Below are 461,373 nucleotides of genomic sequence, written 5' to 3'. Positions count from 1 at the left end.
TTCCAGGAATTTCATCTCCAATTTTATCAATAAGCTGAGCAACGACCGGCTGGGACTGATTGTATTTGCCGGAAACGCTTACATGCAGATGCCGCTCACCGTGGATTACAGTGCTGCCAAAATGTACCTCCGCACCATCAATCCCGGAATGATTCCTACACAAGGAACAAATTTTGCAGATGCAATTGACCTTGCACGGCAGGGATTTGTAAAGGGAGACAACAATCATAAAGCACTGATCATTATCACCGATGGTGAAGACAACGAAGGAGGTGTGGAGGATAAACTGGCAGAAGCTACGAAGGAAGGTATCCGGATTTTTACGATTGGCGTGGGTTCCGAAAACGGCTCGCCCATACCGGAAGGGAATGATTTTAAGCGCGATGAAAGCGGCAATATTGTATTGTCGAAACTGAATGCTGCGATGCTGCAGGAACTTGCAGAGAAAGGAAACGGGAGATACTTTCTGCTGGGCAGCGGGGCTGACGAAGTGGATGCTGTATTGAAGGAACTGAAAGGCATCAGTACGAAGGATTTTGAAGAAGTCGTTTTTACCGATTTCGACGATTACTTTCAGTATTGCCTGTCTATTGCAGCCGTACTCCTGATGATAGAGTGGTGGCTAAGTGAACGAAAGAGCAGGTTCTCTTTAAAGTGGTAAGGAATGATTTGGAAGGGTGAATGCTTCCCCGCGTTTCAATAAAATTATCAGTTGTGCATGCAGTACAGATTAATGATAACGAATAACAGAACAATGAAAGTAAGTTTTGGCAATCGCAGAGAAGCAAAAATGGCAAGGGTAGTGCTTTACCTAAGCATATCCTTTTTTGCTTGTTGCCTGTCGCAGCTGTTTTTACTGCCGTCGGCTGTGGCACAGATTCCTTTTTCAGCACAACCCGAAAAATCGGCGACCCGTGCCGGCAATGCACAATATCAGCAGCAGAATTTTGCGGAGGCCGAAGTGAACTACAAGAAAGCGCTGGAAATAAAAAATAACATGCCGGAAGCATCATTCAACCTTGGTGATGCTGTATATCAGCAAAAGCGTTTTGAAGAAGCACAGCGGCAATTTCAGCTTTCCGCTAAAACAAGCGCTGATCAGATGGTGCAGGCAAAAGCTTTTCATAACCTCGGCAATTCATTACTCGAACAAAAGAAATATGAAGAAGCAGTTTCAGCCTATAAGAATGCTTTGAAAATCAATCCTGCCGATATGGACACAAAGTACAATCTTGCATTTGCCAATGCCATGTTGCAGAAAAACCAGGGTGGTGGAGGAGATAAAAATCAGGATCAGAAAAAACAGGATAACAAAGACCAGCAGGATAAGGATAACAAAGACCAGCAAGAGAAACAACAAAAGGAATCGCAGAACCAGCAATCTGACAAGCAGGGTCAGCAGCAGAGTCAGCAGCAGGCACAGCAACCTCGCCTGTCTAAAGAGGAAGCAGATCAGCTGATGGCAGCGCTTGAAAATGAAGAACAGAAGGTGAACCAGAAAATGCAAAAGAAACAAATGAAGGGCGTGAGGGTGAGAATAAAAAAGGACTGGTAAAGCAAAAATCAATTTAACCGGAAGGCCAGTTCATTTCGTGGCAACAAAGTGGCATCAGTTAGTTTTTTTGATTCAACAATAATTGGCGGAGAAGCACAATGCGAATTAAATCAGGGATTCATTTTTTATCAGTTAATGCAATGCTGATCACAGCTTGCCTCATCCTGTTGCAACACAGCTCATCTGCGCAGGTGAGGTTCTCTGCTTCAGCACCTAAATCAGTACCGGAGAATCAGAATTTCAATCTTACGTTTACCATAGAAAATGCAAACGGCAGCAACCTCAAGTTGCCCTCTCTAAACGATTTTACCTTGCTCGGAGGTCCCAATACCTCTTCCAGCATGCAGATCATCAATGGTGCTGTTTCTCAGTCTGCCAGTTATACCTATGTGCTGCGCCCGAAACGGCAGGGAACCTTTAAGATTGGAAAAGCAACCGTGGAAGCCGGTGGCAATACGCTGGAATCAAATGAACTCACGATCATCGTCACTGCACCATCGGCGCAGCAGCCGTCACAGCCTGGAAACAGTTATGGCAATAATGAATCCGCGCCACAGAATACCGAAGAGTTGGCTAAGCAGTTAAAGAATGATGTGTTTGTAAAGGTGTTGATGAGCAGGAATTCGGTGTATAAAGGTGAATTGCTGACTGCAACTTACCGCCTCTATTTCCGTCAAAATCTCAATGGCTTCAACCTCAGCAAAGCCCCTTCGCTCGAAGGCTTCTGGAGCAAAGAAGTGGAACTCGATCCAAACAGGCGGCAGACAGTGGAAACCTATAACGGGCAGCGCTATTATGTGCTTGATATCCTTAAATATAATTTGTACCCGCAACGCTCCGGTATATTGCAAATCACACCAGCAGAAATAGCTACTTCAGCACAGGTAGTGGTGCAGTCAAAATCGAGAGACCCGTTCGAGAGCTTCTTTAATATGGGAATGACACAGGAAGTACCGCTGAAGCTCAGAACGGATGTGGTGACTGTGAATGTAAAGGAACTGCCGGACGAAGGTAAACCTGCCGGTTTTGCAGGAGCCGTCGGTAAGTTCAACTATGAAACTTCACTTTCCGCTACTGAATCAAGGACCGATGATGCCGTTACATACACGATAAAAATTTCAGGTGTAGGCAACCTTAACCTCATTGATGCTCCGCCGCTGCAGTTGCCTGATGGTTTTGAAGTGTACGATCCCAAGGTAAAGGAGAAGATCGCGAACAACGAATCCGGCATCAGCGGATCGAAGCAATATGACTATCTGCTGATACCGCGCATGCCGGGCGAATTCACCATTGGTGGCGGTTCATTCTCCTACTTCAATCCTTCTACCGGAAGATATGAATCCATTAATACACCTGCATTCCCGCTGAAGATAACAGGTGAACCTTCCCAAAACGTAAACGGCAATGCTTCCACTTATGTGTCAAAGCGAGGTGTTGCCATTCTTGGTGAAGATATCAGGTACATAAAGACTACGATGCCTCCCTTTGGCCAAAGCACTGCTGTATTTTTTGGCTCAACAGGTTTTATTGCATTGTATACACTGCCTTTCCTCGCTTTCTTCGGCCTGCTGGCAGTACGCAGAAGAAATGAAAGCCTGGCCGCTGATATTACCGGAAGTAAAAGAAGAAAAGCAATGACGGTGGCGAGAAAACGGCTCCTTGTTGCGGAAAAAGGTTTAGCGCAAAAGGAGAAAAAGAAATTTTATGATGAAGTGTCACGCGCCATTTGGGGCTACCTGGGTGATAAGCTCAACATTGATCCCGCAGATCTTTCTAAAGAAATGGTAGAGTCAAGGTTAATGGAAAAACAGGTGATACCGGCAACTATCAACCGGTTGCAGGAATTGCTTAGTGCCTGCGAGATATCGCTATATGCACCTTCGACGGGAGACCTGGAGATGAAAACAGATTATGCAAGCGCTTTAAATCTAATAGCAGATCTTGAAGATGAAATCAGGAATTAGCAGTCATCGTAGTTTGCATCTGTGGATAAGCAGTGTAGCAGTGCTTATGGCGCTGCTCTGTTCCCGTGCTGAAACAGCGCTGGCGCAATCGCCGTCAGAAATTTTTAACAGGGCCAATACATCGTATAAGGCCAGCCGGTTCCGTGAGGCTGCTGATGATTATGAGAAATTACTTGCACAGCATTACCATGCTGCAGCAGTGTACTTCAACCTCGGCAATTGCTATTACAGGATGGACAGTGTGAGCAAATGTATTCTTAACTATGAACGCGCACTGAAACTGGCACCATCCGATGAAGATATACAGTACAACCTGAAGCTTGCTAAGCTGAAATCGGTTGATGCCGTTCAGCCTGTTCCGCAGCCTGCGCTCTTCAGATGGTGGAATAATTTCGTAAAATCTGCCAGCTATGAAGGATGGGGCATTTATGCGTTGATATCGCTCTGGGCAAGCCTTATTGCTGTGGCCATTTATCTTTTTTTAGCAAGAAGGAGGCTAATCAGCATGCTGGCGCTGCTGTTGATGTTTTGTTCCCTTGCTTTCCTTGCGCTTGCCATACAGCAGCATCAGCAATATGCACAGTCCAATGTAGCGGTGGTGATGGTTCGCAGCGCTTTTGTGAAAAGCGCCCCGGATGCCGGAGCCGGTAACCTGTTTATGATACATGAAGGAACAACGGTTCAGCTGCTTGACAATGTAGGGGAGTGGAACAAAATCCGTTTGGATGATGGGAAGGTAGGATGGATTGGTAAAGATATTTTTGAAAGAATCTGACAACCGACATACATGTATTGGCAGGCAGTGTCAGCAGGATGCAATCTCCCTGATGCAACTATTCTGGAAGCAATAAGGCGGGAATTCATAGAGCTTTATGCTGCTACTGTTGTGCGATATAATTGTCAAGTTCAGCCTCAATACCTTTGGGAAAAGGAACCTTCTCATGCACACCCACATATACCAGGCACATCTCCGGTTTAGATTCAAAATCAGCCCTGAATTTGCTAAGCCAAACTTCAAGGTGATCATGTAAGTCCTGTAATTGCGGGATCTGAGCAATCAGGGAACGATTTGATTGTATCAGTTCCAGCGCCTTCTGATTATATTCATACAATACATCTTTGGTATAGGCCCTGACGATAGAATAAAGATGTCTTTCCTCTTTATTCATCTTGCTGTAATACTTCATAAAAAACGGTTCATACTCCAGCCGTTCCTTGATTTGCAGCCTTATGGTCATTGCCTGGTAAAGTTCATCGCGTAACTGCGCCTGTGCAAGAAAGGTGACGCTGGTGGTTTTTAGCAAATCTTTCAGCTGATGCGCTGCATCAGCAGGTGCTGACATTGCCACTGATAACATAGGATCGAAGTTGAACCTCTGTATTTCATCCGGCGGGCCGGGAAAGGCGGGCTCGGTCTCCGGACGTACGTTTTCTTTCACGGCATCCAGCAATTTTTCCCTGCACGAATTTTTATCCAGTCCGGTCAGGTCGCAACTGACTATACTCTTCAGCAATCCGGCCGGCATACAGGCTTCAATTTTTATAGGGATCAGTTTCTTCTCCTTGCCTGTCGGATCTAAGGAAAATGCTGTCGCCCATTCAGGCTGCGTGAAAATGGAAGCGAGGTAATTATTAGAGAGTACTGCGATAGTCTTTGCACAGTTTACCGTAGCTTCCTGCATTTTCAAAACAAAATTATCACCCGGTCTGAAATCCCAGTCCTGGAAGAAGGTGCTATAACCTGCCTTTTCCAGCGTAAAGGCAATCCACGCCGACCATGCCTTATCATGATGGTTATAGCTGATGAAGAAATCTTTCATTGCTCCCCTTGCTTTTTTAGAAAGGTTAAGTTAACAGGTAATTTTAACATAAGCAGGCAGGGTTTTAGCAATTTACTATTTTACCCTAAAAATATTCACCATGCAAGCGACTTCTGTCATTAAAACAGCCATCATCCTGTTTATGATTTCTTCCTTCCTCATACTGAATACAGCGGGGCAGGCGACAAAAGATGAACACCCGCAAGCAACCAATCTTAAGGTGTTGCCAAAGGACATTTCTCATGATGAACTGATTAAAACCATGCGCAATTTCTCAGCGGCATTGGGCGTGAAATGCGGCGCCTGCCATGCTGGGACACCAACGGCTGATGGCAAGATGGATTTTGATTTTGCCAGCGATGCGAAACCGGAAAAAAGCACAGCCCGTGAAATGATGAGAATGGTGAAGGCCATCAACACAAAGTATCTGGATAAGATGGACCGGGGAAATATGGAACATATCACTTGTGTTACCTGTCACCGTGGTAGTATGATGCCAATGGTCAGTGTGGATTCATTGCCGGGCCGGCAGCAACATTGATGTTTTGATGCCGTAAGGTTACATGCATATGGTTACGTTTTTCGGCTGCAATTGAACCCTACTGATTAAATCTGTTTTGTTCGCAAGCTATTTCCTTCGTCATTTTACCTGATATTTGCGATAAGAAATACCTACGAAAAAGCACTTTGCCTGTGGCGTTGTAATAACTGATGCCAGCCTTGTTATGCTCGTGATGATATAAGCCATAACTGTTAATGCGTTCTGAATTCACTTATTCAAAACAACACACTCTTACCAGGTGCCGTAATCACAGTCTGCATGCTTTAACGGATTGCCTCATTACGAGGAGTTGAAGAATGTCTAGAATAGGAGGAAATGGTTCTGAAGGGCATCAAGGTTTTTTTACATTTTTCGTTGTTTTTTCCAATTCTTTCCTTACTTTTGCCTTCCCATTTTTGGGATCACCTCATTAATTATACCAGAAAACCATTGCAGATAACAAAGAAACGCAAACAGGTCAATGCTAAAATTAAGAGCACACAGACCTATACCTTGTCGGATGCATCGAACCTGATCAAGGAAGTTTCAACACCGAAATTCGATGCCTCCATTGACCTGCACATCAGGCTTGGAGTAGATCCCCGCAAAGCTGACCAGGCCATCCGTGGCGTAGCAAACCTTCCACATGGAACAGGAAAAACCAAACGCGTTTTGGTATTCTGTAATCCTGATAAAGAGGCGGAAGCCAAAGAAGCCGGCGCCGATTATGCCGGTTTGCAGGAATTCGTGGAAAAAGTGGAAAAAGGCTGGACGGAGATCGATGTCATCATCGCTACCCCCAGCGTAATGCCCAAGATAGCCAAACTCGGTAAGATACTTGGCCCGCGTAACCTGATGCCAAACCCTAAGTCAGGCACAGTAACGGATAACGTAGCCGATGCTATTAAGGAAGTAAAAGGTGGTAAGATCGCCTTCCGGGTTGATAAACAGGGCATCATCCACGCTTCCATCGGACGCGTTTCTTTCCCGAAGGAGAAAATCTTCGAAAATGCCAACGAACTTATTCATACCGTTGTGAAGATGAAACCTTCATCCGCCAAAGGCACCTACCTGAAGAGCGTGTACATGGCAAGCACCATGAGTCCTTCTATATCTATTGACACTAAAACCCTCATGAACTAACATGGATAAGGCAACCAAGAAAGTAGCGATTGCTGAGCTCACAGAGCGGTTTTCTAAAGCAACAAATTTTTACTTGGCCGATGCATCCAACCTAAACGTGGAGCAGATCAATAAGCTGCGCCGTATCTGTTTTAAACAGGGCGTTGAGTTTAAAGTGGCTAAGAACACACTCATCAGAAAAGCACTTGAGTCTATAGGTACCGGCTATGATGGATTGTTTGACGCTTTACATGGCCCGACATCCGTAATGTTTTCCGAAACGGGTTCCATCCCCGCCAAAGTGATAAAGGAATTCAGAAAAACGGGTGATAAGCCGGTGCTGAAAGCCGCATTCATCGACAGTGCAATCTATATAGGCGATAACAACCTTGACGAACTGTCGAAGCTGAAGACCAAACATGAACTGATCGGTGAGATCATCGGTTTGTTGCAGTCACCGGCGAAGAACGTTATTGGTGCATTGCAATCCGGCGGACAGAAACTTTCCGGTATCCTGAAAACGCTCGAAGACCGTCCACAAAACTAAAACCTTTGCCCGGCTGTGATGCTAAAGGGAAGCTTCCTCTACCTGATCATCATCTGACGGTTTTTTATCAATCAATCAATTCGCGAATCAATAAATCAAAACAAAATGGCAGACTTAAAAACATTTGCTGAACAACTGGTTAGCCTTACGGTAAAAGAGGTGAACGAACTCGCCAAAATACTGAAAGATGACTATGGTATTGAACCCGCTGCAGCCGCTCCCGTAATGGCAGCCGGTGGTGGTGGTGCGGCAGCCGCAGCAGTAGAAGAAAAAACAGCTTTCGATGTTATTCTGAAAGCAGCTGGTGGTCAGAAATTAACCGTTGTAAAGGTGGTGAAAGACCTCACCGGACTTGGCCTGAAAGAAGCTAAGGACCTGGTGGACGGTGCTCCGAAACCTGTTAAAGAAGGTATTTCCAAAGAGGAAGCTGAATCAATCAAGGCCAAGCTTATCGAAGCCGGTGCCGAAGTTGAAGTCAAATAAGATTCCCTTTTTGATTTATTAATCAGGTTTTCCGGCATTAAACGGGAAACCTGATTCCCTTTTTTAACTCATATAAAGGTTTCAAAAAAATCAAATGGCATCAAAGACTAACGAAAGAGTCAATTTCAGCAAGACACAGATTAAACTTGAATATCCTGATTTGCTTGGTATTCAGCTTCAGTCTTTTAAAGATTTTTTCCAGTTAGAAACCACTCCCGAAAACCGGAGAAACGAAGGTTTGTACCGTGTGTTCACTGAGAATTTCCCCATCAGTGATGCACGCAACATCTTCGTACTGGAGTTCCTGGATTATTTCGTCGATCCCCCGCGTTATACGATTGAAGAATGTATCGAACGCGGGTTGACGCATAGCGTGCCGCTCAAGGCCAAGCTTCGCCTCAGTTGCAACGATCCTGAGCACATCGATTTCCAAACGATTGTGCAGGACGTGTTTTTGGGAAATATTCCCTACATGACACCCAAAGGCACATTCCTGATTAATGGCGCTGAAAGGGTAGTGGTATCTCAACTGCACCGTTCACCCGGAGTATTCTTCGGCCAGTCCGTTCACCCCAATGGTACACGCATTTATTCCGCAAGGGTAATTCCTTTTAAAGGTGCCTGGATGGAATTTGCAACGGACATCAACAATGTGATGTACGCATACATCGACCGTAAAAAGAAATTTCCTGTCACCACCTTGCTTCGTGCAATTGGCTGGGACACGGATAAAGAAATATTGACGCTGTTTGAATTGTCGGATGAGATTCCGGCGAAGGCAGCCGATCTGAAAAAGGCCATCGGCCGTAAGCTTGCAGCTCGTGTATTGAGAAGCTGGAATGAAGACTTTGTGGATGAAGATACGGGTGAAGTGGTAACGATTACACGTAATGAAGTAGTCCTCGAACGTGATACGGTATTGTCGGAAGATGATATCGCCAGCATCCTGGAAACAGGAGTGGATACGGTTATTTTGCAGAAAGAAGCCGTGGGTGCTGATTATTCTATCATCTACAACACCTTGCAGAAAGATACGTCCAACTCAGAACTGGAGGCCGTTCAGTATATCTACCGCCAGTTGCGCGGTGCGGATGCGCCTGATGATGAAACAGCCCGCGGGATTATTGAGAAGTTGTTTTTCTCTGATAAGCGGTATGACCTTGGTGAAGTGGGCCGTTACAAGATTAACCAGAAGTTGAGAAAGGACACTGAGCTTGATACGAAGGTATTGACGAAAGAGGATATTGTAGCGATTGTGAAATACCTCGTGCAACTGGTGAATGATAAAGCGGTGGTTGATGATATTGATCACCTGAGCAACAGGCGTGTAAGAACAGTGGGCGAACAGTTGTATGCTCAGTTCGGCGTAGGCCTCGCACGTATGGCACGCACCATTCGCGAGCGCATGAACGTACGCGACAATGAGGTGTTCACACCAATCGACCTGATCAACGCTCGCACTCTTTCTTCTGTGATCAACTCCTTCTTCGGAACATCACAGTTGTCGCAGTTCCTCGATCAAACCAATCCGTTAGCGGAAATCACCCACAAGCGGCGCATCTCGGCGCTTGGTCCCGGTGGACTTTCCCGCGAACGCGCCGGATTTGAAGTACGCGACGTACATTATTCGCACTATGGCCGCCTTTGCACCATCGAAACACCGGAAGGGCCTAATATCGGCCTGATCTCCACTTTATGTGTGCATGCAAAAATCAACCGTATGGGCTTCATTGAAACGCCTTACCTGAAAGTGCATGATGGCAAAGTGGAATTGCGTAAAAAGGTGGAGTTCCTTTCTGCCGATGAAGAAGATGAAAAGGTAATTGCACAGGCGAATGTTCCTATTAATGATAAAGGTGAATTCCAGATAGAACGCATCAAGAGCCGTCACCAGGGTGATTTTCCGATAGTAAGCCCCGACGAAGTGGAATATATGGATGTGGCGCCCAACCAGATTGTTGGTCTGTCTGCTTCCCTCATCCCATTCCTTGAACATGATGACGCTAATCGTGCGCTGATGGGATCAAATATGCAACGTCAGTCTGTACCGTTGCTCAAACCTGAATCACCGATTGTCGGTACGGGCCTTGAAGGCAAAGCTGCAGTTGATTCCCGCATGTTGCTCAATGCAGAAACAAATGGCGTGGTGGAATATGTGGATGCCGAAGAGATCGTGGTGAACTATGAGCGTTCGGAAGAACAGGATATGACCAGCTTCGATACCGGTCGTACCGTCTATAAATTGTTAAAGTTCAAGAAGACTAACCAAAGCACCTGTATCAACCTTAAGCCAATCGTGAAGAAAGGTGATAAGGTAAAGACCGGTCAGATTCTTTGTGAAGGCTATGCCACGCAGGATGGTGAACTGGCACTCGGCCAGAACCTGCAGGTGGCGTTCATGCCATGGAAAGGTTACAACTTCGAAGATGCCATCGTGCTGAGTGAGCGCATTGTTCGCGAAGACATCTTTACTTCCATACACATTGAAGAGTATGAACTGGAAGTACGCGATACCAAATTAGGTGAAGAAGAATTGACACCCGACATACCAAATGTAAGCGAAGAAGCTACCCGCAACCTCGACGATTTTGGTATTATCAGGGTTGGTGCTCATGTAAAGGAAGGCGATATTCTTATCGGAAAAATTACGCCTAAAGGTGAAAGTGACCCTACCCCTGAAGAGAAGCTGCTGCGCGCGATTTTTGGTGATAAGGCCGGTGATGTGAAGGATGCATCGCTGAAAGCGCCGCCCTCAACAGAAGGTGTGGTGATTGACAAGAAACTGTTCTCCCGCGCAAAGAAGGATAAAACCTCCAAGGCGAAAGAGAAGATCCTGCTCGAGAAACTCGAGAAGGAACACGCTAAAGCGATCAGCATCATCAAAGAAACCCTGATTGAGAAGCTGATGAAATTGCTGAAGGATAAAACTTCCAAAGGTATCACCAACGTGTATAAAGAAGTGGTGGTAGCTAAAGGAGTGAAGTTCACAGTGAAGGTATTGAATGATATCAATTACCAGGAAGCTGACCAGGGTAACTGGACGAATGATGACCACACCAACGAACTGATCAAGCGGTTGCTGCACAACTATACGATCAAGCACAATGAAGAAGTAGGTCGTTACAAGCGGGAGAAGTTTAACATCAGTATTGGGGATGAATTGCCTTCCGGTGTATTAAAACTCGCAAAGGTTTACCTGGCCAAGAAGCGCAAGTTGAAAGTGGGTGATAAACTTGCCGGACGTCATGGAAATAAGGGAATTGTTGCCAAGATTGTGCGTGATGAAGACATGCCATTTCTCCAGGACGGTACAGCTGTTGATATTGTGCTCAACCCATTGGGCGTACCTTCCCGTATGAATCTGGGTCAGATCTATGAAACTGTTTTGGGATGGGCAGGTCTGAAACTGGGTGTTAAGTTTGGCACACCCATCTTCGATGGTGCATCCATTGAGGAGATTGAGGGTTACATCAATAAGGCTGGATTGCCAACCCTGGGCAAAACGTACCTGTATGATGGCGAATCAGGCGACCGTTTTCATCAGCCTGCAACAGTGGGCGTGATTTACATGCTGAAACTTTCACACATGGTGGACGACAAGATGCATGCACGTTCCATCGGGCCTTACTCCCTGATTACACAGCAACCATTGGGTGGTAAAGCGCAATTCGGCGGACAGCGTTTTGGTGAGATGGAGGTTTGGGCACTGGAAGCATACGGAGCATCAAATATTCTGCAGGAACTGCTGACCATCAAATCTGATGATATCGTAGGAAGGGCAAAGGCGTATGAAGCAATCGTAAAAGGTGAAAACCTTCCGAAGCCGAATGTACCTGAATCCTTTAACGTACTGGTGCATGAATTAAGGGGACTGGCACTCGACCTGAAGTTTGATTAGTAGTTCATTACTGAAAATTTTCCACGCCGGAATTTTGAATAGTGAAAAGCCATCTTGTGAAAGCAAGATGGCTTTTTCATTTGAACAAACGGTTATTTGGCAGCTATGGTATTGATCGAATCCTCTTTCGTAAGCGTGCGCAGCCAAAAATAAAATTACCCTACATTTGACCAATCGTAGCAGCGAATCATGGGAAAAAGAAGTTCACGCCGTCGCCGTCGCATACCCTGGAAGACTATTTTGCGTATGCTCGCCTATATCGGCATTGTGATTTTCCTCTTTCAATATGGCGAAAGTATGCTGAATGGATTGCTCGACTTCCTTCACCTTTGAAAATAATTATGGCAGAGTATTGATCTCAGGGAGAAAACAGATCAGTTGAAACTAACAACTGATAAAACGTCGGATGATTAATTAAGGCTTGGATTTTCCGGGAAGTCGGCAATAACCTGGTAACGGTCACCCATGTTATGTAAAACAGTGCGCCACAGGTCTTTCGGGTCTGCATCAAAAAGATACTCGGCTGATCCATTACCGATGAACCAGGAGTTTTCCTCCACTTCGCGGTTTAATTGTCCTTCCTCCCAACCGGAGTAACCGAAGAAAAAGCGGATTTCATGTTGCTGAATCTGTTTGGTATCAAGCAGGAAAATCAATCTTTCAAAATCGCCACCCCAATAGATGCCATCCTGCACTTTTGTACTGTCAGTGAGCAAATCACCACGTTTGTGAAGATAGTGTAGCGTGTTGGGCTGTACCGGTCCGCCATAGAAGATCGGGTTATCCACTACCGGAAAATCTTCCACCACTTCATGCACTTTCATTTCTGTGGGCTTGTTCAGAATAAGTCCGAATGCATTTTCATTTTTACATTCACACAGAAACACCACCGCACCTTTGAAATAAGGATCTTCCATAAAGGGTTCTGCAATTAATATTTTCCCGGATGCAACATTTTCCATGATGTAACAGGTTAGTGCGATAAAGTAACTGCATCGGTCTTGAAACTCCAAAAAAAACAGGCAGCGCTTTTTAAGATGTGAATAACTGTGAAGGCAGTGTATTCATTCGGAAATTAAATTTATTTTTGCAACCTTGATTTAGTGAATAGTGAATAGTGAATAGTAATTGGTGACTGGTGAATAGTTAATTGTTATTGATAGCTCACGAAAGTGCATAGCCGAATAACAAATAGCTATTAGCCAACAACAAACACGGTCCCGTAGCTTAACTGAATAGAGCATCTGACTACGGATCAGAAGGTTGCAGGTTTGACTCCTGCCGGGATCACATCTTTCACTGTACCCCTGTTAAGAAAATCTTACAGGGGTTTTTCTTTTATACCCGGTTACAAAACTTATGATCTTATAAACACCATTATCTTAGTTTGACAACAGACACGGACGCTTGCGCCAAACATGGAAAAACTTATCTTATATCTAAAACAACAATTTTTTTATTTACGGTAGCATTGCTCATCGTTACAGCAATAAAATAAACACCGCTTACAGCCGGTTTTTTGATTATAAAATTGTTCGTACCTGCAGAGCACATCTGCTGCATGCTTTTATCAATCAGCCTGCCGGTTATATCGGTTAATGAAATGGAAATAAGCTGTGATTTGGGGCTGACAAACTCAACAAAAAATTCTTCTCCTAATACCGGATTTGGAAATACCTTCAGCTTGAAGTCTTCTGTCCATACTTCAGAAACACTTACAGGGTTAACAATTGTATTGAAGACACTACTTGTAATTACCGGTGCATTATAATCAAAATAAATAGCAGCCGAGTTTTCTATCTGTGTACCCGGTGCAAGCCCCGATTTTTGTTTGATCGTGTATATAAAAAAGCCATGACTAAACGGCTCGCTGCTGTTACTGTCTGGCAGATTTATGTTCGCAAAAGTTATTTCAAGAACATTATTATCAATAAACTTAATGGTGTAGTTATGACTTGCTGATAAAAATTCCAGTGAAGAGAAATCAAGGTTGTTGTCAAGCGTATCTAAAATCACAACATTTTTCGCCATGTAAGTTCCCGTATTCTGAAAACGAATGGTGTATCGCAAGACAGAATCATTAACCGTAATATTTCCAGATGGATACACGAGTTTATCGTTAGGGTCAAAAGATGAAAGTATAAAATCAGTAAAGTGTGAGGTGTCGTTTAAGGAGTTGTTATCGCCATTAAGGCCGGCAGCGTATGATTGAAAATAAACGGTGTCAAACAACTGCGCAAGCGTATCAACAGTCATGTAAAATATTATGGATGAATCCTGTTGCCCTTGAAGTGTAAGGTTATTAAACACATACGTCTGGTTAGTTAAGGCTGATGGCAAAATAGAAATGGAATCTACAGTAAACAGCGTATCAATTGTTGCGCTGACCGATGCTGAATCTGTAAAGAACTGGTGGTTCCTTAAAATAACCAAAAACTGATATGCATTACCGGGAACAGCCGGTGTGAGCGCAACCGAAGAAACAGAAAAATCGTGATACGTTGAATCAATCTGTAGGGGAAAATGCTGTTCCGTAACAGTAGTGTCAGTCAGGTTAATATTTAAAGGAAAAGTTGCGCATGTGCTTGTAAGTGTTCCAGGCAACACAGGTGTAAGCTGATAATTGCCCGCAGGAAGTTCATAAGAAAAATTTCCCATTGTATCGGTCGGCAAACCTAATCCAACATTGGCAACATCAATCATCAGGTTAGTAATTGCAACTTCGCTGGAATCGTAAACACAATTGCTGTTGGCATCAATAAAAGCTTTGCCCTGCAAATTATCTATACAGGTATTGCAAAAATTGTAAAGGGTAAAGCAATATTTATAAGGGTTAAAAAATTTGTTGATTGAAACCAATGTTCGTGCATAATCATTGCTGACAATGTGATTTATTTGTGTGCCTCCATTTTGATAAATTACAGGTTTATTGATAACACCTAAAAAGTTAAGATTTGAATCAAGGTGCGCTATCTCTAATTGTTTTTTACTTCCGTGCAGCCAAATTCCATAAAAGTCTTTATTGGTTTTATCAAAAAAACCATTGGTGGCAATCCAGGCCGGCAGTGTACTTAGTGATGTTTGCGGTATGGAAATAGTTTGTACAAGATTGCCGCCAACATCTATTTTATTAAATCGCGAGGAGTCTATACCATTGAAATAATTTTCAATTAAAGTACCGTCAACATTGCGATGCATTATCATCTGGCTAACCGGACTGGTTCTGTAAGCTAACTGATTTAGCTGTGTATCAAAAGTGTAACTTCCAAAAGGACTGGATGTTCCCGGTTTCCAGGTTTGAAAAAAGTTATCGCCATCATTCATCCAAAATGTTCCTAACCCAACCGGAAACGGAATGGTTGTGTTATTACTTATTATGTTGCCATTTGCATAATCCATTTGCACTAATCGAGTGCCATTGGCAATATGCAAGACCTGATTGTTATCCCATGTGATATTTGTCAAATCCTGGATAGAAGATGTTCCAATTGGGATATCGGTACTCCATAATAAATTAAACAGATCATCATATTTGATAACTGTGAAATTTGAACCGGTGTTTCGTCGTGCAATTATTATGCTGTTATCAAAACAAACTCTTAATCCCCATATATAATCTACTACGCCACCCGGTACAAAATCTACTCGGTGAAGCAACAGATTTCCAGCCGGGTCAATTTTTACTAAGTGTGCAGTGTCTGTATTTTGTTTTCCATGGGCAAGCACGTATATATTCCCAATTGAATCAACATCCATAATTTGCTTTTTGTAAGGTAAAAGAGTTGTATTATGAATTATATCATGATTGGTGAGAAAGGATTTTTTCCAAACAACGAAACCATACTTATTTAATTTAAGCAAATGAATACCTTCCTTGTTAGCTGTAAAGTAATCCCCATCCAATAAAACAATATAATTACCCTGGATATCTTCTTTTAAGTTTACGCTGATAGTAATTGAATCAAAACCGGGCTCGCCATAATCAATGTCTCTAATCCATTTAGTGGTAATTTGAGCATGCGATGCTATGGTAATAGAGCATATTAGAACAAGTAGTTGGGTTATTTTCATAAAATGTAATTACGTTGCTTTTTTACATGTTAATTTAGTGAGCTGATATGCTTCCCGGCCGCCTCACCGTTTGGCGTAAGCGTCCGTTTGTGGCTTCCATTTAAAAGCGTCCGCTTTTCAAACGTGTGCTTCCACCGCCATGATTTAGCATTACATAGCTAAAGCTATTCAAATCTTTTTATCCGCATCGTAAAAAAGTTACACCGCAGTAATCTTACCACGAAGATGCTCAGTTTGACGAGGATTTCTGTGGTCAGCATTAATTTTTACTCGCTTCAAATTATATTTTAGTAATGGTTAATAGTAAAAGACCTGAATGAATGGTGGACGCTGTATAATGGAGAACACAAGCGGATGCATGCGCTAAACGGGGAGTGCTTGCTGATCAGCAGATTCACGTGGAAAGCATTACGTTAATGTCATACTATGCGAATAATTTATTCATATACCTGAATGCGCACTCTTTCGCCTCCTCAAACCTTGCCTGCTAACGAGGCGAGTTGGTTTTTTTGACAATTTTGTATTCTTGCGCTGCATTAGAATAGTCATAGATCTCAGCGTTCCCGCATGAATAGGTTTTTTTTCCTGTTGCTCGTTGTATTTGCAAATGCCGCCCATGCACAAATTACTTTTGAAAAATGGCTTGGCGGCACAGGGTCGGATGAAGCCAAAGGTGTTGTTGAGTTGGCTGACAGTGGCTATGTAATACTTGGACGCTCCTGGAGCTTCAGTAACGGCAGTTCCGACATCCTGCTCCTGCGAACTGATAAATATGGTGACACGCTGTGGATGAAACATTATGGTGGAACAGGAAGTGAGTTTACTAATGGTGCAATCAAAATAACTCCCGATGATGGATTTGTGATTGCAGGTAATACGTATTCTTATGGCCCGGGAACACCTTCAGGATTCAACTGGTATCTGGTGAGAACAGATGCGGAGGGTAATTTAATCTGGAGCAAAACTTGGGGATCAGCCGGAAACGATGAGTTGAAACATGTTTTGGTCACCTCCGACGGCAATTATCTTTTATCAGGTGCGTGGATCGTTTCAGGCGTTACGATTGGAGTGATTCTGAAGATTGATGAAGAGGGAAACACACTATGGAGTGATACTTTGCCATCTGCTGCAACAAGTCATTTCATGTATGCCTGCGAGAATTCGCAGCATGAATATGTTGTGGCCGGCTACACTTTTTCAGGAACTTTCAATGCCCTGACCAGAAAGTATGCCGAAGATGGCACCTTGCTGATCAGTAAAATGTATGAGGCGCCAACAGCAGAAGCAGCCATCACCATTGAACCGGTACCTGCAGGTGGTTATATCTGTTCAGCAACCTGGGGCCAATCATTTTCATTTGATCCATGGATTTTACGACTCGATGAAGAGCTGGATACCCTGTTTACAAAAATTATGGATTTCAATTATAACATTGCCGGTAATTCAGCAAAGGAGTATTCAATATATCCATCCGGAGACGGGTTTTTCATTTGTGGTGCGATAGCTAACAAACTCATGCTGCGTAAAACCGATGAAAACCTGAATTCCATTTGGGAGGAATTATACGGTGGACTCATGGGTGACGCAGGTTATGAAGGTATTCCCACCATGGATGGCGGATTTATTGCCGTGGGATTGACCTTCAGCTATGGCGCCGGAGATGCAGATGCTTATTTTATCAAGACAGATGCTAATGGTATGCAACAGGTTCCGGTTGGTGATCATGTTTCACTTAATCACCAATTGGAAGTTTATCCAAATCCTTCTGGAGGTCATTTCCTGATAAGACAATTCACACCAAACCATGAAGTTGGAATAAAAATTAGCGACAGCTATGGGCGCACAATACAATGCATTGCTATCAATAACGAAGCTGCCGATATCGATCTGTCTGCTTTTCCAAATGGGGTTTATTTCCTAACGGCTGATGAGCAGGGGTGGAAGAAACCTATTATCCTGATGAAAGACTGAATAGTAGAGTACCACCACAAGGTTAGATTTGTCATATCTAAGCAAACAGCAGGAAGTTTGGATGAATAGAATCCTTTCCTTTGTGTCCTTCATTTATATACTAACAAAGCTCATTGAGCCATAAACCTGGTGGCTATCGCCAATGGCCGGAAGGTGAAACGTTTCTTAACATGATGACCACCGCTGCGGAGGAATATGTCTCGCAGCATTTCAATTACATGAATGATGAATTGTCCTTTGTTGATCATAACGCAATCGGCCATAGCCGCATGCGCAGCATCTGTTACTTCTGACCTGGTAGCTATGCCGGATTTGTTAAGTGTCTCTAAAACCTGTGTTGCCCATATCACCGGCACATGTGCCGCTTCACATATCCATAAGATCTCTTCCTGAATTTCACTCATCCGTTCAAAACCTATTTCTACCGCAAGATCACCTCTTGCAATCATAACTCCGAGGTGTTCTTCCTGCAACCCATAGAACAATAAGGAAGGAAGATTCTTCACGGCCTCAGGTGTTTCAATTTTAATGATCAGGGAAACTTTTTTGTTTTTCCCCATTGCTTCCCGCAGTTCCATCATGTCTTTTGTATTGCGTACAAAAGAATATCCTACCATATCAGCATGCTTAAGAATAAATGGAAGGCATTCACGGTCGAACGCGGTTAACGCTGAAAAAAGCAGGGTGGAATCCGGAAAGTTGATTCCTTTTTCGATTTTGATGAAAGGTTTTTTACTGGAGATACGCATGACCTGCAACGTAGCGGTGTTGCCTGTGGTCTTTTCCACTTTTGCTTCAATTAATCCATCATCAAACAATACTCTTTCGCCTGCATTCAGTTGTTTTGCAATGCCCGGAATCGTACAGCCTATAACCCCGTCCTGATTTTTTCTCAATTGTGTTTCATCCGTGATCAACAAGTGTTCGCCTTCCTTTACTTTCAGTTTCTTAAAGCCATTTAATGCAGTCCTGATTTTCGGGCCTGCAAGATCCATATAAACTTTACAGGGGAGTCCGGTCATTTTAGATGCACGGCGTATGTGCTGAATCATCCGGAACCAGGTGCTTTCATCATCATGTGCGCAGTTGATCCGCGCAACATTCATTCCTGATTGCAGCAGGTTTTTAACGGCAGCATAGTCATCGGCCAGTTTGGTATCGAAAGTAACCATGATATAGGGCAACTGTTCGTTCTGCCGCTCTCCGAATAATCCGGATGCTTTTTGCAAGAGCGATTTTTTACTGCTTTCATAATCGAAGATATCCTCGGTGATGCTTTTATCACTGCCCAGCCTGTGCAGGATATTGAGCAGTTGTCCGCGTATATGGCTCTCTGCACTTGCCAGCGATGATAACCCTGCGGAATGCAGATCGTCTTGCAGTTTCCTTACATCTAAATTCCGGAGCGCCAGGTAATGCAGGAGATTGGCCGCATTAAGAGCATTGGCCGGGTGAACCTTGGCGATTAGACCACCGAAATGATCCTCTGCTTTTTTCATGTCCGCATCAATATCTTCCAGTTGTTGCTGAAGCCGTATCAGATCCGGTAGCGCGACCATATCGCTTAAATTAGCAGGTGGTGAAATGTTGACAGGATTTTTTTGGATACTGTCATTCTTTTTCTCAACGGATATCATCATAAGCATTTTCATACCGCCCATTTTCCTTTTAACTGGTAGCTTGCAAAAATGGTTAGTGCGCCGATGACCAGATAGAGTAACTGCAGCCAGTGCGTTTCGCCAATCAACAGCAGCTGAACAATGATCCATCCGGCCAAAACGATTCCGGCGGCCATGCTCCAGTTATATCGGGAGGTGGCATGCTTCATATTTTGTACTATGGCTGCCAGGTGCGTTCCGCCTACCACTACAGATAAAATAAGGCCCGGTATACTGAAATCATTAAATGGAGTGCCGCTGAGCAGGCTGGTAGACAAGTTAAGCGTGGATCCATCGGGATGAATGATGAGCAGCAGGCCTGAAAATGTTGCGGACATCGCTACGAAACCAAGTAACAGGTTGAGGAAGGTTTTCATCTTTAGAGCATTTTTCTTTTATACAATCCGATGAGCTCGCCGAAGGCAAGGATGTGACCGCTCATCAATTTTTCCAATTGCGCTTTTGTACTTCCGGTTGGTAATTTCAGTAATTTGTCAAGAGCATATATTTTAAAGAAATACCGGTGAGTGCCTGAAGGCGGGCATGGTCCGCCATAACGGTGTTGTTTAAAATCATTGATTCCCTCAATGCCATGCACTTCACCTTCTTTCAACAGATGTGTTACCGGAATATCCCATACCAGCCAGTGCATCCATGAGCCATTTGGTGCATCCGGATCGTCCACGATCAACACCAGGCTTTTTGCTTCACCAGGAATGAAACTGATCTGCAGGGGCGGACTGATGTTCTCACCCTCGCAGGTGTACTTCGAAGGGATCAATGATTCGTGCTGAAACACCGGACTGATAACCTTCAGTTCTTTGTAGTCAACAGCCCTTATAGCTGACGGTTGTTGCATAGTATTACATGTTATGGTCCTTCACCTGGTTCAGGCATTTCATAGGGCGGAGATTCAAAAGATGCTTCATCATCCGGGATAACCTCATCTGCTGCGGGCACCATCGGATCTTCCGGGTCGACCGGCGGTTCGATTGCCTGATGCTTTGACGGAACTATGGTTGGTGCTGCCGGTTTTTCCTTTTTTGCCATGATCATTGCCGCTTTAATCCAACAATCAGGAGGTAAATCACGCAAACGGAAGTCACTTTAAAAATGATTTTTGTCAAAGTTTATGATGATTGTGGTCATAGGCATTTGATGCACCGGAAGGTAACTCGGTTGGAGATGCAGTGCTGATATTGCATGCAATGGAAAGATGACTATATCAGTTATTTTGTGGAAGCAGAAAGGGAAAAACGTTTGAAAAGGAGGAAAGCCTGATACTGCTGATAGACACCTTAATAAATGCGTCTAAGTACATAATATATAATCATGCATGACACAGCGAAAAAATTAAACGATGGCTCGTGGTAAATATATTGCCGGACAAAGTTATTCTGCTCTTAATACGGCGAGGCTGGTGAAAGGGGGAAGAGAGTACTTTGATCTTATGCTGTCATTAATCAATTCAGCCAAAGATACCATTCATCTGCAAACCTATATTTTCAGGGAAGATACAACAGGTACAATGGTAGCCGATGCATTGATAAATGCTGCGGCAAGAAAGGTGAAAGTTTACCTGATGGCCGACGGCTATGCTTCGCAATCCCTCTCCGCAAAAATGTTAAGCCAGTTAGCTGATGCCGGCGTTCACTTCAGGTTTTTTGAACCCCTCGTCAGAAGCAAATACTTCTATTTCGGAAGGCGTATGCACCATAAAGTGATGGTAGTAGATTCCAGGTATGCATTGGTGGGTGGAATAAATATAGCCGATCACTATAATGATCTGGATGATAAACCGGCCTGGCTTGACTTTGCACTTTTTACCGAAGGTGTTGTGGCTAATGAGCTTTGCGTGTTATGCTGGAAAACATGGAAGAGTTTCCCGTTGAAGATGGGTATTACGCCTTGCGAAAGGCAAAATAAAGTGATTGACTTGGTACACGGGAACAGTTGTAATCTCCGCATGCGGCGTAATGACTGGGTACGACGGAAGAACCAGATTTCTGCCTCTTACATTGAAATGATCAGGCTGGCACAATCAAACATCACTATCATGTGCAGTTATTTTCTCCCCGGCGAAACGATACGCCGGCTGCTGGGGCAAGCTGCACAACGTGGCGTAAGGATCAGAGTAATTACAGCCGGACCGTCAGACGTCATGCTATCCAAACATGCCGAACGCTGGTTGTATGACTGGTTATTGAGGCACAGTATAGAGTTATATGAGTATCAGCCAAAGGTATTGCATGCCAAGATTGCAGTATGTGATGGAGAATGGTTCACGGTAGGTTCATATAACATCAATAAGCTCAGCGCTTATGCAAGCATTGAATTAAACATCGACGTACAAGATGCAATACTGGCAAAAGATGTGGTACAGATGATGGATAGGTTCATAAAAAACGACTGCATTGCCATTACGCCGGAAACACACCATAAGCATAAGAATATTTTCAGCCAGTTGATCCGCTGGTCATCTTATCAGTTGCTCCGGCTCATGTTTTTCATGCTGACATTTTACTACAAGCGTAAAAAGTAAACATCAGCACTGCGACTTAATATACTGCGATTGTTCCTGCATTGAAGTTTGAAAACGATGATTTTGGAGTTGTACCTGAATCAAGCGCAAACGCTGCAACACTGATGTTTGGTTTTTTTAAGAAATCTGAAGAATAGCTTGAAAAGATGGCGACTTCATATTATCTGGTAAAACTGTCTTATGGAAAAGTCAGTCAACCAATCTTCCCGGAAATGTGAAATGCAGCGGTCAACGCGTTAACATTCTCCATGACTGTTGCAAATCACTCTTCAGCATTGCATAGTATGATTAATATCATCACCACGTATGACTAAAGTCTTTGTTTTGCTTTTTTCGCGTAAATAATTTTGTAGGGTGAATATGATTGACTGTTGACAAGTGCAGATATGGCTTAGAGCGGATGCAGAAATTTTGTTCATTGAATTTATTCAAAAAGCCAACTAAGCCGACAGCGGTTTGTATCGCTGCAAATTAGCCAGTATTCATTTTTTAAGCTGGCTTAGTGCCCCGCCTTCAGGGTGGCGGGGCTTTTTTTTGTCCGGTGAGTTTTATGGATTATTAGTGAATGAAGAGTTCGTTACTCTGTCATTTCCACTATTGGAAGGATAGATAGTTCATCCTGGAAATAACGGCGATGACAGGTTAAATGAGTGTTTCCGGTTTCAGAAACTCCTGCCATATTCAGGCAAAGGGGTAAATGCCGGAAATGAAAGGTTAATAGAACCTTATCAGCACAATATGGCGATGCGATTTCAAGGCATCATTTTGTACAAATGATACTTCTCCTCCAAAACGTAATACCCTTTCTATTATCAGGTCAACAGTATCTTTAATGGTGCCCGAATCACCGGAAAGTTCAGCAGCATTACCAATCACGGTTTCATTACTTCCGTGATAACCAACATAAGAATAGTCTTTTTCCACCACCAGCAGCCGGCCGTTGTTATTGATGGAATCCCGCCAAACATCATGAATGCCTTCAGCCAGCTTTTTTTCATCGGCGGCATCCTGTACCTTTTGCAGCATCTTATTTTGCTTTTCCTCCTGCCATGCATGTATGGCAGGCAACAGTGCTTTACTTATAGTTTCAATATTGGAGGCATCGAAGTTGCCATGTATGTAATGCCGGATATCAGTTGCATATTTCGTGAGATGTTTAAAGTGCCCGGCAATCCTGGATGTTCCCATCACAAAAACCGGCAACCTGTACGTTTGCAGTATCTTCCCCAATACCTGATCAATGTGATGCAGATATTTTTCCATCACAATTTCTTTCCGGTCTGACATATCTGAGAAGTTGGCCACCCGTTCCGCTATATCATTTTCAAATGCTTCCGCTGATTCAGGTAAACCTGCATCAATCTTCAGCATTGATTCGTTGTTGCCAAGAAACAGGCGGCTTTCATTTCCGCTCAGCAGCAAAAGGAGGTAACTTGCAGCCTGATCCTGAGCATATACAAGATCCCTGATTGCGAACGTTTCGTCAATCATAATCTTTTCTTCCAGGGGTATGTCCAGGTAAATGACCTTTTCATAAACGGGAGAAACAAAGATGGCAATGCTTTTCCGGGCCGTATCGATCGTAAGGTTATTAATCAGATTCCTGATTTTATCGGTTACTGTGTCCGCAAGGTCTGCGGGATAAGTAGCTAATAATTCTCTTTCAACCCTTGCAATAATACTTTTGACTGAATGCAGAAATTCTTTAGTCAAACCGATACTGGCGGATAATGGCATGATGATGGAAACCGCAGGCCGGTAGGGAACTGCCTGTGCCACTTCCAGAATCTCATTCATTTTCCTGATGTTCATATACCGAAATTGTTTTTTGAAACTATTTTCATTCCATCACAAAATAACTGAATGACATCAACAGAAAATGTGATTAATCTCATGGTTTTTGAATTAGCGCATATTGCCTCATGTTGTTATTTATCCTGAATATTTTCATAGCGCTGTCAATAATCTTACCGCTTATCTATTTCACAAGCGTATCACAGGAAAATAGGTTTTTTGGATCAGCTATCGTTGACACCAACTATAGCTGATCATGATGACATATGGCTGTAAATAAAAGCAGGTGAGAAAGGATATAATGTGAAACCGATTCCACATTCAGAGGGGAATCATGACATGATCAGTATGGAATCACTGATAATAATCAGGTGACTTTATGATGAATGACAGTATTTGAGGCTTCCTGCAAAATTAATTTTACTCAAAATTAAAGATCATGAAATCAATAATACTGGCAGTTTTATTTGCGATAGCAAGTTCTGCCTCCCTGGCTCAGATGATTTCTCAGGATGAAAAAAATACCATACTCCGGATGCGGGAAGAAGAAAAGATGACCCGTGACTTTTACCTGGCAATGAATGAAAAATGGAATCAGAAAGTATTTGCAAATATTGCCGAAAATGAAACTTATCACATGTCGCAGATTCTTTTGCTGATTGAAAAATACAAATTGGATGATCCAATTGCCCGGACCGGTGATGCCAGAGGTGTTTTTGTTGACAGCAGTATTCAGGCAGAGTACAATGAAATGCTTGAAATTGGCAATGGCAGTTTAAAAGCCGCATTGAAAGCAAGCGCCAATATGGAAGAGAAGGATATTATTGACCTTAGAAATGGCATTGCCGGTACAACCATCAAGGAAATTGCCGGAACATACAAGTATCTTCTTCAATACTCCGCCAATCACTTAAATGCTTTTGTGCAAAATCTGGAGAAGCAAGGTGTAACCTATCAGCCTGCCTACCTCGATAAAACCGACTATAGCAATATCAGGAATAACAAAGTGGCCGGAACAGGAAAAGGTATCTGAAAAACAAGCATTAATGCATGATTGCGGGCAGCTGCCTTTCTAAGCATGTGATTTCTTGTTTGATCCGAAGTTTGAAAATTCCCGGTTAGCAGTTAAGCCGATATGATGGTGGTTAAGCAAATGCAGGATAAGCGTTCAGAGGGTCCGTAACACTTTCGATAAGGCACATTTTCAAAAAAAAGCCGCCAAAGTTCAAGCTTGGCGGCTTTTGTAGCGCGTAGGGGAATCGAACCCCTGATTCCTCCGTGAAAGAGAGGCGTCTTAACCCCTTGACCAACGCGCCGTTTCCGGAATTGAGGTCGCAAAGATAATTTTTTTTGTTTCCTGAAGAACAAGACCGTCATTAATATTTTTGATATTTCATTCAGGTTCAGCACTTCTTTACTTACATTTGCGGCTCAATTTTCATTCAATCACCCATAAAATCCGTACTCGATAATGTCAACTGTTAAAGTAGCCATCAATGGTTTCGGCCGCATCGGACGCCTGGTATACCGGCAGATTTACCAAATGGAAGGTATTGATGTTGTAGCCATCAATGATTTAACCAGTCCTAAAGTACTTGCTCACCTCCTGAAGTATGATTCTGCGCAAGGTCGCTTTGATGCAGCCGTAACCGCAGGCGAAAGCTCCATTGCCGTAAATGGCGATGAAGTGAAAATTTACGCACATAAAAATCCAGCTGACATACCCTGGAAGAGTCATGAAGTGGATGTGGTGCTTGAATGTACCGGTTTCTTCACTGATAAAGATAAAGCTGCAGCGCATATCACTGCCGGTGCAAAACGCGTTGTGATTTCAGCCCCTGCAACAGGTGATCTCAAAACTATTGTCTTCAATGTAAATCACCAGATACTGGATGGCAGCGAAACGATCATTTCCTGTGCATCCTGCACTACCAATTGCCTGGCGCCGATGGCTAAAGTGCTCAACGATAAATTCGGCATCGAGGTTGGTATCATGACTACCATTCACGCTTATACAAACGATCAGAATACACAGGATGCACCGCATCCTAAGGGAGACCTTCGCCGTGCCCGCGCTGCCGCCTCCAACATCGTTCCCAACAGCACCGGCGCTGCCAAGGCAATTGGGCTGGTACTGCCGGAACTGAAGGGCAAACTGGATGGCAATGCGCAGCGGGTGCCAACCATCACCGGTTCATTGACTGAACTGACTTCTATTCTTGGTAAGAAAGTAACGGCAGATGAGGTGAATGCAGCCATGAAAGCAGCCTCCAATGAATCATTTGGCTATACTGAAGATGAAATCGTAAGTACCGATGTGATTGGTATCACCTTCGGTTCCCTTTATGATGGCACGCAAACCAAGGTGATGACGGTGGGTGATAAACAATTGGTGAAGACAGTTTCGTGGTATGATAATGAAATGAGTTATGTATCACAGCTGGTGCGTACCGTAAAATATTTTGCCGGACTGATCAGCAAATAAATGCGTGATTTTTTCAATGGTTAAACGGCGCACTCTAAGGCTGTTTAACCATTTTTTCTTTTAACCACCCAGTGTGACTGGAGTAGGATGTTGTCGCAAGCAGGCAATGCATTTAATTAATTTGTTCAAAGTACTTTTTTAAGATGAAAACTGTTAATGCCTACAATTTTGCCGGTCAGCGTGCACTGCTACGGGTTGACTTTAATGTGCCGCTTGATAAAGTGACTTTTGCTGTAAAGGATGATACGCGGATTCGCGGTGCTGTTCCTACAATCAACAAAATTTTGTCTGATGGAGGATCAGTGATCCTGATGTCGCACCTTGGCAGGCCAAAGGGCGGGCCTGAAGAGAAGTATTCATTGCGACATGTGCAGGAAGCTACGGCTCAACTGTTGAATCGCCCGGTGAAGTTTGTGACGGAATGTGTGGGCTCTGAAGCCGTAAGTGCCGCAGCCGCATTGCAGCCCGGCGATGTGTTGTTATTGGAAAATCTGCGGTTTCATCCGGAAGAAGAAAAGGGTGATGAAGATTTTGCGAAACAGTTGTCGGCTTTAGGTGATGTATATGTGAACGATGCATTTGGCACTGCACATCGTGCACATGCCTCCACTACCATCGTGGCCAATTTTTTCCCGGCTGAACGGAAGATGTTCGGCTTGCTGATGGCTTCTGAACTGGAAAATGCCGACAAGGCAATAAAGAATCCAGCAAAGCCATTCACGGCGATTATTGGCGGAGCAAAAGTTTCAGACAAAATCCTGATCATTGAGCAACTACTGCAGAAAGCTGATAATATCATTATTGGCGGTGGCATGGCATATACCTTTTTCAAAGCTATGGGCGGAAATATCGGCAACTCACTCTGTGAAGATGACCGGCTTGGACATGCGCTTGACTTGTTGAAAAAGGCGGAGGAGAAAGGTGTTCAGCTGTTGTTGCCTGCCGATTCCGTTACAGCAGATGCTTTCAGCAATGAGGCAAACCGCGGATTATGTGAAAGCAATAACATAACATCCGGCTTCATGGGTTTGGATATTGGCCCCAAAGCTATTGAAGCATTTAAAACAGTGATAGTGGATTCAAAAACCATTTTATGGAACGGGCCAATGGGTGTTTTTGAATTCAGCAATTTCCAGGAAGGCACAAAGCGTATTGCTTTGGCTGTGGCGGAAGCAACTGCAAAAGGGGCATACTCCCTGATAGGTGGTGGTGATTCTGTTGCTGCCATCAACAAATTCCAATTATCGGATCAGGTAAGCTATGTTTCTACCGGAGGAGGAGCGATGCTTGAATATTTTGAAGGTAAGGTGTTACCCGGCGTTGCAGCCATCCAGAATGGGTAACATGATTAAAAATGCTGGAGCCCCGGGCTATTCGATCCGGCATTGATACTCGTTCAACTGCATGCAGAAGTGATTGCTTCAATTTGCAATTAAGAATATTTGAAAGTTCAAACGCAGGATAGCTGCGGTTGTTGATATGCTAATGTCATGCTTCATGCTGTAAGGTGAAGGAAACCTGGAATTGGGATTTTTGATTGTTGTTTTTCGAATTGCATAGTTTTATCTTTGATTAAATCCCTTTCAATGAATATGAAAAGACTAAACCTGATGCGAAGTGTACAACTGCTTGTTTTTATCCTGACAGTTTCCATCGGTTGTAAATCCACAGGCCATGGCAAGCATCATAAGATGGCAGGCACACCGGCTGAAAATGCGACAGCGCCTGCTGCGGAGATTTTTTCCGGTGATGCGGTAATATCCATTACCACCAGTAAAGCGGTTCCGTTGTATAAGCAGATTCATTCCGGATGCGTCATTGATATTTTTTTTGGCAAAGGGATGACCGGCCGTGATATTCTCGCTGAGCCTTATTATTCATGGATAAAGGCACTGAACCTGAATTCATTGCAATACAGTGGTGGCAGCACATCAGATCATGATCATGTGATCATTGGTGATACGTTGATTAAAGGCGGAAAAGGTGATGGGTACAACATCAGGCGAGAGGATGTGGAAGCAAGAGGCGGAACGATGGATGGAATATTGGATGGCGTCGGCAATGTAAAATTCGGCGTTGATTTTTTTAACCAGTATTGTGCCCTGTTACATAGACTCAATATCCGTGGTGATGTGATAGCAAATGTGCAAAGCGGAACGCTGCCGGAATTGTACTGGAAAATTCAGCGTGCCAATGCACAGCGCGTGATTTTTGGCATGGAACAAAACATCAGCAGCAACAACTATGATTTTCCGGATGGTAACGCCTACCGTAAAAAGATTTCAGTCTGGATTGATTCCGTTAAAAGGAAATTTCCGGGAATCATAACGGTGGTTGATGGTGCACCGGTATATAAACAAACATCAAAGTTTGCTGCGTGGAATAAGCAACTCGAAGGCATACCCGGTGATGAAGCAAGATTATATATATGGGATAAGGACCTGTTTGGTTCGAAGGAAAGTGATGCCATAAGCCTTGATCAGATCAACCAGGCATTTGCACAAACCATACCTCAATGGCTAAATGTTTTCAAAAGCTCTTTCCCGGGCAAAAAAGTGTCATTCTGCCAGTGGGGCATCAAGTCAAAGAACCCCATGTACAACACGATGCTGAGTTGTCTATATATCGCGAAATTTTATGAGTTCATGATTGGCTACAATAAAGCGAACGGTAATTTTATTGGTTATGCTTCTTTCATGCCTTTAAAAAGTCTGAATCGCGGTGATGGTGGAAAGGGTGATGCGGATAATATATATAAGACGCTTAAAGCTTGCGGAATGCTGTTTAGCGGAAATCAGCAGGTGGATGATATGACGGTCAGTGGAGGGTCGGGCGTAACCGGAATAGTGTGCAGTGAAAACGGCAAATACACGATGATGCTGATTAATGAAACAGGGAATACCGTAAATTTTCCTGCTGTAAAAATAAATGGTACCGCTGTTTCCGGTAAAAAGTTTGCCATCAGCACTGTGTCAGCCGCATCATTAAACAGTTATGAAGTGGAAGAAAGCACAAGCAGCGCAGGCACGATTTCGCTCAGGCCATTTTCAGTGAATATGATTTCATTTTAAAGCCACGCATTTTTTATAGCGGTTGAACCACCATTAATAAAATTATTTTTCGCAATGAATATGGACACAGGCAACAGCGGAAAGTTACTGCAGCAAGAAGACACAACCATCCGCCTTGCTGCGCCCGCACCGGGCTCTGCAGAAGAGCGAAAGCGTTTTCATGCACTGCAGGCCGAAATGCGGGAGCAGTTTGAAAAATATTTTCCCGATATGTCTGCGCCGAAAACGGTGGTGGTGATCCCGTCACTGACCATTGACCAGGAGCTGCAATCGCGTGTAAGCGGTGTGCTGCATTATGAAGAACGGCTGCTTTCATTACTCATGTTGCTCCGTATGCCACGTACACATGTAGTGTATGTGACCAGCATGCCGATTGATCCGGTGATTATCGACTATTACCTGCACCTGTTGCCCGGTATAACCGGCGATCATGCCCGCCGGCGACTGACGATGCTCAGCACGTATGATGCGTCCGCAAGATCACTGTCGGAGAAAATTCTTGAACGCAGCAGGTTGATGAAGCGCATTCATGACGCAATTCCGAACCGTCACCTTGCGCACTTTACGGTGTATAATTCCACTGACCTGGAACGCACACTTTCCGTACGGCTTAATCTGCCCTTGTTCGGCTGTGACCCTGAACTGCTTTTTCATGGATCAAAAAGCGGAAGCCGTAAAATTTTCAGGGCCTGTGGTTTAGACCTTGCCCCTGGTTTTGAAGATCTAAAGGATGAAAATGATATCGCAGCTGCGCTGACGGCGCTCAAAAAAAATAATCCTGCACTCAAAAAAGCGGTAGTGAAGGTGAATGAAGGATTTTCGGGAGAAGGGAATGCGATCTTCTCCTATGCCGGTTGTCCGGAAAGCGGCAATATTGCCGGCTGGGTAAAGGAGCATCTCAAAGAGCAACTCACGATCATTGCCAGCGCCTTTACCTATGAAATCTTTATGAATAAATTCAGGGAAATGGAAGGTATTGTAGAGGAATTTATTCCGGGTGAAATAAAAACATCTCCTTCAGCGCAATGCCTGATTGATCCTTTGGGAAATGCTGAAGTGATTTCCACACATGATCAGCTGCTTGGCGGAGATGACGGACAGGTATTCATTGGTGCCAATTTCCCTGCTGACGAAGTATATGCCGGCGAGATAGGAAAGAGGGGTTTGCTGGTTGCCAATGAGTTGAAAAAGTACGGTGTACTCGGACGGTTCAGTATCGATTTTATTTCGGTAAAGGAAGAAAGCGGATGGAAGCATTACGCTGTTGAAATCAATCTGCGCAAGGGAGGCACCACCCATCCCAACCTGTTGTTGCAGGGTTTGACCATGGGCAAATATGATGTGGAAAAAGGCATCTATCTTACTGCAAATGGACAGCGTCGCTACTATTTCAGCTCCGATAATGTTAAGAATGATAATTACAGAGTGCTCACACCGCCTGATTTAATTGATATTGCCATCCTGAATAATCTGCAGTATGACGGCTCATCGCAACAGGGTGTCATGTTTCACCTGATCGGTGCACTTTCCCAGTTTGGAAAACTGGGAGTCGTTTGTATTGGTGATTCACCTGCCCGCGCCAATGCATTTTACAGGAGAACATTGCAGGTGCTGAACAGGGAGACCAAAAAGTAGTATGGTTTATCAGCTGGGGTAAGCAGGCCGGATTTTTATTTCATGCTCCCGCTTTGGTTTGCTCTTTTCTTGTTCAATACAAATCAGGATCGCTGTTTATGCAATGAACAAACCTACATTTCCAGTTGCGGTGCAGAAATCAAGGCTTGCATTGATTGCAACGCTCACGGGCATCTTATTTTTCTTTTCTTTTTTCCATCAAACAATCCGAATTTTAACACTTTGATTCGTAGCTTATGATTTCACAATCTGCTCAGCCTGATCCGATCGATCAGCTCTTAACAAAAATCACGGCTGATGTTAGGCGGGAAGAGGAGCAAATGCTTGCCAGTTTCCTGCAGCGTGCCATTGCCCGCACTATTGATACCGCTATCATTGTTGGTGTTGCTTATGGCCTTCAGGAATTGGCGATCAGGGTTATCGCAGGCGATAATCCATATAATGTGGAATTCATTACTTCCAGCTTACGGCAGGTGACTCCTGCATTCGGCCTGATGCTATGGGTATTATTGTATTCACCGGTGATGGAGAGCACCGGTGGTACCATCGGCAAACGCATCGCCGGTATCAGGCTCGTTGACCTGAATACAAGAAAACAACCGATGTTCAGGATGTGTGCTGCCCGTTCCTGGATATATCTCATTTTTGTGGTGCTGGCAGGAATACCAGCCATACTAAGTTGCTTTGCTTATTTCATTTCTGACTACCATCAGACCTGGCACGATAAGCTCACCAATATGATTTGTGTGAGAAATAATAAGTAGTCTGCCTGTTTCAATTTTAAAATCTAACCGTTAATAATATACAATGGTATTTATCCGGATCCTCATTTTGTTTGTTGCATGGTTGCCTGCAGCAGAAACAATGCCCGCCGGTGTTCAGCCGGGTATGTGGCGTGGTGTGCTGACAACCAATGGCGGCGAGCTACCGTTTAATTTTGAAACTAAATACCGTGACGGCAAGCTGATTATGGAGATTATTAACGGAGAAGAGCGTATCGTGGCAGATGAAATACGTATGGCGGAGGATAGTGTAATTATAAAGCTGCCCGTTTTCGATTCGGAATTCAGGTTAAGATACACGCCACAATCCTTAACCGGATTATGGATCAATCATTCCCGTAAAGTAAATAATGTATTTCCCTTTACTGCAGAATATGGCAATAAGTACCGGTTCACGGATGAAGCAGTCAGGCCGGTTGATAATGTTTCTGGCCACTGGGAAGTTGATTTCAGCAAAGGGACTTCCGATAGCTCAAAAGCAGTGGGCATATTCAGGCAGACCGGTAATCATCTGACCGGCACTTTCCTCACCACATCAGGTGATTATCGTTACCTGGAAGGCACGGTGCAGGGTAACCTATTGATGCTATCCTGTTTTGACGGGTCACATGCATTCCTGTTCAAAGCAACTATTGATCCTGCCGGTGTTTTAAATGGAATGTATTATTCCGGCAATCACTGGCAGGAGCCATGGATCGCTCACCGCAATGCCACGTATGAATTACCGGATCCGTCATCTCTCATCAGTCTTAAGCCGGGATTTGATAAACTGGCATTTTCTTTTCCCGATCTCAACGGGAAAATGGTTTCGCTTGCTGATCCGCAATTTCAAGATAAAGTGGTGATCGTTCAGGTGATGGGTTCATGGTGTCCTAATTGCATGGATGAAGTCGCCTATTTTTCCCCGCTGTATGATCAGTATCAGTCAAAAGGTCTGGAGATCATCGGGCTTGCCTATGAAAAGGCAACAGGTGAAAAAGCGGTTGAAAATGTGAAACGATTAAGGCAATTGTTCAATGTGCACTATACGATGCTGATAGCAGGTCAGCCCGGAGCCGATGCGATCAATACACTGCCGATGCTGTCGGGCATGTTTGCTTATCCAACCACTTTCTTTATTGACAGAAAGGGCAATTTGCGCAAATCTTATTCAGGAATAAACGGTCCCGCTACGGGTAGCCTCTATGAAAAATGGAAGGATGATACCCGTGGCATGGTAGAAAAATTATTGGCTGAATAAGGTTGGGAAGTAATGGAATTTATCTTACGATGATGTAAGATTTCACCTCACTAAGCGCTGAATTCTTTCAAGCATATACTGCTGATGCAGCAATCCCTTGCAATGCTAAATGATGCATAAAATGCGCAGGGTGCCATCATGCATTTTTTGCGCTATGGTGCCAGAAAGAAAGGCGGGATTTTACGATGGCATAACACGAAGTAAGCGATGTCAGCAAAGCTCAAATAGGATGATTTTAGTATCTTCGCCACACCTCCATTAAAATCATTTAAAACAAATCTGCCACATGAAAAGAAATACATTTCTGATTGCGCTTTTTGCCTTGTTGATCTTCGCGCATCAAACAAGAGCCCAGGCTCCGAAATACGCCATGTTTGAGCATTTTACGCAGGCCAGTTGCGGACCTTGTGCACAGCAAAACCCTGGTTTTCAGTCCAGCATTCTCGAACCGAACCCTGGAACAGTCAGGCATATTGCCTATCACACATCATGGCCCGGATACGATCCTATGTACAACATCAACGCGAGTCAGAGTGATGAGCGCGTGGATTACTATAACGTCACAGGTGTTCCGGACATATTTCAAATGGGCAATCTGAAAGAAAGCTCCCCCGGCGGCTTTGTGCAGCAGGATGTAGATGATGTGGTGGCTACCACCAGTCCAATAAAAATTACGGTACAGGATATTGATAACGGCACTTCGCATGATGTGACCGTAACAGTTATATCAGTGGGAACTCCGCCTACCGGTAATCTTAAACTCCGCACTGCCATTATAGAACGTAATGTAAATTATGCAAGTCCTCCCGGCAACAACGGGGAAAAATATTTTCCTAATGTATTCAGGAAAATGCTTCCTTCCTCAGCCGGTGATGCTATAGTGCTTGCACCGCAAGGCGAATCGGTTGTTTTCAACTATAACTATGATGAAAATGCAGCATGGAATATGGATGAGATTGCATTGATTGCTTTCGTACAGAATGAATCAACCAAAGAAATTTACAACTGCGGCGCCTCTTTCGATCCAAGTGCTTCGATAGCTGATCCTGCAACGCTGACAAGTGCCGGTTCTACCGGATCAATATCATCCTTTACGTTGGATGCAACGAATAACAGTACAGCTTCCCAGGATTTTTCTTATACTCTTACTGCGAATGCTCCTGCCGATTGGTCGGCGGATTTTGAGGTGAATGGTACCACTTATACAACGCCGGCAACTATCACAATGAGTGCCGGGGCAGTCGTTCCGGTAACCATTCATGTAACACCGGGCACCACCACGGCTATGGGAGTATATACGCTATCCATTCAGTCATTAAGTAACCTTAATGAAGATCCATTTGTTAAATCAGTGTATGTCTTCTCCGGCGTTACTGAACTGGTTGTGAATAATGCAGCAATGGCACCTGCCACCGCTGCCTTCCTTGAAAACGCATATGTTACCGCCTTTGAGAGTGCCGGTACAGCTGCCTACGCATTTTTAAATTCTTCACTTGCTCAGCGTGCAGCACAGGAGAATTCGCTGGCAGATGTGAGAAACATGTACTACAATGCCGGTTGGTATTTCCCTGCATTAACAGATGATTTCGTGACAGAACTGATGGCCTTCATGGACAATGGTGGGAATTTATTTATCAGCGGCCAGGATATTGGCTGGGATGTCTGGACCGATCCGGCAGATTTAGGCCATGCCACACCACTCACGCAGGATTTCTATAATAACTACATGTTCGCTGATTTTATTGACGATGGCAGTACTTCGAACAAGCCACTTACTGCTAACTCAGCTGATCCTGTTTTTGGCGCATTAGGCTCCACTGTTATCAATTATTATTACACGAGCACCTATTTCTTTCCGGATCAGATAACACCGGCCGGAATAGGTACACCCATTTTCTATTACAATAATAACTCAGCTAAAGTTGCAGGCGTACGGGGCGACAATGGAATCTTCAAAACTGTGTATATCGCTCCGGGCATAGAGATGCTTGGCACACCCACCAATAAAACGAATATCATTAAAACAGCTTACAATTGGTTTTATGGCATAACAGGTACAGCGGATGTTGAAAATGCTGCACAGCAAATGGGGCAGAACTACCCTAATCCCGGAGATGATATCACTTATATTCCGGTTGACGGCCTTACAGAGGATATGACCTTTAGTGTAATTGATCAGTTGGGTCGTACCATCATTTCACAAGTGGTGAAGAAGAGCAGCACTTTAATAGAAGTGAAGACTGATAAGCTGGTTAATGGCGTTTATTTTTACCGGCTGGCAAATGCAGCGAATGAGGGTACTACAAAACGGATGGAAGTGATGCATTAATCAACTGATAGCTCAAGGCATGAAAACGGAATCTTCAGACGGTTCCGTTTTCTTTTTTAGCACCATAAATAATTCACGCCCCGACCTTGCAGGAATGGAATTATATGATTTTTCAAATGTGCAGAAGGTGAAATAAGGTTTAAAATATTGTACATATTCATCCCGTGTCCCTCCAAAGGGTGGTCCTGCCGCCGGCATATGGGGATCATCAAAAAGCAATCCGGCCAGTTTGCCGTTTTCGTCGAGTAATTCGTGCATTTTTTTCACGTAGTCTTTTCGCAGCTGCGGATCTAAAGCACAGAAAAAGGTTTGCTCAATAATGAGGTCATACCGGCCCTTGTGTTCAAAAAAATTGCCGTGAATTATATGGTCTTTTGGAAAAGCCGGCCATTGTTGCTGAAAATTACGCAAAGGTGCAGCGGAGATATCAAGTATGTGAACATTTGTAAATCCGAGTTGAAAAAGATATGCAGCTTCATGTCCGTTGCCGGCACCGGGAAGTAGGATGCGTTCATCTTTCGCAACCAGCTGCTCAAAGTATACTTTTAAAGGGGTCGACACAGCTCCGATATCCCACCCTGTTTCCGCGTTATGGTACCTGTTCTCCCAGTAGTTGGCATCTAATTTCATAATATTGGGCATTAATGACCGGCCAGGTAAATACCTATTGTTACCTCGCAGTTTTTATAACTAGTGAATGGCCGCAAATATCGGCTGACTGCTGGAAATTTTTCTCCGTCTATGAAATAAGCGTGTCCCCGAAGCAGAAATTGATCGTTGTTTGCGATCAAAATCACCAAAATTTAACGCTTTAAACCTAACAATTAAAAATTACTTTATCTTTGACGACCACCATTACCTGCAACCCTTAAGAACTAAACTTGTAAAAATGAAAATACTGAAGTTTGTTATTGTTATCTTGATTGGTGTTACAATTCTTAATTTGTGGCAAAGTTGCGCTAAAGGCCCTGAAGATCCGTTTATTTCATTTCATTCCCGTAAAGCCCGTGTAACCGGCGACTGGAATATTACCTCCTACACGGTTAATAATAAAGATTCCCTGCGCAGGGTGGCTGATTCTATTGGCCCGTATATTGGTTTTTGCGGAAGTGAAATTGACAAGCTGATTCTGAATTACAAATACGTTTGGTCATTTGACAAGGATGGCGGTTTCAAATCAAAACTGACCATCGACTCTTCGTATATATACGATATTGCCAACAATACTCCTATTTGTAAGGATTCACTCTATAAGGACAGTTCAACAGTTATTACGGTTGCGGAATGGAACTTTACCGGTAATATCGGTGACCTGAAAAATAAGGAGCAGCTCCTCATTCTTGATCCGTACACAAAAAAATCATTGCTGTTTGACATTATTGAATTGAGGAATAATGAGATGAAACTGGAACGCGATACCATTGACCCGCTCACCAGCATTGCCTACGAAAGATCCTATATCCTGAGCAGGATAAAGTAAAACTGTAATCAGCAAAAAAAATCCTCCCGCACGGAGGATTTTTTTTTGGAGGCTATATTCATCTGTGTTTGCCTTCCCTGTTTAATTCACGTTTAGCATCCCGTTCTTTTATGGTATCCCTTTTATCATGGATTTTTTTCCCTTTTGCCAGGGCAATCTCCAGTTTTGCAAAACCACGGTCGCTGATGAATAGCCGCAGCGGAATAACCGTGAGCCCTTTTTCTTTCATCTTGTCCTGCAGCTTATTCAGTTCTTTTTTGTTAAGGAGCAATTTCCTCGGTCTTAAAGGATCATGGTTGTAGTGAGTTCCTTTCTCATATGCGGAGATATTAAGATTCCTGATCCACAGGTCGTTCTTCTGAAAATAACACCAGCCGTCGTTCATATTTACTTTGCCTTCACGGATTGATTTTATCTCGGTACCTGTCAATACCATTCCGGCAATGAACTTATCAATAAACTCAAATTCAAAATACGCCTTCTTGTTTTTTATGTTGATGCTGTCACTCATGGATATTGTTAAGTTACCTGGTGTTGGTTAAGAGTCGTTTAATTTTTTCCAGCTTGAAAAGCTTTTGGCCCTGTTCTCCGCTGGCGATAAGCCTTTTCCCTGCCCTGGCCTCAAACGATGTGATTATTTCATGCTTCCTGATGGCTGTCAGTGTAGCGGTAAAGATGATCATCTCACCGGGAAAGGCAGGAGCATGGTGATGCACGGTTATAAACGTGCCGATGCCTTCTTCATCATCTTCCCGTATTTCAAGCACAAACAATCTTCCGCTCCACTCGGCATCTCTTGCTATGCTGAAAGTAGAGTAGACTTCATGTACCAGCCCGCTTTCGAAACCTGCTGTATCAGCAGCCTCCACTATTTTACTAAACTTTTTCTGATCACCCGGCTTAAAGATTAATTTCATGCTGCAAGAATATGGAAGCGTTTTGGTAAATAGGGCTTATCCTGAAAATGAACCTTGAACTGTGCCACTCTTAATCTTATTTCACCGCCAGCAAAGGTATTCCAATCTTATGCCTCACGGCATTTATGGTTTCGCCAAACAACACATCTTTTATTCCATGGTGGCCGTGCGTTCCCATAACCAGTAAATCTGCATTGAATGCTTTGACAAGCCTGGGAATGATTTTTGACCGTCTGCCGAAACCAAGTTCTGAACGAACCTGGTAGCCCTGTTCTGATAGCAGTTTTGTGTATTGCAATAAGTTTGCATGATCAGTGCCTGATTCGAGATCTGAAATATCCTTTTCCATCAGCATGGCGCCTGCCGATTCAACGACATGAATCAGGAGATAATCACATGACTTTCCGCCCGTGGTTAATGCGCGGGAGATAGCCTTCTGATCGGTTTCGGAAAAGTCAACGGTAATGGCAATTCTTTTAAAATATGCATTCACAGGAAAACTGGAAGGTAACTGTTCAGGATGTGGTACACGCAACTTCTTGCTTTGACCTTGCAGGTAAGGATGGAAAATGATATAGAGTAACAGTAATCCGGCGCCGGCTACAACCGGAATAACAATAAAGTAAACAGCCCACCAGTATGCACCACTGTTTTCCATCATGGAAACCACTTCATTCAACACTAATTTAGCATTTAAAGATATGATGATAAGTGCTGTTAACCATGATCCGGCTTTTGACCACTTCCCGATCACAAAGCTTCCCATTTTTGCCTTGTCACTCACGAAGTGAATAAGCGGAACGACTGCGAAGCCAAGCTGCAGGCTGAGGATCACCTGGCTGAGAATCAGCAGTTCGCCCGTGTTTTCTTCCCCCTTTAACCAGATCACCAGGAATGCCGGTATCACTGCAATCAAACGGGTTATCAGCCGCCTGATCCATGGCGTGATACGAAGATGGATATAACCTTCCATCACAATCTGACCTGCCAGTGTGCCGGTAATGGTGGAACACTGACCGGAAGCAATCAATGCAACAGCAAAGAGTATTGGGGCCATTTTTGTACCCAGCAAAGGTTCCAGCAATTTATGTGCATCCTGTATTTCTGTAATTTCAAAATAGCCATTACTGAAAAAAGCAGCACTTGCGAGGATGAGTATGGAAGCATTTACCAGGAAGGCAATGTTGAGCGCAATGGTAGAATCAATGATATTAAAACGCAATGCCTTCCTGATGCCGGCAACAGATGGATCTATCTTACGTGTTTGCACCAGTGCTGAATGAAGGTATAGATTATGCGGCATTACCGTAGCCCCAATTATGCCGATGGCGATGTACAAGGCTATGTCATTGTGAATTGCAGGAACAAATCCATGAATAATGGCAACAGGATCGGGTTGTGCAAAAAACATTTCAACAAAGAAGGAAGCGCTGATGATGAATACGAGTGAAAAAATAACGGCTTCCATCTTTCGGATACCGAAATTGATAATTACGAGGAGGAGTACTGCATCCAGCACCGCAATGGTTACGCCGATCAGTAAGGGGACGCCAAAGAGTAAATTAAGTCCGATAGCCAGGCCCAGCACTTCAGCAAGGTCAGTGGCTGCAATGGCAATCTCCGCCAAGATATAGAGTGGGATGTTGACAATGCCGGGATACGTAGCTTTTGAAGCCTGTGCAAGGTCAAGCCCTCTTACTATACCAAGCCTCGCACTGTGGCTTTGCAGCAGGATGGCCATGAGGTTTGACATCAGGAGCACCCATATCAGTGAATAGCCGAAGCCACTTCCTGCGGCAAGGTCTGTTGCCCAGTTACCCGGATCCATATAACCAACACTTACGAGGTAGGCAGGACCGATAAAAGCAAACAGTGATCTGAAAAACCCGGTCTTCTTTGTGGTATCAACGGAAGCATGAACATCTTCCAGCGATTTGGCATGAGTTGATTGAGTAGTATTCATTTGGAAACCAGGATGTTTTTAGCAATGTCATGACTGATGTTGATACCGGCGGTATGATTAATTGAAATGACCATGCTCTTGTCATATTCAATACACTCCAATACTTTCACCGGCGTACTCATATGAAGATGGAGCCGGTCGAGATGCTTAAGAAATGCAGGTTGCTGTTCAATTACCGCAGCCACACGGCCTTGCTCTTTCACTTTTAAGGAAGTGAGATTCTTGAATTTTGAGGCAGAGAGTTTACCCTGTTGATCAGGTATCGGATCGCCGTGCGGATCAAATTTCGGATGGCTTAGAAAGGCATCCAGCTTCTCAATCAGCAATTCAGAATTTACATGCTCAAGCTGTTCTGCAACAGCATGCACTTCATCCCATTGAAATTTCAGTTTCTCGACGAGGAAATACTCCCACAACCGGTGCTTCCTGACGATGGAAAGCGCACTGGCTTCGCCGGTATTGGTCAGCTTTACGCCCTGATATTTCTTATAATGGATCAGTCTTTTATCCGACAGCCTTTTTAGCATGTCAGTGACAGTGGCCGCCTTGGTTTTCATCTGTTCCGAAATCTCATTGGTGGTAACCGGGCGTATACCGTTTTTCTCCATGAGCAGGTAAATGCATTTCAGGTAATTTTCTTCTGTCGCCGAAAACATAGTTTGAAAATTTAGCACAAAGGTAAAGTAAATTTAGATTAGTCTAAAAAAATATTTAGACATTAATAAAATACAAGCGCCTGCAACTGTTATTGTTCCTGTTAAAGTTCCTATATCTTGCAAATGAATGCCAATTGATGAACTTACTGCGGAAAACATATTTGTATAAGCTGCTGATCGCAGACAGGAAGTTGTTTGTCGCATTGATGGCGTTTATTGCACTGCAATTGTTTTTTACGTACAAAGGTGTGGAGACATTGCCATTCGTGAATTATGGCATGTATTCAGCAGTATCACACAAGTCACCTGTATATAGTATGGTGGCAGTTACCTGGAATGATTCTTTGAGCTTGCCCGGTAAAATGACAAACGCTACCGATCATTTCTATTCCATCCTCGAATATTATGCAACCTTGCATCAATCCGGGTTCCACGATCCGCTGGTAACTACGGTTAACGATAGACTGAAAAAATTGGGTATGTCATCATTCAGTGACGAATTAATGAAGCAACTGATCAATATGCCCGGCGATGAAGAACGTTTTTATATCTGGCTGAACAGGTATATGGAAGATGCAGAAAGTGAGCCTGTCAAGAAGTGGTGCATACATGATTACTCTTTTCGGTGGGATGAAGGGCGTTTTTTTTTAGTGAGCGACTCAGCGCTTGTGGTGCACGACATCATCTACACTAAAATGCAGAGACCATGATGATAGTTCTTTGTGTTAAGGACAAGCTTATCTATCTGCGGAAATTGTACTATGGATATATGCTGTTTGTATTTATCGTGGAGGGCTCTTGTGGCAGTATGATTCATGACCTTCAGCAACCGGTATTGATTAATCCGGGTACAGATAATTTTTACTGGATGCTGCATTTGTTAAATATTCCTCAGGCTATCGTTGCGCATAGAGGGATCACCCTGCTGTTTGAAACGACTCTTCTGGCAACCGCTTTGTCATGCTTCATTAGTCGTGGCAGCAGCATTTTAGCAGTTACTTTCACGATGTTTTATTCGGTATATGTGGTTACGAAAAGCAGCTTCGTGGCCCATCATGAACACGGGCTGGTACTGCCGTTGCTGATGTCTGTTATTTTCTGGCCGTCGTCAGATGAAAGGAAAATCAGGCTGCTGGAAGCATTCCGCTACTATGTATTGTTTGCATTTGTTTCTGCCGCACTATGGAAATTAGTGAGAGGGTCTGCTTTTGCACCCGGGCAGTTTGCTGAAATTCTTAAGATGCAACATTTGCGTTTACTTGCCACTGAACCGGAAAATGTTTATGCATTAGTTATTAGTTGGCTGATCAGTCATCAGACAGTAAGTGATGTCCTTTTGGGCCTTGCAGTCATCTTGCAACACACATTTGTAGTTGGTTTTTTTACCTATCGCGCTGACAGGTTATTGTTGATTTTTTTCTTTCTTTTTTTTATCGGTGATTTTATGCTGATGAACCTGACTTTTTATCAATGGTATATTGCGGCTGTTGTATTTTTACCGTACTGGTATCCGGCTGCTGAGCAAGAGTTGCAGGACATTAGAACGAATCAGGTACCGGTATAGTGAGTTATGGAATGATGCTTAATCATAGATGGAAAAATTCTGTGTTCAGATAGAACATAACTTCGGATCATTTAATTTTGATGAAAACCTGCCTGTTTGCACCTTAAAAAATCAAAAGCAATGAATAAATCACTACAAATTCAGCTTGTCATGCTATCAGTTGTTGCTATGACTTCGGCTTATGCGCAAACGGTTCCTGTTATCGAATGGCAGAAATCGTTTGGCGGAACCGTTGGTGAAACAGCTAACTCAGTCCTGCAGACACCTGATGGCGGATTTGCTTTTGCCGGATACACAAAATCCAAGGATGGCGATGTGACAGGCAGTAAAGGAAACACCGATTACTGGGTGGTTAAGATGGATGCTTCCGGAAACCTGCAATGGCAAAAATCGTTAGGGGGATCCGACCATGATGCGCAATGGGACTTTCAATTAACCAATGACGGTGGTTTTGTTATAGCAGGTCAGTCAAAGTCGAATGACGGAGATTTGCTGCAGAACAAAGGCGAAGAAGATTATTGGATAGTGCGGCTCAGTGCCGATGGCAATATTATCTGGCAACGTTCTTACGGAGGCAGCAGTGAAGATGAGGCCTACTCGGTTCAGCAAACCATGGATGGCGGATTTATCGTGGCCGGTTATTCAGAGTCTGAAGATGGAGATGTATCGGGCAATCATGGTGAAGTAGATTACTGGATACTTAAGCTGGATGGTGATGGAAACATGGTATGGCAAAAGTGTTTTGGTGGAAGTGAGGAAGATGAAGCGTATTCAGTGCAGGAAGCAGCTGACGGAGGATATGTAGTGGTGGGTGAATCAGAATCAACGGATGGTGATGTTACCGGTAATCACGGAGAAGGTGATTACTGGATCATTAAACTGGATGACGGCGGTAACCTTCTTTGGCAAAAATCCTATGGCGGAAGCAGTGTGGATTACGCAAAGATGCTGAAACGCACGCTGGACAATGGATTTGTTGTTGCGGGTTGGTCAGCATCTGCTGATGGCGATGTGAGCAATAATAACGGCGACACTGATTATTGGATCGTTAAAGTGGATGAATCCGGAAACCTGCAATGGGAGAAATGCCTCGGAGGCAGTGATTATGATTTTGCCCATGCAGTAAGCCAGGCGGCTGACGGAGGATATATTGTTGGCGGATATACACATTCCACTGACCTTGATGTTACCGGAAATCACGGCAGCACCGATTACTGGCTTGTAAAACTGGATGCATCGGGTAACTTAAGCTGGCAGAAGACTTTAGGCGGAAGTAGCTATGATCAGTCCTATTCTGTGCAGCAATCGGATGACGGAGGTTATATTGTAGCAGGATTATCTTTTTCCAATGATGGTGATGTTACCGGTAATCATGCAACGCCCGTCGGCACAACACAGGATTGCTGGATCGTAAAATTGTCGGCAGACATTACAGGCATTCCGCTGTTTTCGCCAGTTCAGGTTGGCATTTTTCCGAATCCTGTTTACAACATGGTTACATTTCAACTGGATAATTTTATTGATGCCGGTATGCTGAATGTACCTGCACCCGGTAGTGAACTCATTATCAGGATTATTAATGCAGAAGGAAAAACGATATCAATGCCAGCCATCCTTTACGGATCCACAATAAAACTGGATATGGAATCATTCCCGGCTGGTTGTTATACTGTGGAAATCGGTAACAAAACTCAATCTGGGCGAATCACCGGCAAGTTCGTCAAGATGTAATTGCGCCTCCATCAAATAATACCGCCTTTAACTTCCAAAATTATATAGTGCCTTTTGCCACAGTACGGCTTAAATGATTATCTCCAATCTCAAAAATGTGCACCTGGGTGTGACAGTCGATTTTTTCAGCGGTTGTCATCCCGATTAAGGGAGATGCGTACTGATCCTCATGAATGAAAATTTATTGGTTCTTTGGTTTAGAGGCCAAAGTTTGCACAAAGCATTAAGCTTTAGTTCAATTATTAAATGATATGGAAAGCATAGCCTGTTTATGAAATCAGGAATACTTAATTGGATGAATAGGATTTCGTGTATAGCAGGGGGAATACTAATAATTGACTGGTCAATGCAGTCATACCCAATTTGTTTCGGCATATGTCGATGAATTGAAGAGATCCTGATCAATCAGGACGGAATGACTCCGGCTATTTTGAGATAGCTTCTAATTTCTTTCTATTGACATTCGCTGTTCCACTTCCCAACCTTCAGGCTTCAAAAATATCTGATGGATTCTCATCGCCCAGGTCACGGTTACTGTAGAAGTCAATTTCATTTTTTTCGGGCATGGGACTGATGCCGATAATGGCCGTGTTGATGATTTGCCAGGTGGCGGCTGGAATGTCCGGATGCTCCGGTTTTTGTTGATCATGGGCGATGACAGCGTTCATGTTTTTTTGATTTAATGATGAATTATGAAATTGGTATGTCTAAAATACTTCCCTAATGACCGCATTACAATTTAGACTGCCTCAGCGGGAATCATATTCGGATGAATACGGTAATTCCTGAATTGACCGGATGGCCGGGTCATGAAAAGTTTTATTGCATCATGATCTGCAATCGCAAAAGTGCTTGTAAGGTTTGCAACTGTGTATTCCTTAAAGGACAATTAATCTGGCGTGGAACGGATAAGTACCTTGGCAAGCCGATAAATCGCCTTGAAGTGGCCGGATCTGTAATGATAACTACAAATGAGGATGTTGACTTTATTATGAAGCGTTATGGCATTATAAGCTGCGTCGTATTTTATCAGACTTTTCTATCATTCAGTATTGCAATAAAATACATAGCTCACTTCTGGTTTCGGTTCGTATTATATTGGCATCTTTCGAATCTGAAGCAGCCTTTGAATAGCCTTTGGAGATGGTGCGAAGTGATGAATCAATTTTTTTTTTTTGCTGCATGATAAAGCTTCAATATTTGCTGTGTGCAGATATACATATTGAAAATTAGGATAGCAGGAAGCTGTTTCTTATGAGATGTGTGAAGTGTATTGTATCGAAAAAGTAATACTAAGGCAATAATGCAATGAAAAAACCCTGCAGTTGAACTCTTCTGCAGGGTTTTATTTTTTGCCGGAGGCAAAATCGTTATCTACTTGGCAGCTACCGGCCGTTTGGCAGGTTCCATTGATTTTATCGGCTTCATTTTGGTAAGGTCAACCACTATAGGTGTCGCTACAAAAATGGAAGAGTAGGTACCAAAGCCAATTCCGAGTAAGAGTGCAAAGGAGAAACCACGTATTGCGTCGCCACCGAAAATGAAGAGTATCAGCAGCACCAGCAGTACGGTGGATGAAGTAATCACCGTTCTGTTCAGCGTTTTGTTGATGGCATCATTGATAGTATGTTTCATATCCGATGAAGGGTGCTCTCTCAGAAATTCACGCACACGATCAAATACGATCACCGTATCTGCAACAGAATAACCCATGACTGTCAGGCAGGCTGCAACAAATGTTTCATCTACCTCCAGCGCGAATGGCAATATGCCTGAAAATAGTGAATAAGCACCCATCACCATAAGCACGTCGTGTGCCAGTGCGATAATAGCGCCGAGCGCAAACTGCCATTTTCTGAATCGCAGCAGGATATACAGGAATATTCCGATCAGCGAGAAGATGATTGCTTTGTAGGCATGGTCAAGAATATCTGCGGAGATGCTTGGTCCGACTACCTGTGAACTCAATTGGTTCACCTGCTGAAAGGTCTTGAATGATACATCGCTGGCAAGGAATTTCTTTAATCCATTATACAATTTATAGTTAACCGTGCTGTCGGCCAACTCACCACTGCTCTCCACCATGTAACCAGTGGTAATTTTAACTTTGTTATTGCTGCCATAGGTTTTCACCTGCGGTTGCACGCCAAATTCTTTTGTGAGTTCCGCCTGAATGTCTTCGGTGATCACTTCGCGGTCAAATTGCACCACATAAGAGTGACCGCCGCTGAAATCAACACCATATTCAAACCCTTTGGTGAAGATGGAGATCAATCCAATTAATGCCAGTGTTCCCGAAATCACATAGGCATATTTGCGCCATTTCACAAATGGAATATCAAAATTGGTGAAGTTGAACCTGCTGGCACGTGTGGTGAATTGAATGCTTTTGAATCTATCCATCCACCAGTCAAACATCAGGTGCGCCATGAATACAGCGGTGAATAGTGTCATGATTACACCAATATTCAAAGTGGTAGCATAACCAAGAACCGGCCCTAATCCAAAATAGGCAAGAATTAATCCGGTGATCAGTGTGGTTAAGTGTGTATCAAATACAGCTGAATAAGACTTTAAATGTCCTTCGCTGATCGACTTTAACAGGTTTTTCCCCCTGTCAATTTCTTCTTTGATCCGTTCATGAATCAACACGTTGGCATCAACTGCCATACCCATGGTCAGCACAATACCGGCAATACCGGCCAGTGTCAGTGTTGCGCCAAGTGATGCCAGTACGCCGATGATGAAAAAGAGGTTAAAGAACAAGGAGACATTGGCAATGATACCTGACGTATTGTAGTAGAAGATCATAAAGGCGAGCAATGCCACAAAGGCTATGACGATTGACCTTATGCCGGCAGCAATGGATTCCTTACCTAAGGAGGGACCCACAACGTCTTCTGCGATAATCCTGGCGGGAGCAGGCAGTTTACCTGCAGTAAGAATATTGGCAAGATCTTTTGCTTCATTAATGTCAAAACCTCCTGTAATGGATGACCGTCCGTTTGGAATCTCCCCGTTCACACGTGGAGCTGAATAGACGTAATTATCCAGTACGATAGCGATGCTCTTGTTGATGTTTTTGCTGGTCATCACTTTCCAGATCTTGGCACCTTCATTATCCATGGTCATGGATACTTCAGGATTGCTGTTCTGATCGATATCCTGCCTGGCGTCATTCACCTTATCACCTTCCAGTGGCGCCTTCGTGCTGCCTACCTGCATTTTGATGGCATACAAAGCATAAACATTACTCTTTACATCAGTAGGTTTTGCTCCCCATAAAAACTTAACGTCTTTTGGAAAATTGGCGCGGACATAGTCTGTATTCAGGTAATCATTCACTTTAGCAGTATCCTTTCCCAAAGAATAACCAATTACAGGACCGGGAGCAAGCGCCACTTTATCATCTGCCGTTCGATAGACATTAGGCTGTAAGACGGAAGTGAGCGGGTTTTCTTTGGCCTGGTTTTTTGCCGCTTCAGTTGCGAGTGAAACTGAATCAGGTTTGATTAAATTACTGTCTCCGGCGGCGATCGCCTTACCGGAATCAGCACCGGATAATAATGGATTCGTTTCCGTTGATGTTGTGAGCGGATTGGTTGTGGGAGTGGTGGTTGTCGTTGTCTTCGTAGTATCTGCCGCAGCCAACTTGTTTCTCAGTGATGTGTTTGCCGCATCAAGGTATTGAATGAAGGATGGGTTATCATATGTCTCCCAGAATTCCAGTACCGCTGTTGCCTGCAATAGTTTACGAACACGAACCGGGTTATCTACGCCCGGTAACTCTACTATGATGCGTCCGGTTGATTGCTGAGCAGTAATGTTTGGCTGTGTAACACCGAATTTGTCAATACGGGAACGCAGGATATTAAAGGTCTGATCAAATGCGCTATTGGACTGCTCACGAATGAAACTGATTACTTCATCATTGGTAGAATTGAATTTCACCTTATCCTGGTTATCGCGTGTACCGAAGATTGACGCCAGTTTTCCCTGTGGAGCCACCTCATTCCAGGATTGCTGAAAGAGTGTTACAAAATCTGCCTGTGCCTGCGTCTTCTGCTTTGCTTTGGCAAGCTCAAGGGCTTTATTAAAGGTGGGGTCGGCGCTATTATCAGCCAGTGCCCTGATAAGGTCATCCGTAGAAACCTGGAGCACCACGTTCATTCCACCCTGCAGGTCAAGACCAAGGCTCAGTTGCTGATCTTTACAATCCTGGTAAGTATATTTTGCAATGCCCAGATTAAACACCGTCTGATTGGTGATGGAATCAAGGTAAGCCTGCCGGTTTTTCCTTATTTCAGTCAGTAAACTGTCCTTGATAAAAACTGCATCAGGTGAGTTGGGTGGTATCAAAGATTCCAGTGATTTGCCTTTCAGTACAGCAGCTTCCGCAAAACTCGTTGCCTTGTTTTCAACTCTGCTGGTAACGAAATTGAAGGATAACTGGTAAATACAAATCAGGATCAACGCTATTGAGAAAAACGTGACCAGGCCTTTTCCGCGCATGATTATGAGGGTTTTAGAAAAAATTAAGGCTGCAAATATAGAAATTTATCGGGGAGTTAAGCCCTAATTTTCAAATGCTTATAATCTTCAGCTAACAGCCGAATTTAACATGACATTGCGGTGGTTTCATAGCTGCGCCGACAATCAGATTACCTGCAGTACAAAACCCTTGAGATAGCTCGTTTCCTGGATGTTCCAGACGATAGGATGGTCCTTCGACTGCGTAAGAAATGCCACTTGCCGGATTATTTTTCCGGCATCCGTTGCTGCCTGTGAAATCATATCGAAAAACAGTCCCGGATCCATGAAATGTGAGCAGGAAAACGTGAGCAGGAAGCCGCCCGGCCTTATCAACTTCATGGCGCGGAGATTTATTTCTTTATAGCCCCGGGCAGCGGATTCAATACCTGCCCTGTTTTTGGTAAAGGCGGGCGGGTCAAGAATTACCACATCAAATTGTTTTTTTTCTTTTGCCCACTGCGGCAACAAATCAAATGCATTAGCCGTCTCAAACCTGCAACGGTTTTCGAATCCGTTAAGGGCAGCATTTTCAGTTGCTTGTGCAACCGCGCTTTCAGAAACATCGAGTCCGTGTACGCGTTTTGCCCCAAAATGAGCGGCGAACAAGGAAAAGGAACCGGTGTAACAAAAGCAGTCGAGCACTTCTGCATCGTTTGCGATATGCTGCAATGCCATCCTGTTTTCCTTCTGATCGAGAAAGAATCCTGTTTTCTGGCCATTCTCCACGTCAATCATAAATTTCACACCCAATTCTTCCAGCTCCAGTTTAGTGGCAAAAGATGCAGTAAGAAAACCTTTCTTCTCTTCCAGTCCTTCCAGTTTCCTCACCGGCACATCATCTCTTTCATAGATGCCGTCCGGCGAAAAAAGCGACATCAATGCACTTACAATCATAGTCTTCCTGCAATCCATTCCAAGTGATAATGCCTGTATCACGAAGTTGTTACCGAATTTATCAATGATTAGTCCGGGCAGGAAATCGGATTCACCGAAAACCAGTCTGTAATTACCATTGAATCCAAGTTTCTTCCGGTATTCAAAACATTCCATCAGCCGCTTCCTGAAAAATGATTCATCTATCTGTTCATCTTCAAGGCGTGTGAGTAAACGCACCGTGATTTGCGATTTGGCATTGTAGTAACCACGTCCTATGAACCGGTTCCGGGAATCATGCACCTCGATAATTTCGCCTGGTGCAATGGACGCGGAAACGCTGCCGATTTCATTGGCGTACACCCATGGATGCCCGGTAAATATTCGCGGATGGTTCCCTTTTTTTAATATTACTTTCGTCATTGTTCGACTTTTGCCGGTGGTTTATAACTTATTGATTAACTAAAAAAATACGTATGCGCGGTTACTTTTTTTCTTTTAGTGCCTTTTTTTTGGTGATGCTGCTTACGGATCAGTCATCCTGCCATCAAAAGGCCACTGCAAACGGCAGCTCAATTGTGCCACTTGCAGTGGGCAATTACTGGATATACCGTGATTCTGTTTTTACCGATGGTCAACTTACATTAGTGACCAATGATACGGATAAAATTGTCAGTACGGCATCGTGGAATGACAAGACCACCTTTATTTTTGATGAGGGGAAAGAATGGTATCAAAGCAACGATACAGTATATCAGTTAAGCCGACAGCGGACGGGTGTTAAATTTCCGTCACCGGTGATGATGGTCGTTGCACAGGAAGGCACATTCAACTATGTTTTCGGAGGTGATGTGGTGATGCAGAAGACGATCGTCAGGCTGCCTGATTGTCCTGCCGGCCAATGGCATTCACCCGCCTGTTTTAAAATATCCGATAGTTGTGAAGGATACATGATGATCAGCTATGGTATTGGTATTATCAGGGAGAAAAGTTCGGAGTGTTTCGCGGGCAGCAAGAATTATTCCACCAGGACGCTGATAGAAGTGCATTTAAAATAATCAGCCCTGTTTATTTATGTATGAAATAAAAAAAGCGCAGTGAATCTGCGCTTTTCACTTGGACAACAGTCTGTTTAGTTTTTTATCAGTTTTAATACCTGCATCACTTTGCCTGACATTTCGATTTTGGCGAAATAAACTCCTTGCGGTAAACTATTTCCTACAGCCGCGCTTTCTTTTTGCAGGTTATACGACTCAAGCAATTTTCCTGTTAAGTCATAGATTTTAATGGTTGCCGGCTGCGCAGATGGTAAGCTCGTGCTGATCGTAAAATAATCCTGTGTTGGATTTGGGTATGCAGTGGCAATGTACTGCTGGTCACTGATTTTACAATTGGGATTAGCTGTTACACTAACAGCTTTTGAAGTTTTTGTACATCCGGTATTGTTTTTAGTCACCTTGCATTTATAATCGCCGGTGGTGCTCACCAGTAAAGTATTGTTGGTAGCGCCAGCTATATTGCTATTACCTTTTTTCCATTGATAGCTTTGGTTATTGGCGCTGCTAACGGTCAGCAGCACGGGTTGTGATTGGCAAATCGTGAGGGGGCCTGCCGGGGAAACATCAGCTTTGGGTTTTTTATTAACAGTAACGCTGATTGCATTGGAAGTGGAAGCATTGCCACAGCTGTTGGTACCTGTCAGGGTGTAGGATCCTGATGCGTCAGCATTTATACTGGAATTGGTGGCCCCGGAAATATTTACATTGTCCAGTTTCCATTGGTATGTACTGAAATTGCCTGCTGAATTTTTTGATAATGCTACAACTCCGCCTTTACAGAAGGTAGTGGGCCCGCCAGCTGCAATAGTGATCGGTGATGCTGCCGGACAAACTACCGTAAAGCTCGCCAGCATCGTAGTAGGATGAATGTTACACTTATAATTATAGGTACCTAAAACAGCAGGTACATATTTAAATGAAAGGTGCGTGGCATCGATAGCGTTATTCCATGCAACAGCACCTGCCGGAATGGTAGTGGAGGTGGTGGTATGAATACCATTCAGCCATTGCCATTCCACGGTATCGCCGAGATTGATGGTCATGCTGGAAGGAGTGAAGACAAAATTTGAAACGGTTACCACATGCTTCGTTGCCTGAGCACTGAGCATTCCGCAACTGAAAAAAATCAATGCGAGAAGATTGAGCCGTAACATTCCGGAGTAGTTAAATTTCATTTGCAGGGATTTAGAGGAAAGGGGTTTAACTCAATTTATTAAATGTATAAAATTATCTTTTAATAGCAAACCGCTTTAAGAAACGCGAAGAATATTATGTGCTGAATTGTATTGTTATCCCGGTTGAATAAACAAGCTACAGTTCAGGGGTTAACGGGCATAGGTACGATAAAGCTTTTTTCGTCCTTGCATAGAAGGATTCAACTTCCTGTATGCCGGCAAATTCTGTTTTGGCTTCATAATCAGCGATTCTTTCTTCAGATGGGTATATGTTTTCAGCGACACGTCTCCGGCGCTGCTGAAGGCAAGTTTCTCCTGTCTTCTTTGCATTGCGTGGCTGGCATATTTTTTTGCCTGCTGACCATTGGAAAAATGAAGGACAGAACAAATTAAGAGAGAAGTGATTATGGCTGATTTCATTTAAGTACGTTACGAGGTTAGATTCGCGTTTTTGTCAGGAATGTTTTATGTAACATTAGTATTCCCCGATCTCTAAAAATCCAGTGTTGTTAAAAGACAGAAACTGTAATTAAAAGTATATAAAATTTAGCGGAGCAAAATAATAAGGGAGAGCACCAATGTAAAAGGGAAGCCTCTGGCCTCCCTTAACCTGAGATCAGGTTTTTAAGTGTTAATATTTAATTGCAGATTCTGTTAGTGCCCGGTCTTAGGCTTTCTTGATATTTTCCTGGCTGATGAAAGATACATCTGTTCACCGCAACTCATTCATTGTGGTTTATGTGAAACTGTGCTGCTGTTCTGCATCGGCGCCGGAAAGATTAATTAGTCTGTGACTCGTTTTTCTGTTCTTCATTGTAGTGCTGATACTTCCAGCCACAACGTCTCTTCCATTCTTCCCTGAGTTTCTCTCTTTCCTCCGGGCTCATCGTCTTGAGTTTTTCTTCCATCTTTTCTTTCCATATCGCGGCACCATGCTGTTTCCAGTGTCCGGCGTAGTGACCTTTGTGTCCCCAGCCGCCGCCAAATCCAAATATCAGCTTAGAGAGCAACAGCAGGCCGGCAGCCTGCCAGAAGCTAAGGATAGTCAGCCCGAAAACCTGCGGCATAAGCCAGTTCCATAGTGTCATGAGCAGGTAACTCATGGCCGTTCCGAAAAGCACAAACAAAACTGTAAATTTTACAACTTTTAAAATCCACCACCATTTCATAAATAATTTTTTTTTAGAGGGTTAACAATTCATCGTATAGCGTCTGCAGTCTTTCTCTCAGGTGCAAAACAGCATATCGTTTGCGCGATAACAGCGTGTTTACCGGTTGTCCGGTTTGAGCAGCAATTTCCTTGAAACTCATTCCTTCCAGTTCATGATTGTTAAAGACGTCGCGTTGTTCAGCAGGTAATTCTTCAAGGGCCGCGTTCAGCGTATCCCAAACCAGTGAGCGCATGTATTGTGCTTCCGGTGTTTCAGATGCGTCCTGCATCAATTCATCCAGGAAATAACCCGTAGCATCATCCTCATTCGCCTCGTCAGTAACCGGTAAGAGATTGGAAAATGTTTCTGCTTTTTTCTTCCTGTACAGATCAGTGATCCTGTTGCGGGCCACGGTAAACAGCCAGGAAGTAACTTTTTCAATGGGTTCCATCATCCGGTAGGCATTCACAAACTGGTAAAAGACATCCTGCAGAATGTCTTCCGCATCTTCCTCGCTTTTAACCCGTTGCCGTATAAAATCGAGCAGGCGCTTGCGTTCTTTGCGCACTGTTTCCTGGATTTCTAAATTCTGGCGGGTCGTCATCGTTGCATTTAGGGTCATGGCTTCCATCGTATGGCTGTTTTGACGGATGAAAGCAGTGAAATATTTTAAGGTAGGTTAATTTTGTTTGTGTCCGTACGGCAGATTTATTAAATCCAAACGTAACATTTATTTAAGAGGCTTACATTTCCATGTCCTGTAATATTGCTGAAATCATTGTGACGAAAAGGGAGCAACTCATCGCTCTGCAACATATGGCTGGCTACAGAAATCTGATGACGACACAATGTCAGGTAGCCGTCACTTGGCAAATCGTTTGTTAGCTTCGCGCAAAATTTTTTTATGTCTAAAGGAACCATACAGGTACATACAGAGAATATCTTTCCCATCATCAAGAAATTTTTGTACAGCGATCATGAGATATTCCTCCGCGAGCTGGTATCTAATGCCGTAGATGCTACCCAGAAACTGAAAGCATTAAGTACGATGTCGGAGTTCAAGGGCGAATTGGGGGATCTGACAATCGAGGTGATAATCGATAAAACGGCAAAAACACTGGCCATCCGAGACCATGGAATCGGGATGACTGGGGAAGAGATCGAGAAATACATTACACAGATCGCATTTTCCGGCGCTGAGGAGTTCGTTGAACACTATAAGGAGAAAAGCAATGCTCAGCTGATCGGACACTTTGGTCTCGGTTTCTATTCTGCTTTTATGGTTTCTTCATCAGTAGAAATCGTCTCCAGGTCTTACAGGGAACAGTCTAAAGCCGTTCGATGGGAATGTGACGGAAGCCCTGATTATACCATGGATGATGCGGAAAAGGACGAGCGTGGCACGGATATTATCTTACACATTGCCGATGATTCCATGGAGTTCCTGGACGAATTGCGTATTAAGAACCTGCTTAAAAAGTATTGTAAATTTTTGCCTGTTGAAATAAAGTTTGAAAAGGAAGTTATCAATAATACGCAGCCTGCCTGGATCAGGAAGCCGGCTTCGCTGACAGATAATGATTACCGTTTATTCTACCGGGAGTTATACCCTTTTGCCGAAGATCCTTTATTTCACATCCACCTGAATGTTGATTATCCTTTTCACCTGACAGGCATCTTATACTTTCCTAAACTGAGGAATAATTTCGAACAGCAAAAAGACCGCATTCAGCTATACAGCAACCAGGTTTTTGTTACAGATGCCGTTGAGAACATTGTGCCTGATTTCCTGATGTTGATGAAGGGTGTGATAGATTCACCTGATATACCACTGAATGTTTCCCGAAGCTACCTGCAGAGTGATGCGAATGTTAAAAAGATCAGCGCTCATATTTCAAAAAAGGTAGCAGAAAAGCTGGAAGAACTGTTCAAAGCAGATCGCGCCGACTTTGAAAGCAAATGGGATGATGTCAAAATTTTTATTCAGTATGGAATGTTGTCCGATGAGAAATTTTACGAACGAGCCGCCAAATTCTGTCTGCTGAAAACAAATACCGGTAAGTATTATACGCTGGAAGAATTTGCTGCGAAAATAAAACCGCTGCAAACTGATAAAAACGGCAAGCTTGTTTATCTCTACACATCAGATGCAGTGCTGCAGCATTCTTATGTGGCTGTTGCGGAAACCCGCGGATATGAAGTTTTGCTGATGGACAGCCCTGTTGATCCTCATTTTATCGGCATGCTTGAACGCAAGCTGGATGATGCCTCCTTCGCAAGGGTTGATGCAGACATCATTGATAAACTTATCGACAAAGAAGAAGCAATGCCATCCAAACTCTCCAAAGAGCAGCAGGATGCATTGAAGCAGCTTATTGAAACTATGGCGGATAAAGAAAAATTTTCGGTATCGTTTGAGTCGCTTAACGAAAAGGAAGCGCCCGTAATGATTACCAGGGAAGAGTTTACACGCCGTATGAAGGAGATGAGTGCTATCGGTGGCATGAACTTTATGGGTGATATGAAAGAACACTATAATCTTGTTGTAAATACGAATAGCCCTGTTATCGCCAAAGCATTGCTGGAAACTGATTCTACGAGGCAACAGCAGCTGATCAGGCAGTCATTGGATCTTGCCATGCTCTCACAAAATCTCTTGAAAGGTGAAGAACTCACCGGCTTTATTAACCGTAGCCTGGAGTTGATGTCATAATAAAATTTAATAGCAGGAAGATGCAATGAATAGTATCCGGATCAACAGTTTGTAAAGCAATAATCGGACAACAGATACGACAGCCATTATCTTGATTTCAGGTTGCGCATTTTATTAACATAAAACTTCCTTGAATTTCACTTTCAGCGCTGATCCGGAAAAATCAGTACGAGACCTTGCCTGCTTTTCAGTTAATCGGATGACTTCAATTTAATCCGATTCTTATTTTTACACATGCAAAAGACCACTGTTCCGTATGCCGATACGGGATATTTTAACAAAGCAGTTACGGATTATACCGGCGGCGATCCCGGCATACAGCCATTTTACGGTTATGCGCCTATTGCCGGATCTATTCCGGCGATAATAGCCGGCCGCAACAGGTTTCCCTTGTATCGAGCCCAGTTGCATGATGCACTGATGGGCCAATATGCTCCATTTCAGGATAGTGATAAATACGATCAGACTATCATCAATATCGGCCGGTTGAAGGAAAGCAATACTTACACGGTAGTGACCGCGCATCAGCCCAACCTTTTTCTCGGTCCGCTGTACCTCATTTACAAAATCATCAGTGCGATTAATCTTTCACGAAGGCTGAATGAGGAATTTCGTGAATCTCATTTTATCCCTGTGTACTGGATCGGGAGCGAAGATCATGATAAGGAGGAACTGAATCATATTCAGCTTTTCTCCAAAACAATTACATGGAATACAGATCAGCAAGGGGCTTTTGGCAGGATGAAGACGGCCTCACTCGACACAGTCATTGCTGAAATCAGGAATGTATTGGGAGATTCGGAAGGCGCCGGACGCTGTCTTCAACTGCTGGAAAACTGTTACCTGCAGGAGGCAACAGTTTCCGGAGCCACAAAGAAAATGCTCTATCATTTTTTTGCTGCTGACGGACTGGTAATCGTGGATGGTGATGATCCGGCATTGAAGCAAATTTTTAAACCTGTGATTAAGCAGGAGTTGTCACGACAGTTTTCCTTTGAAGCGGTGAACAGCACCACAGCTAAGTTCAGTGAAAGCTATCAGGCACAGATTACGCCGCGGGAGATCAATTTGTTTTACCTGCATGAAAATATCCGGCAACGGATTGTGCGGGAGCAAGGGCAATGGAAGGTACTGAATACTTCACTTGTGTTTACGGAGGAGGAACTGATGTCTTTAGTGGATAACTCTCCGGAGCGGTTCAGCCCGAATGTGGTGTTGCGCCCCGTTTACCAGGAAATGTTATTGCCCAACCTTGTTTTTATTGGCGGAGGTGCTGAGGTTACTTATTGGATGCAGTTGAAAAATGTGTTCGCAGCAGCAGACGTGGCTTTCCCGATGTTGCTGCTGCGCAATTCCGTTTTATGGGTGGATGAAAGCAACGTTGTGAAAATGAAGAAGGCGGGACTTTCCTATACGGAAATTTTCAAGCCTGCAGCATCGCTGATTAATCAATATCTGTCTGTGCAGGCAGGTGATTTGATTTCCCTGGCAAAAGAAAAGCAGCAATTGAATATGTTGATGGAGCAGGTGATGAAGCAGGCCTTGCAGCTCGATGCCGGATTGAAAAGCGCGGTGGAGGCGGAAAATGTGAAAACGCAAAAATCTCTGGAGTCACTGGAAGAGAAAATGAAGAAGGCTGCCAGGCGAAAAGAAGAAGTGGCGGTGCAGCAATTGAGAACACTGAAGGAAAAATTATTTCCCACCGGCAGCCTGCAGGAACGCCATGATAGTTTTCTGACTTACTATGCGAAATATGGAGACCAGTTTATTTCAGCTTTGAAGTTGCATCTTGACCCAATGGAACAGCAGTTCACGATATTGTCGGAGGAATAGCTCAATGATTAACGGTGACTGCTTTAGCTGACTATTTGGATGGAAAGAAATGATGAACATCATGCCAGCATGATGCAACCGGCCTCAGTGGCAAGAATGATACATGCATGATATTGTACTCCTGATTGCGCCACATTTAGTATTTATTATCTTAGTAGAAAAAATACATATGAAAACCTTAAAGCGAATCGGAATTTTCCTGGTGGTGTTTTTGGCGATACTGCTGGTCATCTCATTTTTCCTGCCGTCCAAAGTACATGTGGAACGCATGGCGGTTATCAATGCGCAGCCTGAGATCGTCTTTAAGCAGGTGAATAATCTGCATAACTGGAACAGCTGGATGCCATGGAATAAGCTTGATCCCGATATGAAGATCAAATATTACGGACCTGAAGAAGGCGCAGGATCAGGTTACTCGTGGACAAGTGAAAACAGTCAGGTAGGGAAGGGGAAACTCTCTATTACAGAGAGTAAGCAAAATGAATCCATAACCACTTCAATGAATTTTACCGAAAACGGAGAAGCAACCGGTACTTTTACATTCGAGCCGGTGAATGGTAGTACAAAGATTATCTGGGGTATGGATATGGATATGGGTATGAACCCTGTAGCAAAGTATCTTGGTTTGTTTATGGATCAGATGATCGGCGCCGATTTTGAAAAAGGATTGTCTGACCTGAAGAAGGTATCGGAAAGCTATTCACCGCCTGCAATGCCGGAGTTGAATGCATCACCTGAGGATTCTTTAACCGCCGGAAAACCTTAACTGGTGTTTTATCCCGGAAGGATTGTGCACATGTGAACTCCGATTGTATTTTTCTGCAACATATTTTGCTGTAGCGATTAATAATTTCAGGTTAGCTGATGTTACATCATACCTGACTATTCACGGCAGAAAACAGCCATTTAAATTTCATTATTGAAAACAGGAGAAAAAATGTTGCTGACTTGCCTGGTGGAATAATGTTGTGCGAGCAATTGTTATGCTGCCCAATATATTTTACTGCTGATAGCTCATAGGTTGCAGTCTCTACACGATGAAAAAATAAGGCATTGAAAGCTGCGGCAGTCAGGGAAATTATCTGATCAGAGTCAAATTACCTTTTAACGTACCCGATGATGGCTTGCCATCGAGTGAGCCGGTCCAGCTGACTGAATAGATATATGTTCCGGTTTCACACTTTATATCCTTTGATCTGCCATCCCAGCCAACAGTGAAATCAGAAGAAACATAAACAACTTTTCCCCATCGGTTATAGATGATTATATTATAGGAAGTGATGTTGTAACCTATTGGAATATAGGTGTCATTAATACCATCGCCATTGGGCGTAAATGCAGTAGGCATATAAATACTGGTTGGGCATTTCAGGGAAACGATGGTACTGTCGCTGCTCGAACAGCCATCTGATGACGTTATGGTGAGGCCGTATACATCGGGTTTTACTACGGTGATAGCACTCGTTGTAGAACCATCTGTCCACAAGTAGCTGGCATACCCAAGCGGACCTTCCAGCAGGATAAACTCACTGGTGCAGAGTACCGTGTCGGTTAAGAAGGCATCCGGCGGCTGCGGATAGAAGGAGATTATTTCTGCTGTATCTGATTGAACACAACCGTTAAAATCTGTTACCGTGACATAATAAATTCCCGGAGCCGTTGCAGTGAAAATGGGCCCTTTGGAGCCATCCTGCCAGACATAATCAGAAAAGGCACCTCCATTAAAGATCACTTTGTCGCCAACGCAAAGCGAAGTGTCGTTGCCGATTTCGAGCGGTGCTATTCCGAAATTGTTAACCTTGATGGTACTGAGTTTGATACAACCATCCGTATCAGTAACAGTTACTGAGTATGTTCCTGCATTGATCGCATTGTAAGTCTGATTAGTTGACATATCCTGCCACAGGTAAGTGGCAAAACCGGCGCCGGCATCGAGTATCACCAGTTGTCCTTTGCAAACCACCGTATCATTGCCCATGCTGTACGTTGATGGCGGCAGGAAACCGATGTGTATGGTATCGGAGCTGAAACATCCTCCCATATCAGCGGCCGTGAGAATATAGCTGCCCGAATCGGTGACTACATAAAAGGAATCAGTGGAGCCATCCTGCCAGGTAAAAGAGCTGTATCCGGGTCCGGGGGCAATGGTATCACTGCCAAGCGGACAAATATTAAAATCACTGCCTAAACTCACCGGATTTGACGACAGCGGAAGTGGCTGAGGCGGAAAGTTGAAGATGGTTGTTCCGGGTTCACCATCCGTTGCCCCATAGGTAGTGAGATAACAGAAACTGAATGGCTGAACGATAAGTCCTGCAGCACCGCCATTCGCGGAGAATAATACATTGGCCGGTACTGCTGCACCGGAAGTCCACAGCACACCACCTCCACCACCACCGCCAGGTCCCTGGCATCCGGTAAGTACCAGGTTATTGGATATTGATCCGCCATCGCCTCCATTGGCAGAAACTATCAATGGTGAAAGCACATTTTGTACATCGAGCACCACCACGCCGCCACCACCACCTCCGCCCGCACCCTCATCGCTTGTCAGATTGAGCTGATCAGCACCTTCTGCCCTGATAGAAAATCCATTAGGTTCAATCGTATTGGCTGAAATCATCACGATTCCACCGCCGTGTGTACCGGGAAAAATAGGTTGCGCATCGTTGCCGGTTCCATTGCCGCCAGCACCGCCTAAAAAAATCTTACCCAGCGTATAGTTTAATCCCAAACCTCCAATACCCTGTACGGTGGTTGCACCGCAACTGTTATCCTCAAATCCTCCTAATCCGCCTGCACCGGCATTTCCACCACCACCGCCGCCATTGTTTCCGGGATTTGCACCGCCACCGCCATTGGCGAGTTTAGCACGTCCACCGCTCTGAGGATTATTGACATATTCAGCAATGCCTTCACCTTTCCAGCCCCCAAGGCAATTGGTTGGATTAATAAACCAGTTAGCATTATTGCAGGCAAAGAAACCCGTATTACAGGCAGTACCCGGCCGGAAACCTTTTCCGCTTACATTGATATCTGCATTCATGTTAACCGTGCCGCCTGATACAAAGGCCAGCACTCCACCGGTTAACCCATCCCAGGCTTTGCAGGTTAATGTATCAATGATATTCACCGAACAATATGTAGGAACAGTTACCAGCTGAACTTTTGCATTCACCGTATAAGTCTTTACTAAAGGCGATGCAACTGTAATGTCGTTGCCATTGATAGCGGAAATAGTGGCAAATTCCCAGTTGCCGGCATTGTTGAGGTTCGTGATATCACCGTAAGCGGATGTATTGGCGGTGGTAATTGACGCACCTTTCATCTGAATCACAATAATCTTATCGCCAACCGCGAATCCGGCAGAAGATACCGTGGTGAAGGTAGTGCCTGCAATTGCGGTAACCTGTGCATAACTGTTGATGATGCCACTGATGTTCTGACCGGAAGCCAACCGGACACAACTAAGCAAAAGAAGAACAGGCAGTATTTTTTTTATCATACAACAAGTGTAAAAATCAGGACGTATTTGTTACTAATCAGTAGTTGTAATGTGCTCAAAGTTATATTTTTTCAGGTATCTGCCTCCGGTGCTGAAAGTTAATGTTGAAAACAATTTGCAGCAAACTAATTTGTTATATGATATGCTGTGTAACTTGGTTGACCGGGAACTAAATATATTCCGCATGCATTGTCATTTTTCATTTATTCATCAAAAACCAAACTAACATGAATCTAACTACTATTGGACGCATTCTCTTTGGATTAACCGTTGCTTTCTTTGGCGTAGGTCACTTAACCAGCGCTGATGCAATGAGCGGCATGATACCTTCCTTCCTTTCAGGTATTGCAGTACCGATGGTTTATCTAACCGGTATCTGCCTGCTTGCTGCTGCGGTTAGTTTTATCATTAACCGTTATACTTATTACTCCGGGATTTTATTGGCTGTTTTTCTCATCATCATTGTCATTACCGTTCATATGCCGGGTCTTTCAGATCCTGCAACGGCACAAATGTCGGTGAGCATGGTGGTGAAGGATACTGCGATGGCAGCAGCAGCGCTGATGGTAGCAGGTATAGGTAAGAAATCCTGACAGCATTCTTCATAAATTTAGGTCAAATCCCTGCTCTCTCCAGGGATTTTTTTTTGCTGAACTCAAATTGGCTGATCCTGGAATCTGTGCAAGGTTTTTGCGACTTAGCAGGTACACCGCTACAGCTGATATGATCAGGAATTATTGCCGATAAGATTTCCGGCTAGTGAATACTTTGAAAGATCCGGTCCCATCTTACTTTGTCAAAGCCGGTTGCTTCCGACTTCAGCGACATCCAGATAAACCAGGCTTTTCCGACAATATGATCCTCGGGAACGAATCCCCAATAGCGCGAATCGAGCGAATTATGACGGTTATCGCCCATCATCCAATAATAATTCATGGTGAAGGTATATTGTGCAGTTGCTTTACCGTCAATCAGAATATGGCCGTCTTTATCAATTGTAAGAACATGCTTTTCATACCTGGAAATGATTCTTTGATAAAGCGCAATGTTGCCTGAATCGAGGGTGATTGTCGATCCTTTACTTGGAATCCATATCGGCCCGAGATTATCTACAGACCAGTCGAAATGCAATTGATCTTGCGGAAAAATGACTTCCGGCGCATGACTTTTCTGTTGAATTACCGTTGTAACAGATTGCACATTTTTTAACGCAAGCACTGAATCAACGGCTGACTTTGTAAGGCTTGCACGAAACTCACCCGGGTTAGAGAGCCGGGAAAATTCGGTAATGTCAAGTGATTCGAGAAAATACTGTTTGATATCGGTACCATCAGTGATTACGGAATATTCCTGCTGCTGCCCTGGAAAGCCGCTGCTTCTTTTTCCATTAATGAATATTTCAGCATTCCTGATTTCCAGCGTATCGCCTGCAACAGCCACACATCGCTTAATGTAGTTTTCCTTTTTGTCAACAGGCCGGGAGTCTTCCAGCGGATAGTTAAAGACTATGATATCATTACGCTTGATCTTCTGAAAACCGGGAAGCCTCTTATACGGGATACTGATCCACTCGGTGTATGAATTTCCATTGGTAAACGGAAGTGTATTATGAACAAACGGAACGCTGAGTGGTGTTACCGGTATCCTGGCGCCATAATGCAATTTGCTTACAAACAAAAAATCTCCGATCAGCAAAGTTTTCTCCATGGATGCTGTTGGAATAGTGTAAGCTTCCACCACAAAAGTGCGAATGACAATGGCGGCGATCACAGCAAACAAAACTGCTTCCGTCCATTCGCGCAGGCGGGATTTTTTTTGCCTTGCAGCAGCCCTGTTATCCTTTGATCTGAATCTGAACATTTTGGCAATTGCCATTGCATTAAGTGAGATCCTGCAGGTTGCCCGGCATGCCGGAAATTATGGAGGATTTATTTAAGCAGTTGTGCTTACGCAGTGCAAAAAGCATGGCAGTTAATGTATGCCATGAAACAACCTGCTCCACCTGATTTTGTCGATGAATGAACCGTTTTTATTCCATGACATCCAGACAAACCATGCTTTGCCGACAATATGGTCTTCGGGTACAAATCCCCAAAACCTTGAGTCAAAAGAATCGTGGCGGTTATCACCCATCATCCAATAATAATTCATCTGAAAAGTGTAGGATGTAATTTCTTTTCCATCAAGAATTACCTTGCCATCTTTAGTGACATCGAGATTATGACCTTCATAAATCGTGATGAGCCGCTGATATAACCGTATATTTTTTTTGTCGATACCTACTGTCACCCCTTTTTTCGGAATCCAGACCGGCCCGAAATTATCAATGTTATAAGGAAAATCTTTTGTGTCGCCCGGGAATAACGCTTCCGGTACGAGACCCTTAGACCATATCAGAGGTTCAATCGATTTTACATTCTTAAGTTTAGACAGTGCCGCATAATTATTAACTGACAACTTCACCCGAAATTGGCCCGGGTTATTGGTAGGTTCCAATTCAGGAATATCAAGATCCTTACGTAATCTTTCATTAATGCCGGTGCCGTCTGTTGTAATAAGGTAGTCTGTCTGCTGCCCTGGCCAATCTGTATTTTTCCGGCCATTAATAAACACTTCAGCATCCCTGATTTCCAGGGTATCTCCGGGAATGCCGATACAGCGCTTAATATAATTTTCACGTTTATCTACAGGCCTGAAGTCTTCCATAGGGTAATTAAAAACCACCACATCATTGTTTTTGATCTGCTGAAAGCCGGGCAGGCGATAATAGGGGAGATGAATCCATTCCAGGTATGATTTTCCGCCAATTAATGGCATGGTATGATGGGCGAATGGAAAGGAAAGCGGCGTCTGCGGAATGCGCGCACCATAATGCATCTTGCTGACAAAGAGAAAATCACCTACCATCAATGATTTTTCCATGGAGGGCGTGGGTATGGTATAGGCTTCCAATACAAAAGTGCGGATGATTGTTGCAGCAATCACCGCAAAAATCAATGCGTCAATCCATTCTCTTGTCTTTGACTTTTTAACCTTTGTTTTTTTAGCGGCGCTATTTTGCCAGAATTTCCAATTCATTGACGACTGATTTTACTTTTAGCGGAGAAGTGTTTACAATTGATTTCCGGAATATGACAGGCACCAGCAAAGCAGTGATGCCGCAGGAATGAAACCCGCGCAACCATCGCTGTTTTTTTTGCACTTCATATCTCTTTTAATATTTCCGAAAATTCAAAAATGCCTTTTTTATCCCTGATCCAGTTTGCCGCAGCGAGGGCGCCTTTTGCAAAGCCTTCCCGTGAAAATGCTTCATGCCTGATGGAAATCCTATCAGCGGATGAACCGTATTCCACAGTATGCGTTCCTACTACAGCGTCTTCACGGCGCGACAAAATTATCAATTCAGATGGATTATGATTTTTTGCTGCTGAATCGTTGTCCCGTATGCTTAACCATGATTTTTTAACTGTTGATTCTTTCAACAGGTCATTCGCAAGGGTGATGGCCGTTCCGCTGGGAGCATCTTTTTTATGGACATGATGCACCTCCTCCAAACTGACATCATATTCCTGCTTTGACCTCATCAGTTGTGCCAGCTTGCGGTTGAGTTCAAACATGATATTGACGCCGATGCTGAAATTGCTGGCATAAACGATGGCTCCTTTCTTTTCTCTGCACCAGCGTTTAACATTTTCGAGATCATCATACCAGCCGGTGGTGCCAATAACCATCGGCATTCCCGCCTCCAGGCACCAATTAATGTTTTCAATGACTGCATCCGGAGATGAAAATTCAATGACAACATCTGCTTGCTGCAATTGTTCCTTCGAGATTGAATGGCGGTTTGCGGTATTGATCTTCAGACTGATTGAGTATTCTCTGTTTCCGGTAGCACATTTTTCAATCATCTTCCCCATTTTTCCATATCCGAGTAATGCAATTTTCATCAGTTTGCAGGTTATTGAGTGTGGTTTACGTAATGTGACTCCTGTATTGAAAATTTATTTTTGTTACTTCAAATTCATTGTCAGCATCACACCGCCACGTGCCTTTCCTGTGACGCCGGGTGCGTAGAATGGCTGCAGGTTCATGCTGAGGTTATCACTTACATCAAACTGAAAAAGATGTGCATCAACAACGGCATCGATGATATTCAGCGCATAGATTCCGGCTGCCACAATGATGGAAAGGTCGGTATTACGGCGATAGATATTGCTCAGTTCAGACAATTGGGTGCTTTCATAGCCATCGGTATAAATCGTTTGCGTGCTGGTAATATACCAGACTTCGAATGAACTAAGGTTGGTAGATGTATCCCCGTCGTTGCGTAACTCATATGCTTTTTGGAAGTTATTATATATGGTGTAATTATAGTAGATAAAATAACCGGCGGTGGCGAGGCCAGCATAAATGATTGGAATCTTCCAGTATTTCCTGTTGTAGGCCTGACCAAGGCCCGGGAGCACTGCGGAGGCAATGCCGGCAGCTTTGGGCGAGTGAACATCCGGAAACAAGTGGAATGTCTGTGCACTTTTCAGTTTGGTGGTATCCGGTGATGACAACTGCAAGGTATCCTGCGCCTTTGCCGATAAACTGAGGGCGCTCCATGACAGGATGAAAGGCAAAAGTCCTTTCAGCGCAAAACGAAAAATAAAAGTCTGTGTCAATGCCCGGGCTCTATCTAGTGTAGGGTTACGATAACGCAAAGAAAAGGAAAGAATTATTCATGACCTGAAACTCAATCGAAAGCAGGGAGAAAGCATTGACAGGGTTAACCCGTACAATGGGTTAAATCAGCATAGGGAGAGTTCATGCTGTTAATTGAGATGCGATTTGAATTACTCGCTCAGGAGATCGGTTAAACGCTCAAGATCTGTATCGGAAAAGAAAGAAATAACTATTTCACCTTTTCCAAGCCGTTTACGCTGAATCACCACTTTTGTAGCAAGATGGGAAGCTATCTTTTCCTGCAGCCGCTGATAAGCGAAAGGCAAAGTAGCCGATTTTTTTTCTGTGGGTTTCTTAACCCTTGTGTATTCGCGCACAAGGGTTTCAACAGCGCGTACCGATAAATCATGCTTAACGGTTTCCTTATAAATATGCAATTGAACAAGCGGATCTTCAACATTAATAATGGCGCGGGCGTGTGCCATGCTAATCACTTTGCTTTTAATGGCCTGCTGTATTTCCGGCGGCAGTTTCAGCAGCCGCAGGTAGTTGGTTACCGTAGTGCGGTTTTTACCAACTTTTTCCGCCAGGTCTTCCTGTTTCAGGTTACATTCATCAATCAGTCTTTTGTAGTTAATAGCCACTTCCATGGCATTAAGATCTTCACGATGCGTGTTTTCAATTAATGCCATCTCGAGCATCTGTTCATCATCGGCCGACCGGATGAAGGCGGGAATCTCGGTTAGTCCGGCGGATTTAGCTGCACGCAGCCGGCGTTCACCCGCAATAATCTGGTATTTCTTCGCCGCAATTTTTCTTACCGTTATAGGTTGAATTACACCATGCACTTTGATAGAATCAGAAAGTTCCTGCAGCGCCACTTCGTCAAAGTCGTGTCTTGGCTGAAACGGATTTACCTCAATCTGATCCATGGGAATATTGGTAGTGCTGCCAAGAATGGATGCTTCGTTACTCACAGAAGAATCCATATTTTCAAGCAACGCACGGATGCCCTTGCCTAAATCAGGTCGTTTATTAGTCATGGTTGAAATCAATAATTTTTTCCGCTGATTTCATCTTGGTGCTATCGTTCTTCTGCAGGATTTCACGTGCAAGATTAAGGTAGTTGATGGCACCTTTGCTATCTGCATCATACATGATCACTGACTTGCCGAAGCTGGGAGCTTCACCCAAGCGGGTATTGCGGTGAATGATAGTATCAAATGCAAGGTCGCCGAAGTGACGACGTACCTCTTCCACCACCTGGTTACTGAGCCGCAACCTGCTGTCATACATGGTGAGTACGATGCCTTCAATTTCAAGATCCGGATTCAGCCGTGTCTGTATGATTTTTATGGTATTGAGCAATTTACCAAGTCCTTCCAGTGCAAAGTATTCACATTGCACAGGAACGAGTACAGCATCAGCAGCGGTGAGCGCATTTACCGTTATCAGACCAAGTGATGGTGAACAGTCGATGATGATATAGTCAAACTGGTCGCGTATATCCTCCAGCACCTGCCGCATGATACGTTCGCGGTTTGGATGGTTGATGAGTTCTATTTCTGCACCTACCAGGTCGAGGTGTGCCGGCACCAGGAAAAGGTTGGGCGTCTGTGTCTTCAGGATGATATCCTTGATTTTCTGTTCACCGATCAGGCATTCATAGATGCTGGTGGTAATATTTTTTGGATCAAAGCCGATTCCAGAGGTGGCATTTGACTGTGGATCTGCATCAATGAGCAGGGTCTTATATTCGAGAACGGCCAGCGAAGAGGCCAGGTTAATGGCCGAAGTGGTTTTTCCCACACCGCCTTTCTGATTGGCTATGGCTATAACTTTTCCCATGTTCAGGATGTTTCATCCGCCCGATTTTCCTTTACGGGTGGCCTATTGCCAAAGGTACAATTATGGAGGTGTCATTAGCGATATCGGATTGAAAGTTATTCACAGGATGAAGCCTTTCGTGCTAACTGGCCATGACAGCGATCAATCACGCATTATTGATTTGGCTGTTATTCCATCCGGAGAGGTATTTTTTTGTTCAGGAATCCGTTCTGCAGGTGGCATGCACAATATGGAAACAGATTGCAGCCAACGGTTGAACGCAGGACAAATACAAATTGGATTGACCCATAAATACACCGGCCTGCAATCAGCGGAGCAGTAAACTCCGCGATGATTACAGGCCGGTTAACGCCCAAAAACCTATCTAAAACTTCAAGCCGACTTTTGCGAAAAGGAAGGTACCGTCAAAACCCATTTGCACTGCATCCCATGCTCCGCCGGTTTCTGTCTGATACGGGTCGTAGTAATCGGGATACGTATTAAATAAGTTGACTCCACCAATGTTCAATGCAATATTATCGGTAATGTTATATCCCAGTGTCAGATCTACCGTAAACTTCATGTCGTAGGTATAAGGCTTGGGATCATAATCATAAAAAGTGAGCGGCGCCCATTCGTTGATGTGCAGGTTGGCGCTGAATCGCTTGTGATCGTAGGCAACTCCGAGGTTAAATTTGGAAGGAGGAGCTGAATTAACGAGGAAGGCGCTGTCGCGCGGTCCAAAGTAGGAATCCTGTTTTCCTTCCAGCAATCCGGTAGTATTTACCGCATCAACCTTCATATTGTTGATATTGCCAACGAGTGAGAATGTCAGGTGATCGTTGTTATTCAGGTGAAGGAAATAGTTCAGCACCACATCCAGGCCAAGCGTTGTGGTATTCACTGCATTCGTGAAAAACTGTGCTGCCGTGACGTTGAGTGCGTCGAGTGTTGGGCCAATGATAGGATCGCTGTTGTCAAACTGACCGGTGAGCACGATACGGTCTTTGATCTGAACATAATAACCATCTACGGTTGCGGTAAATCCTTTACCGTTGCCGGCAGTGAATCCAAGGCTTCCCGTGAAGGCCGTTTCTTCTTTTAATGGTGGAATACCAAGGGCCACAGTAATCGGATCAACATTATTGGCAATTACTGCATCAAAAATTTTTCCGTTCTGCACATTCGTAAATGTCTGGTTGAAATACACCTGTGCAAGTGACGGAGCCCTGAAGCCGGTGCTCGCAGAACCTCGCAATGAGAAATTGTTGCTGATGGCATATCGTGCGGCAAGTTTCCCGTTTATGGTAGCACCGAAATCGCTGTAATTTTCAGCACGTAATGCGACGTCAATCATAAAGTCATCCGTGATGTCCAGTTCAGCGTCTGCATACCCGCCGATATTATTACGGTTCTCATTCACTTCATTGGCCGGCCTGAACCCGGGAAAACCCTGTGAGCCGCCCGGCCTGAAGGTGGTGTCACCGGTTTCGGAATCTATCGAGAAGATTACTGGGCCATAGGTTTGCCATGAACCTTCTTCACCGGCGAAGATCTGGTAATTCTCTGTCCTGAATTCAGCACCGAAAGCAAGATTGAAACCGCTCATGACATCCTTATAGTAACGGCTTGCATCCAGTGTAAGTGTATTCTGCGAAAGCTGTGTGCCTCCGTCATCAAAGGAGGTAGGCGAGCTACCTTCAAGAGATGCGTTTAATGTATGATCGCCGAAAAAATGAAACTTATTGGATCCGTATGCATCACTCAGGTCAAATTTCCATTCGCCAAACATGGTGCGGATGCCTGCTGCTGAAGTAAGGTCTCCGATTTTTGACTGGATAATGGGATCAAAGCCATCCGGATAAATGCTGATGACGTTGCGTGCATCATCGGCAACACGGGTGAAAGCATAAGCATCGGTCTTGCGGTAGTTATAGCCTCCAAATGCGTAGACATCGGTTCTGTCACTCAGCGGAAGTTCGAAGTTCACCATAAATCCGGCCCCCTGCGCTGCTGCCTGGCCAAACTCATTTCTGACATCGGTATTCCCCGGGTACCAGTCGGCGGGAATATTGGCGCGGTTAGTATGTCCGCTGTTGAGATAATCTGCCGAAAGGTTGAGGTATCCTTTTTTGGCTAATGCGAAACCATAGTTGGCACCCAGTGTCACTTTTCCGCCATCAAAATTTTTATCATCAAAACGGTATTGAGCGAGATTGGTACCTGCATTCACATTGCCGGTAAACTCACCGGTTGATTTTTTCAGTACAATATTAATGACACCGGCTATGGCATCAGAGCCGTATTGCGCCGACGCACCGTCGCGCAAAATTTCTATATGATCAATCGATGATATTGGAATAGCGTCCAGGTCAGTTCCAGTATTGCCACGTCCGCGTGTTCCGTAAATATTGATGAGCGAAGACTGATGCTGTCGTTTACCGTTAATGAGCACGAGCGTTTGGTCAGGTCCTAATCCGCGCAATGTTGCAGGATCGGTGTGATCGGCACCATCCGATCCGGACTGCTTATTGGCATTAAAGGAAGGAGCAAGGTAATGGAGCAACTGATTGACATCGAGCTGGCCCATACTGTTGGAGATTTTTTGAATGTCAATGTAATCAATCGGAACTGGCGTGTTCGTGATAGAACGGTTCAGTGAACGGCTGCCGACCACTTCAATAGCGGCCAGTTCTGTGGCAGCATCATTCATGATAACATCAAGATTAGTGGCACCGGTTACAGTAATTTCCTGTGTCACATAACCAATGTAACTGAATACCAAAGCTGCCGGCAGTTTTTTTACGGTAATGCTGTAATTACCATTTTCATCAGTGTAGTCGCCATTGGTTGTGCCTTTTTCAGCAACGGTTACACCAATCAGAACTTCCTTGTTCTTATCGGTGATTTTTCCGGTGATATTCGACTGCGCCATTACCATGAAATGGCAAAAAACCAGGGCAACCAGGAGAAGAAATAGTTTTTTCATGAGTGCTTATTTTTTTGATGGGTGAGTAATGTATGGGTTTTAATTGCAATAAATATTGCTGTCGGCAGTTTTTTGATAACAGGTTTTTCAACATGGCTTTTCATGAAAGCATGCACCTGGCCTTAGTCAGCCTGCGACGGACATTCATCCTGATGGACATCAATTACCAATATTCAAATGAAATAAATTTTCAGTAACGGTTTTTCAGCTAATTAATAAACAGCAGCGTACTGCAGCCGGAGATTAGCCGGCACTACAGGCACCATTGCTGCTGGATAATTTGTCCTGCGATCCTGTCAATCGGCAACGTCAGCATGTCCGGATGAAATTCTTTAAAAGAAATCCATCGGAAAGATTGAGCATCTTCCTTCACTTCATCAAAATCGAATGGGCGGCTTGCTATACGGATAGTGGTTTGCTCCAGTTCTTCCACCAGATAATAGATACTGATAACCTGCTGCCGCGGATCAAATGATGAAGGCTGAAAGAAGTCTGTGGTATACAGATGGTTGGTGACCCTGATGCGCTGATTAAGTTCTTCCATCCATTCACGCACGAGGCAATCCCTTGTACCTTCACCGTGCTCGAGCCCGCCTCCCGGGAATTTTGTAATGCGAAGCCCACGTTGAATCTCATCTGCAACCAGAATGCCTTTGGCTACATCTATCAGAATGCCGTACACCCTGATGGTGAATTTTTCCGGACTTGTTTTTTGATCCTGCATGAACCGCTGATTGCGTTGAGATTAATTATGATGCAGCAAGTTTATAGACCTGTAGCATTGCTGTATAATAAATTAAGTGAATGAATACTGAACATCTTGTCAATTGCCCTTTTCAGCATACTTTCAAAAAATCATTGTATATATCTTTTAATAGTGACGGGTACAAATCAATAAAAATTTCACTACAATTGTTACACTAAAACCAAACGCGCATGAAACAGATTATGTACAAGTTATGCGTCACACTGATTGCAATACCTGCGTTTTGTAATGCGGTATTTGCACAGTTTGATGTCAACGGCACCGTAACCAGCGATAAGGGCGAACAGCTCATTGGGGTTACCGTTTCCGTTAAAAATACCAACACGGGTGCAGTAACTGATGAAAACGGGTATTATACCATCCGTGTATCAGGCGCTTCCGCCACCTTGGTATACTCTTACCTGGGTTACCGGACACAGGAAAAATCTGTGTCTTCAGCGGGCACGGTCAATGTGACGCTTGAAGAAACCAATACGGAGCTCGATGAGGTAATTGTATCGGGTTTGGCAACGAGCGTGAAACGAACCAATTCGGCGAATGCAGTGGCATCTATCAATGCCAAGCAATTGAATGGAATTACCACGCAATCCACCCTTGACGGTGCCATTTATGGTAAATTCACCGGGGCTCAGATTACACAGAGTTCTGGTGCTCCCGGTGGTGGTATCGGCATTCGTATGCGTGGTATCACTTCTATTAATGCTCCGGCACAACCATTATTTATTGTCGATGGCATTTACGTCGACAACTCTTCCATTGCCGCAGGGCTGAATCTTGTTTCGAATGCTGCAGGCGGAGGAAATGCGGCGCAATTTGATCAGGATAATCCTTCCAACCGCATCGCGGACATTGATCCGGGGGATATTGAATCCATTGAAATTCTTAAAGGCGCATCCGCGGCAGCCATCTATGGATCAAGAGCTTCTTCCGGTGTGGTGATTATTACAACAAAGAGAGGCAAATCATCCATTCATGACCATGCCAACGTGGAGTTCTCACAATCTATAGGCTTTCAGAACATGTTGAATCCTCAGGGTACACGTCAATGGGATGCAGACAAGGTAGCCGGTAGTTTTGGCGAAGGTGAAGTGCAGAATTTCCTCGATGCGGAAGCAACCGGTACACTGCACGATTATGAAAATGAGTTGTATGGTAACGTTGGTTTCTTATCTGATACCAGGCTGTCATTTGCCAATGCCACTGACAGATCTTCGTTTTATGCCAGCATAGCCCATAAAGCGGAAGACGGAATTGTGGAAAATACCGGTTACAACAAAACCAGTGTCCGCCTGAATCTTGATCATAAGGTAAGTCAGCGTATTGACCTGGCAGTAAGCACGAATTATATCAAGAGCTCTGCCGATCGCGGATACTTCAACAATGACAATACCAGCACCACGATGGGTATCTCTTTTGCCGGCACTCCGGCATGGGCGCAACTGCAGGCGGATGCAGAAGGTAACTATCCTGATAATCCATACAGTGCTGCTAATTTTTTACAGACCCGCGATCTGATGACGAATAATGAAGCTGTAGACCGCTTTATCGGTGGTGGTAACCTCACGACCAAGATTGTCAGCAATGAACGTCATTCCCTGAAATTGATTATGAATGCCGGATTGGATGCTTATACCTTTAAAACCACAGCTATATTTCCTAAAGAGCTGCAGTTTGAAAAGAATGGCAATGGTACCAATGGAGCATCTATACAAGGAACTACGACGAGTTTCAATGATAATGAATCTGCCTTCCTGGTGTATTCCTTCTTTCCGGCATCTGCCGGCTTTAACGTGCGCGCACAGGCGGGGTTGACGCGCGAAAGTTTCGACCGTAACACCATTATTGCCTCTGCAACACAACTGATCGGTGCACAAACCAATGTAAGCCAGGCCGGCGCTGTTGATATGTATCAGTTCAGGAGCAAGCAACTGGATCTTGGCGGCTTTGGCCAGGTTGAATTTAATCTGAATGATAAAGTGATATTAACTGCCGGTTTGCGCGGCGATAAATCGTCGAATAACGGAGACGTGAATAAGGTTTATTACTATCCGAAAGCATCGGCAGCATTAAACCTGTCGGAGTTTGCATTCTGGAATGCTGAAAACATGAATCAGTTTAAACTGCGTATAGCCTATGGTCAGTCGGGTAACTTTGCTCCCTTCGGCTCGGCCTTCACTTCATTGGGCAGCACGATCATTGAAGGTACAGCAGGCTCTCTGATCAATACGACCCAGGGTAACAGCGATGTTGGTCCGGAACGCCAGAGTGAACTGGAATTCGGTACGGATATGGGATTCCTGGACAGTCGTATCACGGTGGAAGCAACTTATTACATCAAGAATGTTTCGGATTTGCTGCTCGTTTCACAGGTGCCTTCCTCAACCGGATTTACCACCAAGGTTACCAATGCAGCAGAGCTGAGAAACAAAGGGCTTGAATTAGGCATAGGCGTTGACATCATCAAGAAGGAAAACTTCAGCTGGTTTAACCAGACCAACTTCTGGTTTAACAAATCAGAGATCACCCGCCTCGACATTCCGTCATACGCGGTAGGATCGTTTGGCGCTACGCTCGGCACATTTTATATTCAGCAAGGAGCAAGTGCTACTCAAATTGTGGGAATTGGAGATCCGGAGGGCAAAGACACATCGGATAACGGACTTGTTGTTTGGGGAGATGCAGAACCTGACTTCCAGGTTTCTTTCAATGAAAACCTGCACTGGAAAAACTGGGAACTCGCATTTGTACTGCACTGGAAGCAAGGAGGCGACAACATCAACCTGACTACACTGCTGACCGATATTTTTGGTACAAGTCCTGATTTTGACGATGTGGATCTTGATCCGGCAGGCGTGACGCCAAATGGACCATACCGTCTGGGCCTGCTCGGCACATCGGCTGAAGTTTTTGTACAGGATGCCAGTTATGTTAGGCTGCGCGAAGCAGGATTGTATTACACTTTCGGCGATCTGAGCAACAAGACCAATAATACCATTCAATCGGTAAAAGTGGGACTGTCGGCTTACAATGCGCTGAACTTCTTTAAATACAGGAGCTACGACCCGGAAGTATCCAACTTCGGAAGAAATGGAATTTCAAGCGGTGTGGAAGTGAATCCATTCCCTTCTGCCAAGAGATTCTATGCTTCAGTAACCGTTAATTTCTAAACAGTAAAAAATTTCAGCACATGAAATTCAATCATATCAAATCACACATGTTCAACACCATGGTCGTTGTCATGTTAGTGGCGGGTTTCAGCTCTTGCAAAATTGATGAGCAGGTTGACCCGAATAATCCTTCACTGGAAGGCATTGAAGCCAATGCAACGGTTGATGAATTAAACAACCTTGTAACAGGCATGCTTTCCGGTATGCGTAACCGTTTCGATACCTACCTGGATGATGTGTCGGTGATTGGTCGTGATTACTATCGTTATTCAGGTTCAGATCCACGCTTCACCTCCGACTTGTTGGGAAAGGAAGCTTCGGTGCTTGATCCGAATACTTTTTACACCACCAATCCCTGGGCCGATCAGTACCGCGTTGTAAGGAATGGATGGATTCTTCGCCATGCCATTGCAAACACTTCAGCTGCAATCACTGATGAGGAGAAAAATGGTTACCTCGGTTTTGCCAAAACGATGCAGGCACAGCAGATGCTGAATTCGCTGAATATGCAATACCAGAATGGTATCAGGGTAGATGTGGAAGATCCCGATAATCCCGGTCCGTTCTTAAGTTATGATGCATCTCTTCAGGGTATCCTGGAACTGCTGGATGAAGGTTATAATGATCTGACCAATGCCGGTGATGTATTCCGTTTTGTTTTGACAAGCGGCTTCACTGGTTTTGATACACCCGAAACTTTTGCAAAGTTTAACCGTGCACTGGCCGCAAGGGTTACACTTTATAAGGGCGATTTTACTAATGTTGAAGGATTACTCAATGAATCATTTTTTGACATGTCAGGTGAACTCGCTACGGGCGTGTACATGGTGTATTCAACTTCCGGTGGTGACCTGCTAAATGATGCATTTACTCCACTAAATTCTTCGCCGGGTTCCAATGCAAGATGCGCGCAGCCTTCCTTTATAACGGATGCGGAAGCCGGCGATGCAAGGGTGGCATCTAAGACAGTGCTGAGAGATGCACCGGCTTTTGCTGATGATCTGACCAGTGACTACGATGTATGGGTTTACAAGTCCAATACAGATCCGGTTTGCATCATTCGCAATGAAGAGCTGTTACTGATTTATGCTGAAGCTAAAAATCAGACCGGCAATTCCGGTTCTGCAATTGATGCGGTTAACATAATTCGTGCAGCTGCCGGCCTTTCTCCTTATACCGGCGGCACTTCGCAGGACGAGGTTACTAATGAGATCCTGAAGCAACGCCGGTATTCACTGTTTGGTGAAGGCCATCGTTGGGTGGATATGAGAAGGTATAATAAGCTTGGCGAATTACCGATTGACCGTCCGGGCGATGATGTGTGGGTTCAGTTTCCAAGGCCTGCCAGCGAAGTGTTATAGGTTGTTTTTACAATAATCCGAAAGCGAGTTGCCTGTTGCAGGCAGCTCGCTTTTTTTTTGGAATGGGTGAATCGGTGTTCCGGTTAAAAATAATCAGCTGAAATGTGAAGGAAATTCAGAGGAAAAACTTACTACTGTTTGTAAACTGCAATGATTTAAAAGTGTTGCAATCGACGACTTCGCCATTGCACCTGCTGCGCTTTTAAACCGCTTCCTGATTAGTCATTCAATCTTGCATTCACCAAGCTTGAACAGGATATTATTTCCATAAAAAAAGCAGCTGTTTTTTAGCTGCTTTTATGACCGGTGCATAATGCAATCTATAACCTGATTTTCCTTGTATAGGTTTCGCCGTCTTGAAAAATGGAAACGAGGTAGATGCCAGCCGGCTGGTTTGCAAGATTAATAGTCATCTCCGTTGCATTTATGGGTATTGATATAACCGTGCTGCCAAGCAGGTTGGTTATGGTTATCGCTCCTGCGGTATGCTGTGGCACCTGAACATGTACTTGCTGATCCGCTGCAAATATTTTATATATTGATTCACTGAATGATCCTATACCAACATTACCGGTATTGCCTGCCAGGATGGAATCTCCCGGCGTGCTTTCATAAGCATAGTCCTTAACCAGGAAAGACCGGCCATTTTCTGCCACATCCATACGCAGCCAGCCATAATAGTCTGATGTTCCCAATTTCAGCCTAAGCCCCATATAGCCATCCACCGCTCCAAACCAATAGCCGTATGGAGCACCGAAATATCCTGAGGTGGCCAGTGTCTGATAATTACCTGTCACCCAGGTGAAAGGAAAGTCAGCGCCGATCTCCGCATTGGCTTCCAGTACCGATGGGTATTTGTAAGGCGGATTCAGATAGGTACCTGCGATGGCATTGCTGCTGTTGGCATTGATCAGCAGCTTAAAGCTCGGTCCGTTGCTGGTGTAGTTGATTTTGAAATCTACGGTTCCGTCATTATTCAGATCGAGGTCGTAGGTTGCTCCATTCTCCGCACCGGCATAATCAGGATCTATATCAGTATAGATAACCTGTGCATTCGCCATATTGGATACAGCGAACAATGACACTGCCATGGAAGAATAGGCTTTGATTTTTTTACTTAAACCTGTAGCGTTCTTTTTCATTGACGGATGGGTTGGTGAATCACAAAGCTAAAAAATCAGATAAAGCAATTCAAACAAACTGCATGTGTTTTCAGCAAATACTTTATAATGGTGCCAAGTAAATGTTTTATGAGGAAGTATACCAGGGCATCCTTGCACACCTGATCATCGTTTTTACAATACCGGCGATTATATCTGAAAGTTTAGCTGCATCTCTCAAGGTTGCTTTGGGCACATAGTCCATTTATAAAGTCACGCAACATTCGGGGCAAAAAAAAGAGGCTATCATCTGTGGATAGCCTCCTGTAAAGTAATTAGAATTATCAGTTATCAGAGTGCCACTTTCTGAGAAAAAACCTGTCCATTCTGGCGAACCGTTACCATATAAATACCTGTAGGCTGACCGGCCATGTCTATCGTCATTTCAGCAGCATCAATTTTTACTGCCTTGATAGTCTGACCAACAAGGTTGGAAAATATAACATCTCCTTCTGCATTATTGCTGAGCTGAACATGCACCTGCTGATCAGCAGCAAACACCCTGATACCGGAAGCAGGTACCGGTGTGATGCCAACGTTTCCCACATCTCCGGCATTGATGGCTGTGCCTTCCTCTGATTCATAAGCATAATCCTTTATTACGAACGACTTGCCATCTTCCGCTACATCCATCCGCATCCAGCCATAAAAATTATCAGTTCCCACTTTCAGCCTGAGTCCCATGTATTTATCCACTGCTCCAAACCAATGGCCATAAGCGCCCTGGAAATAACCTGAGCTGGCTAAGGTTTGCCCGGCACCGGAATTCCAGGTGCGGCTATCGCCGATAGTTTCATTCAGTGCAAAGGCTGAAGGGTATATATATGGACTGTAATAGGTGCCTGCAATGGCATTATCTCCTATAGCTTCAGCAGCCATCTTAACAGCACCGCCTGTTGATGAGATCGTTATTTTGAAATCAACAGTTGCGTCATTATTAAGATCAAGATCATATTCAGCTCCATTATTTGCCTGTGCATCATCCGGGTTTACATCTGTATATACAATCTGGGCATTTACCAGATTTGATACTGTCAGTAAGGATGCTGCCAGGGAAGAGTAACTGGTAATTTTTTTGGAAAGTGTAGAGCGTTCTTTTTTCATGAGTAGGGATTTAGTTTGAGTTCAAAAATAGTTAAAAATGATCTTGATTACAAAATAAAGCAATGCACAATCTGGCACTGTTCTAAAAGGCTTAATAGCCGTTTGTTTGCATGCCTAGGCACAACTATCGCAGCAACAGATCAACATTTCAACATTCTTAATACGGATCATCTCAGAAATGGCTTTTAGCCGGCCTGCAGTCATATAGCAAAAACCAACGCATCAGCAACTTTATTTCTAAAAACGGTCAGCACTTCGAGTGTTATGATCATTGTTTATGCATAAATATCGGCCGGCTTCTATGCTGACTTGCCTGTTGCGTGCCAGTCAAGCAGCATTAATTCCCATGTTTCACCGAAAGGATCTGTATAGCGATGTATCACTTTCAGTCCAACCCGCAGGTGGGCATTTATTGAACGTTTATTCCTGCTGGCGACTTCAGTAATGAGGAGCCTGTAGCAGGATGCATATTCTCGTTTTAGTCCATCATACAGCAGGCCAAAAATTCCATGCCCCCGGTAATCTTTTGCAATGCAAACCTGCCCCATCACGAAATAGGTGAAGGAGGGAAGTGGATAATGAAGGTATTCGAGTGCGTCAATCATGTTGAACATGGGAACCAGTACAGGTATCTTATTGCGAAAAGAAGCGGGCATCACCAGTGCATAGCCAACAACTCGCTGCTCATCGAGCGCCACGATGGATGGAGCTTCGGCATGCATATCTTTCAGTGTTGCAAAATCATGCTGCACCGTCACAAAGCCCTGCTCCTGTATTTCCTTTTCATCCAGTGATAAAGCCAGGTTACTTTGCTGTAATTGCAGAATTTCGTCCAACTGGCTGTCGCCGGAAACGGGTGCAATTTTTATGGCATCAGCTTTCGGAAATGATTTCTTCATATCGCCTTTATGCATTTCATTAAAAAAACTTGCCGGGTAAACTGAATTCCGCCGTTTCCGGATATTCATTAGTAGCTGATAAGAAGAAGCTATCTCAAAACAGGCAATCAATGCGGTCAAACCGAATTTATTCCGGCATCTGTCAATGAATTGAAGAGATACTGCTCCCGATCAATCAGGAAAGAATGACTCCGGGTATTTTAGATAACTTCTGGTTGTATTGTTGCCTCAACACGGAAAACATGACGGTGAAAATCAGTTTAAATCGTTCGTATTTTCTTTGCTGATACTGGAGATAAGTGCAGCCGGCAATTCCACTTTTATCTGGTTGTTGATGATATTGTATACCTGCTTCACATCATGCAGCATCTCCAATCCGGGCACTGCATCGTGCGCAAAATAGAATCCACCCAACAGCCAGGGATACAATGGATTGGTATTGCCGAATATGATAAACCCCGAACCATCTTTTTCATCTGTTGTTTCCATCCTGTCAATATTTTTTAGCGGCAATGTTTTTATCACAGGCCTTTTTCTTCCCGTTAATACAATCACCCGTTTGGTGGTGATACAGTAAAAAGTGTGTGCCCTTTTTGAAGCATCGGTGAAGAACCTGATCAGCCCCATGTAGAGGCCAGCTAATCCTAACAGTACACCAAAAAACTTCAGCACAATACCTGCATCATAATGCAAAAGCGTGTAGTCGAGGATGATGGAAAAACCTGCCAGGATAATACTCATCGGTATCAGGATGATATCGGCATCACGCAACTGAATGCCCCGCTTGGGCTGCCCGCACCAAAGGATTTCTTCATCAGGCTTCAGGTAGGGAAGGAATTTCAATGTTGCATCCATAGGCAATCTCCGGCAGTTGTTGCGCGTGAAGTGTTAAAGATGCAGTCTTCCCTCCAAATAAAGTTCAGCAATACAAAATTTACTTCAAACAATTTCCGGTGCTTATTATATTAAGATTTATTGAAAATTTTTGGGAAGTTACTACTTTGCATCTCCCAATGCGGATAAATCACCTGCTGTGGCAGGAAAATCCGAAAGGTGGCATTGGTATATGATGGAAAAATCGCCGCCCGATTCTAAACAAAAGTTGTATTTGTGAAGCTGATTAACAGGGAAATAAGCTGGTTATCTTTTAATGAACGTGTGTTACAGGAAGCGCAGGATCCTGCAGTGCCATTGCTAGAAAGGCTCCGGTTCCTGGGGATCTTCTCTTCAAATCTTGATGAATTTTTCCGCGTACGGGTAGCCTCGCTGAAAAGGATGACTGTACTCGGTAAGCGGGTAAAGAAAACCATCGGTGATTCGCCGAAGCGGATCCTTGCGGAGATTTTTGACAGGGTGATCACACTGCAGAATAAATTTAACCAGATTTACCAGGGGATTGTGCATGAATTGGAGCAGGAGGGGGTTTTTATCGTGAATGAAACACAGCTTACAGAGGAGCAGGGAGTATTTGTGAGAAGCTATTTTCAGCAGGAGGTGAGGGCGGCCCTGGTTCCAATTATGGTGGATGCCATCGTTGAATTTCCCTATCTGAAAGATCATGCCATCTACCTTGCCGTATTGCTTTCACACAGCGGGCATGATCATAAACCAAAGTATTCGGTGATAGAAATTCCCACCGACAGGCTTCCGCGTTTCCTTGTTTTGCCGAAACATGGCGAGCGTAATTTTGTGATACTGCTGGATGATGTGATCCGGTATTGCCTGGCTGATGTGTTCTATATTTTTCCACACGACACCTACAAAGCAGCCACCATCAAACTTACCCGTGATGCTGAACTGGATTTGCTGGAAGACTTTAATCAGAGTGTGACGGAGAAAATCGAGAAAGGAATCAAGCAAAGAAAAAGAGGTACGCCTGTAAGGTTTATATATGATGCAGCCATTGATTCCGACATGCTTGATTACATCCTGAAAAGAATGCATTTGAAGAAGGGTACCAATAACCTGGTGGCAGGAGCCCGGTATCATAACTTTAAGGATTTTCAGCGGTTCCCGTCTTTAGGCAAGACGCACTTATTATATCCGCAGCTTCAAAGGCTGCAGCACCCTGATCTGAAACCGAACAAAAGCATCCTCCAGGTGATCCGCGGAAAGGACGTGTTGTTGCATTTTCCCTACCATTCTTTCGATTCATTTATAGATTTTCTGCGAGAAGCGGCGATTGATCCGAAGGTGACGGAGATAAAAATCACCCTCTACCGGCTTGCAAAAAATTCCAAGGTGGCCAATGCGCTGATCAATGCAGTCAGAAACGGCAAGCATGTGCTCGTGGTAATGGAATTGCAGGCAAGGTTTGATGAAGAGCATAACATTTTGTGGAGCGACACGCTGCGTGACGAAGGTGCGCATGTTATTTTTGGCATCCAGGGTCTCAAGGTACACAGCAAGGTCTGCCTGATATCCAGGAAGGAGAAAGGAGAGATTGTTCAATACGCGAATATTTCAACAGGCAACTACAATGAATCAACTGCCGGGGTCTATGCTGATCACAGTTTATTCACCGCCGATCAGCGGATTACACAGGAGTTACAGCTGATGTTTGAGTTTTTTCAGAATACTTATAAAGTGCCAGATTATAAGTTTCTCGTGATGTCGCCTATACAAATGCGCAAGCGGTTGGAAAAGCTCATTCAGCATGAGATAGAATCCGCACAGAAGGGAAAAACGGCCCGCATTGATATCAAGCTGAACAATTTCGCCGATCAGGGTATGGTGGAAAAGATCATTGATGCCGCAAGGGCCGGCGTTAAAATCAGGATGCTGATCAGGGGAACCAGTACCCTGGGGATCTTGCCGGAAGAGCTTCGTGCCAACATTGAAATTATCAGCATTGTAGATAAATTCCTCGAGCATTCCCGGATGCTCATCTTTCATAACGATGGCGAAGAACTGGTTTATCTCACTTCAGCCGACTGGATGGTACGAAACCTGAACAGCAGGGTGGAAATGGCCTGCCCTGTGCTTGATAAGGAAATAAGCAGGGAGATCAGGGATTATTTTAACATTCAGTTTCGCGATAATGTTAAAGCACGGCTGATGGATGCCGATCAGCAGAATCATTACCGAAAGGACAATAACCCACCCTGCCGTTCACAGGATGAGATTTATTATTTCCTGAAGAGCAGAGGCGAGGCTATAAGGAATGCCCAAAGTGCTGTAACCGGTAGTATTGAACCCGATCTGAGACAGGCTGCATCCTGAATTTATTTACAGAGTATTTTCAGCACGCGCCTGTGAAAGCCTCCGCGAAACCTTATGTTGCGGCCTTGGATTTGTATGCGGGAAAATGTTCTTTAGCCTGATGTTCAAATCATCCTGGTTACTCATTCATGCGGACGGTAATTTTAACCTGCGGCCGGACTTATCATTATGCCTAAGGCTGAACATTACCAGCTGGCATTTATGATCTGCAATCATATTTCACAACGACTCACACAATAATTCCGACAGTCAATGATTTTACATCAGCAATGAATCATTGTACCGAAAGAATCAGAGACGTTCGGGAATTCCTACCGGTAGTTTTTTCGACCATTGCAATTCCCACCCGTCAACGCTTCAGTTTTGGTGACTATTCCACAATGAATTTTCCATTCATTCTTTGCCAGTGTCCGGGGTAAGTGCAGACGAACTGATAGGTGCCGGCAGGTGGCGCAGCGAACATTAACTCTTCAGATTGTCCGGGATCGAGTACATTGGAGGTGAACAGAATGTCGGACTTGTCGTCGGGTACAAAGTTCTTATCCGGGCCTGCACTGATGGCAGCCGTGGCAACTGCTTCCGCCTTGCCGTTTTTCACAATAAAGAAGTTATGCTTCATGGCAGCGTCGGTCGCTTTATTTACAAAATGAATCTTAACAGTGGTACCGCTTTTTACCCGTATCTCAGCGGTGGAAAACGACATAACATCCATAGTGTTGCCCAGTGCTTCCAGCGAAATCTCCATCACGGGTGCATTGGCATCAATCTTTGTTGCATCATAGGCAGCAGCAGGTTGTTCAGTAACATAGGTGCCTGCCGTGTCAGCGTTTGTTGCCTGATTTGACTGGTTGTCACCACCGCCGCAGGAAGGCATCAGGAAGAATAAGGGAATGCTGAATAACAAAGGAATTTTTTTCATAGCTTTATTTTATTAAAGTTAGTATTGTAACTATAAAATTGCCGGTTTGTTCACAATTTATCATTACTAAAATGAGGAACGGTTTTTGGTTTGCCGGATGGTTAAATTTCATTCCATGAAAAAGCAGGTATTTATTTTTTGGCTGATGCTGATTGTTTCCGGAATGCGGACAGCTGTGGCGCAAAACATTACTTTCTGTAAAGCTGCCGATAGTGATGGGCAAGCGGTGAGTACAGCAAAGGAATTTACCCTTACAAAAACAGGTGCAGCCATCGTATTACTTTTTCAATTCGGCAATGCAAAACCTGCCTCCATCAGTTATGATCTGTACAAAGCAGAAAAGGGAAATGAGGTCTTTCAGTCTACCTTAAAACAGGTTGTTACGCCCGGCAAAAACTGGGTTTCAAAGTCAATTACGCTGTATGATGCCGGGTTGTACCGTGTATATGTATATGATGAAAAAGATAAATTGCTGACTAAATCGGAGTTCACTGTTAAGCCGGCCGGCAATTAGCATCGTACCGTAATAAATACCTTCCTAAAAGTGTAGAGCATCCGTGCAATTCCCTTTCTCAGGCAATTGAAGTTCTGTTTATTTATCCATGATGTGCATGTGAAGTTACATCACTGCATGCATGTACTATGGATCGTCGCTAATCATGTTTTCAGTTGGCTGTTGAAGATGCTGGCGGGAGTTCTTCCAGCTGCTGCCTGATTTTTTTTGATAAGCCTGCAACTACCAGCTGATAGGAGTGATCAATCATTTGTATGATTTCCTGTTGCGGTATGCTTCCATCATCTTCCACGCTGTTCCAGTGTGTTTTATTCATGTGAAAGGCCGGTGTGACAGCCTGGTATTTTTCGCGCAGTTCAACAGCCAGCTCAGGATCACATTTCAGATTAATACGGACCGGCAGCGTCTCCAGGCCTGTCAGCAAAAACATTTTATTCATCACTTTAAACACCAGGGTTTCACTGTCGAAAGGGAATTCTTCAGTGACGCCTTTCTTTTGCAGACAAAATTCACGTATAAAGGCGTGCGTCATTTGTTGATAGCAGTTAATGCATGTGGTGATTCCGCTTAATCTTCATCCAGTAATTGATGAAGGGCTTCCTGTAATTCCTGGTGGGCCTTTTGTTCTTTTCCTGCCGTTCGCTTTATGCCTTCGCGGTAAATTTGCCCGGCGGTGGCCAGTTCATTGCGGCGTTCATACAGTTTGCCTAAATGGTAGTAAGTACCGGAGTAATCAGGATCATCTGCCAATATCTCCCTGAAGTAGGAAAGCATCTGCTCTTCATCACCGAGTTTTCCGTATTCCAGCGCCAGCGCAAATTTTACGAAGCTGTCTTTCGGGTTTGCCGACAGAAATTTTAATAACTGACTGATCCGGCTTTCATTCATGGTATATCAGGAAAAACTTTTTTGGCTACCTTTGCGGTTCTTTCAATGATGCTGAAGATACGGGCATCTTTCAGCTAAAAACATACAAAGATAGACATGAAGATTTTAGTTTGTATCAGTAAAACACCGGACACGACAACAAAAATCTCGTTTACTGAAAACAGTACGAAATTCAATAATGACAAAGTGCAGTTCATCATCAATCCTTACGATGAATGGTATGCACTGGTGAGGGCCATTGAATTAAAAGAAAAGCCATCAGCAGCGGTTACGGTAACAGTGATCAATGTTGGTGGTGCTGATAACGATGCCATCATCCGAAAAGCATTAGCGATCGGTGGTGATGATGCAGTGAGGATTGATGCCGAACCGGACGATGCCTTCTTCGTGGCAGATCAGATCGCACAATTTGCCCGCAACGAACAGTATGACATCATTTTGCTTGGTAAAGAAACAATCGACTACAATGGATCACAGGTTGGCGGCATGATTGCGGGATTGCTCGATCTTCCTTTCATCTCGCTGGCCTCCTCGCTGGATCTCGAAGGCAACAGCGCTACGGTAGAGCGCGATATTTCAGGCGGAAAGGAAGTCTTAAGTGTGCAGGTTCCTTTTGTGGTCAGCGCTTCAAAAGGTATGGCAGAAGCGAGGATTCCCAATATGCGCGGCATCATGGCAGCCCGTACCAAGCCGATCAAAGTACTTCCACCGTTTGCGTCTGCGAAGCTCACTTCTGTGAAGAAGTATGATGTTCCGAAGGAGAAAGCAGGCCCTAAAATGATTTCGGCCGATCATCCGGAAGAGCTTGTATCACTGCTCCATAATGAAGCGCGGGTGATCTGAAAAAATATTAACATTTAAAGCAATCGTTGAATGAGTGTACTTGTTTATGTTGAAGCAGCGGAAGGAAAGTTCCGGAAACCTGCCTATGAAGCCTCCACGTATGGTGCAAAGGTTGGCGCCATGCTGGGTGTTGAAGCCCATGCTTTGTGCGTTGGAGAAGCCGAAGAGGAGTCATTGAAATCGTTAGGCGATTATGGCATCAAAAAGGTTTGGGTGGTGAAAGATGCCCGTCTCCGGAACTTTGATCCTATGGTCTATGCTAAGGTAATTGCACAGGCCGAATCGCAAACCAATGCAGATGTGCTGGTACTGATACAGAACTATAATGGCAAAGCTATTGCACCTGTTTTAGCTGCGAAATTACGTGCGGGGCTTGTTGCCGGTGCAATTGAGTTGCCGGTTATTGAAGGAGATTCGTTTTTAGTGAAGAAAAATGTGTTTTCCGGTAAGGCTTATGCAACTTACGAAATGCATTCCCCAAAGAAGATAATCTCGCTGATGCCCAACACGGTTGCTCCGCAGAAAACAGAAAACCTCGCAACCGTGCAAGAGTTTAAACCTGTATTGAGTGACACAGATTTTAAGGTGACAGTGAAAGAAGTAGTAAAGGCAGCTGGGAGCATTTCGCTGTCGGACGCGGAGATTGTCGTGTCAGGTGGTCGCGGACTGAAAGGCCCTGAGAACTGGGGCATGCTGGAAGAGATGGCAAATCTGCTTGGTGCGGCTACTGCCTGTTCGAGGCCAGTTGCCGACATACACTGGCGGCCGCATACGGAGCACGTGGGCCAGACAGGAATTGCTATCCGCCCGAATTTGTATATTGCAATAGGTATTTCAGGAGCTATTCAGCACCTGGCCGGAGTGAATGGCAGTAAAGTGATGGTGGTAATTAATAAAGATCCGGAAGCTCCTTTTTTCAAAGCTGCTGATTATGGAATTGTGGGTGACGCTTTTGAAGTGGTGCCAAAGCTGAATGAGGCATTGCGAAAATTTAAAGCAGGAAATTAACGGGTTAATAATCGCCGGGTTAGCATGAAGAAGATTGAACTGGAAATTGTCGCCTTGTCACATAGCATCACGCAATCGCATTCTTATGCCGTGGTATTGGGAGAAGTGGGTGGCATACGGCGTTTGCCGATCGTTATCGGAGGATTTGAAGCACAGGCCATTGCCGTCGCACTGGAAAAGATGAATCCAACACGGCCGCTGACGCATGACCTGATGCGCAGCATCTGCCAGTCATTTAATATTGAAGTGAAGGAAGTAGTTATCAATAACCTGCTCGACGGTATCTTCTACTCCCAGCTGGTTTGCAAACGCGGCAATGAGTTAATGGAGGTGGATTCCCGTACGTCAGATGCACTGGCCCTTGCCGTGAGATTTGACTGCCCGATATATACTTATGAATTTATTCTCGATTCAGCCGGATTGATCCTGGAGGAACCTGCGAAAGAAGAGAAGTTGGAGATCAAAGAACGCAAGGCGGAAAAAAAACCGGGCGCAGCAGCAGTGAAGTCTATGGATCTTGCCCGACAGTCGTTGCCTGAGTTGAATACCTTGCTCCAGACATTACTTGAAAGAGAAGACTACGAGCAGGCTATCAAGGTGAGGGATGAGATAACGCGCCGGAAAAAGCAATCCTGACCACGCTGTCTCCCCTGCAGATTATGCTTGTACTGTTTTCATTTGTTCCGCTATCCCTTCTTTTTATTCGAGGAATCTCCTTTTTATCGCTGCCGATGGCACCATGCAGTGTTCCCGCTTTCCAAAAATTCGGTAACGGTATTTTGCAACAATATCATAGATGCCGTCCCTGATAAACGGAGGTATGATGATAAAACCATACAATAGCGGCCATCCGCCGCCAAGCTGCCTGGCAATTCTTAAAACCGCAGTTGACTTTGTATACATGGTACCCTGCTCAATCAATACCACGGAATCCGATTTTCGTGTGTCGGACATGTGTTCAGCAAGCAGCTTTACAGCAACCGGTGACTGCAATGAGCTGAATAGAAACTGTTTTTTCTTATCACGTTTGATGATGAACTGAACAAAACCATTGCACAAATTACACACGCCGTCAAAGAGGAGGTAATATGTGTTTGGCTCTTTCACTGTTTTCATTTTTTGCATTCCTGCTCGATAACCTGATTCTTTTTCGCCATACTACTGCTGATTAAAACTATGGTTGCAATTCGATAGCATTACTTACAGAAGGCAGAATTAATATAAAGGTACGCCGCGCCAATGTATTGCTCTTTTTATCCTGAGCTTACTTATACAGCCATAATCCAGGCAGTGGCTTTTAGTCAGCATAGCATGGGTATTGCAGTGAACATATTTCAATTTCAGCGGATAAATTATCATCTTTCCGACAAATCAGTTTTTGATGGAAATAGTCCGGGGGCTTGTAGGGCTCGCATCACTTATACTTATCTGTGTAATTTTCAGCAATAACAGGAAAGCTATCGACTGGAAACTTGTAGCGGCCGGATTAGTACTTCAGCTGTTGTTTGCCATCGGGATTTTGCATGTTCCCTTTTTCCGCGACATCTTTCAGTATATCTCACAGGGATTCGTAACACTCATCAATTTATCGCATAAAGGAACAGAATTCCTTTTTGGAAACCTTGCCGATCAGTCGCAGTCGTGGGCCTATGTTTTTGCAGTACAGGTACTGCCCAACATCGTTTTTTTTGCTGCACTCTCCGCACTCCTCTATTACCTCGGCATCCTGCAGATCATCGTATATGGTTTTGCCTGGGTAATGAGCAAAACCATGAAACAGATCTCGGGTGCCGAAAGTATGTCAACAGCAGCCAATATATTTCTCGGCCAAACAGAAGCACCGTTAATGGTAAAACCCTACCTGGCAGGCATGACGAAGAGTGAGATTCTCTGCATCATGATTGGCGGAATGGCGAATACAGCCGGAAGCGTACTCGCTGCTTATGTGAGTTTTTTAGGTGGTGCCGACCGCACGCAACAGGAGTTTTATGCACTGCACATGTTGTCGCAGTCTATTATGTCAGCTCCGGCAGCCATTGTTTGTGCAAAAATTTTATTCCCGCAAACTGAAATGGATAAGGTTGCTAAAGATCTTCATGTGCCTAAGGAAAAAGTGGGAAGTAACGTGCTTGATGCGATAGCCAACGGCACCACGGATGGTTTAAAACTTGCCATCAATGTAGCAGGTATGCTCGTCGTTTTTATTGCCCTGATGGCTGTGCTGAATTACCTCCTTCATTTGTTTGGCGGTATAGGCGGATTAAATACGCAGATCATTTCAATGACTGATAACCGCTATGATGGATTGTCACTCCAGTTTTTATTTGGTTACCTGTTTGCCCCGCTTGCCTGGTTAATGGGCGTTTCGTCCCACGACATGCTGGCTATCGGTCAGTTGTTGGGTGAAAAAACCGTGATCAATGAATTTGTCGCATACATCTCCATGGGTAATTTAATGAAGGAGGGCCTTCTGACCGACCCGAGGTCGATAGTAATTGCCACGTATGCCTTATGCGGATTTGCCAATTTTTCTTCAATTGGCATACAGATAGGCGGCATTGGTGCACTTGCTTCCAATCAACGGCAGAATCTTTCATCCTTAGGTATTAAATCGCTCATTGGCGGAACAATTGCCTGTTTTATGACGGCCGTAATTGCCGGCATGTTATACAGCGGATAGCGCATTTTTTACAGGATTTTTTTCAAACTATTGCACGCTCAAACAGAGCATCTGTTTGACGTTTTCAGTTCTGCAGCTTAAGCGAGTGAGGAAGGTTGCAGTCGGCACCCGGAAGACGTAAATCATATTTTGTCGCCAATGAATCGAATCACTTTTTATTTTTACGCGCTAAATTTATCAAAGAACCATGTTTGATTTTCTTCTTACTGCCGATGGCTGGGCGAGTCTGCTGACGCTGATTTTCATGGAAATTATCCTCGGCATTGACAACATCATTTTCATTTCACTGATTGCCGAGCGACTGCCGAAAAATCAGCAACAGCAAGGCCGTGCCATCGGGTTGGCCATAGCGCTGGTGGTGAGGATTATGCTGTTGTTTTCCATTTCTTGGCTGACGCATCTCACCGATCCAATTGCAACCATTGGCACTTTCTCACTCAGCGCAAGGGATATCATTCTAATGGCAGGAGGCATATTCCTGCTATACAAGACCACCCTGGAAATACATCAGAAAATTGAACACGAAGATGAGCACGGGACGAAGCTGAAGGGTAGAAACACTTTCGGATCGGTGATCCTGCAGATCATTTTGATTGATGTGGTATTCTCCGTTGATTCTATCCTGACGGCTGTGGGGCTGGTAGATAACGTCATTATCATGATTATTGCAGTAACCGGAGCAATGTTCTTTATGCTGCTGTTTTCCAAGATTGTCAGTGAGTTCATCAACAGGCATCCCACGATTAAAATGCTTGCACTTTCATTTTTATTAATGATCGGTGTGTTATTGGTAGCAGATGGCCTGCATTATCACATAGAGAAAAAATACCTCTATTTCGCCATGGCATTCTCCTTCCTCGTAGAATTCCTGAATATGAGAGAAAGGAAAAAAAGTAAAAAGGCGTAATCAGCTACTGATATTATTGTTTGCTGACAGGTGAAGTTGTTAGTGTTGTATGGTCTTCCGGGCCGGTTGGCAGGTATTAAACTTCCTCCGGCACGAGTTTACTCTTGACCTTAACTACCCAGCCGAAAGGATCGGGCACCCTGCTGGTTTTAATATCTTCCAGGTCCTGCTTCAGCTTCGATGAATAATTCTTCTCATTGATGGGTGGCAATTCCATTACGGCACCTTTGTAACCGATATGCGAGATTGCAGTAATAGAGGCTGCAGTGCCTGTACCGAAAGCTTCCATGAAAAGGCCTTTTTTATGTGCATCAGCAAGTTCATCGAGCGATATTTTGCGTTCTTCCACCGTGACGCCATAGCTTTTTAGCAACTGAATAACGCTGTCGCGTGTCACTCCGTCTAATATGGTGCCGTCGAGGTTTGGTGTAATTGCAATGCCGTCAACCACAAAGAAAACATTCATCGTGCCGATTTCCTGTGCATACTTATGTTCAATCCCGTCTGTCCATAAAACCTGGTCGAATCCTTGCTTCTGTGCTTCTTTCAATGGTAACATGGTAGCCCCGTAATTACCTGCAGCCTTGGCAAATCCAACTCCGCCGATAAATGCCCTTACATAATGATCAGAGGCCAGCACTTTCACCGGCTTGGAATAATAAGAGCCGGCAGGTGAAGTAATAATCAGGAACTTGAAGAATTCCGTTGGGCGGATGCCGATAAAGCGATCAGTGGCGAACATGAAAGGCCGAACATACAATGAACAGCCCTGTTCCTCCGGTATCCATTCATGGTCGAGGTTGATCAGTTCATGCAATGCGTCATGCCAGAGTTCTTCCGGCACTTCGGCCATGCCCATTCTCGCCGCCGATTTGTTGAATCGCCTGTGGTTTTTTTCAGGTCTGAATAATTGCGCATTTCCATAAGGATCTTTGTAGGCTTTCATACCTTCAAAAATTATCTGCCCATAATGCAGTGCGGAGGATGCAGGGCTGAAATACAGGTTTCCATAGGGAATGATCTTGCAGTCAGACCACCGGCCCTGCTTGCATTCCGCAACGAACATGTGATCGCCATACAATTTACCGAAAGCAAGCTCTTTGAAATTAACTGTTCCGAGGCGGGATGTCTCAGTTTGTTCAATGTGAAACGGATATTTCATAAGTAAGGAATTTATGCGGCGGTGGCAGCCGGATCAATAATAAATGGTGGCATAAAATTAAAAAATACTTCCCTCGTAAAGAAACTATTCGACGAATGAATAATGCACGGAAGGAGGAGTCTTAAATGTTTGATATGTTTGAGCCATAAACAAGTCATGTTACAATGAATGAAAACGCAACAGGAACAGCATGGTTAACACATTTGTATCCGCACCCGGTTTACCTGGCAACTGAGCCCGCGACTCCTTCATTGCTTAATCTTAACCGGCAGCCGGTTGAATATCCGGTATTGCTGCTGGTGCTGAAGAATGCGTTTAACCAGGAGATTGCAGAGAGTGATTTTGTCTTGCTCAGAAAACTTACTGAGTGGCTTGGTGTAGCAAATGACAAGGTTGCATGGCATTTAATGGCGGAAGCAACAATCGCCTTCAACGACCTGAAATTAAAGTATAAAGTGGAAAACATTATCTGCTATGGTGCTACACCGGCTGATTTGGGATTGAATATGGATTATCAGCTGAACCGGACCATACAATTTTTAGGTTGCAACATACTCTTCACGTCATCTTTTGCTGAAGTGCAGAAAAATGAAGCCATGAAAAAGTTATTTTTTGAGCAGGTTAAACTTTTCTTCAGCCATCTAAAGAATGGCAGCCATTGAAGCTGATTTTCGCCACACAGAATCTTCATAAACGTGATGAGGTGCAATCGCTGCTCGGGGGTGAAATCATTGTTACCTCGCTTGCTGATTTGCATTTCAGTGAAGACCTGGCTGAAACGCATGCCACACTGGAAGAAAATGCGCTGGAGAAAGCCATGTTCATCAGTAACAGGTTTGGCATGGATTGCTTTGCTGAGGATACCGGACTTGAAGTGGAAAGCCTGCAGGGGGCGCCCGGTGTTTATTCCGCGAGGTATGCCGGGGAAGGCAAGCAAGCAGAAGATAACATCCGTTTGTTGCTGCATAACCTGGGAGGTAATGCTAACCGAAGGGCAAGATTCAGGACGGTCATTTGCCTGTATATGCAGCAGCGGCCTTATTATTTTGAAGGTATTGTGAATGGAAGTATCGCCAATTCGCCTTCCGGTAGTTATGGTTTCGGCTATGATCCTGTCTTTATTCCTGAAGGCAGTGACCGGACCTTTGCTGTCATGACCCAGGAAGAGAAAAATGCCGTCAGTCACCGCCGGAAGGCTATTGATAAGATGATCCGGTTTTTAAAGGACAGGGACCAATAGCACCGGATTTTACCAGGCCGACAACGACATAGTGGATATTTCATAGAGATCAACAAATTTGCAGGAACGATAGGGATAATGTTTTTTCCGTAATGCAACTATTCTTTCTATTTTTAAGTCAATAAATAACCATTGATGCGACTCTGGGGTAAACATAAAGTCAGCGAGCAGCAACTGATTGATGGTTGTGTCAGGGGAGACCGAAAAATGCAGGAGGTATTTTACAAAGTATTTGCTCCCCGCATGTTTCCGATCTGCCTTCGGTATGCCGGTGACTATTACCAGGCTGAGGATATGCTGCAGGAAGGTTTTATCAGGGCCTATTCCAATCTGCATAAATTCAGGAATGAAGGATCATTCGAAGGCTGGATGAAACGGATTTTCGTGAATACGGCTATTGAGGGATACCGGAAAAATCAATCTGTGAGAAACATGATGGAAGTGGAAGATATGAAGAACGATCTTGTGCAGCAGGATGATTTTCATCATTTGTCGGCCAATGATCTGATCAACATGGTACAACGGCTGTCACCGGGTTACCGTACTGTTTTCAACCTCTACGCCATTGAAGGTTATTCACACCAGGAGATTGCCGAGATGCTTTCCATTAATATCGGAACCTCCAAATCGCAACTGGCCAGGGCAAGATATCTTCTGCAAAAAATGGTTTTAAATTCTCAAAGAATACAAAAATATGCCGCTGTCTTCTGATAGACATATTGTTGATGAACAGTTCAGCAGGAAGTTGCGTCATTTTAAGGCACAGCCGTCGGGCAGGGTATGGAACCGGCTTTCCGGCAGCCTTCAACTCGAAAGGCATGTCAATCCTGCGGCCAGGCGCGGCTTGCTGTTTGCATTGTTGTTACTGCTTGGTTTCGGTACCTACTGGCTTACCTCTACGCTGCAGCCGGGTAATAATGACAAGGCCGGAAAACAGCTGAAGGTAACTAAAGGTGCATTACCTGAAAAATCTCTTTCTTCAAAACATACATTGGCAGCTGCAACTATTCTGCAAAATAAAAATGTTGCTGATTTGGGATCTGGAACAGTCAATCTGCCATTGCATAGTGAGGCATTTAGTTTCACGAATGATCCAGATAATTTAACTGATGAATCATACGGTATGCAGACTGCTTCTTTCCCTGCACTCAGCAATGATTCACAGGTACCCTTTGGCTGGCAGGCGGAAAATGAACAGATGGAGCCGCTGCATTTACAATTTGCGGAGATTTCAAGACCGTCTGCTGTCTTTGCAAAAGGAATCAATGATAATCAGCAGGTTTATCCGGCTGCAGCGAAAAATCCTGATTTTTATATAGCTGATGCAAAAGGATTCTATGCCGGATTCGGACAAACATTCAACACCACATTTATTGCAGACAGCAAAGCATATCATGATGAAAATCTGCGATTCTCACCTACGTTCGGCATTGCACTGATGATTCAGGGCGGATACAATTTCAATAATAAGTGGGGACTGGAAGGTGCGTGGATCATTCATTCGCAGGAAGGGCAGCGTTATAAATACCTTCCCACTAATAACCGGACCACAAGCCTGGAATATATACAGAAACATATTTCATTCAACTACATGCAATTCCCATTGCTGTTTCGCCACAAGCTGCAAGGCTGGTCAGGCATAACGGAATCACCCTTCTTTGTCAATTATTCATTGGGTGTTCAGTATGGCAGGCTTGTTTCCTACAGTGTTGATGAAAGCAAAGAGAGAGTATCGAATCAGCAGCTTTTCCGCAAGAATGAATATGCATTGGTGGCGGCGCTGGATTATGATTTTATCAGCCGGAAGTCATCCTTTGTTACCGTTGGTATCCGCACTTCCATTGGTTCTAACCTGTTCGTAAAAGACACGCCGGAAAATCTGGAGTTTGATGATCCGCACAACTTCCTGCTTGGTGTGCATGCTGCTATCAATTTCTCGCTTAAAAGAAATATGCAGGTCGCCGGTCAATAGTCAAAAGACAGCGGAATTAAATACACCATCACCGGCAATCATCCTCCTGCTGCCAGGAAATCATTCAATGCATCATGATACGTTTCAAACTGATGCAGATTCTTATGCTTTCCATTTTCAATCTCCACAAAACGGTCACCGGGTTTCAGGTATTGCTTCAGTTTTTTTCCTGAATGGATAGAAACTGTTTCATCTTTATTACCATGCAGGATAAGAATGGGAACCTTCACTGACTGCAAAAAAAGATCGGTCCGGAAGCCAAAGGAGAGATAATTTCCATCAGGGAGCAACATGCCAAACCGCCTGCCGATGTCATACATGTTGGCAAACGGTGTTTCCAGAATGAGCTGATGGCATTGCTGACGGGCAGCAAGGCAGGCGGCGGCTGTTGTGCCGAGTGACCGGCCATAGATCAATATCTTGTTTTCATCAAAATATTGCCTTGCAACAGCAAACCACAGTTCCGTATCGGCATAAAAATTTTGTTCAGTCAGCCTGCCGCCACTCTTACCGAAGCTCCTGTAATCCGGCAACAGTACGCTGAAACCGAGGTCGGTAAATTTTTTTGTGAACGGGAGATAGTTGTCAAGGTTTTTCCAGTTGCCGTGAAAGTAGATGACGATGCCCTTTGTTGCTTGTGGCTGCAGTAAAACGCCGTTCAGGCGTGTATGGTCATTTGCTTCGATATTAATTTCTCGGAAAGCGGTTGCAGCATTAAATACATAGGAATCCGTTAGCTTTTGCGGCCGGAAAATAAAGTAGCGTTGAAACACGATGAATGCAAGGCAATATAAAATATAGAGAGCAATGCAGCTTACGATTATCCAAATCATGCGCACGGTTATTTAGTACAATAAGATGTCGCGCAAAAATGCATGATATTGCGGAAATGAAGGCAGGTTGTTATGCTTGCCTCCTTCAATCCTGATAAGCGTGATTCGTTTTGGTGCAATGGCTGCCAGCTTCTCGCTGCTGCTGATGGGAATCAGTTTGTCTTTTGTACCATGCAGGATGTAAGTATGGCACTTCACATATTCCATCCACAGGTCCGCCCTGATCGGATATTTCAGCAGGAAGGGCATCGGCAGGAAAGGCAGGTAACGGCTGGAGATATGCTGAAAGCTGTAATATGGCGCATCAAGGATACAGAAACGGGGCATATTCAGGCTGGCAACACGTACGGCAAAACCGCTGCCGATGCTTCTTCCATACACGATAATCTGATCTTCCCGGTATTTTTTCTTCATTTCCTCATACACAAATTGCGCATCTTTAAGCATCACATCCTCTGATCGTTTTCCGGTGCTTTTTCCGAAGCCGCGATAGTCGATCATGATCAGATCATACTGATACCTCGTAAAGTCTTTTGAATATTTAGCCCAGCCTTTGATGCTCCTGGTGTTGCCATGGAAATAGAGGATGATACCTTTCGGGTTTTCCACTGCAAAGTGCAGCGCATTGATCCGGACATTGCGTTCAACATCAAAAAACAGTTCCGTGAAAGGCCGGTCATATTGAAACCGGAAATCCTGCGGAAGCTTTTCAGGATGAAAAATAAAACGCTCCTGTACAAGATAGATGATGACACATACTGCCAGCCATGCCAGCCCGATGTAAAGAAGGATGTTCATTCACTGCGGATTCGATTTCCAAGATATTGTTTCCTGAAGATTTGGAAGGGAAAATCAATTTCGCCATGAATTCACCAGCCAATAGGTTTAATGGTGAGATTGACCTGTGATCTTTTGACTGACATAACGGACGTCTGTTGCCGTAATATCCATGGTAAATCAGAGCAGGTTAATTTTCAACTAGTATCTTTTTTGTTTGTATAAAATCACCTGCGCTCAGCTGCACCATATATAAACCATCCGGAAAATCAGAGATGTTCAATATCATTTCAGCTGAATAAAGAGCTGATGATCTATACATGATTTTTCCGGTAATGCCGGTGATGGTGACATCAACATTTTTTACTTTTCCGTACCATGCAATGATCAAAAAACCGGATGAAGGATTTGGATATACAAACCATTCTTCCGGGTACACTGACGCTTCATTATGTATGTCACTGGTATTATCGTTATTGTACCTGGCGATAAAAATGAGCTCTTTGCCGGGGAAGTCGCCGGTCAGCGCAAGTAAAGTAATCTTGTCAGCAGGTTTCATACAGATATCATACAAAGTATTTGCATACAGGCAATTGACGTCAACCAATGTTCTTCCCATGGAGCCGAAACCAGGATCAGGGAATCCCTGCGCCGTGAACCGGGTAAGCGTGGTAAAATATTCCTGCGTTGACATATCATATTCCCTGGTGAATGCAACAATCTTGTTGTCAGGCTGTAATTGCATCGCATAGATACCCGGCCCTGCATATCCGTGCATAGACTCTATAATGCCGTTATCCGCAAAGGAACTGTCTGCAAAACCTGATGGAGTCAACTGCCTGATGGTATAAAAGTAGCCTCCTCCAAAGACGTCGCCATCATTACAGGCAACAACAATAGTACCATCGGTTTTTAGACCAATATAATTGCCATGAGCATTATAGCTGTTGCTATGGGATTCAATGAATTTTCCATGCTTCGCAAAGGTGGAGTCCATCATTCCGTTGTGCTGATACCTGAGCAGGCACATTTGGCCGACAACGTTTATTCCCGGACCATTGAGAGCAATTTGCAGGATTTTTCCATCAGGCTGAACCAGGAGCGAGCTGCCGTAGTCCTGGTCAAAACCTCTGTGTATAAGATCAGTAATTACTACACTGTTTGTTCCAAAGGAGGAATCCGGAGTTCCGTTTTCCTGTAACCGTATTAAAACAACATCAGTATTGCCATATCCGAATGCATTAAATCCTGAATTTCCGGATATCAGAATCAGGCTGTCGTTTTGCAGTGCCAGGTCATTCACCATTTCCGTTTCTCCCAAATCTATGGCAGTTTGCCCGTGCAATCCGAAAGATGAATCAAGATTACCGTTGGGAAGGAAACGGGTAATGCAAAAATCGTAATAGTTGAGTGGTAATGTGTCAGGGATATGTTTAATATAACCGCCAACCAGTATGCGATTATTACCATCCAATTTCATGCAATTAACACCACAGTTAACCGGTGAGCAATAAGCAGTACTGCCCTGCAGCCCGAACGAGGAATCAATGAGACCGTCAATAGTATGTCGCATCAGTAAAAAACCGGAATTGTCATTAAAATTTGAAACAGAAATAATGTTTTCCTGGTCATCAAATGCACAATATGTATCATTGAACGGAGCAAAATTTGTCGTGCAATACACCACTCCGTTTGTACCGAATGTGGAGTCTATAGTACCTGCCTCCTGTGCATAATTGCTGCCGGTGGAAAGGCCGGCAAGCAAGATGATGATGCCTGTCACCATCCACCTGATGTCGGTTGCATGTTGCATGGCCCGGATATTTTATTTCGTGTATTGGAATGCAGTATTTCGGATAGGTAAATCATTTTTGTATCAGAACTCTCTTTGTATCCTTAAAATTCTCTGTTTGTACGCTTACCATATACATGCCATCTGCAAAATCACGGGTATTGATCGTTAACTGTTGCGCATTGATGTTCTTGACAACATAAACCTGGTTACCGGTTATGCCGGTTATGGTGACGGTAATTGTGTGGCCGTGAAATTGCGGGCAGCTGATGAATAATAAATCATTGGCCGGATTGGGATATAAGTTCCAGCATGACCCGGTCATATTATCTGCAATGCCTGATGAAACTGAATATATTTTGATATCATCCAGGTAAATACCTTTAAGTTTGTTAGTCACCGTAAAACTTCCCCAATCAAAACCGATCTGAATTAAACCAGCAAGACTATCCGGGATATCCATGGTTATTGTTTTCCATTGACTGCTGTCCGGAATAAAAGGGGTATTAATAAAAGCTGTTCGTAAAGAATCAGGCAAGATGGCATCGCCGGGTTGCAGTGGTCCGCAATCAGCATTAGTTGGATCTCCAACTACATCACCTTTGCTATATGCGCATGGTCGCTTCCAGGTAACACGTAATCCACCGGCAATTATTCCTGACGAGCTTAAACCACAGGCTACCTTGAACTCAAGTTTCCGCCCTGTTCCTGTAATCTGGTTCAGATCAAATGAATGTGTGAAAAATGTACTGAAGTACCGTAAGCTGCTGTCTAACCGTATGGAGTTATTTCCTGAATAGGCAGCGAGATTGGTTACCGACCATTTTTTACCGGCCAGCTGCCATTGCGGAATCTGTTGATTGAAAACCGGTTCTTCAAAGGATTCAGTCATGGAATTATTACTGAAAGCGTAAGTCACTTCTGCAGGAGCTATCCACACCGGTTTCTCCATGGTATCAGATCCAAGAGTATTCGTCACAATCAGTCTTACGAGATGCGATCCGCTTTCGGGAAATATAATGGTGGGAAAACTATCGGTGGAAGTTGCCGGTATGCCCCCTGTGAATTGCCACTGAAAATTTGTTGGGCTCCAGGATGCCGCTTCATTAAAATAGACAGGCGTTCCCGCGCATAACCATGCCGCATCATTACCATAACCAAAGTCAGCTATCGGAGGATGGGTACAAGAGGGATAAACTGCATCAACGCCTGTTGCTGCAAGATTCGACGGTTTCCACAGTGATGTACGCCATTCATTATTTTCCAGGCAGATGCGCATGCGATCAGACTGACCTTGCGAAAGCATATTTCTGCACCCATAATCCATGAGATTATTGAACATATCCCCGTTGGGACCATTGTTGCAGCTGATTTGCGGAAAAACCGCGCAACCATCACTGGCATCGTCCTGTAACGGAGTATCTTCAACATCGTCATCATCACCACAGCCGGAAGCTAAGCCCCATGTATGTTTTAATCCTAAATCATGCCCTATTTCATGAGCGAGCAAATGATCCGGCATGCCGGTAGGCGCTCCATTCATCCAGGCGCCGAAACGCTCGTAAAGAACCATTGTTGCATCATATTGTTCCGGAAGATTCTGATCACTGTCAACCGGTGCCTGGTAACTTATACCGGAGTATAAGGGGCTGCTTTGATAGTCAATCCACTTCGCGATATAGATGTTGATATACCGGGTATGATCCCAGGAGAAACTCGGTTGCATTTGAAGAAAATTATTGAAGGCACCTGTTAATGGGGTATAGATTCTTTCAATACCTTCCGTGCAGTTGCCTTGCGGGTCCAAACGCGCCAGCCGGAATTCAATTTTTGGATTGCCACGCAGTAAATGGAATGGTTCCGGTATACCGGAGGTGTCAGGGTTTAGCCGGTTAAAGTCATTATTGAGGAATTGCAATGCACGAAGAACCTGACTATTTGAAATGTTTTCTGCTCCTCCCTGGGTGAGTATGTGAAACACGACAGGTATGATAACGACCGAATCACCATTTAAAATAGTATCCGGGTTTATGACTGGAACTGGAGCAGGCTGAACAGTTCCGCAAATATTTTTACCGGTCCAATTGGTGATCTGCGCTTTTGCATTTTGACTTAATGCCGTAAGCAGGAACAGTAGCATTACTGCTAAAATGGAAAGCAACTTCTCACGCTGGCAAAGCAAAGTGTAAGGTTTGTTTATATGGAAATTCGTTTTCATAACAATGATGGTTTTCATAATACAAATTTGAACCCTTAATTGCCTGATATAAAATGATCTATATCATGAATGGATTTTTTCATTCAGTATTCATATAAGCGATTAGCGGCAACTCTTTAAAATAAGGGACTACTGTATGGATATGCAGGAGATTGTTCTACCATGAGAAGTCTAAGGCTACTGTGCCACTAATCATGGATGCCGTTATGGCAAAGTAACATACCTTGATAAATAAGAGCAGTAAACAATGAAAGCGGTCATCTAAAGTCAGCAACGAGCATGAGCACTGAAACAATAAGTACATTGATTATATCAATAAGCTGGCAGCTTTACTTTACCGCTTAAGTATCTTAATGGCCAGATTTCTGCCATGCCCTTGCATGATAGCGAGATTTATCCAGCTGAGTGCCAGTTTTTCAAGCAGTTCCACCTTATCATCTCCGCCAAAGTCGTAGCAGTTTGCAAAGCCCATATCGGTGCAAAGCTGTTGAACTGCCTGCTTGGCGTTTTTATCGTTGCCGGCACAAAACATATCAATGCCTTCACCATGATAAATGGGATTAAGCATGTTTTCAAAACCGGTAGTGTTAAAACATTTTACGACAGCAGATGAATTGGTCATCGCCCTGATCGCATGGAAAACGGTAGCATAACCTTCCGGTTTGCTGCGTATGGAATTGGTGGCATCCACAATTATTTTTCCGGTGGTATCACCTAGCAGGGGAATGATGCTGGGCACGCTGTCAGGCGGAGTGGTGATGATGATCACTTCACATTGTTTCGCGGCATTGGTAACGGAAGAAAAGCGGTCTTCGCCAATGATAGTGGCAAGTTTAACTGATCTTTCACTGAACGGAAGCTTTGCTCCAATTAAAACGGTGTGCTTAGCTTTGATGAGCGATTGCGCCAACGCACTGCCTACATTTCCACTGCCGATGATTGCAATTTTCATAAAAAAGACGTTTTAAAAAGTTATTCTGCATATAGAAAAATGGCACCATCATTCATGCCGTCATTCATCTTTCCTTTAAAAGTTTCATCCATCAGCACTTTATACTTCGATGATAATTTTTTCTCCCTCAGATACCTTGCTGTTATTTCTACAGAACCATCCATCTTGATTTTTATTTTAACGTAGTTGAAAACATACCCATAGCGGGGATGATTAATCAATACCGTTTCTGAGGTGGTTACGAATGACGGAACTTTGCCGTGGAACATGCTGCTGTCAAAATATTCGTAGGTATTGAGTTTCAGCCCGCCTATTGCATTGGGTGATTTTTCCTCTTTCACTCCTTTGGAATACAAATCACACTTGCCGTAATAAATAACAGCACTGACTTCCTTTCCGGATTGAAGCGCATTCATCAGGTGCTGAAAATCGTAAAGCGGTGTTTGCGTCATGGCCAGACACGGAAAAAACAGCAGCAAACAGGCAATGATTGTATTTCTCATATTAAATCAGTCTGTTTTTATTTGATTGGAAATCGGGTATAAAGACAGCAGTAACAGTAGCAGCAACCTGCATATTTACGCGATCGTTTATTTCAGTTTTGTTGTTGAATGGTTCGCTGAAGTTTGGTAACATCAAAATTCTTTTCGTGCAGGCGATTCAGGATTTGCGCGTAGAGAGCTTCATCCATTGCCGGTGTTCGTGATAGTATCCACAGATACTTCTGGTTTGGGTGGCTGACCACCGCATAACTGTAGTCCTCAGCCAGTTCAATGATCCAGTACTTGGCAGTGAAGGGCCAGAAGAACTGCACTTTCAGTTTTGCATTGCCTGAATTTTTCTCAACGAAAGCTTTCCCCTTAATATAGGATTGCTTTCCGTTGATGCTATTGAGATTGCAGCGATTTTCCACTATTACATATCCCTTGCTGCTCAACGTATAGACTGCCGTTGTGCAATAACAACCTTTCTGAAACCGCTGTGGATACGATGCAATCTCGTACCATTTGCCGGCATATTTATCCAGGTCAACGTACAGTACTGTTTGAAGGGCCTGCGCATTCATTTTTATTGAATTGATCAGCAAAAATGCAGAAAATAAGAACAGAAAAATTGCCCGCATGGATCAGGTTGTTGCATTTACTATGAGGAAATACAGCGGCATTCCGATAGTTATGTTGAAGGGAAAGGTAACACCCAATGCCATCGGCACATACAAGCCAGGATCAGCTTTGGGCGCAGCCAGTCGCATGGCGGCAGGCACTGCGATATATGATGCGCTTGCAGCCAGTATGGCGAAGATAAAACGGTTGCCGGCATCGGCTGTAATGTATTGGCTGATGAATGCCACCACGCAACCGTTGATGGCGGGAACAAGTATGGCGAAGATGGAAACAAACCAGCCGTATTGTACGAATGCAGAAAACCGTTTGGCTGTTACCATGCCCATCTCTAACAGGAATATGGCCAGGAAGCCCTTAAAGATGTCTGTGGTAAATGGTTTGATGCCTTCAGCTTGCTTTGTGTCAGCGATTAAGCCAATAATCAGGCTGCCAAGAATCATCAGCACACTTCCATTGGTAAAGGAATGATGTATAATGGATTTCATATCTATTTTCTCGCCTGCTGTTCTTTCCTTGTCAAACTGCAGCATCAGAATAACGCCCACAATAATGGCGGGTGATTCCATTAATGCCATCACTGCGACCATGTGCCCGCCGGATACAATATTTTGTCCTTCCAAGAAAGCTATGGCTGCCACAAAGGTTACAGCACTCACAGAGCCATACGCAGCAGCCACCGCGCCGGCGTCGCTGATGCTGAGTTTTCTTTTTAGGATGGAAAACGTGTACAGCGGGATGAGTGATGCAATGGCCAGTCCGAACGCAAGTGAGTAGAGTATTTCATCGGTAAAACCGCTGTGTGCAAGTTCCTGCCCGCCCTTGAAACCGATAGAAAATAATAAGTAAAGGGAAATGAATTTGCTGCTGCTGGCCGGTATTTCCAGATCACTTTTTAATCTGGCGGCTGCAATACCCAACACAAAAAACAATAGGGTAGGATTGGTTAAGTTGCTGAGTAAAATCTGAAATTCCATGCGTGCAGCTACTTTACAGGGTTAGCGATTGGGTTTTTTATCAAGACTGAAAACAAAATGCGTATGGCCAAAATGATAGTGATGATTTTTAGGGAATAAGTCACCGGTATTCTGCAGAAATCAGCCCGCAGCATCTGAAAGCAACAACAACCCTAACAGCGGAAGGCCCGCACTATAAACCGCGAAAAAGTGTATCATGACTGAAAGCACATTGAAAAACGGACCCAACCCTATGAATTTTCCATTGTTTCATACGGCGTACCGGGATCAAATCAGATAGCGAGGCGTTTTTCGCAATAACCAATTTCCACCTTTACGCTGACAGTCATGCACAAATCACTGTTGCCAATGAGGCATTCCATGTTCTTTTTTTGAGCGACTTTTTTCAATGTTTCGGTTGGTTAATAAAATTCTACGACTCCTGTTTTCAAATCATACATGGCTCCGGCGATTACTATTTCACCTTTAGCTTCCATCTCGCTGAGAATGTCGCTTTTATCTCTTATTTCTTTGATGGCGAGCAGCACATTTTCCCTGGCCACGGCCTCCACGAAGGCATCGTTTTTCGAGTTGCGTTCACCTTCAATATTCTTTACTGCATCAACGGCAGGGGTGATTTCATTGATTACGCTGGAAAGATTACCCAGTTGCACATGGTCGCAGGCACCTTTAACCGCGCCGCATTTGCTATGGCCTACCACCAGAATTAATTTGGCCCCTGCCACTTTGCAGGCAAATTCCATACTGCCCAGTATATCGGTATTTACAAAGTTGCCGGCAATCCGGGCATTAAAAACATCGCCGATGTTCTGATCAAATATTATTTCAGATGGAGTGCGGGAATCAATGCAGCTCAGTATAATCGCCGCGGGATATTGCCCGCCTGAGGTTTGATGCATGGCGTCGCGGTAGTTATGCTGAAGGCTTTTTCCCGCTGCAAATCGTTTATTCCCGTCTTTCAGTTTCTGCAGCACCTGGAGGGGAGTCATATCCTGCTGCAGTTCTTTTGTCATCAGCAGTTCAGGTTCATTTTTTACACCTCCTTTTTTACTGTGGGGTTGAGTTTGCGCGAAAACCGAAGTGCTCAATACAATCGTTAACGCAAGGGCAGTTACAATGACTTTTAAGTTCATTTTAAGGGTTTGTTTTTATTTATGAACGCAAAAGTAACAAGCTCGCAGATAAGTATTTATTTAACTTTACAATGGAAAGCATAAATTATATTTATGAACTACACGCTCAATCAATTGCGTATTTATCTGAAAGTGGTACAGGCAAATAGCGTTACCAAAGCTGCAGAAGCATTGCATCTTACCCAACCTGCCGTATCCATTCAGTTGAAAAACTTTCAGCAACAGTTTGACATTCCGCTGATCGAAGTGATCAACAAGCGGATTTTTGTGACTGAATTCGGAAAAGAAATAGCGCAGGCGGCTGAAATCATCCTTTCGGAAGTACATGCCATTAATTATAAAATGCAAGCGCACCGGGGAAATGTAACGGGCAAGCTGAAAATATCTGTCGTGTCCACCGGAAAGTATGTGGCGCCGTATTTCCTGGCTGATTTTATTAAACAGAATGGCGGAGTGGAGCTGCAGATGGATGTGACCAATAAGAATAAGGTAATAGACAGTTTGGAAAGGAATGAAGTGGATTTCTCCCTGGTAAGCGTATTACCGGAACATTTGCGGATTGATAAGGTAGAACTTATGCAAAATAAACTCTTTGTGGTCGGCAACAACGACAGGAGGTTTGATCGTAAACAATACGACAAAACAATTTTTGAAACCATACCGTTAATATACCGGGAGCAAGGTTCCGGCACAAGGCATGTGATGGAAAAATGCATTTATAAGAATAATCTGCCGGTGCAAAAGAAAATGGAGCTGACGAGTAACGAAGCGGTCAAGCAGGCTGTCATTGCAGGACTCGGTTACAGCATCATGCCGCTGATTGGCATTAAGAACGAATTGGAGAATCATCAGTTGCAGATAATTCCGGTCAGAGGATTTCCGATAAAATCTACCTGGTCTTTGATTTGGAGGAAAGGGAAGAAGCTGTCAACCGCAGCAGCTGCTTATTTAAGTCATCTTAAAAAGGAAAAGCAGCATATTATCAGAGATAAGTTTGAGTGGTTTGAGAAATACTGACAGCGCGCATGAATAACAAAGCGTGTTATGAATGGGCGCTTATCCGGTATTTGTTTTGTGTACGGCAAAATGGCCTGAAACACGTTCGGTATCGGCAACCCTGCAATTATTATTCAATGCGGTTGGTTTTAAGTTGCAACCCTGAAGAAATGATGGTCAGGTCATATCGGTGCGTTTGCGGATTCAGTGTAAATACATAGCCGTCTTTTGACTCCGGGCTGATAAAGAAGGTGGTTTCACTTTCGGGAAAGAGTTCCGTTTTTTCACCACTTGCATCAACATCAAATAATTTATCGCCGATTAACTGAATCGTTATTATTTGCGTTATATCGGCCTCCAGCGCAAATCTGCCGGTATAGTTTTTTAGTGTTTCAGCGGACAGTTGAATGGCGGTCCGATTGATTTTATGGGGAACCTCGTATGGTTTATCGGCAAGTATGTTGAGGACGTCAGCGGTCGCTTCCTGAATGGGAATGTCGGTATAGTTTGACAGAAAGATGAAGGTTACGCCTGTTTTCAGATTCATGTAAAAATAGGCCCTGTATCCGGGCCTGCCGCCTGCCTGAATAAGCGTGCTGTCTTGCCCGAATAGTTCAGTCATGAGTGGAGCTGGCAGGACTTTGCCGGAGACCATTTGCCGGCTAAAACTATACAAATCACCAATGGTGGAAAGGTAATTGCCTGTTTCAAACTGGTTGATGGACTTGAAAGGCGCAGCAATGATTCTTCCATCCTCATGATCAAATCCGAAGGCAAATCCGGGAATCCGCTTTGTTGCGTTGAACTCCGAGGTGTGTTTCAATTTCATTCTATTGAAAACTTCCTGTTGCATAAAGGCAAAATAGCCGATGCCTGAAGTCTGATCAATGATGTAGTGCAACAGGAAGTAGCCAACATTGGAATAGAGTGTCTCCGTTCCGGGTTCAAATTGCAGCTTCTCCAGTTTTGCCAATGCAACGATTTGTGTAAGGGATAAGCTATCGTAGTCCTGGAAATTTGTGAGTTCTCTCGGCAAGCCGGATTGGTGAAGCATTAACTGTTCCACCGTAATTTTTTCCCCGTTTGGAAAATCGGGGATGAACCGGCTTAGATGGTCCGTCAGCTGAATTTTATGCTGTTCGACCAGTTTTAAGATGCCAACCTTGATAAAAATCTTAGAGACGGAAGCAATAATAAACCTGCTGTTTCTTGTAACTTTTAAACTGTCTGAAGCTCCTGCCAAGTTATACGTTTTGTCAAGCAGTATTTTTCCATGTATGGAAACAATTACGTTGCCATTAAAATTTTCAAGAGCGGTTAATGCGGAAAAATACGCATCCAGATTATTATTCAAACGGTCATTATCCTGCTGTCCGTATGCAGTTAGCGGGAACAGCAAACATAAAAGTATTGTAAGATTTTTCATCCGCTATTTATGCCGGTTACCGGTTGATGGAGTTGTAAGTGGGGCGAAATTGCAAATTATATGAGTAACCTGTCCTGAAAAAAGTTTACTGGTTTTGTTGATATTACTGATTTAAGTGTAAACCTATGTCAGGTTGTAAGCACCACCGTTTCATGTATGCAGGTCGCCAAACGGGTTATGCATGCCGTTCCCGGGCTTGGCGAAGGTGCGATTTTCATCACAAACGTTAATGCGGAGAACCAATATTTGACCAGCCACAAATGTTTCTGCAAAGCAATCAACCGCCACTTTTGCCAAATCCGTGTTAGCTGATGTGCTCTTTACTTCTTATTTATTAATTCCAATGTCATTTCTAAAACAGAGTCTTTATTAGATAGAATGTCTGAAACAGTTAATGGAATTTCAATATCAGGACTTATTCCCTTGTCAGGTTGTTCTGCAAAAGGGTAATAACCTATCAACGGAATGTCAATTTCTATTTTTGAATTGGGTAGCCAAAGAAAGAAAAGTTGTCCACCATTTGTTCCTTTCAGGTTACCGCCGGTTTCAGAACCTACAACAGTTGCAATCTTGTTCTCTTGTAAACCTGCCGTAAGAAAGAATGTTGCAGAACTATTTGCTGCATCAACAAGTAAAAAGGTATTTCCTTGAAATGCTTTGCTGTTTTGCTTAATGCCTGATTTTTCTCTATCTTTTTTCCAGGTGTAAAAACCATTTTCGAGTTTAATCAATCGTCCACTTCTGTTATAGAAACTTTTATCCCATGTACTAAGGTAGGGGCGGAATTCGTCAGATACAGTTTCATATCGAAGCAATTCCTGAAAAGCCGGAAACTCAATTTGCTTTTTAGCAAGCTTTTTTCCAAGTACAAGATTTACTTCATCATCACCACCTTCATTTCCACGTATATCAATGATTAGATTTGGAATATTTTTTTCAACTAGTTCATCAAAAGCATTATTTAAAAATTTCTTCCAGTCAATGGTTAATTTATTAGTTACAAATGTCCCGATCTTTAAATAGCCTGTTTCATTATTTATTATTTTGAAACTCCATAAATCATCTGAGTTTGAAGGCTGTCTACCATATTTACTTTCAATCAAGCTAAATCGTTCAGTACGACTAACCGGATTAACCTTAATTGAAAATATGTCGTTTTGGCCGGGTTGTTTAACTTTAAGGGAATAGGAATTACTGACTAGTGGAAATAATAAAGGATAAAAGATATCAAATACTTCAAATTTACCCAGCCCGGAAAGGCTCAGGTCATTTAGCCTTTTTAAATTATTGTTTCCATCTCCCTTTACATATTGTATTAAGGTATCGATAATAATATCAACCGGGACATTATTGATTTCTAAAACTTCAGTTCCTTGGTTTAGTTCATCGTTGTCTGAAACATTTTTTTCAACGAACATCTTTTTATCAAACAAGAAAAATGTAAATGGGACTTTATCTTTTTTGTTAAAAAGACTGTCTTTTGTTAAACTACTTTGATTATAAAAGTTGCAGTAAGTATGTCCGCATTTTAGGCTTGCAGTAAACCGGGAAAACAATAAATAGGCCTCGGCAAGAGATAAATCACTTTTTAATTGTTGTTCAAGATTATTAAAAAGCTTTCCTACAGCTAAACTGTCCTGAAACCTGTAAAGCCCAGGGTGATAATTTAGCAAAACACCTTTCAAAACTTCAAAATCTTTAATAAGTTCTGTGGATGTCAATGTTTTTGAACTTTGAATAGATTGCGGCTTTCCAGCTATAGAAAATAGCAATGTGGCAGCAATGAATAGATAAAATCTTATCATTTTTGTTGCTTTTGATTTATAAATAAATCTTTCCGGTTCACGATTTGCTGTTTGTCAATTCTTAGCATATCCGCTAAACGAAGAATGACATAACAATGTTTAAAAAATGTCGGTTTAGAAGCACGACTGTTTTTATTACCGCTACTGTTTGTTAGAAGCACTACTAATCGTATTACCGGCTATGCCCCTATAAGCACACCGTTTAAGCAGGCAGCTGCATTTTTAAGGCATCAACCCTACACCGGTACTGGTAATCGCGGCCACCGCGCCGGGTTCTACAAATAGCAGCTTGAGCGAGGATCCTAAAAAGAAAATGGTGTTCAAATATGGAAATCGGGCAGAACCGGAAAGGCAGCCGTCGTTTCCTACATTTGAACACTCTTACTAACGACAAAGATGAATTGAAGAAAACGAAATAGAAAAACGGTTAACATCGTAATGGCCTTGCTGAGGGGATTACATTACATCTTTTTGTTATCGGCAGTTTTTCTTTGCCAACATATTTAATTTGCTTTTCTGTTTTTAAGTTTCATAATTTTTTCCTCAACATTAAAGCGTCTCATTTCTTCTGCTGGAAATATGTACGGTGAATTTTTATCAGATAACCATGTGTATGTCATTTTCATTAGCGTGATAAACGTAAACGCAAACATATAAACAACTCCCACTATCCAGTCAACCGATGTTGAGAGATGGTTTGAAATTATTTGGTAGATTATTAATCCCCCTATTGGAAAATGTAATAGAATAACTGCTCCAAGCCCAGGATTGTAAAATTGTCCAAGTTTTTTTGGCGTCACGATGCCGTGAATTATAAATTGTCCAAAGCCAAAGAGTGTCGGAGCTATTCCTAGCCATATCATGTCGGGAAAGAATACAGGTATTAAATAAAAAAAGTAAGCAGCCAAAACATTTATAATCATTGCGGAGTTTTGATTTAGGGGATAACGGTCTGGTGTGTCACTCGGTTGAATAACCATATTCATAATTGCAGGTTCACCACCCGGAAATCCATACTCTTCATATTGATGAATTAGCAATGCAATGAAGTTCATAAACAGTAGTCGTTGCAAAACGACCATGTCATTCCAAGCATATATTAATGTACCAATTGATATTAAACCTGCAATACCTCCTATGTTGTACCAGTGTCTTCTAACTGTTTTCATAATTAATATTTATAATTTATGAGTTAGCGTTATTGTTTGTTCTGTGCGTTAAAATTGCAGATAACGTCAGTCTGTAAAAAATCAATTAGCAATCATGTTACAAATTACGTTGATAAAGATATTGAAATAGATGGTGCCAAGATCAGGTGAACAAAGATCTTTAACATATGCAGTACATGCAACCCCAAATCTGAGCACAGGTAACCTTTAGCAGTCTTGAAGACAGCGTAGATGCACAGAGTCCGGTCCGGTTCAATGATGCCTTTGTGGAGCATTTGGACTTAGCGCAGCTCAGGTTTAAGGTACCGGAATTGAAGAACGAAGGACGACCGGCTTATGTGTCAGAAGTATTATTAAAAAATATTTTTATAGCTACCTCAATGGCATCCGCTCCAGCCGGAGATTAGAGAAGAAGTGTACTTGAAACACCAAGTTACAGTGATTATAAACGCATGCAAATTTTTCAACCAAAGTTGGATGCATAAAAGACCGATGCCGGTAAATGGCTTCTAATGCACCCGCAATCATATTCCCGGGATCTGTTTTATGAAATTGTTTTGAGCTTTGCGTTATTTCACAGCCTGACGTTTCGGGGCTTAACGAAGTGGCGGATAACTGTCAACCTACCACAAATATTTATAGAAGGCACAACTGTTTGACTAAGCACTTCACCCGCCAATTCGTTTAAATCTATGCTGGCTGCCGCTCTACTCTGTGCTCAGGCGATGACGATGCCGATTTGCACGAATGTATCAAAGAAACGTTGTAATTATCGTGTTGGTGCAAGTGATCATTTCTCATGGGACTTTAATTTGTTCAGTTCAGATTTTAAGCTGCGAAGAACAAATACCCCCCAGCATGCAACCGTGAAATTGAAAAGAAAATTTCCTGCTGCGTCAAGATACATGAGTTTTGGAGAAAGTTTTCCTTCAATGGAATACAGGATGTTCTCAACGACATAAGGCAAACAGGAAATTACTCCGACTATCTTGAGCCACTTTGGAAACTCGCTGAAGAATGAAATCAGCAGTATTGCTGCGATGAGTAAATATAAACTTGCTGAAAATAATCTGTAAGCCTCTGCAATTTTTTCTTCTCCATTAAAGGAGATGATGTAAAGCACAAAAATAATTCCTTGGGCAACTGACATAAGAGTAAAACCAATGGAACTCATCGTTTTTCTTTCTTCTGTTAATTTAGTGGCATAAGCAACACAGCCTATTATCAGCAATGAAGTTCCGATTTGTCCGAAAGTCATGAGCAATGCCGGAATAACAGGCGGGTCTTGCGAAAAATCCGGTAACGGAATAAATATGAGAGCGGCAATGAAAGTTAAAATTGAACCAATGAATGAATATCCTGAAACCCATGTAACATGTATAAGTTTTTGTTGCTCTTGTGAATGTTGTCTTTTCATAATTGTATTAGATTAGTTAAAGTGATTTTGTATAATCAGTCAATGATTGAACTTTCGGGTTAGTTAAAAATATGCCGATTGCTGCTAAAAATGTGAGCATAAAAATCGGAACAACGGCAGCTTTGTATTGTCCGGGAATTTGTTTGAGAATAAAATTAAAGTCAACCATCATCTGAAAACTCGGTTTTTTAGGATTCGGAAGTTTGTTGAGTCCATCAAATGACTGTACCAAAAAATAATCAATTGTTCAATGCAGGATTGTAAATGGCTTTGAACTTTATTGCTTCATTGGTAAGCGCCCCATTTTTAGGATAGGTCTGAATCAGACTATTGCTGGTTAAGAATGTTTGAAGATAAAATGTTTACCTGATCATTTTTAGGGTAGTTCAGTTACCGCTGTGCGTGTCAGGCTTCGGGTATGCTCCCAGTTGTTCAAACAAGCTATTCCAGTCAACAAAAGGATATACTTCATCAAGTTTACCGTCCTTCATGCTGTACCAGGCGGATTCTCTGAATTTCACTGATTTGTTTGTTGGCTTAATACCAAACAACTCGCCGGTATGCCTGCCGGTGATTTCCGCCCATACTGAAATTTTATCGCCGTCAATCATGATGTCTTTGATTTCGAAATGGAAGGAACTGAATGCGTTGAGAAAGTATGCTACCTGGTTTTTCATGGATTCGGGCCCGGGTGCAAACGGTGGTGCGAAGGCGTTTCTGAAATCCTTGCCCCAATACTTGTCGGCATGAGAAAAGTCGCCCTTGTTCCAAACATCATCAATGTATTGATGAAACCATTGCTTAATACTGTCTTGATGGTCTGTCATGGTTATGGTCTGATTTTTTGTTTGGGAGTTGTTGCAGGCTGTTATTAGTGACAGCCCTGTTATCAGCATTAGTGCTAGTTGCAGATGTTTCATACGCGTGCGGTTAGTTGACTTTGTTGTACATGGATTATGCGGTTGCCGTTTGAAGAATACACGGGCATTGCCTTAACAATTGGCCGGGTAAACGGGAGCAGTTCCTGCTTTGGTTGAAGATAATAAACATGATGGAGTTTTTTCAGTTTACGCGGCATCAAACGCTGCTCTGGTAGCAGTATGCATATGCCGGTGGAAGACGAAGCGCCGATTGTAATGGTTCCGATGCGGGAGGTGATGAACGGTAAGCTGCCCGGCGGCTGACTGTTTTCACCGATGTGCGACCTCGCAAATGGTTGTGCGGTTTTTTCTGATGCATGCAGGCGTCATGAACCTGCTATGCCTTTATCAAAGTAGTGGCAACGGCTATTGCTTAGACAATGCAGCATAGTCGAATACCAGATGGCAGAATGCCTTCACGCCCACATCGAGCCGGCTGTCATCAATAAAGAAGTCAGGCGTGTGGTGCGGTGCAGCCGTTGAAGGGTCTTGTCCTGCAGGCATGCCGCCGAGGAAAAAAAAGAAGGCCGGCGCTTGCGAGCCGTAATAGCTGAAATCTTCAGCACCGGTAGTCCAGTCAGCAAGTTGAACATTTTCTTTGCCTGCCGCTTTCTCCAGGCTTGGTGCCATCATTTCCGTAAGCCTCAGATTATTATAGGTAACTCTTGTTTTGGTGATGATGGTTACCTCAGCGGTGGCACCGGAAGCTTCGGCAATGTTGGTGACGGTGCGCCTGATTTTATCATGCACATCTACCTGCATGGCGCTGTCGAGGGTTCTGATGGTGCCTTCCATGATCACCTCTTCCGAAATAATATTATTGCGCACCCCGCCATTGATTTTTCCGATCGTGATCACCACCGGCGCTGTGGTGAGGTTTGACTGCCTGCTCACTATGGTTTGCAACCCTTCAATAATCTGTGCGGATACCATCACCGGATCAATTCCGCTCCAGGGTTGTGAACCATGTGATCCTTTCCCTTTTACTTTTATGATGAGTATGTCTGCAGCTGCCATCTCCGCGCCGCTTTTGTATTTGATGATGCCGGTTGGTGTCTGCGAATTGATGTGCAGCCCGAAGATGGCATCCACCTTCGGATCTTTCATTACCCCTTCTTTAATCATCAGTGCCGCACCGCCTTCTTCATTGCCGGGAGCACCTTCTTCAGCCGGCTGAAAAATGAATTTGACAGTGCCGGGCACGTCTTTTTTCATGGAGGCAAGCACCTGTGCCGTGCCCAGCAGGATAGCCATGTGTGAGTCGTGTCCGCAGGCATGCATCACCGGCACTTCACTGCCCATGTATTCGCCCTTTACTTTAGAAGCAAACGGCACATTGGTTCGTTCTTCCACCGGCAGTGCATCCATATCGGCGCGCAGTGCCACCACCGGCCCGGGGCGTCCGCCTTTTAGCAGCGCTACCACGCCTGTTTTGGCAATGCCGGTTTGCACTTCGAGGCCAAGTGACCGAAGATAATCCGCTACAAACTTCGACGTCTCATATTCGCGGTTCGACAACTCCGGATGTTCGTGCAGGTAACGGCGCCATTCAACCACTTTAGGCAGTATGGCCGCAGCCTGCTGATCGATCATCGCATCTGTTTTCTGACAGCAAGCAACTGAATGCAGCAGGGTGAAAATCACTATGGCAAGGAGGGTGAACAGTCGCATGTTGATTTAATTTTGGTTGAATGTATCAAAATAAAAGCGATCCGCTGAGCTCATTTTTTACAGGCATGCAACGATACACAAAGTGAAACGGGGCATGAATATGGGCGCAGGGCAAAGATTCAGGGTTGAAATGAAAACTGACTTGGGCAGCAGGCACTTTACGGCGGTTGATAGTTCTAAATTATTAGCAGCTATCGCAAAATACTTGTAGTCATCCTGAACTTGTTTCAGGATCTCTTCCATTCATTGACAGATGCCGAAATAAATTCGGCATCACCGCATGGATTGCCTGTTCTGAGATAGCTTATAGTTATTACCGGTGAGCACGGCATCCTTTATCCTGCAGGCGATTAGCGTTCAAACTCCAGCCGCATGCCATTCACGCTTTCATCGAAAATGCCGTTGGCATACACAAGCCTGCCGTTCACGAATGTATGGGTGATGGTGCCGGGAAACGCCTGTCCTTCCAGCGGCGACCATCCGCATTGATACAGGATGTTGTTTTTGTTAACCGTGAACGGCTTTTTCGGATCCACCAGGAAAAGATCAGCGGCATAGCCCTCGCGCAGGAAACCGCGCTGTTTTATGCCGAAGAGTGTTGCAGGTGCATGACTCATTTTCTCCGCGATTTTCTCTATGGAAATTTTGCCCTGCCGGTGAAATTCCAGCATTATGTAAAACGAATGCTGCAGCAAGGGAAGTCCAGAAGGCGATTTGAAATAATTGATTTTTCCATCGGCCGTCAGCGTAAATTTTTCTTCCCACAGATGCGGTGCATGATCGGTGGCAATCACATCCAGCCTGTCGTCGAGCAGGGCTTGCAGCAACGCCGCTTTGTGGCGTGCTGCTTTTATGGCGGGATTGCATTTTATCATCGGGCCCAATCGCTCATAGTCATTGCTGTCAAACCAGAGGTGATGAACGCATACTTCGGCCGTTATCTTTTTCTCCTTCAGCGGCACGGTATTTTGAAAAAGTGCCGTTTCTTCCGCCGTGGAGATATGGAGAATGTGCAACCGGGCATCATGTTTTTTCGCCAGTGAAATGGCAAGCTGCGATGATGCGAGGCATTGCTCCTCGTTGCGAATGACGGGATGGAATGAAACAGGAATCGCATCGCCGTATTTTTCACGGTAGTTGTTCTCTTGCTCTTTGATGAGCGGATCGGTTTCGCAGTGTGTGGCGATCAGGGTGGGAGCATGCCGGAAGATGTTTTCAAGCGCGGTGCTGTCATCTACCACCAACTTACCGGTGGAAGAGCCCATGAAAATCTTAATGCCGCAGATTCGGGCAGGATCCGTTTTCTTGATTTCCTCGAGGTTGGTGTTGGAAGTGCCTAAGTAAAATGAAAAGTTGGCCAGCGAGGTTACCTGCGCAGTTCTGTATTTCTGTTCAAGAATTGCATGCGTGTCGGCCGGAGGAATAGTATTCGGCATCTCCATGAAGGAGGTAACACCACCGGCAATGCCCGCCTTTGATTCGGAATAGATGTTGGCTTTATGCGTGAGTCCGGGTTCCCGGAAATGTACCTGATCGTCGATGATACCGGGAAGAAGGTATGATCCCTCTGCATCAATTTCCGTTTCGGCGCCGGTACCCTGAATGACAGGGTCAATCCGTTCAATCCGCCCGTTTTTCATCAGCAGATCGCCGGATAGCGTTTTTCCTTCATTTACGATCTGCGCGTTTTTTATCAGGATCTTTTTCATGCTATGGCGAAGATACTACGGCAATGATAACCGGCAAGTTTATGGTATTAACAATGGTTCAGGCACGGTTTGCTGAACATTTGGCCACGCTGGAAATGACGCAAAGAACAACTTCATTGCTGCAGACCGGTTTTTCAAATCGTTAACAAATGAAGCCTCTGTTCCGGGAATCTTTCATCCTAAATTCGCCAAAATTTTTTGTGAGATGAAAAGCCTGATATGTTTTTTGTTGCCTGCCATTTTCCTGGTTTCCTGCAAGCATGAATTGCAGCAAGTGAATACCTACTATGACCTTGAGAATAAGGAACTGCGTGAAAGTTTTACGGTTAGGCCGGACAGTCCCGCCATTCGCGAAGGAGTGTACATGTTGTATGGCAAAGACGGGAAGCCGGTGGAGAAACGTAACTACCGCCACAATCAGATACAGGATACATTGATTAAATACTATCCTTCGGGAAAGGTGAGTGAGAAAACTTTGTTCGTGAATGGACAGCAAAACGGTGAGCGGCGCGTTTACTTTGAAAGCGGTGCTTTGATGATTGTTGAGCATTATGCTGAAGATCAATTCGAAGGGCCGTATGCATCTTTTTATGAAAACGGTCAGCAAAAGGAAGAAGGTATGTATGTGAACAATGTGATGGACGGAAAATGGAAATATTACTATGACACCGGCGAGTTGAAGGAGGTGGTGACATTTGCGAATAATGAAGAAAACGGTGAATACCAGTCATTTTATAAATCGGGAAAGGTGAAAGCTGCCGGTGCCTATTCCCATGGCATTAAATCCGGCAGCTGGAAATCTTATGATGAAGAAGGCAAGATGATCAGCGAAGAAAACTTTGATAGTATGTGATGCAGTATCAGATGGGAAATTGCTTTTCTGAATCGAACCTATCTCAAAATACCAGGAGTCATCCTGTCCGATTGATCAGGATCAGGAACTCTTTCATTCATTGACAGATGCCGAAATAAATACGGCATGACAGCATTGATTGCCTGTTTTAGATAGCTGCTAGGTGAACGGTGAGTCTTTTTCTTTCGACACCACATTATACACCATCCTGTCCATCATCGAGGGAAAAAACTTATTCAGCAGTACTGTGAGTTTGCCCTGCAATGTCAGTATTACCGTTCTCCTGCGGAGAATGATGCCGTTCACGATGTGTGCAGCCACTGCTTCCGCGCTCATCAGGTTGTTTTCATCCAATGGACTGTCGCCCTGTTGCTGACCAATTTGATTGAGTGCCGTGTTCCTGATATTGGAGGAAGTGTAACCCGGACAAACGACCATGATATGTATGCCTGTTTTTATGTTCTCCACCCGTAAGGCATCAAGAAATCCTTTCATCGCGAATTTGGAAGCTGAATAACCGGTGCGGCCGGGCAAGCCTTTATATCCGGCAATGGAAGATACGCCGGCAATGCTGCCTTTGTTCTTCAGAATTTCACTGATCGCATATTTGGTGCAGTACACCGTTCCCCAGAAATTGATATCCATCAGCTGACGGATCACCTTCAGTTCAACATCGCGAAAAACCGCGCGCATGGAAATACCGGCATTGTTGATGAGGATATGAATGGTGCCGAATTCCCGCACGGTCTGTTCCATCAGCTTACGGCAATCATTTTCAACACTCACATCGGTAACACAATAAACGGCAGTATGGCCATGTTGTGTTAGTTCCGTTGCAACACTGCGCAGCTTCTCTTCATTGCGTGCAGCGAGCATCACCTTTGCGCCGGCAGTGGCGAAGGCAAATGCGCAGGCCTTTCCGATGCCGGAAGAAGCGCCGGTAATCACCACTACTTTATGCTGAAGACTGTCTTTATTCAAAGGAATCAATTGTGACTATGCATGATGATGTAAAGGTTGTAAATCTGTAAGCTATCTCAAAATACCTGGAATAATCCTGTGCTTGTTTAAGGATCTCCACCATTCATTGACAGATGCCGAAATAAATTCGGCATGACCGCATTAATAACCTATTGTGAGATAGCTTTTAAAAAATAGTACCACGAAGCAGATTGTTTGTTGAATGAAGGCATAAGTGTGTTGTGAAAACAGCCGGTAGATTTTTTGACTTGAAACAGCGGACGTGAAGCACGTGTTGCCGGCGACAGGTATATGATTTTGAGTAATTGTAATCAAAAAAGTAACTTCACCAGCTTCATTAAAACAATATTATTATTCTGTATGGCCGGACGGTTCACCAGGTATCTTTTACTGTTGCTGTTGCCGGCGGGAATAACCTTCACGTCTTGTAAAAAAGGAGTGGAGTCGCATCCGGCATGGGAAACGAATATGCTGGCACCGTTGATGCAGGCATCGCTGACGATCGGTGATTTGCTGGCCGATTCGCTGATGCAGCTGAATGATGATCATTCCATTTCGCTGGTGTTCAGCGATTCGCTGTATCATTTTTCTTTTGCCGATGCCACGCTGGAAATTCCGGATACGACGATAAAAGCAGGTTTCTCGCTGCAGAATCTCAATCTTGCCAATCAGACCATTGTTTACCCGTTGACGCTTGGGCAGATGTGTCAGCAGCTTGGCCTGCTCGGACAGTTTATTATTGCAGCCAATGGCGGCGTGTTTCCGATACCGGCTATTGAAAACATTACGACGGGTGATAATGATATAGACGCCACACAGTTTTTTGAAACGGCCGACCTGGAGTCGGGTGCCATTGATATGATGCTGGAGAATGGTTTGCCAATTACTATTTCCAACATTGTTTTCCAGGTAAGGAATAAGATGGATCAGCAGTTGCTCACACAGGATACCTTTCTCAACCTGTTGCCCGGTCAGCTGCAGACCAAGGTGATAGACCTGGCAGGTAAGCATGTGGAAGGAACACTCGTGGCATCCATCATTGACCTCGACAGTCCGGGCGGAGTGGCACCCATTGACACTTCCGATGCACTTACGATTACCATGGTGGCGCATGACCTTGTAGTCAGTTCGGCCACCGCCATATTTCCGGCGCAAAACCTCATTGATGAAAATAAAGAGACCGCATACAACCTCAGTGGCGGCGCACTGCTGAATCAGCTGAAGGTCAGGTCAGGCATGCTCATCATCAAGCTGCAGAGCACCATTCAGCAGCAATCGCATTTTGAATTCGCTCTTCCTTCTGCAACGGATGCCTTTGGCAATACCATCTATCTCGATGAAGATCTGCCGCCGGCGATGCAAGGCACTGCAAGCAATCTTGTGAAATCATTTGACCTTTCAGGTTTCACCTTTAACCTCACCGGCGTAAACGGAGATACCTACAACACTTACTATACCCTCCTTGTAGCCAGCATTGATTCCACCGGTGAACTCGTAACCATCTCGAAAAATGACAGTGTGCTGATCAGCTACACGCTGCAGGATATTGTGCCCGAATTTGTCAGCGGTTATCTCGGACAGCAAATCATTACCATCGGGCCGTCGGAAACCTTATTTGATGGATTGAAAAATATAAAGAGCGGTTCCATTGGCTTGGAGAGTGCTGCCGTGGACCTGTCGGTGAAGAATGGCATTGGTGTAAGCGGCAGGGTGAACCTATATGAGCTTACTTCCATCAATTCGAATACGGGAAAAAATGTTTCGCTCCAATGGGATGAACTGAACAAGCCATTGGCGGTTGCAGCAGCATCGTTTTCACCATTCTTGCCTTCCGTCACGGTGTTTTCACTGAACAATGCCAATTCCAATGTAAAGGCACTGCTGGAGAATCTTCCTGATAAATTTAAGTATGCGATGGATTTCTTCGTGAACCCGTCGGGAAACAGTTCGTTCTTCCACGATTTTGCTTATGACACCAGCGGGCTTGATGTGGGACTGAACCTCACCATTCCTTTATCGCTGATAACGGATAAGCTCGTGTTGCAGGATACTTTTGACTTTGCATTGGGCTCTTCGGAAGAAGGCGATCCGGCGATTAAGGAAGGAACCTTTTCACTTATCGCATACAATGGATTTCCGTTCATGGCAACACCACAATTGTATTTCCTCGATGAAGCGTTTAACGTAGTTGATTCCCTCTTCACTTCGCAGGCGGAAATTATTGCAGGAACACTGAATGATCAATGCCTTGTGCAATCATCCGCTAAATCAGTATTGACGATACCGGTGGATGAATCGAAAATGAACAGGATACGTGCAGCAAAATCAGTGGTGGTAAAAACGTCATTCACTACCACCACCTCTTCTTCCTGCAGTACTTACCTGAAGATTTATGATGATTACCGGCTCGACATCAAGCTGACCGGTTCATTTATTTTTTATACCGGCTATTAAAAGTATGCACAGTCGCTGTCTCCTCTCAATGATATTGTTTCTATGTTTTGCAACACATGCCGTTGCACAGGAGCCGGCAAACGGGCAGCTGCAACAATCAATGATTCATACGGTTTCCCTGAATGGCTGGCAGGACCTGTCATTTAATACATACACTGACATTGCCCTGACGAATTTTACCGATTCGGTCCGTCACGAGGTCGAGGTAAAAGGACTGGGCATGATTGGTTCAAATGCAGTAAACCTTGCATTCAGTTCCGCGGCATTGCGCAATAAGTTTATTGATGAGGAAATGAAACAGTCCGTTGCAAAAGATCTTTCAGCCACCAATGCATTTGAATATACAGTTGATATGGAAGCCGGTTACCGGTTTCTTGCACCTTCATTCATCTTACACAGCCCGTCGTTGATTTCTTGCAGCATGCGTATAGGAACGGTACAGCAATCCACATTCACGGAAGATCTTTTCAAGGTGATCTTCTTTGGCAATGCCGGTTATGCGGGAAAAACTGCCGATTTCAGCGGTTCATACGATCTGCAATACAGTTACCGTCAGCTGCGCCTGGGTTTGCAAAAACAGTTGCTAAACAAGGAAGTGCAGTGGGAGACAGGTATCGGCATTTCCTACATCTCTGCAAAAAAGGGTCATGAAATTCTCCTGCACCATGCCACGCTCTATACGGAAGAAAATGGTGAATACCTTGACGCGGTTTATAACATAGAATACCATGAAGCGGATACTTCAAATCATGGAACCTGGCAAACTGATGGCCGTGGCGCTGCGGCCGACCTGTTGCTGTCGTGCCTGTTTCATGATGGTAAGTCGAGGTTAACACTCAGTGCGAATGATGCGGGGCTGATTGCCTGGAATAAACACTCACTGCTTTATACTGCCGACAGCGCCTTGCATTTTGAAGGCCTGGAGGTGAATGATTTGTTGGTGCAGGCTGATTCATCGCTGTTTCAGTTCAGTGGCGATACGTTGCTTGACAAGACCGGCGCAACGGTCAACAATGGAACGTTTACTACAGCATTCAAGATGCGCTTCTCACTGGTTTATTTTCAAAAGTGGAGTGATCGCTGCATGACGGTGGCCGGTGTCACGTACCGCCCGATGCCGGACCTGATGCCGCTCATTTTTATTCAGCCACAATATGTGATAACTGACTGGCTGACTGCCGGCTGTTCATTCGCGTATGGAGGCAGTGCTGCCTTTGGGCTGGGGCTTACAGCTATCATTCAGGTAAACGGTTCCTTCAGGTTATCCGTTGCATCACAGAATGTGCCGGGCCTGGTAATGCCTTCTCAAACTACATCAACTTCCTTATTTTTGCAGGCCTCCTGGCAATTCTGATTCAATAAAAAAAACGATACAGGTAAAATGAGAAAGCTGCTTCTTGCAATTGTTGTTTTCTTTCCTTCCTTCCTTTTCGCACAGGAAGATGAAGGTAATACGGTAACCGGTTACGATACCGTGGCCGTTCATGATCCGGATGCTTATAACATCGTGGATATGAAAATTTATTATATGCCTTCGCAGCGGTTGTACCGCGCCGGCAAGTTGCTGAACGGAAAGAAGCAGGGCATCTGGCGCACGTACAATGAATTCGGCCTGCTCGAAAGGGTAGAAGAGTACAACCTTGATTTTTATGATGGCATGATCCTGATATTTGATGAAACGGGTACCGTGTCGAAAGAACAATACATCCGCAACGGTGCGCTGGAAGGACTTATGCATGACTTCTACCTGGGCGGCAACCTTAAGAGCGAAGAAAATTATGTGAAAGGGTTGCTCGACGGCTGGCGGCGTGTTTATACACCGGAAGGGGCGTTGCAGGAAGAAGGCATGTGGCGTGCAGGCCGCCGCGACAGTATCAACCGTTGGTATTATGCGGAAGGAAATCCTTATGTGGAATACACCTATGATAACGGAGTGATCAGCGGTGTTTCCAGGCAGTTTTATGAAAACGGAAAAATAAAGTCGCAGGGCGAATACAGCAACAACATTGAAAACGGACCCTGGAAAGATTTTTATGAGTCAGGAACAGTAAGCGCAGAAGGCATGTACAAGGCTGGAAAGAAAACCGGTACCTGGAAAATGTATGATGAAGCGGGGAAACTGCTGAAGACACAAACATGGGATAATGGAGTGATGTTGAAGGAAGCGCCTGCAAAAAAATAGTGAATAAAAAACGTCTGATCCCTGTCGCAGCAGTTAAAGTTGAACCTTATGAAATATTACCTCATTGGCTTATGGCTGCTCATGGCATCGTTTCGCGCTGTTGCGCAGATCACGATTACACAGGCTGATATGCCGCATGCCGGCGCGTCCTATTTCAACACCACTGCCGTGATTGATTTTACAATTGATCCTTCGCAAACCGGCGCCAACACAACATGGGATTTTCACCAACTCACCCCTTTGTCTTCAGCGACAGATACTTTCTATGGCCTTTCTGAGCTGTCGTTCCTTTACCAGATTTTATATGCCGGTGCCAACCTCGTAGACAAAACACCTTACAGCATTTCAGTTGATCAGATCGCACTGGACGACGTGTATCTGATCTATGAGAATAATTCCAATGCATTGAAACAATATGGGTTTGCCGGCACTATTGATGGTATTCCTGTTCCGGTGCTCTACGGTGATAAAGATGTGATCTATAAATTTCCCCTGCAGTTCAACGGCGTGGACTCATCCTCGTCAGGATTTTCCATTGGATTGACAGGCCTGGGATATGTTTCGCAACAACGGAAAAGAGTGAACACCGTTGATGGATGGGGCACGGTGCAAACGCCCATCGGCAATTTCAACGCGCTGCGTGTTGCATCTGTCATCACAGATGTGGACAGCGTTTATCTCGACACACTGGGTTTTGGCACCAATGTTACGCTGAAGTCGTATGAATATAAATGGCTTACACAGGCCGGCGGCATTCCTGTTTTGCAGATCAATGCGCAGGATGTGCTGGGTGTGCCTGTCATCACACAAATAACTTATCAGGACACGGCATTGCAGACCGGTGTGCCGGTAATAGCTGCTGCATTGCATCAGTCGTTTTCAGTGTATCCAAATCCCGCAGGTGATGTGGTGCAGATTTGCAGTAACAATTCTTTCCGGCATCCGGCAACAATTACGGTAACAGATATTTCCGGTGCCGTGGTGCAAAGGTTTGATATGAATCAGCCGGCAGCAGTGATCCAGGTGTCTGGCTGGAAAAACGGAATATACTTTCTGGAAGTGCAATATGAAGATACCGTGCAGCATCTTACCTGCGTGGTGCAGCATTAATGGTTCCCTGCACTATGCATTTGTTTATTCAGCCTCTGCTCCACATATCTTGATGGAGTTTTATATGGCAGCAGAAAGTTGTCTGGCTGATAGCAGGCATGATAGTTGAAGACAGCATGGTTTTTTACCGGCCATGTAACGGTAGTTTCTTTATCAATGAACCTTACATGGCAGCATCGCTTGAGATGTCGTCGAGTATAGCTGAAAAATTGAATGAAAGACCTCATCAAACCGATGGCAGCAAAATGGCATTCAGTACGCTGCTGATGCGGTAAGTGTCCGGCAGCATATATGCTGAAGAAAAATGCGCATGAGCTGTTTCATTTGAACAGGTTATGGGATGGAATTTCTACTTTTACATTATTTACAAAGGTAAGCGCACCACATGCCAACCATTCTGATTATTGACGACGAAAAAAGCATCCGCCGCACCTTGCGGGAAATCCTGGAGTATGAAGGATACAAGGTGGAAGAAGCTGTTGACGGGCTTGAAGGGTTAAACATGCTGAAGGAAAAGACATTCGACGCCATCCTGCTCGATATCAAGATGCCGAAGATGGATGGCCTTGAAGTGCTGGATAAAATCATGCAGACCAATGCCGACACGCCGGTGATCATGGTTTCCGGCCACGGTACCATTGATACTGCCGTTGAAGCAGTAAGGAAAGGTGCATATGATTTTGTCGCCAAGCCGATGGATCTCAACCGGCTCCTGATTTCATTGCGCAATGCACTCGAGAAAGTATCACTGGTTACGGAAACGAAAGTTTTAAAGCGCCGTGTTTCAAAAACCAGGGAGATATTAGGGCAGTCGCCTGCTGTAGAGAAGATCAAAGAAAAGATTGATAAAGTGGCTCCTACCGATGCGCGTGTGCTGATTACCGGCGACAACGGTACGGGAAAGGAACTCGTGGCAAGATGGATTCATGAAAAGAGCAACCGGGCAACCGGGCCACTCGTGGAAGTCAATTGCGCTGCCATACCTTCCGAACTCATCGAGAGTGAATTATTCGGACATGAAAAAGGTGCCTTTACCTCTGCCATCAAACAGAGGATCGGTAAGTTTGAATCTGCCACCGGCGGCACCTTGTTTTTAGATGAGATCGGCGATATGAGCCTGAGTGCACAGGCTAAAGTGCTGCGTGCTTTGCAGGAAAACAAGATTACGCGTGTTGGCGGCGACAAAGAGATTACGGTGGATGTTCGGGTTGTTGCTGCTACCAACAAGGATCTCAGTCGTGAAATTGATAAGGGCAATTTCCGCATGGATCTGTATCATCGCCTCAGCGTGATCATCATTCATGTGCCATCACTGAACGATCGCAAGGAAGACATACCCATCCTGGCGGAAAAATTTGTGACGGAGATCTGTGAAGATTATGGCATACCGCGCAAGATTATCACACCCAAGGCAATACTGGAGTTGCAGAATATCAACTGGACCGGCAACATCAGGGAATTGCACAATGTGATGGAAAGGTTGGTCATCCTGAGTGAAAATAAAATCACTGAGCAGGAAGTGCTTGCCTTTGCAGTTGCTAACGTGACAAGGGATCCGATGGAGTCGCTGTTTAACCGCTTCGACAAGTTCATGGACTTCCGCGACTACATGGAGAAACAATATATTGAATACCGTTTGCGGATGAATGCATGGAATGTTTCGAAAACAGCCGATGAAATTGATTTGCAGCGCAGCCATCTGTACAGCAAGATGGATAAGTTCGGCCTCAAGCGCGAAGAGACGCAGAACTCCTGATCCTTTAAGAAGCTATATCAAAATACCTGAAGTCATCCTGAACTTGTTTCAGGATCTTTTCCATTCATCGACGGATGTCGATATATATTAGGCATTAACGCATTGATTGCCTGTTTAGAGATAGCTTGTGGCATTTCCCATCACGGGGGTATAGTTATAACTATTCCGGAGCAAGCAATGAGTAGTCGCCCTGGTAACCAAGCGATTTGGCTTGTAACAGGTCTTTGACGCCTTCGGTTTTATTTCCCGTCTTGTAATAGGACAGTCCGCGGCAATAGAGCGCGGCATCAAATCCGGGCTGCAGCTGTAATGTTTTGTTAAAGTCATGAATGGCAGCTTCGTATTTTCCCATCGTAAAATAAGTGTAGCCACGCTGCGCCCAAAGTGTTGCCTTGGATGTGTCTAATGCAAGGGCCGATGAAAAATCTGCTATCGCTTTTTCCGGTTGCTGTAGACTGTTATAGCTGATGCCCCTGTTGATGTATGCATTCACATAGTCAGGTTTAAGCGCAATGGCTTTCGTGTAAGCACTCAGTGATTCCCCGGGCTTGTTTTGATCGGCATAGATATTTCCCAGATTATTATAAACCTCCGGATCGGTAGTATTCATATCGAGTAACACCTTGTAATCTTTTAATGCAGCAGCAGTATTTCCGCGCTCCCCATAATAATTGCCACGGTTTTTATGCGCGGTAGCAGCCTGTGGATATTTGCTGATCACATCGCTCCACAGCGTTTCACTATTGTTCCACACCCTGGTTCGTTCATGTGTCAGCCATGCAAAAACGAGCAGCACAACAGCGGCAACGATGCTGAGGGTTGTCCGGGCAGTTGGTTTTCCACGGTAGTATTTTTCAAAACCATAACTGGTGATAAAACATAAGCCGCCGTAGGAGAGATAGCTGTAGCGGTCCGCCATCATGGCATTGCCGACGGAGATAAACTGCAGCACCAGCGCAATGGAGACCATAAAAAAAAGTAACCCGAAAATGATGAATGGCTGCTTCCGTAAGTAACGGTACATCATCCAGCCGCCTGCTGCCAGCATGATAGGAGCGAGGTAATATTGTAGCGGAACTGACAACAGCGAGTCGCTTACTTCCGGGTACGGGTAAAAAGCGGAAAGGCTGAACGGGAATATGAATTTGATAAGGTAAAGCAGTAAGCCATAACAACCGAATACGAACCGTTGTAGCAGCGTGTATGCAGCCACCGTTTCATTTGCTGATCCTGCCTGTATACTTAAAGCGATAACACCAAACAAAAGTGAAACGAGCAGAAACGGAATTTTTTCCATCCAGGCCCTGCGGTCTAACTTGCGTTGCTGAAAATAATCAACCAGTATCAGCAGCACGGGCAGCACTACGGCCATGGCCTTTGACAGGCATGCGAGCACGAACAGGAGAAAACAGGAGATGAGCCAGCTGTTTTGATTCAGTGTTCGATACCGTAAATACGCCAGCAACGATAAGAGCAGGAAACAAACATAGAGCACGTCTTTCCGTTCTGCTATCCAGGCAACGGATTCCACGTGCATCGGATGCAGGGCGGACAGAAGTCCTGCCAGTGCAGCGGTGATTAATTTTTTTCCTGATAAGTAATAAAAGAACAGAAACCATAAAATACTGTTGATGATGTGCAGCAGCAGGTTGGTGGCATGATAAGGACCTGGTTTCATGCCGGCAGCCTGGTAATTCAAAGCAAGCGAGAGCATGGTGACCGGATGATAGTTCAATGCAACCGGTTGTGTGAAGAGGGCCTTCCAGTCAACAGATTTTGCCGTAATAATAGTGTTCGCCGTAACATAAGTGTCATCATCCCAGTTCGTAAAGGAGGCATTCAGTGATGGCGCGTAGCTGAGATAAGTGATGATGGCAATTACCGTCGCTGTTATCAGTAATGGAAGCCGGTTACCCGCAGGGGCAGCCGCTTGCTTTTTGGATGGGATGTTTTTCTGCCGGTGTTCTTTTTTCATATCAGCTGGTGGGTTGAAAGTAATAAAGTTTGAAATCACCGGCGATGGAAATGATGGATCAGCAATAAGCGAAAGCGACGGGCAGTTTTGAATTTAATAGAGTACGAACCGCATAGGCCTTATCTTTGTTTCAATCACCGCATGCAGCTGACTGATCGGTAAGTTTCAGGCAACGCAATAATTTGAACGTAAATTCACACTTGTCTTAATCCGTTATTGAATGCGTAGTAGGCCCTTGCTCATCTTTTACCTGCTGGTACTGTATATTTTCGCCTCCTTCACCTGGTGGATACTTTTTTTATTTCGTATCAGTGCAGAAGCATACAATGAAAAGAAGGAACTGACTCAGCTCAATTTCATCTATCAGCACAAATCGCCTGACCAGCTCGACAATACGGAAGAGCTCAACCGTATTGATCGTGAGTACCGGCGTAAGATTATCATGATATTGGGAGAAGGATCCGTTTTTCTCATCATCCTGCTCGTGGTGACCATAAAAACCAATCAAAGCCTGCAACGCGAATACAGGGTGAACCGGTTGCAAAAGAATTTCCTGTTGTCCATCACCCATGAATTGCGTTCACCCATTGCATCTTCCAGGATTGCACTGCAAACCATGCTGAAGCATGCATCCCTTCCGAGGGAAAAGGAAGAACTGCTGCTGACTAATTCGATACATGACATGGACCGGCTGCAAGGCCTCGTGGAAAACATTTTACTGGCTGCAAAAATTGAGGATCATACCTTTCAGATCGGGAAAGCAGAATGTGATATCAGTGAGATCGTGCAAACGGCCGTCGATAAGGCAAAAGAAGTGGCTGCCGGTCAACATTCATTCGAGACCGGAATAAAGCAAGGAGTGATGGTGATGGGCGACCGGATGGGACTCACGAGTGTGGTGACCAACCTGCTGGAGAATGCCATGAAATATTCTCCTGCCGGCACTGTCATCTGTGCCGAAGTAACAGAGGATGATAAGCAAGTACGCATCTCCGTTGCAGATCAAGGCTACGGTATTCCGGATAGGGAAAAGAAAAAAGTTTTTGACAAATTTTACCGCGTTGGACAGGAAGAAACCCGTAAAACCAAGGGAACCGGACTCGGACTTTACATTGTGGACCGCATTCTTGCTTTACATAAAGGCAAGGTTTCGGTGCGGGACAATAAACCCGCAGGTGCTGTTTTTGTTGTGGAGTTGCCAAAGTTCACCTGACCGGATATTTGATTCATAACTGTTTCAGATTTTTAAACTATTTGCATTATGTCATCATCAAACACGCCTTCCGCTCCGGCTGCAGAATTTCAGAATCTTGCCCTGCCGAGAATTTTACTGGTAGAAGATGAAGAAAACCTGCTCGAAGCCATCAAACTGAATCTTGAGATGGAAGGATATGAAGTAACCGTGGCGATAACCGGCCCGCAGGCATTGAAGAAATTCAGTGAGGAACGTTTTAACCTCGTGATACTTGACATCATGTTGCCTGAACTGGATGGCTACCAGGTATGCCAGACCATCAGGGTTACCAACAGTGAATTACCGATACTTTTTCTCACCGCTAAAGATACCAGTGAAGACAAGGTGATGGGACTGAAAATGGGTGCCGATGATTATCTCACCAAGCCATTTAACCTGGAAGAGTTGCTGCTGAGAGCTAAACGGCTGATCCGCCACAGCATGAAAGGAACGGTGAATGAAAAGCAGACGCACATCTTCCGGTTTGGCGACAATGAAATTGATTTCACCACCTTTACCGCTAAAGGAAAAAGCAAGAAACCCATTCAGCTTACCAAACGGGAAGCCGCTTTGCTGAAGCTGCTTATTGAGCGAAAAAATGAAGTGGTTTCGAGGAAGCAGATCCTGCAGACCGTTTGGGGTTATGATGTTTTTCCTTCCACGCGGACAATAGATAATTTTATTCTCACCTTCAGAAAATATTTTGAAAAGGACTCCCGTAATCCTGTCTACTTTCATTCCATCAGGGGCGTTGGTTATAAATTCACCGATCGCTGAATTATTGATTTGCCATAACTATTGTTATGTAGGCTGCATGCTTTATGTAAAATGCGGAAGCCATGCTTTCCGGTTGATGACTGCCATTGAACTGCTGCATTGTGTTCAGTAAAGACGGCTTGCCGGAATATTTCATTACCGCCGTAATGCAATGGCTAAAGTTGACCACCTGATGATCCGGTTAAGGAATCGTTAAAGTAAAAGTCCGCAGGTTGCAATCTGTTAAATTCGCCGTGTGAAAATTTCACTCATTACCGTCAATATTGTTTTGCTTACGTTGTCGCTTATTGGCATCATCACACTGCAAGGCCTTTGGATTCGCAGTGCCTGGGATACCAAGCAGGAAGACTTCCAAAGAACTGTTAACGCGGCTATGAATAATGTGGTAAACAGGCTGGAGCGCAGGGAAGTGGTGAGTTTTATTAGGCAGCGCTACCGGTTTTCTGAAGAAGGTGATGTGCTATTCAGTCAGCGCGAAGAAATATCCATGACTGCGCCGGGCACCGACACCACAAGAGAGATAAAGCGAAGCAAGGTGGTGGCATCCGATGGACTGTCAGATGAAATGAATGCACCGCATCCCGGAATTGTTTTCGAGTTGAAAAAAGATTCCACGCTCTCTTTTTCTGACGATAACCGTATCAGCATGAAGGCCGGTCAGCTGAATGATGTGATTTACCAGATGGTGATGGAGCTGAGCAGCCTGAAACTGCCTATTGACCGTCGCATTCCATCGGCCGAATTGCAGGAGATGATCAGGCAGGAACTAAGCAATAAAGGTATTGAGCTGCCTTTTCAGTTCGCTGTGGTGCGCGGGCTGCAGGATTCAGTCAGCACTGTGAAATCCGCCGCTTTTACACCGGATATGGCCGATAATGCGTATCGGGTGAATCTTTTCCCGAATGATATCTTCAGCAGCCCTTACCAGTTGCTGCTTCATTTCAGCGACCGGCGCAACTACATCATTAAATCATTATGGTGGATGCTCATCTTATCTGCGGTATTTCTTTTACTCATTGTGGCTACTTTTTCCTCCGCCGTGTATATCATTCTGCGGCAAAAAAAGCTATCGGATATCAAGACGGATTTTATCAATAACATGACCCATGAACTCAAGACGCCGATTGCCACCATATCCGTAGCGCTCGATGCCATCAATAATCCAAAAGTGCTGGCCGATCAGGATCGTGTGAGGTATTACTCTTCCATCATCGGCAATGAAAACAAAAGGATGAATGCCCATGTGGAAAACATCCTGCAAATGGCATTGGTGGATAAGGAGCATCTGAACCTGAATGAGCAGCTGCTCAATGTGCACGATATCATTTATCATGTATCTGATCCGGTGCGGATGCAGGTGGAAAAACGGCAGGGCACCCTGCACCTCGATCTTGCCGCGGCGGATGCATTTGTTGTTGGCGATGAGACCCACCTGACCAATGTGGTGCACAACCTGCTCGACAATGCCAGCAAATACTCAACACAGGCGCCGGAGATAAGCATCAGTACGAGGAATGAAAATAATGGGATTGTTATCAGCGTGGCTGACAAAGGCATCGGCATGAGTCCTGATACGCAACGCAGGATTTTTGATAAATTCTACCGTGAGCAGAGTGGTAACATTCATAATGTAAAAGGATTCGGACTCGGGCTTGCCTATGTTAAGTCGGTAGTGAAAAAACATAATGGTACCATCAGCGTTGTCAGTGAATTGGGCAAAGGAAGCCGTTTCGACATTTTTCTTCCTTTCGGTCATTTGCCGGTGATGGAAAACTGAAAATGGATTTTGCATAGTTCCTAAAACAATACACACAAGATTGTAATAGCATTTCCTGTTTTATCAGCAAGTTAAATGGAAAAGAAAGCAAAGATTTTACTGGCAGAAGATGATCCGAATTTCGGTGCAGTACTGCGTGATTACCTCGAGCTGAATAATTATGATGTCACTTTAGGCAGCAATGGATTAATGGCCCTGCAGCTGGTACAGAAAAAAGACTTTGATTTATGTGTGCTGGATGTGATGATGCCGGAGCTCGATGGTTTTTCGCTTGCGCGTGAAATCAGGAAGCAAATGCCGGCCCTTCCATTCATCTTTTTAACTGCCAAAACACTGAAGGCTGATGTGGTGGAGGGTTACAGGATTGGGGCAGATGATTATATCACCAAGCCATTCGACTCTGAAGTATTGCTTTATAAAATCAGGGCAATCTTGAAACGTGGGCGGGAAATTCCGGAAAAGGTAGAGCTGCCCAGTGAATTTGTCATAGGTGACTTCTCGTTTAACTACAGGCTGCGCGCACTCAGCATTAAGAAGCAGGAATGGAAACTGTCGCCGAAGGAAGCCGAGTTGCTTCGCCTGCTGGCCGCGAACATGAACGACATCGTACCGCGGCAGGAAGCGCTGAGGCTGATATGGGGCGAGGATAACTTTTTTACCGGCCGCAGTATGGACGTGTTTATTGTAAAGCTCCGTAAATACCTGAAGGATGATCCGAAGGTGGAGATCGTGAATATTCACGGCAACGGATATCGCCTTATTGATGGCAACCGGCGTGCATAGTGGAAATATGTGACGGACAGATTGCGGTTTGATCGTTGTACTATGCGTTGCCCGTTTTCGTTTGCTTTTATCTATAGCATATTGAAAATGGTTTTTTGTTGTATTCGTTTTCAAATTTCCTTTTGCAGCCCGGGATCAATTGGAGCTGATACCATTGATAAGGATCTGTAAAGTTTACCTGCAAGACTGAAAGGAAAGCCATCACATTTTCTTTCTGCTAAGATCGGCGCTACAGAGATTCCCGTTAGAATACAATATTGGTTAATTTTAATCCTGCATGGTTGCTGAACCGATCAGCCTAATGATCTGGGCAGTTGCAGAGTCGGCAACGGGAAGAAACCAATCATAAAAAGGTTGCAGGAGAATCGGCGTCCTGCATCATTTTAAGCACAACACCGGCAATTGGTGAAATTGTTTTACGTTGGTGGATTGGCATCAGGAAGCAACTGCGGTTTCACACATTTACACAGGCAGCGATTGAAAAGAACAGCAAGTCATATTTTTTTCGGTATTTCGCTGCTTGTCTTTTTCTTCGCCAGGCAGGCCGTGGCGCAGCAGCTTTCCAACCTGCGCAGCAAGACCATGCCATGTACGGCAAGTGCAATGCGGATTGATACATTCAGTCTTGCACCCGGAACCCTCCTGTTGCAGGATGCCGCCACGAAAGAAGCCATTGGTGCGGAAAAATACTCAGTGGATGAAATGAAGTCGACACTTACCTGGAAAGTGGCTGACATTCCCGACAGTGTCATCATCACCTATCGTGTATTGCCTTTCGCCTTTGCAAAGGAACTTTTTCACAAGGACTATACAAGACTGAATAAACAGGATAGCTTAAGCCGGCTGCCCATCATCTATTCGTTGCGCGAACTGAGTCCGGGAAATACACTCGATGCGGGCACCATGAACTACAACGGGAGTTTTACACGTGGCATCACCTTCGGCAACAACCAGGATTTGGTGGTGAATTCCGGCTTCAATCTGCATTTGCAGGGTAAACTGGCAGGAGATGTAGAGGTGCTGGCTGCCTTGTCTGATAACAATATTCCTATTCAGCCGGATGGAAACACGCAGCAACTGCAGGAGTTTGATAAGGTGTTTATCCAGTTAAAGAAAAACAAATCGTCGCTTGTTGTTGGTGATTACGAGTTATCTAAGCCCGAGGGTTATTTTATGAATTACTATAAGAAACTGCAGGGTGCTAACTTCAGCACAGCTTACGACGGAGGCCCCGGGCTGCACCTGAAAACCATGGCAGGCGTGGCGGTTGCAAAGGGTAAATATGCCAGCAATAAAATAGCAGGGCAGGAAGGCAATCAGGGGCCTTACCGCCTTACCGGCAACAATGGCGAAACTTTTATCGTCGTGCTGGCCGGCAGTGAAAGGGTGTTTATCGACAATCAGCTCATGGTGCGTGGCGCCGACCGCGATTATGTGATTGATTATAATGCCGGGGAAATAACCTTTTCACCCACCAGGATTATTACAAAGGATAAGCGTATCAGTGTGGAATTTCAGTACAGTGAGCAGGCTTATCTGCGAACAGCTTTTTTTGCAGGGCAGCAGTTTCAGCAGGATAAGTCAATCATCAGGGTGAATTTTTATACCGAGCAGGATGCGAAGAATCAGCCTGTACGGCAGGAGCTTTCCGATTCACAGAAGGTGAAGCTGTCTGAAGTAGGTGACAGCGTGCAGAATGCCTATTACCTGAGTGTTGACAGTGTGCCATTCACCGCCGACCGCATTCTTTACAGGAAGGTGGATTCTTCCGGATACGTGGTGTACGTTTATTCAACGGATCCGCAGGTGGCGCATTATGCACTCAGCTTTTCCTATACGGGTCCGGGAAGGGGCAATTATGTGATTGCCGATAACCTGGTAAACGGGCGTGTATATGCATGGGTAGCACCGGTGAACGGAGTGCCGCAGGGTTTGTATGAACCGGTTATTCCGCTTATTGCCCCGCAACGCATTCAGCTGTTGTCCATCGGCGGTGAATATGCATTTACAGGTAATGCAAAAATTTTGTGGGAAGGAGCTTTCAGCAACCAGGATGTGAACACATTTTCTGACCTCGACAACAACGATAACGGAGGCGCTGCTGCTAAGGTAGGCTGGCTGCAACAGGTTGCGCTGAATAAAAGTAAGGAACATGCCAGTTCGTTTTTGGTAAACAGTCAATATGAATTTTCTTCCCGCACATTCAAACCTGTGGAACGTTATCGCCCGGTGGAGTTTGACAGAGACTGGAACCTGCCGCCCGGAGCAGCCGCCGCCAATGAACACCTCGCATCCGTAAACCTCGGATTGCAACGGCTGGCAACAGGCAAAGTGGAGTATGTATTTGCACTGTACAACCGGACCGGAACTTATACGGGAATCAACAATGCATTGAACGGAACGTATGAGCATAATGGTTTCCGCGCTGTTGTGGTTTCATCATATCTTGTTTCATCAACGGAAACGCAGTCTGCAAAATTTTTCAGGCCCGCCGTGGACCTCGCACAATCATTCCGGTTTTTGAAAGGTGTCACGCTTGGGTTTCATGGCGAGCAGGAAAATAACCGGCTGTCTTTGCAGGATGCTGATACATTATCCGCCTCGAGTTTTTACTGGAATGAGGGTAAAATTTATCTGCGGAGCAGTGATACTGCCAAAGTCCGGTTTGTCATGGACTACGCGTCACGGATTGATTACAGCCCCAATGCGAACCAGTTTAGCAAAGCTACTGTGGGCAATACCATGAATGCCGGTGTCGAATTGCTGGGAAATCCACGCAGCATCCTCCGCGCAAATATCATCTACCGGAAACTTAACATCGCTGATACCCTGCTCACCCAACAACGGCCCGATGAGTCGTTGCTTGGTAAACTGGGCTATGATCTGCAGGTGAAAAAAGGATTTATCGTTTCCAATACGCTCTATGAACTCGGTTCGGTGCAGGAGCAAAAAAAGGAATATGCATATACGGCTGTGCCGGATGGAACAGGACTTTATACCTGGTTGGATTATAATGAAGACGGGATACAACAGATCAACGAGTTCGAGGTGGCTGCGTTTCAAAGCGATGCAGATTATATCAGGATACTGCTGCCGACCAATCTCTTTGTCAAAGCGTACTCATCTCTGTTCAATGAATCGCTCTCCATCAACCCGCGTAACCTCTGGCGCACGCCACACGGATGGAAAGAATTGGCCGCCCGATTTTCTGCACAGGCCACTTTGCAGATCAATAAAAAAACCTTGCCCGGCGATGCAGGCTCACAGTTCAACCCGTTTTTGCTGAGTGTGCCGGACAGCCTGCTGATTTCAAACAGTTCTTTGGTTTCGGGCTATATCTATTTCAACAGGAGTGACCCGAAATACGGAATAGATTTTTCTTATCAGCAAAACAGGTCAGCCACACTGCTGACCAATGGCATTGAATCACGGAAGATCCGCGACTATGGTCTTCGTTGGCGATGGAATATCACCCGCAAATTTTCATCAGTGGTGAAATTGAATCAGCGTCAAAAGGGATACGCCGCGGGCTATTACCCGGAAAGTAATTACCTGCTCCTTGGTTATTTCATCACACCACAGTTTTCCTATCAGCCTTCCAATATTTGCAGGATCACGATTGGTTACGACTATGGCAGCAACAGGAATACCATCAGTGACGGAGAAGGGGAGCAGGCCATCAGCAATAAGATTTCGCTGGAATTAAAATACAATGTGGTGGCAAAAAGTGTGTTGAATGCCGGCTTCGTTTATGCCAATGTTGACTACACGGGTGTAAGTAATTCACCGGTGCAATATGCCATGCTGGAAGGGCTGCAGAAGGGACAGAACTATTTATTGAATATCTCCTTCGACAGGAAACTTTCAAGCTTCGTGGAGATGTCGCTGAGCTATGAAGGCCGCAAAACCGGCAGTGCAACAGTGGTAAATACAGGCCGCGCTCAGGTTCGTGCCATTTTTTGATGATTGATGTACACGGACCGCCTTTCTTCGTTTCCGGTGAATCAACTCTTTACTTCTCTAAACGTCATTTTGTTTTAACGGCGGCACAGTATTGCACGGGTATAATGTATCATTTGCTTTATCAGCAGGAAAAAGCTGGTCATTTTCGTTGCTGAATCAACGGTAATTGTGAATATTCAGTTTAATAATTGAGGGGAAAAATAACTGGTCGCGACAGGCTGATTTAATAATCCGGACTGAGCGTGCAGGTCAGTTTGCAATATTGAAACCAGAAAGCATGCCCGCATCCGCGTGAAGGCATTTCAAAAAAAGAGGCCGTCTTAACTATCGCGACGGCCTCTTCAATTACTTTAAGCGAAAGAGTTATTTCAGCTCAAATGTTTTGGAACTTAAAAGATATCCGTCCTGGTAAACCTCCGTCGTATAAACTCCCTTTGCGTAAGGTGTGCTTTGCTGCCAGTAGGTGCAAACATTCTTTGGTTGCTGATCATACTGAATTGTTGTGGAAGTAGTGTATTGACGTTGTTCACCGCTGCCTGCCACCATGAAGGTGCCTGAACCACTGCTTTGAATGGACAGGGTTGTTCCTTCAGGACTGATGATTCGAACCAGGAATGTTTTTTCACCCGGATCAGCTACCTGGTTTTCAGGCAAGTCAAAACACACTTTCAGCTTTTCCGCTTTTTTGGCATTGTCCGTCTCCGTCTCCTTGCCACTCGATTTCCCCCTTACTCCTGTTGAGACAAGGCTTGTTGGCTTCAGCAGTGATGCCACCGATACTTTTTGAGAAAGCGCCTGGTTGGTATTGCTGAGTTTGGTATTGGTGTACATCTCATTTGCCAGCGACTGACCGAGTGAATCATTCTTGGTGATCAGGATCTGATTCTTGTCCTGCAAGTCTTTGATCTGTGCCATCAGGTCGTTGACTGTGGCCTGCAGACCATCCACCTGTTTTTTATAATCAGCTTCCGAAATCTTCATCTTCTTCTTCATGGCGTCAAGGTTCGACTTGTAACCCATAAGTTCTTTCTCCTTAACGGCAATGATACTGTCGAGTTTGGAGTTCTGTCCCTTGTAGGATTCAATGTTTACAAGAGCTTCCTGGTACTTCATGTCCAGATCAGCAATACGGATACTGTCCATATTCGCTTCTTCCGTCAGCGTCTGCGCATGATTTTTAGTCTGGTAGTATTTCACGTACAGGTATATATTTATCCCCACCAGCAGCAGGATGAGGATGATATAAAAAATGGTGCGGTTGTTTTGCTTGGGCGGTTGATTTTCCTGTTGATTTAATCTTACGTCTGACATACATGGTTGATTTTGGTTAAGAAAAACTCGCGTTTGGCAAAATTAGTACCGAAAAGTCAGAATTCAATTTTATATTACACATAAAGCACTATTTCCCTTGTTAATATCGGCAAAAACATGATTGAACGGTCTTTGACATTGTATCAGCGATTGTCCTGGTTGCCTTAGTGCACCATTTCAGGTAATGATTGTTTCCGGAAGCTGTTACATGGGGCTGAACGCTTATTTTTATCCCAACGATAATACTTTGCGAAGCGGACCTGTCTTACAAGTAAACCATCTTACCACCTGCTTCACGGCAGGCGGCACGGCACTTACTGCTGTTGATGATATCAGCTTTGATATCTGCCAGGGCGAGACGGTTGGCATGGTGGGTGAATCAGGTTCCGGTAAATCGGCCACTGCATTGTCATTGATGCGGCTGCTGCCTGTTGCCGGAGAAATCCGCGCAGGCACGGTTTGCTTTAACCGGCCAGGGTTATCAGCCGTAAACCTGCACTCGCTCTCCGGCAATGAGATGCGCAGATACAGGGGCAGGGATATCGCTATGGTATTCCAGGAGCCGATGACTTCGCTCAATCCTGTTTTTACCTGTGGTGCTCAGGTAATGGAAGCCATCAGGCTGCATCTCAAATCAGGTGCAGCAGCAGCCAGGGAACGAACCATGTCACTCTTCAGGAAGGTAGAACTGAGCGATACCGAAAGAATTTTCCGGTCGTATCCGCATCAGTTATCGGGTGGACAGAAGCAGCGTGTGATGATTGCGATGGCCATGAGTTGTGATCCGGTGCTGCTGATTGCCGATGAGCCTACCACAGCACTGGATGTTACTGTACAGTCGCGCATACTTGCGCTGATGAAGCGGTTGCGCGCTGAAAACAACATGAGCATGCTCTTCATCACCCACGATCTTGGAGTGGTTGCTGAGGTGGCAGACCGGATTATGGTGATGTATAAAGGAAAGATAGTTGAGGCGGGAACAACATCACAAATTTTCTGTTCGCCGGAACATCCGTATACCAAAGGGTTGCTTGCCTGCCGGCCACCGCTAAGCAAGAAATTGTACCGCTTGCCCGTGATTGCCGATTTTATGAAGGAAGAGGCAAATGGTGACCTCGCAACTTCATCAGAGCTGCCTGCCATAAGTTTGGCGGATAACATCATATCCGCCGCTGCCACGGAAGAACGGCTTGCGCTGCTGCAACGGCAACAGCCTGTATTGACCGTGAGCAACCTGTCAGTAACATTTCCTGTTAAGAAATTTTTTTTTGGACGAAAGCACACTTTCGTCAGGGCAGTTGATGATGTTTCACTGCAGGTATATCCCGGCGAAACGCTCGGCTTGGTTGGTGAGTCAGGCAGTGGTAAAACAACACTGGGGAAAAGTATACTGCAACTGATCAGGCCTGATGCCGGCAGTGTGAACTATAAAGGCAATGAACTGACAAAGCTTTCACATGCCGAACTGCAACCAATCCGCAGGCAGCTGCAAATCATCTTCCAGGATCCGTATGCATCGCTCAACCCAAGGTTAACAGTCGGGCAGGCTATCATTGAGCCAATGACGGTACACCGGCTTTATGCCAGTGATACGGAGCGGAAAGAAAAAGCAGTTGAGCTGTTGAAAAAAGTGAATATGCCGGAGGAATCCTTTAACCGTTTTCCGCACCAGTTTTCAGGAGGGCAGCGTCAGCGTATCTGCATTGCGCGTGCATTATCGTTAAACCCTGAGTTCATAGTTTGCGATGAATGTGTATCCTCGCTTGATGTTTCTGTTCAGGCGCAGGTCTTGAACCTGCTCATGCAACTGCGCGAAGAGTTTCAGCTGAGTTACATCTTCATTTCACATGATCTTGCTGTAGTCCGTTTTATGAGCGACCGCATTATCGTGATGAACAATGGCAGGATAGCAGAATCAGGAACTGCCGATGCCATCTATCATCATCCTGCTTCCGAATACACAAAAAAACTGATCAGTGCTGTTCCCGCCGGTATCGTTAGCACGAAAGCGTGAAATGCAAGGTGTAGGCCTGCCGCATTCTACCCGTTATCCTTTTTCCCTCTCATTTTCTCCCACATATCCCACAATTCATCGGGGATATTTTCAAGGCCGGTAAACTGACCGGCGCCATGCAGCCATTCGCCGCCATCAATTACCACTACCTCACCATTCACGTAAGCGGAGTAATCCGACAGCAGGTAAGCAGCAAGATTGGCAAGTTCCTGATGTTCGCCATATCTGCCCAGTGGTAACCTTTTTTCCGGATCTACATACTGCTGCACTACCGGCGGAAAGAGCCGGCTCCAGGCACCTTCGGTGGGAAAGGGTCCGGGCGCTATGGCATTGCACCGTATTTTTTTACGGGCCCATTCGGCAGCAAGGGAACGGGTGAGGGCAAGTACACCGCCTTTCGCGGCAGCCGATGGAGCCACATAACCTGAGCCGGTAAAAGCATAGGTGGTTACAATGTTTAAGATATTGCCGGGCAGCTTGTTTTCAATCCAGTATTTGCCTAAAGACAGTGAACAGTTGTATGTTCCTTTCAATACAATATCTACCACCACATCAAATGCTTTGTGCGACAAGCGTTCGGTAGGCATCACGAAATTTCCTGCAGCATTGTTGAGCAGCGCATCGGCTTTGCCAAACTGCGCGATAGTTTCTTTCAGCATCAATTCCACTTCATCATACTTCCGCACATCGCAGGTAACAGGCAACACCTTGTTACCGGTTTCTTTTTCTATCGCAACTGCCGTTTGTTGCAATACATCTGGTTTTCTGGATGTAATCACCAACTGTGCACCCAGCTGCGAACAATAAAGTCCCATGGATTTTCCCAAACCGGTGCCGCCGCCGGTAATGATGATCACCATGCCTGCCAGCGAATTTTCTTTAAGCATTGGTTGATTGTACATGGATCAGATATTTAAATGATGAATACCCATTTAGGTTTGCGGAAAAAAACTGACGTGCATGGCGTCATCTGTTTTTTAGAAGCAGTCTCAAAATACGTGGAGTCATCCTGTTCCCATTGATCGGTATCAGGATCTCCTCAATTCAATTACAGATGCCGAAATAAATTAGGCATGACCGCAATGATTGCCGATTTTTAGATAGCTTCTAATCTTTTCCTGTTGCTGAGATTTTTCAACTTCCGTTTTCAATAATGCTAAGGTCGCAAACATTTGCCTTGCGCATAGCAATCTTGTACAGCTATGATCAATTTCCCGTTAAATTTGTTTTCGAACTATGTCAGCATTATTGCAATTCACCGATAAAGGCATTTACTGCGAAGCTGGCGATTTTTATATCGATCCGGTAAGGCCTGTTCATCGTGCCATAATAACGCATGCGCACAGTGATCATGCCTATCGCGGACATGCGCTTTATCTCGCACACCGGCAATCGGTGCCGGTGTTGCGGCAGCGGTTGGGAGCCGATATCCGGGTGCAGTCAATGGAATATGATGAAAAGCTGGTACATAACGGAGTAACCGTCTCACTGCATCCTGCAGGGCATATCATCGGATCATCGCAGGTTAGAGTGGAATGGAAAGGTGAGGTGTGGGTGGCTGCCGGCGATTATAAAATTGCAGATGATGGTATTTCTGTTCCTTTTGAACCGGTACGATGCAACACTTTTATCACCGAATCCACTTTCGCACTACCTGTGTATCGCTGGAAAACGCAGGAAAAAATTTTTGGTGAAATGGAAGACTGGTGGAAAAGAAATCAGGAGCAAGGCATTGCCAGCGTCCTTCTTTGTTACGCCTTGGGAAAGGCGCAGCGAATACTGTGTGGCATTGATAATACAATCGGGCCAATCTATGCACATGGAGCAATTGAAAATGTGAATGAGCTGTTGCGCAAAGGCGGTGCACCCGTTCCTGAGGTGCGCCTTGTATCATCCACGGATAAAAAGGATGCTTTTCGTAATGCTTTAATACTGGCTACATCATCTGTGCTAAACACATCCTGGCTCTCCGGGATGGCACCGTATGCAATTGGTGTAGCCTCCGGCTGGATGCAGATTCGTGGTAACAAAAGAAGAGGTGCCGCCGATATTGGCTTCGCATTGAGTGATCATGCCGACTGGCCCGGACTAAACGATGCTGTTAAAGCGACCGGCGCTACGCGTGTTTTTGTGACACATGGTTTCACTTATCAGTTTGCGAGATGGTTATGTGAACAGGGATTGGATGCACGGGAAGCGGCTACATCGTATCGCGGTGACAGGGTGGAGGAAGATGTTGGCTGATGGATGAGTGCTACAAAGCCTGATGGATAAGTTGTATGATGCTTTTATTGTCGCAATGTTGCCATGAACTGAGCATCAGCACTAACAGATGATGCTGTCATCAACAACGGAATTCGCAAAACCAGTGCACCCCTCCGGCACCAATAGGTCAAAAAGCGGTTAACAACATATGCAGCATTTCACGCAACTAATATCTGAACTCGATCAGACCAACAGTACCGTTGAGAAGATCATGCTCATGAAACGATACTTTGATGCGGTGGGTGGTGCAGACAAGTTATGGACGATTGCCTTATTTACAGGGAGAAGTCCAAAACGGCCCGTCAGCATTACCCAGCTACGGCAATGGGCTGCTGAATGTTCGGGCCTGCCTGCATGGCTCCTTGAAGAATCATATAGCCAGGTAGGAGATTTTTCTGAAACAGTCTCGCTGCTTGTTCCGCAGCATTATAAGTCCGCCGACATTCCTTTATCGGAATGGATGCTGCGCCTCAGCCGGTTGCGAAAGGCTACAGATGAAGAAAAGAAGGCATTTATCACCGAAGCATGGTATGCCATGGATCAGCAGGAGAAGTTTGTCTTTAACAAGCTGATGTCGGCGTCATTCCGTGTGGGTGTGTCGAAAGGCAACCTGGTCAAAGCGCTTGCCATGCATACTGCTTTGCCGGAACCGTTTCTTATGCACCGCCTGATGGGCAACTGGGATCCTGCAAAGAATTCATTTGAAGAACTGATCAGCTTAAATGATGAAGAAGAAGATGCTTCCAAACCATATCCTTTTTGTCTTGCGAATGCACTGGAAACACTTCCTGAGGCATTAGGCAATATGGATGACTGGCAGGCAGAATGGAAATGGGATGGAATACGCGGGCAACTGATTCAGCGTAATGGCAGTTTTTTCCTGTGGTCGAGAGGAGAAGAACTGATGACGGAGAAGTTTCCGGAACTCGCCATTATCGGTAATGCATTACCGGACTGCACTGTGCTCGACGGGGAAATTCTTCCTTATCATGAAGGCAAGCCACTCGGATTCCAGGTTTTGCAGACGCGCATCGGGAGAAAAAATATCACACCCAAGGTGCAGAAGGATGCACCAGTCGCTTTCATGGCTTATGACCTGCTCGAATGCAACGGCGACGACTGGCGCGAAAAAAAACTGGAGGTAAGGCGTGTTCAGTTGGAAAAGCTGGTGGAGGCCGCTGCTCTTCCCGGTCTGTTTATGGTGTCTCCGCTGATTCAGTTTAACAGCTGGCAGGAATTAGCCGAAAGAAGAAAGCTATCACGTGAAAACAGGAGTGAAGGCATTATGCTTAAGAAAAAGGATACGCCCTATCTCATGGGCAGAAAAAAGGGAGCATGGTGGAAATGGAAGATAGATCCTTACACCATCGACGCCGTATTAATCTATGCGCAACCAGGATCCGGCATACGCTCCGGATTATTCACCGATTATACATTCGCGCTATGGGATCAGGGCAAACTTGTTCCGTTTGCAAAGGCATATTCAGGGCTCACTAACGAGGAGATACGCGCAGTAGATCGTTTCGTAAAACAAAATACAATGGAAAGGTTTGGCCCTGTCAGAACCGTAAAACCTATCCTGGTTTTTGAGCTGGCATTTGAAGGAATCGCACTTTCAGCCCGGCATAAGTCAGGCGTAGCGGTGCGCTTCCCGCGTATTCATCGATGGAGAAAAGATAAGAAGGCTGAAGATGCCGATGAACTGGATAACCTGAAAAGAATGATAGAATAATAATCAGGCTAATCTGCCACAGGTTGAAACCGGCGGCAAAGGATAACCTTATAGCTTGTTTTTCCTGATTTGTGCTGATCTGATGTATTGCATAAATGTTGTAAAAAATATGATTCTCAGAATTTAATAATCTCCCTTTATGCAACATAAGTCCATCTGCGTTACTCCGTTATCCATAGCCGTTGAATTTATTCAACGGCCAATCAGCAAATCCATTTGTTCAAAGAAATCTCACCAGTATTCCCTCTGCCTAAAAGTAATGAGATAAAATTTGCACGATATCAGGTAAGTTTGGCTGCAATGTCTGCTCTTCAAAAAGTGGAAGACTGGTTCCATCAAAAAGGATGGAAGCCGTTTCCTTTTCAATATGAGGTTTGGGAAAAATATGCAGCCGGCTATTCAGGATTGCTGAATGCACCTACCGGCAGCGGAAAGACCTTTGCGCTATGGATGCCGGCCATTATGGAGTATATGCAAAATGAATCCCGGCCAAAGGGATTGCAGCTGCTCTGGATCACCCCATTGAAAGCGCTGGCCAAGGATATTCATCTTGCCGTGCAGGAAGCCACGAAAGAGCTGGGGGTAAGCTGGAAGGTAGAGTTAAGGACTGGCGATGTCTCTGCTGCCCGTAAGAAGAAGCAACTTGAAAAATTACCGCATGCACTTATCACTACTCCTGAAAGCCTTCATCTGCTGTTGACAATGGGTGAATCGGGGAAATTGTTTTCCGGCCTTCAGGTTATTATAGCCGATGAATGGCATGAGTTATTCGGATCGAAGCGTGGCGTGCTGGTGGAACTGGCATTATCAAGAATAAAAAGTATCAGGCCCGCATTAAGAATCTGGGGCATCTCGGCTACCATCGGCAACCTGCAGCAATCCATGGAGGTGTTGCTCGGCAATAGTTCCGGGGGCAGGCAATGTAAAGTGGTGGCGGAGAACCGGAAGAGGATTAATATAAAGTCGGTTATTCCCGGCGAGATAGAACGATTGCCATGGGCAGGTCATTTAGGTATCAGGCTGCTGCCGGAAATTCTTGACATCATCAACAAAAGCCGTTCAACCCTGCTGTTCACCAACACAAGAGGGCAGGCGGAAATTTGGTATCAGCAGCTGCTGAATTATGCACCGGAACTTGCCGGGACAATGGCAATTCATCACGGATCACTGAGTAAGGAGGTAAGGGCCTGGGTGGAAAATGCTTTGCATAATGACCGCCTGAAAGTAGTAGTGTGTACTTCCTCGCTCGACCTTGGTGTGGATTTCACGCCGGTGGAAACAGTGATACAGGTCGGAAGCCCGAAAGGTGTGGCACGCTTCTTACAACGCGCAGGCAGAAGTGGCCATCAGCCGGATGCGGAGAGCAATATCTATTTTGTGCCTACTCATTCTCTCGAGTTGATAGAAGGCGCCGCGCTAAAGGAAGCAGTAGAAAAAAATATGGTGGAAGACAGGATCCCGTATATCAAACCATATGATGTGCTGATTCAATATTTAGTAACGCTGGCGACAGGCGACGGATTCAGGCAGGAAGAAATATTCAGCGAGATAAAAACCACCTTTGCTTTTGCTGATGTAACAGAAGACGAATGGGACTGGATGCTGCAGTTCATCACCACCGGCGGATCAAGCCTTGAAAATTACCGGGAGTTTTCAAAGGTGGTGGAAGCTGATGGCATCTTCAAAGTGTATGATAAAAAGGTTGCGCTGCGCCACCGCCTTTCAGTTGGCACTATTGTGTCGGATACCAGTATGTCTATCCGGTATCTTACCGGCGGCAACATCGGAACAATAGAAGAGTACTTCATCTCGCGCCTCAATCCCGGCGATGTGTTTTGGTTTGCCGGAAAATGTTTGTCTTTGGTGCAGGTGCGCGGCAGCACCGCCTACGTCAGGAAAGTGAAAGCCACCAAAGGTCAGATTCCTTCCTGGCAGGGTGGCAGAATGCCGCTGTCGTCGCAGCTTTCTGCCATGATCCGGAAGAAAATCAGCGAAGCAAAAAATCATACGGAACAGGAAATAGAAGTGCGTGTTTTGAAGTCATTGCTGGATTTGCAGGAAGAACGTTCATTACTGCCTTCGCTTACCGAATTTTTGCTGGAGAAGCTGGAAACCGACGAAGGATACCATTGTTTCTTTTTTCCTTTTGAAGGAAGACTGGTGCATGAAGGAATGGCGGCTTTGTTTGCTTATCGTATTGCCTTGCTGAAACCGATTTCTTTTTCCATTGCCATGAATGATTATGGATTTGAATTGCTGTCTGATGAACCCATTCCGCTGGAGGAAGCGATTGCACAGGATTTGTTTTCAACAGACAACCTGCTGGCCTACATGCAGGCAAGCGTGAATGCAACGGAAATGGCGATGCGCCGTTTCCGGGAAGTGGCACGCATTGCAGGATTGATATTCTCCGGCTTTCCCGGCAGGCAGGAAAAGGAGCGGCACCTGCAATCATCAACATCCCTGCTCTTTAAAGTTTTTTCCGAATATGATCCGAAGAATTTATTGTTACGCCAGTGCTACCAGGAAGTGATGGATTTTCAACTGGAAGAGGTGAGGTTGCGCTCGGCGCTGCAACGCATCCATTCCCAAAAAGCCGTGATACGATACACGGCGAAGCCTACGCCATTTGCTTTTCCCATTATGGTGGATCGCATGCGTGAAAAACTTAGCAGCGAAAAACTGGAAGCAAGGGTGAGAAAAATGCAGCTTTATTTTGAATCAGAAACAAAACCTAAACCTAAACCGTCGCGCAGTACGGCAGCTTTGCGCAGGCAATCATGACCATACAATCAGCCGGTGCTGTATTCAACACGGTCGCAGGTGAAGAACTGCTGCTGCTGCCTGAAAAAGCTGTTTTCTGGAAGCGTCGGCGCTGCCTGCTGGTGGCCGATCTTCACCTGGGTAAAAGCGGCCATTTCAGAAAAGCGGGCATTCCTGTTTCTTCCCTGGTGCATCACGATGATCTGAACAGGTTATCTGCCATGATAAAGCAATGTAATGCCGCCACGGTATATCTGCTGGGCGATTTGTTTCACAGCTTCCATAACCAGGAATGGCAGCACTTCCTGGAATGGCGCCAACAGCACGATACAGTGGAGATACACCTGGTGAAGGGCAATCACGACCTGTTGCATGATCATTTCATCACGGATGGAAACATTATCCTCCACCAGGAATCATTGCTGGTGCCGCCGTTTTTACTCACCCATCAGCCTGTTGACACGGCTGGCAATGAACATTACCAGTTGCATGGTCATCTTCATCCTGCCGTGCGCTTAAACGGAAAAGGGCTGCAGTCGGCACGTTTTCCCTGCTTCTGTTTCGGTAAAGCTGCGGGTGTGCTCCCAGCCTTCGGCGGTTTCACCGGACATAGTATCGTGCAGCCTTCTGCACAGGATGCCGTATTTATTATTTATGATAATAGGGTGAAACAGGTACTTAGATAATGCGTATAGCATTAAGCATGCCGGAGGAATCCGGAAAATCAGTGGAAAATCAAAACTGGTTAACCTTTACTGAGTATCAGATGACGTGAAGTTGATTGACAAATTGTGTAGTATAACTTCTACTTCATCATTAAGGCATCTATGTAAGTTTGCATGCTCCGTTAAGATACTTTGACCAATGAATAACCCGAAAATACTTATTGCTGATGACCATTCCATCATCCGCGTCGGGATGAAATTCATTTTGGAATCACAGTTCACCAATTTCACCATTGATGAAGCGGAGAACTGCAGGGAGTTATATTTCCGTCTCGGGCAGCAATCATATACACATCTGATCCTCGACCTCCAGCTGCAGGACTGTAATGTCATGAATATTTTTCCGAACCTGAAAGCACAGTATCCGGATTTACTGATTCTCATCTATTCTATGAGCCCGGAAGAGATTTTTGGCAAACGCCTGTTGCAGATGGGTGCTGCCGGATTCCTGAGCAAGCAAAGCAGTGAAAGCGAGGTAATCAGAGCACTTAATCTTTTCCTGCTCGGGCGAACATTTACCAGTGATAAGCTGAAAGATCAGCTGCAACAGGAATCTGCCAAAGGCAATGACAGCCAGCATCCTTTCGATAATCTTTCAGAAAGGGAAATGGTAGTACTGAATAACCTGCTAATCGGCAAAGGCGTGAAGGAGATTGCCGGGCAATTGAATATCAAATCAACAACCGTGGCAACGTATAAAGCCAGGATCTTTGATAAGATCGGAGTGAATAATTTAATTGAATTACAGAATATAGCCCGCATCTATCATTTCCAGGGCTGAACCAATGCATTTATTGTGAAATCGGCTTATATTGAAGCACGACTCACCAATGTTACAATCCTGCTTCACGGCGCTGCTTTTCAGCATTTACCTGTTGCCCGTTTTTGGGCAGCAGGCTTTCTATATTGATCATTATACTTCTCAAAACGGATTACCCCAAAATAGTATAACCTCAATGGAGTTTGACAAGGCAGGATATCTATGGATGTCGACAGAAGGAGGCATTGTGAGGTTTGATGGCTCAGCCATGAAAGTTATGGATGTGCTCAGTAACCCTGAACTGTCAATGGATCGTGGCAACCGGATTCTTAAAACACTGGATGAAGATGTATTTGTACAAAGTTCAGTAGCTGGCCTTTTTACCTATGAAGGAGGAAAACTGCGTGAGCTTGAAAATGATAATGGAGAAAGCAGGCCAAGTACATGGATAAAAGGTGCTATACCCGATTCAAAGGTGTTTAATCATGTTGTCAATGAAAGGGTGGTACAGCAATATATCAATAATCCTGAACGGCAATTCGTCACCATGTTTCCGCTTGGCGACAGTAGCTTTATCCTGATTGGATGGAAGGAACCAATGCTGTTTCATAATACAACCTTTGTTAAATCATTCGCGAATGATTCTTATAAACCTGTCGGCTATCTTATGGTTAACGGTCAATTTTTATTCGTCGACCATCAGCATCGATTATTCAAAATTGATGTCAATAACGGCAGTATCAGCAGTTGCCATGTCAATGGCAGCGACTGGGATCATCTTTCTGTAAATCCTTATTTTGAATATACTTTTTTTTGCAGTTCTCCATTCCGCGAGAGTTACATCATCAGTGGCAGTTCATTGTACCGGTTGTCCGCAAGTGATGAAGCCGGTCAATTCAACTATGAACTTATTACAGACGGCCTGCCCTCAGGCTGTGTAATCAATGCGGTAGCCGTTGATGCCACAGGCTCCAATATTGCAATAGGTACGGATTCAAAAGGGTTATTCCTGTTTCATAAGAATTTGCTGAAGACCGTTCAGGTCAACTCCGGTTCAGCCCCCGCTTCCATGGGTAACGTCTATTATGTACAGTTTCCGCTGGATAGCTACAGGGTTCTGACTACCAACAACAGGATATTTGATGCGCGGACAGGTCAAATTGGCCATAGTGTTATTGGACCGTATGAAAGCTTTGCCATGATGCGTGATTCGAAGGGTTATATCTGGTATGCTTACCAGGACAGTATTTTCCGCTATGATGAAATGAGTCAGGTAAGGAAGGCGATCGCAAAAAAAGTCAAAACCGAAATCAATGTATTCTATGAAGACAGCGATAAGATTTGGGTGGGTTCACAAAGTGGCTTGGGTTATATTAAAGATGATTCCGTTACGATGTTGCACCCGGATGCGGGAGATCCAACCTACAGCCTTCACCGTGTTTCGGGAAGGCTGATGGTAGGCAGCGGCCATGGCGTTTACTTTTTGAATCCGGTTACTTTTGAAAGGGATGCCTTGCATACACTCGATGGCGTTTGTGTTCGAACATTGGAAATGATCAGCGATATTGTTTTTATCGGAACCTATGACGGTGGTTTTTATCTGTGGAAGGACAACAAGCTTATTAAGGCACCGCTTGACCGCTATGGCGGATTAAAGGATGTTCACGCTTTTTTCGATGACAGTCTCGGATATGTCTGGATGACAAGCAATAGGGGTCTATATAAAACCAAACTAAGCAGCTTTCAGCAATTCTTAGCTGATTCAACTTTTCCGGTTTACTACTATAGGTACAGTGTGAAAGACGGGATTACCCTGGATGAATTTAACGGCGGCTGCTCACCTTCCTATGCTAAACTTGCCAATGGTACTGTTACACTTCCCACGATGGAAGGATTGGTCTATTTTAAACCGGAGAATACACCTGCCATGCTTTCAACAGCCTCAATTTTTATAGATGCAATTTTGGTGAATGGCACGAGGATACCGGCTACATCAGTCCTGGAGCTTGATTGTTATTACCGGCAGGTCGAAATTTTTTTCTCAACGCCTTATTGGGGGGCGGAAGAAAATATATGGCTGGATTATCGCATTGACGGAAACCCTGAACAATGGATGCCGTTGCATAAAAACCAACGCAGCTTAGTTGTGTTAAAACTTCCTTTTGGAAGTCATAAGATCAGTTTTCGGAAACGATCCGGCTTCGACGCCGGCGATTGGGTATATCTGGATTTATCCATTTATGTAGCTCCGTATTATTATCAGACCTGGTGGTTTATTGTGCTGATTATACTTTTATTGGTCGGCCTGTTCTGGCTGGCAACACACATCTATGCCCGTAACATCATAAGCAGGAATAACCGTCTAGAATCGATAATCAAGCAACGAACAGGCGAGTTGATGCATGCCAATGAAAATCTTGCAGTATCACAGAAAAGTTTGCAGCAATCGATCACAGTTAAAAACAAGCTGATCTCTATTCTTTCACACGACATTATCACACCCCTCCGGTTTATCGGTCTTTCCGCTAAAATGGCAGTGCAGCGAAAGAACGACGATGGTCAATTGCTGACTCAAACGTTAGGGGATATTCAGAATGCTACCTTTAAACTGCATGACAATGCTTCCAATATACTGGAATGGATCAACCTGCAGAATCAGCGCATCTCGGTGCAGATTTCGCATGTGCCGCTGTTTTCACTGGTTGATGAATTGTTCGAACGGCTGAAGGAACTGTCGCGGGTGAGACAAAATCAAATGACCAATGCCGTTTCCGAAGACCTGATTTTCCGAACGGATGCGCAATTGCTGAATATTATATTATACAACATTCTTTCTAATGCTATTAAACATACACGGAACGGCATAATCAAAGTAACTGCTACGGATGAAACAACGCATTTTCTCATAGAGATAACCGACAATGGCAATGGCATTCCGCAACAGATTCTTGAGCGAATCAATGAGCCAACGGCCGAACAGCTGCTCAGGAGCGGTTATACGGAAAATGATTTTGGCGGCAGCGGTCTTGGTTACCTGTTGATCAAGGATTTATTGCCGTTGATCAATGGCAATTTTACGGTGCAAAGTGAGGAAGGAAAAGGAACAAGGGTGCAGTTGAGATTTGAATCCAGCCCTGCAACCGTTTCCTTTTCGGAATAATGAGTATGGTTACATTACAAAAAACTGATCATTTGTATTGCTAACGCACACCATCTTGAATATTCAATGAATTGCATTTCTGAAATTTTCTGATACCTGTTTTTTGTCTCCATCTGCAGTGGTGTTTCTTTAAATCAGTTTCGCAGTCAAAACGGAAACTGCCATTATCAATTGAAATGCACAGTATCAATTTAAGGTGCTCATATTCCCAAAATCCGGATCGGCATTCTTCATTCGTTTGTTACCGAACGAAATAGCCCAGTACAGCGTCTTCATGCACCACTGTAGCATTTTAGCCTGATACCCGGAAAACGAAAGTGGTCTCCAGACAATAATTCATGCTTTACAGATTTTACGCCATTATCGCTTTTACTTGAATCACAAGATTAATGTGGGTGTTTCAGATAATTATTGAATTCAGGCAATTTGTAATCCGTAAAAGGCATGGTCGTGGGGTATTTATTTCATGCCAATTTATGATTAAATCTTACTACCTCATTTTTGCGCTTCATAGGGAGATCTATTTGAAAGACGATAGACGCGTACAAAAAAATCTGAATGTAGTCGAAATTCTACAATGCTCTTTTTGCATTACGTGAATATTTGTTTTCAATGGAACGGTAATGGATGCTCCATTATCCAGGGCTTCTTCAATAATTTATCTAAAATCAAATCAATGATGAACACATTTCTAAACCGACGCAAAAGCAACTTGTACAAAGCGCAACAATATGGTCATTTCGTATTGTTGATAGGCGTTTTGTTAATCATGAACACAGGCAATATCCTTGCGCAGATTTCAGGAACTGCCTTCCGCGATTTTAATAATAACGGCACGAAAGGAACTGCCACACCTAATCTTGAACCGGGTGTGCAGGGTATCATTGTGAATGCCTACAATGCTACTGATGCCCTTGTTGCATCCTATACCACCGGCTCCTCTGGCACCTATAGTATTCCTGCCAGCGGCAGCACCTATAATGGAACACCGGGTAGCAATACCGGTTCGGTAGCTTCAGGAACTAAAGTCAGGTTAGAATTTGTGATTCCATCAGCGGCAACGCCTAACTGTAACCTCGACAAGGGGTATGATTTCAGCGGCTATTCCGGCAGTGTTTATGGTTCAGGGGTGCAGTTTGTAAGCGGTGGCGCTTCAAACGTAAATTTTGCCCTTAACAACCCAGAAAATTATGCGTCCACTACAAATCCGAAAGTGTATGTTCCGGTAGCCAAAAATGGTAACCCGCTTGGAGGTGGTACCACAGGAACCAGCGGGGCAATAGTTTCTTTTAACTACACGGCAACAGGAACCACGTCACCTAATAACCTTGTTAAGCAAAGCGCTGTCGGTTCTGTTTGGGGGCTTGCTTACAGCAAGCAGGCAGATCGTCTTTTTGCAGCCGCTTCCCTGAAAAGACATTGCGGATACGGACCATTGGGCAGCGGAGGTATTTATAAAATTGATCCTTCGGCAAACGACCAGGTAGTGCAGTTCTATGATATGGATGCCCACGGCTATTATACACGTTGCAATTCCGGGTGCGTATCTTATGGATCAGGAACTTCTTATTCATTGTCTGGCAGCGGAAGTAACACGGTTTCTTATGTTGGCAACGGACTTGGCGTAATCGGCGATAACACACAACGCGGCTTACCTTCAGGATTAGGATCACCTGGACATGATCCTGCCGCTTTTGGCCAGATTGGCAAGGTGGGTTTGGGTGGTATTGATGTCAGTGAAGACGGAAAATATCTGTATGTCATAAATCTTTTTGATCGGAAATTATATGTGCTGACATTGAACGATGCAGCTAACCCAACTTCTGTAACAGCAGTTAACAGTTATTCTATACCCAATCCTCCTTTGCGCAGCACATGGGAAATCGGCAAATTCGGCACAGCCAACACTTATACCGGAGGTAATAATGGAACAGGATTCTATGATGGCGGAAAAGGAGTTCAAAGGCCCTTCGCTGTACACTACTATAAAGGCAAAGTTTACATTGGTGCAGTAACCACCGGCGAAAATGGTGGCACAGCAACGGTGGACAATAACTCAGGCAATCCTGAATACACTGACTTGTTTGCCTATGTTTGGTCATTCGACGGTAACTCCATTTCATCTACTCCCGTACTTCAATTCCCGCTTAATTACCCAAAAGGAATCACAACTAACTTCTCAGATTGTCCGGAACGCAGTAATTGGCTCTCATGGATAAATGCGATGGAATCTATGGGAGGTGGAAGCGGCGCATCTAAACTTACCTATCCGCAGGCAATACTTGGCAATATCGATTTTGACGTAAGTGGAAATATGATTCTCGGTTTTATTGACAGGTCCGGTAACCAGATTGGTGCGAGAAATTATGGCCCGAATCCCTCATCAACGGCGATATATGAAAACTTCAATGGTGGTGATATATTAAAAGCATTTAGAAATAGCAGCTGCGACTGGAAAATAGAAACCTCTTCCGACCGGAACAGTACGCAGAACGACGGAGAAGGTCCGGATGGCGGTGAGTTTTTTTACAATGATAATAATGGTGATACAGAAACGGATCATGAAGAAACAGCTTTAGGTGGTGTAGCCGTGCTGGCTGGCACCAACCAGGTGATGAGTGCGGTTTTTGATCCGCAGACAGATTTTAATTGTGCAGGTGTAAAATCATTTAATAATACTTCCGGAGACAGTGAAAATGGATACCAGATTTATGCTTCCTCTTCTGGCAACCCGCCGAGTGATGGTACCTGGCTGAAAGGCGGTGGATTGGGTGATGTTGCCTTTTTCGAGGATCTTCCCTGTACAGAAATCGGAAACCGCGTATGGAATGATACGGATGGTGATGGTATTCAGGATGCTGATGAAAGCGGTATCTCAGGGGTAATTGTAGAATTATATGCTTCCAATGGAACAACACTCTTGGGTTCCGCCACCACCAATTCAAGCGGTAACTATTATCTCAATTGCGCCAATGTAAATCAAAACGGTGCTACAGGCATTGCAACCAATACAAATTATATATTGAAGATTTCATCAACTCAATTTAACAACTCAGGTTCAGGTGTGCTGAATGGATTGAATCCGACAACTGCCAATGTAACCGGAAGCGGTGTTTCAGACTGGAGTGATAATGATGGAGTACTTTCTTCCGGGCGCGTGCAGGTAAGCTTCACTTCGGGAAGTTTGGATGGTGCGAATGATCACACGTTGGACTTTGGTTTCCATTCCTGCACGATTCAGGTAAGTGCCACACACAGCGATGTATCTTGCTTTAGCGGAAACAATGGTAGTATTAATGTTACAGTTACCGGCCCTCAAGGCAGTGTAACATATGCCTGGAACGACGGCGCCACAACAGAAGACCGCAGCGGACTCTCCGCCGGAACATATACCGTTACTGCTACTGATCAGGGAAATTGTTCTGCTACTACCACAGTTACAATATCCGAACCCAGTGCCTTAAGTGTAGGCATGTCAAAAACAGATGTTACAACTACTGGTGGAAATAACGGTACGGCAACTGCAACTCCAAGTGGAGGAACTGCCGGTTATACTTATCTCTGGAGCAATGGTCAGACAACCCAAACAGCTACAGGACTGATTGCGGGAACCTATACCGTTACCGTTACCGACGCGCATGGATGCCAGGCAAGCAATAGTATCATCGTTGATCAGCCTTCCTGCACGATCAGCCTTGATGTAAGCGGCACGGATGCACTGTGTCATGGCGACAACAACGGAACAATAGACCTGACGGTGAGCGGCGCACAGAGCGGCAACGTAAGCTTCCTGTGGAATGACGGCGCTACGACGGAAGACCGCAGCGGTTTATCAGCAGGCACCTATACGGTAACAGCAACCGATGGTAATACGGGCTGTACGGCTACGACGAGCTTCACGGTAGATGAACCAGCAGTGCTTGGTATGAACGGTACGGTGGATGATGTAACGGTAACCAATGGCAGCGACGGATCAATCGATGTAACTCCAAGTGGCGGCACTCCCGGATATACATATGAATGGAATGACGGTGCCACGACGGAAGACCGCAGCAACCTGTCATCAGGCACTTATACAGTAACGGTGACAGATGCCAATGGCTGTTCGGCAGAACAGACCTTCACGGTGAATGAGCCGGGTTGCACGATCAGCCTTGATGTAAGCGGCACGGATGCACTGTGTCATGGCGACAACAACGGAACAATAGACCTGACGGTGAGCGGCGCACAGAGCGGCAACGTAAGCTTCCTGTGGAATGACGGCGCTACGACGGAAGACCGCAGCGGTTTATCAGCAGGCACCTATACGGTAACAGCAACCGATGGTAATACGGGCTGTAAGTCTACAACAAGCTTCACTGTTGGCGAACCTGATGAGATTGTAATTGACGATGTAACGGTTGATGTTTCAACGGTTGGCGGATCAGATGGCTCTATAAGTTTGACGGTTAATGGTGGTACACCCGGATTTACCTATCTCTGGAATGATGGTGTAACAACAAAGGACCGCACGAACCTCATCGCTGGTGAGTATTCAGTAACAGTAAAGGATGAAAATGGATGTCTCAAAGCTGGTGGTCCATACAATGTGCGAGAGCATGTTTGTACCATCACCGTAGAAGCAGGACCTGATGTTTCTAAATGTCATAATGAACCGGTTAAGTTAGATGCTGAATCTTCGGACCAGGATGCTACATACAGTTGGTCTCCGGCAACTGGTTTAGACGACCCTGCTATTGCCACTCCGACTACGAATGTGAAAGAGACAACCACTTACACTGTTACTGCAACAGGCACCGATGGTTGTACTGCCACGGCTGAAGTGACAGTTACGGTGTATAAGATTGTGAAAGCGAAGATTGTGGTGAAACCGAACACACCGGCTTGTCAGGCTCCTAACGTGAAACTGTTCACGAAAAACAATCCGAACTACTCTTACGAGTGGCGGTTGGACGGTGTGGCTATTCCGGGTGCTGCTGACAAGAACACTTATTGTGCAAGTGTTTCTGGCGCATACTCCGTCCATGTTACTGATCTTTCCAGTGGCTGTATGCATACGGCGAAGAAGATGGAAATCACCATCAGCCCGAAAATGCAGGATGGAGATAAGATGGATGACGCTAATACGATCAGCATCAATGCATGGCCTAATCCGGCTTCCGATAATCTGAATGTCTCAATCCTGAATGTGAAAGAAGGTGCCGTAACGGTTCAACTGCTCGATATGTATGGAAGGGTGATGAGTGTAGTGAATCTGAATGGCAATGACCTCAGCGACAATGAGACCGTAACATTCAACATGCAGCAGTTGTCAGCAGGAATGTACTTCGTAAGAATGATCAATGGTAACTTTAAAGCTGATCAGAAAGTGATGCTGATTAAGTAGAAATATCCTGAATTTTAAGCAATTCAAAACCCGCACAATTGTTATCAGTTGTGCGGGTTTTTAATTTTATACCATTTTTTTACGCTCGTCTTAGTTTGATGAAAACCTGAGATAAGGGAATCTTTCACTTAATGGTCATGGATGCAAATGTTAAAAAATCTTATGCTGTGACGTTTGATACTGCGGTTTTCCATTCAAAAATTAATAATTGAAATTGAGCACCCCACCGAGATAGCTTTATTTTGCAGTAAATTCTCTGATTGGAAATTGACTATAAGTATAAATCATATTTTTCGCGTATTGCTTTATGCATGGCTCTTGGCAGTGGCTTCCATTTTTTGCTCGGCACGGATTTTTAATTCCTCGGCTTCAGGTATCGAAAGTGATTCACTTCGCAGGGAAATAGGGCGGCACTTGTTTTATGATAAACGGTTGTCAGTAAATGGCATAAAATCCTGTTCATCGTGCCATGATCAGCGATATGCATTCAGTGACGGCTACCGCACTTCACTGGGCGCAGAGGGTGTACCCTTAAAAAGAAATTCACCGGGGCTCTTTAATCTTGAAAGCCTCCGGTATTATACATGGGCTGACAACCGCATTATCAGCCTTCAGTCACAAATGCAGGTGCCATTGTTTAATGAACATCCTGTAGAGATGGGATTTATGAAAGATGTTGCCGCACTGAAGAATTTCCTGCTTGGCGATACTTATTATGGATCACAACTCCCTCAGGCTTTTCCGGAGAGAGAGCATCCTTATACAATAGATGAAGTGCAAGAATGTATCGTGGATTTTATGTTGCAGTTTAAATCGCTCAATGCGGAATACGATAAATATGTAGCCGGTGAAACTAAACTGGACACTCTGGAACTGAAGGGCATGCGGTTGTTTTACAGCGATAGTGTTGGTTGCGGAAGTTGTCATGCGGGAATTTTTTTTACCAATGCAACAATAAATGATACCGCTTACTTCAATACCGGAATATTTCAAAACACATCCGCACTCGAATTGCCCGACAGCGGATTGTTTGAAGCCACACATGATCCTGCGGATATTGGAAAATTCAGGGTACCTACACTGCGCAACCTGGCCTATACTGCACCTTACATGCACAATGGCAGCATGCGGACGTTGAGTCAGGTAATTGAACATTATGTTCAGATCGGTCAGCATCAGACAAGCCGTAACCGCTCTGTAAGATTGAAAACTGTCGCTTTACAGGAAGCGGACCGGCAAGCCCTCATATCGTTTTTGCTATCTTTGAGCGACAGCAGTTTGATTACAAATGATAGACTCAGCGATCCCTTCAAACAATGAAATTCAGACTTGTTACCGGTTTTAGCAGCGATAATCACAATGATAGTCATGAAAAGAGCACATGCTTATTACCAGATATTAGCATATTGAAGCTTCCATTATTTTTCAACACCGGTTGTCTTAGCTTTCTCAGATACAACTCTTTGAAGTGCAGATGCATTTTCAGCGTGTTTATATTTATGATTGTTGCAAGCTCCGGATATGCTCAAAATTCTGCAGAAGATCTTGTGCAATTAAGGAAAGCGGAGATTGCTAATGCTCTAAGGCAAAAGCCATCCATCATCCCGCTTGCTGGTTTAAATGCGTTGCAAAGTGCGGCACAGACAATTGCCCTGCAGGACTCCGGGTTTCTTGCTAACACCATCGATCGGAAAAGTGGTCAGCCATTCCTGAATGAAATATTCGGTGTATACCCTGTCCGTGAGAGTGACCTGCCTCCGGCAATTACTTATGTGCCCGAACGGTATTATAAAGTGGAACTCTATAATTTCGCCATTAACCTTACGTCTGTCGCATTTGTTGATTTGAAAAACAAAAAAGTGATTAGACGAGCCTTGTATAAAGATGTGCAGCCGGATATACCCGACAAGCTCAGGCAACTGGGGCTTTATCTTGCCGTGAATTCTTACCAGGTTGAAAATGCCCTCGGATTTAAACCAACGAAAGAAAATGCACTGATGGCGGATACGAAAACTTCATTGAACAACACGCATTGTGAAAGAAGTATGCACTTGTGTGTTGCTCCTACTTTCACTTATAAAGACAAAGCACTTTGGGTTATCGTTGACCTTACCGACCTGAAAGTAGCAGGGGTTCGCTGGACCTATACGGGAAAGGATGAGCCGCTGGTAACCGAAAGGAGCATGGCGAACAAGAATATTTCTGAGTGTTATTGCCAGCATGATACACTCGCCGTTGTCGGTAACTGGAAAATTAATTTTATGCTGACCAGCAGTGATGGTTTGAGGATTTCTGATGTGACCTACAAAAATATACCGGTCATAGATCAGGCAAAGCTTGTGGACTGGCATGTTAGCTATTCCAATACAGATGGATTTGGATACAGTGATGCCGTGGGTTGCCCGGTTTTTTCTCAATCAGCGGTTATTGCCGTCAATGCTCCTTTCATTGATACTTTGTTCAATCAGCAAAAGAAAATAACGGGATTCAGGCTGCGGCAGCAGTATTGGTCACGCGGCTGGCCTGCTTCCTGTAATTACCAGTACGAACAGCGGTATGAATTTTTTAATGACGGAAGCTGGAGGTTTGCAGTGGCAAGTTTGGGTCGCGGCTGTGGTAACAATGGCACGTACAGACCTGTACTGCGGATTGTTTTCGCCGGCGAACAGCAGAACTTTTTTCAGTATAGCGGGACCAATCAGTGGAAGCAATGGAAAGCGGAGCAATGGTACCTCCAGAACGAACTCACCAGATATACCGATGAAAAGTACCTCTTTAAAATTTCCACGGCAGAGAATGCCGGGTATTACCTGGAGCCCGGATTAGGTCAGTTTGCCGATAGCGGGCGGGGAGACTATGCATATACTTATGTGACGCTTTATCACAGGAATAATGATGAGGGTGATGCCGATATGCCCACCATCGGGCCCTGCTGCAATGATAACTATCATCAGGGGCCTGACAAATACCTGGAACCTGTCGCGGAAAATATTGAAGGAAAAAAATTGGTGCTGTGGTATGTGCCGCAAATGAAGAATGATGATACGCCGGGAAAGGAATATTGCTGGGCTGAAAATTATGTCGAAGAAGGACTGATAAAAACCCGTATCTACCCGTGTTTTGCCGGCCCGTTGTTTGTGCCGATTAAATGAAGTGAAGCAACATCATCAGGCAACTGGATATTTCAAAATGAAAATGAAAAGCACAATCAATTTGCTCCTCATTACCATAATAATTATTTTGCTGCCATGGCGTGTGGTAAGCCAAAACACCTGCACCCGTCAGCCTGAATTTATTCAGCAATTGAATTTTGATCTTACGAGAAGCGGTTTCAGCACTTCTGACAGACTGAACATGGGAATCATTTTCGCGGAATTCAAAGATCCACGAAATCCTGGCGAATACACCCGTATTTATCAGCATCCGTCGTGGAAATCTGCAGGCTTTCTCGGATCAATTATTTTTGATGAAGCTGGAAACATCTATGTAGCACCCTTGCCTGTTGTAAACTCATTGCATAATCCTGCTGAAGAAAAAAACACAATTTTCAAAATAGATCACAACAGCGGCGTGATGGAAAAATTTCTTGATCTTCCGGTTGAAAGCCGTTATGACCCGCGGAATCCTTTTGGAATTGTCGGTATGGCCTATGATTGTGATACAAGATCATTGTATGTTTCAACCCTTGAAGGATCGGATGAGAACCATGAAAACGGTAAAATCTTCAGTATAAATATATCAAACGGAAAAGCTGAACTGATCCTTGATCATTTTGATGCACTTGGCCTTGCAACTTATACGATAAAGGGGCAAAAGCAATTATTTTATGCCAGCGCAAGATCAAGTATAATTTATGCCATGAACCTTTCTTTAAGCAAGGATACCAACGAAGTGGCCAATCCTGTCATTGACCTTACCGGGCTCGGACCGCGAGGTGATGATAAAGCACGGAAGCTGAAATTCTCAACGGATGGCAAGTTACATGTCAATGCTGTTGAATTTGATTACAACCTGATTGCCCCTACCGTGAAACAGGAAGCGGTATACACTTATGTGTACGATTCACAACAGCATCGGTGGTTACCTGAGTACTAGCTGCCGCGCACATTAAATCCTGCATGCATCTTATGCCTTTGGCAGTGAAGCTGTAATTGCATTGCAGTGGATATTTACAAAGTAATATGCGATCAATGACTTGCTGATATTCTCATACTTCGGTTGTAAATGTTGTTGTTCGAAACCTAATAATTATTATAAAAAGTATTTTTTCATCATGGTGCAGAAAAGCATTTAGATATATATTCGCGCCGCATTTTAACACCAAAACACCAAACACCATGACATCCCTGTTTACACTGCCGCGTAAAGCGCGGCTAATGGCACTATTGTGCTTGCCTATGTTTATATGTGCTGCCTTGCTGCCTCAGTTTGCAAGTGCTCAAATCAGCGGAACGGCATTCCGTGACTTCAATGGAAATGGATCGCAGGGAACAACCTCGCCAAATATCGAACCGGCGGTTGCAGGGATTATTGTAAATGCCTACAACTCTGCTGATGTTCTGGTAGCTTCTTATACGACCGGTTCAGCCGGAACGTACTCAATTCCTTCCAGCGGTAGTACCTATAATGGAACACAGGGAAGTAATACCGGATCAGTAGCTGCTGCCACCAAGGTCAGATTGGAATTTGTGATTCCTTCCGGCAGCTCTGATTATTGCAACCTTAATGAGAGCTATGATTATAATGGCTTGTCCGGAGCAACGTACGGATCAAACGTTCGCTTTGTTAGTGGCGGAGCTACAAACATTAATTTTGCATTGTATTACCCGGCACAGTATGTCAGCACTACAAATCCTTATCTCGCTACCAGCATCTTCACAGCAGGGAATGTTACTGCGACTGGTGGTGCAAATAATGCTGGCACTTTTGAAGACGCAGTAAAAATAACATACAACAGTGCTGCGGCCAGCACAGTGGATAATCCTTCTAACACCACGCTGGCGAATTCCGGCAGTGTTGGTTCAGTCTGGGGCGTAGCTTATTCAAAGCAGGCAAAAAAGTTGCTTTATTCCGCAGCTTTGAGGCGTCATGATGGCTTGGGCCCTAACGGAAGTGGTGCCATCTACATTGTCGATCCTGCATCAACAGGAGCTTCACTGTTAATTGATCTCGATAACCTGGGATTCGCCACCAGAGGCACCGGAACCTATCCTTATAAATCAGGACAGACGGGTTATGGTGGAAGTCCGGGACAGGCATTAACAGATAATATTCCGTTTAATTCTGTTATCGGAACCAATACAGAAAGAGGGTTGCCAGGCGTATTGCCTACTTCATTTCCGGGAAGCGGGCTGCCCGTTCCATATGCCAGTTATGATGCAGCGGCACTGGCTCAGGTAGGTTGTGTTTCATTGGGTGGTTTGGATATCTCCGATGATGGTACGGCAGTATTCGTGATGAATTTGTATGATAAAAAGCTTTACAAAATAGCCATTTCAAATCCAGCTTCACTTACGACTATTTCTTCGGCAGGCGCGGTGAGTTCTTATGCTTTGCCTGTTTCTATTTCTGCGACCAATGGTACACTCAGGCCCTGGGGTGTAAAATATTATAAAGGAAAAGTTTATGTAGGTGTTGTGGCCGATGCCTCATCTGCAACTAAGATCGGCGGGCTAACCACCGCCTACTATAGCGATTTGAAGGGATACATTCTTGAATTCGATGTTGCATCCGGGTCCTATTCAAACACGCCGGTAGCTACTATTAACTTTAACTATCCAAAAGGATTGCCGGACGTAAATTCCCTTTCTGATGCAGGCGGCTCTGTTAACAGGCGGGCAGCTGCACGGTACAACAAATGGAACAATAACTATGAAGATTTCCTGCAGGATAATAACGTTGAGAATGAAAAACTTTGTTTTCCCCAGCCTATAATCAGTGATTTTGAATTTGATGATAAAGGCAACATTCTTGTCGCAGTCTTAGACAGGATGGGATTGCAAGTGGGCTATCGGAATTATTCTCCAAGTGATGAAGCACCGGATGATGCGGGGCTGGGAAGTTCTTCAAGTAATAACGGACGTTCTGATTTGGCGAGTTGCGACATTTTGAAAGTTGACCGCACCAATGGCCCCTGCACCATCACTCCTGAATCAATTGCCCAGGCTGCCGGATCGGGAACAGAATTTTTTAATGGCGATATATATAATACCGGAGGAACCGTTTCAGGTTCTCTTAAACATGCTGAATCAACGGGTGGCTCCATGGCGCTCCTTAATGGCAGCAATCGTGTAGCAGTAACTGCCTATGACCCTGCCATTACTGCAAATTGCGGAGGGGTGATGACACTTGGCACTAGTGACGGTGACCGGAATGATGATGGTACAACTTATTATGGTGCAAATATCTACGATGAAACAAACCGTGGTGTTCGGTCCGCCAAAAGCGTAGGTTTGGGTGATATAGAACTGATAGGTGACCTTGCACCACTGGAAATAGGAAACCTGGTGTGGAATGATGCAAACCGCAACGGTATCCAGGATGCCAATGAATCAGGTATAAGCGGTGTAGTGGTGCAGTTGTATGCTTCCAATGGCACCACGCAACTGGGTTCTGCAACGACCAGCTCAACCGGTAATTATTATTTTACAAATGCTAATGTTAACATGAATGGAGCGTCCGGCCTTACGCCGAATACCGCATATGTTATCAAGATTTCTAGTTCCCAATATAATGGCAGCGGAAGCGGAGTACTCGCAGGACTCACGCTGACTTCAGCGAATGTGACCGGTAATGGAAAAACGGACTGGAGTGACAACGATGCCACTGTTGTAAGTAATCTTGCAACTATTGACTACACAACCGGTAAAAGCGGTGAGACCAATTTTAACATTGACTTTGGCTTTTGCCCTCCGTGTTCTTTATCCGTTTCAGCATCACATACTGATGCAAATTGTCAAGGTACAAGCACAGGTTCTGTATCGGCTTCAGTTACCAATGCTTCGGGTAACGTAAATTATTTATGGAGCAATGGCGCTACTACGCAAACGGTAAATAACCTGCCTGCCGGTACATATACCGTTACGGTTACCGATGGTATTTCATGTACTGCCACTGCTTCAACTACTGTGGGTGAACCTCCGGTGATTGGGCTGACTCCTTCGCATAGTGATGTCTCTTGCAAAAATGGTAATAATGGTGCTGCATCTGTGACAGTAAGCGGCGGAACGCCTTCTTATGGCTACTTGTGGAATACAGGCGCTACTACTTCATCTATCAATACACTTACAGCAGGCACATACACAGTAACCGTAACAGATTCGCATGGATGCACTGCAAGCACAAGCATAATCGTAGATCAACCTGCCACTTCCGTGAGTGTGGGAATGTCTAAAACAAATGTGACCATTACAGGTGGTAATGATGGAACGGCTACCGCCAATCCAAGCGGAGGAACACCTGGCTATACCTATGTCTGGAGTAATGGTCAGACTACTCAAACCGCCACTGGCCTGATTGCAGGCACGTATACGGTAACCGTAAGTGATGCGCATAACTGCCCGGCAACAAATAGCATTGTTTTAAGTCAGCCACCCTGCAGCCTGGGCATGAGCGGAACACAAATTGATGTAACATGTCATGGCAATGCCGATGGATCAATTGATGTATCGGTAACAGGTGCACAGGGACAGGTAACCTATTTATGGAATGATGGTGCCACCACACAGGATCGCACAGGATTGAGTGGCGGAACTTACACGGTAACGGCGACGGATGCCGGTGGCTGCACAGCCTCAAAGGCATTCATAGTGAATGAGCCTGTTGTACTGGGAATGAGCGGAACCACGCAAGATGTAACGATCACATCAGGCAGCGATGGCAGTGTTGATGTAACAGTAACAGGCGGCACAGGCCCTTATGGTTATCTGTGGAATGACGGTGCGACGACGGAAGACCGTACCAACCTTCCGGCAGGAACCTACACAGTAACGGTAACTGATGCGAATGGATGCAGCAAAGGCGAGACCTTTACCATACATGAACCACCCTGCAGCCTGGGCATGAGCGGAACACAAATTGATGTAACATGTCATGGCAATGCCGATGGATCAATTGATGTATCGGTAACAGGTGCACAGGGACAGGTAACCTATTTATGGAATGACGGCGCCACCACACAGGATCGCACAGGATTGAGTGGCGGAACTTACACGGTAACGGCGACGGATGCTGGTGGCTGCACAGCCTCAAAGGCATTCATAGTGAATGAGCCTGTTGTACTGGGAATGAGCGGAACCACGCAAGATGTAACGATCACATCAGGCAGCGATGGCAGTGTTGATGTAACGGTAACAGGCGGCACAGGCCCTTATGGCTATCTGTGGAATGACGGTGCAACAACGGAAGACCGTACCAACCTTCCTGCAGGAACCTACACAGTAACGGTAACTGATGCGAATGGATGCAGCAAAGGCGAGACCTTTACCATACATGAACCACCCTGCAGCCTGGGCATGAGCGGAACACAAATTGATGTAACGTGTCATGGCAATGCCGATGGATCAATTGATGTATCGGTAACAGGTGCACAGGGACAGGTAACCTATTTATGGAATGATGGTGCCACCACACAGGATCGCACAGGATTGAGTGGCGGAACTTACACGGTAACGGCGACGGATGCCGGTGGCTGCACAGCCTCAAAGGCATTCATAGTGAATGAGCCTGTTGTACTGGGAATGAGCGGAACCACGCAAGATGTAACGATCACATCAGGCAGCGATGGCAGTGTTGATGTAACAGTAACAGGCGGCACAGGCCCTTATGGTTATCTGTGGAATGACGGTGCGACGACGGAAGACCGTACCAACCTTCCGGCAGGAACCTACACAGTAACGGTAACTGATGCGAATGGATGCAGCAAAGGCGAGACCTTTACCATACATGAACCACCCTGCAGCCTGGGCATGAGCGGAACACAAATTGATGTAACGTGTCATGGCAATGCCGATGGATCAATTGATGTATCGGTAACAGGTGCACAGGGACAGGTAACCTATTTATGGAATGATGGTGCCACCACACAGGATCGCACAGGATTGAGTGGCGGAACTTACACGGTAACGGCGACGGATGCCGGCGGCTGCACAGCCTCAAAGGCTTTCATAGTGGGTGAGCCGGTTGTACTTGACATGAATGGTATAGTAAATGACATAACAATTGTTGGTAGTAATGATGGCAGTATTGATGTAACGGTAACAGGCGGCACAGGCCCTTATGGCTATCTGTGGAATGACGGTGCAACGACGGAAGACCGTACCAACCTTCCTGCAGGCACATACACAGTAACGGTAACTGATGCGCATGGATGCCAGGTTGGTCAGTCCTTCATCATCCATGATATTGTTTGCGATATATTGGTAAATGCCGGCCCAGATGTTTCTAAATGTCATAATGAACCGGTGATGTTGCATGCATCATCTTCCGACCAGAATGCTACTTACAGTTGGTCGCCTGTAACCGGTTTAGACAATGCGAATATTGCCACTCCGACTACGAATGTGAAAGAGTCAACGACATATACTGTAACTGTAACAGGTGCAGGTGGATGCCAAGCCACAGATGAAATGACCGTTACCGTTTATGACCTTGTGAAAGCAAAGATTGTGGTGAAACCGAACACACCGGCTTGTCAGGCTCCTAACGTGAAACTATTCACCAAAAACAATCCGAACTACTCTTACGAATGGCGGTTGAATGGTGTAGCAATTCCGGGTGCTGCTGACAAGAACACATATTGTGCAACTGTTTCTGGTGAATACTCTGTCCATGTTACGGATCTTTCTACGGGATGTATGCATACATCGAAGAAGGTGGAAATCTCGGTTGGTCAGAAAATGCAGGATGAGGATAAGATGGATGTAAGTAATGTGATCAGCATCAATGCATGGCCTAATCCGTCTTCCGACAACCTGAATGTTTCAATCCTTAATGTGCAGGAAGGTGCCGTAACGGTTCAACTGCTCGATATGTATGGACGCGTGATGAGTGTGGTGAATCTGAATGGCGATGATCTGAGTGATAATGAAACGGTAACATTTAACATGCAACAGTTGTCAGCAGGTATGTACTTTGTAAGGTTGATTAATGGTGACTTTAAAACAGAACAGAAAGTGCTGCTTATTAAGTAGTACCAGTTTTAAGTCCAAATGAGTGCAATGAAAGCCGCATCATCAAAGGATGGTGCGGCTTTTTATTGCCGGGCTGTAAAATTGAATTTATAATGCATTGAAGGGTGACTTTCATGCTCCTGATGATGCACATCCTTCTTGTTCAGGTTGTAAGTATGAGATGCGTGCTAGTATTAACAGCGAAATTGAAAAGCCGGTATAATGGCGGTGTATCCGGAAAAATACGCCAGGTGAATTAAATCACACGTGTAATATGCTGCAGCATAAACCGCTTATTCCCAAACAGGATTCTTCTTACCTGAAATATATTTTTTCAGGTTAATCCAGAAGGCAAGAATCAGGTAGATGATGACCGGTGAGCTGATACTGATAAATGAAGTATAGATAAAGAAAAGCCTGATGTAGGATGAGGCAATGCCCAGTTTATCGCCGAGGTAACTGCAGACACCGAAAATTCGCCCTTCCACAAAATATTTTATCCGGTTCATGTGGCAAAAATAGATTCTTTTATAATACTTGTCAAGAAGTTTTTGGGAGTTTGTTTTCAGCAGATGTAAGGCTTGTCAGGCCATGATTCAATATCCGGTGGCCAATGCTGCATTCAAGACATCTGAATTGCCTGCAGTAGTTTGTATGAAGTTGAAGCAATGCCTGCGATTCATAGGCTGACCGGGCATGGATACCCAATGCTGCCCAGTGTGCTGATACCTTATTCTTTTCCGGCCGGAGGTCATCCAGGAGCAGCAGGGCGCGGTCACAGTATTGATGCTCATCCCTGAATTTCCCATAGATAAACAGGAAAGGAACGACTGTGTTGATAGTAAGCGATTCAATAGACGACCTGCCCATCGCCTTTTTATGCATTACTGATTTTTTATCAAACCGGTAATGATCGTTCCAGTAAGATGATGCAGCCGTTTCAAAGCAGGCGATGAAGTTATCTGTACCGGTGATCGTTAGCAGCTGTGAAAACAAATGTGATGATTTATGAATGAGTTGAGCAAACTGTGCAATGCGCAGGGAGGGGAAGTTTGCCGGCCTGAGTCTCAGGAATTTCCAGGTATGATGTTTTAATGGTTGCAAGCCATATTTCATACGCAGGAAGCTAAATTCCTTTTTCAATTCATTTGGATAGTCATCAGCGTATGTTTCACCGAGGAAGCCTGCTGTGCCAAACAACAGCGCTTCCAGCTGAAAGAGATTATTCTTGTGTTTTGCCAATACCTTAACAGGAAGCGAACGGGCAAGCAGGTAAAAAGGCGCTGAATTTACGCTGTTGCCAAAGGCCATAGCCAGGAATCGGTAAAAAGTCTCTTCCCAGTTTCGCTGGTTCTCCTGCAATTCATGAAGAACAGGCAGTGTTTTTTCTTCCATTCTTTCTATCAGTAAACGGTGCAGCCATTGGCTGATAATAATGGGTGGAACATTATGCAGTTGCTGTGCGCAGGGTATGCTTGTGGTGCTAAGCATCAAAGCCTGGTACTGCGAATAGATGGATACATCTACATGATCTTTTAGTTCAAGGCAGGGTATAACGGAACCATCTTCCCGGGCAATAGGCATATCCTGTTCATACACTGCATGCAGCACAATATTATCATATGCCTTGTCTTGCTGATGCCTGTGTAAATTCCAGTCGGAGGCGCGTACATGAATCTCAACATTGCCTGCCCAGAGGGTGTCACCGATCCTGATTTTAGCCTGTAAAAAATCAGGCCCTGCATCGGTATTGTATTCGCCGGCATGGATGATGAAAATCTTTTCGCCATCGGTGGTTTGAAGGGAATTGTGTTGCAGGAGCTTCATTCTCCATAAATAATGAAGAAACTTTTCAGTCATAAGAATATGATTATAATATATACTGTAAGTATACTGAAATCCGCTTAAATATTACCGGGCGAATCCCCAATTATTTCAGCAGTTCAGGCTAAACGGTTGATGCCGACAGGGAAGACAACTGAGCAGAAACGATTAATCTTTGCTTGTTTGACATCGCAATAAATAGTCATACAGGCAGAAAGTCCTTCAGCTGTGGATCGAGGCAGATCGTTTGTTAAACGGGTATCCTCAGCCATTGAAAAATAATTTTCATGCTATACGCTTAACAAAGCTGACATTGTTGCCTGGTATTGCAACGCTTCATTCCTGGCCGCACCCGCAAAGTCTTCGGTGGTGTCTGCATAAATGATATTTCTGGATACGTTTACCAACAGGCCGCATTCATTGTTCATCCCGTGCGCTGCAATCTGCTGCAGATCTCCGCCCTGCGCTCCAACACCCGGCACAAGTAGAAAATGATCCGGTACCAGTTTGCGGATATGTGCAAATACATCAGGATGTGTTGCTCCGACTACAAGCATCGTATTATCCGGATGGCCCCATTGCTTTGTTTTCCTGATCACCGCCTCATACAGTTTTTCGCCATCAGTTTGCCGTTGCTGGAAATCATTGCTGCCTTTGTTGGAGGTCAGTGCCAGTACGATTACCCATTTATGCTGATATTGAAGAAAGGGCAAAACGGAATCTTCGCCCATGTAAGGTGATACGGTTAATGCATCATAGCCGAACCCCGAATGATTTTTATCAAAGAATGCACGCGCATACATGGCCGAAGTATTGCCAATATCACCTCTTTTTGCATCAGCAATCGTAAAAATGTTTTTGGGAATATATTCCCATGTTTTCTTCATGCTTTGCCAGCCTTTCACGCCGGATGACTCATAGAAGGCAGTATTAATTTTATAAGCAACGCATAAGTCATTGGTTGCATCAATAATTCTCCTGTTGAATTCAAAAACAGGATCAGGAAGGTGCAGCAGGTGTGGAGGAATTTTTTCAATATCCGTATCGAGGCCGACGCATAGAAAGGATCGCTTTTTCCTGATAAGCTCAACAAGATCTTTACGTGTCAAAGAAGTGCAGGTTTGATATGTTAAAAGTATTGATGTTTGCCGAACAGAAACCGTTACCGGAAGTTTCTTAAAAAACGGGACATTACTAAGTATTCCATTTCCATATCTGCTAATCCCGCCTTGCTATATTCGATCTGTTACTGCCGGCCGGATGACACCATGAAAAGTGATAGCATTTGCAACCTTCAGATGGCTTCCACACGAACAATCTCCGGAACCGACCTTTTAATGGTTTCTTCCACACCTGCCGTCATAGTCATTTCGCTCATCGGGCAATCTTCACAATTGCCCAACAGCTTTAGTTTTAATACCATGTCATCTGTCAGTTCAACCACTTCAATATTACCACCGTCTGTTACCAGGTAGGGACGGATGGTGTTCAGTGATTCTTCCACACGGCGTAACAAGTGAATATGCTTCTTTTTTACCGCCATTGGTGTGCTTTTAGGATGCAATAAATTTTGAATTAATTTTCCTTTGCTTTCTATGATACTACTTCCACCAACTTAGTGGAAGCAAGACTGGCATTCCTGATAGCCACCTGCTGCGCCACTTTTTGTGCGAGTTCACGGAATACCGGAACACATATTTTGTCATTACTCAGCACCGCAGGCTTCCCCTCGTCACCGCCTTCCCTGATCCGCTGAACAATTGGGATTTCAGCCAGTAATGGAACATTGTACTCTTCCGACAACCTGCTTCCACCCCCTTTCCCGAAAATATAATGTTTGTTTTCCTGCAGGCCGGCATCTGTACCCTCAGGTACAAAGTAGGACATATTTTCCACAACGCCGAGGATGGGAACATTGATGGGATGAATAGCGAACATGCCCATCGCTTTCTTTGCATCTGCCAGCGAAACGTCCTGCGGCGTGGTAACGATAATAGCTCCTGTTACCGGTACGGTCTGTACCAGCGTGAGATGAATGTCACCTGTTCCGGGAGGAAGATCGATTACGAGGTAATCAAGTTCACCCCAATCACAATCTGTAACAAATTGCCTTAAAGCAGAGGAAACCATCGGCCCGCGCCAGACCACAGCTTGTTTTTCATCAACCAGTAAGCCAATTGATAATGCTTTGATACCATATTTTTCAATGGGTATCATGACCTGCTTTGTGCCTATCTCTTTTACATCCGGACGCTGTCCTTTTATATCGAGCATCAGCGGAATGGAAGGCCCGTAGATATCGGCATCAATCAGCCCAACTGCCGCGCCATTCTCTGCAAGCCCAATCGCCAGGTTTACAGCTACAGTCGACTTGCCTACACCACCTTTTCCGGACGCTACGGCAATGATGTTTTTTACACCGGGCAACATGGTGCCATTGTCTTTGCGATGCGATGTTACATCAGATTTCATCGTAACCTGCACTGCTGCCTCCTTATCCACAAGATGATGAATTGCGTTGATACAGGCTTTTTGTATCGCATCCTTCATTGGGCAGGCTGGCGTGGTCAGCATCACCGTGAAGGATACGTTATTACCCGTTATCTCAATATCTCTGATCATCTGAAGTGTTACCAAATCCTTTCCTAGATCGGGATCATCAACGTAACTGAGGGCTTTCAGCACCTGTTCTCTGGTGATTGGCATCGTAGAATTTTACAGTGGCGAAGGTACTAACAATCAAGGTAAAATGCCATGGTTATGTTGCCTTCGCAGGTTATCATATAGACCGATAAGTCTGATAGCTGACATTGGCAGCCTTCATGAAATTATTTGGAACGCACGCATGAGGCAGTTCAAATATGCTTTTATTAGACAGACTTACACGGAATAATCAGCTAGGCTAGCTGCATCACCAATCTTTGCCACTGTAGTTGAATCCTTTGTTAAGAGTTTTGAGTTGAAAAACGTCGCTTTGATTCAATCCAATGACCTTTTTCGGTTTGGCAGCGAAACGATTAATGTTTTGTTCACATTCTATTAATCATTTGTTAATATAAGGACGCAAACCTTAACTATACATTTGTGCTGACTTAATAATTTGTTAAAACATTTTCTATGAAAAAATGCTGCCTCACCCTGCTTGCACTCACAGTAACAACACTCTCTTTTGCTCAATCAGCACCCGGCACTGCCCAAACTTCATTTAACCCGACGATTAAGATGAAGGCGCTCGTGCAGGCAAGATACGAAGCATCGCTCACCGACAGTGTTGATGCTCAGGGCAAGATTACACCGGATCCTGTTATCTCCAATTTCCGGTTAAGACGGGTGGAGTTGCGTGCTGACATTAAAATTAATGATCGATGGTCAGGTGTGGTGCGTGTGCAGTTACCCGAGCTGAAATCTACCGGTGCCACCCTTGGCAAAGTAATAGAGCTGGCTTATTTTGAATACAGGTATGCTGATCAGCTTTCGGTTCGTGGCGGGCAGTTTAAGGAGCCGTTTGAACTGGATGAATTAAACAGCCATGAAGATTTGCGTATGATTGACCGTGGGCCAACAAGCCGGTTGTTCGTAAATAACTATTACAGCTCCTACAATCCGGGCCTGATGGTATTCGGAACCTTCCTGAAGAAATCCACACCGCTTAATTATTACGCTGGCATTTTTAATGGCAGTGATCGCGCTGTTAATTACGACCTCAATTATGGAAAAGACTATGTGGGCCGTGTGGAGTTTTTCCCCGTGCCCAGTCTTCGGCTTGGCATAAATGCACAGTTGAATACTATTGAAAAGGGTGTGTCAGCCGGAGCGGCCGGAGCGGATGTCAGCCTGCAGCAGTCATTCGGTGACAACATCAAGCTAATACTCGAGGGTGAATATATCAGTGGCAATAACAACCTGAAGTACAGCAGCGATGCTGATTCCAACAAGCAGATGAGTGATTTTGTGATGAATGGTTACTTCGGACAGGCACTCTTACGCTATCGTATTGATAAACCCGGCCTGCAGACTTTTGAGATCGGGGGCAAATTTGAACACACCGATCCATTGGATTCCAATGATCAGGATCAGTTTAATACCATAACCGGTGGCATTGGTTTTATTTTCATGCCCGATAATGATGTTCGGTTGCAGATGAACGTAATTCACACTTCATTCGCGGTGGAAATTCCCGGCCTGCAGAAAAATAATACCATGTTTGTTGCACAGTTGCAGTTGAAGATATAATTGGGAGAGCCCGTCTTTTTACCATCGGAACATTTTCTTTCCTTTAGTACCGCAATAGTTATGAATGCTTGTCAGATAGTATGATTGATGAGGCATCATAGCGAATACATCCATTCTGATCACGTCGATCATGATGATCCAAATGACTGGATTTTATTTAGCAAGGTTGTATTTTGTAAGTTGCAGTGTTTGAAAAATGACCTTTAATTACCTCGAAAGTGCCGATGAATAAACAAGCAATGTCAGCGGAGCCGCTGGGCATAGATGAAGTGAAAGCATTGCGCACTTGCAGTAACCGCTATGGTGCATCATGGACCGAAAGGAAACTGGAGTTGTTGAATCAATTTGCTGCGAGGCATATTGTAGATGTGAATGTCCTGATTGCTTATCATGATTGCATGCTCTTCCTGCTCGCATATCCTGAAAACAGGCAATTGCTTCATTTGGCTGCTGATGAGCTGGACAGGATTGCAGGTATTGTGCAAAGCATTTTTGATGGTACCAATCAGAGAAAGCAAAAGCAACTGAGCGGAACCGGCATTGCCTGTTCAACGGTGCATGTTGCCTTCAGTCTTGACCTGACTGCCTGGTTAGCCGATCGGTTTCCTTCGCAGGTAAGCATCTTTGAATTCGCAGGTGAAAAGGAAACGGTCAGAGAGATATTATTGCTGCTGTTACCTGCTTCCGAACGCGAGTCGATGGAAAAGAAGGAATATCTTTTCAATAAGCTGATTCAGTATGCAAAAGGTGCAAAGCAGGAAACTGATTTACATTGGCTTGTTACATTATTTCAGCAAAATGACCTCAAGCCTGCATTTCGTGACTATCTCTTTCATGGCTTGAAGCTATACATTACCTGGCAAACCGATCATGATTCGCCTTCCCGGACATATGCCCGTTCATTGCCCGCGAAGATTTATTTTCAAAAGTCGGAGTTCCGGAAGGAACATGCAGCTTCAGCAATTATCCGGATGCCTGTTCCTGCCGCAAAACCAATTTCAATAGCGGAAAAGGATCACCTGGTGACTGTGTCGCGCGGGATACTGGCCATGCTGCATCGCGAAACAGATCCTTCCACTTATGCGGAAACACCGGAAGTCTCGTACTTTGAGATGGGGAAAGGGATTGCCATTGCGTTGTATCCCATGACAGCCAACAGGCGGCTTCCCTTCGATACTTATATCGGGTATATGCTGTTTAAGAACCGGTTGCCGGTTGCTTATGGCGGTGGATGGATCTTTCAACGCCAATGTAAAATCGGTATCAATGTTTTATCAGCGTTTCGCGGTGGCGAATCAGCGTTTCTTTTCTTGCAGCTTATGCGCCTTTATGCTCAGCATTATCGCGTGAACAGGTTTGTTATCGAACCATATCAGATCGGATACAGGAATATGGAAGGATTAAAATCAGGGGCATTCTGGTTCTATTACCGGATGGGCTTTGTACCGGTGGAAGATGGATTGAAAGGAACTGCACATGCGGAATATGAAAAAATCAGAGCAGATAGAAATTACCGCACTCCGCTATCAGTACTGAAGAAGCTTTCCGGATCCAACAAAGAATTGATACTGGATGGTAAGGACAATAACAGCATTGATGTTTTGCTGGTGAGTGAGGCCATCACCAGGATGATTCATGACCGTTTTGCCGGCAACCGGCAGCAGGCAGAGCAAGAAGCATTGATGTTCAGCCGAAAGTTTCTGCACCTTAAAACCGCAGATTATAGTCTTCCTTCTATGGCTGAAAGTCTTAAGAATTTTTCCATGCTGTTGTTAATGCTTTCATCTTCATTGCATGGCTGGAATGAAAAGGATAAAAAGGACTTCCGGCAATTGATCACTTTGAAAGGAAAGGGGAGCGAGAGAAAATATGTGCTGCAGTTTCAGCAACACAGGAAGTTAAACTGGTCGCTGGAAGATCACCTGGCCGGTTTTGCAACCGGGTAGGGGCAAAAAAAAAGCTCCATGGCGGAGCTTTCAAAAGGGGTAGTGTTGATGGTTAGTTGGATGGATTTGCCGCTGCTGGTATTACACTGATGTAATTCCGTTCATTGCGCTTCCTGCGGAATTCAACAATACCTTCCACCTTGGCAAAAATGGTATGGTCTTTTCCCATATCAACACCTTTACCCGGCCAGAATTTGGTACCACGCTGACGTACGATGATATTTCCGGGAATGGCTGTCTGGCCACCAAATATTTTAACACCAAGTCGCTGCGCATGTGAATCGCGACCGTTTTTAGAACTGCCTTCACCTTTCTTATGTGCCATGATTAATCAGTTTTCTGGATTGAATCTTTAATCTGAGTTTTTAATTATGCAATTGCATCAATCTTAATCTTCGTAAATGCCTGGCGGTGACCTACTTTACGCTTGTAACCCTTCCGTCGTTTCTTCTTGAAGGCAATTACCTTTTCGCCTTTAAGATGATCAATAATGGTGGCCGTTACTTTTGGCGCAGCTACATTCTTTACAATACCACCTTCAGAAAACTGAACAAGCACCTTGTCAAATTCAACCTTGTCGCCGGCATTACCCTGCAAACGGTGAACAAAGATCTCATTGCCTGCTTCAACCTTGAACTGCTGCCCGGCAATTGCTACTATAGCGTACATGAATGATAAAATTTAGATTAAGGGCTGCAAAGATATACTTTCTGGCCGGAAATCAAAATAGCAACCTGAAAATTCTACCCTGTTCCCGTCTTATGCTGGATGCCAATTGCCCTTATTATTTCTGAGATGCCGCTTGCGGCATTGCCACCCGCTTTAATGGTTCCTAACGCGATGAAAGACCGCAGTTTTTCAGGGAAGTAAATAGCCGTTGGGCAGATCAGCCAACCGAGCGGTCCGGAACGGCGCTATTCAACGTTGACCCCGGATTTGATTTGGTTTCCGGGTATCAAACAATGCATCTGTTATAATATTTTCTTTCGATTGCATGGGAAAAATATACCAGTTGAAAAATTGACTTCCGGGATCAGGCTGGCAGCCACCATTCACAAATTATTTAGAAATTAATTCGGAAAGGAATCACTTACTATTTTAATTTTATAGATCATTTCACCCTTTAAAACAACCTGTATATGAAATTGAAAATCTTTACTTCAATAGCCTTTACCTTGTTGTCCGCCTTGTATTTAAAAGCTCAGCCAACCATAACAAGTGCAAATATGTACGCTGCCGGCGATGTGTTGACCATGCAAAATGCAGACACTGCCGGAATAAATGAGGGTCCGGCCGGTGCCAATCAGACCTGGGGTTTCTCCAATCTCACAGCAAGTGGATCCCAATATTCTCAAAGTGTAGTCGCAGCATCAGGTACGACCTATGCCAGTTCTTTTCCCACTGCTGATCTTGCCATTGATGCCGGTGGCAGTTTCAGTTATTTTGATATAAGCGGCAGCGATTTTTTGCAATTGGGTTTTGCGGCTTCCGGCATCGTTGCCGCCTATAGTGATCCGCAGAAAGTGGTCTCATTCCCGTTTACCTATAACACATCATTTTCCGACAATTTAGCGGCAACGTATGAGCTCAATGGATTTACCAATAACCGGACAGGCACGGTCACGTTCCTTGCGGACGGTTATGGTAAACTGGTGCTGCCACAGCAAACATTTAACGACGTATTACGCATAAAATATACAGAGAATACATCCGATGTGATATCGATTGGTCCTATAAATATCACCACCACTACCGTCATTACAACTTATTACTGGATGATGCCGGGTAACAAGAATGCCTTGCTCAGTATTTCTGAAATAGCGGTTACCTCTGCCGGTAATACTGTGCATGAAAAATCTGTTTCTTATTGGCCGGAAGTGGTTTCAGCAGGGTTGTTAACAGACCAAGTGGCAGACATTCAGCTCTTCCCTAATCCTACGCATGACTATTTACAGTTTACTGCAACACTTACTCAGCAGGGCTCAGCCCGTTTGAGTATCTGCAATGTTGCAGGACAGACCGTTAAGGTATTGGATGATTATGCAGTAAGCCCCGGGCTCTTCCGGCAAGCGCTTGACATGGGCGATTTGGAAAGTGGCTTGTATCACATCAAACTGGACGTTAACGGAAGACAAGTTGCTGCCAAAGCGTTCATTAAAGAGTAATTCACCTTTTCGTAAAATGCACCTGCCCGTTCATCAACAGGCAGGTTTTTTATTTCTTTTGCCTGTTATGTTCGATACCGGTACTCTTCATCCTGAATTGATTTTTAAAGCGGTCAGAAGCAGTGGCAGCGGGGGCCAGCACGTGAATAAAGTTTCTTCGAAAGTGGAGCTTTATTTCCATGTAAGTGGTTCTGCCTTGTTAAACGATGCGCAAAAGAGACTGCTGAATGAGAAGCTGGCTAATAAGATCAGTAAAGACGGATGGCTCATCATTGAATCACAGGAAAGCAGGTCACAGATCAGCAACAGGAAAATTGCCACAGCCAAATTTGATGCGCTGATAAAAAAGTCGCTGGAAAGGAAAAAGGTCCGCATTAAATCGAATCCGCCGCCTGTTGCAAATGTGAAGCGGCTTGAATCAAAGCGGAAAAAGGCGGAAAAGAAACGTCTTCGGGGAAACAGATTCGGTGATTGATAATTTACTGTTCCGGACAGCCTGAGACCGGCAGGCTTCCTGTTTTGCCGGCTGATAGAAAAGCAGGCTGCACTATATCAGTTTAAATGGTCATACCGGAAAAGGAGTTAAGCCTTTTATGCAACGGCGAATGACAGTCGGCCATAATCCTGCATTCCTGTTTCACAAAAACGCTGTTCAATCTTGTTATCCGCGCCGCATTATGCTTTCAGAAATCAGGGTGAATTATTACTGCGGTATCATGTTGAATCTGACTGGCAATCTCTACCTTTGATGCTGCAAAATTTAATCTATGCCTCACTATCATAAACTTGGTCAGGTGCCTCCCAAACGGCACACACAATTCCGTAAACCCAATGGTGAATTATATGCTGAACAGTTGTTCTCTACCGAAGGATTTGCCAGTACCTATTCCATTTTATACCATCATTATCCGCCAACAATCATAAAGTCGGTTGATGAACCATACGCTGTTGAACCGAAACTGCTGGCACCTAAACAAATGTTGCACCGCAGCTTTCAGGGGTTTAATATTCAGCGGGAGAGCGACTTTCTGAAGAGCAGGAAGTATGTGCTGGCAAATAAGGATGTGCACATTGCACTGGCAGCTCCTGAAAAGTCAACTGATTCCTATTTTATCAAGAATGCCGACGCCGATGAAATGATTTTCGTGCATGAAGGTTCTGGTACCTTGAAAACCATGTATGGTAACATTGATTTTGAATATGGCGATTATCTCATCATCCCGCGCGGAACAGTGTATCAGATTTATTTTAATGATGCAAATAACCGCCTGCTCGTGATGGAGTCATTCAGCCCGATTGTTCCGCCAAAGAGATATCTGAATGAGGTTGGTCAGCTGCTTGAACATGCTCCGTACTGCGAGCGCGATATTAAAGGGCCGGTAAACCTGCAAACGTATGATGAGAAGGGAGATTTCCTGATATATATCCGGAAGACAGGCATGATGTATCCGTATCATTATCTCTATCATCCGTTTGATGTGGTGGGGTGGGACGGATGTAACTATCCTTGGGCTTTTTCCATCCACAACTTCGAGCCGATTACAGGGCGAATTCATCAGCCGCCTCCCGTTCATCAGACATTTGAAGGCCGCAACTATGTGGTTTGTTCTTTTGTACCTAGATTATTCGACTATCATCCTGATGCCATACCGGCACCCTATAACCACAGCAACATTGATTCCGACGAAGTGTTGTATTACGTGGATGGTGACTTCATGAGCCGTAAAAAGGTGACCAGGGGAATGATTACGCTGCATCCGGGCGGTATTCCGCATGGTCCGCATCCCGGCACCGTGGAGAAAAGCATTGGGGCAAAGGAAACAAGAGAACTCGCTGTTATGATTGACACCTTCCATCCTCTGCTTATGACAGAAGAGGCTGTGGCTATTGAAGACAAAGATTATTACCTGTCGTGGATGAGCGATAAGGACAGAGATTCACTCTTTATACCTTAATACAAATATTCGCTGGCGGAATACAGATTATCAGCGTGCTTATGATGCTTGAAATTAAAAGAGAAGCGGCCATTTTCGGCCATCTGTAACAAGGCTATGCGCGAGAATCAATGGATCAACTATAATGGCCGCATCTACCGTGCAGGAGATGCTGTTTTCCCGCTCAATCGGGCCATCTGTTATGGCGACGGCCTGTTTGAGAGCATCCGGATGCACGATGGTGAAGTGCTTTTCTATAATGATCACCTCGAACGGATGACACAAGGAATGAAGGCATTGCAGATGAATGTGCCGCAACATTTTGATGCATTCTTCTTTCATAAGCAAATCGTGGACTTAGCACGCATGGAACAAACAGGTTCAAACGCCCGTGTACGCATAAGTGTTTTCAGAAGCGGGCAGGGACTCTACGAACCAGTATCTCATGAGCCTTCGTATTTTATCCAGGTAACTGAGTTAACTCAAATGTATGCCTGGATGGCCGATGATTTTCAATTGGGCATTTTCCGCGGTATTCCCAAGGATTATTCAATTGTTTCCGCATATAAAACAATGAATGCGCTGCCTTATGTTATGGCAGGAATCTATCGGAAGGAACAACAAACAGATGATTGCCTTTTGTTGAATTCATCCGGCAACATTGCGGATGCAATTTCCTCCAACATATTCTGGATAAAAAGCGAAGTGGTGCATACGACTCCGGTATCAGATGGTGGCGTAGTTGGGATTATGCGAAGGCAATTGTTGCAGTTACTGAAGGAAAATAAGATTGACTGCATAGAGAAATCCGTGACGCCAACGGTTTTATCCGACGCAGATGAAATATTCCTCTCGAATGTTGGTCGCGGCATCAGGCCTGTAACCAGATATGCAGGTAACATATTCGGTACCCGCAAAACAAAAGAGATCGCCGAATTGTTATTCGGATTTTTACGGAAGTAATCCTGCACCGTTCCGTAATAGTGGAAATTAGAAATAATGCAACAACGTCAAAAAGTTTCTGTCTGCTGGTTTAGAAGGGATCTGCGCCTGCATGATAATGCAGCACTGTATCATGCTTTGATTTCCGGGAACAGTGTGTTACCTGTTTTTATTTTTGACAGGGAAATCCTGGATCAGTTGACGGATAAGCAGGATAAAAGGGTGCATTTTATTCATGAGGCTTTACTGTCTGTCCAGGATGATTTGGTGAAGGCGGGCAGTTCGCTGATTGTCCGGCATGGATTTCCTTTGGCGGTATGGCAAAACCTGCTGCAGGAGTTTGATATCATAGCTGTTTACACCAATCATGACTATGAGCCGTATGCTATCAAGCGTGATGAAGAGATCAGGTTGCTGCTGGCTGAGCATGGAATACCGCTTCATACTTTCAAGGACCAGGTTATTTTTGAAAAGGATGAAGTGGTAAAGGATGAAGGATCGCCTTATACAGTCTGGACACCCTACAGCAAAAGATGGAAAGATAAACTGAACAGTTTTTACCTTAAAAGCTATCCTGTTGAAAAATACTTCAGCCGTTTGTGCAGGATCGCGCCCGTTACAATCCCTTCATTGCAACAAATGGGATTCTGCCGCACGGATGCGCAATTCCCGGCCATGTCAGTTACAGATGAACTGATAGCGAATTATCATGCAACACGCGATTATCCCGGCCTCAATGGCACTTCACGGATAAGTGTGCATCTGCGTTTTGGGACAGTCAGTGTCAGAGATCTGACACGGCGTGCAAAGTTGCTCAATGAAAAGTTTTTAAACGAGCTGATCTGGCGCGAGTTCTACCAGATGATACTCTGGCATTTTCCGCATGTAACCGAACGGTCATTCAGGCCGGAGTATGATTTGATTGAATGGAGAAATGATATTGATGAATTCGGCAAATGGTGCAAAGGTGAAACCGGGTTTCCTATTGTGGACGCCGGTATGCGCGAATTAAATGCAACAGGCTATATGCACAACAGGGTACGAATGATCGTAGCCAGCTTTCTTACGAAAGATCTGTTGATCGACTGGCGATGGGGGGCTGCCTGGTTTGCGAATAAACTGCTCGACTTTGACCTTGCTTCTAATAACGGAGGCTGGCAATGGGCAGCAGGTACGGGAGTAGATGCGGCGCCATATTTCAGGATATTCAATCCCGCCACACAAGCTGACAAATTTGACCCTGATCGTAACTACATCAGACGGTGGGTGCCTGAGTTACTCACCGCCGGCTATCCTGATCCGATTATTGATCATAAGGCAGCACGCGACCGAACATTGAAGGCGTATCAAAAAGCATTACGCCAATAGCCGGGTAAGATGATCAAATGCAAGTTGTATGTTGACCGCACTTGAATTTCTTAATGTTAAGCCAGGAAATAAAAAGCTGCGAATAGCATTAATAAGCCTGCTTCTCCACCAGTTGAGTGGATACACCGTATTCACCTTTTAGCTGAACCGTGTAAATGCCTGCAGCAGGCAAACGTAAATCAACGTCAATCTGCCTGTCTTCCGACAATACTGATTGGTGAAATATCACTTGTCCGAATTTGTTGAAGATCGTTACGTCTGTTGTATTCTTGGGGAAACTGATCGTAAATTGATTTCTGAACGGATTCGGATAAGTCTGAAAGGATGCAACCGGAGGAATATAGGTACTGGAAGCCGTCATGGTATTCTTCTGAAATTTTGCAATCCACATATCCGATACGCCGTTTGAGTTGAGGGTGTTCGGTCCAAACTGTGCAGTGTTTCTGAAGTTGCCTGTTGCATACGCCCATGCAGTACCATTTCCATCAATACCAAATGCGCCGTCATTTCCGTCACCTCCAACATGTATTGCCCAGTTAAGACTGCCGAGCGGATTAAAGGATACGATAAACGCGTCAGCTGAATCCGTATTCGTATATGGTTCCAGGATGACATCACCAACAGTGTCAACTCCTGTAAAGATGCCGCTGACCAATACATTTTCTTCAACACAGATCGAGAGTGTTACAGGACTGAATTTCGCACCGGCACCGCCTTTAATGGCATTAGCCCATAAAAAGTTACCATCCACATCATAGGAAGCAACCAGCACATTCTTCAAGCTGTTTGTATTGATCTGCCCGCCGCTGAAATAACAATTACCGGCAAAGACGCTGGCAACATAACAATTGCCCGCTTCATCCAGTGAGAGTGTGGCACCTGCTTCATCACTGTACGGAATATCGGAGCCGAAAGAGGTGGCCCATAAAACTTCACCGGCCGGTGAAATCTTCACGATATATCCATCACCATCACCCAGGGAAGTAAACTCATAGTCTCCGAAGCTGACCGTGTGCCGGTAGCTGCCCGTCATGTAAATATTCCCGGAATGATCAACAATCATATCATATACATGAATACCGCCATCAGCAGTGAATGTGTAAATCCAACCAAGGCTACCATCCCAGTCATACTTTGCGCAGAAAATACTTTGCTCATAAGGAACTGACAACATGCTGTCGCCATACAAATTCAGGTCACCGCTGAAGTTGCCGGTGCAATAAACATTCTGGTTGTTGTCAATATAAACTGAACTTCCCATATCGTCGCTTGCGCCACCGCCAATTTTTGCCCAATTGAGGTTACCGTCCGGATCGTAAGTGATGAGCCACATGTCTTCCTGCCCTGTTCCCGCCAACGAATCACCATTATCCATTTTCACATATCCGTAACACTTGCCGGTTAATGCACAGAAACCATTTTCATTCACATTCAGGCCGAATGGCAGGTCATTGCTCAGATCTACTCCGCTGCCGAAACTGTGACCCCAGAGCGGATTGCCGTCTACATCCATTTTTGAAACAAAAATATCTTCATCGGTTTCGCCACCCACTGAATAAAGATCAATGTTGCCCATGCTCATATGGTTCTGAAAGAAACCGGTAATGAACTGGTTACCATATTGATCGATTCCCAAATCCTTTCCTTTGTCTTTCTCGGCTCCCCCAAAAGACTTAACCCATACAAAAGCCTGTGCAGAGGCGGACTGCTCAAAATGGAAAAGACACACGGTAAATAATACGAGGATCCGCAGCATGAATAAGTTTGTAGATTTTATCATTGAAAATGGGGTGTTTTTCTCTTTCAAATATAACGGATTCAGGCCTTTGCCGCCAATGCCAAATCAATGGATAATTGGGTTATCCACATTATTGTTGTCCCAACGGATTAGCCTGAGATGCCAAGGAGCATTTGTAAATTATGATCCGGAGAAATGGGGCATGCTATATGTTTTTGCTAAATGCCATTTACATAGGGAATAATAGCTTAGCATTATTAAAAATGTGAGTATCCGGCAAGTTTGGATGCCTTGCGCTGCACGTTATCAGGTGCCTATTTGACGGTGATGAAATGTGGATAAAATTTGCTTAGATGTACTGCTGAAACAAGCTTTTTCACAAAGATCTGTTATGCCGGATCCATAAACAGGGGAATCACTTTTTAATTCACCGGCTTTATGCAGAAGGTTGTCAAGTAGCATGCTGCTATAGATTCTCAAGAACCTTTCAGTCACCATCAACGGATAGTTCGCGGCTGTTATCAATACGTCTGATCCGGCGACATTTATTTATCAGGTGATATTGACGAAGCAATTATCATTATCAATCATCTTTGGCAAATCACAATAGAAATGATGGCGGCAAAATTTAACTTTGCACCTTCAAAAAATTTTCCTGCTTGCGCATTCTACAGGTTTGTAAAAAATTTCCATATCCGCTGAGAGACGGAGAAGTGATTGCCATACATCAGCTGACACGCGGCTTCTACGAGGCCGGTCAGAAGGTAACCGTAGCGGCGATCAATACGAAAAAGCATTTTTTCCCTCCTGATGAATTGCCTGTTGAAAATCAGGAATTAGCAGACTTTCATTCGGTATTACTGGACACTGATGTGAACTGGTGGGATGCACTCCGCACGCTTTTTACTGGCGATTCATACAATATTCAGCGGTTTGTGTCTCCCGACTTTGAGCGGTTGCTTTCCGCTATACTTCGGGAAAATGATTTTGACATCGTACAGCTGGAGGGCCTCTACCTGCTTCCCTACCTGCTGTCGGTACGCAAATTCTCCAAAGCGAAAATTGTCTTGCGTGCGCACAATATTGAGCATCTCATCTGGGAGCGTAATTCAAAAATCGCCAAGCCGGGCGCGAAGAAATGGTACCTGCAGTCACTTGCAGCAAGGATGAAAGAGTTTGAAATATATCACCTCAATTCCTGTGATGCACTGGTGCCGATTTCTGATGTGGATGCAGCCAGGTTTGTGGAGTTAGGATGCAAGTTACCGATACACACGAGTCAGGTAGGCATGAATCTGAATGGTGATGTTCCTGAATCATCAGATGTGGATCTGGCACCTTCTGTTTGCTATATCGGTTCTATGGATTGGCTGCCGAACCGCGAAGGGATCGAATGGTTTTTGGATAAGGTCTGGCCCAAAGTACAGAGCCAGTTTACCGATCTAAGGTTCTTTATTGCCGGCAGAAATTTTCCGCCCGATTTTCCTGAAAAGAGTTATCAGAACGTAGAAATGGTAGGAGAAGTGGAAAACTCGCGTGCCTTTATCCAGTCAAAAAGCATCATGGTAGTGCCATTATTTTCCGGAAGTGGCATCAGGGTAAAAATCCTGGAGGCGATGGCAGAGGGGCGAACGGTTATCTCTACTACTATTGGTGCTGAGGGAATTGATGCGGTAGATGATGAGCATATCTTACTGGCGGATGATGCGGATGCTTTTGCCCGGCAGATAAAGCGCTGTTTAAAAGATCCGGCATTCTGTAACAGGATAGCACATGGTGGCCGTACCTTTATCAGGAATAAATTCGACAATAAGGTAATCGTGAAAGAACTGCTGGATTTCTACAAATCTCTGCTTACGTGATTTCATTGCAGATTATTTTCTGGACTGCTGCATTGCTGCTGCTGCATACTTATCTGCTGTATCCGTTTATCCTTGCTTTGCTGTCAGCTGGTAAAAAACAACAAACACACGTTTACAATCAGGAGCAGCAGGAGGATTTGCCGCCGGTTTCCATCCTGCTGGCCGTGTATAATGAAGAACGCGTGATCGCACAGAAGATTGAAACGACTTTTGCAACGGATTATCCGGTGTCGAAAATAGAATGGCTTATAGGTTCAGATCAGTCAACAGACCGAACCGAAGCAGTCATCCGTGACTATGCGTTGCAATTTCCGCAGATAAGGTTAATCCGTTTTTCGGAACGTACCGGTAAAATAGGAATCATCAATACCCTGGCCGGTGAAGCTTCAGCGGGAATACTTATTCTGACAGATGCCAATGTGTTTTTCAATAAACACACAATATTTGAATTGGTTAAACATTACCGCAACCCGGAGATTGCCTTAGTTGCCGGCAATATTCAGAATCCGGTCATCAAAGCAAGCGGCATTTCGAGGCAAGAGCGGGATTACCTGTTTAATGAAAACAGGATGAAATACCAGGAAGGAATTTGCTGGGGCACCATGATGGGCGCCTTTGGCGGGTGTTATTCTATCCGGAAAAATTATTTTTCACCCACACCACCGCATTTTATGGTGGATGACTTCTATGTTACAATGTGTGTGATTGAAAAGAAGGGAAAGGCAATTTGCGAACTGAACGCTACCTGCAATGAAGATGTAAGTAACAAAGTACAGGAAGAATTCAGGCGGAAGACAAGGATCGCGACTGGAAATTTTCAGAACCTTGCACGTTTTGCCGGCTTCCTGTCTATCAGGCATGGCGCATTGGCATTTACTTTTTGGTCGCATAAAGTATTGCGCTGGATTGGACCATTCCTGATGATCATCGCCTATTTTAGTAGTTTTGCTTTGTCTGCCGGAAGCCTTTTTTTTCGCATTTGTTTTTGGATGCAAACATTGTTTATGGCAGTTCCATTGATTGATGCGCTGTTGCGCCGCATGAACATTCACCTTGCAGCCTTGCGCTACATCAGCCACTTTTACCTGATGAATGCAGCGTTGCTTAATGGATTTATTAACTATTTAACCGGAATAAGAAACAATGTCTGGAAACCGACTGAAAGGAACCAATGATATTCACCTAAATGGCATAGAAGAGGCCATTGAAGATATTCGCCTCGGTAAGATGATTATTGTGGTGGATGATGAAGATCGCGAGAATGAAGGTGACTTTGTTACCGCAGCGCGTAATGCAACGCCTGAGGTTATCAACTTCATGTCTAAAGAAGGCAGAGGGCTCGTTTGTGCACCGCTCACGGAAGAGCGTTGTGAGGCATTAAAACTGAATCTCATGGTGGGTGATAATACCGCACTGCATCAGACACCTTTTACGGTATCAGTGGATCTGCTTGGTAAAGGTGTAACGACCGGTATTTCTGCCTTCGACCGTTCGAAAACAATTGCCGCGCTGATTGATCCGGCAACAAAACCGGAGGAATTGGGAAGGCCCGGACATATCTTTCCATTGAAAGCTGTTGCAGGTGGTGTGTTGCGGAGAGCAGGACATACGGAGGCAACCGTCGACCTTGCGCGCCTTGCCGGCTTTGAACCCGCCGGCGTGCTGGTGGAAATTATGCAGGATGACGGTACGATGGCCAGGTTGCCGCAATTGTTTGAAGTAGCAAAGAAATTCGATCTGAAAATTATTTCAATCAAAGACCTGATTGAGTACCGACTGAAGATGGAGTCACTCATACAACAGGAAGTGGTAGTGGATATGCCGACAGACTGGGGAGTATTTAAACTCCATGCCTATACACAGCTTAGCACCGGCGATGTTCACCTGGCCTTGGTAAAAGGAAAATGGGATGCCGCAGAGCCTGTTTTGGTGCGTGTACATTCCTGCTGCCTGACGGGTGATGTATTCGGTTCGAAACGCTGTGATTGTGGCGGTCAGTTACATGATGCGATGTATATGGTGGAAAAGGAAGGTAAGGGAATAGTGCTCTATATGAATCAGGAAGGAAGAGGCATTGGCTTGCTGAATAAGCTAAAAGCATATGCCTTACAGGAGCAGGGACTCGATACCGTTGAGGCAAATATCAAGTTGGGATTTGGAATGGATGATCGCGATTATGGTGTAGGTGCTCAGATACTGCGGGACCTTGGCGTGAGTAAAATCCGGCTGATGACCAATAACCCTAAGAAACGTGCAGGCCTTAAGGGTTACGGATTGGAGATTGTGGAAAATGTAGCCATTGAGCAGATATCCAATCCATTTAACGAGAAGTATCTGCAGACTAAGCGTGATAAGATGGGTCATGAAATTTTGAAGCGCGTGGTTGGCCACTAACGCAAACCTTTAGTTCCGGAAGAATATTAACGGTGCTTATTTACCGGTCAAGCCATGCACGGAATGCCGGAGCCCTTTCACGGCTTACATAGATATCATCCTGCTGCATGCCTTTCAACTGCACTTTTAACTTACCGTTAAGGTGCGTAAAAATATTGCCTATAGCTTGCAGCGATGCGATATACTGTCTGTTGAGGCGGAAGAACTGTGCCGGGTCGAGTTGAGACTCGAGATCGTCCAGTGAAGGTTCAATGATATGTTTTTTCCCTTGCGCGGTTAACAACAGCGTGATTTTCTGCTCAGCAGTAAAATAAAGTATGTCGTTCACTGAAACGGGTTCCAGCCTGTCGCCGAGTTTGATCAGAAACCTTGTTTTATAATTTTGTTGCTGACGGGCGAGCAAACTTATTACATTATTCAGCTGATCACCTGATAAGACCGTCTTGCCTTTGTAGTTCTGTGCCCTGAACTTCTGAAGCGCATTTTGCAGTTCATTTTTATCTATGGGTTTCAACAGGTAATCAACACTGTTAACCTTAAATGCTTTCAATGCAAATTCATCATATGCAGTAGTGAAAATAACAGGTATCTGTATGGAAATCGCAGAGAAAATATCAAAGCAAAGTCCGTCACTCAATTGTATGTCCATCAGGATCAGATCAGGCGCTTCATTTTCACTCAGCCATAACACGGTGCGTTTTACGCTGTCTAACTGTGCCGCGACGTGGGCATCTTTTTCCAGTTCCAGCACAAGCTTTTTTAATCGCCTGGCTGCCAAAGGTTCGTCTTCAACGATGATGATGTTCATTTTCTTTTCAGTTGCTTTTGCCGGCTTCACAAAGCGGCCGCTGTTACACAGTACTACCGTTTGGAAACGATGGCAGGCAGTTTGACAATGAATTGATTTTGTTCTTCCAGGATGACAACCGGCACATCCGTCAGGCTCTCGCACCGGCTGATGATATTTGGCAAACCAATGCCGGTGGATGGCTGTGTCATATTCTTTCGCTGCAGGTTATTGCTGACAACAATGTATTTATTGTCTTCCAGTGCAATCCGGATGGTCAGCGGATTTTCGTCTGATGCTTCATTGTGTTTAATCGCATTCTCCACCAGGGTGAGTAAGCCTTGGGTGATTACTTCCGTATGCATGCCGGATTCCGGAATGGCAATCTCAAATTGAAGATTATCACCGAACCGCATCTTCTGAATAAAAAGATATGCACGCACGATCTCTAACTCGCTGCCAAGCGTGATCGTGGTTTTTTCTTGGTTTTGCAATGCATAGCGGAAAACCCTGGATAGTTTTTGCACGAAGTCTGTCGCTTTTTCAGGGTCTTCGCCGATAAGTGCTGTTAATGTATTCAGCGAGTTGAAAAGAAAATGGGGATTCACCTGGTTCTTCAGCGACTCATATTCACTCTGCAGCATTTGTTGCTTCATGTGCTCTGCTTTCAATTCAGATGCCTGCCATTGTTTCATAAAATCAGAGATGGCGTAGTTGGAAATAACCAGCAAGGTGATGAGCAATGAAAAAACCGAATAGAAAATATATTTCTGGGTTTCGATTACAACTGCAGGATCAAGCCATTCGCGGACCCGGAATGCTGTGATGATGAGCAAAATGGCATAGGATCCGCTGAGGAAGTAGGAGAGCAGCAACCTTCTTACAGGTGCCTTATGCCAATCGGATATTCTTTCACAGATGTAACGGTCAATAAAATAGCTTCCGCTCCATGTTGCAATGCAAATGAATGACGTGAAAAAAACCTCAATCACTAACTCTTCTTTCGAGCAATCGAGCGTGTAGATATTGATCAGTAAAGCGAGGGAAACAATCAGGATAAATCCGATCAGCGAGTAGGTCCAGGTTCTCATTCCACTACGTTCTTTTTGTTTCGGTTCACTGCAGGATACGCATTATTCGTTAATTGCTGCAGTAAGTAATGCCTGCTTGCTGCCGGTGTATTTTCTGATGAAGAAAAAGATCAGTGGTGTGAATACTATGGTAGGCGCCAGCCAGATTAATGCATTAAGTTGCTGTGGCATTGCATCACTCACGTTTACGACCACAAAAGCTGTTGTAGTGGCAATGTATGCAGTCATCATTCTTGCGATGTGCACAACCAGCCATCTTTTGCTCCGGACAGTTAACGGTTCTCTTTTTAAAAAGTCGCGTGCATCATTCACCGACAGCATGGCAAAGATAGCTCCGAATATCGTCAGCACCAGGTTTCCGGACAGCAGCATGCTTGCACAGGTGATCAGTGCAGCGCACAGCATCAGCCAATCCAATATGCTTGCTCTTCTCCTCTTGTTGCGAATGCTGCGATAGCCCGCATATGCGGCGTAACAGGCAAACATTGACAGCATCAGGAAAAAATCAAGGTCTTTTGCGAGCGACATGATTGCGGCAGTGCAGGCGACAATCAGCATTGACCAGAAATACACCTTGCCACTTGTACGGTGTACGATAAGTCCCTTCTCTGCAACAATGGAAATGGATCCTGAAAATAATGCTGCGGTGCCGGCTACAATGTGCATTATCAGAACGGGTTTCAGTAGGTCAGTCATAGGCTGTGCTGATGGTCAGCGGTTAGATGTAGTCCGGCAGGCATGTACCGGTTATCTGTGGACAAATGTATTCGCATTTTCGTAATGAGATGATCTGATTTATTAATGCATCAAACAGGATGATGCTGCTTTTGATTTTTCTAAAAGGTCATTTTGAATGTTGGCACAGGAAAGAATCCCTGCTGATATTCGGTAACGATTTTATTATTGTACGGATCATAGTGCTGCGTAAACACATTCTGATGATTGGTCAGGTTTTGCAGGTCGAGCGAAAACTCCATAGACAATCCCTTGTAATTTTCGCGGAAGTAAATCTTAGTATCAAGCCGCAGGTAAGCACTTTGTTGTTCGGAATATGCAAGATCCTCATTGCGTATCTCACTGCCGCTGATGGCAGACGCCTCTTCGTCAATCGGTGTGAGATATTTGCCACCGGCAGTCGTAAATTTCACGTCCAGCCCGAGTGCATTGCCTTTTTTCCCAACCACGATTTCTTTCCCTCCAAGCAGGTTGATTACATAGTGTTGATTGAAAGCAGTATTGCGTACGATGTCATCACTTCCTTTATATTTTGAATTAAAGAGAGAAACGGTGGACAACAGATAGTATCCTTTGCTGAAGTATTTTTCCAGCGTGATTTCCAATCCATAGTTATTGCCGGTTCCGTTATTAACAAGGCTGTCGGTGAAATCAGGCGCGAAACCGTCGCCGGTATTTAGTGCGGAATACGAGCTGCTGTGTTGTTCTACCGGCACATTAAACAGGTGTTGCACGTAAGCTTCCGCTTTCAGGTTCAGTTGTTCGGTAATCAACCAGTCATAGCCAAGTACAAGATGGTGTGCCCTGGTGAATCCAAGATTTTCATTTGTCAGCGTGTAACCGTTTTCTTGTGGTGTCCGGATGGTATACAACGAGTAAGCCTGCATCCTGCTAACAACAGCGTAGCCAAGGCTGATGCTCTTATTGCCTGTAAGCCGGTAGGTGAAGCCAATGCGCGGATCGAGCGCCAGCGAATTGTTTAAGGTGAGCAGCAATAGATTCATACCACCTTTAAAAGTCAATCTGTCATTGAACCGGTGTTTCCATTGAGCGAATGCCTGGCCGAGCATTGTAAAGGTGTTCGTCTCTACATTGGTTATGTACTCCGTGCCGTTGTGAATTTCTTCGTTGAATAAGTCAGCATTAATGAGGTCTGATGTTATACCGGCTGACCAGGTGTTTTTTGCATTCAGCTTATGGGTAAAAGTGTAGTTAAGCGAATACTTCTGTGTTTTGAAGGATGCGTTTCCTGCAGGAATTTCTTCGAGGGTGGTATAGCTGATGGAATCACCATGGAAATATTCATCCGTGCCTGACAAACCAAGGGTGATGCTGCTGATACTTTTCGGTGAAAGATTCACTTCATAATTTATACCGGCTACACCTGATTTATACCTGACGATTGTATTGGTGTAGCGGCTGCCATAGAAGTCAAGCTTGGAGGTATCAGTCTCATTACCCAGAAAACTCACATCACTGGTGCCACCCAATCCGAAAATGGAGAGGTTTCCATTGCGTACCTTGAAATTCAGTTTAAGATTCAGATCCTGGTAATTGGGCGTTGCTGCGCCGGTTCCGAAATCAATTCCTATCTGTTGAAATACGCCTAATGTGGAATAGCGATAGTTGATGAGGTACGACGATTTCGTGTTTTTGGAAAATGGTCCTTCCAGTCCCAGTTCGAATCCATTGAATCCGATTTGCCCGAGAACCTCAAGGCGTTCATTATTACCATTACGCATCTTCAGATCAAACACACCACTGAGTGCATTGCCATATTGTGCAGGAAATGCACTCGTCATAAAATCAGACTTGTCGAGCACATTGTTATTCAGCATGCTTACCGGCCCTCCGGTAGAGCCCAGTGCGCCAAAGTGATTCGGGTTGGGAATGTTCAGACCTTCCAGTTGCCAAAGCAGGCCGGATGGTGCATTGCCGCGGATGATAATATCGTTGCGTGCATCGTTCGCGCCACTGACACCGGCAAAATTAGCCGCCATGCGGGAAGGGTCACCCAAACTGCCGGCATAGCGTTTTGTATCTTCAATATTGAAAGATCTTGAGCTCACCACAGTCATATCATTGTTGGTAACGCTATTGTCCTTTTTGCGGTCGTAAGTCACGACTACTTCATTCAGTTCATTTACTTTTTCTGCCAGGTAAATGTTGAGTACCACTTCTTTTCCGGATGTGATGATGACATCAGCCACAGTCTGATCTTCATATCCAAGGTAGGTGCATTGCATTGTATATCGTCCTACGGGTACATCACTTATTTTGAATGTGCCGTTTTCGTCGGTGGTGCTTCCCATCTTTAAAGCAGGGAAGAACAATACTGCGCCAATCAGTGGTTCCTTCGAGTCAACATCAGCAACAGTACCACGAACGGTTTGTTTCAATGATTGTCCGTTGGCAACAGCAACGGTGAGGCTGATTATAATCTGCAGGAAAAGGAACATGCGGCCGGCAGGTTTACTATTACCTTTTGAAGCTGCTTGACAGGCCAGGGAGTCTGTTTTTTTCATTTTGCGGGATGGTTATTTTTTACGAAGCAAATATCAATGGAGGCAGCCGGGCGGCCATGCTGTTGCTGATGAAGCGTAGTTTAAGCACGACAAAGCGTATGAAAACAGCTGATGGCAGCAATAGTATTCACCGGATAAATCCGGGCTTTCGCCGATTGGTAGAGGTGATTAGCCCAATTCTGCTTGCGCAGCGATGGCACCATCTATACTTTTGATTCAAAAAAATGAAACTCGTGGAAAATAATGATTCAAAAAGAGGCACTAACAACAATGTTTGGTTAGGCTTGCTGTTGCTGATGATTGGTCTTGGCTGGTTATTACAGTCGCTGGGTGCAGTGTTTCCCTATTGGCTATTCACCTGGAAAACTTTCTTAATTGTGCTGGGTATTGGCATTGGCGTACAGAGCCAGTTTAAAGGCAGCGGATGGTTGATCCTGATTTTAGCCGGAGGTGCCTTCATGCTGGAGGACGTCTATCCTGACATGGCCCTGCGTCACTATCTCTGGCCCGTATTTATTATCATACTGGGCATGTGGCTGATGATTAAGCCAAGGGGACGGCGTTATACTGCAGAACGGGGCAATGAAAGCGACTTTTCTTCGCCGGGAGTAGCTTCATCAACTTTCAGCCATAGTGCCTATTCGGAAGATGATTTTATTGATACAACCTCTGTGCTGGGCGGCATCAAGAAAGTGATCCTGTCGAAGAATTTCAAAGGTGGCGATGTGGTAAGCATTTTCGGTGGCAGTGAAATTGATCTGTCGCAGGCCGACATCAATGGCAGGGTGGTGATGGAGGTCACCGTAGTGCTGGGCGGAACAAAACTTATTCTGCCATCTAACTGGGTTGTAAAGTCGGAGCTTGTTTCGGTATTAGGCGGCATTGAAGATAAACGGATGGTACTTGCATCCAATGCTGACCACGATAAGGTTGTAGTGCTGAAAGGAGTGTGTATCCTGGGAGGACTGGAAATCCACAGTTATACAAAATAAGGGCTTGCTCCTGAACAGATTGAAGGCCGTGTAAACAATCATAAACATTTTAACCCAAGAAAGCACTAACCGTAAACCATGCATTGGTACATCGCAAAAATTGTTTTCCGTATTATCTGTGGTGACGGATTGCATCAGCCGCAATTTGATGAACAGTTAAGGCTGATTAAAGCTGTGGACGAAGCAGCTGCCTGTAAAAAGGCGCACAGCATCGGAATTTTTGAACAGGATGAATTCATCAGTACAGATGGTAAACGGGTGCAATGGAAGTTTATCGGTGTGCCCGAATTGAATCCATTGGTATCAATTGCTGATGGTGCTGAATTGCTTTCATCCATTCATGAACCTGAAGATGCGGAAGGATATATCAGCCTGATACATCAAAGAGCGCTGCGGTTCAATACGGTAAAGGCAAAGGCCGTATCAGATAATAGTTTTGTGACTGCTGATAGCTTGTCTTAAAATACCGGGCTTATTTCTTCCGAAAAAAAGGGCAACATGTTCATGCATGTCACATCCGCAATTTTTCATCAGGACCTGAATCCTTTATTCTTAAAGAAAAGGACATGTTGCATGTTCTCAGAAAAAGTCTTTAATATGAATCCCTGTCGCTTCAATCACTAACTTCAAAGCCACTTAGATCATACTGCTTGTCGACCTCGCCACTCTCCGCCAATAAGTTTCGCCTTGCATTTGTCTTGTTTTGGCTCCTCTGGGGAACACTACATGTAATCGTAGTGCATGACCTCAGTTTCAGCTGGATAATTTCTTTAACTGATGCGGCCATCACGATACTAATGCTGGCTTCGGCCTGCTTACTCGTCATAAACAATTTCCGGTATTACCTGCCGCAGCAGAACCGTTACTGGTATCTGCTGCTTTGGAGTGTTGGATTAAGTGCGGCGAGCCTGGTTTTATGCCGTTGGGTGCTTTTGTATATTCATCCGGTGGATGATCATTACCGGGACTTCATGGATAAATCAATGTTGATACGGGCCTGCATAGCATTTCTTTCAATCGGATGCATGGCCATGTTGAGTGTGTTGTGGTATACCATCCAGGAACAAAAGGAAAATGAACAACGCAAGGCTGATGCGATCCGATTATCGAGGGAGGCGGAGTTGTTCAATCTGAGGCAGCAGCTGCAACCGCATTTCCTGTTCAACAGCCTGAACTCTGTAAATGCCCTGATTGGAACACGACCGGAAGAAGCACGCAGGATGATACAACAGCTCGCCGATTTCCTGAGAGGCACTTTAAAAAATGACGATCAGCAATGGGCGGTTTTGGCCGAAGAACTGAAACACCTGCAGTTGTATTTATCTATTGAGAAGGTGCGTTTTGGACACAGGCTTGCCACGGAAATTGTATGTGATGCGGAAACGGAACAACTGGTGTTGCCTGTATTACTGCTGCAGCCTGTGGTGGAAAATGCAATCAAATTCGGATTGTATGATACCACGGCAACAGTGGTGATACGGCTATTTGCGCATAAAGAGGGAAGTCAGTTGGTAATCACCATTCAGAACCCGTTTGATCCTGCTACTTCACCGGCCATTGCCGGAACCGGTTTCGGACTAAAATCGGTGGAACGCCGGTTATATTTATTGTTTGCACGCAACGACTTACTTACCACAACGATGGAAGATCATCTATACACAACCATCATAAAAATTCCTCAGCACCATGATTAAGGCAATTGTAATAGATGATGAACCCCTGGCAAGAACCATGTTGCTGGAATTCCTTCAATCCTATGCTGACATTGCGGTAGTGCAGGAATGCGGAGATGGTTTTGAAGGTTTGAAAGCCATTCAGCAGCATCAGCCGGAGCTGATATTCCTGGACATTCAGATGCCCAAAATCACAGGGTTTGAAATGCTGGAGCTGATCGAGGATCCTCCGGCCGTCATTTTCACCACAGCTTTTGAAGCTTACGCTGTCCGCGCCTTTGATGCGCATGCCGTGGATTACCTTCTCAAACCATTCAGCAAGGAAAGATTTGACAAAGCGATACAAAAATGGATGGAACAGCATAAGACGGGATTGCGCGGGACAGAAGCGGCGGCGGTAACCATAGATGCACTGGCACAATCGCAGGCAATGCATCAGCGTATCATAGTAAAAGATGGTGGTAAGATCAAGATTGTTCCTGTGCATGATATTCAATACCTGGAGGCGGCAGATGATTATGTGAAGATCATCACCGCTGAAGGATATTTTCTGAAAAACAAAACGATGAGTTTCTTCGAGCAGGTGATGGATGCGCAGCAGTTTGTGCGCACGCACCGATCGTACATAGTAAACATTCACTTTATCACGCGTATTGAACCTTATGAAAAGGAAAGCCACCTGGCAATACTTAAGGGTGGGCAGAAAATCCCTGTAAGCAGAACAGGTTATAATAAACTGAAACAGTTGATTGGCATCTGAATATCATTAAACAGTGTCAACGGTTGATGCAATGTTTGATTTCATAAGATCTGGGGCAATATACTGACAGGAGGATGTCATTCAATGCGGCCCAATTTCAATAAGAGTGGAAAATGAATTGTTTTCTTTGCCCCTTCTTCCCAGATCTGCTTCAATGACAATTCAAAAATGTCAACCGGATTAGTTCCATGCTTCAATAAATAATGATTTACCGCCGACCAGGTGCGTAAAAATCCGGTAAGCTGATCCATGGTCCATTCATACTCCATTTCAAATGACGGTGAAGCAATTTCGGTGAAAGGAAATGGAATGGTATTATACATTTCGTCGAGATACTTCCGCTCCGGATCCCAATAACCGTGCAGCGTTTCGCTATAAAATTTCCATATCAGTGCGTCAACCTCATCATCTAACCGGAATAAAGGGTAACCAATGACGGCGATGATGCCGCCCTGCTTCAGGGTTCGTTTTACTTCACTGAAAAAAGCATCAAACTTAAACCAGTGAACTGCCTGTGCTACCGTAATCAGATCAAACGTATTATCTGCAAAGGATGAATGTTCAGCATTTTCCAGCTTATACAGAATATTCCGGCGCTGAACAGCATGACGTAACTGATTTTCACTGATATCAGATGCCATCACCAGCTCAAAATGTTTCGCCAGCATACCGGCCACCTGACCATTACCGGTCGCTACATCCCAGGCACATTGCCGGCCCGGTACATTACGTAAGATGAAGTCGAACATTTTTTCCGGGTAGTGTGGCCGGAACTTCGCATAATGTTCTGACTGGCGTGAGAAATTATCTTTCAGTGCCATAGCATAAGGATTAAAGATAGTGCAATTATGATTGGCTGTTTTGGCTTATCCGGTACAGCATATCACAATGAAGTAACGCGATAATTTGATTTCCGGGAATCAGCACATATCTTTGACCCCGGAGAGATGGCAGAGCGGTCTAATGCGGCGGTCTTGAAAACCGTTGTCCTTCACGGGACCAGGGGTTCGAATCCCTTTCTCTCCGCACTTATATCTTCAATGGTTGCTTATCACAACAATCAGTCTTCCCACCTTAATATTTGACAGTCATTTTAATCAGATGGCTGATTGCAAAAGCAATAATTGCTATCACAAATTGCGCTGAGTTTGAATAACAGCAGACTTTGATTCTTTCGCAATCCTTCTTTTTATATATCTTGAGTGTTGATGCAGCGTATGGGAAAGTAAATTGTTAAGACATTACGATGTCAATGTCCTTAGACACACTTGAAATGATGAGTTCACGGTAACAAATGATTGAGTAAGCCATGAATAGACTGTCATCAATGTTGCAAGCTGTTTTTCAAAAATTAAAACCATTGCTTATGAGCGAGGCCAATGAACCGGCAGATGATAAACCCGAAACAACTGACACTGCAAATATCCAGGAGACAACAGAAGACAGTGCTGTAACGAATCAACCGGCGACTGAGGAAGTTGTGACAACGAGGACTTCCGTTCCGGAAGTGGTCACCGCAGTCTTAAATGGTGCAGGAATCGGTCTCCTGCTTGGCATGTTGTTAGGCCTTGCCGTATCACCTGTTGTAAGCGGCATTATTGGTGTGTTATCCGGGATGCTTGCGGTGTTGCTCGGGCTTGATGATAAATTTCTGAGTCCGTTAAAAAGTATACGTATCGGCACATTCGGATTTTTCTGTGTCGGGGGAATTGTTGCCGGCATGTATATCAGAACCAACAATGGTCTGATGCCATCGCGCGAAAAAATGTTGCAGGAGTATGTGAAAGTTGGGTTCAGCAGGCAGCAGGCACTTGATTTTATTGCCTATCGCGAATTCAACCTGGTGCCGGCAGCATGGAAAAGCGGCGGCGCGGCGGCATCAAGCGAAAGTCCCGGGGAGTCAGTTGAATCGGAAGCAGATGAAAGCACGGCATCGTCGGGCGAAACCGAATCTGTTGCGTCTGCTGCACCTGTTACAAAACAGCAGAGCGCAGGATATCAGTTTGCCGATCCTAATGAATCCGGTGCAGCAAGAAGAAACGTGCTCTACTCTTCTGAGATTGATGCAAGTCAATGTTATATCCTCGATATGACTGACAAGGACAAGCCTTTGTCACAAATCAAAAACACATTTGAACAGGCTGGCGGAACCTGGAAGGAGCTGGCAGATGAGTTGGGCAAGGGATTGCCTGATGGCGTTTATATTGAAGCATTGTTCAGCTTGCGCGATATATTCTGCAGTAATGGTGCCGGTGGTGTAGTGAAAATTCCTAAAAATGATGCGGTAGCAAAGCTGAACAGCACGCAGTCACTGAATGAAATAAAAAAAACACTGAATGCTGCCGGCAAAACATGGAAAACCATTGTTGACAAATTAAGCGGAGATATTTCAACCTCGTATCAGAAGACATTGTTCTTATCACTTGCAAAAATTTTAAACCATGACTAAGTACATAGTTGTTCTGATTTGGATGCAGGCGCTGATGCTGCCCGCTTTTGCGCAATTCAAGCCGGCATTGGCAGAAAAGTCATTGGTGAAAGTGATGGTGACCGGCGGCTCAAAAATGGGTGTCTGCAGCGGATTTATGTGGAAGAAAAAATCATGGGTGGTAACTTCCCTGCATGCTATGAAAGTTGGAGGGAAGGTGCAGGTGGTTTACCCGGGAAACAATATCAGGGAGGCATCAGTGATAAAAGTATATCAGCCGGGCGATCTTGTATTGCTGGAGACCAACATCACTGCTGATCCTGTAAGTGATGAACTGATTCCGTTGACATCGTATCACCAGGGCGAAGTGGCCTTTGCGGAGAAGATTTATGCCATAGGGTTTAATGGCGGATCGAAAGGCGATCAGACGCAGGCATTGGAGAAGGGCCATGCTAATCCGGAGACGCTGGAATTTCTCGTGAGACCGGAAGATAAAACGCAGTTAAGTACATTGGGTTTTCCGTCCATGAAATTGCCGATTTATTTCTTAAGCGGAAGTTTGTTGCCCGGGTTTTCCGGTGCTCCGGTCTTCAATATGAAAAATGAATTGATTGGCATTGGTGACGGTGGCCTTGAACGCGGACTGATGAATGTAAGCTGGTGCATTCCGGCTGCAAATCTTGATGCGCTGGAAGCCTCCGCCGTTTCGCAGTTGCCCGCAAATCTTGGCAATGCATCACAACTGTATACTGCTGAAGTATTAATTGATGTAAAGCAAAGCGATGTCACCCCTGTATCACCCAATAATTCAGCCGGCAATGATGACCCGGCCACGAACAACAACCTTTACGCTGCCGCACCAGTGGATGATTATAATTCATTCTCTTACGGGAACTTTGATTTTTTTCAGACAAAGACACGCTCATTAAAAGAGATGCAGCAGACAGCCATTGACCCTCAGAATATGGAGAGTTTTGCTGCTGATTTTGAAGAGAATAACCTGCATATTGACTATGATGTGCTTGAATTTGATATTTACCAGGATATCAGGAATGGGTTCATGCTGGCATTACCATCCGGTACCATGCTGAGCTATGACGCTGACTATGATTTATTCAGTGTAGATCTCCGGAATTTTCCTGATGGTGAATATTTCGACCTGTATTATTACATGGTGCAACATGAAGGTAATCCGGTGGGTGAAGTGGTTGATAATATCAATGAAAATTTTGGCGCCGATGTACATGGATTGACAATTGATTCAAGGTATACGAAGGCATATCAGCTGAATGATGAATGGAGAATTGATTATTTATTGCTGAATGGCAACCAGGAATATAATGATGAAGATCTGGGGCCGGTTACCACGAGCTTCTATCTCAATGTTATTTCAAATGAGAAGGTGGTATTCTATTCACTCGCCATTTGTTATGTTCCCACCAGTCGTAACGACATCAATACCGCCTATCAGAAAGGTATCGACTGTGTAAGTAACTACGATGCCAGTGCTAATACCTGCGATTACTTTGAATCGCTGATGCAGATCATTGCCGCAGCTCACCTGACTACGCTTGCATCAATTTATTAGTGGAAGAGATGATGCTGATTCGAAAGAAACAGTTTGGTAATATCAGCTACTTGAGTAACGCCACATTTCCTTTTTCAAACTGCTCGTCACCATTGCTGTTGGTATATTGTATTGTCCAGATATATTCCTCTACAGGCAACAGAACGCTATTTTCCCGACCGTCCCATCCGGCGCCCGGATCTTTTGAATAATAAATCATCTTCCCCCATCGGTTGAATATCCGCAGTTCAAAGCCTGAAATCTCATCAAGCAAAACCGGTTTCAGGAAATCATTCAATCCATCTCCGTTGGGTGTAAATGCATTCGGCATGATCACAGCCTTCCGGCAGACTGATTCAAAAGTAATGGCATCATCGCCATGGCATCCGTTTGTGTCCGTAACCGTTAAAGTATAAGTTCCAGCCTCTGTAATGATTGATGTTTCGGCTGTGTAGCCATTGCTCCACTGATAGGTAGCATATCCCGGAACGGTAATTATCCTCGAAAATTTACCACATACGTTGCTGTCAGCCGGTAAAAAACCGGCAGGATTTTTCAGCATGCCGGCAATCAGTATGGTATCACCTGCATGGCATCCGGATTGGTCAGTAACATGTACCCAATATAATCCGGCTGTGGTTGCCTTGAGTGTTGATTGATAGCTGCCATCGTTCCATGCATAGGTTGCAAAGCCGGTGCCTGCATCAAAGATTGCAGCGGTTCCTTCGCATACAGACGTATCCTGGCCAAGGTAGACGAACGGATTGGATAAAACGGTTAGATGTGTGATGACTATGCTGTCACATCCGTTGGAGGCATTGAGAGTATCAGCATAGTTTCCTGTTAAGTACTGATAGTCACCACCTGCGAAAAATGATTCGCCATCACAAATGGAAGCAGACTGATTGCCGAATACCGGGAAAAGAACCTGCAAAGAGGTTGTCAGAATGCTATCACAACCCGTGGCACTTTGAAGGGTATCAATGTAAAGCCCGGAAGAAGTTTGAAAATTTCCTCCCGCAAAATAACTGTCGCCATTGCAGATGGACACTGCAACCGTTTGGTAAACCGGTGGTATGATTTCAAGAATGGTTGTAACGATGCTGTCGCAGGCTTGCGCACTTTGCAGGGTGTCGGCATACGTGCCGGCAGAATTTTGATAGCTGCCTCCGGCAAACAATGAATCTCCTGCACAGATTTTTGCATGCACGGTTGTGTACAAAGGCTGAATCAGTTGCAATTGCGTAACAAGAATGCTGTCGCAACCCGTGCTTGTTGCAATCAATGTATCATAATAATAGCCGGCCATGCTTTGAAAACTGCCACCCGCAAAAATGGAATCTCCCAGGCATATGGAGACACTTACATTGTGAATGACCGGTGAAATAATCTGGAGATCCGTAGTGAGTATGCTGTCACAACCGGCAGCACTGATGAGCGTATCAGTATATAAACCGGCTGCGGTCTGATAAGCACCGCCCGTCAGCAATGAATCATGTTCACAAATGGCGACCGAACGATAACCGGTTACCGGTGCAATTACCTGCAGGTGAGTCGCCACTACACTATCACATCCTGATGCAGCTGTGAGCGTGTCGAAATAAATACCGGCCTGCGTCTGTAGTGTTCCTCCTGCCTGGTAACTTTGACCTTCGCAAATGGAAACATCCATTGTAGTAACAACCGGTGCGATCACTGAAAGCGTTGTAATAATTATGCTGTCACATCCTGTAAACGCTTGTGTGGTATCCTGGTAGATGCCGGCAATCTTCTGGAAGTCGCCACCCGCAAAAACAGAATCGCCTGCGCAAATGGCAATATTGACATTGTGATAAACAGGTGAAATCACAGATAATACGGTAGTGATAATGCTGTCACAGCCGAAGTGATTGATAAGGGTATCATGATAAACGCCGGCCACATGCCGGTAACTTCCACCAGCCAAAAAAGAATCGCCGCTGCAAATAGACACTGAAAGAGATGAAGAAGAGGTTGGCAGCAGAGACAGATAGGTAAGAATAATGCTGTCGCAACCGGCTGAGGAAACAAGCGTGTCGTAATACAATCCGCCTGAAGTTTGATTGTTGCCACCTGCAAAATAAAAGTCACCCTGGCAGATGAATGGATATGCACTCGTGTAAACTACAGGATGAACAGTAATAAAAACTGAATCTTTATTAACCGGTGTGCATGGGTTAACATAGCCTGTCAGTTTATACCATCCGGCATTCACAGGCAGCGCATGCGGTATTACAGGATTGGCAAGTGCAGAAGAGAAACCATTCGGTCCGCTCCATGTATATTGAACAGATACGTTGGATGATCCTGCAAGTTTAATTGTATCGCCCTCGCAATAGTAAATGTTGGCTGCCGAAGCGCTTACCTCAGGCGGCACGCAGTCTGGAGCAAGTGCAAGGTTGTTGCAATCATTAAACTCCTCATAATAAACGGCTGTATTGGTGACATCAAGGATTTTCACATAGTCCACTTTACCGGCTTCGCGAAAACCAATCACCAGGTTATTGATATTGCAGATGCTGCCGGTATAGCCCATGGAGAAAAAATTAGATCCGTCATAAGACCAATTGACCACATTGTTGATGAAGTCAAGTCTTATAGTTCGCCAGGAAGTAAGATCCATTACAAGCTCGGGGATATTTCCCATCCAGCTGCTGCCGGCATAGATGCCTGTATAAATTTGTGAAGACGGTAGTCCTTCCAGCAGGCATCCGGCCGTGATACCGCTGCCATTTAGTGATAGCCACGTATCGCCTGCTGCAGCGCCACCTTCCGACGGATCATTTTTCAATCTTACTTCCACCGAAAAATTATTGGTTATACAAAAGGTATCCTTAAGGGAAAAGCTGACATAATAAGGATTGGGAAATGAAACTGAAGGTGAAGCGGAAAGGACACCGTTTTGAAAAACCACAGATGCCGGAAGCACTTCTGTTATGGCTCCGCCGGCACCGGGATCGATAGATGCTTTCCATCGTGTGGTATCACATTGCGCCAGCGCCTGATGCCAGCCTGTTCCCAACACTAAAAGCAATACTGCGGCAAAGGCTAACAATCTTGCTGGAAAATACTTCAATGCTTGGTGTTTCGTGACTTTCCCGGCAGCATCAAAAAGCCGGAATGTGATGAGAAAGCACGTATGATGCCATCTTTTCCGCTCTTTTTGAAGATTATTTTTTCCTGCCTGGAAAAGCACGCTTTATAGAAAATTTGGTGCCATAAAGTTACAATGATTGTTCAGACAGGCTGAATGCTGCTGTTTAACTGTTAACACCGTCAAATTCTATGGATCCTGCATCCAGTCCGCAATTTCCTGCACTACCTTTTTTTGCTGCAGGATCAGGGTAAACCAGGGTGTAAACTTTTCCGGAAATTTCCTGACCTGGAAGCGTAAATCAGTAAAATTCACCCATTGCACAGCCATCACTTCCTCCTGCTCCGCTGCAATGGAACCGTTATATTTTCCAAACAACAGGTAGTCAAATTCCTTCTCAGTGAGTCCGCTTACTTTATCATAGAAGGAATATTGAACAGTATCAATCAACAGTAAGGGCGTTTTAAATCCCAGTTCTTCCTGCAGTCTTCTTCTTGCAGCTTGCATCACCCGTTCGCCCGGCCTCGGATGGCTGCAGCAGGCATTGGTCCATAATCCGCCAAAGTGATACTTGGTTTTTGCCCGTTGCTGCAAAAGCATTTCACCTTTTTCATTAAAGATAAAAACACTGAAAGCCCGGTGGAGTAACCCCTTTTCATGCGCATTCATTTTTTCAGCGATACCTGTCCGTCTCCCTGCTTCATTAACCAGTACGACATAATCTTTTGCTTTGTTCTTCATAGCTGCTCACTTATTACAAATTTAACAGCATTCAGTGCAACTTGTTTTATCTTCATGCTGTTTTGCCGGAATCCTGTTACAACAGCTTTACCATCTTTTTAGTTGTAAGCATAAAATTTCGAGACAGCATGCCATTGACTGAAAAATGCAACAGCGATAATTTCCTTTATTTCGTGTGTTAACACTTTTTCTCTTATGAAACTTGATATACTTGCTTTTGGCGCACATGCCGATGACGTAGAGCTATCCTGCAGCGGCACCTTGCTGAAACATATCGCTGAAGGACTGAAGGCCGGGATTGTAGATCTCACCCATGGCGAGTTGGGCACGCGTGGTACACCTGCGATCCGGTTGCAGGAAGCACAGGCCGCAGCGCAGATTATGGGCGTTCATATCCGCGAGAACCTTGGAATGCGTGATGGTTTCTTCATGAATGATGAAGCGCATCAACTGAAGGTAATCAGCATGATCAGAAAGTATCAACCTGAAATTGTAATTGCGAATGCTATCCGTGACAGGCATTCTGATCACGGGCGGGGCGCACAACTGTTGGAAGATGCTGCATTCCTGTCGGGATTAAGGAAAGTAATTACGGTGGAAGAAGAGATGGAGCAGGATCCCTGGCGGCCAAGGGTGGTGTATCATTACATACAGGATGAGTGGATTAATCCAGACCTGGTGGTGGACATCAGTGCTTTTTTCGAGAAAAAGATGGAAGCGATACGCGCTTTTCAGTCACAGTTTTTTGATCCGTCTTCCAGCGAACCTGAAACCTATATTTCGCGTCCGGATTTCCTCGAGAGCCTGCGTTTCAGGGCACTGGAACTCGGAAAGATGATCGGCGTGCAATATGGGGAAGGATTTACCACGCGCAGGATGACGGGTGTTGAAAATTTGTTTCACCTGAAGTGATTCCAGGCATTGTATGCAACATTTATGAATGCTTGTGAAAAGGGAAGGTAATGCCTGCAGTAAGCGCATATTCTAAGAAGAAGAAGTGCTGATTCGCCCGTTGCGGCACGTTATCATTTAGCAATATATCCGGAAGGTTAATATATCCTGACCGTAATTGCAGAAGCAGGAAAAAGTTCTTAAAGAACTCCAGCCGGGCGCCGGATTTCGCTGAAATACCATAACCTGCGAGGTGAAATTTATTATTAATGCCGTCTCCAAATACACGCACGTCAGTTCTTGGAATCGTTGCAGCGAATCCTATGCCAGAGGAAACGGACAAACTTATTTTATCATGCAGGAAGGTGAACAGTGATGCCGTGTATTCTGCATCCGCACTTAACAGGTTGAGTCCGTCTGTATGTTCAAATTTCAGAAAGTCTTCCGTCAGCACCACCGGTGTGTGATCATAAATTCCTGCATAGATACCACCCGCTTCATCATCAATTGTTCCGGTAACAAGGGCAGTCTGATTTTGGTCCATTACATACTTCATGTGATCCAGGCCGATTGAAATGCTCCAGCGGTCAGTCAGGAAGTAACCAATCCGGTAATTATACTGTGGAATGGAAACCGTGGCCGGGTTGAAGTATAATGACAGCGAAAAAGGCGAAGGGCGATCATGGGCAACTACATCCTGTACCGTGAAATCATAATCAGGGCCGCCAAAATGAATGTTGCTGTTCGTGAAGGCAGAGCCGTTGTATCCCCAATAAAAATAGAATTTGCCTTTGTGATCCGAACCTGAACTGCTGTCGGCTGTTTCCATGGTTACGGCAAACAAATGCTGATATAGGTTCAAAAAGAAAAATAGCGGTACAAGGCGCCGGCTATACTGTATAATTAACATGGCAGAAGGGCAAAGGAAGTATTTGCGGCGGCGAAGATAGAACTTTGGCCCTATTAAGTATCATTGCATTACTGCTGCTGCAGTCGGTACGAAAGGACGCTCATGATAAATAAGCTAATTGATAAGTCAAGCAAGTGAACAGGCCTGAGCAGCTTATTTACATCCGTGAAAAGGGCTGCCCGGCACGCAACCTTTTTCAGGGAAGGTTAAATGATTAATCCTTAACAAAACTTGTTGTCACCATCGCATTGGCGCTTGAAAGTTGCAGGTAGTAAATGCCGGGTGATAGTCCGCTGATGTTTATATGGTAGTCTTCTGTTGGGTAAAAATCAAGTGTCTTGTGGATGATTCGCTCACCCATTGAATTATAGATCGTGATTTGCCTGGATGCAGGATTATCAGCGGTAAAAATGTTGCTCATAATGGTGATGGCATCCGTAGCAGGATTGGGAAAAACAGATAGATCAAATCGCTGCATGGATGTTGTTACATTGTCCGACAGGTCGGTAGCTCCATACTTTTGTGGCATACTGCTTCTTTTCACCAAAACGGAGTATGGCTTTTCACTGTTGTATTGTGAAGCATCTTTGCCATACACCATGAAGCATATGGTATCATTTCCATTGAGATTTTTCAATTGACTTGATGAAGCTCCGATATAGCTTCCGCTTTTTGTGTATGCTGCAATCCTGTATTTTTCAGATCCACCATAATTCAGGGAAACAGTCAAAAAACCATCGCCCGGGAATGGTTTAATGCAGAAAAAATCGGTGTCGCCGGCAACGGAAACCGTGCCATATACCCAGTATTCTTCCGCACCTTCTGTCATCAAAGCCTGGCCCAGTTTATTATTAGGTTCCACCTCGAGTTTGCAGTTGAAGCAGGCTTCCTGTTGTGGCGACCAGTCGCTTTTTAGTACTGAACAGATACTCCTCATCTGAAATGTGAAGAAGCCAACATATGGACTTACCTGCAGGAAGGGCACCGTGGCTGAATAATTGGACCACGTTTGAGTTTTAAAGGGTTTGATCCGCAGTTTATATTTTGTCGCACCCGGAACCTGCAACCATTGGAAGGAGGCCACATCCGGTGCAGCGGAACCGGTGAAGATGACGGAGGGAGCAGCACATGTCTGACCCATCGCGTACGGTGATAACACTGTCATGTTAATGATTCCTAACACTATCATTGCTACCAGCCTGGAGAAGTAGAGTATTTTCATGTTGGGAGGTTTTGATTGTACATGTAATGATAACAAAAAATAAAATATAAAACAAGTATTAATAAGAAAAAAGCAAATGAGTATTGATTGTTCATTTAGCCTGCGCCCGGTTTATTGAATCGTTAGTTATGGTCTGCAACCTTCAACAATACCGGTTTAAGGCATTGTTGCAACGCCAATCTGCAGGAAAGTTGTATTCTCCGCAGCATGAGATTTTTTTAGTCTCAACATCCAACTGTTTTACAGCCCGTATTAAGTAATTCTTCACCATCAGGTTTTTCCTGTGCACGGATTTGTATACACTTCCTGATCAGGCCAATATTTGTATATTGTATGCATGCTGAAACGCTATCGTAAAGAGATCATCAGGTACTCTGTCATTTTCTTCGCTTATATCTTGTCTTTTGGCGCCGGATTCCTGTTTATCTTTTTTTTTCAGGATCAGCAATCCATTCTGGCCACCTCATTTTATGCTGATGTGATAGCAACGGTGGTGATATTCGTGATAGGTTTGCTGTTCCGGAATGCCAGCTTTTATGACCCTTACTGGAGCCTTGCACCATTTGCACTCTGTTTTTACTGGACATTTATGAGCCAGATCAATTACACCATGCGGTTCGAATACCTGATGCTGGCTTTAGCCGTGTGGGGCAGCCGTCTGACTTTCAACTGGGCACGGGGATGGAAAAGTGTGAAGCAGGAAGACTGGCGATATGGATTGTTACGCAAGAAAACCGGCGCTTATTTTCCTCTGGTTAACTTTTTCGGTATTCATCTTTTTCCAACTGCCATCGTTTTCTGCGCCATGTTACCGGCATACTATGCCGTGAGACAGCAGGCGTATGAATCGGGCATTCTCGATGTGCTGGCATTCCTGATCTGCTTGTGTGCCACATTGATTGAACTGATTGCGGATGATCAGCAGCGTAGTTTCCGTGAAGACCGGAAGGACGAACGCGACTTCTGCACCATTGGTTTGTGGCGGTATTCACGTCATCCCAACTATTTCGGCGAGGTTCTTTTCTGGTGGGGCATTTACCTCTTTGCACTGGCGGCAAGCATATCTTTCTGGTGGACGATTATTGGCCCGATACTAATGACTATGATGTTTATTTTCATCAGCATTCCCATGATGGAGGAACATATGCTTGCTAAAAACCCGCAGTACGTCCAGTATCAGCGTTATATAGCGATGCTGGTGCCGTGGTATTAATTCCTTTAGACAGGCCGGCATAGTTGAATTAACTTTGCGAAGATGGAATTACTTTCAAAACTTTCGCCGGCTGAAACACTGATGCTGCTCCGTCCTTATGAATCGAGGCTGCGCGATTTCATGCAGTTCACCATGATGGATTTACTCACACGGCAGGCATTGCACCTGCTGAACTATGATATGCAGCCCGTTCAGGGAAATGCAACATTGTCGTTAGCATACGTAGTGGCCGGACGAAATTTTAAAAAGGAAGAACCACTATTGCATGAAATGATTTTTCTCTACCCGTTTTATAAGAAGCCTGCATCAAAGATTTTATTCACGCATTTTATACAGATCGCCATTAAAGCGTCGAAAGGAGAGGAAAATTTCAAAAGAAAATATTTACTGGCAGGCGAATTAAAACCACTCATCCATATCGGCTTCTGGCAACGGATTTTTGGTTCATTCTCGCTAACGGAAGAAGGGAAAATGCAACAACAAGCTATCATCAGACATCTTAACTTCCTGGATAAGGAACTGCCCGTAATGATGAAAGAGCAAAAGGAGAAAGCCGGTGAATATATCAATCAGGTCAAGGGAAATGTTTTCCTCTTGAATGCACTTAAATTTGAATTGCTTCATCTGCTTGGTGCTGAAATCGGCAGGGTGGAGACGGAGCTGGAAGGAGGATAGTTCAATCTTCCGGAATTATTGAAGACGTGTATTCTCTGATTGATTTCCGGATGTTTGTCGCTTCAAAAAATTAATAGATAACCATATCTAAACGAAGCAGCATGCTATCGAAATGTTACCGGAGTATTTTAATGCATTGCCATACTCGCTTCACGCAGCGCGTCTTTGACCGATTACGATCATCGATGCTGTACCGGTAACAACGGCAGTATGCCTTGTTCCGGGCGCAATGTGGAGAAAATCACCTTCCTTATATTGTCTTGTCTGACCTGCAATGTTCATCTCACATTCTCCTTTGCAAATCAGGAGGTATTCCTCGTGTCCTTCATGCATCTCCTCCGATACAACAGCGCCTGGATTGGCAAACACAACATAGGTGAAATAATCTGCTGTTCCCGGAAGCTCTTTCATGATGAGATCAAAATCAGTACGCGGCATTTCAATGTTATGACTGTCGAGATAGGCCAGCCAGGAATCTACAGTTGATTGAATTGTTAATACAGGCGGAAGGCTGGATGGTAAAGGGGTGTCTGAAGTTTGAAGGGATGCAATAATCTTTTCTTTCATCTTTTGTGATGGCTTCAGTTTGGAACCCTCCACGGCATATAGCGCCAACACTTCATTGATAGCACTAATCTCCGCCTTCAGTTCCGGACTGTCAACGGCAAGCTGTTCTACCAGCAAATTTTCTTCTTCACTGGCAATGCCAAGGCAGTATAACTCAACAATACCGGATTCGATCAAATCTGCTACAGACATCTGTCGAAAGATTCCCTTTTATCACACCAGTTTTGCAGGCAGTGCGTAAGGCAAAAATAAATTTTTTCAGGCGATCGCTCAAATGGACGTCCTAAAGGCTTTATTGTGATCTGTGTAATTTTGAGGGTATTTGAAGTTGTTTGCAGTCTTTCAAGCTGTGTCAAGGCTTTTCTTGCTGCAGCCAGACTTGATTTATTGCAACACCCGGATGATGTGATGATAGTTGATTTACATTTTTGTCAGTGTCATCTCCATGGTTTTCATTTCCTTGCCTTTCCTTACTTCATACATTTGCATCACCTGCGTTTTTTCATCCTTAAATATGAAAACCTGGCGCATTGGAATTGATTTGCCGGTTGCAGGATCAATGCCATTCCCTTTGAATTCAATACCGTTTATATCATCACGCCATATGCCATCCATATACATAATGCCCGTACTCATATTATCAATCCATGAACTCACATACTTTTTGGATGCATTGTCAAAACCCATGGTTGAAATACCTTCAAATGGCATTCCCGACATTTCACCGTAATAATGTGATACCATATAGCGGTCGCCCAGGATCATTTCACTGTTGACCTTGGCATCCAGTGTCATGGGTGGTTGTGCAGGATCCATCCACATGAGTGTGCTGGCTCTCCAGTCACCGGCGCCTGCTGCCATTTTTTTATGTTCGGAGCCGGGTGTCATGTACGCTGACCAGGCTTTCATTTGTGCATCCATGTCGGCGTTTTGCGCTTTGCTTTGCTGAACTATCAGTGTTGAAATGAAAACTGCCAAAAGGGTTACTGATGCTTTCATAGTCATTTTTTTCTAAAAGTATAAAATCATCTTGAATCAATTAAGCGACTGACTGTATCATATGATACATTAAAATTGTTTGTTGCCCGATCTGCATACTGCGCTACTGCCGGTAACTTTGAAAAACAGTTAAGCTTCCCACATTAGGTTACATCCTCTCACATCACTGTCATCCATCCTTCCGAGTGTTTCGAAGGTATTATCCGGAAATGATTTGCCCAGGTCGGCAGTTGCAATGAAACAGCAGGAATCAATGTTGGCCAGGTCGATGATATTGATCGCACCGGTTTTGCCATGGCCAATCAGTTGCAATGGATCATTCACATCCCTGATCACTACTTTCATCCATGGCGGAGTGTGAAATTTCCTGTCATCCAGCATATAAGCCTGAGACAATAATTCCGTCATCCCATATTCGCTGTAAATCCTTTCGGTACCGAGTGCCGTACTTAACTTATGGTGCAGCGATTCACGCGTCAATTCTTCGCCTCGTCCTTTCATCCCGCCGGTTTCAATCACGCGCGTATGGCGCAGGGTGATATGGTATGCAGCAATAAATTCAAGGAGCCCGAAAGTCACACCAAGCAATATCGTCTGCTTTTGGTTTTCTTCCAGTTGCAGCAGTTGCCGGTACAGATCATTGAGATTATATCGGTAGAAGCCACTCTCCGGCGCACCGCTTTTTTCTATCAATTGCCTGACCATATACACCAGCGATGATCCTTCTCTTTCCAAATAAGAGGGCAGCAGGGCCAGCAGGCAACTATCTTCAGGCGGCCCCAGGAACATATTAAAGCATTTGCTGAAACTTTCGTTATAAAGTGGCAGATCACATACATGGTGACGGCTGATTTGCTGCCCGGTTGTGCCGCTGCTGCTGAAGATTTTTTGTACCGGCAGCGTTCCGGTTACTACCCTGTGTGTCTTGAAGAAATCAATCGGTAAAAAGGGGATCTGTTCAATACTTGTTACAGCGGAGGTATCAGTTTTTAATAAGGAGCAATATTCCCGATAGACAGGATTATGCTGGTACTGGTAATGGAAAAGATCTACAGCAACTTTTGTGAACGTGCTTTTGTCAGTATCAAAAACGCATGAACGGAGGTGGGTTCTGTCGGTCATCTTGCTTCCGGAGCATTTCATTAGCATGCATCCCTTTCATTGCAAAGAAAAGATTTTATAATTTCGGTGAATCATGAAATATCAGTTGCTTGTCACTGCGTTGCTATTAACCCTGTTGGCTTCATGTCTCAATCCGCCTGAGTATCCTATAGAGCCCGTTATCGTTTTTGATTCCATTTCAAAAACCTATGTGAAAGGGCAACCTGCTTTCGATTCCATAACGTTTGTTCTTTCATTTACAGACGGTGATGGTGATCTTGGAGCATCCAGCAGCGATACCGTCCCCAATTTGTTTTTCAAAGACAGCCGTACCGGCTTCATTAATACCTTTCAGTTTCCAAACATTACGCCGGAAGGCAACGTGAAAGATATCTCCGGAACGATCAGCTATGTGTTTTCCCCGTTTAACTGCCGCCCGGGCATACCGGTAGATACCTTCTTCTATACGATTTTTATCAATGACAGGGCAGGGCACATGAGCAATGAGGTTACCACACCATTGATCATCTGTGATTGCCGTTGATGGCATCTAAGTGAAACGAACGGCCACCTGCGGCCGGTTATGCCAGCCTGTTTTTTCTCCAGTTAGAATGTTGCACCGGACTTGCCATTGCAGAATTCACTTTTGATGGTACTTTATCAGCAGCCCCGGACAATGCAATACTAAGCAAGGCGGCGATTTCTTTTTCTTCAGTATCCTGTTCTTCCAATGAAATACTTCCCGGAACAAAATATTTTGGAATGAATCCGGTATCAAAATTTCCGCTTACAAAAGCCGGATGTTGTAGCACCCATTTTCCGAATGTCAGGGTGGTTTGAACGCCGGCGATCTCATATTCTTCAATGGCGCGGATGAGCCGCTCAATGGCTTCACTCCGGTTTTTACCATAGGCAATCAGCTTTGCCAGTAAAGGATCATAGTGGATGGGTATGTCCATCCCTTCTTCAAATCCGTCGTCCACGCGCACTCCGGGCCCTTGCGGACGACGGTATGTATTGAGCCGGCCGATATCAGGTAAGAAATTATTGAGCGGATCCTCGGCGCACACCCTGAGTTCCATGGCATGGCCATGAATAGTAAGGTCTTCCTGCCTGAAAGTCAGTTTTTCTCCGCGGGCAATCCTGATTTGCTCCTTCACAAGATCAAGGCCCGTAATAAATTCTGTCACAGGATGTTCCACCTGCAACCTTGTATTCATTTCCAGGAAATAATAATTGAGCTTGTCATCCACCAGGAATTCAACAGTGCCCGCATTATAATAACCACATGCTTTTGCTAATGCAATCGCGCTGTTTCCCATGGCCTTCCTCATTTCAGGTGTCAATATGGAGGAAGGTGCTTCTTCAATCAGTTTCTGATGCCTGCGTTGAATGGAACATTCGCGTTCAAACAGGTAAACAAGGTTTCCATGCTGATCGCCGAGAATCTGGATTTCAATATGCCGGGGTGCTGTTACATATTTTTCAATAAAGACTGAACCATCACCAAATGCGGCTTTGGCCTCGCTGATGGCGCGCGTTACCTGTTCTTCAAATTCTGCTTCATTTTGAACCACACGCATTCCTTTGCCACCGCCACCCGCCGATGCTTTTATCAAAACAGGATAACCGATGCCGGTGGCGATTTTTTTGGCTGTATCAATATCGCTGATCGGCTGTTCAGTACCGGGCACAAGCGGCACTTTATGTTTCTTCGCTGTTTCTTTTGCCGCAAGTTTGCTGCCCATCAGTTCCATGGCTTCCGGTGAAGGCCCGATAAAGATGAGTCCTTCTTCCCGCACTTTGCGGGCAAAGGCCGCATTCTCACTCAGAAATCCGTAGCCGGGATGAATGGCATCCACCTTCAAACGATGGCAGACCTCAATAATCTTATCACCTAACAAATATGATTGATTGGAAGGCGGCGGGCCGATGCAAACTGCTTCATCCGCATAACGCACATGCATGGCATTGCGGTCGGCTTCTGAATAAACAGCCACCGTGCTGATACCCATCTCCTTTGCAGATCGCATGACACGCATAGCAATCTCGCCCCTGTTGGCAATTAGGATTTTCTTCATGGGGGAAAAATAAAGAATGAAAAGTTGAAAATGAATGATAATCGTTGGTTTTTATGAGGATGTGATGGATTACTGTTTGTTTAGGATAACAGGTTGAACACGTTGTGAAAAAGAATGACCTTCACAAAACAATCAATGAATAGACGAAGGCCGCCAGCAGCAGAATGCAGGTAAGTATGAATCTGCATAAAAACTTCTGCTTAATTTCGCAGCAATGTGGCAGGAAACAAAAGCACTTATCCGAAAGGACATTCAGCTGGAATGGCGGCAGCGCTACGCATTCAGCGGAATAATGCTTTACCTCGCTGCAACGATTTTCCTGGTGTATATCAGTTTTATTGAAATGGATCCCGTTGTATGGGTTACCTTATTCTGGATCATCTTACTGTTCACGGCAGTGAATGCGGTGGCCAAGAGTTTTATGCAGGAAAACAAAGGGCGTATGCTGTATTATTATTCCATCGCTCATCCTCGGGCTGTTATTCTGTCGAAACTTATTTATAACAGCGGCATGATGTTATTGCTTGCCATTGTGGGAATGTCGCTTTATATGCTGGTGAATAAAAGTCCCGTTGAACAGTTGCCGTATTTCATCATTGTGGTGATGCTGGGAAGCGTCAGTTTCGGGCTCGCTTTTACGATGATGTCTGCCATTGCAGCAAAAGCCAATCAAAATGTGGCACTGATGGCAATCTTGAGCTTGCCGTTTATTATTCCTGTGCTATTGCTGCTGATTAAACTCACCCAAACCGCTTTACTGAATCACATTGAAAACTACCCTGTACGTGATTTTGCCTTGCTGTTCTCCCTCAACGTGATAATGGTTTCAATGGCGGTTTTATTATTTCCTTATCTTTGGCGCGAATGAAAATTAACGCTCTTCCATTCACGCAGCAGTTTGCCTTGCTTAACGATATCCCATTCCTGTTCATCTTTGCAGGCAGCAATTTACCAGTCAGAAGGTTATACTATTGTCCTGTAAACAGTCGGTCTTAATAGCAGCTTTTATGAAGCAATATTGGTGGAAAGTGCTGTGTGTATTGCTGATCACCTATACGATCATCGCGGGATTTCTGATGCCTTCACCTGCTTTACCGATTCTGCATGAATCGATCCGTAATCTTTATTTCCATGTGCCGATGTGGTTTGGCATGACGATCTTGTTGTTGATTTCAATGATATACAGTATCCGGTTTCTTTCACGGAATAACCTGGTGTTTGACATTTATGCCACCGCTGCGGCACGTATCGGCCTGCTGATGGGCGTGCTTGGAATCCTGACCGGCATGCAATGGGCCCGCACTACCTGGGGCGCCTGGTGGACGAATGATCCCAAACTCATGGGTGCTGCCGTGGGGTTACTCATTTACCTGGCCTATTTTGTATTACGCAATTCAATTGATGATATTGACCGCCGTGCCAAAGTTTCGGCAGTTTTTAATATCATGGCCTATGCTATTTTTATTCCTGCCATCTTCATCGTTCCGCGCCTGACGGACTCGCTCCACCCCGGAAACGGAGGTAACCCCGGATTTTCCGCTTATGACCTTGACGGAGGTATGCGGCTGGTGTTTTATCCTGCAGTGCTTGGCTGGAGTTTGCTTGGCATATGGATCATGACACTTGTTGCACGCATACGCCTGATGGAGATGAGTCTGACAGCCGGAAAGGAAATATTTAACACCACGGCAACTGCTGCAGAAGTTTTAGATTCACCCGGTTCCTAAAATAAATAGGCAATGAAAAGAGCGCTGATTTTTTTTACCCTGCTATTTCTGAATATTTTCCTGCTGAAGGCACAGGGCAACAGCCTCGATGAGCATGCAGGCAATTTCCTGCGTGAGTCAGGAAAATTATATGTAGTGATTACCATCCTCGTTACTATATTTGCCGGCATCGTAATTTTTTTGATTTTCCAGGAAAGAAAAATTTCACAACTCGAAAAAAAAATTAAAGACAACAACAAACCATGAAGAAAGAAACACAAAATGGCCACAGCTTTTTTCAGAATGTAGAGCGTTACTTCGACAAAGCGGCAAACTTTTTAAACTACGAGCCAGGGTTGCTGGCACAGATAAAAGCCTGTAACAGCGTTTACCAGATGCGTTTTCCCGTAGTTGTAGAAGATAAAAAAACCGGGAAGAAAAGCGTGGAGGTGATCGAGGCCTACCGCGTGCAGCACTCACAGCACAGGGTGCCCTGCAAAGGAGGCATACGCTACAGTCCTGATGTGAACCAGGATGAGGTGATGGCATTGGCAGCACTCATGACGTATAAATGTTCTATCGTGGATGTGCCATTTGGAGGAGCCAAAGGTGGTATCCGCATTGACAAAAAGAAATACAGCGATGATACAATTGAACGTATCACAAGGCGCTACACCACTGAATTGATCAAGAAGAACTTTATTGGCCCCGGCATTGATGTTCCCGCTCCGGACTATGGTACAGGCGAACGCGAAATGTCATGGATTGTCGATACCTATGTCGCCTTTCATCCTGGCGAGATTAATGCATATGGCTGTGTTACCGGCAAGCCCATTATGAATGGCGGGGTTCACGGCAGGAAAGAAGCTACAGGCCGCGGAGTTTATTTTGGCATTCGGGAAGCTTGTGCCGTGGCGGAAGACATGAAGAAGCTTGGTCTCACTACCGGCATTGAAGGAAAGAGAATCTCGGTGCAGGGATTAGGAAATGTTGGTTACCACTCCGCTAAATTTTTTGTGGAAGCAGGCGCCATACTTGTAGCGGTGTCGGAAATAGATTGCGCCCTTCTTAACCCTAAGGGTATGGATCTTGATGATATCATGAAGTGGAAAGCTGAAAAAGGAAACCTGCTTGCCTATCCCAAAGCAAAAATTGTGAAGAATCCGGGAGTGGCACTTGAAGTAGATTGCGATATTCTGATTCCCGCTGCACTGGAGAGTGTTATAACCGATGAAAATGCACCTCGCATTAAGGCAAAGATTATTGCTGAAGGCGCGAATGGACCGTGTACGCCCGGCGGGGAAGAGATTCTGCTTAAGAAAGGTGCATTGATCGTTCCTGATATGTTTTTAAATGCCGGCGGTGTTACTGTGTCTTATTTCGAATGGCTGAAGAACCTCTCGCACGTACATTTTGGCCGTATGGATAAACGTTTCAGTGAAAACACCAATAAGGTCTTTATGGATCAGATTGAAACCGTAACCGGGCAAAAATTAAATGCAGGCGCCAAACAATTACTCGAACACGGCGCAGAAGAAGTAGACCTGGTTAACAGCGGTTTGGAAGATACCATGATCAGTTCATACCAGAATATCCGTAAAACCTGGAAGCAGGATAAGCGGATAAAGGATATGCGCACTGCAGCATTTGTGTATGCAATTGACAGGGTGGCATCTTCATATACCACACTCGGTATCTGGCCTTAAACTATTTGGTGATAAGCATGAAAGCCGGTCAAACAATGGCCGGCTTTTTATTTGGATGAAACTGAGTGTTCATTTTTTTAAGGAGTCGTTGTGATATCCCAACCGTTTCCTCCTGACATTTTATTTGAATGCTGTTCTGCAACTGTGGCTTATATCCGCTTAGCAGTCATATTAAAGTTGCTTCAACGTATAGAAACATATGCGTTGGTACCGGTTATGTCATTTAAAATCAATGGTTTATCGAAAAATTCAGCTTCGTTGCCGCAGATTTTATATCTTGCGCGAAATTTTTTTAATTCTTTAAAACAAATCATAATGGGAAACTTCGGACGTCCGGCCACCAGACCGGCAAAAATGATGGATGGATTCTATATTGAAGTAGCGAATAAGGGATCCAAAATTAAAGGCGTGAAGATCAGGAATGAAAGCAGGGAGGCAATGGAAAATTCGGCCCGGGAGTATGCAAAGAATAAGGAAGTGACTATTCTGGGTGAGTACAAGAATGAAACCTGGGTCAACGGCAAATAACACCGCTAATCGTATAATTTCAGCGGAAGGGCAAGATCTGCGGGCGTGATCAATCATTCCATCTGACAAGTTAATTGCCGGATCATTTTTCCTCCGTATAGCAGGGTTACTTTATTCAATACACTTTGATTCACAGATACTTCAATCGGTGAATCAAAGTGTTTTTTATTGGGAGCCCTTTGAACTGCACAAAATATGCTTCCTTTGAAGTTTAAACGCAGACAGGGGAATGAGGTTAATTGATGTACATGCCTGGTTTTTCATGAGAAACTATTAAGCGAAAACCACTATGAGCAAAACAGGAGCCTTGCCCATCATATTTCCTGTGACTGTTGTATGGAATTTTATCGTCTGTAGCTTGATCACCAAATCATCCTTTTATTATGCTGCATCCGTACCACACTAACTGACAAAATCGATGTGCGTTATTCATGTCTAAAAAAACCTTGTTGGTCATTGGTGCCGGTGCAGCCGGTTTCTTTTGTGCTGTGAATGCAGCACGGCTGAATCCTGTGCTCAAGGTCATGCTGGTAGAGAAGGCTGGGCAGGTGCTGCGTAAGGTGAAGATAAGCGGTGGTAGCAGGTGCAATGTAACGCATGCCTGTTTCGACCGGCAGGAAATGGCAAATTGTTATCCGAGAGGCGGGCGTTTCCTGAGAAAGGCTTTTCACAGGTTTTTTACAACTGATACCATTGACTGGTTTCAAAGCCGGGGTGTTCCGCTGAAAACGGAAGCTGATGGAAGAATGTTTCCGGAAGCGAATACCTCGCAAGCGATAATTGATTGCCTGTTGCAGGAAATGCACCGGTATAATATAGAACTTCATCTGCATTTTGCGGTGGTAAAAATTGAACCGCTTGAACAAGGATTTCATGTGTATCAAAGCTCGGGCAACCGGCAGTTTGCTGATTTTGTAATGATAGCGTGCGGCGGTTTTTCGCAGGCAGCGCATTTTGAATGGCTCAGCAACCTGAAACTCAAACTGGAAGACCCGGTACCCGCGCTATTTACCTTAAATTTTTCAGGACATGCTTTAAATAAACTCATGGGTATCACGGCGACCAATGCCAGCATTAAAATTGCTGGCTGCAAAAAAAATTCATCGGGTCCCATTCTTATTACACACTGGGGGTTAAGTGGTCCGGCTGTTTTGAGGTTGTCTTCTTTCTTTGCCAGGGAACTGGCAGATGCCGGTTACCGGCTTAAGCTCATTGTGAACTGGTCTGCAACCTATAACGCACAAAGCCTGGCTGAAAAAATAAGGGAGCAACGGTTCATTGCCCCCGCCAAAAAAGTCAGCAATGGAAACTTTACCGGCATGGCCGCAAGGTTATGGGAATTCCTGCTGCATGAATCAGGCATTGATGACAACTGCCGCTGGGCGGATGTGTCAACCGTAATGATGAACCGGCTTGCCGTAAATTGCACGGCCTATGAGATGACAGCCAATGGCAAAACCACTTTTAAGGAAGAGTTTGTAAGTGCAGGCGGCATTGCACTGGAGGAGATAGATGTAAACTCAATGATGAGCAGGCGATACAAAGGGCTGTATTTCGGAGGAGAGATTATGGATGTGGATGGTATTACAGGCGGATATAATTTTCAGCATGCATGGACTTCAGGATTCATAGCTGCAGCACATATTGCGGCCAACGGCTAATCAATCATTTTGATTTCACCGCGCTCATCAATTGTTTAAGTTTCCACTTTTCCATCCAGGGCCCATCAAGGTTATCTTCATAGTAAAGCACTTTCTTCAGGAACGGATCATACACAATGATATCTCCGCAGTCTTCCAGTGTTTTAAAATGTGCGGTGGGGTAGTAGAGCATGAGGTAGCAATATTCACCTGAAGATTCATCAAACAATGTTTGAATGGAATCTTTTGACACCACCAGGTACTCATAAACATAATCTGACAGCACTTTGTCACTGATCAGAGGCTTGTCATCCAGGGCAATCGTTCCATCGGTGCAGGCACGGCTGATCAATAAAATCTTTTCACTGATCTGCCTGTCATTCTCATCACTTAGGGTCCATTTAACTGAATCTTTAACCATGCTTTTGATCTTATAATCAATGACCGTCTTAAGCGATTGGTTAAGCAATGACAGCATAATCTCATTATCAATCATACCCGCAGTAAGTTCGGCACGGTCGGGCCCGTAGCGGAATGAGCCCAGCACCTTTGAGCCACCTGTACCCGCTGCAAAAAGCAGCTTTGCCTGCTTATAACCACCTTGTGAAAGCACAAAGAAGAATTCTCTTTTCTTCGTAAGATCATCCGTAGTAAGCAACCGGATCGCGGCGGTTTTTTCATCCTTGGCGACGGGATAAAGGAAAAAATTTCTGTCGTTGATGACAGCGGTATCAAGTTGTGCGGCGGTAATATATTGTATTGGACTCACGGTCCACTGTTTTTCCAATGTGGTCTGAAACCAGGTATTGAATGAAGCATCAGCAGTCAGCACAGCATAGGTTTGTCCGTTCTGGAAGGCTTTCATGATTGCAGTCGAATAACTTTTGCTGACAAGTTGTGCTGCTGCCTGGTAATTGTATGCAGAAAGGCAGAGAAGGAAAAGAGACCAAAATATTTTTTTCATTGACGGCTGATGTTTTTCCGGATCAAACATACATATTACACATTATAATTGGTGTCTTCAGGCGAAGTTGAAATCTTATGAATAGTTTTTTTACCTGAATGGCTTTTTTTCGAATTAATGAAATCACGAAACCAAAATCTGCAAGATGAACTTAATCTCCTGCAGCATTATACGGGTAATGCAATAATGACTTTGGAAATAACATTTGATGACTGAATGCCTCAGAGCAACTATAGGCCTATTGATTGATATCCTGCCTTTTCTCAAATAAAGATGCTTAACTTTCCCGTACCACTCAATGGATACAATAAATCATATCTATCATGGAAGATAAAATGGAAAAAAAGCCGGAAGACGGCACGAATATCTGGAATACAGTGAATAAAGGTATTACCGCAAACCGAACGATTGATGAAATAGTTGATTTATTGATCAGGCTTTTTGCGCTTGGGTTACTGGTTTACTGGTCTTATAGCATCCTGCAACCATTCATCACCATTGCAATTTGGTCGGTGATCCTTGCTGTATCATTATATCCTGTTTACAATTCGCTGCGAAAAAGACTCTGGAACAAGAAGAAACTTGCGGCCGGTGTAATTACTGCTATTCTGCTCATGCTCCTGATTGCACCGGCAATATGGATGCTGATTGCTTCGGGATCAGAGCTCAAAGGATTAGCTGATCAGTTGAAAGCAGGCACCTTCAAGTTGCCGTTGCCCGGTGATGAGTTGAAAGGATTTCCGCTGATTGGTCCGTATCTGTATGATATCTGGAACAATGCTGTCAATAACCTGCAGGGATTTGCCATCGAGTACCAGGAACAGATAAAAGCAATTCTGATCAGGTTGTTCGGGCTGATAGCATCAACCGGCAAAGGCTTGCTGATTCTGGCAGTCTCTATAGTGGTGAGTGGTGTATTGCTGGCGTATGCAGATGCTGCAGCCGCTTTCACCGGTATGTTTTTCAAACGCGTTGCCGGAGACAGCGGATCAGAAATGACTAATGTTGCTGCAGTTACGATCCGTAATGTAACACGCGGCATTCTGGGTGTGGCGTTTATTCAGGCCATGTTAGCGGGTATCGGCATCTACATCGCCGGAGTGCCGCTTGCCGGACTATGGACGATGATCTGTTTTCTGTTGTCTGTAATGCAGTTGGGTATGTTGCCGGTTTCGGCCGGAGTTATTATTTATATCTGGACAGCAGCGCCCACATCAACAGCTATTATGCTTACAGTATGGATGGTGCTTGTAGGTACAGTAGATAATATTTTGAAGCCTATCCTGCTCGGGAAAGGAGCACCGGTGCCCATGCTCATTGTTTTTCTCGGAGCTATAGGAGGATTCATTCAATCCGGATTTATAGGCTTGTTTACCGGAGCTATTATCCTGACGCTGGGTTATAATCTTTTTATTGACTGGGTGAAGCAGCATCAAAAACCTCTTTCATAGATCAATTACTCGCATTCATGTTACAAGTACTGCTCATCTGCTGCAGCTATCGTGATCAATGATGGCACAAGCAATTCAGCGGCCGGCCAGTTTATTTTACAGGGGCGTTTATAGATAAGCGGGCATTGGCTAATTTTGACACCTGTAAATGGAATCTGTTGTTGAGCGGCCGCTTCTTATTCAAAGGTTGACAGGGCATCCTGAAAAAGCATACGGGTTCATGATTTTACAAAACGACAAGAACTGAATGCGGAAGTCATCAGACTTTTGCTAATTTTCACGCTTATTAAAGCGCATTAAGCCTATGAGATTATTCAAAGCTGATTATTTTATTATCGCCGTGCTGTGCAGCAGTACGCTCTTTTCATGTTCAAAGAAAGAAGAAAAAAAAGAAATAGTGCCTGAAGTAAATGTGGTGCTTGCAGGTCAGCAAACAGTGCCGCTTTTTTCTGAATACGTAGGTCAGACCTATGGCCAATCTGATGTTGAGCTGAAACCCCGCGTGGAAGGATGGATAGAGTCAATCAATTTTAAGGAAGGAAGCCTGGTTAACAAGGGACAGACACTCTATATAATTCAGGATGATCAGTTGCGTGATCAGGTTCAGGCAGCGCAGGCACAGGTTGCTGCAGCAGAAGTAATGTTGGTTAAAGCAAAAGCTGACCTCGACCGCGTGAGGCCGCTGGTGGAAATGAATGCATTAAGTCAGCGTGAGCTTGATGCTGCACAGGCAAACTACGAAGCACAGCAACAGTCCGTCCTTGCCGCAAAAGCAGGGTTAAACAATGCTAATACGCAGCTGAGTTATTCCAGGATTATTGCTCCCATTACTGGATTTATCGGAGTATCCAAAGTACAGGTTGGAGATTATGTCAACAAGTCGCTTGGTCAATCCTCCATCAATACCATATCGGCTGTTGGTGCGATGCGTGTGCGATTTTCCATTTCTGAAAACGATTATCTTAAATTCAAGGAAACGCTGACGGTTGAGCAGCTGCGCAATCTCGACGTACAGTTTATTCTGAGTGACGGCTCTTTGTTTTCTGAAAGAGGCAAACTTGATTTCGCCAACCGGGAGGTGGATCCCGCTACCGGCTCACTCCTTGTGCAGGCTTTGGTCGAAAATAAGACCCATCTCCTGAAACCCGGCCAGTATGTTAAGGTAAGAATCAAGGCCGGTGAATTACAAAACGCAGTGCTTCTTCCGCAACAAGCCATCAATCAGATGCAGAGTATCTATATGGCTTACCTCGTCAATGACAGTAACAGGATTAAGCCAAAACCGGTAACCGTCGGTCAGCGTGTCGGCAGCAATTGGGTTATTTCCAACGGTATTAAAGCCGGAGATAAAGTGGCGGTAATCGGCAATGCAATCATTAAACCGGATATGGAAATCAAGCCTGTTATGAATGCTTATGCTTATGATTCCACTTCTGTCGGTAATTAATTTTCATGTTAACCTCCTGCTCTATACATGTCTGAATTCTTCATACGCCGACCCATCTTCGCCATGGTGATTGCCATCCTGATGGTTATTCTCGGGCTGATTGTTTTAAGAGGTATTCCCATTTCCCAGTATCCGGAAATAACACCGCCGATGGTGCAGATTAATGCCTCTTATACCGGCGCAAATTCCGTCAACATGGAACAAACGGTGGCCACACCTATTGAACAGCAGGTAAACGGCGTAGAGAAAATGCTCTACATGCGTTCGGTAAATGCGAATGACGGAACCATGCGGCTGGAAGTGTCTTTCGATGTGGGCACCAATCTCGATAATGCCAACATGCTTACGCAGAACCGTGTGTCGCAGGCATCACCATTTCTTCCTCCGGAAGTTACAGCACTTGGTGTTACCACGAAAAAATCACTCACGTTTCCGCTGATGCTTGTTTCGCTGTCGTCGCCCAACAATACCTACGATTCAAAGTTTCTGAACAATTACGGTTTCATCAATGTGGTGGATGAATTGAAACGTATCAATGGTGTCGGTGATGTGTTTGTATTCGGAGGTTCGGAATATGCCATGCGGGTGTGGGTGAAGCCCGACCGGTTATCGCAATATGATCTGACTGTACAGGATGTGATCAGCGCGCTCAAACAACAAAATGTAATCAAACCCGGCGGAAGTTTTGGCGGTGAGCCTGCTGTTCCCGGAACGCAGAACACCTATACGGCCTTGTTGCAGTCACGCCTCATCAGCGAGCAGCAATTCAGTGATATTATCCTGAAGTCAAATGCCAACGGGGCACTGGTTCGTATGAGCGACGTGGCTCGTATTGACCTTGGCACTGAAAACTATACCATGACCAGCCGTATCAACGGTTCAGCGGCCTCTACCATTGCCATTTACCAGATTCCAGGATCGAATGCACTTGCGGTGGCCGATGCAGTGAAGGCAAAAATGGATGAATTGGAACAACGCTTTCCCCCCGACATGAAGAAAGACTTGTCGCTGGATACCACGTTAGCGGTAACCGCCGGTATTGATGAGATTCTCCATACGCTGCTGGAAGCTGTATTCCTTGTTATCCTCGTGGTATTCATATTCCTGCAGGATTGGAGGGCGACACTTATTCCGTTGCTGACCGTTCCGGTATCACTTATCGGAACATTTATGGTGTTTCCATTGCTCGGATTTTCCGTCAATGTTCTTTCATTGCTCGGGCTGGTATTGGCAATTGGTCTGGTGGTAGATGATGCCATCGTAGTGGTAGAGGCTGTAATGCATAATATTGAACACGGGTTGTCGCCGAAAGAAGCAACCAGCAAAGCCATGAAGGAAGTAGGAGGGCCTGTGGTGGCGATTGCCGTCATTCTCTCGGCTGTGTTTGTTCCTGTGGCTTTCACCGGCGGTATTACAGGAAGGCTTTATCAGCAGTTTGCTATAACGATTGCCATCTCGGTTTGCTTTTCAGCATTCAATGCGCTTACCCTGAGTCCCGCATTGGCTGCCTTACTGCTAAAGCCTAAAAAAGAATCGAAAGGCTGGCTTGCGCGTTTCTTTGCCGCATTCAACCGCATGTTCGACAGGTTTACGAACGGCTATGTGAAGGTTGCCGGATTCTTTGCCCGTAAACTGATTGTTTCAACATCTATTCTCGGTGTAATCATTGCCGTCGCGGTGTTGCTTGGTATGAAGATTCCTTCAGGGTTTGTGCCCGAAGAAGATCAGGGTTATTTTATCATCAGCACTTTATTGCCCGATGCGGCGTCGCTCGAACGAACCGATGGCGTTACCAGGAAGATTGAAGCCATCCTCAGTAAGATTCCTGAAATAGCTTTGTATACCACGGTGAATGGTAACAACCTGCTGAATAATACAGTCGCACCTAATGCGGCTACGTTTTTTATAACACTTAAACCATGGGAAGAGCGAAGCAAGACGGCAAATGACATAGCAAAGGAAATCAATGGCCTTGCCATGAAAAGCATTTCGGAAGCAACCGTGATTGCAATCGGACCACCGCCGATTATTGGACTTGGAAACGGTGCGGGTTTTACCATGATGTTACAGGACCGTGGCGGTAATTCGCCGCAATATCTTGCGGAACAGGCGCAGCGCTTTATTGCTGCAGCGAGCAAAAGGCCTGAGATCGGAAAGGTCTACACACTATACCGTGCAAACGTTCCGCAGAAAAGTATTGTGGTTGATAAGGAGAAAGTTGACAAGCTCGGGTTGAATCTCGATAATGTAAACAGTTCCATCTCCGTTTTGCTGGGCGGTTCATTCGTCAATAATTTCAATCAATTCGGAAGGCAATATAAAACCTACGTGATGGCTGATGCAGGTTACAGGATGAGGCCGGATGACTTGCAGCAGTTTTATGCGCGTAACAAGGATGGCGACATGGTGCCGCTTGGAACAGTGGCACAGGTTAGAGATACGAGCGGTCCGCAGTACACCAATCACTTTAATATTTACCGTGCCGCTGAAATAAACGGCATTCCTGCAACCGGTTACAGCTCATCGCAGGCTTTGCAGGCGCTGAAAGAAGTAGCCGCGGAAACATTGCCCGCCGACATGGGATATCAGTGGAGCAATATGTCTTTCCAGGAAGAAGCAGCGGCAGGAAGCGGTGGCACTGCGTTTCTTATGGCGCTTATGTTTGTATTCCTGATCCTCGCAGCGCAATATGAAAGCTGGAAACTTCCATTCAGTGTTCTGCTCGGAACACCATGGGCGGTGATGGGTGCCTTCATCGGGTTGGCTGTTGCAGGTATTTTTTCACTGAGCTACGTAAACAATATTTTCGCGCAGATCGGACTGGTGATGCTGATTGGCCTCAACGCAAAGAATGCTATCCTGATAGTGGAATTTGCGAAGATGAAGTATGATGCGGGAGAAGAAACCATCAAGGCCGCCATTGATGGCGCACGCCTCCGGTTCCGGCCCATCCTCATGACTTCGTTTGCCTTTATACTGGGTGTTATTCCATTGCTTACCGCCTCCGGTGCCGGTGCTGAAGGCAGGAAAGTGATGGGCATGGCGGTCTTTGCCGGTATGCTGGCGGCAACGATTATCGGCGTAATGCTGATTCCCTCTTTTTACGTGATGATAGAAGGCAAAAAGAAAAAGCAACTGGCAGCGTCGGAGGCGCAGGAGAAATGAGAAAGCAAGGTCAGTCTTATAAACCTGTAGCGGAAAACAGGCAAATTGGTCAATGGGTAAAATGGTTGCTGCAAAGCATGAACATAATACATTCCATTAAACAACGCAGTGATCGTGCATCAGGCATGCAGCAAAAACAGCTGCCAACTACTGCAATACATAAACTATTAACTGCGGTAAATTTTTCGCGGAACAAAAACACAAGCCAGGTTGTAGTCAACCGGAGCAGTTACCTGCTCTTGATAGTTTGCTGCGGCTCATTATTCAGCGGTTGTGTGGTGGGTGGGAAATTTACGCAGCCGCAGGTTGCCACGGATTCTATCTATCCTAACCAGGTATCAGCTGATTCCATTACCAATCTGACGTGGGTGGCACTATACCAGGACACCGTGTTGGCGCGTTTCATCAAGACAACCCTTGACAGTAACCGAAATTTACTCACTGCAGCGGCGCGCGTGGAGGAAGCAAGAGAAATAGCCGGTGTGGTAAAAGCAAATCTGTATCCTGCCATTGGGCTTTCTGCAGGAGCAGCCTATGGAACAGCTGGAACGGATGCACAAAAACTCGGACAACTCGATGGTGGTTCATTATCCGCATTCGGTACACTCAGCTGGGAAATTGATATCTGGGGAAAGCTGCGCCATGCAAAGCGCGCCGCACAAAGCGATTTCCTGGCAGAAATAGAAAACAGGAATGCTTTGCAGGTGAGCCTCATTGCGGAAGTTGCCAGTAATTATTTTATTCTGCGCGACCTCGACAACAGGCTCGACATCGCCAAACGCACACTGATCTCACGGCATGAAAATACCATGATCATTACGGCACGTTTTGATACAGGATATGTTTCAGAACTTGATAAATTACAAGCAGAGCAGCAGGAATATGTTGCGGAAGGCGCAATACCTGAATTCGAAAGGCAGATCACGCAGATTGAAAATGCGTTGCGTGTGCTGATGGGTATGAATCCGGGAACAGTGATCCGCGGGAAGCCGAATGTTGATCAGGTCATTGTTCCCACCATTCCATCCGGCATACCGGCTGAATTGCTCGACCGCCGCCCGGATATCAGGTCGGCCAGCCTGCAGATGCAGGCACAGTTCGACAGGGTAGGCGTTGCCAAAGCGAACCGGTTGCCGGTGATAAGTCTTACAGGATTGCTTGGTTTTGCCAGCCCTGAGCTCAACACGTTTTTAACTTCAGGTGGTTTTGCGGCAGGCGGCGGTGCAGGGCTGTTTGCCCCTTTGTTTAACTTCGGGAAGCTTAAGCATGCGACGAAAGCCGAAGAGTTCCGCCTGCAACAGTCAGCTTATCAATACCAGGAAACAATACTGGAAGCCTTTTCAGATGTAGATAACTCGCTGAAAAACTATGAAAGCTACACGCGTCAATACGACATTGTTCACCGGCAGGTAGAAGCAGCAAGAAAGGCACTGATACTTTCCGAAGCCCGCTATAATTTCGGATACACCGACTACACCGAAGTAATCATTCAGCAGGATAATCTCTTCAGCGCCGAATTGAATGAATCTTTTCTGCTGCAAAGCAAATTGAATTCAACTGTTAGTTTGTACCGGAGTTTGGGCGGAGGGTGGTAGTATTGTTTCAGTTGCAATGGCTGATAAAAGCCGGCAATAAAATTAATAGTCGCGATCTCAAAATACCTGGAGTCATCCTGTCGCGATTGATAGGTATCAGGGTCTCTTCCATTCATCGACAGCTGCCGAAGTAAATCCGGCATGATCGCTTCGATTGCATCTTTTGAGATAGTTTCTTGTACCAAATCAATTTCAGCTGCTTCATTCATCGGTGCACTGACAGGCTTATTCGTAATCATCAATCAACTCTATCCTCTCAAAGATTGATATCAGTTTTCTTACGTTGCCGGTTAGGTTTCTTTAACGAATGGTGGAATGCTCCACGCAGTATGTATAGTACTTGCGTGCATCGCTGATATGACGGAGTACCGTCTGCCGTTCTTCCTCATTGCGATAGGCATCATGCAGCACAGTTGAATTTGCCAGTTGATCGAGCCATTTCAAAAAATATTCTCCGGATGATTTTGAGCGCAGTTGTATTCCGGGTACGGTAACATAAATGGGATTGGTGCTGGCATAAGGATAGATGTCAGACAAATCGGGGTGCGCCGTTGCACTGCCTGCCCGCAGCAGTAACCAGCCGGGCCCGTTTACTTTCAGCGTGCCGTTTAAGTCAAGTTTGGTTTTTGATCCGGTGAGCGGATAGCTTGCCACCACTTCACCGTTCCATACCACTTCCACTATATCAACCGGAACAGCACTGCGGAAAAATCCCCGGTAGGAGAGTAAGCTGCTTCCGGTGTATACTATCAGGCTGTCACCCGGCAATTTGTTTGCTGCAGAAAAGTATAGGAGCGGGCCATTGGTAACGAAACTTTTGCCATCGCGCAATTTCTGTTCAAACGTATCCTGTTCGATTGGTCCGGATGCCTGCACATACACGCGGTTCAATCCAACAGGTCCTCTTAAACTTGCGTAATTGGCCATTGCATCTGTGCCGGCTGCTGCAGGTATACGGATACCGCAATTCAGTAATTTATACCAAACCGTTTCCGATGCTTTATGATCGGAGAAGCCAAGCAGTTCATAGTAATCTACATTTCCCAGTGCGGCATCAACCGGTAGTTCATTTGTGAGTGCCGGAGACTGATCAGGAAAAATTTCTGATTGTTCGAAAGGGTGCACATAGCCGGTCAATGCATGTTGTTGCTTTGCGCGGTTTGCTATAAAAGTGTTGTCGGGGAATAGGCTGGCAACACCTGTATGCGGATAGCCGGCATAATCGGGCAGGATGAGGTGGTCATTGAGATGAAGCAAACCAAGATGACCCCAATAACTTGTATGAAATTCCTGGCCATGCAGCAACAATACATTATCATCAGAAGCTTTATCGGCGGTGGTGGAGAAGTAATCAATATCCGGAATACGCTGCTCTTTGTTTACCACCAGGTTGTATACAACCTGAAGGTCTTCCGCTGCTGCCTGCTTCACCAGCTGCTCCGGCGTGTTTCTATAATTGCCGCCATAGTTCATGTGCACATGCACATCACCACTCCACCAGTTGCCGGTGCCGGCAGGAAGCGATAGTCTTTTCAAACGGATGACAACAGTATCAAGCAGCGCTGCAACGCCTTGTAACTGCAATTTTTCTATTGCATATTTTGGACCGTGCGACACGGTAATGTTTGTCCGGTCGTCCGGAACGGCTACTTTAATCAATCCTTTATAATGGAAATAATGTGATTCGAATTTTTGTGCAGCAGGAAATCTTGCATCATCAGCTTGTATCCATGCATCCTGTGGCGAATAAAATTTACCCCGGCTGTCGGTGATGCTGATTCTCGCTGCAACCTCATTGCCATTTTCATCCAGCACTTTCATCATTAATGGTACATGGGGCCGCAGGTATTGCAGATGCGATTGAGCAACCAATTGCTGATGGCCGTCATAGACATCAAGCAGCCAGAGCGCAGTATTACCATCGCGGTTGGAGATGAAGGCAATCGTTTTGCCATCGGGTGACCATCGCGGTGAAGAGTTATCGTAAGCTCCGTAAGTAAGCTGCATTGGATAACCACCATCAGCCGGAATCATCCATAGCTGATGCCAGTTGCGGCCAAGATAGCTGCTGTAAACGATCCTCGTACCATCGGGTGAAACATCAGGCTTCATTCGCCAGGATGTTTCTTCGTGCAGTATCGTTGCAGGAGCATCACCGGTATACATATTTTTTACTGCCATGTCACCCGTACCATGAATAATTTCATGATTGGAAATGAAATAAATTTTCTTTCCATCCTTCGACCATGCAGGATTGATAGCGTGATCGTAAGCACTGTAATAATATCGTTTTACAGAACTTTTTCTGTCCGGAGTTACGCAGGTCAGCCCAATCAGCTTGTTATTTTCAATCGTAGCAGTGTATAACAGAAAATGCCCGGTTCCCGCGGTAGAGACAAATGCTATTTTTTTTCCATCGGGCGACCAGCGTGGCTCGAGGTTCACTGCTTTGTTTGCGGTTAAGCTGATAGTTGTTTTTTGTGAAAGGTCGTAGAGGAGCAGTTCTATCGAATTGCCATCGTAACGGACAAAGATGATTTGCTTTCCATCGGGTGAAAAGTCGGGTTGATAGTCATAGCCATCACCGTCTGTAAGTTGAATAGCAGTGTCACTATATAACGGTTGTTGCCAAAGACTTCCATTCATGGAAAATACCAACAACGTTCCATCCGGTGACCATGTTACCGATGAAGGACCGCTGGTTAGTTGTGGAAGATATAATTCACGGTAGTAGTAATTGTGCGGAAGATCAATCTGCGGCAAAACGGGTATGCGTTGTGCATTCGTGGTGCACCAAACCAACAGTGCAGTCAACAGCATCAGTGGTTTCATGGGAGTTATTAATGTATTATTGATCATGCATCATTACGCAAATGTGCTGAAGTTGAGTCAATGATTAATCATGTCCGGTAATGCTATGGAATATCAGCAAATGTTTTTTACAAGCATCAATTCCCAACCGGTGGCGGACCATCAGGCAATAACGGTTTCCATACTTCATCACCCTTCCTTTTCATGAATTCAGTTTTGATTTCATTGCGCAAGGTTTCATTCTCAAATAAATCAACCATTGTTAGGCCGAGTGATCTGGAAGCGAACAGCAGTCCTTTGTGGCCGATGGACATACCGCCGCATGCCACCACTACCCATGAATGCCACGGAGATTCATAAGGTGCCGTAGCAGCAAGCAGCGTAATTTCCGGAACTATCCAACTGATGTCGCCCACATCAGTTGATCCGCCGTCAGGATCAGGCCGCGTTTGTTCCAATGGTTTGATATCACCTTTCATTCCTTTAGCAGGTAATCCATATTCTTCCTGAATTTTCTTAGCAAAGGCTGTTTCTTCTTCTGTATAGGTGATGGGGCCCACCAGTTCCATATTCTTCTGTAATGCTTTTGCTCCTGTTTCATTCACCAGCAATTCATACAATCCGCTGTTGAGTTTGATATCATATTGCACGCCTGCCATAAGCGCCGCACCCTGTGCGATATTGCGGACACGCTCTTCCAAAACAGCTACACCGGTTCGTTTTGAATCGCGCATCCATATCCAGACGGATGCTTTATCGGGAATTACATTCGGGACATTGCCGGCTTCCTTATACACATAATGTATCCGTGCACTTGGTTTCATATGTTCGCGGTAGAAGTTGACACCGGTGGTAAACAGTTCAGCGGCATCTAATGCACTTCTTCCATTCCACGGATCAGCGGCTGCATGTGAACTTTTTCCGTTGAACTCAACCAGGTAGTCTGTGACAGCCTGCGAGCTTTGCATATTGGCTTTGTTTTCATAGTCAGGATGCCAGTCAAGACATATATCAAGATCGTTAAACAATCCTGCGCGTGCCATGTACACTTTGCCTGCACCGTCTTCTTCTGCAGGTGTTCCATAAAATCGGATCGTGCCTTTTAGTTTGCCTTCTGCCATCAATTCTTTGATAGCGAGTGCTGCACCTAAACTGCCGGCACCAAACATGTTATGTCCGCAGCCATGTCCTGGCGCACCTTCCATAAGTGCTTCTTTGGTAGGTTGGGCCTTTTGCGAAAGTCCTGGCAAGGCATCAAATTCCCCCATGATACCGATGATAGGTTTACCGGATCCATAAGTGGCTGTAAATGCTGTTGGGATGCCTGCAACGTCCCGTTGTACGGTGAATCCCTGTGCTGCTGCATAGTCGGCGAGCACTTTGGAAGATTGCGTTTCATGATAGGCAACTTCTGCATAGCCCCAGATCTTATCGCTCAGATCAGTCAGTTCCTGCTGATGTGCTGCAACAGAGGCAAGCACTGCAGCTTTATTGGGCGAAAGCTTTTTATTCTGACCCGGACAGTTGATCGAGAACGCAATGGCCATTGAGATTACCAGAAAAATTGATTTCATGTATCGGATTTTATGAAGATGAAAGTAGGAATTCCCATTCAACTAACACTACTGAAAAGGAAAAAAACTGGAGAGTTGAATTTTCTCTTCGCAGCTTTGTGAGTGAATAGTTTTTTAAGGCCACTTCTTACAGCGACTGGAGGCTATCTCAAAATACCCGAAGTAATCCAGTCCCGGTTGCCCGGGATCAGGATCTCTTTCATTCATTGACAGATGCGGAAATAAATTCGGCATGACCGCAATGCTTGCCTGTTTTGAGATAGCTTCAAAAAAAATGGAAATTCTGCTGCATTCTTTCAGCAACTTTAATAATAAGTCATAAAAAAACCGATGCTGCATTTTTATACGTCAGCATCGGTTTTTTAGAACCGTAAGTGTTGTATTGACGCGCTTACTTTATCAGTATGATTTCTACCCTTCGATTCATTTTCCTTCCTTCCTCTGTATTGTTGTCGGCAATAGGGTTGTCGGAACCATAGCCATCCGCAAACAGGTGATCGGGAGCAATCCCCTTACTGATGAAATACCGTTGCACACTGATGGCGCGTTTTGAAGAAAGCTCATCATTACTTTTCGCATTGCCGGTATTATCGGTGTAGCCATTGATCATCCATTTGCTGTCGGGGTGTTGCTTCATTATACCCGCTATTTCATCGAGCCTGGCATAGGATGCCTGTGTCAGTTTATCCTTGCCGGTTTCAAACTCAATACTTTTTGCGCTGCTGCTGATGAGGGAAAGATCATCCTTTGAAATGATCGTATCAATGGTAATATGTGAATTCATATCCGGCGCCTTTATCATCTGACCGGGTTCCGGTTTCAGGTAGTCGATAAAGTAAAGCCGGACCTTGCGGTTACCTTCCAGCATGAAGACCGGTGACATGGCATCCTTGATGGCAAAAGATATTTTGCCATCGGTTTCGCGGTAAAAGCTGCGGTCAAAGGTGCCGTGGGATTCCGTCATCGAACCATCTTCTCTCGGAATATAGAGCGGCGGAATAACGGTATTATTTTTCACCATGATCTGTCCGACCCTGCAAGCGGCTTTACCTTTTGCATCTACCAGCGATACGGTAACTTTCTGCATGCCATCAGGCACAGGATATGTTCCGCGTGTGCTGAACATGTAATTATAATCGTCGAAACAACTCTTGCGTGTGTTGGTGTCCTGTGCATATAGTGCAAAAGTGAGGCAAAAGCTGCAGGCAAAAGCTGCCATCAGGTTTCTGGAAGAACGTAACATTCGTTTCATGGATTGACAGATTAGGATATTACTCAAAAGTGAGAATTTTTTCTGATTAAAATGATGATTTTGAATTCTTCAGCCGCCTTGTTAACTGTCATCGGTGCGAAGATATGGTCTGCTGCTGCAGTTTTGCAACCAAGCTGATAAAGCCAGGTTCGTTTTGCAAAGAAAGCAAAGCGGGTTCATGCAATATTTTATCCGGATCTTTTAAACCCAAATCCACAGCACGGTTCAAAGAAATTAATGCATTTTTATTTTCTCCCAGCCGGGCGAAGTAGCAGGCTTCAAAGAATGGCTGATCGGCATTCATTGGATCCGCCAATTTATAAATAGCCAGCATCTTCTCCGCCGTTGACCATTGGCTTTGCGCGATGGCATTGCCTGAAATGGAATAACAGGCCAGTGAGATGAATCCGAGTAACCGTTGATACATGGCTGTCGTGGAAGGGTCGGTCATTTGCTTCATCCTTGCTATTTCATTTTTCCACCACTGGAGGTCCTTGTCCTGGAAGGCTGCGTAATAATTTTGTTTTAATCTTGATTCCGTCTGTAATGCCTGCTGCTTTTGTTGCAGTGCAGCCTGAAATGCATTATCCGCCATAAGTGCATCAAGCTGCACTTGATATCGATCTGTAGCTGTAATACCCTGCAGAAAGAATATAGCTTTATTCAACTGCATCGCTTTGCTTACAGGTTCACTTGTGGCGGCAATCTTTTTTGCTATCGCTTCACTGAACGTTTGCAGCAGGGATTCATCAAACTCTTGACTGCTTCGCATTGCTTCGAAGGAAAGCCAATAAAATGCATCCCGGAAGGCAGCCGTATCTGGCCACTCATGTTTACCATTCCATTCAATCAGCAGGTGGGAGATCGCTGTTTTTTTGATTGACTGATCGAATGCAAGCAGGTCGGTATAGTTCATGTCATTAATGCCTGCAAAGCCAAGCATGGCAAGCGGAGGTGCGGATAGCGGCAGAGGAATGGCGGCGCCTGCGTAAATTACATGTTGCACTTCAGGATGACTGTAGGTGTAGGCAAGTGCCACCTTCGCACCACCGGAGAAGCCGGCCAACGTAATGCGTTTTTCATCTGCAGCAATCCTCGTCCGCAGATCCTGCGTTAACGTTGCAGCAATGTTATTGGTCTGATCAGGAGTAAGTCCGTTCCTGGCATTGTTGGAACCAATCAGCACATAACCAAACTTCCTGGCAAGCAGATGATATTTCGAAACCGGCAACGAACCATCACCATGCGGATCAAAGAACATTAGCACCGGGAACGGCACATTGGAAGAGTAGGATGGAGGCAGATAAAGGCTGAATGATTGTGCCGGAGCTGTCTTGCAAGGAATGCTGCGGATAACGGTATCTACCGGCAGGTTTTCTTTTAGCTGAGCAACAACGACCGTTTTATTGTCTAATACGGGAGGCTGCTTAACCTGTTTTGAAGAACATGATGCGGCAATAATGAAAACGGCGAAGGTTACAGGTAAACGCAACATTTGGACAGTCCTTGACTTTTACTTACTAACAAAAAATCCAAACGCCTTAGTCTTGCAACTGCTTAATCAATCCTGCTCACCTTAATGGTATTAGTTCTGCTGCGGGTATGCAAGGGCATGCTGGCGGTATTGATGACGAGATCGCCGGTTTCAATATAACCCATATCCCGCAGTATGCCATTCACATCATGAATGGTCTCATCGGTAGTGGCGAATTTGTTATAGTAGAAGCATTTGACTCCCCATAAAAGATTCAAAGTATTCAGCAGTTGTTTATTATCAGTGAAGATAAATACAGGCGCCTTGGGCCGGAAGCTGGTGAGCTGAAATGCGGTGTAGCCGGAATGTGTCATGCTTACGATAGCTTTGGCATTCAGCACATCACATATCAGGCAGGCCTGGTGGCATATTTCATCCGACAAAAAAGTTTTTGAGTGGCGGTTAACAAGCTTGCGCTTATTATATACTTCTGCTTCCTTTTCAGCAAAACGTACAATCTTATCCATGATCTTCACGACCTGCACCGGAAAAGCACCGGTTGAAGTTTCGGCACTCAGCATTACAGCATCAGCACCATCAAGCACGGCATTGGTCACATCATTGGTTTCCGCTCGCGTTGGTGTCGGGCTCGAGATCATACTCTCCATCATCTGCGTGGCGATGATCACGGGTTTTGCAGACTGGATACAGGCTTTTACGATCTTCTTCTGGAGAATAGGTACCTGCTCGAGTTCCATTTCCACACCAAGGTCCCCGCGGGCTACCATGATGCCGTCTGATGCAGCGATGATTTCGTCGATATTGGTGATGGCTTCCGGCTTTTCAATTTTGGCAATCACCTTTGCACGGGAACGTGCTTCATGCAGCAGTGTCTTCACCTGGTGAATGTCATCGGCTGTTCGTACAAAAGAAAGGGCGATCCATTCAACTTTATTCTTTATAGAAAAGGCAAGATCAGCTTTATCTTTTTCTGAGAGTGCCGGAACAGAAAGTGTACTGTTCGGAAAATTAACGCCCTTCTTTGAGCTGAGTTTCCCGCCATGAATGATCATGGCTTCCAGCGTATCATTGTTGTCACTGCTAAGAATTTCCAGTGTCAGTTTACCATCATCAAGCAGAATCCGTTCGCCCGGTTTCACGTCCTGTGCCAGTTGCGGATATTTGATATAAAGCTTTTCTGCAGTGCTGAGTGTTTCGGTGGATGTCAGCAATATTTTTTTGCCGTTTTCCAACATCACTTCATTATTTTCCACCATACCGACCCTTAGCTTGGGGCCTTGCAGATCACCTAACAGGCAGATGTTGCTGTTAAATTCTGCATTGTACCGTCGCACCGCATCCAGTGTATGCTGATGATCATCATGCGTGCTGTGAGAAAAGTTCATGCGCACCACATCGAGCCCACCTTCTATCATGGCGCAGATGGTTTCATAATTTCTTGAAGCCGGGCCAATGGTGGCGATGATCTTTGTTCGTGTTCTTGAAGTATCCTTATCCATAGTTATAATGCGGCAAATATAGAGAACAGAAAGAAATGCGGTTTGCTACCGGCATCAGCAAACAAAAATATGCTTTATCCGCTTTCTGTCACTTGCCCGTCTTCAATATGGAAATACTTATAGTCCTTGTCATTTTCAGGCATCAGGTTGTGCAATCTTTCGGCTTCGGTGTCTGTGATAAAAACCTGCCCGAAAAATCCGGCAGCTATCAGGTTAAGGATTTTCCCAGCCCTAAAGCTATCAAGTTTATCAAACAGGTCATCGAGCAACAGGATGGGCGTTTTACCTATTTCGGATCTTATCAATTCCCATTGCGCGAGTTTCAGCGATATCAGGAACGTTTTCTTTTGTCCCTGTGAACCGAATTTTTTTACGGGTTGACCTGAAAGAAAAAAATCTAATTCGTCGCGGTGAATGCCTTCCGTTGTTCTTTCCAGTTGCCGGTCTTTCTCGATGGAATTGCGTAAGGCAGGCAGCAGATCGCCCTTTTGAAAAACAGACTGGTATTCCACCTGTATGTTTTCCTTTTCGCCGCAGACAAGGGCATGATACTTTTTCACCGGCGGTATAAACTGTTGCAGATAGCGTGTACGGGATGCATAAATTTTCCGGCCGATGCCGGAAAGTTGTATGTTCAGCGTATCCAGCAAGGCAGCATCAAATGATCTGCGGATGGCAAATGTTTTCAATGCTGCATTCCGTTGTTGCAACACTTTATTATAGGCAACGAGATTATCGAGGTAAGGGTGATCAATCTGCGAGATGGTATTGTCGATGAAGCGCCGTCGTTCATCACTTCCTTCATCAATCAGCGAATGATCATCCGGAGCAATCATCACTACGGGAATAGTTCCGACATGTTCTGTCAGCCGCTGATAGGCAATGCCGTTTTTTGCAACTTCTTTCCGGCCACCTGAATAGGTGCAGCTCACGTCCATTTCTGTGGCGTCCTGTTTGAATTTACCCTGCATTCTGAAGAAGGATTCCGGCGCCCTGATGGATTGCATATCACTTGCATGAAAATAACTCTTGCCGAGACACAGGTAATGAATGCTGTCGAGAAGATTGGTTTTTCCCGCCCCATTGCGGCCGGCAAAATGATTCAGGGAAGGGCTGAATTGTAAGCTGGCTGATCTGTAATTCTTAAACTGGGTGAGTGACAATGTTTTAAGATACACAGGCCGGAGAAAATCGCTTCGTTCTAATTGACTTTTTTAATTATTTTCGCACCCTTATTCGTTAAAATTGGCGAAAGCAAAAATAGCAAAAGAAACCAATGGTACGGCTGCTGAAACGGCAGGCGGACTCAAGGAAGGTGTGGTAAGTCTGGACTCCGTCAACGGAAAATTCTCCGGGGAAACCTACCTTTCCTGGTATGAGCTCATGCTGCGTATCCGCCGTTTTGAAGAAAGATCAGGTCAGCTGTATGGCATGCAGAAGATACGCGGATTTTGCCATCTCTATATCGGGCAGGAGGCCGTTGCTGCCGGCACTATTTCAGCGCTGCAGACCGACGATGCCATCATTACCGCTTACCGTGATCATGGATTAGCCCTTGCAAAGGGTATTTCGTCCAATGAATGCATGGCTGAATTGTATGGCAAAGCCACCGGATGTACGAAGGGAAAAGGAGGGTCGATGCATTTCTTTTCCAAAGAAAAAAAATTCTTTGGCGGACATGGTATTGTTGGTGCACAGATTCCGCTTGGTGCAGGCATCGCGTTTTCAGAAAAATACCTCGGTACACAGAATGTCTGTGCCTGTTTTTTCGGCGATGGCGCCGCAAGACAGGGGGCGCTGCATGAAACTTTTAATATGGCTATGCTGTGGAAGTTACCGGTGATCTTTATCTGTGAGAATAATGAATACGCGATGGGAACTTCCGTGGAACGGTCCAGCAATGTTTCTGATATCAGCAAGCTGGCACTTGGTTATGATATGCCATCCATGCAGGTTGATGGGATGCGATGCGAATCGGTGCATGATGCCGTGGCCGCTGCTGCCGCAAGAGGCAGGCGTGGTGAAGGCCCGACCTTCCTGGAGATTAAGACATACCGCTATAAAGGCCATTCGATGAGTGACCCTGCGAAATACCGTTCGAAGGAAGAAGTGGAGGAATACAAGCAAAAGGATCCGCTGGAGACGACACTGGCTACAATTATGAAATATAATTATGCGACAGCGGAGCAGATCGCCGACCTCCATGAAAGAATACTGGCAGAGATCGACGATTGCGTAAAATTTGCGGAAGAGTCTCCATACCCTGATCCGTCAGAGATATACAGTGATAACTATATGGAAGCTGACTATCCTTTCCTTAAAGATTAAGACAGGCAATGAACAGTGCCTTAGAGCATACAAACCAAAAATCATCAATCAAGCATAACAATCAGCAATGGCAGAAGAAATAAAAGAACAAAATCTGAAACTGGAAGACCGGTTAAATAATTTTGAACATTGGGTAAATCAAAATAAGAACCTGCTGACCTACGTTGCCGGCGGTTTGTTTGCCATCGTAGCTGCTTATCTCGGCTTCACCAAATTATACCTCGACCCTAAAAGCACAGAAGCGACGAATCAGATGTTTATGGCTGAAAAATACTTTGGCCAGGATTCATTGGAGCGGGCGTTAAACGGTGATGGAAATTATCCTGGTTTCACACAGATCATGGAGGATTACAAATGGACGCCGGCAGCTAACCTGGCGCATTATTATGCCGGTGTTATCTATCTGAAACAAGGTAAGTTTGAAGACGCAATTGAACATCTCAAGGATTATAGCGGTAAAGATAAAATGGTAAGCAGTATGTCACTCGGTGCATTGGGAGACGCCTATTCAGAGCTTGGCAAGATGGATGAGGCCGTTGATTACTATAAAAAGGCTGCCTATAATTTTGAGAATGAACTCACGACACCGATGTTTTTGAAAAAGGCGGGTATGTTGCTGGAGAGTCAGCAGAAAACTGCGGAGGCAAAGAAAATTTACGAGGAGATCAAGGCAAAATACCCTAACACGGCGGAAGGCAGGGATATGGATAAATATATTGCAAGAGCTGGCGGAGCCAAATCATAGCCGGATCACTTATTTATAGTAATAATCCAACGGCTTTGAAAGTATTATGATTTCATCCGTGTCAAGCATTCAGCATTGCAGAAGTTAATAGCAGCATCTTTATTCCTTCCGTTTATTGGTATCACCTTTATTCTGTCTTGTTCGCCGTCGCAGCAAGATGGCAGGCAGGTTACAACAGATACCGCCATTAAAGCAACAGATTCCGCATTACTGAAGGAATATGACTTCAGCGGCCTCCGGACGGACTTTTCCAAACATTCAGTTCCGCTTGATTCCATCCATGACGGCGGAGTTTCTAAAAATGGTATTCCGGCCATTGATTTTCCTGAGTTTATAAGTGTGGAGGCAGCCAGGGGTTTTCTGACAGAACCGGATTATGGCATTTTGCTGCATAGCAAATCGGAAACACGGTTTTATCCGTTTAATATTTTGAACTGGCATGAGGTTGTAAATGATGTACTGGATACCTTACCGGTTGCGATTACATTTTGCCCGCTTTGCGGATCAGCTATTGTTTATGAGCGGCTGTTAGACGGAGACACCCTGCAGTTTGGTGTCAGCGGGAGGTTATATGAATCAAACCTGCTCATGTTTGACGATAAGAGCGAAAGCCTCTGGTCGCAGGCTATGGGAGAAGCAGTGGCAGGCAAATACACCGGAATGAAGCTGAAGCTTTTGAACACTGAAGTGGTTTCATTTGAAGAAGTGGTTGAGGACTATCCTTCCGCAAAGATCCTCAGCCCTAAGACAGGATACGACCGCAATTACATGCAGAATCCTTATGGCGATTATATGACCTCGGAAGAACTCTATTTTCCCGTTAGCCATAGCAGCAAACTCTTTCCCGCCAAACAAATGATGTATGTTGTTTCAACCGGTAGTGGTTCTATTGCTTTTGACTGGCTTTCTTTGTTGAAAAAAGGAAATGCAACCGTTAAATCGCCGGAAGGAATTGTTTCCGTTTTGGTGAAAAAAAATATTCCTTATGCCACGATAAACGGACAGCCGCAACCGGGATACTTTTCTTTTTGGTTTAGCTGGTTTACACATTATGGCAAGGAAGGCCTGGTCTGGCCAGATAAATAGGACATCTTAAGATGTCTTTACTTCCAATTCTAACAAAGTGATTAGATAAATCCTGACGGCAGTTCTGCTTATCAGGGGTACATCTTCCATAAAAAATTGTGGAATGAAGGTTCAGGATGGAGCTACAGCAATATGACCTTATAGTAGCATTAGAATGCTGATGTTGTCTTGTTTATGAAATCTATACTCTATTGTTGCTGTATGAGGGCTTTGAGAAGAATCAGCCTGCTTCAGCGAGGTGGAGAACCATTATCAACTTAAAAGTGTCAACTGCCTATTTGTGAAGAATGCCTTTTAATCGGTTGGAAGCTGCTGATCTAAAAAGGAATTCAATCAGCAAAAAATCAGACGTTAATAAGGACGCCTTTGACTCAAATGTTTTGCATTACAACATGCCGGATCGACCTCAGAAAATTGTATTCAACGACCACCTGGTCAAATATCATATTGCTTATGATCCGTGAATTTAAACGTGCTCATACGGCAAAGTACAAGATCAGCAATTGCGCGATAAGGATACGCATGATGGTCGCCAAAGGATAGACAGTAGCATAAGCTTGTGTGGGCAAATCAGATTTGAAGTAGGAAGTACTGAATGCCAATGCTGCAGGATCAGTATAGGTGCCGGCAATCAGTCCCAGCAAGGGCAGGTAGTTCATCCTGAAAAACAGCCTGGCAACAATGACCATCAGCGACAGGGGAATCACGGTAATGCATCCGCCATACAATACCCACATCCATCCATTGTAAGTGATAAATGTCTGGTAAAATGATTCGCCTGCATGCAGACCGACGGCAGCAAAGAAAAGGCAGATGCCGAAATCTTTCATAAAGAGCATCGCGCTTTGATTCAGGTAGGAATGTATGGTAGCAATGCCGCCGAAGCGGCTGATTACGAGCGCTACGAGAAGCGGTCCTGCTGCCATACCAAGTTTGACAGGAGCAACAAGTCCGGGCAATAAAATTGGAATAGAACCAATGGTAACACCGAGTATGATGCCCAGAAAGATGGAAAGGAGTTGTGGTTCCTGTAATCGTTTTTCGGAATTGCCTACGAGCCTTGCAATTTTTTCCATCGAATGCTGATCTGCCACCACCCTGATCTTGTCGCCATAATGCAATACAAGGCTTGGTGATGCCAGCAGCTCGAGACCGGCGCGGTAAACGCGGGTGATGCGCGCACCAAACTGATCTTCAAAGTTGAGTTGTTCAATGGATTTCTGTACAGCGCTGTTGCTCGTGACAAACAAGCTTATGGTAGCAGTCTTTTCCTGCGACTCTATAAAACGGTCGGAAGAGACATATCCCAGCAAGCCGGCTGCTTTGTTAACGTCATCCGGCATTCCAACGAGCATCAGTACATCGCGTTCCAAAAGGAGATTGCTTTCCGCAGCAGTTTCCACAATCGTTGAACCACTGTGTTTCTGTCTGGTAACGATGATGTTCATTCCGGCTTTTTCCAAAAAATTACCAATGGTATGACCGATATATTCCGGGTTGGTAACCCTGCATTTTACTACAGCCGGTGAAGGATATTTTTGGCGGATGCCATTTTCGAATTCTTTAGTTTCCGATGTTACATCAATACGAAAAATGGTTTTACCGGCCAGCATCACCAGAATTACACCCAACACGCCAAATGGATAAGTAACTGCATATGCATTGGCGGGGTCATTGAAGATCATCCCTTTGTTTTTGGCAGCAACATCAGACAAGGCGGCTTTGGCTGCGCCCAGGCCCGGTGTATTGGTAACCGCACCGGACATAATGCCAACAAGGTTATCCATGCCTGCTGTGGTGATTTTGTAAAGTAGAATTGTAATGATGGCACCACCTGCAATTGTACCGATGGCCATTGCATTAAACAGCATGCCGTCTTTTCTGAAAGATGAAAAGAAGGAGGGCCCTACCTGCATGCCTACGGCATACACAAACAGAATCAAACCGGCATCACGCAGGAAATCCATTGTTGTCGCATCCATCCTGTAACCGAGGTGACCCATGACAATACCTGAAAATAAAACACCTGCAATGCCGAGTGAAACTTTCTTGATTCTCAGTTTGCCGAGTGCAATGCCGGATGCGATAACCAATGCCATCAGTAAAATGGATGCGGCAATGCCGGGCTGATCAGCAGGTTTGATTAATGAGAGAAGCCAGTCAGGAAGCATACGGAACGGCTTGTAAAATGCGGGCAGCAAAAGAAAATGACACAGGTAATGCATTCTGTGAGGAAGTAAATATCTTTTGCTTTTTTGAAATAGGGTAGGATTTCATTACTCGTGAAAAACAAAAGGCGCTGTTGCAAAAATCACTGATCCTGAAAATTGTGTGAATAGCTTATACAGCCGGCGGAGCCACGTAAGATTTCTCAATATAACGTTCCACGATAATCCGCATGTGATGAATTTCATGTCCTGCGAGGATGAACAGGAGTGCCCTTACGGAGATTTGCTTTCCGTTAGCTATGCCTGACCGATTCAGCATCTCTTTATTCATGTTGGAGAAGAGTTCAATCGTATGTTTCCGCATTGCATCATATTCCCGCAAGATCGACCTGAGTTTGCGCCCGTTAGCATTGCTGTTGGGAGTCCAGGCATTTTCATCGAATCCGGGCAGTTCGGTAGCATCGTTTCTGGAAAAACGCAAGGCCCGGTAGCAGAATACTCTTTCTGCATCCATGATGTGCAGCAGAATCTCCTTGATGGTCCATTTGCCTTCTGCGTAACGGTATTGCAAATCCTTACGGCCAAGGCGCAGCAACTTGCGGCGCAACTTCTTATGGTTATTTTTCAGATCAGTCAGTGGATTATTGCCGGCTTTGGCAATATATCTTTCATAGTATTCCGGGTAATCGCTTTTTTCCGGTCGTTTATTGCGCATATATTAAGAAGGGTTTAATGGTACATTGTTTAATATTAATTGTGCCCGTTTATCAAAGCGTGATTATTATTCTGTAATTCATCGGATCAATCCGTTGGCTGCCGTCAAGTTTGTTCAGCATTTATCATAGGCTGCTTTTAAGACCTGCATCACACTATCGGAGAGATCGCTTGTATCATTGAGCAGCAGCTTGTGTGTAATTCTTTCGCTGCCCAGGTTTTTGGTAATACTGAACTCTTTGTTTTTGGTTGCTTTCACGGCAGCTGCCGGCACGCCAATCACTAATCCGTCTTTGGTAGTTTTAATGATGGCGAATTGTAACCGGTGAGTAAGTGAGAGGTAGGTTTTGTTGATCGCTATTTTGTGATCGCCCCATTTTTTGAGAGCAGCGGTGATCTTATCATAAATCGGTTTCTGGTAATCTTTATCGCCGCTGAAATGCAATTGCATCAGGTATTCTCCATCATAATCCGCAAGGCCTTCATACATCATTTTCGTGATTGTACTGGCTTGCCCGGTTCCCAAGAGGTGTTTTGTTTTCAGCCATTTCGTTTTTTCTTTCCTGTCTTTGATGCCGGATTTCTTCACCAGTTCCATCCATTGCTCCAGTGTTTTGCCCGTGTTCCGCTGCAGGTTACGGATGATCGCTGCATGCATTTCCGCTGGTGATTTCGGCATTTTTATTTTTTAAGGTTGAAGTACTGAAAAAACGGGGAGTTGAATTTAGAAGTTAAATTGTGAATCAGCAACGTATTGCCATAAAAATCTTGTTGCTGCGGAATCAATTCAATTGCGTTGCAGTGTATTATTTTTGGTCCGGAAACAATTTGCCAATGAAAAAACTGCTTATCATTTTTCTGCTGTATTCGTCTGTAATTCAGGCACAGGAAATAAACGGTACCTATAGGCGCTATGAAGGAATCATAGGTAAGAAAGCTGGCGTTGTAGTTGATTTGCATTTTGCCGATACTGTTGTAACAGGACATTATTATTACAGCAGTGCAGGAAAGGAATTGCTGCTCAACGGTTCATTGAAACGGGGTGTTCTGGTGCTGAAGGAGTCGGAAGCTAATGCAGTCACCGGTTTGTTTAATGGAACTGTTGCAGCAGATTTTACTCAAATCGATGGAACCTGGACGGATGCTGCAAGGTCGAAGACTTTACCTTTTACGCTTGCATCCTTTCTGCCCGAAGGGAGTGTAAACGTAAAGTCACTGACGAAGACCTTCAAGTATATCTGGCGCTCTAATAGCAAAGGTCAGACGCTGGGTTGTAAAGGAACATATACCTATTGCTACCTGCCCGAGTCATCAGTGAATCCTGTTGCAAGGGCCATCAATGAGTCGTTGCTGAGCTTTGAACTGGAAGGCGATGAGACTCCTGCGGAGGTGAGGGATCTTGCAGAGGAATCAATGGAGGATGAATTTGATTCTTTCAGTGAATCATACGAGGAAGCATTTCCGGATTCTGTTGCGGCTGAGAACAGGCAATTCATGGATGAATCACCTTACATCTATAATTGGGAATACCAGCAGGCCTATGATGTTGTCTATAACGAGCATTACCTGATGTCGGTCAGGGTAACCGGTTATACATACACCGGTGGTGCTCATGGAAATACTGTTTACAGTTACATGGTTTTGGATCTTAAAACCGGAGAGACACTCACATTGGATGATCTCTTCCTCAAATCGTCAAAAAGGGAACTGGCTGCTATCGCAGAAAAGCAACTGAGGATAAACCGGAACATAGATGAATCTGCATCGTTAAAAGATAACGGATTGCTGATAAACAAGCTGGATCTGAATGAAGCATTTTACATTGATCACGGTGGCATCGGATTTACTTATAGTCCGTATGAAATCGCCCCATACGCTGACGGCCCGATCAATATTTATCTCCAATGGGAACAGGTAAAGTCATTGATTAACCCGGACGGACCCATTGCCTGGGCCATCAGCCAGTAAACAGGCGTACCACTCAAAACGACTGTTTCGATATTGCTTATTTACCGAGTGCGAAAGTAAGTCCGCCACCTAATCCAAACTGGTAGATGGAAGAGTAACTGCTTACGCCTGCACCCACACCACCCGTACCAAAATACAGACCTCCGCCCATGGATTGCACCGCCGACAACAGTTGAATCTGCAATTTAATGGCTACTTTCTCTGATGCCCATATATTGGCACCGCCGCGAATGCCCCATGCAAATTTTGTGGGTGTAGTGTTTCCGTTTGTATCCGGATTGGTGATGCTGGCAACAAGCATTCCTGCCATCAGCCCGCCAAATCCTTCTACCATACCGCCCGGTTTCTGTATATATCGAACGCCGCCCAGCATAATATAGTTAAGGCCTAAATCAAGATCACTATAAACAATTTTGCCATTGTAGTATTCGGTAGGTGCGTGGGTGTCTTCACGGTAGTAAAGCAGTTCTACGCCGTAAGCTGGTTTTGCCATAAATTCCAAACCACCGCCCCATTGGTAACCACCCTGTATCTGCCCGTCGTAATAATTATATTGATCATAATATGAATCAAACCGGTCTTCAAAAACATAGGCGCTGTAAAGATTCAGCCTGATATTCTGTGAATTGGCGAATCCGCCAAGAAGTATCAGTAACAGCAGGGTAGAAACAATTTTTTTCATAAGGATTGTTTTTGTTTACGAATGACGCCACAATGATAATTATTCCTGAGCTATATTTTGCAATTGGCTTACCTGTTTATTCTGTTCGTTCGGTGTGCCTCACTGGTTGCACTAACATGAAACATTGAGAATTCTTATTTGGAGCCAGGCAAATGGACTTATTTACAACATGCATCATCAAATGAATCTACAGTATCGCTTTTTACCTGCTCAGCATGAATAATCATACGCTCAGGTGCATTTGGCATGTGACCGCTGAGCCATGCCGTAATTTTGTTCCCGCTGTCTGCAGGATAATGTTCAATAACTAACAGTAAGACAGTGTCCGTTATCTCCACCGCAGAAAGCAATCGTCGAAGGTTCGTCAATCTGTGAAATGCCGGTATCGCGAAACCGGATCTCTGTTGCCTACCTGAGACCTTTCATGTTCTTCTAAAACCTATCAAATGAAAAGCTTTACAAAGATTCTTTCAACGGTGGTATTACTGCTGTTGATCATTGTTCCGGCATTTGCGCAACCCGAGTTGGATTTGTCGTTTGCAGGAACAGGTTATAAAACCACAAAGCTTGCGCCTTCCAGGGATGATGTTGCCCGCTCTGTGCTGATTCAGCCAAACGGTAAAATCCTGACGGGAGGTAACAGCTTCAATTCAATCGGTTATTCCAATATCGGCATAGTCAGGCTTAAACCGAATGGAGGGTACGACAACAATTTTGGAACGGGAGGCATTGCTACGATCACCGGTGGTTTTTTCTGTGATATGGCACTACAGTCGTCCGGAAAAATTATTGTGGCCGGCAGCGGTGTGGGCCCCACAAACGTGAACAATTATATAGTGTACCGTCTCAATAAAAACGGGTCATCTGATACAAGTTTTGGTGATAAAGGTAATGTTGAAGTGAATATTGCTGGCAGCGGCATGATTTGCTTTGATGTTGCCATTCAGCCGGATGATAAAATTGTTTTGGCAGGATACCAGGGAGGTTCCGGCGGCTATGGGAATATGCTGATCGTGAGATTAACCAAAGGCGGTAAACTTGACAATACGTTTGGCAATAATGGTATGTACACTTTGTATCTCTCCGGCAAACATTCTGAATGCAGGCAGCTTGCTATTCAACCGGACGGAAAAATAGTAGCGGCAGGTTATATTGATACATTGGTGCAAACTGCTTTTTTCAGATATGATTTTGCTGCAGTGAGGTTAAACGCTAATGGTACGCCAGACAATACGTTTGGCACGAATGGAATTGTACGCGCTGATAAAGGCACTACGGATATAGCGGAATCAGTCGGGTTGCTTAGTGACGGCCGGATTGTTTTAGGGGGAATGTCGAACTACTTTGGAAATACGCAGGTGGCTGCACTTTGCCTGCAGCCAAATGGTGCCATAGACCAGTCATTCGGAAGCGGCGGCTGGAAGTTTATGAACTTCTACGGAGGCACGGCCTATTGCGAAGCTTTGGCGATAGAGCCGGATAATGATATTGTACTGGCAGGCCCGGCATATATCCCGACATCAACGGGTACCTTATATGGTGTCGGTCTTTCAAAACTGAATGATCAGGGGATCCCTGATAACGCATTCGGTTCCGGTGGGATGGACACATCGCTGGTAACCAATAGCTATATAGGAACCAATGATGTTGCACTGCAGACAGATGGAAAAATAGTAGTGGGTGGATATTGGAATATAAACGGCGGTAAAAGTTCTTTTTTCACGGCAAGATTCAGCAACTCAGCATTATTGAAGGAAATCGTAAAGAATGAGATTAAACCAACGGTTTCAATTTTCCCGAATCCGGTTACAGGCAGTTCTTTCATGATTAACTACCGGTTAACAAAGCCAACTGACGTATTGCTCACTGTTTTCGACCTCCATGGCCGGGTTATCTACAGTTGCAATTATGGCATGACAAACACAGGCAGTTATAATCAGATGGTAACGCTGCCGGGAAACATTGCGGCAGGGGCATTTTTTGTGCGGCTGACACTGAGCGATGTTGTGTCAACGAACAAAATTCAGATCGTAAAATAAAAATGATACCGTTGTCCTGCATACTCAGTGAGTGATTTTTGGGTATTGCATTCGGGCGAATTGCTGCCGTGCGCGGATACTCTTGTTACCGTTCATGTTTTAAAAACACAAACCGCCTGTTAGATCCATGTTAAAACAAGATGCAACAATAAATAATGACAAGGTAACAGTGAATATGCAAACTCACTTTATTCAATCAGTTAATAGAAATCTAAAAATAAATTTTATGAAAGCAACGACCAACATGCTGATGCTCTGCCTCCTTCTCTTCACTACTGTACTACAGGCGCAGAACACTTTTGAAAAGACTTATGGCTTAGCCGGTGACAACTATGCAAACGATGTGCAGCTCACAGCCGATGGCGGATATATCATAGTCGGCACCGGCAATTTTGCAGGAGCCGGCGGCGATATTTTTCTGTTGAAGACAGATGCCAATGGTGATACGCTCTGGACACGATTCATTGGAGGTAACAGCGTCGATCATGGAAATTCCGTGGCAGCTACTGCAGATGGTGGTTACATCATTGCTGGCTCAACGATGAGTTTCGGCGCAGGTGCTTCCGATGCATACCTGGTAAAAACGGATGCTGCCGGTAACGTGACCTGGAGTAAAACGTATGGCACCACCAGTAATGATGCGGCCTATGGGATTTTGCAGACTGCGGATGGGGGGTATGTTTTTTCCGGAACTGAGAAACAGACTGGGCTGAATGGTTATGCCCACCTTGTGAAGGTAGATGCAACCGGAACTGTACTTTGGTCGAAAACCTTTGGCAACAGCACGCGGAAAAATTTCGCATACACACTTTTGCAGTCACCGGATCATGGTTTCGTAATCGGCGGATGGGAGAACCTTAACACAGGTATCAATGATGATATGTGCCTGATAAAGACAGACAGTGCAGGGAACCTCTTGTGGTACAGGTCCTATGGTGATGTCGGTCATGACCAGAATTATTCGGTTCACCTTGCTAATGATGGTGGATTTATTATTGCCGGCATAACATTCAGCGCCTTTATTTTTGAAGTGAATGTAGTAAAGACGGATGCAAGCGGTAATCTTGAATGGACAAGAAATATCGGCGGAAGTGCAGAAGATGATGCTTATGCTGTTACGGCAACTGCTGATGGAGGATTTGTATTCTGTGGCACTACCTCCAGCTTTGGAACTGTTCATGCCGGTTATATGGTGAAGCTCAATGCTACCGGTAGTATTGTATGGAGCAAGACAATAGGCGATGCCGGATGGACCGGATTCTTTGCTATCCAGGAAGCGAATGATGGTGGATTAGTGCTGGCCGGTGTAAAGGATGAAGTATATGGATCAAGTGGCAGTTTATACCTTGTTAAAACAGATGCTGATGGCAACAGTGGCTGCAATACGACTGTTAATTCTTCCTCTTCTACGCCGTCTATACTGGTGGGAGTACCCGTCGCGCATTCCACGTCCGTGCTAATCGTTAATACAGTTGCTTCTGTTACTGCTTCCGGCACATCAACAACCACGTTATGTTCATCCTGCATTCCTGTACTGTGGTATCAGGATGCTGATAATGACGGATACGGAAATGCTGCGATCACCCAATCATCTTGTGATAAGCCTTCCGGATATGTTGCTATCAATACTGACTGTTATGATGCAGATCCAGGCATACATCCAAATGCACAGGATATCTGTAACGGGCTGGATGATAACTGTAATGGACTAATAGATGAAAACTCACTGAGCGCTATTGTACTGCCTGCCGGTAGCATCGTGATCTGCTCAGGAACAACGATTGCACTGGAGGCCAATACAGGGAGTGGCATCACCTATCAATGGTATAAAAACGGAAATGCCGTTGCCGGGGCAACCAATGCCACCTTTGTTGCCGGTAAAAAGGGTAACTATTTTGTGACAGAAAAGAATGGTTTCAATTGCACTGCAACGTCCAACACTGTTAAAGTTTCTGTTGCTGCTTTGCCGACAGCTTATATCACACCGCTGGGCGATCTTGATATTTGTATTGCGGGATTTGTGGACTTGCAGGCTACAGCAGGCAGCGGTTACCAATATCAATGGATGAAGGGAAGCCTCATTATTGCTGGTGCAACCAATCAGGTTTATACTGCAACCGCTAAGGGAAATTATAAGGTTTCGGTTACCAACAGCGCCGGATGCAGTAAAAATTCACTGGCGGTTAAAGTGGTGAAGACATGCAAAGAGGGCATGCTTCAAACGGAGCAGGTAAACACTCTTCTTACCTGCTATCCCAATCCATCACAAGGTCATTTTACGATTGACCTTAACCTGGAAAATGTAACGGCCGGCACGGCAACCATAGAAATATCCAATATGTTAAATGAAGTAGTGCTTATGGAGCAGGTAGTCATAATTGAGGGCCTGTTGCACAAGGAAATCGTGGCTGATCAAAAGCTGGTCGCCGGCATTTACCTGGTTAAAGTGATTGCTGGCAATCGTGTGTACGCAGGTAAAATTGCGGTACAACAGTAGCAGCCTTAGCTGATATTTTGAAATTGGAAAATCTGCGATCAGCAGATTTTCCAATTTTGAACAGTTGTTTTCAGAATATTTGAAGACATGGAAGTATTGAAGTACGCCCGGATTTCACATCAACGGTTTCAACTTTGCTTTGGCAGCATACGGCACTATCGAATCAAAAGAACAAAGAATAAGGTATCTTTAAGTTAGCATTTATCGCATCCAGGTGCAATGCACCTTTTGCCCCCAGCTTGTTGATACAACCCTCTTAAAATTGCTGCCCATGCCTCATCAAATAAATGGTAATCTCCGTTGGATGTTTTTTTTTATGGCGGCAATATTCCATGTGGCAGTTTATGGAAATACAGTAACCAAACTCAAAGGAAAATATAAACACGGCCAGGTTTTTCTCACCTGGAAGAATTTATCTGCGGATGTTTATTATAAGGTATACCGTTCAACCTCCCCCATAGTCAATAGTATACAACTTGCCGGTTGTGAATATCTTGGGCATACAGACAATAATTCGGCGCAGGATCATAACCTGTCAGCGCATAACGGTGTTGTTTCCTACTTCCGTATTGACTCCAATGATATACCCTTAAATTCCGGCACAGGACTTTTTGTGGCAACTACACTTGAGGACGGAAGTTATTACTACGCAGTTACAACAGTGCTGAATGAGATGGAAGATATTTCTGTTAACAGCGGGGCCAATGCGACCGTGCTGCCCATCGGAGAAGCAGTAGCAACGGTTATGCCAGTGTTTCAGCAACACTTCCCGATTGGAAGCGAAACGGTGGATATTTATACAACTTTCTATTCCACCAAAAGAGCGGTTGGTGAAGCTTTGCAGAATAAGGCAGGTTACATATCACTTGATTTCGCGGTGAACCCTCACTTTTCCGGTGAAGGGCTTCATGCCATAGAAGTTTTTTTTCATGGTGGCGGTGAGGATTTTTTATGGAATATGCAAAAGCCTCCCGGTAACCTGATACAAATCGGGATGGAAGACATATTACCGAATGAAGAGAGTGATCTCGGATATGGCAGCAATGAAAACTATGACTTTTACAAAGACAACACAGAAAATCAAGTACCGGTAACAGGAATCAATTATGACTATCAGCAGGAAATAACCAAACTGACCATTGACTGGGCGTTGATGCATTTTCCGGCTGACAGCAACCGGATTTATTTGAAAGGTACTTCTATGGGAGCGGGAAGTGCGTTCATGTATGCCATAGCGCATCCTGAAAAAATTGCCGCTGTTTTTTTATCCGTTCCCTGTTTCAATTATAGTTTTGAGCATGATTATGATCCTGATTGCGCACTGAACGAGGGCAATCAGGCCAGGCTTGATGGCGATATCAAATTCGGAACTGTAAACAGCAACCTGATGTCGAATAAAGGCATACCATTTTATAATGCGGTGAACGGAGGTTGGATAATTCATGCTTACAGGGAAAAAAATTTCCCAATGATTTTTGCAATAAATGGAAAGCATGATGAGATGGTTGGCTGGACGGAAAAAACAATTTTTTATGATTCGGTAAAAGCAAATCACACAGGTGGGTATTTTTTCTGGGATCAGCGCAATCACGCCGGTGTAAATTCCACGTGGAATGATGCAGCATTTGATTTGTTCAGGTATGCCAGCAACCGTTCTTTTCCTGCCTTTGCGCACTGTTCAAATGATGAGGATTATGGCATTGGCGATGATATCACCGGTGCGGCTTTTGGAACGGTGAATGGTTCGCTGGATTGGGATGAAAGCAGTATCGCCGATAGCACTACATCATGGGAAGTGAAATTATTTGCCAGGAACCTGTATACTAAATCAGGACAGCTGGTGAACTATCCTGATTCCTGTACAGCAGATATCACACCACGCCGGTTACAGCACTGCATCATTTCACCCGGCGCAGTTTACGCATGGACAGTCACGCATGATAATACGGTTGTTCAATCCGGTCAGCAGGTTTACAATGGTGGCCTGATAGTGTTGCCCGGCATAAAAATTTACAAAGACAGTTGTCTGCTTAAAGTGCTGCTTACAGCAGGCAACCAGTTATTTTTTTATGACAGCGATGGTGACGGGTATGGAGATGCTGATGTATTTATACAATCCAATGAACCATTGCCAGGCTATGTGGCAGACAGCACAGACTGTGATGATGCAAATTCTTCCATTCATCCTGGTGCCGTTGACTATTGCAACACCATGGATGATAATTGCAATGGTGCAACAGATGATCATCAGATGGTAGCGATTGTAGATCCTGTAGGGAATATTACAATCTGTGACGGAGCGGAAATCATACTTACTGCTAATAATGACGGCGACCTCATCTATCAGTGGTATAAGAACGGGAACAGCATAGCCGGTGCCACCAATGCTGCTCTTGCCGTGAACAAGAAAGGTAATTATACGGTCAGTGAAATGAATAGTTATGATTGTTCATCTGTTTCAGATAAAACGAAGGTTGCTGTAATGGCTGCGCCACTTGCCACTATCATTCCATTGGGTGATCTGGATATCTGCTCAACAGGCTTTGTTTTATTGCAGGCGAATGATGGATTGTCTTTTGCTTATCAATGGCTGAAAGGGAACGCAACAATTGAAGGTGCAACGGACCAGGTTTATGCCGCAACAAAAAAGGGCAATTACAAAGTAACAGTTACCAACGGTGCCGGATGCAGCAAAACTTCTGCCGCACAAAAAGTCGTTAATTCCTGTAAGGAAGATCCGTCTGACGGTGATTTGCAAACCGGCAGCCGGATCAATTGTTATCCTAATCCAACCACTGGCAGTTTTATTCTTGAATTGCAGTTGCAGCATGCGACACCGGTAAGTGCAACGATTGAAATATGGAATATGATGAATCAGCTCATGATACGCTTCGAAGCCACTATCGAAGGCGATGCGTTGCATAAATCAATCACCGGCGATACGCTGCTGGCGGATGGGATTTACTTAGTCAATGTCAGAACAGGCGGCCAGGTATTGACATGCAGGCTGATCATTCAAAAGTAATATGCAACCGCTTACCTGTTTGCGGGTGCATATTTCAATTTGTGTTTCTGCCTGAAAGAATCTTTTTATCAGCCCTGCAGCTTCGGTAGTGGTGCAGGAAATGATTGTTTATTTTGAATCCGGATAGAGCGGTTTGAACGGCATCAGCAGCATATTCTTCACCGACTGATCATCATCGTGCCGGAAGTATTCAATGCCAAACTGAATATGTTCTACATCTACAGGGCCTCCGGTTTTAAAGATCCTGTCCCAAAAAGTAAAGACATCACCATAGTGTGAATCTGTCAGTGGCCGCTCTGCGGCATGATGCATTTTATGCCAGCCCGGCGTTGAGAAAACATAACTTCCGTAATAGTCTATGAAATGAGGAATCTTAATGTTGGCATGCTGAAAAAAGATGAGCAGGATATAGAAGGTGAAGTAGATCATGAAGCAAAGCCCGCTGATGCCGAGTAAGGTGAACATGAACGTCCAGCCAAATGTTTGCAGTATAATATCAAACGGATGAAACCGCAATGAACTTGATGCATCGAGTTCTGTATCGCTGTGGTGAACGCGGTGAAAACGCCAGAAGAGCGGAATGTGATGTTGCAACAGGTGAAAGCCATAGTCCCACATATCGATCAGCAGCATGCCGGCTGTCAGTGAAACGGCATTTGGCAGATTTAACAAGTTGAGCAGTCCGAACTGATGCCGGGCGGTAAACTGAATCACTTCATTTACATAAAGTCCGGCAAGTGCGTTTACCGCAAAGGAAATTAACACCATAACCAGGTTGCGGCGCCGCATTTTTTTCCTGCCTGGTGAAGGTGCAAAGTAGGGGATGAAAGATTCTATCACCCATAAGCTGATCAGCATTGAAAAGATGATGATGGGTTGAATGTTGCCCAGTGTTACTGCAAGGTCTTCCATGATGGACTTTTTTGATGAGTAAAAGAATGAAGGCAAAGTAACTGCACTGCAACAGCCGCATCGCTCATACCGATAAGGTTGAACGTCTTACTTTTTCGGGAAGAAATCAACACCTGATTATCAGGCGGTTGAGATGGAGAGGTTTTTACGGTAAGCCGAAGGAGTGGTACCTGTATGTTTTTTAAAAGCGGCATTGAATGCTGCTTTGCTGTTAAAGCCGCAATCGAAAGCAAGTGCCAGCAGTGAATAGTGCTGTTTGGAAGGGTCAGCCAGCCGTTCTTTGAATTCCTCCACCCTCAACTGATTGATGAAGTCGAAAAAGTTCTGTTGTTTGTGCTGATTGAGAATCTGGGAAAGATGGTGCAGCGAAATTTGCATCTGATCGGCAAGTTGCTGCAGCGTCAGTTCAGGATTGAGGTAAGGTTTTTCCTTCTCCATCAGCAGGTGAAGACTGGTAAGGTATTGCGCAGCCTTATCTTCCGTTAATCCTGAGCGTTCATATTTTTTAGCTATTACCTCAGGTTGTTCCGCTAACAGCACTAAAGGCTCTGCCTCCTGTGGCTGAATTTCTTCATGGATGTCGGCAAAAATGGATTTTTGCCTCATGCCGTAATATCCCATGGCGTAGATGGAAAATGAGAAGACGATATTGGAATAATAGTTCGCCCATTTCCAACCTATAACCGTGATGGCCGAACAACTGATGAATCCAAAGGCGATGATCAGCAGTAGATTCCTGATCCAGCCCAGATCAATTTCTTCGATAGATGAATAATACTTTTTTACCCGCCGCACATGTTGCAGAAGTAACAGCACGGTGAGTGCAAGATAAACTGAGGTCTGCACTGTGCTAATGATGCTGAATGTCTGCCACAGATCAGGCATCTGCGAATAGCTCTGCAGGTTATATGCATATTTATAAACTGCCGGCTGCATGTAGAATTTCAGGAAATAAATGAATCCTGCCAATACCAGCAGGAAATGAAGCAGATGTATACGCTTCAGCGCAAAATTTTTCCTGGTAAGTGTCAGTGCATATAGATAAAACAAAGGGCCGATGGCAAAATCCAGTGGCGACAACACCATAGAGAAGTGAGGAGCTTTTAATATCATGCGACTGTCCCAAATGACGAAATACATCATCTCCAGTGCAAACACGAAAAGGAAAGCAGCAAGCAGGCGATGGGAGAGCTTATTGCCTGAGCGCAGGTTCCAGAGAATAACGGAAAGGAATACACCCTGAACCGCACCGACGAGAATAATGAGGTTGCCGATAGAAATTCCGGTTGGCATGAAACGAAGATAAGCGCCGGCGGGGAATGATACGTTAGGCCGCTGTAATTTTTGTAAGCATCAGTTGGCCAGCAACGAACCAATTTCCGATGCCACACTTTCAACACCGGGCAACATTGCCTTCTCCAATATCATGTTCATCGCTACAGCGGGCAGCGGTTTGGCGCCAATCGTTTTCACCGGCGCATCAAGGTACTGGAAACAGGCAGCCGAGATTCTTCCTGATAAGGCTTGTGCAAAGGTGTTTTGTACCTGCTCCTCCGTTAAGACAATACATTTTCCGTGTCGTTTAACCGCTTCAAATACCATTTCATCATCGCAGGGATTGAGTGTGCGCAGGTCAATGATTTCTACGGAGCCATGAAATTGTTTAGCTGCATTCTTTGCCCAGTATACGCCCATGCCATAGGTGATGATACATAGAGAGTTGCCAAGGTCAACTTCTTCCTGTGTGGCGGAAAGCGCGATGCTTGCTTTTCCCAAAGGAATAATGTACTCTTCATCCGGTTCAATTGTTTTCGCTTCATCTGTGCCGGGATTTTTGCTCCAGTATAATCCTTTGTGTTCATATACGATGACAGGATTAGGATCATAATATGCCGCTTTCAGCAATCCTTTCAGGTCGGCCGCATTGGAAGGATAAACCACCTTAATACCCCGCTGTGCCAGCACCACCGATTCATGGCAGCCGCTGTGATAGGGTCCGCCGCCTCCATAAGCACCAATGGGAATCCTGATCACTGTACTTACGGGAAACTTACCCATGGTAAGGTAGCATGATTTTGAGAGTTCGGTGATTAACTGATTGATAGCAGGAAACTGATAGTCACAAAACTGAATCTCCACGATCGGCCGTACACCGGCTGCACTGAGACCGGCCGTAGATCCAACGATATAAGCCTCCTGAATAGCAGTGTTGAATACCCTGTCATCGCCATATTTATCGGCCAGTGTGGATGCTTCACGAAAAACGCCTCCCAGCCTTTTACCGACATCCTGCCCGAAGAAAATCGCTTCCGGATGTTTGTGGAGGATTTCATCCACTGCATGCAGCGCGGCATCTACCATCACTACCTTTTGACCGTTAACCGGCGACCGGTTTCCTTTTTCAGTTGTAACAGGCGTTGGTGCATATTCATGGTCACTGATAGTTGCGGGATCCGGTTCTGGAGCATCAACGGCCCGCTGAAAGTCGCTGGCAATTTTTTCTTCAGCTCGTTTTTCAATCTCATCCAGAATCTCTTCTACGATTCCATTTTCCAAAAGATAATTTCTCAGTTTTGGAAAAGGGTCATCCGCTGAATGTAAAGCGATATTTTCCGCGCCACGGTACATTTCCTTACGCACGCCTGACGTGTGGTGGTTAAGCAATGGTACCTTAGCGTGAATCAGCACGGGTTTACGTTCCTGCCTCACAAACTGAATCGCTTCACGGAGGCATTCGAAAGCTTCATGAAATTCGCTGCCGTTTACGCGCATTCTCTTCATGCCTTTGAATCCTGCTGCATATTCATAAGCATCCATGGTGCGCATTTCGTCGGAAGAGGCCGAGATGCTCCAGTCATTATCCTGCACGAGGTAAATAATAGGTAACTGCTTCAACACGGCAAATTGCCAGGCTTCAGCCACTTCACCTTCCGTAACGCTGCCATCACCCATTGAACATATCACTACCGGCGGTTCTTGCGCGTTCAGCATATTCTTTTTCTCCAGGTATTGAACACCCTGGGCAAGCCCGGTGGTAGGAATGGCCTGCATGCCTGTTGCACTCGAATGATGCAGGATGGTGGCTTTGTCGCTGTCTTTATAAGACGGATGAGAATAATACTCACGGCCCCCGGAAAACGGATCGTCACGCTTTGCCAGGAGCTGCAGCATCAGCTCATAGGGTTCGAAACCAAGGCCCAGCAGGATGCTTTCATCACGATAATATACTGCGAGGTAGTCATACGGTTTCAATTGCAGGCCGGCTGCAAGCTGGATGGCCTCATGGCCGCGTGAAGTAGAGTGAACATACTTGCAGATCTGCCGATGCTCATCGTAGGTTTTAGCCATATACTTCACATAACACATCTTCTCGAACGCACGCAGGTATAAAGTCAGATCCAAGGGGTTGATTTTTTATAGGGCGCAAAAATAAGAAGGTATGCGGATTGCACAAGAAACTACCGGTAGTTAGTGTGTTGCGTATCGGCTACTGTTGTATTCTTAACGGAAGAACATCCGGTGAATTTTAACGTAGTTTTTGCTGATCAGTCGCCATCCGGCTGATGAACACTTACGTGTTTCCCGATTCTCATTTTGCAATTCCCTACCTTTATCATCAATATGAAATACCTCTACTACAAAGTTTTCAAGCCATACGGAATGCTTTCACAGTTTACAAAAGAGGGTGAACATGATACGCTGGCTTCCCTGTTTGAATTTCAAAAGGATGTTTACCCGGTCGGCCGGCTTGATCATGACACAGAAGGATTGCTGTTGCTGACGAATGATAAGTCAGTAAATATGCGTTTGCTGAGTCCCGACAGAAAACATAGCCGTACCTATTGGGTGCAGGTGGAAGGATTACCGGGTGAAGCGGCATTGAACGCCTTGCGTAAAGGAGTTACGATTAATCTGAAGGGTACCTTGCATCAGACACAACCTGCCGGTGTCCGTGGCATGTCGGCGCCCAGAATTCCGGAGCGTATACCACCGGTAAATTATGTCAAGCATCCTGAAACTTCGTGGTTAGAGCTTACTATTACAGAAGGCAAAAACAGGCAGGTGAGAAAGATGATGGCAAAAGTGGGACATCCTGCCCTGCGTTTAATTCGCTATGGTATTGAACGGCTGAATATAGATAAAATGGTACCCGGCGATATTGTGGAAGTGCCGAAGAGTGAGTTTTACCAGGGATTGCATCTGAAAGGATGAATATTGTTTTTTTTCAAACAATGGTTCAGTGCAAGGGATTTATGGTTTTTATATGGTAAGTATTTAGCAGTCTGCTCTCAAAGGAAAGCATGCGTAATCGGCTTATCGCTTGCTGCCAAATTGGATAATTTATAGAAGATCATGTGATAATCTGTCAATAGTTAAATCAACGCAACACTTCACTTCACATCACATCGAACTCCAGCACACTTTCATCTTCTACAAAACATTCGATATGGTCGTTATATGTTACGGCCCCTACACCCACCGGTGTACCGGTGAAAATAAGATCACCTTTCAGCAAGGTGAAAAATTGTGAGGCATAACTGATAATTTGTTCAAATGAAAAAATCAAATCCTTTGTATTGCCTTTTTGCGCCAGCACTTTATTCTTATACATGCAGAAATTCAGGTGCTTCAGGTTGTCGAATTGAGATTTTGGCAGAAAGTCACCCACACAAGCGGAGCCATCAAAGCCCTTGGCAATTTCCCATGGCCATCCCTTTTTCTTGAGTTCGTTTTGCAGGTCACGTGCCGTGAAATCGATACCGGCTGTTACTGCATCATAATAACGGTCGGCAAACTTTTCAGAAATGTTCTTGCCGTTTTTGCAAATGCGTAAGACAATTTCTGTTTCATAATGCATGTCTTTGGAAAAATCGGGCAGGAAAAATGGCAGCTTTTTTCGCTTATAGGCAGTATCGGGCTTGATAAATATGACCGGTTTATCGGGAATATCATTTTTTAATTCCCGGGCATGTTCAGCGTAGTTACGTGCGATGCAGATGATTTTCATTTTAGTCAGCGATAAACATCCTGCCATGAAGCAGGGTTATGAAGAGCGATTGTTTGAGTACTACGCCGGAATTTCACCGATGGATTTGAATACGGGTTTGCCCTGTGACTCCATAGATTCCAATTCCGGTGCGGCATCAGCGGATGCAGCAAGCAATAACAGCGCATCACAATCTTGTGTGATGGCTACGGCAATATCCGTGATCAATTGGTATTCATCCTCTGTTTCAGACTTCTCGAGTACGGGCAGCGCAGCGTTTACGCCCACAACGGGAATATGTCCCATTTCATAGATGGCTGCGGCCGCTTCATTTAACGCATCAAGATTTTGTTGACGCTCTTTGCCCGTGGGTGCAGAGTAAGGTCCGGCGATTGCTATTTTCATTGTTTGGGGTTATTAATTTTATGTTTAGTTATCAATTGTTTTCCGGAATCCGGCCGTTAATCCAATTATATTTTGAAAGTATGGTTTTGTTTTTTTGAATGCGGATTCAGTGATGAACCTTATCCGTTGGTATTCCGGCCTGGGTATTTGTTATACAGATTCATGGTTCGCTCCAAACCAATCGTGGCAAAACTTTTAACGGCATCCGCCGCAGCCTGAATTTTTTCCGGCAATAATTTCTGTTCCTCTGCTGTCCACTTCCCCAGCACATAGTTTACCTGGTTGCCTTTCGGGAAATTTCCTTCAATGCCAAAACGCATCCTCGGATAGTCATTGCTTTGCAGCCATTCCTGCACCGAAGTCAGCCCATTATGACCGCCATCACTTCCTTTACTCCTGATCCTGAGGCTGCCGAAAGGAATAGCCAGGTCATCCACCACTACCATCAGGTGCTGACGGCTGATTTCGAGTTTGTCCATCCAGTATTTTACGGCTTTACCACTCAGGTTCATATAGGTGGTTGGCTTGATGAGATGCAGGGATTTACCTTTATAACGCATTGCTGCATGTAAGGCATGACGGTCTGAAATGAAAGAAGCACCGGCTTCCTGTGCCAGTGCCTCTACAATTCTGAAACCTATGTTGTGACGGGTTTCTGCATATTCATCGCCCATGTTACCAAGCCCTGCTATAAGAAACTTCACGTCTGATATTTTGCTGATGCCTGATTTTCAAAGCCGGATAACTGAGTAGGTGATATCCTTGCAGGGTCGGAGAAAGTGAACGCCGTTTTACTTTTTCTTTTTGTCGTCTTTCTTGGCAGCCCCTTTGTCTGCAGCGGGAGCAGCACCGGCAGCTGGTGTAGCACCGGCGGCTGGAGTAGCAGCAGCGGCAGGGGTAGCAGCGGCAGTAGCAGCAGGCGTTTCTTCTTTCACCACACGTGGTATCAATACCGACAAAATCGGGAAGTTAGCCGGATTAAGAAATTCAATACCATCGAACTGGAGATCACTCACTTTTACCGATTTACCCAGTTCGATGTGATCAATTTTAATCGTGATATGCGATATAAGATCTTTGGGATAGAGGCGGACTTTGAGCTTTTTCATACGCTGATTGATTTTGCCACCGGCGCGTACACCGGCAGGAACACCTTCCAGCCTGATGGGCAGCTCTACCGTTACTTTTTTATCTTCATTCAGCTCCAGGAAATCGATGTGATTGAGCTGATCTGTTACCGGATCAAACTGCAGGTCCTGCATGATGGCAATATGTTCGTTTCCATCCAACATAATTTTTGCTGTGAGGAATTCAGGGGTATATACCAGGTCTTTGAAAGAAGGTGCGGGAGCGAAAAAGTTAAGTGTTTCTTTGCCTCCATACAGGCTGCAGGGAATCTGCCCGCTCTTTCTCAGCTCGCGGGTTTCTCTTTTGCCAACTGATTTTCTTACTTGGCCTTCAATGGTGATCGATTGCATGATTGAAAAAAAATTTAATTGTTAAGGAACAGTGAGGTAATGGACTTATGCTCATACATGTTGCGGATGGATGTTGCAAATAACTCGGCCACACTCAACACTTTTATTTTAGAGGATGTCTGTTTCAATGGTATGGTATCACAAACAACTACTTCTGTAAGGCTTGATTTTTCAATATTCTCATAAGCTTTACCTGAAAGCACCGGATGTGTGATGAGTGCGCGGACGCTTTTAGCGCCCTTTTCCAGCATAAGGTCGGCTGCATTGGCCAGCGTATTTCCGGTATCGATGATATCGTCACAGATAATCACATTGCGTCCTGTTACATCACCGATGACTGTCATAGAAGAGATTTCATTCGGGCGCTTGCGGTACTTATCGCAAATAACCATTTCCTTATTGAAGTGAATAGCGTAAGAACGCGCACGGTTAACGCCGCCTACATCGGGAGCTGCGAAAGTAACATCGTGCAGATCCAGTGATTTGATGTAGGGAATAAAGATGGTTGAACTCTCGAGGTGATCTACCGGAATATCAAAAAAACCCTGAATCTGCGGTGCATGGAGGTCCATGGTCATGATCCGGTTGGCGCCGGCAGCGGTGAGCAGGTTGGCGATCAGTTTGGCCGCAATCGGCACCCTGGGCTTGTCTTTCCTGTCCTGGCGGGCGAAACCGAAATAGGGGATGACGGCAGTAATATATTCAGCGGAGGCACGGCGTGCAGAGTCAATCAGCAGTAACAGTTCAAACAGGTTATCTGTCGGTGCAATAGTTGACTGAATGAGAAAAACATAATCGCCGCGAATGGACTCAAGAATAACAGGGCAGATTTCACCATCGCTGAACCGGCGAACTTCCACCTTACCCAGCTCCACACCATAGGATTTGGCAATGGATGAGGCGAGGTAACGCGTGTTTGTTCCGGCAAATAATCTGACTTGTGATTCCATCGTTTTTTCAGAGGTCGGCAAAGATAGAAAAAGAATTAAGATTTGCCCAAGACAACTCAAAAAAACCCGGTGAAAAACTGTTAGGTGAACCGTTCGCGGATTGCTTATATGTGCCTCATTTTTATTTAGTTCAGGAAACTGAAACGCGCATTCACTACATTGTTATACGTGGCGCCAAAACTGTAACTGAGTCCAACAGACCCATAGTAGTTGAAATCAGTGGCTAACTCGCGCTGGCGCGTGAGCACCTCCTCCGGTGTGGCTCCTTCTTTCGGCAGGCTTAGCTGATCATGAATGAAACCAATATTGCCATACAGGTTGAACTCCAGTCCTTTAACGATCCGTAAGTTGACCGCACCGGACAAGTAGAGCGCATTTTTGGAGAAATCATGGAAATAGTTGGAAGCATATAATGACATGTTTACCGAACCCCATTTTTCAATCAGGTCCAGTGAAGCGGTCAGCGATTGTGAAGCCAGCCATTCAGCTGTTTTGAGATAGATTGTGGTATCCGTATAATCCGCATAAGATGGCGTCAGCTGATACAACACTGTAAACAGGTGTGATGTGGATTGGCTGTAAGGATACAGATTCCATTCTATGGCAGGTGACAGTGTTGCCTGCAGATCGTAGTTACTATAGGAGGAAGCGCTAATGGAAGTTGTTCCGCCGGCTGACCAATGATTGGTAATACTTTTTACGACAAGCAGGTTAGCACTTTTTGATCTTGTCTTACTAACATATTCCGTGTTGTCATAGGCATATCTTGAATAGTTATAGGATCCGTTAAGGCCGGCACTGAACTTCCACGCCTCTGTTGTTTTTTTTGCATATAATCCGCCATTCACATAAAGATTTTTATAAGATTGTTCCCCGCTATAATCGCAGTTGCCGGAAATAGTAAAGACCCAATCATGCCATTGGTGCTTTTTCACTTCCGACGGATGAGATTCGCCTTCGGTAAAATTAATTTCAATCTCCATTGCACCGGCATCAGGTAACCTTGCCAGATACGGCATCAGCCCCATTTTTAACAGCTGGACAAGGCCTTGCCTGATTTCATCTTCAGCCACAGCGCTGCCGGCATAATATTGCAGTGTATCGTTTTTGCCGGCAAACATCATTTGCCCGATATAAAGCATGGTATATTCCCTCCCTCCGCCGCCTGTAAGCTGTGTGGTTATCAGCAAGTGGATATTAGCCTCATGACGGTCGCGTACATAGTTCACAAAATCAATTTGCTTCCTGATGTAATCATCGTATTCAGCAATACCATCCAGGTACAGGTTAATGCCGGGTTTTGCAAAGCCGGTACTGTCTGATTTCGGTTGCGACAAACTGTTGGCTACACAAATCAGCAAAATGGATAACAGCAGATAGATCGACTTCATAGATGAAAATTTTTGATTGCCCGGAGAAATATCAATACAAGGTAACGGAAGCTGCTGACAGCAGGAAACAGGAAATCTGTTACATATTAAGCTGAGGTAACCGGCAACAGGGAAGGCAGGCAGATGACACGCAACTGCAACGTTGATTCAACCGTTCACAACCCTGAATAACCGACATTAAAAGAAATTTGCAAACCTGAGGGATGTTGATTGGAAGTAAATTTTTCCAGAAGCAGCTATTGCTATATACAGACTTATATTTTATATTCAAGTTGGACCTCACTCCTGCAAAATACATAGCTTTATCATCAGCAAAATCTTCCTGCCGGAAAGGAAAATATTCCGGCAGGTAGAATGCGGAGAGCCAGCATCAGCTGTTACTGCTATTTAGTCTTTTATAAGTTTGATTACTTCATCTTCACCATTGATATCGGAGATTCTTGCAAAATAAATACCCGGCGACCAGCTTTCACCGATTCGAATTTCATTATCCGACGTAGCCGCGTTTTCAATGTGTCGTCCCGTGATATCGAAAACATCAATATTATGCACGATACCGGTTGCCAGATCGCTGATCGTGAAATAATAGCCGGAGGGATTTGGGAAAACACTAATGGAAGTGTTCATATCAGATGAATGCATTTTGCAGGTAATTGTTACCGAAGAAGATTTTGAATTGGCACTGCAACCCGTTTCAATAATGGTAACCTTGCATTTGTAGGAGCCGCTCACTGTTGCGGCGTATGTTGAATTTGTTGCGCCGCTGATATTGTTTCCATTAAGGGTCCACTTGTAAGTTACGCCGGTAGCAGGGCTGGCAATGTCGGTAAGTGTAACAATACCTGCAGCACAGTTTCCGACGGAGATAGTGGAGGTTGGTTTTGGATTAGTGGTAAGCGCTATCGTATTTGAAGTGGTAGTACCACAACTGTTAGTCACATCGCAAGTATAATTTCCGGCTTCAGAAGCTTTATAGGTCTGAGCCGTTTTACCCTGAATAATGGCGCCATTCATCTTCCACTGATAAGATATGGCAGGCGTAACCACCGTCAATTTTGCACTTCCTCCAACGCAAAAGGCGGTTGGGTCGTTGGTAGAAATAGGCGTACCGATCACCAGGTCGGTTCCATTGTCAGGTCCGGAAACAACGGGATTGGAACTCACGACACGGATCCTGTATTTGCTGCCGGTAAGTGTATTATTGGGAATGGTGGCAACTATCATCCCGGATGCAATGGAATTTTTTGTACCGATAGTTACCGGTGCGGTAAAACTGCCGTTTGCATCAGAAAGTTGTGCTGTGAAAACATTCCCGGCGGTAAATGCACCCACTACAGTGTACCCGATATTGACAACCTGATTGTTGCAGTAGGGTGATGATGGTGCTGTGACTGAAGTGATAAAATTGCCGGAAGGTGTGTAGTTAACGGCTGCCACATTGGGGGAGCCGGTTGCTTCTATTGCATCGAATATGCCGCCTGCCACCACATCACCGCCAAAATTTACCAATCCGAAAATGCCTTGCACCGTGCCTCCGCTTGACATACTTCCAGCCAGTGGAGACCAAGCGTAACCATCCCATTTTGCAATGTTGGCTGCGCTCAATCCGCCTGCTGTTGTAAATATGCCGGCTGCCACCAGGTCGGAACCGTAAACGGTCAATGCGAATACATATCCATATACGCCGCCACCAATGCCTGTGCCCAAAGCTGACCATGATGATCCGTTCCACATGGCAATATCACTTGCACTCACACCACCCGCTGATGAAAATAATCCGCCCGCAACGAGTTTGCCATTATATGCCGTCAGTGCATATCCAATATATCCAAGGCCGCTGCCTAATGCAGACCATGCAGTGCCATTCCATTTAGCGATGTAGTTCACATTCATGCCACCAGCCTTGGTAAAGAAGCCGGTTGCAATCAGATCGCTGCCATAAACGGTAAGCGCCATTACCTGGCCTTGTGTGCCGCCCATGCCGCTGCCAAGCGATGTCCAGTGCGAACCATCCCACTGTGCAATATATTTAGCGGTGCCTTCTGCTTTGGTGAAATAACCACCGGCTATCAGTTTTCCATTGTAAACTGCAAGTGATGTAACATAGCTGTTCATACCACCTGCCATATCTTTCCAGGTAGTACCATTCCATTTCGCGATAAAATTCAATGTCTTCGTGCCTGACATGGTAAATTTTCCCGCAGCAATCAGCTCGCCATTATATTCCAGTATGGCATCCACTTCACCGTTCAGGCCATCACCCACAACGGTCCACGACTGACCGTCCCATTTATAAATTCCGCCTGTGGTACCTGCAAATAATTGATTATTCCATGTGCCCACAGAATAGCTCCAGTAAGGTACACCGGAGCCGAGCGATTTCCAGGTCTGAGCCTGTGCAAATGCTGGAATAGTAAGGAGAAGAATAAATAAAGCCTGCACAATCAGTCTCCATTGATTTACGGATCGTTTAATTGTTTTCATAAGTTGGTTAATTTATCAGTGAAAATGGTTTAATAAGTGCGGGTACCCTGATTCATGTAAACGCATGTGTTCCAGCGTTGAGTTGCCTTCCTGCAGAAACCGTTTGATTGCTTTAGCATACTCCGTTTGGCAGTTGATGGTATAAACTGCCGGTCCTTCTGAAGGCAAAACTTATGAACCTGTGACAGGAGAGTTATGACCTGGTGCTGAATACGTGAAAAATATTGCTGTAGGCAGAAAAATGCGTACCGAACGGTTTTCTCGTTTTGCTGAATTTCCGAAATCCGGTGGCATAGGCTGTAGACATGCCTGCAAAAAAATTGCGGCGGAATGACATCCGCCGCAACCAAATCCAAACTACTAACTCAAACACCCTTTTGCTCTTAAACTGCAACCAGTTCTCTTTATCTCACGCGCATGAAAACAAAATGAACCATGTTTGCCTGCATTTTATGGTAATCTGAGTAGCAGGATTTATCATGATCCAAAAGTAAATAGGGTGGTAGCGGTTGCAAATGATATTTGTCATACAGCCCTGTGACTTTTGTTGGTGATTCCTGCATTATGCAAAAATGCCTGCTTCAACAATTCTTTTATCAGGATCTGAAAATTGTTGAAGCCATTTTATGACGAAGCACCTGTCAAAGTATAAATTCATTTTTTTTGAAACAGCTTACTGACAAACGGCTTGGCGCAATGTATTTTTATGGCAGGCACTTCTGTTATCATCAATTACCGGATTTCAGATAAGTGACGGAATTATTTGAAAGGTGATTTGAATTACAGATATTGCTTAACCGATCAACGGATTCAAATTTGGATTATGGCTGCTGATTACGATCATGCTGCAATGTGATAAAGGTCATAATGAAAAATTTGGAATCAGCTGATTTTAACTTCCCTCAATATATTTCATGGGGTATTCAATACCGGTTAAAAACTTGTTTAAGATGAAATCAGATTATGAGATTGCACAGGAGAAGCCAATGCGCTTCATTGCCGAAGTGGCTGACAGTATGGGTTTGCCGCCCGATATGGTGATTCCTTACGGTTATCATAAGGCGAAGGTGAACATAAGGCAATTTGATGAAGAAAAAATTGCCGCCAGCAAACTGATCTTGGTTACAGCAATGACACCCACCAAAGCAGGCATTGGAAAAACAACAACATCAGTAGGCCTCTCCGACGGATTACGAAAGTTGAACAAAAAGGCAGTGCTGGCGCTCCGTGAACCTTCATTAGGTCCTTGCTTCGGGATGAAAGGCGGCGCTGCAGGCGGAGGCTATTCGCAGGTGGTGCCGATGGAGGAGATCAATCTCCACTTCACCGGTGATTTTCATGCCATCACCGCTGCCAATAATACGCTGGCGGCATTGCTGGATAACTACCGTTTCTTCAATCGTGGAAAACCGGAAGGTATCAAAACGGTTTTGTTAAAACGTTGCCTTGATGTGAATGACAGAGTGTTGCGGAAGATTGTCACCGCACTTGATGTTCCGAATAACGGCATTCCTTCTGAAACAGGATTTGTGATCACGCCGGCCAGTGAATTCATGGCCGTGCTCTGCCTTTCGGAAGGTATTGATGAACTGCGGGAAAGAATTGATCAGATGTTGCTTGGATTTACTTTTGCCAATGAGCCATTCACCACAAAAGATCTTGGTGTAACAGGCGCCATCACTGCCCTCTTAAAGGATGCCATCGTACCCAATCTGGTACAAACGCTGGAAGGAACACCTGCCATGGTGCATGGCGGGCCTTTTGCCAATATTGCCCATGGCTGCAATTCAATCATGGCCACTAAAACAGCAATGCAGTTTGGCGAGTATGTGGTTACCGAAGCGGGCTTCGGCAGCGATCTTGGTGCAGAGAAATTCTTCAATATCAAATGCAGGAAGGCAGGTATCAGACCGGCGATGAGTGTATTGGTGGTTACTTCGCAGGCAATAAAACTCAGCGGTGGCATAGCAGAAACTAAAATGATGCTGCCCGACCTCCATGCACTCACGCAGGGTTTGCGTAATGTGGAAAGGCATATTGCCATTCTTAAATCATTTCACCAGAAAGTATTGGTGGTGCTGAACCGCTATCATTTCGATACGAAGGAAGAAATCGATTTTATGCGGGAATGGTGCAGCAGCAGGTCAGATGGCTTCGCGGTGAATGATGGCTTTGCACTGGGCGGTGAAGGTGCTTTGGAAATGGCAAACGCTGCAGTAAAGATCTGTGCGGAGCCTTCACCGGCATTGAATCATACGTATGAATTATCCGATGACATTGAAACCAAACTGCACAAGATTGTCACCACCATCTATGGCGGAAAAGGAGTGGTATTGTATAAGAAGGCGCAGGAAATGATTAAAAAAATCAAAAAACTGGGACTTGAAAATCTCCCCGTCTGTATGGCTAAAACACAATATTCTTTTACAGATGATGCTTCCGTGAATGGGCTGGATGGCAACTTCAGTATTGATGTGGAAGACCTGGTGATCAGTACGGGAGCAGGATTTATTGTGGCCGTCTGTGGTGAAATCATGCGCATGCCCGGTTTACCCAAAGTGCCGCAGGCTAACTTCATTGATGTGGTTGACGGCAAAATCATTGGTGTAAGCTGATGTGAACATCGCTGGCAGCATTCGAAGAAGTTTTCTGTCTTATTGAAAAACAAAATTGCAGACTGTTTATACATCGTCAACGCAACCTGTATTTTGTATCTCATGCTTTTATTGAATTGCCTGCCGGTTTACTTACTTTGATGATTTCCGGATACACACATGCATAAAGTGTAAGGCTTTGCTGCTGGCAGGAAGCTATATGGCTGATTTCAGCAGGAACAGCTGTCTGTTCAGAAAACTGAAGGAATAAAAAAGCCGCTTCATGAATGTGAAGCGGCTCAACCTGTTGACCGACTAGGGCTCGAACCTAGACTCTTCTGAACCAAAATCAGACGTGTTGCCAGTTACACCATCGGTCAATGGAAGGAGGGCAAAGGTAAGTGATGGGTTGGAATTTGCAAACATGCCCTGCAGAAGCAAGCATGTAAATGTGAAAGATGAATGTTACTTACAATGAAGTGCCGTTTATCATTCAGCTGGTGTAACCTTTACATCATCAGTGTTACTTAAGGCTGTGAACAAGGAGCCGGATGCGGAAATCAAAACGCTTGCGCCTATTACCAAATAAACTATTTTTGCCCATCTTAAAAAAAACTGGTTCATGACTTTTTATAACAAGGTTAACAACATTGCAGGCTGGATCATTTTTATTGTTGCAACAGCAGTGTACTGGATGACGGCTGAACCCACCGGCAGCTTCTGGGATTGCGGTGAATTTATCGGATGTGCATATAAATTGCAGGTAGCGCATTCACCCGGAGCACCATTATTTATCATGATCGCGCATATGTTCACACTGCTGGCGGGCGATACTTCACAGGTTGCTTTGATGGTGAACTATATGTCAGGCATATTCAGTGGCTTGACGATTCTCTTTTTATTTTGGACCATCACGGCATTTGCCAAGAAAATAAGCGGTAAAAAGGAAAGTGAAATCGGCGGGGCTGACTTAATAGGCGTTATCGGTGCCGGTGTTGTAGGCGCTCTCTCTTATACTTTTGCGGATTCATTCTGGTTTTCCGCAGTGGAAGGCGAGGTATATGCCATGTCATCGTTCTTCACTGCTATCGTATTCTGGTCTATACTTAAATGGGAAAATGTTGCGGATGAACCTAATGCCGACCGGTGGATCATCTTTGGCGGATACCTGATCGGCTTATCCATCGGCGTGCACTTGCTTGGATTGCTTGCTGTGCCAGCCATGGTATTTGTGTATGCATTTAAAAAATTCAAACCTACACGGTGGAACATGATAAAGACCGCCGGTGTGGCGGTAGCCATTCTCGGATTCATTCAGTATGGCATTATTCCCGGCATCCCGACACTGGCTGCCAAGTTTGACATCCTCTTCGTAAATGAATTCGGAATGCCATTCAATTCCGGTGTGATATTCCTGGCTGTTTTGCTGGTTTCGCTTATTGTATTCGGACTCTGGTATGCCGTGAAAAAGAACAATCATATCCTGCACACTGCCGTATTAACCGCGCTTTACATCATAATCGGTTATTCGTCTTACCTGATGGTAGTGATTCGCGCCAATGCCAATCCTTCCATCAACATGAGTGCGCCAAATGATCCGATTGCCTTGCTGAGCTATCTCAACCGTGAGCAGTATGGTGAAAGGCCATTGGCATACGGTCACACTTTTACGGCTGAACCAATTGCCATTGACCGGGAAAGCGGCGAGAAAAGATACTATCGCGGAAAGGATAAGTATGAATTCCAGGACAGGAAGCCGATCCTGAAGTATTCCCCGTCAGATGAGATGTTGTTTCCCCGGGTTTGGGATAATGATGATCCGTCCCACGTTAAGTTCTATAAGAACTGGCTCAGTATGCGCGACGGGGAAAAGCTGACCATGGGCGATAACCTTAATTTTTTCTTTACCTACCAGGTTGGTTTCATGTACATGCGCTATTTCCTCTGGAATTTTTCAGGAAGGCAGGATGATGTGCAGGGCGATGGCGATATACAGCATGGTAACTGGATTACCGGTTTTCCGTTTATTGATAATACCATGCTTGGTGATCAGACTTCCCTTCCGTCACCCATGAAAGAAAACAAGGGAAAGAATAAGTTTTACCTGTTGCCCTTCCTTCTCGGACTGGCCGGTGCTGTTTACCATTTCAGGAAAAGCAAACCGGATGCATGGGTAGTAATGCTGCTGTTCTTCTTTACCGGCCTCGCTATCGTCATCTATCTGAATCAGACACCATTGCAACCGCGTGAACGTGACTATGCTTATGCCGGATCATTTTATGCTTATACTATGTGGATCGGCATTGGTGTGCTGGCATTATTTGACTATTTGCGCAAACGCATGAATCCGCGCAACGCTGCGGTTATAGCAAGTGTAGTTTGCCTGTTTGTACCGGTACTCATGGGTGCGCAGGGCTGGGATGATCATGACCGGTCGCATCGTACCACCGCACGTGATTTCGGACGAGACTATCTTGAGTCCTGTGCGCCTAATGCCATTTTATTTACACAAGGTGATAATGACACTTACCCGTTATGGTATGCGCAGGAAGTGGAAGGCATACGGGAAGATGTACGGATTGTCAACCTCAGCCTGCTGGGTGTAGACTGGTACATTGATAACCTCCGCAGAAGAGTCAATAAGTCGGATGCCGTGATCATTAACGTGGATAGCATCAAGTACCGTGGTTCCAACCGCGACTACGTTCGTTTTTATGAAAATAAATCCATCGCTCAAGACCAGTACTATCCTTTGAATACCGTGCTCGATTTTATGTTCAGCGATGCCCCGGAGAGTAAGCTCGATTACGGACAGGGCGCACCCATGAATTATCTTCCCGCCAAAAATATTTTTATACCTGTAGATAAGAACATGGTCATTCAAAACAAAGTGGTACAGACTGCTGATACCGCTAAAATACTTCCGAGAATGGAATGGAAGCTCAATAAAAGCACCTTGCTGAAGAATGACCTGATGACACTGGAGATTCTGCGGAATAACCTCTGGAAGCGGCCTGTTTATTTTGCCATCTCTGTTTCACCTGACTCTTATCTAGGATTGAACAACTATTTACAGCAGGAAGGATTAACGTATCGTGTGGTACCGTACCAGGTGCAGGGAGACGACGGCCTTCCCGGCGGTGTGCAGACTGACCTCATGTATGATAACATGATGCATAAGTTTGCATGGGGCGGCGTTGACAAATATCCGGTGTACCTTGATGAAAATATTTTGCGGATGGTCACTAACCTGCGCAGCAACTTTGCACGGCTGGCGAGCGGACTGATACGCGAAGGCAAAATGGATTCTGCCATTCAGGTGCTTGATAAATGTGCGGAAGTGCTGCCTGAATCGAATGTGCCTGTTTCATTTCTGAATCTTGCCTTGTCCAAAGCTTATTATGAAGCAGGGGCGCCGGATAAAGGCACCGCTATGCTCGACCGTCTGCTCACGATGTACGCTGACAAACTGAGGTACTTTGCCTCGTTGCCGGCGGAGAAACGCAGGTATTTCACCTCAGATATGAATGAAGGTGTTTATGTGCTGAATGAAATCAACGACCTGTCGGAAAAGCATAAACAGGATGAGCTGAACAAAAAAGCATCGGAAGCCTTTCAACGGTACATGAATTTGTATACACCACCGTCCAAATAGCATGACGTAAATAATGAATTTTTAACCGTCAGCTAAACTGAATTTTTCACGGAAACGTAACAGTTGCTGCACATCAAATCAGTGCTGCCTGCATACATGAGCAAACCTACCGGCACCATAAACGCACGCAGCCAGTTTATCTATGGGTTTCACCCTGTGGAAGAAGCCTTGCATGCCGGTACCACGATGGAGCGCATCTTTATTCAGAAGGGAATGAGTAAAGAAGGCGTATCGCAAATATTGCGTGATGCAAGAGAGCACGATGTTCCCGTCTTGTTTGTGCCGATTGAAAAGCTAAACAGGATGCACCGCAATCACCAGGGCGTAGCAGCGGTTGTTTCTCCCGTACAGTTTTTCAAGATTGACGATATCCTTGCACAGGCCTACAACGATGGAGAGTTGCCGCTTTTAATTATTGCGGACAGGATAACCGATGTACGTAATTTCGGCGCTATGGCACGCACTGCTTTGTGCAGCGGCGTACATGCCTTGATCATTCCGCAAACGGAAACCGCTGCATTGAATGCAGAAGCAGTGAAAGCTTCAGCCGGAGCCCTCAATAAAATCCCTGTATGCCGTGAGAAAAACCTTGTTCAGCTCGTAAAACAGTTAAAACTTCATGGCATACAGGTGATCGCATCAGCCATGAAAGGCTCAAAATTTATTTTTGATGTTGATATGAAGATTCCCACGGCCATCATTATGGGCTCTGAAGGAGAAGGCGTGGCTCCGGATTTACTCCGCGTTGCAGATGAGATTGTAAAAATCCCCATGGCAGGTAAATTTGATTCGCTGAATGTATCTGTGGCAGCAGGTATGATTCTATACGAAGCCATGAAACAGCGCATGGCAAAAGGGTTATGATATCCTGCCGACAGTTTTGCTGATGACTGCAAATGCCAGGGTAACTCTTATCCTGTATTGCGCATTTCTATGATAAAAATCCAATTTGGAATGAACAGATTTAATTGGGATGTGTATGTGCCCGGCTATGAAAACAGCGATCCGGTTTACCCGCAATGCAACAGATGAACTCGGAATAAAAGCTCACCGGAATATGCTGCATGCTCGACTGACGAAGCGTGTGAAGCAGAATATTGTTGTACTGTTATTATCGGCCAAATTCTTCAACGTACATTCTGCAGCATATCTGCTGTCATGCCATCAAGGTCAAACTCAGGCTTCCAAGCCCAGTCACGCCGTGCTACCGAATCATCAATACTTTCCGGCCAGCTTTCAGCAATCTGCTGACGGAAATCAGGTGCATAGCTGATCCTGAATTCCGGAATTGCTTTCTGAATGGCGGCAGCCTGTTCTTCCGGTGTGAAAGAGATGGCAGAAATATTATATGACGACCGTACTTTAACTTTCTCTGCAGGCGCTTCCATCAGTTCAATGGTGCCGCGTATAGCATCTGGCATATACATCATCGGCAATCGCGTCTGCGGTGCAAGAAAACAGGTGTAAAGTTTATTTATTACTGCCTCAAAATAGATATCGATTGCATAGTCAGTGGTTCCGCCGCCACCCGGTGTTTTATAGCTGATAAGGCCGGGATAGCGAACACTGCGTACATCCAGTTTTTTCTTCTGAAAGTAATAATCACACCAGCGTTCACCTGCCTGTTTGGAGATGCCGTAAATCGTATTGGGTTCCATCACGGTCCACTGCGGCGTGTTTTGCCGTGGAGTCGTAGGGCCGAATACAGCAATAGTGCTCGGCCAAAATAATTTTTTCACACCCAACTCTACGCAGGCATCAAGTACCTGCCGGAGTCCTTTCATATTCACCCGCCAGGCCAGTTCGGGATTTTTTTCACCCGTGGCGGAAAGTATTGCCGCGAGGTGATAAATCTGTGTTACGTTGTATTTCTTTACAGTTTCATACAAACTGGTTTTATTTAAAACATCAAGCCGGGTAAAAATGCCTGACTCTTTTACTTCCGTGCCCGGTTCTTTCAGATCGGCGGCAATAACATTCTTATAGATTTTGCGCAAAGCCATAGTAAGCTCGGATCCGATTTGCCCGCAGGCACCAATGACCAGTATTGTATCAGCATTATTCATAAACAAGGTGTGGTGGTTTACAAATGTAAATATTTTGCAGTAGCAACGATTCAATTGATATCCATTGATGCTCCTTTTTATCTGAATAGAGCAAACACGCTTGATCTATAGTTTGCCGAAGTGAGAACTGCATGGTTTGAAGTTTGTATGCATCGCACGTTTTTAACAGTTGGCTCTCACTGCGACACCTGTAAATGCTTTTCCGCAGTAGTGCCTTATGATAGATAAGGCGAAGCAAGTTGATACTCCCGCTAAAAATGTAAATGTTGATACTGATGCATCACGCTGTGGCCGGATAAAAGGCGTTTTACCTTAACAGTTTTTGGCTATTTTTACCCGCTTCATTATTGACATACCATGAAAGAGAAACACAGAGAAAAATCAGCGCCAGCAAAGAATACGGCTGATAAAAAAAATACCGATACAAAGCAGACAGGCACTTTTCAGTTGGTGATGCCGCATATTATTGCCGTGCTTGTTTTTGTGTTTGTTAATCTCCTGTTTTTTTCACCGATGGTGCTCGACAACAAAATGATTGAGCAAAGTGATATTATTCATTACAAAGGTGTGGCAAAGGAGCTGACTGATTATTACACGCAGCATGGTAAGAGCACACTGTGGACCAATTCGCAATTCGGGGGAATGCCCACTTACCAGATGGGCGCACGATATGAAGGAAATCTTGTGCAATACGTTGAAAAAGTTGCCGCGCTTGGTTTTCCGCATCCTTCACAACTATTGCTTTTTGCATTTCTCGGATTTTACATACTGCTTATCTTAATGGGTCTCAGCCCATGGCTGGCTATTGGCGGTGCTTTGGCCTACGGGCTGGGATCATACAATTTGATTTTACTGGAAGCCGGCCACACTTCCAAGTTGCATGCAATTGGCATTTTACCGCTGGCAACAGCAGGCATCATCATGTTGCGACAGGGCAGGTTTTACTGGGGAACAGCAGTCACGGCCGTCGCCTTGTCGCTGCAGATATATGCCAATCACCTGCAGATTACTTATTACCTGATGATGCTGATTATTATTTATGGAGTGGTAGAACTTGTTGTCGCTATCAGGAGCCGGAATTTTAAAAATCTTTGGGTGGCAGGAGGTCTCGCTGTTATATGCACCTTGTTCGCCGTGCTATCCAACCTGTCCATCCTTTGGTCTACGTACGATTACCTGCCTTCCACTATCCGCGGGCCATCAGAGCTAACTTCCAATGAAGAGTCATCCGGCGGACTGGATAAGGATTATGCCATGGGTTGGAGCTACGGAAAAATGGAGTCTTTTACGTTGTTGATTCCCGACTTCAATGGAGGTTCATCTAACAACAAGTTAGGCAGCGATTCCAAACTTGCCGAATTGCTGAGGCAGTTCCAGGCTCCTGCAGCACAGATATCCAGTTATCTCAACAATGCTCCAACCTATTGGGGCGATCAGCCTTTTACATCAGGACCCGTGTATGTCGGCGCCATCATCTGCCTGTTGTTTTTATGGGGAATGCTGGTGGTGAAGGAACACTGGAAGTGGTGGATACTGGCTTCTTCAGTAGTTGCTTTATTGCTCGCATGGGGCAAAAACTTCGAATGGTTCTCCGATCTGTTTTTCTATTACTTCCCGGGATACAATAAGTTCCGTGTTGTATCCATGATCCTGGTGCTGATTGGTTTTACATTCCCGTTTATGGGATTTATGGCCTTGTCAAAGGTGATGAATGGTGAGTATGAAAAAGACTTCCTGATTTCCAGGTTAAAAATCAGCGTGTACATTACGGGTGGCCTGTGTCTTCTTTTTGCTGTTGCAGGCCCTTCTCTTTTTAACTTTCATGGAGCAAATGATGAACAATTACAGAAGGAAGTGCTGGGCGCCATCGTGGAAGACCGTAAATCACTGTTGCGGGCTGATGCAATCAGGTCTTTGCTGTTTATTCTGGCCGGGGCAGGCCTCATCTGGTTTTACCTGCAGCAGCGCATCAGTAAAAATATACTGACGGCAGGTATCGTCTTGCTGGTATTCTTTGATTTGTTTACCGTTGGAAAGCGATACCTCGACAGCTCAGATTTCATTTCAAAGAGCGACTATAACAGCTATTTTGCCGCAACACAGGCAGATCAGCTTATTCAAAAGGAAACATCCAAAGATTACAGGGTATTCAACCTGGCAGCTTCTCCCACGGCCGATTCGAGGACTTCATATTTCCACAAGTCGCTGGGAGGTTATAGTGCAGTAAAGCTCCGCAGGTACCAGGATATCATTGAGCAGCAACTCACAAAAAGTGATACTACCAGGCAGACCGGCTTTCCATTTAACAAAGAAGTGGTAGACATGCTTAATACCAAGTATATCGTCTTTAAATCGGGCGATAAGGATCAGGTATTGCCAAATACCGCAGCACTCGACAATGCATGGTTTGTTCACAAAGTGCAGATGGTGGAAAATGCTGATGCGGAAATGAAGGCATTGAATGATTTTATGCCCGCGGAAACGGTGTTGATCGATAAGCGTTTTGCAGATCAGTTGACAGGATTTGTTCCTTCCATGGATTCTGCCGCATCCATTATACTGAAGACCTATGAACCAAACTACCTGAGCTATGCTTCCACTTCTAAGGTAGAACAGCTGGCTGTATTTTCCGAAATCTATTACCAGCCCGGTTGGGATGCTTTCATTGACGGAAAGCCTGCGCCGCATTTCCGCTGTAATTATATTTTGCGCGGCATGCGCATACCTGCTGGTAATCACACCATCGAATTCAGGTTTGAACCGGCATCTTATTACACCGGTGAAAAAATCGCAATGGCGGGTTCGGGATTAATTTTATTATTCCTTGCCGGATTGATTGGAAAAGAATTCATGAGCAGGAGAAAACAATCGCCCGCACCTTAAATCAATCTGCTGCTGCCCTGAAGCTTCTGCATGGAAGGCGGATAGCGCAGCAACAATACTGATAGCATAATTGATTTAACCGCTGATCAGCCTGGCAATCAAAAAGGCGGCTGATGCGGCGAGCGCACCAACAGTGGCTGTTGTTATGGCACCGCGCCATACAGGCTGACCGGTTACACGCGCTTTAAAGTATCCGAAAATCAACAGCGCCAGCAGGGTGATGGCAGCAGATAGCGGCAAACCTTCGCCGGGATGTGCCGTCATGAAATAGGCACTCAGTGGTATAAATCCGCCGGCAATATATGAGGTGGCAATATTGAAAGCGCTCCTGCTTGCACGCTTACTGTGTGGCTTCGTCAGTCCGAGCTCGAACTTCATCATAAAATCCACCCATTGATCTTTTTTGCCGGAGAGTTCATCGGCTACCAGTTGTTGAGTGGAAGCGGAAACGCCATACGCTGCTAAAATTTCCCTGACCTCCTGTTTCTCCCTTTCGGGAAGATTTTCCACTTCATCATACTCGCGTTTCAGTTCCGATGCGTAATGATCGGCTTCGGTTTTGCCCGCAAGGTATCCTCCGAGTCCCATAGCAATTGATCCGGCAATGATTTCAGCAATGCCGGCGGTAATCACGATGGCATTGGAGTCTACCGCGCCACTGAGACCGGCGGCCAGCGCAAACGGAACGGTGAGTCCGTCCGCCATTCCTATCACAATGTCCCTGACTACATCCGAACTTTCAAAATGCTTTTCTTCATGCATAATTGTCGCGTTGAAGCCGGTAAAGAAATGCAATTTTTTAAATCGGTGCTGATGCAAATAAATGATGACCGCTATACTGCCGCTTTTTTTTTATTTTTCACTGGCTAAATATGCTGAACCATGAAAGATGACGCGAACCATATACGGCGTAAAAGAATCCGGTTATTATTATTGCTGACGATATGCGGTTTGATTGCCAGCGGCCTGTCAGCTATTCCATTGCAATGGGAATTGAATTTAGTATTGCACTATCGTGAACAACTGCCATCAATGCTCACCGAATGGTTTGATCAGGTGAATCAGGCAATCACCGAAACGAGTGAAAAATATCCTTTGGTATTGTATGGATATGATTGGCTGGGTTTTGCGCATGTTCTGATTGCCATTGCATTTATTGGCCCACTGCTCGATCCGGTGAAAAATCAATGGGTAGTGATCTGGGGTATGATAGCATCAGCACTCACCGTTTTAATGGCTTTGATTGCCGAACCTTTCCGGGAAATACCATTTTTCTGGTCGATGATTGATGCAGTAATCGGTGCCGGTGCATTTATAGTGTTGTGGTTGTGTAATCGGCTGATCAATCAGTTGAAATAAACAGTGGCCGGTTTTCCCAATTCCGTTTTTGGATACACTTACACACTCTCTTCAAAATATTTCTTTTGTGTTCTGAATACTGTTCCGTTGAAGATGCCGATCAGTTGCTGGTCCTGATTAGTGACGGTCACATTGTAGATCGCTGTTCTGCCGCCTAGATACACCTCTTTCGCCTCAATGGTTAATTCGTCATTCAGTTGTCCTGCATTGGGATAAGAAATGGATACATCAAGTGCAACGGCAATCCTGTTGTGCGAATTGCTTGCATAGGCGAAAGCCGTATCAGCGATGCCAAAAATAATTCCGCCATGCACGGTGCCAACACCGTTCAGAAACTCAGGCCTCACTTTCATTTTCATCAGGCAATATCCGGCGTCAACTTTTTCGATAACCGGGTTCAGCCATTTGCCATAACTGTCCTTTTCCAGCATTTTGTTTACCACTTTGGAAGCAAGCAAGGGATCAGGATGATGAGTCATGCTAGATACTGTATTTTTAGTTGAACTTCCCGTAGTGAATTGCAGCGGTCATTTACTACTGCTGATAAAAAAAATTAATAAATAATTTAATGTGTGACTTCTATCTTTTTCACGATCCTTGATTCATTGGATTGGAGGCTTACAAAATAAATTCCTGAAGGATTTCCCCTGAGGTCAATTGCAATTTCAGTACTATCGTTCACAACCTCACGAAATATAACGCGGCCCAGCAGGTCAGCCACTTGTATAGTGGATGGCGTACTCGCATCTGTTGATATGGCTGCATGGAAATACCCGTCACTCGGATTGGGAAACACATTTAAGTTGATCTTTCCAGCTGCATTGATGAATTCTTTGCAACCAATTTTCACCACGGCTGTCACCGATGTATTGCTGCAACCAGCACTGTTTGTTACTATTACCTGGTAAGTCCCTGCCTGTGATGCAGTATAGGTGCTGTTGGTAGCACCGGCAATCACTGCTGATCCTTTTTTCCATTTATATGTCAATCCTGTTCCCGTATTGGCGGCGAGTGTAATCGTCTGCCCGCTGCAGATGGTTACATTTCCAAATGGAGAGATGACAGCCGCCGGTTTTGCAATACCGGTTGTTGTTAACGTATTGGAATTGTTGATGCCGCATGTACTGCTTGTTACCTTACAAAAGTAACTGCCGGTACCTTTAGAAGTAAAAGTTGCCTTCGTGGCGCCTGAAATGACAACATTATTTTTATACCATTGGTATGCATCACCTGCAGGCGACACTGTCATCTTCACGCCTCCGGGAATACAGAAGGCAGAAGACCCGGTGGGCGTAACGGTATAAACCGGTGCAGCAACTGTTACCGTAAAGGAACAGGTGGAGAAATTGCCGTTTACATCTGTTGCTGTATAGGTTACATTGGTGATTCCATTCGGGAAGGAGGAACCTGGAGACTTGTTGCTTGTGAGTGAGGCAACTCCGCAATTGTCGGCGGCAACAGGTGGAACCCATGAAACGATACTGGAACAACCAGAAATATTATTCGGGCAATTGGAAATTACCGGCGGTTGATTATCGACCACCGTAACGGTTTGCAGGCATTGGCCCATATTTCCGTTGATGTCATTGACTTTCCATACCACATTGGTAGTGCCTACCTGGAATGTGGAGGGTGCATTATTTAAAAAACCAGCTATGCCGCAGTTATCCGTGGTGACTGGCGTTCCCAGGTTCACACCCGTCACTGAACATAATCCGCTGCCTGCATTGATTGTTACGGGTGAAGGGCAGATTATGCCGGGAGACTGATTGTCGTTTATCGTCACTATAAAGCTGCAGTTGGCTGTGCCACAGGTATTGCTTGCTGTTGCCGTAACATTGGTAGCACCTGTTGCGAAAGTAGAACCACTCGCTGGTGAAAAACTGAATACCGGTGCCGGAATTCCTGATGCCTGACCTGCTCCAAATGAAACGGTTGCACTGCATAAATTCAAGTCAGTATTTGCAGTTACCGGTGGCGGACAGGAAATAATAGTTGGTGCTGTGTAAACAGAAAATGAGGAGGAAGTGTCGAGCGTTTGTACCGGGTTGCTGGACAAAATTCTGATTTTATAATTCGTGCCTGCGACTAATCCCTGTGATAATGTTACCGGCATGGTACCTGAAGCAGTGGAAGCTAATGTACCGATGGTTGCCGGTACACTAAAACTCCCTGATTCATTGGAGAGTTGCGCCGTGTAAACATTACCGGCAAATGCATAGTTAGCATCCGTAAAGGTGATGATGAATGAAGATCCTGCGCAAAATCCCGGGCCGGGCAGCGTAATACTATTGGCTGGATTAAACTTCCACAGGTCATTCTTATAGATAGAGCCGTCATCACCAAATCCGGACCAAATAGTGGATTCAGTGGTGAACATGATGCTGCTGTTTCTCGCTGTTCCCATGAAGTCGGCTTTCCTTGTCCATCCGCCGGTGGCTGGATTAAATTCCCAGAAATCACGTTGATTCAGTCCCTGCTGGTCAATTCCTGCACACACATATCCTTTATTGTTGAAGGTAATGGCAGCGGCACCTTTTCGTGTGCCAGCCGGAAAATCTGCGATTTGCAGCCACGTATTTGCGGCTGGATCAAATTCCCATAAGTCATCATAAAAGGATTCACTGTTATCTACACCTGTAGCAAGGTATCCCTTTGAATTGACTGAAAAAGCACAGGCTTCCTGCCGGTTTCCTCCGGGGAAGTCATTCTTTTGCATCCATGTATTGGCGACAGGATCAAATTCCCACATATCCGATTTTGAGTTTCCGGAAGTGCCCGTACCGATATAACCTTTGGCATTGATGACCATGCCTGCTGCTTCAGCGCGGCCTGCTCCGCCAAAATTTGCTTTCGGTGTCCAGGAGTTGGCAACAGGATCATATTCCCAGAAGTCATTCAGGTAGGTACCGTTGTAACCCGTGCCCATATAACCTTTAGAATTGATGGCAAATCCAATGGCACCCGTTCTGCCACTGCCGGGGCAACTGGCTTTCTGTGTCCATTGATTATTGGATGGATCAAACAGCCAGAAGTCATTGGTGTAATTGTTGCCATCGTAACCTGTTCCGACATATCCCTTATTGTTGAGGGTGAAGGAAACAGCACCTGTACGGGCAAATCCGCCGAAAGCGGATTTCTGCAACCAGGTGTTGGTAGTTTGGTCATATTCCCAAAAATCATAACGTGCAGTTATCCCGTCAAAACCGGTGCCTATATAACCTTTGGTTCCAATGGAAAATCCGGCTGCATTGTATCGTCCTGCACCGCCGAATGTGGCTTTAGAAGTCCAGGTATTCGTAGAAGGATTATATTCCCAGAAGTCATTCTTATAGGTTCCGTCAAGCCCCGTACCAATGTAACCTTTGGTGCCGATGGCAAAGGAAACACTGTTAGATCTTGCACTGCCTGCGAAGGCCGCCTTTTGCGTCCATGTATTAGAAGCCTGGTCAAATTCCCAGAAATCTGTTTTCCTGTTGGTGCCGTCATAGCCGGTGCCTAAGTAACCTTTGGTGCCGATAGCAAAACCTGCTGCTGCTGACCTCCCAACACCGCCAAAATTTGCTTTTTGCGTCCACGTATTGGTTGCAGGTTCATATTCCCAGAAATCATTTTTACGCACAGTGCCTGTATAACCTGTACCTGCATAACCCTTGGTGCCAATAGCAAAGCCAACGGCGCCTGACCTTGCTGTGCCGGGAAAAGTGGCTTTTTGCGTCCAGGTCTCACCCGCCTGATCATATTCCCAAAAATCATCTTTGTAGTTCAATCCATCATACCCTAAGCCGATATAACCTTTTAAGCCAATGGAGAATGCCGTTGCTCCCGACCTGTTGCCGCCGGTAAAAAATGCTTTTTGGCTCCAGATGTTGTTGGCGCCATCAAACTCAAAAAAATCACTGTAAAAATTGGAGTTGTAAAAACCGGTTCCGATATAGCCTTTGCTGCCAATTGACATGGCGCAGGCATTGTAGCGAGGCGTGGCACCGTGGCCAAGCGGTGCAGCGCTAGACCACGCCGACTGAGCGTTTACAGATGGACAATAGCAAGCAATGCCTGCAAGCAGGAGTAAAGCGGGTAATGGTGTTTTCATTAGTTATTTTGAAGCGCGTAAGATAGCCAATGTTTGACTTACGGAAAAAACAATCAGGAGCCGGATTATTTTGATAATGTTTAATATGTTAATATTGGATTTATGGCTGTTATTTAATGTACGTTATTCTGTTTTTACTCCCATCTTTTCCAGTTCTTCCGTAGTGATGGTTGGCGGCATTTCACCCTTATTGATTTTCTCAATCACTGCTTCTGCCACCGCTGCCGCCAGGGCCTGTGTCTTGAATCCTTTGTTGCCCGGCAATGCCGGAACAGATGCCTGATGTATTATCAGTTTACCATCTTTATAAATATCATAGCCGTAAGTATTGCTTTCAGAAGGAATAACCTGGTAGCTGAATCCGGCCGGCAGCGTATGTGACAATGCTGTTGTGGTTTCGCTTCCGGTATTTGCATCTTTTACGGGCGTATCTTCCCTGGCAATATTGTTTTGCTGCACCGTATTGCTATTGGCGGGCGGTTTACATGAAAGCATCAACTGCAGGCAGATCGCAAGAAGAGTGAACTGCAGCAGATGAAGAGATTTTCTTCTTAGATCATTAAGAGGCAGCACAAGGTGGAAATGATATTTCATGACAGTTGCTGTAATCCGGCTCTGAGTTTGGCAATAGATTCTTCGATCTCATTTGCTTTACAGGTACCCACGGAAAGGCGATACCACGTTGAATCATGAGAAGTACCGAATGCATAAAATGGCACGAGTGCTATGCCACACGTATTCAGGAGATAGGCCGTGATATCTTCGGTATTATGCAGGATGGTGCCGTTTGCGGTACGTTTGCCCTTCAGGTTAAACTGTACAGTGAGATACAGCGCTGCCTGCGGAGCGATGGCATCTACATTATGGCCTTCTTGCTTAAGCGACATCAGTCCATTGTAAATACCCCTCAGCCGCAGATCAATCTGCGATTTGAAATGTGACATATAAGTTTGAATATCATCACGCATCTCCAGGAAACGGGCCGTCGCCACCTGCTCCGGTTTCGGAGCCCATGCACCGATATGTGATGCAATTGATTTCATTTTATCAATAAGATCAGCAGGTCCAAATGCCCAGCCGACGCGCAATCCGGTGGCCGCGAAGGCTTTTGACAGGCCGTCCATGAAAATGGTATAATCACGCAATGCCGGCCGCAGTGCCACGGGATTATAATGAACCGTATTTCCGAATGTGAGCATCCAGTACATCTGATCATACAGGATATACAACGGCTTGCGGCCGCCACCGCGCCGTTCATTTTCTTCCAGCACGAGGTCACAAATTTCTTCCAGCGCTGATTTTGTAAGAGCAGTGCCGGTAGGATTTTGCGGCGAACACAAGGCAATCATCGATGCATCTTTAATATGTGGTTTGATGTCGGCTGCTGTGGGCATGAAATTATTTTCCGGTCTTGCATCTATCATAATAGGCCTCGCACCGGAAAGGTGGCAGTAGTGGTTATTATTCCAGGAAGGTACCGGGAATATCACACCGTCGCCCGGCTGAAGTAAGGTGATATAAGCAGTATAGATTGCAGGCCGTCCACCGCTTGTTATCAGTATTTCTTCCGGAGAATAATGCATGCCGCCATCGGCAAGAAAAAGGCTCACTTCTTTTCTCAGTTCTGCAATGCCATTCGCTGGCGGATAATTGGTCTGTTTATCCTGATATGAGCGGATAATTTCATTTTCCAGGGCAACAGGGATGGGAAATACTTTAGGGTCGAAATCGCCAATAGTAAAATTGAATATTTTCTCACCCTTCTTTATCTTCTCATTCACTTCAGCGGCCAGCTTGATGATCTCACTGCCGATGAGGGTTTCAGCCATTTCAGATACGATAAGTTTTCTTGCGGAAGCTACCTGGCTCATAGCGTTATTATTAAAAGTAATTTCATGATGTAAGCTTAGTCATTTTTCGACCTGCTCATTCAGGCAAGGTCAATTAATTATTCACAAGCCTGACAGGTTTATTGCGAATACATCTCCACACTGTCTTCCTGTTCTTTATAATGCATGATCATATCGAGCACATCAGGCACTACGTCGGAACAGATGGTGATGAAGGCTCCCTTTTGCCCGTTTTTAATCACATAGTCAATTGCCTCCGACTCGCTGGGTATCGTGGTGATTTTTTTGTCCTGATCCACATCCCTGATGCCTGATGTCATCAGTTGGATAATTTCTTCTGATGAACGGCCTCGCAGATTCTTATCCTGCCGGATAACGATTTCGTTAAAGGTACGGGCAGCAACACGTCCCAGTTCAATGATATCTTCATCACGGCGGTCTCCCACGCCGGCAATGACACCTACTTTAGGCGTTCCGTCAATCTTCTCTACAAACCTTGCGAGTTGTTCAAGGCCTGCATAGTTATGTGCATAATCTACCAGCACCTGGAAATTCTTGAACTGGAAGAGGTTCATGCGGCCGGGTGTGGTGGCAGGTGAAGGAATAAAGGTATGCAGGGCCGCGCGGATGTCTTCAATCTTGAATCCACGGAGGTGTACAGCGAGGATGGCCGGCAGCACATTTTGAACATTAAAAACTGCTTTACCGCCAAAGGTCAGCGGGATGCTGTTAATTTTTTCCACGCGTATTTTCCAGCTCCCCTTGCAGATGGTTACAAACCCGTTTTCCGCAACGGCGGCCAGTCCTCCGTCGGCAAGATGTTCCTTTATGCGTGGGTTATTTTCATCCATGCTGAAGAATGCCACCTTGCAGGCGACCGCTTCGCGCATCTTATACACGAGTTCATCATCGGCATTGAGGATGGCATAGCCGTCGGGCCATACACTTTCCGGAACAACACCTTTCACGCGCGCCAGTTGTTCGATGGTTTCAATTCCCATCAGTCCAAGGTGATCGGGCTGAACGTTAGTGACAATGCCGATATCACAATGATCAAAACCCAGCCCTGCCCGCAAGATGCCTCCACGTGCCGTTTCGAGCACGGCAAATTCAACGGTAGGATCTTTTAACACAAACTGAGCTGATACGGGGCCTGTGCAGTCGCCGCGCATCATCATCTGGTTCTGAATGTATATGCCATCCGTAGTAGTAAAGCCCACTTTGTAACCAACTTGTTTTACAATATGAGCGATCAGCCGTGTGGTGGTGGTTTTGCCATTGGTGCCGGTGACAGCGATAATGGGAATGCGCGCAGAACTTCCCGGCGGATAGAGCATATTGATTACCGGTTCTGCAACGTTTCGTGGCAAGCCATCCGTAGGAGCGAGGTGCATGCGAAAGCCGGGTGCAGCGTTCACTTCAAGAATCGCTCCGCCCGCTTCATTGATCGGCTGACTCAGATCGGGCGTCATGATATCAATGCCACAGATGTCGAGTCCGACAATCCGCGCGATTCTTTCACACATGAATACGTTGTCAGGATGCACGAGGTCTGTTACATCCGTAGCCGTACCACCGGTTGAAATATTAGCCGTCGGCTTAAGCCAAAGTTCTTCACCTGCAGGCAACACGGAATCGAGTGTGAGTCTTTTTTCATTCAGAATACTCATGGTGAAATCATCCACCCTGATTGCTGTCAGCACTTTTTCATGTCCATAACCACGCCGCGGGTCAGCATTTACCTCGTCAATCAGTTCGCGGATGGTGGATTTCCCGTTGCCTGTCACGGAAGCAGGCGTTCGTTTAGCCGCAGCAATAAATTTATAGTTGATCACTAAAATGCGGTGATCATAGCCGGTAATATATTTTTCAATAATCACTGCCCTTCCATAATGTTTGGCAGCAGCCAGTCCTTTTACAGCATCTTCCCAGTTGCGCAGGTTGGTGGTGGCACCTTTCCCATGGTTGCCATTGACTGGTTTGGTAACAATGGGATAGCCGATTTTCTTAATGGCATCACGCAGATCATCTTCATCATAACCGATCATCCCTTTCGGCACAGGAATTTCAGCCTGCTCCAGCAGGTTTTTTGTTTCTTCCTTGTCGCATGCAATTTCTACGGCAATGCTGCTGGTGGTGCTGGCAACGGTTGCCTGCACACGTTTCTGATTGACACCATAACCTAACTGTACCAGTGAATGTCGGTTGAGGCGAATGAAAGGAATGCCGCGTCCGAAGGCTTCTTCCACAATGGATCCTGTGCTGGGCCCGAGCCGGTATTCTTCCCTGATCTCGCGGAGATTCTGAATATCTTCTGCAAGATCATAATCCTTTCCGTCCACTAATGCCTGCGCAATTCTAACGGTGGCTTTAGCAGTGTAAATACCAGCTTCCGCTTCCATATAATTAAAAACTACGTTATAGACACCGCGTGTACCTGTTTCACGCGTACGGCCGAAACCTACATCCATGCCTGCCAGCGTTTGCAGCTCGAGTGCCATATGTTCAATTACATGGCCCATCCAGGTACCGGCTTCCACACGGTCGTAGAATCCTCCGCGTTTGCCTTCTGAACAGGTATGCTCAAACAGGCTGGGGAATAATTTAAAGAGCCGTTCCTTGAATCCCGGGATTTTATTGGTCGGAAAATCTTCCAGCTCCTGAAGATCAAGTTTCATCACAATCAGTTTATGCCGCCGGATCGACCAGTAATTCGGCCCGTTCATGGCACGTATGTTCAGTATTTCCATAGCTTATCTGCTGTTTACAGGGTGATTAATTTTTATTACGAATTCCTGTAGTGCATAATCGTACAATTTTCTGAAAGTTTCTTCAAAAAATACGGATGAAATTTTTTATCCATGAATGCAAAAACATCAGATGCTGCGTGGCAGGCGAAATCGATGGAACCAGGCATCCGGATGTTGTTAAAGCAGGCCAGCGCCACGGTCATATGCATTTGCATTCATTTTGTTTAACCGGCAATAACCTGTCAGGTAATGCATTTCCGGGCAACTGATGTGGAAATCATTTTTCACGCAATCAATTCTATTCATGAAGTTCAGTTATTTTTGCAACAATCATCCAACGTTTTTCATGAATCATCCTAAAGGGAAACTGATTGCCATTGGTGGGGCAGAAGACAAGGGTACCGACCTCGAATTAGGTGTAATACATCGTAACAATCTTAATTTTTTTGAACTCGGCATCTTAAAAAGGATTGCTGCGGAAGCAGGCTTTCCTGATTCCCGGATTGAAGTGATAACCACTGCTTCTTCCTCGCCAAAAGAAGTAGGCGGCAATTATAAAAATGCATTTGAAAAAATAGGGTATCAGAATGTTGGCCATATATCCATTCGCAACCGGGATGATGCCGCGGACAAGGAATTTATTCAGCGCGTGAAGAAAGCGCATGTAGTGATGTTTTCAGGCGGCAATCAATACAGGCTTACCTCTACCTTCGGCGGCACTGAAATCCTGCAGATACTGCATGACCGTTATCAGCATGAAGATTTTATTGTGGCAGGCACAAGCGCCGGTGCCATGGGCATGTCGAATACCATGATTTATGAAGGCAACAGCGGGAGGGCCCACCTGAAGGGGGAAGTGAAAATCACCACCGGACTTGGCTTTAATAAGGATGTGATTTTTGATTCTCACTTCGACAAACGCGGCCGTTTTGCGAGGCTGGTGCAGGCTATTGGTGCCAACCCTTCCTGCCTGGGTGTAGGACTTGGCGAAGACACAGGAGCACTGATTACGGAAGGTAATCATCTCGAGATCATTGGCTCTGGCATGGTGACAATTATCGACGGGCATCAGATCAGGCATTCAAACATTGCTGATATTCCTGAAGGAACACCCATTTCGATTGAAAATCTTATTGTTCACTTCCTCACATCAGGTGACCGGTTCAATATTCAGCTTCGTAAAATGGAGGCGAAGCAGGTGGAAGAAAGAGTAGAAGAATAATAATGTCGTGCTTACCGGAAAAATCTCTGCACCATGTTCCGGTGGTTTTGCTTTATCAGGCAATAATCAAATACAATGCTCATTCAGTATTATACCATGCAATAACATCCGTTTGATTGGTAAATTATATGCATTTTCAATTATATGAAAATGCCGGAGTTGAAAGGGAAGGTTGAAAAAACGGTTTGAGGCAATATCAAATCAACGCCGGAAAAATGGCAGCGGGTAATGAAGCAGATCAGCGATTATCCTCAACAATCAGTTTTCCAATCGCAAAATTCTTGCTGATGACCGATATGAAATAAGTGCCGGAATGCAATTGTGCAATATTTACCGGAATGGTATTCTCACCGCTTTTAATAATCACGATTTGTTCCAGCAATTTTCTGCCGGAGATATCCGTGATATTAATTGTTGCCGGTTCTTCTGCGGAGGCATGGATTGTTAAATTAACTGAAGTTGAGGCAGGGTTAGGATATATGAATAGTGAATGCTGAGCGGCTTCGTCTCCGGTTTCGCCGGCAGACTTCATCATGCCGGTTAATTTTTTAATGGAAAGGTGATAGCAGGATCCTGAATATTCACCGCCGGGATTCAGCACTGCGACGTAAAATGTTCCCTTAATTAATTTATTAATGGTGATCTCCTCATTGCCTAAACCTGTATGATGTGAAACTTTTACAGGGTGAAAAAGAGAATCGTACAAAATGATATCAAAGTTCTTGGCGAGATTACTCAGGGTAATCTTTACAGGAAGATCAGACGTTTTTTTGATACTGAAATAATCTTTATCACCGGCATAATTCACCAGTGCGTCAAGTGACACCGGCTGACTGATGACGCCTAACGGATAAGCCGTTGCCCATGTATTGTTGGGTTCATATCTATCCAGGCAGCCAAGGTCGATATTGACAAACAATGCATCGGTGGTGGGTGTGGAATTGCTGGAAGGTGTATACGTATTAAGTGTTCCCAGCTCCGGACTCATGGTGGACACGCCGAATATCAATTGATTGTCATTGTAAACATCCAGGGCAGGTCCATACCCATCGTCAAATATTTCTTCTTCCGTGCCACCGTAATAGGTTGACCACAGCAGCTGGCCTTTATCGGAAAAAACTGCGATGAAAGCATCGCGTTGCCCGCTGATTAAAGGCTGGATTGCGTCCGATGTGCTGATCAGGCTGTCGCTGAGTGTTGTTCCGCCAATGACAATCATGCCGCCATTTAGCAATTTAATGCAGGAACCGATCTCATCACCGCTGCCACCGAAATAAGTGCCCCATACCAGGTTGCCGGTACTGTCCAGTTTTGCAAGGTAGGCATCTTCATACACCGTGGACGATGCAGGCCCGCTTCCGTTGAGTTCAGTCTGATGAACACCTTCAGTAGTCATGTATAATCCGCTGGCGGTTGGCCCTGTGATATAGATATTGCCGTCTCCGTCGGGTACAATTTCACGGCCACGTTCTGTTTTTAACCCGCCATAATAGGTGCACCATCTCTTTATACCTGATTTAGTGTATTTACCAATAAACACATCGTTGTTACCACCCACTTCCGACTGATGCACATCACCTAATGCAATGCCATCGGCGCTGGGTGTTGTACCTGAAATGAGAAGGTAACCAAAGTGATCCATGTGTATGTCGTGGCCGCGATCCTGGTCTGATCCTCCGAGATAGGTGGAGAATATCATGTTGCCGGATAATGTGAAACCGCAGATGAAAGCATCACCTGCTCCGGCATACACAGTTTGTGCTGCACCCGGCGTGGCAATATTGTCGGCACTCTCCGTATAACCGCAGAGGTAAACGCCAGTCTGATCAGCGATGCAGGAATAAGCCTGATCCTTTTGTGATCCTCCGTAGAATGTGCTCCAGGTCAGCATACCTGTTGTATCAAACCTGGAAAGGAACGCATCAATGAATCCCTGGTTGGTTTCCTGGTAGGCACCCGGAGTTGACATTACCTGCAGGCTTTTCGTCTGGCCGCAGATGAATAAACCGCCAAAACCATCGAGACACATGCCCAGTGCGAAATCATCGGATTCGCCGCCAAAATAGGTGCTCCATAATATAGTGCCGTCCGCTGTCAATTTAGTGATGAAGCAATCGGATATGCCCTTCTTGACCGTCTGGTAAGCACCGGAAGTTACGATACCGGATGGTGAAAATGTTTGACCACATGCATAGATATTTCCCAAACCATCTGCTTCTACCATTTCTATAATTTCATCTTTAACACCACCGTAGTAACGGCTCCAGGTAATTTCAGGATCAATTACAAGCGTTTCTCTTTTTGATTTCCCCTGATACTTAAAACTGACAATGGATCCTTTTGACTGGTATGGAATGATAAATGAATCTTTATCGGCAGTATAATAACTCAGTGGCGCTGATTCAACGATGCTGCCGGATGAAGGGAAAAGGGATATCAATTCACCACTCTCGCTGACAGCAGGTAATACAACACCTGCATACGATAACTGAATGCGGTTAATGTCTGCTCCGGGCTGAATCACAAAATCATACTTCAGCCGTGATCTTGCCGTACCTGCAACCGGTTTAACATAGAAAACCAAATTGATTCCCGGATAGATATTTTCATAGGTGACACGCTGAAAATGATGGATACCTGAAAAACTGCCGGCGGGTGAAAAAAAGTTCCTGATCTCCTCAGAGATGCCTGACGCTTTGCATACAGCATTCTTATCAGCGCCTGCCATGCGGATATCAGTTCTTTCATACCGGAATGTTTGTTGTTTCAGGCCGATGGACGAACCATCTTCATCACGAATCAATGGTGATTTTTTTTGCAGGCTTTCCGCAGTATCCTGCATGATGGAAACCAACTGGTATGAAAAAAAATCTTTGCCAAGGGCCAGGGTGAAGCCATCCTGCTCAAAAATGTACAGGATGTCGGAGCGGGAAACACCATTTTGATCCACTACCTGTCCTTTGTTTTCCCAAAATCCATAACCGCCCGCTTCACTGCGATTTCCGTTGTCAGCAACGGTGGCAGCTGGGAGGGTAGTGGTAATCAGCAAAAACAGCGAAGTAAATAGTGTTTTCAAATGAAAATAGTACTGTTTGAAAAGCTGCCGTGACGTGTTGGATCAGGTGAATTAATAAAAGAATTTGAACAAGACGAAAAATGCAAATTTGCTTTCAAAATCTGAGATTACAAAAGTGCCGGAATATTTATCGGGAAAGTCCGGCAACACGAGAAAGTGGCAACAAAGACTTTTTATGCAGGCACCATCCGTATTTGTGCAACAGCAACGCATACTGAACGGAGGAATACAATAAAAGAGCGGCATTCGCTATTTATAGATGGCAATGAATGCCGCATCATCGTTTTTGCGACATGCACGATACATGCCTTCGGAATTAAAGGGCATCTCGATGTTCCCAAAACGGTCGATGCTGATGAGGCCGCCTTCAGCACCCATATCAACTAATTTTTTATGCACTACAAATTCGCATGCTTCTTTCAACAGCATTCCTTTATATTCCATCAGCGCGGCAATATCGTACGCAACCACGGCACGGATAAAGTGTTCTCCATGGCCGGTGCACGAAACAGCACAGATTTGGTTATTGGCATAAGTGCCGGCACCTATCAGCGGACTATCTCCAACACGACCGAATCTTTTATTGGTTAATCCACCGGTGGAAGTGGCCGCAGCCAGATTGCCATCTTTGTCCAGTGCGACAGCGCCAACGGTGCCAAACTTTTTTTCACTGCCGTGATCCAGTTTCATCACATTTGCGGCAAGGGCTTGCTGCCACTGATCATACCGTTCCTGATTAAAAAAATAAGCCGGTTCTGCTACAGCAATTTTTCTTTCAGCGGCAAACTCGCTTGCACCTTCTCCGCACAAAAAAACATGCTCGGAATGCAGCATGATCTCTTTGGCCAGCGATACAGGGTTGCGGATGTTCCGGACTGCACAAACAGCACCTGCCCGCAGATCAGCTCCATTCATGATAGAAGCATCCATCTCATGTTTCCCTTCATGATTGAAGACGGAACCTCTCCCGGCATTGAAATAAATAAAATCTTCCAGGCTGCGCACAGAAGCTTCCACAGCATCCACGGCATTGCCACCGCTTTCGAGCAGGTGATAGCCAATGTTCAATGCCTGTTCCAGCCCAGCCCTGTAGATGCTTTCTTTTTCCGGCGTCATCAGTTTTTGAAGAATCGTTCCTGCTCCACCGTGTATTGCTATTCCGAATTTTTTTGACATAGTAAATTGAAGAAAGCAAAAGTAATCAAAGGATAGCACTGATAACCGGCCACACTGAAATCAATAATACGATCATTGGTTCTGCAGGTATTTTGTAATACAGAAATGGTAACAGGAGAAAGCAAATTTCCCGTTAACAGATTCTTTCCCGCCACTGCTTTCAATACAGAAATTATTGACAGAAACCTGTATTAATATTCAGAAGATGATAAGGTATTCAGCGGATAAGGTATTGTGACCGGATATTTTCCTGTAATAAAAGCATCGTCAATTTGTCACTGAACAAAAATGAGTTTCCGGCTGCAGCTGTATATCGCTAATTTTTTTGTTGCATCATGCTTAATGCCCTTAATCCATTCGCGGCATCCTGATGACCCGGATTCAGCTTTAATGTCTGCTGCCAGCACAACTTAGCCTGATCAAGCTGCCCGGTGGTATAGAAAGCGCCGCCCAGGTTATACCATGCATTTGCATTTCCCGGTGTGTACTTCACTGCTTTTTGCAGGTAGATAATACATTTTGCCAGCTCGTTTTTATTTGCTGCCTGCATACCCTGTTGGTAATATGTTTCGCCGAGGTATTTATCATAAACAATAAAGTTGCTGTTGGAAGGATCCACGATTCGGGCACGGCTCCATGCTTCTTCCGCCGCATCTGCACTGTCGAGGCGGCTATAGGCCACACCCATATTCAGCAGTGTTGTGATGTAATTCTTTTTAATTGATTCAGCAATCTTGAAATAGTCTATTGCCTGTCGTGCATACTTTCGTTTCACCGTATCATTTGCAGCCGAGTCGCAAAGTTTAATGAGCGAGACACCGGCATAAGTGTTGGCGCGCGCACTGTTTGATGATATTTTCACATCATGCAGAAACAAGGTTTCATTTGATTGCCAGTCCGCATTGCGCGTGATGGTCGCATACGAACTGAAGGCCAAAACCGGTAACAGCAACACAGCTGAGACTGAAAGCCGTATCGCCTCATTGGTCTTCCATCGCAACCAGATTCGTCTGCCGGTTTCCGCCAGCACGATGGAAAAAGGTACAGTGGCCTGGAATAAAAATCGTTCTGCCATCGGCGCGCCGATGTTTATCAGCAGGTTGGAGACGATAAAAATCCCCAACAGGTAAAATAACAGGCACCAGCCTATAACGTCTTTCTTTCTTAGCCCTGATATAACCCACGCAACCATCAAAAGATGTAAACAACAGGATAACCAAACTAATGGTGACGAGAAATTTACATAGGCCACCTGCCTGAAAGAATAATCATAAGTCAGCGGATGTGGCCAGAGGAGCAACTGAAGATAACGGAGCAACACCAGAAAAATGGTAGCATACTTTTCGCCGGTGGTAGCAAGTACGTACGGATTATCCATCACCTCTGTAATCTCTTTGTGATTAACCGGTAAAACGGCGAAGCGCATCAACAGGTAGAGCGCTGCTATCACCCAAAAGGGAATACTTTGCTTCACAATGAAGGCAAGAGGCTTCTCTGTAAAAAACCAAAGTGTGACGGGAATGATGGCAACAAAAATGATCCCGTTTTCTTTTGACAATAAAGCGAGCCCATAACAGAAGACGGCAAGCAGCGCGTGACGTTGTTTTTTGGAAACTGTCACATAGTGCAGCAGGAAATACAAGGTCAGCAGCAGGAAAAGCAGTGAAAAAATCTCATCTCTGCTTTTGATATTGGCTACTGCTTCCGTATGAATTGGATGTATCGTAAAAAGCAAAGCTGCGGTAAATGCTGCAACAGGATGCTGCCTGAAAATGAAGTCGCGGAGAAACAGCAGCAATACAATTGCCGTCAGCAGGTAAAAAATAATGCTGAAAAGATGATGGATGACCGCATTATTGCCGAACAGCGAGATTTCCGTTGCGAAGGCAATGAGGGAAAGCGGGCGATAGCGTCCGCCACTGAGATTTTTGCTGTCGCCGATGGCGCCGTAAAAACTGTCATGCGCCAGGATATCCGGAATCCCGCTGACCCCTTTCAGCACAAATTTGTTTTCAAGGATCACCATACCATCATCCAATGCATAGCTGTTGAACAGGGTATTGCCATAAAGCAATGAAGCCACTAATGCAATGATGATTAGCTGTATATTCCGTTGCTCGTAAAAACGAAGCTGCTGTGTCATTTATTCAATTCCATTGCCATTACACCGGCAACAACATCTGCCGGTTACCCATAAAAACTGTTAACCGATAGCCGGGTAATCTTCCGGAAACGCTTCCCGCATGATATCGTAGATTTTTTCGAAGATATCTTCCGGATTGGGTTTGCAAAAATAATCTCCGTCCGTCGCATATGCCGGGCGATTGGCTGTGGCAGTGATGGTAACCGGTTTTGCATCAAGGTATCGGTAGCCATTTTGTATTTCCAGCACTTGCTGCAGCATGTAGGCAGTGGCTCCACCGGGTACATCTTCATCTAAAAACACTACCCTGTTGGTTTTTCGGATGGAATCCACAATAGTATGATGGGTATCGAACGGTAGCAATGACTGCACATCAATAACTTCCACTGAAATGCCAGTGCTCTCCAGCTGTTCAGCGGCTTCCATGGCCACACGGCATGAAGAACCGTAAGTAACCAGTGTGACGTCCGTTCCTTCCTTCAGTATTTCGGTCACACCGGGCGTTAAGGTCATCTCACCGATATTGGAAGGCAGTTGCTCTTTCAGGCGATATCCGTTCAGGCATTCAATAATCAACGCAGGATCATCAGACAACAGCATCGTGTTATAATAACGGGCCGCCTGTACCATGTTTCGCGGAACCAGCAGGTAAATGCCACGAATTGCATTCAGTATCATTCCCATGGGAGAACCGGAATGCCAGACACCTTCCAGCCGGTGCCCTCTTGTACGGATGATGACGGGTGCTTTTTGTCCGCCGGCTGTGCGCCATTGCAGCGTGGCAATGTCGTCACTCATGAGCTGCAATGCATACAATAAGTAATCGAGGTATTGAATTTCGGCTATGGGGCGTAGCCCGCGCATTGCCATTCCGATGCCTTGTCCAATAATGGTCGCTTCGCGGATGCCAACATCAAATACACGTTCAATGCCATACTTGTTTTCAAGTCCGGAAAACCCCTGGTTGACATCACCAATTTTTCCCAGGTCTTCACCGAAAGCAAATAAGCGGGGTTCACGTGCCAGCGCAGCATCAAAGCAGTGGTTCATGATTTCAAACCCGTTGATCACCGGCGCATTTTCATCATACACAGGATTTACTTCATTCACCAGCAGGGCAGACTGTGATGACTGGCTGTGCAGGTGCGAAGTGTAGGCAGTGCGTTGCGCTGCTTCATACGATGTCTTCCATTGTGCAAGCTGTTCGCGCATCGGATGATTTTCCCTGCTGATGATGCGCAGTGCACTTTTTGCCGCGATGAGCACATCTTTCTTTATGGGATCAATGGCCGACAGGAGCCTATCACTGATGGCAGTAATGTCGGATGCATGCGAAGAGGTTTGTGCGATCTCCCCGAGCAATTCAGTCAGCGCCGAGATGGAGGCTTTAATCGGATTATTAAACGCTTCCCACGCGGCTTTGCGTTCATCATTTACAAATGCTTTGGCTTCTGCTTCAATTGCATCACATTCTTCCGCCGATAATATGGCGTATTGAATAATCCATTCCCGCATTTTCTTGTTACAGTCGAAAGTGCGTTCCCATTCAAGGCGTTCCCTGGTTTTATATCGTTCATGCGAACCGGAAGTGGAATGTCCCTGCGGCTGTGTTAGTTCTTTAATGTGAAATAATGCCGGTATATGTGTTTCACGCACTTTGGCAATACCTTTTTCATACGTTTCAATCAGTGAAACATAATCCCATCCGTTGACTACATAAATGTCGATGCCGTTGCCTGTTTCATCTGCCGCAAAACCAGCTATCACATCGGAGATACTTTGTTTCGTAGTCTGAAAAGTGATCGGCACGGAAATACCATAACCGTCGTCCCAGACTGAAATCGCCAAAGGTACCTTCAGCACGCCTGCGGCATTCAGCGTTTCCCAAAAGTGTCCTTCTGAAGTGCTTGCATCACCGATGGTGGCGAATACCACTTCATTGCCGTTATCTGAAAACTGCGTAAGATGTTTAAGACTGTCCATCTCACGGAATTTTTTAGAGGCGAGCGCCAGTCCTAATGCGCGAGGCATTTGCGTAGCTGTCGGAGAGGCATCCGCCGCTGAAATCTTCATGGCGGATAATTCCTTAAAGTTACCCTGCTCATCAAGCATTCTGGTGATATAATGGCCATTCATCTGCCTGCCGCCCGACATCGGTTCATGAGCCAGATCGGTATCAGCATAGAGCTGGGCGAAGAACTGCCTCACATCGCACATGCCGGTGGCAAAGGCCATTGTCTGATCGCGATAATAGCCCGACCTTATATCACCTTCCCGGAACACCCTGGCCAATGCGATCTGCGCAAGTTCTTTACCGTCGCCAAAGATGCCGAACTTGGCTTTGCCCCTGAGGACTTCCTTTCTTCCCAGCAAACTTGCTTCCCTGCTGATCATGGCGAGCCGGTAATCTCCTGCTACCTGCAGTTTGAATTCTTCAAAAGTCAACTGACCTTCACCCGGAGATGAGCCGGCTGACATTTTCATTCCCGACATATTTTGATTTTTTTCAAAAATAGTAAAAAGTGCTGCTAATACACGAGGTGATCTGAAACTGAAAATTTCATTGCTGTCATTTTTCCTTACCTATGTTGTACATGCACAGACTTAATTCTTAAAAAGTTGTTAAAAGTCTTACCGCCCTCTTAAATAATTTGGAAGGTAACTGCACAATTGAATAGTTTTGGGCAAATAAAAAAATAACATGAAGAAAATTCTATTCCTTTTCTGCCTGCTTCCGGCTATTGTGCTGGCACAAAACACGAAAGTGACACCAATGAAAGCAACACCGGCCGCTGTTGCTACGCCTGCTGCACCGGCAGTTCCGGCAGGGCCTGATGCGCCTATATTCAAGTTTACAGAAGAAACGTGGGATTTCGGTTCTATACCACAAGGTATTCCTGTAAGCCATGTTTTTTCTTACACCAATGACGGGAAAGAACCACTTATCGTCAGTCAGGCCACTGCTTCCTGTGGCTGCACCACCCCTGAGTGGACGAAAGAACCGGTGTTGTCCGGCAAATCAGGAACAGTGAAGGTGACCTACAATGCTGTGAAGGAAGGCAGCTTCAATAAGTCAATCACATTGTTATCGAATACCGGAAATCCCAAATACCTAACGATTAAAGGAACTGTATTACCAAAGGCTGCGGCTCCTGAAGCGACACCAGCCAAAGATGAAAAATAAAATGTGGGTTGCTATAATGTAGCGAAGATCCTGCAATAGAAAGCATAATCGTCATTAATTAAACTAAACATAAACTTAAAAACCAATTCATCATGAAAAAAGTAATTTTCTCTTTTGCACTGCTTGCTGTTATCGCTTTCCAGGGCTTTGCCCAGAATGCAACACCTGTGGCAGCACCTAATTCAACGCCGGTGGCTAATCCCAATGCCGGTGATTTCGCTTTCACTGAAGAAACACATGACTTCGGAAAAATTGCGAAAGGAACCCCCGTAAACTATGAATTCAATTTCACAAATAACGGGAAAGAACCTATCGTGATCAGCAATGTGCAGGCTTCCTGTGGCTGCACCACACCGAAATGGCCTAAAGAACCGATTCTTCCCGGTAAGAGTGCCTCCATCAATGTGCAGTATAATGCCGCTAACCCGGGAGGGTTCAATAAGTCTATAACCATTACCTCCAATGCTAAAACACCATCCAAGGTGTTGTATATCAAAGGAACCGTGGAAACACAAACAGAGCAAACCACGCCGGAGAAGCAGCCTAATATGCTGACAACACCCAATAACTAATCATTGAATTATTATACCGCAAAACTCCGCGACGCTTGTTGCGGAGTTTTTTTTTATAAGTGGCCGGAAAGCATCCGGTATTATCTGATTGTGCTGAAGGAAAATTTCAAGCTCATCTGCAAAATATTTTTGAGGAGAAATTGTGTGAGTGTAAACAGATCATTTTTTCACGAACCAACATATATACATCTCATTTTGCGAATTGGTCAACCGGCATTTTACTGTTGCAGCATGAAGGAAACAGGTTGTTGCTGTGAAAGCCGTTGATCATTTTCCCTGTAGCTGATCTTTTATCTCCTGCAGTTTCATCAGGGCCTCTATAGGCGTGAGTGTATTGGGATTCACTTCCGCCATCCATTGTATAAGCTTCCGCAAAGCAGGGTCTTCCTGTTGAAAGATGCTCAGTTGCACTTCGCGTACCGGTATTTTCTTTATCCTGTTCTGCAGGTTTTTTGCAATCTTTTTTTCTTCCAGTTCTTCCAGTATTTCATTCGCCCGGTTTACTACCTGCGCCGGAATGCCGGCCATCCTGGCAACATGTATTCCGAAACTGTGCTGGCTGCCGCCCGGCTGCAGCTTCCGGAGAAAAATCACCTTGTTGCCGGCCTCTTTCACCGACACGTTGTAGTTCTTAATACGCTCAAATTTGTTTTCCAGCTCATTCAATTCATGGTAATGCGTGGCGAATAAGGTCTTGGCTTTTCCTTTCGGGAAGTCGTGCAAAAATTCAGCAATGGCCCAGGCAATGGAAATACCATCGTAGGTACTGGTTCCCCGCCCGATTTCATCCAGTATCACGAGGGAACGGTCAGACAGGTTGTTGAGGATGCTCGCTGTCTCCGTCATCTCCACCATAAAGGTTGATTCGCCGGACGACAGGTTATCAGAAGCGCCCACCCGCGTAAATATTTTATCGATGATGCCGATGCTGGCCGACGCTGCCGGCACGAAACTCCCGATCTGCGCCATCAGCACAATCAGTGCATTCTGACGGATAAAGGCAGACTTACCTGCCATGTTGGGTCCGGTGATGATGATGACCTGCTGCGTGATGTTATCCAGTAAAACATCATTGGGTACATATGACTGATCGTGGCCGAGTTGCTGTTCGATCACCGGGTGGCGGCCGTCCCTGATTTCCAGCGAAAAACCTTCATGAAACTGCGGCCTGCAGTAATTGTTTTTTATAGCCAGTTGTGAAAAGGAGATGAGGCAATCCAGCCGTCCGATGGCCTGCGCATTCAGCTGAATTTGACCGACATACTCTTTCAGTGAAGTGACCAACGCATCGAACAGTTTCAGTTCAAGCAGTAATATCTTTTCTTCCGCGCCCAGAATTTTTTCTTCATAGGTTTTCAGTTCGGGCGTGATATATCGCTCTGCATTCACAAGCGTCTGTTTCCTGATCCAGTCTTCCGGCACCTTGCTTTTATGGGCATTGGTTACTTCCAGGTAGTATCCGAAAACATTGTTGAAAGAGATTTTCAGGGAAGTGATACCGGTACGATCCTGCTCTGTCTTCTGAATGCGAAGGAGGTAATCCTTCCCGGAGTGGGCAATTTCACGCAGTGCATCCAGTTCAGCGGATACCGCATCACGGATGATACCACCTTTAGCGGCCACCGGCGGAGCATCTTCCCTGATTTCATTAGCGATCCGCTCTTTAATAAGATCGCAGGGATGCAACTGATCAGCGCAGTTGCGGAAAGGAGCATCGGCACGTTCAGCCAGCAATTGCTTGATCTGCCCTGTTGCCGTTAAAGCTTTCCTGATCTGTATTATTTCACGTGGGCTGATCTTTCCGAGCGCTACTTTGGCAATCAGTCGTTCGAGATCTCCAATCTGGCGGATGCAGGCTGAGAGTTGCCTCGTGAGTTCTGGATCTTTAATCAGCAACTCCACAAACTGGAGCCTTTCTTCAATCGGTATTATTTCCTTTAACGGCAACACCAGCCATTTGCGCAGCATGCGTGCTCCCATGGGCGATAGTGTCTGATCCAAAACCTGCAGCAATGATTTTCCGCCTTCACTATTGCTGTGCAGAATTTCGAGGTTACGCACGGTAAATCGGTCGAGCCAGACATAACGTTCCTCTTCAATTCGGGAGATGCCTCTGAGGTGATCGAGATTCGGATGTTCTGATACCTGCAGGTAATGCAAGGCCGCGCCTGAGGCAACAATGGCAAGGTTCATTTCACCGATCCCAGAGCCTTTCAGCGATTGTGTTTCAAAATGTTTGGTCAGGAGTTCATTTGAATAATCGAACTGGTAGATCCAGTCATCGATGGTATAGGTGTAATATTTTGTGCCAAACGACTGACGGAAGTCTTTTTGTTTTGATTTGGCGAAAATGATTTCAGAAGGTTTAAAACCCTGTAGTAACTTATCAATGTAGTCGGCATTACCCTGTGCCGCATAGAACTCGCCGGTGGAAATATCGAGAAAGGCAATGCCAAGCAATGTCTGTTCAAAATGAATGGAGCAAAGAAAGTTATTGCTCCGGTGATCAAGGATTTTTTCATTGTCGGTGACGCCCGGTGTTATCAGTTCTGTTACACCACGCTTAACGATCGTCTTTGTCAGCTTCGGATCTTCCAGCTGATCACAGATCGCAACGCGGTAACCGGCCCGTACGAGTTTCGGCAGATAGGTATCGAGCGCATGATAGGGGAAGCCGGCGAGATCGGTATAGCTGGCAGCGCCATTGGCGCGTTTGGTCAAAACAATACCCAGCACCTGTGAGGTGGTAACCGCGTCGCTGTCGAAGGTTTCATAAAAATCACCTACCCTGAAAAGCAGTATGGCATCAGGATATTTTTTTTTGATGCTTTTATATTGCCCCATCAGAGGGGTTTCTTTTATTTCAGTTGTTTTCTTCAAATTAAAAGGCGATAAAAATGATAGCTGCAAGTTAATATTACAACGCAGACACAAAACAAATCGTTGGTGAATAATCTTCCGAAGGTAATGAATCAATCGTTGGTATTTTGCGAGGTGGTAATGCCGCCCGGCTGGAAGATGGAATGATGCGTGAACAACAAAATAAATTGGGAAGAAAAATGAGTCTTGCCTGCTTAAGTGCTGTATCAGGTGGTTTGCAGTCAATGCCATGATAGCCTTACGTTGAATAAAATAACATACTGTGAAATACTACCCTGACTAAAACGGGCAACTATATTCAATAGGATTCGACCTTTAATTTTTATTGTTTCAATTTGTGGTAAGACTATTCAGATGCGAAAATTAGCGATGGAGGAGTTAAAACGGTTAACCGTTGCAGCATACAAGACTTCCGGCAGTATGTCTGTGGCGGTAGTACTCGATAACGTCAGGAGCGGACATAATACCGGTGCCGTGTTCAGAACGTGCGATGCTTTTGGGCTTCAGCAGCTATATCTCTGTGGAATTACGCCGGCACCTCCGAACAGGGAAGTGCTGAAAACAGCCTTAGGCAGCACGTCTTCCGTGGACTGGCAGCATTTTCCGGATACGAAGAGTTTATTGGAAGGGCTGAAACGCCGGCAATCAACTATTGTGATTGCTGAACATACCACAGGAAGCATTGCCTTACAGGATTTTTTACCTTCAAAAGAGAAGAATTATGTTATTGTATTCGGCAATGAAGTGGAGGGAGTGCAAAGTAATTTGCTTCCACTTGCAGATCACCTGATTGAAATACCACAGTTCGGAACCAAGCATTCATTCAATGTGAGCGTGGCAGCCGGAATTGTATTGTGGGATGTGTGGAATAAGCTAAGGTGAATACTCAAGAGGAAAGCAGCTCACAGAATCTACTAGTACAAAAAGATAACTGAATGCAGGGGCGCAGCTCAGAGTTTAATCGAAACGCCCAGCAAGACATGCCTTTGTTCATAATACCTTGCCGGGTTATCAGGCGGAATATTGGAAGATCGTGGATCGCGCGGATCGAGGTAACGTGGATCGCGCCATTCTGTGGGTACATCATCGCCGTATTCATAGGCTTTACCGGTTACAGGATTGACGATAGCTGTATTTTTATTGTTCAGCAGATTCGTCAGTTCGAGGGTGATTGCCATTTGCACCTTGCTGATGGTAAACCATTTTTTCAGTGACGAATTGAGCCAGAAGGATGAAACCGAAAGGTCGCTGTAGCGGTGTTCGGGATCTGCATCAATTTCATAAATAGGCCTGCCTGAATTAGGTTCTGTGCCGGCAAAGAGGTAAGGCGTATATCGTCTTCCGGTGCGGTAAATGGCTTCGGTATAAAAGCTGAATTGATTGATCCATTTTTTATTAAACAACCCATCTGTATTATTTACGGTGAACAAAACATATCCTTTGGCATCGAGCGGTGAGTCCCATGCCAGGTAGGTTTCTTTCGAGCTCACGCTGTTGCCGGTGGCCAGTATTTCTTCGAGTCCCTGCGAAGCGGAGGAACTCTGGCCGGTGGCCACGCTGTAGGAGATGGATAAACTCGATTCAAACCACTTCTGAATGCGCTTAATATAGGTTGCTTCCACGCCACGCACGCGCGCATAGTCTGCATTGATACGAATGGTACGGCTTACTTCACGTCCTGTTGCATCCTCCAGCAGGATAGTGCTGGAGGTAATGAAATCATATTTGTCTTTCCAATAGGCGGAAACATTGAGGGCATCATTCTGCGAGATCTGCGACTTAAGGCCCAACTCGTAGGAGATATCCACTTCAGGGTTGAGATCAGGATTACCGATGAAACCTAACGTTGAACGGTCAGCATAGTAGGGGTCGAGCCCTGCATAGATATAGGAAGGATGCGGTGAGATCGTGCTTTGTCCATAGTTGAAATACATCACCTGGTTTTCTTTAATGGGAAAACTGGCGGATAACTTGGGCAACAGCCGGGCCTTCGTCCGTAAACCCATCACGTTAATGGTATGATCGAGGTAACTCTGCCGGATTTCATCAGCAATCAGAGCTTCAGGATTGCTGACGGCATCATCTACAAATTTCCCGGGCATCCAGTATTCAAAACGCAGCCCTACTTCCGCAATCAATCCATGAAACTTGTATTTGTCGGATACAAATACGGCACCTTTGATAGGATTCACCTTCCATACATCGCTTACATCACCGAGCCTGAATGATTGTGTGAACTGGCTGTCCGGCAATTCAATCGGTGCGCCGATCCATGGCCGGGTAATATCAATCCATTGCAGTTCCTCTGCTTTGAATTCTGTTCCAAAATAAAACCTGTTGAGTGTGTTCTTGGAATAGAAGGTGGCTGAACCTTTTGCCGTGTAATCTTCCACATAATGATCGTGCCACAGCGTGGCAATGCCATCGTTGTTATAGAGGCCGGGAGCAGGATTCACAAATACGATGGAGTCATCCGGATTAAAATAGGTTGCGGGAAACTCCACGATCGATGCCGGATCAAACTCAGTACTCACTTCTGCCGGCCGCCAGTCGCGCCCGTTTGCATCGGCGCGCAAATGCACAAAAAGTCGCGACAGCGAAACCCTGTAAGAGATATTTGGTTGTGGCGTGTGGCTCCAACTCAGCGATTCGAGATTGGTATCATGCGTATAAGTATTTGCATTGTCGGGCTGCAGGGCAAAACTAAACTGATAACCGGGCGTGAATCCGACATCATTGCCTGTGATGCGGAGCATATTGTAATCCTGGTTGGCAGTGATGGAACGCAGATAGGAGAATGATAGTTTTTTGGTGGAGCTGAAATCATAATTCAGCTTGAGCATGCCGGCCCATCGATTGTCTTCATAAGGTGTCCAGAACACATCCGGATAAAGAGAAGAGATCACCTGCTCTGCCGGCGCTTTAATATAAGTATCAGTGAAATTGAATTTGAAAGAAGTGAAGTAATGAAGTTTTGCGGGATGGTCTTTGGTAAACCTGATTGGTCCTCCGAGGCCAGCTTCATAGGTCGACTGGTTGAAGCAGGATTGCTGATCACTGTTAAAGCCAAAATTATCCCGCTTCAGTGATAAGGCCAGTGCAAATTTATCTCCTCCGCTTTTTGTTTTCGTATTCACTATGCCGGATGTGGCATCTCCATATTCAACACCCGGTGCACTCGTGGTTACATCGATATTGTCAATGGCATTGGTGCCGATATCAATGCCGAACCCTGTGCCCGCCAGCGGATCAGTAGCCGAAACATCGTCGATATAAAATCCCGTTTCATAGGTTCTGCCACCACGGATGTGAATGCCTTCAGGGTTAAGCACCACACCGGTTTGTGTATTCAGCAGGCCCTGCACGGCACGGGTGGGAGCCGCCTCTATCACCTCTTTGTTGATTTGTGAAGAGCTTTTGGATTCTTCCACATCTATCAATGGCCGCTCTCCGATGATCACAATTTCCTGGTCAATGGTAACGGCCGTCGCGTTTAACTGAATGTCGAGTACTTTTTGTTCATCCTGCCGTATTACAATACCGGTATAAAGTGTTTTTTCATAACCGATATAACTTACATTCAGGGTGTAGGTGCCGGCAGGGAGGCTGATGGAATACTGACCGTTTTCATCTGTTACTGCACCGTAGCGTGTGCCCGTTACCATTATGGTGACACCGATCAGTTCGCTGTTATCTCCCTTGTCGGTTATCCTGCCTGATATGGTGCCTGTTTGTGCAAAAGTGATGGCCGGCAGCAGCAGGTAACCGGCTAACACATATAAGATGAAGACCTTTTGCACCATACGGGCAAATGTAAAAGGATTGGATAAACTTTTCGGGGGAAAGTGAAACCCATTCTTACTGCGCAAAAAGAATCATTAGTTACAGCCGTACAATAATCAATCAGTAAGGAGACCACAGCAATGAACGTGGAGGATAGAAAACAAGAGTAGGCTATAATAAACAGCCTGTGATGGCAGCAGCAAAGGAACGAATGCTAAAGTGCATCCATAGCTCCGGCAAGAAAAGTGATAGTGAAGGGAAGGCTTATCCAGAACCATTCCGGCAGGAAGATGAGCAGTAATACCATTGCCGTTAACGAGATAAAAAACAGTATCCAGTAAAGACTTTTCGATGACCTTTTAGTTTCTTCCATGTTGAATGATTTTCAGGAGCGAGCAAAAGTAAGGATTGTATTGATTTTAAAATGGTTTTTTTTCCCACCATGCATCACAGGGTAATCACATTTGTTCCGGGCTGATGTTCCTGCTGCAGCAAATCAATAATGCGGTTGTAATCCTGTTTATTTTCAATGAAATTAATTTTCGATACATCAAGTATTACGATGCGCAGCTGCATCTGCGTTTTGAAGTAATCGAAATAGACCTGTTGAATCTTGCCCAGGTACTCAGCGGATATATCTTTTTCATAAGGGCGTCCCCGTTTGGCGATGTTGGACAAGATCACCTCCACGGGACTGTGCAGGTAGAGTAACAATTCCGGTTCAGGCAGTGAAGCCTGGATAATCTGTGACAGGCGTTTGAAGAGTTTAAACTCTTCCTCAACAAGGTTGATACTTGCGAAAAGGTGTGATTTCGCAAAAAGATAATCCGAAACCGTAAAAGAACTGAACAGGTCCTGCATGGCTGCCACATCTTTCAGCTGCTGGTATCTTTCGGCAAGAAAAAATAGCTCGAGCGGAAAGGCATATTGGCGCGGGTTTTTGTAGAACAATGGAAGAAAAGGATTGTCTGCAAATTGTTCGAGTATGAGTTTGCCATGGTAATCCTTCGCCAGCATGTTGGCCAGTGATGTTTTACCTGCTCCGATATTGCCTTCAATCGTTATGTAATTATAGCGCATCATTCCGGTGTGGAAGATAATACTCCGTCCGTTACATTGTGTGGCAGCACATCAGTAAAAACATGGATATCCATAGTAACATCTTTTTATAATGAGCGGCAGAATGATAAAAAACATGGGAGCCATATATCAGCAATTCATGGCAATTCCTTTTAATCATTAACCTGCTTGAATCAGGTTTGGGAGTGGTTTACTGCCATCAGCTTATTTAACATAAATTTGCACCTTCTTCGTCTACCCATAAAACCTGCTTCAATGAGTTTCTGGAAAATATTTTTTGGTTCTTTGCTCGCTTTCATAATTGGCAGCCTGCTGCTTCTGTTTATTGTCATCGCTTTTATCGCGGCTTTGGCATCTTCATTTTCAAGCATTGAAACGGCCAGCGTAAAGCCGAACAGCGTACTGAATCTAAACCTGAGTTATGAGATCCCGGAACAAACGACTTACATTCCTTTCCAGGGTATGTCGTTTGCCGATTTTAAACCTGCCATAGCGCCGGGAGTTTATGACATCATGAAGAATATAGAAAAGGCGAAGACCGATCCTTCCATCAAAGGTATTTATCTGAGTTTCGGATATATAGGCCTCGGCATGGCGAATACGGAACAAATCAGGAATGCCTTGCTTGATTTTAAAAAGTCGGGAAAATTTGTGGTTGCCTATGCTGAATTATACACGGAAAAAGCCTATTACCTCTGCAGCGTGGCCGATAAGGTGATACTGAATCCAAAAGGAGTGGTTGAATTCAACGGCATGAGTGCACAATATCCTTTTTTCAAAGGACTGCTTGACAAAGTCGGCATTCAGGCACAGGTTTTTTATGATGGCAAATTCAAATCCGCCACAGAGCCCTTCCGCCTCGATTCTATGAGCAGGGAAAATGAATTAATGACGATGACGCTCCTGAAGGATGTGTATGACAAGGTGATGAGAAATATTGCCGAAAGCAGAAAGATCGGCATACTGCAGCTTGACAGCATCAACAATAACCTGCTGGTGCAAAATGCACGTGATGCCAAAAGTTATGGCCTTGTCGACGAGACATGGTTCGATGACCAGGTGCGCGATTACCTGAGAGCACAGCTCAAACTTGGCGAAGATGATAAGATTCAAATGGTTTCACTGACGAAGTATCTTACCGTACCGGGCAAAAAAGAAGAAGTCAGCCTCGAAACGGATAAGATCGCCATACTCTTTGCCTCCGGTGATATTGTGGATGGTAAAGGAGGCGATGATAATATCGGTTCAGAGAAATTTGTGAAGCAACTCAGGAAATTGCGCGACGATGATAAAGTGAAGGCTGTTGTGTTCAGGGTGAATTCACCTGGCGGCAGCGCACTGGCTTCCGATATCATTGCACGTGAAGTGCAACTCACGGCTGCAAAAAAACCGGTGGTGGTTTCGATGGGTGATTATGCTGCGTCCGGCGGTTATTACGTTTCAGCTTATGCAACTAAAATTGTTGCACAGCCGAATACACTCACGGGGTCTATTGGTGTATTTGGCATCTATCCCAATATGCAGAAATTGCTGGAGGACAAACTCGGTATAAACTTCGACGGTGTTAACACAGGCAGATATTCTGATTTTGGCGATGTCTCCCGCCCGATGCGTGAGGATGAAAAAGTGATTGTGCAAAGAGGCGTTGACAGCATCTATCGCGACTTTAAATCAACTGTGGCAAAGGGCAGGAAATTAGATCCGTCCCTCGTAGATACCATTGCACAAGGCCGGGTATGGACAGGCAGCCAGGCATTGGCTTTCGGGTTGGTGGATACGCTGGGTGGACTGGAAGATGCAATCAGCGTTGCCACTCATCTTGCAAAATCAACCACCTACCGGCTTGTGGAATATCCGGAGGTGGATAAGGATATGTTTGAACTGATCAGTATGTTCAGAGAAGGCAAAGAGCAAAGTGCGCTAAAATCGAAACTCGGGGCTTTTTATTCGGTTTACGAACAGCTTCAGTTAATTTCCGACATGAAGGGCACACAGGCCCGTCTGCTTTTCGTTCCGGAAATTCAATAGTTTGTTTGCAACAGTCTTCAACTAAATCACCCGGGAAAATGAAGCCCAAAAGGTGCAGCATGAAACAACTGGCATTGTTGTTCGAAAGAATACCTTAACTACGCAGTTTCTTCACCAGTCCGCCTATTGCTACAGCACCCCACGTACCTTCCAGAATAACAAAGGGCATAAATTCTATCAGCCAGGAAGCATAGCAGGCAATAGCCGCACCAAGCACATTGAGTCCGATATAGGTATAGCTTCTCTCATCCGTAAGCTGGAAGACCTGAAGGAAAAAAGCGATGAGCAGGAGGCTGACGCCAATCGAGGCAATGATCGTTGGAAAATCCATTAGCAGGTGAATATGAAGAAGGGAACTATGAATCATGTTAGTGGTAGTACATATCGTGATACCGGAGGTCGGAAGTATCAGAAGCTATCTCAAAACAGGCAATCCATGCGGTCATGCCGAATTAATTTCTGCATCTGTAAATGAATGGAAGAGATCCTGATCCCGATCAATCGGAACAAGATGACTCCGGGTATTTTGAGATAATTTCTATCGGATCAGTGTTACGCCACCGGTCAAATGCTCCGAAAGTTTCAGGCCATGCTCGGTTCCTTCATAAGCAATTGTCCAGACATAAGTACCCATTTCAGCCGGCTTATTATCGTTTTGCCCGTTCCAGCCTGCATTGGGATCATTGGTAGAAAATACCACCTGGCCCCAACGGTTGAATACTTTGAAATCATAGGATGTAAAATCACAGCCAATAGCAGGAACAAAAAGATCATTTAATCCGTCATTGTTTGGAGTAAAGGCATTGGGTACATGCAGGCAGCTTCCGCAGTCATCAAAGGCAACATAAAGGCTGTCGTATGTATGGAAGCAGCTATTGTAGGCATCAACGGTATACAAGCCGGGTTCCCGGATCGCATAATCGTGATAGATGGAGCCATCCTGCCATCGGTATTCTGCGCCTGGGAAAAAGACATCTTTGAATAATACTTCTCCATAACATAATACAGAGTCTTCTCCTAAATCTATCAGCGGTTTTTGAGCTACATACACCCTGTATTCCTGTGGCTGACTGAAACAACTACTGTCGTCAAAAGCAACGGCCGTATAGGTCTGATCCTGAAATGGCTGAACGAAATATGGGTCATCAACTGAAACGCCATTGTTCCAGATGACACCATACAATCCTGCATTGCCTCCAACGGCTGGTGCTGTCAGCCGTGCCTGTGTACCAAAACAAATGGTGGTATCACCCGGATATATAATGGCCAGCGGATCCGGTTCTTTGATGGTAATAACCGTATCGTATTTACACTGATGAATGTCAATCAGCAGAAGGTTGTATTCTCCTGCACCAAGACCGGTTGCTGTGTTACTTCCACCACCGTAAGGAGTCCAGACATAGGTAAAAGGTGGATTGCCGCCGGTGATGTTAAGTGACACACTGCCGTCTTTATATCCATTGCACACCGCATTCTTCAGATCGGTTACCTGGAAATGCACTTCGGGTGGTTCAGCTAAGACGATACTGAGTGTATCGGAACAATTATAAGCATCTGTTACAGTTACTTTGTAGTTAGCAGGGCAGAGGCCACCGATGTTCGCGCTCGGAGGTGCACCGTTATTCCATAAATAAGCATAAGGAGGAACGCCTCCTTCACCGGATACGGAAATTGCACCGTCACATGCATTAAAGCAATTGATATCCTGCGCGAATAATTTGGTGGCTTTTACGGCACCGGTGGAAGGCTGGAAAGTTACAATGGCAGTATCGACGCATCCAAAAGAATCCTTGACAGTGATGTAATAGGTACCGCTGTCCATGCCACTAAATGAGCTGCCGTTTTGATAAGGGCTTCCATTGATGGAAAACTGATAGGGTGGTGTGCCAACGGTGCCTGATGCGAAGATTTCTCCGTTATAACCGCCGCAGGTGGGTTGTACCACTGAATCAATCACGGCCTGCACAGCACTTACAAAGAATGGCACAGCGGCCGTATCTGCATTGAGTCCGCACAGATCTGTAACTGATCCTGATAAGCTGGTTAGATGCAAAAGATAATTGCCGCCGGTAGTGATGGCCGGAGAAACATTCGCCGTAAAGGTTACTTCTGCCGTTCCGCCTGCGAGGCAGGTGGCTCCGGCTACGCTGCTGATCGTATAAGGGCCGCCGGGGCCGGTAATTAAAAAGTCAGCTGCCTGTACGCTGCCACAAAGAATATTTTCAGAAAAATTAAATGTGAGTTGACTGTTATTGCAGATGACAGGATCTATACTGCTGATATAAGGCTTCACGGTATCAAAAATGGAAGCCGTTGAGCTGCTGAAGTCAACGGTATAACCACCTGTTGTGCCGCTCCAGTTATTGATATTCAGTACATAGGTTTCTCCGGCGTTTACATTCAGCAAAGCATTGAAGGCATTCGTCGGGCCGGGACCGTTCCAGTTACCGGAACCGCTGGCGGAAATACCGGTGAAGCCGTACTGCGAAGAATTGCAACTCACCATCAGCGAACCATTCGTCTGAATTTCAGCACAGCTTGCATTGGTCAGATTATACATGGCCCAGTCATAATCAGCACCGGGTGAGGCAGGCACAATGGTGAATGCAAAGGTTCCGCTGCTGCTGATATTAAAAGTGTACCAGCTGCTGTTATATTCACCCGGAATAAGGCAAGTGCCAGGGCCTTGTTCGTTGGGATAGTTACCGGTTCCGAATGTTGAACTTGGTGTCTGATAAACCTGGTTGCAAACCGGAATTGCTCCCAGGCAATCCTGGAAGGTAGGAATCTGCGCAATGCAAGCAGCCGGCTGCAACATAAGGCAGCATCCAATCAATAGACAGAGATATCCCGCAGTTATCTTGTAAAGGTGGCGCATGCAATTTTAAAGATGCTCAAATTTATGAATCATTTGTCAGCAGGCGAAATCAATCTTACTGTGTTATCGACATACTTTCAATTCCACTTGCAAACACCGTGATTATGCAGAGAGTCTTCCGTCAGACGTTAGCGGAGGAGCGTCACATTGCCTGACAATTTTTCGGTGAAGTAGGTTGCATGGCGAAGGCCTGTATAATCTACTGTCCAAACATAAACTCCCACTTCGGCCGGTTGCTGCAGATATTCACCGTTCCAGCCATCATTCACGTTGCTGGTTTCAAAGATCAGTTGTCCCCAGCGGTTAAATATTTTCATATTGTATTCACTCACCGGGCAGGTGATTACGGGTCGGAAAAGGTCATTCTGCTGATTACCGTCAGGCGAAAATCCGGTAGGATAGTGTACACAGGCGGAACAATCGGTGTAATCAGCAATCAATGTGTCGGAAGTGTCAAAGCAAGTGTTGTAAACCGTCACCCAATAGATACCTGGAAGCAGAATGGTAAAATTATCGGCCGTGGATCCATCCTGCCAGCTGTAAGATGCCCCTGGAAATGCAGCGGATAGTACAATAGAGTCTCCAATACACAGGATAGAGTCCTTCCCCAAATCCACAACAGGAACTTGGTCAACAATAACATTAAAAACCTGCGGCTCACTCTGACAGCCATGACTGTCGATGGCAATAGCTGAATAAGCTGTGTCATGAAGAGGAGCAACAGGAAATGGATTGCCGGTGTAAATATTTTCCCAAATGAAGGAGTATGGTGGAGTGCCGCCATTGGCATCGGCAAACAAATCTCCGCCTGTTCCAACGCAGACAATGGTATCAGCAGGTGGCGTAACAGTCACCGGTGCCGGTTGTGATAAAATCACAATGGCGCTATAGGTACATTGTTTTGCATCGGTAACCAGAACAGTATATAATCCCGCAGCGATGTTGGTGGTTGTTAAACCTGTGCCGCCTTCCGGCGACCATTCAAATGTATAACCCGGCGTTCCGCCCGAAACATTAACAGTAATGTGTCCATCAGCATAGCCATTACACGAAGGCTGCACCAGCTGAGTTGTTGTTACCAAAAAGGTATCAGGTTGCTGCAGCAGTACGCCTGCAGTATCATAACATCCGGCGGCATCAATAATGGTGGCAGTATAATATCCGGCGCAAAGATTATTGATGGTGGACGAGGCTGGTCCGCCATTCGACCATGCATAAGTATATGGCATTGTGCCTCCGTTACCTGCTACGGTGATGCTGCCGGTGCATTCATTCGGGCACTTCAGGTTGGTGGAAGAAACGATGGCTGCATCAACGCCGCCGGGGCCGGGCAATAAATTCACTGTTAATGTATCCGTGCAACCTGCACTATCCGTTACGGTCATCAGATAATTGCCTGCTGAAAGTCCGGTAAAGGCGCCACTGGATTGCAAGGCGCCATTATTCAAAGAATAGCTGTAGGGACTTATTCCTGAGATTCCGGACACATAGATAGCCCCGCTGTTGGCGCTGCAGACCGGCTGGTGAATGGAGTCTGTTTGAATCAACGGCCCCGGCGCCTGGAATACGAGCGAAGAGGTATCTGCAATATTTCCGCATAAATCAGTTACATAGCCGGCCAAACCGGTTAATCCGAAAGTATATGTTTCACCATTCTCCAATGCCGGTGAGAAGTCGATGATGAAAGTTTTTTCCTGCACACCGCCGCTTGCACAGGCTGCACCTGTTACGCTGCTGATAACAAAGGGTCCGCCAGGTCCTGAAAGTGCAAAATCTCCTGCCTGCACCGTACTGCATAACACGTTTTCAGAAAAGGTGAAGGTGAGTGATGTAGGATTACATCCGATGGTTGAAACAATCTGAAGTATTGGCGGTACGGTATCAAAGATGGTTGCGGTGGAAGTGGAGAAATCGATGGAATATCCGCCATTGGAAGTGCTCCAGTTATGAATATTTAATGCAAAGGTTTCACCGGCTGCAACCGGTAAAAGGTAGTTAAATGCCAGTGTAGGTCCGGGGCCATTCCAGTTGCCGCTGCCGGTAGAAGAAATACCGGTTACCCCATATTGTGATGAATTGCAACTCGCCATCAGGGAACCGTTGGTAGGTATTTCTTCACAAGATGCATTCGTAAGATTATAGAGTGCCCAGTCATAATCGGCGGTAAGGTCTATCGGCGTGATCACAAAAGCAAGATCACCGGAATTGATGACCGTAAACGTAAACCAGGTGCTGTTTAATTCGCCGGAAACGAGGCAGGTGCCCGGGCTTACTTCATTCAGATAATTGCCGCTACCCAGAGTGGAACTACCCGTCGTCCAGATGAAGTCGCATATCGGAATGGCGCCGAGACAATCCTGTTCGGTGGGAATCTGCGCAAAGGTTGTTCGGGTAAACATGATCAGCTGCATGAACAGCAGTACTGAAAAATAAGCGGATGATGTCCTGTAGAAAAATGGTATGGCGACGTGTGTCAGGTTCTAAAATTATAAATCATTCGGGAAGCCGCGAAATAAGCTATGGCAAGCAAGGTATGATTTCAGGCCATTCGTTTTTTGGAATTGCAGATGTAATTCATTCATATCTGATGAAATGCTTTGTTTCGATAACCTGAAATCTCAGGATGATGTGTTAACCTAACATTCTGTCTGCAATTCGAAACATCATGTTTCAACTTTTACCGGTTAGTATCTTTTGTTTGGTTCCACAAGCGGGATTCCCATTGCTGTAGAGTTATAGTTGGCCTTCAGTCAGTTCAAACCGTAAATACCATTTCCGGAAATAAAATATAGAGAGCATGCTTAACAATACAATCATAATCAGGTACCATTTATACAGCAGCAAAAAGAACAGGACAGCTGCAATACTAAAAACCCATTGCAGGTATTTTTCCATATCCAGCGGAGGTTTGTAAAGCAGGCAGTGGTAAGCCATTAAGAGAGCTGCGCCGAAAAAAGGTAACCATAAACTGTCACCAACATGCAGTCTGTCCGGAATGGCCATGGAAAAAATAAGCCATTCGGGCATCAGTATTATCAGATACACCGCCGTCAGATTCAGCCAGCGAATGAAGCTGTTGAACGGAAGGGTGCGATAAAACATAAAAAGTGTTTCTTCAAATCTCCTGAACTCGAAAACCAATACGCAATGCGCCGTTATGCCTGCCAGGAAGCCAAGCATCACTACGCGGCTGTCGTAGCTGTCAATGAAAAATCCATTGAGGAAAGCTATGATAATCGTAACGGAGAAAAATTTGGTGACCATGAAAATCACCTTCATCTCCTTCAACAACTGTGATACAAAGATGGCCGGAATATTCTTCCTGAATCGAAACCTTAAAAAACCATAATGAAAAAGTTGCCGCCCGGCAGCAGGATGATGGAGATGATACCTGTAACGGAATGCGCTCGCCAAACAGATTGCTGTATGGAAGACAGCCACGTATGCGGCGGCGGCAAACTGCCCGGAATATATGCCCAGCAAAACCAGCAGCAGGGCATAGATCAAAACCGGCAGGTAGATAAAACACTGGGCGGACAGCAAAGCACCAAGGAGCAGTTTCGGATCCTGCGCAGCTGTGATGTAGAGAAACTGATTTTGTTGTTCTGCAAGTGTTTTAGCGGTAAACTGATAACACTTCATGGCATACAATAGCCATATCAGCGAAACAACCAGCATAAATAACGGGGAACCCAGCATGGCATACATAAGGCTGAGGTGATAACTGATCAGTTGATTCCCCTGCACTACACCAAAGAGTATGATAAAAATAAAAAGGAACAAGCCTGCATGACGCTGATAAAATGGAAGGCCGGTTACACGATACAACAGTTGCGGTAGTTTCATCATGACAGTATTTTGATGGTATGATCTTCCATCAGCAGCTTGTGTGTGATGGGAAAGGCAGTTGCATCAAATGCCTGGTGTGAAGTAAGCAGGAAGGTAACACCATGCTTCACGTGGTAGTCATGAATGAGACGGTTGATAGCCGGTATGGTATTATCATCAATCGTAACGAGCGGTTCATCGAGTAATATAAGTTTCGGATGTCCGGTGAATGCGAGCAGCAGCGAAATCTTTTTCATCATGCCGCTTGAATAGGTTCCCGCCGGCTGATTAATAAATGAATTTACCTGTAATATATCCACCAATCCTTCGGCTTGCTCTTTGTCAGCACCTTTTGATTTTATAAACAGATGCAACAGATCCTTGCCACTTAAAAATGGCGGATAAAGCGGCTCGGCCTCCGCATAACTGACGAGGCGCAGATATTGCATCCTGTTTTTCTTTATGGAAACTGATGTGTTCAGCAGCACATCACCTTCAAAGGGCAAAAGCCCGGCCATCAATTTCATCAATGTAGTTTTACCAGATCCGTTGATACCCTTCAGCCAGTGAATGCCATGATCCAGCTGAAACAACGGCACCTGCACCACCGCTGATGATCCATATGATTTCACGACTTCTTTTAGTATTATCATTGGTGCTGATCAGCAGTTAAAGTTTGGTGGCTCGAATCGAATACATCAAGGGCAGGAGATTTTCCAGGTGCTTAATCCGGTAGTTTCCGTCGGCACCTTTAACGGTTTTCTGAAAGCAATTGTATGGAGAGAATGGAAATTCGTGCAGGAATTCAATTTGCAAACCATGCGAAACAAGCGCTGTTACTACTTCACCAAGTCCGTGATTCCAGGTATAGGAAGTAGTCCTGATACCGGCACCGGGATCAGCATAGGTACCCGATTCTTCTTCTTTAATTACTGATGTGTTGTGATAGGCATATTTGATTTTCTCAAAGTCATTGTCAAACATCCACACGACGGGATGAAATTCTGCTATATAAAAGACGCCTCCGGTTCGCAATGAACGGGCAATGACTGCCGCCCATTTATCAAGGTCAGGCAACCAGCCGATCACGCCATAGGATGTGAACACTATATCGAAGGTTTCCTGTAAATGCTGATCAAGGTCGTATACATTCGAACAGATAAACGCAGCTTCTGCATGTACCTCTGCGGCCAGTTTCCTCGCGGTCTCAATGGCCACTTCTGAAAAATCAACGCCGGTGACAATGGCACCCAGTCTATGCCAGGAGAGTGTATCCAATCCAAAATGACATTGCAGGTGAAGCAGTTTTTTACCGGTCACGGAACCAACTTCAGCCAGCTCGATTGGCATCAGGCTATTGACGCCGCTCTTAAATTCCTGCATGTTGTAGAAGGCCGATTTTTCATGCACGGGTGTACGTTCATTCCACAATTTCCTGTTGGCTTCAAAATATTCTTTCATGAGGTTTCTCCATATTGGGTTTGAAGATAGTATTCATGCAAAGGTTGAACAATTAACATGGTTAGAAGCTATCTCAAAACAAGCATTCAATGCGGTCATGCAGTATTTATTTCGGCAACTTTCAATGCATTGATCAGATACGGATCCCGATCAATCAGGGCAGGATGACTCCGGGTATCTTGAGATATTTTCAAGTGAAGTTGCAGCAATAATTCATTTTATCTTAATCGAATGCTTCTGTGAAAAAAATTATCATGAATTCCTGAACACTTTTACTGCAATTTTGTATTTCCGTCAAATGCATATTTGAAAAACGTATGAAACACTTCCTTTTAATCGTGGTAATGTTGTCGGCAGCGGCAGAGGCAATAGGGCAGTCGGGCATTATCCGCGGAAAGGTATTTGATGCAATCAATAATCAGCCAATTGAATTCGCAACAGTTATTATACAAGGCACCGCTAATGGCGCCGGAACGGATTCAGCCGGAAATTTTGAACTGAAAAGCCTTGCGCCAGGCCTTTACAACATCCAGGTTACTTCGGTAGGTTATAAACCGAAGACAGTTTTTGAAATTACTGTCACCAATGCCCGGCCTGCGGAGGTAAGTGTTCCCATGGAATCAGTAGTTAAAGAACTGGACGAGGTGACCATCAAAGCCGATGCATTTAATAAATCGGAGGAAAGCCCGGTCTCCCTTCGTACCATTGGTGTGAATGAGATTCAGCGCAATCCCGGGGGCAACCGCGATATATCAAAAGTGATTCAATCCTTTCCAGGTGTCGCACAGACCGTTTCTTTTCGCAATGATGTCATCATACGCGGCGGCGCTCCCAATGAAAACCGGTTTTATCTTGATGAAATAGAAGTGCCGAACATCAACCACTTTCAGACGCAGGGCGGTTCCGGCGGACCGGTGGGAATGATTAATGTTGATTTTATCCAGGACGTGGAATTTTATTCCGGCGCCTTTCCAGCCAATAAAGGAAATGCACTCAGCTCGCTTTTTGAGTTCAGGCAGAAAGACGGCAGAAGCGATCATTTCGGTCTTTCCGCAACGCTGGGCTCCAGCGACCTTGGGCTTACACTGGAAGGACCTATCGGTAAAAAATCTACGGTTATCTTCTCTGTTCGCAGGTCGTACCTTCAGTTTTTGTTCAAAGCACTGGCGCTGCCGTTCCTGCCGACGTACAATGACTACCAGTTGAAGTATAAATTTAAATTCGATCGTAAAAACGAGCTGAGTATTATTTCACTCGGTGCTTTGGATCAGTTCAAGCTCAATCTTGGCGCCGATTCAACAGATCTTCAGCGGTACATCCTGGGAAATCTGCCGGTGAACAACCAATGGAATTACACAATTGGTGCAGTGTATAAGCACTTTGGCAAGCATAATTTTGTCACGGGAGTGCTCAGCAGAAACATGCTGAACAATGAAGCCGAAAAATATTTTAATAACGACGACAGTAACCCTTCCAACCTGTTGTACAACTACCAGTCACAGGAGATTGAGAACAAACTGCGCCTTGAAAACAACTACTACCGGAACAAGCTGAAAATAAATTACGGCGGTGGATATGAATTCGTAAAATACAACAACAGCACTTTTGATAAGCAGGCAGACCCTGACGGAAACATCTATAACATTGATTTCACTTCCGACATTTCTTTCAGTAAATACGCACTGTTTGGACAGGTTACTTACCCGTTCTTCGACCGGCGGTTAGTGTTATCAGCAGGCCTGCGCACAGATTTTAACAACTATGCTTCCTCCATGAGCAATCCACTCCGTCAATTGTCACCGAGGCTGGCTGCAACCTACAATATCAGCGATGCGTTTAACTTTAATTTCAGTACAGGTATCTATTATCAGTTGCCGCCATATACAGTGCTCGGCTATCGCAACAATGAGGGCGAACTGGTTAACAAACAGCATGAGATAACCTATATATCCTGTAGTCATATCATTGCCGGGTTTGAGTTTTACTCGCAAAGCAATGGCCGCATTTCGCTGGAAGGATTTTACAAATCATATGGTAATTACCCGTTCATATTAAGTGATTCCATCTCCCTGGCCAACCTCGGCGCCGACTTTGGCGTAATTGGTAATACGGAGGTTAATTCAACATCAAGCGGCAGGAGCTATGGACTTGAATTGCTCCTGCAACAAAAGTTATTCAAAGGTTTTTACGGATTGGCTTCCGTGACGTATGTGAGGAGTGAGTTTAAAGATAAGCACGATGTCTTTATAGCATCGTCCTGGGACAGCAGGATAATCGTTTCTCTCACAGCAGGAAAAAAGTTTGGCAAAAACTGGGAACTGGGCATGAAGTGGCGGCTGACAGGCGGATCGCCTTACACACCGTATGATATTCCCTTGTCATCACAGATTCCTGTCTGGGATGTATATGGACAGGGCCTGCCGGATTATGATTACCTGAATACCGAACGGCTGCCCGTTTCACATCAGCTGGATGCACGGCTCGATAAGAAATGGTTTTTCAAAAAATTCAATCTTAACCTTTATCTGGATGTGCAGAATGTATATGCTTTCGATGCTACTTTGCCGCCCTACCTCGATGTGAAGAGAGATGATGCCGGCAACCCGCTGGTGGATCCGCTCAATGAAGGTTCTTATCAAACTTATCTTTTGGAAAACACTACCGGTACGGTGCTGCCTTCGGTCGGAATTATTTTCGAGCTATAAATGCAGTACCGGCGATTTGTTACTGTTTCAATTACGATGCAATATTAAATGCCCGTTGGGTGTAATTGTGTTTCGGGATGCAGAACTTGAAGCAGTGTTTTATACAGCACGGTGCAAAGCTTTCCTGTGAAGTCAAAAATTAGTAATATTGAAGTGTGAAGATCCTGAGTTTCATCGCTTCTTTGGTTTGTGTTTGCACTGCTTTGTTTGCCCAGATGCCCGGTGACCTGAAAGGTGTCATTTACAACCATGAACTGAGTGGCGGTATAAGTGTGCATACCGCCGGCTGGGGCATCTTTATGGATGTCGGTAAGCGACAGGAACTGAAGAAGAAAACGATTTATGAATTTGAGTTTACACAACTCCATCATCCGAAGGAGGTGAAGCAAACGATTGACTTTGGATTTTCTTTTTTCGGCATTAATTCACCCAAGCCATTTGTGTACGGAAAGCAGAATAATTTTTACCTGCTGAATGCAGCGATCGGCCAGCAATTTATGCTCACCGAACGAGCCGAACATAAAGGCGTGGAAGTTGGACTGAAAGTGATTGGCGGCCTTTCGCTTGGGTTGCTGAAGCCGTATTACCTTGACCTGCTTTATCCGGTGGATAATTCAACCACCTATCGGATCGTGTCAGAAAAGTATTCAGAAGAAAATGCCGCCCGCTTTCTCGACTGGTTTTCAATCTATGGCGGCTCCGGCTTCGGTTACGGGATTGGCGAAATAAAATTTATTCCGGGCATCCATCTCAAATCAGGACTTGCATTTGACTGGGCCAGCTATGATGACTTTATCAAAACACTGGAAGTTGGAATTACCTTCGACGCTTATTATAAAAGAATACCAATCATGGTGATCGAAAATAACCAGCAATTCTATCCTAACCTGTATGTGAGCCTGCAGTTTGGCAAAAAATGGTGAAATGATTGAATTCAATATTCTTCCGGAGAAACCGCAACGATTAAAAAAACCTGACTGGCTTCGTGTCAAATTGCCGACAGGAGAAAACTACCGTCATGTGCGCGGGCTCGTGGATCATTACAAATTACATACGATCTGCGAAAGCGGTAATTGCCCAAACATGGGAGAATGCTGGGGAGCAGGAACAGCGACTTTTATGATTCTCGGCAACGTATGTACCCGCTCCTGCGGATTTTGTGCCGTGTACACCGGTATGCCTACAGAACTGGATTGGGATGAACCTAAAAGAGTGGCGGAAGCCATTAAACTGATGGGTGTAAAACACGCGGTGCTCACTTCTGTCAATCGCGATGAGCTGAAAGACGGAGGCGCCGCTATCTGGGCAGCAACAGTACGTGCCGTACGTGAGTTGAACCCTGCAACAACAATGGAAACCCTGATACCTGATTTTAAGGGTAACATGCAAAGCGTTGACTTAATAATTGAGGTGAAACCGGAAGTAGTATCTCACAATATGGAAACTATTAGCCGTCTTTACCGGAAGGTACGCCCTCAGGCAAAATATGAACGCAGTCTTGCTGTCATCAGGCGTTTAAAGGATGGGGACATCAGAACCAAATCGGGTATCATGGCGGGACTGGGCGAGACGAAAGAAGAGGTTTTTGAAGTGATGGATGATCTTAGGGAAGCAGGTTGCGATGTATTAACGATCGGCCAATATCTTCAGCCAACCCGCAATCACCTGGAGGTGATAGAATGGGTGCACCCTGATACTTTTAAATTATATGAAGAAGCCGGCCTTTCAAAGGGTTTTAAATATGTGGAAAGTGCACCGTTGGTACGCTCATCGTATCATGCGGAGAAACATGTGGTGTAATTCCTGTTCCACTTATCAGGAAATCATTATCACCCGCGCAGCTGTTCCAATGCAATGCAATCAATCTCTTCATGTTTTTCTAAATCCTGTAAGCTTAAATGATTTTCATGCATTGTGCATATCTGGATTGCCGCTACAGCGTTGCCATGCAGAACATCAGATTATAATGAATACAGTACTTGCATAATACAATTTGTATGATCGTTACATGCAATATCCCGTGAATTGTAATATGAAAGTCAAATAAGATTGTCGCCACTTTCCAAGAACTTTATTGATAGTTCATCGGTTGTGATATTTGTAGTTGATGCTTCAGAGTTGAATGACGGAGGAACTAAGCATCTTGTTTCTTCAGGCATAGAGGGCAGTAAAATTATTTGTTGTAACAAAGATGAACAGACAACATGTGATACTTGAAGATAGTAGAAGCTAACTCTAAAGAGGCAATCAATGCGGTCATGCCGGATTTATTTCGGCATCTGTCAATGAATTGAAGAGATCCTGATCCCGATCAATCGGGTGAGGATGACATCAGGTATTTTGAGATAACTTCTAGTTGTGTGGTGAGTACGGAGCGGAGAATTTCAATTTGCGATAATCTTTTCTAACTTAGCCGATCTTAAATCCAAGAACCAAATTATGAGACGTTTACTACTAGTTACCGGATCAATCTCGCTGGTGTTTTTCTTTTTAATGGCTGCGTATGATCCATATAGTCGCCCGGAGGGAAAGGAAGGGCATGAAGATGGCGAACGCGGAATAGCAGGAGCAGTAGAGTGGTGGAAAACCGTTCGTACCAGTGAACAAACCGGTGAAATGGATTTTGCAGCAATGTATGCTGCACAGCAACAGGCGGATGCCATGAGCGCCACACGGAGCCTGGGCATTCAATGGGAAGAAATGGGGCCTGATAATGTAGGAGGAAGAGCGCGCGCTATATTATTTGATAAGGATCATCAGGGTGTTGTATTTGCCGGCGGTGTATCGGGTGGCATCTGGAAAAGCACGAACGGCGGCCAGTCCTGGGTAAAAGTGGATGACTTTTTGGAATCATTGGTGGTGACAACCATCGTGCAGGCAAGCAACGGAGATATTTATTTCGGAACAGGAGAGGCATTGTATGGTATTGGGTTGAACAATCCCACTGGCTTCAGTGCATTCGGTTTTCCGGGTAAAGGCATATGGAAATCAACGGACGGAGGCAATACATTTGTCCACCTGGATTCCACCACACCTGCAAGCGGCAACTCAACAACAGAAGACTGGGCATTTGTAAGCAGACTCGCAACAAGTCCCACCGATGCCAACAGGATTTATGCTTCAACGAATAAAGGATTGCGTATATCTGCCGATGGCGGAAATACATGGACAACTGCTGACGGCCCGATCAGTTCTTATTCATGGGATGTGCGAGTGGGAAGTGATGGATATGTGCATGCCGTGGTAGGAAATAAATACTACAGATCTACCACACCCAATGGCGACAGTTTTGAACTTCGCTCCGGGCAGGGAGGATTTCCAAACAGCGGCCTTGGAAGAATAGAATTATGTGTGGCCTCTTCCAATGCATCTTATGTGTACGCTGTTTGTATCAACAGCGGAGCGCAGGATTTACAAGGTGTTTATAAATCAACTGACGGTGGCCTTAACTGGACGCAGATAGGCCCTGGAGGCAGCGTGAACTTCAATCCGCCCGGACAGCAAGGAACCTACGACATTTGTATTAATGCTTTGCCTACTGACCCGGAGGTGATATATGTCGGAGGGCAGCTTAGTATGTGGAAGTATTCACCTTCATTAGGCTGGTTCACGGTAAGCAACTGGTTAGGCGAATTTTTTGACCTCGATATCTTTATTCATGCCGATATGCATGGCATCGAATTCAATCCATTCAATCCTGCCGAAATGTTTGTTGCATGTGATGGCGGTTTATTCAGAACGGGTACTGCCAACAATGTATATCCGATCTTCTCCGATCTCAACCGTAATTTTAATGTAACACAAGCCTATTCCGTATCAGCTGCACCTACCGGAGAAGTTCTTTTTGGTACCCAGGACAACGGAACAAACTATATTGATTTCCTTGGGAATACCATGATGTCATCAACTGAATTGCAAGGTGGTGACGGCGGTAATACCGAAATAGGACGGATCAATCCCAATGCTTTTTTTGCTGCATTACCTGCCGGAACAGTTACAAGATCATCAACGCCCGGTGGCGGATTCAATCTTTTCTATGATGACCGTATAGATGCTACCGGCGACGGGGCCGTTGACGAAGGTGCAGACTGGCTCACACCTTTTGCTTTATGGGAACAACCGGATACGGCGAGAACTTTTTATGCATTGGGTGCAGGTGGTGTTGGCGGCAGTTCAGGGCATATGTGGTTCACTAAAGGAGCGATGGACTTTGGCGTAAGCCCTGATTGGTTCCGCTTTCCGGTGACAAGCGGTTGGGTAACCTGTGTTGCTTTTTCCAATGACGGGAATACCGTATTTGCCGGCACATCGAATGGCATGATTTATCGTTATTCCAACCTCCTGGCTGTAGATGATGCAAACAGCTTCCGGTATCCTTCCATTTCTTCAACAGCTGCTGCCTGGAATGCCGTGGACAGTGGCATCACCGTACTTTCTGCTCCGGTGGAAAGTGGCCGGTACCTCCGTTGGATTGCTGTTGACCCGAGTGATCCAAACAACGTAATTGTTACTGCCGCGCGCTATGGTAATGATGCCAATATCTGGCGATCCACCAATGCCATGGGTACAACCATGACCTTCAGCGATATCACCGATAACCTTCCGAAAATGCCTGTATGGTCAGCCGTGGTGGATGTGGAGAATCCCAACAGGATAATTATCGGAACAGATCTCGGTGTTTATGCACGTGATCTTTCAAACAGTGATGGCTGGTCGGAAGAAAATGGTGGCATGGCGAGAGTGCCGGTGATGGTTGTTAAACAGGTTCCTTATTATGGAAAACCGTATCTCTATATCGGCACTTACGGACGTGGTGTTTTCCGTTCCGGCAGCCTTGTGGGCATACAACCGGTTTCTTCCGGTATCAGTAACATGATGCTTTTCCCAAACCCTGTACAGGATAAGGCTACAATCAGAATTTCACTCAGTAAGAGCGGCCCTGTAGAAATCAGGATTTATAACCTGCAGGGTGAAATGGTGCAGCAGCTGAACGAGCGGAATTTATCCAAAGGTGAAAGCACTGTGGAGATTAATACATCAAATCTCAAAACAGGTACCTACCTGTTGAGCGCCACTTCCGGCACTTCTTCTTTCAATCAAAAGATGACGGTGATACGATAGTCCGATAAAGCATCTCGGCTTTATTTAATTTACTGACAGCAGCATGATGCGGAAAGTTCTTCCGCTCTGCTGCTGTTTCTTCTTTTTGTTGATCAAAAGGTTGTCTGCCGGAACAGTTTGCTGGAAAATGCCTGAAAGACAATTGCATGGAATTGTTTATAAGTTATTTGATCAACACCACCGTTTGAAGCAGACTATATAAGCATTTCATTTTTTTGTACATTTCAGAAAATTTAGCACGTTCTCCCAAACATGCGCAGGGTTTTTTTACTCATCTTTTTTGTTTGCCTGTTCGCTGTGCCTGATGGCTTTGGCCAATGCAATGGCCTGCCAACAGACTGTGTCGGCACACAATCTTATACGGTTGATCCTGCCCCTGTCAATGGATTTTATAATGCGGGAACGGTGGTTACCTTTTGTTATACCATTCAGAATTATAATCAATGCAATTCCAACTGGTTTCATACGCTGGATCTGAATTTCGGACCAGGCTGGGATTTATCCACCATCACACCAATCAGCCTCCCTGTCAGCTGTGATGGAATCGGTAACTGGAATTACTATAATAGCGTAACATCCACCTCTACCGGACAGAGTTTCGGACCTTGCTTCTCTTACGACTCACCACTTGGCTTTCCGGGTAATGTGCTGGATGGAAATCCCGGAAATAATTTCGGCGATAATTGCGCTTCTTATACCTGGACATTTTGCTTTTCCATCATGGTGTCCAGCACATCTTATGGTCAGAGTCTTTCTGTTGATGCCACCGCAACTGGTGATGGTTCAGCAGGTTCATGGACCTCAAATACTTGTCCCGGTGCTGCTTTCAATATATCGAATGCATTTTCTCAGGCATGTTTTATCTCAGCTACCAATGTTGTGGTGGAGCCAACCTGTTTAAATAATGATGGTTCCATTTCATTAACGGTAACCGGAAATTTGGGTCCTGTTTCTTTTCTCTGGTCACCCGGCGGACAAACCACTGCTTCCATCAGTGGATTATCTGCAGGATCATACCAGGTGACCGTGTCAGATACGGTGAATTGTGAGGCCGTTTACAGCTTCGACCTTACCTATGATAATCCTGTTACATTTACAAATGCCATCCATGATGCCGCCTGCTTTGGCTATTGCGATGGTATTGCCACCATATTCGCAGCTAACGGTGCGGCTCCTTACAATTATAGCTGGTCAGGCACAGGTAATGTGACTTCCTATGACAGCGCGCTTTGCGCAGGCGACTATTATGTTACTATTACCGATGCCAACTATTGTGAACGCATTGATACAATTACTATAGGTTCACCGGCAGAAATTCAGCTCACCCCAACGGTTAAGGATGTTTCATGTTTTGGCGGTTATGATGGTTGGGCTACGGTGAATGCTACGGGAGGCTCCGGCATTTATTTCTTTAACTGGCAGCCATCGGGTCAGAACAGTGACACGGCAAAAAACCTGGTAACCGGAACATATACTGTTACCGCTACCGATACAAAAGGTTGTTTTGCGGATCTTGATGTTACGATTTCAAGTCCGCCGAAAATACTGATAGCTCCTTCGGTTACACCGGTGAGCTGTTATGGTTTCAGCGATGGCGCAATCACCACTTCGGTAAGTCAGGGCGTTGCACCTTACCAGTATTACTGGGTGAATAGCGGACAGGTAACATCAGCTATTAACTCATTGCCTGAGGGTAGTTATTCATTGCTCGTTACAGATGATTCAGGTTGCCAGCAACTGGATACTTTTTATGTTTCACAACCTGATTCACTTACAGGGATTTTGGCTATCACTCCCCCAAGTTGCCCTTCCGCCAACGATGGCGGCGTGGCAGCTGTGATGACAGGAGGCACTACGCCTTATGCTTTTATCTGGAACAACAATCCGTTGATGAATACACCGTCACTTGTTAATCTCGCGCAAGGTTACTTTTCAGTGCTGGTTACTGATGCCAACAATTGCAACGTGACCATTGCCGAATATGTGAAAGCATTACCTGACCTGGTGATTAATGCCGGAATGGATGTCTCCATTGAATTGGGCCATAGCACCATTTTAAATGCACAGGTCGACAGGTTTGGTGATTTTGATTTCCAATGGAAGCCGCCTTATAATCTTTCCGATAGTCTTTCCTGGACAACCTATGCTTATCCTTTTCAGACAACTGAATATGTAGTGGAAGTAACGGATCCTGCTTCCGGTTGTGTGGGCAGCGACACTGTTACAGTAATACTGCTGCCTTCAGGCTATGTGCTCGTGCCCAGTGCTTTTACACCTAACAACGATGGATTGAATGACCTGCTATTCCCGGTATCCGGCGAACTGGTGGAAATCACATCATTCAAGATTTTTAATCGCTGGGGACAGGTTGTCTTTTCAGGAACAGCAGAAGGATGGGATGGTACTTTTCATGGAAAGCCTGAGGAAACAGCCGCTTATGTATATGAAGTGCACTACCTTATTGAAGGTCGTGATGGCCAGTCATATACCACTTCGGGCAGCGTTATGCTGATCAGGTAACCACAAATTAACTTGCTTTTCGCTCAGCTCAGATAGACAGCTTCTTCGAGGCCGGTTCCTATCTCAACCGTAATATGCTCCTGCATACTCGTGGACAGAGATAATCCTACGTAATCCGGACTCACGGGATACACTTTATGTTTCCGGTCAATTAATACGGCAACCTGTATTCGCTTTGGTGCGAAATCAAGAAAGGGTTTCATGGCATAAAGCAATGTTTTGCCCGTATTGGCCACATCATCGCATACAATCACCACCTTGTTATTTACAAAAGACGGATCGATACCCATCAGGATTTCAGACGTTGCCGGATTGTGTTTTTGCAATTGGATATCAGTTAAAATTACCGAGAAATGCCCCGCATGCCGGAGTTTAGCCTCAAGGCGCTGTGCAAACACAAAGCCTTTCTGCCTGATGCCTGCCAGCACGATTTCCTGTTCGTCATCATTGTGCTCCAGGATCTCATAGCTGATGCGTTCTGCTTTTCTGTTGATATCGTCTGCTGTCAGAATAACTGACCGTTTAATCTCTTCCATAAATAAATCCATGATCTTTTACTGCTTATACCTTCACTGCATCACAATAATTTTTTGGATGAAGGCTTGTTCAGCATACTTTAATAGATAATCAGTTTCTTCACACCGGTCGTCGCATTACCTGATTCAAGATGGTAAAAGTACAAACCAGGTTCAAGTTCTTCCTTCATGGCCAGCAAATCATTTTTACCGTTAACCTTAATCTTCATCACCGGTTTGCCTGATAAATCGTTGATCAAGATAAAGCCACTGACATCATCTTTTAATCCGCAGTAAAAATTAGTGAAACCATTTGCAGGATTGGGATACGCCACGATGGCAAGATCCACTTTACCTGTTTGCGAAATGCCGACATTATAAATGCAGGAGCCATCGTCCGTATTCGCTGCTGCATTATAATTCAATGCAGCAACATCGGTACAGCCGAAAAGTACAGGTATGCAACTGCCATCATCAACAGTTGCTGCCGGATCATAATTAATTGAAAACGGTACGGTGCAGCCATACGTGATATTGATATTCATGGCTGCATAACCATCTACCTTCCCAAAACCCCATTTGTTGTCAGGCAAGTCATCACCGGTAAAACTGTCTTCAAAACAGGAAAGCAGGATAGCATCTTTTACTTCCCTGTATGATGCCCCGGGATTCTTTTGCAAGTACAGCGCAGCAATACCCGCTACTACAGGTGATGCCATGGAAGTGCCACCGTTTACATTATGCATACCGCCCAGCGCCACCTTGTAGGCTTGCGAGAGTACGAGCGCGGCAGCCTGTGAAAGCTGACTCGTTGCGAGAGTTCGGTTGCCCGGCGCACCCGCATCAGGTTTAATACGCCCGTCACGCGTAGGCCCTAAGCTGGAAGAGATGGCAAGGTCACCGGGCATATCCAGCGGATAGGCAATCAGGTCTCCATAATAATCAATATACTGATTGCGGTTGATGTAGTTTGCAATGGTGATCACTTTATCAGAACAGGTGAAACTGCTCACAATAGTTTGATGGATATCCGGTGACTTATAACGAACGATATCGGGAAATGTAGAAGCCGGTGGGAGTGAAAGCACCATGTCGGAGGTGCCGGTTGTTGATGAACCGCTCCACAAATCAAAATGTCCGCTTCCGTTTGTAATAAATCGCCAGTAATAGCTGGTCACATCCGGCTGAATAAATATCTCACAGGAATAGCTGCTGTCGTATTCATAGGCTGTAATCGTGGCAATGCCGAGCCTGGTGGTGCCATTCCATAAAGTGTCTTTGATCGTGAAGGAACCTGTTGTGAAGTTGAAATCATTCAACAGGTTTAAATATCCGGTTCGGCCAAGCGATGCGTAGGGTGAATTGTTATCTGCGCCAATGGCAAAACTGAAAGTCTCCGCTGCATCCTTGCTGATCCACCATTCATAGTATATTCCGCCAATAACATTGTTGTATTTAAACCAGGTGAAGGAAGAATCAGCAGCCGTTTCATATCCCAGGTGAAATGGAATATTGCCGGCATTACCGGCAGCGCATACGAAGGTGCGGCCTTGCTGCTGCATAATGAGATCATCAATCAACTGAGCCGGTAGATCATCGCCATCATGTGAACCAGCATAAGTGCCAATGCTTGCATTGATGACACAGGGCTTGCCAAGGCCGGCAGCTTTATCAAATGAATACTTCGTAGCATCTGCTACGTTGATCAGGAAATTTTCATCCATGCTCACTGCCACCGTGATGATGTCGCAAGCAGGCGCAACACCTGTAAAATTATTGATTGCCTTACCGTTGCCGGTAGCTATGCCTGTAACATTTGAGCCATGGCCGAAATTATAGAACGGTTCTGCATGCGTGCATAATCCGGCATCTATGGCAGCATCATCCCATTCCTGCCCGTAACCGAATGGTTCAGGAAAGGTTCCGCCATAATCAACAGTCTGATCCCACAGGTAGCGGATCCGTGTTGTGCCATCATCGTTTTTGAAATCTGCATGGGTGAAGTCAATACCATCATCCAGCACAGCCATCACAATACCGGTGCCGTCATAAGCCTGTGTAAGCGGAGGGAAACCTCCATGCACCGGCGAAATATTGGCATTCAGTAAGGTCATGTCATCCATCATCTGGCCTTTGCCATGCAATCCTTCCAGCCTGCTCACGCCCTGCTTCGCCGCCAGCTGTTTCACTTTATTCAATGGTAAGCAAAACGCTACAATATCAGCCACTGAGTATTTACTGGTGCCGCCTAATTGTTTCACTGCATTGTTGATGAGCGTCACATCACCCTGGGCAAGTAATGAAACGCAACGTGCGGAAGTGTCGCCAGACAAAAGCGCTTTAAGAAGGCCGCTGTTCATTTGTGCACGCGGCTGCGAAAAAACAAATGCCGGAAGGAGGCATACAAGATAAATGAGTTGTATTTTTCGCAGCATAACTGTTAACCCAAATTTTTTAACCGGCGGAGGAGTCGATACATGAATGGCGATTTTCAAATGCTGCACCCGTTCTAAAAATAAGTATAAATGATGACTGCACAAATACTCTTTGTGATCTGCCTGGCTATAGCCATCTTCATTTTCACCAGGAATGTGAGGAAGATCATCCGCAACATTCACCTCGGGCGTGATGAAAAAATTACAGGTGACACATCCAGGCGCTGGCGAACCTTGCTGCGGGTGGCACTCGGGCAATCAAAAATAATGAGTAAGCCGCTGGCCGGTATTTTTCATGTCATCATTTATGCCGGTTTCATCATTATTAATACAGAAGTGCTGGAGATAATGATCGATGGCATTTTCGGAACGCATCGCATTTTTGCCGCTGTTTTACCCGGCGGGTTGTATGGTTTTATTATTGCCGTTTATGAATGGCTGGCAGTCCTGACTATATTAGCTGCCGTAGTTTTTCTGTGCAGAAGGTATATTATCCGGCTTTCGCGATTTACTGCACCCGATCTCGATGGATGGCCGAGGAGAGATGCTGCCATCATCCTGCTGTTTGAACTGGTGCTCATGTTTTTGTTTCTATCGATGAATGCAGCAGATCATTTGCTGCAGCAGTCGTCCGTTGAACATTATATCCATGCAGGATGGTTTCCTGTAAGCGCTTTATTTTTTGAACCCCTTTACCGCTCACTGCCGGTGGATGCGTTGATCATGGTTGAACGTGCTGCCTGGTGGATGCATATTACCGGTATCCTCGTATTTCTGAATTACCTGGTCATCTCCAAGCATTTTCATATCATCATTTCTTTTCCGAATGTATTCTTCTCCAATCTTTTTCCGCAGGGAAGAATTAAGAATTCCGCTGCCGTTACCCGCGAGGTGAAACTGATGCTTGACCCTGCAGCGGTGCCTGATGCCGGCGAGCAAACTGCGGCGCGGTTCGGGGCAAAGGATATCAATGATCTTTCCTGGAAGCAACTGATGGACGCATATTCCTGCACAGAGTGCGGACGCTGCACTGCCGCCTGTCCTGCAAACATCACCGGCAAAAAACTTTCTCCGCGCCTGATCATGATGAAAACCCGCGACAGGATAGAAGAAGTAGGGAAGCAAATCGATCAGCATGGTGCCGGTTTCAGTGATCAGCAATCTTTGCTTGGCGACTATATCACAGAAGAAGAGTTGTGGGCATGCACTACCTGCAATGCCTGTGTGGAAGCCTGTCCGGTTAATATTTCCCCGATGGGCATCATCATGGATTTGCGACAGTCACTTGTGATGGAAGAATCAAAGATGCCGAATGAGCTTGCCATGATGAACACTAATATTGAAAACAATGGTGCGCCATGGCAGTTTTCTCCAGGCGACCGTTTCAATTGGGCAGATGGCCTTGACATACCGTTGATGGCAGATGTGGCAGCAAGAGGTGAAACGGCAGATGTGCTTTTCTGGGTCGGTTGTGCAGGTTCTTTTGATGACCGCTATAAAAATGTGACACGATCTTTTGCCAGGATTTTAACTGCTGCCGGTATCCGTTTTGCCGTGATGGGAACGGAAGAGACCTGTACCGGCGATCCAGCCAAGCGTGCCGGCAATGAGTTTCTTTTCCAGATGCAGGCTTTCAATAATATCACCAACCTCAATAATTATGGGGTGAAAAAAATAGTGACTGCCTGTCCGCATTGCTTTAATACGCTGAAGAATGAATATCCTGAGCTGGGAGGAAATTATGAGGTGATGCACCACACTGCCTTCCTGCAGCAACTCCTACTTGATGGAAAGATAAAGATTCGTGAGGATAGTGACCTACGGAATAGGTCCATCACCTACCACGATTCCTGTTACATCGGCAGGGGTAATGGTATCTATGAGGCACCACGCTCTGTCTTGGAAAATTTCAAGTCCGATCTGAAAGAGATGAAGCGCTGCCGTACCAACGGATTGTGCTGCGGAGCCGGTGGCGCACAAGTGTTCAAAGAAGAGGAACCCGGAAAGAAAAGAGTTAACACCGAACGCGCGGAAGATGTGCTTGCCACAGGTGCCGGTATAGTGGCAGTGGCATGCCCGTTTTGTATGACCATGCTTGATGACGGACTAAAAAATAAAGCAGGCGATGATGCGCCGAAAATCAAAGATATTGCTGAGCTGGTTGCACAGAACCTTTAAAAGTGCAGTATTACGGGAACCGGTTTTCATACAGATTCATCAGTATTGTTGCGGGAAGCTTTTGTCTTTCAGAATGTTTCTTGATACTTCTTGTTTTGAGTTGCAGCTAAAACGGGTCTGGATATTATGGAGCGCAAAATTCATCTATTAATCCACTTTCCTTTTTTCTATTTAACCGGTTATCTGGTATTTTTATAGAATTATTGAGGAAGTACATCGTGGCCAATCTTTGTTTTCGCGGAGTCTGTCAGTGTAGCCGAACCCTTGCCTTTTGCGCAGCTTAATATTTATTGAAGGGATGCCATGAAATTTCACATCTTTAACCTAACAAGTGATTAAAAATAATAACCAAACTTTCTCTTTTAGCCACCAAATCAACTCCATTCATCTCTATGAAACAACTACTCCTCTTCACATTTCTGCTCTCTTCAGCAGCGGCATTTGCACGATATCAATATGTATCACCAATGCCGGGATCTACCTTGAATACTCCGTTGACGCATATCATCATTCGTGAAGGAAGTGTACTTGATCCGGCATCTTTGGATGCAAGCCGGTTTACGCTGACAGGATCAAAGAGCGGTGGTCATTCATTCCGGATCGCATTCTCCGACGATCAGAAAACGATACTGTTATATCCAGACGTTCCGTTTGGTTATGCAGAAGAAGTTACGGTAAACGTGATGTCCGGTATCAGTGCATTGGATGGAAGATTGCTGGATCCATATAAATTCAGTTTTACCACCCATCGTGCGTACTCCGCAGCGGAACAGGAAAATTTTAAGCTGCTTCCTCAAATTGTAATGGAGGAGGAGATGAAGAAAAATGGAGTACCACCTGTACCGGAACAACAAGACCCTGCCTTTAATCCCAATGAGCGGGCATTACTGGGTAGCTTCACGATCGTAAAAAATATCAACCCATCGCCGGGAGAAATTTTCTATGATGCCTGGAATGGAAATTTCGGAAGCACCACTTATGACGGATATAACATTATCACTCCTGACGGAGACTCTGTCTATGCCAGTGATAAGGTGTCTGTTTGCTTCGACTTCAGTGTGAACCCCAACGGATACCTTTCTGTTTTTAATGATAATGCCAACCGGTTTGATGTGTATGATTCCAACTATGTATTGATAGACTCTTATTATCCGGGCAATGGACGGTCAGCCGATCCGCATGAGTTTACGATTTATGAAGACGGGCATGCTTTCATGATTGCTTCTGAAACGCATATCGTGGATATGTCGATTTATAATCCGAATTATTCGCACAATGCCAATGTCACTACGAATGTGATACAGGAATTCGATAAAAACAAAAATGTGATTTTTGAATGGCGTGCATGGGATCATATTGCAGTGACGGAATCCAATCAAAACCTTGCCTTTTCCTTTATCGACGCTATACATACTAATTCAATTGATCTGGATGCAGATGGTAACATTGTCGCTTCCAACCGGCATCTCAGCCAGGTGAACAAGATTGACCGCAATACAGGAGATTTTATATGGCGGCTCGGTGGTACGATGAATCAGTTCACCTTCATCAATGATCCTGAACATTTTTCATTTGAACACGATGCGCGTTGCCTGAGTAATGGCAATCTCACTTTATGGGATAATGGCAATGGCCATCTCCCTACACATTCTACCGCCAAAGAATACCAAATTGACGATGTAAACATGACTGCTACGCTCGTCTGGAGTTACAATCCAAAAACCTACACCAATACCAATGCCTATTTCTATGCAATGGGAAGTGTGCGCAGGCTGGATAATGGTAACACACTGATCAATGGCGGTTGGGATAACTCTTCCAATCAATCCAACATGTGGGAAGTTACACCTGCCAATGAAGTGGTTTGGGAACTGGCACTGAACAATTCAAAATCACTGGTAGGTTACCGTGCAGCAAAATATATATGGAAACCCTGTGCGCCGGTACTCGCAAATAAACTGAAGGTGAAAAATATCACCGATCACTCTGCCAAGGTTAGCTGGCCCGATGTGAGCAATGCAGTGTCGTATGATATTCAATACCGTAAACTGGGAACATCAAACTGGAAGTTAAAAAATAATACCGACCCTAAAAAGATACTGAGCAACCTGAAACCGGCAACCACCTATGAATACCAGGTTATGGTTCATTGTCAGAATGGCTACGGTTCTGATTGGTCGCCGATAAATACGTTCACCACATTGCCGCTTCGCATAGGTCAGCCTGACCCGGTCATGCTTTCGGTGCAGGTGCACCCCAATCCGACAAGCGGGCAGATCAGTTTTGACGTGGAAGCAACATCTGACAACACTGCCACCATTTCTATATTCGATATTTCAGGCAAGGTTGTTTTCAGCAGTGTACAGGATATTGCCGCAGGAATACAGTCACTGTCATTTGACCTCACCACATTGCCGGAGGGTATTTACCTGGCAAGACTGAATACAATGGCAGAGAGCAAGACGGTTAAATTTGTAAAGGAATAGGACACTTGATTAAGACCGATATTTATTGCTGCTGAAAAATATGGATTGAAGTTGTTGCTTCACCATCGAAGCAGGCACCGGAGAATTGACAGTAAATGAAATATGATGTCCTCATTGTAGGCAAGGGGCTTATCGGTTGCGCTATTGCCCGCCACCTGAGCAGGTCAATGCGAAAGATTGCCATCGTGGGGCCGGATGAGCCGGAAGATTACAGCAAGGCCATTGTGTTTGCCAGTCACTACGACAGCGGCCGCGTTCAGCGGTTGATCGGTCAAACCGATGCGATGACACAATTGAACCTCGAATCGGTAAGACAGTATGAGGGTCTGCAGGAGGAAAGCGGAGTCGTGTTTCATAAAGGGTCGGGCTGCCTGTATGTGCATCCTCTTGGCACCGACGATTATCTTGATAGAGCAGTTGAGCGTAGCCGCCGTTTTGGTGTTGAGGCTACGATGTATGCAGCTGGGCGGGAAATAGAATCATCTTTTCCTGAGTTTCATTTTCCTGCATCAGCAAAAGGAATGTCTGAACTTTCGCCGTCAGGTTATATCAGTCCGCCGATGATGATCAGCGCGCAGCTGAAAGTATTTGAGAAAAATGAAGGTACAGTTATCAGGGAAACGGTGAAAGGGATTCGTTACCGGAAACATTGCGCTGAAGTAACTACACAGGAAGGCAACCAATACGAAGCTGCCAGCGTTGTTCTTGCCGCCGGTGCATTCACTAATTTTTCGAATCTGCTCGAGCAACCAATTGATCTTGTCATAAAAAGTGAAACCGTATTGCTGGCAAAAGTCAGCAGGGAAGAAGCAACAAGACTATCGCTTATGCCATCCTTGCTGTATGAGTTGGATGATGGTGAGGTGGAAGGCATCTATGCTACACAACCCATTCAATATCCTGACGGTAATTATTACCTGAAGATGGGCTGCAACCTTCCGGAAGATATTTTCTTCAGCAATGATCTGCCGGCGATACAAGACTGGTTTCGTTTCGGCGACAGCCAAGCGTATGAAGAAAGAATGTTACAGCATCTGCAAATCATCATGCCTTACCTGAAGGTGGAGGGTCATACCAGCAAACGCTGTATTCTTCCCCGTACACAACATCATAAAAACCCATACATCGGTAAAGTGGATGAACGTTTATTTATCACCGCACCAAACGGATGGTCGGCGATGTGTGCCGATGGTGTTGGGAATGTGATGGCAAGTCTTATCCTCCATGGCGAATTTCCTGCAACGTATAATCCAAAAGACTTTGAACTGTTTTTCAGGGATAAGGCATGGTGAGATTATCGCTTATCAGACAGTAATTTCATCATGCCTGATGCGCGAAAGAATTTGAATGAGCATCAATTCATTGTAAAGCGATAACTTTATTCCATCATCACTTCTTCACTAACATGAAAATATTAATCACGATAGCGCTTGTGATTGCCGGAATGCTGCAGGTCAGGGCACAGGAAAATGTTTACGCTGAGCGGATAAAAAAAATAGCCGCTATGGAACAAAAGTCGCATTCCGCTTTTCCCGGCATTCATACAACACGTACGCAGGATAACTACAATGTCACGTATCACCGTTGCGACTGGAAGATTAATCCGAATGTTTATTACATAAGCGGCAACATTACCACCTACTTCATTCCTAAGCAGGCCGGCTTCAGCTCCGTGGAATTTGATTTCAGCGCCGCGATGATGACCGACTCTGTGCTCTATCATGGTAATGCAGTTACCTTTAATCAGCAACCGGATAACCTGCTGGTGATTGATTTGCCGGCAGAGGTGGCAGAAGGTACGCTGGATTCGCTCACAGTTTATTATCAGGGCGCGCCTGTAGGTTCAGGATTTGGTTCATTTATTCAGTCTTCACATAATGGAACACCCATATTGTGGACGCTCAGCGAACCGTTTGGCGCCAAAGACTGGTGGCCTTGCAAGCAGAGTTTGAACGATAAGATTGATTCTATTGATATCATTGTCACTTGTCCGCAAAACTACCGTGATGGAAGCAACGGCGTGCTGATAGCGGAAGCGCAGAATGGCAACGCAAAGTCATATCACTGGAGAAGCCGGTATCCTATTGCCGCTTACCTGGTAGCTATTGCCGTAACGAATTATGCATCTTACAGTGATTATGCTACCCTGTCTAATGGAGCGCAACTCGAGATTCTCAATTATGTATATCCTGAAGATCTTGCAACAGCGCAAAGTTTAACGCCGGCAATTGTTCCCGTGATAGAGTTGTATGGCATGCTAACGGTTGATTACCCTTTTGCCAATGAAAAATACGGGCATTGTCAATTTGGATGGGGTGGAGGCATGGAACATCAGACCATGACTTACTGCGTTGCTTTTGATGAATGGCTGATTGCCCATGAATGCGCCCACCAGTGGTTTGGCGATAAGGTTACCTGTGGCAGTTGGGAAGATATCTGGCTGAATGAAGGATTTGCCACCTTTTTTGAGGGACTGACACAGCAATTCCTGTATCCATGGAACTGGCAATCGTGGAAGCAGGGAAACCGCGACTATATTGTTAGTGCGCCTGATGGTTCAGTGCTGTGCCCCGATACCACGGATGTGAACCGCATCTTCGACGGACGGCTTTCCTACGCAAAAGGCGCGTATGTGCTGCACATGCTGCGCTGGCAACTGGGTGATTCTGTTTTTTTTGAAGGACTCAAATCTTATCTGAATGATCCGTCGCTTGCTTACGGTTATGCGAAAACACCGGACCTTATTGCACACATGGAAGCAGCAAGCGGAACTGACCTGACTGTTTTTTTTAATCAATGGTATTACCAGGAAGGCTATCCGACTTATCATCTCTCCTGGTATCCTGACGGAACAATAACAAAGATCACAGTCAACCAGTCACAGTCTGATCCGTCAGTTTCATTTTTTGAAATGCCTGTCCCGGTCGAACTGAAAGATGCTACCCACGATACAATTGTCAGACTCTTGAACACCTATGCAGGCCAGGCATTTAATGTTGACGCAGGGTTTATTCCTGATGAGGTGATATTTGATCCGGATCTCTGGATATTATCAGCCAATGATGTGGTTACAGAAGTGGATGTTCCTGTAAAGGACAATATCCTGTTTTCCATTTTCCCTAACCCTGCGATAGATGAATTGTCGGTGACTTATGCAATCAGCAACATGTTATCAGGAAAGCTTTCTATAACTGATATGTCAGGCCGTGTGGTGAAAACGATTCCTGCTCAGCAAAAAGCTGAGGGGACCATCCTGGTGAATCTCAGCGATCTTCCCATGGGCATTTACTTTGTGAGGGCCATGGAAGGCAACACGGTAGTAGTAAAAAAATTCATTAAGACCTGAGCAAGGATAGGTATGTTGTATTTTTTCTATCGGAACTGCAAATTCCGGCAGTTGTTAACAAAACAATCAGGGCGATAAAAATTAATTTAAATCTTCCTGCCGTAGGTGTATCATTGCATTTGCTTAATATTAAAAATGCCGCGGAAAGATAAAGCAATGCATGTATGATGAAGTTGATCAGTAAATCAGCCTGTATAATTTGTTTATTCCTGTCGCAACTTTTGCTTATCGCACCCACGGTTTTTGCCGGTAATTGTTTGCTGCCTAAACCATCATCTGTTACAGCCGCAAATATTACATCCTGCCAGGTCACGCTCAGCTGGAATGCTGTGGCTGGTGTATCCTATTATGGAGTAAAATTTAAAAAGCAGTCCGCAACAGATTGGTCACCGGTAGTAAATGTGGCAATGAGTACGGCTTATACTTTCAGCGGACTGGAGCCCGGCGTTAAATACAATTTCGCGGTTGCTGCATTTTGCAATAACAACAAAACAAGCGGATATAAAAGCATCAAGGCAACCACGTCCTACTGTGCACCGCCGGTAATTTCAGGTATTGAGGTCATGCCACCGGCTGCTGCTGCGATAAGCTGGAGCGCAGGAAGTTGTAACACACCTTTTAATCAACTGCGTTATCGAAAAAGTACAGAACTGACCTGGACCTATGTTTTCACCGGTGTAAACACCACTGTCACCTTACAGAATTTATTGACGGGCACAGTCTATACCTGCCAGGCGGCTTCCTGTGAAGATACAACGGGCAAATGGTCTGCGCCGTCATCTTTTCAAATTACTGGCAGGCCGAATATCTTAATGATTATTCTGGATGATGCGCGCTATGACAGTTACAGTTGCAATGGGGGCCCGTCTTTTTTTCATAGTCCCAATATTGATCGCATAGCAGAGGAAGGAATTAATTTCAGAAACAGCTTTTGCGTGCAATCCTATTGCATCCCGAGCCGTGGCAGCATTGTTACTGGGTTGTATCCACATAAAAACGGTGCTACCAACAATTCAGAGACGATCTATGATTACCTGCCGACAACGGCAAAAATTCTCGACAGTGCCGGCTACTATACAGGCTGGATCGGGAAGTATCACATGGCAGTTAAACCACAGCCGGGCTACGACTATTGGTTTGCGACGAAAGTTAACAGTGGTATTGATGAGTACAACAACCTGAAGTATAACTACAATGGTACGCTTGCCACCATACCCGGCCACGATACGGATATTGTCACCGATACTACACTGGCATTCCTCAACCGTAATGCGGACAAGAATTTCTTTGTGACAGTTGGTTATCATGCACCACACAATCCGTTCATTCCCCAGCAGCCGTTTGATGGTTTGTTTGATGGTGAAGCAATGCCGGTTCCTGCCAATACCGCCCACTATAAATCCAACTTCCCGTCCTTCCTGTATAACCTTTCCGAAGCTTACTATATCGGTCAGCAGGAAATTGCATCCGAATATCAGCCTTATTATGAAATGCTGGCAGGCCTCGATGTTGCCATCGGGAAGATACTGGACAAGTTGACGCAGCTAAATATTATCGATAACACACTCATAATTTTCACCAGCGATAATGGAACGATGTTCGGTGAACATGGATTATTCCTTAAGCGGTTTGCCTATGAGCCATCGTCCCGTGTTCCGCTGTTTATCCGTTTCCCGGCCTGGTTTCCGGCTGCAACTGTTATCGACAGTCAGTTAGCCTTGAATGTTGACCTTGCACCGACGATTCTTGAAGCGGCAGGAATACACGATGGTTATTCTTTTGATGGTGCTTCGCTGAAAGATCTGGTGGAAGGAACAGTGCTTCGTAACAGCTATTACTTTGAATCTGTTTACGATCCGTTTACTGCCGCGCTTCCTTCATTGCGTTCGGTGAGAACACTGCATGAAAAATATATACAATATGGATGCAGCCATGAGACGGCTGAATTTTTTAATCTGTCCACAGATCCTGCTGAAGACACTAACCAGGTGAAAAACCCGCTTTATGCTGCGGCAATCGGGAGCCTGCAGTTGCAGTTAAACAATTTTAAGCTGGAGCTTGATGATAATGCACAGGAAGTGGTGCTCAATTGTTTTTTGAAACAGGGTGTACAGAAATACGCCGAAGTCAGCATACCTGATCCGGAAGACCTGCCGTCGATAGAAGATAATGTGCTGATCTTTCCGCAGCCCGCAAATCAAAGAATAACCATCAGTTTCCTGTCTGATGAAAATGATGACCGGGCACAGTGTACGGTCAGTGATGCATTGGGTGAAAGGGTAGTGCAGCAATACGCTGCAGTGATCAGCGGACAAAATAATATTCTCATGAACATTGGAGCATTGCCGCCTGGCTATTACCTCCTCACCGTTGATGTGAACGGCAAAAGCATCACAAGGCCATTGCTGGTAGCTGATTGACCAGGATGCGCTGCTTGCAAATCATGCACCCTGATTAATATCGCCGTGTTGTATCTTTGAAGTCTCCCTTCATAAAACGAAATACACTATGCAGCATTTTGATGAATCGTCAAGAGTGTGGATCTACCTCAGCAACCGGATTTTTACAGATGTGGAAGTAAGCGATATCAGTATCGCAATCCGGCATTTTTGTAAAGAATGGTCGGCACATGGCACAAAGCTGAAAGCAGCAGGCGAAGTGCGTTACAATCGTTTTATTGTCTTAATGGTAGATGAATCGGAAGCTGGGGCAAGTGGGTGTTCCATAGATAAATCAGTTCATTTTATCCATGCACTGGAAAAAGAATATGCGGTGCGGCTGTTCGACAGGCTGATGCTGGCATGGAAAGATGGCGCTGAAGTTCAGGTGGCGCCCATGCAAAATATGCAACAGCTCTTTGATAACGGGACGATTCATGCCGGAACCATCGTGTTCTATAATTCAGTTTCTTCCAAAAAAGAGCTGGATGAAAAATGGGAAGTCCCTCTTTCCCAAAGCTGGATGTTTGCACGTATAAGTCTTCCGAAAGAAAAATCAATGTCATAACATACCGTAAAGACATGAATAGCTGCCATTGGCCAACAGAGATAGTTATTTGCCGGTCATTTTTCTTATTACATTTGAGCCCTCAAATAAAAGCGCTGATTGGAATCGAAGCACGGTAATAATAAGCTCTCCTTTGCAGGCTTATTAATCACTCTCGGAATTATTTATGGAGATATCGGCACCTCGCCTTTGTATGTAATCTCTGCCATTATGGGACATGAGCCCATAGACAAATATCTCGTTCTTGGCGGCATATCCTGTGTATTCTGGACACTCACGATACAGACAACGCTGAAATATATCGTGCTCACCATTCAGGCGGACAATAAAGGCGAGGGAGGTATTTTTTCGCTCTATGCGCTGGTCCGTAAAAGGGCTAAATGGCTCATCTATCCTGCTATCATCGGCGGTTGTACATTGTTGGCAGACGGTATCATTACGCCGGCCATCACTGTTTCGGCTGCAGTGGAAGGATTAAAGATTTATAGTCCGGGGCTGAACACTATTCCTATCATTGTAGCTATTATCACTTTTTTGTTTGTATTTCAGCGTGCCGGAACACGGTTGGTAGGCAGTTCTTTTGGCCCGATCATGTTTCTGTGGTTTTCCATGCTGGGTATTTTAGGTGGAGTGAAAATATTGGAACACCCGGCCATTCTGCAAGCGGTAAATCCGGTGTATGCATTTGATCTGCTTGTGAAGCATCCCAATGGGTTTTGGCTTTTAGGCGCTGTTTTCCTTTGTACCACAGGTGCGGAAGCGCTGTACTCTGATCTTGGCCACTGTGGCAGAAAGAATATCCGTGTGAGCTGGATATTTGTAAAGTCATGCCTGCTGCTGAACTATTTCGGACAAGGTGCATGGCTGATGCGTCACCAGGGATTGGTGCTGGAGGGAAATCCGTTTTATGGAATCATGCCTTCATGGTTTGTGATATTTGGTATTATCATAGCAACGGCGGCTTCCGTAATTGCCAGCCAGGCACTCATCTCCGGTTCGTATACGCTTATCAGCGAAGCGATGCGGCTTAATATCTGGCCAAAGGTGCGCATCATCTTTCCGACAGTGCAGCGCGGTCAGGTGTACATTCCAAGCGTGAATTGGTTCTTGTTTGCAGGCTGCGTAATGGTAGTAATGTATTTCAGAAAATCTGCCAATATGGAGGCTGCTTACGGATTGGCTATCACCATCACCATGATGATGACTACCATTTTATTCAGCACTTATTGGTATGTTAAACACGGTTCATGGGTAACAACAGCGCTTGTAGGCGGCACTTTCTTTACGGTTGAAATTTCTTTCTTCATCGCGAACCTCAGCAAGTTTCCGCATGGCGGTTATGTCACACTGTTTATTGCATTCCTGTTATTCTCAGTCATGTTTACCTGGTTTAAAGCAAGAAAAATCAAAAACAGGTACCTTGAATTTATTCCGGTAGATGAATACCTGCCTTCGCTGAAGGAACTGAGTGAGGACATGACTATTCCGAAATACGCATCACATCTTATATACCTGACCAGCGCCGATTACAAGACACAGATTGAGGATAAGGTGATTTACTCTATTTTCAACAAACAACCCAAGCGGGCTGATATTTACTGGCTGATACATGTGGATGTGATGGATGAACCTTACAGGATGGATTATTCTGTGGATATACTGGTTCCCAATAAGGTGATCCGCATAGAATTCAAACTTGGTTTTCGCGTGGCGCCGCGATTGAACCTGTTTTTTAAGAAAGTGGTGGAGACGCTGGTCAAAGAGAAAAGAGTGGATATCATCTCTCAGTATGAATCGTTGCGCCGCAAGCATATTGCCGGCGACTTCAGGTTTGTGGTAATGGAAAAATACCTTTCCAATGAAAATGAATTATCGTTCTTCGATAAGATAATCATGGATTTTTATTTCTATCTCAAGCATATATCCATGACTGAGGAATCCGCCTTCGGATTGGATACCAGCAATGTGACCGTAGAGAAATTCCCGTTAATACTCGGTCAGCCTGCACAGATTAACCTGAAGGAAATACCTTCCGACGGATAGTAGCTTTGTGTTTCGCTTGTCATGATAGTGAAGAGTCTTGATACTTACCGGACTTGTTTTCTCCTCCTGAAGTGTCTGCAATATAATGTTTCAATTCCTCTGTTTTTAACAGAGTTAATTATCTTCGGTTCAACTTGACACACTCGCATCCATGTCAAATACTCGCAAAGCGACAGCTATAAAAGAGGACAATGATACCGGTCTAAGCACCAATGCGCAGGCGAGAAATCAACGCGCTATTGCTGCCAACGGATCATTCAATATTGAATACCGCGGACTCAACTGGTTCAGGCCCGGAGATCTTTACCTCGAGCTGATTAACATGCCCTTGCTTAAGTTCTGTATCATTGTTTTTATTGCATTTGTTGTTGCCAACTCCATCTTTGCTATAGGCTATTTCCTGATTGGTGTTGAACATCTTACTGCTTATGAAGGACATTCTAAACTGGAGGAGTTTCTGCATGCTTTTTTCTTTAGTGCACAATCCCTTACAACAGTAGGATACGGCCGTATCGCACCGGTAGGTATTGTGATAAGCTTTGTGGCCACTTTTGAATCAATGCTGGGCATTCTCACTTTTGCACTTGCTACAGGCTTACTGTATGGTCGGTTTTCTAGGCCCAATGCCCGGCTGCTGCACAGCAAAAATCTGCTGATGGCGCCCTATAAAGAGGGCATGGGCTTAATGTTCAGAATAGCGAATGGAAGAAAAACACAATTGGCTGAGGTGGAGGTGCAGGTAACGATGTCAAAGGCAACTATTGAAAAAGGAAAGGCTGTGCGCAGATTTTATCCGCTGGATCTTGAGCGCAGCAAGGTCGGCATGTTCCCGTTGTCTTGGACCATTGTTCATCCTGTTACACCTGAAAGCCTGTTATACGGTTATACAAAGGAAATGATGGAGGCGGAGGATATGGAACTGCTTGTCTTTTTTAAAGCTTATGACGAAACATTTTCTCAAAATGTTCATTACCGTATTTCCTATCGCGCCTCCGAACTCGTTTGGGGAGCGAAGTTTATTATCAACTTTGAATCACAGCAGGATGGCCCAACCATCCACTATCTTGACCGCATCAGTGATTATGAGCAGGTAGATTTACCGCAACAGTCATCATCAGCTCAGCAGGCAAGGCAGCATTAATCAAATGTGTTATCATTCCGCTAAAAAACCGCCTGTTATCTCCGGCCCGTTCATTTGTATTCTTGCTGCCGTTGAAATGCCGCATTGCATTGTGGGTAATCCTAAGTTTTGATGGTGTCACGATCGGGAAAAAAATGTATTTTGCCACCTGTTATTACAAACCATCATTGATCATTTCATCATCTCGCCAGGTTGCCGGCATAATACAACCGGCAGACGAAGAAGGTCTTTTAATACAACAATCCAACCCAACCCCCAATTGCCATGATCAGACACTTTACGCTTTTACTCCTCCTGTCAGGTTTCGCTTTAATGCTGCAGGCCGCAACGAAGAGCGATCCATACAATCGCAGCTATATTACCAACAACAGGGAACAGCTGAATTACAGCCGGCAGCAACTACTGCGGCAGGGAAAGCCCTGGCTTCAATTCAATAATAAGCACCAGGGCTGGAAAGTAGTGTTTGACGAGCGCAGCAGCATGCCACACAGGGCTTATGGGAACGGTATATTACTTACCGGTAGCGGTGATCCGGCAGCAAAAGCACTGCAGTTTATTAATGATGAAATGTCTTCATTTAATATAGCAACGGATCAATTGGTGCTCAGGAGCGCACATGCATCAGCCAAATATTATTATGTTGATTTTTATCAAAAGTATGCGGGCCTTGAGGTGCTGAACAGCCGCGTTACGGTTCGTTTTACCAAAGACAACAAAGTTGTTTTGTTTGGTGCCGATGTTTTTAATAATATTCAGATCAGCACAACTCCTTCACTGCCTTCGTCGGTCATCGCTTCTTACGCTGCCGGCGGAATCGGTTATCAGGTAACGGCCACGGCTGTTACACCAGGTGTAAAGGTACTTCCGGTTCCTGCCGGCGATACTTATACTTACCGGCTGGTTTATGAAGCCACTGTTTCCTGCAACAATACGGAAGGATATCCTGCAAGGTATTATACACTGGTGGATGCCAATAACGGTGAAGTGCTTTACCGGAGCAACCAGGTATGCAACTTCGATGATGAATTGCTTGTGCAGGCTACCGTTGCTGATCCTAACCCATGGGAACCGGACGTAGTGCGTAACCTGCCCGACCTGAAGGTGACGATTGCAGGAACAGATTATTACACCGATTCAACCGGAATATTGCTCTTGGGCAGTATCGCGCTACCGGTAAATTCAACTATTGCGCTGGCCGGAAAATGGTCAACGGTAGTATCCGGCAATTCCAGTGTGGCACTCACAACTTTCACTACCGGCCTTGTTACCGGGTTCAATACCGTTTCTTTCGATACGCATGCAAGCATTGAAAAACGCAGCGCATACTATCATGCAAACGTGGTGCATAAATTCATGAAAATGCATCTGCCGGATTACGAAAGTATGGATGAATCACTGATCACACGCGTTGAACGTACCGATGGCAGCTGTAATGCCTTTTATGACGGTACCTCCATTAATTTCTACCAGCAGGGCAGCGGCTGCTATGACCTTGCTCTTGCCGGTGATGTGGTGTATCACGAGTATGGACATGGCATTGATATGCGCTTACATGATCTTTATGGCAATGGCCTCGATAATGGTGCCATGAATGAAGGTTATTCCGATGTCTGGGCGATTGGCATTACCGACAATCCCATTCTGGGCATAGGATTTTCTGATACCGATCCGGAAGGATATGTTCGGCGTTACGATATCAACAAGAAGGTTTATCCGCAGGATATCCAGGGTGAAGTACATGCTGACGGCGAAATCATTGCCGGTTGCTGGTATGATACCCGTCTCAACATCGGCGACAAGGACATCATGTTTAATTTATTTTCAGAAGCACTCTTCGGCCTGGCAGACGGGCCACAGGGGCAGGAAGGAAGCGTGTACCGCGATATATTGCTGGATGCCTTAACAGCGGATGATGATGATGCTAACCTTACCAATGGCACGCCGCACGATATTGCTATCCTGAGCGCATTTGCGTTACACGGAATTTCACTCATCGGCGATGTGAATCTTGTTCATGCCGAACCATTGGTGACGTCAGCTGCTGCGCCGATTACCATACAGGCCTCCATCAGTACCGATTTTCCGCTCTACTTCGGTGATGCCTTTGTACATTATAAACTCAATACGGCCACAGACTGGCAATCCGCTCCCATGACTTTGATTTCAGGAACCAGTTATCAGGGTCAGATTCCGGCACAGCCACAGGGTTCCATCGTTGATTACTATTTTACCGTAACGGATATTTACGGAAGCGTGGCATTAACGCAGCCTGCAAAAGTCATTCAGGCTGATCCTAACCTGCCCTACAAACTACTGGTCGGGTTTAATCAGCTGATAAAAGAGGATTTTGAAATTTATTTTGGTGACTGGATCCCATCTGACCCTTCAGATGATGCGGTGACCGGCGCCTGGACCTTCGATGAGCCGGTCGGTTCTTTCCTTGTGAATGGTGATCCTAATTCTATGGTGCAGACAGACAAAGACCACACAGATGATAACACCTTTAACTTTTGCGCCTTTACCGGAAATGCAAGCGCGGGATCAGGAGCGGGCACCAATGATTGTGATGCCGGAAAAAATACTTTGTACGGGCCTAAATACGATGTCACTGCTTATCAGAATCCAGCTATATCGTATTACCGTTGGTATTCGAATGATCAGGGTGCCAATCCGGGCAATGACTCGTGGAAGGTGCATATCACGAACGGCAATGGCATTTGGGTTCCTGTGGAAGTTACTTATACAGCCGACCATCAGTGGAGAGGCAATGCCTTCCGCATTAAAGACTATGTTGAACTGACGGATATGGTGCAATTGCGTTTTGTTGCTTCAGACAGCATCATTGCCGGTGCTAATCTTGAAGGCGGCAGCCTGGTGGAAGCCGCAGTGGATGATGTGGTACTTTGGGAATTGGGTGATCCAACCATCGGCATACATGAGGTGGAAAATATTGCCATCATTGTTGCGCCAAACCCTGCTACTGATCAGGTGATGCTGAAATGGAATAATATTTCTTCGGGCACTACGAAAGTGGAACTGATCAATACGTTGGGCCGCGCCGTCTATAGCACTGCCATTGATGGGTCCATCAATCAGTTATACGTGCCTGTTGATGGCTTGCCATCTGGTATATATACCTTACTTGTAAATGCTGAAAAATTTACCGGCAGCAGAAAAATTGTGGTGCAGTAAGCGTATTAAATTATCATACTTCGCAGAGCAGAAGGCTTCCGATAAAAATGTCGGAAGCCTTTTCATTTTATCGCTTCCGCTGCTGCTGATAACTGTGTAAAGGTTATTGAATAGTTTTTGTAGATGGTTTTATACTCATAGATTAATCTGCGGTATGCTGTATTAATATACAGCAGGAGGTTGTTGCAGAGGCACTACAACAAGCCGTGCTGATAAGCGGGTGCATTTGGATGTTTTGGAGAAATGAAAGCGTCATTGCTGTCGCGAAGATTATCTTAAGGCTGATTGTAGGAAGAATCCTTAACGTATCATCAGGCAACGCGAATTGTCCGTTTCTCTGAATTACTTTTCAGTGCCAGCTCAATAATTTTTATGGTATCTCTTGCCTGCTGCGCAGTAACTGCCAGCGGTGCATTAAAACGGATGGCATTGTATATATTTTCATAGAAGGCAGGGTAATCACCTTTTTCGCTTTTGATGCTGCCATGCTGATGAACACCGTTAATGTCTGTATTGATTCTTCCCCAGATAGTATCCGGTTCTTCACCCCAGTTCAGGCTGTTGAATGGTGTTAATCCGTTCTTCAGCGCCACTTCCTGCGTATCCATGCCATACTTCACAAATGATCCCTGTGTTCCTGATAAGATAAAATGCGGCAGTGGTTCTCTTACCAGCATTCCGGCCTTCAAGGTAACTTTCAAACCATGATAAAACAGCAGCAGTTCAAAATAGTCAATGGATTTACCTCCGGGCCGCTGCACCTGCAGGTGGGAAAATAATTCAGCCGGCATACCAAAAAGGCACAGCGCCTGATCAATGAGATGTGCACCAAGGTCATACAGGATGCCTGCTCCTGCAGTCTCTGTTTCCCGCCACGAATCCGTTTTTATTTCATTTCTGAAGCGGTCGAAGTGCGCTTCATATTCCACCAGTATTCCCAGCAGTTTTTGATCAATTATTTTTTTTACCGTTTTGAAATCACTGTCCCATCTGCGGTTATGATGAACCGTTAACAGGCGATCCTGCTTTGCAGCCAGTGCAATGAGCTCATCTGCCTCTGCCACCTTGATGGTGAATGGTTTTTCTACGATAACGTGTTTACCAGCCAGCAACGCTTTTTTTGCGAGCGTGAGATGAGAAGTATTGGGAGTGGCAATGATGATGAGTTCGATTGATGCATCGTTAATGAGTGAATCTGCCTGCGGAACAATTTCAGTTTGTGGAAATGATGTCCGCGCCAAATCTGCACTTGCTGCACGGGAGGTGCATATTTTCTTCAGCAGGAAGCGGTCTGATCCATAAACAAATGGTGCATGAAATATACGTCCGCCGGTGCCGAAGCCAATGATGCCCGTTTCGATTTTTTGCATATGATCAGTATGGTTTAAAGATGTTTTTAATGCGCATCAACGGCAATGCTGCCACTCTTCACCCTGAGCGGCTGCAGAAACAATAATGGAATACAGAACAAAAAGAAAATACCCACGAAATAAAAGCCATCCAGGTAAGAGAGCAGATAGGTCTGCTTTACCACAGCGCCTTCCAACGCCCTGTACGCGGCCTGTTGCGCATCTATTGTTGAAAATCCTCTTGAAAGAAAACCGTTAACCAGTTTGTTAAATCGTTCTGTAAATGCAGGGTTATAAGCATTAACATGCTCCAACAGGATATTGCGGTGATAACCCTGCCGCAAATGCAGCAGGGTAGTGATAATGGCTATGCCGAAAGAACCGCCGAGCTGACGCATCATGTTGTTGAGGCCTGTTCCCTGTGCAATATCTTTACCCTGTAATCCGGAGAGGGCCAGCGTCGTCAGCGGCACAAATAATAAACTGAGTCCCATGCCGCGAATGATCAGTGGCAGAATAAAATCATTCCATCCTGATGCGAGTGTAGATTGCCGCAGCAGCTCGGTGAAGACAAAGAATAATATGAAGCCTGCCGCTGCCATGATCTGCGGCGGAATACCTTTTCTCAGTAATACACCAACCATAGGCATCATGAATATGGTAACCAATCCGCCCGGTATCAGCATTTCACCTGTTTGCTGCGCGGAAAACCCGAGAAGGCTTTGTGCAAACACCGGGAAGATGAACACAGAACCAAATAATCCGAAGCCAAGTATGAAAGTCAGAAATATGCCGATGGTAAAGCTGCGGTTCCGGAGTATCCGGATGTTCACCACGGGATTGGGTATGGTAAGTTCCTGCCAGACAAAAGCCACTGACCCAATAGCGGCAACGATGGCCAGCACCATGATATAAGGTGCCTGAAACCAGTCTTCACTTTCACCCCGTTCCAGTACCACCTGCAATGAGCCTACGCTTATGGTAAGCAGAAAGATACCCAACCAGTCAATGCGTTGCTCCGACATGCTGTGATCACGCTGCCCCCTGATATATTCAAGGGTAAAAAAGGTGGCAATAATGCCCAGCGGAATATTAATATAAAAAATCCAGGGCCATGAAAAATGATCAGTGATATAACCACCCATTGTCGGCCCTAACGTGGGACCTACCACAACGCCCAAACCAAACATGGCAGTGGCCATACCCAATTGTTCTTTCGGCCAGGTCTCAATCAGGATGGCTTGTGCGGTGGAAAGCAGTCCGCCGCCGCCTAAACCCTGTATGAAACGGAAGAGAATCAGTTCCCATATATTTTGTGCATTACCGCAAAAAAATGAAGCAACGGTAAACAGGATGATGGAAAACAGGAAGTAATTTCTTCGTCCGAATTTCAGGGATAGCCATCCCGACATCGGAAGAATGATGACGTTTGCAACGGCATAGGCAGTAACCACCCAACCCACATCTTCTAAGGTTGCTCCAAGGTTGCCCATAATCTGTGGCAGCGATACATTTACAACGGTGGTATCAATCAATTCCAGCAACGAGGCAAGAATAACAGTAAGCGTGATGATCCATTTTCTGAATCCGGATTCAGCCATATTTTTTCTTTACTGCTTTAGGTGAATTGCTTCATGATCAGGAATGCGGCTGCCGTTACAGATCAACGGTTACCCTGACACTCATGCCGGGCCGCAATTGTTGCGACTGCTCCGCTGAATGGGCAAGTTTGATTTTTACCGGCACACGCTGAATGACTTTTACAAAATTACCGGTGGCATTATCAGGTGGCAGCAATGAAAATTTTGCACCCGTGGCCGGTGAGAAAGAATAGACAGCTCCATCCAGGTCATTGCCCGGGAAAGCATCTGCCTTAATAGATACATGCTGTCCAACCTTCATCCGGTCAAGTTGTGTTTCTTTGAAATTAGCGACCACATAAACATTTGAATCAGCCACTATCGTGAAAAGGGTCTGCCCGGCCTGTACCAGCTGCCCGGGCTGTGCGGTTTTTTTAGATGCTATGCCTGAAGCCGGTGCCTTAATGGTTGCATAGGATAACTGAAGCACAGCATAATCGAGTTCTGCCTGCTTTGCTTCTACGTTGGATTGTGCCACCAATATCTGTTCTGCAGTAACTTTTGTCTGAACGTTACCGGTAACGAGTTGTTTTTCGGCAAGCTGCAGTTGCGCTTCAGCTGATTCTTTTTCAGCCTTAGCGGCATCAAATTGTTGCTGTGTTGTGGATTTGTCAGCCAACAGGTTTTGATAACGCTGGAAATCCTGTGTGGCTTTCCATAATTTAATTTTTGCGTTCTCAACATTGGCTTTGGCGGCATCATTGCCAGCATGGCTGGCAGTCAGATTGGCCCGTGCAACGGTAACATTTGCCATAGCATTATCGAGTGCAGCCTGCGACTGCTGTACCTTGATGCGCAAGTCGCGGTCGTCCAGCTTAATCAGTAGCTGTCCCTTTTTCACGGGTTGATTTTCTTCAAAATAAATACTGTCGACGTAGCCGGTAACGCGTGTAACAACCGGACTGATATCACTGTCAACCTGCGCATCATCGGTATATTCATGGTGTAAGGAATAAAAGTATTGACTGATGCCATATCCGATACCACCGGCTACTATAATTCCCAGTATGACCGGGAGTATTATTCTTCTTGATTTGCTTGCTTTCATGTAGCGTGCGTTTGATTGATTCCTGAATGTTTTATTGAATGGTTCCTGTTGCTTTCAGTAATTTGTAATAAGCTACCTGTACATCTGCCTTTCCAAGCGCATAGTTGATTTGTGCCAGCAGGAGGTAAGATTGTGCGTCGATCAGGTCGCTGAAGAGTGCAACGCTGTTATTGTATCTTGAATTCATCAAATTATAATTCTCCGTTGCCTGCGCCTGTGCTTTCTCCAGTGTCCTGAGCTTCTCGGTCGATTCTGAATAGCCGAGATAGCTGGAGTACACATCTGATTTAATGGCATCACTGAGCTGATCATAAGCAGTTGTGCCCTGTAGCACGATGGCCTTGTTTTCTGCAACCTGGTGCTTATTGGTGAATAGCGTAGTCAGGTTCCAGTTGAGGTTGGCGCCGATGTCCCATGTTAATTTAAACTGATCAACAGGCGGGATGTAACGGGTGTTGGGATTTCCGTAATACACATTGCCGCCAACAAAAACAGTTGGCCAATAATCTTTCTGCTCAACCACCAGGTTATTCATCGCCGCAAGGTTGCGCGTTTTCAGTGACTGAAGATCGGAACGTGTGGTGGCAGCAATCAGCTGGTATTCATCGAGTGTTTTCAGCGAAGGATTCGTAAATAAGCTGCCGGTATCAATTTGTGTTTGCGTTTCGGGTGGAGTGATACCAATGAGCAGGTTAAAGTTATAAACGGCAGTTTTCAAGGCATTGTCGGCGTCAATGGCTGAAAGCTCAAAATTTGATTGTTGCAGTTGTGCCCTCACAACATCATTCTGCAATACGATACCTTCTCTTTCACCGTCCTGCAGTTCTTTAATCCTTTGTTTTACGAGGTCAAGGTTTTGATTAATAATGGTTACACCCTGCATCAGTTTGTAAATATTAAAGTAGGCTGCAACGATGTTAAATGCCACTTCATCTTTATCCTTGTCAACATCCATGGCAGCAGCGAGGTTAAGATAATCTGCTGACGACTTGCCGTATTTCAATCGCAGTCCTGCAAAAACCAGTTCACTGGCTGATAGCCTGGATTGGTAGCTGTTCAGGTAAACCGGGAACAACTCATGTGCCTCCGTTTCACCCGGGTATTGAATAAGGTAGGCCGGTACTTCGCTCAGCCGCGAATAACTTGCGGACAAATTGACCATGGGATAGGCAAGGTCATATGTCTCTTTGTTTTTTGCATCGGCTGCTGCAGCTTTTGCCTGTGTGATCTGCAATTGACGGCTGTTTTGCATACCCATTTGAACCGCTTCCGTTAAACTGATTGTGGGAGCAGGTTGTGCCAGCAAACGTGTCAGTGAAATGAGTGGCAGGCTCATGAAAAAAATCACCGGAGAGGCGATAATTTTTATTGAGAAAACTTTCATATTACCAGCGTAATAGTTATGATTGGAAAATGAAATTTATTTATACAGGTAAGAACGTACCAGGGCTTTCAGATAATTCTTCAGTCTTTTTTTTGGCTGTGCATCAAAAATCGACGCATTGCCAAGCTTAAGCAGACGGCTGCTTAAGGCATTGGATATGGTGCATTGATTGATGGTGCCGATGATGGTAATAATCAGCAATTGAGCATCCGCCGCACGGAAGTATCCCAGCTGCTGTCCTTCGATGATCAGCTTCTGCATCTCCTTTGAATTTCTCAGGAGTATGTCTGTAATGGCTTTATGCATGTTACTCCGTTGTTGCAACATCAGTTCATGATGCAGTATCTTATGAAAATGAGGGAGCGCGGAGATACGCTCAACGTACAAGTCAATGGCTGTGTCCATTTTGACAAAAGGATCCAGCACAGTATCGCGGTTGAGGCGCTTCAGCTTTTCACGGATATAGCTGGTGCGGAACTCCACGATGGCTTCAAAAAGCTTTTCCTTGGAGCCGAAGTAATAAGAAATCATGGCTATGTTGATGGATGCTTTTCTGGCAAGCTCCCTGACGGATGTTCCTTCAAACCCCTTTTCGGCAAAGAGTTCTTCGGCGACACACAGTATTTGTTCCCGTTTACCGGTCATGTTTTTTATGCGGGCGCAAATTTAAACAAATGTTTAAGTTAAACAAGCGTTTGAATTTTGGCCATACTATAGTGACCTTATTGTTGCAGTTCATGCCGGTGGCAATCAATTTATCGGCATGCTATTCTTGAAAAAAGATTAGTTTCGCAACACCCTGTTATTGTTTCCTTTAAATAATCCCTGGTAAATCACATGAAAAGAAATATACTGTTGCTGTATACCCTGTTTTCCGCAATGCAGCTGCGGGCACAAGAACCCACCTGGAGCAGTGATGTGGCAACTATCATCTATGATAACTGCAGCAGTTGCCATCGTGAAGGCGGTATCGGACCTTTCCCGCTCATGTCGTATGATGATGCACTCACTAACGGATATGGGATTGCGACACAGGTGGCGGCAAAGCTGATGCCCCCGTGGAAACCAAATCCTGACTATGTACATTTTCAGAATGAACGCTTCCTTTCCGCCGATCAGATGACGACTATAGCCGACTGGGTGAATGCAGGTTACCCTTCCGGCGATCTTGCAACGGCTCCGGCGCCTCCGGTTTTTACTTCCATTTCGCAAATGACTGAAATTGATCAGACACTGAAGCTCCCTGAATGGACAGTTTCCTCCGACATTGATCAATACCGCAGCTTCGTTATTCCCGCAGGAGCAAGTGCCGGAAAATACCTGAAGCAGATAGAATATCTGCCCGGTAACAATGCCATCGTACATCACATTGTGATATGGGCTGATCCAACCAATATTTCTCAAACCCTTGACGATCTCGATCCTTTGCCCGGCTTCGAGAGCAATGGAACTATGCCGGCCAGTATTTTTGCTTCGCTCATTGGTGCATGGGCACCCGGCAGCGGTCTGTTCAGCTTGCCGGAAAACATGGGTATCAAGATTGAATCGAACTTTGATTACGTAGTGGAAATTCACTATGCTCCCGGCAGTTTAAATCAGAGTGATTCAACAGCGATAAACCTTAAATTTACCGACTATCCAATGGTGAGGCAGGTGTATGTAGATGCTGTACTGCAATATTTTTTCGGAATGACGGACGGCCCCTTATTTATTCCTGCCAATACGGTCAAAACATTTCATGAATCGTATGACCTCAATGGTTATAATGTGTCACTCATCGGCGTCTTTCCGCATATGCACCGCATCGGTAGTTCTTTCAAATCATGGACTGAAAGCAGCAGCGGTGCCATCACACCGTTGATTGACATTCCGAAATGGAGTTTTCACTGGCAGGGTTTCTATAACTATCAGAAACTGATTCCTGTATTCAGCGGTTCCACTTTCTGGGCGGAAGCTACCTACGACAATACAACCAATAATCCGGATAACCCAAGCAATCCTCCGCAGGATGTGAGTGCAGGAGAACATACTACCGATGAGATGATGATTGGATTTTTTGCTTTTACTGAGTATATGCCCGGTGACGAGAATGTAGTGCTCGACAGCAGCCTGGTTTCAGGAAGCAGTGCAATATCACCCACACCTTTTTCTCTTCGGATGTTTCCCAATCCTGTTAATGAGCAGCTTAATGTGGAAGTTACCATGAAGGTCGGCAGCTTTGCTTTGTTTGAACTTTACGATATCCGGGGATCACTGATCAGCAGTGCTCCTTTTAATCACCTGAACGAAGGCATCCATGTTACCGCCATTCCTGTTTCAGGTCTTGCACCTGGTATTTATTTGCTGAAAGTGCAAACTGCGGGTGGAATGGCTACCGGCAGATTTGTAAAAGAGTAGCAGGCGTTACAGGTTGCCAGATATGCCTCCCGTAATTCTCCGGGATCAATGAATTATTACCCGTTCTCTTATCCCGCATTTTATTTTCCGTTGCCTATTGTTTTTTACAGCCATGATCATCAACGCTGTCCCTGCGGGAAATATTCATTGTGTCAATGCAAGGTGAATACGATCTGCAGCCATTGATGCATGCATACAAGTAACCAGCCATCGATTTACGGAATGATAGCAACCTGCCACGGCGAGGTTGTCTGTTATGCCTTTCAAAATAGCTATATTTGGCCTTCATTTTTAAACGACAAATGCCGTTTGCCTTAGATACTTACACGAAGATCCACGATGAAAACCGTCAGGGCGAAGCTTTTGCATTGAAGGAACTGATTACACAGGCCCGGGCACAGCGCAGATTTTATATCGAAAGCTATGGTTGTGCCATGAACTTCAGCGATACAGAAATCATTGCATCTATCCTGATGCAGGAAGGATTTTCCGCCACAAATGACTTTCATAGTGCAGACCTTGTTTTGATCAATACCTGTTCTATCCGCGAAAATGCAGAGCAACGCGTACGTCAAAGGCTGTCGGAATTTAAGAAGGTGAAACAGCATAATCCCGATGCCATAATCGGCGTGCTGGGCTGCATGGCCGAACGGCTTAAATCAAAATTTCTGGAAGAAGAAAAAATTGTGGACATGGTGGTAGGCCCGGATGCCTACAGGGATTTACCACTGCTTATAGCCAAAGCCGACGAAGGACAAAGATCGGTGAATGTTTGGCTGTCACGGGAAGAAACGTATGCTGATATCAGTCCTGTTCGGCTTAACAGCAATGGGGTTACTGCATTTATCTCCATCATGCGCGGTTGCAATAATATGTGTTCTTTCTGCGTGGTGCCTTTTACGCGGGGCAGGGAGCGAAGCCGTAATCCAGACACTATTGTGGCTGAAGTCCGTGCCTTGTTTGATCAGGGTTATCGTGAAGTAACCTTACTCGGACAAAATGTAGATTCGTACCATTGGCAACATCCGGAGAGCAACAATACCATGAATTTTGCGCAACTCCTTGCGCAGGTTGCCCGTGTACATCCATTGTTGCGTGTGAGGTTCTCCACTTCCCATCCGAAGGATATTACGGATGAAGTATTGCATACCATGGCCGCCTCGCATAATATCTGCAAACACATTCACCTGCCGGTGCAGTCGGGCAGTAATGCCGTGCTGAAACGGATGAACAGAACCTATGACCGCGAATGGTACCTGGAGAGAGTCCGTTCAATAGGTGAAATACTGCCGGATTGCGGAATTTCTACCGATATCATTACTGGTTTCTGCAGCGAAACGGAATCCGATCATCAGGAAACCCTCAGCATCATGAAGGAAGTGAAGTACAATCTTGCTTACATGTTTAGCTATTCAGAACGCCCGGGTACACCGGCAGAGAAAAAATTTACGGATGATGTACCTGCTGATGTAAAGAGCAGGCGTCTTGCGGAAATTGTTGCTTTGCAGCATGAGCAGCAACGGATCTTACATATGCAGGACATTGGCAGGGTGTATGAAGTGCTGGCCGAAGGAATTTCAAAGCGGTCTGAAGATCATTTGTTTGGCAGAACAACACAAAACCAGGTTGTCATCTTTCCGAAAGGCGATGTGCTGGTGGGCGACTATGTAAATGTGAAGGTGCAATCTTTCACCTCCGCAACCTTAATGGGCGAAGTAGTGCATATGGTTTAATTGTTGAAGAAATATGAAATTGATAGCAGATCAAATGATGCGCCGGACAGAAATTGATAACCTGGAAAATTTGAACGGCGACAAGATCGGATTACAGCTCAGCATCTATCATCCTGAACAAATTCTTTGTAAGGGAAAACGGCCTGCGCAATCAAACATTCAATCATCCAACACGTTGAAATAGAAAGTGGAGATACAATCAATAAAGCAACGATTCGGCATCATTGGCAATTCGCCCGGACTAAACCAGGCACTGAACGTTGCCATCCTGGTGGCGCCGACAGATCTCAGTACATTAATCACCGGCGAGAGCGGTGTAGGGAAGGAGGTCTTTTCGCAGATCATCCATCAGCTGAGCCCGAGAAAGCACAATCCGTTTATTGCGGTTAATTGTGGAGCTATTCCTGAAGGAACGATTGATTCTGAATTATTCGGTCATGAAAAAGGATCCTTTACCGGAGCGCATGAGGGACGTAAAGGATACTTTGAGACCGTCAACGGCGGAACAATATTCCTCGATGAAATCGGTGAGTTGCCGCTCGGTACGCAAGCCCGCCTGTTGCGGGTGCTGGAGTCTCAGGAATTTATCAGGGTGGGCTCGTCCAAGGTGCAGAAAACAGATGTTAGAGTAATAGCTGCCACAAATGTAAACCTGCTCGAACGAGTCCATGTCGGCCGATTCCGCGAGGATCTCTATTACCGTTTAAATACGGTGCCGATTACAGTGCCGCCACTGCGTGAAAGGAAGGAAGATATACCCGTACTCTTTCGTAAGTTTTGCATTGACTTTGCGGAGAAATACAAACGTTCGCCCATTCAGTTGGATGAGGAAGCCAAAGTATTGCTTACTAATTATTCATGGCCCGGGAATGTGCGTGAATTAAAAAATATGGCAGAACAGGTTTCCGTGCTCTCCAGAGACAGGATGGTTACCGCACTGGAACTGCATGCATTTATACCAAACGCAGCGCAAAGTAACTTGCCAATGCTGGCATCTTCTAAAAATCATGATACTGACTTTTCAGAAAGAGAGATACTGTATAAGGTATTGTTTGACATGCGTAATGATATTAATGATCTGAAGAAGGTGGTGTACGGACTCATGCCGGGTGATCAGCACAACGGAGAGGTGGCTATTGAAAAGCCGGCGGAATTATTCACGGAAAAGAAAACGCCGGTGTTGGATAAACCTATAGTGATTGATTCAAACCAGGTTAAACCCATTGAAGTGGAAGAATCACTTTCATTAATGGACAAAGAAAAGGAGATGATTCAGCGGGCTCTGAAAAAACACCGGCAGAAACGTAAGGATGCAGCACGGGATCTTGGCATTTCAGAAAGGACGCTTTATCGGAAGATTAAAGAATATAAGATCGCAGAATAGTAAAATATCAATTCATCCGGCTGATGCAGCACCGTAACATGATGCCTGTTTCCATGAGATTACTGTTGCTAACCGTTTTGCTGCTGGCTGATGTGGGCTGTGGTATCTATTCTTTTACGGGTGCTTCCATTGATCCGAATGTGAAAACATTCACCGTTCATCCGTTTGTCAATCAGGCGCCCATCGTAGTAGCTACGCTTGCTAATTCAATGACGGAGGCCCTTCGGTTTAAGTTTGTAACCAGTACTAATCTTAAACAGGTAGATAATAGCGGAGACCTTGAATTCCAGGCGGTAATTACCGGTTACCAGGTGTCGCCCGTGGCGCCGCAGGCCAATGAAGTGGCGGCTGTTAACCGATTAAGTATAACAGTAAGTGTTGATTACATCAATCATCAGAATGAGAAGCAGTCGTGGAACAGTACTTTTACCCGCTATGCTGACTATGATAGCAATAAAGACCTTTCAGTTGTGCAGGATCAGCTGATAAAGGATATCAATGAGCAGTTGGTGGATGATGTATTTAATAAAGCAGTGGTAAACTGGTAACATGGATGTAAATGAATTGCTGAAGCTGATACAACAGCCTGCTGCATTGTTGGAGCAAGACAGTGCCGCTATTGAACAACTAACTATCCAGTACCCCTACTTTCAAACAGCATGGTTGCTGCTGGCACGTAAATCATTGCTGCAAAACGAACCCCTGGCCGAAGAGAAACTAAATCTTGCCGCTGCGCATGTCATCAACCGCGTGAAGCTGTATATGTTTTTGCATCAGCCGCCTACAGTTGCAGGCAGTAACGACGCTGTTGTTGAACCGGTGAAGGAAGCTGCTGCAGAGAAATCTGATACGGCTGACAGTCTTGAACTGGATGGCTTACTGCGTTCCATTCATGAACGTAAACAGCAAATTTTAAGTACCGCTGAAGAGGAGGTTACGGTTGATAAAAGTGAGAATAAAGTTTTGCCGGATAACATGCAGGATGAGGCTGTTATTATAGAAGAAGGTATTACACCTCCTGCAACCTCAAATGCTGAACAGGAAACATTACAGCCGGCTCACGATCCTGGGCTGGACGCCAGTCAGTTGAAGTTGGAAGAGAACGGTTTGGAATTCATGCTGACCAATGAAACAGCCGGTAACGGGGAATATATTCCGCTGAATGAATTGCTGAACGAAGAAAATGATGAATATAATTTTACGGAAGAACGGGATCCGGAAGTTGAGTCAAATACCGTTATAGAAGAGGAATTTATTTTAAACGACATCGACCAGGATTTGAAGTTGCTGGAAATCGGTAACATTTCAACGGCAGAATCCAAACTCCTGGTTGAAACTGAAAATGAAGAAGCCGAAATGGTTGAGGGAGACAAGGGTTTAATAGCCTGGAAAGAACTGGAGTTGGAGGTATTAAGGCAGGATGAGGCGGAGCGGGAAGCTGAACTCGAATTAATCAACAAGTCGGCCGGAGGTGGCGCTGAATTTACGCCAATGGAAATAGCCGAGGATACGGATGAACCGGAGACCATAGAAGTCATTCCTGAACTTGACTCGATTATGCAGTTGGAAAGCATAGCAGGTGATGCAGAGATGGAAAAGGTTAATGCTGCGGAAGAAGCCACTGAGCCTGGCGAGTCATCACTTCGTTTCAGTGAACATGTTCCTGTTCCGGGGCAATTCCTGCCAGGGAAATCACATTCATTCATCGACTGGCTGCGTTTCTTTAAACCTGAAAACAAGGATTCGCCGGTCGCAGCTGCAGAAAAGCCCGTTGCGCCTTCATCAATTCCGGCAGCGGAAGAAACACCTGCAATTGGCGATATTGGAACCATAGGAGCCGGCATGCTGGAGGAACTGAATGCAATTGACAGAATCGTATCATCTATACGTCATGAAGCAGGAACCAAACCTGATTTGTTGCGCTCACCGGCAGAATTGGCCAGGAAAAGTGTTGAGATGGATGATGAACTGGTAACCGAAACACTCGCTTCCATCTACGAAGAACAAGGTCTGATCGATAAAGCCATTCGTACCTATGCAAGGCTCAGTTTGAAATTTCCCGAAAAAAGCCTTTTCTTTGCCGCTCGCATTAAAGCGTTAAAAAGCAAAAAATAATCATGTATTCTTTCATCATCATTTTGATCATCATTGCCTGCATCCTCCTGATGCTGGTCGTGCTGATCCAGAATCCTAAAGGCGGCGGATTGAGTTCTTCATTTGGTGGAATTTCCAATCAGATTCTCGGCGTGAAACGCACAACAGATTTTCTTGAAAAGGCTACCTGGACTTTAATAGTTGCCGTTGGCTTGCTTAGCCTGTCTACCCTCTTTTTTATAGGTACACCTGCCACTACCACAACCGGACCGAAATCAGAGTTGGAAAACATAGACCTTGGTTCGGGTGCTGCTATGCCCAATCTTCCTCCGGCGCCTGCATCAGCGGATAGTTCTGCGCAGGCTCAGTAATGCCTGTGATTGTTGTATAAATTAATTTCCTGTCAAGCCCGATATGCCAACTGCCGGACCAACCGGATTTTCAGTTGCTGGAAATCGCGTTAATCGGTAAGCTGAACATTTTCTAAAGGGTATCTCAAGTCGCTTCGTTGTAGAGGTATCTTACAAACGTCCTTTTAGCAACAGGCAAAAATGTTTCGTCTAATGGGTATTCCATTTTTGACGTTATCACATAAACTGCAGGATTTGGCAACTGCCTGAAATCTTTAATCAACTGAAATTTTATTTCCTCAAAGGTGTTGGAAAAACTATGGGCGTAGTTACCGATAAATTCGGTTTTAATACCCCTGAATTTTTCATAGGCATTTTCGAAAATGGTTATAAGGTAACTGTACACTCGGGTGTCGCTTGTGTTGCTTTTTGACAGCAGCAGGTAACCGGCTTCCGGATTGATCGAAACAATACCTACCGGGAATATCGTAAGATCCTCTTCCACCTCTTTATAAATTTCTTTGCCTTCATGCAGCGATCGTTGCATCAGCGGAATGGCGAAATCAATGATGGATTCCACTTCTTCCATATACTTTTCATCGGCGATGAGTTTTTCAAACTCCAATCTGAAATTTTCAAAATCAATTTTGCTGATCTGCTTCGGGAAGAAATTGGAAACGTACGTCTTGTTTTGTTTGATGGTGATAAGGTTGTTGAAGTGCATCACCAGGTCAGATAATACCGGGTAAAGCTTTCTTTCATCGAAGTCAATACTTACTTTCTGCAGGTAAGCGAGCAACAGGTATTTTTTGTATTCAAAATCCACCCAACCCTCAGTCAGCCAGTTTGGATTCAGTTGTTTCATACTTCGCTTTTTTTATGGTACTATTTTACAAATAAATCTCCGGACATTGAAATCTTTAAATCCTTTTACTGATCAACGCAGGTAGGAAGTTTATCCTGTAAGCTATCCACGGGGTGTTTGTGGATCCTGCGTTCGCACAGTACAGGTGGACGCGTTGCGTGTTCGCTGTAGATTAATTTTCATTCCTGCTGTCAATTTTTTTTCCGGCCATTGGGTAAATCAGCCTGATGATCACATGAGAACTGTTATAAGTTACCGGCAACCACACGCTGCGGGCAATCAACATCATCAGCAGGAAAATTTTAATACTGCAGATGAATGCATAAATTTTATTTGCGCAATGTACCCCCAGTCAACAGGGAATCTTTTCAGCTGGTATATCCGCACGCATTGAATACCTTTGTTAAATATCTATTTATGGCAGAACATCATAAAAATCAAAACCGGCAATCACGTGCCGAACATGCTCTTGTAAATCATTTTCTGCAGGAGCAGGGGCGATTTGTTTCATTCAAACAGCTTAAAAAAAAATTCTCATCACGGTTTCATAAAGACGAATTGTATCAGGCCGTGCAAACGCTGCTTGCATCCGGTTTTTTACAACAGCATGGCAGCCAGTTTCGTCACAGTCTGCAGCCTGATTCAGTTGCTGCCTCAGCCGTTTCAGATAGCCTGGTGGAAGGAATAATTGAAGTTACCGCTGCCGGTCACGGCTATGTAATCTCCTCCGGCAATGATCAGGATATCTTCATCAACCGTGATCACCGGCATACAGCCTTAAATGGTGATAAAGTGAAAGTTTCGCTGCTGAAGCATAACCGCAGAAAGCCGGAAGGTCGCGTGATCGAGATTATGGAACGTGCCCGTGATACTTTTACCGGCATCATAGAACAAATTGGCGGTAAGCTGTATTTAATTCCGGATGAGAAAAGCATGGATATTGATTTTATCGTGCCGGCTGGTAAATCCGCAGGTGCTAAAAAAGGTGAGAAAGCGGTTGTAAAGATGATTTCATGGGAGCCGGGTGCTGAGAGTCCGGTTGGTGAAGTAATCAAAGTACTGGGCAAAGCAGGAGAGAACGACACCGAGATGCAATCGATCCTGATAGAAAACGGATTCCGTCTTGAATTTGACGGGGAGGCGTTGAAAGAATCAGAAAGCTATCCTGAAGAAATTGAGGTGGTAGAGCTGCAGCGCAGGCGGGATTTTCGTGATGTTACAACCTTTACAATTGATCCTGAGGATGCAAAAGACTTTGATGATGCAATTTCCTTCCGCGTATTGGATAAGGATTTGTATGAAGTTGGAGTTCATATCGCCGACGTTACGCATTATATTAAACCGGGTTCAGCACTTGATCGTGAGGCGCTGCTGCGAGCTACTTCTGTTTACCTGGTGGATCGCTGTGTGCCCATGTTGCCCGAAAGATTGTCGAATGGCATCTGCTCACTTACGCCGGAGAAGGATAAACTCTGTTTTTCTGTCGTATTGGAAATGGATGGCAATGGAACGGTAAAAGGTGAGTGGTTTGGCAAAACGGTTATTCATTCAAAGCGGAGGTATGCTTATGAGGCAGCGCAGGAAGTGCTGGATGGGAAGGCTGATGAATTTGCAATTGAACTTATGACGCTGAATGCAATAGCAAAGCAGCTGCGCGCAAAAAGGTTTAAAAACGGAGCAATAAATTTCGATACCATTGAGGTTAAATTCCGGCTCGATGATGCTGCAAATCCGGTTGATGTTTTTGTAAAGGAACGCAAGGATGCGCACCTGCTTATTGAGGATTTTATGTTGCTGGCCAACAGAAAAGTCGCAGAATTTGTCGGCAGCAGGAAAGGTAAAACAGTTCCTTTCGTGTATAGGGTGCATGACCTTCCTGATGATGAAAAGCTCAGCAACTTTGCGGAATTCGCACAGCTTTTCGGATACAAACTGAATTTCAGTACCCCGAAGCATACAGCGCATTCCTTTAACCGGATGATGGAGAAGCTGAAAGGTAAGCCGGAGCAATATATGCTGGAAACATTGGCGATCAGAACAATGGCAAAAGCAGTGTATACCACCAAAAATATCGGGCACTATGGATTGTCATTTGAGTACTACACTCATTTTACATCGCCAATACGACGCTATCCCGATATGATGTCGCACAGGATTTTAGAACAGGTGTTGAAGGCTGAAAAGGTCATTGATAATCAGTTGGAGAACAGATGCAACCATTGTTCTGAAATGGAACGCAATGCAGCAGACGCTGAGCGTACTTCTGTTAAACTGAAGCAGGTGGAGTATATGTCGGCCAGGGCCGGTGAATTGTTTGATGGTTTTATTTCCGGGGTTACTGAATGGGGTATTTTTGTAATGACAGAAGGATCCTACTGTGAAGGCATGGTGCGGTTAGATGCTCTCCGGACTGACTTCTTTGTTTATGACAAGAAGAAGCATTGTGTGAAGGGTATGCGCACGGGCAGGAAGTTGCAATTGGGTGATAAGGTGAAAGTGAAACTCCTGAAAACCAATGTTGCAAAACGGACCATAGATTTCGTGCTGATAGAGACCCAAGACTGAGTTTCGATTGTTAATTATATACCCCTCACAAGCTGAACATGATAAACTACTATTAATTACCAATGAAGCGTATAACTGAGTTGCAGGAGCTGTTTAATGCTGAATTGAAATTGCATTCTTTTACGGGCACACCGGGCGAACTCTATGAACCATTTGGTTATATGCTGGGTTTAGGCGGGAAGCGTTTGCGACCTGTTTTGCTGTTGCATACCTGCGAATTATTCTGCGGCGATCCAATGCCGGCCATGCCGCAGGCTATGGCTGTTGAATTGTTTCACAATTTCACTTTGATTCATGATGATATCATGGACCATGCACCACTGCGCCGTGGTTTGAAAACGGTGCATGAGCAATTTAACCATGCAACGGCGATCCTGTCCGGTGATGCCATGCTGGTAATGGCCTATAAATTCCTGGTGCAGGCAGATGCCGCTAGGTTGCCGCAATTACTCGATCTGTTTAATGATACGGCAATAAAAGTTTGTGAAGGACAACAATATGACATGAACTTTGAAAACGCTGCAGGTTTAACAGTCGCTGATTACTTGCGGATGATCGAATTGAAAACTGCTGTTTTACTGGCAGCTGCATTGAACTTTGGAGCAGTGATTGGTGGTGCCAATAGCGATGACGCCCGGTATCTGTATGATTTCGGCAGAGAATTGGGCATCTCTTTCCAGTTAAGAGATGACTGGCTCGATAGCTTTGGCAGTGCACAGCAGGTTGGTAAGCAGCAGGGTGGAGATATCCTGCAGAATAAAAAAACTTTCCTGATGATTGAAGCGATGCAACAAGGCGATAAAAAACTGAGGGCTGCTCTTCAGCACTGGTATACAGTAAGGGAATTCAATCCGGAAGAAAAAATTGCCTCCGTTATCAGTTTGTTTAACAGTTTGGGAATCAGCGAACGCACCCTGGAAGAAACAAACCGTCATTTCCGGCTGGCCATGTCATTTCTTGATCGGCTGGGCATACCTGAAGACAAAAAGGAGACATTGAGATCATTTTCAGAAAGTTTGTTGCACCGGGATAAATAATCAGTAATGTAATTTCTGTTACGGATGCCGCATACGGAATCTTGGCGATTTCAGTTGCAGCCGGTTCAGTATAATACGCCAGATATCTTCATAAGGAATTATTTCTGTTGTCTCATTCTCCACCTGTTGTCTTGCGTCAGCTGAAATAAGTTTTTTATAAAGTGAGACCGCTTTCACTTTTATGCGCTCCGGTTTATAATGGCAGTTAACTATCTGGCGGAGCATTTTAATGAATATACTTGTCCGCACTGATTTTCTTCCGGACAGGTATCGCGAGCCAAAGACACGAAGTGACTCAATTTTCTTTTCAATATTGTCTTCATCGCCCCGGTCAATCATGTACAGCAGCTGCGCAATGAGGATCGACGGGTATAAACCCGCTTTATCTTTTGAATAGATGGGTACCTCGTTGATGAATTTTAAGATCTTAAACTCTTTTCCTTTCATTTTCCCCGGCATCACATAATGGAGATAGGCCTCAAAAATTTTCCACTCTTCCGACTTCTCCTCCGACAGGTATTGAAATCTTTGATGACTTGTTGCCCATTCATAGATTTCTGCAGCCTGCTTATACTTGGCAGCATGCATGGCCAGCAGAAAGTAATTTTCCAAAACCACAAACCAGTTGTTGCTCCCTTTTGAATAAAAGTTAAGCGCCTCTTCCGCATTCAGTTTGCCATGCTTATAATCTTTGAGGTAGAGGCAGCAAACCATTTTTAAAAGGGCTATTTCGCCTTCCCGTGAGGCGAGCTTGTAACGGTGATTTTTCTGGAGAAACGCCTGCAGATGATTGCAGAGGTTCAGGGTGAACCGGTAGTTCCGGATTACCTGGTAATACAACAAGCCGATCCGGTAGTGCAGCAGTTGCACATGAAAGCTTTGCTGGTATTTGGAAAGCTCTTTACTTTGATAGAAGTAGTCTTTGGCCAGGTCAGCTAATTCAGATTTATAGGCCTTGCTTCGCGCCACCTGCGATAAAAGCGACTCATACATAAATTCGGCCTTACTTTCCGATTTCACCAGTCTTAATGATGTGTCGGCCAGTTTGTCAAAATGGTTGAATTCGCGTATTAATCCCATCATTGCATAATGATGCCGTAACATCCTGGCACAGAGTAAGACAATTTCATTCAGGTCGAAGTGCAAAGCCAGTGTCAGTGTGCTTTTTGCAAGCGAAATTGCACTGGTGCGTGCGCCGTGTGTCACTAATATTTTGGCGCAGAAATAATTTTTATTGCACTGGTAAACGGCTTTCTGGTAAGGAGAATCCTGAATCCGTTTATGGTTGAGAAAAAACAAGGTGTTCACCAGTCTTTCTTTTAACCTGCTTTTAAGCATCAGGTATTTCTTGTCACTGGCTGTTGTCTGATAGAGGGCCATTGCTGCATCTTCATCAGTATTGAATGAACCTTCAGCAATACCTTTAAAGAGTTTCTGGTATAAATTATTGGCGTTATCGAGGAAAGCATCATCAATCAACTCAAGGTTGTTGAGCCGTTGCTTTGTTACCAGCGAAACCATTTCTTTGAAAATTTTCATTGTATTAACTTTCTGAAACGCTTAAATGTATTGGTATTCACAAGATATTTAAACTTTATTAACATAGCTAGTATGATTAAAAGCGATGTTACCCAAATCAATCTTTTGCACGGACAATATCCCTTAATTGCAATTACCTTTGATATCATGAAGCTGAGAGAACAGGCAGATGCAGTAACATGAAGTTTTCTGTTATATGGGTTTAAATGGATAACTGACAGAAGTGAAGTATTGATGTATATAACCTGGATTATCAACAGGAACTAGCGATAAAACCTGTTTCCTGTTACTTTTTTTAAAATTTAGGTCAAATTTATTTCATTTTTTATTGGAATATCATGAAATCATCTACTGGTAAGGGTTTCAGCAGGTTATAGTAAATATGATCTATCTCATTAATCTGGAAAAATTCCCACTGAAGATTATGTGTTTTGTCTGCCAGATAGGCCTGTAACCCTTTATGGAAGCGGGTTTCATGACTTCAATATGGAATTGTTGAGATATTTGGTTACTCATTATTAATCCTGGGAAATATAGGCTACAGGATTATCTGCATCTGAAGCACCATGCCCAAAAGCTCATTCAGAGCGGATTTCATCCATACCGGTGTTTTCACATTATTTTCATGGTAAACAGCGATGTTACCAATCATCACTGACTGCACATTTAATTTGCTGCATGGATAGGTAAATTTGATGCGTCATCAAGTTTATTAATCCCAAAAACCAAACACCATGTCAAGCATCATCTACCAGATCACCCTCGTTTTAAACTTAATGTTCGGCGGCGGAAATCATCAAATGCAGGCCCAGCAAATTTATTCGCAAAACAACTACAAGATTGAGTGTGGTGTGGTGATCATTGATACAGATGAACTTTAATCGGTTGCCTAATTAATTGGCTGTCAACGCAGGAAAATTGAATCATCTTAAAAGGACATGATTATGGTCGACATGAAAATGCAGTTATCTGAACAGGTTTGGCAAAAAGCCAACAGAGCGCCTGATCTGGATCCTGAGTATTTCCGTCTTGATGAAGAAGGTTCGGTAATAAAGAAGGCCGATTTTAATAATGAATCTTCCATTTACGGATGGTGTTTCTTTCATCTGCGGCCTGTTTGGGATGGCGGCAATGATGATATCGGAAACCTGAAACCGCTGAATGTTATCAATAAGATACTTTTTATGGCAGGTAACTTTAATAGAATATCACCTGAACTGGAGTTTTGGGATTAATTTCAAGGACTAATAATCTAAAACCATTCTATTTCCTATTTCTCCGGTAGCGTCTTCTCCGCAGGATAATTAATTCGTAATACGCTCAATTCCGGAAACCCTTTCTGAAAGGTTGTCTGTACTGCCATGATGATCCTGCCTTTTCATTAAAAACACTTGCAAAGCGATCAACCAAAAAATTTACGAGCCAGCCTTTTAGCCTGAAGTAACTCTGGAAATAAATGGGCTGTGCGCCAATCATAGCTTTAGCTTCCCTCGCCGTTCGTCCCAATTCAACGGCCTTCTTCTTTTCCTCAATTGCCATCCTGATGCCGTCGAACATCATGTTGAAATACAATGCATATTTTTCATTTTTGCTGTAATCCATGCCTATATAATGCAATTCCCACAACTCATCATATATAATATGAGAGCTGAGTCCGATTAGTTTTTCATGCTCATAGTAACCGATGACCCTGAAATCATTTCCACGCGCCTTTTTCATCTCCATAAAATACTGCCAGTTGGCGATTACCAGTCGTATCACCTGTTTTTTTACAACATTGCAGTAAAGCGTTTCCAATTCAGGCCCATGCCTGACGATATCTTCCAACTGCAGTTCTTTTCTGCATATGCTGCTTCCGCTCGCCTGAATTTTTCTTAGCCTTTGCGCATATTTATGCTTCAGGGCAAGTGAATAATCATGGAATGTAACCCATTCGGGCCTCAGGTCAAGTTTCATAGTCAGGTCGCCTGGCCATGGTTTGTAACCATAGCTGCCAACTTGTTCCGGGGTAGACATTTCTTTCCAGTCTTTGAGCAGTAAGACATGCGGCTTCGGGCGGACCTCGTTGAAAAATTGCTCAATAGCTTCAAAAACCACGGAAGCACTCACCTTGCCTTCCTGCATAAAGATTCCGGGGAAATCAACGCGGAAAAGATTACCACATACCAGTATCCTGTACCCATTCCGCATTATAAACTTTTCGATAGACCGTGTGAAAATATTTCGACTGAGTGGAAATGGGTAGTGCCTTGTTTTAAAGTGAACATACTGAAAGTAAGCAATGGCAACAGGCTCATCATGACTATAACAAATCAGATACAGAAAGGTCAGATCGCTTAGCGCTGATAACTCCAGTGGAAGGAGCTGTTCGGCGCGCAAGTGATGTTTTTCCGGCAGGATACGATTCCAATCGTCAGCATGGTCCACTAATGTAGAAAGAGTCCTGAAGGTCAAGTATGATTTTTTCACGGGTAATTTACGGACGTTGCAAGGTGACAAATATTTTCTGTTCCGAATAGATACCATGAAACAGATTTTTATAATTGAGTGTATTACGTTGCAGCTTTAATGGCACCTCAAAACTGACGATTGGTGCATATTTATTTTTAACTTTCACTCAAATTTTCAATTATGTCCCGATGGCTTAAAGTTACGTTCTTATGTAGCCTGCTGACCTGTTCACTATGCTGTTCAATGAAAGTGTCAGCACAAACATTTTGTTACCCGGGCGGTAATGTCATCATTTATTCCAATTACGATGGGGGCTATCTCAATATTGATGTTGATGAAAATATCCCTGACCTGAAGATTGGGATTACTACGTATGAAAAGTGTGCTGTCACCATTGGTGGTCAGTATGCAGGCAATGTGACGGAGGTGATATATGCCGGTTATAATGGCGACAATGATCACTGCAATCCAACGTTGCCCACTACCAGCATAAGCGGAGTGCCCGATTCCATTACCACTATTTTATTATATCCACCGGTAACATGGCCCAATTCAAACGGCTATTATTATATCATTTGTAACTTCGACTGCGATTCATCCAGTAACCAGGGCGGCTGCAATACACCGGATCAGGTAGTACACTATTATCTTACACAATTCGGCGGTTTGCTGTATTACCACTATACGCAGTATGGATGCTGGAGTGGAACGCATCATGTGTCTGCCGGAGGTAACTGTTGTATCGGTGCATCTATAATTGATCCACAGTTTTCCATAAATGCGGCTTTCAGTGTGCCCAATGACACCTTGTGCGCTAAGGATTCTGTTTCATTTGTAAACACTTCTTTAAGTTCTTATCCCGGCAACCTGACCTATAGCTGGAATTTTGGTGATGGAACGCCGGTCAGCAACGACGAGAATCCGACGCACATTTATGGTGTCCAGGGATACTATCTGGTTACCTTAATAGCAACTAACAGTGCCGGAACTGCCAGTGACACCACACAAATGAATCTCACACTTATCAACTGCTTCACGGGTCTTCCTGAGGTACCGTCTGCTTCCGGCGAAGCTCTTGTTCTGGATCCTGTAACAGGTGAGTGGTGTTTTGAGTTTATGGAGGTAAATATGCCGGGCGATGCTTTAAAAATATTTGATCAATTGGGCAACCTTATACTGGATAGCAAGCTTTCTGCGGGTCTAAATAACTACTGCATCAATCAAGCGCTGGAAAAATTCAGTGATGGCCTGTACCTGGCAGTCGTCACCAGGCAGGACATAAGTCGCACCTATAAATTACTACTGCATTAAATGACGGTGATAAAAAAAATGCCACCGGGAAAGCTGATCCCGGTGGCAATACTATTTCTATTGTTGCTTACTTTTTCACTGGAAGATAACTGAGCTGAACTAAAGAACCTGAACTATAGTCAAACTGGTACAATCCATCCGTTGAAACGAGCAGCAATAAACTGCCTAAAGGAATTACATCTCGCGTAGCACCGGCATTAACCGACTCGGCAAGAGATATGGCAAGCGGATCAGTGGCATCCATATGCTTCAATCCTGCCGCATCATCACATACAAAGAGGTGGCTGCCATTGATGCCGAGGCCAAATGGATGCACAAAAGGCACAGAAGTCTTCAAGACGGGGTTGTAAATATTACTGATATCAATAACATCCAGCTCATTGGAAAAACCCTGGCAGCTTGTACCATCACGCAATGTTGCATACGCGTAAGAACCTTGCACCACAACAGGGTCGCAACTGCTCACATGAGAAAGCTGGGAAACGAATGAGGGAGAAGCAGGGTTGGTGTTATCATAAATAGATACACCGGTGGTAGAGCCTATAAAAAGATAATGTTCATAAGGGAAAATTGTCTCAATATTCCAGGGCATGTCTACACTGGAGGTATTGACGGGCTTTGCAGCATTGCTGATGTCAAACAGCTTCATTGCTGCATTGTCAAGACAATACAGGTAGTCATTGTAAATACAGAAACGGGCAAGTGAACCGGCAATACCATTGCCCGGGCTCACGGATGTGGTATTAACACCGCCGCCACCTGTAGAGTTGCTGGAAACAAAAACATCTTCCATGGCAAAAACCGGGTAATAATATCCGCAGTCCTGTTCAATTGTAGTATCAGATTCATTCCACCCTGTTACAACGCCCTTAAGCGGATCCAAAGCCCATCCGTTTGTATAGATCCTGTTGGGAAAAACATTCATACTCCTGGAAACTTCTCTAACGTTTAAAGGATCACTGATATCAATAGCCACGAGGTCGATGTAGCTGTCGGCATACAGCACATTGTCCTCGACAGCCATATCGATATTGCCGGGAATATTTACAAAACTAATGTTCAGTGGATTGGAAGGGTCCGAATTATCAATGATGTGAATGCCTTTGTCAACTTCATTGATAAAAATGTACGGGGATTTATAATAAATTTTCCCGGTAGTTTGCAACTCTTCCGCAGGCGTGGATTTTACTGACGAACGCAATACATCATAACTCATATATACTGGCTTATAGAGTGTATAAGAATACACGTTGGTACACTTGTCTTTCAGGCAACCTGAAAAAAGGAGCATGGCGCTAAGTAAAATGCCGACTCCTTGCAACGATCTGGAGCATGTAGTTGTCATAATTGAAACAAATTTAAAGGTAGACACCCTGTTAGCTTAAAATGCTGCAACTAATAAAAAATCATGGTAAATAAATCAATTTTGATGTTGTTCCTGCTGGCTTCCTGTTGTCATCTGTCATTGGCACAATCACCTGGGCAGGATGTACTGTATTTGAAGGATGGCAGCGTCCTGCGTGGTATAATCGTTGCGCAGTATCCTGACAGTCTGATTAAACTGCAGATTGATGGCGGGAGCATATTCGCTATCAGTACCGGACAGATCATTGATATTGAATACAAATCCGAGTCGCATCAGGTTGCTACTGCAGATATTCAGGTTAAGGATAAGGTCAGCGGCTATTTTAATATTACGGAAACCGGTGTTCTTCCGGGAGCTAATTATAATTATGATTATTACTACGGTAGCCCATCTGCTGCTACTTCTGTCGGGTTCACTATACAGACAATTCATGGTTACCGGTTCAATAAACATTTGCTTGCCGGTGCCGGCCTTGCCATGGATATTATTCAATATCCAATGGGCCAGCTATTTGCCGATGGTCGCTATGAAATTCTTAAGGGAAAAGCAACGCCCTTTATATATATTGATGGTGGTTATGGTATCCCATTGAATAAAAGCCATCATGAGGTAAACAGCGAAGTCAGTTATCGCGGTGGTATCACTGCGGGAGGAGGAGTAGGTATGCGTGTTAATTTCCGGCAGGAAGGGGCCTTCATACTGGAGGCAGGGTATAAAATGGAAAAATCGTCTGAGTACGTCAGGTATGATGCATGGGGCACAGATCAAACCAATTACTACACATTCAGCAGGCTGGCCATCAGGGTCGGGCTTGCTTTTTAGGTGGCTGACCGGTTAGTACTGCCTTTTCATTGTTGATGTATCCTTGTAATGATCAGTAGACCTTTCCCTTCTTATCAATCGTTTTTTCCTTCATCACGAAGAGCTTTGCATTTTTTGGATCTTTTGATTTCACTACCACTTTGGCAGTTCCGTTTTTGAAGGGCAGTGCAGATTCAAATTTTGGTTCAATAACCCAGTTCCCGGTATGATCAATGTAGCCCCAGGTTTTCTTTTCATTTGCCGCCGGAGCAAGTGATTCGGCGAATGATCCTGCTTTCGTAAATTTTGCGCTGATGACCCATTTATCATATTGATCTATATATCCATACAAAGCGGAGGAATCTCCCGCTTGCACAGAGGATACGCCTTCGCTGAATGGCGCCGCATCTCTGTATTTAAGGGGAATAATAATCCTTCCTGATTTATCGATGAAACCATATCCTTCCGGTTCCTTTTTAACCAATGCCAGTCCGTCACTGAATTCAAAGGCATCACTGTATTGCGGTGCAATTTCCCATTCGCCAAACCGGTTGATGAAACCATAGCGGCAGCTGTCTGCATTGCAGTTACCTATGGCGGCCAGGGCGAGCCCGTTATGAAAGTCATTTGCTTCCGTCCAAGGTTCTGTATGAATAAACAGTCCCTCCAGCGTAACATAGGAATAGTAACAGGGCACTTTGGAACATGGCAAAAGCACTGCGGCCAGTCCCTCGGAAAAGGGAGCTGCTTCCGTAAATTGCGGCTCAATCCGGATTTGCATATCAGCTGAGTCCGCATATCCAAATAACCCATCCTTTTCAATCACGAAATATTTTTTCCTGGTAAGTGCAAGGTCTTTTTCCAGTTGACGGCGGTCGGGGAAGGCAGGATATTTCTCGCCGAATTTCTTGAATGACTGATAGCTGTAGACCGGATTTTCCAGGCGGTATACTTCAGCCCACGCTTTATTAATATTACGGTTGGCTGGAAACAGTGAAATGAAACTGAGGTACTGGTCAAGTTTATGCCCTCGAGTACTGATAGCGTAGATGCTGTCTTCTGCCATCGGCACATATGGATTCCTGGGATAGTCGTGAATGAAGATGAGATAATCCTGCAGCAGGTGATTTTTTGTCACATCAAGAAAAAGTAATTTTTCATAATTAGTCCTTGCGGCAGTTATGTACGGGCTTGCCGGATATTTCTCCATGAAATTTTTATAGGATTGCCAGGTGCTGTCGGCAGTCTTGCTTTTATATAATTGTTGTTCGTATAATGACCTTGCCTCTTTCACCTGTTTTGCATCGGGATAGTTTTTCAGAAACTCTTCATAACTGGTATAGTCACCGTTTTGCATGACTTGGTTGAATGCCAGAACGTTTCTTTTTTCAATCGCCTCATCAATTAATGTGGAAGTGGTAAAGGTGGTGATGAAGTGATTCCAGGTTTCCAGTTCATCGGTACTATCAGCTTGCCGGTAAGCTTCCATGTTTATATCCGCTTGTAACTCATGTACGGTAAACGCACGGTACCCGGCAGCCTGGAATTTTTTCAGATCCGCTTCCTTCCACGTAGTATTAAGGCCTGCAGCGGCTTTCATCGCATAGTAATTGGCTGAATCAATATTGTACTGCCTGTTATCTTTCATGAAATAGGTTTTCGCCAGTCCAAAGGCAGCTACAGGATGGCCTGGATTTTTCAGCAGCATCGCACGAAAAGAAGACTCTGCCAGCACATAATCGCCTGCATTGTATGCTGCGAATGCCTTGTCGGGGGATTGAGCACTCAATAGGAATGGTCGCAAGATCAGCAAAAAAACAAACAGGCTATAACGGCACATGCACATAGTGTTTATCAGGTTTCAAAAATAGGATTCATTCTGTAGTAGATCAACGCTCACAAAGCGGGAAAATCTGAAGGCGGCATTTATTAATGAAAAATCCCTTGAAGTTATACTTTAACAGCCTTCGGATTTATTTATTGCTACTGAAATTACAGAAGATTCAGCAGTGCCAGGCAAAACCGCGCTGATGATAAGCCGAATACGCTTTACAATTACGGCATGTGCCCCGGACACTGCAAACTTGCAGTTAAATGCCTCCGGATAAGTAGAGTAATATAAACAGGTTGCGGAAGGAACCTGATCATCGTTTCACATAGCAAATTATTCGGCCAGTTATTCGATTCCGGTTATTCAATAAATACAGGGATAAGGAATGAAGATCAGTTGGCTTTTACTTCCGTGACCAGTTTCTGCAGTGATGATTTGGCATCGCCGAACAACATACGTGTTTTGGGAGCAAAGAAGAGTTCGTTTTCAATTCCTGCATAGCCGGCATTCATGCTTCGTTTCATTACGATAATGTTGGCGGCATTTTCCACTTCCAGTATCGGCATGCCATAAATAGGAGATGCAGCATCATTCTTCGCTGCAGGGTTTACCACGTCATTGGCGCCAATTACGATCACCACATCCGTTGTCGCTAATTCAGAGTTGGCATCTTCCATTTCCAGCAATTTATCATAGGGTACATCCGCTTCAGCAAGCAATACATTCATGTGCCCGGGCATACGGCCGGCTACAGGATGAATAGCGTATTTTACTTCCACCCCTTTTTCTTCCAGCAATTTTTCCAGCTCATGTACCGTATGCTGTGCCTGTGCCACGGCGAGCCCGTATCCCGGCACTATCATCACTTTTTTGGAATAGCTCAGCAGAACAGCGGCATCAGGAAGTGAAACTTCTTTGATATTTCCTTTTTGTTTGCCATCTGCAGTTCCTGCTTTTGCGCCACCGCCGAAGTTGCCAATAATTACATTCAACAGTGAACGGTTCATTGCGCGGCACATAAGGATGGTAAGAATGGTACCAGCCGACCCAACCAGGATACCTCCTGTCAGCATCACCTGATTGCTGTAAATAAAACCTGCACATGCAGCCGCCACACCGGTAAATGAATTCAGCAGTGAAATGACAACCGGCATATCTGCGCCGCCGATGGGAAGCACAAACAATACTCCGTAGAGGAGGCACATGATGATCATGAGCCCCAGCAACATCATGCTTTGTTCTCCCATCAATGTCAGATAGATGCCAACCGCGACAGTGGCAAGCAAAAGCGCCATGTTGACGATGGATTGCCCGGGAAAAACTTTGTCAGATACATTGCCGTTCAGTTTACCAAAAGCAATCATGCTGCCTGAAAAAGATACACCTCCTATCAGCAGTCCGGCCAGCGTAACAGCTACAATGTTCCATTCGCCGTTGCCAAACTCATGATGCTGGTATTCAATGATAGAAATAATGGCAGCACAGGCGCCACCCATTCCATTAAAAAGTGAAACCATTTGCGGCATGGCTGTCATCTTCACGCGGCGCGCAGCGAGTGTACCCACGATAGAGCCAATCAATATGCCACCGAATATCCAGCCATAATTGTGCAGTTTTTCCCCATCGGTGTTACGGTATAAAAAGACCGTTCCGAGTATTGCCAGCGTCATTCCTGCTGCCGCCACGAGGTTACCACGGCGCGCTGTTTCAGGATGACTCAGCATTTTAAGGCCAAGAATAAAAGTAATTGAACCGGCAATGTAGGTTAGCCAAAGAATAATATTTTCCATGAACTCAATTTTTTGGGGGAGCGGTTATTTTTTCTTCTTGAACATCTCGAGCATGCGGTCAGTTACAACAAATCCGCCCACCACATTAAGGGTGCCGAGAATGACAGCAAAGAAGCCAAGGCTCAGGGCAAGGTAATTATCAGGTTCTGCGCTGCCCATTACGATGATTGCGCCAATGATAACCACGCCATGTATTGCATTGGCTCCGGACATAAGCGGAGTATGCAGCACCGTGGGCACATGCGAGATTATTTCAATTCCTAAAAAAACAGAAAGAATGATGATGAATACCATTTCACGGTAGTCGTAAAGAAAATTCAGTAGTTCCATTTGAAGTCAGTTGATTGTTACTTCGTAATCGTTTCGATGAAATTAAAAGATCGTTAAACAGCATTTGCTGATAAAGCCTCACGCACCCTTGTACTAATGATTTCTTTCTGATGTGTAATGCAGGTGCCCTTTACAATGTCGTCGTCAAAATTCAGGGTAACCTGCCCGTCCTTCAAAATCAGTTTCAGGAAGTTCATTACATTTTTGCCAAACATTTTGCTTGCATCGGAAGGCATCGTTACCGGCAGGTTGGAATCGCCTATAATGGTAACACCATTGCTGGTCACTATGGTCGCGTTGTTTTTGGAGAGCTCACAATTACCTCCCGTGGAAGCAGCGAGATCGATTATCACGGCACCCGCTTTCATGGCATCTACTGTAGTCTTCGGAATCAGCACCGGTGCTTTCCTTCCCGGTATCTGCGCAGTACAGATGATGACATCTGATTTGACTGCGGATTCAAATATTTTCTGTTTCTGTTTGTCGAGAAATTCTTTCGTTTGTTCCACCGCATAGCCACCGGCGCTGGACGATTCAGTGGCGCCTTCCACTTCAATAAACTTCGCGCCGAGGCTTTTCACTTCTTCCTTTACCGCGCTGCGGGTATCAAATGCCTCTACTACGGCACCCAGCCGCCTGGAAGTGGCAATGGCTTGCAAGCCTGCCACACCTGCCCCAAGCACCAGCAATTTGGCCGGAGTAATACTTCCGGCTGCTGTCATAAACATTGGGAAAAACTTGGGAAGATGCATCGCCGCTGTGAGCACCGCTTTATATCCGGCAACCGTAGCTTGTGACGAAAGTATGTCCATGGATTGAGCACGCGAAGTACGGGGAACCATATCCATGCTGAAGGAAGTGATATTTTTTTCCAGCAGTTGCATGACCAGTTCTTTGTTGAATAAAGGCTGAAATACAGCCAGCAACATGGCACCCGGCTTTATGCTGTTCAATTCATCATCGGCAGGGCGGTTGATTGACAGGATGAGATCTGCTTTGGAAAGAACATCGCTGCGGCTCACCGTTTTTGCACCGGCTGCAACGTAATCAGCGTCTGCTGCAAAAGCTGAATTGCCTGCGCCGGTCTCGACACACACTTCAAAATTAATTTTAACCAATTGGCCCGCAATCTCGGGAAGGATAACAACACGTTTGTCTTCTGTAGGTTCTTTCAGGATTCCTATAATCATGGCAGTCTTGGAATTAGAGGCCTTAAAACAAGATAAAGACCTTTAGTTTGGCATGCAAAAGTAGCAAATGCAGGTCAAAGAATGAATCAATATCCGGTACATTCCTGCCGTATATCAATATACCATTAACTGAATGCCATGACTAAGGAACGATAGATTGCGTTCGTACCAGGTTTTCAATTTCTTCCGGAATGAAAGGAGAAGGGTCTCCGCCGTTCACAATCACGTCGCGTACAATGGAGGAAGAGACGGAAGCAAGAGATGGGTTGGCAAGAATAAATATGGTTTCAATGTTACGGCTGAGCACCCTGTTGGTTTGTGAAACAGCACGTTCAAATTCAAAATCGCCCGAACTGCGGATACCCCTTAATATAAACCCGGCCTGATTCAATTCACAAAAACTTACGGTGAGTCCGGAATAGCTCCGCACTTCAATTTTCGGTTCAAATTCAAAAATCTTCTGCAGCCAGGCAATTCTTTTTTCAAGAGGGAACAGGTACTTTTTCTGTGAATTGATGCCGATACCGATAATCATTTTATCGAAAAGCGGCAAACCGCGGTTGATAATATCAATATGCCCGATAGTGACCGGATCAAATGACCCGGGAAAGACTGCTGTTTTTTTCATGATTTGATTTTGGCGTGCTGAAAATACTAATTCAATTGATTATTACGCCATACTTCATTCCGTAACATTTATTTTTTTTCACCCGGTCCCTCTGCAGCGAAAGGCGCAAAAATGTGAAAATGCGTTTGTCCATAATTTCTCACCTGTCTCAGTTCGGTGAAGTGATCATACTTGTGCCTTTGATCTGTTTCAAGAATGAACCATCCTCCGGTTTTTAAAATGTTTTTCCCCAGTATGATACCCGGCAGATCATCAATATTAGCCAGCGGGTACGGCGGTCCGGCAAAAATGATATCAAACTTTTCCTTATTAAATTCTAAAAACCTGAATACGTCACTTTTACAGATTTCCATCGCAGTTATCTTCCATTCCGCTTTCATCTTTTTGATAAACTCTATTGCGCCACGGTCCTGTTCTACTGCAACAACACGTGATGCACCTCTTGATGCAAATTCATAGCTGAGGCTGCCTGTTCCGCTAAACAAGTCGAGGAAACTCACAAAAGAGAAATCGAAGTGATTATTCAGGATATTGAACAGGCCGGTTTTCGCAAAATCTGTTGTAGGCCGTGTTGGAAGATTGCCGGGTGGAAAGAATTTCCTGCCTCCTAAGGTTCCGCTGATGACTCTCATGAATCAGAGGAAGAAAAGGTTGAAAAAAAAATGAGGCGGCAAGGGATAGTCCTTATTAAATTTCATCGTATCAACGGACCGTGCAAATTGTACATTGCGGATATATTTTATGAGCAACTGATACATGGCAGATTCACGCATCATTTCGCCCATGATCGTTAATGGCACCAGTTCGGGATCAAGCCGGAGTTGCTTACAGGTAAATAAGAGATGATATAAAAAGTCTTCCGGTGAATAGTAGTTGAAACTGTTACAGTAATGCAATGACTTATTGCTGATAAGCAAAAGCTGGAAGCTGGAGGCCTGCACATATACATACAGGTTCTCTGATTCGGCTGCCTGGTGGATGGACAGGAGATAGTTGATCAGCCCGGAGAGTGCATGCGTCAAGCGCTGACCCGCTTTCCCTGAAAAATGCTGAACAATTTCAGGTGAAAGTGCATATAACAGGTGTATGCTTCCACCTGCAACAATATCGGCATAGACCACACTTTCCTCATCCAGCGTGCAGTTTGCTTTCAGAATTGTTCTTCTTGCATTTTCATGGTCAAAATCTGCAGGAACTAAGGTAAAACTGGTGGAGAATACACCGGTACGTTTTATGGCAACCTCTTTATGCAACCAGGGATCAGATGCAAAAACTTCATCCACTGATTTGTGCCATTCATGCACACTGGAAATCCTGGAAAACTGATACGGCTGCAACAATACTACCTTCTTCGTATGCCTATTTGCCACGAGATAAACCAACTGTGCAGGAGCAATCAATACATTTACTTCGCAATCAGCGTCGGGAATACCGGCCGCTTCAGGCGACTCATATTTAGCGCCGGCAATTACCTTATTGGGCGACAGAAGGTGATTCATGATCGTCAAAAATACGGTTAAAAAGATTTAACAGTAGGGCTATTTTGAGACGCGAATAACAAATTCTTAAGAGCATGAAACATGCATTGCGGCTAACTGATAGTTGAAGATGAACGTTGCATTGCAATCTGCGCTGGCAGGTTGTCCCGATTGTAGCCTGCTTGCTAACTCGCTATAGAAAATAAAAAAACTCAACCGGTTGAGGGTTGAGTTTCATTCTTGCTTAAGGTTAAATGACTGCTATTTGGCTGAGGTGTTTAAGGAACTTAAATAAGTATTCCAGTCAGTGTTCAGGTAATGATTCTCAGCAAAAAACGAAAGTACATTATTCATCATGTCGGACTGCATGTAGCCCGGTACTATGGAGATCACCTGTAATTTTTCATCCAGGAAAGTGGTTGTCGGGTAGCCACCGGATGAACTGAGAAAATTGGCTGCAACGGCATTTATTCTCCTGGCAGGATCATAAGCATAGTCCTTGTTTTGAAAGGTGATGGTCTCTTTGGATTCGGCATTTAACTTAACGGCGTAGAAATTATCGTTCAGGTATTTCACAATGCGCGGATCCTTATAAGTGGTAGCATCCAGTTTCTTGCACCATCCGCACCAATCCGTGTAGATATCAATCAGGATTTTTTTCGGATGACTGGCATTAAGTTTTTCCGCTTCGGTAATCGACATCCATTTAACACCTTCAGACTGTGCCTGAGCTGAAAATTGTGATACGAGTACAATGACCAGGACATAAAATGGCAAGAGGTTCTTTTTCATGCAAGTAAATTTTTCATGGAAACAATGCGAATCAAAAAAGATTCCAGAAATACGGCTTAAAGATAGCAAAGTTTGAAATAGCAACCGCCGGAGATCCTTGATTTTGCAATTTGTAAAAAAGCGATAGTTTAACTGGCAGTTGGTCAGCAGCTATCTCAAAATGGACAATCTATGCGGTCATGCCGCATTTATTTCGGCATCTGTCAATGAATGGAAGAGATCCTGATCCGATCAATCGGTACAGGATGACTCCCGGTATTTTGAGGTAGCTTATAAACAGAATTTCAAACTCCGGCAGACTACATTTGTGTAGTTTTTGTGTTTTTATGCAAACTTCACATTCTTTAATCGACAAAGATGGAACCTGCAATAAATAATCAGACTATGAAAAAGAAAATAGTGATTGCTGTTACAGGTGCCAGCGGAAGCATTTATGCAAAGGTGCTGTTGGACAGATTGATTTTATTGCAGGACCAGGTTGAGAAGACAGGCGTGGTGATGAGTAATAATGCAAAGTTTGTTTGGTCATTCGAACTGGGTGAAACGCCGGTTCCAACAGGGCCGTTTACATTTTACGGCAAACAGGATTTTACTGCGCCTTTCGCAAGCGGATCCGCAGGATTCGATGCCATGATTGTTTGTCCGTGTTCAATGGGTACGATGGGAAGAATAGCAGGCGGGATTTCTGACGATTTAGTTACCCGTGCGGCAGATGTGATGCTGAAGGAAAGAAGGAAACTGATCCTGGTGATTCGTGATACACCCTATAACCTGATTCATCTTTCTAATATGAAGCTCATAACGGAAGCAGGAGGAATCATCTGTCCTGCCACACCGTCTTTTTATTCAAAGCCTGCAAATTTTGAAGAACTGGCGGCAACGGTTGTTGATCGAGCATTACAACTTGCCGGCCTGGCGGTTACTGGATACCAGTGGGGAACATAATCAGCATAAGCTGAGACATAATGCTTGTCAGTATATTTTTTGGTTCAGCATCTCCCGCTGCGTTACCTTTGCAATCTGAACCGGACGAAAAAGCAGCTGCAATTGCCTGTGCCGGTTTCTTTTCCTGGTGGTAACAATGGCAGCCATAATTTAGTTAAAAGCAGGTTTCATGAAGATCGTCAGATATTTAACAGGATTTTTTGCAATTGCCACGGTGAACATTTGCCTTGGGCAGGTACCGCCAATACAGTGGCAGAAGACGTATGGCAACAGCGGCAATGAGGTGTTGCACAGCATCGTTTCTACGGCCGACGGGAACTACCTGGTGATGGGCATAGCGGATGTAAACGGTGGCGATGTATCCTGTAGTCTTAAAGGATTGCATGATGTATGGGTATATAAAATGACACCTTCCGGAAATGTGATCTGGCAGCAGTGTTTTGGCGGGAGCAAGGAAGAGGCGAATCCATACAATAAAATCATTGCCACCAGCGATGGTGGAAGCCTGTTCATCTCTGAATCATGGTCAAAAGATTTTGATGCAACCGGCCATCACAAATACAGTGATGTGCTCACAATCAAGCTGGATGCTTCGGGTAATATTCAATGGAAACATTCATTCGGCGGAAAAAAATATGATGTGCCGAGGGCACTGCTTGAACTGCCGGGAAAACGTTACGTGATTGTATCCCGCAGTACATCTTCCGACGGAGATGTGCCGGACAACATCGATCCGTTGAAGTTTGATGCCTGGGTGTTTATCCTTGACAAGAACGGAAATATCATTTCCAACCATGTCTATGGCGGAACCGGCGATGATGATCTGCACCAGATACTGCAAACCGCTGATGGCAATCTCCTCTTGTTTGGTTTCAGTTCATCACAGGATGGCGACCTTGCCGGATTAAGCACAAATGGCACTGATGGCTGGCTCCTCAAAATTGATACGCTGGGCAATGTGCTCGACAGCAGGGTATATGGCCAGGCAAACAAGGAAGAGATGTATGATGCGCTTAAAACAAATGATGGTGGTTACATGGTTTTTGGTGTAACGGAGAATCCCATCGTTCCGGTGGATAAAGGCAGCTATCATGGCGACGATGACCTTTGGGCTGTAAAACTTGACAATGCTTACAACATGCAGTGGCAGGGTGTATACGGAGGATCAGATCGTGAAACAATGATGCAGGGAGTTATTGCGCCCGGTAACAGCGGATACTATCTGGCAGGCGGCACGTATTCGGATGACGGAGATGTTACAAAGCCTTCCGGCAATGGCAATGATGAATATGTGATTAAGATCTCGCCGGCCGGAACACTACTTTGGTCCTTTACACACGGAGGCACTGCAAAGGATTACGCCAATGGCATCACCCCTACAGGATTGATAGCGGGTGTGGCTTATTCCACTGACGGAGATGTGCAAAACCCAAAAGGCAATGGCGACGGATGGATTTATAAGTTCAAAGATTCGAAAAACGGAATGGCAGCAAGGCCGTCTGAATCTGATGATTTTGCTTTGGATGGTCAGCCGGTGTTTTCTTATCCTAACCCTGCTTCTGATGTACTGAATATTCAATTGCAGTACGAAAGCAATTCACTGACGATAATGTTATCAGATTTAACAGGAAGAACGGTCTACCGTCAGGCCGGCATTGACGCCGTTGATAAATTAACGTATGATATTCCCGTTTCCGGTTTGCCGGCAGGGATATACATGCTTAGGGTAAGCGGTGACATTTTACTGTATACAGAAAAAATTATGGTGATGCATTGAAGGATGGAAGTGCAATAGAAAAAATTATGCAGCTACCGGTAAGCAACCATCCTAAATCTTTCCACTTACGTTTGAATTACACCAACATTGAATGGCCGCGTAACCGGTGCGTGATTAGCCGCTTCTATAGTCATTGAGATTACTTTGCGGGTTTCAAGCGGATCAATGATGGCATCAATCCAAAGTCGGGCAGCAGCATAATAGGGAGATGTTTGGCGGTCGTACCGTTGTTTTATTTCATCCAGCAATTTTGATTCTGCTTCAGGCGTGATGACTTCTCCTTTGGCTTTCAGCGAAGCCACCTGTATCTGTAACAATACATTGGCAGCCTGTGCTCCACCCATTACTGCAATCTTGGAAGTAGGCCAGCCAACAATGATGCGCGGATCATAAGCTTTACCGCACATGGCATAATTTCCTGCCCCATAGCTGTTTCCTATAATGATTGTAATCTTTGGCACAACGCTGTTGGCAACGGCATTCACCATTTTTGCTCCGTCTTTTATGATCCCGCCATGTTCGGATTTTGATCCCACCATAAAACCGGTAACGTCCTGCAGAAATACCAGGGGTATTTTTTTCTGGTTACAATTCATGATAAATCGTGTGGCTTTATCTGCTGAATCAGAATAGATAACACCACCGAATTGCATTTCACCTTTCTTGTTTTTCACCACCTTACGCTGATTAGCCACAATACCAACAGCCCAGCCATCGACTCGTGCATAACAACATACAATGGATTTCCCGTAGCCTGCTTTGTACTCATCGTATGTTGAATCATCAACCAGCCTTTCAATGATCTCATGCATATCATACTGCTTACTGCTGTCGGTAGGGAGCAACCCATACAATTCTTTTTCATTCATGCCGGGTGGCGCAGCAGCAATCCGGTTGAAGCCCGCTTTTTCATAGTCACCTGTTTTATTCATGATACTCCTGATGCGGTCGAGGCATTCCTGATCGTTCTTACATTTATAATCGGTGACGCCGGATATTTCTGCATGCGTTGTTGCGCCGCCTAATGTTTCCTGATCTACATCTTCACCGATAGCCGCCTTCACCAGAAAAGGGCCTGCCAGGAAGATGGAACCTGTCTTATCCACGATCATTGCTTCGTCGCTCATGATCGGCAGGTAAGCGCCACCCGCTACACAGCTGCCCATGACAGCGGCAATCTGTGTGATACCCATTGAACTCATCTGCGCATTGTTGCGGAATATCCTTCCGAAGTGTTCCTTATCAGGAAAGATCTCATCCTGCATAGGCAAGAAGACTCCTGCGCTATCCACGAGATAGATGACGGGAAGCCGGTTTTCCATGGCAATTTCCTGAGCACGCAGGTTTTTCTTGGCAGTAACAGGAAACCAGGCACCGGCTTTCACGGTAGCATCATTGGCAACAACCAGGCATTGTTTGCCGGACACATAACCCATGACCACAATTACACCGCCGGCCGGACAGCCTCCTTGTTCTTCATACATTTCATAACCGGCGAATGCGCCAATTTCCAGCACAGGCCTTTCCTTATCCAGCAGGTAGTTGATCCGTTCACGGGCAGTCAGCTTTCCTTTCTCATGCTGCTTTTCAATATTTTTTTTTCCGCCGCCTGATTTTATTTTTTCAAGTCTGGAACGCACCTCACTTAATAGCAACAGGTTCTGGTCTTCGTTTTTGTTGAATTGTAAATCCGCTTTATCCATAATTGACAAAAATAGGAAAGGAATTCCCGTTGTGGAACAATAGGTTGCTTTCTGCAAAATCAGCATGATTCTTTTCTTCTTTGAGCATGGAAGTTTGCTGGCCGGTATTTCCAGGAACTTCTGTCCGTTTTTTTGTTTAAACAGGCTTTAGTCATTTCACAGAATGGTATTTGACGATAGCACATAAGCGCTGAAAAAACATTTAATCTCGCTACTTTTGCACCTGTTACCATATTAAAAAACTGATTCATGGGAAGAATATTTGAAACGCGCAAGCATAAGATCTATGCGCGTATGGACAAGATGGCCAAGGCATTTACCAAGGTTGGTAAAGAAGTGGCAATTGCTGTTAAAGAAGGTGGCCCGGATCCGAACAACAATCCCCGTTTAAGGGCGGCTATTCAGAATGCAAAAGGCGTTAATATGCCCAAAGACAGGGTGGATGCGGCTATCAAGCGTGCTGTATCAAAAGATGCCAGTAACTATGAAGAAGTAACATATGAAGGGTACGGTCCGCATGGCGTGGCATTAATTGTGGATTGTGCAACCGATAATACCACACGAACAGTGGCTAATGTAAGAATGCATTTTTCTAAAGGCAACGGAAACCTGGGAACAAGCAATTCAGTACAATTCCTTTTCGAGCGTAAAGGAGTATTTAAGATTGCCAGGGAAGGCGTCAACCTGGAAGAACTCGAGCTTGACCTGATTGACTTTGGAGCGGAAGATATTGATGCAGATGAGCATGAGATATACATCTACACGCGATTTGCTGATTTTGGCTCGATGCAAAAGGGGCTGGAATCAAAAAATATTGTTCCGGTCAGCAGTGAGAAGCAATGGATTCCGCTTAACACGAAAGAGGTTACAGTGGCGGAAGCCGAAGATGTGGCAAAGCTGATCGGCATGCTGGAAGATGATGATGATGTTTTGGCCGTATATCATACCATGGCATAAGATACAGTAATATTCAGCCCACAGTAAGGATTTCAGGTCAATCTGGCTGACAGCTGGATTTCAAAACAAAAAATTTATGCTCCACATTGACGATGACATCACGCGGGCATCTACCTTACCTGCTTCATTTTATACCGACAGGGAATATTTTGAATTATGCAGGGAGAAAATATTTGCCAGGAGCTGGCAACTGGCCGGTAACCTGGAAGATGTAAAAACTCCGGGTCAGACTTATCCTTTCATTCTTTTGCCCGGTTGCCTCGATGAACCGCTGTTACTGACCCGTGATACGGATGATCAGTTGCATTGCATGTCGAATGTATGCACACACCGCGGGAACCTAATCTGCGAGCATGGTGGTATCGAAAAAAATCTCCGTTGCCGTTATCATGGGCGAAGATTCGGACTTGATGGAAAATTCACCGGCATGCCGGAATTTGACGACGTAAAGAATTTTCCTTCTGAAAAAGATGATTTGCCGCGTGTGGCATTTGAATCATGGGGCGGGCACCTGTTTGTATCGCTCTTTCCGGCTTTTTCCTTTCAGGATGCTTTTAGTGAAATGATACAGCGGATACCATGGCTCAACCCAACCGACTATCGCTTCAGCGCTCATCATTCAAAAGATTACCTGGTGAATGCCAATTGGGCTTTGTATTGCGAGAATTACCTCGAAGGATTTCATATTCCATTTGTGCATGCCTCGCTTAACCAGGTGCTTGACTATGGAGCTTATGCGTATGAAATTTATGCTTACTCCAATCTGCAACTGGGTTATGCCAGGCCGGGTGAGGAGACATTCAGGATTCCGGCAGGTTCACCGGATCATGGAAAACATATTGCCGCTTATTATTACTGGATTTTCCCCAATATGATGTTCAACTTTTATCCATGGGGACTGTCAGTAAATATCGTCAAACCGCTGGCACCAGCTCAAACAAAAGTTTCATTCCTGACCTATATTGCTGACCAGGAGAAATTTGAGCGAGGCGTGGCAGCGATGACGGACCGTGTGGAAAGAGAAGATGAAGCGATTGTGGAAAATGTTCAGCGCGGGGTTCGTTCAAGGTTGTATCACAGCGGCCGATATTCACCAACAAAAGAAAGAGGCACCCATCATTTCCATCAGCTCATCGCCAAGTTTTTGCAGTAGCATAATTTTCAAGAGCATTATTTTATCCGCAAAGGTTGGAAGCGCTGTGCTGCGAAGCTTATCGTCACGCTTTTTATGGCCTGCACGACTTCCTCAAGTACCTGCTTTTATAGGATGAATTCACATGACTGAAATGATTATGGAAGCCAATCCTTTTCTATATTTGTAACCACACTAAAATAAATTGAACATGCAAAAGAGATTGATAAAAGGGGAGAAAAAACTGTTTGGGGTTTGCAGCGGTATCGGAAACTACTTTGATATTGATCCAACCATTGTACGTGTACTGTTTGTTTTTGGATTTCTCGCATTTGGCTCCGGTCTTTTGCTGTACCTGATCCTGGCGATTGCCATGCCCGATAAATAATTTATTGCCGATTTTTTCCTGCGCCTGATTCTCCAGCCTGCTCCGGCTGCTGACTATACCGGTTACTGCTGTTTGTAATGTGAAACAGCAGAACATAAAGCATTTTGTTGTGTACCTTCAATGCCGGTCTTTTTTAACAATTTTAAGCCATCAAAAAAACCACCATGCAACACTTCTCCAAATTTTTCATCCTGTTGAATTTATTAAGTGCCATTGCTGTGGCGCAGCCTTGTTCCGACCTGTTTATCTCTGAATATGTAGAAGGCAGTTCATTTAACAAAGCCATCGAGATCTATAATCCCACCACGGCTGCAGTGCAGATGGACGGCTATCAGCTGCTGTTGTTTTCCAACGGCGGCGATTCCGCATCTTTCAAATTAAAGTTGCATGGTAGCCTGGCGAGTCATGATGTGTATGTGATTGTCCACCCGCAGGCTGATGCGACACTCTTGCTGCCATTGGCCGACACGACCAATATTGTTTGTAACTGGAATGGGAACGATGCCATTTTGCTGGTCAACAATAATGCAGGAGATACGATTGACGGTATTGGTGTGGTGGGTGAGGATCCGGGATCAGAATGGCTGGTATCCGGCGGTTCCACAAAAGACCATACGCTGGTGCGTACTGTGGAGACGCAGGAAGGCACGCTTGATTGGAGTACAGGCAGTCAGCAGTGGTATGCCTATGCACAGAATGATTTTTCGCAGCTCGGCAGTCATGATGTAAATACTTGTCCTGCGGCCAATCCGCAAATATCCATATCGGCAGACAGCACTTCCATTCCGGAAAATGCGGGAACATTTTTCGTGAAGGTCAATATTCTTAACCCAAATACTAATGCCACATCCTGCCAGGTTAAGGTGACTGGCGGCTCTGCTACGCAGGGCACTGATTATACGTTCACGGAACAGACTGTAACATTCCCTGCAAACAACGGAGATCCTGTATTGGTATCGGTACCGGTCACCAATGATGGAATTTCTGAACCGGATGAATCTATAACATTTACATTGCAGAATCCGACAAACGGCGCCACTTTCAGCGCATCATCACTGACGATGACTATAATTGATGACGATGGTTTGGGAATAAATGCTGCGAACCAGTATACATTGAAGGCCTATCCGAATCCGGCTGGAAATGTGCTGCACATAGCATCACCTTACGCATCAGGTGAAATAACCTTGCAGAATCTTTTAGGAGAAAATGTGTTGTTGCAGACTTTTAGCAGCAGGCAAACCAACCTGGATGTAGAGCAACTTCCTGCTGGAATTTATTTATTAAAAATCAGCAATGGTACTTCTGTTTTGCTGCAGCAAGTGGTGAAAAATTAGCAGCTATCTCAAAACAGGCAATCAATGCGGCCAAGCCGAATTTATTTCGACATCTGTCAATGAATTGAAGAGATCCTGATCCCGATTAATCGTGACAGGATGACTCAAGGTATTTTGAGATAGCTGCCGGATGATAATTGTTGGGAGGTGCGAACGCTCTTCAAGGGTTATACGCAGTCAGTTATATTCCGGAATAGACAGATCAGCATCAGTTGTGTTCGCAGCATATTTGTTTGATGAAAAACGGCACGTCGTTAACAACACTTTTTGAGAAGGAGGATTTTACTCCTGCCCGGCTGTTACTTCTCCTGTTTTTTTCACGAGCACCTTATCCACTCTTTTTCCATCCATATCCATCACTTCAAAACAATAATTCCGGAAGTTAAAACTGTCAGTTTCTTTCGGAATCTTGCCGAGGTGATGCATCATAAATCCTCCCAGGGTATTGTAGTTGCCGGTTTCTTCTTCAGAGAGTTCCGGCAGCTGTAGTAATTCACTCCAGTCATGTGTCTGCATCATACCATCAATCAGCCATGAGCCGTCGGCTCGTTTCACCGCTTCTTCCTGCACCTGCTGATTCGTTACACGGATATTGCCGAAAATGGATTCCACGACGTCGTGCAGTGTTACAATGCCTTCGAGTGATCCGTATTCATTGAGCACCAGGCTGACATGGTTACCCGTATTCCGGAAATTCTCCAGCAGTTCCAATGCAGGCATTGATTCCGGAACATACAGTGGTTGCTTGATAAGATCAGCCAGGTTCCACGGCTGATGCTTACTGATCTGAATCAGGATATCCTTGATCGTAGCAATACCAACGATGTTGTCGAGGTTTTTTTTGCAGACCGGGAAATTACTATGCACGCTTTGTTCAATCAGCTTATGTATATCTTCCAGCGTAGCGTCGCTGTCTATCCACACGATGTCGTTACGATGCGTCATAAGGGTGCTTGCATTTCTGTCTGCTGTGCGGAAAATACTTCGCATCATGTCAGATTCCTGCTGCTCAAGTATTCCGTATTGCCGTCCTTGTTCTATCAGGTGTTTCAACTCATCTTCCGTTACAGGAGGTTCATTTGTTTTCTTGTTGAGCCTGATGGTACGCAGTATAAACTTGGTGGAAATGCTTAACAGCCAGATAAACGGTGAAGCCACGTAATACAATAACTGCATCAATGGAGCCAGCGCCATGGCTATTGGTTCCGGCCTTGTCATGCCAATTGTTTTTGGAACAAGTTCTCCTAAAACAAGAGTAAGAAAGGTGGTGGTAACAATGGTAACCACAAACCCAAGCACATTAGCGTACTCACCAAGCCATGCAAGTTGTGAGAAGTCAGAGGAAAGACGGTCAGCTACTTCAGTACCACCATAAGCTCCGGCTATAATACTAACCGCAGTCATGCCGATCTGAACGGTAGGAAGGAAACGGTGAGGATCTTTTGCGAGGTTGTAAGCCATTTTCGCACGCCAGTTGCCGTGCCTGGCCAGCTTTTCAAGCCGTATTTTACGGGAAGAGATTAACGCCACTTCTGCCATGGCAAATAATCCGTTGAAGATGGTTAAAAACAGTATGATAAGGTATTCCATGGGAATGATACGCAGTGTTGAGTGCGAAGTACGAATTTTTTACGGAGGAAAGTGGATTAAACAATGAATTTTGAATGCCGGAAACAAGTGATCAGCCGACCGTGCAAAGACGATTTGGAAGACACATCTGGATCATTAGTATAAACAGATTAATATCTCAGAAGCTGGATTTGGCATTGTATAGCAATACAAAGTGATTCGGGGTTTCCAACTGTGTATAGAATAAATATGACCTTACTGAATTTATCACTGTGCCAGGCTAACCTGAAACTCAATTTAATTTCAGCCTTGATCTGTAAGCTGACAGTCCCATTTATGCCAATCGCCTGGAAAACTCACACATCAACAAACTTCATCAATCATCAATCACTTTAGATAGTGTACAGCTGCTTCCGCCAACACTGAGTGATATCAGTGACTTGTCATTTAGTGAATGATGGGTGATGCCGGAATACAGTTCATTGAAACGTATTACCGTTTCAGGGCTGAGTGCTTCACCATTCACCTCAAAGGAGGTAAGTGAAAAGGTAAAATGAAGATTCACGGAATCTTTAATGATATTTTCGCTGATCAGCGCTTTCAGAAAAGCCCTGATCCATTCGTCTTCGCCATCGAAAGTGCAGTAATTGGAGGTATAAGTGCGGATGCGCTTCGGTGTGGTGTCGGAATCCTGCCGCACACTGGTTGCTTTATTTTCCGACGGCTGACCGGAAGGCTTGGCGGCAGTCTCCTTAGTTGCAGCTGACGGATGCAACATAGAAGCCGCTTTTTTTACATCTGCGAGGATAACCGGTTTGTATTCCGGAACGATGACGGAGTCTTTTTTACGAGGAGCGTTTTTGATAACAACGGGGGCAGTTTCAATTTTAGGATGCGGTTGAACATCGGGCTGATAATGCGTGGTGGCAGCAGGCGAAGAAGTCAACGGTTTTGGTTTGGGTGACGGTTGAACGATAAGCAGGAGGGCAGCAATCAGTCCGGAAATGAGTGCCGCAGCAATCATAATGTTGGTATACTTTAACCAATTATGCAGGTTCAATCCGTTGCTGGTATTTCCTGCCGGTTGTTGCTTTACAAATTGCCGGATTTGTTCAAAATCCATCTCAAGCGGTGCTTGCCTGACAGCAGTGAAGGTTTTATCAATTTCGGTTTTATGCATGCGTTTACAGGCAAATGGTGAAAAGCATTTTTGTTGCAGCAGCTGATGGTAAGGCCGGCCTTTCATCATTGAGCAATTCTTTCAGCTTTTGACGGGCACGGCTCAGCCTCGTTTTAATGGCGCCCTCACTGCTACCTTGTATTTCACTGATTTCGCGGATGCTGAATCCATTGACTTCAAATAGTATGACAGCTTCTTTTTCTTTTAGTGACAATTGATTCAATGCTTTGTAGAGATAGTGAACATCCATCGCCACTTCAGGGCTGCCGAACTTGCTCTCCAGTCTTAAAGCCGTTTTTTCGTCATAGGCTGCTTTGAATTTCTGACGCCGCAGCAGGTTTCTGACCATGTTATTGGCGATGCCAATCATGTAAGGCAGTAATTTATCCTTGTCCTTTATCCGGTCATAGTGCTGCAGCGTGGCCAGGATGGTATCCTGTACCAGGTCTTCAGTTTCCATCAGCCCATAGGCATTACTGCTGCAATAACGGGTGAATCGTTCGTGCAGCGGTTGATAACGGGTTAAAAAATCCTGTTGGTTTTCAGCAGTCATCCGGGCCGGAAAGAGTAGCGTTGTTAAGTAGAAACATGATCAGGTAAAAGGTTACAACGTTTTCTAAATAATCTTATTTAAGTCAGATTCGCCGTTGATGGTTTATTGATCATAAGTAGTGAATCACCGGTATTGCTGCATGTATTCGTTTGTTTACGCCGGCGCTCACAACAGAGATGCTGCTGTAAAATACAGGTTTCAACTAAGCTGCTTGTATGCTTGCTTCCCGGAAAACATAAACGCATTACGTCTCATGATGATGAGACTGTTCAAGAATTAATTTTGGTTTTTGGATAATTTGAAGGAGGAGTGCCCCAGGCGGGAATCGAACCCGCACCGCCGTTGCGGGCGACAGGATTTTAAGTCCTGCGTGTCTACCAGTTCCACCACCAGGGCAAAGAGAAAATCAAGCGGTTATTAGTGATTGAAATCAGTGGATATCTATTGAAACAATGAACAAAATGCGAAAGATGCAATACCGTCTATTGAACCTGATTCAATAACTATTTTCTATATGCTGTTACACTTTCAATGAGCGGGAGACGAGACTCGAACTCGCGACCCCAACCTTGGCAAGGTTGTGCTCTACCAACTGAGCTACTCCCGCTTATAAAAAGAACCTTAATTCAACGGTTACGAACTACAATTGAACCTTCGTGCTGCCAGTTCAATGGCCGAACGGAGCGCAAATATAAACAAATCAATAAGGTAAAAACAAATAGTGAATCCGGCTTTTTAAAATGATGGCTTGGATCTTGGCAGAATTCAAATATGAAAATTCATTTTTCGGTCGTTTTTTCTACTGTCAGATAATCAACAGCAGAATAATCCAGAAGCTATTGGCAGGACCGCTGTAAAGCAGAAAACCAGCTGCCGCCACAGGCAGCTCGTGACAACAAGGCAATACCAGGTTTTTAGGATGTCCGGTGAATAATACGAAATGGAACCAGGTTAGCCCTAATTGAAAGACCGTAAGCGCCTGCCTTTTCGTGTTTGTTTTTTCGGGTAAATTGCAGTCATGAAATTTTTGTCTGACCGATTCAGCATTATTTTACTGGCAGCCGTCTTGCTTCATGGTAACTGGCAGCTGGTGCAGGCGCAATGTACTGGCCTGGTATGCAATGGAGGCAATTGCCTGACGGGTGATGACTGGTACCTCGTGCGCGACAGTAATGTGATCAGTGAAGATTTTGTAAGTGTTTTCCCGGGACCAGCATTTGAGAATGCGGCCGCTACGAACCTGTTCATTATTAAAGATATTCCGATGGCCGTATACGGACCGGATAAAATGTATGATGCGGCATCAGACAAGACATTTTTTATTGATCTCTACTTCCCCAAAAATTTTTATACGGGATCGAAGAAGTATCCTGTCATAGTTTATATGAATGGCGGAGGTTTTCTGAACACCAACAAAGAGAAACTATCTGAGCTGGCAACGAGGTTTGCTGCCAAAGGTTTTGTGGTGGCCACATTTAATTACAGGACCGGAAGATTGAATGACAGCACCAATATCTGCGGCGGAGATGCGAGTGCTAACCAGGCGCTTTTCAGGGCTATTCAGGATTGCAGGGTTGCGATGCGCACCGTAAAGGCAATCGGTTCAAAATTTACCAATTTGAACGGTGATTACCATTACGATCTGAACGGAGCGGCTAAGTTTCTCTATCTGCCATTTATTGATGTAAACAGGATGATTATCGGTGGTGAAAGTGCCGGAGCAGTAACTGCATTAACAACTGTGTATTATGATGCCTGCGATATTGATGAATCGATAAACAATGAAAATGCATTGAGTCCATTGTCTTTCTCTTGCGGAACCAGCAGCACTTATACCTGTGGCGGCATGACAGCAGGATATGATTTTATATTCGATGAACAGGAAAGCAGCGGTGCTGCCTGTAAGGTTGATTTCTTTTTTCCTGCTTCGAACAGCAACTACCTTGCAGCACCGGTGGATAAAATAAAAGCGGTTATTAATGTGAAAGGCGGTGTGCCCGAGCATTATCTTCAACACTGCACGGTACCTGTTTGCCCTGAGAATGATGAAGGGTGTTTTGGATGTGCGGAAGAACCGTTTAACCTGAATGCAAAGTATGTGGCAAACAGTAAGGCCGACAAAATACCGATGATTGCTTTTCATGGAATCATTGATGCAACGGTTCCGTATTATCACCGTTATCAGTCAACCTATGAAGGCAGCACCGAGTTGATTAATTATTCAGATCTCGACAACCAGGGATGCAGGCCATTTACCTGCACCGGCAATAATCCTTTTCCGTCGAAGGGCTTCTTATTTGGTTCCAGGAAAATTTATCAGCGACTACAAAACAAAGGGGTATGTGCCGCGCTGTTCGGCGAAGCAGGCGCTGACCATACTTTCGACGGTGATGGATTGACCAGGTCATTTATTGCAACGCAAACAACATTGTTCATTAAGAGTCTTGCTTTTTGCGGCGACAATTGCCAGGCTGTATTTGATGAGGATATCAACTGGTCTGCTGACGCGGCATCGATTAACCTGAGCACCTGCATGGGGAAAATAATTGATGTTCAGGTTACCATTGCCAACCTCAATCCTGTGGGTGGCGCTGCAATCACGAGTTTCCAGGTGCAGCCATTCATCTTCAAAGAGGGAGATCCGGGAAATAACCTCATCAATTTCAAGAAAATGAACAAACAGGGGCCTTACGCAATATCCGGTGATAATTATATCTACTTCAATTTTGAAAATGAGTTAGGAAATAACTTCATCGGTGCCGGAAGTGCAAAAACGATAACATTGAAAGATCTGATTACATCGGAAGCTATCAATGCTTCGGCCGGTAACAGCTACACCATTGGCCTTCGCCTGCGTTATCCTGACGGTTCTTTTTTTCATAGTTATACCAACTGTTCCACCAATGTGCCCAATGAGTTGCCGGTGATTGAAAAAAGTGGATTTACAGATTGTTTAAAACTGAATGGTTCAGAAACAACCGGCAATAAGTCATTGGTTATTTATCCAAATCCTTCAGCAGGGGAGTTTATTATCTCATTTTCCGATGCACCTGTAAGTATTTGGGTTTCGGACTTACAGGGATCTGAAATTGAATCCTGGATAAATCCTGAAGATGCAACGCTGAACCTCGGAAGCAACTACCCGAATGGTTTATATTTACTCTACGCTACCTTTTCCGATGGTACAATACTGGTTAAGAAATTAGTCAAGTCAGCGTAAGGACAGACAGCAAAGATTGCATGAAGATCTATTCCATATAGTGCTGGGTTAATTTCGTGTGGAAGATGTTTCAGGCATGCACCGGTAACAGTTTCGGACTGCTGTGTTTATTAATTTTTTGCAGTCTAAATGCCGTTCAGTTGATCAGGATATCAGTATCTTCATCTTATACATTGCTCAGCTCTCAGGTTCTTTTTACTTTTATGGCAAATCGGATTATCACGTTATGCCATACATTTCACAGAAAGGCCGTATCATGCCTGCATCACCTATCCGCAAACTTGTTCCCTATGCGGAAAAGGCCAAGCAACAGGGCCGGAAGGTTTATCATCTGAATATAGGACAACCGGATATAGAAACACCGCCACAGGTTTTTGAAGCGATGAAGAATATCAATTTCAGGGTATTGGAATACAGTCATTCCGCTGGCATTGAAGGTTACCGTCGAAAACTTGCTGATTATTATCGTCGGTATGATATACATATCGGGCTGGCCGACTTGCTCATTACAACCGGTGGTTCTGAAGCGATCACCTTTGGCATGATGTCGACTTTGGATGAAGGAGATGAGATCATTATTCCTGAACCATTTTATGCCAACTATAATGGATTTGCCATTGCTTCCGGCATCGTGATCCGTCCGATCACATCCACCATTGAAAATGGCTTCGCTTTACCGCCGATATCGGCATTTGAGAAGCTCATTACACCGAAGACCAAGGCCATCATGATCTGCAACCCTAATAATCCGACGGGTTATCTATATTCCAAAGAAGAACTGGAACAATTGAAAGAGATCGTGCTGGAGCATGACCTTTTTTTATTTGTGGATGAAGTGTACCGCGATTTCTGTTATGATGGCAAGAAGCATTTTTCAGTCCTGAATATTCCCGGCCTGGAAGAAAATGTGGTGGTGATTGATTCCGTTTCCAAGCGATTCAGCATGTGTGGGGCAAGAGTAGGCAATTTGATATCGAGGAACAGGAAAGTAACGGAAACGGTGTTAAAATTTGCGCAGGCAAGATTGAGTCCGCCTACCTTTGGTCAAATTGCTGCTGAGGCAGCACTTGAAGTCAGCCCTGATTATTTTGCCAATGTTAAGTCGGAATATATCAGCCGTAGAAACCTTATGGTGGAAAAGATGAATGCTATTCCGGGTGTTTTATGCCCGAATCCCGGAGGCGCCTTTTATACTATTGCAAGGTTGCCAATTGACGACAGCGACAAATTTTGCCAGTGGCTGCTTGAGTCATTTGAATACAATAATGAAACTGTAATGCTTGCTCCAGCTACCGGATTTTACGCTACCAAAGGTTTAGGGAATGATGAGGTTAGGATAGCTTATGTGTTGAATAACAATGAGATGCAAAAAGCATTTGAATGCCTGAAGAAGGCACTGGAAGTTTATCCGGGCAGGAAGTAAAGCGGATTTCATAACTATTGACTGATGCAACAATACATGCTGGCTTCATGCAACAAGGGTAATCTGCATAATCCAATTATTTTTGCGGCAGTTAACGATCTTACCTTTAATCTTAAAAAAATCAAACAATGGGAATGCTAAAAGAGTACAAAGAATTCATCAGTAAAGGCAATGTCATTGATCTTGCAGTGGGTGTCGTTATAGGCGGCGCGTTTGGTAAGATTGTGTCCTCACTGGTAAACGACATCGTTATGCCGCCAATCGGGTATTTGCTAAAAGGCATCAATTTCAAAGACCTGAAGCTGGTGCTCACCAAAGCAGGAACGGATGCGGCAGGTGTCGCAATACCTGAAGTGGCTATCACCTATGGAAACTTCATTCAGACCGCTATTGAATTCTTAATTATTGCCTGGGTTATTTTCCTTGTAGTGCGAACCATCAATAAAATGAAGAAAGCAGAAGAAGTTGCGCCTGCACCGGCTGAACCATCCTCACAGGAGAAACTGCTGATGGAAATCCGCGACTCGCTTAAAAAATAATAGCTTTTGTTCACATTGTAATCAACTATAATTCAGATAATGAAAAAGACACTTCTTTTTTTGATTGCCTTTGTATGCCTTGGTATTACGCTAAAGGCACAGGATTCCCTTGTTGCCGCAAAAGATACTGCGTGGCGGGTTGGCGGAAATGCATCCTTGCAGTTCAGCCAGGTAGCGCTCAGCAGCTGGGCTGCCGGTGGTGAAAATTCCATGTCACTTACGGCCATAGTCAGCGGGTTTGCCAGTTACCTCGAAGGAAAGAACTATTGGAACAGCTATGGATTATTTACCTATGGTGCGTACCAGGGCCAGTACGATACAAAGATCCGGAAGAATGTAGACCTGATTGATATTGGTACCAAGGCAGGTCATGAGTTAGGAAATAAATTTTATCTGAGCGGATTGCTGAATTTCAAGAGTCAGTTTGCCAATGGATACAATTATCCTGACCTGACGAATGTTGTTTCAAAATTTATGGCGCCCGGTTACCTGCTGGCTTCAGTAGGTATTGACTGGCGGCCGGTGCCTTATTTCTCACTCTATTTATCTCCGGCCACCGGAAAGTTCATCTTTGTTACGGATCAACAGATCGCTGATCTCGGTACCTATGGGAATACAGCGGCGGTGTACGATACAGCAGGTAACATCATCACGCAGGGCGAGACCTTAAGGAGTGAATTCGGCGCATTAATGGTGGCCACATTCACAAAGGATCTTGCCAAAAATGTTAACCTTTTTACGAAAGTTACGCTCTTTGATAATTATACTGATAAGATTAAAGCCAATCGTGATAATATTGATGTGAACTGGGACCTGCTGTTCAACTTCAAGATTAATTCATGGCTTACGGCCAATATTTACGGATCGCTGATTTATGATAATGATATCATTATCACCGATCTCGATAAGGAAACAGGTTTGCCAACAGGAACGAGTGGACCAAGAACGCAGATAAAAGAAGGCCTGGGAATTGGATTAAGCTATCATTTTGGTGATGAAATGAGGAAATAAGATTGTTGATTGTCTCCGGGGAGGGAGCAGAACGGCGGTGTTTTCATCGCCGTTTTTTTTTGGAGAGGCTGAAATTGAATGCAGGTTATTAAAGATAATTACCTGACAGGTGCGCTTCAACCGGCAACATAATCTTGCAGGTATTCAAAACGATTTGTCAGACGTCCGTTTTTCGCGATGGTGGCGCGGCTGATGATTTCGCTGTTCTCAAGCAGCAGCTCTTCCACCACATATTCAATCAGCTTATCGCCGAACTCCGTTGATGCTTCGCGCGGGAGTTCATTGGGAAGGTTGCTGACGGCCATCACATCAATAACATGCGACTGGTAGGGTTTTTCCTCCTGTTCTGTAACCGGATTGTAGCCGAAAACAGGTTCTTCGATCGTGGTATCGCGAATAGTAGCCGGCACCGAACCATTCACATCACAGGTGATATCGGCTATCACCCTGATCCTGAAATCGCGGCTGCGCATATCTTCCCTGGTAAAGAATACGGGTGCTTTGGGGTTCCAGAAAATGGCATTCATAAAAATATCGGTCACCCTGGTGAAAGGAAGAAAATCTGAATTGTAATTTTCAGGATGCTGGTGGAATTCGTTCCGGTTGAAGGGCTTGCCGTTTTTGCTTTCATATAGCTGCGCCGTGTTTAGTACAATATATACCGGTTCATCGTAATTCCTGGTAAGATAATTCTGAATACTCACCATCCTGAGGTTGAGTTTTTCCAGCAGTTCATACACACCTTTCGCAACGCGGCCCGTGCCGGTGACCGCAATCTTTACCGGTGGCAGTTTTATATCCGCATAAGCTGACAACAATTCTTTATAGCTATGACATGCATAGGCAGGTTTGAGATGGAAAAGTCCGTAACGTTTTCCATAGGTGACAAAGGCATTATGTGCGCCGACTACGCCTGCGAAATGACCGAAGCCAAGAATCCGTTCTCCATTCTCCCAAACAAGGCATTCGTAGTCTATGAGCCGAATATTATTTTTCAGAATGCTTTTGAGCAAATCGCGATTGTGCGGTTGCATTTTTATGGTGTGCGAAAAAAAAAGGTAATTCTTTCCGGGAATTAATTTTTCTTTCGGTACTTCTTTTATCCCCATAAGCAGGTCGGCACCGGAAATGTCTTCCTGGACCATTATCTCCTCCCGCCTGTACTCTTCATCTTTATAGCACCGGTTTTCACAGGGCTGAACGAATATTTCCAATCCCGGATATTTATTCATGAGCCATTGGCACTGTACCGGACTGAAAGCAACACGTGTGTCCACCGGAATTTTTTCTTCGCGTATAAGGGCAATTTTTAGCTTGTTCATAATGCTGTGGCAGGGCAAAAGTAGTGGTTTAGGGGAAAGGTTGGCGGTGGCCGGAGGGGGATATGATGATTTGCGGATGAATTGATGTACGGATGAGGCGATGAACCGATGTGGAGATGGGGTGACGGGATTTTTATAGGAAAATATTTTTTGTAACCTTTTGCGAAATTTGCGTTGAAGTAGCTGTGAAAGTATCAATAACGTCAAATCAGGAGATCAGCAGAATTTATACAATGAATATCTGCCTTTTAAGCTTTATGGTCATTGTGTTTCCGGTAGCACTTTTTGCTCAGGACACTGCAAAGGCGAGCAATAAAGTGAGTCTTCAGTATGGATTACATCAGCTATCGCGGCAGGATGAGTTGTTTTCTCCGATGATTTATCAGGACGTTTCTTTTCAGAATATAGCGGCGCTGTATGCCAATGAGAATTCACGGAGATGGCATACTGCGGAAGTATTTTATTCAGGTTATGCGGCGCGCTGGCACGATGACTACACCTACCTGACCGGAGCGGAAGAGAAAGAACAAACAACAGCACCCACATTTATTACTGTAGCAGGCATGCGTTACAGCTATCTGAAGAAAATGAAAGTTACGGAGCAGGGAAGCTGGTCCGTGGGCGGTATTTCAGATAACCAGATTAATGCGGTTGACAACGTGTATGGAGCATTCAGCACTTTTGGTTATCTCGGTCAGTTTTCTTTGTCACCCATGGTAAGGAAACAGTTTATTGAAGGTAAGCATGAAGTGCTTGTTGATGCATTCATTCCCATATTAAGCTGGGTGTCGAGAAGTCCCTACGCATTAAATGATGATGAGTTCATAAAAAATAATGCAGATCATAATGGATTTAAGACCGTATTCAGGTATATAGGCGATGGAAACATACAGACTATAAACAGGCTTCAGAAATTAAATCTGGATGCAGATTACAGCTACCGTCTGTCAGACAAATGGCAGTTGGGTGTTGTTTACAGAATGGAGTTCTTGCGTAGTGCGAAACCGAAGCCGCTGATTGCGGTGCGGAATAATTTCAATGTAAAAATCAGTTTTGAATTTTAGATGAAAAGGATATTCTGTGTTGTTGCTGTCAGTCTCCTGTTCTGTTCCTGCGAAAAAGTTTTTTTCGGTCCGGAACCAGCCAATGAACCGGTTGCGGTTTTCAACCAATTCTGGAATGACTTCAACGAGTACTATGCCGTATTTGAGGAACGTGGTGTTGACTGGGATTCGATGTATCAGGTATATGCCCCACAGGTAGGTGATGGCACTACCGATGATGAACTTTTTGCAGTGCTGTCAGCCATGATTAAACCACTTGACGACGGGCATGTGAACCTGATTGCACCTGGCCGAAAGCAGTTTTCCAGCAATCATATCTACCGCGACTCAGTCGGATTTACTCTCTGGGATCTTGAGGTGATCAGGCAATCATATCTCGGGGGAACTGCTGAAGGTGCGGACAGCATCGGATACGTCTATGGATTGATTAATGGTGAAATTATCTATGTGTATTTTACTTACATCGCCGATAATTTGCCTGTGATGGATGACATCATTGCTCAATATCCTGCAGCTAAAGGTATGATCATAGATCTTCGTCATAGTTTCGGAGGCGATTTTACATGGGCATTTCAATACTTCGGACGCTTTACCGATCAGAGCAGATTGGTATTTCAGTCGGCAACGAAAAATGGTCCGGGTAAGGATGATTATGATGACTGGTATCCCTGGTACCTGGAACCTGCCGGTCATTACTTCAGCAAGCCATTGGTATTGCTGACAGACCGATACACCATCAGTGCCAGCGAGCGCACGGTGATGGCGCTAAAAGTGATACCCGGAGTTGTTCAAATTGGTGATACCACCAATGGTGCACATTCTACCATGATAGGACGGGAGTTGCAGAACAGCTGGTACTATACTTTAAGCCCGCAGAAGATACTTTTTGCAGATGGGAAATCCTATGAAGGCATCGGGATGATACCCGACATTGTGCTGTTCAACACAGTCAGCAATTTGGAGAATGGGATCGATGATCAGTTGGATAAGGCCATAGAAGTCCTTCAATAGTTGCAAACTGGAAGCCCGGTGTCGGAAGCAAGTAAGATGGTGTGCAACTTGCGTCTTAAGTCTTACTTCGAAAGTATTGTTTGCAAAAGCGTCTCATTCCAGGTAATTTGCACCATCAAACTACCGGGGCTGACCGGAATTGACAGCATCGTTCTTTGTAAGTAAGCATGTAGTGCATTGGGAGCCAAGCACTAAAATCTTTAACTCCCGACGCCATAACTGGCAACACTGATTACGCAATGGCTGCCTAAACCTCCAAGTAGGTTTCAGCCGTTTGTTCCCTGCGGATTGCGCCTGACAAGCTGCTACGGAACATCGAAAAGTCGGGCTGGTTTCGCTTTAGCTTCTTAAGTGAAATAAGATTCAAACAGAAGATAAGATGGATGGTTGGTTTGTTCTTCACCGGCCTTCATCCGACAATTAAGAAGAAATAAACATGTAGAAAGCTTGCGATGGCTTTGTCTGGACGAGGGTTCAAATCCCTCCAGCTCCACAAATACCCTGGTACTAAACCGTTTTTCCGGATGTACCGGGGTTTTTTTATGGGTATTGGTTCAAGTGCATTAATGGTCCAAAATAGTGGTGAGATGGTGCGTTTGCAATGAATGCTGCAGTGCTGCGTGTATTGCGGAAGGAACCACAGAACAATTATGTTTTTTAGCGTGATTAATTCATTTGCTGGATCCTGAGTGGTTACGATCTGTAATCACATGACTTACAGAATTCAGGCTTCCAGGTTAAACAAGCACCTATTTAAATCGAAAGCAAATAGAGAAGCTATTTTTCAAAATATTGAAAGGGGAGAAGACGGAGATGGTATAGATGATATGCCGGTCATTTTGAAATTACCCGTTGAAGCATCAGGCAATTGTCGCTTCTGATTCATGATTTCAATATAATACTACCTCAAAGAACCAGCGATCTGTATCGCTCTGATTGATTAAGCGGTACCTTATGGCAAAAGCAGGAAGCATCGCAGCCTACTACCGGATGATGGTCTTTTGTACAAGAACGATTTCATTAGTTATGAGCTGTACGACGTAGCTTCCCGTTGTCGGATTTCGCAATATCAAATGCTTACTGAAAAAGTCTGAATTGATAAAAAAATATTCCATTGCTACCGGTCTTCCATGCACATCATAAACCGATACCTGCGCTGTTTTGCCGGCCATGCCGCCAATCTGAATTTGCATATCACTATAACCGGGTAAGGTGAATATTTTCATCCATTCTTCATTCGTTTTACCAAGACCGGTAATACTGAAATATTCAACAGGGGAAATGGCAGTGCAGCCTGCACTGTCGGTAATGGTTACCGAATAGTAACCGTTTTGCGTAAAAATATATTGCTGATTGGTGGCACCGGTAACAGGTATTGTGTTCAGGTTCCACTGATAAGTTGTAGCGGGTGTGCTGATGAGCGTATCGCCTTGCTGTGTAATAACAGGAATGGTCGGCGTTGGATTTACGGTAACATATAGTACAGCCACCGAAGAATCACTCATGTTTGGCCCGTAAATAACGAGTGTTACGGAAAAGACGCCCGGATTGCTGTAACAAATATTAGCAGGATTTTGTAGTGAGGAATTGGAAGGTGCCCCACCTTCAAATGTCCAGTACCATGCGGCGGCATTCAACGACTGATCAGTAAAACTGATGCATTGTTTTTCGCATATTGCCATGGCAGAAGGATTGAAAGATGCAGTAAGCGATGGAATGTATCCGCTGCATTCGTTCATCAGTGTATCGCTAGTGCCTGTCGCTACGCTGCTGCTGAACGGAGAGGTGTTATTGTTTGCATCCGTTGCAGTCGCGACAATATATCCTCCGAAAATTCCTGCGGCAGACCAATTGCCGCTTGCATCAGCAACTGTGCTTGTGATATAATCGGCGCCCTGATTAGACGGTGTGCTTGTACATTGCGTAGGGTTGGTGTTCTGACTCTTAAAAACCTGGATCGTGGCATTGGGTGAAGCGGTACCTGTAATTGTTCCGGCATTCGCAGCGGTGATTACCGGCGCGGTCATGCCATTGTTGCCATTGTTGTCGAGTGCAATTGCTCCATAATCATTGCAGGTATAGCTGTTACCGCTTAAGAGGTTATTTGGCGAATTATTTTTTACTTCAATGCCCCAATATAAGTTACCGGCAATTTTGTTGAAGTCGGCAGCATTGGTTCCTCCCACGATATTGTATTGTGATCCATCTTCTATGTCAATCCCGCGATACTCATTACCCTGGCATTGGTTGCTGAGCGGCCCGATCACATTGCCTTTGATTTCATTATAGCTGCTGCCGCCGATCTGTATGCCGTTGTAACCGTTGCAGGATACATGGTTAAACAATACCTGGTGATGATCAGCGGAATTAATGAAATCAATGCCGTCGTAGTTATTGCCGGCGCAGTTCGTTCCGGTAGCATCCGTTCCGATCTTGTTATATGCAATTATGCCGTAATCGGCAGCATCTATGGATATGCCGTAATAATTGTTGTTGCTGATGATATTGCCTTTACCGGCAGCGCCGATAATGAAGTTGCCGGCATTGTTGCCATGTACATAAATTCCTCTTCCTGCAAAATGGATTATTGCAAGTCCGTAGAGTTCGCAACCGTTTGCCGTAATCTCAATGCCGTTACCGCTGCTGCTTCCTGTTCCGTCAAGCAATACAACCGGTGTTCCTGCATAGCCGGGAGCCGTGGTGGCGTCAAGGATGATCTGCTTATTCAACACCGGCAATAATGCGCCGGAGGAACTGATACTGATGCTTCCGGCAATGCTGAAATTTATAGTGTGTGGCCCGGCAGACTGGTTAGCCTGCGTGATACAATACCTTAATGTGCCGCTGTTTCCGCTGCCGGTATTGGTAGTAGCGAGGGAGTTCACATCAAAGATGGTAGCAAAGGCCGTTGCATGCAATAAAAAAATGAAGAAGCATACTGAAAATGACGTGGAAAGTAATTTGCTCATGAGTTGGAGGATGGCTGAATTTTAAAGATAGAAAATGAAATAGATTTATTGGATACCGGTCAGCCGGCGACGTGTGAACTTCTATCAATCAGGTGAGCCTCAACTCGCCAACTAAATAGCGGACACCTCCTGCATCAGTGCAGGAGGTGTCCGTTACCAAAAAAGTTGATGTCAGCATCAACACTCAGGAAACCTTGATTTCCTTTGGCGGTGCAGCGATGGTTACTTCTTTCTTCGGAAGCAACAGGCTCAGTACACCGTTTTCATATTTGGCATCCACTTTTTCCGGCAGGCAGTTTTCCGGCAGGCGGAAGGAACGGCTGAAAGAGTTATATGAAAATTCTTTACGCATATAGTTCTCTTTTTCCTCTTTGGTTTCCGTCTTCTTTTCGGCGCTGATCGTCAGCATGCCTTTTTCTTCTGTAATATGAAAATCCTTCTTCTCCAGGCCGGGAGCCGCCATTTCGATCTTGAAATCCTTTGCGTTTTCAATGATGTTAACAGATGGTATGCGATTGGACAGATCAAGATCGAAGAAATCATTGTCCAAATCCCACACTTTCGGGCTAAAGAAATTAGCCGTATCGAAGATGTTGCCTGTTAACGTTGGCAAGAATCCTCTTTTTGTGATAGCACCCATGGTATGTTGATTTAAAAGTTAATAAATAATTACTTTCCCAAAATTACATGGTGCATCAGCATGATAAAATGATGCAGATCAGTGATGCAAATGATTATTATCAACTTTAGCAGTATAACCGGAAAGATTGTCCTTGCCTTTTGGTGGCGATAAAAAAACTTTGGAAGACGTCAAAAGCGGAACAAATTTTATTTTCTGATAAATAGGTTGTTCTGCCAGGATCGGGGAGATGCTGACTGATTGCAGTCCAGACCACCTGTTTCCTTATTCACCTGCGCTGCTCAAACCGTCCTGATTTTTCCCTGATTTCAATTCTGAAGATAACCGACTTATAAGGCCCGGCATCGTTTTGATGAACATGACCTGTTGCAGGCATGCTTGTTTCACTGGCAATATCATGGTGCAAACGGTTCATTAGCATATTCAATCCCGTTTTCTCTTCATCATGATTCAATTCTTCAAATTTGCCCCATATAATGGCGGATTGCCAGTTAGCAGGGTTTTCCATCTTGTCAACTTCAAAACAGACAAACGGGTTGATGCGCATCATCTGGATTTTCCTTCCTTCTTTCGAATGAGCATATATGTATTTACCGTCGTATGCATAGGTTACCGGCACTACATAGGTGACACCATTTGCGCTGCATCCTATGCGGCCAATCAGTTGTTCGTTCAGCAACAATTCAATCTGATCAGGATTTAATTCGCCAAGCATATTACATTGTTTATAAGCTAATATACCGGTATCTGCGCGAATGTCAAATGATAAAATTCTGCCGGCTCCGGCCGGAGTGTCGTGCACTTTATGTAGCGCATTGCGTGGGTTTTGCCCGATGATTTTTTGCGATATCTTCGCTTACAGGCCGGTAAGACAGCAGTTATGTTATGACAGATCTGATACTCCATCTTGAAAATCTGCTTGCTGATATTGAAGCTCTGGACACGCTGCATGATTGCCATCCTGATAAGAAGGCAATTCATAGACTCCGGGTGCGCATTAAGATGCTGAAGGCGCTTGTTATCTTACTGAAATGGTATTTCCATGATCTTGATCCGGATGTGCTGCACGCAACTAAAAAGTTGTTTAAGCGAGCAGGCGTGGTCCGTGACTGGCAATTACTGGCTGAATTTGTACGGAGGTCAGGGGCAAATGAAAAAGTGCTGCAGGAACTGAAAAAATTATTGAGGGATAAAGAAGACAAAGCATATAAGCAGTATCAAAGCGCTTGCAGGAAATTAAAAAAGGATTCGGTGAAAAAAATTAAGTTTTTGTTAAAACCTTATATTGCCCGGATGAAAGAACAGCCGCAAGCATATTTTGAGAAGGCAGCATCAGATATCAGCGCACAATTGATGGAGAAGCAGATGCCGGATAAAAGCTTGCATAAAATCCGCAGGGAGGTGAAAATGCTATTGTACAACCTGAAATTATTTTATGATGAGGGTAGCTTACCTGATTACCTGCCTTTTCAGCATTTGTTCCTTTCTAAGGCAGATAAATTGCTTGGCAGCTGGCATGATGCAACGGTAGCAGAAGGTCTGCTTCAAAAGATATCGGCCTCGGATGAATTGACAAGGGCGGCAAAGGAAGCCGTCTTGCAAATAGTGGGAGCTGCTGCGGCGTCGGCAAATGCATCACGCTTAAAATTTAAGTATGATATTAATCAGTACCAAAAATGATGTATGTCATCACAGTCATTCAGCAATTGATTTGATTTTTGCACGGCAAAGTAAAAAAGTGAATTTTCGATAAATAAAACAGGTATGAAAGCTGACATCGTATATAAGGATCCGCAGGAAGCGCTGCAATTGATTAAGTCGGGAAACAGGGTGTTTATACAGGGAGGAGCCTGCACTCCCACCTTTATCATAAAGGAACTGGCAAAGAGGAAAAATGAATTAAGAGATGTGGAATTGGTATTTATCAGCCTGCTGGGTGATGTGATCTTTGACCAGCCTGAGTATGCTGATGCTTTTCACATCAATACCATGTTCGTAAGTGACCCTGTCAGAAAAGCCGTAAATGAAGGCAGGGGAGATTTTATCCCGGTTTTCCTCAGTGAGATACCGGAACTTTTTCGCCGCAATGTGCTCCCGCTTGATGTCGCTATCGTTCATGTTTCCCCGCCTGACAGCAAAGGATTTTGCTCCATGGGTGTTTCAGTGGATATTGCGCGCACTGCCGTTCATACTGCCAAGTATGTAATAGCGCAGATTAATCCGCAGATGCCACGCACGCATGGTGATGGTTTCATGCATGTGAACAGCTTTAATGCTATGGTCTGGGCGGATGAACCGCTACATGAAGTCAACTTCGGATCATTAATCAGCGAAGACGAGATGAAAATCGGTGCGCATGTATCTGACCTCGTTACGGACAGGGGCACGTTGCAGCTCGGTATCGGCACAATACCGGATGCTGTTTGCAGGTGTCTCCATAATCATAAGGATCTTGGAATACATACTGAAATGTTCAGCGACGGACTGATTGATCTTTGCGAAAAAGGCATTATTACCAACCGTTATAAGAATATTCATCCGCATAAGACCGTCGCCGGTTTTGCCTTAGGCACCAGGAAACTGTATGAATATGTGAGCGACAATCCGGATTTCGCCTTTCTCGATATTGACTACGTGAACGAACCTTCGGTGATTAAACGTAATGCCAGGGTGATGGCTATTAACAGTGCCATTGAGATTGATATCACCGGGCAGGTTTGTGCAGATAGCATCGGAACGTATCAGTACAGCGGTATTGGCGGGCAGATGGATTTTATGCGTGCCGCTTCTTTAAGTGAAGACGGCAAGCCGATTATTGCACTTACGAGCAGAACCAAGAAGGGCGTTCCGCGTATTGTGCCAATGCTGAATCCGGGCGCCGGTGTGGTTACTACGCGGGGCCATGTGCATTATGTGGTAACAGAATACGGAGTGGCTTCTCTATTTGGTCAGAACTTCCGGCAGCGTGCGAAAGCACTTATTAATATTGCGCATCCCGATGACCGTGAGCAACTCACCAAAGCATGCCACGAGCGATTTAAAATCTTTGTGTAGGAATGGTGAATTTATCAGCTCGTTGGAATCAGATTGATGTTCCTCTGCTGTTATCTCCTTTGGAAATAACAGGGACTTCAGTTTTTTATGATTAGAAGATATCTCAGTATATCCGGAGCCATCCTGTCGGGATTGATCGGGATCAGGATCTCTTCAATATATTGACAGATGCCGGAATACATTCGGCGCGATCGTATCGATTACCTGTTTTGAGATGGCTCCTGGTTAGTCATTGGATTATTGATTGCATGTAAGTTTTCCGGCATTCACCCGCAACCTGTCTGCGCAAAAGCGCACATTGTCCTTAACTTCTTTTATGCCACTTATGTATCCTGAATGTATGCTCCTAGTTCTCAGCTGCACTGAAATATGTCATGCTTTGCATTGATAAATGTCATAGTCATCATTAGCCTCCTTAGGGAAATTTGAGTGTAATCGCCGGCAAACGAAAATCAGGCATATACAGCCCTTTTTGAATGCAGGCAGTTTGAAAGGATTGCAATCAAAAATGCACCACTATGAAAATCAATAAGGAGTGGCACCTGAAAAACAAAATGCCCGATAATCCAACATTCATGGAAAGGGTTAGATGGCATTTGGCACATCATCAAAATTGTTCATGCCGTGACATACCGCCGAAGCTGGCGGAGGAAATGAAAAAAAGAGGCATAAAGTTTTAGTAGCTCTTTTAATAAACCTGGAGTCATACTGTCCTGATTAATCGGGATCAGGATCTCTTCAATATATTCACCGGCGCCGAAACGAATTCGGCATGACCGCATTGACCGCCTTTTTTGAGATAGCTGCTAATGATTGTTGCATTCATGAAAAGAGACTATCATTCGCTGATCGCACAAAGTGCGCTTATTGCATGCACCGGCTACCTGCTTTCCGGTCCTGCAGGATTTGTTGCAGTGCATTTTATTAAGCCACAGCCGGCATGGCATTCTTCAGCGATGTTTGCGGCCAACTATCACTTTGTTCAGGATATTCCTTACTACTTCGGCTTGTTACTCATTGGCGGCATGATGATGCTTTCGGCAGCGCATTACCTGCAGGTTCAGGAAGATCATGCACGTTCGAAAATTGCTGAACTGGTGTCCTTAATGTTCACGGTAGTTTTTGCCACATTGATCTTTTTCAATTACATCTGCCAGACAACTTTTGTGCGGCATCTTGCATTGCATTATAAACCGTCCGATGATGCAGTCATTGCTGCCTTCTCTATGTCCAATCCGATGTCGCTCAGTTGGGCTGTTGAAATGTGGGGTTATGGCTTCCTGGGTGTGGCCACCTGGCTGCTGGCGGAGTACTACCGTAACCGGAATGCACTAATACGGTATTTGCTGATCGGTAACGGAATAATGAGCGTCGCCGGCGTGTGCTTACCGTGACTGATAACAGCTGGGTGCTTACTAAAACGGGTTTGGCAGCATATCTTTTGTGGAATGCGCTGATGATAGTATTGATGATCCTCATCTTCCGGTATGCCCGGAAGCAGGTGCAACAAGGAAAAGTAGGCCGTTTAAACAACTCAAATTAAGTAAAGAGAATAGGGACGGAATAGATTGCAATAACGCCTAAAAGTTAACAAATTAATGGGCGAGCATAGTTTTCAAAATGATGATAGTGTCATCATCTTAAGTGCAATGTGAGCTTAAACCCGTAAATTGCTGTGTAATTTTTGAACAAATACCGGCCTGCTGCAATGCTTTTCCAGGAAAGCATCCGTTGCATATAAATGGCAATGCAGAATTTAGTTTATGTACATCTAAAAACATGAAAACAAAATGAAACCTAACATTGAAATCGCGGAAAAAAACCTGAAGGAAATAGCTACCATATTGAATAACCTCGTGGCTGACGAATATGTGCTCTACACCAAAACACGTAATGCCCACTGGAATATTGAAGGACCCGGATTTATGGAGCTTCACAAATTTTTCGAATCGCAGTATGATGCAATAGACCTTATCATTGATGAGGTGGCAGAACGCGTCAGATCATTGGGCCATTATTCCTTGGGATCGTTGAAGGATTTCCTGAGTATCACACACCTTACAGAAGAGCACAATGATTTCAGCAAGCAGAAACTGGTGATACAGTCACTGCTGAACGATCATGAAACGATCATAAGGTCGCTGCGGAAAAACATTCCTTTGGTAACAGATAAGTATAAAGATGCAGGCACCGGCGATTTTATAACCGGCATTATGGAGCAGCATGAGAAAATGAGCTGGATGCTAAGGGCTTACCTGGGCTAATGGTTAACATAGCACAGTAAAGCATAGCTTGTGGTTGACTAACACTGTAGCATTAACTGAAGGATCCATCTGTGTGAAACAGCTGACGTACAAGACAGTCAGTCAAAATTTAATATAATGGGTGACTGTTAACCGCAATTAAGCGCTATAGAATATCACCGGTAAACAGCTGCCTTCGTTTATTCCACAAACTTATTGGTGTTTAAAGGGAACAATTGACATCAGTCATCCTGATCATTGACGAAAATCATAGTTGAAATCAGCATCTTGATCTTTCTTCGGTGTCAGATTTTGACTGCATTTTAAATAAGCCGGCTTATGAAAACGATCCTGGTACCTACCGATTTTTCGGACAATGCTGTTAATGCGATGAAATATGCAATACGGCTGGCGGAAAAGCTGGACAGCAAAATGATTTTTTTTCATTCCACCCATATTCCGCTGAGGGTTGAATTGTTCGGCATTCCCTATAGTGATATGAGAAAACTGGAGCGGCAGGATGTTGTGAACAAGACAGCAATTTTGCAAAACATGCTGAATAAGCTTTACCGAGAAATGCGTTATCAGCCGGACAGCAAGAAGGTAAGACTCGTGGTGAAAAATGAAGTATTGATTGTTGAAGACATTATTCAGGCAGCGCAAAGCAGTAAGGCCGGACTGATTGTGATGGGAACACATGGAGCATCCGGCATCAATAAATTATTCGGAAGCACCACTTCATTGCTTATTTCAAAGTGTGAGATTCCTGTGCTGGCGATTCCGCCAAAGTACCAGTATAAAGAGATAAAAACGATGTTATACTTCTCTGATCTGAGGAATCCGGCAACGGAATTAAGCATGCTTGTTCCATTGGCCAAAGCCTATGGCGCAACCATCGATATCTTTAACCTGAGTTATAACCCGGAGGTGGATGAAGAGAAGCTGTTTAAGAAACTGAATGGTGTGGCAAAAGGAGTTAAGCTGGAACTGATACAGCTGAAAAGGAATCCCGGCGAGACTGTATTGCAGCAATTACGCGAGTTTCTCGATTACCGTAAACCCGACTGGGCTGTGATGTTCCCGGAGAAGAAGCGGTTTTTTGAATACATTTTTGAAGGAAGCAAAACCGAACGGCTTTCCTATAACCTGAAGGTTCCATTGCTCTCCGTTAAAAAGAGATAATTTGTGCCCGGGTCATAAATCAGGCCCTGGACTTTATTGATGTCAATTAAATTGAATCAAACGGCAAACTTCCTGGTTTGCGTAGTATCCGGAGGTGTTATTTTGTATTTCGGCAGCCCGCTGTTTATCCCGCTGAGTTTCGCCCTGCTTATCAGTTTTGCCGTTTACCCGGTTTGCAAAAAACTGGAGCAGAAGGGTTTTCCATCTATGCTGGCTATCATACTCTGCGTTTTAGTGGTAGTACTTCTTTTCGCAGCAATCATTGCGTTATTGCTGCAGCAGCTGTTGAGCTTTTCTGCGGAGTGGGTGTCGCTCAAAGGTAAACTGATGGAGAGTCTCACCTGGGGCAGGAACTACCTGCGAGAACACTACGGCATAACGGAAAAGCGGCAGGAAGAATGGCTGAAGAATATGTTGTTAGGCTCATCCGGTGGTGTACTGTCTTTTTTGAAGAGCCTTGCTTATGCTTCCGGTATTTCTGCCGTGTTACTGTTAATCATTCCTGTTTATTCAGTGCTGTTACTTTATTACCGGCGGCTGCTTGCCGAAGCGCTCTACAGTCTTTTTCCGGCTGACCGGAGACCGGTGATGAAAGAAATCCTGGAAGCCACCATTCATCAGTATCATAATTTTATCAAGGGTATGATCATTGTTTACGTCGCGGTGGGCTTGCTGAACAGTGCAGGGCTGATGTTGCTCGGTATTGATCATGCGCTGCTATTCGGATTTATTGCTTCCATCCTTACGTTCATTCCTTATATTGGCATTATTGCAGCGTCCCTGTTGCCAATAACTATTTCCTGGCTCACCTACAATTCCGCCTGGTATCCGATTGGTGTGGTTTTGATTTTTACCATTGTACAATACCTCGAAGCCAATATCATTTACCCCGTTGCCGTAGGCAACAGGCTGCACCTGAACACACTCATCATTTTCGTTGCTATCATTGCAGGTGGTATCATCTGGGGGGCTGCCGGAATGATTCTGTTTATTCCCTTCATCGCTATACTCAAACTATTCGCTGACCGTACTGCAGGTTGGGAAGCTATTTCAAAACTGCTGGGTGAAAAGTAACGGCAGGCAGATGGTTGCATTGTGGTAGTCCTGCGCAATGCCGCGCAATAAGCTGACGTAGCTGCAAGGGCAGGCTGCGACAGCTTAACATCAAAAGGTATCGACGCCAAAAATGTTTGGAATGTATAGCTGTAATAGTTACCTCTATCGCAGGCAGGGTAACGCTTCAAAGCGGACTGATCACTGCTCAACTGGCAAGAGAGTGGCTGAAGGGCGGATGCAAAGGCCTGGCCGTTTGTTTCGGCATTGGCAGGTATTTATTAAACCAGTCAATGGCGTACTGAGCAACCTCATCAAGTTTACCTTCCTCTTCAAAAAGATAGGATGCTTCTTTAATCACCTGCAATCTGCAGGTTCCCCGTATATAGCCCTTCGCCATTTCATTGATGGCAATCCCTTCTTTGTCTTTCTCCGCACACAGAAACAAAGAAGGTGTTTTTACCTGGTCTAAAATTTCTACTGCGGTATCAGGCCTTCCGTCGCGGCAAACAATGGCACTTACAAAACCCTGTAGCCTGGTGGAGGCCGTCAGCGCAACAGCTGCGCCTGAGCCGGATCCAAAATAACCTACCGGCAGTTTTCTGGTCGGGTTGATATTCAGTATGGCTTGCGTGATATCGCATACCCTGTCGGCGAGTTCATTGAGGTTGGTGCCTTTCAGGAAGAGGTCTTCCTCCACTTTTTCAAGGCTTACAAGCAGGGTGGCGATTCCATGATTATTGAAAACATCAGCCAGGTGACGGTTTCGCGGGCTGTGCCGGCTGCTGTTAATTCCATGGCAAAAAATCACAACACCTTTTGCCTGTTCCGGAATTACCAGGTTACCTTCCAGCAATGCCTTGCCTGCCCTGAAGGTTATCTCATTCTTATAAATGATTTTTGCGTTCATGGCTTAAAGATTTAAAACCAGCGTAAAATTAAATGGCGGGGTTAGGCCAATTGTATGACACTCCTTACACTGCACACTGATTTACATCATACCTGTTGATGCGGGAAACAAACAAAAGTCATATCAACTGCTAACGATTGTCATAAACAGCACATGCGCCCCAAAATAGTTTTGCCGGAAATTACTGTAATATGAAAACGAATAATAAGAACCTCAAATCCATGTTTGCAATCATTGCCTTACTCTTTGCAGTTAATGGCATGTTGAACGCTCAAACCCCAAACAATCTGAATTATGCACAGGCCGGTAGTACTGCGGGCATTGTCTATGTTTCTTCCGAAGAAGGTATAACATTGACACGGCAGGACGTAACAGTGGTGCCGAATCCATCCACAGGTCCTGTTACGGTTCGCTTTACCGCCACCACCGCAGGCAAGGTAGCCATCACGGTCATGAACAGCAGCGGAGCACCGCTTTTTGGCATTGATGCAATCGCAAAAATCGGCAGTAACCAGGTGCCGCTTGATTTGTCGGCATTGGGAAGCGGAAGCTATTCTGTAGTTGTGTCGGGTGCCGGCGCTTATGGCAGGGTAGTGGCTGTAGTTAAATAAGTTTATCTTCCTGTACAAAAGGAAGTTAATGCTGATGACCGCTGTAATCAATTACAGCGGTCATTTTTTTATGATGATTACTCGTTGCCGGGCAATGCCAACGATTATCATAACAGGTTATAACAAAGATCATAAAACTGCATCGCGGCTGCCTGTAATTTTGGTGAAAACTAATCGCTGTCATGAAAATAATCGGAAGGAATTTACAGACGGTTGCAGCATTTGTTACATGGCTTTTGCTGGTCAGCGCAGGCAGTAGTTTGCCCGCGTTTAACAAGCACAATGGTCCTCCTGCAACTTCCAATATCCCCACAACGGAAACTGCTATGTCGATGCTAAGAGCCGATATCTCGGTTTATCCGAATCCTACACCAGGCCCGGCCACCATACGGCTTTATTCCGGTATGGATGGCGTTGTGGGTGTCACGGTAAAGAACAGTGCCGGTGCAACGATACTTTACTTCTCATCTGCTGTGAACAAAGGCAGCAACCTCATTCCTGTTGATCTCACACACTTTGGATATGGAACCTATACAATCCTGGTTGCCGGAGCGGGAATCAACGGAAAAGTAATGCTCGTTGTGAAGTAAGTACTGCTGCTGTCAGTATAGTGCCAGTTAACGGAATGCCGGAGGGAAGTGCCAAATTATTATCCCTGAGCATGTAAGTATATTTTTTGCAAAAAAGTAAATGCAACTGATCCTGATGCGCCGGGCAAGTGGTCTAAACCAGGCTTAAGATTTTATTTTTAAGCTCCTGGGGCGGGCACACACCAGAGCGGCGCCACACTTCTTTGCCATTTTTAAATATCAGGAGCGTAGGAATTGCCCTGATGCCATACTCGGCAGCAAGTGCCTGTGCTTTATCTACATCAATCTTGATGATAGTGGCCTGGTCCTGCACCGAAGATTTTACCTCCAGCAATATAGGCGCCATGGTCTTACAGGGGCCGCACCAGTCGGCATAAAAGTCAACCACCACCGGCTTGCTGCCGCTGATCAATTCATTAAAAGGTTGCATGTTCCGCTTTGAAAACCCTTGATTCGTGAAGAAATTTTTTCAATTGTTCCCTGCCGTTTTCAAAGTAGGAAGGGAAGGCCGCCATTCTCTTTTGCAGCTTGTGTATTTCATGGGAAAGGCTTCTTTTGCGCACCGTTTTTCCGTTGAGGGTTTCCTTAACCATCTTTTTTTCCAGCTCCACTGCTTTTGCTGTCATTCCCCTGATCTTATCTTTTGCCTCATTAAGAAATGCTTCGCATTTTTCAATACGCTTCAGCATATTTTTCTTCATCTCTCCTTTTCGCTGCAGCTCCAGTTGCTCCTGTAGTAATGGAATTTCTTTGAGAAAAGTTTCGAGTTTCTCTTTCCGTTCTTTTATTTCCTGTTGCATAGCCGACAGGTTGGATATGAATGTCTGTTGCCAGGGATGGTTTACGGATAGTTTTTCACTGCCGGGCGTTGCTTTGCGTTCCATCTTTGCCAGGCGTGTATAATAATCCGGAATCTCCCGCAGATGAGCAAGTGCTATTTTTCCTGTCATTACTTCATCATCATCGGTGATATTCGTTTCCGGATATTGCCTTCCATGCTCCATTTCTTTTTCAAGCCCCATCCTGAATTGTTCCATATCAATGGTGCTCCGGTCGGCATTTATTTTTGTGGCAATTTCATTTGCCTTTTCTATGGTGAATGATTGTGTTTTCATGATCTGATGTTTGAACGGTTACAATCAATGTATTCAGCCTGCTATTGTCATGATGCAATTGCCCGAATGGCTGTTTGTCATGGCGGTGTATTTTCCTGCCATTATTGGTGTGCAATGAATAATGGCACTTTAACTTCTGTTAAGATTTTATTGGAGATGCTGGAATGAAACATCCTCGATAACGCACTTCTGCCATAAGCACCCAGCACAACGAGTACATCATCTCCTGCATTTTTCAAGAACTGCTTGAGTTCTTCTTCGGGTTCGCCATTCAGCACCGTAAAGGTGAGATTCCTGAAATGCTGGTTGGCGAGGTCCTTAACATCCCTGTTTTGAGGAATGTGGTTGGAAGAAGAGTGATTCACGGTCACAATCTGTGTTGGCAGATTATCAAGTTGCGGGAAAAGGTAACTGAACATTTTCATGGCAAAAACGCTTGAGTCGCTTCCGTCATAGGCGATTACTACCTTGTTAATGTCCGGTTTCTTATCAGGAATAATCAGCACCGGGCACTTGGATTCTGCCAATAGATCCTTCAGGAAAAGGCTGGGCGAACGGTCTCCAATACGCATAAAGCTGGTCTTGTTATCGATAAGCAACAGGTCGGTAAAGGCGCTTTCTTTTAATAATTCGTGTAGGGGAACACCGCTGTCGAGGTGTATCTTGTGTTTGATGCCGCCAGCTTCGCACTGGCTCTTGAAAATCTTGATATTCTCATTGATCTTTGTGTTGTCTTCCTTTTCTATTTCCTGGAAGCCATAATAATATTGTGTCGGAATATCCCATGCATATGCATAGACGAATCTCGAATAGGAGAGGTCGTGAAGGAAAACGCCCACCAGTAAAGAATCAGTATTGTTTGCCAGTTCAATTCCAAAACTTGCAGTCTGCTCGGCATAATTGACACCATCAAACACAGCGAGGATCTTTTTCATGGCTTATCATTTTTAGTTACCTGATCAATATTCAAAAATATAAGATTTAATCAAATTGAAATTATGACTGAAGTCATGTATTGTGATGACATTAGATAGAACTAACTCAAAACAGGCAATCAATGCGGTCATGCCGGGTTTATTTCGGCATGACGCCACGTATATTGAGATAGCTTCTGCTATCTTTCATTCATATTGCAGCCGGTAAAGGAATATTGCCGGAATATGAAGAGATGATGGCTTGCATGATTCGGCGTTTAAATGTACGTTTGAAACTGTATAACCACCATCATGAAGTCATCGCCCTTTATAGCCGCCATTTTCCTTGTTCATTTTGTTATTCATACCGGTTTTGCACAGCAAAAGGACTTGCCTTTAGCCCGTGATTTTATGCAGGCCTATGAGTCGGGCACCCGTTCAACTGATGGTAATCCGGGTATTCATTACTGGCAAAACCGCGGCGATTATGTATTGAAAATTGCATTCGATCCGGCAACAGCATTATTGAATGGGACGGAAACGATAACCTATTACAATAACAGTCCGGATACCTTGAACAAGTTAGTCTTTCACCTCTTCCCCAATTTTTATAAAAAGGGTATGCAGCGCAATTATTATTGTGATGAGGCGGATGAGAATGAGGGTGTAACGATTGAATCACTGCAGGTTGACACGCAAATGATAGCAGTATCGGATAACCGCAACCTGCACTTCCGCGGCACTAACATGATTGTAGTGCCCGACGAACCAATACTGCCTGCAACAAAAGTAACGCTGCAGGTTGTCTGGCACTATACGGTTAACAAAGGTTCACATGTAAGAACCGGAATGGTAGATCCTTCTACTTTTTTCCTGGCTTATACTTTCCCCAGGATTGCTGTGTACGACGATATCAACGGTTGGGACGAATGGAGTTACAGCGGGTTGCAGGAGTTTTATAATGATTTCGGAGATTTTGATGCTGCCATCACGGTGCCGAAGGGTTTTGTCGTCTGGGCTACAGGCACGCTGCAGAATGCGAAGGATGTTTTCGCTCCCAAGATCTACGAACGTTACCGGGCGGCGCTCAGCGCTGATTCCATTATGCAAATCATTGACAGCACTGATTACAGCAGCGGTAATATAACCGCAACAGCACCACTGCAGACCTGGAGATTCACGGCATCCGGTGTTACGGATTTCGCTTTTGCGCTTAGTGATCATTATCTCTGGCGCGGAAGTTCTCCCATTACAGATCCTGGCGGCGGCAGAAGGGTTTTTGTGGATGCCGCCTACAATAAGGATGCGGTTGACTTTTTTGAAGTGGCGTCGGTCGCCCGTCAGTGTGTGGAACTGATGAGTTCAACGTATCCGGCGGTACCTTTTCCATTTCCGCATATCACCGTTTTCCAGGGCCTGGATCAGATGGAGTATCCCATGATGGTGAATGATGATGTTTCGGAAAGCAGGCTGGATATGGTGCAGCTCACTTCCCATGAAATTATCCACTCTTATTTTCCATTTTATATGGGAATCAATGAGACAAAATATGCCTGGATGGATGAAGGCTGGGCGACTATCGGAGAATCGGTGATTTCACCGCTGCTTGGTGAACCGGAAGAAGATGGCATTTATATGCGCAAAAGATATGAATCAATTGCGGGCACCGACCGGGAAGTGCCGGTAATGACCAATTCAAAGCTGATTGAAGGAGCCACTTATCAAACCAATTCGTATGGCAAAGCGGGCTTGTTCTATTACACGCTGCAGCAGTTATTGGGTGATGAATTGTTTTTTAAAGCCTTGCATGCCTACATTGATCGGTGGCATGGTAAGCATCCTACACCATACGATTTTTTTTATACGTTCAATAATGTCACCGGGCAGAACCTGAATTGGTTCTTTCTTCCCTGGTGTTTTGAAAACGGTTATCCTGACCTGGCACTGACAGGAGTGGAGCAACAGCAGGGAAAAAAAACAGCACAAAACACCTGGCAGGTCACGGTGAGCAGAAAGGGTAATATTCCTGTTCCGGTCGCTCTTCAGTTCACCCTGGAAAATGATTCGGTTATTGAAAAAACCTGGTCGCCCGTTACCTGGAAAGATGGAAGCAGTACCTGTGTTTTACGGCAAACACTTCCCGGCAAACTGAAATCAGTGAAACTTGGCAATGATTCCATCCCGGATGTCTATCATGCCGACAATTTCTGGCAGCAGGCTCATTGAGAAGAGATAGCGCTGGCTTTGATGAACCCATTCCGCATTACAATTCCATTGAAAGAATTATGCTTGTCAAGGCAGTGAGCTGCTGTTTTTAAAATCCAAGACTGCTTTGTCCTTTGCGTTTTTCCACTTCCACTTCAGTGCATTCAATTAAAAAATGAGGATAAGGCTGCATCAGCTTTAGCAATTCTGCAAGTTCTGCCTGCGGGTTCATCCAGTTGGCAAGAATTTCCTGGTCAATGATCCATGGCATGCGGTTATGAAAATCGGCTACCAGCATATTGGGCGAAGTGGTGATAATGGCATAGGTCAATAGCTTTTCATTGTTGGCCGGGTTAGTCCACCAGTTGAATAACCCACCATAGAAAAAGGCTTCAGTGCCTCTTACTGAAAAAAAATATTTTCTTTTGGTCGCCTTATCGGTTTCATAGAAACCGGATGTCTGCACGATGCAGCGTTGCTTACGAAGCCATGGGCCTCTCCAGGTAGGCTTCTCCGCAATCGTGTCATTCCGTGCATTAAAGGTGCTTTTGGCATCGCCGGCTTTTTTATTCCAGGGCGATAACAATCCAAAATAACCTTGCCGAACAGTGGATTCCCCCAGCAAAATGATGTTACCCATTCTTCCGGGGTATAAACTCATATCTCCTTCTACGGAATTAATCAATGGTGGCAGCGATGCATTTCCCGGTACCTGCATCGCATCCTCCGGATGATCATGCCGCCATCTTCTTCTTGCACGGTGCTCAAGATCTTCGTAGTTGTAACACATAGTCAATAGCAGATGTGAAACTACATAATTGTCAACATGTGGCAGCGGCTTACATGATTGAAATTGCTTGCCGATCACAACTTGCAATTGGCAACTATTATGTTGCATTCCGGATTGCAGCAAATCAATGCTGCCCGGAGCTATTTTGTATTCCGTTTAATTCATTTGAACCATTCCCGGTAAAGGCAATAATCAATACTTGATCTATATCATAGTTCACTGCTGTGTTCCGCTCTAATTTTAAAGCAGGATCCTGCTTTAAATGCAGGGGATGTAATAGTTAACAACGTAAATAACCGGCTATGAAAACGATTTTTTTTATTGCAATCTGGCTGATGAGTGCTACTGCCGTATTCGCTCAGTTTGAGATCGGCCTCAATGGAGCCGTAGCTACCACCTGGCTGCTGAATGATAATGTTTCAGATCAGGGGCCTAACCTCAATCCGAATTTTTCTGTGGGATGGTCGAGTGGTGTGGTGGGTAATTTCTATTTTACAAAAAGCATCGGCGTCGGCGCAGAGCTGAACTACAGCGTGGTGAATCAAAAATATGATGGGGCAATTATGGAAATAAACTATGACGCGGTTAACTCGCTCAAATACTATGAGCTGCCCTTATTGTTCAAACTGAAAACGGAAACAGGATTTTATTTTGAAGCGGGCCCGCAGTTTGATTTCCTGCTTGCGGCAACGGAAGATTTCTCCATGAGTCCTGCTGACCCTGATCTCGATTATACAGGTACCGATATTAAAACCGGGTTGTCGGGCATGGTTACCGGCGCTGTATTTGGCTTTGGCGGCAGGTTTCCTTTGTCAAATCATGTTTTGCTTACCGCCGGGCTTCGCTTCTTTGCCGGTCTGACAGATGCCACAGAAGAAGAATCGGAAGCTGAATACTTGCAGAATATGGAGAATGGTAAATTAGGGATTGCCGCTGCCTTCGCGCATATTGATCAGCAAGGAAATTTTCATTACGAAAAAACTACGCTTACTTCCGGTGGCATTCAAGTCGGACTGCTGTATTCCTTCGGAAACCTGAAAGATTAAATGCGCTGAAGAATGCAGCGAGGAGTGTGAAAGAGGTTTTTGTTTTCTATTGAAATTTAATTCCGCTTTGGCACAGTGGAATGATTAGATAACGGTTTGGGGCTTGCCGATGGCGGGTATTACGAAGCACAAAACTGTCGGCAAGCACAAATGTAAAATAGAAGCACAACACTTCCATTAACCACTGTCCGCCCGCTATCGCTAAGCCCTTGTTATGCGTATCACCCGACTTCTCGCAATGAAGCTGTGTTTGTCCGAAGTCATCCACAACACTGTCAACGAAGCGATTTATATTAGAAGCAAACTCTGTCAGGTTATACACTGAACCTGTGCGGTGGCGAAATAGTTTTATTAAAAAAGACGGGGAGGGAAAAAATTCTTCTTGGGTGGGAGAAAAAATACTCTCTTAAAAACTTTGGTTCTCAGCGTTGGCTTGAAGCGGTTTTTAAGAGTGTATTTTTTTGTGGGTGGCATTTATGGTTTCTTAATCATTAGAGCTATGCAGAGAAACGGAATGAGAATCGCCAAGTAATACGGGATATTTACTCGCAACCAAATTCTCAATTTGGTTATAAATGAATCAAACTTGCTCTTGGTTAATTCTCTGTCAGATGCAACAAACAAATCATAGTCCATTGAAAGATGGTTTTCTGGATACTTGTCAATGATCTTTTGATAATCACTTCCCAATTTCTCAATCTCATCTCTCATTGCTGCTTCATCGTATCTATACTTGATTTGTTCAAGGCGTTCATATAGTTGATTCAAGTCCTTTCCACACTGATGCAATGAATCTGCTTTGGCTTTGTAATTCTTTGAGTTCTCAATCAAACTGAGAACGATAATTATCAGGGAAAGAAATATCGTTAGTAGGGATAAATATTCAGGAGTAAGTTTTGAATAGTCAGAAAACGGTTTGATAGAAAGCAAACTCGCTATGATTACATAAACTGAATTGAGAGCAACAGCCCAATTTGAAAGTTGATTCACATGCTCCAATCTTTTGTGAGCAATGAATCTTGTGCCTTTGGTTTTCCAAAGTTTTTCGTAAAGCGTTTCGGCGTAGTTCTTTTTATTCATGATGTAAAAATAAAAAATGGGCTGCCTGTGATTCTAGTACTAGTTTCCCATCTGAGATGGGAACTTGAAAATTTGTTATTTTACATATACTTTTCGTGTGAAAAGTCCCCAAGTGAATTGGGAGGCAGCCTGTGCAAAAGTAAAATTTAATAGTCATACCCAATATTTCTTTCAAGATTATTCAAGTTGCCGTCTCTGTATGCTTCAAACAAATCATTCTCTTCCTTTTCACTGTAAGTTTTATTTGGGTCTGTAACCGCCATCTTGTTTAAAAAATCTCTCTTCTTCTTTCGGGTTCTTAACTTGTCGTAGTCATTGACATAGTTCCCGCCTCTGTTGAATTTAATTTCATAAAAAGCCCGAACAGTCCGCTTTAATTTTTTTGGTGTCTTGTAGTTAAACAATTTGAGAGATGAAAACATAGAGGCAATGATGTTGTCTATTTTGTGAAATACACTGAGGTCTTCAACCTCTGAAAAGTAAAACAACCATCCGTAGTTTTTCTTTATGCTCTTAGAACCTGTAATGATTTCATTTACCTCTTGGAGAAATTTCCATTTAAATTTTTTGTCATCGCCAAAAAAATAACGAGGTCTTTCTTTTGGGTCAGCCATTCCTTTTTTAAACCATGTTAATTTAGCCGCTACTTTGTTAACCTGATTTTCAATTTTCTTATCGCTTATTGAAACGATGCCGTCTTTAATCAAGTAACTTAGGAACTCAGTTCCTTCGTCAAGATTTCCCCAATTGGTTTTCTTTTCATTTAAAGTCAGCCCAAGTTGTTTCAGTTTTTCTTCAATTGATTTTTTTAATGGTTTGCAATCGGATTTGGAGAGAATTAGAATATCGTCAACATATCGCAAGTAAAAACTTGATTTGAGTTTTGTTTTGAAATAATCATCAAAACTCTTTAAATAAATCTGAGCAAGGATATTGGAAATTGAAAGCCCTTGGGGAACTCCTTTATCGGTTACATAAGTTTCCAAATCAGTTCGTCTGTAGCTTGAAGGAACTGTTGGTGTTTCAATAGCTGCTTTTAATATAGCAAGCAAGTCAGTATCGCTAATTCGTTCTTCAAGTTTTTCCATCAATAAGGTTCTGTTGACCTTTTCGTAGAACTGAGTTATGTCCGCTTTGAGATAATAAATTCTATGCCCTTTATTATCTTGTAAATATTTTTTTACTCTCCGAATATAACTGTTCGGCATTGCTTTATTTACACAATCAGCAAAATCAACATGAAGTATTTCTTTGAGGGTGCTTAAAACAATTCGGTCTCGTATAGTTGGGAGCGAAAGCATTCTTGGGTTAGAATCCCTGCGCTTAACACGGAGCAATTCTAAGTATGGTGAGAATGTAAAAGTTCCATTCTGAATTTTCCTTTCAAGAAATTTTAACTCGTTCACTATATCCTTCTTAAAATTATTTGCCGACTTTTTATCAATACCTTTTGACTTAACCTTTACTACTTTTTTATCAAAGCAGGTTTCAAGGTTTGAATAGGAAAATTGTTCTGCATATTTCTTATTCATCAAAATTGAAAAAGGTTAGGCAATAGATTCATCAAAGGATATTTTTATTCCGTCTTTTAATTTTTCATAGAAGATAAAAGGAACTTCAATAGTTTCGGAAAGAGATTTTTTTACTTCGTAAGAAGTTGGTTTGATGCTTATGGGTTTTTCGCCAATCAATCCGTCTATGCCTTGTGATTCTTCTTCTGATGTAGCAAGCCGATATGTTGTCTTTAGTTTTGATGCAACACTTTTCAAAATTGCCTCTTGAAATTTTAATCCGATAAATGTCTTTAAGATTACTAAATCTTTAACCCACTTCTCAACCATTTCTCTATCAATCTTGGTCATTACATCTTTGAAGTTCTCAACCATTTCAAGAACTTTTGCGGCTGCAAGTGATAAGGATTCAGGATGCTTATTCAAATACCATTCTTCCCACTCCTTTAATTTAGTTCCAGGAAACTCCTGAATTAAATCACTCATTTGTCCAACAACAGAAGGTCTTGTCCCTTGTGCGTTTTGGTTAGCAAGATTTAAAATCTGAGTTGCGTATTTTGGAAAAGTGGATGCTTCTGCATCAAGCAGGGATAGGATTTCGTTATTTGAAATTTTTATTGTCTTCATTAATAGGTGCTTGATTGAATAACAGTTGAAACTTGTCTTTGTATTTGAAATCTATTTTGCTGTCCACCTGTGCAAGTCCGTTTTTAATCAGATGTGCATTGAGAAAAGTTTTGTTTTCAAGATAGAGATAGCAGAGAACATTGTTTTCCTTGTCATGCTTGATGTTGTCATAACGAAGAAAAACCTTTTTCCCTTTCGTTTTGTCTTTTAAAAATTTTGTTGCTTCTACATTGATGATAGGGTCTTCTTTTATTCCGATAAGCTTTACAGTAAGGTCATTGCTCAAACGAATCATTTCTGGACTGATAACTTCTTTCACAGTGAAAAAATCTTCTCGCTGTGTTGAACTGTCCTTGTCAATCTTACTGCCGAACTGCAATTTTTTTACATCAATTTTCTTGTCAAGAGTATGGGGGTCTTTGAAAATGTAAGGCAGCTTTTCAATCTCCTTTGCAAAATCAATCTTCAAAGGTTTCTGTTTGATAAACTCAAATGAAGTGTTGTGAATATCCTTCTGATTTGATTGCAGTTTCTGTTTGATGATTGGAATAAAATCAGAATTGATTTCATAGCCAACAGAATTTCTTCCTAAATTTTTAGCAGCAAGATTTGATGTTCCGCTTCCAGCAAATGGGTCAAGAACTGTGTCGCCAACAAACGCAAACATTTTTATCAAACGCTTTGGCAATTCTTCAGGGAACATTGCAATGTGATTGTCTTGTCTTGCTCCAGCGAAATTCCAATGTCCTGCAAAGAATGTGTTCCATTCTTGTGCTGTCATTTTTGAAAGCTCTTTATTTTCTTTTGTTGGCTTGGGTGCTTCACCAAGTTTTTTGAAAACCAAAATGAACTCATAATCCAGTTTCAAAATTCCGTTTCTTGGATATGGGTATGAACCCATCTGAACACCGCCACCTGTTGTGTTACTGGTCGTAACCTTCTGCCAAATAATTGCACCCATGTAATCAAAACCAATGTTCTCACAGAACTTGATTATCTCCTCACGAATCGGAATCACTTTGTATCGTCCATAATAAACTGCACGGGCAAACTGGTCGCCTATATTCACACACAACCTGCAACCGTTGTGAAGTGTGCGGTAGCACTCTTTCCAAACCAAATTCAGGTTATTGATGTAATTCTCGTAGCTGTCATGAAAACCGAGTTGGTTGTCAGAGCCGTAGTCCTTGAGTTGCCAATAGGGCGGAGAAGTTAAAGCAAGGTGCATCGAATTGTTAGGCAATTCAGCCATGTTTCTGCTGTCTCCGTTTATGATTTTATGCTTGGTATTCAAGTTTAAAATAGTTTACACAAAGGTAAAGAAATAATGGTCGGTTTAAGAGAGAGTTTCGCACGAAGTTGATAAAGCGTTGGCGATTGCACTCTTTTGGCTTTGCCTCCGGGTGGGCTTGTGCGTAATCGGCAAAGGCAAATGTGTGCAATGTGCATAGGCAAAGAATTTTTGAGCGGGGGCTTTTTTTAATAAAATTATTTCTGCGGTCGGCTTTAGAAGCGGTGTCGGTTGTTGTCCGAAAAAGTGTCACCAAAAGTTTGATTAAAAGTTCGTCCGTTTGAATGTTAGCACGGTCGCCAAACGGGTTACGAATAACAATTGAATAGACGCATCCGGCTTCCAATTTTTTATCATGCATATCTCTGCACAGCAGCATGGCTTCCTTTGAAGGCGGCAGCCGAAATGGGACGACGTTCAGCCAAATCATTCCGGCCGCATGTATTCAAATTCTTTTTTGGGAATTAATTGCCTTATTGGTTTGTTAGCGGCAATATCTCCTTTAAATTTGCACACTTTTTCAACCGTATTCTTTTAACAAACCATAAAACTATACCTGCCATGAATGAAGTCTTTATTATGTCTGTTGCCAGAACACCCATCGGTAGCCTCGGTGGTGTGCTCTCTTCCCTCACCGCACCGCAACTGGGTGCCATAGCCATCAAAGGTGCATTGGAAAGGGCCGGCATTACGGCAGCACAGGTACAGGAAGTTTACATGGGCAATGTGTTAAGCGCCAATGTCGGACAGGCACCGGCACAACAGGCTTCTATCGCAGCCGGCATTCCTACCACCGTTCCCTGCACCACCATCAATAAAGTATGTGCTTCAGGTATGAAATCCATTATGTTAGGCGCTCAGTCTGTCATGATGGGAATAAATGATATAGTAGTGGCAGGCGGTATGGAAAGTATGTCGAATGCGCCGTATTATCTGGAGAAAGCACGTACCGGTTACCGCTATGGCCATGGACAGGTGATTGATGCCATTATCCGCGACGGATTATGGGATCCGTACAGTGATTTCGCTATGGGCAATGCAGGGGAAGTTTGTGCCAAAGAATATAAGGTAACACGGGAAGACCAGGATAATTACGCGATTGAATCTTACCAGCGTGCGATCAGGGCATACGAGACAGGCGCCTTTAATGATGAGATCATCGGTGTGGAAGTAGCAGTTGGAAAGGAAAAGGTGATGGTGAAAGAAGATGAAGAAGTGAAGAAAGTGAAATTTGATAAGATCCCTTCTTTGCGCCCTGCTTTTCAGAAGGATGGTACCATCACTGCCGCCAATGCCTCAAAAATCAATGACGGTGCCGCTGCTGTTGTTTTGATGAGCGCGCAAAAAGCGGCTGAACTCGGACTGAAGCCCAAAGCAAAAATCAGGGGTTTTGCCGATGCCTCGCAGGACCCGACCTGGTTTACCACCACACCATCTGTTGCCATGCCTAAAGCCATGAAGATGGCCGGCCTTGAAATGAAAGATGCTGAGCTGGCGGAAATCAATGAAGCTTTTTCAGTAGTGTCTATCGTCAATAACAGATTGATGAAACTGGATCCGGCGAATGTGAATATTTATGGCGGTGCTGTGGCGCTCGGTCATCCTATCGGCACTTCAGGCGCACGCATTACCATTACATTGCTGAGTGCGTTGAAACAGCAGGGAAAGAAGATCGGTGTGGCCGGCATCTGCAACGGAGGCGGTGGGGCAAGCGCCATCGTGATAGAAAACGTTGGTTAGTCCGTGTGCAACAGTTTTTAGATTTACTTTCATTCAAACAACGCGATATGAAAAATTTCACTCCCTTCCTGATGCTCATGATAACAGTGGTGCTGTCGTGTAACACACCGTCAGGAACTTCCTCCACCGCTAAACTTTCCAAAACCATGACCACGCTGACGCAAAGCAAATGGCAGTTGTTTTCCATAAACGGACAGAAAGCCTATGCGAAGGAAGGGAGCAGTATTCCCACACTTGCTTTTGATGCGGAAAAGATGAGCGTCAGCGGCAACAGCGGCTGCAATTCTTTTTCAGGCGGGTTTACTGCAGAGAAGGATGCCTTGTCCTTCGGCAATCTTGCCACAACCCGCATGATGTGCGCCGACATGAAAATGGAAACAGACTTTATAGCAGCCATCACAAAGACGGCTAAGTTTTCCATGTATGAAGGCAAACTTGTATTGCATGATGCGGAAGGAAAGCAACTGATGTCTTTTGATCCGCTCCCTCAATAACATAATAGGTTTCCTGTATCGTGGCTGACGCAACCCTGCGCCAGATTGGATGGATCTAAAAAGCATACACTTCATTTTGAAAAAGGGCAACCCCTTCCTGTCAATGCATTCTGGTCGCTTACAATGTATGGGCCGCATGAATTACTAGTGGATAATCCAATCAACCGTTATTCAATTGGCGACCGCAGCAACTTAAAATACAATGCTGATGGGTCACTTGTTATTTATATTCAAAATGAAAATCCATCGGATGACAAGGTATCTAACTGGCTGCCCGCACCAAACGGTGCTTTCAGTGTTACGATGCGTCTATACTGGCCTAAGGAAGAATTCTTGAACGGTACGTGGAAAATGCCGGCCATTAAGGTTGGTGCATAGCTGCAATCTCCTATATTTGATAGAAACTATCTCAAAATACCTGAAATTATCCTGTCCTGATTAATCTGGATCAGGATATCTTCCATTATTTGACAGCTGCCGGAATAAATCCGGCATGATTGCATTGATTACCTGTTTTGAGATAGCTCGTAATATCACCAGGATCACCGATAGTCGCTTAATTTTGCAGTAACCAAAACTACTACCATGGAAAAGACATATAAAAATTGCCAGAGTTGCGGTATGCCGCTGAAAAAATCTCCGGGCGGTGGTGGCACCGATGCCGATGGTTCCATCAGCAAAATGTATTGTGCTTACTGCTATGAAAAAGGGCAGTTTAAAAACCCTGATTGGACACTTGGCAAAATGCAGGAGTTCGTAAAGGGTAAGATGAAGGAAATGGGATTCCCGGGTTTTCTTGCAGGTTACTTTGCAAAGGGTATTGCCAAACTTGAAAGATGGAAGAATTGATTCCCGGGCAGTGATCCTGCTTTTTGTGTCACGCTGAAACATATTCAAACCACTGACTATGATTGTAAATAGCTGGTGATGAATGGATTTCATGCTTATGATAAGGTAATGAATAACAGGTCTGCCGGTTGAATTTTTTAAGACAGGCCTGCTGCTAAATCAGTATTCTGATCTGATCTTGAAGCTTATCTATAACTGAAAAAGATTGCAACATGAATAAGAGCGAGTGGGAGAATAAGAGTCTTGTAGTAATAATCTTGATCGGATACTGCTGCAACCTGTTATGTGGCTGGATTGGTTTCCTGTTTAATGTTGCATCAACAGAGCAACTGCTGCTTTATCAGATCGGAAATGCGTTCGCCATCTCTGCTTCCGTAATGGCCGGCAGGTACACCGGAATACGTGGACAGCATGTATCGGCATCAGCCTATATTTTGCTGGGTATAGCCCATGGTATTTCATTGGCAGCACTCAGCAAATCAGGGATAAATGTTGAGCGGGAGGCGACCATGGCAATGCCTATGATTCCTGCACTGATTTTTATGTTTTGGTGTGCAATGTATCCCATGTGGCTTAAGCTGCTTGCACTGCTGCCCAGTATCTGTTTTTCCATGGTTTATATAGACGTTCATCTGAATGATACCACTTTGGGATGGTCGTTATATGCTGGTTATGCAACACTGCAGATCAATGAAGTGCTGTGGGGGATTTATCTTTTTCGGGATTGGAAAAAGACAGTTAAGTAAGCGGGTACAACACTCGTTTCTTCCTGATGTCCGGATGTAAACTATCGATTACCACTGCTCCCGAATGGTATCACCGGCTTCCGGCAATCAGATTTTATACATGTTCATTTTACAGGTTAGGTCGTAAATTATTGTCCGGGCGTATGCTGCTGAATCAAACTGATATTTCCGGGTTAGAGCGCTATTCACCGCAGGAAGTGAGTACCGCCATGATTGTTTGCGCATGGACAATAACTGCTGACCATTACCTTTTACTAATTTAGCCGTTCAATAATGTTTTCCAATAATCGCAGCATTGCAACGTTTTCTTTTTGTCTAATCTGATTTGAGTTGAGAGAATTGCTGTATAAAAATTCTGACGATGGGAGGAATGCCGACAGGAAAGGAAAGGCAGATCATTTTCCCATCCGGCATCTCTTGCAACCTGTTTTTTTCACCGCATTGATGATGCTGTTCTCGGTTTTATTCAGTCCTCCATTACTGGCACAACGCACGCCTGAAAATACACAGCACTTAATGCAGTATGAAGATTCATTAAGACAGCTGAGTGACATAATACTCGACGGCGGTGAGCAGGGTATCCGGCAAAATGCCTGTTACAGTTTCATCAGGAAGCTGGTAAATGCCTTGCAGCTGCCGGGCTCCTTTGATTACCCGTTTGATTCACTGAAGAGGATTTCCATCCTTGTAGCGGATGATAAATCTTTCCGGATATTCAACTGGCAGCTTCCGCTGGCTTCCGGCAAGCAACGATATTTTGGTGCCATTCAATTGCGCGATGATGCGGAATTGAAACTGTTTCCGTTATATGACTACTCCGATAACATGCTGCATCCTGAAGATACCATTACCAACAGCGAGCGATGGTATGGCGCTTTGTATTACAGGATGCTGACTGTTAAAGGACACGGAAAGAAATACTTTATGCTCTTCGGATGGGACGGTAACAACCTGAGAAGCAATAAAAAGGTGTTGGAGGTTTTGTCATTTACCAAAGAAAAGGAACCTGTTTTCGGTGCTGCCATTTTTGATTTCGGCAAGCATTCGGAACGCAATGACATAAAGAGGTTCATGCTCGAATACAAGAAGGATGCGGAGGTTTCCCTGAACTACGATGCCGATCTGCAGATGATCACGTTTGACCACCTCATTCCACAGGATCCGTCCACGAAGGATCTGCCATTCACCTATGTGCCGGATGGTTCTTACGATGCGTTTTCGTGGAAACACGGCAAATGGAATTTTATTGACAACATATTTACCTCCACCATGCAGGAAGCGCCATTCCCTGATCCTGTGGATTTTGGGAAGGAAAAGTTAAGGCGCAAATAATGGCATAATCTGGTTTCACTTATTTAAAGAATAACCGTTCATTCCGGATAAACCTGTTTATGGTGCCGTGGCAGCATTTCAGTTCATGCCGGCAATTTCATTTCACCGCAAAAGATGCGATATTGTGTAAAGTCAAACACCGTTATGAGCAAAGTATACTTACGCAATGACAGGAAGCTGATCAGCAGCTGGACCATGTATGACTGGGCGAATTCAGTCTACTCGCTCACTATTGCCACAGCCATCTTTCCTATCTATTATATGACGGTAACCAATGGTATAAACAATGGCACGGTAAATTTCCTGGGGCGTGAGTATGTGAACGACGCATTGTACTCTTATGCTTTGTCTGTTTCATTTCTCATCGTGGCGCTGATTGCACCGTTACTTTCTTCCATTGCCGACTTCAGGGGCAACAAACTCTCCTTCATGAAGTTTTTCTGCTACCTCGGCGCTGCCAGTTGCATTGCCCTCTTTTGGTTTACCGGTTCCAACATGAATTTCGGGATCACTTTTTTTGTATTGGCCAGTGTGGGTTTTGCAGGCAGCATCGTTTATTACAATGCTTTCCTGAAGGAGATTGTGGATGAAAAGGATCAGGATCATGTGAGCGCACGTGGGTTTTCGATGGGTTATATAGGCAGTGTATTGTTGCTCATCATTAATCTTATAATGATCATGTTTTACGATCAGTTTGGTTTTAGCGATGAATCACTGCCGACCAGAATTTCTTTTGTGATGGTCGGAGCATGGTGGGCCGGATTTGCGCAGATATCTTTTTATGCCCTGAAAAGATTCAAATACATTCCTCCTGTTGAAGACGATATAACACCGGAAAAAAAGCTGACAATGAATTCACTCTTCGGCGGTTACCATGAACTGCAGAAGGTATGGTATCAGCTACGGCATTATAAGTCACTGAAGAGCTTCCTCATCGCTTTTTTCTTTTACAACAGTGCCGTGCAGACGGTGATGTACCTGGCCACCATATTCGGAACGGATGAACTGAAGCTCGATCAGACAAAACTGATCGTCACGGTGCTCATTATTCAGCTCGTGGCGGTTGCGGGTGCGTACCTTTTTTCGCGGATTTCAAAACAATATGGAAACATCAGGAGCCTGAATATTGCCATACTGATCTGGATTGTGATATGCATTGCGGCGTATCTGGTAAGCAACGAATATCAGTTCTATGGAATCGCATTTATGGTTGGCATGGTGATGGGAGGGATACAATCCATGTCGCGCAGTACTTATTCTAAACTTGTGCCGCCAACAAAAGATACCGCTTCATTTTTCAGTTTTTATGATGTTACCGAGAAACTGGCTACGGTATTTGGTACGGCTGTGTACGGGCTGATACTTGAGATTACAGGCAATATGCGCAATTCGGTGCTGGCACTCATCCTTTTTTTTATTGTCGGAATCCTTTTTCTATACAATGTAAAAAAGGAAAAATCTCTGGCTGCATAAGTTTTCAAGCATCTGTTAATTGCATGAATATTCAGCTTATGATGGCTGCCTAAATGCAGCTATTGCCTGCCTTACTGCTTCTTTATTGCTGACAGGTGTGTAATTAAAACGCTTTAAAAACTTGCTCGAATCAAAGAAATAAGGCCGGTCAAACTGGTACATCATTTCCGGCATCTCCCGCAATATGGGTACAAATACACCAAGAAGTTTTATCATCCACAGCGGCACAGTTGTTACCTTATCCGAAGTTTTCATTTCCGCAGCGAATAATTTCACCCATTCGCGGCCGGTAAGCGCCTCGCTGTTAACCGGCAGGTTCCATACCTGGTTATATGCATCTGCAGTATTACCGAGCATTGCAAATCCCCTGGCGAGATCAGGGGTGAAACCCATCGAATGTATTACATCCGCATTGCAGAACCACTGCGCGGTTTTCCCTTTCACCAGGTTATCATACACGGTATTCATCATCATGCTCTTTTGCTTATCGTAGGGGCCGAAAAAGTCAGGCGCCCTTGCAATAATGGCCTGTAGCTTTCCTTTCTCTACCTGTTCCAGTATCATACGGTCAACAGCTGCACGCACGGCGCCTTTTTTACTGATTGGATTGATTGGCGATGATTCGGTAATCCTGCCGATATGATCTTTATCTAAGGCATAAACGTTATCAAAGAAAACAAGCCTGGTTTGATTACGGATGCAAGCTTCGATTACATGATGCATAAAAGCCGGCCACTTCTCTCTCCATACTTTCAGCTTATACGCAAATCCTAATGCTACATAGCAAACCTCACTGCCGGCAATGGCAGCATGAATTTGCGAAGGGTCATTGACATCGGCCGGCTGAAGGATATCGGTGTCATTGACTTTGACCGGATTCCTGCTGACTAACTTAATACTGTCGGTGTAATCACGGAGGAACCTGGCAAGGTCTTTTCCGATTGCACCACCTGCGCCTATGATAGTTTGCATCTGTTTTAATTTTTTTTGATTGTTAACTGTGTCAAGTAGAAATATCTATTACCAGCTTTTGCTATTTCAGTGTAGTTGTGATTCACTATAAGCTATCTCAAAATTGGCAATCAATGCTGTCATACCGAATTAATTTCGGCATATTTCAATGAATTAAAGAGATCCTGAACCCGATTAATAGGGACAGGATGACTCCGGGTATTTTGAGATTGCCTCTAATAATTTCAAATGTACTGAGCTTATTATTCCGATGCCGGTGTGCAAATAAAACACTTAATTATGAGGCAATGTTTTCTGCACCACAGATTTTTGTAATGATGATGCGAAGAATTTCACCGGTTGCCGGGATTAATAACCCTTAACACAAATAAAAATCCCCGAAGCGGGCAAAAGGCCTGCAACGGGGACCGGGTATAAAATATGTTTACTGTTACTTGACTATCACAAGATTCCTGGTTTCAACCGGCATTCCGTTAATCATCAGCGTGTAGGTATACATTCCGCCAGGCAGTGAACCTGCAGCAAATGAAACTGAACCGGCTCCTGCCGCCAGATTATCGAATGACCTTACTGCATTACCTGTGATGTTTCTTACAATTATAGAAGCAGTCTTCACATTGGCAGCAATCACATAATTGATCGTGCTCACCTGCATAACCGGATTCGGTACATTTTGCAAAAGATAAGATCCTGAAGCTATAGCTTCAGTTGTAGTTTTTGAAGCAGGTAAACTACAAGACATGGATTTCAGTTCGGCGATTTCATTTGTGAGCAACTTTATCTGTTCCTGTTGCTCCTGCATGCCACTGATGAGAATAGGAATCAGTTCAATATAGTTTACACCCAGATAAGTAACCGCCGCTTGTTTAACTTTATGTGACTGCAGGTCATATTGTTCAGGGAAAACCTGTTCACTTACCAGTTCCGGAAAGACCTCGTTGAGTTGCTGTGCGATGAGTCCGTGGTGTAGCCCGTCTGCGAGATTCATGGCCCCAAATTCATCTGTTTTGAAAGAATAATGGCTGGGTTTCAGCTGCATGATCTTTTCCATCAATCCGTAATCCGGTTTAATATCCTTCTTCAGCTTTTCATCTGAAGTGTAAGAGAAGATGCCTGTGCCACCGATGTTGCCGTTGAAGTAACCGGCATACTTCGTTCCTGAAGAGCCGGAATAATAAGTGCCATATATGGCATAGTTCGTATTGGCATAATCTGCAGATGCGTAAAGCCCGTAATTGGTAGCGCCTTTGCCGGAGCCAAAGCAGTTGATACCGGTGTTAACACCTCCGTAGCTTACGGTGTAGTTACTAACGCCGCTGCAATACATCCCTGTATTGATAGGGTAGAAGGCATTAGTGTTTGAAGCATTCTTGGCATACACCTGTAATCCGATGTTGTCGTACGAGTTGGAATTATCTGCTGTAAATGTTGCAGCAACTGCCGAAGAATCTCCATACCCAAGTGTTTCCACGCCACGGGTATGCACATTGAGTGCCCGGTAGCCACCGCCGATATCCACCGTCTGTTCACTGTTGTTATTGTTATTGATGCTGGTCATCGTATAGCTGGCGGCGGGGCCTCCAATATTTATCTTGCCGTCACCGGAAAGCGTCATGAGGTTGCCGATAACATTATTATTAAAGCTTAGTTTGGATAAGCTGTTGGATGCATTGGTATAGCCGGCGATGCTCCAGTAATTTGAGTTGGTGCTATTCTGGAAGTTTAATCTGGAATAGTCATTTTCAGATTCAGTGAGCAAAAGAGTGGGATCGGTGGTAGTGCTGTTGTATTTGACTTCCAGTCTTGCTGAAGGGGAAGTGATGCCAATACCAACTTTGCCATTTGATTTAACAGTCATCCGTGTATTGTTATTGGAAACAATTTTAACATCTGCGGAGTTGGTTGAACCAAGTTTCTCATTGCCGGTGAGTACATTGCCGGAAAGACTCCATTGTGCCTGTGCATTTACAGCACTGATAATTATGATCAGTGTGATGGAAAGAATTTTAATTGAGTGTTTCATGAGTTAATGTTTAGGTGAATTATCAATGCACAAATATTGGCATGCACACTGCGGAATTCAATACCATAAACATGGGACAACCAACTCGCTTTGCACAGGAAACAGCAGCAGGATCAATTCTGAAGTTGCTGATGGAATTTAGAATAGCGGCAACGAAGCAGGAGCAAGCGCAAATGGTTATGGCTCACATTTTCCTGCCATAGTAATACAGTTGTGTATTCCAGGAACCTGATGGAGGCAGATAGGAATTGATAAATATGCTGTCTACTGCTGTTTGATTATATCCAAGGTAGAAAAATCTGGTGTCAGCCGGCGACGGCTCTTTGAAGAATGACTTATCATCTCCGTAGTGTGCGTTGCCGGTATCAGCAATAACTGATTCGGCCAATACCTTGTTATTAAAGATGGCTTCTGAAGAGTGTAAGTAAAGAGAATCAATGTTGTTATAAGTGCATTGAACAGTAAGATCAGTTTGCAAAGTATCAATAGTGGTGATTCCTGTATATGTTTGATAGGTTACTGAGAGCAGCAATCCCTTGTAATCGCCGCTTATGGTATTCACCAAAGGTTCTCCGGCAGTATCTTTTTTGCAGGATGTTGCAGCAATCACTAAGAGCAGCAGAAGATTGATGAACAGGCGCATCTTTTTTGCCTATTAATTTATATGGCTGAGCGTAAAGTTATTAAACACATGCATAATCCCCTCAACCTTCCACATCAGGGTGTATGTTGGCTGAATCTGTCAGCGACATATGAGGTTGCATTGCACATCACAATCAGGTAAGCGGAAATACAAATGCGATTAATAATAAAACCGGAAAGAGATCTCGGCTCTTTCCGGTTTTCTGTTTAAGGATGCTACAATACAGTTGTTAGCCAGCCGACCTCAGAATCTGTCAAGGTTCATCACCTTATTCCAGGCAGCGACAAAATCATGCACAAATTTTTCCCTGCTGTCGGCACAGGCATAAACTTCCGCTACAGCACGTAATTCTGAATTGGATCCAAAAATGAGGTCCGTCCGTGTGGCCCTCCATTTCATTTTCCCGGTGGTGCGGTCAGCTCCTTCAAACAAATCACCTGTTTGCGAAACAGCTTTCCAGGCAGTGCCCAAATGCAGAAGGTTCACAAAGAAATCGTTTGTCAGTGTCTCTTTTCGATCGGTGAAAACGCCTTTGTCTGATCCATCATAATTGGCAGACAGCACACGCATGCCGCCGATTAAAACGGTCATTTCCGCAATGGTCAGCGTCAGCAATTGCGCCTTATCAATCAGCAAAACTTCTGCTGGTATATGAGCGATGGAGCTTTGCTGATAATTCCTGAAACCATCAGCCTTCGGTTCTAATACCCTGAATGATTCTATGTCGGTTTGATCAGCAGTGGCATCAGCACGGCCTGCCATGAAAGGAACTGTAATTTCAAAACCGGCAGCTTTGGCGGCCTTTTCAATTGCTGCGCATCCTCCCAGCACAATGAGATCTGCGAGGGAAACTTTTTTATTGCCGCCGGCTGTATCGTTGAACTCTTTTTGCAGGCTTTCCAGTTTCGTCAATACCTTTTTCAGTTGAACCGGATTATTCACTTCCCAGCTGTTTTGAGGCGCCAAACGAATGCGTGCACCATTGGCACCGCCACGCTTATCAGAACCACGGAAGGTAGCTGCTGATGCCCAGGCTGTTCCTGCCAATTCAGCGACAGTCAGTCCTGCATTGATGAGCTTCGCTTTTAATGCGGCCACGTCAGCATCGTTGATTAATGCATGCTTAACTTCCGGAATGGGGTCTTGCCATATTAAAACTTCAGCAGGCACTTCTGTTCCGAGGTAACGGGCACGCGGACCCATATCCCTGTGCGTCAGCTTAAACCAGGCTCTTGCAAAGGCATCTGCGAAAGCATTGAAATCATCCTTGAATTTCCTGGAAATGGGTTCATAAATGGGATCCATCTTCAATGCCATATCTGCCGTTGTCATCATCGGCGGATGGCGTTTCGTTTTATCATGCGCATCCACAACGAGGGTGGCTGCCGATGCATCCGTCGGAATCCATTGATGAGCGCCTGCAGGGCTTTTAATCAGCTTCCAGTCGTATTTAAATAATGTTTCAAAATATCCGTTGTCCCACGTGGTAGGGTTGGGCTTCCATGCACCTTCAATACCGCTCGTGATGGTGTCATCGCCCTTGCCGGAGCCAAAACTGTTTTTCCAGCCCAGTCCTTGTTCTTCAATGGCGGCGCCTTCAGGTTCGCGGCCTACATTAGTTGCGCTTGCGGCGCCGTGTGCTTTGCCAAAGGTATGGCCGCCGGCAACTAGCGCCACTGTTTCTTCGTCGTTCATGGCCATGCGGGCAAAAGTTTCCCTGATATCCCTGCCGGAAGCCACGGGATCAGGATTTCCATTCGGTCCTTCCGGATTTACATAGATCAGTCCCATCTGTACTGCAGCCAGTGGATTTTCCAACGCCCTGTCGCCGCTGTAACGTTTGTCGCCCAGCCACTCGGTCTCCTTTCCCCAGTAAATATCCTGCTCGGGTTCCCAGATATCTTCACGCCCTCCGGCGAATCCAAAAGTTTTGAATCCCATCGACTCCAGCGCGCAGTTTCCGGCCAAAATCATGAGATCGGCCCAGGAGAGTTGTTTGCCATATTTTTGTTTGATGGGCCACAGCAGGAAACGGGCTTTATCGAGGTTGGTATTGTCAGGCCAGCTGTTTAACGGAGCAAAGCGTTGATTGCCGGTGCCGGCACCGCCACGACCGTCAGCAATTCTGTAAGTGCCAGCACTGTGCCATGCCATACGAATGAATAACGGGCCATAATGGCCATAGTCAGCCGGCCACCAATCCTGGGAAGTGGTCATCAGTTGAAAGAGGTCTTTCTTGACAGCACTTAAATCCAGCTTCTTAAATTCTTCTGCATAGTTGAAATCATTGTCCATCGGATCAGACAGCGATGAATGCTGGCGAAGAATATTGAGGTTAAGCCTGTTGGGCCACCAGTCTTTATTGGAAGTTCCCATGCCGCCTACCGGCGCGCTCTGTCCGTGATTTACCGGGCACTTAGGTTCATGTACGTTACTCATAGTGATAGATTTATGTTAGTGATTGTTGAATCTGCCTGTGATCTGCAGTTTAATGTCATGTATCCTGAAATTCTTAATCTTGTTTTTCTTGAAATAGGCGTTGATCAGTTCGTTCAGCCTGTCATCTTCATAATCTTCTATTCGATCTGTTTCCGCGCAATACAAATGATGGTGATGAGATAAGACTGCATCGTAACGCATGATATCTTTTTCAGTTTTTACCCGCTTCAGCAATTGCCTCTCCACCAGGGAATCCAATACTTTATAAACGGTGCCCACAGAAATGTTAGGATGCTTGCGCCTGATGTAGTCAATGATATTTTCTGCGGTAGGATGATTGTTCAGGCTGACGATAGCTTCGAAAATTGCAACACGTTGCGGAGTTACCTTTAGTCCGTTTTCTTTCAGCAGTGTCCTGATATTGTCATACATCTTGACTGACTAATGATAATTCCGTAAAGATAATAATTCTTATTTAGGAATTTATACTTTTAAGTTGATGGTTTATTTATTGCAGCGGTGGAAAGCCGGGATGAGCTTTTGTTTTATTACTGGAAAGTTGGTGACCACAGAAGAATAACGGCATGTGGATTTACTCTCAGGATGATACATCCGGCTGAATAGCTTTATGCAGTCACGTAAAGGATGCATCATTCCACACGCCTGACTTCGATTTTTTGAAGACCTTTGACATATCTTCTCCCTGACTTCATATCCGCTGCTGAAATAAATAATATCCTTTGGTCAAGGTCAATGAGTTTTTTTCCTCCCATCTCGGTAAGAATAAAACAGCTGTTGCCAATACTTGTAGTATAGATTTCATTCCGGCTAAATACAACTTTGTAACCATCAGAAGCGATTAATACAAAGTAAAATTAATTGAGGGATATGGGGTTATCATACATGTATTTTGCAACGGCAAGCAATGCTGGCAGTGGAATACCTTTCATACCTTTCAGTGTATCTTTTATTTCACCGTATTGGTTATAGATGATCAGGTAGCTGATATGATTCGTGGGGGAAGTGTCAAGATCAGCTAACCTGAATGCAACAGGGTGGAGGACTTGTCCGGTGAATATTAGAGAATCGGTTGTCGGAATCACCCTTTGTCCATATAAGGGGTAATTCACCAGTTGCATGCAGAAGAGGAATAGCATGCACGTTGTCACAATGCTGGAAATGCTTTGTATATTCTTTCGCCTGGTCATAGCACAATCTCCTTTTATTTAATCTTCAATTGCTTCAATTCCTTGTTCCTTCAGTTGCCGGAGGTGTTCCTGCATGGCATGGAGTGCTTCTGGCGAATGACCTTTCCAGTCAACAACTTCACCGGTAACCTTCAGCGGATGTCGCGAGCGGTATGATTTGGTGGGATTGCCCGGAAACTTCTTATCGGTCAGATTAGGATCATCTTCAATCGGGCCGGTTGGTTCAACAATATAAATCCTGCCGCGTCCTTCTCCCTGTGCAAGTTCAGCACCCCAAGTAGCGGCATCTAAGGTTGCGGTAAGGTATATAAATGAAGCTCTCTTCCTGCTGCCATAGTTGGAATTAAAACCGGGTTCAATCAGGTCACCCTGCTGCAGGCTGGCTTTTGTACCATGATAGAATGTTTGTGCATACAAATTATCAGGTGTCTTTTTCATTACAGCTTCATGATTATTTTTTTTCATGCTTAATCTGATTTTTTGAAATTACCTGCAACTTGGTAAGCGGGTATGAATTGTCAACTGTTACTCTTTTTTCATTCCGAAAATATTCAATTCTCTTTATCCGGAAGACTTGTTGTCAGCCTTACCACAATTGCATCGGTGCAGGGAATCGCCTTAATTAGTCATCTGTTTTACCGCTCATTCTGCAAGGAAGCCAAGTATGATATTTACCGTTGAGTCAATAATCACCGGAACCTGTGGTGAAGTTATTTCGCCAATGTATTCGCCGTGACCACCGGGCAGTATTAAAAGTTTTGAAGCGGTAATCAACCGATTCATCTCCCTGGCATGTTCAGGTGTTACAACGTCTTTCTCGCCAATGATGATCAATGCCGGTGCTGTGATAGATGCAATCCGTTCATCCGGTATTTCCGGAAATGACAGCATTCTCGCTGTATCTCTGTCAAACATGCGATGCAGTGCCTGTGTGTCCGGGTTTATCTTCAGGAATTCATCTTTGTACACCTGTGGCATATCCTCAAATGCCGGATGATTCATCATGTCCCAGAACCAATCCGGTGCTCCGGACTTTTTATAGAAGGTGGAGGCAACGACAATTTTATTCGTCATATCAGGATGCCTGATGGCAAACTCAAGCGTAGTGCTTGCTCCGTTACTGAATCCGAAGATGTCAGCTTTCCCAATCTGCAGATGATGCAGCAATGCCGCTATATCATCTGCATCCTGTCTGAACGACAAAGGCCGGTTGATGTCGGCTGTATGCCCATGTGCCTGCATCTCCACGGCAATCACTTTATGAGATGTTGCGAGTTGCGGAATGATTCTTCCGAAAGAGGTATTGATGGTGGAACCCCCGCCATGAATCAGCACAAGCGGATATCCTTCCCCGTGAATTTCATAGTACATCTGCAGCCCGTTAACTTCGGCATATTGTCCCTTGCTGTAATGTTGTATTTCGATAAAAGAACCGGAAGGTGGTGACATAGTACTATCCGCAGTGTTTGCAAAGAGGGCGTGCAAAAATAAAAAGGTTGTGAGTAGAAAAGGAATGCACAGCATCGGCTAACCTGGAATCGGCGGATTGGTTTATTGATGATAATGCTAAGATAAATTTTTACAGGCCGAAGCAGCACATCGAAATTTATTAAGCACGCGGGAAATGAAAGCGTCTGTATGTACTGTGAAGAATCATTATGCTGCTTCAGTAACCTAACAACTCATTGGCCATACGTGCATAATTCAGGTTTGCCGGATGATAAATAAACAGCTGATATGCCTACTTTAGCCGCGAATTTCAAAGGAACATCGTGAAAGTCAGTTTATTCATACCCTGCTTTATGGATCAGTTGTATCCACAAACCGCGTTTAATATGGTTAAGGTGCTGGAGAAGGTGGGCTGTGATGTGCATTACAATCCATCGCAGACCTGCTGCGGTCAACCCGCTTTCAATGCCGGTTTCTGGAATGAATCACGAACGGTATGCGAGAAATTTATCCACGATTTTTCCGATTATAACTATGTAGTGGCGCCCAGCGGCAGTTGCGTAGGATTTGTCCGTAATTTTTACTCCGACCTGTTCGACAATTCCGCTTTGCATAATGAATGTAAGCAACTTCAAAAAAACACATACGAGTTTACAGAGTTCCTGGTAAAGGTGATGAATGTGACGGATCTCGGCGCCACGCTTAACGGTATTGCCACCTTCCATGATTCCTGTGGCGCTCTTCGCGAATGTGGGATAAAGTCGGAGCCGCGCACCTTGCTCGCCAATGTGAAGGGCCTTGAACTGCGCGAGATGGAACATGCGGAAACATGCTGTGGTTTCGGGGGCACCTTTGCCGTTAAGTTCCCGGATATCTCAGCCGCCATGGCAGAACAAAAGATGACCAATGCACTGTCAAGTGGCGCTGAATATATTATAGCGACTGATACTTCCTGCCTGATGCACGTGGAGGGTTACATCAAAAAGCATAATGCGTCTATTAAAACAATGCATATTGCTGATGTGCTTGCTTCAGGGTGGTAATAGACTGGACGAAATTTTAGAGCTACATCGTAAGGCTCAGCTCGGGCGTCTTTTATGGAAGATGCTCGCCTGTTATTTTATTAACAGAGCCCATTGCCGGGCGGCCGGCATTACCAATAGCCGTTAACCCACTATGTTACTCAGTTAACCGATTCAACATTTACTTCCCTGATACAGCAAACTGGAATAGCTATGCCGCCCATCAGTAACACATTGAGGTCGGTTGCTTCCCAAACGTTGGCATGTACCATAATCAGGCCGTCTTCGGTAGCGATTAACAAATCCGCTTTCTGATAAAAACATCGCCCCTGTAAAACCGCCCGGTTGAGTTTTTCTGCACGGGCTTTTATCTTTTCAGGGCATTCAAGCACTTCTTTTTTCAGGAAGATTACATGGGGCAGTTCTTCCTTGGGGATAACAGGGTAGACTTCAGCCATCGATAAAGGTGTTTGATACCGTTACGGAAAAAAAGGATAATAGGTTACGTTTTTCCACACTTATTGTATTTTATTTGAATACTCCGGAATTTACGACCAACATCAGTTTTCGTTCAATAATTGAAATGCCGCTATATGAGTGGGAAGGCTAAGTGGCCATATGCGCGATAACTAATGCATGAATAAAGGAAATTGTAAATTTAACCGGTAACACAACCAAATGGATACTGAGAAAAAATTTACCGTGCTGCTCGGCGCTTCTGCTGACCCTTCAAGGTATGCTTATCTTGCTGTGAACCGGCTTGTACAGCATGGCCATAAAGTGCTGCCAATTGGAATACGACAGGGGGAAGTGGCAGGCGTGCCTATAGTAACAGATCATCCTGTGGTAGAAAATGTTGACACAGTTACTTTATACCTGAATCCGAAAAGACAGCAACAGTACTATGAGTATATCCTAAGCCTGCATCCTGAACGGATCATCTTTAACCCGGGCACAGAAAATGAAGAGTTGGCAAAGCTGGCGGAAGACAATGGAATTAAAGTGACAGAAGCCTGTACCCTGGTATTGCTTGGCACGGGACAATATTAGCAGTCATCTCAAAACAGGCAATCAATGCTGTCGTGCCGAATTTATTTCGGCATCCGTCAATGAATAGAAGAGATGCTGTTCCCGATCAATCATGACAGGATGAATCCAGGTATTTTAAGATAGCTTCTAATAAGTCAGCAAGCAGCGGTTATGCTGTAGCTATATTCTTAAGTTCATGCCCAACTTTCATTATTCAGCCTGACTTATAACATGGTAATGATTCACTCAGAACCGCTCAAGTGCTGAAAAGAAAAAGCTGCCTTCCGTAGCCGCATTCTCATCAGAATCGGAGCCGTGAACAGCATTGCGTTCAACAGATTCAGCATAGGCTTTACGGATGGTTCCTTCTGCTGCGTTGGCAGGATTGGTAGCGCCAATCAGTGTTCTGAAGTCTTCCACGGCATTTTCCTTCTCAAGAATCATCGGAATCACGGGTCCGGAAGTCATGAATGTCACCAGGTCGTTGTAAAATGGCCTTGCACTGTGTACCTCATAAAATTTGCCGGCCTGTGCAGCGGTAAGATGGGTATATTTCATAGCCACAATCTTAAATCCGGCATCCGTAATTTTCTGGATGATGTTGCCAGCATTGCCGTTTTGTACCGCATCAGGTTTTATGATGGTCAGGGTTCTGTTGCCTTTCATTTGTGATTGGTTTTTTCTGATAGATTGGCGGCAAAAGTAAACTTCCGGCGTTAACAGTAATATTTTGGCAGCAAATAAATTTTACTGACCTTCGCGCAGCTTTTTTTGAATGAACCAGCCTGATGAACTGAATCTACTGCTTTCAGTTCCACGTAAGATTATCATCACCACACACCAGCGCCCGGACGGAGATGCCATGGGATCATCGCTGGCTTTGTATCATTATCTACTGTTAAAAGGGCATTCACCCACCGTTATCTCGCCAACAGAGTATCCTGATTTTCTCAGCTGGCTACCGGGCAATAAAGAGGTGGTGATCTATGAAAAGGAACCGCTCCGCTCAAAACAGCTCGTTGAATCGGCTGAGGTTATTTTTTGCCTTGACTTTAATAAACTCTACCGGCTTGAAGAGCTGGGCAAACTGATTGAAGTGTCTGCCGCCGCGAAGGTGCTCATTGACCATCACCTGGAACCGGATGAATTTGCCAGTTATATGTTTTGGGATACCGCGGCCTGTTCAACCGCGGAGTTGCTGTTTGATTTTATCTGCAGCTTCAACGATAAGCAACTGATTACAAAAGATATTGCCACTTGTATCTATACAGGCATCCTCACGGATACCGACCGTTTTCGTATTCCCACCACATCTCCGTCAGTACATCGTATTGCAGCAGCATTACTGGAACTGGGTATCAATCACACTAAGATCTATGAAGAGGTGTACGAAACATTTACTGAAAACAGGCTCCGGTTCTTTGGGTACTGCATTCGTGAAAAACTCGAGATCATTAAAGAACTGAAGACAGGCATCATCTGCCTGGAGACAGCCGACCTCAAAAAGTTTCACATTCAGTCGGGCGATACCGAAGGCGTGGTAAACTATCCGCTATGGATCAAAGGCATCAGGCTTTCTGCATTAATCATACAACGCCCTGATGAAGTAAAGCTGTCATTCCGTTCCAAGGGCACCTTTGATGTGAATGACCTGGCACATATTAACTTTTCAGGCGGTGGCCATAAAAATGCAGCCGGTGGACGTTCAGCGTTTACTGTCGCTGAGACCCGCGAAAAATTAATTTCTATCTTAGCGCCCCTCAAAAATCAACTCAACAGACCATAAACATGAATAAAATTACCTCGTTACTTGTGTTGCTGTCAGTCACTGTGGCCATAGTTTCCTGCTCGGAGCAGAGCGACTATAAAAAAAGCCCCAACGAGCTGGAATATAAAATCATCACAGACAAGCAACAGCCGAAAGCTAAGATAGGACAGGTGATCAAATACAATGTTTATTGGAGGAAGATGAATGACTCTCTGTTTCTCAGTACAAGAGATAAAAATATCCCGCTCTATAGCATGGTTGACTCGCCAAAGTTTAAAGGCGATCCGCTGGAGGTGCTGGCTATGATGGGCGCCGGTGACAGTGTTTCCTGCAAGGTGCCTGTTAACCTTATCTTCAAGGGAAATCCGCCTGTATTTTTGAAGTCAGGTGATTTTATGAAGCTGGATATTACGGTAGATGAAGTGCTTTCACAGGATGACTATAACAAGATGATGCTGGAACAATCTGCCAGTCAGCTCAAACTGGAACAAAAGATTATAGAAGATTATATGACACAGAAAGGTATGAAAGGCATCAAGACACCGGATGGAATTTATGTAGTGATGGAAACAGAAGGCACGGGTAAGCAGCCTGTTGATGGAAGCGTGGTACGGGTTGATTACACAGGAAGGCTGCTGAATGGTAATGTTTTTGATTCATCCATGCGTCCCGGCGGACAACCCTATCAGTTTCAGATTGGTAAAGCCTCGGTAATCGCAGGTTGGGATAAAGGCATACCATATTTTAAAGCAGGCGGCAAAGGTAAATTGCTGATACCATCACCTCTTGGCTATGGAGAACAGGGCAACGGACCAAATATTCCGCCTAATTCGCCACTTGAATTCGACATTCACCTGGTTGAAGTGAAATAACTGACACCTCGTTTGCATGGTCAATTAATTTAAACAATCAGCATAATCTGCTGGGTTATCATTTAAAAGCTAAAAAGCCAAATCTAAAATGAGTATGAAATCAGGTGTTGCCGGTCTTGCAGTGCTGTTGCTGGTAAGCACTACTGCTTTCTCGCAGAGCAAACTTACAGATGGTTATCAGCGGACCACACGCGGCTTGTATTATAAAATTATTGTGGATGGCAAAAAGCCAAAAGGCAAACAGGGCGACATCATCAAAATGAATCTGGAATACCTTACCCAAAAGGATTCAGTGTTGTTTTCAACTTACCAGGAAGAGATGGGGCCTGTGCAATTCACTATCAGCCCGCCTACTTTTAATGGTGATCCAATGGAGGGCTTTACCTTGTTAGGTGAAGGCGACAGCGCTATATTCCTGATGCAGTCGGATTCAGCATATAAGGGACAGGAAATGCCACCTTTTGCAAAACCGGGTGAGTTTGTAAAGATTCATGTGAACGTATTATCCATGATGACCAAAGATGAATACGACAGGAAGAAAGCGGAAGAAACAAAAGCACAATCGGAAAAGGATGTCACGATCATTGAGAACTATCTGGCCTCCAAAGGCCTGAAAGCCCAAAAATCTCCCAGCGGATTATACTATGTAATCGATAAACAGGGCGAAGGTGCCAAAGCCGAAGCCGGCAAAACAGTTTCGGTGAATTATACCGGTAAATTCCTCGATGGAAAGGTATTCGATTCATCGTTAAGTCCCGGACATACTCCATTGTCATTTAAGCTCGGCGCAGGTCAGATGATAAAGGGTTTTGATGAAGGAATTGCCTTGCTGAATGTCGGTGGCAGCGGTACGCTGATCATTCCTTCTTCACTCGCCTGGGGCAGCCGCTCACAGGGTGCTATACCAGCCAATGCTGTGGTGGTGTTTGATGTTGAACTCCTCGAAGTGAAATAACAGAGACCGGCTGCATAAGTACCCATTGAAGGCAACGCGGTAAAGTGTATCTTGTTTCCATAAAACCAAATACTCATGGAAATCATCGACACACATAACGTGCAAGGCAATACAGCTTTACCGGTCAATCATGCCGGATTCCTCCTTCGTTTTGTAGCATATTTCATCGACCGGCTCGTTGTGGGTTTCATCAGTTTTGTGGTGATTCTGCCCATGCTGGCTATCTTCGGCATCAGTGTCTTCGGCATGAGCAGGGTCACCGACCTCTCCAACTTTGAAAACCTTGATGACGGGGCAAAGTTTGCGCTGATCGCGGGTTTGATTGCGGCCTATTCCACCTTTATCGTGATAGCAGTTGCTATTAGCTGGTTATATTATGCTTTGATGGAATCATCTTCGCGGCAGGCCACACTCGGAAAACTGGCAGCCGGCATAAAAGTCACTGATATGAACGGGAACAGGATTTCATTCCTGAATGCCACCGGCCGCTACTTTGCCAAAATATTATCCGGATTGATGTTTGGTATCGGCTACGTCATGATCATCTTCACTGAAAAGAAACAGGGCTTGCATGATATCATTGCCGGCACACTCGTCATCCGGAATTAACAGGCTTATTTGCAAGTTCAACTGATGGGTTGAAACGAACTGCCAATAGCACTTTGTGATCATTGCGCAATCCTTCGTGTCCTTTGCGGTTGAAATGATCAATACATAAAGAGAAGTCAAACACAAAGAACACAGAGAGACTCACGAAGAGCACTGTGTAAAACAATGGATGAAAACACAACTTCAAATAAAATCAGAGGGCTCAAAAAATATGATTCACCTGATGAAGTGCATTTTTATTACCAGGATAAAAAATACTGCAGCCATTGGTAAACAAACGGCTGCAGTACACAAAAAGAAAGATATTTTTCTGCCGTAGATCTTTTATGGTGGTGTCGGATCAGTTGATCTGCACGCTGCTGATCATCTGATCAAGGTAAGGATAGACCTGGCTGTATAAGCTGCTGTTAACACCTTTGATTTTTTCCTTTGGATTTTTATAGCTGTAATAGATCATTCCATCCTTATGCTGAATGATTTTGATTTCCGGCATCTGCGTTTTCATTTTTATCCATTCCTGCTCTGCAATCTGTGTTACCGAAAACAGAAACACAGGTGCTGAATTGCCGTTCACCAGGGAAAAGGAAGTGACCGCTCCATTTTGCTCTTTTATGATATTGCTTTTCCATTGTTCCGGGATACTGGCACTGATATCGGATGATGGTCTTTTGACAGCGGCAACCACTGCATAGTTAAGTGATGAAAGAAGCAACATACACAGCATGATGCCGGTTGTTGCGATCCTGGAAGCTGAAGAGTTTTTCATAAGCTGCTTTTTTTGGGTGATTGATTATTGTTTGTGTTACAATAAGTCGGATTCATGCCTCAAATGTTACAGCAGCATACAACAAATAAGACCAAGACAACCTTGATGAAGATGAATTCTTTCCGGGCTTCGACAAAACACGAAAAGGTGTTATCGGGTTTTATTTCGATGGTTCTTTCGGCCACCGTTTGTAACAGCTTCGATATTTAACTAAAGGAACAAATCACGCTGCCTGCATTTTGCATTTCAAAGCAGTAAGTATTTTAACGACGGACTAAAACAGTTGACGGTTGGTGTGTTATTCAATTTTTCTGCGGAGGTGCATAGATAATTGGCAGTTTAATGACCTTGCTTTAAGGAAGAATGTTCCTGAAATTCCCGGCTTCTCCATCATCAAGTGCAGGATGAAATGCTGATTAAACTTTATCAGCTGGCTGATACATCAGGTAGCAGCAGGTACAAAGAGTGGTGAATTTCCAAAAAAATCGCAGGCCTTAGAATGCGTCTTCCATGCATCTTCCTCATTGGTGCTCGGAATCATTTCATCAAAGTCAAATTCCTGATCTGCTTCTTTCTTGTAACCTACATAAGTGATGTAAGAGCCGTCTTCTCCGGCATGATCTTCAGCCACCGCAAAGCAAGTGAGTATCATCACCCTTATTTTGAAAGGGGAGCGGCCTGCATAAAATACCGGGCCTAAACGGTAAGGCGTTATTGCATCATGCTCTGCTTTTAGAACTGCTTTCGGATGCATGGAGATTTCTTCCGGCAACAGAACAGGTTGTTCGTGAATTGCGGTCTTGCTGATGGATTGTGCTTTCATGAGTGAGTACATTGTTTTTGAATGATTGTAATAGAATCAAAAAGTGTGTTTGTAATATAATCATTCAAATCAATTGTGCAACTAATGGACGGTTGCCATCAATTTATACGTGCATAAACCGGTAAAGGCAAACGGAACGGCGGATGCCAGTCATAAACATGTTATTGGCCATCTTTTGCAGATGCAACCATGCTACAATAAAAAAGGCGACCCGTGAGACGGATCGCCTGTAAAACACCCCCAACTTTCTGCTTAAGAAATCTTGATTTCAATCGCGCCTTTATCGATTGCCTGTTCCTTTTTACCGATGGTCACTTTTAAAACACCATCCACATATTCAGCATTAATCTTTGAGCCGTCAGCTGAATCCGGTAAACTGAAGGTGCGGGTGAAAGCTGCAAAACTGTATTCCCTGCGCGTCCATTTATCATTGGAATCTTCTTCATTGCGTTCCATCTTGTTGGAGATGGTCAGCATGTCTTTTTCCAGGGTGATGTTGAAATCAGCCTTATTCCTGCCGGGTGCCATCAGTTCGATCTGAAACTGATCTTTGCTTTCTTTAACATTTACCGGAGGCAGGTAACCAAAGGTGCGGTTGTCGGTTAATGTAGCAAAGTCATCGCGGTTGAATGCATCTAAGGTTTCGTTCACCCATTTCTGAAACGGATGAATGTCATTTTTGAATTTTACGAGTGTCATAGCTTTAGAGTTTTTGATTTGATGCCCTCCTTAGCAATGCACATACCACCGGAAGTTATATGCCATTAAGGCTGATTTATTGAAGATTGACTGCCATTAAGGTTGGTTTTTATTTTTTTTGACGACTAAAAGTGCATAAAATGCAGCATTCCTGCTAAAACAGTGATAATACAAGAGCCATATTCAGGAAATGACCTTCAGCCTGAATTTCCAGATTACTGGTTTTGCGATACTTACTGTTCATGATGAATTGAATGAGCAGATAGCACCGTTTCATGGTTAATACAATGGTCCCGCTATTCAACGGCTTTGTTGAGGAAGCTGATAAATGGATACATTTCTTTGAAACAGGAGGAAACGCGTTTAACAAAATTTTTAGTAAGCACTTCCTCATCACCAAGTGATGCGCCGGCAACAAAGCTCTTCAGTTTCAGGTATTCGATGGCCGGATTTTCAGGTAAATAGTTTTTGGGTGGTCGGGCAAGTTTTGCCGCTGTGTCGATGCTTCCAAAGCTCTTCCGGAAAGATTTGGCAGTCACGATCTTCTTAAAGTCATTGAAATTATAGTCTATTTCCTGGCGAATTTTACGCAATTGTTCCGCATCAGGCATCCAGATGCCGCCGCCGGCAAAACATTCACCGGGCTGTACATGTACATAATACCCGGCGGTAGGCGCATTTTTTCCACCTTTCGCCATTACTGCGCTTATGTTTATTTTATAAGGCGCCTTATTGGGTGAAAAACGAATATCCCTGTTGATTCTGAAAAGGCATTTCTTCGCATCAAGTTGTGCAATTGACGGATCAAAACGTGCGATTTCCTGGATGATCTCGCCTGTCACCGTAACGAAATCTGCCCTAATAGCTTCATAAAGCGGACGATTTTTTTCAAACCATTCCTTGTTGTTGTTTTTCTTCAGCCCGGAAAGAAACCTGAATGTTTGTGGATGCAGTTGTGCCATGATTACGAAATGAATTTGATTTGAATAAGAGCCATCGGTGTAAGAATCAGTGTATGAAAGTAATTACTTCAGGAAAAAAATTCACCTTCCTTCCTGCACCGTGCATTTACACGTTGTGCTGTGTGGCTTATTCTGTGGATAAATCCAGCAGGAATTCAGCTTATAAATTTGCCGTGTTTTTATTGTCGTGACGTAATGAACATGCATCATAGTTACGCATCTGTTTTTATCAGGAATAACAAGATATCAGGTAGCATGATGAATACTTCATTCATTGAGCAGCAAGGTGTTTGCTATCGCTGCTTGCAAAGGGTTGTTTCTTCCGACTGTAAGAAGCAGCTATGATTACAGAAAGCTGTTTGAATTTGTTGTTCATACAAATCATGTGGTACCTGCTGCTTTCAGATCTTTCCCTCGCCAACAACGGATACACCGGCCAGCAGATTCGCGCGGCGGACAGGCATTTCTATGGTGCAGATGGTTTTCAATAAAGCATTCACCAGCCGACCTGAAGGTTTCATATCAGATTCCGGCTTTCCGGTCTTAGAAGAAAATCTCCTGGCAAGCCATACCAACGGAAATATGCTGCCATAGATATAGTAGATACTTTGCCTTTGATAAGCGCAATCAGTTAATAGGTTGCGTAAAGACCGGGAGGTGTAACGGCGGTAATGCCCGAGATAAACATCATGCCCCGACCACAGGCTCATGAATGCCGGCACAGTAATAAAGAAATGATTGTAGTCACCTGCCGCATTTTTCTTAATAGCCCGAAGCATGCCATGCGCATCTTCAAGGTGTTCGAGCACATCCATCATCACCACCACAGCATTTTGAATAACCGGTGGAAGTGAACGGGTTTTCTCCACAACCTGATTTGTGGTAGCGGCAATCTCTTCATCGTTGTAACCGATATCAACAAGATAAATTTTAGCAATCATCGAAGGCACCTGTTCCAGTAATTCATACATGAAAAAGCCGGAACCCGATCCAACATCAACAATGGTGAGCGGAACATTCGCCTCTTTGTAAACCTTTTTGATATACTTAATCAGCGGGATCTTTTTTGACTGGTAGTACCAGTGTACTTTAGGATTTACGCCGCTCTCCAGTTCTTTCAGATCCATGACAGGAAGTATGCTGTTTTGTTAGATGACGTTTGAATGATGTTGCGGTTATTTTATTGCCCAGCCTGTTGAAACTGTTTTACCACATCGAAATACCGTTGTGCTGTTGCATTGTCGCCTTTCTGCTGGTATATCAACCCGAGATAATAATAAGCCTGCGGATTATTGGGATTGGATTGAAGCGACTGATTCAGTAACTGAATCGCCTGTTCCGTTTTACCTGCCTGGGCATAAGCAAGTCCAAGCAGGCTTAGCGCCGTGAAATTAGCCGGATAGATCTGCAGCGATTGTGTGATGGACTGAATAGCCTTCTGCGGATCATTCAATTGCAACTGCGCAGTGCCGAGACCGGCCAATGCTTCTTCATTTTTAGGATCATACTTTACAGCAAGTGAGTAGAGCGAATCAGCCGCGGCAAAATTCTTACTGTCCATTGCCGCTACTGCATAGAAATCGGATTTGTCTTTTCTCTCTACCACAATGCTCAAGGGTACATTGTCAGCTTTTGCCGTATAGATAGTATGTGTGTTGGGCCACGATTTGTTTTTCAATTGCGACTGATCGATGAAACGGGAATAGAAAATGCCATAGTCCCAGTCTTTGGACGCACGTGAATAATACCGCACATAAATCACGTTCACACGGGCTGTATCATTTCTGAAGTAATATTTAACAGGTTCAATGCAGTTGGTTGCCACCGTAATTTTCTTTTGTCCGCCCATCAAATCGTTCTGTTGATGAAACCATTCGCTTGTCTCGCGGATACTGTTCATCCAATAATCTGTTTCATAATTTCCATAGGCACCATTGATGCCTCCGGTGAATTCATTGAAATAGCAATATTCATTCGGATGATTTTTGATTGACCACGAGAGTGGGAGCGCAACTCCGGCGACCAATGCCAGCGCTGTAACGCCCGTCAACAACTTATTTTTTGCAGCCCGGAACAACACCTCAAAGAACAGCGCTGCCAGTACCGTGAGCAGCGGAACAATAAAGAGGAAATGACGTAGCCCGTCATACAGAGAAGATTTTTTATACACTGCATAAGCCCATGGAAAGACTATGGCAAAAGTCAGCAGCATGATGTGCTCCCACCGTAAGATCTTCCTCGTAAAAAAGCTTGCTGCGACCATCAGGATTGCCGGAAAAAGAATGATCAGCGGCGTGGTAATGGAGATCCAGGTAGGTATGTAGTTCCACGGTACTTCGTTCGACATGATATGCTTCCCGGCAAAGAGTATCCTGATGGTGGTGGAAAAATTCTGCATTTCCCTCAATGCTTTAAAAGGATTGGTGAAAGGTGCTTCCAGTCCATAGGGCCAGAACAGGAGAGCGCCAAAATATCCTGCCGCCGAAACCAGCATAACATGTTTGACAAGCCGCAGGAAGGCTCCCTGCTGCATGATTTTTTCACGTACACTTTTGTTGAACAGCCATTCCGTAACAAGGAAGACGAGCAGGATTCCTACGAGTATGAGGCCGCCTACCCGGATACCAATGGCAACAGCAATACCCAGCGAAGCATAGATTAAGGTGCGGATGGAAGGCTTGGGCAGCTCAGTTATCCATTTGAAGAACTGGTATATGGAAAAGGCGTAAGCGGCGGCAAAAGGAATGTCTTTGGGGTTATTCATAGATTGCCCGAACAGTTGTGGTGAAACGGACAACAGCACCAGTGCAATAAAGCCACTTCGCCAATTGCCAAGCCTTTGTGCAATCAACGCGGCAAAAAAGATCATCAGGAATCCGAACACGGCGTTAAGCAGGTGCCGCATATCATAAGGATCAAGGATGCCGATATACCGGTTGGCGGCAGCACACAGCATATCGAAGAAACCACCGTAGAAGTAGAGGTTCTTAAACTCCAAAGCAGCTTTGTCTTTACCCAAAGTGGTAAAATAGTCAAGCACTTTTTCGCCATAATCTTTTTGCACTCTTTCATCACCGGTGATGCCAAACTGAAAGCTGAGTGTGGCCATGATAAAAAACAGCAGCACTGTCGCAACCGCGAACAGCATTCTGAATATCGCATCCTGCTTTTCCGTATCGCCGGCTGAAATATTCTTTTTGGTGATCAGTGCCAGCGGCATGGTGATATAATATTCCCATTTCAGCCGGATGGAAACAGCGAGCACACTTAAAAACATCGGCATTGAATCTTTGAGGGGGGAAATTTTGCTTCCTGACTGCGCATCCCATTTCACGGGCATATCGTTCACGGCAATATTCTTTTGCCTGGCATGATATAAAAGTTCCACATCGTGTGCCCAGCCGGTGGAACGTTGCATGGCAAAGAGTTCTTTGGCAATATCTGCAGGATAGAGTTTGAATCCGCATTGCGTGTCGCGGTGGCTGAGCGGCGTAAGCAGTCTTACGCAGAAATTAAATATTCTGCCGGTCCATCTACGCGATGATACTTCTGTTATTTTGGATTGCTCATGTTCACGTGAGGCAATCATGATTTCATCAACCGGCAGTTTATTATGGCTGATAGAAAGCCACTTTTCTATTTCAACCGGGCGGCACGACATGTCTGCATCAAGGGTTAATACATGCGTGCCGGTTGCTGCCGCAACTCCCTGCTTTAATGCAGCGCCTTTGCCCTGGTTTTTCTCCTGCCTGATGAGTATGCATTTCCCTGATTCCAGCTGATGCTTCAAAAAATCATTCGATTGTATGGCCTGAACGGTACCATCGGTGCTGCCATCATCCACGATGATAATCTCATAACTCATGATGCCTCTTTTCACAAATTCCTGAAGGCCGCTTACCAGCTGCGGGATCCGCTGTTCTTCATTGTAACAGGGAATCACCAGCGAAAGCTTCGAATCATTTTTTGTTACAGGCGTATTTTTCTTTGATACCGTCATGAATGAGAATGAAATTATAGTGGCGGAAAAATAACAGAAAAGATTCAGTAACGGAATGCCGTATTAACAATACAGAAATGAAAGGCAGGCATTTTATAATTACGGACAGGTAGAAACGGAAAATTCGGTGGTTCTGCACATGCCTTCATAAAGAGCGGAGAAAAAATTTAATCTGCTGCTTTTATGCTTCATTCAGTAACATGCCGGCTGTAACGGGAACTACTCCCGGATACTCACAAACAAGCCCGCCGGCAATATTGGCAAGGCTGGCTGCATGGGGCAATGAAATGCCTGCAGCGAGGCAGAGGGTCATCACGGCAATTACTGTATCGCCTGCTCCCGATACATCGGCGATATTGCGCTGATGCGCCGGAAAAATGCCTGCTTCCCTGTCGCTGTGAAAGAAGATACCCATCTCTGAAAGCGTGATGAGGGTAATCCGGTTTGACAACTTTTTTCTCAATTTATCTGAGACGGCAGTAAGCGTAGCTTTATTGATTTTACTGATATCTGCGTTAAACGCCTCCCTGATTTCCCGCAGGTTAGGTTTAAAGAGGTCGATATCTTTATAAGCGAAAAAATTTTTCTTTTTCGGATCTACGGCTGTAATTATTTTTTTCGCCCTGCACAGTTTAATGATTTGAGTAATTACTTTTTCGGTAAGCACACCTTTATTGTAATCTTCAAAGATGAGTGCGGCAGGTTTATGCCTGTTGATAATCTCAGAAACTTTAGCGATCAGTTTTTTCTCAAGGTCTGCATTCAGTTCGTCCGTTATCTCCGTATCATATCGCAGCATCTGCTGATTCCTGCTGAGCACTCTTGTTTTTACCGAGGTAACTCTCGTTGGCGAAGCAAGCAGGCCTTCCGTTGCCATACCGTTATTTTTCAGGATACGTCGAATGGATTGCGCGGCATCATCATTTCCAGTGACAGCACATAGCAGCGGTACTGCGCCTAATGACCGCAGGTTCAACGCAACATTGGCTGCACCGCCCGGGCGTTCCTCTTTTTCTTCCACAGTAACTACCGGCACAGGCGCTTCGGGAGAGATGCGTTGAACACTGCCGCGCAGATACACATCGAGCATCACATCGCCGACCACAACTATCCTGCAACCTTTAAACTGTGCTATGACTTTTTCTAAGTTCAATGAAGTTTTATTATGGTGCCTTTCAAGTCAATTTTTGCAATGCATCTTTTATTCTTTTCAGTGCTTCCGTCAGTTGATCTTCTGAGGTGGCATAGGAAAGGCGCACGCAATTTTCGTTTCCGAATGCGGTACCCGGCACCAGCGTTACATGGGCATGATAGATAAGATAGTTGCAGAAGTCATCGCCATTCATGATGATCTGTTCGCCATTCGATTTGCCGAAGAAATAACTCACATCCGGAAAAACATAAAATGCACCATCCGGTTTATTGGCAACGATGCCGGGAATATCAGCCAGCAACCTCAGTACCAGGTCGCGCCGCTTGTGAAAAGCTGCTGCCATATTATCTGCAGCCGACTGGTCGCTGGTGATGGCTGCCAGTGCAGCGCGCTGCGATATTGAACTGGCGCCGGAAGTAATCTGTCCCTGCATTTTTTCACAGGCTTTTGCCAGCCAAAGCGGTGCACCGATGTAACCCAATCTCCACCCCGTCATCGCATAGGCTTTCGAGCAGCCATTCACCACCACCACACGTCCTTTCATCGATTCAAACTGTGCGATGCTTTCATGATGGCCTGTGAAGTTGATGTGCTCATAGATTTCGTCAGAGATAATGAAGATGCCCGGATGCCTGGCAAAGACATCAGCAAAAGCTTTCAGTTCCTCTTTGGTATACACCGTGCCGGAAGGATTGCAGGGAGATGAAAAGCAGAAAATTTTTGTGCGCGGACTGATTGCTTCTTCCAGCTCGCCGGGCGTGATTTTAAAGTTATTTTCAACGGTGGAAGGAATCAGCACCATGGTGCCTTCTCCCAGCTTGATGATTTCGCGATAGCTGACCCAATAAGGGCTGGGCAGGATCACCTCATCGCCCGGATCGAGCATGGCCATCATCACATTGGCAATAGATTGTTTGGCGCCGGTGCTTACAACAATCTGATCGGGGGCAAAATGGAGATCATTGTCGCGCCTGAATTTTTCAGATATCGCCTGTCGCAAATCAAGGTAACCAGCCACGGGCGGATATTTTGTAAAACCATCGTCAATCGCCTTCTTTGCTGCATCGCCGATATGTTTCGGCGTCTGAAAATCCGGCTCACCCAGGCTGAGGTCAATGATATCGTAACCTTTACTCCTTAGTTCCCGGCTCAGCTTCGCCATTTGCAAAGTCTCTGATTCTGCCAGCCTGTTGATCCGGTGTGATAGTACTTCCATGAAAGAAAATTAGACGCGCAAAAATAGGAAAATCATTCAAGGGCAGCCCGCCCGCCTTATATAATATGCTAACAGCGGTTTAATCAATATTTCATGCAGCGTTCACGGCTTCGGCCATCAGCTGATGTGTCATGCATATAACCGCTGTCAGTTCTTCTGTAGATGAAGTTCAGTTTGCATTGTTATTTTGCATTGCACGCAACAAAATTCAATGCTTATATTTGCAGCCTTTAATTCAAGCCGTTGATGAACGAACCATACATTATCCGCTGGCAAATTTGATCGCGGATGGTGCATTGGTTCAGGATTCCGTATCCGGAAAGTAAATGGCGAGGTAGCTCAGATGGTTAGAGCGTCGGATTCATAACCCGGAGGTCGAGGGTTCAACTCCCTCTCTCGCTACTGTAATGGAGGAGAAGCAGGAGCAGGCAGCTAATATCCGCTGCAAACGTTCGTTTCTGCCCCTGATGCATAAATGGCTTCCGGATTTTCAGGAGGCCATTTTTATTTTGATGCTGTTTATTGACTGAGCAGCGTTGGAAGTCAGGGTGATCTCATAAACCGTTAATCAAAACAAGCGGTGCAAATGGGAAGAAGTGCAAAAATGAATCAGTGATATTTAATCAGGATAATAAAATGCTTTCGCTGCACTTGCTGCGGAATGCATTCCGGAAAACAATATTTAAAGAACAATAAGGCCGTAGTATTTTGAAAAAGGGAGAAATCATAAAAAGGTTTGTACCGCTTAGCATGTCTCCGGAAGAAGAGAAGATAATCGGATTGCTGAGTGACTGTGCGAGGGAACAGCAGGTATCAGCTTACCTCGTGGGCGGCTATGTGCGCGACCAGGTATTAGGCAGACAGTCAAAAGACATTGATGTAACGGTAGTCGGCAGCGGTATTGATTTTGCCAAACAGGTTGCTACCCGTATTTTTCCCACTCCTTCACTGGCTGTTTATAAAAATTTTGGAACAGCATTGCTGAAGCATGCCGGTTTTGAGATTGAATTTGTAGGGGCAAGAAAAGAATCATACCGGCGCGATTCACGGAAACCGATTGTAGAAGACGGAACATTACAGGAAGATCTGAGCCGGCGCGATTTCACGATAAACGCCCTTGCCGTCAGTTTGAATGAGGAAGACTATGGCATGTTGCTGGATGCTTTTGACGGCATGCACGACATCAGCGCTAAGACGATTCGTACGCCCCTTGATCCTGATATTACTTTTTCAGATGACCCTTTGCGGATGATGCGCGCCATTCGTTTTGCAACGCAGCTGCATTTCAGGATCGATGCTGTCACCTTTGCAGCCATATCGCGGAATAAGGAAAGAATTCAGATCATTTCTCAGGAGAGAATTGTGGAGGAATTGAATAAAATCATAGCAGCACAAAAACCTTCGGTTGGTTTTGACCTGCTTTTCAAAAGCGGATTGCTGCAACTGATTTTTCCGGAATTTGTACGGTTATACGGCGTAGAGCACCTGGAAGGCAAAGGTCATAAGGACAATTTCTATCATACGCTGCAGGTGCTTGATAATGTTGCTGAACGAAGCGATGATCTTTGGCTGCGTTGGGCTGCTGTATTGCATGATATTGCCAAACCTGATACCAAGCGGTTTGAGAAAGGCCATGGATGGACCTTTCATGGTCATGAAGTGGTGGGTGCAAGAAAGGCTGCAGCCATTTTCAGGAAGTTTCACCTGCCGCAGAATGAGAAGCTGCACTTTGTTCAGAAAATGGTGTTGTTGCATTTAAGACCTATCAGCTTAACCAAAGAGCAGGTAACCGATTCTGCTGTCAGGCGGTTGCTTTTTGAAGCCGGTAACGACATTGATGCACTGATGATATTATGTGAATCTGACATAACATCAAAGAATGAAAACAAAGTGAAGAAATACCTGCAGAATTTTCAACTGGTTCGTGAAAAGATGGTGGAAGTGGAGGCAAAAGATCAGATGCGTAACTGGCAGCCGCCTATCACCGGTGAAATCATCATGCGTACTTTCAATAAGCAACCCGGACGGGAAATCGGTCTTATCAAAGATGCGGTGAGGGAAGCGATACTGGATGGAAAAATTGGGAATAACTTTGAAGATGCATTCCGGTTTATGATTATGAAAGCGGCGGAACTCGGATGGCAGCCGGCCACAGAAATTTAATTGTCTTGTATTGTTTCTGTTTAGGTTTATTGGTTTCTTTGCTACGGCATTCATTCAATCAGCAAGCAAGGTTCGCATGACGATCTACAAGTTCAGGGTTATGTATGAAGATGATGACAGCATCTTCCGTGATGTGGAAATAAAACCGTCGCAAACATTCAGCGACCTTGAAACGGTGATCATGTCTTCTTACAATCTTCCTGCAGGAGGAAGCGGCTTTTTTTATTCAAGCAATGACAGCTGGCACCGCCTGAAACAACTTGCTTTTGCTCCTGTGCCTGAGAAAAAGGGAAAGGCCAAAGCCAATCCGTCAGTGCTGCCGATGCTGGTTGCACTGATTGATGATCCGCATCAGAAATTTATTTTCGAATACAAGGGTAACCAGGAGTTTGTTTTTCTGGTTGAACTGATGTCACTCACCGGTGCCGAAAAACCATCCGTCATCTACCCGGTTTGCACAAGGCAACAAGGCCCGTCGCCCTTTAAGAAGGAAGAGCTTGTGGCGCATTATACCAAAGTAGCAGATGAGGGCGACACAGAAGATCAGCGTATTGACGATGATGAGGTGGATATTGAAAACATGGGCGAGGAAGGCGCAGAAGAAGATATTGAAGTGAGTGATGCGGAAACCGAGGAAGAAGAAAGCTCAGATACCGGGGAAGCAGATGATATGCCGGATGATGCCGAAGCGGAAGAGTTTACAGAAGAAGATTTTGGCAGTGATTTTATTGACGGCGAAGACAAAGATTAATGACTCATTCATTATTATCCTATAAGTTATTGTGAAAAAATACCTGGTCACAGTCGTTGGTCCAACGGCGGTTGGTAAAACGCAGGTGAGTAGCAGGATCGCCCAACAATACAAAACAGCTGTTATATCCGCTGATGCGCGCCAGTTCTATAAAGAAATGAAGATCGGCACAGCAACGCCTTCTGATGATGAATTACAGCTGGTGCCACATTATTTTATCAGTCATTTATCCGTTACACAACCGTATTCTGCAGGAGATTTTGCAAAAGATGCCATTGCAAAGCTGGATGAACTTTATCAGACGCATGATGTAGTGGTAGCCACCGGCGGTTCCGGCCTGTTTATCCGCGCTTTGACGGAAGGGCTGGATAAATTTCCGGATGTGTCCGCAGCGACAATGTTGGAAGTGAACAACCTGTATCATGCAGGTGGATTGAAGGCACTGCAAGAGTTGCTGATGCAAAAGGACCCTGACTATTATGCTGAGGTTGACCTTAACAATCCGCAGCGCCTGATTCGTGCACTCTCCGTATGCCTCGCAGGTGGCATGCCATATTCATCCTACAGGAAGAAAAAAGTTATACAAAGAAATTTTCAGCCCGTGAAAATCGGACTGGAACTCGAACGCCGTCAATTGTATCAGAACATTGACCAGCGTGTTGACAGGATGATGGAAGCAGGCCTGCTGAAAGAAGTTCAGCCACTGTTATCTTTTGCAGAACTGAATCCGCTGCAAACCGTTGGCTACACGGAGTTATTTGAATTCATTCGCGGCTATTCATCTTTGGAAGCAGCTGTGGCCCTCATCAAGCAGCATAGCCGCAACTATGCGAAGCGGCAAATGACCTGGTTTAAAAAGGATAAGGATATCAGGTGGTTTCATCCGTTTCAGATGGAAGAGATATTCTCCTATATTACTCAGCAACTGACACCGCAAGTCTGAGTCAGCCACTTTTTTATGAAGTATATCGGCATATTATCTGACACACACGGATTTGTTGACCCTGCTATCTTTGACTATTTAAAAGATTGCGACGAGATCTGGCATGCCGGAGATTTTGGCAATAGTGTTTCAACTGCTTTGAGCACATTCAAACCGTTGAAAGGCGTTTATGGCAACATTGACGGCACGGCTGACAGGCAACGCTTTCCGGAGGACCTGCTCTTCAACTGTGAAGGTATCCGTATTTTTATTACACACATTGGAGGATATCCCAATCACTATCCATCACGCGTTAAACGGATTATTGAAACTGCCAGGCCGGATCTTTTTATCTCGGGTCATTCTCATATCCTGAAAATAGTGCGCGACCCTGTCTGCCAACTCCTGCATATCAATCCGGGTGCAGCAGGAAGAAGCGGATTCCATCAGGTTCGAACGATGGTACGTTTAAAAATTGATGCCGGTAAAATATCCGGTGTGGAAGTCATTGAATTAGGGAAACGCAGCGTTAAATGACCGGATAGTTTTACTGAATAAATCAGTTCTTTTAGCAGTACAATAAGTTTTAATATTATACAGTGGATAATTGTTACTTTAACTACGCAACGAATCCAGGCTGATGAACATAATACGGTACCTTGAAAAAGCCTTAAAAGCACATAAGACAGCCGCGTATTTCAAAACATTTATCAGCAAGGGCGATCTGTGTTTTGACTTAGGCGCCAATGTGGGAGAGATAACTGACGTATTGCTCCGGATAGGCGCAAGGGTTGTTGCTGTTGAGCCACAGGAGAGTTGCCTGAAGATATTACGCCGGAAATACGACGGTAACCAACAGGTAGCCATTGTTGGTGCTGCTGTCGGAAGAATGGAAAAGGAAGATAGCCTTATGATCTGTGAGGAAACAACAGAAGCCGCCACATTGTCAAATATCTTTGTGGGGACGTATGGCCCGGCGTCGCGGTTAAGTTACCTGACAACGGAAAAAGTAAAAGTTACCACGCTCGAACGGTTAATTCTTGAACATGGTGTACCGCATTTTTGTAAGATTGATGTGGAAGGTTATGAATCGGAAGTATTTATCGGGTTGAACACACCTATTAAGTTCATCAGTTTTGAATTCAATATTCTGTTATTGAAAGATACTTTAAAATGCCTGTTGCTCTTGAGCGCATTAGGAGACTATCAATGCAATTTTTTGGAGTATGAACATATGAAACCGGTGTTGCCCGAGTGGATGGAGATTCTTGAATTCCGCAGTCAGCTCTATGAATTCATTACAGAAGATATCTTAACCGGCGAAATAATTGTACGATTAAGCGTTAACGGCCAATAGCCTTGAAATGATTTTATGCTGGCAAGATTGGCTGCGCCAATTTGACTTTTTACAGCATATGCGAAGGGATGAAATTAAAAGCGATCTCAAAATGGACAATGAATGTGGTCATGCCGAATTTATTTCGGTTTCTGTAATAGAATTGAAGAGATCCTGAGCCCGATCAATCGGTACAGGATGACTCCAGGTATTTTGAGATAGCTCTTAGTTTATTGATATTCGTTAAGCTGTTTATAAAAACTGATGTAAAAGCAAGCGATGCCCGCGATGATGCTGCGATTAATGATGATATTGGTGGTGAACTGTTCCTGTTTGCAGGCGTATACAGCCGCCATCTCCGGCCTTGTGCTCGATGAAAACCAACGGCCATTACCGTATGCCAATGTATATATCAAACATACCACGCAGGGAGCCACAGCCAATGCAGAAGGAAAGTATCAGCTTGCACTTCCGGCAGGACGTTACGAACTTGTTTTTTCTTATGTCGGATACCTGCAGGCAACCAGGAATATTACGGTTGAAGACGTTTCTGTCGAACTGAATGTGCAACTGCAACCCGACCAGGTTGAATTGAAGGAAGTGGTAGTTACAGCCGGTGGCGAAGATCCTGCCTACCGTGTCATCAGGGCTGCCATCAAACGCAGGAGTTATTTCCTCAGTCAAATTGATGCCTTCAGCTGTCATGTGTACATAAAAGGCGTGGCAAGACTTGACAGCACACCGAAAAGAATGATGGGTTACAACCTGGAGAAGAAGGGGATTGACTCTAATGCGCTTGGTATTATTTATCTCAGCGAGTCAGAATCAGAATATTACTTCAGGCAGCCAGATAAGGTGAAGGAGATTATGTTGTCTTCAAAAGTGAGTGGCGATGCAGCTACTTTCAGCTGGAATAAAGCAAGTGATTTCGATTTCAATTGTTACAGAAACCTGGTGGATGCCGGATTGCTGAGTAACCGGCAATTCATTTCACCAATTGCTGAAACTGCGCTGCTTTACTATAGATACAAACTGGCAGGCACATTCTATGAAGACCATCAACTGGTCAATAAGATTGAAGTGATTCCCAAAAGAAAAGGTGATGCTGTCTTTAGCGGATACATTTATATCATGGAAGACAGCTGGCGGATACACAGTACCGATTTACGGCTCAGCAAAGAAGCAAACCTTGATTTTGTTGATTCGCTCAGGCTGGCACAGACCT

At 44.8% G+C, this 461,373-nt stretch carries 358 protein-coding genes, 7 tRNA genes and 1 other RNA gene (2 of these 366 only partly in view); 185 read left to right on the top strand and 181 right to left on the bottom strand.

The window, feature by feature from the left end; all coding sequences use genetic code 11:
- The 4 genes from K1X61_05980 to K1X61_05965 all read left to right on the top strand — a co-directional run.
- On the top strand, nt 1-661 hold the 3' portion of the coding sequence (locus tag K1X61_05980) for a VWA domain-containing protein (protein ID MBX7108180.1). Its footprint begins 341 nt before the window's first position; only the last 661 of its 1,002 coding nucleotides appear in the window; its start codon lies off the left edge, out of view; its stop codon occupies nt 659-661.
- Nucleotides 662-718: 57 nt separating this feature from the next.
- Nucleotides 719-1,555: a tetratricopeptide repeat protein gene (locus tag K1X61_05975; protein MBX7108179.1), complete on the top strand. Its 837-nt coding sequence runs from the start codon at nt 719-721 to the stop codon at nt 1,553-1,555.
- A gap of 140 nt (nt 1,556-1,695) precedes the next feature.
- Entirely contained in the window at nt 1,696-3,519 is a 1,824-nt protein-coding gene (locus K1X61_05970) for a BatD family protein (protein MBX7108178.1), read from the top strand.
- Nucleotides 3,503-4,294 carry a tetratricopeptide repeat protein gene (locus K1X61_05965; protein MBX7108177.1) on the top strand — a complete coding sequence of 264 codons (792 nt, stop codon included), beginning with the start codon at nt 3,503-3,505 and terminating at the stop codon, nt 4,292-4,294. The genes K1X61_05970 and K1X61_05965 overlap by 17 nt, the downstream gene beginning before the upstream one ends.
- Before the next feature lie 103 nt (nt 4,295-4,397).
- On the opposite strand, the gene K1X61_05960 is transcribed toward K1X61_05965, so the two are convergent.
- Nucleotides 4,398-5,339, bottom strand: a complete 942-nt coding sequence (locus K1X61_05960; protein MBX7108176.1) for a toll/interleukin-1 receptor domain-containing protein — start codon at nt 5,337-5,339, stop codon at nt 4,398-4,400.
- A 100-nt stretch (nt 5,340-5,439) separates the two neighbouring features.
- On the opposite strand from K1X61_05960, the gene K1X61_05955 reads away from it, so the two are divergent.
- The 6 genes from K1X61_05955 (at nt 5,440) to K1X61_05930 (ending at nt 12,263) form a co-directional block, all read left to right on the top strand.
- Nucleotides 5,440-5,880 carry a c-type cytochrome gene (locus K1X61_05955; GenBank protein MBX7108175.1) on the top strand — a complete coding sequence of 147 codons (441 nt, stop codon included), beginning with the start codon at nt 5,440-5,442 and terminating at the stop codon, nt 5,878-5,880.
- Nucleotides 5,881-6,216: 336 nt separating this feature from the next.
- Complete coding sequence (gene rplA, locus K1X61_05950; GenBank protein ID MBX7108174.1) at nt 6,217-7,023, top strand: 50S ribosomal protein L1; 807 nt, start codon at nt 6,217-6,219, stop codon at nt 7,021-7,023.
- Nucleotide 7,024: 1 nt separating this feature from the next.
- Entirely contained in the window at nt 7,025-7,549 is a 525-nt protein-coding gene (rplJ, locus tag K1X61_05945) for a 50S ribosomal protein L10 (protein MBX7108173.1), read from the top strand.
- A 105-nt stretch (nt 7,550-7,654) separates the two neighbouring features.
- The gene (rplL, locus tag K1X61_05940) at nt 7,655-8,032 is read left to right on the top strand and encodes a 50S ribosomal protein L7/L12 (GenBank protein MBX7108172.1); all 378 of its coding nucleotides are present in this window, start codon (nt 7,655-7,657) and stop codon (nt 8,030-8,032) included.
- 94 nt (nt 8,033-8,126) lie between these two features.
- The gene (gene rpoB / locus K1X61_05935; GenBank protein MBX7108171.1) at nt 8,127-11,930 is read left to right on the top strand and encodes a DNA-directed RNA polymerase subunit beta; all 3,804 of its coding nucleotides are present in this window, start codon (nt 8,127-8,129) and stop codon (nt 11,928-11,930) included.
- A gap of 189 nt (nt 11,931-12,119) precedes the next feature.
- On the top strand, nt 12,120-12,263 hold the full coding sequence (locus K1X61_05930; protein ID MBX7108170.1) for a hypothetical protein: 144 nt from the start codon (nt 12,120-12,122) through the stop codon (nt 12,261-12,263).
- A gap of 77 nt (nt 12,264-12,340) precedes the next feature.
- Here K1X61_05930 and K1X61_05925 read toward each other — a convergent pair whose 3' ends face one another.
- Nucleotides 12,341-12,892: a YqgE/AlgH family protein gene (locus K1X61_05925; protein ID MBX7108169.1), complete on the bottom strand. Its 552-nt coding sequence runs from the start codon at nt 12,890-12,892 to the stop codon at nt 12,341-12,343.
- A 254-nt stretch (nt 12,893-13,146) separates the two neighbouring features.
- Between K1X61_05925 and K1X61_05920 the strand changes: the two genes are divergently transcribed.
- A tRNA-Arg gene (locus K1X61_05920) sits at nt 13,147-13,220 on the top strand.
- Nucleotides 13,221-13,358: 138 nt separating this feature from the next.
- Here K1X61_05920 and K1X61_05915 read toward each other — a convergent pair.
- Nucleotides 13,359-16,001, bottom strand: a complete 2,643-nt coding sequence (locus K1X61_05915; GenBank protein MBX7108168.1) for a T9SS type A sorting domain-containing protein — start codon at nt 15,999-16,001, stop codon at nt 13,359-13,361.
- Between the two features lie 567 nt (nt 16,002-16,568).
- Here K1X61_05915 and K1X61_05910 point away from each other — a divergent pair.
- Nucleotides 16,569-17,972 carry a T9SS type A sorting domain-containing protein gene (locus tag K1X61_05910; GenBank protein ID MBX7108167.1) on the top strand — a complete coding sequence of 468 codons (1,404 nt, stop codon included), beginning with the start codon at nt 16,569-16,571 and terminating at the stop codon, nt 17,970-17,972.
- Between the two features lie 110 nt (nt 17,973-18,082).
- Here K1X61_05910 and K1X61_05905 read toward each other — a convergent pair whose 3' ends face one another.
- Genes K1X61_05905 through K1X61_05890 form a run of 4 tightly spaced genes read right to left on the bottom strand, consistent with a single transcriptional unit; the run spans nt 18,083 to nt 20,680 of the window.
- The gene (locus K1X61_05905) at nt 18,083-19,612 is read right to left on the bottom strand and encodes a hypothetical protein (protein ID MBX7108166.1); all 1,530 of its coding nucleotides are present in this window, start codon (nt 19,610-19,612) and stop codon (nt 18,083-18,085) included.
- An 8-nt stretch (nt 19,613-19,620) separates the two neighbouring features.
- Entirely contained in the window at nt 19,621-20,007 is a 387-nt protein-coding gene (locus K1X61_05900; GenBank protein MBX7108165.1) for a hypothetical protein, read from the bottom strand.
- Between the two features lie 2 nt (nt 20,008-20,009).
- The gene (locus tag K1X61_05895) at nt 20,010-20,489 is read right to left on the bottom strand and encodes a YbhB/YbcL family Raf kinase inhibitor-like protein (GenBank protein MBX7108164.1); all 480 of its coding nucleotides are present in this window, start codon (nt 20,487-20,489) and stop codon (nt 20,010-20,012) included.
- Nucleotides 20,490-20,500: 11 nt separating this feature from the next.
- Entirely contained in the window at nt 20,501-20,680 is a 180-nt protein-coding gene (locus tag K1X61_05890; GenBank protein MBX7108163.1) for a hypothetical protein, read from the bottom strand.
- Nucleotides 20,681-20,990: 310 nt separating this feature from the next.
- On the opposite strand from K1X61_05890, the gene K1X61_05885 reads away from it, so the two are divergent.
- Nucleotides 20,991-22,172 (top strand): phospholipase, encoded by a 1,182-nt coding sequence (locus K1X61_05885; protein ID MBX7108162.1) that lies wholly within the window; start codon nt 20,991-20,993, stop codon nt 22,170-22,172.
- A 714-nt stretch (nt 22,173-22,886) separates the two neighbouring features.
- Here the strand turns inward: K1X61_05885 and K1X61_05880 are convergent.
- On the bottom strand, nt 22,887-23,984 hold the full coding sequence (locus K1X61_05880) for a hypothetical protein (GenBank protein ID MBX7108161.1): 1,098 nt from the start codon (nt 23,982-23,984) through the stop codon (nt 22,887-22,889).
- A 421-nt stretch (nt 23,985-24,405) separates the two neighbouring features.
- Between K1X61_05880 and K1X61_05875 the strand changes: the two genes are divergently transcribed.
- Entirely contained in the window at nt 24,406-24,999 is a 594-nt protein-coding gene (locus K1X61_05875; protein ID MBX7108160.1) for a DUF2202 domain-containing protein, read from the top strand.
- 211 nt (nt 25,000-25,210) lie between these two features.
- On the opposite strand, the gene K1X61_05870 is transcribed toward K1X61_05875, so the two are convergent.
- A tRNA-Glu gene (locus tag K1X61_05870) sits at nt 25,211-25,282 on the bottom strand.
- A gap of 155 nt (nt 25,283-25,437) precedes the next feature.
- On the opposite strand from K1X61_05870, the gene gap reads away from it, so the two are divergent.
- The 7 genes from gap (at nt 25,438) to K1X61_05835 (ending at nt 35,508) form a co-directional block, all read left to right on the top strand.
- Nucleotides 25,438-26,451, top strand: a complete 1,014-nt coding sequence (gene gap / locus K1X61_05865; GenBank protein ID MBX7108159.1) for a type I glyceraldehyde-3-phosphate dehydrogenase — start codon at nt 25,438-25,440, stop codon at nt 26,449-26,451.
- 143 nt (nt 26,452-26,594) lie between these two features.
- Nucleotides 26,595-27,794, top strand: a complete 1,200-nt coding sequence (locus K1X61_05860) for a phosphoglycerate kinase (protein MBX7108158.1) — start codon at nt 26,595-26,597, stop codon at nt 27,792-27,794.
- A 249-nt stretch (nt 27,795-28,043) separates the two neighbouring features.
- Nucleotides 28,044-29,522: a hypothetical protein gene (locus tag K1X61_05855; GenBank protein ID MBX7108157.1), complete on the top strand. Its 1,479-nt coding sequence runs from the start codon at nt 28,044-28,046 to the stop codon at nt 29,520-29,522.
- Between the two features lie 54 nt (nt 29,523-29,576).
- Entirely contained in the window at nt 29,577-31,157 is a 1,581-nt protein-coding gene (locus K1X61_05850; protein MBX7108156.1) for a hypothetical protein, read from the top strand.
- A 236-nt stretch (nt 31,158-31,393) separates the two neighbouring features.
- Nucleotides 31,394-31,921, top strand: coding sequence for an RDD family protein (locus K1X61_05845; protein MBX7108155.1), 528 nt, complete (start codon nt 31,394-31,396; stop codon nt 31,919-31,921).
- A 43-nt stretch (nt 31,922-31,964) separates the two neighbouring features.
- Nucleotides 31,965-33,179, top strand: coding sequence for a TlpA family protein disulfide reductase (locus K1X61_05840; protein MBX7108154.1), 1,215 nt, complete (start codon nt 31,965-31,967; stop codon nt 33,177-33,179).
- 286 nt (nt 33,180-33,465) lie between these two features.
- Nucleotides 33,466-35,508, top strand: coding sequence for an Omp28-related outer membrane protein (locus K1X61_05835; protein ID MBX7108153.1), 2,043 nt, complete (start codon nt 33,466-33,468; stop codon nt 35,506-35,508).
- Between the two features lie 12 nt (nt 35,509-35,520).
- Here K1X61_05835 and K1X61_05830 read toward each other — a convergent pair whose 3' ends face one another.
- Nucleotides 35,521-36,138 carry an SAM-dependent methyltransferase gene (locus K1X61_05830; GenBank protein MBX7108152.1) on the bottom strand — a complete coding sequence of 206 codons (618 nt, stop codon included), beginning with the start codon at nt 36,136-36,138 and terminating at the stop codon, nt 35,521-35,523.
- A gap of 259 nt (nt 36,139-36,397) precedes the next feature.
- Between K1X61_05830 and K1X61_05825 the strand changes: the two genes are divergently transcribed.
- The gene (locus tag K1X61_05825; protein ID MBX7108151.1) at nt 36,398-36,988 is read left to right on the top strand and encodes a hypothetical protein; all 591 of its coding nucleotides are present in this window, start codon (nt 36,398-36,400) and stop codon (nt 36,986-36,988) included.
- 58 nt (nt 36,989-37,046) lie between these two features.
- On the opposite strand, the gene smpB is transcribed toward K1X61_05825, so the two are convergent.
- The 4 genes from smpB to K1X61_05805 all read right to left on the bottom strand — a co-directional run bounded on the left by smpB (nt 37,047) and on the right by K1X61_05805 (nt 40,524).
- Nucleotides 37,047-37,499, bottom strand: a complete 453-nt coding sequence (gene smpB, locus K1X61_05820) for an SsrA-binding protein SmpB (protein ID MBX7108150.1) — start codon at nt 37,497-37,499, stop codon at nt 37,047-37,049.
- Nucleotides 37,500-37,512: 13 nt separating this feature from the next.
- Nucleotides 37,513-37,905, bottom strand: coding sequence for a hypothetical protein (locus K1X61_05815; protein MBX7108149.1), 393 nt, complete (start codon nt 37,903-37,905; stop codon nt 37,513-37,515).
- Between the two features lie 76 nt (nt 37,906-37,981).
- Nucleotides 37,982-39,868 (bottom strand): Nramp family divalent metal transporter, encoded by a 1,887-nt coding sequence (locus tag K1X61_05810; GenBank protein MBX7108148.1) that lies wholly within the window; start codon nt 39,866-39,868, stop codon nt 37,982-37,984.
- Entirely contained in the window at nt 39,865-40,524 is a 660-nt protein-coding gene (locus K1X61_05805) for a metal-dependent transcriptional regulator (protein MBX7108147.1), read from the bottom strand. Before K1X61_05805 ends, K1X61_05810 begins: the two co-directional genes overlap by 4 nt.
- 161 nt (nt 40,525-40,685) lie before the next feature.
- Here K1X61_05805 and K1X61_05800 point away from each other — a divergent pair, with 161 nt between their 5' ends.
- The 3 genes from K1X61_05800 (at nt 40,686) to K1X61_05790 (ending at nt 43,819) form a co-directional block, all read left to right on the top strand.
- Nucleotides 40,686-41,234 carry a hypothetical protein gene (locus tag K1X61_05800; GenBank protein ID MBX7108146.1) on the top strand — a complete coding sequence of 183 codons (549 nt, stop codon included), beginning with the start codon at nt 40,686-40,688 and terminating at the stop codon, nt 41,232-41,234.
- The gene (locus tag K1X61_05795) at nt 41,231-42,088 is read left to right on the top strand and encodes a hypothetical protein (GenBank protein ID MBX7108145.1); all 858 of its coding nucleotides are present in this window, start codon (nt 41,231-41,233) and stop codon (nt 42,086-42,088) included. The genes K1X61_05800 and K1X61_05795 overlap by 4 nt, the downstream gene beginning before the upstream one ends.
- Nucleotides 42,089-42,208: 120 nt before the next feature.
- Nucleotides 42,209-43,819 (top strand): T9SS type A sorting domain-containing protein, encoded by a 1,611-nt coding sequence (locus K1X61_05790; GenBank protein ID MBX7108144.1) that lies wholly within the window; start codon nt 42,209-42,211, stop codon nt 43,817-43,819.
- 485 nt (nt 43,820-44,304) lie between these two features.
- Here K1X61_05790 and K1X61_05785 read toward each other — a convergent pair whose 3' ends face one another.
- From K1X61_05785 to K1X61_05775, 3 genes are all read right to left on the bottom strand, one after another.
- Nucleotides 44,305-44,487, bottom strand: a complete 183-nt coding sequence (locus K1X61_05785; protein MBX7108143.1) for a hypothetical protein — start codon at nt 44,485-44,487, stop codon at nt 44,305-44,307.
- A gap of 706 nt (nt 44,488-45,193) precedes the next feature.
- Nucleotides 45,194-48,331, bottom strand: a complete 3,138-nt coding sequence (secDF, locus tag K1X61_05780) for a protein translocase subunit SecDF (GenBank protein MBX7108142.1) — start codon at nt 48,329-48,331, stop codon at nt 45,194-45,196.
- Between the two features lie 144 nt (nt 48,332-48,475).
- Nucleotides 48,476-49,648: a class I SAM-dependent rRNA methyltransferase gene (locus tag K1X61_05775; protein ID MBX7108141.1), complete on the bottom strand. Its 1,173-nt coding sequence runs from the start codon at nt 49,646-49,648 to the stop codon at nt 48,476-48,478.
- Nucleotides 49,649-49,701: 53 nt separating this feature from the next.
- Between K1X61_05775 and K1X61_05770 the strand changes: the two genes are divergently transcribed.
- Nucleotides 49,702-50,283, top strand: a complete 582-nt coding sequence (locus tag K1X61_05770; protein ID MBX7108140.1) for a hypothetical protein — start codon at nt 49,702-49,704, stop codon at nt 50,281-50,283.
- 74 nt (nt 50,284-50,357) lie between these two features.
- Here the strand turns inward: K1X61_05770 and K1X61_05765 are convergent, their stop codons facing one another.
- From K1X61_05765 to K1X61_05750, 4 genes are all read right to left on the bottom strand, one after another.
- Nucleotides 50,358-51,458 (bottom strand): T9SS type A sorting domain-containing protein, encoded by a 1,101-nt coding sequence (locus K1X61_05765; protein MBX7108139.1) that lies wholly within the window; start codon nt 51,456-51,458, stop codon nt 50,358-50,360.
- 150 nt (nt 51,459-51,608) lie between these two features.
- On the bottom strand, nt 51,609-51,878 hold the full coding sequence (locus tag K1X61_05760) for a hypothetical protein (protein MBX7108138.1): 270 nt from the start codon (nt 51,876-51,878) through the stop codon (nt 51,609-51,611).
- A gap of 359 nt (nt 51,879-52,237) precedes the next feature.
- A complete protein-coding gene (locus tag K1X61_05755) occupies nt 52,238-52,627 on the bottom strand; it encodes a hypothetical protein (protein ID MBX7108137.1) in 390 nt (129 codons plus the stop codon).
- Nucleotides 52,628-52,640: 13 nt separating this feature from the next.
- Nucleotides 52,641-53,213 (bottom strand): sigma-70 family RNA polymerase sigma factor, encoded by a 573-nt coding sequence (locus K1X61_05750; protein ID MBX7108136.1) that lies wholly within the window; start codon nt 53,211-53,213, stop codon nt 52,641-52,643.
- Between the two features lie 300 nt (nt 53,214-53,513).
- On the opposite strand from K1X61_05750, the gene htpG reads away from it, so the two are divergent.
- The 3 genes from htpG (at nt 53,514) to K1X61_05735 (ending at nt 57,921) form a co-directional block, all read left to right on the top strand.
- Nucleotides 53,514-55,322: a molecular chaperone HtpG gene (gene htpG / locus K1X61_05745; GenBank protein ID MBX7108135.1), complete on the top strand. Its 1,809-nt coding sequence runs from the start codon at nt 53,514-53,516 to the stop codon at nt 55,320-55,322.
- A gap of 234 nt (nt 55,323-55,556) precedes the next feature.
- Nucleotides 55,557-57,155 (top strand): bacillithiol biosynthesis cysteine-adding enzyme BshC, encoded by a 1,599-nt coding sequence (bshC, locus tag K1X61_05740; protein MBX7108134.1) that lies wholly within the window; start codon nt 55,557-55,559, stop codon nt 57,153-57,155.
- 169 nt (nt 57,156-57,324) lie between these two features.
- Nucleotides 57,325-57,921, top strand: coding sequence for an SRPBCC family protein (locus tag K1X61_05735; GenBank protein MBX7108133.1), 597 nt, complete (start codon nt 57,325-57,327; stop codon nt 57,919-57,921).
- Nucleotides 57,922-58,233: 312 nt separating this feature from the next.
- Here K1X61_05735 and K1X61_05730 read toward each other — a convergent pair whose 3' ends face one another.
- Nucleotides 58,234-60,660 carry a gliding motility-associated C-terminal domain-containing protein gene (locus tag K1X61_05730; protein ID MBX7108132.1) on the bottom strand — a complete coding sequence of 809 codons (2,427 nt, stop codon included), beginning with the start codon at nt 60,658-60,660 and terminating at the stop codon, nt 58,234-58,236.
- Nucleotides 60,661-60,887: 227 nt separating this feature from the next.
- Here K1X61_05730 and K1X61_05725 point away from each other — a divergent pair, with 227 nt between their 5' ends.
- On the top strand, nt 60,888-61,253 hold the full coding sequence (locus K1X61_05725; protein MBX7108131.1) for a DoxX family membrane protein: 366 nt from the start codon (nt 60,888-60,890) through the stop codon (nt 61,251-61,253).
- Nucleotides 61,254-61,416: 163 nt separating this feature from the next.
- Here K1X61_05725 and lepB (K1X61_05720) read toward each other — a convergent pair whose 3' ends face one another.
- The 8 genes from lepB (K1X61_05720) to K1X61_05685 all read right to left on the bottom strand — a co-directional run bounded on the left by lepB (K1X61_05720) (nt 61,417) and on the right by K1X61_05685 (nt 70,868).
- A complete protein-coding gene (gene lepB, locus K1X61_05720) occupies nt 61,417-62,520 on the bottom strand; it encodes a signal peptidase I (protein ID MBX7108130.1) in 1,104 nt (367 codons plus the stop codon).
- Between the two features lie 111 nt (nt 62,521-62,631).
- Complete coding sequence (gene lepB, locus K1X61_05715) at nt 62,632-63,738, bottom strand: signal peptidase I (GenBank protein MBX7108129.1); 1,107 nt, start codon at nt 63,736-63,738, stop codon at nt 62,632-62,634.
- A 125-nt stretch (nt 63,739-63,863) separates the two neighbouring features.
- On the bottom strand, nt 63,864-64,607 hold the full coding sequence (gene dapB, locus K1X61_05710) for a 4-hydroxy-tetrahydrodipicolinate reductase (GenBank protein MBX7108128.1): 744 nt from the start codon (nt 64,605-64,607) through the stop codon (nt 63,864-63,866).
- Nucleotides 64,608-64,670: 63 nt separating this feature from the next.
- Nucleotides 64,671-65,327, bottom strand: coding sequence for a hypothetical protein (locus tag K1X61_05705; GenBank protein ID MBX7108127.1), 657 nt, complete (start codon nt 65,325-65,327; stop codon nt 64,671-64,673).
- 171 nt (nt 65,328-65,498) lie between these two features.
- Nucleotides 65,499-66,371: a ParB/RepB/Spo0J family partition protein gene (locus K1X61_05700; protein ID MBX7108126.1), complete on the bottom strand. Its 873-nt coding sequence runs from the start codon at nt 66,369-66,371 to the stop codon at nt 65,499-65,501.
- Nucleotides 66,364-67,176, bottom strand: a complete 813-nt coding sequence (locus K1X61_05695; GenBank protein ID MBX7108125.1) for an AAA family ATPase — start codon at nt 67,174-67,176, stop codon at nt 66,364-66,366. Before K1X61_05695 ends, K1X61_05700 begins: the two co-directional genes overlap by 8 nt.
- Before the next feature lie 364 nt (nt 67,177-67,540).
- The gene (locus K1X61_05690; protein MBX7108124.1) at nt 67,541-70,144 is read right to left on the bottom strand and encodes a TonB-dependent receptor; all 2,604 of its coding nucleotides are present in this window, start codon (nt 70,142-70,144) and stop codon (nt 67,541-67,543) included.
- 253 nt (nt 70,145-70,397) lie between these two features.
- Nucleotides 70,398-70,868 (bottom strand): NUDIX domain-containing protein, encoded by a 471-nt coding sequence (locus K1X61_05685; GenBank protein MBX7108123.1) that lies wholly within the window; start codon nt 70,866-70,868, stop codon nt 70,398-70,400.
- A 212-nt stretch (nt 70,869-71,080) separates the two neighbouring features.
- Here K1X61_05685 and K1X61_05680 point away from each other — a divergent pair, with 212 nt between their 5' ends.
- Nucleotides 71,081-74,077: a SusC/RagA family TonB-linked outer membrane protein gene (locus K1X61_05680; GenBank protein ID MBX7108122.1), complete on the top strand. Its 2,997-nt coding sequence runs from the start codon at nt 71,081-71,083 to the stop codon at nt 74,075-74,077.
- A 20-nt stretch (nt 74,078-74,097) separates the two neighbouring features.
- Nucleotides 74,098-75,438: a RagB/SusD family nutrient uptake outer membrane protein gene (locus K1X61_05675; protein ID MBX7108121.1), complete on the top strand. Its 1,341-nt coding sequence runs from the start codon at nt 74,098-74,100 to the stop codon at nt 75,436-75,438.
- Between the two features lie 320 nt (nt 75,439-75,758).
- Here K1X61_05675 and K1X61_05670 read toward each other — a convergent pair whose 3' ends face one another.
- The 4 genes from K1X61_05670 to K1X61_05655 form a co-directional block, all read right to left on the bottom strand.
- Nucleotides 75,759-76,580 carry a T9SS type A sorting domain-containing protein gene (locus K1X61_05670; GenBank protein ID MBX7108120.1) on the bottom strand — a complete coding sequence of 274 codons (822 nt, stop codon included), beginning with the start codon at nt 76,578-76,580 and terminating at the stop codon, nt 75,759-75,761.
- A gap of 309 nt (nt 76,581-76,889) precedes the next feature.
- The gene (locus K1X61_05665) at nt 76,890-77,702 is read right to left on the bottom strand and encodes a T9SS type A sorting domain-containing protein (protein ID MBX7108119.1); all 813 of its coding nucleotides are present in this window, start codon (nt 77,700-77,702) and stop codon (nt 76,890-76,892) included.
- 299 nt (nt 77,703-78,001) lie between these two features.
- Nucleotides 78,002-78,601, bottom strand: a complete 600-nt coding sequence (locus K1X61_05660; GenBank protein MBX7108118.1) for a GNAT family N-acetyltransferase — start codon at nt 78,599-78,601, stop codon at nt 78,002-78,004.
- A gap of 255 nt (nt 78,602-78,856) precedes the next feature.
- The gene (locus tag K1X61_05655; GenBank protein MBX7108117.1) at nt 78,857-79,456 is read right to left on the bottom strand and encodes a hypothetical protein; all 600 of its coding nucleotides are present in this window, start codon (nt 79,454-79,456) and stop codon (nt 78,857-78,859) included.
- A 255-nt stretch (nt 79,457-79,711) separates the two neighbouring features.
- Between K1X61_05655 and ppk1 the strand changes: the two genes are divergently transcribed.
- Nucleotides 79,712-81,823 (top strand): polyphosphate kinase 1, encoded by a 2,112-nt coding sequence (ppk1, locus tag K1X61_05650; protein ID MBX7108116.1) that lies wholly within the window; start codon nt 79,712-79,714, stop codon nt 81,821-81,823.
- Nucleotides 81,824-82,193: 370 nt separating this feature from the next.
- Here the strand turns inward: ppk1 and K1X61_05645 are convergent, their stop codons facing one another.
- Nucleotides 82,194-82,742: a cupredoxin domain-containing protein gene (locus K1X61_05645; GenBank protein ID MBX7108115.1), complete on the bottom strand. Its 549-nt coding sequence runs from the start codon at nt 82,740-82,742 to the stop codon at nt 82,194-82,196.
- 115 nt (nt 82,743-82,857) lie between these two features.
- On the opposite strand from K1X61_05645, the gene K1X61_05640 reads away from it, so the two are divergent.
- Nucleotides 82,858-83,256: a hypothetical protein gene (locus K1X61_05640; protein MBX7108114.1), complete on the top strand. Its 399-nt coding sequence runs from the start codon at nt 82,858-82,860 to the stop codon at nt 83,254-83,256.
- Nucleotides 83,257-83,407: 151 nt separating this feature from the next.
- Here K1X61_05640 and K1X61_05635 read toward each other — a convergent pair whose 3' ends face one another.
- Entirely contained in the window at nt 83,408-83,788 is a 381-nt protein-coding gene (locus K1X61_05635; GenBank protein ID MBX7108113.1) for an MmcQ/YjbR family DNA-binding protein, read from the bottom strand.
- A gap of 35 nt (nt 83,789-83,823) precedes the next feature.
- Complete coding sequence (locus K1X61_05630; GenBank protein MBX7108112.1) at nt 83,824-84,144, bottom strand: hypothetical protein; 321 nt, start codon at nt 84,142-84,144, stop codon at nt 83,824-83,826.
- A gap of 96 nt (nt 84,145-84,240) precedes the next feature.
- On the opposite strand from K1X61_05630, the gene K1X61_05625 reads away from it, so the two are divergent.
- From K1X61_05625 to K1X61_05615, 3 genes are read left to right on the top strand one after another with little or no spacing between them, the layout of a single operon-like run.
- Nucleotides 84,241-84,987: an electron transfer flavoprotein subunit beta/FixA family protein gene (locus K1X61_05625; GenBank protein ID MBX7108111.1), complete on the top strand. Its 747-nt coding sequence runs from the start codon at nt 84,241-84,243 to the stop codon at nt 84,985-84,987.
- A 30-nt stretch (nt 84,988-85,017) separates the two neighbouring features.
- Nucleotides 85,018-85,995, top strand: a complete 978-nt coding sequence (locus tag K1X61_05620) for an electron transfer flavoprotein subunit alpha/FixB family protein (protein ID MBX7108110.1) — start codon at nt 85,018-85,020, stop codon at nt 85,993-85,995.
- A gap of 24 nt (nt 85,996-86,019) precedes the next feature.
- The gene (locus tag K1X61_05615; GenBank protein MBX7108109.1) at nt 86,020-86,631 is read left to right on the top strand and encodes a DUF151 domain-containing protein; all 612 of its coding nucleotides are present in this window, start codon (nt 86,020-86,022) and stop codon (nt 86,629-86,631) included.
- 63 nt (nt 86,632-86,694) lie between these two features.
- On the opposite strand, the gene K1X61_05610 is transcribed toward K1X61_05615, so the two are convergent.
- Nucleotides 86,695-87,111 (bottom strand): thiol-disulfide oxidoreductase DCC family protein, encoded by a 417-nt coding sequence (locus K1X61_05610; GenBank protein ID MBX7108108.1) that lies wholly within the window; start codon nt 87,109-87,111, stop codon nt 86,695-86,697.
- 265 nt (nt 87,112-87,376) lie between these two features.
- Here K1X61_05610 and K1X61_05605 point away from each other — a divergent pair, with 265 nt between their 5' ends.
- The gene (locus tag K1X61_05605; GenBank protein MBX7108107.1) at nt 87,377-88,675 is read left to right on the top strand and encodes a hypothetical protein; all 1,299 of its coding nucleotides are present in this window, start codon (nt 87,377-87,379) and stop codon (nt 88,673-88,675) included.
- 187 nt (nt 88,676-88,862) lie between these two features.
- A complete protein-coding gene (locus tag K1X61_05600; GenBank protein MBX7108106.1) occupies nt 88,863-89,582 on the top strand; it encodes a TerC family protein in 720 nt (239 codons plus the stop codon).
- 76 nt (nt 89,583-89,658) lie between these two features.
- Here K1X61_05600 and K1X61_05595 read toward each other — a convergent pair whose 3' ends face one another.
- Complete coding sequence (locus K1X61_05595; protein ID MBX7108105.1) at nt 89,659-90,744, bottom strand: branched-chain amino acid aminotransferase; 1,086 nt, start codon at nt 90,742-90,744, stop codon at nt 89,659-89,661.
- A 164-nt stretch (nt 90,745-90,908) separates the two neighbouring features.
- On the opposite strand from K1X61_05595, the gene K1X61_05590 reads away from it, so the two are divergent.
- The 4 genes from K1X61_05590 to K1X61_05575 all read left to right on the top strand — a co-directional run bounded on the left by K1X61_05590 (nt 90,909) and on the right by K1X61_05575 (nt 93,956).
- A complete protein-coding gene (locus K1X61_05590) occupies nt 90,909-91,406 on the top strand; it encodes a hypothetical protein (GenBank protein ID MBX7108104.1) in 498 nt (165 codons plus the stop codon).
- Entirely contained in the window at nt 91,403-91,984 is a 582-nt protein-coding gene (rdgB, locus tag K1X61_05585) for an RdgB/HAM1 family non-canonical purine NTP pyrophosphatase (protein MBX7108103.1), read from the top strand. The genes K1X61_05590 and rdgB overlap by 4 nt, the downstream gene beginning before the upstream one ends.
- Nucleotides 91,985-92,119: 135 nt before the next feature.
- Nucleotides 92,120-92,695, top strand: a complete 576-nt coding sequence (locus K1X61_05580) for a sigma-70 family RNA polymerase sigma factor (GenBank protein MBX7108102.1) — start codon at nt 92,120-92,122, stop codon at nt 92,693-92,695.
- Entirely contained in the window at nt 92,679-93,956 is a 1,278-nt protein-coding gene (locus K1X61_05575; GenBank protein ID MBX7108101.1) for a PorT family protein, read from the top strand. Before K1X61_05580 ends, K1X61_05575 begins: the two co-directional genes overlap by 17 nt.
- Before the next feature lie 38 nt (nt 93,957-93,994).
- Here the strand turns inward: K1X61_05575 and K1X61_05570 are convergent, their stop codons facing one another.
- The 9 genes from K1X61_05570 to K1X61_05530 all read right to left on the bottom strand — a co-directional run bounded on the left by K1X61_05570 (nt 93,995) and on the right by K1X61_05530 (nt 103,639).
- Nucleotides 93,995-94,789 (bottom strand): lysophospholipase, encoded by a 795-nt coding sequence (locus tag K1X61_05570; GenBank protein MBX7108100.1) that lies wholly within the window; start codon nt 94,787-94,789, stop codon nt 93,995-93,997.
- A 12-nt stretch (nt 94,790-94,801) separates the two neighbouring features.
- Nucleotides 94,802-95,587, bottom strand: coding sequence for a lysophospholipase (locus K1X61_05565; protein MBX7108099.1), 786 nt, complete (start codon nt 95,585-95,587; stop codon nt 94,802-94,804).
- 169 nt (nt 95,588-95,756) lie between these two features.
- Nucleotides 95,757-97,379, bottom strand: coding sequence for a T9SS type A sorting domain-containing protein (locus K1X61_05560; GenBank protein MBX7108098.1), 1,623 nt, complete (start codon nt 97,377-97,379; stop codon nt 95,757-95,759).
- A gap of 52 nt (nt 97,380-97,431) precedes the next feature.
- Complete coding sequence (locus K1X61_05555; protein ID MBX7108097.1) at nt 97,432-99,576, bottom strand: T9SS type A sorting domain-containing protein; 2,145 nt, start codon at nt 99,574-99,576, stop codon at nt 97,432-97,434.
- 334 nt (nt 99,577-99,910) lie between these two features.
- Nucleotides 99,911-100,528 (bottom strand): NAD(P)-binding domain-containing protein, encoded by a 618-nt coding sequence (locus tag K1X61_05550; protein ID MBX7108096.1) that lies wholly within the window; start codon nt 100,526-100,528, stop codon nt 99,911-99,913.
- A gap of 20 nt (nt 100,529-100,548) precedes the next feature.
- Nucleotides 100,549-101,031, bottom strand: a complete 483-nt coding sequence (locus K1X61_05545; protein MBX7108095.1) for a VirK family protein — start codon at nt 101,029-101,031, stop codon at nt 100,549-100,551.
- A 92-nt stretch (nt 101,032-101,123) separates the two neighbouring features.
- Nucleotides 101,124-101,651 carry a lipocalin family protein gene (locus K1X61_05540; protein MBX7108094.1) on the bottom strand — a complete coding sequence of 176 codons (528 nt, stop codon included), beginning with the start codon at nt 101,649-101,651 and terminating at the stop codon, nt 101,124-101,126.
- Between the two features lie 3 nt (nt 101,652-101,654).
- Nucleotides 101,655-102,626, bottom strand: coding sequence for a sodium-dependent bicarbonate transport family permease (locus K1X61_05535; protein ID MBX7108093.1), 972 nt, complete (start codon nt 102,624-102,626; stop codon nt 101,655-101,657).
- A 401-nt stretch (nt 102,627-103,027) separates the two neighbouring features.
- Nucleotides 103,028-103,639: a carbonic anhydrase gene (locus K1X61_05530; protein ID MBX7108092.1), complete on the bottom strand. Its 612-nt coding sequence runs from the start codon at nt 103,637-103,639 to the stop codon at nt 103,028-103,030.
- A gap of 213 nt (nt 103,640-103,852) precedes the next feature.
- Between K1X61_05530 and K1X61_05525 the strand changes: the two genes are divergently transcribed.
- Nucleotides 103,853-104,776: a LysR family transcriptional regulator gene (locus K1X61_05525; GenBank protein MBX7108091.1), complete on the top strand. Its 924-nt coding sequence runs from the start codon at nt 103,853-103,855 to the stop codon at nt 104,774-104,776.
- Between the two features lie 109 nt (nt 104,777-104,885).
- On the opposite strand, the gene K1X61_05520 is transcribed toward K1X61_05525, so the two are convergent.
- The 8 genes from K1X61_05520 to K1X61_05485 form a co-directional block, all read right to left on the bottom strand.
- Complete coding sequence (locus K1X61_05520; GenBank protein MBX7108090.1) at nt 104,886-106,181, bottom strand: beta-lactamase family protein; 1,296 nt, start codon at nt 106,179-106,181, stop codon at nt 104,886-104,888.
- 320 nt (nt 106,182-106,501) lie between these two features.
- Entirely contained in the window at nt 106,502-107,986 is a 1,485-nt protein-coding gene (locus K1X61_05515) for a S41 family peptidase (GenBank protein ID MBX7108089.1), read from the bottom strand.
- A gap of 503 nt (nt 107,987-108,489) precedes the next feature.
- Nucleotides 108,490-109,155, bottom strand: a complete 666-nt coding sequence (locus tag K1X61_05510; protein ID MBX7108088.1) for an HXXEE domain-containing protein — start codon at nt 109,153-109,155, stop codon at nt 108,490-108,492.
- A gap of 790 nt (nt 109,156-109,945) precedes the next feature.
- The gene (locus K1X61_05505) at nt 109,946-110,572 is read right to left on the bottom strand and encodes a hypothetical protein (protein MBX7108087.1); all 627 of its coding nucleotides are present in this window, start codon (nt 110,570-110,572) and stop codon (nt 109,946-109,948) included.
- Nucleotides 110,573-110,588: 16 nt separating this feature from the next.
- Nucleotides 110,589-110,804: a hypothetical protein gene (locus tag K1X61_05500; GenBank protein ID MBX7108086.1), complete on the bottom strand. Its 216-nt coding sequence runs from the start codon at nt 110,802-110,804 to the stop codon at nt 110,589-110,591.
- Nucleotides 110,805-110,958: 154 nt separating this feature from the next.
- Complete coding sequence (locus K1X61_05495) at nt 110,959-111,399, bottom strand: ester cyclase (GenBank protein ID MBX7108085.1); 441 nt, start codon at nt 111,397-111,399, stop codon at nt 110,959-110,961.
- A gap of 459 nt (nt 111,400-111,858) precedes the next feature.
- Nucleotides 111,859-113,163, bottom strand: a complete 1,305-nt coding sequence (locus K1X61_05490; GenBank protein ID MBX7108084.1) for an amidohydrolase — start codon at nt 113,161-113,163, stop codon at nt 111,859-111,861.
- 350 nt (nt 113,164-113,513) lie between these two features.
- Nucleotides 113,514-114,872 carry a dihydroorotase gene (locus K1X61_05485; protein MBX7108083.1) on the bottom strand — a complete coding sequence of 453 codons (1,359 nt, stop codon included), beginning with the start codon at nt 114,870-114,872 and terminating at the stop codon, nt 113,514-113,516.
- A 205-nt stretch (nt 114,873-115,077) separates the two neighbouring features.
- Here K1X61_05485 and K1X61_05480 point away from each other — a divergent pair, with 205 nt between their 5' ends.
- A complete protein-coding gene (locus tag K1X61_05480) occupies nt 115,078-115,725 on the top strand; it encodes a toxin-antitoxin system YwqK family antitoxin (GenBank protein MBX7108082.1) in 648 nt (215 codons plus the stop codon).
- 159 nt (nt 115,726-115,884) lie between these two features.
- Here the strand turns inward: K1X61_05480 and K1X61_05475 are convergent, their stop codons facing one another.
- Complete coding sequence (locus K1X61_05475) at nt 115,885-116,706, bottom strand: SDR family oxidoreductase (protein ID MBX7108081.1); 822 nt, start codon at nt 116,704-116,706, stop codon at nt 115,885-115,887.
- Between the two features lie 360 nt (nt 116,707-117,066).
- Between K1X61_05475 and K1X61_05470 the strand changes: the two genes are divergently transcribed.
- The 5 genes from K1X61_05470 to K1X61_05450 all read left to right on the top strand — a co-directional run bounded on the left by K1X61_05470 (nt 117,067) and on the right by K1X61_05450 (nt 124,208).
- On the top strand, nt 117,067-119,160 hold the full coding sequence (locus K1X61_05470; protein ID MBX7108080.1) for a hypothetical protein: 2,094 nt from the start codon (nt 117,067-117,069) through the stop codon (nt 119,158-119,160).
- Nucleotides 119,161-119,260: 100 nt separating this feature from the next.
- Entirely contained in the window at nt 119,261-120,514 is a 1,254-nt protein-coding gene (locus tag K1X61_05465; protein MBX7108079.1) for a hypothetical protein, read from the top strand.
- Between the two features lie 27 nt (nt 120,515-120,541).
- Nucleotides 120,542-121,342, top strand: coding sequence for a toxin-antitoxin system YwqK family antitoxin (locus K1X61_05460; GenBank protein ID MBX7108078.1), 801 nt, complete (start codon nt 120,542-120,544; stop codon nt 121,340-121,342).
- Nucleotides 121,343-121,390: 48 nt separating this feature from the next.
- Complete coding sequence (locus K1X61_05455; GenBank protein ID MBX7108077.1) at nt 121,391-122,452, top strand: T9SS type A sorting domain-containing protein; 1,062 nt, start codon at nt 121,391-121,393, stop codon at nt 122,450-122,452.
- Between the two features lie 385 nt (nt 122,453-122,837).
- Complete coding sequence (locus K1X61_05450) at nt 122,838-124,208, top strand: sigma-54 dependent transcriptional regulator (protein ID MBX7108076.1); 1,371 nt, start codon at nt 122,838-122,840, stop codon at nt 124,206-124,208.
- 160 nt (nt 124,209-124,368) lie between these two features.
- Here the strand turns inward: K1X61_05450 and K1X61_05445 are convergent, their stop codons facing one another.
- Nucleotides 124,369-126,183 carry a tetratricopeptide repeat protein gene (locus K1X61_05445; GenBank protein MBX7108075.1) on the bottom strand — a complete coding sequence of 605 codons (1,815 nt, stop codon included), beginning with the start codon at nt 126,181-126,183 and terminating at the stop codon, nt 124,369-124,371.
- Nucleotides 126,184-126,403: 220 nt separating this feature from the next.
- Here K1X61_05445 and K1X61_05440 point away from each other — a divergent pair, with 220 nt between their 5' ends.
- The 5 genes from K1X61_05440 (at nt 126,404) to K1X61_05420 (ending at nt 134,717) form a co-directional block, all read left to right on the top strand.
- On the top strand, nt 126,404-127,396 hold the full coding sequence (locus tag K1X61_05440) for a GHKL domain-containing protein (protein ID MBX7108074.1): 993 nt from the start codon (nt 126,404-126,406) through the stop codon (nt 127,394-127,396).
- Between the two features lie 48 nt (nt 127,397-127,444).
- Nucleotides 127,445-128,194: a response regulator transcription factor gene (locus K1X61_05435; protein ID MBX7108073.1), complete on the top strand. Its 750-nt coding sequence runs from the start codon at nt 127,445-127,447 to the stop codon at nt 128,192-128,194.
- 235 nt (nt 128,195-128,429) lie between these two features.
- Nucleotides 128,430-129,971, top strand: a complete 1,542-nt coding sequence (locus tag K1X61_05430) for a HAMP domain-containing histidine kinase (GenBank protein ID MBX7108072.1) — start codon at nt 128,430-128,432, stop codon at nt 129,969-129,971.
- 75 nt (nt 129,972-130,046) lie between these two features.
- The gene (locus K1X61_05425) at nt 130,047-130,754 is read left to right on the top strand and encodes a response regulator transcription factor (protein ID MBX7108071.1); all 708 of its coding nucleotides are present in this window, start codon (nt 130,047-130,049) and stop codon (nt 130,752-130,754) included.
- Nucleotides 130,755-131,231: 477 nt separating this feature from the next.
- Entirely contained in the window at nt 131,232-134,717 is a 3,486-nt protein-coding gene (locus K1X61_05420; GenBank protein ID MBX7108070.1) for a hypothetical protein, read from the top strand.
- A gap of 363 nt (nt 134,718-135,080) precedes the next feature.
- Here the strand turns inward: K1X61_05420 and K1X61_05415 are convergent, their stop codons facing one another.
- The gene (locus K1X61_05415) at nt 135,081-136,028 is read right to left on the bottom strand and encodes a hypothetical protein (GenBank protein MBX7108069.1); all 948 of its coding nucleotides are present in this window, start codon (nt 136,026-136,028) and stop codon (nt 135,081-135,083) included.
- Between the two features lie 208 nt (nt 136,029-136,236).
- Between K1X61_05415 and K1X61_05410 the strand changes: the two genes are divergently transcribed.
- The gene (locus K1X61_05410) at nt 136,237-138,042 is read left to right on the top strand and encodes an ABC transporter ATP-binding protein (GenBank protein MBX7108068.1); all 1,806 of its coding nucleotides are present in this window, start codon (nt 136,237-136,239) and stop codon (nt 138,040-138,042) included.
- A gap of 26 nt (nt 138,043-138,068) precedes the next feature.
- On the opposite strand, the gene K1X61_05405 is transcribed toward K1X61_05410, so the two are convergent.
- A complete protein-coding gene (locus tag K1X61_05405) occupies nt 138,069-138,944 on the bottom strand; it encodes an SDR family oxidoreductase (GenBank protein MBX7108067.1) in 876 nt (291 codons plus the stop codon).
- Between the two features lie 334 nt (nt 138,945-139,278).
- On the opposite strand from K1X61_05405, the gene K1X61_05400 reads away from it, so the two are divergent.
- The 11 genes from K1X61_05400 (at nt 139,279) to K1X61_05350 (ending at nt 165,023) form a co-directional block, all read left to right on the top strand.
- Entirely contained in the window at nt 139,279-140,286 is a 1,008-nt protein-coding gene (locus K1X61_05400; GenBank protein ID MBX7108066.1) for a ligase-associated DNA damage response exonuclease, read from the top strand.
- 169 nt (nt 140,287-140,455) lie between these two features.
- The gene (locus K1X61_05395; GenBank protein ID MBX7108065.1) at nt 140,456-142,039 is read left to right on the top strand and encodes an ATP-dependent DNA ligase; all 1,584 of its coding nucleotides are present in this window, start codon (nt 140,456-140,458) and stop codon (nt 142,037-142,039) included.
- A 300-nt stretch (nt 142,040-142,339) separates the two neighbouring features.
- Nucleotides 142,340-144,823 carry a ligase-associated DNA damage response DEXH box helicase gene (locus K1X61_05390; GenBank protein ID MBX7108064.1) on the top strand — a complete coding sequence of 828 codons (2,484 nt, stop codon included), beginning with the start codon at nt 142,340-142,342 and terminating at the stop codon, nt 144,821-144,823.
- Nucleotides 144,820-145,488, top strand: a complete 669-nt coding sequence (pdeM, locus tag K1X61_05385) for a ligase-associated DNA damage response endonuclease PdeM (protein ID MBX7108063.1) — start codon at nt 144,820-144,822, stop codon at nt 145,486-145,488. The genes K1X61_05390 and pdeM overlap by 4 nt, the downstream gene beginning before the upstream one ends.
- 232 nt (nt 145,489-145,720) lie before the next feature.
- A complete protein-coding gene (locus K1X61_05380; protein MBX7108062.1) occupies nt 145,721-146,308 on the top strand; it encodes a response regulator transcription factor in 588 nt (195 codons plus the stop codon).
- Nucleotides 146,309-146,339: 31 nt separating this feature from the next.
- Nucleotides 146,340-149,447, top strand: a complete 3,108-nt coding sequence (locus K1X61_05375) for a hypothetical protein (GenBank protein ID MBX7108061.1) — start codon at nt 146,340-146,342, stop codon at nt 149,445-149,447.
- A gap of 769 nt (nt 149,448-150,216) precedes the next feature.
- The gene (locus K1X61_05370) at nt 150,217-154,833 is read left to right on the top strand and encodes a T9SS type A sorting domain-containing protein (protein ID MBX7108060.1); all 4,617 of its coding nucleotides are present in this window, start codon (nt 150,217-150,219) and stop codon (nt 154,831-154,833) included.
- 414 nt (nt 154,834-155,247) lie between these two features.
- A complete protein-coding gene (locus tag K1X61_05365; GenBank protein ID MBX7108059.1) occupies nt 155,248-156,153 on the top strand; it encodes a hypothetical protein in 906 nt (301 codons plus the stop codon).
- A gap of 227 nt (nt 156,154-156,380) precedes the next feature.
- Nucleotides 156,381-157,985 carry a hypothetical protein gene (locus tag K1X61_05360; GenBank protein ID MBX7108058.1) on the top strand — a complete coding sequence of 535 codons (1,605 nt, stop codon included), beginning with the start codon at nt 156,381-156,383 and terminating at the stop codon, nt 157,983-157,985.
- Between the two features lie 43 nt (nt 157,986-158,028).
- Complete coding sequence (locus tag K1X61_05355) at nt 158,029-158,928, top strand: hypothetical protein (GenBank protein ID MBX7108057.1); 900 nt, start codon at nt 158,029-158,031, stop codon at nt 158,926-158,928.
- A gap of 281 nt (nt 158,929-159,209) precedes the next feature.
- On the top strand, nt 159,210-165,023 hold the full coding sequence (locus tag K1X61_05350; GenBank protein ID MBX7108056.1) for a T9SS type A sorting domain-containing protein: 5,814 nt from the start codon (nt 159,210-159,212) through the stop codon (nt 165,021-165,023).
- Nucleotides 165,024-165,295: 272 nt separating this feature from the next.
- Here the strand turns inward: K1X61_05350 and K1X61_05345 are convergent, their stop codons facing one another.
- The 5 genes from K1X61_05345 to K1X61_05325 all read right to left on the bottom strand — a co-directional run bounded on the left by K1X61_05345 (nt 165,296) and on the right by K1X61_05325 (nt 169,532).
- On the bottom strand, nt 165,296-165,511 hold the full coding sequence (locus K1X61_05345) for a PspC domain-containing protein (protein MBX7108055.1): 216 nt from the start codon (nt 165,509-165,511) through the stop codon (nt 165,296-165,298).
- A 31-nt stretch (nt 165,512-165,542) separates the two neighbouring features.
- A complete protein-coding gene (locus K1X61_05340) occupies nt 165,543-166,862 on the bottom strand; it encodes a DUF2851 family protein (protein ID MBX7108054.1) in 1,320 nt (439 codons plus the stop codon).
- Nucleotides 166,863-167,116: 254 nt separating this feature from the next.
- Nucleotides 167,117-167,935, bottom strand: a complete 819-nt coding sequence (gene pyrF, locus K1X61_05335) for an orotidine-5'-phosphate decarboxylase (protein MBX7108053.1) — start codon at nt 167,933-167,935, stop codon at nt 167,117-167,119.
- A 185-nt stretch (nt 167,936-168,120) separates the two neighbouring features.
- Entirely contained in the window at nt 168,121-168,369 is a 249-nt protein-coding gene (locus K1X61_05330; GenBank protein MBX7108052.1) for a NifU family protein, read from the bottom strand.
- Nucleotides 168,370-168,419: 50 nt separating this feature from the next.
- Nucleotides 168,420-169,532 (bottom strand): Mrp/NBP35 family ATP-binding protein, encoded by a 1,113-nt coding sequence (locus tag K1X61_05325; protein MBX7108051.1) that lies wholly within the window; start codon nt 169,530-169,532, stop codon nt 168,420-168,422.
- A 411-nt stretch (nt 169,533-169,943) separates the two neighbouring features.
- On the opposite strand from K1X61_05325, the gene K1X61_05320 reads away from it, so the two are divergent.
- Complete coding sequence (locus K1X61_05320) at nt 169,944-171,059, top strand: OprO/OprP family phosphate-selective porin (protein MBX7108050.1); 1,116 nt, start codon at nt 169,944-169,946, stop codon at nt 171,057-171,059.
- Between the two features lie 224 nt (nt 171,060-171,283).
- Nucleotides 171,284-173,005 carry a hypothetical protein gene (locus K1X61_05315; protein MBX7108049.1) on the top strand — a complete coding sequence of 574 codons (1,722 nt, stop codon included), beginning with the start codon at nt 171,284-171,286 and terminating at the stop codon, nt 173,003-173,005.
- A 52-nt stretch (nt 173,006-173,057) separates the two neighbouring features.
- Here K1X61_05315 and rpmA read toward each other — a convergent pair whose 3' ends face one another.
- Together rpmA and rplU are read right to left on the bottom strand one after the other, a co-directional pair.
- The gene (gene rpmA / locus K1X61_05310; GenBank protein MBX7108048.1) at nt 173,058-173,330 is read right to left on the bottom strand and encodes a 50S ribosomal protein L27; all 273 of its coding nucleotides are present in this window, start codon (nt 173,328-173,330) and stop codon (nt 173,058-173,060) included.
- 44 nt (nt 173,331-173,374) lie between these two features.
- Nucleotides 173,375-173,674: a 50S ribosomal protein L21 gene (gene rplU, locus K1X61_05305; protein ID MBX7108047.1), complete on the bottom strand. Its 300-nt coding sequence runs from the start codon at nt 173,672-173,674 to the stop codon at nt 173,375-173,377.
- Between the two features lie 470 nt (nt 173,675-174,144).
- Here rplU and K1X61_05300 point away from each other — a divergent pair, with 470 nt between their 5' ends.
- The 5 genes from K1X61_05300 (at nt 174,145) to K1X61_05280 (ending at nt 179,414) form a co-directional block, all read left to right on the top strand.
- The gene (locus K1X61_05300; protein ID MBX7108046.1) at nt 174,145-175,170 is read left to right on the top strand and encodes a T9SS type A sorting domain-containing protein; all 1,026 of its coding nucleotides are present in this window, start codon (nt 174,145-174,147) and stop codon (nt 175,168-175,170) included.
- 16 nt (nt 175,171-175,186) lie between these two features.
- Nucleotides 175,187-175,645, top strand: coding sequence for an aminoacyl-tRNA hydrolase (gene arfB / locus K1X61_05295; GenBank protein ID MBX7108045.1), 459 nt, complete (start codon nt 175,187-175,189; stop codon nt 175,643-175,645).
- A 292-nt stretch (nt 175,646-175,937) separates the two neighbouring features.
- Complete coding sequence (locus K1X61_05290) at nt 175,938-177,125, top strand: homogentisate 1,2-dioxygenase (GenBank protein ID MBX7108044.1); 1,188 nt, start codon at nt 175,938-175,940, stop codon at nt 177,123-177,125.
- A 48-nt stretch (nt 177,126-177,173) separates the two neighbouring features.
- Nucleotides 177,174-178,067 (top strand): aminotransferase class IV, encoded by an 894-nt coding sequence (locus K1X61_05285; GenBank protein MBX7108043.1) that lies wholly within the window; start codon nt 177,174-177,176, stop codon nt 178,065-178,067.
- A 36-nt stretch (nt 178,068-178,103) separates the two neighbouring features.
- Nucleotides 178,104-179,414 carry a DNA photolyase family protein gene (locus K1X61_05280; protein ID MBX7108042.1) on the top strand — a complete coding sequence of 437 codons (1,311 nt, stop codon included), beginning with the start codon at nt 178,104-178,106 and terminating at the stop codon, nt 179,412-179,414.
- 88 nt (nt 179,415-179,502) lie between these two features.
- Here K1X61_05280 and K1X61_05275 read toward each other — a convergent pair whose 3' ends face one another.
- Entirely contained in the window at nt 179,503-181,170 is a 1,668-nt protein-coding gene (locus tag K1X61_05275) for a T9SS type A sorting domain-containing protein (protein ID MBX7108041.1), read from the bottom strand.
- Nucleotides 181,171-181,811: 641 nt separating this feature from the next.
- Here K1X61_05275 and K1X61_05270 point away from each other — a divergent pair.
- From K1X61_05270 to K1X61_05260, 3 genes are read left to right on the top strand one after another with little or no spacing between them, the layout of a single operon-like run.
- Complete coding sequence (locus tag K1X61_05270; GenBank protein MBX7108040.1) at nt 181,812-183,014, top strand: glycosyltransferase family 4 protein; 1,203 nt, start codon at nt 181,812-181,814, stop codon at nt 183,012-183,014.
- Nucleotides 183,011-184,189, top strand: a complete 1,179-nt coding sequence (locus K1X61_05265; protein MBX7108039.1) for a glycosyltransferase — start codon at nt 183,011-183,013, stop codon at nt 184,187-184,189. The genes K1X61_05270 and K1X61_05265 overlap by 4 nt, the downstream gene beginning before the upstream one ends.
- A complete protein-coding gene (locus K1X61_05260; protein ID MBX7108038.1) occupies nt 184,158-185,408 on the top strand; it encodes a bifunctional 3,4-dihydroxy-2-butanone-4-phosphate synthase/GTP cyclohydrolase II in 1,251 nt (416 codons plus the stop codon). Before K1X61_05265 ends, K1X61_05260 begins: the two co-directional genes overlap by 32 nt.
- 40 nt (nt 185,409-185,448) lie before the next feature.
- Here the strand turns inward: K1X61_05260 and K1X61_05255 are convergent, their stop codons facing one another.
- The 4 genes from K1X61_05255 to K1X61_05240 all read right to left on the bottom strand — a co-directional run bounded on the left by K1X61_05255 (nt 185,449) and on the right by K1X61_05240 (nt 190,546).
- Nucleotides 185,449-186,216 carry a LytTR family DNA-binding domain-containing protein gene (locus K1X61_05255; protein ID MBX7108037.1) on the bottom strand — a complete coding sequence of 256 codons (768 nt, stop codon included), beginning with the start codon at nt 186,214-186,216 and terminating at the stop codon, nt 185,449-185,451.
- A gap of 53 nt (nt 186,217-186,269) precedes the next feature.
- Nucleotides 186,270-187,286 (bottom strand): histidine kinase, encoded by a 1,017-nt coding sequence (locus K1X61_05250; GenBank protein ID MBX7108036.1) that lies wholly within the window; start codon nt 187,284-187,286, stop codon nt 186,270-186,272.
- 42 nt (nt 187,287-187,328) lie between these two features.
- On the bottom strand, nt 187,329-187,982 hold the full coding sequence (locus K1X61_05245) for a DUF2306 domain-containing protein (protein ID MBX7108035.1): 654 nt from the start codon (nt 187,980-187,982) through the stop codon (nt 187,329-187,331).
- 140 nt (nt 187,983-188,122) lie between these two features.
- Entirely contained in the window at nt 188,123-190,546 is a 2,424-nt protein-coding gene (locus K1X61_05240) for a TonB-dependent receptor (GenBank protein MBX7108034.1), read from the bottom strand.
- 224 nt (nt 190,547-190,770) lie between these two features.
- Here K1X61_05240 and K1X61_05235 point away from each other — a divergent pair, with 224 nt between their 5' ends.
- The 4 genes from K1X61_05235 to K1X61_05220 all read left to right on the top strand — a co-directional run bounded on the left by K1X61_05235 (nt 190,771) and on the right by K1X61_05220 (nt 193,971).
- A complete protein-coding gene (locus K1X61_05235; GenBank protein MBX7108033.1) occupies nt 190,771-191,538 on the top strand; it encodes a cell wall-active antibiotics response protein in 768 nt (255 codons plus the stop codon).
- Nucleotides 191,539-191,616: 78 nt separating this feature from the next.
- Nucleotides 191,617-192,000, top strand: coding sequence for a DUF4288 domain-containing protein (locus tag K1X61_05230; GenBank protein MBX7108032.1), 384 nt, complete (start codon nt 191,617-191,619; stop codon nt 191,998-192,000).
- Between the two features lie 188 nt (nt 192,001-192,188).
- Nucleotides 192,189-193,232: a histidine kinase gene (locus K1X61_05225; GenBank protein ID MBX7108031.1), complete on the top strand. Its 1,044-nt coding sequence runs from the start codon at nt 192,189-192,191 to the stop codon at nt 193,230-193,232.
- A complete protein-coding gene (locus K1X61_05220; protein ID MBX7108030.1) occupies nt 193,225-193,971 on the top strand; it encodes a LytTR family transcriptional regulator DNA-binding domain-containing protein in 747 nt (248 codons plus the stop codon). Before K1X61_05225 ends, K1X61_05220 begins: the two co-directional genes overlap by 8 nt.
- 77 nt (nt 193,972-194,048) lie before the next feature.
- On the opposite strand, the gene K1X61_05215 is transcribed toward K1X61_05220, so the two are convergent.
- Nucleotides 194,049-194,792, bottom strand: a complete 744-nt coding sequence (locus K1X61_05215; protein MBX7108029.1) for a class I SAM-dependent methyltransferase — start codon at nt 194,790-194,792, stop codon at nt 194,049-194,051.
- A 120-nt stretch (nt 194,793-194,912) separates the two neighbouring features.
- Between K1X61_05215 and K1X61_05210 the strand changes: the two genes are divergently transcribed.
- The 3 genes from K1X61_05210 (at nt 194,913) to K1X61_05200 (ending at nt 197,987) form a co-directional block, all read left to right on the top strand.
- Nucleotides 194,913-194,997: transfer RNA gene (locus K1X61_05210), tRNA-Ser, on the top strand.
- Between the two features lie 340 nt (nt 194,998-195,337).
- A complete protein-coding gene (locus K1X61_05205; GenBank protein ID MBX7108028.1) occupies nt 195,338-196,420 on the top strand; it encodes a hypothetical protein in 1,083 nt (360 codons plus the stop codon).
- Nucleotides 196,413-197,987, top strand: coding sequence for a serine protease (locus K1X61_05200; GenBank protein ID MBX7108027.1), 1,575 nt, complete (start codon nt 196,413-196,415; stop codon nt 197,985-197,987). Before K1X61_05205 ends, K1X61_05200 begins: the two co-directional genes overlap by 8 nt.
- A 46-nt stretch (nt 197,988-198,033) precedes the next feature.
- On the opposite strand, the gene K1X61_05195 is transcribed toward K1X61_05200, so the two are convergent.
- Both K1X61_05195 and idi read right to left on the bottom strand, forming a co-directional pair.
- The gene (locus K1X61_05195; protein ID MBX7108026.1) at nt 198,034-201,060 is read right to left on the bottom strand and encodes a gliding motility-associated C-terminal domain-containing protein; all 3,027 of its coding nucleotides are present in this window, start codon (nt 201,058-201,060) and stop codon (nt 198,034-198,036) included.
- A gap of 207 nt (nt 201,061-201,267) precedes the next feature.
- Nucleotides 201,268-201,819, bottom strand: coding sequence for an isopentenyl-diphosphate Delta-isomerase (gene idi, locus K1X61_05190; protein MBX7108025.1), 552 nt, complete (start codon nt 201,817-201,819; stop codon nt 201,268-201,270).
- Between the two features lie 195 nt (nt 201,820-202,014).
- Here idi and bshB1 point away from each other — a divergent pair, with 195 nt between their 5' ends.
- Entirely contained in the window at nt 202,015-202,731 is a 717-nt protein-coding gene (gene bshB1, locus K1X61_05185) for a bacillithiol biosynthesis deacetylase BshB1 (GenBank protein MBX7108024.1), read from the top strand.
- A 22-nt stretch (nt 202,732-202,753) separates the two neighbouring features.
- Here the strand turns inward: bshB1 and K1X61_05180 are convergent, their stop codons facing one another.
- Nucleotides 202,754-203,539, bottom strand: a complete 786-nt coding sequence (locus K1X61_05180; protein ID MBX7108023.1) for a hypothetical protein — start codon at nt 203,537-203,539, stop codon at nt 202,754-202,756.
- 295 nt (nt 203,540-203,834) lie between these two features.
- Complete coding sequence (locus K1X61_05175) at nt 203,835-204,842, bottom strand: T9SS type A sorting domain-containing protein (GenBank protein ID MBX7108022.1); 1,008 nt, start codon at nt 204,840-204,842, stop codon at nt 203,835-203,837.
- Nucleotides 204,843-205,179: 337 nt separating this feature from the next.
- Between K1X61_05175 and K1X61_05170 the strand changes: the two genes are divergently transcribed.
- On the top strand, nt 205,180-206,055 hold the full coding sequence (locus tag K1X61_05170) for a DUF1295 domain-containing protein (GenBank protein MBX7108021.1): 876 nt from the start codon (nt 205,180-205,182) through the stop codon (nt 206,053-206,055).
- 42 nt (nt 206,056-206,097) lie between these two features.
- Entirely contained in the window at nt 206,098-206,730 is a 633-nt protein-coding gene (locus K1X61_05165; protein ID MBX7108020.1) for a hypothetical protein, read from the top strand.
- 150 nt (nt 206,731-206,880) lie between these two features.
- Here K1X61_05165 and K1X61_05160 read toward each other — a convergent pair whose 3' ends face one another.
- The 3 genes from K1X61_05160 to K1X61_05150 all read right to left on the bottom strand — a co-directional run bounded on the left by K1X61_05160 (nt 206,881) and on the right by K1X61_05150 (nt 209,418).
- A complete protein-coding gene (locus K1X61_05160; protein MBX7108019.1) occupies nt 206,881-207,489 on the bottom strand; it encodes a cupin domain-containing protein in 609 nt (202 codons plus the stop codon).
- 228 nt (nt 207,490-207,717) lie between these two features.
- Nucleotides 207,718-208,296 (bottom strand): DUF1579 domain-containing protein, encoded by a 579-nt coding sequence (locus K1X61_05155; protein MBX7108018.1) that lies wholly within the window; start codon nt 208,294-208,296, stop codon nt 207,718-207,720.
- 129 nt (nt 208,297-208,425) lie between these two features.
- Nucleotides 208,426-209,418, bottom strand: a complete 993-nt coding sequence (locus K1X61_05150; GenBank protein ID MBX7108017.1) for an acyl transferase — start codon at nt 209,416-209,418, stop codon at nt 208,426-208,428.
- 73 nt (nt 209,419-209,491) lie between these two features.
- Between K1X61_05150 and K1X61_05145 the strand changes: the two genes are divergently transcribed.
- Entirely contained in the window at nt 209,492-209,941 is a 450-nt protein-coding gene (locus tag K1X61_05145) for a hypothetical protein (protein ID MBX7108016.1), read from the top strand.
- 37 nt (nt 209,942-209,978) lie between these two features.
- Here K1X61_05145 and accC read toward each other — a convergent pair whose 3' ends face one another.
- A complete protein-coding gene (accC, locus tag K1X61_05140) occupies nt 209,979-211,478 on the bottom strand; it encodes an acetyl-CoA carboxylase biotin carboxylase subunit (GenBank protein ID MBX7108015.1) in 1,500 nt (499 codons plus the stop codon).
- Between the two features lie 214 nt (nt 211,479-211,692).
- Here accC and K1X61_05135 point away from each other — a divergent pair, with 214 nt between their 5' ends.
- From K1X61_05135 to K1X61_05110, 6 genes are all read left to right on the top strand, one after another.
- Nucleotides 211,693-212,346, top strand: a complete 654-nt coding sequence (locus tag K1X61_05135) for a heme exporter protein CcmB (protein MBX7108014.1) — start codon at nt 211,693-211,695, stop codon at nt 212,344-212,346.
- A gap of 139 nt (nt 212,347-212,485) precedes the next feature.
- The gene (gene ccsA / locus K1X61_05130) at nt 212,486-213,205 is read left to right on the top strand and encodes a cytochrome c biogenesis protein CcsA (GenBank protein MBX7108013.1); all 720 of its coding nucleotides are present in this window, start codon (nt 212,486-212,488) and stop codon (nt 213,203-213,205) included.
- A 12-nt stretch (nt 213,206-213,217) separates the two neighbouring features.
- The gene (locus tag K1X61_05125) at nt 213,218-213,451 is read left to right on the top strand and encodes a hypothetical protein (GenBank protein ID MBX7108012.1); all 234 of its coding nucleotides are present in this window, start codon (nt 213,218-213,220) and stop codon (nt 213,449-213,451) included.
- Nucleotides 213,448-214,890, top strand: a complete 1,443-nt coding sequence (locus tag K1X61_05120) for a Glu/Leu/Phe/Val dehydrogenase (protein ID MBX7108011.1) — start codon at nt 213,448-213,450, stop codon at nt 214,888-214,890. The genes K1X61_05125 and K1X61_05120 overlap by 4 nt, the downstream gene beginning before the upstream one ends.
- A gap of 315 nt (nt 214,891-215,205) precedes the next feature.
- Nucleotides 215,206-215,418 (top strand): hypothetical protein, encoded by a 213-nt coding sequence (locus tag K1X61_05115; protein MBX7108010.1) that lies wholly within the window; start codon nt 215,206-215,208, stop codon nt 215,416-215,418.
- Between the two features lie 431 nt (nt 215,419-215,849).
- Entirely contained in the window at nt 215,850-217,079 is a 1,230-nt protein-coding gene (locus K1X61_05110; protein ID MBX7108009.1) for an NAD(P)/FAD-dependent oxidoreductase, read from the top strand.
- Between the two features lie 4 nt (nt 217,080-217,083).
- On the opposite strand, the gene K1X61_05105 is transcribed toward K1X61_05110, so the two are convergent.
- The gene (locus K1X61_05105; GenBank protein MBX7108008.1) at nt 217,084-218,022 is read right to left on the bottom strand and encodes a hypothetical protein; all 939 of its coding nucleotides are present in this window, start codon (nt 218,020-218,022) and stop codon (nt 217,084-217,086) included.
- A 323-nt stretch (nt 218,023-218,345) separates the two neighbouring features.
- Between K1X61_05105 and K1X61_05100 the strand changes: the two genes are divergently transcribed.
- From K1X61_05100 to K1X61_05085, 4 genes are all read left to right on the top strand, one after another.
- Nucleotides 218,346-219,473, top strand: coding sequence for an AI-2E family transporter (locus K1X61_05100; protein ID MBX7108007.1), 1,128 nt, complete (start codon nt 218,346-218,348; stop codon nt 219,471-219,473).
- A gap of 304 nt (nt 219,474-219,777) precedes the next feature.
- Nucleotides 219,778-220,920: an efflux RND transporter periplasmic adaptor subunit gene (locus tag K1X61_05095; protein ID MBX7108006.1), complete on the top strand. Its 1,143-nt coding sequence runs from the start codon at nt 219,778-219,780 to the stop codon at nt 220,918-220,920.
- A gap of 27 nt (nt 220,921-220,947) precedes the next feature.
- A complete protein-coding gene (locus K1X61_05090) occupies nt 220,948-224,085 on the top strand; it encodes a multidrug efflux RND transporter permease subunit (protein MBX7108005.1) in 3,138 nt (1,045 codons plus the stop codon).
- A 77-nt stretch (nt 224,086-224,162) separates the two neighbouring features.
- On the top strand, nt 224,163-225,680 hold the full coding sequence (locus K1X61_05085) for a TolC family protein (GenBank protein ID MBX7108004.1): 1,518 nt from the start codon (nt 224,163-224,165) through the stop codon (nt 225,678-225,680).
- A 300-nt stretch (nt 225,681-225,980) separates the two neighbouring features.
- Here K1X61_05085 and K1X61_05080 read toward each other — a convergent pair whose 3' ends face one another.
- The 6 genes from K1X61_05080 to recF all read right to left on the bottom strand — a co-directional run bounded on the left by K1X61_05080 (nt 225,981) and on the right by recF (nt 235,474).
- Nucleotides 225,981-228,512, bottom strand: a complete 2,532-nt coding sequence (locus K1X61_05080) for a CehA/McbA family metallohydrolase (GenBank protein ID MBX7108003.1) — start codon at nt 228,510-228,512, stop codon at nt 225,981-225,983.
- A gap of 116 nt (nt 228,513-228,628) precedes the next feature.
- Nucleotides 228,629-230,065, bottom strand: coding sequence for an amidohydrolase (locus K1X61_05075; protein ID MBX7108002.1), 1,437 nt, complete (start codon nt 230,063-230,065; stop codon nt 228,629-228,631).
- A 391-nt stretch (nt 230,066-230,456) separates the two neighbouring features.
- Nucleotides 230,457-231,317, bottom strand: a complete 861-nt coding sequence (locus K1X61_05070) for an OmpA family protein (protein ID MBX7108001.1) — start codon at nt 231,315-231,317, stop codon at nt 230,457-230,459.
- Nucleotides 231,318-231,405: 88 nt separating this feature from the next.
- Complete coding sequence (locus K1X61_05065) at nt 231,406-232,812, bottom strand: hypothetical protein (GenBank protein ID MBX7108000.1); 1,407 nt, start codon at nt 232,810-232,812, stop codon at nt 231,406-231,408.
- A gap of 62 nt (nt 232,813-232,874) precedes the next feature.
- Nucleotides 232,875-234,311: a pyruvate kinase gene (gene pyk, locus K1X61_05060; GenBank protein MBX7107999.1), complete on the bottom strand. Its 1,437-nt coding sequence runs from the start codon at nt 234,309-234,311 to the stop codon at nt 232,875-232,877.
- Between the two features lie 74 nt (nt 234,312-234,385).
- Complete coding sequence (gene recF, locus K1X61_05055) at nt 234,386-235,474, bottom strand: DNA replication and repair protein RecF (GenBank protein ID MBX7107998.1); 1,089 nt, start codon at nt 235,472-235,474, stop codon at nt 234,386-234,388.
- 220 nt (nt 235,475-235,694) lie between these two features.
- On the opposite strand from recF, the gene pdhA reads away from it, so the two are divergent.
- The 3 genes from pdhA (at nt 235,695) to K1X61_05040 (ending at nt 238,470) form a co-directional block, all read left to right on the top strand.
- A complete protein-coding gene (gene pdhA, locus K1X61_05050) occupies nt 235,695-236,639 on the top strand; it encodes a pyruvate dehydrogenase (acetyl-transferring) E1 component subunit alpha (protein MBX7107997.1) in 945 nt (314 codons plus the stop codon).
- Between the two features lie 67 nt (nt 236,640-236,706).
- Nucleotides 236,707-237,384, top strand: a complete 678-nt coding sequence (locus K1X61_05045; GenBank protein MBX7107996.1) for a tetratricopeptide repeat protein — start codon at nt 236,707-236,709, stop codon at nt 237,382-237,384.
- A gap of 75 nt (nt 237,385-237,459) precedes the next feature.
- Nucleotides 237,460-238,470: a DUF3179 domain-containing protein gene (locus K1X61_05040; protein ID MBX7107995.1), complete on the top strand. Its 1,011-nt coding sequence runs from the start codon at nt 237,460-237,462 to the stop codon at nt 238,468-238,470.
- Between the two features lie 476 nt (nt 238,471-238,946).
- Here K1X61_05040 and K1X61_05035 read toward each other — a convergent pair whose 3' ends face one another.
- The 3 genes from K1X61_05035 to K1X61_05025 all read right to left on the bottom strand — a co-directional run bounded on the left by K1X61_05035 (nt 238,947) and on the right by K1X61_05025 (nt 242,031).
- On the bottom strand, nt 238,947-240,641 hold the full coding sequence (locus tag K1X61_05035; protein ID MBX7107994.1) for a putative transporter: 1,695 nt from the start codon (nt 240,639-240,641) through the stop codon (nt 238,947-238,949).
- A gap of 169 nt (nt 240,642-240,810) precedes the next feature.
- Entirely contained in the window at nt 240,811-241,353 is a 543-nt protein-coding gene (locus tag K1X61_05030; protein MBX7107993.1) for a DinB family protein, read from the bottom strand.
- A gap of 114 nt (nt 241,354-241,467) precedes the next feature.
- Nucleotides 241,468-242,031 (bottom strand): DUF4287 domain-containing protein, encoded by a 564-nt coding sequence (locus K1X61_05025; GenBank protein ID MBX7107992.1) that lies wholly within the window; start codon nt 242,029-242,031, stop codon nt 241,468-241,470.
- A 155-nt stretch (nt 242,032-242,186) separates the two neighbouring features.
- On the opposite strand from K1X61_05025, the gene K1X61_05020 reads away from it, so the two are divergent.
- Nucleotides 242,187-243,320, top strand: a complete 1,134-nt coding sequence (locus tag K1X61_05020) for a DUF3298 and DUF4163 domain-containing protein (protein MBX7107991.1) — start codon at nt 242,187-242,189, stop codon at nt 243,318-243,320.
- 37 nt (nt 243,321-243,357) lie between these two features.
- Here the strand turns inward: K1X61_05020 and K1X61_05015 are convergent, their stop codons facing one another.
- A complete protein-coding gene (locus K1X61_05015; protein ID MBX7107990.1) occupies nt 243,358-244,002 on the bottom strand; it encodes a hypothetical protein in 645 nt (214 codons plus the stop codon).
- 446 nt (nt 244,003-244,448) lie between these two features.
- Here K1X61_05015 and K1X61_05010 point away from each other — a divergent pair, with 446 nt between their 5' ends.
- The 3 genes from K1X61_05010 to K1X61_05000 all read left to right on the top strand — a co-directional run bounded on the left by K1X61_05010 (nt 244,449) and on the right by K1X61_05000 (nt 251,563).
- On the top strand, nt 244,449-246,041 hold the full coding sequence (locus K1X61_05010) for a T9SS type A sorting domain-containing protein (GenBank protein ID MBX7107989.1): 1,593 nt from the start codon (nt 244,449-244,451) through the stop codon (nt 246,039-246,041).
- A 226-nt stretch (nt 246,042-246,267) separates the two neighbouring features.
- Nucleotides 246,268-248,538 carry a T9SS type A sorting domain-containing protein gene (locus K1X61_05005; protein MBX7107988.1) on the top strand — a complete coding sequence of 757 codons (2,271 nt, stop codon included), beginning with the start codon at nt 246,268-246,270 and terminating at the stop codon, nt 248,536-248,538.
- A 271-nt stretch (nt 248,539-248,809) separates the two neighbouring features.
- The gene (locus K1X61_05000; GenBank protein ID MBX7107987.1) at nt 248,810-251,563 is read left to right on the top strand and encodes a T9SS type A sorting domain-containing protein; all 2,754 of its coding nucleotides are present in this window, start codon (nt 248,810-248,812) and stop codon (nt 251,561-251,563) included.
- 108 nt (nt 251,564-251,671) lie between these two features.
- On the opposite strand, the gene K1X61_04995 is transcribed toward K1X61_05000, so the two are convergent.
- The 3 genes from K1X61_04995 to K1X61_04985 all read right to left on the bottom strand — a co-directional run bounded on the left by K1X61_04995 (nt 251,672) and on the right by K1X61_04985 (nt 255,841).
- On the bottom strand, nt 251,672-252,475 hold the full coding sequence (locus K1X61_04995) for a sterol desaturase family protein (GenBank protein ID MBX7107986.1): 804 nt from the start codon (nt 252,473-252,475) through the stop codon (nt 251,672-251,674).
- Between the two features lie 120 nt (nt 252,476-252,595).
- Nucleotides 252,596-253,768, bottom strand: coding sequence for a helix-turn-helix domain-containing protein (locus K1X61_04990; GenBank protein ID MBX7107985.1), 1,173 nt, complete (start codon nt 253,766-253,768; stop codon nt 252,596-252,598).
- A gap of 60 nt (nt 253,769-253,828) precedes the next feature.
- Nucleotides 253,829-255,841 carry a tungsten formylmethanofuran dehydrogenase gene (locus K1X61_04985; protein ID MBX7107984.1) on the bottom strand — a complete coding sequence of 671 codons (2,013 nt, stop codon included), beginning with the start codon at nt 255,839-255,841 and terminating at the stop codon, nt 253,829-253,831.
- A gap of 255 nt (nt 255,842-256,096) precedes the next feature.
- Between K1X61_04985 and K1X61_04980 the strand changes: the two genes are divergently transcribed.
- The gene (locus tag K1X61_04980) at nt 256,097-256,687 is read left to right on the top strand and encodes a pseudouridine synthase (GenBank protein ID MBX7107983.1); all 591 of its coding nucleotides are present in this window, start codon (nt 256,097-256,099) and stop codon (nt 256,685-256,687) included.
- A 184-nt stretch (nt 256,688-256,871) separates the two neighbouring features.
- On the opposite strand, the gene K1X61_04975 is transcribed toward K1X61_04980, so the two are convergent.
- The 7 genes from K1X61_04975 to K1X61_04945 all read right to left on the bottom strand — a co-directional run bounded on the left by K1X61_04975 (nt 256,872) and on the right by K1X61_04945 (nt 264,170).
- A complete protein-coding gene (locus K1X61_04975) occupies nt 256,872-257,483 on the bottom strand; it encodes a fumarylacetoacetate hydrolase family protein (GenBank protein ID MBX7107982.1) in 612 nt (203 codons plus the stop codon).
- A 60-nt stretch (nt 257,484-257,543) separates the two neighbouring features.
- Nucleotides 257,544-257,867, bottom strand: a complete 324-nt coding sequence (locus tag K1X61_04970; GenBank protein ID MBX7107981.1) for a hypothetical protein — start codon at nt 257,865-257,867, stop codon at nt 257,544-257,546.
- 119 nt (nt 257,868-257,986) lie between these two features.
- Nucleotides 257,987-258,571 (bottom strand): aminoacyl-tRNA hydrolase, encoded by a 585-nt coding sequence (gene pth / locus K1X61_04965; protein MBX7107980.1) that lies wholly within the window; start codon nt 258,569-258,571, stop codon nt 257,987-257,989.
- 87 nt (nt 258,572-258,658) lie between these two features.
- A complete protein-coding gene (locus tag K1X61_04960) occupies nt 258,659-259,345 on the bottom strand; it encodes a 50S ribosomal protein L25 (protein MBX7107979.1) in 687 nt (228 codons plus the stop codon).
- A 14-nt stretch (nt 259,346-259,359) separates the two neighbouring features.
- The gene (locus K1X61_04955; protein MBX7107978.1) at nt 259,360-260,295 is read right to left on the bottom strand and encodes a ribose-phosphate pyrophosphokinase; all 936 of its coding nucleotides are present in this window, start codon (nt 260,293-260,295) and stop codon (nt 259,360-259,362) included.
- A gap of 125 nt (nt 260,296-260,420) precedes the next feature.
- A complete protein-coding gene (locus K1X61_04950) occupies nt 260,421-261,686 on the bottom strand; it encodes a hypothetical protein (protein MBX7107977.1) in 1,266 nt (421 codons plus the stop codon).
- A gap of 387 nt (nt 261,687-262,073) precedes the next feature.
- Nucleotides 262,074-264,170: a T9SS type A sorting domain-containing protein gene (locus K1X61_04945; GenBank protein ID MBX7107976.1), complete on the bottom strand. Its 2,097-nt coding sequence runs from the start codon at nt 264,168-264,170 to the stop codon at nt 262,074-262,076.
- 950 nt (nt 264,171-265,120) lie between these two features.
- Here K1X61_04945 and K1X61_04940 point away from each other — a divergent pair.
- Nucleotides 265,121-266,785, top strand: a complete 1,665-nt coding sequence (locus tag K1X61_04940; GenBank protein ID MBX7107975.1) for a formate--tetrahydrofolate ligase — start codon at nt 265,121-265,123, stop codon at nt 266,783-266,785.
- Nucleotides 266,786-267,071: 286 nt separating this feature from the next.
- Here the strand turns inward: K1X61_04940 and K1X61_04935 are convergent.
- Nucleotides 267,072-267,144 (bottom strand) — tRNA-Gln (locus K1X61_04935).
- A 242-nt stretch (nt 267,145-267,386) separates the two neighbouring features.
- Between K1X61_04935 and K1X61_04930 the strand changes: the two genes are divergently transcribed.
- A complete protein-coding gene (locus K1X61_04930; protein ID MBX7107974.1) occupies nt 267,387-270,419 on the top strand; it encodes a DUF2723 domain-containing protein in 3,033 nt (1,010 codons plus the stop codon).
- A gap of 96 nt (nt 270,420-270,515) precedes the next feature.
- Nucleotides 270,516-271,283, top strand: a complete 768-nt coding sequence (gene rlmB / locus K1X61_04925; protein ID MBX7107973.1) for a 23S rRNA (guanosine(2251)-2'-O)-methyltransferase RlmB — start codon at nt 270,516-270,518, stop codon at nt 271,281-271,283.
- Nucleotides 271,284-271,546: 263 nt separating this feature from the next.
- Here rlmB and K1X61_04920 read toward each other — a convergent pair whose 3' ends face one another.
- A complete protein-coding gene (locus K1X61_04920) occupies nt 271,547-272,485 on the bottom strand; it encodes an NAD-dependent epimerase/dehydratase family protein (protein MBX7107972.1) in 939 nt (312 codons plus the stop codon).
- A gap of 357 nt (nt 272,486-272,842) precedes the next feature.
- Between K1X61_04920 and K1X61_04915 the strand changes: the two genes are divergently transcribed.
- A complete protein-coding gene (locus tag K1X61_04915) occupies nt 272,843-275,368 on the top strand; it encodes a YfhO family protein (GenBank protein ID MBX7107971.1) in 2,526 nt (841 codons plus the stop codon).
- A 75-nt stretch (nt 275,369-275,443) separates the two neighbouring features.
- Here the strand turns inward: K1X61_04915 and K1X61_04910 are convergent, their stop codons facing one another.
- A complete protein-coding gene (locus K1X61_04910; protein MBX7107970.1) occupies nt 275,444-276,130 on the bottom strand; it encodes a VIT1/CCC1 transporter family protein in 687 nt (228 codons plus the stop codon).
- A gap of 120 nt (nt 276,131-276,250) precedes the next feature.
- Between K1X61_04910 and K1X61_04905 the strand changes: the two genes are divergently transcribed.
- On the top strand, nt 276,251-276,727 hold the full coding sequence (locus K1X61_04905; GenBank protein MBX7107969.1) for a hypothetical protein: 477 nt from the start codon (nt 276,251-276,253) through the stop codon (nt 276,725-276,727).
- 38 nt (nt 276,728-276,765) lie between these two features.
- On the opposite strand, the gene K1X61_04900 is transcribed toward K1X61_04905, so the two are convergent.
- From K1X61_04900 to cphA, 5 genes are all read right to left on the bottom strand, one after another.
- Complete coding sequence (locus tag K1X61_04900) at nt 276,766-277,206, bottom strand: hotdog fold thioesterase (GenBank protein MBX7107968.1); 441 nt, start codon at nt 277,204-277,206, stop codon at nt 276,766-276,768.
- A gap of 86 nt (nt 277,207-277,292) precedes the next feature.
- Nucleotides 277,293-280,820: an HYR domain-containing protein gene (locus K1X61_04895; protein MBX7107967.1), complete on the bottom strand. Its 3,528-nt coding sequence runs from the start codon at nt 280,818-280,820 to the stop codon at nt 277,293-277,295.
- A 123-nt stretch (nt 280,821-280,943) separates the two neighbouring features.
- Nucleotides 280,944-281,414, bottom strand: coding sequence for a DUF4907 domain-containing protein (locus K1X61_04890; protein ID MBX7107966.1), 471 nt, complete (start codon nt 281,412-281,414; stop codon nt 280,944-280,946).
- Nucleotides 281,411-282,691, bottom strand: coding sequence for an aminotransferase class I/II-fold pyridoxal phosphate-dependent enzyme (locus K1X61_04885; protein MBX7107965.1), 1,281 nt, complete (start codon nt 282,689-282,691; stop codon nt 281,411-281,413). Before K1X61_04885 ends, K1X61_04890 begins: the two co-directional genes overlap by 4 nt.
- Before the next feature lie 98 nt (nt 282,692-282,789).
- Nucleotides 282,790-285,420, bottom strand: a complete 2,631-nt coding sequence (gene cphA / locus K1X61_04880; GenBank protein ID MBX7107964.1) for a cyanophycin synthetase — start codon at nt 285,418-285,420, stop codon at nt 282,790-282,792.
- A gap of 346 nt (nt 285,421-285,766) precedes the next feature.
- On the opposite strand from cphA, the gene K1X61_04875 reads away from it, so the two are divergent.
- Nucleotides 285,767-286,642, top strand: a complete 876-nt coding sequence (locus tag K1X61_04875; protein MBX7107963.1) for a cyanophycinase — start codon at nt 285,767-285,769, stop codon at nt 286,640-286,642.
- A 238-nt stretch (nt 286,643-286,880) separates the two neighbouring features.
- On the opposite strand, the gene K1X61_04870 is transcribed toward K1X61_04875, so the two are convergent.
- The 4 genes from K1X61_04870 to K1X61_04855 form a co-directional block, all read right to left on the bottom strand.
- On the bottom strand, nt 286,881-289,718 hold the full coding sequence (locus tag K1X61_04870) for a T9SS type A sorting domain-containing protein (GenBank protein MBX7107962.1): 2,838 nt from the start codon (nt 289,716-289,718) through the stop codon (nt 286,881-286,883).
- Between the two features lie 249 nt (nt 289,719-289,967).
- Nucleotides 289,968-290,894 (bottom strand): isoaspartyl peptidase/L-asparaginase, encoded by a 927-nt coding sequence (locus tag K1X61_04865; GenBank protein MBX7107961.1) that lies wholly within the window; start codon nt 290,892-290,894, stop codon nt 289,968-289,970.
- Nucleotides 290,895-291,210: 316 nt separating this feature from the next.
- Nucleotides 291,211-293,037 carry a tetratricopeptide repeat protein gene (locus K1X61_04860; protein ID MBX7107960.1) on the bottom strand — a complete coding sequence of 609 codons (1,827 nt, stop codon included), beginning with the start codon at nt 293,035-293,037 and terminating at the stop codon, nt 291,211-291,213.
- Nucleotides 293,038-293,097: 60 nt separating this feature from the next.
- Nucleotides 293,098-295,521, bottom strand: a complete 2,424-nt coding sequence (locus K1X61_04855; protein MBX7107959.1) for a transketolase — start codon at nt 295,519-295,521, stop codon at nt 293,098-293,100.
- A 217-nt stretch (nt 295,522-295,738) separates the two neighbouring features.
- Here K1X61_04855 and K1X61_04850 point away from each other — a divergent pair, with 217 nt between their 5' ends.
- A complete protein-coding gene (locus K1X61_04850) occupies nt 295,739-296,221 on the top strand; it encodes a DUF1573 domain-containing protein (protein ID MBX7107958.1) in 483 nt (160 codons plus the stop codon).
- Between the two features lie 92 nt (nt 296,222-296,313).
- The gene (locus tag K1X61_04845) at nt 296,314-296,793 is read left to right on the top strand and encodes a DUF1573 domain-containing protein (protein MBX7107957.1); all 480 of its coding nucleotides are present in this window, start codon (nt 296,314-296,316) and stop codon (nt 296,791-296,793) included.
- Nucleotides 296,794-297,060: 267 nt separating this feature from the next.
- Here the strand turns inward: K1X61_04845 and mutS are convergent, their stop codons facing one another.
- Nucleotides 297,061-299,637, bottom strand: coding sequence for a DNA mismatch repair protein MutS (mutS, locus tag K1X61_04840; protein MBX7107956.1), 2,577 nt, complete (start codon nt 299,635-299,637; stop codon nt 297,061-297,063).
- A 405-nt stretch (nt 299,638-300,042) separates the two neighbouring features.
- Here mutS and K1X61_04835 point away from each other — a divergent pair, with 405 nt between their 5' ends.
- Complete coding sequence (locus K1X61_04835) at nt 300,043-300,555, top strand: TrmH family RNA methyltransferase (GenBank protein MBX7107955.1); 513 nt, start codon at nt 300,043-300,045, stop codon at nt 300,553-300,555.
- Between the two features lie 68 nt (nt 300,556-300,623).
- Here K1X61_04835 and K1X61_04830 read toward each other — a convergent pair whose 3' ends face one another.
- From K1X61_04830 to K1X61_04820, 3 genes are all read right to left on the bottom strand, one after another.
- Nucleotides 300,624-303,476, bottom strand: coding sequence for a TonB-dependent receptor (locus tag K1X61_04830; protein ID MBX7107954.1), 2,853 nt, complete (start codon nt 303,474-303,476; stop codon nt 300,624-300,626).
- A gap of 194 nt (nt 303,477-303,670) precedes the next feature.
- Nucleotides 303,671-303,829 carry a hypothetical protein gene (locus K1X61_04825; GenBank protein MBX7107953.1) on the bottom strand — a complete coding sequence of 53 codons (159 nt, stop codon included), beginning with the start codon at nt 303,827-303,829 and terminating at the stop codon, nt 303,671-303,673.
- A gap of 74 nt (nt 303,830-303,903) precedes the next feature.
- Nucleotides 303,904-304,536 carry a deoxynucleoside kinase gene (locus K1X61_04820; protein MBX7107952.1) on the bottom strand — a complete coding sequence of 211 codons (633 nt, stop codon included), beginning with the start codon at nt 304,534-304,536 and terminating at the stop codon, nt 303,904-303,906.
- A 255-nt stretch (nt 304,537-304,791) separates the two neighbouring features.
- Here K1X61_04820 and sppA point away from each other — a divergent pair, with 255 nt between their 5' ends.
- Entirely contained in the window at nt 304,792-306,564 is a 1,773-nt protein-coding gene (gene sppA / locus K1X61_04815; GenBank protein MBX7107951.1) for a signal peptide peptidase SppA, read from the top strand.
- A gap of 94 nt (nt 306,565-306,658) precedes the next feature.
- Here sppA and K1X61_04810 read toward each other — a convergent pair whose 3' ends face one another.
- The 6 genes from K1X61_04810 to K1X61_04785 form a co-directional block, all read right to left on the bottom strand.
- Nucleotides 306,659-306,931 (bottom strand): hypothetical protein, encoded by a 273-nt coding sequence (locus tag K1X61_04810; GenBank protein ID MBX7107950.1) that lies wholly within the window; start codon nt 306,929-306,931, stop codon nt 306,659-306,661.
- A gap of 171 nt (nt 306,932-307,102) precedes the next feature.
- Nucleotides 307,103-309,442 carry a gliding motility-associated C-terminal domain-containing protein gene (locus tag K1X61_04805; protein ID MBX7107949.1) on the bottom strand — a complete coding sequence of 780 codons (2,340 nt, stop codon included), beginning with the start codon at nt 309,440-309,442 and terminating at the stop codon, nt 307,103-307,105.
- 128 nt (nt 309,443-309,570) lie between these two features.
- Nucleotides 309,571-311,841 carry a gliding motility-associated C-terminal domain-containing protein gene (locus K1X61_04800; GenBank protein MBX7107948.1) on the bottom strand — a complete coding sequence of 757 codons (2,271 nt, stop codon included), beginning with the start codon at nt 311,839-311,841 and terminating at the stop codon, nt 309,571-309,573.
- Between the two features lie 334 nt (nt 311,842-312,175).
- Nucleotides 312,176-313,291, bottom strand: a complete 1,116-nt coding sequence (locus K1X61_04795) for a hypothetical protein (GenBank protein ID MBX7107947.1) — start codon at nt 313,289-313,291, stop codon at nt 312,176-312,178.
- Nucleotides 313,288-313,923 carry an ATP-binding cassette domain-containing protein gene (locus tag K1X61_04790; GenBank protein MBX7107946.1) on the bottom strand — a complete coding sequence of 212 codons (636 nt, stop codon included), beginning with the start codon at nt 313,921-313,923 and terminating at the stop codon, nt 313,288-313,290. The genes K1X61_04795 and K1X61_04790 overlap by 4 nt, the downstream gene beginning before the upstream one ends.
- A 16-nt stretch (nt 313,924-313,939) precedes the next feature.
- On the bottom strand, nt 313,940-314,731 hold the full coding sequence (locus K1X61_04785) for a class I SAM-dependent methyltransferase (GenBank protein ID MBX7107945.1): 792 nt from the start codon (nt 314,729-314,731) through the stop codon (nt 313,940-313,942).
- Between the two features lie 317 nt (nt 314,732-315,048).
- Between K1X61_04785 and K1X61_04780 the strand changes: the two genes are divergently transcribed.
- From K1X61_04780 to K1X61_04760, 5 genes are all read left to right on the top strand, one after another.
- Nucleotides 315,049-317,436: a TonB-dependent receptor gene (locus K1X61_04780; protein ID MBX7107944.1), complete on the top strand. Its 2,388-nt coding sequence runs from the start codon at nt 315,049-315,051 to the stop codon at nt 317,434-317,436.
- Nucleotides 317,437-317,591: 155 nt separating this feature from the next.
- Nucleotides 317,592-318,359, top strand: coding sequence for a hypothetical protein (locus tag K1X61_04775; protein ID MBX7107943.1), 768 nt, complete (start codon nt 317,592-317,594; stop codon nt 318,357-318,359).
- Nucleotide 318,360: 1 nt separating this feature from the next.
- The gene (gene lipA / locus K1X61_04770; protein MBX7107942.1) at nt 318,361-319,236 is read left to right on the top strand and encodes a lipoyl synthase; all 876 of its coding nucleotides are present in this window, start codon (nt 318,361-318,363) and stop codon (nt 319,234-319,236) included.
- Between the two features lie 639 nt (nt 319,237-319,875).
- Nucleotides 319,876-322,557 (top strand): T9SS type A sorting domain-containing protein, encoded by a 2,682-nt coding sequence (locus tag K1X61_04765; GenBank protein MBX7107941.1) that lies wholly within the window; start codon nt 319,876-319,878, stop codon nt 322,555-322,557.
- 252 nt (nt 322,558-322,809) lie between these two features.
- Nucleotides 322,810-325,077, top strand: a complete 2,268-nt coding sequence (locus K1X61_04760) for a gliding motility-associated C-terminal domain-containing protein (protein MBX7107940.1) — start codon at nt 322,810-322,812, stop codon at nt 325,075-325,077.
- A 23-nt stretch (nt 325,078-325,100) separates the two neighbouring features.
- Here the strand turns inward: K1X61_04760 and K1X61_04755 are convergent, their stop codons facing one another.
- Entirely contained in the window at nt 325,101-325,625 is a 525-nt protein-coding gene (locus K1X61_04755) for a phosphoribosyltransferase (protein ID MBX7107939.1), read from the bottom strand.
- A gap of 68 nt (nt 325,626-325,693) precedes the next feature.
- On the bottom strand, nt 325,694-328,027 hold the full coding sequence (locus K1X61_04750) for a S8 family peptidase (GenBank protein MBX7107938.1): 2,334 nt from the start codon (nt 328,025-328,027) through the stop codon (nt 325,694-325,696).
- Nucleotides 328,028-328,120: 93 nt separating this feature from the next.
- Here K1X61_04750 and K1X61_04745 point away from each other — a divergent pair, with 93 nt between their 5' ends.
- The 9 genes from K1X61_04745 to K1X61_04705 all read left to right on the top strand — a co-directional run bounded on the left by K1X61_04745 (nt 328,121) and on the right by K1X61_04705 (nt 345,419).
- On the top strand, nt 328,121-330,205 hold the full coding sequence (locus tag K1X61_04745; protein ID MBX7107937.1) for a 4Fe-4S dicluster domain-containing protein: 2,085 nt from the start codon (nt 328,121-328,123) through the stop codon (nt 330,203-330,205).
- A gap of 392 nt (nt 330,206-330,597) precedes the next feature.
- Nucleotides 330,598-332,691, top strand: a complete 2,094-nt coding sequence (locus tag K1X61_04740) for an aryl-sulfate sulfotransferase (protein MBX7107936.1) — start codon at nt 330,598-330,600, stop codon at nt 332,689-332,691.
- Nucleotides 332,692-332,786: 95 nt separating this feature from the next.
- Nucleotides 332,787-333,983, top strand: coding sequence for an FAD-binding oxidoreductase (locus K1X61_04735; GenBank protein MBX7107935.1), 1,197 nt, complete (start codon nt 332,787-332,789; stop codon nt 333,981-333,983).
- A 113-nt stretch (nt 333,984-334,096) separates the two neighbouring features.
- Complete coding sequence (locus K1X61_04730; GenBank protein ID MBX7107934.1) at nt 334,097-336,037, top strand: T9SS type A sorting domain-containing protein; 1,941 nt, start codon at nt 334,097-334,099, stop codon at nt 336,035-336,037.
- Nucleotides 336,038-336,201: 164 nt separating this feature from the next.
- Nucleotides 336,202-338,457 (top strand): sulfatase-like hydrolase/transferase, encoded by a 2,256-nt coding sequence (locus K1X61_04725; protein ID MBX7107933.1) that lies wholly within the window; start codon nt 336,202-336,204, stop codon nt 338,455-338,457.
- Nucleotides 338,458-338,545: 88 nt separating this feature from the next.
- Nucleotides 338,546-339,043 carry a hypothetical protein gene (locus K1X61_04720; protein MBX7107932.1) on the top strand — a complete coding sequence of 166 codons (498 nt, stop codon included), beginning with the start codon at nt 338,546-338,548 and terminating at the stop codon, nt 339,041-339,043.
- Between the two features lie 99 nt (nt 339,044-339,142).
- Nucleotides 339,143-341,086 carry a KUP/HAK/KT family potassium transporter gene (locus K1X61_04715; GenBank protein ID MBX7107931.1) on the top strand — a complete coding sequence of 648 codons (1,944 nt, stop codon included), beginning with the start codon at nt 339,143-339,145 and terminating at the stop codon, nt 341,084-341,086.
- A 151-nt stretch (nt 341,087-341,237) separates the two neighbouring features.
- Nucleotides 341,238-342,227, top strand: coding sequence for an Ion transport 2 domain protein (locus tag K1X61_04710; protein MBX7107930.1), 990 nt, complete (start codon nt 341,238-341,240; stop codon nt 342,225-342,227).
- A 264-nt stretch (nt 342,228-342,491) separates the two neighbouring features.
- Nucleotides 342,492-345,419: a T9SS type A sorting domain-containing protein gene (locus tag K1X61_04705; protein MBX7107929.1), complete on the top strand. Its 2,928-nt coding sequence runs from the start codon at nt 342,492-342,494 to the stop codon at nt 345,417-345,419.
- Between the two features lie 311 nt (nt 345,420-345,730).
- On the opposite strand, the gene K1X61_04700 is transcribed toward K1X61_04705, so the two are convergent.
- From K1X61_04700 to K1X61_04680, 5 genes are read right to left on the bottom strand one after another with little or no spacing between them, the layout of a single operon-like run.
- Complete coding sequence (locus K1X61_04700; GenBank protein ID MBX7107928.1) at nt 345,731-346,789, bottom strand: Gfo/Idh/MocA family oxidoreductase; 1,059 nt, start codon at nt 346,787-346,789, stop codon at nt 345,731-345,733.
- Between the two features lie 26 nt (nt 346,790-346,815).
- Nucleotides 346,816-348,369: a DHA2 family efflux MFS transporter permease subunit gene (locus tag K1X61_04695; GenBank protein MBX7107927.1), complete on the bottom strand. Its 1,554-nt coding sequence runs from the start codon at nt 348,367-348,369 to the stop codon at nt 346,816-346,818.
- 55 nt (nt 348,370-348,424) lie between these two features.
- Complete coding sequence (locus K1X61_04690; protein MBX7107926.1) at nt 348,425-349,456, bottom strand: HlyD family secretion protein; 1,032 nt, start codon at nt 349,454-349,456, stop codon at nt 348,425-348,427.
- Nucleotides 349,457-349,487: 31 nt separating this feature from the next.
- Entirely contained in the window at nt 349,488-350,840 is a 1,353-nt protein-coding gene (locus tag K1X61_04685) for a TolC family protein (protein ID MBX7107925.1), read from the bottom strand.
- Nucleotides 350,841-350,876: 36 nt separating this feature from the next.
- Nucleotides 350,877-351,485 carry a TetR/AcrR family transcriptional regulator gene (locus K1X61_04680; GenBank protein ID MBX7107924.1) on the bottom strand — a complete coding sequence of 203 codons (609 nt, stop codon included), beginning with the start codon at nt 351,483-351,485 and terminating at the stop codon, nt 350,877-350,879.
- 192 nt (nt 351,486-351,677) lie between these two features.
- Here K1X61_04680 and K1X61_04675 point away from each other — a divergent pair, with 192 nt between their 5' ends.
- The 6 genes from K1X61_04675 (at nt 351,678) to secG (ending at nt 358,819) form a co-directional block, all read left to right on the top strand.
- A complete protein-coding gene (locus K1X61_04675) occupies nt 351,678-353,237 on the top strand; it encodes a T9SS type A sorting domain-containing protein (GenBank protein ID MBX7107923.1) in 1,560 nt (519 codons plus the stop codon).
- A gap of 302 nt (nt 353,238-353,539) precedes the next feature.
- Nucleotides 353,540-354,970: a tRNA (N6-isopentenyl adenosine(37)-C2)-methylthiotransferase MiaB gene (gene miaB, locus K1X61_04670; protein ID MBX7107922.1), complete on the top strand. Its 1,431-nt coding sequence runs from the start codon at nt 353,540-353,542 to the stop codon at nt 354,968-354,970.
- Between the two features lie 187 nt (nt 354,971-355,157).
- Nucleotides 355,158-356,354, top strand: a complete 1,197-nt coding sequence (locus K1X61_04665; GenBank protein ID MBX7107921.1) for a sigma-54 dependent transcriptional regulator — start codon at nt 355,158-355,160, stop codon at nt 356,352-356,354.
- 53 nt (nt 356,355-356,407) lie between these two features.
- The gene (locus tag K1X61_04660) at nt 356,408-356,902 is read left to right on the top strand and encodes a hypothetical protein (protein ID MBX7107920.1); all 495 of its coding nucleotides are present in this window, start codon (nt 356,408-356,410) and stop codon (nt 356,900-356,902) included.
- Nucleotide 356,903: 1 nt separating this feature from the next.
- Nucleotides 356,904-358,469 carry a hypothetical protein gene (locus K1X61_04655; GenBank protein MBX7107919.1) on the top strand — a complete coding sequence of 522 codons (1,566 nt, stop codon included), beginning with the start codon at nt 356,904-356,906 and terminating at the stop codon, nt 358,467-358,469.
- 2 nt (nt 358,470-358,471) lie between these two features.
- Nucleotides 358,472-358,819 (top strand): preprotein translocase subunit SecG, encoded by a 348-nt coding sequence (secG, locus tag K1X61_04650; GenBank protein ID MBX7107918.1) that lies wholly within the window; start codon nt 358,472-358,474, stop codon nt 358,817-358,819.
- 124 nt (nt 358,820-358,943) lie between these two features.
- Here secG and K1X61_04645 read toward each other — a convergent pair whose 3' ends face one another.
- Nucleotides 358,944-359,663 carry a hypothetical protein gene (locus K1X61_04645; GenBank protein ID MBX7107917.1) on the bottom strand — a complete coding sequence of 240 codons (720 nt, stop codon included), beginning with the start codon at nt 359,661-359,663 and terminating at the stop codon, nt 358,944-358,946.
- A gap of 417 nt (nt 359,664-360,080) precedes the next feature.
- Between K1X61_04645 and rnr the strand changes: the two genes are divergently transcribed.
- Together rnr and K1X61_04635 are read left to right on the top strand one after the other, a co-directional pair.
- Nucleotides 360,081-362,228 (top strand): ribonuclease R, encoded by a 2,148-nt coding sequence (gene rnr, locus K1X61_04640; GenBank protein ID MBX7107916.1) that lies wholly within the window; start codon nt 360,081-360,083, stop codon nt 362,226-362,228.
- Nucleotides 362,229-362,290: 62 nt separating this feature from the next.
- On the top strand, nt 362,291-363,265 hold the full coding sequence (locus K1X61_04635) for a polyprenyl synthetase family protein (GenBank protein MBX7107915.1): 975 nt from the start codon (nt 362,291-362,293) through the stop codon (nt 363,263-363,265).
- A gap of 18 nt (nt 363,266-363,283) precedes the next feature.
- On the opposite strand, the gene K1X61_04630 is transcribed toward K1X61_04635, so the two are convergent.
- The gene (locus K1X61_04630; GenBank protein ID MBX7107914.1) at nt 363,284-364,804 is read right to left on the bottom strand and encodes a hypothetical protein; all 1,521 of its coding nucleotides are present in this window, start codon (nt 364,802-364,804) and stop codon (nt 363,284-363,286) included.
- Nucleotides 364,805-365,538: 734 nt separating this feature from the next.
- Here K1X61_04630 and K1X61_04625 point away from each other — a divergent pair.
- Nucleotides 365,539-365,685, top strand: a complete 147-nt coding sequence (locus K1X61_04625; protein ID MBX7107913.1) for a hypothetical protein — start codon at nt 365,539-365,541, stop codon at nt 365,683-365,685.
- 63 nt (nt 365,686-365,748) lie between these two features.
- A complete protein-coding gene (locus tag K1X61_04620; protein MBX7107912.1) occupies nt 365,749-366,039 on the top strand; it encodes a hypothetical protein in 291 nt (96 codons plus the stop codon).
- Between the two features lie 85 nt (nt 366,040-366,124).
- Here the strand turns inward: K1X61_04620 and K1X61_04615 are convergent, their stop codons facing one another.
- Nucleotides 366,125-367,273 (bottom strand): hypothetical protein, encoded by a 1,149-nt coding sequence (locus K1X61_04615; protein MBX7107911.1) that lies wholly within the window; start codon nt 367,271-367,273, stop codon nt 366,125-366,127.
- A gap of 225 nt (nt 367,274-367,498) precedes the next feature.
- Between K1X61_04615 and K1X61_04610 the strand changes: the two genes are divergently transcribed.
- Nucleotides 367,499-368,566, top strand: coding sequence for a PKD domain-containing protein (locus tag K1X61_04610; protein ID MBX7107910.1), 1,068 nt, complete (start codon nt 367,499-367,501; stop codon nt 368,564-368,566).
- Nucleotides 368,567-368,633: 67 nt separating this feature from the next.
- Here the strand turns inward: K1X61_04610 and K1X61_04605 are convergent, their stop codons facing one another.
- Nucleotides 368,634-369,911, bottom strand: coding sequence for a hypothetical protein (locus K1X61_04605; GenBank protein MBX7107909.1), 1,278 nt, complete (start codon nt 369,909-369,911; stop codon nt 368,634-368,636).
- Between the two features lie 63 nt (nt 369,912-369,974).
- Between K1X61_04605 and K1X61_04600 the strand changes: the two genes are divergently transcribed.
- The gene (locus K1X61_04600) at nt 369,975-370,754 is read left to right on the top strand and encodes a hypothetical protein (GenBank protein ID MBX7107908.1); all 780 of its coding nucleotides are present in this window, start codon (nt 369,975-369,977) and stop codon (nt 370,752-370,754) included.
- Between the two features lie 52 nt (nt 370,755-370,806).
- Here the strand turns inward: K1X61_04600 and K1X61_04595 are convergent, their stop codons facing one another.
- The 8 genes from K1X61_04595 to K1X61_04560 all read right to left on the bottom strand — a co-directional run bounded on the left by K1X61_04595 (nt 370,807) and on the right by K1X61_04560 (nt 378,772).
- Nucleotides 370,807-372,573: a WG repeat-containing protein gene (locus K1X61_04595; GenBank protein ID MBX7107907.1), complete on the bottom strand. Its 1,767-nt coding sequence runs from the start codon at nt 372,571-372,573 to the stop codon at nt 370,807-370,809.
- Between the two features lie 383 nt (nt 372,574-372,956).
- The gene (locus K1X61_04590; GenBank protein ID MBX7107906.1) at nt 372,957-374,354 is read right to left on the bottom strand and encodes an NAD(P)(+) transhydrogenase (Re/Si-specific) subunit beta; all 1,398 of its coding nucleotides are present in this window, start codon (nt 374,352-374,354) and stop codon (nt 372,957-372,959) included.
- A 24-nt stretch (nt 374,355-374,378) separates the two neighbouring features.
- Complete coding sequence (locus K1X61_04585) at nt 374,379-374,684, bottom strand: NAD(P) transhydrogenase subunit alpha (protein MBX7107905.1); 306 nt, start codon at nt 374,682-374,684, stop codon at nt 374,379-374,381.
- A 53-nt stretch (nt 374,685-374,737) separates the two neighbouring features.
- Nucleotides 374,738-375,874 carry a Re/Si-specific NAD(P)(+) transhydrogenase subunit alpha gene (locus K1X61_04580; GenBank protein MBX7107904.1) on the bottom strand — a complete coding sequence of 379 codons (1,137 nt, stop codon included), beginning with the start codon at nt 375,872-375,874 and terminating at the stop codon, nt 374,738-374,740.
- A gap of 142 nt (nt 375,875-376,016) precedes the next feature.
- Nucleotides 376,017-376,502: a pantetheine-phosphate adenylyltransferase gene (gene coaD, locus K1X61_04575; protein MBX7107903.1), complete on the bottom strand. Its 486-nt coding sequence runs from the start codon at nt 376,500-376,502 to the stop codon at nt 376,017-376,019.
- Nucleotides 376,503-376,570: 68 nt separating this feature from the next.
- Nucleotides 376,571-377,134 carry an RsmD family RNA methyltransferase gene (locus K1X61_04570; GenBank protein ID MBX7107902.1) on the bottom strand — a complete coding sequence of 188 codons (564 nt, stop codon included), beginning with the start codon at nt 377,132-377,134 and terminating at the stop codon, nt 376,571-376,573.
- A 3-nt stretch (nt 377,135-377,137) separates the two neighbouring features.
- Nucleotides 377,138-378,001 (bottom strand): DUF3822 family protein, encoded by an 864-nt coding sequence (locus tag K1X61_04565; GenBank protein MBX7107901.1) that lies wholly within the window; start codon nt 377,999-378,001, stop codon nt 377,138-377,140.
- A gap of 240 nt (nt 378,002-378,241) precedes the next feature.
- Entirely contained in the window at nt 378,242-378,772 is a 531-nt protein-coding gene (locus K1X61_04560) for a thioredoxin family protein (GenBank protein MBX7107900.1), read from the bottom strand.
- A gap of 384 nt (nt 378,773-379,156) precedes the next feature.
- On the opposite strand from K1X61_04560, the gene K1X61_04555 reads away from it, so the two are divergent.
- Both K1X61_04555 and K1X61_04550 read left to right on the top strand, forming a co-directional pair.
- On the top strand, nt 379,157-379,717 hold the full coding sequence (locus K1X61_04555; GenBank protein MBX7107899.1) for a UbiX family flavin prenyltransferase: 561 nt from the start codon (nt 379,157-379,159) through the stop codon (nt 379,715-379,717).
- Nucleotides 379,718-379,886: 169 nt separating this feature from the next.
- Nucleotides 379,887-381,494, top strand: a complete 1,608-nt coding sequence (locus tag K1X61_04550; protein ID MBX7107898.1) for a T9SS type A sorting domain-containing protein — start codon at nt 379,887-379,889, stop codon at nt 381,492-381,494.
- A gap of 65 nt (nt 381,495-381,559) precedes the next feature.
- Here K1X61_04550 and K1X61_04545 read toward each other — a convergent pair whose 3' ends face one another.
- Nucleotides 381,560-383,197 carry an acyl-CoA carboxylase subunit beta gene (locus tag K1X61_04545; protein MBX7107897.1) on the bottom strand — a complete coding sequence of 546 codons (1,638 nt, stop codon included), beginning with the start codon at nt 383,195-383,197 and terminating at the stop codon, nt 381,560-381,562.
- A 249-nt stretch (nt 383,198-383,446) separates the two neighbouring features.
- On the opposite strand from K1X61_04545, the gene K1X61_04540 reads away from it, so the two are divergent.
- From K1X61_04540 to K1X61_04525, 4 genes are all read left to right on the top strand, one after another.
- Complete coding sequence (locus K1X61_04540; GenBank protein MBX7107896.1) at nt 383,447-384,154, top strand: YebC/PmpR family DNA-binding transcriptional regulator; 708 nt, start codon at nt 383,447-383,449, stop codon at nt 384,152-384,154.
- 76 nt (nt 384,155-384,230) lie between these two features.
- Complete coding sequence (locus K1X61_04535; GenBank protein MBX7107895.1) at nt 384,231-385,307, top strand: aromatic ring-hydroxylating dioxygenase subunit alpha; 1,077 nt, start codon at nt 384,231-384,233, stop codon at nt 385,305-385,307.
- 190 nt (nt 385,308-385,497) lie between these two features.
- Nucleotides 385,498-385,674 carry a PspC domain-containing protein gene (locus K1X61_04530; protein ID MBX7107894.1) on the top strand — a complete coding sequence of 59 codons (177 nt, stop codon included), beginning with the start codon at nt 385,498-385,500 and terminating at the stop codon, nt 385,672-385,674.
- A 164-nt stretch (nt 385,675-385,838) separates the two neighbouring features.
- On the top strand, nt 385,839-387,011 hold the full coding sequence (locus K1X61_04525) for a lamin tail domain-containing protein (protein ID MBX7107893.1): 1,173 nt from the start codon (nt 385,839-385,841) through the stop codon (nt 387,009-387,011).
- 282 nt (nt 387,012-387,293) lie between these two features.
- Here K1X61_04525 and K1X61_04520 read toward each other — a convergent pair whose 3' ends face one another.
- The 5 genes from K1X61_04520 to K1X61_04500 form a co-directional block, all read right to left on the bottom strand.
- Nucleotides 387,294-388,601 carry a hemolysin family protein gene (locus K1X61_04520; protein MBX7107892.1) on the bottom strand — a complete coding sequence of 436 codons (1,308 nt, stop codon included), beginning with the start codon at nt 388,599-388,601 and terminating at the stop codon, nt 387,294-387,296.
- Nucleotides 388,602-388,956: 355 nt separating this feature from the next.
- Complete coding sequence (locus tag K1X61_04515; protein MBX7107891.1) at nt 388,957-389,760, bottom strand: hypothetical protein; 804 nt, start codon at nt 389,758-389,760, stop codon at nt 388,957-388,959.
- A gap of 4 nt (nt 389,761-389,764) precedes the next feature.
- Nucleotides 389,765-390,313, bottom strand: a complete 549-nt coding sequence (locus tag K1X61_04510; protein ID MBX7107890.1) for an RNA polymerase sigma factor — start codon at nt 390,311-390,313, stop codon at nt 389,765-389,767.
- A gap of 310 nt (nt 390,314-390,623) precedes the next feature.
- Nucleotides 390,624-390,709, bottom strand: a tRNA-Leu gene (locus K1X61_04505).
- A 138-nt stretch (nt 390,710-390,847) separates the two neighbouring features.
- Nucleotides 390,848-390,920, bottom strand: a tRNA-Gly gene (locus tag K1X61_04500).
- Between the two features lie 411 nt (nt 390,921-391,331).
- On the opposite strand from K1X61_04500, the gene K1X61_04495 reads away from it, so the two are divergent.
- The 4 genes from K1X61_04495 to K1X61_04480 all read left to right on the top strand — a co-directional run bounded on the left by K1X61_04495 (nt 391,332) and on the right by K1X61_04480 (nt 396,506).
- The gene (locus K1X61_04495) at nt 391,332-393,533 is read left to right on the top strand and encodes a T9SS type A sorting domain-containing protein (GenBank protein MBX7107889.1); all 2,202 of its coding nucleotides are present in this window, start codon (nt 391,332-391,334) and stop codon (nt 393,531-393,533) included.
- 226 nt (nt 393,534-393,759) lie between these two features.
- Nucleotides 393,760-394,956, top strand: a complete 1,197-nt coding sequence (locus tag K1X61_04490) for a pyridoxal phosphate-dependent aminotransferase (protein ID MBX7107888.1) — start codon at nt 393,760-393,762, stop codon at nt 394,954-394,956.
- Between the two features lie 128 nt (nt 394,957-395,084).
- On the top strand, nt 395,085-395,495 hold the full coding sequence (mscL, locus tag K1X61_04485) for a large-conductance mechanosensitive channel protein MscL (protein MBX7107887.1): 411 nt from the start codon (nt 395,085-395,087) through the stop codon (nt 395,493-395,495).
- Nucleotides 395,496-395,534: 39 nt separating this feature from the next.
- Nucleotides 395,535-396,506 carry a DUF3078 domain-containing protein gene (locus K1X61_04480; protein ID MBX7107886.1) on the top strand — a complete coding sequence of 324 codons (972 nt, stop codon included), beginning with the start codon at nt 395,535-395,537 and terminating at the stop codon, nt 396,504-396,506.
- 116 nt (nt 396,507-396,622) lie between these two features.
- Here the strand turns inward: K1X61_04480 and K1X61_04475 are convergent, their stop codons facing one another.
- The gene (locus tag K1X61_04475; protein MBX7107885.1) at nt 396,623-397,828 is read right to left on the bottom strand and encodes an NAD(P)-dependent oxidoreductase; all 1,206 of its coding nucleotides are present in this window, start codon (nt 397,826-397,828) and stop codon (nt 396,623-396,625) included.
- Nucleotides 397,829-398,061: 233 nt separating this feature from the next.
- On the opposite strand from K1X61_04475, the gene K1X61_04470 reads away from it, so the two are divergent.
- The 3 genes from K1X61_04470 (at nt 398,062) to ssrA (ending at nt 400,399) form a co-directional block, all read left to right on the top strand.
- Nucleotides 398,062-398,892: a hypothetical protein gene (locus tag K1X61_04470; protein MBX7107884.1), complete on the top strand. Its 831-nt coding sequence runs from the start codon at nt 398,062-398,064 to the stop codon at nt 398,890-398,892.
- A complete protein-coding gene (locus tag K1X61_04465; GenBank protein ID MBX7107883.1) occupies nt 398,893-399,903 on the top strand; it encodes a S41 family peptidase in 1,011 nt (336 codons plus the stop codon).
- Nucleotides 399,904-400,028: 125 nt separating this feature from the next.
- Nucleotides 400,029-400,399, top strand: a transfer-messenger RNA (tmRNA) gene (gene ssrA / locus K1X61_04460).
- A gap of 487 nt (nt 400,400-400,886) precedes the next feature.
- Here the strand turns inward: ssrA and K1X61_04455 are convergent.
- The 3 genes from K1X61_04455 to K1X61_04445 all read right to left on the bottom strand — a co-directional run bounded on the left by K1X61_04455 (nt 400,887) and on the right by K1X61_04445 (nt 404,227).
- Entirely contained in the window at nt 400,887-402,872 is a 1,986-nt protein-coding gene (locus tag K1X61_04455; protein MBX7107882.1) for a hypothetical protein, read from the bottom strand.
- A 184-nt stretch (nt 402,873-403,056) separates the two neighbouring features.
- Nucleotides 403,057-403,512 (bottom strand): Hsp20/alpha crystallin family protein, encoded by a 456-nt coding sequence (locus K1X61_04450; GenBank protein MBX7107881.1) that lies wholly within the window; start codon nt 403,510-403,512, stop codon nt 403,057-403,059.
- Nucleotides 403,513-403,780: 268 nt separating this feature from the next.
- On the bottom strand, nt 403,781-404,227 hold the full coding sequence (locus tag K1X61_04445; GenBank protein MBX7107880.1) for a pyridoxamine 5'-phosphate oxidase family protein: 447 nt from the start codon (nt 404,225-404,227) through the stop codon (nt 403,781-403,783).
- Nucleotides 404,228-404,397: 170 nt separating this feature from the next.
- Between K1X61_04445 and K1X61_04440 the strand changes: the two genes are divergently transcribed.
- The 6 genes from K1X61_04440 (at nt 404,398) to K1X61_04415 (ending at nt 411,065) form a co-directional block, all read left to right on the top strand.
- Entirely contained in the window at nt 404,398-405,192 is a 795-nt protein-coding gene (locus K1X61_04440) for a CHAD domain-containing protein (GenBank protein ID MBX7107879.1), read from the top strand.
- Between the two features lie 84 nt (nt 405,193-405,276).
- A complete protein-coding gene (locus K1X61_04435; GenBank protein ID MBX7107878.1) occupies nt 405,277-406,566 on the top strand; it encodes a 4-hydroxybutyrate CoA-transferase in 1,290 nt (429 codons plus the stop codon).
- Between the two features lie 824 nt (nt 406,567-407,390).
- The gene (locus tag K1X61_04430; protein ID MBX7107877.1) at nt 407,391-407,960 is read left to right on the top strand and encodes a hypothetical protein; all 570 of its coding nucleotides are present in this window, start codon (nt 407,391-407,393) and stop codon (nt 407,958-407,960) included.
- A gap of 396 nt (nt 407,961-408,356) precedes the next feature.
- Nucleotides 408,357-408,830 (top strand): DNA starvation/stationary phase protection protein, encoded by a 474-nt coding sequence (locus tag K1X61_04425; protein MBX7107876.1) that lies wholly within the window; start codon nt 408,357-408,359, stop codon nt 408,828-408,830.
- 318 nt (nt 408,831-409,148) lie between these two features.
- Nucleotides 409,149-409,991 carry a universal stress protein gene (locus K1X61_04420; protein MBX7107875.1) on the top strand — a complete coding sequence of 281 codons (843 nt, stop codon included), beginning with the start codon at nt 409,149-409,151 and terminating at the stop codon, nt 409,989-409,991.
- A gap of 39 nt (nt 409,992-410,030) precedes the next feature.
- Nucleotides 410,031-411,065 (top strand): AI-2E family transporter, encoded by a 1,035-nt coding sequence (locus K1X61_04415; protein MBX7107874.1) that lies wholly within the window; start codon nt 410,031-410,033, stop codon nt 411,063-411,065.
- Between the two features lie 187 nt (nt 411,066-411,252).
- On the opposite strand, the gene K1X61_04410 is transcribed toward K1X61_04415, so the two are convergent.
- Entirely contained in the window at nt 411,253-411,954 is a 702-nt protein-coding gene (locus K1X61_04410) for an alpha/beta hydrolase (protein ID MBX7107873.1), read from the bottom strand.
- A 191-nt stretch (nt 411,955-412,145) separates the two neighbouring features.
- Here K1X61_04410 and K1X61_04405 point away from each other — a divergent pair, with 191 nt between their 5' ends.
- Together K1X61_04405 and K1X61_04400 are read left to right on the top strand one after the other, a co-directional pair.
- Nucleotides 412,146-412,565 carry a hypothetical protein gene (locus tag K1X61_04405; protein ID MBX7107872.1) on the top strand — a complete coding sequence of 140 codons (420 nt, stop codon included), beginning with the start codon at nt 412,146-412,148 and terminating at the stop codon, nt 412,563-412,565.
- 182 nt (nt 412,566-412,747) lie between these two features.
- Nucleotides 412,748-413,155, top strand: a complete 408-nt coding sequence (locus K1X61_04400) for a hypothetical protein (protein ID MBX7107871.1) — start codon at nt 412,748-412,750, stop codon at nt 413,153-413,155.
- Between the two features lie 133 nt (nt 413,156-413,288).
- Here the strand turns inward: K1X61_04400 and trxA are convergent, their stop codons facing one another.
- The 3 genes from trxA to K1X61_04385 all read right to left on the bottom strand — a co-directional run bounded on the left by trxA (nt 413,289) and on the right by K1X61_04385 (nt 415,205).
- Nucleotides 413,289-413,585 carry a thioredoxin gene (trxA, locus tag K1X61_04395; GenBank protein ID MBX7107870.1) on the bottom strand — a complete coding sequence of 99 codons (297 nt, stop codon included), beginning with the start codon at nt 413,583-413,585 and terminating at the stop codon, nt 413,289-413,291.
- A complete protein-coding gene (locus tag K1X61_04390; protein MBX7107869.1) occupies nt 413,572-414,270 on the bottom strand; it encodes a hypothetical protein in 699 nt (232 codons plus the stop codon). The genes trxA and K1X61_04390 overlap by 14 nt, the downstream gene beginning before the upstream one ends.
- Before the next feature lie 101 nt (nt 414,271-414,371).
- Nucleotides 414,372-415,205, bottom strand: a complete 834-nt coding sequence (locus K1X61_04385) for a universal stress protein (GenBank protein ID MBX7107868.1) — start codon at nt 415,203-415,205, stop codon at nt 414,372-414,374.
- A 291-nt stretch (nt 415,206-415,496) separates the two neighbouring features.
- Between K1X61_04385 and K1X61_04380 the strand changes: the two genes are divergently transcribed.
- Entirely contained in the window at nt 415,497-417,410 is a 1,914-nt protein-coding gene (locus K1X61_04380; protein ID MBX7107867.1) for a M1 family metallopeptidase, read from the top strand.
- Nucleotides 417,411-417,498: 88 nt separating this feature from the next.
- On the opposite strand, the gene K1X61_04375 is transcribed toward K1X61_04380, so the two are convergent.
- A complete protein-coding gene (locus K1X61_04375; protein ID MBX7107866.1) occupies nt 417,499-418,179 on the bottom strand; it encodes an SOS response-associated peptidase in 681 nt (226 codons plus the stop codon).
- A gap of 302 nt (nt 418,180-418,481) precedes the next feature.
- Between K1X61_04375 and K1X61_04370 the strand changes: the two genes are divergently transcribed.
- Nucleotides 418,482-419,225, top strand: coding sequence for a PorT family protein (locus K1X61_04370; GenBank protein ID MBX7107865.1), 744 nt, complete (start codon nt 418,482-418,484; stop codon nt 419,223-419,225).
- Nucleotides 419,226-419,699: 474 nt separating this feature from the next.
- Here the strand turns inward: K1X61_04370 and K1X61_04365 are convergent, their stop codons facing one another.
- The 5 genes from K1X61_04365 to K1X61_04345 form a co-directional block, all read right to left on the bottom strand.
- Nucleotides 419,700-420,305 carry an SLATT domain-containing protein gene (locus K1X61_04365; GenBank protein ID MBX7107864.1) on the bottom strand — a complete coding sequence of 202 codons (606 nt, stop codon included), beginning with the start codon at nt 420,303-420,305 and terminating at the stop codon, nt 419,700-419,702.
- Nucleotides 420,306-420,451: 146 nt separating this feature from the next.
- The gene (locus tag K1X61_04360; GenBank protein MBX7107863.1) at nt 420,452-421,837 is read right to left on the bottom strand and encodes a reverse transcriptase/maturase family protein; all 1,386 of its coding nucleotides are present in this window, start codon (nt 421,835-421,837) and stop codon (nt 420,452-420,454) included.
- A gap of 15 nt (nt 421,838-421,852) precedes the next feature.
- Complete coding sequence (locus K1X61_04355) at nt 421,853-422,443, bottom strand: MjaI family restriction endonuclease (protein MBX7107862.1); 591 nt, start codon at nt 422,441-422,443, stop codon at nt 421,853-421,855.
- Nucleotides 422,418-423,695, bottom strand: coding sequence for a thermonuclease family protein (locus K1X61_04350; protein ID MBX7107861.1), 1,278 nt, complete (start codon nt 423,693-423,695; stop codon nt 422,418-422,420). The genes K1X61_04355 and K1X61_04350 overlap by 26 nt, the downstream gene beginning before the upstream one ends.
- 25 nt (nt 423,696-423,720) lie before the next feature.
- Nucleotides 423,721-424,164 carry a hypothetical protein gene (locus K1X61_04345; GenBank protein MBX7107860.1) on the bottom strand — a complete coding sequence of 148 codons (444 nt, stop codon included), beginning with the start codon at nt 424,162-424,164 and terminating at the stop codon, nt 423,721-423,723.
- Between the two features lie 131 nt (nt 424,165-424,295).
- Between K1X61_04345 and K1X61_04340 the strand changes: the two genes are divergently transcribed.
- From K1X61_04340 to K1X61_04310, 7 genes are all read left to right on the top strand, one after another.
- Entirely contained in the window at nt 424,296-425,474 is a 1,179-nt protein-coding gene (locus K1X61_04340) for an acetyl-CoA C-acyltransferase (protein ID MBX7107859.1), read from the top strand.
- A 47-nt stretch (nt 425,475-425,521) separates the two neighbouring features.
- Nucleotides 425,522-425,968 (top strand): META domain-containing protein, encoded by a 447-nt coding sequence (locus tag K1X61_04335; GenBank protein MBX7107858.1) that lies wholly within the window; start codon nt 425,522-425,524, stop codon nt 425,966-425,968.
- 45 nt (nt 425,969-426,013) lie between these two features.
- Nucleotides 426,014-426,346, top strand: a complete 333-nt coding sequence (locus tag K1X61_04330) for a DUF1214 domain-containing protein (protein ID MBX7107857.1) — start codon at nt 426,014-426,016, stop codon at nt 426,344-426,346.
- A gap of 207 nt (nt 426,347-426,553) precedes the next feature.
- Nucleotides 426,554-426,817: a zinc ribbon domain-containing protein gene (locus K1X61_04325; GenBank protein MBX7107856.1), complete on the top strand. Its 264-nt coding sequence runs from the start codon at nt 426,554-426,556 to the stop codon at nt 426,815-426,817.
- 212 nt (nt 426,818-427,029) lie between these two features.
- On the top strand, nt 427,030-427,563 hold the full coding sequence (locus K1X61_04320) for a hypothetical protein (GenBank protein ID MBX7107855.1): 534 nt from the start codon (nt 427,030-427,032) through the stop codon (nt 427,561-427,563).
- 330 nt (nt 427,564-427,893) lie between these two features.
- A complete protein-coding gene (locus K1X61_04315) occupies nt 427,894-428,895 on the top strand; it encodes a hypothetical protein (protein MBX7107854.1) in 1,002 nt (333 codons plus the stop codon).
- A 144-nt stretch (nt 428,896-429,039) separates the two neighbouring features.
- Entirely contained in the window at nt 429,040-430,368 is a 1,329-nt protein-coding gene (locus K1X61_04310; GenBank protein MBX7107853.1) for an MFS transporter, read from the top strand.
- Nucleotides 430,369-430,404: 36 nt separating this feature from the next.
- Here the strand turns inward: K1X61_04310 and K1X61_04305 are convergent, their stop codons facing one another.
- The 8 genes from K1X61_04305 to K1X61_04270 all read right to left on the bottom strand — a co-directional run bounded on the left by K1X61_04305 (nt 430,405) and on the right by K1X61_04270 (nt 439,102).
- The gene (locus K1X61_04305; GenBank protein ID MBX7107852.1) at nt 430,405-431,340 is read right to left on the bottom strand and encodes an NAD-dependent epimerase/dehydratase family protein; all 936 of its coding nucleotides are present in this window, start codon (nt 431,338-431,340) and stop codon (nt 430,405-430,407) included.
- Nucleotides 431,341-431,770: 430 nt separating this feature from the next.
- Entirely contained in the window at nt 431,771-433,363 is a 1,593-nt protein-coding gene (locus K1X61_04300) for a tail fiber domain-containing protein (GenBank protein ID MBX7107851.1), read from the bottom strand.
- Between the two features lie 184 nt (nt 433,364-433,547).
- A complete protein-coding gene (locus K1X61_04295) occupies nt 433,548-434,006 on the bottom strand; it encodes a hypothetical protein (GenBank protein ID MBX7107850.1) in 459 nt (152 codons plus the stop codon).
- A 243-nt stretch (nt 434,007-434,249) separates the two neighbouring features.
- The gene (katG, locus tag K1X61_04290) at nt 434,250-436,445 is read right to left on the bottom strand and encodes a catalase/peroxidase HPI (GenBank protein ID MBX7107849.1); all 2,196 of its coding nucleotides are present in this window, start codon (nt 436,443-436,445) and stop codon (nt 434,250-434,252) included.
- Nucleotides 436,446-436,460: 15 nt separating this feature from the next.
- Nucleotides 436,461-436,877 carry a transcriptional repressor gene (locus K1X61_04285; GenBank protein MBX7107848.1) on the bottom strand — a complete coding sequence of 139 codons (417 nt, stop codon included), beginning with the start codon at nt 436,875-436,877 and terminating at the stop codon, nt 436,461-436,463.
- Nucleotides 436,878-437,320: 443 nt separating this feature from the next.
- Nucleotides 437,321-437,653, bottom strand: a complete 333-nt coding sequence (locus K1X61_04280) for a hypothetical protein (GenBank protein MBX7107847.1) — start codon at nt 437,651-437,653, stop codon at nt 437,321-437,323.
- Nucleotides 437,654-437,671: 18 nt separating this feature from the next.
- Nucleotides 437,672-438,118, bottom strand: coding sequence for an NAD(+)--rifampin ADP-ribosyltransferase (gene arr, locus K1X61_04275; protein MBX7107846.1), 447 nt, complete (start codon nt 438,116-438,118; stop codon nt 437,672-437,674).
- Nucleotides 438,119-438,295: 177 nt separating this feature from the next.
- Complete coding sequence (locus K1X61_04270) at nt 438,296-439,102, bottom strand: alpha/beta hydrolase (protein MBX7107845.1); 807 nt, start codon at nt 439,100-439,102, stop codon at nt 438,296-438,298.
- A gap of 323 nt (nt 439,103-439,425) precedes the next feature.
- Between K1X61_04270 and K1X61_04265 the strand changes: the two genes are divergently transcribed.
- Entirely contained in the window at nt 439,426-440,145 is a 720-nt protein-coding gene (locus K1X61_04265; GenBank protein MBX7107844.1) for a (Fe-S)-binding protein, read from the top strand.
- A 140-nt stretch (nt 440,146-440,285) separates the two neighbouring features.
- Here K1X61_04265 and K1X61_04260 read toward each other — a convergent pair whose 3' ends face one another.
- Nucleotides 440,286-440,582, bottom strand: coding sequence for a hypothetical protein (locus tag K1X61_04260; protein MBX7107843.1), 297 nt, complete (start codon nt 440,580-440,582; stop codon nt 440,286-440,288).
- A gap of 220 nt (nt 440,583-440,802) precedes the next feature.
- Here K1X61_04260 and K1X61_04255 point away from each other — a divergent pair, with 220 nt between their 5' ends.
- The gene (locus tag K1X61_04255) at nt 440,803-441,174 is read left to right on the top strand and encodes a CoA-binding protein (GenBank protein MBX7107842.1); all 372 of its coding nucleotides are present in this window, start codon (nt 440,803-440,805) and stop codon (nt 441,172-441,174) included.
- 225 nt (nt 441,175-441,399) lie between these two features.
- Here the strand turns inward: K1X61_04255 and K1X61_04250 are convergent, their stop codons facing one another.
- Entirely contained in the window at nt 441,400-441,819 is a 420-nt protein-coding gene (locus tag K1X61_04250; GenBank protein ID MBX7107841.1) for a nucleoside-diphosphate kinase, read from the bottom strand.
- Between the two features lie 109 nt (nt 441,820-441,928).
- On the opposite strand from K1X61_04250, the gene K1X61_04245 reads away from it, so the two are divergent.
- From K1X61_04245 to K1X61_04230, 4 genes are all read left to right on the top strand, one after another.
- A complete protein-coding gene (locus K1X61_04245; protein ID MBX7107840.1) occupies nt 441,929-442,939 on the top strand; it encodes a DHH family phosphoesterase in 1,011 nt (336 codons plus the stop codon).
- 2 nt (nt 442,940-442,941) lie between these two features.
- Nucleotides 442,942-443,793, top strand: coding sequence for an FKBP-type peptidyl-prolyl cis-trans isomerase (locus tag K1X61_04240; protein ID MBX7107839.1), 852 nt, complete (start codon nt 442,942-442,944; stop codon nt 443,791-443,793).
- 94 nt (nt 443,794-443,887) lie between these two features.
- Nucleotides 443,888-444,748 (top strand): FKBP-type peptidyl-prolyl cis-trans isomerase, encoded by an 861-nt coding sequence (locus tag K1X61_04235; protein MBX7107838.1) that lies wholly within the window; start codon nt 443,888-443,890, stop codon nt 444,746-444,748.
- Nucleotides 444,749-444,823: 75 nt separating this feature from the next.
- Entirely contained in the window at nt 444,824-445,357 is a 534-nt protein-coding gene (locus K1X61_04230; protein MBX7107837.1) for an RDD family protein, read from the top strand.
- Between the two features lie 340 nt (nt 445,358-445,697).
- On the opposite strand, the gene K1X61_04225 is transcribed toward K1X61_04230, so the two are convergent.
- From K1X61_04225 to K1X61_04190, 8 genes are all read right to left on the bottom strand, one after another.
- Nucleotides 445,698-446,123 (bottom strand): hypothetical protein, encoded by a 426-nt coding sequence (locus K1X61_04225; protein MBX7107836.1) that lies wholly within the window; start codon nt 446,121-446,123, stop codon nt 445,698-445,700.
- 442 nt (nt 446,124-446,565) lie between these two features.
- The gene (locus K1X61_04220) at nt 446,566-446,946 is read right to left on the bottom strand and encodes a hypothetical protein (GenBank protein MBX7107835.1); all 381 of its coding nucleotides are present in this window, start codon (nt 446,944-446,946) and stop codon (nt 446,566-446,568) included.
- 252 nt (nt 446,947-447,198) lie between these two features.
- Nucleotides 447,199-447,645 carry an Hsp20/alpha crystallin family protein gene (locus K1X61_04215; protein ID MBX7107834.1) on the bottom strand — a complete coding sequence of 149 codons (447 nt, stop codon included), beginning with the start codon at nt 447,643-447,645 and terminating at the stop codon, nt 447,199-447,201.
- Nucleotides 447,646-447,941: 296 nt separating this feature from the next.
- A complete protein-coding gene (locus tag K1X61_04210; protein ID MBX7107833.1) occupies nt 447,942-448,607 on the bottom strand; it encodes a DUF2461 domain-containing protein in 666 nt (221 codons plus the stop codon).
- Between the two features lie 401 nt (nt 448,608-449,008).
- Nucleotides 449,009-449,734, bottom strand: a complete 726-nt coding sequence (locus tag K1X61_04205) for a class I SAM-dependent methyltransferase (protein MBX7107832.1) — start codon at nt 449,732-449,734, stop codon at nt 449,009-449,011.
- 53 nt (nt 449,735-449,787) lie between these two features.
- On the bottom strand, nt 449,788-452,607 hold the full coding sequence (locus K1X61_04200; protein MBX7107831.1) for a glycosyltransferase: 2,820 nt from the start codon (nt 452,605-452,607) through the stop codon (nt 449,788-449,790).
- A gap of 181 nt (nt 452,608-452,788) precedes the next feature.
- Nucleotides 452,789-453,760: a carbohydrate kinase gene (locus K1X61_04195; GenBank protein ID MBX7107830.1), complete on the bottom strand. Its 972-nt coding sequence runs from the start codon at nt 453,758-453,760 to the stop codon at nt 452,789-452,791.
- Nucleotides 453,761-453,782: 22 nt separating this feature from the next.
- A complete protein-coding gene (locus K1X61_04190; protein MBX7107829.1) occupies nt 453,783-454,922 on the bottom strand; it encodes a pyridoxal phosphate-dependent aminotransferase in 1,140 nt (379 codons plus the stop codon).
- Nucleotides 454,923-455,304: 382 nt separating this feature from the next.
- On the opposite strand from K1X61_04190, the gene K1X61_04185 reads away from it, so the two are divergent.
- The 7 genes from K1X61_04185 to K1X61_04155 all read left to right on the top strand — a co-directional run.
- Nucleotides 455,305-455,378: transfer RNA gene (locus K1X61_04185), tRNA-Met, on the top strand.
- Between the two features lie 348 nt (nt 455,379-455,726).
- The gene (locus K1X61_04180) at nt 455,727-457,139 is read left to right on the top strand and encodes a CCA tRNA nucleotidyltransferase (protein MBX7107828.1); all 1,413 of its coding nucleotides are present in this window, start codon (nt 455,727-455,729) and stop codon (nt 457,137-457,139) included.
- A gap of 76 nt (nt 457,140-457,215) precedes the next feature.
- On the top strand, nt 457,216-457,890 hold the full coding sequence (locus tag K1X61_04175) for a hypothetical protein (GenBank protein MBX7107827.1): 675 nt from the start codon (nt 457,216-457,218) through the stop codon (nt 457,888-457,890).
- Nucleotides 457,891-457,921: 31 nt separating this feature from the next.
- Nucleotides 457,922-458,833, top strand: coding sequence for a tRNA (adenosine(37)-N6)-dimethylallyltransferase MiaA (gene miaA / locus K1X61_04170; protein ID MBX7107826.1), 912 nt, complete (start codon nt 457,922-457,924; stop codon nt 458,831-458,833).
- A 15-nt stretch (nt 458,834-458,848) separates the two neighbouring features.
- Nucleotides 458,849-459,349 carry a metallophosphatase family protein gene (locus tag K1X61_04165; protein MBX7107825.1) on the top strand — a complete coding sequence of 167 codons (501 nt, stop codon included), beginning with the start codon at nt 458,849-458,851 and terminating at the stop codon, nt 459,347-459,349.
- 103 nt (nt 459,350-459,452) lie between these two features.
- Nucleotides 459,453-460,169 (top strand): FkbM family methyltransferase, encoded by a 717-nt coding sequence (locus K1X61_04160; protein MBX7107824.1) that lies wholly within the window; start codon nt 459,453-459,455, stop codon nt 460,167-460,169.
- Between the two features lie 267 nt (nt 460,170-460,436).
- Nucleotides 460,437-461,373: the beginning of a DUF5686 and carboxypeptidase regulatory-like domain-containing protein gene (locus K1X61_04155; GenBank protein MBX7107823.1), read on the top strand. The gene runs 1,547 nt beyond the window's last position; only the first 937 of its 2,484 coding nucleotides appear in the window; its start codon is at nt 460,437-460,439; its stop codon lies beyond the right edge, outside the window.

Source organism: Chitinophagales bacterium (genome assembly GCA_019694975.1).
GTDB lineage: Bacteria > Bacteroidota > Bacteroidia > Chitinophagales > UBA10324 > JACCZZ01.
The sequence above is the reverse complement of the archived record's forward strand: the minus strand, read 5'-3'. Positions and strand labels throughout refer to the sequence as shown.

What these genes read in the sequence shown, in the direction of transcription:
- K1X61_04430 (MBX7107877.1), top strand. Translation starts at nt 407,391, where the DNA reads ATGAAAAGAGACTATCATTCGCTGATCGCACAAAGTGCGCTTATTGCA.
- K1X61_05515 (MBX7108089.1), bottom strand. Translation starts at nt 107,986, where the DNA reads ATGATAAGATTTTATCTATTCATTGCTGCCACATTGCTATTTTCTATA.
- K1X61_04795 (MBX7107947.1), bottom strand. Translation starts at nt 313,291, where the DNA reads ATGATGAAACTACCGCAACTGTTGTATCGTGTAACCGGCCTTCCATTT.
- K1X61_04365 (MBX7107864.1), bottom strand. Translation starts at nt 420,305, where the DNA reads ATGAATAAAAAGAACTACGCCGAAACGCTTTACGAAAAACTTTGGAAA.
- K1X61_04790 (MBX7107946.1), bottom strand. Translation starts at nt 313,923, where the DNA reads ATGATAATACTAAAAGAAGTCGTGAAATCATATGGATCATCAGCGGTG.
- K1X61_04740 (MBX7107936.1), top strand. Translation starts at nt 330,598, where the DNA reads ATGAAACAACTACTCCTCTTCACATTTCTGCTCTCTTCAGCAGCGGCA.
- K1X61_04555 (MBX7107899.1), top strand. Translation starts at nt 379,157, where the DNA reads ATGAAAAAGAAAATAGTGATTGCTGTTACAGGTGCCAGCGGAAGCATT.
- K1X61_04495 (MBX7107889.1), top strand. Translation starts at nt 391,332, where the DNA reads ATGAAATTTTTGTCTGACCGATTCAGCATTATTTTACTGGCAGCCGTC.
- K1X61_05290 (MBX7108044.1), top strand. Translation starts at nt 175,938, where the DNA reads ATGCCTCACTATCATAAACTTGGTCAGGTGCCTCCCAAACGGCACACA.
- K1X61_04780 (MBX7107944.1), top strand. Translation starts at nt 315,049, where the DNA reads ATGAAACACTTCCTTTTAATCGTGGTAATGTTGTCGGCAGCGGCAGAG.
- K1X61_04310 (MBX7107853.1), top strand. Translation starts at nt 429,040, where the DNA reads ATGAGCAAAGTATACTTACGCAATGACAGGAAGCTGATCAGCAGCTGG.
- K1X61_05070 (MBX7108001.1), bottom strand. Translation starts at nt 231,317, where the DNA reads ATGAAACGAATGTTACGTTCTTCCAGAAACCTGATGGCAGCTTTTGCC.
- K1X61_05655 (MBX7108117.1), bottom strand. Translation starts at nt 79,456, where the DNA reads ATGGATGCAACATTGAAATTCCTTCCCTACCTGAAGCCTGATGAAGAA.
- K1X61_05425 (MBX7108071.1), top strand. Translation starts at nt 130,047, where the DNA reads ATGGAAAAGAAAGCAAAGATTTTACTGGCAGAAGATGATCCGAATTTC.
- K1X61_04540 (MBX7107896.1), top strand. Translation starts at nt 383,447, where the DNA reads ATGGGAAGAATATTTGAAACGCGCAAGCATAAGATCTATGCGCGTATG.
- cphA (MBX7107964.1), bottom strand. Translation starts at nt 285,420, where the DNA reads ATGGAAATACTGAACATACGTGCCATGAACGGGCCGAATTACTGGTCG.
- K1X61_04800 (MBX7107948.1), bottom strand. Translation starts at nt 311,841, where the DNA reads ATGTTTACCCGAACAACCTTTGCGCAGATTCCCACCGAACAGGATTGT.
- K1X61_05025 (MBX7107992.1), bottom strand. Translation starts at nt 242,031, where the DNA reads ATGCCGAAATCACCAGCGGAAATGCATGCAGCGATCATCCGTAACCTG.
- K1X61_04370 (MBX7107865.1), top strand. Translation starts at nt 418,482, where the DNA reads ATGAAAACGATTTTTTTTATTGCAATCTGGCTGATGAGTGCTACTGCC.
- K1X61_04900 (MBX7107968.1), bottom strand. Translation starts at nt 277,206, where the DNA reads ATGACTCATCATCCTGATCCCTTGCTTGCTTCCAAAGTGGTAAACAAA.
- K1X61_04675 (MBX7107923.1), top strand. Translation starts at nt 351,678, where the DNA reads ATGAAAAGAAATATACTGTTGCTGTATACCCTGTTTTCCGCAATGCAG.
- K1X61_05635 (MBX7108113.1), bottom strand. Translation starts at nt 83,788, where the DNA reads ATGACGCACGCCTTTATACGTGAATTTTGTCTGCAAAAGAAAGGCGTC.
- K1X61_05135 (MBX7108014.1), top strand. Translation starts at nt 211,693, where the DNA reads ATGTGGCAGGAAACAAAAGCACTTATCCGAAAGGACATTCAGCTGGAA.
- K1X61_05880 (MBX7108161.1), bottom strand. Translation starts at nt 23,984, where the DNA reads ATGAACATCAGGAAAATGAATGAGATTCTGGAAGTGGCACAGGCAGTT.
- K1X61_04950 (MBX7107977.1), bottom strand. Translation starts at nt 261,686, where the DNA reads ATGAAGTCGATCTATCTGCTGTTATCCATTTTGCTGATTTGTGTAGCC.
- K1X61_04175 (MBX7107827.1), top strand. Translation starts at nt 457,216, where the DNA reads ATGACGATCTACAAGTTCAGGGTTATGTATGAAGATGATGACAGCATC.
- K1X61_05410 (MBX7108068.1), top strand. Translation starts at nt 136,237, where the DNA reads ATGGGGCTGAACGCTTATTTTTATCCCAACGATAATACTTTGCGAAGC.
- K1X61_05895 (MBX7108164.1), bottom strand. Translation starts at nt 20,489, where the DNA reads ATGCAACAACCGTCAGCTATAAGGGCTGTTGACTACAAAGAACTGAAG.
- pyk (MBX7107999.1), bottom strand. Translation starts at nt 234,311, where the DNA reads ATGGATAAGGATACTTCAAGAACACGAACAAAGATCATCGCCACCATT.
- K1X61_05775 (MBX7108141.1), bottom strand. Translation starts at nt 49,648, where the DNA reads ATGACGAAAGTAATATTAAAAAAAGGGAACCATCCGCGAATATTTACC.
- K1X61_05350 (MBX7108056.1), top strand. Translation starts at nt 159,210, where the DNA reads ATGGCACTATTGTGCTTGCCTATGTTTATATGTGCTGCCTTGCTGCCT.
- K1X61_04210 (MBX7107833.1), bottom strand. Translation starts at nt 448,607, where the DNA reads ATGGCACAACTGCATCCACAAACATTCAGGTTTCTTTCCGGGCTGAAG.
- K1X61_05830 (MBX7108152.1), bottom strand. Translation starts at nt 36,138, where the DNA reads ATGAAATTAGATGCCAACTACTGGGAGAACAGGTACCATAACGCGGAA.
- K1X61_05545 (MBX7108095.1), bottom strand. Translation starts at nt 101,031, where the DNA reads ATGAGAAATACAATCATTGCCTGTTTGCTGCTGTTTTTTCCGTGTCTG.
- K1X61_05170 (MBX7108021.1), top strand. Translation starts at nt 205,180, where the DNA reads ATGCTGAAACGCTATCGTAAAGAGATCATCAGGTACTCTGTCATTTTC.
- K1X61_04930 (MBX7107974.1), top strand. Translation starts at nt 267,387, where the DNA reads ATGACTTTTTATAACAAGGTTAACAACATTGCAGGCTGGATCATTTTT.
- K1X61_04600 (MBX7107908.1), top strand. Translation starts at nt 369,975, where the DNA reads ATGGTAAATAAATCAATTTTGATGTTGTTCCTGCTGGCTTCCTGTTGT.
- K1X61_05725 (MBX7108131.1), top strand. Translation starts at nt 60,888, where the DNA reads ATGAATCTAACTACTATTGGACGCATTCTCTTTGGATTAACCGTTGCT.
- K1X61_04255 (MBX7107842.1), top strand. Translation starts at nt 440,803, where the DNA reads ATGGATACTGAGAAAAAATTTACCGTGCTGCTCGGCGCTTCTGCTGAC.
- K1X61_05245 (MBX7108035.1), bottom strand. Translation starts at nt 187,982, where the DNA reads ATGACTGACCTACTGAAACCCGTTCTGATAATGCACATTGTAGCCGGC.
- K1X61_05230 (MBX7108032.1), top strand. Translation starts at nt 191,617, where the DNA reads ATGCATTGGTACATCGCAAAAATTGTTTTCCGTATTATCTGTGGTGAC.
- K1X61_04645 (MBX7107917.1), bottom strand. Translation starts at nt 359,663, where the DNA reads ATGAAACAACTGAATCCAAACTGGCTGACTGAGGGTTGGGTGGATTTT.
- K1X61_05370 (MBX7108060.1), top strand. Translation starts at nt 150,217, where the DNA reads ATGAACACAGGCAATATCCTTGCGCAGATTTCAGGAACTGCCTTCCGC.
- K1X61_05560 (MBX7108098.1), bottom strand. Translation starts at nt 97,379, where the DNA reads ATGCAACATGCAACCGACATCAGGTGGATGGTGACAGGCATCATCATC.
- K1X61_04200 (MBX7107831.1), bottom strand. Translation starts at nt 452,607, where the DNA reads ATGACGGTATCAAAGAAAAATACGCCTGTAACAAAAAATGATTCGAAG.
- K1X61_05255 (MBX7108037.1), bottom strand. Translation starts at nt 186,216, where the DNA reads ATGAACATCATCATCGTTGAAGACGAACCTTTGGCAGCCAGGCGATTA.
- K1X61_04570 (MBX7107902.1), bottom strand. Translation starts at nt 377,134, where the DNA reads ATGAGAGTCATCAGCGGAACCTTAGGAGGCAGGAAATTCTTTCCACCC.
- K1X61_05620 (MBX7108110.1), top strand. Translation starts at nt 85,018, where the DNA reads ATGAGTGTACTTGTTTATGTTGAAGCAGCGGAAGGAAAGTTCCGGAAA.
- K1X61_04440 (MBX7107879.1), top strand. Translation starts at nt 404,398, where the DNA reads ATGACAGATCTGATACTCCATCTTGAAAATCTGCTTGCTGATATTGAA.
- K1X61_04725 (MBX7107933.1), top strand. Translation starts at nt 336,202, where the DNA reads ATGATGAAGTTGATCAGTAAATCAGCCTGTATAATTTGTTTATTCCTG.
- K1X61_04410 (MBX7107873.1), bottom strand. Translation starts at nt 411,954, where the DNA reads ATGAACGCAAAAATCATTTATAAGAATGAGATAACCTTCAGGGCAGGC.
- K1X61_04635 (MBX7107915.1), top strand. Translation starts at nt 362,291, where the DNA reads ATGAAGCGTATAACTGAGTTGCAGGAGCTGTTTAATGCTGAATTGAAA.
- K1X61_04435 (MBX7107878.1), top strand. Translation starts at nt 405,277, where the DNA reads ATGAAAGCTGACATCGTATATAAGGATCCGCAGGAAGCGCTGCAATTG.
- K1X61_04515 (MBX7107891.1), bottom strand. Translation starts at nt 389,760, where the DNA reads ATGCATAAAACCGAAATTGATAAAACCTTCACTGCTGTCAGGCAAGCA.
- K1X61_04525 (MBX7107893.1), top strand. Translation starts at nt 385,839, where the DNA reads ATGCAACACTTCTCCAAATTTTTCATCCTGTTGAATTTATTAAGTGCC.
- K1X61_05675 (MBX7108121.1), top strand. Translation starts at nt 74,098, where the DNA reads ATGAAATTCAATCATATCAAATCACACATGTTCAACACCATGGTCGTT.
- K1X61_05075 (MBX7108002.1), bottom strand. Translation starts at nt 230,065, where the DNA reads ATGAAATCAATTTTTCTGGTAATCTCAATGGCCATTGCGTTCTCGATC.
- K1X61_05200 (MBX7108027.1), top strand. Translation starts at nt 196,413, where the DNA reads ATGACTAAGTACATAGTTGTTCTGATTTGGATGCAGGCGCTGATGCTG.
- K1X61_05840 (MBX7108154.1), top strand. Translation starts at nt 31,965, where the DNA reads ATGGTATTTATCCGGATCCTCATTTTGTTTGTTGCATGGTTGCCTGCA.
- K1X61_05815 (MBX7108149.1), bottom strand. Translation starts at nt 37,905, where the DNA reads ATGAAATTAATCTTTAAGCCGGGTGATCAGAAAAAGTTTAGTAAAATA.
- K1X61_05380 (MBX7108062.1), top strand. Translation starts at nt 145,721, where the DNA reads ATGAAATTCATTTTGGAATCACAGTTCACCAATTTCACCATTGATGAA.
- K1X61_04685 (MBX7107925.1), bottom strand. Translation starts at nt 350,840, where the DNA reads ATGAAAGTTTTCTCAATAAAAATTATCGCCTCTCCGGTGATTTTTTTC.
- K1X61_04465 (MBX7107883.1), top strand. Translation starts at nt 398,893, where the DNA reads ATGAAAAGGATATTCTGTGTTGTTGCTGTCAGTCTCCTGTTCTGTTCC.
- K1X61_05105 (MBX7108008.1), bottom strand. Translation starts at nt 218,022, where the DNA reads ATGAAAAAAATATTTTGGTCTCTTTTCCTTCTCTGCCTTTCTGCATAC.
- K1X61_05480 (MBX7108082.1), top strand. Translation starts at nt 115,078, where the DNA reads ATGAAAAGCCTGATATGTTTTTTGTTGCCTGCCATTTTCCTGGTTTCC.
- rpmA (MBX7108048.1), bottom strand. Translation starts at nt 173,330, where the DNA reads ATGGCACATAAGAAAGGTGAAGGCAGTTCTAAAAACGGTCGCGATTCA.
- K1X61_05160 (MBX7108019.1), bottom strand. Translation starts at nt 207,489, where the DNA reads ATGTCTGTAGCAGATTTGATCGAATCCGGTATTGTTGAGTTATACTGC.
- K1X61_04805 (MBX7107949.1), bottom strand. Translation starts at nt 309,442, where the DNA reads ATGCGCCACCTTTACAAGATAACTGCGGGATATCTCTGTCTATTGATT.
- K1X61_05315 (MBX7108049.1), top strand. Translation starts at nt 171,284, where the DNA reads ATGAATAAACAAGCAATGTCAGCGGAGCCGCTGGGCATAGATGAAGTG.
- K1X61_04865 (MBX7107961.1), bottom strand. Translation starts at nt 290,894, where the DNA reads ATGTCAAAAAAATTCGGAATAGCAATACACGGTGGAGCAGGAACGATT.
- K1X61_05640 (MBX7108114.1), top strand. Translation starts at nt 82,858, where the DNA reads ATGAAAAAGCAGGTATTTATTTTTTGGCTGATGCTGATTGTTTCCGGA.
- K1X61_05770 (MBX7108140.1), top strand. Translation starts at nt 49,702, where the DNA reads ATGCGCGGTTACTTTTTTTCTTTTAGTGCCTTTTTTTTGGTGATGCTG.
- K1X61_04875 (MBX7107963.1), top strand. Translation starts at nt 285,767, where the DNA reads ATGAATCATCCTAAAGGGAAACTGATTGCCATTGGTGGGGCAGAAGAC.
- K1X61_05415 (MBX7108069.1), bottom strand. Translation starts at nt 136,028, where the DNA reads ATGTCAGACGTAAGATTAAATCAACAGGAAAATCAACCGCCCAAGCAA.
- K1X61_05165 (MBX7108020.1), top strand. Translation starts at nt 206,098, where the DNA reads ATGGAATTACTTTCAAAACTTTCGCCGGCTGAAACACTGATGCTGCTC.
- K1X61_04855 (MBX7107959.1), bottom strand. Translation starts at nt 295,521, where the DNA reads ATGAAAATGTCAGCCGGCTCATCTCCGGGTGAAGGTCAGTTGACTTTT.
- K1X61_04165 (MBX7107825.1), top strand. Translation starts at nt 458,849, where the DNA reads ATGAAGTATATCGGCATATTATCTGACACACACGGATTTGTTGACCCT.
- K1X61_05015 (MBX7107990.1), bottom strand. Translation starts at nt 244,002, where the DNA reads ATGAAAAAAATTGTTTCTACCCTGCTGTTACTGATACTTCTTGGCGGA.
- K1X61_05535 (MBX7108093.1), bottom strand. Translation starts at nt 102,626, where the DNA reads ATGGAATTTCAGATTTTACTCAGCAACTTAACCAATCCTACCCTATTG.
- bshB1 (MBX7108024.1), top strand. Translation starts at nt 202,015, where the DNA reads ATGAAACTTGATATACTTGCTTTTGGCGCACATGCCGATGACGTAGAG.
- K1X61_05080 (MBX7108003.1), bottom strand. Translation starts at nt 228,512, where the DNA reads ATGAAACCACTGATGCTGTTGACTGCACTGTTGGTTTGGTGCACCACG.
- K1X61_05505 (MBX7108087.1), bottom strand. Translation starts at nt 110,572, where the DNA reads ATGAAAAGACAACATTCACAAGAGCAACAAAAACTTATACATGTTACA.
- katG (MBX7107849.1), bottom strand. Translation starts at nt 436,445, where the DNA reads ATGAGTAACGTACATGAACCTAAGTGCCCGGTAAATCACGGACAGAGC.
- K1X61_04235 (MBX7107838.1), top strand. Translation starts at nt 443,888, where the DNA reads ATGAAATCAGGTGTTGCCGGTCTTGCAGTGCTGTTGCTGGTAAGCACT.
- K1X61_05890 (MBX7108163.1), bottom strand. Translation starts at nt 20,680, where the DNA reads ATGGCAAAAAAGGAAAAACCGGCAGCACCAACCATAGTTCCGTCAAAG.
- K1X61_05330 (MBX7108052.1), bottom strand. Translation starts at nt 168,369, where the DNA reads ATGGCGGTAAAAAAGAAGCATATTCACTTGTTACGCCGTGTGGAAGAA.
- K1X61_04830 (MBX7107954.1), bottom strand. Translation starts at nt 303,476, where the DNA reads ATGGTGCAAAAGGTCTTCATCTTATATGTGTTAGCCGGTTACCTGCTG.
- K1X61_05100 (MBX7108007.1), top strand. Translation starts at nt 218,346, where the DNA reads ATGGAAGATAAAATGGAAAAAAAGCCGGAAGACGGCACGAATATCTGG.
- rpoB (MBX7108171.1), top strand. Translation starts at nt 8,127, where the DNA reads ATGGCATCAAAGACTAACGAAAGAGTCAATTTCAGCAAGACACAGATT.
- K1X61_04745 (MBX7107937.1), top strand. Translation starts at nt 328,121, where the DNA reads ATGACTGCACAAATACTCTTTGTGATCTGCCTGGCTATAGCCATCTTC.
- K1X61_05110 (MBX7108009.1), top strand. Translation starts at nt 215,850, where the DNA reads ATGTCTAAAAAAACCTTGTTGGTCATTGGTGCCGGTGCAGCCGGTTTC.
- K1X61_05765 (MBX7108139.1), bottom strand. Translation starts at nt 51,458, where the DNA reads ATGAAATTTAACTACTCCGGAATGTTACGGCTCAATCTTCTCGCATTG.
- K1X61_05150 (MBX7108017.1), bottom strand. Translation starts at nt 209,418, where the DNA reads ATGACCGACAGAACCCACCTCCGTTCATGCGTTTTTGATACTGACAAA.
- K1X61_05540 (MBX7108094.1), bottom strand. Translation starts at nt 101,651, where the DNA reads ATGCGGGCAATTTTTCTGTTCTTATTTTCTGCATTTTTGCTGATCAAT.
- K1X61_05610 (MBX7108108.1), bottom strand. Translation starts at nt 87,111, where the DNA reads ATGAAAACAGTGAAAGAGCCAAACACATATTACCTCCTCTTTGACGGC.
- lepB (MBX7108129.1), bottom strand. Translation starts at nt 63,738, where the DNA reads ATGAATTGGAAATTCTGGCAAAATAGCGCCGCTAAAAAAACAAAGGTT.
- K1X61_04810 (MBX7107950.1), bottom strand. Translation starts at nt 306,931, where the DNA reads ATGATTCATAGTTCCCTTCTTCATATTCACCTGCTAATGGATTTTCCA.
- K1X61_05510 (MBX7108088.1), bottom strand. Translation starts at nt 109,155, where the DNA reads ATGAAAACAGTTAGAAGACACTGGTACAACATAGGAGGTATTGCAGGT.
- K1X61_04470 (MBX7107884.1), top strand. Translation starts at nt 398,062, where the DNA reads ATGAATATCTGCCTTTTAAGCTTTATGGTCATTGTGTTTCCGGTAGCA.
- K1X61_04820 (MBX7107952.1), bottom strand. Translation starts at nt 304,536, where the DNA reads ATGCGCTATAATTACATAACGATTGAAGGCAATATCGGAGCAGGTAAA.
- K1X61_04620 (MBX7107912.1), top strand. Translation starts at nt 365,749, where the DNA reads ATGGTCGACATGAAAATGCAGTTATCTGAACAGGTTTGGCAAAAAGCC.
- K1X61_05905 (MBX7108166.1), bottom strand. Translation starts at nt 19,612, where the DNA reads ATGATGATATCCGTTGAGAAAAAGAATGACAGTATCCAAAAAAATCCT.
- K1X61_05835 (MBX7108153.1), top strand. Translation starts at nt 33,466, where the DNA reads ATGAAAAGAAATACATTTCTGATTGCGCTTTTTGCCTTGTTGATCTTC.
- bshC (MBX7108134.1), top strand. Translation starts at nt 55,557, where the DNA reads ATGCAAAAGACCACTGTTCCGTATGCCGATACGGGATATTTTAACAAA.
- K1X61_05595 (MBX7108105.1), bottom strand. Translation starts at nt 90,744, where the DNA reads ATGAAATATCCGTTTCACATTGAACAAACTGAGACATCCCGCCTCGGA.
- K1X61_05000 (MBX7107987.1), top strand. Translation starts at nt 248,810, where the DNA reads ATGCCTCATCAAATAAATGGTAATCTCCGTTGGATGTTTTTTTTTATG.
- K1X61_05970 (MBX7108178.1), top strand. Translation starts at nt 1,696, where the DNA reads ATGCTGATCACAGCTTGCCTCATCCTGTTGCAACACAGCTCATCTGCG.
- K1X61_04995 (MBX7107986.1), bottom strand. Translation starts at nt 252,475, where the DNA reads ATGGAAGACCTTGCAGTAACACTGGGCAACATTCAACCCATCATCATC.
- K1X61_05465 (MBX7108079.1), top strand. Translation starts at nt 119,261, where the DNA reads ATGATTCATACGGTTTCCCTGAATGGCTGGCAGGACCTGTCATTTAAT.
- K1X61_05790 (MBX7108144.1), top strand. Translation starts at nt 42,209, where the DNA reads ATGAATAAATCACTACAAATTCAGCTTGTCATGCTATCAGTTGTTGCT.
- K1X61_05530 (MBX7108092.1), bottom strand. Translation starts at nt 103,639, where the DNA reads ATGACAAAAGAACTGCAGCAGGATATGACTCCCCTCCAGGTGCTGCAG.
- K1X61_04845 (MBX7107957.1), top strand. Translation starts at nt 296,314, where the DNA reads ATGAAAAAAGTAATTTTCTCTTTTGCACTGCTTGCTGTTATCGCTTTC.
- K1X61_04765 (MBX7107941.1), top strand. Translation starts at nt 319,876, where the DNA reads ATGAGACGTTTACTACTAGTTACCGGATCAATCTCGCTGGTGTTTTTC.
- K1X61_04730 (MBX7107934.1), top strand. Translation starts at nt 334,097, where the DNA reads ATGAAAATATTAATCACGATAGCGCTTGTGATTGCCGGAATGCTGCAG.
- accC (MBX7108015.1), bottom strand. Translation starts at nt 211,478, where the DNA reads ATGAAGAAAATCCTAATTGCCAACAGGGGCGAGATTGCTATGCGTGTC.
- K1X61_04545 (MBX7107897.1), bottom strand. Translation starts at nt 383,197, where the DNA reads ATGGATAAAGCGGATTTACAATTCAACAAAAACGAAGACCAGAACCTG.
- K1X61_04205 (MBX7107832.1), bottom strand. Translation starts at nt 449,734, where the DNA reads ATGGATCTGAAAGAACTGGAGAGCGGCGTAAATCCTAAAGTACACTGG.
- K1X61_05680 (MBX7108122.1), top strand. Translation starts at nt 71,081, where the DNA reads ATGAAACAGATTATGTACAAGTTATGCGTCACACTGATTGCAATACCT.
- K1X61_04360 (MBX7107863.1), bottom strand. Translation starts at nt 421,837, where the DNA reads ATGAATAAGAAATATGCAGAACAATTTTCCTATTCAAACCTTGAAACC.
- K1X61_05900 (MBX7108165.1), bottom strand. Translation starts at nt 20,007, where the DNA reads ATGAAAACCTTCCTCAACCTGTTACTTGGTTTCGTAGCGATGTCCGCA.
- K1X61_04340 (MBX7107859.1), top strand. Translation starts at nt 424,296, where the DNA reads ATGAATGAAGTCTTTATTATGTCTGTTGCCAGAACACCCATCGGTAGC.
- K1X61_05260 (MBX7108038.1), top strand. Translation starts at nt 184,158, where the DNA reads ATGTCTGGAAACCGACTGAAAGGAACCAATGATATTCACCTAAATGGC.
- rlmB (MBX7107973.1), top strand. Translation starts at nt 270,516, where the DNA reads ATGAGCAAACCTACCGGCACCATAAACGCACGCAGCCAGTTTATCTAT.
- K1X61_05355 (MBX7108057.1), top strand. Translation starts at nt 158,029, where the DNA reads ATGAAAAGCACAATCAATTTGCTCCTCATTACCATAATAATTATTTTG.
- lipA (MBX7107942.1), top strand. Translation starts at nt 318,361, where the DNA reads ATGATTGAATTCAATATTCTTCCGGAGAAACCGCAACGATTAAAAAAA.
- K1X61_05455 (MBX7108077.1), top strand. Translation starts at nt 121,391, where the DNA reads ATGAAATATTACCTCATTGGCTTATGGCTGCTCATGGCATCGTTTCGC.
- K1X61_05215 (MBX7108029.1), bottom strand. Translation starts at nt 194,792, where the DNA reads ATGGCACTGAAAGATAATTTCTCACGCCAGTCAGAACATTATGCGAAG.
- K1X61_04970 (MBX7107981.1), bottom strand. Translation starts at nt 257,867, where the DNA reads ATGAAAATAGCAATCGCCGGACCTTACTCTGCACCCACGGGCAAAGAG.
- K1X61_04915 (MBX7107971.1), top strand. Translation starts at nt 272,843, where the DNA reads ATGAAAGAGAAACACAGAGAAAAATCAGCGCCAGCAAAGAATACGGCT.
- K1X61_04980 (MBX7107983.1), top strand. Translation starts at nt 256,097, where the DNA reads ATGAAATACCTCTACTACAAAGTTTTCAAGCCATACGGAATGCTTTCA.
- K1X61_04680 (MBX7107924.1), bottom strand. Translation starts at nt 351,485, where the DNA reads ATGACCGGTAAACGGGAACAAATACTGTGTGTCGCCGAAGAACTCTTT.
- K1X61_05045 (MBX7107996.1), top strand. Translation starts at nt 236,707, where the DNA reads ATGGCAGAAGAAATAAAAGAACAAAATCTGAAACTGGAAGACCGGTTA.
- K1X61_04905 (MBX7107969.1), top strand. Translation starts at nt 276,251, where the DNA reads ATGAAAGATGACGCGAACCATATACGGCGTAAAAGAATCCGGTTATTA.
- K1X61_05450 (MBX7108076.1), top strand. Translation starts at nt 122,838, where the DNA reads ATGCCAACCATTCTGATTATTGACGACGAAAAAAGCATCCGCCGCACC.
- K1X61_04245 (MBX7107840.1), top strand. Translation starts at nt 441,929, where the DNA reads ATGAACCAGCCTGATGAACTGAATCTACTGCTTTCAGTTCCACGTAAG.
- secG (MBX7107918.1), top strand. Translation starts at nt 358,472, where the DNA reads ATGTATTCTTTCATCATCATTTTGATCATCATTGCCTGCATCCTCCTG.
- K1X61_05180 (MBX7108023.1), bottom strand. Translation starts at nt 203,539, where the DNA reads ATGGAAACAGCCGACAGCAGTTCAGGTTCGGATCACAAAGGCAAATTC.
- K1X61_05115 (MBX7108010.1), top strand. Translation starts at nt 215,206, where the DNA reads ATGGGAAACTTCGGACGTCCGGCCACCAGACCGGCAAAAATGATGGAT.
- K1X61_04510 (MBX7107890.1), bottom strand. Translation starts at nt 390,313, where the DNA reads ATGACTGCTGAAAACCAACAGGATTTTTTAACCCGTTATCAACCGCTG.
- K1X61_05750 (MBX7108136.1), bottom strand. Translation starts at nt 53,213, where the DNA reads ATGACGACCCGCCAGAATTTAGAAATCCAGGAAACAGTGCGCAAAGAA.
- gap (MBX7108159.1), top strand. Translation starts at nt 25,438, where the DNA reads ATGTCAACTGTTAAAGTAGCCATCAATGGTTTCGGCCGCATCGGACGC.
- K1X61_04960 (MBX7107979.1), bottom strand. Translation starts at nt 259,345, where the DNA reads ATGCAATCGATCACCATTGAAGGCCAAGTAAGAAAATCAGTTGGCAAA.
- K1X61_05345 (MBX7108055.1), bottom strand. Translation starts at nt 165,511, where the DNA reads ATGAACCGGATAAAATATTTTGTGGAAGGGCGAATTTTCGGTGTCTGC.
- K1X61_04280 (MBX7107847.1), bottom strand. Translation starts at nt 437,653, where the DNA reads ATGACCAGGCGAAAGAATATACAAAGCATTTCCAGCATTGTGACAACG.
- K1X61_05325 (MBX7108051.1), bottom strand. Translation starts at nt 169,532, where the DNA reads ATGCCAATCACCAGAGAACAGGTGCTGAAAGCCCTCAGTTACGTTGAT.
- K1X61_04630 (MBX7107914.1), bottom strand. Translation starts at nt 364,804, where the DNA reads ATGAAAATTTTCAAAGAAATGGTTTCGCTGGTAACAAAGCAACGGCTC.
- K1X61_04655 (MBX7107919.1), top strand. Translation starts at nt 356,904, where the DNA reads ATGGATGTAAATGAATTGCTGAAGCTGATACAACAGCCTGCTGCATTG.
- miaB (MBX7107922.1), top strand. Translation starts at nt 353,540, where the DNA reads ATGCCGTTTGCCTTAGATACTTACACGAAGATCCACGATGAAAACCGT.
- K1X61_04565 (MBX7107901.1), bottom strand. Translation starts at nt 378,001, where the DNA reads ATGAATCACCTTCTGTCGCCCAATAAGGTAATTGCCGGCGCTAAATAT.
- K1X61_04535 (MBX7107895.1), top strand. Translation starts at nt 384,231, where the DNA reads ATGCTCCACATTGACGATGACATCACGCGGGCATCTACCTTACCTGCT.
- K1X61_04305 (MBX7107852.1), bottom strand. Translation starts at nt 431,340, where the DNA reads ATGCAAACTATCATAGGCGCAGGTGGTGCAATCGGAAAAGACCTTGCC.
- K1X61_05625 (MBX7108111.1), top strand. Translation starts at nt 84,241, where the DNA reads ATGAAGATTTTAGTTTGTATCAGTAAAACACCGGACACGACAACAAAA.
- K1X61_05405 (MBX7108067.1), bottom strand. Translation starts at nt 138,944, where the DNA reads ATGTACAATCAACCAATGCTTAAAGAAAATTCGCTGGCAGGCATGGTG.
- K1X61_04320 (MBX7107855.1), top strand. Translation starts at nt 427,030, where the DNA reads ATGAATAAGAGCGAGTGGGAGAATAAGAGTCTTGTAGTAATAATCTTG.
- K1X61_04260 (MBX7107843.1), bottom strand. Translation starts at nt 440,582, where the DNA reads ATGGCTGAAGTCTACCCTGTTATCCCCAAGGAAGAACTGCCCCATGTA.
- K1X61_04420 (MBX7107875.1), top strand. Translation starts at nt 409,149, where the DNA reads ATGAAAACGATCCTGGTACCTACCGATTTTTCGGACAATGCTGTTAAT.
- K1X61_04750 (MBX7107938.1), bottom strand. Translation starts at nt 328,027, where the DNA reads ATGCTGCGAAAAATACAACTCATTTATCTTGTATGCCTCCTTCCGGCA.
- K1X61_04595 (MBX7107907.1), bottom strand. Translation starts at nt 372,573, where the DNA reads ATGTGCCGTTATAGCCTGTTTGTTTTTTTGCTGATCTTGCGACCATTC.
- K1X61_05730 (MBX7108132.1), bottom strand. Translation starts at nt 60,660, where the DNA reads ATGATAAAAAAAATACTGCCTGTTCTTCTTTTGCTTAGTTGTGTCCGG.
- K1X61_04705 (MBX7107929.1), top strand. Translation starts at nt 342,492, where the DNA reads ATGATCAGACACTTTACGCTTTTACTCCTCCTGTCAGGTTTCGCTTTA.
- K1X61_05520 (MBX7108090.1), bottom strand. Translation starts at nt 106,181, where the DNA reads ATGAAAAATCTTACAATACTTTTATGTTTGCTGTTCCCGCTAACTGCA.
- K1X61_04220 (MBX7107835.1), bottom strand. Translation starts at nt 446,946, where the DNA reads ATGAAAGCACAATCCATCAGCAAGACCGCAATTCACGAACAACCTGTT.
- K1X61_05020 (MBX7107991.1), top strand. Translation starts at nt 242,187, where the DNA reads ATGAAAAAACTGCTTATCATTTTTCTGCTGTATTCGTCTGTAATTCAG.
- K1X61_04345 (MBX7107860.1), bottom strand. Translation starts at nt 424,164, where the DNA reads ATGATTTGGCTGAACGTCGTCCCATTTCGGCTGCCGCCTTCAAAGGAA.
- K1X61_05860 (MBX7108158.1), top strand. Translation starts at nt 26,595, where the DNA reads ATGAAAACTGTTAATGCCTACAATTTTGCCGGTCAGCGTGCACTGCTA.
- K1X61_05685 (MBX7108123.1), bottom strand. Translation starts at nt 70,868, where the DNA reads ATGCAGGATCAAAAAACAAGTCCGGAAAAATTCACCATCAGGGTGTAC.
- K1X61_05565 (MBX7108099.1), bottom strand. Translation starts at nt 95,587, where the DNA reads ATGAACATCCTTCTTTACATCGGGCTGGCATGGCTGGCAGTATGTGTC.
- K1X61_04285 (MBX7107848.1), bottom strand. Translation starts at nt 436,877, where the DNA reads ATGTATGACAATATCAGGACACTGCTGAAAGAAAACGGACTAAAGGTA.
- K1X61_05300 (MBX7108046.1), top strand. Translation starts at nt 174,145, where the DNA reads ATGAAATTGAAAATCTTTACTTCAATAGCCTTTACCTTGTTGTCCGCC.
- K1X61_05340 (MBX7108054.1), bottom strand. Translation starts at nt 166,862, where the DNA reads ATGACTGAAAAGTTTCTTCATTATTTATGGAGAATGAAGCTCCTGCAA.
- dapB (MBX7108128.1), bottom strand. Translation starts at nt 64,607, where the DNA reads ATGAAAATTGCATTACTCGGATATGGAAAAATGGGGAAGATGATTGAA.
- K1X61_05235 (MBX7108033.1), top strand. Translation starts at nt 190,771, where the DNA reads ATGAAACTCGTGGAAAATAATGATTCAAAAAGAGGCACTAACAACAAT.
- K1X61_04375 (MBX7107866.1), bottom strand. Translation starts at nt 418,179, where the DNA reads ATGTGTTACAACTACGAAGATCTTGAGCACCGTGCAAGAAGAAGATGG.
- K1X61_05975 (MBX7108179.1), top strand. Translation starts at nt 719, where the DNA reads ATGCAGTACAGATTAATGATAACGAATAACAGAACAATGAAAGTAAGT.
- K1X61_04560 (MBX7107900.1), bottom strand. Translation starts at nt 378,772, where the DNA reads ATGAAAAAGAACCTCTTGCCATTTTATGTCCTGGTCATTGTACTCGTA.
- K1X61_04985 (MBX7107984.1), bottom strand. Translation starts at nt 255,841, where the DNA reads ATGTGTTATGTGAAGTATATGGCTAAAACCTACGATGAGCATCGGCAG.
- K1X61_04605 (MBX7107909.1), bottom strand. Translation starts at nt 369,911, where the DNA reads ATGACAACTACATGCTCCAGATCGTTGCAAGGAGTCGGCATTTTACTT.
- K1X61_04295 (MBX7107850.1), bottom strand. Translation starts at nt 434,006, where the DNA reads ATGCGCCTGTTCATCAATCTTCTGCTGCTCTTAGTGATTGCTGCAACA.
- mutS (MBX7107956.1), bottom strand. Translation starts at nt 299,637, where the DNA reads ATGGGGCAATATAAAAGCATCAAAAAAAAATATCCTGATGCCATACTG.
- K1X61_05085 (MBX7108004.1), top strand. Translation starts at nt 224,163, where the DNA reads ATGAACATAATACATTCCATTAAACAACGCAGTGATCGTGCATCAGGC.
- K1X61_05090 (MBX7108005.1), top strand. Translation starts at nt 220,948, where the DNA reads ATGTCTGAATTCTTCATACGCCGACCCATCTTCGCCATGGTGATTGCC.
- ccsA (MBX7108013.1), top strand. Translation starts at nt 212,486, where the DNA reads ATGAAGCAATATTGGTGGAAAGTGCTGTGTGTATTGCTGATCACCTAT.
- K1X61_04215 (MBX7107834.1), bottom strand. Translation starts at nt 447,645, where the DNA reads ATGACACTCGTAAAATTCAAAAATGACATTCATCCGTTTCAGAAATGG.
- K1X61_04415 (MBX7107874.1), top strand. Translation starts at nt 410,031, where the DNA reads ATGTCAATTAAATTGAATCAAACGGCAAACTTCCTGGTTTGCGTAGTA.
- K1X61_05490 (MBX7108084.1), bottom strand. Translation starts at nt 113,163, where the DNA reads ATGCGACTGTTCACCCTCCTTGCCATAGTGATTTTCACCCTGCTGCAT.
- K1X61_05665 (MBX7108119.1), bottom strand. Translation starts at nt 77,702, where the DNA reads ATGAAAAAAGAACGCTCTACACTTTCCAAAAAAATTACCAGTTACTCT.
- K1X61_04920 (MBX7107972.1), bottom strand. Translation starts at nt 272,485, where the DNA reads ATGAATAATGCTGATACAATACTGGTCATTGGTGCCTGCGGGCAAATC.
- K1X61_04490 (MBX7107888.1), top strand. Translation starts at nt 393,760, where the DNA reads ATGCCATACATTTCACAGAAAGGCCGTATCATGCCTGCATCACCTATC.
- K1X61_05495 (MBX7108085.1), bottom strand. Translation starts at nt 111,399, where the DNA reads ATGACAGACCATCAAGACAGTATTAAGCAATGGTTTCATCAATACATT.
- K1X61_04350 (MBX7107861.1), bottom strand. Translation starts at nt 423,695, where the DNA reads ATGGCTGAATTGCCTAACAATTCGATGCACCTTGCTTTAACTTCTCCG.
- K1X61_04230 (MBX7107837.1), top strand. Translation starts at nt 444,824, where the DNA reads ATGGAAATCATCGACACACATAACGTGCAAGGCAATACAGCTTTACCG.
- K1X61_05850 (MBX7108156.1), top strand. Translation starts at nt 29,577, where the DNA reads ATGAATATGGACACAGGCAACAGCGGAAAGTTACTGCAGCAAGAAGAC.
- K1X61_04455 (MBX7107882.1), bottom strand. Translation starts at nt 402,872, where the DNA reads ATGAGCAAATTACTTTCCACGTCATTTTCAGTATGCTTCTTCATTTTT.
- K1X61_05320 (MBX7108050.1), top strand. Translation starts at nt 169,944, where the DNA reads ATGAAAAAATGCTGCCTCACCCTGCTTGCACTCACAGTAACAACACTC.
- K1X61_05965 (MBX7108177.1), top strand. Translation starts at nt 3,503, where the DNA reads ATGAAATCAGGAATTAGCAGTCATCGTAGTTTGCATCTGTGGATAAGC.
- K1X61_05005 (MBX7107988.1), top strand. Translation starts at nt 246,268, where the DNA reads ATGAAAGCAACGACCAACATGCTGATGCTCTGCCTCCTTCTCTTCACT.
- K1X61_04835 (MBX7107955.1), top strand. Translation starts at nt 300,043, where the DNA reads ATGGAGGAGTTAAAACGGTTAACCGTTGCAGCATACAAGACTTCCGGC.
- K1X61_05955 (MBX7108175.1), top strand. Translation starts at nt 5,440, where the DNA reads ATGCAAGCGACTTCTGTCATTAAAACAGCCATCATCCTGTTTATGATT.
- K1X61_05485 (MBX7108083.1), bottom strand. Translation starts at nt 114,872, where the DNA reads ATGAAAAAGATCCTGATAAAAAACGCGCAGATCGTAAATGAAGGAAAA.
- K1X61_05400 (MBX7108066.1), top strand. Translation starts at nt 139,279, where the DNA reads ATGTCAGCATTATTGCAATTCACCGATAAAGGCATTTACTGCGAAGCT.
- K1X61_05845 (MBX7108155.1), top strand. Translation starts at nt 31,394, where the DNA reads ATGATTTCACAATCTGCTCAGCCTGATCCGATCGATCAGCTCTTAACA.
- K1X61_05660 (MBX7108118.1), bottom strand. Translation starts at nt 78,601, where the DNA reads ATGAAGAAATCATTTCCGAAAGCTGATGCCATAAAAATTGCACCCGTT.
- K1X61_04710 (MBX7107930.1), top strand. Translation starts at nt 341,238, where the DNA reads ATGTCAAATACTCGCAAAGCGACAGCTATAAAAGAGGACAATGATACC.
- K1X61_05220 (MBX7108030.1), top strand. Translation starts at nt 193,225, where the DNA reads ATGATTAAGGCAATTGTAATAGATGATGAACCCCTGGCAAGAACCATG.
- K1X61_05760 (MBX7108138.1), bottom strand. Translation starts at nt 51,878, where the DNA reads ATGAAATCAGCCATAATCACTTCTCTCTTAATTTGTTCTGTCCTTCAT.
- K1X61_04250 (MBX7107841.1), bottom strand. Translation starts at nt 441,819, where the DNA reads ATGAAAGGCAACAGAACCCTGACCATCATAAAACCTGATGCGGTACAA.
- K1X61_05930 (MBX7108170.1), top strand. Translation starts at nt 12,120, where the DNA reads ATGGGAAAAAGAAGTTCACGCCGTCGCCGTCGCATACCCTGGAAGACT.
- K1X61_05035 (MBX7107994.1), bottom strand. Translation starts at nt 240,641, where the DNA reads ATGCTTCCTGACTGGCTTCTCTCATTAATCAAACCTGCTGATCAGCCC.
- K1X61_05795 (MBX7108145.1), top strand. Translation starts at nt 41,231, where the DNA reads ATGATGATAGTTCTTTGTGTTAAGGACAAGCTTATCTATCTGCGGAAA.
- K1X61_05575 (MBX7108101.1), top strand. Translation starts at nt 92,679, where the DNA reads ATGCCGCTGTCTTCTGATAGACATATTGTTGATGAACAGTTCAGCAGG.
- K1X61_05120 (MBX7108011.1), top strand. Translation starts at nt 213,448, where the DNA reads ATGAAGAAAGAAACACAAAATGGCCACAGCTTTTTTCAGAATGTAGAG.
- K1X61_05580 (MBX7108102.1), top strand. Translation starts at nt 92,120, where the DNA reads ATGCGACTCTGGGGTAAACATAAAGTCAGCGAGCAGCAACTGATTGAT.
- K1X61_05250 (MBX7108036.1), bottom strand. Translation starts at nt 187,286, where the DNA reads ATGAGAACCTGGACCTACTCGCTGATCGGATTTATCCTGATTGTTTCC.
- K1X61_05390 (MBX7108064.1), top strand. Translation starts at nt 142,340, where the DNA reads ATGTCTGCTCTTCAAAAAGTGGAAGACTGGTTCCATCAAAAAGGATGG.
- K1X61_05855 (MBX7108157.1), top strand. Translation starts at nt 28,044, where the DNA reads ATGAAAAGACTAAACCTGATGCGAAGTGTACAACTGCTTGTTTTTATC.
- K1X61_04270 (MBX7107845.1), bottom strand. Translation starts at nt 439,102, where the DNA reads ATGTCACCACCTTCCGGTTCTTTTATCGAAATACAACATTACAGCAAG.
- K1X61_04475 (MBX7107885.1), bottom strand. Translation starts at nt 397,828, where the DNA reads ATGAACAAGCTAAAAATTGCCCTTATACGCGAAGAAAAAATTCCGGTG.
- K1X61_05205 (MBX7108028.1), top strand. Translation starts at nt 195,338, where the DNA reads ATGAGCGAGGCCAATGAACCGGCAGATGATAAACCCGAAACAACTGAC.
- pdeM (MBX7108063.1), top strand. Translation starts at nt 144,820, where the DNA reads ATGACCATACAATCAGCCGGTGCTGTATTCAACACGGTCGCAGGTGAA.
- smpB (MBX7108150.1), bottom strand. Translation starts at nt 37,499, where the DNA reads ATGAGTGACAGCATCAACATAAAAAACAAGAAGGCGTATTTTGAATTT.
- K1X61_05645 (MBX7108115.1), bottom strand. Translation starts at nt 82,742, where the DNA reads ATGAAAAAAATTCCTTTGTTATTCAGCATTCCCTTATTCTTCCTGATG.
- K1X61_05695 (MBX7108125.1), bottom strand. Translation starts at nt 67,176, where the DNA reads ATGGGAAAAGTTATAGCCATAGCCAATCAGAAAGGCGGTGTGGGAAAA.
- K1X61_04860 (MBX7107960.1), bottom strand. Translation starts at nt 293,037, where the DNA reads ATGACACAGCAGCTTCGTTTTTACGAGCAACGGAATATACAGCTAATC.
- K1X61_04695 (MBX7107927.1), bottom strand. Translation starts at nt 348,369, where the DNA reads ATGGCTGAATCCGGATTCAGAAAATGGATCATCACGCTTACTGTTATT.
- K1X61_04480 (MBX7107886.1), top strand. Translation starts at nt 395,535, where the DNA reads ATGAAAAAGACACTTCTTTTTTTGATTGCCTTTGTATGCCTTGGTATT.
- K1X61_04660 (MBX7107920.1), top strand. Translation starts at nt 356,408, where the DNA reads ATGAGATTACTGTTGCTAACCGTTTTGCTGCTGGCTGATGTGGGCTGT.
- pdhA (MBX7107997.1), top strand. Translation starts at nt 235,695, where the DNA reads ATGCTGCGTATCCGCCGTTTTGAAGAAAGATCAGGTCAGCTGTATGGC.
- K1X61_04755 (MBX7107939.1), bottom strand. Translation starts at nt 325,625, where the DNA reads ATGGATTTATTTATGGAAGAGATTAAACGGTCAGTTATTCTGACAGCA.
- K1X61_05700 (MBX7108126.1), bottom strand. Translation starts at nt 66,371, where the DNA reads ATGACTAATAAACGACCTGATTTAGGCAAGGGCATCCGTGCGTTGCTT.
- K1X61_04975 (MBX7107982.1), bottom strand. Translation starts at nt 257,483, where the DNA reads ATGAAAATCATCTGCATCGCACGTAACTACGCTGAACATGCCCGGGAA.
- K1X61_04180 (MBX7107828.1), top strand. Translation starts at nt 455,727, where the DNA reads ATGTCTCCGGAAGAAGAGAAGATAATCGGATTGCTGAGTGACTGTGCG.
- K1X61_05145 (MBX7108016.1), top strand. Translation starts at nt 209,492, where the DNA reads ATGAAATATCAGTTGCTTGTCACTGCGTTGCTATTAACCCTGTTGGCT.
- arr (MBX7107846.1), bottom strand. Translation starts at nt 438,118, where the DNA reads ATGAAAAAAAATAATCATGAAGCTGTAATGAAAAAGACACCTGATAAT.
- K1X61_05910 (MBX7108167.1), top strand. Translation starts at nt 16,569, where the DNA reads ATGAATAGGTTTTTTTTCCTGTTGCTCGTTGTATTTGCAAATGCCGCC.
- K1X61_04300 (MBX7107851.1), bottom strand. Translation starts at nt 433,363, where the DNA reads ATGAAACACTCAATTAAAATTCTTTCCATCACACTGATCATAATTATC.
- K1X61_05525 (MBX7108091.1), top strand. Translation starts at nt 103,853, where the DNA reads ATGAACTACACGCTCAATCAATTGCGTATTTATCTGAAAGTGGTACAG.
- K1X61_04885 (MBX7107965.1), bottom strand. Translation starts at nt 282,691, where the DNA reads ATGAGCCAGGTAGCTTCCGCAAGAAAACTTATCGTATCTGAAATGGCT.
- K1X61_04720 (MBX7107932.1), top strand. Translation starts at nt 338,546, where the DNA reads ATGCAGCATTTTGATGAATCGTCAAGAGTGTGGATCTACCTCAGCAAC.
- K1X61_04325 (MBX7107856.1), top strand. Translation starts at nt 426,554, where the DNA reads ATGGAAAAGACATATAAAAATTGCCAGAGTTGCGGTATGCCGCTGAAA.
- trxA (MBX7107870.1), bottom strand. Translation starts at nt 413,585, where the DNA reads ATGCAACCTTTTAATGAATTGATCAGCGGCAGCAAGCCGGTGGTGGTT.
- K1X61_05805 (MBX7108147.1), bottom strand. Translation starts at nt 40,524, where the DNA reads ATGTTTTCGGCGACAGAAGAAAATTACCTGAAATGCATTTACCTGCTC.
- K1X61_05460 (MBX7108078.1), top strand. Translation starts at nt 120,542, where the DNA reads ATGAGAAAGCTGCTTCTTGCAATTGTTGTTTTCTTTCCTTCCTTCCTT.
- K1X61_04225 (MBX7107836.1), bottom strand. Translation starts at nt 446,123, where the DNA reads ATGAAAAACTCTTCAGCTTCCAGGATCGCAACAACCGGCATCATGCTG.
- K1X61_05885 (MBX7108162.1), top strand. Translation starts at nt 20,991, where the DNA reads ATGGCTCGTGGTAAATATATTGCCGGACAAAGTTATTCTGCTCTTAAT.
- K1X61_05445 (MBX7108075.1), bottom strand. Translation starts at nt 126,183, where the DNA reads ATGAAAAAAGAACACCGGCAGAAAAACATCCCATCCAAAAAGCAAGCG.
- K1X61_05065 (MBX7108000.1), bottom strand. Translation starts at nt 232,812, where the DNA reads ATGTTGCGTTTACCTGTAACCTTCGCCGTTTTCATTATTGCCGCATCA.
- K1X61_04550 (MBX7107898.1), top strand. Translation starts at nt 379,887, where the DNA reads ATGAAGATCGTCAGATATTTAACAGGATTTTTTGCAATTGCCACGGTG.
- K1X61_05435 (MBX7108073.1), top strand. Translation starts at nt 127,445, where the DNA reads ATGTCATCATCAAACACGCCTTCCGCTCCGGCTGCAGAATTTCAGAAT.
- K1X61_04530 (MBX7107894.1), top strand. Translation starts at nt 385,498, where the DNA reads ATGCAAAAGAGATTGATAAAAGGGGAGAAAAAACTGTTTGGGGTTTGC.
- K1X61_04850 (MBX7107958.1), top strand. Translation starts at nt 295,739, where the DNA reads ATGAAGAAAATTCTATTCCTTTTCTGCCTGCTTCCGGCTATTGTGCTG.
- K1X61_05275 (MBX7108041.1), bottom strand. Translation starts at nt 181,170, where the DNA reads ATGCTGCGGATCCTCGTATTATTTACCGTGTGTCTTTTCCATTTTGAG.
- K1X61_05550 (MBX7108096.1), bottom strand. Translation starts at nt 100,528, where the DNA reads ATGAAAATTGCAATCATCGGCAGTGGAAATGTAGGCAGTGCGTTGGCG.
- K1X61_05785 (MBX7108143.1), bottom strand. Translation starts at nt 44,487, where the DNA reads ATGAACGCTGTCATCGCCCATGATCAACAAAAACCGGAGCATCCGGAC.
- K1X61_04335 (MBX7107858.1), top strand. Translation starts at nt 425,522, where the DNA reads ATGAAAAATTTCACTCCCTTCCTGATGCTCATGATAACAGTGGTGCTG.
- K1X61_04380 (MBX7107867.1), top strand. Translation starts at nt 415,497, where the DNA reads ATGAAGTCATCGCCCTTTATAGCCGCCATTTTCCTTGTTCATTTTGTT.
- rplU (MBX7108047.1), bottom strand. Translation starts at nt 173,674, where the DNA reads ATGTACGCTATAGTAGCAATTGCCGGGCAGCAGTTCAAGGTTGAAGCA.
- K1X61_04735 (MBX7107935.1), top strand. Translation starts at nt 332,787, where the DNA reads ATGAAATATGATGTCCTCATTGTAGGCAAGGGGCTTATCGGTTGCGCT.
- coaD (MBX7107903.1), bottom strand. Translation starts at nt 376,502, where the DNA reads ATGAAAAAAACAGCAGTCTTTCCCGGGTCATTTGATCCGGTCACTATC.
- K1X61_04450 (MBX7107881.1), bottom strand. Translation starts at nt 403,512, where the DNA reads ATGGGTGCTATCACAAAAAGAGGATTCTTGCCAACGTTAACAGGCAAC.
- K1X61_05915 (MBX7108168.1), bottom strand. Translation starts at nt 16,001, where the DNA reads ATGAAAATAACCCAACTACTTGTTCTAATATGCTCTATTACCATAGCA.
- rnr (MBX7107916.1), top strand. Translation starts at nt 360,081, where the DNA reads ATGGCAGAACATCATAAAAATCAAAACCGGCAATCACGTGCCGAACAT.
- rplJ (MBX7108173.1), top strand. Translation starts at nt 7,025, where the DNA reads ATGGATAAGGCAACCAAGAAAGTAGCGATTGCTGAGCTCACAGAGCGG.
- K1X61_05125 (MBX7108012.1), top strand. Translation starts at nt 213,218, where the DNA reads ATGAAAAGAGCGCTGATTTTTTTTACCCTGCTATTTCTGAATATTTTC.
- K1X61_04190 (MBX7107829.1), bottom strand. Translation starts at nt 454,922, where the DNA reads ATGGCGAAGCTGAGCCGGGAACTAAGGAGTAAAGGTTACGATATCATT.
- K1X61_04445 (MBX7107880.1), bottom strand. Translation starts at nt 404,227, where the DNA reads ATGCTTGGCGAATTAAATCCTGATCAGATTGAATTGTTGCTGAACGAA.
- mscL (MBX7107887.1), top strand. Translation starts at nt 395,085, where the DNA reads ATGGGAATGCTAAAAGAGTACAAAGAATTCATCAGTAAAGGCAATGTC.
- arfB (MBX7108045.1), top strand. Translation starts at nt 175,187, where the DNA reads ATGCACCTGCCCGTTCATCAACAGGCAGGTTTTTTATTTCTTTTGCCT.
- K1X61_05395 (MBX7108065.1), top strand. Translation starts at nt 140,456, where the DNA reads ATGCAGCATTTCACGCAACTAATATCTGAACTCGATCAGACCAACAGT.
- K1X61_05155 (MBX7108018.1), bottom strand. Translation starts at nt 208,296, where the DNA reads ATGAAAGCATCAGTAACCCTTTTGGCAGTTTTCATTTCAACACTGATA.
- K1X61_05600 (MBX7108106.1), top strand. Translation starts at nt 88,863, where the DNA reads ATGTTTGATTTTCTTCTTACTGCCGATGGCTGGGCGAGTCTGCTGACG.
- K1X61_04580 (MBX7107904.1), bottom strand. Translation starts at nt 375,874, where the DNA reads ATGATTATAGGAATCCTGAAAGAACCTACAGAAGACAAACGTGTTGTT.
- K1X61_05615 (MBX7108109.1), top strand. Translation starts at nt 86,020, where the DNA reads ATGAAGAAGATTGAACTGGAAATTGTCGCCTTGTCACATAGCATCACG.
- K1X61_05605 (MBX7108107.1), top strand. Translation starts at nt 87,377, where the DNA reads ATGGAAATAGTCCGGGGGCTTGTAGGGCTCGCATCACTTATACTTATC.
- K1X61_05670 (MBX7108120.1), bottom strand. Translation starts at nt 76,580, where the DNA reads ATGAAAAAGAACGCTACAGGTTTAAGTAAAAAAATCAAAGCCTATTCT.
- K1X61_05690 (MBX7108124.1), bottom strand. Translation starts at nt 70,144, where the DNA reads ATGAAAAAACTATTTCTTCTCCTGGTTGCCCTGGTTTTTTGCCATTTC.
- K1X61_04520 (MBX7107892.1), bottom strand. Translation starts at nt 388,601, where the DNA reads ATGGAATACCTTATCATACTGTTTTTAACCATCTTCAACGGATTATTT.
- K1X61_05630 (MBX7108112.1), bottom strand. Translation starts at nt 84,144, where the DNA reads ATGAATGAAAGCCGGATCAGTCAGTTATTAAAATTTCTGTCGGCAAAC.
- K1X61_04355 (MBX7107862.1), bottom strand. Translation starts at nt 422,443, where the DNA reads ATGAAGACAATAAAAATTTCAAATAACGAAATCCTATCCCTGCTTGAT.
- K1X61_04760 (MBX7107940.1), top strand. Translation starts at nt 322,810, where the DNA reads ATGCGCAGGGTTTTTTTACTCATCTTTTTTGTTTGCCTGTTCGCTGTG.
- secDF (MBX7108142.1), bottom strand. Translation starts at nt 48,331, where the DNA reads ATGCGCGGAAAAGGCCTGGTCACGTTTTTCTCAATAGCGTTGATCCTG.
- K1X61_05875 (MBX7108160.1), top strand. Translation starts at nt 24,406, where the DNA reads ATGAAATCAATAATACTGGCAGTTTTATTTGCGATAGCAAGTTCTGCC.
- htpG (MBX7108135.1), top strand. Translation starts at nt 53,514, where the DNA reads ATGTCTAAAGGAACCATACAGGTACATACAGAGAATATCTTTCCCATC.
- K1X61_05010 (MBX7107989.1), top strand. Translation starts at nt 244,449, where the DNA reads ATGAAAAGCTTTACAAAGATTCTTTCAACGGTGGTATTACTGCTGTTG.
- K1X61_04610 (MBX7107910.1), top strand. Translation starts at nt 367,499, where the DNA reads ATGAAAGTGTCAGCACAAACATTTTGTTACCCGGGCGGTAATGTCATC.
- K1X61_04825 (MBX7107953.1), bottom strand. Translation starts at nt 303,829, where the DNA reads ATGGAAGAAACTAAAAGGTCATCGAAAAGTCTTTACTGGATACTGTTT.
- K1X61_04955 (MBX7107978.1), bottom strand. Translation starts at nt 260,295, where the DNA reads ATGGAATCACAAGTCAGATTATTTGCCGGAACAAACACGCGTTACCTC.
- K1X61_05440 (MBX7108074.1), top strand. Translation starts at nt 126,404, where the DNA reads ATGCGTAGTAGGCCCTTGCTCATCTTTTACCTGCTGGTACTGTATATT.
- K1X61_05470 (MBX7108080.1), top strand. Translation starts at nt 117,067, where the DNA reads ATGGCCGGACGGTTCACCAGGTATCTTTTACTGTTGCTGTTGCCGGCG.
- K1X61_04400 (MBX7107871.1), top strand. Translation starts at nt 412,748, where the DNA reads ATGAAAATAATCGGAAGGAATTTACAGACGGTTGCAGCATTTGTTACA.
- K1X61_04910 (MBX7107970.1), bottom strand. Translation starts at nt 276,130, where the DNA reads ATGCATGAAGAAAAGCATTTTGAAAGTTCGGATGTAGTCAGGGACATT.
- K1X61_04625 (MBX7107913.1), top strand. Translation starts at nt 365,539, where the DNA reads ATGTCAAGCATCATCTACCAGATCACCCTCGTTTTAAACTTAATGTTC.
- K1X61_04700 (MBX7107928.1), bottom strand. Translation starts at nt 346,789, where the DNA reads ATGCAAAAAATCGAAACGGGCATCATTGGCTTCGGCACCGGCGGACGT.
- lepB (MBX7108130.1), bottom strand. Translation starts at nt 62,520, where the DNA reads ATGTTCAGATTCAGATCAAAGGATAACAGGGCTGCTGCAAGGCAAAAA.
- K1X61_04385 (MBX7107868.1), bottom strand. Translation starts at nt 415,205, where the DNA reads ATGAAAAAGATCCTCGCTGTGTTTGATGGTGTCAATTATGCCGAGCAG.
- K1X61_04940 (MBX7107975.1), top strand. Translation starts at nt 265,121, where the DNA reads ATGAAATCAGATTATGAGATTGCACAGGAGAAGCCAATGCGCTTCATT.
- K1X61_05825 (MBX7108151.1), top strand. Translation starts at nt 36,398, where the DNA reads ATGAAAATACTGAAGTTTGTTATTGTTATCTTGATTGGTGTTACAATT.
- rplL (MBX7108172.1), top strand. Translation starts at nt 7,655, where the DNA reads ATGGCAGACTTAAAAACATTTGCTGAACAACTGGTTAGCCTTACGGTA.
- K1X61_04945 (MBX7107976.1), bottom strand. Translation starts at nt 264,170, where the DNA reads ATGAAAACAATTAAACGATCCGTAAATCAATGGAGACTGATTGTGCAG.
- K1X61_04390 (MBX7107869.1), bottom strand. Translation starts at nt 414,270, where the DNA reads ATGAAAACACAATCATTCACCATAGAAAAGGCAAATGAAATTGCCACA.
- K1X61_05755 (MBX7108137.1), bottom strand. Translation starts at nt 52,627, where the DNA reads ATGAAATGGTGGTGGATTTTAAAAGTTGTAAAATTTACAGTTTTGTTT.
- K1X61_04690 (MBX7107926.1), bottom strand. Translation starts at nt 349,456, where the DNA reads ATGAAAGCAAGCAAATCAAGAAGAATAATACTCCCGGTCATACTGGGA.
- rplA (MBX7108174.1), top strand. Translation starts at nt 6,217, where the DNA reads ATGGTTCTGAAGGGCATCAAGGTTTTTTTACATTTTTCGTTGTTTTTT.
- K1X61_05240 (MBX7108034.1), bottom strand. Translation starts at nt 190,546, where the DNA reads ATGAAAAAAACAGACTCCCTGGCCTGTCAAGCAGCTTCAAAAGGTAAT.
- K1X61_05175 (MBX7108022.1), bottom strand. Translation starts at nt 204,842, where the DNA reads ATGAAAATACTCTACTTCTCCAGGCTGGTAGCAATGATAGTGTTAGGA.
- idi (MBX7108025.1), bottom strand. Translation starts at nt 201,819, where the DNA reads ATGAAGAACAAAGCAAAAGATTATGTCGTACTGGTTAATGAAGCAGGG.
- K1X61_04160 (MBX7107824.1), top strand. Translation starts at nt 459,453, where the DNA reads ATGAACATAATACGGTACCTTGAAAAAGCCTTAAAAGCACATAAGACA.
- K1X61_05735 (MBX7108133.1), top strand. Translation starts at nt 57,325, where the DNA reads ATGAAAACCTTAAAGCGAATCGGAATTTTCCTGGTGGTGTTTTTGGCG.
- K1X61_04895 (MBX7107967.1), bottom strand. Translation starts at nt 280,820, where the DNA reads ATGAAAACACCATTACCCGCTTTACTCCTGCTTGCAGGCATTGCTTGC.
- K1X61_04890 (MBX7107966.1), bottom strand. Translation starts at nt 281,414, where the DNA reads ATGAAATATCATTTCCACCTTGTGCTGCCTCTTAATGATCTAAGAAGA.
- K1X61_05555 (MBX7108097.1), bottom strand. Translation starts at nt 99,576, where the DNA reads ATGAAAACGAATTTCCATATAAACAAACCTTACACTTTGCTTTGCCAG.
- K1X61_04785 (MBX7107945.1), bottom strand. Translation starts at nt 314,731, where the DNA reads ATGAAAGAATATTTTGAAGCCAACAGGAAATTGTGGAATGAACGTACA.
- K1X61_04585 (MBX7107905.1), bottom strand. Translation starts at nt 374,684, where the DNA reads ATGGAACTACTGAATTTTCTTTACGACTACCGTGAAATGGTATTCATC.
- K1X61_05095 (MBX7108006.1), top strand. Translation starts at nt 219,778, where the DNA reads ATGAGATTATTCAAAGCTGATTATTTTATTATCGCCGTGCTGTGCAGC.
- K1X61_04590 (MBX7107906.1), bottom strand. Translation starts at nt 374,354, where the DNA reads ATGGAAAATATTATTCTTTGGCTAACCTACATTGCCGGTTCAATTACT.
- K1X61_04425 (MBX7107876.1), top strand. Translation starts at nt 408,357, where the DNA reads ATGAAACCTAACATTGAAATCGCGGAAAAAAACCTGAAGGAAATAGCT.
- K1X61_04240 (MBX7107839.1), top strand. Translation starts at nt 442,942, where the DNA reads ATGAATAAAATTACCTCGTTACTTGTGTTGCTGTCAGTCACTGTGGCC.
- K1X61_05570 (MBX7108100.1), bottom strand. Translation starts at nt 94,789, where the DNA reads ATGATTTGGATAATCGTAAGCTGCATTGCTCTCTATATTTTATATTGC.
- K1X61_05960 (MBX7108176.1), bottom strand. Translation starts at nt 5,339, where the DNA reads ATGAAAGATTTCTTCATCAGCTATAACCATCATGATAAGGCATGGTCG.
- K1X61_04405 (MBX7107872.1), top strand. Translation starts at nt 412,146, where the DNA reads ATGAAAACGAATAATAAGAACCTCAAATCCATGTTTGCAATCATTGCC.
- K1X61_05810 (MBX7108148.1), bottom strand. Translation starts at nt 39,868, where the DNA reads ATGAATACTACTCAATCAACTCATGCCAAATCGCTGGAAGATGTTCAT.
- K1X61_05280 (MBX7108042.1), top strand. Translation starts at nt 178,104, where the DNA reads ATGCAACAACGTCAAAAAGTTTCTGTCTGCTGGTTTAGAAGGGATCTG.
- K1X61_05590 (MBX7108104.1), top strand. Translation starts at nt 90,909, where the DNA reads ATGAATGAAAACGCAACAGGAACAGCATGGTTAACACATTTGTATCCG.
- K1X61_05030 (MBX7107993.1), bottom strand. Translation starts at nt 241,353, where the DNA reads ATGCGCAATAAACGACCGGAAAAAAGCGATTACCCGGAATACTATGAA.
- sppA (MBX7107951.1), top strand. Translation starts at nt 304,792, where the DNA reads ATGAGTTTCTGGAAAATATTTTTTGGTTCTTTGCTCGCTTTCATAATT.
- K1X61_04990 (MBX7107985.1), bottom strand. Translation starts at nt 253,768, where the DNA reads ATGCCAACCGGAATTTCTATCGGCAACCTCATTATTCTCGTCGGTGCG.
- K1X61_05925 (MBX7108169.1), bottom strand. Translation starts at nt 12,892, where the DNA reads ATGGAAAATGTTGCATCCGGGAAAATATTAATTGCAGAACCCTTTATG.